Annotated in this window: 369 protein-coding genes, 6 tRNA genes, 3 rRNA genes and 5 pseudogenes (2 of these 383 cut by a window edge); 204 read left to right on the top strand and 179 right to left on the bottom strand. The window is 60.0% G+C overall.

The window, feature by feature from the left end; all coding sequences use genetic code 11:
- The 30 genes from LOY68_RS22970 to fabF all read left to right on the top strand — a co-directional run.
- On the top strand, nt 1–897 hold the end of the coding sequence (locus LOY68_RS22970; RefSeq protein WP_265045826.1) for a bifunctional prephenate dehydrogenase/3-phosphoshikimate 1-carboxyvinyltransferase. Its footprint begins 1,311 nt before the window's first position; 897 of the gene's 2,208 nt are visible here — the last part of the coding sequence; its start codon lies off the left edge, out of view; its stop codon occupies nt 895–897.
- Complete coding sequence (cmk, locus tag LOY68_RS22965) at nt 894–1,583, top strand: (d)CMP kinase (RefSeq protein WP_054051914.1); 690 nt, start codon at nt 894–896, stop codon at nt 1,581–1,583. Before LOY68_RS22970 ends, cmk begins: the two co-directional genes overlap by 4 nt.
- Before the next feature lie 120 nt (nt 1,584–1,703).
- On the top strand, nt 1,704–3,398 hold the full coding sequence (gene rpsA, locus LOY68_RS22960) for a 30S ribosomal protein S1 (protein WP_054051916.1): 1,695 nt from the start codon (nt 1,704–1,706) through the stop codon (nt 3,396–3,398).
- A 183-nt stretch (nt 3,399–3,581) separates the two neighbouring features.
- On the top strand, nt 3,582–3,860 hold the full coding sequence (locus tag LOY68_RS22955; RefSeq protein ID WP_054051918.1) for a hypothetical protein: 279 nt from the start codon (nt 3,582–3,584) through the stop codon (nt 3,858–3,860).
- Between the two features lie 149 nt (nt 3,861–4,009).
- Nucleotides 4,010–4,318 carry an integration host factor subunit beta gene (gene ihfB / locus LOY68_RS22950; protein WP_054051920.1) on the top strand — a complete coding sequence of 103 codons (309 nt, stop codon included), beginning with the start codon at nt 4,010–4,012 and terminating at the stop codon, nt 4,316–4,318.
- 11 nt (nt 4,319–4,329) lie between these two features.
- The gene (locus LOY68_RS22945) at nt 4,330–4,569 is read left to right on the top strand and encodes a LapA family protein (protein WP_163913124.1); all 240 of its coding nucleotides are present in this window, start codon (nt 4,330–4,332) and stop codon (nt 4,567–4,569) included.
- 225 nt (nt 4,570–4,794) lie between these two features.
- Nucleotides 4,795–5,871, top strand: coding sequence for a dTDP-glucose 4,6-dehydratase (gene rfbB, locus LOY68_RS22940; RefSeq protein ID WP_163913126.1), 1,077 nt, complete (start codon nt 4,795–4,797; stop codon nt 5,869–5,871).
- The gene (rfbD, locus tag LOY68_RS22935; protein WP_163913128.1) at nt 5,868–6,761 is read left to right on the top strand and encodes a dTDP-4-dehydrorhamnose reductase; all 894 of its coding nucleotides are present in this window, start codon (nt 5,868–5,870) and stop codon (nt 6,759–6,761) included. Before rfbB ends, rfbD begins: the two co-directional genes overlap by 4 nt.
- Nucleotides 6,758–7,648 (top strand): glucose-1-phosphate thymidylyltransferase RfbA, encoded by an 891-nt coding sequence (gene rfbA, locus LOY68_RS22930; protein ID WP_265040169.1) that lies wholly within the window; start codon nt 6,758–6,760, stop codon nt 7,646–7,648. Before rfbD ends, rfbA begins: the two co-directional genes overlap by 4 nt.
- A gap of 57 nt (nt 7,649–7,705) precedes the next feature.
- Nucleotides 7,706–8,629 carry a glycosyltransferase family 2 protein gene (locus tag LOY68_RS22925; protein WP_265040167.1) on the top strand — a complete coding sequence of 308 codons (924 nt, stop codon included), beginning with the start codon at nt 7,706–7,708 and terminating at the stop codon, nt 8,627–8,629.
- Nucleotides 8,630–9,072: 443 nt separating this feature from the next.
- Nucleotides 9,073–9,972, top strand: a complete 900-nt coding sequence (locus tag LOY68_RS22920) for a glycosyltransferase family 2 protein (RefSeq protein ID WP_413787162.1) — start codon at nt 9,073–9,075, stop codon at nt 9,970–9,972.
- Nucleotides 9,973–10,026: 54 nt separating this feature from the next.
- Nucleotides 10,027–10,845, top strand: a complete 819-nt coding sequence (locus LOY68_RS22915; protein WP_163913136.1) for an ABC transporter permease — start codon at nt 10,027–10,029, stop codon at nt 10,843–10,845.
- Nucleotides 10,835–12,169, top strand: a complete 1,335-nt coding sequence (locus tag LOY68_RS22910; RefSeq protein ID WP_163913137.1) for an ABC transporter ATP-binding protein — start codon at nt 10,835–10,837, stop codon at nt 12,167–12,169. The genes LOY68_RS22915 and LOY68_RS22910 overlap by 11 nt, the downstream gene beginning before the upstream one ends.
- Nucleotides 12,144–12,758: a class I SAM-dependent methyltransferase gene (locus LOY68_RS22905; protein ID WP_163913139.1), complete on the top strand. Its 615-nt coding sequence runs from the start codon at nt 12,144–12,146 to the stop codon at nt 12,756–12,758. Before LOY68_RS22910 ends, LOY68_RS22905 begins: the two co-directional genes overlap by 26 nt.
- A 10-nt stretch (nt 12,759–12,768) precedes the next feature.
- Nucleotides 12,769–14,616: a sulfotransferase family protein gene (locus LOY68_RS22900; protein WP_163913141.1), complete on the top strand. Its 1,848-nt coding sequence runs from the start codon at nt 12,769–12,771 to the stop codon at nt 14,614–14,616.
- A 1-nt stretch (nt 14,617) separates the two neighbouring features.
- Entirely contained in the window at nt 14,618–15,697 is a 1,080-nt protein-coding gene (locus tag LOY68_RS22895) for a glycosyltransferase family 2 protein (protein ID WP_163913143.1), read from the top strand.
- Nucleotides 15,698–15,831: 134 nt separating this feature from the next.
- Nucleotides 15,832–16,275: a hypothetical protein gene (locus LOY68_RS22890; RefSeq protein WP_265040163.1), complete on the top strand. Its 444-nt coding sequence runs from the start codon at nt 15,832–15,834 to the stop codon at nt 16,273–16,275.
- 19 nt (nt 16,276–16,294) lie between these two features.
- On the top strand, nt 16,295–17,443 hold the full coding sequence (locus tag LOY68_RS22885) for an acyltransferase family protein (protein ID WP_163913147.1): 1,149 nt from the start codon (nt 16,295–16,297) through the stop codon (nt 17,441–17,443).
- An 8-nt stretch (nt 17,444–17,451) separates the two neighbouring features.
- Nucleotides 17,452–19,659, top strand: a complete 2,208-nt coding sequence (locus LOY68_RS22880) for a glycosyltransferase family 4 protein (RefSeq protein ID WP_239512072.1) — start codon at nt 17,452–17,454, stop codon at nt 19,657–19,659.
- 95 nt (nt 19,660–19,754) lie between these two features.
- Nucleotides 19,755–20,687 carry an NAD-dependent epimerase/dehydratase family protein gene (locus LOY68_RS22875; RefSeq protein WP_163913149.1) on the top strand — a complete coding sequence of 311 codons (933 nt, stop codon included), beginning with the start codon at nt 19,755–19,757 and terminating at the stop codon, nt 20,685–20,687.
- A 54-nt stretch (nt 20,688–20,741) separates the two neighbouring features.
- Nucleotides 20,742–22,091, top strand: coding sequence for a glycosyltransferase (locus LOY68_RS22870; protein WP_265040160.1), 1,350 nt, complete (start codon nt 20,742–20,744; stop codon nt 22,089–22,091).
- A gap of 169 nt (nt 22,092–22,260) precedes the next feature.
- Nucleotides 22,261–22,854 carry an adenylyl-sulfate kinase gene (gene cysC / locus LOY68_RS22865; protein ID WP_163913153.1) on the top strand — a complete coding sequence of 198 codons (594 nt, stop codon included), beginning with the start codon at nt 22,261–22,263 and terminating at the stop codon, nt 22,852–22,854.
- Entirely contained in the window at nt 22,851–24,227 is a 1,377-nt protein-coding gene (locus tag LOY68_RS22860; RefSeq protein WP_163913155.1) for an FAD/NAD(P)-binding protein, read from the top strand. The genes cysC and LOY68_RS22860 overlap by 4 nt, the downstream gene beginning before the upstream one ends.
- 416 nt (nt 24,228–24,643) lie before the next feature.
- Nucleotides 24,644–26,416 carry a glycosyltransferase gene (locus LOY68_RS22855; protein ID WP_265040159.1) on the top strand — a complete coding sequence of 591 codons (1,773 nt, stop codon included), beginning with the start codon at nt 24,644–24,646 and terminating at the stop codon, nt 26,414–26,416.
- Nucleotides 26,417–26,820: 404 nt separating this feature from the next.
- Nucleotides 26,821–27,792 (top strand): UDP-glucose 4-epimerase family protein, encoded by a 972-nt coding sequence (locus LOY68_RS22850; protein ID WP_163913157.1) that lies wholly within the window; start codon nt 26,821–26,823, stop codon nt 27,790–27,792.
- Nucleotides 27,789–28,817, top strand: a complete 1,029-nt coding sequence (locus LOY68_RS22845; RefSeq protein ID WP_163913159.1) for an MraY family glycosyltransferase — start codon at nt 27,789–27,791, stop codon at nt 28,815–28,817. Before LOY68_RS22850 ends, LOY68_RS22845 begins: the two co-directional genes overlap by 4 nt.
- A gap of 105 nt (nt 28,818–28,922) precedes the next feature.
- Nucleotides 28,923–30,917: a polysaccharide biosynthesis protein gene (locus tag LOY68_RS22840; RefSeq protein ID WP_163913161.1), complete on the top strand. Its 1,995-nt coding sequence runs from the start codon at nt 28,923–28,925 to the stop codon at nt 30,915–30,917.
- A gap of 112 nt (nt 30,918–31,029) precedes the next feature.
- Nucleotides 31,030–31,365: a ComEA family DNA-binding protein gene (locus LOY68_RS22835; RefSeq protein WP_265040156.1), complete on the top strand. Its 336-nt coding sequence runs from the start codon at nt 31,030–31,032 to the stop codon at nt 31,363–31,365.
- 190 nt (nt 31,366–31,555) lie between these two features.
- Nucleotides 31,556–32,350 carry an SDR family NAD(P)-dependent oxidoreductase gene (locus LOY68_RS22830; protein ID WP_163913165.1) on the top strand — a complete coding sequence of 265 codons (795 nt, stop codon included), beginning with the start codon at nt 31,556–31,558 and terminating at the stop codon, nt 32,348–32,350.
- Between the two features lie 32 nt (nt 32,351–32,382).
- Complete coding sequence (gene fabF, locus LOY68_RS22825) at nt 32,383–33,657, top strand: beta-ketoacyl-ACP synthase II (RefSeq protein WP_265040155.1); 1,275 nt, start codon at nt 32,383–32,385, stop codon at nt 33,655–33,657.
- Here the strand turns inward: fabF and LOY68_RS22820 are convergent.
- From LOY68_RS22820 to eat, 3 genes are all read right to left on the bottom strand, one after another.
- A complete protein-coding gene (locus tag LOY68_RS22820) occupies nt 33,654–34,211 on the bottom strand; it encodes a TetR/AcrR family transcriptional regulator (protein ID WP_265040153.1) in 558 nt (185 codons plus the stop codon). The genes fabF and LOY68_RS22820 overlap by 4 nt on opposite strands.
- Nucleotides 34,212–34,342: 131 nt before the next feature.
- The gene (locus tag LOY68_RS22815) at nt 34,343–34,510 is read right to left on the bottom strand and encodes a DUF2897 family protein (protein WP_081744012.1); all 168 of its coding nucleotides are present in this window, start codon (nt 34,508–34,510) and stop codon (nt 34,343–34,345) included.
- 222 nt (nt 34,511–34,732) lie between these two features.
- A complete protein-coding gene (eat, locus tag LOY68_RS22810) occupies nt 34,733–36,097 on the bottom strand; it encodes an ethanolamine permease (RefSeq protein WP_265040151.1) in 1,365 nt (454 codons plus the stop codon).
- Nucleotides 36,098–36,503: 406 nt separating this feature from the next.
- On the opposite strand from eat, the gene kdpF reads away from it, so the two are divergent.
- The 6 genes from kdpF to LOY68_RS22780 all read left to right on the top strand — a co-directional run bounded on the left by kdpF (nt 36,504) and on the right by LOY68_RS22780 (nt 44,617).
- Nucleotides 36,504–36,593, top strand: coding sequence for a K(+)-transporting ATPase subunit F (kdpF, locus tag LOY68_RS22805; protein WP_007899818.1), 90 nt, complete (start codon nt 36,504–36,506; stop codon nt 36,591–36,593).
- 8 nt (nt 36,594–36,601) lie between these two features.
- Nucleotides 36,602–38,296, top strand: a complete 1,695-nt coding sequence (gene kdpA, locus LOY68_RS22800) for a potassium-transporting ATPase subunit KdpA (protein ID WP_163913171.1) — start codon at nt 36,602–36,604, stop codon at nt 38,294–38,296.
- A 10-nt stretch (nt 38,297–38,306) separates the two neighbouring features.
- The gene (gene kdpB / locus LOY68_RS22795) at nt 38,307–40,364 is read left to right on the top strand and encodes a potassium-transporting ATPase subunit KdpB (protein ID WP_163913173.1); all 2,058 of its coding nucleotides are present in this window, start codon (nt 38,307–38,309) and stop codon (nt 40,362–40,364) included.
- A 156-nt stretch (nt 40,365–40,520) separates the two neighbouring features.
- Entirely contained in the window at nt 40,521–41,066 is a 546-nt protein-coding gene (gene kdpC, locus LOY68_RS22790; protein ID WP_054051967.1) for a potassium-transporting ATPase subunit KdpC, read from the top strand.
- Nucleotides 41,067–41,207: 141 nt separating this feature from the next.
- Nucleotides 41,208–43,853 carry a sensor histidine kinase gene (locus tag LOY68_RS22785; protein ID WP_265040123.1) on the top strand — a complete coding sequence of 882 codons (2,646 nt, stop codon included), beginning with the start codon at nt 41,208–41,210 and terminating at the stop codon, nt 43,851–43,853.
- Nucleotides 43,854–43,921: 68 nt separating this feature from the next.
- Entirely contained in the window at nt 43,922–44,617 is a 696-nt protein-coding gene (locus tag LOY68_RS22780) for a response regulator (RefSeq protein WP_163913179.1), read from the top strand.
- Nucleotides 44,618–44,713: 96 nt separating this feature from the next.
- Here the strand turns inward: LOY68_RS22780 and LOY68_RS22775 are convergent, their stop codons facing one another.
- Entirely contained in the window at nt 44,714–45,751 is a 1,038-nt protein-coding gene (locus tag LOY68_RS22775; RefSeq protein WP_265040121.1) for a patatin-like phospholipase family protein, read from the bottom strand.
- Between the two features lie 222 nt (nt 45,752–45,973).
- Between LOY68_RS22775 and LOY68_RS22770 the strand changes: the two genes are divergently transcribed.
- From LOY68_RS22770 to LOY68_RS22760, 3 genes are all read left to right on the top strand, one after another.
- A complete protein-coding gene (locus LOY68_RS22770; protein ID WP_054051974.1) occupies nt 45,974–46,252 on the top strand; it encodes a hypothetical protein in 279 nt (92 codons plus the stop codon).
- An 89-nt stretch (nt 46,253–46,341) separates the two neighbouring features.
- Nucleotides 46,342–47,109: a CHAD domain-containing protein gene (locus LOY68_RS22765; protein ID WP_265040120.1), complete on the top strand. Its 768-nt coding sequence runs from the start codon at nt 46,342–46,344 to the stop codon at nt 47,107–47,109.
- Nucleotides 47,110–47,341: 232 nt separating this feature from the next.
- Nucleotides 47,342–48,139, top strand: a complete 798-nt coding sequence (locus LOY68_RS22760; RefSeq protein ID WP_265040119.1) for an acyl-CoA thioesterase — start codon at nt 47,342–47,344, stop codon at nt 48,137–48,139.
- A 1-nt stretch (nt 48,140) separates the two neighbouring features.
- Here LOY68_RS22760 and LOY68_RS22755 read toward each other — a convergent pair whose 3' ends face one another.
- The 3 genes from LOY68_RS22755 to LOY68_RS22745 all read right to left on the bottom strand — a co-directional run bounded on the left by LOY68_RS22755 (nt 48,141) and on the right by LOY68_RS22745 (nt 51,214).
- Nucleotides 48,141–48,503 (bottom strand): Mpo1-like protein, encoded by a 363-nt coding sequence (locus tag LOY68_RS22755; protein WP_265040117.1) that lies wholly within the window; start codon nt 48,501–48,503, stop codon nt 48,141–48,143.
- Nucleotides 48,504–48,708: 205 nt separating this feature from the next.
- Nucleotides 48,709–50,193 carry a methyl-accepting chemotaxis protein gene (locus LOY68_RS22750; RefSeq protein ID WP_265040115.1) on the bottom strand — a complete coding sequence of 495 codons (1,485 nt, stop codon included), beginning with the start codon at nt 50,191–50,193 and terminating at the stop codon, nt 48,709–48,711.
- Nucleotides 50,194–50,404: 211 nt separating this feature from the next.
- Nucleotides 50,405–51,214, bottom strand: coding sequence for a TatD family hydrolase (locus tag LOY68_RS22745; RefSeq protein ID WP_054051984.1), 810 nt, complete (start codon nt 51,212–51,214; stop codon nt 50,405–50,407).
- 234 nt (nt 51,215–51,448) lie between these two features.
- Between LOY68_RS22745 and LOY68_RS22740 the strand changes: the two genes are divergently transcribed.
- The 3 genes from LOY68_RS22740 (at nt 51,449) to LOY68_RS22730 (ending at nt 53,965) form a co-directional block, all read left to right on the top strand.
- Nucleotides 51,449–52,870: a transglycosylase SLT domain-containing protein gene (locus tag LOY68_RS22740; RefSeq protein ID WP_163913191.1), complete on the top strand. Its 1,422-nt coding sequence runs from the start codon at nt 51,449–51,451 to the stop codon at nt 52,868–52,870.
- Between the two features lie 103 nt (nt 52,871–52,973).
- A complete protein-coding gene (locus LOY68_RS22735) occupies nt 52,974–53,408 on the top strand; it encodes a DoxX family protein (protein WP_054613922.1) in 435 nt (144 codons plus the stop codon).
- A gap of 248 nt (nt 53,409–53,656) precedes the next feature.
- Nucleotides 53,657–53,965 (top strand): hypothetical protein, encoded by a 309-nt coding sequence (locus LOY68_RS22730; RefSeq protein ID WP_054051989.1) that lies wholly within the window; start codon nt 53,657–53,659, stop codon nt 53,963–53,965.
- An 18-nt stretch (nt 53,966–53,983) separates the two neighbouring features.
- Here the strand turns inward: LOY68_RS22730 and greB are convergent, their stop codons facing one another.
- Genes greB through LOY68_RS22715 form a run of 3 tightly spaced genes read right to left on the bottom strand, consistent with a single transcriptional unit; the run spans nt 53,984 to nt 57,703 of the window.
- On the bottom strand, nt 53,984–54,481 hold the full coding sequence (gene greB, locus LOY68_RS22725) for a transcription elongation factor GreB (protein WP_017339816.1): 498 nt from the start codon (nt 54,479–54,481) through the stop codon (nt 53,984–53,986).
- 34 nt (nt 54,482–54,515) lie between these two features.
- Nucleotides 54,516–57,020: an ABC transporter permease gene (locus LOY68_RS22720; RefSeq protein ID WP_265040109.1), complete on the bottom strand. Its 2,505-nt coding sequence runs from the start codon at nt 57,018–57,020 to the stop codon at nt 54,516–54,518.
- The gene (locus LOY68_RS22715) at nt 57,020–57,703 is read right to left on the bottom strand and encodes an ABC transporter ATP-binding protein (RefSeq protein ID WP_054051996.1); all 684 of its coding nucleotides are present in this window, start codon (nt 57,701–57,703) and stop codon (nt 57,020–57,022) included. Before LOY68_RS22715 ends, LOY68_RS22720 begins: the two co-directional genes overlap by 1 nt.
- 10 nt (nt 57,704–57,713) lie before the next feature.
- Between LOY68_RS22715 and LOY68_RS22710 the strand changes: the two genes are divergently transcribed.
- The 3 genes from LOY68_RS22710 (at nt 57,714) to LOY68_RS22700 (ending at nt 59,785) form a co-directional block, all read left to right on the top strand.
- The gene (locus LOY68_RS22710) at nt 57,714–58,319 is read left to right on the top strand and encodes an arylesterase (RefSeq protein ID WP_265040108.1); all 606 of its coding nucleotides are present in this window, start codon (nt 57,714–57,716) and stop codon (nt 58,317–58,319) included.
- A 56-nt stretch (nt 58,320–58,375) separates the two neighbouring features.
- Nucleotides 58,376–58,669, top strand: a complete 294-nt coding sequence (locus LOY68_RS22705) for a hypothetical protein (protein ID WP_054051999.1) — start codon at nt 58,376–58,378, stop codon at nt 58,667–58,669.
- A gap of 144 nt (nt 58,670–58,813) precedes the next feature.
- Nucleotides 58,814–59,785 carry a L,D-transpeptidase family protein gene (locus LOY68_RS22700; protein ID WP_054052002.1) on the top strand — a complete coding sequence of 324 codons (972 nt, stop codon included), beginning with the start codon at nt 58,814–58,816 and terminating at the stop codon, nt 59,783–59,785.
- Between the two features lie 125 nt (nt 59,786–59,910).
- On the opposite strand, the gene oprI is transcribed toward LOY68_RS22700, so the two are convergent.
- Entirely contained in the window at nt 59,911–60,162 is a 252-nt protein-coding gene (oprI, locus tag LOY68_RS22695) for an outer membrane lipoprotei OprI (protein ID WP_002553018.1), read from the bottom strand.
- 645 nt (nt 60,163–60,807) lie between these two features.
- On the opposite strand from oprI, the gene LOY68_RS22690 reads away from it, so the two are divergent.
- Entirely contained in the window at nt 60,808–61,095 is a 288-nt protein-coding gene (locus LOY68_RS22690; RefSeq protein ID WP_020800382.1) for a GNAT family N-acetyltransferase, read from the top strand.
- A 63-nt stretch (nt 61,096–61,158) separates the two neighbouring features.
- Here LOY68_RS22690 and LOY68_RS22685 read toward each other — a convergent pair whose 3' ends face one another.
- A complete protein-coding gene (locus tag LOY68_RS22685) occupies nt 61,159–62,235 on the bottom strand; it encodes a 3-deoxy-7-phosphoheptulonate synthase (protein WP_054052004.1) in 1,077 nt (358 codons plus the stop codon).
- 129 nt (nt 62,236–62,364) lie between these two features.
- Complete coding sequence (locus LOY68_RS22680; RefSeq protein ID WP_054613925.1) at nt 62,365–62,808, bottom strand: PilZ domain-containing protein; 444 nt, start codon at nt 62,806–62,808, stop codon at nt 62,365–62,367.
- Between LOY68_RS22680 and LOY68_RS22675 the strand changes: the two genes are divergently transcribed.
- The 5 genes from LOY68_RS22675 to cysB all read left to right on the top strand — a co-directional run bounded on the left by LOY68_RS22675 (nt 62,807) and on the right by cysB (nt 66,762).
- The gene (locus LOY68_RS22675; protein ID WP_054613926.1) at nt 62,807–63,193 is read left to right on the top strand and encodes a thioredoxin family protein; all 387 of its coding nucleotides are present in this window, start codon (nt 62,807–62,809) and stop codon (nt 63,191–63,193) included. The genes LOY68_RS22680 and LOY68_RS22675 overlap by 2 nt on opposite strands.
- Nucleotides 63,190–64,146 (top strand): putative 2-dehydropantoate 2-reductase, encoded by a 957-nt coding sequence (locus tag LOY68_RS22670; RefSeq protein WP_163913196.1) that lies wholly within the window; start codon nt 63,190–63,192, stop codon nt 64,144–64,146. The genes LOY68_RS22675 and LOY68_RS22670 overlap by 4 nt, the downstream gene beginning before the upstream one ends.
- Nucleotides 64,147–64,170: 24 nt before the next feature.
- Nucleotides 64,171–65,076, top strand: a complete 906-nt coding sequence (locus tag LOY68_RS22665) for a 5'-nucleotidase (protein ID WP_163913198.1) — start codon at nt 64,171–64,173, stop codon at nt 65,074–65,076.
- Between the two features lie 94 nt (nt 65,077–65,170).
- Nucleotides 65,171–65,674, top strand: coding sequence for a universal stress protein (locus LOY68_RS22660; RefSeq protein ID WP_054052016.1), 504 nt, complete (start codon nt 65,171–65,173; stop codon nt 65,672–65,674).
- 113 nt (nt 65,675–65,787) lie between these two features.
- Nucleotides 65,788–66,762: an HTH-type transcriptional regulator CysB gene (cysB, locus tag LOY68_RS22655; RefSeq protein ID WP_054052018.1), complete on the top strand. Its 975-nt coding sequence runs from the start codon at nt 65,788–65,790 to the stop codon at nt 66,760–66,762.
- A 6-nt stretch (nt 66,763–66,768) separates the two neighbouring features.
- On the opposite strand, the gene LOY68_RS22650 is transcribed toward cysB, so the two are convergent.
- Complete coding sequence (locus LOY68_RS22650; RefSeq protein ID WP_265040042.1) at nt 66,769–67,251, bottom strand: transcription elongation factor GreAB; 483 nt, start codon at nt 67,249–67,251, stop codon at nt 66,769–66,771.
- Between the two features lie 2 nt (nt 67,252–67,253).
- A complete protein-coding gene (locus LOY68_RS22645; RefSeq protein WP_265040040.1) occupies nt 67,254–67,664 on the bottom strand; it encodes a hypothetical protein in 411 nt (136 codons plus the stop codon).
- Between the two features lie 124 nt (nt 67,665–67,788).
- Between LOY68_RS22645 and earP the strand changes: the two genes are divergently transcribed.
- Nucleotides 67,789–68,946 carry an elongation factor P maturation arginine rhamnosyltransferase EarP gene (earP, locus tag LOY68_RS22640; protein ID WP_265040039.1) on the top strand — a complete coding sequence of 386 codons (1,158 nt, stop codon included), beginning with the start codon at nt 67,789–67,791 and terminating at the stop codon, nt 68,944–68,946.
- A 48-nt stretch (nt 68,947–68,994) separates the two neighbouring features.
- Nucleotides 68,995–69,564, top strand: a complete 570-nt coding sequence (locus tag LOY68_RS22635; protein WP_007943632.1) for an elongation factor P — start codon at nt 68,995–68,997, stop codon at nt 69,562–69,564.
- A 155-nt stretch (nt 69,565–69,719) separates the two neighbouring features.
- Here LOY68_RS22635 and LOY68_RS22630 read toward each other — a convergent pair whose 3' ends face one another.
- The 4 genes from LOY68_RS22630 to LOY68_RS22610 all read right to left on the bottom strand — a co-directional run bounded on the left by LOY68_RS22630 (nt 69,720) and on the right by LOY68_RS22610 (nt 73,014).
- A complete protein-coding gene (locus LOY68_RS22630; RefSeq protein ID WP_265040026.1) occupies nt 69,720–70,733 on the bottom strand; it encodes an alpha/beta hydrolase in 1,014 nt (337 codons plus the stop codon).
- 33 nt (nt 70,734–70,766) lie between these two features.
- A complete protein-coding gene (locus LOY68_RS22625) occupies nt 70,767–71,186 on the bottom strand; it encodes an organic hydroperoxide resistance protein (protein ID WP_054052028.1) in 420 nt (139 codons plus the stop codon).
- A gap of 340 nt (nt 71,187–71,526) precedes the next feature.
- Complete coding sequence (locus tag LOY68_RS22615; protein WP_054614075.1) at nt 71,527–71,988, bottom strand: MarR family winged helix-turn-helix transcriptional regulator; 462 nt, start codon at nt 71,986–71,988, stop codon at nt 71,527–71,529.
- Between the two features lie 69 nt (nt 71,989–72,057).
- Nucleotides 72,058–73,014, bottom strand: coding sequence for a LysR family transcriptional regulator (locus tag LOY68_RS22610; RefSeq protein WP_265040024.1), 957 nt, complete (start codon nt 73,012–73,014; stop codon nt 72,058–72,060).
- A 125-nt stretch (nt 73,015–73,139) separates the two neighbouring features.
- On the opposite strand from LOY68_RS22610, the gene LOY68_RS22605 reads away from it, so the two are divergent.
- Nucleotides 73,140–73,874 carry a sulfite exporter TauE/SafE family protein gene (locus tag LOY68_RS22605; RefSeq protein ID WP_265040022.1) on the top strand — a complete coding sequence of 245 codons (735 nt, stop codon included), beginning with the start codon at nt 73,140–73,142 and terminating at the stop codon, nt 73,872–73,874.
- On the opposite strand, the gene LOY68_RS22600 is transcribed toward LOY68_RS22605, so the two are convergent.
- On the bottom strand, nt 73,864–74,718 hold the full coding sequence (locus LOY68_RS22600; RefSeq protein ID WP_265040020.1) for a LysR substrate-binding domain-containing protein: 855 nt from the start codon (nt 74,716–74,718) through the stop codon (nt 73,864–73,866). The two genes, LOY68_RS22605 and LOY68_RS22600, sit on opposite strands and share 11 nt — an antisense overlap.
- A gap of 96 nt (nt 74,719–74,814) precedes the next feature.
- Between LOY68_RS22600 and LOY68_RS22595 the strand changes: the two genes are divergently transcribed.
- The gene (locus LOY68_RS22595) at nt 74,815–75,030 is read left to right on the top strand and encodes a DUF1127 domain-containing protein (RefSeq protein WP_054052224.1); all 216 of its coding nucleotides are present in this window, start codon (nt 74,815–74,817) and stop codon (nt 75,028–75,030) included.
- A gap of 64 nt (nt 75,031–75,094) precedes the next feature.
- Nucleotides 75,095–76,324: a winged helix-turn-helix domain-containing protein gene (locus LOY68_RS22590; protein ID WP_265040018.1), complete on the top strand. Its 1,230-nt coding sequence runs from the start codon at nt 75,095–75,097 to the stop codon at nt 76,322–76,324.
- Nucleotides 76,325–76,411: 87 nt separating this feature from the next.
- Here LOY68_RS22590 and LOY68_RS22585 read toward each other — a convergent pair whose 3' ends face one another.
- Nucleotides 76,412–77,758 carry a class II 3-deoxy-7-phosphoheptulonate synthase gene (locus LOY68_RS22585; RefSeq protein WP_163913213.1) on the bottom strand — a complete coding sequence of 449 codons (1,347 nt, stop codon included), beginning with the start codon at nt 77,756–77,758 and terminating at the stop codon, nt 76,412–76,414.
- A 146-nt stretch (nt 77,759–77,904) separates the two neighbouring features.
- Here LOY68_RS22585 and LOY68_RS22580 point away from each other — a divergent pair, with 146 nt between their 5' ends.
- A complete protein-coding gene (locus LOY68_RS22580; protein WP_054052041.1) occupies nt 77,905–78,660 on the top strand; it encodes a spermidine synthase in 756 nt (251 codons plus the stop codon).
- A gap of 104 nt (nt 78,661–78,764) precedes the next feature.
- Here the strand turns inward: LOY68_RS22580 and LOY68_RS22575 are convergent, their stop codons facing one another.
- Nucleotides 78,765–79,556 carry a crotonase/enoyl-CoA hydratase family protein gene (locus LOY68_RS22575; protein ID WP_265040015.1) on the bottom strand — a complete coding sequence of 264 codons (792 nt, stop codon included), beginning with the start codon at nt 79,554–79,556 and terminating at the stop codon, nt 78,765–78,767.
- Nucleotides 79,557–79,977: 421 nt separating this feature from the next.
- Between LOY68_RS22575 and LOY68_RS22570 the strand changes: the two genes are divergently transcribed.
- Complete coding sequence (locus LOY68_RS22570; RefSeq protein ID WP_054052043.1) at nt 79,978–81,651, top strand: DEAD/DEAH box helicase; 1,674 nt, start codon at nt 79,978–79,980, stop codon at nt 81,649–81,651.
- 213 nt (nt 81,652–81,864) lie between these two features.
- Here LOY68_RS22570 and LOY68_RS22565 read toward each other — a convergent pair whose 3' ends face one another.
- Nucleotides 81,865–82,632 (bottom strand): DODA-type extradiol aromatic ring-opening family dioxygenase, encoded by a 768-nt coding sequence (locus LOY68_RS22565; protein ID WP_265040010.1) that lies wholly within the window; start codon nt 82,630–82,632, stop codon nt 81,865–81,867.
- A gap of 103 nt (nt 82,633–82,735) precedes the next feature.
- On the opposite strand from LOY68_RS22565, the gene LOY68_RS22560 reads away from it, so the two are divergent.
- A complete protein-coding gene (locus LOY68_RS22560; protein WP_163913219.1) occupies nt 82,736–83,389 on the top strand; it encodes a thiopurine S-methyltransferase in 654 nt (217 codons plus the stop codon).
- 175 nt (nt 83,390–83,564) lie between these two features.
- Here LOY68_RS22560 and htpX read toward each other — a convergent pair whose 3' ends face one another.
- On the bottom strand, nt 83,565–84,452 hold the full coding sequence (gene htpX / locus LOY68_RS22555) for a protease HtpX (protein WP_010461286.1): 888 nt from the start codon (nt 84,450–84,452) through the stop codon (nt 83,565–83,567).
- 316 nt (nt 84,453–84,768) lie between these two features.
- Nucleotides 84,769–85,980, bottom strand: a complete 1,212-nt coding sequence (locus LOY68_RS22550) for a pyridoxal phosphate-dependent aminotransferase (RefSeq protein ID WP_054052048.1) — start codon at nt 85,978–85,980, stop codon at nt 84,769–84,771.
- Nucleotides 85,981–86,205: 225 nt separating this feature from the next.
- Between LOY68_RS22550 and msrB the strand changes: the two genes are divergently transcribed.
- The 3 genes from msrB to LOY68_RS22535 all read left to right on the top strand — a co-directional run bounded on the left by msrB (nt 86,206) and on the right by LOY68_RS22535 (nt 87,733).
- The gene (gene msrB, locus LOY68_RS22545; protein ID WP_265039998.1) at nt 86,206–86,601 is read left to right on the top strand and encodes a peptide-methionine (R)-S-oxide reductase MsrB; all 396 of its coding nucleotides are present in this window, start codon (nt 86,206–86,208) and stop codon (nt 86,599–86,601) included.
- A gap of 188 nt (nt 86,602–86,789) precedes the next feature.
- Complete coding sequence (locus tag LOY68_RS22540) at nt 86,790–87,275, top strand: glutathione peroxidase (RefSeq protein ID WP_054052052.1); 486 nt, start codon at nt 86,790–86,792, stop codon at nt 87,273–87,275.
- Nucleotides 87,272–87,733: a MarR family winged helix-turn-helix transcriptional regulator gene (locus tag LOY68_RS22535; RefSeq protein WP_163913223.1), complete on the top strand. Its 462-nt coding sequence runs from the start codon at nt 87,272–87,274 to the stop codon at nt 87,731–87,733. The genes LOY68_RS22540 and LOY68_RS22535 overlap by 4 nt, the downstream gene beginning before the upstream one ends.
- Here the strand turns inward: LOY68_RS22535 and LOY68_RS22530 are convergent.
- Complete coding sequence (locus LOY68_RS22530; RefSeq protein ID WP_265039996.1) at nt 87,717–90,038, bottom strand: response regulator; 2,322 nt, start codon at nt 90,036–90,038, stop codon at nt 87,717–87,719. The two genes, LOY68_RS22535 and LOY68_RS22530, sit on opposite strands and share 17 nt — an antisense overlap.
- 154 nt (nt 90,039–90,192) lie before the next feature.
- On the opposite strand from LOY68_RS22530, the gene LOY68_RS22525 reads away from it, so the two are divergent.
- Both LOY68_RS22525 and LOY68_RS22520 read left to right on the top strand, forming a co-directional pair.
- Nucleotides 90,193–91,083: an ATP-binding protein gene (locus LOY68_RS22525; protein ID WP_163913228.1), complete on the top strand. Its 891-nt coding sequence runs from the start codon at nt 90,193–90,195 to the stop codon at nt 91,081–91,083.
- A complete protein-coding gene (locus tag LOY68_RS22520) occupies nt 91,080–91,562 on the top strand; it encodes a GAF domain-containing protein (protein ID WP_054052060.1) in 483 nt (160 codons plus the stop codon). The genes LOY68_RS22525 and LOY68_RS22520 overlap by 4 nt, the downstream gene beginning before the upstream one ends.
- A 126-nt stretch (nt 91,563–91,688) precedes the next feature.
- On the opposite strand, the gene LOY68_RS22515 is transcribed toward LOY68_RS22520, so the two are convergent.
- From LOY68_RS22515 to LOY68_RS22475, 9 genes are all read right to left on the bottom strand, one after another.
- Nucleotides 91,689–94,634 carry an HD domain-containing phosphohydrolase gene (locus tag LOY68_RS22515; RefSeq protein ID WP_265039993.1) on the bottom strand — a complete coding sequence of 982 codons (2,946 nt, stop codon included), beginning with the start codon at nt 94,632–94,634 and terminating at the stop codon, nt 91,689–91,691.
- Between the two features lie 48 nt (nt 94,635–94,682).
- Nucleotides 94,683–98,327 (bottom strand): transporter substrate-binding domain-containing protein, encoded by a 3,645-nt coding sequence (locus LOY68_RS22510; RefSeq protein ID WP_265039991.1) that lies wholly within the window; start codon nt 98,325–98,327, stop codon nt 94,683–94,685.
- A gap of 8 nt (nt 98,328–98,335) precedes the next feature.
- Entirely contained in the window at nt 98,336–98,962 is a 627-nt protein-coding gene (locus LOY68_RS22505; protein WP_054052066.1) for a response regulator transcription factor, read from the bottom strand.
- A gap of 256 nt (nt 98,963–99,218) precedes the next feature.
- Complete coding sequence (locus tag LOY68_RS22500) at nt 99,219–99,611, bottom strand: response regulator (protein WP_054614012.1); 393 nt, start codon at nt 99,609–99,611, stop codon at nt 99,219–99,221.
- Between the two features lie 180 nt (nt 99,612–99,791).
- Nucleotides 99,792–101,123, bottom strand: a complete 1,332-nt coding sequence (locus LOY68_RS22495; RefSeq protein ID WP_265039988.1) for a deoxyguanosinetriphosphate triphosphohydrolase — start codon at nt 101,121–101,123, stop codon at nt 99,792–99,794.
- A gap of 68 nt (nt 101,124–101,191) precedes the next feature.
- The gene (locus LOY68_RS22490; RefSeq protein WP_054052072.1) at nt 101,192–102,355 is read right to left on the bottom strand and encodes an EAL domain-containing protein; all 1,164 of its coding nucleotides are present in this window, start codon (nt 102,353–102,355) and stop codon (nt 101,192–101,194) included.
- Between the two features lie 128 nt (nt 102,356–102,483).
- Nucleotides 102,484–102,825 (bottom strand): hypothetical protein, encoded by a 342-nt coding sequence (locus LOY68_RS22485; protein ID WP_163913238.1) that lies wholly within the window; start codon nt 102,823–102,825, stop codon nt 102,484–102,486.
- The gene (locus LOY68_RS22480) at nt 102,822–103,211 is read right to left on the bottom strand and encodes a phage holin family protein (protein WP_054052077.1); all 390 of its coding nucleotides are present in this window, start codon (nt 103,209–103,211) and stop codon (nt 102,822–102,824) included. Before LOY68_RS22480 ends, LOY68_RS22485 begins: the two co-directional genes overlap by 4 nt.
- 1 nt (nt 103,212) lies before the next feature.
- Nucleotides 103,213–103,527 (bottom strand): DUF883 family protein, encoded by a 315-nt coding sequence (locus LOY68_RS22475; RefSeq protein WP_054052078.1) that lies wholly within the window; start codon nt 103,525–103,527, stop codon nt 103,213–103,215.
- A 306-nt stretch (nt 103,528–103,833) separates the two neighbouring features.
- On the opposite strand from LOY68_RS22475, the gene LOY68_RS22470 reads away from it, so the two are divergent.
- On the top strand, nt 103,834–105,042 hold the full coding sequence (locus tag LOY68_RS22470) for an ammonium transporter (RefSeq protein ID WP_265039985.1): 1,209 nt from the start codon (nt 103,834–103,836) through the stop codon (nt 105,040–105,042).
- On the opposite strand, the gene LOY68_RS22465 is transcribed toward LOY68_RS22470, so the two are convergent.
- Nucleotides 105,039–106,751: a cation:proton antiporter gene (locus LOY68_RS22465; protein ID WP_265039983.1), complete on the bottom strand. Its 1,713-nt coding sequence runs from the start codon at nt 106,749–106,751 to the stop codon at nt 105,039–105,041. The genes LOY68_RS22470 and LOY68_RS22465 overlap by 4 nt on opposite strands.
- A 208-nt stretch (nt 106,752–106,959) precedes the next feature.
- Between LOY68_RS22465 and LOY68_RS22460 the strand changes: the two genes are divergently transcribed.
- The 3 genes from LOY68_RS22460 (at nt 106,960) to LOY68_RS22450 (ending at nt 108,631) form a co-directional block, all read left to right on the top strand.
- Nucleotides 106,960–107,196, top strand: coding sequence for a glutaredoxin family protein (locus tag LOY68_RS22460; protein ID WP_054052084.1), 237 nt, complete (start codon nt 106,960–106,962; stop codon nt 107,194–107,196).
- Between the two features lie 152 nt (nt 107,197–107,348).
- Nucleotides 107,349–107,669, top strand: a complete 321-nt coding sequence (locus tag LOY68_RS22455; RefSeq protein ID WP_054052086.1) for a transcriptional regulator — start codon at nt 107,349–107,351, stop codon at nt 107,667–107,669.
- Nucleotides 107,670–107,740: 71 nt separating this feature from the next.
- Nucleotides 107,741–108,631: a pseudouridine synthase gene (locus LOY68_RS22450; protein WP_265039981.1), complete on the top strand. Its 891-nt coding sequence runs from the start codon at nt 107,741–107,743 to the stop codon at nt 108,629–108,631.
- Nucleotides 108,632–108,709: 78 nt separating this feature from the next.
- Here the strand turns inward: LOY68_RS22450 and LOY68_RS22445 are convergent, their stop codons facing one another.
- Nucleotides 108,710–108,931: a YgdI/YgdR family lipoprotein gene (locus LOY68_RS22445; RefSeq protein ID WP_054052090.1), complete on the bottom strand. Its 222-nt coding sequence runs from the start codon at nt 108,929–108,931 to the stop codon at nt 108,710–108,712.
- A 77-nt stretch (nt 108,932–109,008) separates the two neighbouring features.
- The gene (gene mobA / locus LOY68_RS22440) at nt 109,009–109,611 is read right to left on the bottom strand and encodes a molybdenum cofactor guanylyltransferase MobA (protein ID WP_265039978.1); all 603 of its coding nucleotides are present in this window, start codon (nt 109,609–109,611) and stop codon (nt 109,009–109,011) included.
- An 81-nt stretch (nt 109,612–109,692) separates the two neighbouring features.
- Between mobA and moaB the strand changes: the two genes are divergently transcribed.
- Together moaB and glp are read left to right on the top strand one after the other, a co-directional pair.
- Nucleotides 109,693–110,232, top strand: coding sequence for a molybdenum cofactor biosynthesis protein B (gene moaB / locus LOY68_RS22435; RefSeq protein ID WP_054052093.1), 540 nt, complete (start codon nt 109,693–109,695; stop codon nt 110,230–110,232).
- Nucleotides 110,233–110,254: 22 nt separating this feature from the next.
- Nucleotides 110,255–111,442, top strand: a complete 1,188-nt coding sequence (gene glp / locus LOY68_RS22430; protein ID WP_265045825.1) for a gephyrin-like molybdotransferase Glp — start codon at nt 110,255–110,257, stop codon at nt 111,440–111,442.
- Between the two features lie 54 nt (nt 111,443–111,496).
- Here glp and LOY68_RS22425 read toward each other — a convergent pair.
- Nucleotides 111,497–111,733 (bottom strand): annotated as a pseudogene (locus LOY68_RS22425) (hypothetical protein); the annotation flags it as partial.
- Between the two features lie 261 nt (nt 111,734–111,994).
- Between LOY68_RS22425 and yegS the strand changes: the two are divergent.
- The gene (yegS, locus tag LOY68_RS22420; protein ID WP_163913247.1) at nt 111,995–112,912 is read left to right on the top strand and encodes a lipid kinase YegS; all 918 of its coding nucleotides are present in this window, start codon (nt 111,995–111,997) and stop codon (nt 112,910–112,912) included.
- On the opposite strand, the gene LOY68_RS22415 is transcribed toward yegS, so the two are convergent.
- From LOY68_RS22415 to LOY68_RS22405, 3 genes are all read right to left on the bottom strand, one after another.
- On the bottom strand, nt 112,896–113,555 hold the full coding sequence (locus LOY68_RS22415; RefSeq protein WP_163913250.1) for a response regulator transcription factor: 660 nt from the start codon (nt 113,553–113,555) through the stop codon (nt 112,896–112,898). The two genes, yegS and LOY68_RS22415, sit on opposite strands and share 17 nt — an antisense overlap.
- Nucleotides 113,552–114,445, bottom strand: coding sequence for a sensor histidine kinase (locus LOY68_RS22410; RefSeq protein WP_163914843.1), 894 nt, complete (start codon nt 114,443–114,445; stop codon nt 113,552–113,554). The genes LOY68_RS22415 and LOY68_RS22410 overlap by 4 nt, the downstream gene beginning before the upstream one ends.
- Before the next feature lie 514 nt (nt 114,446–114,959).
- Nucleotides 114,960–115,430 carry a hypothetical protein gene (locus LOY68_RS22405; protein WP_163913252.1) on the bottom strand — a complete coding sequence of 157 codons (471 nt, stop codon included), beginning with the start codon at nt 115,428–115,430 and terminating at the stop codon, nt 114,960–114,962.
- Between the two features lie 442 nt (nt 115,431–115,872).
- On the opposite strand from LOY68_RS22405, the gene LOY68_RS22400 reads away from it, so the two are divergent.
- Nucleotides 115,873–116,808 carry a chemotaxis protein CheV gene (locus LOY68_RS22400; RefSeq protein ID WP_133838221.1) on the top strand — a complete coding sequence of 312 codons (936 nt, stop codon included), beginning with the start codon at nt 115,873–115,875 and terminating at the stop codon, nt 116,806–116,808.
- Between the two features lie 193 nt (nt 116,809–117,001).
- Complete coding sequence (locus LOY68_RS22395) at nt 117,002–117,808, top strand: MOSC domain-containing protein (RefSeq protein WP_163913254.1); 807 nt, start codon at nt 117,002–117,004, stop codon at nt 117,806–117,808.
- Between the two features lie 73 nt (nt 117,809–117,881).
- Here the strand turns inward: LOY68_RS22395 and LOY68_RS22390 are convergent, their stop codons facing one another.
- From LOY68_RS22390 to LOY68_RS22355, 8 genes are all read right to left on the bottom strand, one after another.
- Nucleotides 117,882–118,166: a pyrimidine/purine nucleoside phosphorylase gene (locus tag LOY68_RS22390; RefSeq protein WP_054614024.1), complete on the bottom strand. Its 285-nt coding sequence runs from the start codon at nt 118,164–118,166 to the stop codon at nt 117,882–117,884.
- A gap of 70 nt (nt 118,167–118,236) precedes the next feature.
- On the bottom strand, nt 118,237–118,779 hold the full coding sequence (locus LOY68_RS22385; RefSeq protein WP_054052111.1) for an exonuclease domain-containing protein: 543 nt from the start codon (nt 118,777–118,779) through the stop codon (nt 118,237–118,239).
- Between the two features lie 71 nt (nt 118,780–118,850).
- A complete protein-coding gene (locus LOY68_RS22380) occupies nt 118,851–120,812 on the bottom strand; it encodes an acetyl/propionyl/methylcrotonyl-CoA carboxylase subunit alpha (protein ID WP_265039972.1) in 1,962 nt (653 codons plus the stop codon).
- A gap of 128 nt (nt 120,813–120,940) precedes the next feature.
- A complete protein-coding gene (locus tag LOY68_RS22375) occupies nt 120,941–121,738 on the bottom strand; it encodes an enoyl-CoA hydratase/isomerase family protein (RefSeq protein WP_265039970.1) in 798 nt (265 codons plus the stop codon).
- The gene (gene atuD / locus LOY68_RS22370; protein ID WP_265039968.1) at nt 121,735–122,892 is read right to left on the bottom strand and encodes a citronellyl-CoA dehydrogenase; all 1,158 of its coding nucleotides are present in this window, start codon (nt 122,890–122,892) and stop codon (nt 121,735–121,737) included. The genes LOY68_RS22375 and atuD overlap by 4 nt, the downstream gene beginning before the upstream one ends.
- A 70-nt stretch (nt 122,893–122,962) precedes the next feature.
- A complete protein-coding gene (gene atuC, locus LOY68_RS22365; protein ID WP_265039966.1) occupies nt 122,963–124,579 on the bottom strand; it encodes a geranyl-CoA carboxylase subunit beta in 1,617 nt (538 codons plus the stop codon).
- A gap of 3 nt (nt 124,580–124,582) precedes the next feature.
- Complete coding sequence (locus LOY68_RS22360) at nt 124,583–125,467, bottom strand: SDR family oxidoreductase (protein ID WP_054052121.1); 885 nt, start codon at nt 125,465–125,467, stop codon at nt 124,583–124,585.
- 12 nt (nt 125,468–125,479) lie between these two features.
- A complete protein-coding gene (locus LOY68_RS22355) occupies nt 125,480–127,270 on the bottom strand; it encodes an acyclic terpene utilization AtuA family protein (protein WP_265045824.1) in 1,791 nt (596 codons plus the stop codon).
- A gap of 190 nt (nt 127,271–127,460) precedes the next feature.
- Here LOY68_RS22355 and LOY68_RS22350 point away from each other — a divergent pair, with 190 nt between their 5' ends.
- The 3 genes from LOY68_RS22350 to LOY68_RS22340 all read left to right on the top strand — a co-directional run bounded on the left by LOY68_RS22350 (nt 127,461) and on the right by LOY68_RS22340 (nt 130,088).
- Nucleotides 127,461–128,087: a TetR/AcrR family transcriptional regulator gene (locus LOY68_RS22350; protein ID WP_054052124.1), complete on the top strand. Its 627-nt coding sequence runs from the start codon at nt 127,461–127,463 to the stop codon at nt 128,085–128,087.
- A 92-nt stretch (nt 128,088–128,179) separates the two neighbouring features.
- The gene (locus LOY68_RS22345; protein ID WP_204280839.1) at nt 128,180–128,974 is read left to right on the top strand and encodes a substrate-binding periplasmic protein; all 795 of its coding nucleotides are present in this window, start codon (nt 128,180–128,182) and stop codon (nt 128,972–128,974) included.
- Nucleotides 128,975–129,074: 100 nt separating this feature from the next.
- Nucleotides 129,075–130,088: a GNAT family N-acetyltransferase gene (locus LOY68_RS22340; RefSeq protein ID WP_163913267.1), complete on the top strand. Its 1,014-nt coding sequence runs from the start codon at nt 129,075–129,077 to the stop codon at nt 130,086–130,088.
- Between the two features lie 129 nt (nt 130,089–130,217).
- Here LOY68_RS22340 and LOY68_RS22335 read toward each other — a convergent pair whose 3' ends face one another.
- The gene (locus tag LOY68_RS22335; RefSeq protein ID WP_054614033.1) at nt 130,218–130,766 is read right to left on the bottom strand and encodes an RNA polymerase factor sigma-70; all 549 of its coding nucleotides are present in this window, start codon (nt 130,764–130,766) and stop codon (nt 130,218–130,220) included.
- Nucleotides 130,767–131,137: 371 nt separating this feature from the next.
- On the opposite strand from LOY68_RS22335, the gene LOY68_RS22330 reads away from it, so the two are divergent.
- A complete protein-coding gene (locus tag LOY68_RS22330) occupies nt 131,138–144,121 on the top strand; it encodes a non-ribosomal peptide synthetase (RefSeq protein ID WP_265039962.1) in 12,984 nt (4,327 codons plus the stop codon).
- Between the two features lie 193 nt (nt 144,122–144,314).
- On the top strand, nt 144,315–145,127 hold the full coding sequence (locus tag LOY68_RS22325; protein ID WP_265039960.1) for an alpha/beta fold hydrolase: 813 nt from the start codon (nt 144,315–144,317) through the stop codon (nt 145,125–145,127).
- A 93-nt stretch (nt 145,128–145,220) separates the two neighbouring features.
- Here the strand turns inward: LOY68_RS22325 and dsbG are convergent, their stop codons facing one another.
- The 4 genes from dsbG to LOY68_RS22305 all read right to left on the bottom strand — a co-directional run bounded on the left by dsbG (nt 145,221) and on the right by LOY68_RS22305 (nt 149,410).
- Entirely contained in the window at nt 145,221–145,991 is a 771-nt protein-coding gene (gene dsbG / locus LOY68_RS22320; RefSeq protein WP_054614036.1) for a thiol:disulfide interchange protein DsbG, read from the bottom strand.
- A complete protein-coding gene (locus tag LOY68_RS22315) occupies nt 145,967–146,833 on the bottom strand; it encodes a TlpA disulfide reductase family protein (RefSeq protein WP_265039959.1) in 867 nt (288 codons plus the stop codon). The genes dsbG and LOY68_RS22315 overlap by 25 nt, the downstream gene beginning before the upstream one ends.
- Entirely contained in the window at nt 146,833–148,572 is a 1,740-nt protein-coding gene (gene dsbD, locus LOY68_RS22310) for a protein-disulfide reductase DsbD (protein WP_265039958.1), read from the bottom strand. The genes LOY68_RS22315 and dsbD overlap by 1 nt, the downstream gene beginning before the upstream one ends.
- A 100-nt stretch (nt 148,573–148,672) precedes the next feature.
- The gene (locus tag LOY68_RS22305) at nt 148,673–149,410 is read right to left on the bottom strand and encodes a hypothetical protein (RefSeq protein WP_265039956.1); all 738 of its coding nucleotides are present in this window, start codon (nt 149,408–149,410) and stop codon (nt 148,673–148,675) included.
- A 283-nt stretch (nt 149,411–149,693) separates the two neighbouring features.
- On the opposite strand from LOY68_RS22305, the gene LOY68_RS22300 reads away from it, so the two are divergent.
- From LOY68_RS22300 to LOY68_RS22280, 5 genes are all read left to right on the top strand, one after another.
- The gene (locus LOY68_RS22300) at nt 149,694–150,374 is read left to right on the top strand and encodes a response regulator (protein ID WP_265039954.1); all 681 of its coding nucleotides are present in this window, start codon (nt 149,694–149,696) and stop codon (nt 150,372–150,374) included.
- Nucleotides 150,371–151,696 carry an ATP-binding protein gene (locus LOY68_RS22295; RefSeq protein WP_163913283.1) on the top strand — a complete coding sequence of 442 codons (1,326 nt, stop codon included), beginning with the start codon at nt 150,371–150,373 and terminating at the stop codon, nt 151,694–151,696. Before LOY68_RS22300 ends, LOY68_RS22295 begins: the two co-directional genes overlap by 4 nt.
- Nucleotides 151,697–151,908: 212 nt before the next feature.
- Nucleotides 151,909–152,394 (top strand): GNAT family N-acetyltransferase, encoded by a 486-nt coding sequence (locus LOY68_RS22290; RefSeq protein WP_265039952.1) that lies wholly within the window; start codon nt 151,909–151,911, stop codon nt 152,392–152,394.
- A gap of 143 nt (nt 152,395–152,537) precedes the next feature.
- Nucleotides 152,538–153,950: an aspartate aminotransferase family protein gene (locus LOY68_RS22285; protein ID WP_265039951.1), complete on the top strand. Its 1,413-nt coding sequence runs from the start codon at nt 152,538–152,540 to the stop codon at nt 153,948–153,950.
- Nucleotides 153,951–154,032: 82 nt separating this feature from the next.
- The gene (locus LOY68_RS22280) at nt 154,033–154,260 is read left to right on the top strand and encodes an MbtH family protein (RefSeq protein ID WP_007990131.1); all 228 of its coding nucleotides are present in this window, start codon (nt 154,033–154,035) and stop codon (nt 154,258–154,260) included.
- A 236-nt stretch (nt 154,261–154,496) separates the two neighbouring features.
- On the opposite strand, the gene LOY68_RS22275 is transcribed toward LOY68_RS22280, so the two are convergent.
- Genes LOY68_RS22275 through LOY68_RS22240 form a run of 8 tightly spaced genes read right to left on the bottom strand, consistent with a single transcriptional unit; the run spans nt 154,497 to nt 160,826 of the window.
- Entirely contained in the window at nt 154,497–155,477 is a 981-nt protein-coding gene (locus LOY68_RS22275) for a metal ABC transporter substrate-binding protein (RefSeq protein WP_265039947.1), read from the bottom strand.
- Entirely contained in the window at nt 155,478–156,377 is a 900-nt protein-coding gene (locus LOY68_RS22270) for a metal ABC transporter permease (protein ID WP_054052155.1), read from the bottom strand.
- The gene (locus LOY68_RS22265; RefSeq protein WP_265039946.1) at nt 156,377–157,225 is read right to left on the bottom strand and encodes a metal ABC transporter ATP-binding protein; all 849 of its coding nucleotides are present in this window, start codon (nt 157,223–157,225) and stop codon (nt 156,377–156,379) included. The genes LOY68_RS22270 and LOY68_RS22265 overlap by 1 nt, the downstream gene beginning before the upstream one ends.
- Entirely contained in the window at nt 157,222–158,148 is a 927-nt protein-coding gene (locus LOY68_RS22260; protein WP_265039944.1) for a metal ABC transporter substrate-binding protein, read from the bottom strand. The genes LOY68_RS22265 and LOY68_RS22260 overlap by 4 nt, the downstream gene beginning before the upstream one ends.
- Before the next feature lie 35 nt (nt 158,149–158,183).
- Nucleotides 158,184–158,756, bottom strand: coding sequence for a DUF6162 family protein (locus LOY68_RS22255; RefSeq protein WP_265039942.1), 573 nt, complete (start codon nt 158,754–158,756; stop codon nt 158,184–158,186).
- A gap of 2 nt (nt 158,757–158,758) precedes the next feature.
- Nucleotides 158,759–159,088 (bottom strand): hypothetical protein, encoded by a 330-nt coding sequence (locus LOY68_RS22250; RefSeq protein ID WP_265039940.1) that lies wholly within the window; start codon nt 159,086–159,088, stop codon nt 158,759–158,761.
- On the bottom strand, nt 159,085–159,627 hold the full coding sequence (locus LOY68_RS22245) for a thiamine pyrophosphate-binding protein (RefSeq protein WP_265039939.1): 543 nt from the start codon (nt 159,625–159,627) through the stop codon (nt 159,085–159,087). The genes LOY68_RS22250 and LOY68_RS22245 overlap by 4 nt, the downstream gene beginning before the upstream one ends.
- Nucleotides 159,624–160,826: a PepSY-associated TM helix domain-containing protein gene (locus LOY68_RS22240; protein WP_265039937.1), complete on the bottom strand. Its 1,203-nt coding sequence runs from the start codon at nt 160,824–160,826 to the stop codon at nt 159,624–159,626. The genes LOY68_RS22245 and LOY68_RS22240 overlap by 4 nt, the downstream gene beginning before the upstream one ends.
- Before the next feature lie 391 nt (nt 160,827–161,217).
- On the opposite strand from LOY68_RS22240, the gene leuC reads away from it, so the two are divergent.
- Nucleotides 161,218–162,639, top strand: coding sequence for a 3-isopropylmalate dehydratase large subunit (leuC, locus tag LOY68_RS22235; protein ID WP_265039935.1), 1,422 nt, complete (start codon nt 161,218–161,220; stop codon nt 162,637–162,639).
- Nucleotides 162,636–163,247, top strand: a complete 612-nt coding sequence (gene leuD / locus LOY68_RS22230) for a 3-isopropylmalate dehydratase small subunit (protein ID WP_265039934.1) — start codon at nt 162,636–162,638, stop codon at nt 163,245–163,247. Before leuC ends, leuD begins: the two co-directional genes overlap by 4 nt.
- Before the next feature lie 123 nt (nt 163,248–163,370).
- Here the strand turns inward: leuD and LOY68_RS22225 are convergent, their stop codons facing one another.
- From LOY68_RS22225 to LOY68_RS22210, 4 genes are all read right to left on the bottom strand, one after another.
- Entirely contained in the window at nt 163,371–164,321 is a 951-nt protein-coding gene (locus LOY68_RS22225; RefSeq protein WP_265039933.1) for a LysR substrate-binding domain-containing protein, read from the bottom strand.
- 20 nt (nt 164,322–164,341) lie between these two features.
- Nucleotides 164,342–165,640, bottom strand: coding sequence for a C4-dicarboxylate transporter DctA (dctA, locus tag LOY68_RS22220; RefSeq protein WP_265039932.1), 1,299 nt, complete (start codon nt 165,638–165,640; stop codon nt 164,342–164,344).
- Between the two features lie 97 nt (nt 165,641–165,737).
- Entirely contained in the window at nt 165,738–166,613 is an 876-nt protein-coding gene (locus LOY68_RS22215; RefSeq protein ID WP_265039930.1) for an alpha/beta fold hydrolase, read from the bottom strand.
- 222 nt (nt 166,614–166,835) lie between these two features.
- Nucleotides 166,836–167,294: a VOC family protein gene (locus LOY68_RS22210; RefSeq protein ID WP_163913310.1), complete on the bottom strand. Its 459-nt coding sequence runs from the start codon at nt 167,292–167,294 to the stop codon at nt 166,836–166,838.
- Nucleotides 167,295–167,549: 255 nt separating this feature from the next.
- Between LOY68_RS22210 and LOY68_RS22205 the strand changes: the two genes are divergently transcribed.
- The 3 genes from LOY68_RS22205 to LOY68_RS22195 all read left to right on the top strand — a co-directional run bounded on the left by LOY68_RS22205 (nt 167,550) and on the right by LOY68_RS22195 (nt 170,277).
- Nucleotides 167,550–168,764 carry an SfnB family sulfur acquisition oxidoreductase gene (locus LOY68_RS22205; RefSeq protein WP_265039928.1) on the top strand — a complete coding sequence of 405 codons (1,215 nt, stop codon included), beginning with the start codon at nt 167,550–167,552 and terminating at the stop codon, nt 168,762–168,764.
- Between the two features lie 2 nt (nt 168,765–168,766).
- On the top strand, nt 168,767–169,432 hold the full coding sequence (locus tag LOY68_RS22200) for a methionine ABC transporter permease (protein ID WP_054052181.1): 666 nt from the start codon (nt 168,767–168,769) through the stop codon (nt 169,430–169,432).
- Between the two features lie 74 nt (nt 169,433–169,506).
- Nucleotides 169,507–170,277 (top strand): MetQ/NlpA family ABC transporter substrate-binding protein, encoded by a 771-nt coding sequence (locus tag LOY68_RS22195; RefSeq protein ID WP_123409521.1) that lies wholly within the window; start codon nt 169,507–169,509, stop codon nt 170,275–170,277.
- Between the two features lie 101 nt (nt 170,278–170,378).
- Here LOY68_RS22195 and soxR read toward each other — a convergent pair whose 3' ends face one another.
- On the bottom strand, nt 170,379–170,846 hold the full coding sequence (soxR, locus tag LOY68_RS22190; RefSeq protein ID WP_265039924.1) for a redox-sensitive transcriptional activator SoxR: 468 nt from the start codon (nt 170,844–170,846) through the stop codon (nt 170,379–170,381).
- Between the two features lie 93 nt (nt 170,847–170,939).
- Between soxR and LOY68_RS22185 the strand changes: the two genes are divergently transcribed.
- Nucleotides 170,940–171,305 (top strand): antibiotic biosynthesis monooxygenase, encoded by a 366-nt coding sequence (locus tag LOY68_RS22185; protein ID WP_265039923.1) that lies wholly within the window; start codon nt 170,940–170,942, stop codon nt 171,303–171,305.
- On the opposite strand, the gene LOY68_RS22180 is transcribed toward LOY68_RS22185, so the two are convergent.
- The 4 genes from LOY68_RS22180 to msuE all read right to left on the bottom strand — a co-directional run bounded on the left by LOY68_RS22180 (nt 171,302) and on the right by msuE (nt 175,465).
- Nucleotides 171,302–172,405: a sigma-54 interaction domain-containing protein gene (locus LOY68_RS22180; protein ID WP_054052190.1), complete on the bottom strand. Its 1,104-nt coding sequence runs from the start codon at nt 172,403–172,405 to the stop codon at nt 171,302–171,304. The genes LOY68_RS22185 and LOY68_RS22180 overlap by 4 nt on opposite strands.
- A gap of 22 nt (nt 172,406–172,427) precedes the next feature.
- Nucleotides 172,428–173,615, bottom strand: a complete 1,188-nt coding sequence (locus LOY68_RS22175) for an acyl-CoA dehydrogenase family protein (protein ID WP_054614054.1) — start codon at nt 173,613–173,615, stop codon at nt 172,428–172,430.
- A 130-nt stretch (nt 173,616–173,745) separates the two neighbouring features.
- On the bottom strand, nt 173,746–174,891 hold the full coding sequence (gene ssuD, locus LOY68_RS22170) for an FMNH2-dependent alkanesulfonate monooxygenase (RefSeq protein ID WP_054052194.1): 1,146 nt from the start codon (nt 174,889–174,891) through the stop codon (nt 173,746–173,748).
- A 10-nt stretch (nt 174,892–174,901) separates the two neighbouring features.
- Nucleotides 174,902–175,465: an FMN reductase gene (gene msuE, locus LOY68_RS22165; RefSeq protein WP_265039919.1), complete on the bottom strand. Its 564-nt coding sequence runs from the start codon at nt 175,463–175,465 to the stop codon at nt 174,902–174,904.
- A 391-nt stretch (nt 175,466–175,856) separates the two neighbouring features.
- Here msuE and LOY68_RS22160 point away from each other — a divergent pair, with 391 nt between their 5' ends.
- The 4 genes from LOY68_RS22160 (at nt 175,857) to LOY68_RS22145 (ending at nt 180,077) form a co-directional block, all read left to right on the top strand.
- On the top strand, nt 175,857–176,126 hold the full coding sequence (locus LOY68_RS22160; protein WP_265039917.1) for a hypothetical protein: 270 nt from the start codon (nt 175,857–175,859) through the stop codon (nt 176,124–176,126).
- A gap of 101 nt (nt 176,127–176,227) precedes the next feature.
- Entirely contained in the window at nt 176,228–176,839 is a 612-nt protein-coding gene (locus LOY68_RS22155) for a LysE family translocator (RefSeq protein ID WP_163913325.1), read from the top strand.
- Nucleotides 176,840–177,045: 206 nt separating this feature from the next.
- The gene (locus LOY68_RS22150; RefSeq protein WP_265039914.1) at nt 177,046–178,203 is read left to right on the top strand and encodes an aminotransferase class V-fold PLP-dependent enzyme; all 1,158 of its coding nucleotides are present in this window, start codon (nt 177,046–177,048) and stop codon (nt 178,201–178,203) included.
- Between the two features lie 65 nt (nt 178,204–178,268).
- Complete coding sequence (locus tag LOY68_RS22145) at nt 178,269–180,077, top strand: aminopeptidase P family protein (RefSeq protein ID WP_265039913.1); 1,809 nt, start codon at nt 178,269–178,271, stop codon at nt 180,075–180,077.
- A gap of 45 nt (nt 180,078–180,122) precedes the next feature.
- On the opposite strand, the gene LOY68_RS22140 is transcribed toward LOY68_RS22145, so the two are convergent.
- Nucleotides 180,123–180,713, bottom strand: coding sequence for a 2-hydroxychromene-2-carboxylate isomerase (locus tag LOY68_RS22140; protein ID WP_163913332.1), 591 nt, complete (start codon nt 180,711–180,713; stop codon nt 180,123–180,125).
- A gap of 37 nt (nt 180,714–180,750) precedes the next feature.
- Nucleotides 180,751–181,479, bottom strand: coding sequence for an SDR family oxidoreductase (locus LOY68_RS22135; protein ID WP_054052205.1), 729 nt, complete (start codon nt 181,477–181,479; stop codon nt 180,751–180,753).
- A 91-nt stretch (nt 181,480–181,570) separates the two neighbouring features.
- On the opposite strand from LOY68_RS22135, the gene LOY68_RS22130 reads away from it, so the two are divergent.
- Nucleotides 181,571–182,149: a TetR/AcrR family transcriptional regulator gene (locus tag LOY68_RS22130; protein WP_265039912.1), complete on the top strand. Its 579-nt coding sequence runs from the start codon at nt 181,571–181,573 to the stop codon at nt 182,147–182,149.
- Here the strand turns inward: LOY68_RS22130 and LOY68_RS22125 are convergent.
- Together LOY68_RS22125 and rhtA are read right to left on the bottom strand one after the other, a co-directional pair.
- Nucleotides 182,136–182,417, bottom strand: coding sequence for a hypothetical protein (locus LOY68_RS22125; RefSeq protein WP_054052208.1), 282 nt, complete (start codon nt 182,415–182,417; stop codon nt 182,136–182,138). The genes LOY68_RS22130 and LOY68_RS22125 overlap by 14 nt on opposite strands.
- 169 nt (nt 182,418–182,586) lie before the next feature.
- The gene (gene rhtA, locus LOY68_RS22120) at nt 182,587–183,474 is read right to left on the bottom strand and encodes a threonine/homoserine exporter RhtA (RefSeq protein WP_163913336.1); all 888 of its coding nucleotides are present in this window, start codon (nt 183,472–183,474) and stop codon (nt 182,587–182,589) included.
- A gap of 612 nt (nt 183,475–184,086) precedes the next feature.
- Between rhtA and LOY68_RS22115 the strand changes: the two genes are divergently transcribed.
- From LOY68_RS22115 to rrf, 5 genes are all read left to right on the top strand, one after another.
- A 16S ribosomal RNA gene (locus LOY68_RS22115) occupies nt 184,087–185,625 on the top strand.
- A gap of 166 nt (nt 185,626–185,791) precedes the next feature.
- Nucleotides 185,792–185,868: transfer RNA gene (locus tag LOY68_RS22110), tRNA-Ile, on the top strand.
- Between the two features lie 33 nt (nt 185,869–185,901).
- Nucleotides 185,902–185,977, top strand: a tRNA-Ala gene (locus LOY68_RS22105).
- 247 nt (nt 185,978–186,224) lie between these two features.
- Nucleotides 186,225–189,116: ribosomal RNA gene (locus LOY68_RS22100) — 23S ribosomal RNA — on the top strand.
- A gap of 163 nt (nt 189,117–189,279) precedes the next feature.
- Nucleotides 189,280–189,395, top strand: a 5S ribosomal RNA gene (rrf, locus tag LOY68_RS22095).
- Together the 16S, 23S and 5S rRNA genes with 2 tRNA genes alongside form the textbook arrangement of a ribosomal RNA operon.
- Before the next feature lie 117 nt (nt 189,396–189,512).
- Here the strand turns inward: rrf and LOY68_RS22090 are convergent.
- The gene (locus LOY68_RS22090; protein ID WP_265039911.1) at nt 189,513–190,436 is read right to left on the bottom strand and encodes a TIGR03571 family LLM class oxidoreductase; all 924 of its coding nucleotides are present in this window, start codon (nt 190,434–190,436) and stop codon (nt 189,513–189,515) included.
- Nucleotides 190,437–190,712: 276 nt separating this feature from the next.
- Between LOY68_RS22090 and mrdA the strand changes: the two genes are divergently transcribed.
- Nucleotides 190,713–192,605, top strand: coding sequence for a penicillin-binding protein 2 (gene mrdA, locus LOY68_RS22085; protein ID WP_054617393.1), 1,893 nt, complete (start codon nt 190,713–190,715; stop codon nt 192,603–192,605).
- A gap of 12 nt (nt 192,606–192,617) precedes the next feature.
- Here the strand turns inward: mrdA and LOY68_RS22080 are convergent, their stop codons facing one another.
- Entirely contained in the window at nt 192,618–193,577 is a 960-nt protein-coding gene (locus LOY68_RS22080) for a LysR family transcriptional regulator (RefSeq protein WP_163913340.1), read from the bottom strand.
- A gap of 155 nt (nt 193,578–193,732) precedes the next feature.
- Here LOY68_RS22080 and LOY68_RS22075 point away from each other — a divergent pair, with 155 nt between their 5' ends.
- From LOY68_RS22075 to LOY68_RS22050, 6 genes are all read left to right on the top strand, one after another.
- Nucleotides 193,733–195,034, top strand: a complete 1,302-nt coding sequence (locus LOY68_RS22075) for an MFS transporter (RefSeq protein ID WP_054617382.1) — start codon at nt 193,733–193,735, stop codon at nt 195,032–195,034.
- Nucleotides 195,031–195,786: a class II aldolase/adducin family protein gene (locus LOY68_RS22070; RefSeq protein ID WP_163913343.1), complete on the top strand. Its 756-nt coding sequence runs from the start codon at nt 195,031–195,033 to the stop codon at nt 195,784–195,786. The genes LOY68_RS22075 and LOY68_RS22070 overlap by 4 nt, the downstream gene beginning before the upstream one ends.
- Nucleotides 195,783–196,712 carry a 2-hydroxyacid dehydrogenase gene (locus LOY68_RS22065; protein ID WP_265039910.1) on the top strand — a complete coding sequence of 310 codons (930 nt, stop codon included), beginning with the start codon at nt 195,783–195,785 and terminating at the stop codon, nt 196,710–196,712. Before LOY68_RS22070 ends, LOY68_RS22065 begins: the two co-directional genes overlap by 4 nt.
- Nucleotides 196,713–196,816: 104 nt before the next feature.
- Nucleotides 196,817–198,190, top strand: coding sequence for an MFS transporter (locus LOY68_RS22060; RefSeq protein ID WP_265039909.1), 1,374 nt, complete (start codon nt 196,817–196,819; stop codon nt 198,188–198,190).
- 15 nt (nt 198,191–198,205) lie between these two features.
- A complete protein-coding gene (locus LOY68_RS22055) occupies nt 198,206–198,598 on the top strand; it encodes a RidA family protein (protein WP_265039908.1) in 393 nt (130 codons plus the stop codon).
- Entirely contained in the window at nt 198,591–199,202 is a 612-nt protein-coding gene (locus LOY68_RS22050) for an RraA family protein (RefSeq protein WP_265039907.1), read from the top strand. The genes LOY68_RS22055 and LOY68_RS22050 overlap by 8 nt, the downstream gene beginning before the upstream one ends.
- Here the strand turns inward: LOY68_RS22050 and LOY68_RS22045 are convergent.
- The gene (locus LOY68_RS22045; RefSeq protein ID WP_054053465.1) at nt 199,199–200,131 is read right to left on the bottom strand and encodes a LysR family transcriptional regulator; all 933 of its coding nucleotides are present in this window, start codon (nt 200,129–200,131) and stop codon (nt 199,199–199,201) included. The two genes, LOY68_RS22050 and LOY68_RS22045, sit on opposite strands and share 4 nt — an antisense overlap.
- Nucleotides 200,132–200,294: 163 nt before the next feature.
- On the opposite strand from LOY68_RS22045, the gene LOY68_RS22040 reads away from it, so the two are divergent.
- The 7 genes from LOY68_RS22040 to LOY68_RS22005 all read left to right on the top strand — a co-directional run bounded on the left by LOY68_RS22040 (nt 200,295) and on the right by LOY68_RS22005 (nt 209,932).
- The gene (locus tag LOY68_RS22040) at nt 200,295–201,605 is read left to right on the top strand and encodes an MFS transporter (RefSeq protein ID WP_265039897.1); all 1,311 of its coding nucleotides are present in this window, start codon (nt 200,295–200,297) and stop codon (nt 201,603–201,605) included.
- Between the two features lie 23 nt (nt 201,606–201,628).
- Nucleotides 201,629–202,858, top strand: a complete 1,230-nt coding sequence (locus LOY68_RS22035; RefSeq protein ID WP_265039895.1) for a Zn-dependent hydrolase — start codon at nt 201,629–201,631, stop codon at nt 202,856–202,858.
- Nucleotides 202,859–203,013: 155 nt separating this feature from the next.
- The gene (locus tag LOY68_RS22025) at nt 203,014–204,039 is read left to right on the top strand and encodes a histone deacetylase family protein (protein WP_265039893.1); all 1,026 of its coding nucleotides are present in this window, start codon (nt 203,014–203,016) and stop codon (nt 204,037–204,039) included.
- Between the two features lie 317 nt (nt 204,040–204,356).
- Nucleotides 204,357–206,261, top strand: coding sequence for a sigma-54-dependent Fis family transcriptional regulator (locus LOY68_RS22020; protein WP_265039891.1), 1,905 nt, complete (start codon nt 204,357–204,359; stop codon nt 206,259–206,261).
- The gene (locus LOY68_RS22015; protein ID WP_265039889.1) at nt 206,261–207,979 is read left to right on the top strand and encodes an ABC transporter ATP-binding protein; all 1,719 of its coding nucleotides are present in this window, start codon (nt 206,261–206,263) and stop codon (nt 207,977–207,979) included. The genes LOY68_RS22020 and LOY68_RS22015 overlap by 1 nt, the downstream gene beginning before the upstream one ends.
- Nucleotides 207,969–208,646 (top strand): S8 family serine peptidase, encoded by a 678-nt coding sequence (locus LOY68_RS22010; RefSeq protein ID WP_265039887.1) that lies wholly within the window; start codon nt 207,969–207,971, stop codon nt 208,644–208,646. Before LOY68_RS22015 ends, LOY68_RS22010 begins: the two co-directional genes overlap by 11 nt.
- On the top strand, nt 208,643–209,932 hold the full coding sequence (locus LOY68_RS22005; RefSeq protein ID WP_265039885.1) for a tryptophan 7-halogenase: 1,290 nt from the start codon (nt 208,643–208,645) through the stop codon (nt 209,930–209,932). Before LOY68_RS22010 ends, LOY68_RS22005 begins: the two co-directional genes overlap by 4 nt.
- A gap of 101 nt (nt 209,933–210,033) precedes the next feature.
- Here the strand turns inward: LOY68_RS22005 and LOY68_RS22000 are convergent, their stop codons facing one another.
- Nucleotides 210,034–211,524 (bottom strand): aldehyde dehydrogenase family protein, encoded by a 1,491-nt coding sequence (locus LOY68_RS22000; RefSeq protein WP_163913370.1) that lies wholly within the window; start codon nt 211,522–211,524, stop codon nt 210,034–210,036.
- 274 nt (nt 211,525–211,798) lie between these two features.
- On the opposite strand from LOY68_RS22000, the gene LOY68_RS21995 reads away from it, so the two are divergent.
- The 5 genes from LOY68_RS21995 to peaD all read left to right on the top strand — a co-directional run bounded on the left by LOY68_RS21995 (nt 211,799) and on the right by peaD (nt 216,957).
- Nucleotides 211,799–212,053 carry a DUF1652 domain-containing protein gene (locus tag LOY68_RS21995; protein ID WP_054053445.1) on the top strand — a complete coding sequence of 85 codons (255 nt, stop codon included), beginning with the start codon at nt 211,799–211,801 and terminating at the stop codon, nt 212,051–212,053.
- 343 nt (nt 212,054–212,396) lie between these two features.
- Nucleotides 212,397–213,977 (top strand): quinohemoprotein amine dehydrogenase subunit alpha, encoded by a 1,581-nt coding sequence (gene peaA, locus LOY68_RS21990; RefSeq protein WP_265039883.1) that lies wholly within the window; start codon nt 212,397–212,399, stop codon nt 213,975–213,977.
- A gap of 81 nt (nt 213,978–214,058) precedes the next feature.
- Nucleotides 214,059–215,489, top strand: a complete 1,431-nt coding sequence (peaB, locus tag LOY68_RS21985) for a quinohemoprotein amine dehydrogenase maturation protein (RefSeq protein ID WP_163913374.1) — start codon at nt 214,059–214,061, stop codon at nt 215,487–215,489.
- 1 nt (nt 215,490) lies between these two features.
- Nucleotides 215,491–215,814 (top strand): quinohemoprotein amine dehydrogenase subunit gamma, encoded by a 324-nt coding sequence (qhpC, locus tag LOY68_RS21980; protein WP_054053439.1) that lies wholly within the window; start codon nt 215,491–215,493, stop codon nt 215,812–215,814.
- 24 nt (nt 215,815–215,838) lie between these two features.
- Nucleotides 215,839–216,957 carry a quinohemoprotein amine dehydrogenase subunit beta gene (gene peaD, locus LOY68_RS21975; RefSeq protein ID WP_265039882.1) on the top strand — a complete coding sequence of 373 codons (1,119 nt, stop codon included), beginning with the start codon at nt 215,839–215,841 and terminating at the stop codon, nt 216,955–216,957.
- Nucleotides 216,958–217,079: 122 nt separating this feature from the next.
- Here peaD and LOY68_RS21970 read toward each other — a convergent pair whose 3' ends face one another.
- The 3 genes from LOY68_RS21970 to LOY68_RS21960 all read right to left on the bottom strand — a co-directional run bounded on the left by LOY68_RS21970 (nt 217,080) and on the right by LOY68_RS21960 (nt 218,997).
- Nucleotides 217,080–217,481 (bottom strand): lysozyme inhibitor LprI family protein, encoded by a 402-nt coding sequence (locus LOY68_RS21970; RefSeq protein WP_265039880.1) that lies wholly within the window; start codon nt 217,479–217,481, stop codon nt 217,080–217,082.
- A gap of 180 nt (nt 217,482–217,661) precedes the next feature.
- Nucleotides 217,662–218,060, bottom strand: coding sequence for a GFA family protein (locus tag LOY68_RS21965; RefSeq protein WP_265039878.1), 399 nt, complete (start codon nt 218,058–218,060; stop codon nt 217,662–217,664).
- Complete coding sequence (locus LOY68_RS21960; protein WP_265039876.1) at nt 218,053–218,997, bottom strand: ADP-ribosylglycohydrolase family protein; 945 nt, start codon at nt 218,995–218,997, stop codon at nt 218,053–218,055. The genes LOY68_RS21965 and LOY68_RS21960 overlap by 8 nt, the downstream gene beginning before the upstream one ends.
- 197 nt (nt 218,998–219,194) lie before the next feature.
- Between LOY68_RS21960 and LOY68_RS21955 the strand changes: the two genes are divergently transcribed.
- The gene (locus LOY68_RS21955; RefSeq protein WP_054617365.1) at nt 219,195–219,683 is read left to right on the top strand and encodes an SRPBCC family protein; all 489 of its coding nucleotides are present in this window, start codon (nt 219,195–219,197) and stop codon (nt 219,681–219,683) included.
- On the top strand, nt 219,684–220,484 hold the full coding sequence (locus LOY68_RS21950; RefSeq protein WP_265039875.1) for an aminoglycoside phosphotransferase family protein: 801 nt from the start codon (nt 219,684–219,686) through the stop codon (nt 220,482–220,484).
- Nucleotides 220,485–221,407: 923 nt separating this feature from the next.
- Here LOY68_RS21950 and inhA read toward each other — a convergent pair.
- Nucleotides 221,408–222,094, bottom strand: coding sequence for an isonitrile hydratase (gene inhA, locus LOY68_RS21945; protein ID WP_265039873.1), 687 nt, complete (start codon nt 222,092–222,094; stop codon nt 221,408–221,410).
- Nucleotides 222,095–222,186: 92 nt separating this feature from the next.
- Here inhA and LOY68_RS21940 point away from each other — a divergent pair, with 92 nt between their 5' ends.
- Complete coding sequence (locus LOY68_RS21940; RefSeq protein WP_265039872.1) at nt 222,187–223,185, top strand: GlxA family transcriptional regulator; 999 nt, start codon at nt 222,187–222,189, stop codon at nt 223,183–223,185.
- Here the strand turns inward: LOY68_RS21940 and LOY68_RS21935 are convergent.
- From LOY68_RS21935 to LOY68_RS21915, 5 genes are all read right to left on the bottom strand, one after another.
- Nucleotides 223,139–224,056: an alpha/beta fold hydrolase gene (locus tag LOY68_RS21935; protein WP_265039870.1), complete on the bottom strand. Its 918-nt coding sequence runs from the start codon at nt 224,054–224,056 to the stop codon at nt 223,139–223,141. The two genes, LOY68_RS21940 and LOY68_RS21935, sit on opposite strands and share 47 nt — an antisense overlap.
- A 166-nt stretch (nt 224,057–224,222) precedes the next feature.
- Nucleotides 224,223–224,618 carry a hypothetical protein gene (locus LOY68_RS21930; RefSeq protein WP_163913412.1) on the bottom strand — a complete coding sequence of 132 codons (396 nt, stop codon included), beginning with the start codon at nt 224,616–224,618 and terminating at the stop codon, nt 224,223–224,225.
- Nucleotides 224,619–225,041: 423 nt separating this feature from the next.
- Nucleotides 225,042–225,923 (bottom strand): hypothetical protein, encoded by an 882-nt coding sequence (locus tag LOY68_RS21925; RefSeq protein ID WP_265039868.1) that lies wholly within the window; start codon nt 225,921–225,923, stop codon nt 225,042–225,044.
- A 227-nt stretch (nt 225,924–226,150) separates the two neighbouring features.
- Nucleotides 226,151–227,977, bottom strand: a complete 1,827-nt coding sequence (locus tag LOY68_RS21920) for a glycoside hydrolase family 15 protein (RefSeq protein ID WP_265039866.1) — start codon at nt 227,975–227,977, stop codon at nt 226,151–226,153.
- A complete protein-coding gene (locus tag LOY68_RS21915) occupies nt 227,970–228,770 on the bottom strand; it encodes a glucose 1-dehydrogenase (RefSeq protein WP_163913418.1) in 801 nt (266 codons plus the stop codon). The genes LOY68_RS21920 and LOY68_RS21915 overlap by 8 nt, the downstream gene beginning before the upstream one ends.
- A gap of 261 nt (nt 228,771–229,031) precedes the next feature.
- Here LOY68_RS21915 and LOY68_RS21910 point away from each other — a divergent pair, with 261 nt between their 5' ends.
- Nucleotides 229,032–230,204, top strand: coding sequence for an MFS transporter (locus LOY68_RS21910; RefSeq protein WP_265039864.1), 1,173 nt, complete (start codon nt 229,032–229,034; stop codon nt 230,202–230,204).
- A gap of 110 nt (nt 230,205–230,314) precedes the next feature.
- On the opposite strand, the gene LOY68_RS21905 is transcribed toward LOY68_RS21910, so the two are convergent.
- Nucleotides 230,315–231,448, bottom strand: coding sequence for a cupin-like domain-containing protein (locus LOY68_RS21905; RefSeq protein ID WP_265039862.1), 1,134 nt, complete (start codon nt 231,446–231,448; stop codon nt 230,315–230,317).
- A 130-nt stretch (nt 231,449–231,578) separates the two neighbouring features.
- On the opposite strand from LOY68_RS21905, the gene LOY68_RS21900 reads away from it, so the two are divergent.
- From LOY68_RS21900 to LOY68_RS21865, 8 genes are all read left to right on the top strand, one after another.
- Nucleotides 231,579–232,310: a thioesterase II family protein gene (locus LOY68_RS21900; protein ID WP_265039860.1), complete on the top strand. Its 732-nt coding sequence runs from the start codon at nt 231,579–231,581 to the stop codon at nt 232,308–232,310.
- Between the two features lie 226 nt (nt 232,311–232,536).
- On the top strand, nt 232,537–244,890 hold the full coding sequence (locus LOY68_RS21895; RefSeq protein ID WP_265039859.1) for a non-ribosomal peptide synthase/polyketide synthase: 12,354 nt from the start codon (nt 232,537–232,539) through the stop codon (nt 244,888–244,890).
- Nucleotides 244,890–258,431, top strand: a complete 13,542-nt coding sequence (locus tag LOY68_RS21890; RefSeq protein ID WP_265039858.1) for a non-ribosomal peptide synthase/polyketide synthase — start codon at nt 244,890–244,892, stop codon at nt 258,429–258,431. Before LOY68_RS21895 ends, LOY68_RS21890 begins: the two co-directional genes overlap by 1 nt.
- Nucleotides 258,428–261,649 (top strand): non-ribosomal peptide synthetase, encoded by a 3,222-nt coding sequence (locus tag LOY68_RS21885; protein WP_265039856.1) that lies wholly within the window; start codon nt 258,428–258,430, stop codon nt 261,647–261,649. The genes LOY68_RS21890 and LOY68_RS21885 overlap by 4 nt, the downstream gene beginning before the upstream one ends.
- A 585-nt stretch (nt 261,650–262,234) precedes the next feature.
- The gene (locus LOY68_RS21880) at nt 262,235–264,715 is read left to right on the top strand and encodes a TonB-dependent siderophore receptor (RefSeq protein WP_163913434.1); all 2,481 of its coding nucleotides are present in this window, start codon (nt 262,235–262,237) and stop codon (nt 264,713–264,715) included.
- Between the two features lie 451 nt (nt 264,716–265,166).
- Nucleotides 265,167–265,523, top strand: a complete 357-nt coding sequence (locus LOY68_RS21875) for a DUF6572 domain-containing protein (protein WP_265039854.1) — start codon at nt 265,167–265,169, stop codon at nt 265,521–265,523.
- 48 nt (nt 265,524–265,571) lie between these two features.
- On the top strand, nt 265,572–265,928 hold the full coding sequence (locus tag LOY68_RS21870; RefSeq protein ID WP_265039853.1) for a DUF6572 domain-containing protein: 357 nt from the start codon (nt 265,572–265,574) through the stop codon (nt 265,926–265,928).
- Between the two features lie 417 nt (nt 265,929–266,345).
- Nucleotides 266,346–266,714 carry a DUF6124 family protein gene (locus LOY68_RS21865; RefSeq protein ID WP_265039852.1) on the top strand — a complete coding sequence of 123 codons (369 nt, stop codon included), beginning with the start codon at nt 266,346–266,348 and terminating at the stop codon, nt 266,712–266,714.
- 443 nt (nt 266,715–267,157) lie between these two features.
- On the opposite strand, the gene LOY68_RS21860 is transcribed toward LOY68_RS21865, so the two are convergent.
- The 5 genes from LOY68_RS21860 to pvdM form a co-directional block, all read right to left on the bottom strand.
- Nucleotides 267,158–271,339: an amino acid adenylation domain-containing protein gene (locus LOY68_RS21860; protein ID WP_413787161.1), complete on the bottom strand. Its 4,182-nt coding sequence runs from the start codon at nt 271,337–271,339 to the stop codon at nt 267,158–267,160.
- 85 nt (nt 271,340–271,424) lie between these two features.
- On the bottom strand, nt 271,425–273,083 hold the full coding sequence (locus LOY68_RS21855; RefSeq protein WP_265039850.1) for a cyclic peptide export ABC transporter: 1,659 nt from the start codon (nt 273,081–273,083) through the stop codon (nt 271,425–271,427).
- A 130-nt stretch (nt 273,084–273,213) separates the two neighbouring features.
- A complete protein-coding gene (locus LOY68_RS21850; RefSeq protein ID WP_265039849.1) occupies nt 273,214–274,101 on the bottom strand; it encodes a formylglycine-generating enzyme family protein in 888 nt (295 codons plus the stop codon).
- A gap of 158 nt (nt 274,102–274,259) precedes the next feature.
- The gene (locus LOY68_RS21845; protein ID WP_265039848.1) at nt 274,260–275,543 is read right to left on the bottom strand and encodes an aminotransferase class V-fold PLP-dependent enzyme; all 1,284 of its coding nucleotides are present in this window, start codon (nt 275,541–275,543) and stop codon (nt 274,260–274,262) included.
- Complete coding sequence (gene pvdM / locus LOY68_RS21840) at nt 275,540–276,910, bottom strand: pyoverdine-tailoring dipeptidase-like protein PvdM (protein WP_163913442.1); 1,371 nt, start codon at nt 276,908–276,910, stop codon at nt 275,540–275,542. Before pvdM ends, LOY68_RS21845 begins: the two co-directional genes overlap by 4 nt.
- A gap of 253 nt (nt 276,911–277,163) precedes the next feature.
- Here pvdM and LOY68_RS21835 point away from each other — a divergent pair, with 253 nt between their 5' ends.
- The gene (locus tag LOY68_RS21835; RefSeq protein WP_265039847.1) at nt 277,164–278,792 is read left to right on the top strand and encodes a PvdJ/PvdD/PvdP-like protein; all 1,629 of its coding nucleotides are present in this window, start codon (nt 277,164–277,166) and stop codon (nt 278,790–278,792) included.
- 404 nt (nt 278,793–279,196) lie between these two features.
- Here the strand turns inward: LOY68_RS21835 and LOY68_RS21830 are convergent, their stop codons facing one another.
- From LOY68_RS21830 to LOY68_RS21820, 3 genes are read right to left on the bottom strand one after another with little or no spacing between them, the layout of a single operon-like run.
- On the bottom strand, nt 279,197–280,591 hold the full coding sequence (locus LOY68_RS21830) for an efflux transporter outer membrane subunit (protein WP_265039846.1): 1,395 nt from the start codon (nt 280,589–280,591) through the stop codon (nt 279,197–279,199).
- A gap of 7 nt (nt 280,592–280,598) precedes the next feature.
- Nucleotides 280,599–282,572, bottom strand: a complete 1,974-nt coding sequence (locus LOY68_RS21825) for a MacB family efflux pump subunit (protein WP_265039844.1) — start codon at nt 282,570–282,572, stop codon at nt 280,599–280,601.
- On the bottom strand, nt 282,573–283,745 hold the full coding sequence (locus LOY68_RS21820) for an efflux RND transporter periplasmic adaptor subunit (RefSeq protein WP_265039842.1): 1,173 nt from the start codon (nt 283,743–283,745) through the stop codon (nt 282,573–282,575).
- A 320-nt stretch (nt 283,746–284,065) separates the two neighbouring features.
- On the opposite strand from LOY68_RS21820, the gene LOY68_RS21815 reads away from it, so the two are divergent.
- From LOY68_RS21815 to LOY68_RS21795, 5 genes are all read left to right on the top strand, one after another.
- On the top strand, nt 284,066–284,548 hold the full coding sequence (locus LOY68_RS21815) for a sigma-70 family RNA polymerase sigma factor (RefSeq protein ID WP_054051507.1): 483 nt from the start codon (nt 284,066–284,068) through the stop codon (nt 284,546–284,548).
- A 132-nt stretch (nt 284,549–284,680) separates the two neighbouring features.
- The gene (locus LOY68_RS21810) at nt 284,681–286,018 is read left to right on the top strand and encodes a lysine N(6)-hydroxylase/L-ornithine N(5)-oxygenase family protein (RefSeq protein ID WP_265039840.1); all 1,338 of its coding nucleotides are present in this window, start codon (nt 284,681–284,683) and stop codon (nt 286,016–286,018) included.
- A gap of 504 nt (nt 286,019–286,522) precedes the next feature.
- Nucleotides 286,523–289,228, top strand: a complete 2,706-nt coding sequence (gene mgtA / locus LOY68_RS21805) for a magnesium-translocating P-type ATPase (protein ID WP_265039838.1) — start codon at nt 286,523–286,525, stop codon at nt 289,226–289,228.
- A 250-nt stretch (nt 289,229–289,478) separates the two neighbouring features.
- Entirely contained in the window at nt 289,479–290,099 is a 621-nt protein-coding gene (locus LOY68_RS21800) for a response regulator transcription factor (RefSeq protein ID WP_163913456.1), read from the top strand.
- A complete protein-coding gene (locus LOY68_RS21795; protein WP_265039836.1) occupies nt 290,100–293,324 on the top strand; it encodes a transporter substrate-binding domain-containing protein in 3,225 nt (1,074 codons plus the stop codon).
- 3 nt (nt 293,325–293,327) lie between these two features.
- On the opposite strand, the gene dkgB is transcribed toward LOY68_RS21795, so the two are convergent.
- Nucleotides 293,328–294,131 (bottom strand): 2,5-didehydrogluconate reductase DkgB, encoded by an 804-nt coding sequence (dkgB, locus tag LOY68_RS21790; RefSeq protein WP_163913460.1) that lies wholly within the window; start codon nt 294,129–294,131, stop codon nt 293,328–293,330.
- A 202-nt stretch (nt 294,132–294,333) separates the two neighbouring features.
- The gene (locus LOY68_RS21785; protein ID WP_163913462.1) at nt 294,334–294,873 is read right to left on the bottom strand and encodes a PaaI family thioesterase; all 540 of its coding nucleotides are present in this window, start codon (nt 294,871–294,873) and stop codon (nt 294,334–294,336) included.
- Nucleotides 294,874–295,065: 192 nt separating this feature from the next.
- On the opposite strand from LOY68_RS21785, the gene LOY68_RS21780 reads away from it, so the two are divergent.
- Nucleotides 295,066–295,932, top strand: coding sequence for a pirin family protein (locus LOY68_RS21780; RefSeq protein ID WP_265039834.1), 867 nt, complete (start codon nt 295,066–295,068; stop codon nt 295,930–295,932).
- 205 nt (nt 295,933–296,137) lie between these two features.
- The gene (locus LOY68_RS21775; RefSeq protein ID WP_265039832.1) at nt 296,138–297,580 is read left to right on the top strand and encodes a mechanosensitive ion channel family protein; all 1,443 of its coding nucleotides are present in this window, start codon (nt 296,138–296,140) and stop codon (nt 297,578–297,580) included.
- A gap of 21 nt (nt 297,581–297,601) precedes the next feature.
- On the opposite strand, the gene LOY68_RS21770 is transcribed toward LOY68_RS21775, so the two are convergent.
- The 4 genes from LOY68_RS21770 to LOY68_RS21755 all read right to left on the bottom strand — a co-directional run bounded on the left by LOY68_RS21770 (nt 297,602) and on the right by LOY68_RS21755 (nt 303,019).
- Nucleotides 297,602–298,597, bottom strand: coding sequence for an isocyanide synthase family protein (locus tag LOY68_RS21770; RefSeq protein WP_265039831.1), 996 nt, complete (start codon nt 298,595–298,597; stop codon nt 297,602–297,604).
- Between the two features lie 279 nt (nt 298,598–298,876).
- The gene (locus LOY68_RS21765) at nt 298,877–301,294 is read right to left on the bottom strand and encodes a TonB-dependent receptor (protein ID WP_265039830.1); all 2,418 of its coding nucleotides are present in this window, start codon (nt 301,292–301,294) and stop codon (nt 298,877–298,879) included.
- A gap of 259 nt (nt 301,295–301,553) precedes the next feature.
- Nucleotides 301,554–302,513, bottom strand: coding sequence for a FecR domain-containing protein (locus LOY68_RS21760; protein WP_265039829.1), 960 nt, complete (start codon nt 302,511–302,513; stop codon nt 301,554–301,556).
- Nucleotides 302,513–303,019, bottom strand: coding sequence for a sigma-70 family RNA polymerase sigma factor (locus LOY68_RS21755; RefSeq protein WP_265039827.1), 507 nt, complete (start codon nt 303,017–303,019; stop codon nt 302,513–302,515). Before LOY68_RS21755 ends, LOY68_RS21760 begins: the two co-directional genes overlap by 1 nt.
- Nucleotides 303,020–303,221: 202 nt before the next feature.
- On the opposite strand from LOY68_RS21755, the gene LOY68_RS21750 reads away from it, so the two are divergent.
- Entirely contained in the window at nt 303,222–303,662 is a 441-nt protein-coding gene (locus LOY68_RS21750) for a carboxymuconolactone decarboxylase family protein (protein WP_163913477.1), read from the top strand.
- Here the strand turns inward: LOY68_RS21750 and LOY68_RS21745 are convergent, their stop codons facing one another.
- The 3 genes from LOY68_RS21745 to LOY68_RS21730 form a co-directional block, all read right to left on the bottom strand.
- Entirely contained in the window at nt 303,663–305,252 is a 1,590-nt protein-coding gene (locus LOY68_RS21745) for a DHA2 family efflux MFS transporter permease subunit (RefSeq protein ID WP_054617337.1), read from the bottom strand. It abuts the gene before it with no gap.
- The gene (locus tag LOY68_RS21740; protein WP_265039824.1) at nt 305,249–306,370 is read right to left on the bottom strand and encodes an HlyD family secretion protein; all 1,122 of its coding nucleotides are present in this window, start codon (nt 306,368–306,370) and stop codon (nt 305,249–305,251) included. The genes LOY68_RS21745 and LOY68_RS21740 overlap by 4 nt, the downstream gene beginning before the upstream one ends.
- A 277-nt stretch (nt 306,371–306,647) precedes the next feature.
- On the bottom strand, nt 306,648–308,126 hold the full coding sequence (locus LOY68_RS21730) for an aldehyde dehydrogenase family protein (RefSeq protein ID WP_265039822.1): 1,479 nt from the start codon (nt 308,124–308,126) through the stop codon (nt 306,648–306,650).
- A gap of 203 nt (nt 308,127–308,329) precedes the next feature.
- On the opposite strand from LOY68_RS21730, the gene LOY68_RS21725 reads away from it, so the two are divergent.
- Nucleotides 308,330–309,067, top strand: coding sequence for a class II aldolase and adducin N-terminal domain-containing protein (locus LOY68_RS21725; protein WP_265039820.1), 738 nt, complete (start codon nt 308,330–308,332; stop codon nt 309,065–309,067).
- A gap of 299 nt (nt 309,068–309,366) precedes the next feature.
- On the opposite strand, the gene LOY68_RS21720 is transcribed toward LOY68_RS21725, so the two are convergent.
- The 3 genes from LOY68_RS21720 to LOY68_RS21710 all read right to left on the bottom strand — a co-directional run bounded on the left by LOY68_RS21720 (nt 309,367) and on the right by LOY68_RS21710 (nt 313,420).
- Nucleotides 309,367–310,431: a GlxA family transcriptional regulator gene (locus LOY68_RS21720; RefSeq protein ID WP_265039818.1), complete on the bottom strand. Its 1,065-nt coding sequence runs from the start codon at nt 310,429–310,431 to the stop codon at nt 309,367–309,369.
- 9 nt (nt 310,432–310,440) lie between these two features.
- On the bottom strand, nt 310,441–312,102 hold the full coding sequence (locus LOY68_RS21715; RefSeq protein ID WP_265039816.1) for a choline dehydrogenase: 1,662 nt from the start codon (nt 312,100–312,102) through the stop codon (nt 310,441–310,443).
- 148 nt (nt 312,103–312,250) lie between these two features.
- On the bottom strand, nt 312,251–313,420 hold the full coding sequence (locus LOY68_RS21710) for an aromatic ring-hydroxylating oxygenase subunit alpha (RefSeq protein WP_265039815.1): 1,170 nt from the start codon (nt 313,418–313,420) through the stop codon (nt 312,251–312,253).
- A gap of 309 nt (nt 313,421–313,729) precedes the next feature.
- Between LOY68_RS21710 and LOY68_RS21705 the strand changes: the two genes are divergently transcribed.
- From LOY68_RS21705 to LOY68_RS21690, 4 genes are all read left to right on the top strand, one after another.
- A complete protein-coding gene (locus LOY68_RS21705; protein ID WP_265039813.1) occupies nt 313,730–314,104 on the top strand; it encodes a c-type cytochrome in 375 nt (124 codons plus the stop codon).
- A 129-nt stretch (nt 314,105–314,233) separates the two neighbouring features.
- Nucleotides 314,234–314,734: a sigma-70 family RNA polymerase sigma factor gene (locus tag LOY68_RS21700; RefSeq protein ID WP_054617329.1), complete on the top strand. Its 501-nt coding sequence runs from the start codon at nt 314,234–314,236 to the stop codon at nt 314,732–314,734.
- Nucleotides 314,735–314,774: 40 nt separating this feature from the next.
- Nucleotides 314,775–315,749: a FecR family protein gene (locus LOY68_RS21695; RefSeq protein ID WP_265039810.1), complete on the top strand. Its 975-nt coding sequence runs from the start codon at nt 314,775–314,777 to the stop codon at nt 315,747–315,749.
- 97 nt (nt 315,750–315,846) lie between these two features.
- Complete coding sequence (locus LOY68_RS21690) at nt 315,847–318,270, top strand: TonB-dependent siderophore receptor (RefSeq protein WP_265039808.1); 2,424 nt, start codon at nt 315,847–315,849, stop codon at nt 318,268–318,270.
- 254 nt (nt 318,271–318,524) lie between these two features.
- Here LOY68_RS21690 and LOY68_RS21685 read toward each other — a convergent pair whose 3' ends face one another.
- Complete coding sequence (locus LOY68_RS21685; RefSeq protein ID WP_265039807.1) at nt 318,525–319,676, bottom strand: MFS transporter; 1,152 nt, start codon at nt 319,674–319,676, stop codon at nt 318,525–318,527.
- A 138-nt stretch (nt 319,677–319,814) separates the two neighbouring features.
- Nucleotides 319,815–320,066, bottom strand: a complete 252-nt coding sequence (locus tag LOY68_RS21680; protein ID WP_265039805.1) for a hypothetical protein — start codon at nt 320,064–320,066, stop codon at nt 319,815–319,817.
- 92 nt (nt 320,067–320,158) lie between these two features.
- On the opposite strand from LOY68_RS21680, the gene LOY68_RS21675 reads away from it, so the two are divergent.
- Nucleotides 320,159–320,935: an AraC family transcriptional regulator gene (locus tag LOY68_RS21675; RefSeq protein ID WP_265039803.1), complete on the top strand. Its 777-nt coding sequence runs from the start codon at nt 320,159–320,161 to the stop codon at nt 320,933–320,935.
- A 5-nt stretch (nt 320,936–320,940) separates the two neighbouring features.
- Here the strand turns inward: LOY68_RS21675 and LOY68_RS21670 are convergent, their stop codons facing one another.
- Genes LOY68_RS21670 through tssI form a run of 6 tightly spaced genes read right to left on the bottom strand, consistent with a single transcriptional unit; the run spans nt 320,941 to nt 328,557 of the window.
- The gene (locus LOY68_RS21670; RefSeq protein WP_265039801.1) at nt 320,941–321,156 is read right to left on the bottom strand and encodes a hypothetical protein; all 216 of its coding nucleotides are present in this window, start codon (nt 321,154–321,156) and stop codon (nt 320,941–320,943) included.
- Between the two features lie 43 nt (nt 321,157–321,199).
- Entirely contained in the window at nt 321,200–322,102 is a 903-nt protein-coding gene (locus LOY68_RS21665; protein WP_265039799.1) for a tetratricopeptide repeat protein, read from the bottom strand.
- 46 nt (nt 322,103–322,148) lie between these two features.
- Nucleotides 322,149–323,171, bottom strand: a complete 1,023-nt coding sequence (locus tag LOY68_RS21660) for a tetratricopeptide repeat protein (RefSeq protein WP_265039798.1) — start codon at nt 323,169–323,171, stop codon at nt 322,149–322,151.
- Nucleotides 323,098–324,009, bottom strand: coding sequence for a tetratricopeptide repeat protein (locus tag LOY68_RS21655; RefSeq protein WP_265039797.1), 912 nt, complete (start codon nt 324,007–324,009; stop codon nt 323,098–323,100). The genes LOY68_RS21660 and LOY68_RS21655 overlap by 74 nt, the downstream gene beginning before the upstream one ends.
- Nucleotides 323,990–326,179 carry a phospholipase D-like domain-containing protein gene (locus LOY68_RS21650; protein WP_265039795.1) on the bottom strand — a complete coding sequence of 730 codons (2,190 nt, stop codon included), beginning with the start codon at nt 326,177–326,179 and terminating at the stop codon, nt 323,990–323,992. Before LOY68_RS21650 ends, LOY68_RS21655 begins: the two co-directional genes overlap by 20 nt.
- Nucleotides 326,180–326,196: 17 nt before the next feature.
- Nucleotides 326,197–328,557: a type VI secretion system tip protein VgrG gene (gene tssI / locus LOY68_RS21645; protein WP_265039794.1), complete on the bottom strand. Its 2,361-nt coding sequence runs from the start codon at nt 328,555–328,557 to the stop codon at nt 326,197–326,199.
- A gap of 263 nt (nt 328,558–328,820) precedes the next feature.
- On the opposite strand from tssI, the gene LOY68_RS21640 reads away from it, so the two are divergent.
- Nucleotides 328,821–329,813: a diaminopimelate epimerase gene (locus LOY68_RS21640; RefSeq protein WP_265039792.1), complete on the top strand. Its 993-nt coding sequence runs from the start codon at nt 328,821–328,823 to the stop codon at nt 329,811–329,813.
- Between the two features lie 130 nt (nt 329,814–329,943).
- Here LOY68_RS21640 and codA read toward each other — a convergent pair whose 3' ends face one another.
- The 6 genes from codA to LOY68_RS21610 all read right to left on the bottom strand — a co-directional run bounded on the left by codA (nt 329,944) and on the right by LOY68_RS21610 (nt 335,965).
- On the bottom strand, nt 329,944–331,188 hold the full coding sequence (codA, locus tag LOY68_RS21635) for a cytosine deaminase (protein ID WP_163913501.1): 1,245 nt from the start codon (nt 331,186–331,188) through the stop codon (nt 329,944–329,946).
- A gap of 13 nt (nt 331,189–331,201) precedes the next feature.
- Nucleotides 331,202–332,473, bottom strand: a complete 1,272-nt coding sequence (gene codB / locus LOY68_RS21630; protein ID WP_163913503.1) for a cytosine permease — start codon at nt 332,471–332,473, stop codon at nt 331,202–331,204.
- Between the two features lie 239 nt (nt 332,474–332,712).
- Entirely contained in the window at nt 332,713–333,543 is an 831-nt protein-coding gene (locus LOY68_RS21625; RefSeq protein WP_265039790.1) for an alpha/beta fold hydrolase, read from the bottom strand.
- 337 nt (nt 333,544–333,880) lie between these two features.
- The gene (locus LOY68_RS21620) at nt 333,881–334,333 is read right to left on the bottom strand and encodes a GNAT family N-acetyltransferase (RefSeq protein ID WP_265039789.1); all 453 of its coding nucleotides are present in this window, start codon (nt 334,331–334,333) and stop codon (nt 333,881–333,883) included.
- Nucleotides 334,334–334,443: 110 nt separating this feature from the next.
- Entirely contained in the window at nt 334,444–334,800 is a 357-nt protein-coding gene (gene queD / locus LOY68_RS21615; protein WP_017736453.1) for a 6-carboxytetrahydropterin synthase QueD, read from the bottom strand.
- A gap of 85 nt (nt 334,801–334,885) precedes the next feature.
- Nucleotides 334,886–335,965, bottom strand: coding sequence for a patatin-like phospholipase family protein (locus LOY68_RS21610; RefSeq protein ID WP_163913509.1), 1,080 nt, complete (start codon nt 335,963–335,965; stop codon nt 334,886–334,888).
- A gap of 331 nt (nt 335,966–336,296) precedes the next feature.
- Between LOY68_RS21610 and LOY68_RS21605 the strand changes: the two genes are divergently transcribed.
- Genes LOY68_RS21605 through LOY68_RS21590 form a run of 4 tightly spaced genes read left to right on the top strand, consistent with a single transcriptional unit; the run spans nt 336,297 to nt 338,892 of the window.
- Complete coding sequence (locus LOY68_RS21605) at nt 336,297–336,605, top strand: PepSY domain-containing protein (protein ID WP_265039775.1); 309 nt, start codon at nt 336,297–336,299, stop codon at nt 336,603–336,605.
- On the top strand, nt 336,605–336,910 hold the full coding sequence (locus LOY68_RS21600) for a PepSY domain-containing protein (RefSeq protein ID WP_054617315.1): 306 nt from the start codon (nt 336,605–336,607) through the stop codon (nt 336,908–336,910). The genes LOY68_RS21605 and LOY68_RS21600 overlap by 1 nt, the downstream gene beginning before the upstream one ends.
- A gap of 3 nt (nt 336,911–336,913) precedes the next feature.
- Nucleotides 336,914–337,582, top strand: a complete 669-nt coding sequence (locus LOY68_RS21595) for a response regulator transcription factor (protein WP_054051582.1) — start codon at nt 336,914–336,916, stop codon at nt 337,580–337,582.
- Nucleotides 337,579–338,892, top strand: coding sequence for a sensor histidine kinase (locus LOY68_RS21590; RefSeq protein ID WP_163913513.1), 1,314 nt, complete (start codon nt 337,579–337,581; stop codon nt 338,890–338,892). Before LOY68_RS21595 ends, LOY68_RS21590 begins: the two co-directional genes overlap by 4 nt.
- Nucleotides 338,893–338,991: 99 nt before the next feature.
- Here LOY68_RS21590 and LOY68_RS21585 read toward each other — a convergent pair whose 3' ends face one another.
- The 3 genes and pseudogenes from LOY68_RS21585 to LOY68_RS32345 form a co-directional block, all read right to left on the bottom strand.
- Complete coding sequence (locus tag LOY68_RS21585) at nt 338,992–340,668, bottom strand: MFS transporter (protein WP_265039774.1); 1,677 nt, start codon at nt 340,666–340,668, stop codon at nt 338,992–338,994.
- A 323-nt stretch (nt 340,669–340,991) separates the two neighbouring features.
- Nucleotides 340,992–341,585: pseudogene (locus LOY68_RS32350) on the bottom strand (methyl-accepting chemotaxis protein); the annotation flags it as partial.
- A gap of 264 nt (nt 341,586–341,849) precedes the next feature.
- A pseudogene (locus LOY68_RS32345) lies at nt 341,850–342,920 on the bottom strand (HAMP domain-containing protein); the annotation flags it as partial.
- Between the two features lie 622 nt (nt 342,921–343,542).
- Between LOY68_RS32345 and LOY68_RS21575 the strand changes: the two are divergent.
- The 3 genes and pseudogenes from LOY68_RS21575 to LOY68_RS32335 form a co-directional block, all read left to right on the top strand.
- Nucleotides 343,543–344,859, top strand: coding sequence for a Na+/H+ antiporter family protein (locus LOY68_RS21575; RefSeq protein ID WP_161807692.1), 1,317 nt, complete (start codon nt 343,543–343,545; stop codon nt 344,857–344,859).
- A 193-nt stretch (nt 344,860–345,052) separates the two neighbouring features.
- Nucleotides 345,053–345,829: pseudogene (locus LOY68_RS32340) on the top strand (cache domain-containing protein); the annotation flags it as partial.
- Between the two features lie 393 nt (nt 345,830–346,222).
- Nucleotides 346,223–346,735, top strand: a pseudogene (locus LOY68_RS32335) (methyl-accepting chemotaxis protein); the annotation flags it as partial.
- Between the two features lie 155 nt (nt 346,736–346,890).
- Here the strand turns inward: LOY68_RS32335 and LOY68_RS21565 are convergent.
- Nucleotides 346,891–347,826 carry a LysR family transcriptional regulator gene (locus tag LOY68_RS21565; protein ID WP_265039771.1) on the bottom strand — a complete coding sequence of 312 codons (936 nt, stop codon included), beginning with the start codon at nt 347,824–347,826 and terminating at the stop codon, nt 346,891–346,893.
- 246 nt (nt 347,827–348,072) lie between these two features.
- Here LOY68_RS21565 and LOY68_RS21560 point away from each other — a divergent pair, with 246 nt between their 5' ends.
- The 3 genes from LOY68_RS21560 to LOY68_RS21550 all read left to right on the top strand — a co-directional run bounded on the left by LOY68_RS21560 (nt 348,073) and on the right by LOY68_RS21550 (nt 349,371).
- Nucleotides 348,073–348,567, top strand: a complete 495-nt coding sequence (locus tag LOY68_RS21560; RefSeq protein ID WP_054051596.1) for a DMT family transporter — start codon at nt 348,073–348,075, stop codon at nt 348,565–348,567.
- Between the two features lie 2 nt (nt 348,568–348,569).
- Entirely contained in the window at nt 348,570–349,022 is a 453-nt protein-coding gene (locus LOY68_RS21555) for a DMT family transporter (RefSeq protein WP_054617388.1), read from the top strand.
- A 184-nt stretch (nt 349,023–349,206) separates the two neighbouring features.
- Complete coding sequence (locus LOY68_RS21550) at nt 349,207–349,371, top strand: metallothionein (protein ID WP_054051600.1); 165 nt, start codon at nt 349,207–349,209, stop codon at nt 349,369–349,371.
- Between the two features lie 74 nt (nt 349,372–349,445).
- Here the strand turns inward: LOY68_RS21550 and LOY68_RS21545 are convergent, their stop codons facing one another.
- Nucleotides 349,446–349,673 carry a DUF6555 family protein gene (locus tag LOY68_RS21545; RefSeq protein WP_054051602.1) on the bottom strand — a complete coding sequence of 76 codons (228 nt, stop codon included), beginning with the start codon at nt 349,671–349,673 and terminating at the stop codon, nt 349,446–349,448.
- A 145-nt stretch (nt 349,674–349,818) separates the two neighbouring features.
- Between LOY68_RS21545 and LOY68_RS21540 the strand changes: the two genes are divergently transcribed.
- From LOY68_RS21540 to LOY68_RS21530, 3 genes are all read left to right on the top strand, one after another.
- Nucleotides 349,819–350,589: an AraC family transcriptional regulator gene (locus LOY68_RS21540; RefSeq protein ID WP_265039769.1), complete on the top strand. Its 771-nt coding sequence runs from the start codon at nt 349,819–349,821 to the stop codon at nt 350,587–350,589.
- Between the two features lie 216 nt (nt 350,590–350,805).
- Entirely contained in the window at nt 350,806–350,979 is a 174-nt protein-coding gene (locus LOY68_RS21535) for a DUF1427 family protein (RefSeq protein WP_082356724.1), read from the top strand.
- Nucleotides 350,980–351,010: 31 nt separating this feature from the next.
- Nucleotides 351,011–351,967 carry a quinone oxidoreductase family protein gene (locus tag LOY68_RS21530; RefSeq protein WP_265039766.1) on the top strand — a complete coding sequence of 319 codons (957 nt, stop codon included), beginning with the start codon at nt 351,011–351,013 and terminating at the stop codon, nt 351,965–351,967.
- Between the two features lie 112 nt (nt 351,968–352,079).
- Here the strand turns inward: LOY68_RS21530 and LOY68_RS21525 are convergent, their stop codons facing one another.
- Genes LOY68_RS21525 through LOY68_RS21515 form a run of 3 tightly spaced genes read right to left on the bottom strand, consistent with a single transcriptional unit; the run spans nt 352,080 to nt 354,342 of the window.
- Nucleotides 352,080–353,114, bottom strand: coding sequence for a purine-nucleoside phosphorylase (locus LOY68_RS21525; RefSeq protein ID WP_265039765.1), 1,035 nt, complete (start codon nt 353,112–353,114; stop codon nt 352,080–352,082).
- Between the two features lie 9 nt (nt 353,115–353,123).
- Nucleotides 353,124–354,080 (bottom strand): nucleoside-specific channel-forming protein Tsx, encoded by a 957-nt coding sequence (locus LOY68_RS21520; protein WP_054051610.1) that lies wholly within the window; start codon nt 354,078–354,080, stop codon nt 353,124–353,126.
- A gap of 52 nt (nt 354,081–354,132) precedes the next feature.
- Nucleotides 354,133–354,342: a hypothetical protein gene (locus LOY68_RS21515; RefSeq protein WP_265039762.1), complete on the bottom strand. Its 210-nt coding sequence runs from the start codon at nt 354,340–354,342 to the stop codon at nt 354,133–354,135.
- A 340-nt stretch (nt 354,343–354,682) separates the two neighbouring features.
- Here LOY68_RS21515 and LOY68_RS21510 point away from each other — a divergent pair, with 340 nt between their 5' ends.
- The 3 genes from LOY68_RS21510 to mnmH all read left to right on the top strand — a co-directional run bounded on the left by LOY68_RS21510 (nt 354,683) and on the right by mnmH (nt 367,477).
- Nucleotides 354,683–365,095, top strand: coding sequence for an autotransporter-associated beta strand repeat-containing protein (locus LOY68_RS21510; protein WP_413787160.1), 10,413 nt, complete (start codon nt 354,683–354,685; stop codon nt 365,093–365,095).
- A 244-nt stretch (nt 365,096–365,339) separates the two neighbouring features.
- On the top strand, nt 365,340–366,374 hold the full coding sequence (gene selD, locus LOY68_RS21505; RefSeq protein ID WP_265039758.1) for a selenide, water dikinase SelD: 1,035 nt from the start codon (nt 365,340–365,342) through the stop codon (nt 366,372–366,374).
- Nucleotides 366,374–367,477, top strand: coding sequence for a tRNA 2-selenouridine(34) synthase MnmH (gene mnmH, locus LOY68_RS21500; protein WP_265039756.1), 1,104 nt, complete (start codon nt 366,374–366,376; stop codon nt 367,475–367,477). The genes selD and mnmH overlap by 1 nt, the downstream gene beginning before the upstream one ends.
- Nucleotides 367,478–367,614: 137 nt before the next feature.
- Here mnmH and LOY68_RS21495 read toward each other — a convergent pair whose 3' ends face one another.
- On the bottom strand, nt 367,615–368,670 hold the full coding sequence (locus LOY68_RS21495; RefSeq protein ID WP_265039754.1) for a permease: 1,056 nt from the start codon (nt 368,668–368,670) through the stop codon (nt 367,615–367,617).
- Between the two features lie 92 nt (nt 368,671–368,762).
- Nucleotides 368,763–369,437, bottom strand: coding sequence for a histidine phosphatase family protein (locus LOY68_RS21490; RefSeq protein ID WP_163913545.1), 675 nt, complete (start codon nt 369,435–369,437; stop codon nt 368,763–368,765).
- Between the two features lie 303 nt (nt 369,438–369,740).
- Here LOY68_RS21490 and LOY68_RS21485 point away from each other — a divergent pair, with 303 nt between their 5' ends.
- The 3 genes from LOY68_RS21485 to hemB all read left to right on the top strand — a co-directional run bounded on the left by LOY68_RS21485 (nt 369,741) and on the right by hemB (nt 372,676).
- Nucleotides 369,741–370,439: a glutathione binding-like protein gene (locus tag LOY68_RS21485; protein WP_265039752.1), complete on the top strand. Its 699-nt coding sequence runs from the start codon at nt 369,741–369,743 to the stop codon at nt 370,437–370,439.
- Between the two features lie 24 nt (nt 370,440–370,463).
- Nucleotides 370,464–371,306: a PhzF family phenazine biosynthesis protein gene (locus tag LOY68_RS21480; RefSeq protein WP_265039750.1), complete on the top strand. Its 843-nt coding sequence runs from the start codon at nt 370,464–370,466 to the stop codon at nt 371,304–371,306.
- A gap of 395 nt (nt 371,307–371,701) precedes the next feature.
- Nucleotides 371,702–372,676, top strand: coding sequence for a porphobilinogen synthase (hemB, locus tag LOY68_RS21475; protein ID WP_054051622.1), 975 nt, complete (start codon nt 371,702–371,704; stop codon nt 372,674–372,676).
- A 178-nt stretch (nt 372,677–372,854) separates the two neighbouring features.
- Here the strand turns inward: hemB and LOY68_RS21470 are convergent, their stop codons facing one another.
- A complete protein-coding gene (locus LOY68_RS21470; RefSeq protein WP_265039747.1) occupies nt 372,855–374,390 on the bottom strand; it encodes an FAD-dependent oxidoreductase in 1,536 nt (511 codons plus the stop codon).
- A gap of 254 nt (nt 374,391–374,644) precedes the next feature.
- Nucleotides 374,645–376,858, bottom strand: a complete 2,214-nt coding sequence (locus tag LOY68_RS21465) for a TonB-dependent receptor (protein WP_265039746.1) — start codon at nt 376,856–376,858, stop codon at nt 374,645–374,647.
- A gap of 348 nt (nt 376,859–377,206) precedes the next feature.
- Here LOY68_RS21465 and LOY68_RS21460 point away from each other — a divergent pair, with 348 nt between their 5' ends.
- Nucleotides 377,207–378,298 carry a DUF1615 domain-containing protein gene (locus LOY68_RS21460; protein ID WP_163913557.1) on the top strand — a complete coding sequence of 364 codons (1,092 nt, stop codon included), beginning with the start codon at nt 377,207–377,209 and terminating at the stop codon, nt 378,296–378,298.
- Nucleotides 378,299–378,448: 150 nt separating this feature from the next.
- On the opposite strand, the gene LOY68_RS21455 is transcribed toward LOY68_RS21460, so the two are convergent.
- From LOY68_RS21455 to LOY68_RS21390, 14 genes are all read right to left on the bottom strand, one after another.
- Nucleotides 378,449–378,886 (bottom strand): phage infection protein, encoded by a 438-nt coding sequence (locus LOY68_RS21455; protein WP_265039743.1) that lies wholly within the window; start codon nt 378,884–378,886, stop codon nt 378,449–378,451.
- Nucleotides 378,887–379,033: 147 nt separating this feature from the next.
- A complete protein-coding gene (locus LOY68_RS21450) occupies nt 379,034–379,741 on the bottom strand; it encodes an anti-sigma factor domain-containing protein (RefSeq protein WP_163913561.1) in 708 nt (235 codons plus the stop codon).
- Nucleotides 379,738–380,268, bottom strand: coding sequence for a sigma-70 family RNA polymerase sigma factor (locus LOY68_RS21445; RefSeq protein ID WP_265039741.1), 531 nt, complete (start codon nt 380,266–380,268; stop codon nt 379,738–379,740). The genes LOY68_RS21450 and LOY68_RS21445 overlap by 4 nt, the downstream gene beginning before the upstream one ends.
- Before the next feature lie 192 nt (nt 380,269–380,460).
- Nucleotides 380,461–380,982, bottom strand: a complete 522-nt coding sequence (locus LOY68_RS21440) for a DUF3455 domain-containing protein (protein ID WP_265039740.1) — start codon at nt 380,980–380,982, stop codon at nt 380,461–380,463.
- Between the two features lie 124 nt (nt 380,983–381,106).
- A complete protein-coding gene (locus LOY68_RS21435; RefSeq protein WP_265039739.1) occupies nt 381,107–382,711 on the bottom strand; it encodes an ABC transporter ATP-binding protein in 1,605 nt (534 codons plus the stop codon).
- Between the two features lie 13 nt (nt 382,712–382,724).
- Complete coding sequence (locus LOY68_RS21430; protein ID WP_054050652.1) at nt 382,725–383,747, bottom strand: ABC transporter permease; 1,023 nt, start codon at nt 383,745–383,747, stop codon at nt 382,725–382,727.
- Nucleotides 383,747–384,814: a microcin C ABC transporter permease YejB gene (locus LOY68_RS21425; protein WP_265039737.1), complete on the bottom strand. Its 1,068-nt coding sequence runs from the start codon at nt 384,812–384,814 to the stop codon at nt 383,747–383,749. Before LOY68_RS21425 ends, LOY68_RS21430 begins: the two co-directional genes overlap by 1 nt.
- Before the next feature lies 1 nt (nt 384,815).
- Nucleotides 384,816–386,687: an extracellular solute-binding protein gene (locus LOY68_RS21420; RefSeq protein WP_265039736.1), complete on the bottom strand. Its 1,872-nt coding sequence runs from the start codon at nt 386,685–386,687 to the stop codon at nt 384,816–384,818.
- A gap of 150 nt (nt 386,688–386,837) precedes the next feature.
- Nucleotides 386,838–389,567: a TonB-dependent receptor gene (locus tag LOY68_RS21415; RefSeq protein WP_265039734.1), complete on the bottom strand. Its 2,730-nt coding sequence runs from the start codon at nt 389,565–389,567 to the stop codon at nt 386,838–386,840.
- Between the two features lie 207 nt (nt 389,568–389,774).
- Nucleotides 389,775–390,176 (bottom strand): ExbD/TolR family protein, encoded by a 402-nt coding sequence (locus LOY68_RS21410; protein ID WP_054050660.1) that lies wholly within the window; start codon nt 390,174–390,176, stop codon nt 389,775–389,777.
- Nucleotides 390,176–390,880: a MotA/TolQ/ExbB proton channel family protein gene (locus LOY68_RS21405; protein WP_054050662.1), complete on the bottom strand. Its 705-nt coding sequence runs from the start codon at nt 390,878–390,880 to the stop codon at nt 390,176–390,178. Before LOY68_RS21405 ends, LOY68_RS21410 begins: the two co-directional genes overlap by 1 nt.
- A gap of 50 nt (nt 390,881–390,930) precedes the next feature.
- Nucleotides 390,931–391,749 (bottom strand): TonB family protein, encoded by an 819-nt coding sequence (locus LOY68_RS21400; RefSeq protein ID WP_265039733.1) that lies wholly within the window; start codon nt 391,747–391,749, stop codon nt 390,931–390,933.
- 1,224 nt (nt 391,750–392,973) lie between these two features.
- The gene (locus tag LOY68_RS21395) at nt 392,974–393,573 is read right to left on the bottom strand and encodes a GNAT family N-acetyltransferase (RefSeq protein WP_265039732.1); all 600 of its coding nucleotides are present in this window, start codon (nt 393,571–393,573) and stop codon (nt 392,974–392,976) included.
- 14 nt (nt 393,574–393,587) lie between these two features.
- Entirely contained in the window at nt 393,588–394,382 is a 795-nt protein-coding gene (locus LOY68_RS21390) for a DUF4349 domain-containing protein (RefSeq protein ID WP_265039730.1), read from the bottom strand.
- Between the two features lie 147 nt (nt 394,383–394,529).
- Between LOY68_RS21390 and LOY68_RS21385 the strand changes: the two genes are divergently transcribed.
- Nucleotides 394,530–395,153, top strand: coding sequence for a glutathione S-transferase (locus tag LOY68_RS21385; protein WP_054050669.1), 624 nt, complete (start codon nt 394,530–394,532; stop codon nt 395,151–395,153).
- A 167-nt stretch (nt 395,154–395,320) separates the two neighbouring features.
- On the opposite strand, the gene LOY68_RS21380 is transcribed toward LOY68_RS21385, so the two are convergent.
- Together LOY68_RS21380 and LOY68_RS21375 are read right to left on the bottom strand one after the other, a co-directional pair.
- Nucleotides 395,321–395,761 carry a CBS domain-containing protein gene (locus tag LOY68_RS21380; RefSeq protein ID WP_054053921.1) on the bottom strand — a complete coding sequence of 147 codons (441 nt, stop codon included), beginning with the start codon at nt 395,759–395,761 and terminating at the stop codon, nt 395,321–395,323.
- A 93-nt stretch (nt 395,762–395,854) separates the two neighbouring features.
- A complete protein-coding gene (locus LOY68_RS21375) occupies nt 395,855–396,763 on the bottom strand; it encodes a LysR family transcriptional regulator (protein ID WP_265039727.1) in 909 nt (302 codons plus the stop codon).
- Between the two features lie 215 nt (nt 396,764–396,978).
- Between LOY68_RS21375 and LOY68_RS21370 the strand changes: the two genes are divergently transcribed.
- On the top strand, nt 396,979–397,812 hold the full coding sequence (locus LOY68_RS21370) for an SDR family oxidoreductase (RefSeq protein WP_265039725.1): 834 nt from the start codon (nt 396,979–396,981) through the stop codon (nt 397,810–397,812).
- Nucleotides 397,813–398,050: 238 nt separating this feature from the next.
- Nucleotides 398,051–400,411 (top strand): DNA polymerase II, encoded by a 2,361-nt coding sequence (locus LOY68_RS21365; RefSeq protein WP_265039724.1) that lies wholly within the window; start codon nt 398,051–398,053, stop codon nt 400,409–400,411.
- Here LOY68_RS21365 and LOY68_RS21360 read toward each other — a convergent pair.
- The 3 genes from LOY68_RS21360 to LOY68_RS21350 form a co-directional block, all read right to left on the bottom strand.
- Nucleotides 400,376–400,846, bottom strand: coding sequence for a DUF1810 domain-containing protein (locus LOY68_RS21360; RefSeq protein WP_265039723.1), 471 nt, complete (start codon nt 400,844–400,846; stop codon nt 400,376–400,378). The genes LOY68_RS21365 and LOY68_RS21360 overlap by 36 nt on opposite strands.
- A 28-nt stretch (nt 400,847–400,874) precedes the next feature.
- Nucleotides 400,875–401,696 (bottom strand): aldo/keto reductase, encoded by an 822-nt coding sequence (locus tag LOY68_RS21355; protein WP_163913587.1) that lies wholly within the window; start codon nt 401,694–401,696, stop codon nt 400,875–400,877.
- 482 nt (nt 401,697–402,178) lie between these two features.
- Complete coding sequence (locus tag LOY68_RS21350) at nt 402,179–403,327, bottom strand: aldose epimerase family protein (RefSeq protein ID WP_265039720.1); 1,149 nt, start codon at nt 403,325–403,327, stop codon at nt 402,179–402,181.
- A gap of 236 nt (nt 403,328–403,563) precedes the next feature.
- Between LOY68_RS21350 and LOY68_RS21345 the strand changes: the two genes are divergently transcribed.
- The 4 genes from LOY68_RS21345 to LOY68_RS21325 all read left to right on the top strand — a co-directional run bounded on the left by LOY68_RS21345 (nt 403,564) and on the right by LOY68_RS21325 (nt 408,531).
- Entirely contained in the window at nt 403,564–404,301 is a 738-nt protein-coding gene (locus LOY68_RS21345) for a hypothetical protein (protein WP_054617284.1), read from the top strand.
- Between the two features lie 242 nt (nt 404,302–404,543).
- On the top strand, nt 404,544–405,329 hold the full coding sequence (locus tag LOY68_RS21335; protein ID WP_054053906.1) for a sulfite exporter TauE/SafE family protein: 786 nt from the start codon (nt 404,544–404,546) through the stop codon (nt 405,327–405,329).
- A 377-nt stretch (nt 405,330–405,706) separates the two neighbouring features.
- The gene (locus tag LOY68_RS21330) at nt 405,707–406,306 is read left to right on the top strand and encodes a biliverdin-producing heme oxygenase (RefSeq protein WP_265039717.1); all 600 of its coding nucleotides are present in this window, start codon (nt 405,707–405,709) and stop codon (nt 406,304–406,306) included.
- Nucleotides 406,303–408,531, top strand: coding sequence for an ATP-binding protein (locus LOY68_RS21325; protein ID WP_265039715.1), 2,229 nt, complete (start codon nt 406,303–406,305; stop codon nt 408,529–408,531). The genes LOY68_RS21330 and LOY68_RS21325 overlap by 4 nt, the downstream gene beginning before the upstream one ends.
- On the opposite strand, the gene LOY68_RS21320 is transcribed toward LOY68_RS21325, so the two are convergent.
- Nucleotides 408,528–408,896 (bottom strand): VOC family protein, encoded by a 369-nt coding sequence (locus LOY68_RS21320; protein ID WP_265039714.1) that lies wholly within the window; start codon nt 408,894–408,896, stop codon nt 408,528–408,530. The two genes, LOY68_RS21325 and LOY68_RS21320, sit on opposite strands and share 4 nt — an antisense overlap.
- Before the next feature lie 310 nt (nt 408,897–409,206).
- Here LOY68_RS21320 and LOY68_RS21315 point away from each other — a divergent pair, with 310 nt between their 5' ends.
- Complete coding sequence (locus LOY68_RS21315; protein ID WP_265039713.1) at nt 409,207–409,776, top strand: DUF4174 domain-containing protein; 570 nt, start codon at nt 409,207–409,209, stop codon at nt 409,774–409,776.
- A 184-nt stretch (nt 409,777–409,960) separates the two neighbouring features.
- Here the strand turns inward: LOY68_RS21315 and LOY68_RS21310 are convergent, their stop codons facing one another.
- On the bottom strand, nt 409,961–410,755 hold the full coding sequence (locus LOY68_RS21310; protein ID WP_265039711.1) for an SDR family NAD(P)-dependent oxidoreductase: 795 nt from the start codon (nt 410,753–410,755) through the stop codon (nt 409,961–409,963).
- A 198-nt stretch (nt 410,756–410,953) separates the two neighbouring features.
- Here LOY68_RS21310 and LOY68_RS21305 point away from each other — a divergent pair, with 198 nt between their 5' ends.
- Nucleotides 410,954–412,081 (top strand): MFS transporter, encoded by a 1,128-nt coding sequence (locus tag LOY68_RS21305; RefSeq protein WP_413787159.1) that lies wholly within the window; start codon nt 410,954–410,956, stop codon nt 412,079–412,081.
- Between the two features lie 114 nt (nt 412,082–412,195).
- Here LOY68_RS21305 and ampC read toward each other — a convergent pair whose 3' ends face one another.
- Nucleotides 412,196–413,347: a class C beta-lactamase gene (gene ampC, locus LOY68_RS21300; protein ID WP_413787205.1), complete on the bottom strand. Its 1,152-nt coding sequence runs from the start codon at nt 413,345–413,347 to the stop codon at nt 412,196–412,198.
- Between the two features lie 154 nt (nt 413,348–413,501).
- Between ampC and LOY68_RS21295 the strand changes: the two genes are divergently transcribed.
- A complete protein-coding gene (locus tag LOY68_RS21295; protein WP_265039708.1) occupies nt 413,502–414,377 on the top strand; it encodes a LysR family transcriptional regulator in 876 nt (291 codons plus the stop codon).
- 120 nt (nt 414,378–414,497) lie between these two features.
- Here LOY68_RS21295 and gudD read toward each other — a convergent pair whose 3' ends face one another.
- Nucleotides 414,498–415,841, bottom strand: coding sequence for a glucarate dehydratase (gudD, locus tag LOY68_RS21290; RefSeq protein WP_265039706.1), 1,344 nt, complete (start codon nt 415,839–415,841; stop codon nt 414,498–414,500).
- A gap of 24 nt (nt 415,842–415,865) precedes the next feature.
- Nucleotides 415,866–417,212: an MFS transporter gene (locus LOY68_RS21285; RefSeq protein ID WP_265039705.1), complete on the bottom strand. Its 1,347-nt coding sequence runs from the start codon at nt 417,210–417,212 to the stop codon at nt 415,866–415,868.
- Nucleotides 417,213–417,484: 272 nt separating this feature from the next.
- On the opposite strand from LOY68_RS21285, the gene LOY68_RS21280 reads away from it, so the two are divergent.
- Both LOY68_RS21280 and LOY68_RS21275 read left to right on the top strand, forming a co-directional pair.
- Complete coding sequence (locus LOY68_RS21280; RefSeq protein WP_265039703.1) at nt 417,485–418,198, top strand: FadR/GntR family transcriptional regulator; 714 nt, start codon at nt 417,485–417,487, stop codon at nt 418,196–418,198.
- Between the two features lie 92 nt (nt 418,199–418,290).
- A complete protein-coding gene (locus tag LOY68_RS21275) occupies nt 418,291–418,521 on the top strand; it encodes a hypothetical protein (RefSeq protein ID WP_265039701.1) in 231 nt (76 codons plus the stop codon).
- A 122-nt stretch (nt 418,522–418,643) separates the two neighbouring features.
- Here the strand turns inward: LOY68_RS21275 and LOY68_RS21270 are convergent, their stop codons facing one another.
- The gene (locus LOY68_RS21270) at nt 418,644–419,567 is read right to left on the bottom strand and encodes a DMT family transporter (protein ID WP_265039699.1); all 924 of its coding nucleotides are present in this window, start codon (nt 419,565–419,567) and stop codon (nt 418,644–418,646) included.
- 98 nt (nt 419,568–419,665) lie between these two features.
- Here LOY68_RS21270 and LOY68_RS21265 point away from each other — a divergent pair, with 98 nt between their 5' ends.
- A complete protein-coding gene (locus tag LOY68_RS21265) occupies nt 419,666–420,529 on the top strand; it encodes a LysR family transcriptional regulator (protein WP_265039697.1) in 864 nt (287 codons plus the stop codon).
- Nucleotides 420,530–420,694: 165 nt separating this feature from the next.
- Here the strand turns inward: LOY68_RS21265 and yegQ are convergent, their stop codons facing one another.
- Nucleotides 420,695–422,014, bottom strand: a complete 1,320-nt coding sequence (gene yegQ, locus LOY68_RS21260; RefSeq protein ID WP_265039695.1) for a tRNA 5-hydroxyuridine modification protein YegQ — start codon at nt 422,012–422,014, stop codon at nt 420,695–420,697.
- 168 nt (nt 422,015–422,182) lie between these two features.
- On the opposite strand from yegQ, the gene LOY68_RS21255 reads away from it, so the two are divergent.
- A complete protein-coding gene (locus LOY68_RS21255; protein ID WP_265039693.1) occupies nt 422,183–423,244 on the top strand; it encodes an AI-2E family transporter in 1,062 nt (353 codons plus the stop codon).
- On the opposite strand, the gene LOY68_RS21250 is transcribed toward LOY68_RS21255, so the two are convergent.
- The 3 genes from LOY68_RS21250 to LOY68_RS21240 form a co-directional block, all read right to left on the bottom strand.
- Nucleotides 423,241–423,423 (bottom strand): hypothetical protein, encoded by a 183-nt coding sequence (locus tag LOY68_RS21250; RefSeq protein WP_265045821.1) that lies wholly within the window; start codon nt 423,421–423,423, stop codon nt 423,241–423,243. The genes LOY68_RS21255 and LOY68_RS21250 overlap by 4 nt on opposite strands.
- 103 nt (nt 423,424–423,526) lie before the next feature.
- Nucleotides 423,527–423,721, bottom strand: coding sequence for a hypothetical protein (locus LOY68_RS21245; RefSeq protein ID WP_054053875.1), 195 nt, complete (start codon nt 423,719–423,721; stop codon nt 423,527–423,529).
- Nucleotides 423,722–423,957: 236 nt separating this feature from the next.
- Nucleotides 423,958–424,317 (bottom strand): hypothetical protein, encoded by a 360-nt coding sequence (locus LOY68_RS21240; protein ID WP_163913625.1) that lies wholly within the window; start codon nt 424,315–424,317, stop codon nt 423,958–423,960.
- Between the two features lie 245 nt (nt 424,318–424,562).
- On the opposite strand from LOY68_RS21240, the gene LOY68_RS21235 reads away from it, so the two are divergent.
- The gene (locus LOY68_RS21235; RefSeq protein ID WP_265039692.1) at nt 424,563–425,381 is read left to right on the top strand and encodes a shikimate 5-dehydrogenase; all 819 of its coding nucleotides are present in this window, start codon (nt 424,563–424,565) and stop codon (nt 425,379–425,381) included.
- A gap of 184 nt (nt 425,382–425,565) precedes the next feature.
- Here the strand turns inward: LOY68_RS21235 and LOY68_RS21230 are convergent, their stop codons facing one another.
- Nucleotides 425,566–426,210 carry a YceH family protein gene (locus LOY68_RS21230; RefSeq protein ID WP_054053870.1) on the bottom strand — a complete coding sequence of 215 codons (645 nt, stop codon included), beginning with the start codon at nt 426,208–426,210 and terminating at the stop codon, nt 425,566–425,568.
- Nucleotides 426,211–426,351: 141 nt separating this feature from the next.
- On the opposite strand from LOY68_RS21230, the gene LOY68_RS21225 reads away from it, so the two are divergent.
- Nucleotides 426,352–426,861 carry a DUF1993 family protein gene (locus LOY68_RS21225; protein ID WP_163913630.1) on the top strand — a complete coding sequence of 170 codons (510 nt, stop codon included), beginning with the start codon at nt 426,352–426,354 and terminating at the stop codon, nt 426,859–426,861.
- A 137-nt stretch (nt 426,862–426,998) separates the two neighbouring features.
- On the opposite strand, the gene sstT is transcribed toward LOY68_RS21225, so the two are convergent.
- Nucleotides 426,999–428,231: a serine/threonine transporter SstT gene (sstT, locus tag LOY68_RS21220; protein ID WP_265039689.1), complete on the bottom strand. Its 1,233-nt coding sequence runs from the start codon at nt 428,229–428,231 to the stop codon at nt 426,999–427,001.
- A 334-nt stretch (nt 428,232–428,565) separates the two neighbouring features.
- Here sstT and LOY68_RS21215 point away from each other — a divergent pair, with 334 nt between their 5' ends.
- Nucleotides 428,566–429,726: an MFS transporter gene (locus LOY68_RS21215; RefSeq protein ID WP_054053937.1), complete on the top strand. Its 1,161-nt coding sequence runs from the start codon at nt 428,566–428,568 to the stop codon at nt 429,724–429,726.
- Here the strand turns inward: LOY68_RS21215 and nhaR are convergent.
- Nucleotides 429,713–430,612 (bottom strand): transcriptional activator NhaR, encoded by a 900-nt coding sequence (nhaR, locus tag LOY68_RS21210; protein WP_163913634.1) that lies wholly within the window; start codon nt 430,610–430,612, stop codon nt 429,713–429,715. The two genes, LOY68_RS21215 and nhaR, sit on opposite strands and share 14 nt — an antisense overlap.
- A gap of 278 nt (nt 430,613–430,890) precedes the next feature.
- On the opposite strand from nhaR, the gene LOY68_RS21205 reads away from it, so the two are divergent.
- The gene (locus tag LOY68_RS21205; protein WP_054053861.1) at nt 430,891–431,133 is read left to right on the top strand and encodes a hypothetical protein; all 243 of its coding nucleotides are present in this window, start codon (nt 430,891–430,893) and stop codon (nt 431,131–431,133) included.
- A gap of 28 nt (nt 431,134–431,161) precedes the next feature.
- Nucleotides 431,162–431,911 carry a TerC family protein gene (locus tag LOY68_RS21200; protein ID WP_163913636.1) on the top strand — a complete coding sequence of 250 codons (750 nt, stop codon included), beginning with the start codon at nt 431,162–431,164 and terminating at the stop codon, nt 431,909–431,911.
- A gap of 78 nt (nt 431,912–431,989) precedes the next feature.
- Here the strand turns inward: LOY68_RS21200 and LOY68_RS21195 are convergent, their stop codons facing one another.
- On the bottom strand, nt 431,990–432,181 hold the full coding sequence (locus tag LOY68_RS21195) for a hypothetical protein (protein WP_163913638.1): 192 nt from the start codon (nt 432,179–432,181) through the stop codon (nt 431,990–431,992).
- 143 nt (nt 432,182–432,324) lie between these two features.
- Here LOY68_RS21195 and LOY68_RS21190 point away from each other — a divergent pair, with 143 nt between their 5' ends.
- From LOY68_RS21190 to LOY68_RS21180, 3 genes are all read left to right on the top strand, one after another.
- The gene (locus LOY68_RS21190; RefSeq protein WP_163913639.1) at nt 432,325–433,053 is read left to right on the top strand and encodes a peptidase C39 family protein; all 729 of its coding nucleotides are present in this window, start codon (nt 432,325–432,327) and stop codon (nt 433,051–433,053) included.
- A 110-nt stretch (nt 433,054–433,163) separates the two neighbouring features.
- The gene (locus LOY68_RS21185; RefSeq protein WP_163913641.1) at nt 433,164–433,370 is read left to right on the top strand and encodes a DUF6021 family protein; all 207 of its coding nucleotides are present in this window, start codon (nt 433,164–433,166) and stop codon (nt 433,368–433,370) included.
- Between the two features lie 18 nt (nt 433,371–433,388).
- On the top strand, nt 433,389–433,604 hold the full coding sequence (locus LOY68_RS21180; protein WP_163913643.1) for a hypothetical protein: 216 nt from the start codon (nt 433,389–433,391) through the stop codon (nt 433,602–433,604).
- 62 nt (nt 433,605–433,666) lie between these two features.
- On the opposite strand, the gene pbpG is transcribed toward LOY68_RS21180, so the two are convergent.
- The 3 genes from pbpG to folD form a co-directional block, all read right to left on the bottom strand.
- Nucleotides 433,667–434,605, bottom strand: a complete 939-nt coding sequence (pbpG, locus tag LOY68_RS21175) for a D-alanyl-D-alanine endopeptidase (RefSeq protein ID WP_054053851.1) — start codon at nt 434,603–434,605, stop codon at nt 433,667–433,669.
- A 159-nt stretch (nt 434,606–434,764) separates the two neighbouring features.
- Nucleotides 434,765–435,559: a methanethiol S-methyltransferase gene (mddA, locus tag LOY68_RS21170; protein ID WP_265039684.1), complete on the bottom strand. Its 795-nt coding sequence runs from the start codon at nt 435,557–435,559 to the stop codon at nt 434,765–434,767.
- Nucleotides 435,560–435,732: 173 nt separating this feature from the next.
- Entirely contained in the window at nt 435,733–436,587 is an 855-nt protein-coding gene (gene folD / locus LOY68_RS21165; protein WP_054053847.1) for a bifunctional methylenetetrahydrofolate dehydrogenase/methenyltetrahydrofolate cyclohydrolase FolD, read from the bottom strand.
- Between the two features lie 274 nt (nt 436,588–436,861).
- Between folD and LOY68_RS21160 the strand changes: the two genes are divergently transcribed.
- The 11 genes from LOY68_RS21160 (at nt 436,862) to LOY68_RS21110 (ending at nt 447,349) form a co-directional block, all read left to right on the top strand.
- A tRNA-Arg gene (locus LOY68_RS21160) sits at nt 436,862–436,938 on the top strand.
- Nucleotides 436,939–436,970: 32 nt separating this feature from the next.
- Nucleotides 436,971–437,046 (top strand) — tRNA-His (locus tag LOY68_RS21155).
- Between the two features lie 56 nt (nt 437,047–437,102).
- Nucleotides 437,103–437,187: transfer RNA gene (locus LOY68_RS21150), tRNA-Leu, on the top strand.
- 78 nt (nt 437,188–437,265) lie between these two features.
- Nucleotides 437,266–437,341: transfer RNA gene (locus LOY68_RS21145), tRNA-His, on the top strand.
- Nucleotides 437,342–437,744: 403 nt separating this feature from the next.
- The gene (gene tig, locus LOY68_RS21140; RefSeq protein WP_054053845.1) at nt 437,745–439,055 is read left to right on the top strand and encodes a trigger factor; all 1,311 of its coding nucleotides are present in this window, start codon (nt 437,745–437,747) and stop codon (nt 439,053–439,055) included.
- 94 nt (nt 439,056–439,149) lie between these two features.
- Nucleotides 439,150–439,785, top strand: coding sequence for an ATP-dependent Clp endopeptidase proteolytic subunit ClpP (clpP, locus tag LOY68_RS21135; protein ID WP_054053844.1), 636 nt, complete (start codon nt 439,150–439,152; stop codon nt 439,783–439,785).
- A gap of 112 nt (nt 439,786–439,897) precedes the next feature.
- Nucleotides 439,898–441,181: an ATP-dependent Clp protease ATP-binding subunit ClpX gene (gene clpX / locus LOY68_RS21130; protein ID WP_007901798.1), complete on the top strand. Its 1,284-nt coding sequence runs from the start codon at nt 439,898–439,900 to the stop codon at nt 441,179–441,181.
- Between the two features lie 162 nt (nt 441,182–441,343).
- On the top strand, nt 441,344–443,740 hold the full coding sequence (lon, locus tag LOY68_RS21125) for an endopeptidase La (protein ID WP_054053842.1): 2,397 nt from the start codon (nt 441,344–441,346) through the stop codon (nt 443,738–443,740).
- A gap of 148 nt (nt 443,741–443,888) precedes the next feature.
- Nucleotides 443,889–444,161, top strand: a complete 273-nt coding sequence (locus LOY68_RS21120; protein WP_002552737.1) for an HU family DNA-binding protein — start codon at nt 443,889–443,891, stop codon at nt 444,159–444,161.
- 233 nt (nt 444,162–444,394) lie between these two features.
- Complete coding sequence (locus tag LOY68_RS21115; protein ID WP_265039574.1) at nt 444,395–446,266, top strand: SurA N-terminal domain-containing protein; 1,872 nt, start codon at nt 444,395–444,397, stop codon at nt 446,264–446,266.
- A gap of 228 nt (nt 446,267–446,494) precedes the next feature.
- Entirely contained in the window at nt 446,495–447,349 is an 855-nt protein-coding gene (locus LOY68_RS21110; protein ID WP_265039572.1) for a DUF2242 domain-containing protein, read from the top strand.
- A gap of 352 nt (nt 447,350–447,701) precedes the next feature.
- On the opposite strand, the gene LOY68_RS21105 is transcribed toward LOY68_RS21110, so the two are convergent.
- Nucleotides 447,702–448,739 (bottom strand): AraC family transcriptional regulator, encoded by a 1,038-nt coding sequence (locus LOY68_RS21105; protein ID WP_265039570.1) that lies wholly within the window; start codon nt 448,737–448,739, stop codon nt 447,702–447,704.
- Between the two features lie 3 nt (nt 448,740–448,742).
- On the bottom strand, nt 448,743–449,873 hold the full coding sequence (locus LOY68_RS21100) for a carbon-nitrogen hydrolase family protein (RefSeq protein ID WP_265039568.1): 1,131 nt from the start codon (nt 449,871–449,873) through the stop codon (nt 448,743–448,745).
- Between the two features lie 210 nt (nt 449,874–450,083).
- Here LOY68_RS21100 and LOY68_RS21095 point away from each other — a divergent pair, with 210 nt between their 5' ends.
- Together LOY68_RS21095 and LOY68_RS21090 are read left to right on the top strand one after the other, a co-directional pair.
- Nucleotides 450,084–452,123: an FAD-dependent oxidoreductase gene (locus LOY68_RS21095; RefSeq protein ID WP_265039566.1), complete on the top strand. Its 2,040-nt coding sequence runs from the start codon at nt 450,084–450,086 to the stop codon at nt 452,121–452,123.
- A gap of 145 nt (nt 452,124–452,268) precedes the next feature.
- Entirely contained in the window at nt 452,269–453,186 is a 918-nt protein-coding gene (locus LOY68_RS21090; RefSeq protein ID WP_265039564.1) for a 1-aminocyclopropane-1-carboxylate deaminase/D-cysteine desulfhydrase, read from the top strand.
- Between the two features lie 124 nt (nt 453,187–453,310).
- On the opposite strand, the gene LOY68_RS21085 is transcribed toward LOY68_RS21090, so the two are convergent.
- The 3 genes from LOY68_RS21085 to LOY68_RS21075 all read right to left on the bottom strand — a co-directional run bounded on the left by LOY68_RS21085 (nt 453,311) and on the right by LOY68_RS21075 (nt 456,187).
- Complete coding sequence (locus LOY68_RS21085; RefSeq protein ID WP_163913658.1) at nt 453,311–453,871, bottom strand: cytochrome b; 561 nt, start codon at nt 453,869–453,871, stop codon at nt 453,311–453,313.
- Nucleotides 453,872–454,095: 224 nt separating this feature from the next.
- Nucleotides 454,096–454,923, bottom strand: coding sequence for a phosphonoacetaldehyde hydrolase (gene phnX / locus LOY68_RS21080; protein WP_265039562.1), 828 nt, complete (start codon nt 454,921–454,923; stop codon nt 454,096–454,098).
- A 154-nt stretch (nt 454,924–455,077) separates the two neighbouring features.
- Entirely contained in the window at nt 455,078–456,187 is a 1,110-nt protein-coding gene (locus tag LOY68_RS21075; protein WP_265039561.1) for a 2-aminoethylphosphonate--pyruvate transaminase, read from the bottom strand.
- A gap of 109 nt (nt 456,188–456,296) precedes the next feature.
- Between LOY68_RS21075 and LOY68_RS21070 the strand changes: the two genes are divergently transcribed.
- The gene (locus LOY68_RS21070; protein WP_265039559.1) at nt 456,297–457,163 is read left to right on the top strand and encodes a LysR substrate-binding domain-containing protein; all 867 of its coding nucleotides are present in this window, start codon (nt 456,297–456,299) and stop codon (nt 457,161–457,163) included.
- 112 nt (nt 457,164–457,275) lie between these two features.
- On the opposite strand, the gene LOY68_RS21065 is transcribed toward LOY68_RS21070, so the two are convergent.
- Nucleotides 457,276–458,154: a LysR family transcriptional regulator gene (locus LOY68_RS21065; RefSeq protein ID WP_265039558.1), complete on the bottom strand. Its 879-nt coding sequence runs from the start codon at nt 458,152–458,154 to the stop codon at nt 457,276–457,278.
- A gap of 268 nt (nt 458,155–458,422) precedes the next feature.
- Between LOY68_RS21065 and LOY68_RS21060 the strand changes: the two genes are divergently transcribed.
- Nucleotides 458,423–459,748, top strand: a complete 1,326-nt coding sequence (locus LOY68_RS21060; protein WP_265039557.1) for an MFS transporter — start codon at nt 458,423–458,425, stop codon at nt 459,746–459,748.
- A gap of 10 nt (nt 459,749–459,758) precedes the next feature.
- Nucleotides 459,759–461,150 carry an FAD-dependent oxidoreductase gene (locus LOY68_RS21055; RefSeq protein ID WP_265039556.1) on the top strand — a complete coding sequence of 464 codons (1,392 nt, stop codon included), beginning with the start codon at nt 459,759–459,761 and terminating at the stop codon, nt 461,148–461,150.
- Nucleotides 461,151–461,183: 33 nt separating this feature from the next.
- Here LOY68_RS21055 and LOY68_RS21050 read toward each other — a convergent pair whose 3' ends face one another.
- Nucleotides 461,184–461,373: the 3' portion of a type VI secretion system Vgr family protein gene (locus LOY68_RS21050; protein WP_265039554.1), read on the bottom strand. The gene runs 1,205 nt beyond the window's last position; 190 of the gene's 1,395 nt are visible here — the last part of the coding sequence; the start codon falls outside the window, past its right edge; its stop codon occupies nt 461,184–461,186.

Here is a 461,373-nt window from a genome sequence, read left to right as displayed (position 1 = left end):
ATCGAGACTGCTGCAGAAGGTCGTCCGCCGATGACCATTCGTGGTGGCAATAAGCTCAAAGGCCTGACCTACACCATGCCGATGGCCAGTGCCCAGGTTAAGTCCTGCCTGCTGCTGGCGGGTCTGTATGCCGAAGGCAAGACCATCGTCACCGAGCCGGCACCGACCCGTGACCACACCGAGCGCATGCTGCGCGGCTTTGGCTACCCGGTCACCGTCAACGGTGCAACGGCGTCGGTCGAGTCCGGCCATAAGCTGACCGCCACCCACATTGAAGTCCCGGGCGATATTTCGTCGTCGGCGTTCTTCCTGGTGGCTGCGTCGATTGCCGAAGGTTCGGAGCTGGTGCTCGAGCACGTCGGTATCAACCCGACCCGTACCGGCGTGATCGACATCCTGCGCCTGATGGGCGCTGACATCACGCTGGAAAACCAGCGTGAAGTGGGCGGCGAACCTGTTGCTGACCTGCGCGTACGGGCAGCTAAACTCAAAGGTATCGAGATTCCCGAGGCGCTGGTTCCGTTGGCCATCGACGAGTTCCCGGTGCTGTTCGTGGCGGCGGCGTGTGCCGAAGGGCGCACCGTACTGCGCGGCGCTGAAGAGCTGCGAGTCAAGGAGTCGGACCGGATCCAGGTCATGGCTGATGGTTTGCTGGCACTGGGCGTCAAGTGCGAGCCGACCCCGGATGGCATCATCATCGACGGCGGCCTGATCGGCGGCGGCGAAGTGCACGGTCACGGCGATCACCGGATCGCGATGGCCTTCAGCGTGGCTTCGTTGCGCGCCACGGCACCGATCCGCATCCACGACTGTGCCAACGTCGCGACCTCGTTCCCGAATTTCCTGGCGCTGTGCGCACAGGTCGGTATCCGTGTTGCACAAGAGGCTCAGTCGTGATTATCAAGCCACCGGTCATCACCATCGACGGACCCAGCGGTTCGGGCAAGGGCACTATTGCCGGGATTCTGGCCAAGCGTCTGGGGTGGTGCCTGCTGGATTCCGGTGCGCTGTATCGACTGTTGGCGTTCGCTGCGCGCAATCATGGCGTCGATCTGACCAATGAAGAGTCGCTGAAACTGCTGGCCGCTCATCTGGACGTGCAGTTCGTCGGCGCGACCGAAGGTCATCCGCAGCGGATCATCCTTGAAGGTGACGATGTCACCGATGACCTGCGCAATGAGCAGGTTGGTGCCTGGGCTTCCCAGGTCGCGGCGCTGCCGGCGGTGCGCGATGCGCTGCTGCAGCGCCAGCGGGCGTTCCAGGAACCGCCGGGCCTGGTGGCCGATGGCCGCGACATGGGCACGGTGGTATTTCCCGACGCGCCGCTGAAGATATTCCTCACTGCCAGTGCCGAGGAGCGTGCGCGCCGTCGATACTTGCAGTTGAAGGGCAAAGTCGATGGTGTTAGTCTGTCGAGTCTGCTAGATGAGATACGTGTCCGCGACGAGCGTGACACCCAGCGAGCGGTAGCCCCGCTCAAACCGGCGGCTGACGCCATACAGCTGGATTCCACGGAATTATCCATCGACCAGGTGCTGGAACGCATCATGAGCGAGATCGCCATTCGCGATATCGCCGGGTGACCAAGAAGCTGCGCAGGGGACCAGTCATAGTCTTGCGCTGCTTCTTTAAATGAACGTAACCCACGTCGTCTGGGATGTGGAGATGGGCGTATCCTTCGCCCTTATTCAACAGGAATTAAAATGAGCGAAAGCTTTGCGGAACTCTTTGAAGAAAGCCTAAAAACCCTGAACCTTCAGGCAGGCTCCATCATCACCGGTGTTATCGTTGATATCGATTACCAAGCTCGCTGGGTAACCGTTCACGCTGGCCTGAAGTCTGAAGCACTCATCCCGCTTGAGCAGTTCTACAACGATGCTGGCGAACTGACTATCAACGTCGGTGACGAAGTTCACGTTGCTCTGGACTCGGTTGAAGACGGCTTTGGTGAAACCAAGCTGTCCCGTGAAAAAGCCAAGCGCGCTGAATGCTGGATTGTTCTGGAAGCAGCCTTCGCAGCCGAAGAAGTGGTCAAGGGCGTTATCAACGGTAAGGTTAAAGGCGGCTTCACTGTCGACGTTAACGGCATCCGTGCGTTCCTGCCAGGTTCTCTGGTTGACGTCCGTCCAGTGCGCGACACCACGCACCTGGAAGGCAAAGAGCTGGAATTCAAGGTCATCAAGCTCGACCAGAAACGCAACAACGTTGTCGTTTCCCGTCGTAGCGTCCTCGAGGCCGAGAACTCCGCTGAGCGTGAAGCTCTGCTGGAATCCCTGCAGGAAGGCCAACAAGTCAAAGGTATCGTCAAGAACCTCACCGATTACGGCGCATTCGTCGATCTGGGTGGCGTCGATGGCCTGCTGCACATTACCGACATGGCTTGGAAACGTATCAAGCATCCTTCCGAAATCGTCAACGTTGGCGACGAGATCGATGTCAAGGTTCTGAAGTACGATCGCGAACGCAATCGTGTTTCCCTGGGCCTGAAGCAACTGGGCGAAGATCCATGGGTTGCTATCAAAGCCCGTTACCCAGAAAGCACTCGCGTTACCGCTCGTGTAACCAACCTGACCGACTACGGCTGCTTCGCTGAGCTGGAAGAAGGCGTTGAAGGTCTGGTGCACGTTTCCGAAATGGACTGGACCAACAAGAACATCCACCCTTCGAAAGTCGTACAAGTCGGCGACGAAGTGGAAGTTATGGTTCTGGACATCGACGAAGAGCGTCGTCGTATCTCCCTCGGCATCAAACAGTGCAAATCTAACCCGTGGGAAGATTTCTCTGGCCAGTTCAACAAGGGCGATAAAATCTCCGGCACCATCAAGTCGATCACCGATTTCGGTATCTTCATTGGTCTGGACGGCGGCATCGACGGTCTGGTTCACCTGTCCGACATCTCCTGGAACGAAGTGGGCGAAGAAGCCGTTCGCCGCTTCAAGAAGGGCGACGAGCTGGACACCGTTATCCTGTCGGTTGACCCAGAGCGCGAGCGCATCTCCCTGGGTATCAAGCAGCTGGAAAGCGATCCGTTCTCCGAGTACGTTCAAGAGAACGACAAAGGCGCAATCGTTAAGGGCATCGTGAAGGAAGTTGACGCTAAAGGCGCCATCATCACTCTGGCCGACGATATCGAAGCGACTCTGAAAGCCTCCGAAATCAGCCGTGACCGCGTTGAAGACGCGCGCAACGTTCTGAAAGAAGGCGAAGAAGTAGAAGCCAAGATCATCAGCGTTGACCGCAAGAGCCGCGTAATCCAGCTCTCGATCAAGTCGAAAGACGTTGAAGACGAGAAAGAAGCTATCCAGAGCCTGCGCGATAAGCCAGCTACGGAAGCCGCTGCTACTGGTGATACCACCATGGCTGCACTGCTGCGTGAAGCAATGGCCAAGCAGAACTAAGTTCTGTAAGACCATAGAAAAAGGGCGACTTCGGTCGCCCTTTTTTGTGCCCGGGATTTGGGGTATGAACCAATCACTTCCACGTGCTGTCTCTTTCTTTAGTCGGATCAATCGTTTATTTGCAGCTAGGCTTACGCTTGGGGCGAACGAGAGTCGGGCGTAGCGTCCGGCATAAGGAAGTGAATGAACAAGCTCATTGTCGCAATTGCTGTGCTGACATTGACGGGGTGTACTACTAACGCCAAGACGCATGTTGTACGCGGGGTCAGTGGTATCGAGATCGATTGCTCGGGATTGGGTTCCGGGTGGGAGAAATGCCGCAAGCGAGCCGCCAAGGAGTGCAAGGCTGCCGGGTACAAGGTGGTTGCACGATCCGACGATGCCAAAGAAGAGGATGAGTTCCCATTTGGTTTTAATCCCGCAGGCTACCTGACGCGCACCATGTTGGTTATTTGCAGGTGATAGCGTGGTGCCGAGGGGGTTTCGGTGTCCTGGAAATGGGCATTTCGAGGCTTGTAAATATATGTCAAACCCTGGGCTGTTCAAATTCCTCCGGGCATGCTAAAACCTTTGAAGCGCTGATCTAGCTGCTTGAAAAAGAAGGGAAAAATATGACGAAGTCGGAGTTGATCGAACGAATTGTCACCCATCAAGGGCTGCTCTCATCCAAGGATGTGGAGCTGGCCATCAAGACCATGCTTGAGCAAATGTCCCAATGTCTGGCCACCGGAGATCGTATCGAGATCCGTGGTTTCGGCAGCTTCTCCCTGCACTACCGCGCGCCGCGCGTGGGTCGTAACCCGAAAACGGGTCAGTCGGTTAGCCTCGATGGCAAGTTCGTTCCGCATTTCAAGCCGGGCAAAGAACTGCGTGATCGGGTCAATGAAGAAGAGGAGGAAGGTTTTGACCTCCATAACTAAAGGTTTGGCGCATGCGTAGCCTCAAGCGTGTACTCCTTGGCGTGGTACTCCTCTTGCTGATTCTGGTTGTTCTGGCGTTCGTTCTCGAAAATCAGCAATCGGTTTCACTGTTATTCCTTGGATGGGCTGGGCCGCAACTACCGGTGTCGCTGGTAATGGTTCTTGCGCTACTGATCGGCATGTTGATCGGGCCGATTCTGAGCTGGTTCCTGGGGCGTGCGTCCCGGGCTTCACGCAAGCGCCTTGTCTGATTCCGATAATGTGAGCGCAGGGTGAATTTGCTACACAGCTTGTCTATATCCATTAGTAAAACCTTCATTAAGCTGTAAAATGCCCCGCTTGTCCGGAGAGTGGCGCCTGCCGTTCCGTTCAGACTGACACTGTCAAAAGCTGCGCTTGGTTGTTGGCTTTTGCATTCATGGATCAGACAGCGCTCGGTTGGTAGCTCTGTCAGCAGCTCAAGGGTATGGTTTCGCGTGAAAATTCTAGTTACCGGCGGCGCCGGGTTTATCGGTTCGGCAGTTATCCGTCATATCATTTCCAATACCGCCGATTCGGTGATTAACGTCGATAAGCTGACTTACGCCGGCAATCTTGAGTCGTTGGCCGAAGTTAGCGAGAATTCGCGTTATGCATTCGAGCGCGTCGATATCTGCGACCGCGATCAGATCGACCGTGTCCTGCGTGAGCATCAACCCGATGCCATCATGCATCTGGCCGCAGAGTCGCATGTCGATCGCTCGATCTCTGGTCCGTCCGAGTTCATCCAGACCAACATTATCGGCACTTACACCCTGCTGGAAGCTGCACGCCACTATTGGGCGGCATTGGATGATGCGCGTAAAGCCAACTTCCGCTTCCATCATATTTCCACCGACGAAGTCTACGGAGACCTCGAAGGTCCTGAAGACCTGTTCACGGAAACCACGCCATACCAGCCAAGCTCGCCGTATTCGGCCAGCAAGGCCAGCTCTGATCACCTGGTTCGCGCCTGGAGCCGTACCTATGGCTTGCCGACCCTGGTCACCAACTGCTCGAACAACTACGGCCCTTGCCACTTCCCTGAGAAGCTGATCCCGCTGATCATCCTCAATGCGCTGGAAGGCAAGCCGCTGCCGGTCTATGGCAAAGGTAACCAGGTCCGTGACTGGCTCTACGTCGAAGACCACGCTCGTGCCCTTTACAAGGTCGTGACCGAAGGTGTCATCGGCGAGACTTACAACATCGGCGGTCATAACGAAAAGCAGAACATCGAAGTTGTGCAGACCCTGTGCGCGCTGCTTGATGAGCTACGCCCTGATTCCGCACATCGTCCGCACGCCAGCCTGATCACTTATGTTCAGGATCGCCCGGGCCACGATCAGCGTTATGCGATTGATGCCAGCAAAATCCAGCGTGAGCTGGGCTGGACTCCGGAAGAAACGTTTGAGACCGGTATCCGCAAGACGGTCGAGTGGTACCTCACCAATACTGAGTGGGTTGATCACGTGAAGAGCGGCAGCTACCAGCAGTGGATTGACCAGAACTACGCGGATCGTTCGAGCAAGGCATGAAGATCCTTTTATTGGGAAAAAACGGCCAGGTGGGTTGGGAGCTTCAGCGCTCCCTGGCGCCCCTTGGCGAGTTGATTTCCCTGGATCGCCATACTGTTGATGGTCTATGTGGTGATCTGTCTGATCCAGAAGGATTGCGTTCGGCGATTCGTCAGGTAGCTCCTGATATTATCGTCAATGCGGCCGCCTACAATGCTGTCGATAAAGCCGAGTCTGAGTCTGAGTCGGCCGATCGAGTGAATGGTCAGGCAAGCCGGATCCTGGCTGAAGAAGCCAAGGCTATTGATGCCTGGCTGATTCACTACTCTACCGATTACGTGTTTAGTGGTCAGGGCCAGGCTCCTTGGTTGGAAGATGATGTCGTTGGGCCTGTAAATCGCTATGGCGTCAGTAAGCTGGCCGGTGAGCAGGCAATTATTGCCTCCGGCTGCAAGCATCTGATTTTCCGTACTAGCTGGGTTTACAGTTCTCGCGGGAGCAACTTTGCCAAGACAATGCTGCGCCTGGCCAAGGATCGTGAAACGCTGAATGTCATCGCCGACCAGATCGGTGCTCCCACCGGCGCCGAGTTGATCGCCGATGTTACGGCTTTGGCTATTCGGCAGGTCTTGCTGAAGCCAGAGCTGGCGGGCCTGTATCACTTGGTGGCGAGTGGCGAAGTATCCTGGCACGAATATGCCAGCCTCGTGATCGGTTTCGCTAAGGAACTGGGTGAAGAGTTCGCCGTAAAGGCGATCAACCCGATCGAGACGACCGCTTATCCAACACCTGCGCGCCGGCCTTTGAATTCGCGTTTGAATACTCAGAAGCTGCGTGACAATTTTTCTCTACACTTGCCGGATTGGCAAAGTGGTGTAACCCGAATGCTTAGGGAAGTTCTGAACAAATGACCACGACAAATCGTAAAGGCATCATTCTCGCTGGCGGCTCGGGCACGCGCCTGCATCCTCTGACGCTTGGCGTATCCAAGCAGATGCTGCCAATCTACGACAAACCAATGATCTTTTACCCGCTGTCGGTACTGATGCTTGCGGGTATGCGTGAAATCCTGATCATCTCCACTCCGGAAGACCTGCCGTGTTTCCGTAAGTTGTTGGGTGACGGTAGTGTGTACGGGATCAAATTGACTTACGCCGAGCAGCCAAGCCCAGACGGTCTGGCGCAGGCTTTTGTTATTGGTGAAGAGTTTATTGGCAAGGATCCTTGCTGCCTGATTCTGGGTGACAACATCTTCTATGGTCAGCACTTCTCGGATAACTTGCGTTCCGCCAGTTCTCAGCAGAACGGCGCTACCGTATTTGGCTACCACGTCTCGGATCCTGAGCGCTTTGGTGTTGTTGAATTCGACAAGACCGGTCGAGCTCTGAGCATTGAAGAGAAACCGCTGAAGCCAAAATCCAACTATGCGGTAACCGGTTTGTATTTCTACGACAACGATGTTGTCGAGATTGCCAAGAACATCAAGCCATCCGAGCGTGGCGAGTTGGAAATCACTGATGTTAACCGCGCCTACCTTGAGAGGAAGACGCTCAACGTCGAAATGCTCGGTCGCGGTTTCGCCTGGCTGGATACTGGTACACATGATTCCCTGCTCGAGGCTAGTCACTTCGTGCATACCATCGAGCAGCGCCAAGGGCTGAAAGTGGCTTGCCTGGAAGAAATCGCTTATCACAACGGCTGGATCACCGCAGAGCGGCTCGCTGCTCAGGCCGAGGCTCTGAAGAAAACCGGTTACGGTCAATACCTGCAGAAGCTGCTGGACTCGCCTTCCCGTTAATTCGAGAGCTGAACGCTTTCGTGTGACAGTGCTTTTATCGGTGTAAGCAGAAATGGCATGCCAGTAAAACATCCCAAGGTTGCGGTTTTGCTGGCGGCCTACAATGGTATGCAGTGGATCGAAGAGCAGTTGGCTTCGATCATCACTCAGTCGGCCGTAGATATCACAATCTTTATCAGCGTCGATCCATCGACCGATGGGACAGAAGCGTGGTGTGCTGCATTTTGTGCCACGCACGAGCGCGTTTTTCTGCTGCCTGATTCAGGACGATTCGGTGGTGCGGCACGCAACTTTTTCCGACTGATTCGCGACGTGGATTTCGAGGAATACGACCTTGTTGCGTTCGCCGATCAAGATGATATCTGGTACTCCGATAAGCTGCTTCGCGCTACGCAAATGATGTCTTTGCGTCAGGCTGATGCGTACTCTAGTAACGTCACGGCCTTTTGGCCTGACGGCAAAAAGATCTTGCTTGATAAAAGCCAACCCCAGGTCGCTTGGGATTTCCTGTTCGAAGCCGCTGGGCCGGGCTGCACCTATGTATTCAATAAAGAGCTTGCCCGGGCTTTAAAAAGCTCTGTCATCCGTGATTGGGACCAACTGCAGAAAGTAAGCCTGCATGATTGGTACTGTTACGCGTTTGCGCGAAGCCACCAATTTAGTTGGTTCATTGATTCGCAGTCGACCATGCTTTATCGCCAGCATGCGCATAATCAGGTGGGCGCCAATACAGGGTTCGCATCGCTATTTCAGCGCTATCTAACTATTCATGAAGGCTGGTGGTTTAATCAAGTTAGAGAAATAGCAGTCCTTGTCGGTAAACGTAATGATCCATTTGTAAGAAGGTGGTTGCGGTTCAGACGTAGGGATCTGTTCATGCTTTCATTAAAAGGTGGGCAGTGTCGTCGGCGACTGCGCGATAAATTTTTGTTTTTCTTTGTGTGTTGCTTGACTGCTGTCGTGGGGAAAAAATCTGATTGATCAGGTACTGATCTGGCGGTGCGCTTGGCTCCCTTTCCGCGACCTATGGTAGCGCTTGGCTACATTGAAGTGCCCATTGCGCAGGCCCGCGGTGGGTGATGCCAGAAGTGCTTGGCCTGTGTTCGTCGCTTTCAGGCACTTTCAGCAACTTTTACTCGGTTTTCTCATGGCTTTTCTTTGTTTTTTTTAGGTCCGACTGGAAGGGTGGGGGCGCGTTAAACCTATCAACCTTCGATGAAAATTCTTTATAATCACCGACTTCGCGAAGGTGCCGAGTTGGAGGCTGACAGAAGCCTCAGAGATAATTTCCTGAGCTTCGCGGCCAGCCCCTAATTGAAATGGAGAATGCAGTGGTAGGCCCTTTATCCACAGAGTCCGCGAGCGCTGGGCTGAATCCGGATTCAGTCGAAAGACCGGGCCTGAGGGGGCGTGTCGCGATCTTGATGTGCACCTACAACGGGGGCCGTTTTCTCACCGAGCAGTTAGAGTCTATTCAGCAGCAGGACTACTCTGATTGGGATTTGTATATTTCTGATGACGGCTCGACTGATTCGACGCTGGAAATAATCAAAGCTTTTCAGGCTCGATCGGGAAAAGAGAGAGTAGTGCTTTTGTCGGGGCCTGGCCGTGGTTTCGCCAGAAATTTCATGTCGCTTACGTGTGATCAGGACGTAAACGCTGATTTTTATGCGTGGTCAGATCAGGACGATATCTGGGCTGCCGACAAGCTCAGTGCGGCGCTCGCCTGGCTCAATCAAATACCGAAAAATACACCCGCGCTCTATTCCTCGCGAACCACATTGGTTGATGAGTCTGGAAATCATACCGGGCTGACGTCCCGCTATTCCGGTTCCTTTGGCTTCTCCAATGCTTTGGTAGAAAACGTTGCAGCCGGAAATACCATGGTATTTAACCGTGCCGCCCGGGAGCTTCTGAAGTCTGCAAGCCAGCACGGTAATGTCGTTGCTCATGATTGGTGGGCGTACCTGCTGGTGACAGGTGTGGGGGGCAGTTTTTATTACGATACGACGCCGCATATTTTTTATCGCCAGCACGCGATGAACTCCATTGGTGCTGCTATTGGTCTCAAGTCTGCCCTGGTGCGGATCCACAAACTTTTTCAAGGGCGCTTAAGTCGTTGGATCGATCAGAACATTGCGGGTCTGGACGCCATCGAACATCGCCTGACGGAAACTAATCGAGAAGTACTTCAACGGTTCAAGTCGGCCCGAGCCCGAAACCTGCCTGGTCGTGTGATCGGTATCTGGCGTTCGGGTATATACCGTCAGACTTTCATGGGGAATGTCGGTCTTTTGGTTGCCGCCATTTTCAAAGGGGTTTGACAATGAATATTTTCAGAGGGGTTTGTTAATGAGTGTTTTAGAGGTTGCCGGCTGATGCAGAAATTTTCAGCTTCACCCGGCGTCATGTTTTCGAGCGTCGTTCAGAATCGCGCACTCATCGTTGCGTTGATCAAGCGAGAGGTCATCGGCCGCTATCGGGGATCCTTCATGGGGATCCTCTGGTCGTTTTTTAACCCGATTGTGATGCTCGCCATTTACACCTTTGTGTTCAGCTTTATCTTTAACTCCAGATGGACGGCGGCGAGTGATTCAAAAGCGGAGTTTGCGCTCATCCTGTTTGCTGGTTTGATGGTATTCAACTTGTTCTCTGAGTGCGTGACTCGAGCACCCTCATTGATTATTTCAAATGCCAACTACGTGAAGAAGGTGGTGTTTCCCCTGGAAATATTGCCTTGCGTCATCGTGGGGGCGTCGCTGTTTCACGCCTTGGTCAGCCTGATTGTCTGGTTGATAGCGTATTCGTTCGCTTTTGGTCTGCCACCCGTGACGCTCTTTTATCTGCCATTGGTAATTGCGCCGCTGCTGTTGATAATCCTCGGGTTGTCCTGGGGGTTGGCATCGATAGGCGTCTACATGCGCGATGTCGCTCACTTCATTGGGCTGGTGACCACGGGCCTGATGTTCCTTGCGCCGATTTTTTACCCGGCTACTGCAGTACCCGAAGAGTATCGTTCGTACCTGCAGTTCAATCCGCTGACGACAGCGGTAGAAGGCGTCAGAAATGTTCTTTTCTGGGGCGTGCAGCCTGACTGGCAAGTGCTCGGTATTTATGCGGGCGTAGGGGTTTTTGTGGCTTACATAGGCTTTGCCTGGTTTCAGAAGACAAGAAAGGGGTTTGCTGATGTCCTCTGAGATCGCAATCAAGCTTCAAGATGTCAGCAAGTGCTACCACATTTATGGCAAGCCTCGTGACCGCCTTGCACAAATGTTTGCAGGGCAGCGGAAAAAATATTACCAAGAGTTTTGGGCCCTCCGAAATATCTCGTTCGAGATCAAGAAGGGGGAGACGGTCGGTATCGTTGGCCGTAACGGTAGTGGCAAGTCGACTTTGCTTCAGGTCATCTGCGGTACGTTGAGCCAGAGCTCTGGCGATGTTGCAACCGCGGGGCGTATTGGCGCGTTGCTTGAGTTGGGTTCGGGTTTCAATCCCGAGTTCACAGGGCATGAAAACGTCTATATGAACGCCGCTATCCTGGGGTTGAGCCGTGCTGAAGTCGATGAGCGCTACGACGATATTGTAGCCTTTGCCGATATTGGGGAATTCATTCACCAGCCGACAAAGACGTATTCGAGCGGGATGATTGTTCGTCTGGCGTTTGCCGTACAGGCCATGATTGATCCGGATATCCTCATCGTCGACGAGGCGCTGGCTGTAGGTGATGAGCGATTTCAGCGCAAATGCTTCGCCCGTCTCGATGAATTGAAGGCCAAGGGTACTTCGATTCTTTTCGTGTCCCACTCCGGTCCACAAGTCGTTGAGTTCTGCGATCGCGCGATTTTGATGGAGCGCGGTGAACACATCTGCACCGCTACGCCGATGGAAGTGATTCGCGCGTATCAAAAGCTGATCTATGCACCGGCCGAAGAGCAGCCCCGGTTGATCGAGGAATTTCGGAGTCTCGGGGATTCCAGTGCCGTTGTAGAGGTCAAGGAAGCCAGCGAGGTCAGTGCCGAGCCGGTTTCAATTGCCGATGAGTACTATTTCGATGCGGCAATGGTGCCCGATTCGACCACGGTCTACCCGGAGCAAGGGGCGAGAATCGACAGCTTCGAGATTTTCGACAAGCAAGGGCGGCTTTGTAACGTCCTGCAGGCGGGCGGTGATTACGATATCGTCGTGTCCGGCATCCTCACGGAATCCGTTTCAAAGGTTTTCCTCGCTACCCATATTCGCTCCGTTTCTGGGGTGGTCATCACTGGGCAGCGGTTTCCTGAAGAAGGGAAGTACTTCGAGCTTGAACGTGGCGAGCAGTCATTCAGAATTACGTTCGGGTTCAAGATGGTGATGCTGCCAGGCGTATACTTTGTAGGTGGCGGAGTGTGGTCGGAAACCGAACCCTCCTGTTCCCACAGAATTTTGGACGCCCTTATGTTCCGACTCGTTTCGGATCAAGGGGTCAGGTCTTTCGGTTATATGGATGCTTCTAATAATGAGCCAGTACTTGAACTACTCTGATAATATTTCCACAGACCGCCTGCGGGATATTCATACCTTTTTTCAGTTGACTGACGGAATGATCAGCATTGAAGAGGGCTTGGTCCTCTATTCGCTGGCTAGCCAGGTGCAGTCCGGCTGCATTGTCGAGGTTGGTTCCTATCGTGGTCGTTCGACCGTTTTTCTGGGGCAAGGCTCTCTGGCTGGCCATGGCGCGCCTGTGTACGCGATCGACCCGCACAAGCCTTTTGTCGGGGTACTTGGTGGCATCTTCGGGCCAATAGACCGGACAGCGTTCTACAAGACCATGTTGATCACCGGCTGCAGCGAAATCGTTTCGCTGATCAATTTGAGCAGTGAAATGGTAGTTCCCAAGTGGAGCGAGCCGGTCGCGTTGCTATGGATCGATGGCGATCACAGCTACGCGGGTGTGAAGCGGGATTTCGAATGCTGGCTTCCACATGTTGCTGAAGGTGCTTGCATTGCTTTTGATGACTCGACCGATCCCGTGCTCGGGCCTCGCATCCTGATCAACGAGTTGCTCGCAACGCAGGAATACGAAGAGTGCTTGAGCGTTGGAAAAGTCTCCGTTATTAAAAAGAAATCCTGAGAGGACGCCAATGACGAGCATTGATGACCAGCGCTTGTTGGCCTATTTTTTGTGGAATAGTTACGCGTCTGAAAAAAATAAGCTGTTTTATGTTGCAACGCCCAAGGTCGCGTGCACGTCCTTGAAGTGGTGGTTTTCTGAGCTTGAGGGTGTTGCTGACGCCGTTCGGGAGCTAAAGGTCAGTACTGAATCGGACCCCGAGTTGGTCGTTCACGATTCATTGTGGTACGTGGCGCCTCAACTGTTTGTTACCGCACAGGAGCGATTGGATCAGATAAAGTCTGATGGGTATTTTTCCTTTGCCGTCGTCAGAAACCCCTACAAGAGGATTTTCTCTGCCTGGCAGTCGAAAGTCCTGCTGTGTGAACCATTGCAAATGGAGCGTTACAAGGGGCAAGCGTTTGTCGACTGTGACATTTCGTCATTGAGTGATGTGGCCGCCTCTTTTGAGCAGTTTGTCGAGTATCTGTATGCGCACGAAGCGCCGCAGTACCAGGACAGCCATTGGACACCCCAGCACGAATTGCTAAGGCCAGACCTGTTTCCATATACGGTAGTGTCGAAGATAGAAGACACGAAAGCGCTCAATGCTGCTTTGAGTGAGCATCTTGGGGATGCCTACATAAACCCGTTTACGGCGGCGCGTGCAAACGAGAGCCTTATCCCTTACTTGCCTGAGTTTATTAGCCCACGCTCCAAAGATATTATTGATCAGCTATATGCTCGCGATTTCGAGCTATTTGGCTATTCGACTGAACTTCCTCCGGCCAAGGAAGTGTTTTCCGAAGAACAATTGTCCTCGGCGCTCAAGGGGATCGAACTCCTGCGTGGACGGCATCAGCGCATTGCCGAAATGCGTCAGCATTACACTGACCAGCTCAATGTATTGACTAAAGACAAGGAGTGGCTGCTGGAGCAGCGTGCCGCCTGGATGACCGCATGCCAGGAAAAGGAAAGCCAGCTATTAGCGCTACAAGCCAACATTGCCGGTGATGCTCAGTCTAATCAATCCGTTCGGGAGGAGCTGGCGGAGTTAAGAACCCTGTTTGCGGCGACTAGCGCAGAATTGGAAAGCCTGAAGGCCAGTTCTGGGGCCGCCAATTCCGATTTGGAGGAGTTGAGGGCGCACTGCTCGCTCACCACCAATGAGTTGGAAACGTTGCGGGTAAGCTCTCAGGCGACCCATTCCGAGCTGGAAGAGTTGAGGACAAACTTCGCATCGACTAGCGCAGAGTTGGAGGAGGAGCGGGCGCGTTCGCGTTTAGCCAGTTCCGAGCTGGAGGAGTTGAAGGCAAGCTATGCGCTAACCAACGCAGAACTGGAAGCGTTGAAGGTGACCAGCGGAGCAGCCAATTCCGAACTCGAGGCGTTGAGAGCGAGCTTTGCGCGAACGTGCGCAGAACTGGAAGAATTGAGGGTCAGTTCGGGTTTGACCAACTCCGAACTGGACGAATTGAAGGCGAACTTTGCGCTGACCAGTACAGCGTTGACGGAGTTGGTACTGAGTTCCGGCTTGACCACTTCCCAGTTCGAGGAAGTGAAGACAAGCTTTGCGACGACCAGTACGGCGTTGGAGCAGCTAAAGGTTAATTACGATTTGACCCATTCCGAACTGGAAGGGTTAAAGGAAAGCTATGCGTTAACCAGTGCTGAACTGGAAGAATGGAAGGTACGTTTTGGTCAGGTCAGTTCTGAACTTGAAGAATTGACTGCGAGCTCTGCGTTACTCAGTAGCCAGCTTGATGAGCTTCGCCGGAAACATAAGCGATACCTCTCTGTGTATGGATTTTTTGAAACCGCGATTGTTGCTCGATTGCGCAGGATTGTGCGGCCTACAAAGAAGCGCAAAGGAGATTAAAGTGGCAAAAGTGTCGGTTGTACTTACGTCGTTCAATCACGATAAATTTATCAAGCAGGCGATCGACACTGTTGTCAATCAGACCTTCAGTGATTGGGAGTTGATCATCGTTGATGATGTGTCGACAGATGCTTCTTGGGAGGTGATCCAAGCCTACGACGACCCGAGAATTATCAAGGTTCGAAATGATCGGACGCGTCGTTATATTTATAACATCAACCGTGCTATCGAAACCCAGTCTACTGGGGACTACATTGCGATTCATCATTCGGACGATGCCTGGGCGCTCGATAAGCTGGAAAAGCAAGTTGCTGTACTCGAGGCCAACCCGCAAATAGGCGCGGTGTTTTCTCACGTCCAGTGCATTGATGAAAACAATCGCTCGCTGGATCTCGACTGGTTTAATCAGCCGAGCAAATCCCGCGCTGCCTGGCTACGCGGTCTCTTCTTCAACATGAACCAGCTGTGCCATCCCAGCGCACTGGTCAGAAGAAGCGCTTATGAGCAGAGCGGGTTGTATAAGTGTGCCCATGCACAGATTGATGACGCCGAGCTGTGGACTCGACTGCTTAAGGTCAGTGACATCCATGTGATTCAGGAAAAACTGACCTTGCATCGGATTTTCTCGGATCAATCCAATGCCAGTGGCGATCGGCCGGACAGAAGGGCGCGATTGAAGCTGGAGTGGCACCTGCAGAAGCAGCATTATATCGACTTGCCGCTTGCGGACATCCTTGAAGCGTTTCCGGAAGCCAAGCAATGGATGACGCCCGAAGGTGCCAATCCCAAGTATTTGCTAGCGATGGTTGCCATCAATGCTGGCACTTGCCCTGGCACTCGACTGTTCGGTATTGAGTTGCTCTATCAGCTAATGACTTCTGCGAAAGATCAGGAGCAGATCGAGTCGATCCACGGCTTCAACTATCTGGATTTCATCGCGCTCACCGGCAAGGAAGACTTTTTCCACTCTGCTGCGGTAGTGACCGCTCCCGATGCTGCGCTTGCGCCCGCTCAACCTGCTGTACCAGGTGGTCTGCGCAGTTTTGCAAGCAAGGTGCTTCGAAAATTGAAATCTGCGTAATCTCACGTGATCTTCTGCGGCTACCCAAGTAGCCGCTGTCGCTTCGCCGGAGCCAGCAACTCTTCCAGGCATGCCCTTGGAGGAAGCGTTGGTTTTATTATGGACAGTGTATTTCTACAGTTATGGGAAACAGAGTGAAAATTGATTTCAGGATTCTAGGTGCAGTTTCTTTTTTTGTCGTGCTGGCTATTGGCACTTTATATTTCACTCGTTGGGAAGGCACTGAGAGTGTTTCCACGGTTGCCGTCTCGGAAGGGTTGCAGGTTGAGGTCGCCACTTCTGGGGTCGACTTCGAGTTGAAGGATTGTGATGTCGGGCGTTATGAGGATCCATTTTTCCTTCATGCGTACCCGGTAGATTCTTCCAAGGCAGGTCCCGAAGGCTTTATCAACATGGATTTCAGCTTGAAATCTCTCAAGCCGAAGAGCACAAGCACGCGGGCGGGCGTTTCTTACTGTAAGTACCGAGTAGATTTTGGGGCCGTTGCTGTGGATCGGGTTGCCTTGGGACAGTTCAAATTCACGACCGGCGCTTGCTGTGACGTGCTGTGGACCAAGCAAATAAATGTCAATAAATAGCAGCCGAGTGTCGATCCCTATGAACCCATCAGTTACAGCTTCCAATCGTTCTTTCGGGCTGGATGTCTGTCGAACGCTGGCTTGCCTGCTCGTGGTATTCGGGCACATGCTCGGGCATTCGCTACCTAACCCTATTCTGAAATCTTTTGCGTTCCTCGCCATTTTTGGTGTGGACCTGTTTTTCTGCCTGAGCGGCTTCTTGATTGGCAGGATTCTGTTGAAGGAAGCTGCCAGCTGGGGAGAGCAGAGGACCAAAGGCCTGACAGGTTTCTGGTACCGTCGGTGGATGAGGACGCTTCCGCTTTATGTTTTCTTTTTCTTCATTTCACTGCGGTTTGACTGGAAAGGCGCGACCACATTTGCCGAACAGTTCCAGTACCTGGTTTTTGCACAGAACTTCGCTTGGCCGATGACCGATTTTTATCGACTGTCGTGGAGTCTGGCGGTGGAGGAATGGTTCTATTATGCTTTTCCTTTGGCGCTGTTGCTTATGATCGGGCTGGGTGCGGGTGTAAGGCGCGCCGCGGCGGTCACTGTCGGGTTGTTCATCGTTGTTCCTTTCATGGCCCGTTTGGGGATGCCCGTCCATACGGACAGATATGATGATGCTCGCTATATTGTACTTTTCCGCCTGGATGCCATTGGTGGTGGGGTAGCCATGGCGTATCTTTATACTTGGCATCGGTCGATATTTGATCGGTTTGTGAAGTATTGGTACATACCACTGGCGTTGGTGATTGCAATTATTGCATTGACCAAGCAAGGGTGGCCTTGGACACTGAATAACAACGTCGCGCTCAGCGTGTTTTTCACATGTTCAGCCGTATTTTTTGCGGCTCTGGTACCGCTTTTCTTTAGCTTGCGTCCTTCCCGTTGGACCTTGGTTAATCGTTTTGTGAAATTCACCAGTCTGATTTCATACTCCATTTACCTCGGTCATATATTTGCTTTCATACTGGTTATTTCGGTCCTGAATCGTCTGGGGCTGTATGACAGCGTTTATAACAACCCGTGGTTGGTGTATCCGATTTTCTCCGCTTGTATTTATGGACTTGCCTATGCGACGTACACGCTTGTAGAGAAGCCATTTCTCAAACTTCGTGATATCGATGGGTTTTCGCTTTTCAAACTACTGAAAAGCCTTCAGCGTCTTGGCGCAGGGAAATAGTTCTTACAATGTTAAACTCCGCCCCCTCCGATTTTTCCAGTTACTCCGGCATGGCTACGATAGCGGGCCGCTACGAACCTGAACTTGCGGGTGACACGCATGGCTCTCAAGTTCTTGTTGTAAGCTATTTTAATGGGCGTAGCCTGGATTTTTCCGATGTCTATCAGTCGTTACGACGCCAGACCTTCCAAAACTGGAAGTGGCTTGTTTGTCACGACGTAAATCTCGATGCGCAAGTTCATGATGCGCTTGTTGCCGAGGTGGCCGGAGACGCACGCGTATCTATTCGCGAGCACACGGAATGCGCACTTTCAAGCGCCATTTGGTCGCAACCTGAATACGTTGTGCTTGTAGATACCGCAACACGCCTGGGCGCGACCTTCATTGAGAAGGGAATCTGGTGTCTGGCCTCGAATCCTGAATTCGCCTTTTGCAACTCTTTCGGTGTCGTTCATGGGGCTGAAGATTTTCTGGTCGAACAACGTTGCAGCGAGGGTAAGTATTATCTCGGCAACCCTCAGATCAAAGTCAGGGGAATGGTTGTTCGAAAGTCAGCCCTGCTTGATGCATTCGATGACATCGCGGTATTGCCGGATGGTCGAGATCCCATTTCGACGCTTACCCGGTTGGCTGGTGCGGGTCATTGGGGATTTACGATTCCCGAGCACTTGCAGTGGTGCAAGCTGACCGCGTCGTCACAAGACGGTGCGAACGCCCTGGCTGGCTTCAACAAAGCCGTCCCGCATCCGCAACGACGTTACCCGTCAGCGTATGAAACACTGCCGGTTGAATTTGCCGTTCAGAATCCACTCAAGCCCAATCTACGTGGCCGCAGGGTGATGTTCGTTCTGCCCTGGATGGTTGAAGGCGGGGCGGACCGTGTCAACATAGACCTGATCGAGGGGCTTGTTGCAGGTGGGGCTGATGTTACGGTTTGCGCCACGCTTGAGGCTGACCATCGCTGGGAGCACAAGTTTGCGGAATTGACCCCGGATATTTTCGTCCTTCCCGGCTTTCTTTCGCTGTCCGATTTCCCACGGTTTCTTTTGTACCTGATCGCCTCTCGGGGGATTGATACGGTGCTCATTACTGGAAGCACCCTGGGTTATCAGCTTCTTCCGTATCTCAAAAGTGCGGCGCCTGAAACGGCATTTCTGGATCTTAGCCACACCGAGGAAATGCATTGGCTGAATGGCGGCCACCCGCGGTTTTCGGTGGGCTATCAGGATGCACTCGACATGAATGTCGTGAGCACTCGCCATTTGGCGGAGTGGATGGTCGAGCGCGGCTCTGACCAGGAGAAAATCCGGATCATGTACACGGGTATCAAATCGAACCCGGTTTCCATGACGGCTACCGAGCGGGGCGAAATGTTGCGCCGTTTCGATCTGGACGAGAGCGCGCTGACGATCATATTCGCCGGACGAATGTGCGATCAGAAACGGCCATTGAAACTTGCCGAGATACTTAACACCTTGAAACTCGCCGGCGTACGCTTCAATGCGCTCGTTATCGGTGATGGTGAGCTGAGGCCGGCATTCGAGGCTCTGATCAAGGACTATGATCTGGGGGCCAATGTCCGCGTGCTGGGGGCCAAGCCGCACGCGGATTGGCTTTCCTTGCTAGCGGTCTCTGACGTTCTGTTGATGCCCTCGGAATACGAAGGTATATCTGTCGCGCTGCTTGAGGCCATGGCTGCTGGTGTGGTTCCGGTAGTGGCGGATGTCGGCGGGCAGGACGAACTGGTTAGCGAGGAGATGGGCTATCTGATCCCTCATGGCGAGAATGAAGTCAGTCACTATGTTGCGGTATTGCAGTCCATCGCGGTCGATGCATCCATGCGCGAGCGCAAGTCGCAAGCCTGTCGCCAGTTGATTGCGGCCCATTACACTGCGGCAGCAACCAACCGCCAATGGCTTGAGATTCTGGATGAAGCGCACCGCAACAGAAGTGCTTCGACGCGCCAGCTTCTGCCTCTCGGGCTTGCCAAGGAACTGGCTACATCGGCTCTGGAGAGCCGGAGAGTTACGACTTACCTCGATCAGATTTATGCAACGCATTGCCTGACTAACGAAGCGCAGACAGAGGTGCCATTCAAACGTGGCTTTATTTATCTTTTGATTGCGCGAGTTCGTCATTATCGTTTGGCGAAATATGTTCTCGACAAACCCTTGACGAAGAAGGTTGTAAGAAAGATGAGAATTTTGCTTTCTTGACTTGTTGCTGTTCTCGTGTTAGTTTTTTTTGTTTTTGCATTGTTTGCATAACATATAATTTATAGTCATGCGTTCGATGTCAGTCGAGAGTTTTTATGAAGATAACAGTGTTTGGTGGCGGCGGCTTTATCGGTTCAACTATCGTTGATCGGTTGTTGCTGGATGGGCATTCGATTCGAGTATTCGAGCGTCCACGAGTTGGCGAATATCGTAAGTTTCTTCCCCATGAAAACGTCGAGTGGATGACCGGCGACCTCTCAGCAACGAGTGACATCAACAAAGCCGTAGAAGGCGTTGATGCCGTGCTTCATCTCGTTTCTACCACGCTGCCAAAGAGCTCGAACGAAGATCCGGTTTATGATGTGCAGAGCAACCTTGTTGCAAGTTTGCAGTTGCTCAATGCGATGGTCGCGCACAAAGTAGGCCGGATTGTATTTATTTCTTCCGGGGGCACTGTATATGGCTCTCCAAAGTATCTTCCGATCGATGAAAAACACCCTACAGATCCAGAAGTTTCCTATGGCATAACCAAGTTAGCTATTGAGAAGTATATCTTGATGTATGGCCATCTTCATGGCATCAAACCGGTTATTCTCAGGGTCGCTAATCCTTATGGCGAGCGTCAACGTGTGGAGACGGCGCAAGGCGCAGTCGGCGTATTCATCCACAATGTATTGAAGCAACTTCCTATCGAAATCTGGGGCGATGGCAGTGTCCAGCGTGATTTCCTGCATGTAAGCGACGTAGCAGAAGCTTTCGCAAAAGCCATCAGCTATTCCGGCACCGCAGGCGTCTTCAATATCAGCTCAGGTGTCGGGACTAGCCTCAATAGTCTGTTGGAGTTGATCGGCGAAGTCAGCGGCGGGGAAGTACCCCGGGTTTACAAGCCGGGGCGTTCGTTTGATGTGCCTGTCAGTGTGTTGAGCAACGACCTTGCGCGGGATGAGTTGGGTTGGTCGCCTCAGGTCTCCATGAAAGAGGGGATCGCCAGAACGTTCGAATGGGCAAAGAAGGAAGTTGCAAAGTGAGTCTGGCCATATGATCTGCGGCCTCCTCTGCAGAAGCGTTGGTTGCAGTCTGGAATGAAGGTACTGCTCACGGTACATCAATTTTTTCCAGATTTTTCCGCGGGTACAGAAGTCCTGACTCTGTCCGTGGCCAATGCTTTGATCGCTTGCGGGCATGAAGTAGTAATCTTCACGGGTTATCCCGCAAGCGAGACGCTCACTGATGCTGATCGCTTCGATGACTATGTGTATGAGGGGATTCGCGTTTACCGCTTCATGCACGCCTATGTGCCGATGGGGGGGCAGACGTCAAAGATCGAAATCGGTTTTGATAATCACCTCGCTGCCGATTTTTTTGGCCGTTTGCTTGGCGAGTTCAAGCCAGACGTTGTTCATTTTTTTCACCTTAATCGTCTGGGTTCAGGGCTGATTGATAAGGCCGTGGCTATGGGCGTGCCCGCTTTTTACACACCTACCGACTTTTGGAGCGTTTGCCCGACAGCTCAATTGCTCCGTTGTGGTGGCCGTGCTTGCACGGGTCCCAGTCCCGATGCGGGTAATTGTGCTATCCATTTCGCAGCCAATATGCTCGGCGATCAGGTGGGTAAGCTGATCACGACGGTCCCGGATTTTTTCAGCGATTATCTGGTGCGTATCACTCGTTCTCCATGGGTTCCAGGCGTCTCCTTCGTAAAAGAGCTGCGTGCCCTTGACGGTCGGCTTGAGCGCAACGTCAACAGGCTCAATCTATTGCACGGCATTTTCGCGCCGAACAAGATGATCGAAGAGCTATTGCTGCGCCACGGTGTCAGAAAAGACATTCTTGTCAGATCGCCATATGGAATTAATCTGGATTTTGCGGTGGTCGCGCGGGATAGGAAAGGCAGTGCCCGCCCACTACGCCTGGGGTTTATAGGGACGCTGGCGTCGCACAAAGGATGTCACGTCCTTTTACAGGCCCTGCAAAATTTTTCATCCGGCGACATCAGTCTGAATATTTACGGTAAGCAAACGGACTTCCCGGAATATGCCGCTAAGTTGCAAGAGTTGACGCGCGGCAATGCTGCCGTAAAATTTTGCGGTACATTTCCGAACGATGAGATTTTCAACGTTTTCGGTCAGCTAGACGCCTTGGTGGTGCCCTCTGTCTGGAATGAAAACACACCGCTTGTCGTATACTCGGCTCAGGCGGCTGGATGCCCCGTGGTGGCGTCCAATGTGCCGGGCATCGCTGAAGCTATAACTGATGGCGTTAATGGACTTTTGTTCGAGCCTGGGAGCGCGACAGCGTTGGAGGGCGTCCTGCATCGTTTGCTTGATTCTCCTGGGTTGCTCGAGAATCTTGCGATGAATTCAAAGTCACCCAAGTCTGTTTCTGCGTATGTAGATGAGCTATTAGAAGCATGGCAATCGGCTGTAGGCTGAAAAGGCAATGCGGTTTTTGGAGTCGGGTTTCCTTGGCGTATGTGATCTCCGGGTCTATTCTTCAGAATTATCGAATGGATTTGGCTTCGTGATTAGAGATCAAATTGACTTTTTGGAGCTGGTATTTTGAATTCATATCAATGTGTGTACAGCTGCGGTGTAGGAATTGATGACTGAGAATCTTGTCGTTCATACAACATCCGTTGACCAGGCACAGCGCAGCGCGATCAAAAATCAACGGCCTGCGGTACTTTGGTTTACCGGACTCAGTGGTGCCGGAAAGTCGACGATTGCCAATGCTCTCGAGCAAGCATTGCTCGAACACCATCGCCACACCTATTTGTTGGACGGTGATAACTTGCGTCTAGGTCTATGTCGCGACCTGGGATTTAATGATGATGATCGGGCCGAAAATATCCGACGCATCGCTGAAGTTGCCAAATTGTTTGTCGACGCAGGTTTGATTGTCGTTAGTGCGTTTATTTCACCGTTTCGACGTGATCGGGCAATGGCACGAGACGTTATCGGTGACGCTTATTTTGTCGAAGTTTATATCAATACATCGTTGGATGAGTGCGAGCGCCGCGACCCAAAAGGGTTGTACGGGAAAGCACGCTCCGGGCTGATAAAGAATTTTACCGGCATTGATTCTCTGTATGAGCCACCGGTTAATCCGGATATTTGCATCAATACTCTTGAAGATGATGTACCCGCCGCAGTCGCCAAAATCATGAACTTTCTGGTTGGGCGGTTTGAACTTTGAAAACGTTGATTATCATTGGGGCTGGCTTTAGTGGCGCCGTGACGGCCATTCAGTTTTTGCAAGTGTGCGCGCCGAATACCCGAGTGATCCTGCTTAATCGTTCGGGGGAAATGGCCAGGGGGCTCGCCTATGGTACGAGCAGTTCCAGGCATTTGCTGAACGTACCTGCCGGCAACATGTCCGCACTGGCTGACCAGCCTGATCATTTTCTTCGTTTTTGTGAAGACCGGTTACCTGGCACGCTGGCGTCTTCCTTTGTCCCGCGCAAACTTTATGGCGAGTACCTTTCTGGTCTGCTGGCCGATGCTGAATTGCGCTGTGGCCCGGGCGTAAGTTTTGAGCGCATGACCGTCGAAGCTCATATTCTTGAGCCGAAGGATGGAAAGGCCTTGGTTCATCTGGCAGACGGTCGACAGCTGGAGGCGGATCATGTGATTTTAGCCTTTGGCAACTTCTCACCTTCCAATCCTCCCGTTACCGCAGTCGCTCGAGCGGAAGGGCGCTATATAGCTGACCCATGGTCAGGGGCGCCGGAGGTGCCAATCGATCCACAGGCGCCTGTCCTGCTGTTGGGGGCTGGCCTGACTGCACTCGATGTGGCCTTGACCCTGGATCAGCAAGGGCATAGTGGACCTGTTTACATGCTGTCGCGGCGAGGCGTGCAGCCATTGCCGCATCGTGCTAGTCGGCATTCAAGCATTGTTGCCAGTGACATCGTCGAGCAGCTCCTGTCGTCCAGACCGACAGTGGTGAGCTATCTCCGAAAAATGCGTTTGCTGGCAGCCGCAGCACAGCAGGATGATATTGATTGGCGGGATATTATCGGTGCATTGAGACCTGTAACGACCGAGTTGTGGGGGCGGCTGCCTGATAAGGAGCGACAACGGTTTCTGCGACACGCGCAAATTTATTGGGACGCCCATCGCCACCGAGTTGCACCGGCTTCATTTGCGACGTTTGCTGCCCGGATCAAAGAGCGAAAGTTGCTACCAATGGCCGGTAGAATCCGCGGTATCGATGTGCAACCCGATGGTTTACGCGTTCAGGTAGGGTTACGTGGATCAGACGCCGTTGAGTCTATTGAGGTTTCGCATATCATCAATTGCACGGGGCCGAACTCAAATCTAGCCCTGGTGGACGATCAGTTGATCGTTCAGCTTCGCAAGGCCGGGCTTATACAGTTGGATCCTTTTGGGCTTGGCATCTGTGTGGACAAGTCTCTCGCAGTGCGAGATAGCAATGGTGTTCCTTCCACCTGGCTAAGCTATGTCGGACCAATGCTCAAGGCTCAGTTTTGGGAAGCCACGGCTGTGCCCGAATTGAGGGTTTATGCGAAGACACTGGCTGTCCGGATTGCGGCCAGTCTGGGATAGGCTGCCCATTCTTCCTCCGTTTTGTTGCTACTCACCGGCCTTGCAATGTCTTTTGCAGGGCTGGTATGAGTATTCGATAGCTTGCGAAATCCCGTATAGCGGCATCAGGCACACGTAATGGTGGTATCGAATCAACATCCGAAGTCGCGATCTGATATTGCCCATCCAGTACTTTGCCCGGAACACGATCATTCGATCCGGGCCCGATTAAATACTCTGAACCCAATACCTCTAGTGACCGTCGTTGAAATCCACTAGATGCGGCTGGGTTTCAAGATCGAGTTGTTGGTGGATGTGTTTGCCTCCAAGGCGTATTGATGCTAACTTCTCGTATTAATACAGCCATCATTTTTCTGCGCTAATCGGTAATGTGGACTCTGTATGCTTATAAATGAGTCATATAGGAGGGTTTGGCTTTGCCTAACAACAATTTTTTATTTAAACTTCTCAAGTTTCTTTCTGTAAAGCCAACAAGGGTAAGTGTTCCGGATTCCAATGTTGAAAAAGTAACAGAAGAGCTTCCGGCTGCTGCTGTTCCCGTGCTTGTGCCTATCCCTGTAGTGAGCTCGGAGAGTGCGGATTTGTCATCGCTTCCCAAGAACTTTGATGCTGAGTTGTATTTGAAATACAACGCCGATCTCGGGCCGGGTACTGATCCAGTAGATCATTACTTGAATCATGGGTATCGGGACACTTGGCGTATCTTTGCATACCCGGAGATTCAGTTTTCTAAGACTCGTAGTGCCAATCCTGAGTTCGAGACCATCCTGATTGTCAGCCATGCGGCGTCAAGGTCCGGAGCCCCTATACTGGCGCTTAATTTGGTTGAGGTTTTGGCCACTCGTTATAATGTTGTCGTACTTCTACTGGGTGATGGCGCTCTTGTTGAGGCATTTCAGGATGCGGCCATTGCTATAATGCTAAACCCTACGTTCAATTACAATATGGAGTATGCCGACTCTACGATACAGTATTTGTGTAAAGAGTTCAGTTTCAAATTTTCGTTGGTGAACAGCGTTGAGTCGCATGTGGTTTTGGAGTTGCTGGCCAACAACTTTGTGCCCACCGTCAGCCTAATTCATGAATTTGCGTCGGCTTACGCCGATTCGCGTAAGTTATTCTCAAATATCGGTCTTTGGTCAAGTGAGCTGGTTTTTTCTGCCAACCTGACATGGGACAATGCGATCGAACTGTGCCCGGAACTCTCCAGTATTACTGCGCATATTATTCCTCAAGGACAATGTGTGCTGCCTGATTTGGAGCTCAGCCGCAATCAATTGAATATTGAGTCGGAACAGTTGCGTAAAAAACTCCGGCCTGAAGGGGCAGTAGACAAGAAGTTTTTGGTTGTGGGGGCGGGTTATTCAAATTATCGCAAAGGTGTTGATCTTTTTATTCAATGTGCTGCGAAAGTAAAGCAGTCACCTGCCGGCGATAATTTCCGGTTCGTCTGGATTGGTGGTGGTTACAACCCCAATTCCGAAGATGGGTACTCTGTCTATATTGCGGATCAGATCAAGCGCTCAGGTCTGCATGATTATGTTGTTCTGTTAGACGAGACAGCTGCCATCGAGACAGTTTATCAGGAGACGGATTTACTGTTTGTTTCGTCGCGCCTGGACCCATTGCCGAATGTCGCAATTGATGCCTTGTCCAAACAGGTTCCCGTGATTTGCTTTGATAAAGCCACCGGTATTGCTGATTTCCTTATCGCTAATGACTTGCGCGAGTTTTGCGTAGCGGACTACCTGGATGTTGATGATGCCTGCCGTAAAATAATTGCACTGGGTACATCTGAGTCACTGTACAAACAGGTTTCCTGCAAATCCCACGAAGCGGCTGCGTCATATTTTGACATGAAGAAATATGTTGAGAAGCTTGAGGCATTAGGCTGCCTTTCCTCCCAAAGAATTCGCCAGCAAGCGTCTGATGTAAAAACGATCATCGAGTCCGATTTGTATTGTTTCAATAATGCGAACAGCGAAAATTCTTTCAGCGTAGCGAAGACGCGGGACGTTGTTCGTTACGTTCGTGAGTGGGCGTGTGGAATTAATACTCGCAAGCCACGTTTGGATTTTGATCCGGCTACCTATCTGGATTTACACGGTACCGCCAACACCGAAGTCGATCCATTTGCCGACTATTTACGTTCGGGCCGTCCCCAAGGCGCTTGGGATACCTCGAACTAGCCGCTCTCTCCGCACGGGAACCCTGGGGCGTGAAAGCCCCGGTTTCCAATGACAGCGGGTGTGCAGTCGCCACTCCTGGCGCAGGCGCAGCCAAGCAATGCGACGCTCCTCCTTTTCGCCGGCCTTGAACGATGCCGCGCGAGGCGCATTCTGGCTGAAGACCATGGTGTGTTCTCCTGATAGACTTTAGGACGGGCAGATTCAGGTGGATCTGGACGCGTTTAATTTGCATCAGGACCGCATATGATTTGTTAAGTCACGTTAAAAACACGTTTATTTGTTTTTTCATGATTTTACAAATAAGGGTTTTTTGTGCGGAGATATCAGGCCTTATGGATCGTTTCAATGGTGAAGAGTGGCTTCATTGCGATAAGTATTCATGTTGCGTTTTCAGAGCACGCTAAATGAGCCCGAGATCCATACTGGTGACTGGCGGTTCAGGTTTTTTGGGCGGCGCTTTGTTGCGCCACCTGGCATCCTCAGATGAGTATTCCTTGATCGCTTCGCTGCGAGATGGGCGTACCGATCTCCCGCAATCAATTCGAAAAGTTACACTCGGAGATTTGACGCCCTCCAATAATTGGCGAGAAGCATTAACCGATGTCGACGTCGTTGTTCATGCTGCCGCGCGAGTGCACGTCATGAATGAGGCATCGGCTGATCCTCTGGCCGCATTTCGTTTCGTCAATGTGGACGCCACTTTGAACCTCGCTCGACAAGCCATAGAGGCGGGGGTAAAGCGGTTCATTTACATCAGCTCAATAAAGGTTAATGGAGAGTTCTCCGAACCCGGGGCAGCACTCACCGCTGATGACATACCGGCTCCAGTAGACCCTTACGGAATTTCGAAACTTGAAGCCGAGTTGGGATTGCGTAGTTTGGCTGCGAACACGCCAATGGAAATTGTGATCATTCGTCCGGTGCTTGTTTACGGCCCGGGAGTGAGAGCCAACTTTCTGAATATGATTCGCTGGCTGGACAAAGGTGTTCCTTTGCCTTTTGGTGCGGTTAACAACAAACGTAGTCTGGTGAGTCTGGATAACCTTATTGATCTCATTATCACTTGCTTCAGCCATCCGCTAGCGGCCAACCAGACGTTTTTGGCTAGCGATGGTGAAGATGTATCCACCACTGAGTTGCTGCGTAAAATCGCCGCTGTTCTGAACAAACGTGTCGTCTTGCTTCCGTTGCCAGTCGGTTTGATGACGCTCGCGGCAAGACTGCTGGGCAAGGCCGCCATTGCGAATAGGCTCTTTGGCTCTCTCCAGGTGGATATCAGCAAGAACAAACGTCTCTTGGGATGGACCCCCCCCGTTACCCTCGACCGGGGATTAAGTGCTGCCGTGCAGCCATTTTTGGAATCCCGAAAATCATGAATTACTGGTGGCTCATACCGACTCTGGCCGGCATTTCCTATGCGCTGACGGCCATTTTGCGGCGTTACGCCTTGTCTCGAAGCCTTTTGGATATCCCTAATGGCCGAAGTTCTCATTCGGTACCGACCCCGCGGGGTGGTGGCGTCGCGATCGTTCTGACCTTTCTCGCGGCGTTGGTGGCTCTGTTTGCCGAAGACCTGATAGCCCAACCGATTTTTTTTGCGTTGTCGGGGGCCGGTGCGCTGACCGCGATCGTTGGTTTTCTGGATGATCATGGGCATGTTGCCGCGCGCTGGCGATTGCTGACGCATTTTGCAGCTGCGAGCTGGGGGGCTTACTGGTTGGGAGGTTTGCCTGCGATCAGCATGTTCGGCGTAAGCATGGACCTGGGCTTGTTCGGGCACCTGCTGGCGGTGGTCTATCTGGTCTGGATGCTGAATCTTTACAACTTCATGGACGGCATCGATGGCATTGCCGCGATTGAGGCGGTAACAGTCTGCCTTGGAGGTTGTCTACTTTATTGGGCAAACAATGCGCTGGATTCGATAGCGTCTCCGATTTTGCTTGTTGCCTGTGTCGCGGGTTTCCTGTGCTGGAATTTTCCCCCTGCAAGGATCTTCATGGGTGATGCCGGGAGCGGTTTTCTGGGGGTGATAATCGGTGTGTTATCGCTCCAGGCCGCTTGGGTGTCCCCGGAACTGTTCTGGGGTTGGCTGATTCTGCTTGGCGTTTTCATCGTTGATGCAACGTTCACCCTGCTGCGTCGTCTGGTACGGGGCGATAAAATCTACGAAGCCCATCGCAGCCATGCTTATCAGTTTGCGTCGCGTCAATTTGGCAGGCATCTGCCTGTGACTTTGTCGGTGGGCCTGATCAACGTGTTTTGGCTGTTACCCATAGCGTTTTGCGTTGTTTATTACCGTTTTGATGGTGCAGGGGCCCTGGTTATTGCTTATGTACCGCTGGTTTTTTTGGCAATGCGGTACAAGGCGGGCCAACTTGAGGGTGAATCGTCAAAGAACTGACGAGCAGTCTTGTCGTTTGGGATTACAGTGCTATTCCTGTACTGGAAAGCTTTGCCTTACGATCTAGCCAGTTTAAGGGAGAGCACTGAGGTGGTGGACGGATTTATGGATAAAGTCAGAGCGTATTTGCTGGGACTCCCCCGGCGGCGCAAGAGGTTGATTCAGGTTGCCACTGACACAGTGTTGGTGTGGCTTGCCCTTTGGTTGGCCTTCATCGTCCGTCTGGGCATCGATGATATGTACAACCCGCTGCGGGTCCACTTGTGGCTTTTCGCTGCTGCTCCGCTGGTCGCCATCCCTCTTTTTATCCGCTTTGGCATGTACCGCGCGGTCATGCGCTACTTTGGCAACGATGCGCTGATTGCGATTATCAAGGCTGTGAGCCTTTCTGCGTTGATATTGGCCGTGGTGGTCTACTGGTACAGCAACCATGAGGCGGTTGTCCCGCGGTCGATCATATTCAACTATTGGTGGTTGAGCCTGGTGATCATTGGCGGCCTGCGTCTGTGCATGCGCCAGTACTTCATGGGCGACTGGTTTACGGCTGCCAAACACGTCCCCTTCACCAATCGCGACGACGGCCTGACCAAGGTTGCGATCTATGGCGCCGGCGTGGCTGGCAACCAGCTTGTCGCGGCGCTACGCATGGGGCGGGTGATGCGGCCGGTGGCGTTCATTGATGATGATCCCGGTATCTCGGATCGTTCGATATCAGGTCTTCAGGTCTATAAACCCAAACATATCCAGCAGATGATCGATGTCACCGGTGCCCAGGAAATCCTCCTGGCCTTGCCGTCATCGACCCGTGCACGGCGCCGGGAAATCCTCAATATGCTTGAGGGTTACCCTCTCCACATACGCAGCGTCCCCAATGTCACCGACCTGGCCAGTGGTCGGGTAAAGGTCGAAGACATTCAGGAAGTGGATATCGCGGACTTGCTGGGCCGCGACGCGGTTCCTGCGCAGCCGGATTTGCTCTCGCGTTGTATCAAAGGCAAGACCGTGATGGTCACCGGCGCCGGTGGTTCGATCGGTGCGGAGCTTTGCCGCCAGATATTCTCGCTGGGGCCGACCACGCTCTTGTTGTTCGAACACAGCGAATTCAACCTCTACAGCATTCTGTCCGAGTTGGAGCAGCGCGGCTGTCGCGAGTCGGTGTCGGTGAAGTTGTTGCCGATCCTCGGCTCTATTCGCCATCAGGACAAACTCCTTGATGTGATGAGGACCTGGCGCGTCGATACTGTCTACCACGCGGCCGCTTACAAGCATGTGCCCATGGTCGAACATAATATTGCCGAAGGGGTGCTCAACAACGTCATTGGCACGTTGAACACTGCTCAAGCGGCCTTGCAGTCCGGTGTTTCCAACTTTGTGTTGATCTCAACTGACAAGGCGGTTCGTCCGACCAATGTCATGGGCAGCACCAAGCGCCTGGCCGAATTGACGCTTCAAGCCCTTAGCCGCGAAATTGCCCCGGTGTTGTTCGGCGACAAAGGCAACGTATCCCGCGTCAACAAAACCCGCTTCACCATGGTGCGCTTCGGTAATGTACTGGGGTCTTCAGGTTCGGTGATTCCGCTGTTCCACAGTCAGATCAAATCAGGCGGCCCGCTGACCGTCACCCATCCGAAAATTACTCGTTACTTCATGACCATCCCGGAAGCGGCACAATTGGTGATCCAGGCCGGCTCCATGGGGTTGGGCGGTGATGTGTTCGTGCTCGACATGGGCGAACCGGTAAAAATCGTCGAGCTGGCGGAGAAGATGATTCACCTATCCGGCTTGAGTATTCGTTCGGAGAAGAACCCTCAAGGCGATATTTCCATCGAATTCACCGGCCTGCGTCCGGGCGAGAAACTCTACGAAGAATTACTGATCGGCGACAACGTGGTGGCGACGCCCCATCCAATGATCATGAGCGCTCACGAAGATCATCTGCCTTGGGATGTGCTCAAGGTCCGGTTGACGGAGCTGCTCAACGCTGTCGAGCAGGATGACTACTCCCGTGTCCGTCTACTCTTGCGTGAAACCGTCAGTGGCTACACTCCCGACGGCGAAATCGTCGACTGGATCTACCAGCAGCGCCGTCTCGAACCCTGATTGTTTCATATTTTGAAACGTACACACTTTTGACAGCTCCGTCACATCGCCTAAGTTTGTAGAGCAGCTTCGGAAAAGCTGCTTTCTCAATCGATGTCATGGAGCTTCACTTATGCGTACAGGTTATTTCTCCTCCCTGGTTTTTGCCCTGCTCACCAGCGCCTCTATTGCCGCCATTGCTGCGCCTGCGACAAAGCCTGAGGCTGTCAATGCGCCGCTGGTAATGGACGCTACTGCCAAGGCACAAGGCGAAAAAATCGACCTGAACGGTGCCGATGCCCCGACGCTGCAGCGTGAGCTGGCAGGTGTCGGCGAAGCCAAGGCCAAGGCGATTGTTGCATATCGTGACACTAATGGGCCGTTTGCATCGGTGGATGAATTGCTGGAAGTGAAAGGGATCGGCAAGGCGATTCTGGACAGGAATCGCGATAAGCTCGAAGTGAACTAAGCTTGTAGAGCAACGCCAAGAGGCCGGTCATTGACCGGCCTTTTTACGTTCTGGCGCCAGCGCCTACGCTCGACCTTCCGTCAGCAAATAAAAAATTACGGCTATCATATAGCGGTTGAATTATGCCTATAATAAAAAGCTGAAGCGCTCTGGCGCTCGCTTTCCCTCAAGCATTTTCAGGAGCACTGTCATGAATTCTGCCAAGTCCCAAGGTACAGCTCTTGTCACCGGCGCTTCATCCGGTATCGGCGCAATTTACGCCGAGCGATTGGCGGCACGTGGTTTTGATTTGTTGTTGGTGGCTCGCGACGAGCAGCGGCTGGAAGCGGCGGCGAGCAAGCTGCGCGCCGAGCACGGCATTCAAGTTGAAGTGCTCAAGGCAGACCTGACGCAAAAGGATGATGTGTTGAAACTTGAACAGCGCCTGCGCAGCGATTCCAGCATCAGCCTGTTGCTCAACAACGCCGGGGTCGCTGCAGATGGCTTGCTGGCCAACGCCGACACGGAACAACTGGAGCGCTTGATTCAGCTCAACGTCACCAGCGTTACACGCCTGGCGTCGGCGGCAGCGGCCAGTTTTGCCAAGGCCGGGCGGGGCACGATTATCAATATTGCGTCGGTCGTCGCCTTGTTCCCTGAGCGGTTCAACGCGACTTATAGCGCCAGCAAGGCGTATGTTCTGAGTCTGACCCAATCGTTGAATGCTGAACTCAACGGCACTGGCGTCCAGGTTCAAGCGGTGTTGCCAGGGGTGACACGCACCGAAATCTGGGAGCGTTCCGGTATCGACGCCAGCGGCATCCCGGCTGAAATGATCATGGAGGCTGGGGAAATGGTCGACGCGGCGTTGTCCGGTCTGGACCAGGGTGAGTTGATCACGATTCCTTCGTTGCCCGACGCTGCCGATTGGGATGCCTTTGTAGCGGCGCGTCTGGTGTTGGCACCGAATCTTTCCAAAAGTAAGGCCGCCACGCGTTACAAGTGAGGCGCCATGAATCGGCTTGAGGTAATAGCGGTATGAGTGATCGTCGAGTAGTTGTAACGGGCATGGGCATTGTGTCGCCGCTGGGCACTGGCGTCGAAGCCGTTTGGGCGCGGCTGCTGGCCGGGCGCTCCGGACTGCGGGCGCTGCCAGATGAGGTGGTGGCCGATTTGCCGGCCAAGGTCGGCGGCCCTGTGCCGAGCCTGGCTGAAGATGCGGAAGCCGGCTTCGACCCCGACCGGGCCATCGCGCCCAAAGAACAGAAGAAGATGGACCGCTTCATTATGTTTGCCATGGAGGCTGCACGTCAGGCGCTGGAGCAGTCCGGTTGGAAAGCACTGGACGCCAATGCCCAGGAAAGGACGGCCACCATCATCGGATCTGGCGTGGGTGGTTTCGGCGCCATCGCCGATGCCGTGCGCACCACCGACACTCGTGGTCCGCGGCGTCTGTCGCCGTTCACCATTCCATCGTTCCTGGTCAATCTCGCCGCTGGCCACGTGTCGATCCAGCATGGTTTCAAAGGTCCATTGGGCGCGCCGGTCACAGCCTGTGCGGCCGGCGTTCAGGCGATCGGTGATGCGGCGCGGCTGATCCGTTGTGGCGAGGCCGATATTGCCGTGTGCGGCGGGGCAGAGGCGTCAATCGATCGCGTCAGCCTGGCCGGTTTTGCCGCTGCCCGTGCCTTGTCCAGTGGTTTCAACGACACGCCGGAGCGCGCCTCGCGACCGTTCGACAGTGATCGCGACGGCTTTGTGATGGGGGAGGGTTCCGGTCTGCTGGTGATCGAATCCCTTGAGCATGCGCTGGCCCGTGGTGCCCAGCCCATCGCGGAACTGGTTGGCTACGGCACCAGCGCCGATGCCTATCACCTGACCGCCGGTCCCGAGGACGGCAGCGGTGCCCGACGGGCGATGTCGTTGGCATTGGCGCAGGCGGGAATTTCGCCGGCGCAGGTCCAGCATCTGAATGCTCACGCGACCTCGACCCCGGTTGGGGATCTGGGTGAGTTGGCGGCGATCAAGTCATTGTTCGGGACGGACAACAAGATTGCCGTGACCTCGACCAAGTCTGCCACCGGGCATCTGCTCGGCGCCGCTGGCGGCATCGAAGCGATCTTCACGCTGTTGGCCATCCGCGATCAGATCGTGCCCGCGACCCTCAATTTCGAAACGCCGGACCCGGCAGCCCAAGGCGTGGATATCGTCCACGGCGAAGCGCGGTCGATGCCTATCGAATATGCGCTGTCCAATGGCTTCGGCTTCGGCGGGGTAAATGCCAGCGTGCTGTTCAAGCGTTGGCAGGGTTAGTCGCTGGATTGCTTGAGGTGATTGCGAGTGACGTCGAGAATCCGCTGGGCCAGCTCAGCGTTCTCGACACTGCGGGATAGTAAAAGCGCCCCGACCAGCGTCGACATGATGACGATGCTGCGTTCGGTGGCGTTTTCCCCTTCAAGGGTGCCTTGCACCTGTTCCAGTCGCGCGTTAAGCACCGCGTCGCTGGTGGGGCTTGCTTGCCCGCGCAACCCGAGTTCCGACGACATGGTCGGCAGCGGGCAGCCTTCATGGGGAGAGGTCCGATGCCATTCGGACAAATACGTGTCGATGAACGCATCCAGTGGACGCTCGGAAGCGAACAGCTCGGCGCAAACGCCTTCGACTTGCTCGCCAGCGGCCACCAAGGCCTTTTCCACCAGTTCATCCTTGGATTTGAAGTGCGAATAAAAGCCGCCGTGGGTCAGCCCCAGCGCTTTCATCAACGGTTGCAAGCCAGTCGCACCGATTCCGTCGCGGCGAAAGCGTGCTGACGCTTCCTTGATAATGCGTTGGTGGGTCTGGGCTTTATGGTCCTGCGAGTAACGCATCTCTAATCTCCGCGACAATGCGCCATCTTAACCAATGAATGTTGGATGGTGACTGTACTTCTACTCCTAAAAAGCATGCAGATGCGTCGAACCACAAAAAATAAACCCCGCCTTGGTGGCGGGGTTTTTTGTCAGCGGTCCTGGGCTTCCTTGGCATCCATTTCCGCATTGCGTTCGGCGACGCGTTTACGTTGCTCTTCGGTCAGATCGACCTTGGTGGCGGTGTCGCGCAACATCATCAAACCGCCAACGATCGAGCCGATTGCAACGACCAGAATCAACCAGGCATACCAGGGCATAGGGCTCTCCTTGAGGGCAGGCCGGTTGGCGGAGTTCGCCAACCGATCGTGCATACCACTTTGAGCGATTAATTTTCGCAGTGGTTCCATTCTATGCCTGTTACGCCATGCACATACCCCTGTAGGAGCTGCCGAAGGCTGCGATCTTTTGATCTTGGCGTCATTACGGGCGCTAAAGATCAAAAGATCGCAGCCTTCGGCAGCTCCTACGCGGTTCGCGTCTTACAAGCCGGTCAACATCGCATCCGCCGGCGCATCGGCCCGCAGTTGCGCGGTCAGCATGAAGTACACGAAACCCACCGCCATGAAGCCGAGGAAGATCAACCCGATCAACGCGTTGAACCACGCCATCGCCACCAGGCACACCACCGCCAGCACCAGCGCAATCATCGGCACCAGTGGATAGCATGGCGCGCGGAAGGTGCGTTCCAGATTCGGCTCGGTTTTACGCAGTTTGAACAGGCTGAGCATGCTCATGATGTACATCACGATCGCGCCGAACACCGCCATGGTGATCATCGCCGCCGTCAGCGTCATGCCGCCGAGGTTGATCAAACCGTCGCTATAGATAGCGGCGATACCGATCAGGCCTCCAGCGATGATCGCCCGGTGCGGGGTCTGGAAACGCGACAGTTTGGCCAGGGATTTAGGCAGGTAACCCGCACGGGCGAGGGCGAAGAACTGCCGCGAATAGCCAAGGATGATCCCGTGGAAACTCGCCACCAGGCCGAACAGGCCGATCCACACCAGCATGTGCAACCAGCCGGAGCTTTCGCCCACAACGGTTTTCATCGCTTGCGGCAGCGGGTCGTTGATGTTCGACAGGGTGCGCCAGTCACCAACGCCGCCGGCAAAGAACATCACGTCCATGGCCAGCAGCACCAGGGTCAGGATGCCGCTGATGTAAGCCTTCGGAATCGTGCGTTTCGGGTCCTTGGCTTCCTCGGCGGCCATGGCGGCGCCTTCGATAGCGAGGAAAAACCAGATCGCGAACGGGATCGCCGCGAACATCCCGGCAATCGCCGGTGCGCCGAACACATCGGAACCGGCCCAGCCATTCAGGGCGAAGTTGCTGAAACTGAACGCCGGGGCGACCACGCCCATAAACACCAGCAGTTCCGCCACGGCCAATACGCAGACGATCAACTCGAAGGTGGCCGCGAGTTTCACCCCGAGGATGTTCAGGCCCATGAACACGATGTAGGCGCCGACCGCTGCGTGCTTCGGATCAAGCGCTGGAAACTGCACATTCAGATAGGCGCCAATCGCCAGCGCGATAGCCGGCGGGGCGAAGACGAATTCGATCAGCGTCGCCAGCCCGGCGATCAATCCGCCTTTTTCGCCAAAGGCGCGGCGGCTGTAGGCAAACGGCCCGCCGGCATGGGGAATCGCGGTAGTCAGCTCGGTGAAACTGAAGATAAAGCAGGTGTACATGGTGGCGACCATAAAAGAAGTCACCAGAAAGCCCAATGTCCCCGCCACGCCCCAGCCATAACTCCAGCCGAAGTACTCACCGGAAATCACCAGCCCGACCGCAATGCCCCACAGGTGCAGCGTGCCCAGCGTGGGTTTGAGTTGTGTGTTCATGCGTTGCTCCCTGAACGGTTTGGAAAGCTCGGGGGAGGGCGTTGCAGTGGGCGTGCCATTTTGTATTTGGGCGTCGTAAAGCGGTTAAAGCTGTCGTATCGGGGATGATCGGCGCTGGATGTCGGCTTTTTGTGCGCCAGTTGGGAGCAGGGTCGCCCGATATGCCGCCTTCGCGAGCAGGCTCGCTCCCACAGGGGATTTGTGAACGACGCAAAACCAATGTGGGAGCGAGCCTGCTCGCGAAGAGGCCCACCCAGTCACCACAAAACCAACCTGTAACGCCCGCATAAACCCACTCTTTACGCTTTCTTTATGCCCCGCCACACCCCTCGCTCTCGTTCCTTTACAGCCTTGTTTCCGACAATGACTCCACACGCGGCAATACGCCGTAACACGGAGAACTTCCATGAGCGTTCTGGACGGGGTGTCACTGCTATTGGCAGTGGGGCTGTTCATTTATCTGTTGGTTGCGCTGTTGCGCGCGGACCGGAACTAGGAGCGGCTATGCACAGTTATGACTATTGGCTGATCCTGGCCTTCTTCGCCGTGGTGTTGATCCCGGCACCGTTCCTTGGGCGTTTCTACTACAAGGTCATGGAAGGCCAGCGCACGTGGCTGTCGCCGATCCTCGGCCCGGTCGAGCGTGGCTGTTACCGAGTGGCCGGCGTGGATCCGCAGGCCGAACAGAGCTGGCAGAAATACACCCTGGCCTTGCTCGCCTTCAACCTCGCGGGTTTCTTGCTGTTGTTCGCGATCCTGTTGTTCCAGGATCACTTGCCGCTCAACCCGCAAAACCTGCCGGGCCAAGAGTGGACGCTGGCGTTCAACACCGCCGTCAGCTTCATGACCAACACCAACTGGCAGGCCTACAGCGGTGAAGCGTCCCTGAGCTACCTGAGTCAGATGGTCGGCCTCACCGTGCAGAACTTCGTCAGCGCCGCCACCGGCCTCGCCGTGCTGGTTGCCTTGTGCCGTGGTATCGGTCGCAAGTCGACCAAGAGCCTGGGCAACTTCTGGGTCGACATGACCCGCGCCACCCTCTACGGCCTGCTGCCGCTGTGCCTGCTGCTGGCGCTGTACCTGGTCTGGCAGGGCGTGCCGCAAACTTTTGCGCAGTACGTGAATGCCGTGACCATGCAGGGTGTCGATCAGGTCATTCCGCTCGGCCCGGCTGCCAGCCAGATTGCGATCAAGCAACTTGGCACCAACGGCGGTGGCTTCTTCGGCGTCAACTCGGCGCATCCGTTCGAGAACCCGACGGCGTGGAGCAACCTGTTTGAGATGGCCTCGATCATCCTGATCCCGGTGGCGCTGGTGTTCACCTTCGGCCACTACGTGAAGGACCTGCGTCAGAGCCGCGCGATTGTGGCCTGCATGTTTGCGCTGTTCCTGATCGGCGGCGCGACGTCGCTGTGGGCCGAGTACCAACCGAACCCGACCCTGGCCAACGCTGCCGTCGAACAGACCGCACCGCTGGAAGGCAAGGAAGCGCGCTTCGGTACGACGGCGACAGTGCTGTGGTCAGTGACCACGACGGCGGCGTCCAACGGTTCGGTCAACGCCATGCACGACAGCCTCAACCCGCTGACCGGCATGGTCGCGCTGGTCAACATGATGGTCGGCGAAGTGATCTTCGGCGGCGTCGGCGCCGGGCTTTACGGCATGTTGCTCAACGTGTTGATCGCGGTGTTCCTCGCCGGCCTGATGATCGGCCGCACCCCGGAATACCTCGGCAAGAAACTGCAGGCCAGGGAAGTGCAACTGCTGGTGGTGACCCTGCTGGTGATGCCGGTTGGCGTGCTGGTGCTCGGCGCGATTGCCGCCAGCCTGCCGGGCCCGGTCGCCGCGGTGAGTAACCCCGGCGCCCACGGTTTCAGTCAGTTGCTCTACGCCTACACCTCGGCCAGTGCCAACAACGGCTCGGCGTTCGGTGGCTTCGGCGCCAACACCGCGTTCCACAACCTGATGCTGGGGCTGGGCATGTTGATCGGTCGCTTTGGTTACATCCTCCCGGTTCTGGCGTTGGCCGGCAGCCTGGCGATGAAGAAAACCGCACCGATCGGCCAGAACAGCTTCCCGACTCATGGCCCGCTATTTGTGACGTTGCTGACCGTGACCATTTTGCTCGTGGGTGGCCTGACCTTCTTGCCGACGTTGGCACTGGGTCCGATTGCCGAACACTTGAGCATGGGCTTCTGAGGATTGAATGATGAATATGCCCGCAACTAAACCGGCGCCTGTCAAAGCCCCGGAACAACCGAAAACCGCGATCTCGGCCCTGTGGCGTCCGGCGCTGGTGCAAGCCTTCGTCAAACTCGACCCTCGGCAATTGCAGCGCGCGCCGGTGATGCTGGTGGTCGAACTGACCGCCGTGCTGACCACCGTGCTCTGCTTTATTCCCGACAGCGCCGTGCCGACCTTCGTCGCCGCGCAAATCGCGTTGTGGCTGTGGTTCACCGTGCTGTTCGCCAACTTCGCCGAAGCCCTGGCCGAAGGTCGCGGCAAGGCCCGCGCCGACAGCCTCAAGGCTGGCAGCGAAGGTTTGAGCGCCCGGCGCCGGACTTCCAATGGCACCTTCCAGGTGGTGCCCGCCACCAGCCTGCGCAAGGATGATGTGGTGCGCGTCGAAGCCGGGGAAATGATTCCCGGTGACGGCGAGGTGATTGAAGGTATCGCGGCGGTTAACGAAGCGGCGATTACCGGTGAATCCGCGCCGGTGATTCGCGAATCCGGCGGCGACCGTTCGGCCGTCACCGGCAACACCCGGCTGGTGTCCGACTGGCTGCTGGTGCGCATCACCGCCAACCCGGGCGAATCGACGCTGGATCGGATGATCGCGCTGGTCGAAGGCGCCAAACGCCAGAAAACCCCGAACGAAGTAGCGCTCGACATCCTGCTGATCGGCTTGACCCTGATCTTCCTGCTGGTGGTCGTGACCCTGCAACCGTTCGCCCACTTCGCCAATGGCAGCTTGCCGCTGGTGTTCCTGGTGGCATTATTGGTCACGCTGATTCCGACCACGATTGGTGGTTTGTTGTCGGCTATCGGTATCGCCGGGATGGACCGTCTGGTGCGGCTGAACGTAATCGCCAAATCCGGGCGCGCCGTGGAAGCGGCGGGGGACGTGCACGTCCTGCTGCTGGACAAGACCGGCACCATCACTTTCGGTAACCGTCGTTGCACCGCCGTCTATGCAGCGCCAGGCGTCAACGCGAAAGAACTGGCCGAGGGGGCGTTGTTTGCTTCGCTGGCCGACGATACCGCTGAAGGTAAATCCATCGTCGAGTACCTGCGGGGGACTCATCCGCAGCCCGAGCCGTCCGCCGAGTTGCTGACCGCCGTGCCGTTCAGCGCCGAGACTCGCCTGTCCGGTGTCGACTATCAGGGCCGCGTGTACCGCAAAGGCGCGGTGGATTCGCTGCTGGCCTTCGTCGGCCTGAAACGTGCCGACCTGGCAGCGTCCCTGTCCCGGGAAATCGACAAGATTGCCCAGAGCGGCGGCACGCCGTTGCTGGTGTGTGCCGACGGCAAATTGCTCGGCGCGATCCACCTCAAGGACGTGGTCAAGCCTGGCATTCGCGAACGTTTCGCCGAGCTGCGCAAGTTGGGCATCCGCACCGTCATGGTGACCGGCGACAACCCGCTGACTGCGGCGGCGATTGCAGCTGAAGCCGGTGTGGATGACGTCTTGGCCGAAGCCACCCCGGAGAAAAAACTGGCGCGCATTCGCCACGAGCAGAACGATGGTCGCCTGGTCGCGATGTGCGGCGACGGCGCCAACGATGCCCCGGCCCTGGCCCAGGCAGACGTGGGCATGGCGATGAACGACGGTACGCAAGCGGCACGCGAGGCGGCGAACATGGTCGACCTCGACAGCGATCCGACCAAGCTGCTGGACGTGGTGCAAATCGGCAAGGAATTGCTGGTGACTCGCGGCGCGCTGACGACCTTTTCCATCGCCAACGACGTGGCCAAGTACTTCGCGATCCTGCCGGCGCTGTTCGCCTCGATCTACCCGCAACTTGGCGTGCTCAACGTCATGCACCTGAGCAGTCCGCAGAGCGCGATCCTCTCGGCGATTGTGTTCAACGCCTTGATCATCGTGGTGCTGATTCCACTGGCGTTGCGCGGTGTTCGCGTACAGGCGGCGAGTGCGGCGGCGTTGTTGCGACGCAACCTGCTGATCTATGGGTTGGGTGGGATTCTGGTGCCGTTCGTGGGCATCAAGGCGATCGACATGCTGTTGACGGCGTTGCATTTGGTTTGACCCTGAGTGGTGTGCCCACCACACCGCCTTCGCGAGCAGGCTCGCTTCCACAATTTGAAATGCATTCCCCTGTGGGAGCGGGCTTGCTCGCGAAGAAGCCAACACGGTCCACCTGACTAAACGCTGTATTTGTTCTCTGAATTCGAGGATTTTGAAATGTCCACAATGATACGTCCGGCCCTGAGCCTGCTGGTGCTGATGACCCTGATCACCGGCGTCGCCTACCCCTTGGTGGTCACCGGCGTCGCGCAAGTCGCGTTCCCGGACCAGGCCAACGGCAGCCTGGTGCGTGACGCCGACGGCAAGGTCCGTGGTTCGTCACTGATTGCCCAGGATTTCGTCGGTGACGCCTGGTTCCATCCACGGCCATCGGCCGGTGCATTTGCCACGGTGTCGAGCAGCGCCAGCAACCTCTCGCCGAGCAACCCGGCGCTGGCTACGCGAGTGATCGACGATGCCAACAAATTGCTGGTGCCAGGGCAAGGTCCGGTGCCGTTGGCGATGTTGACCACCTCCGGCAGCGGCCTCGATCCACACTTGCCTCCGGCGGCGATTGCCTATCAACTGGCGCGTGTTGCGGCGGCGCGTAATGTGCCGGTGTCGACGCTTCAGCAACTGCTGAACGCGAATATCGAGCAGCCGTTGGTGGGGCCGCCGGTGGTTAATGTGTTGGCGTTGAATATCGCGCTGGAAAAGCTATAGATCGGTGGCGCCGCTAATCGCGAGCAAGCTCGCTCCCACAGGGGATCTTCAGCGCCCCCAAATCCCATGTGGGAGCGAGCTTGCTCGCGATGGCGGCCGCACAATCACCACCACAATAACTGGAAAAAGAGATTCCCAAGCATGAGTGACTCCGGCCGCGCCGACGCATTGTTAGCAGACCTGCCCCGCGATGGTCGTGGCCGGCTCAAGGTGTTCCTTGGCGCCGCGCCCGGTGTCGGCAAGACCTACGCCATGCTGCAAGCCGCCCACACCCAACTGCGCCAAGGCGTGAAAGTCATTGCCGGCGTGGTCGAAACCCACGGTCGCGCCGAAACCGAAGCGCTGCTCGGTGGCTTGCCGCAACAACCGCTGGTGCGCTCGGAATACCGCGGCGTGATGCTCGAAGAAATGGACCTCGACGGCCTGCTCGCAGCCAAGCCGAAACTGGTGCTGGTCGACGAACTGGCCCACAGCAACGCCCCCGGCAGTCGTCACGCGAAACGCTGGCAAGATATTCAGGAATTGCTCGCCGCCGGCATCGACGTGTACACCACGGTCAACGTCCAACACCTGGAAAGCCTCAACGATCAAGTGCGCGGCATCACCGGCGTGCAGGTCCGCGAAACCCTGCCGGATTGGGTCCTGCAAGAAGCGTATGAACTGCTGCTAATCGACCTGCCGCCCCGGGAATTGCTGGAGCGTTTGCGTGACGGCAAAGTCTACGTGCCGGAACAGGCGAGGGCGGCAATCGATGCGTTTTTCACCCAGACCAACCTCACCGCCCTGCGCGAAATGGCCATGCAGACGGCGGCGGCCCAGGTCGATGATGACTTGGCCCAAGGTTATCGCCAGCTCGGTCAGGCAGCGCCAGCCGTGCGCGGTCGCTTGTTGGTCGGGGTCGACGGCGATGCCCAGGCCGAACGCCTCGTACGTCACGCCAGTCGCGTCGCCCAGCGCCGGCATTTGCCGTGGAGCCTGGTGCATGTGGACAACGGCAGCGTGCGCGACGAGCAATCACGCTTGCGTCTGCAAAGTGCCCAGCAACTGGCCGAACGCCTCGGTGGCGAAGTCGTTCTGCTGCGCGCCGGTGAGGTGGCGAAAACCCTGATCCAGCACGCCGCCGAACGTCGCGCCAGCCTGGTGTTGGTCGGACAGTCCCGCCAGCGCTTGCGGCGGCGTTTGTTCGGCGGTGGTCTGGCGTCACGCTTGCTGCGCGATGCCCGAGGGCTGGAAATCAACGTCCTCGACAGCGATCACGAAGAGCATCAGCCACGCCAGCGTTCGACGCACTCACTGGTCTGGTTCGACTACGCGTTGGCCGTGGTGGCGACACTGTTGGCGAGTGCGTTGGCCTGGGCCGTGGCGAGTGTCTTGCCGCTACCGAATATCTCCCTGGTATTCCTCGCTGCTGTGTTGCTGGTGGCGGTGCGCAGCAGCCTCGGCCCGGCGCTGGCCTGTGCGGCACTGTCGTTTCTGACCTACGACTTTCTGTTCATTCCGCCGAATTTTTCTTTCAGCATCCAGCGCGAAGAAGACGTGCTGACCCTGCTGTTTTTCCTGTTGATGGCCGCGCTCACCGGTAACCTCGCCGCGCGGCAGCGTCGGCAGTTGCAGGCCCTGCGCGACACCCAGGAAGAAACCACCGAACTGCTCGACCTGTCGCGCAAACTCACTGCCGCCACCGATCGCCAGGCTGTGGTCAGCGCCGCCGCGCAACATTTGAACGGCTGGAGCGATCTGCAACTGTGCCTGCTCAATCGCGACGGGCAGGGCGGCTGGAAAGTCGAGACCGGTGGCCCACTGGAATTCTCCGAAGCCGAACGCGCCGCCGCCGATTGGGCTTGGCAACACGATCAACCGGCGGGCGCCGGCACCGGCACGCTGCCGTTCGGTCGTTGGTGGTGGTGGCCATTGTCGGTCGAGGACGGACCGCTGGGATTACTCGGCGTGTGCGCCAAAGAAGGCCAGACCTTGAGCGGTCAGCGCCGACGTTTGTTGACTGCCCTGAGCCAACCGCTGGCCCAGGCGTTGGCCCGTGCGCAATTGGCCGAGGACCTGGAAGCCGCGCGGCTGCACGGCGAAACCGAGCAACTGCGCAGCGCGTTGCTGGCTTCGGTGTCCCACGATTTGCGCACGCCGCTGACCTCCATGCGCGGCAGCATCGACAGCCTGCTGGCCCTCGGCGAAGCGATCCCGCTGGAGGATCGCCGCGAGTTGCTCGAAGGCACTCGCGATGAAGCCGAACGCCTCGATCGCTACATCCAGAACCTGCTGGACATGACCCGCCTCGGTCACGGCGCGCTGAAACTGGCGCGGGACTGGGTGTCGCCGGCCGATATCGTCGGCAGTTCGCTCAATCGCCTGCGCGCGGTGCTGGCGCCGTTGCAGGTCAGCACCGAAGTGCCGGCCGAGTTGCCGCTGCTCTATGTGCATGCGGCGCTGATCGAGCAGGCGCTGGTCAACGTAATGGAAAACGCTGCACGGTTTTCCCCCGCTCACGGGCGCCTGCAAGTGCGCGCCGGGGCCGATGACAGCGAGCTGTTTTTCTCGGTGAGCGATGAAGGTCCGGGGATTCCCGAAGAAGAACGCTCGAAGATTTTTGACATGTTCTACACCGCCGCTCGCGGTGATCGGGGCGGGCAGGGCACTGGGCTGGGGCTGGCGATCTGTCAGGGCATGGTCGGCGCCCATGGCGGGCGGATCAGCGTCGCCGACGGCATCGAAGGTCGCGGCACCTGCATCACCTTGCACTTGCCGTTGCAGGCGCAGCCGGTCTTTGAAAATTAAGCGCCTAAAGTGAAGCCTGATCACGCTTGCGCTACTCTCTTGCCACTTCTTTGTGTTGATGTGAATTCATGAGCCAGACTGCGACCATCTTGGTCATCGACGACGAACCGCAGATCCGAAAATTCCTGCGCATCAGCCTCGCCTCCCAGGGCTACAAAGTACTGGAGGCCGGCACTGGCAACGAAGGACTGGCGCAAGCGGCGCTGAACAAACCCGATCTGCTGGTGCTCGACCTCGGCTTGCCGGACATGGACGGCCAGCAAGTGCTGCGCGAATTTCGCGAATGGTCGACGGTGCCGGTGTTGGTGTTGTCGGTGCGGGCCAGCGAAGGGCAGAAAGTCGAAGCGCTGGATGGCGGCGCCAACGACTACGTGACCAAGCCGTTCGGCATTCAGGAATTCCTTGCCCGGGTGCGCGCCTTGTTGCGCCAGGCGCCGGCGGGTGAAGCCCAGCAAGCGGCGTTGACGTTCGGGCCGCTGACGGTGGACCTGGCGTATCGTCGGGTGTTGCTCGACGGCGCCGAAGTCGCGCTGACCCGCAAGGAATACGCGGTGCTGGCGCAACTGGCGCGGCATCCGGGGCGGGTGATTACCCAGCAGCAATTGCTCAAGGATATCTGGGGGCCGACCCATACCGAGGACAGTCATTATCTGCGGATTGTGGTGGGGCATCTGCGCCAGAAACTGGCGGACGATCCGACACAGCCGCGGTTTATCGTGACCGAGGCGGGGGTGGGTTATCGGTTGATTGAGTCTCAGGGGTAGCCGAAAAGATCGCAGCCTGCGGCAGCTCCTACAGGGTGTACGCCATTCCAATGTAGGAGCTGCCGAAGACTGCGATCTTTTGATCTTTATTGATCTTCAGCTCTGCTCTTTCTCATACCGATCCATCGTATCCCGCGCAATCTCCCGACCCAACGCGATCAACTCCGGCGCCTTGTAGAACTCGAAAAACCGGCACACCCGCTTCGGCACGTTGATCAGGACGTCCGGTGGATACCCGGCAATCTTGTACTGCGCCAGCGAGGTCTGCATCACCTCGAAACTCTGGTTGATCAAGTCCAGCAAAGACGCCGGCCCGACGTTATCGATGATGAACGAACCGGTAGCGGATTTCGGCGCGCCTTCACCTTGCGGGGCGGCCGCCGGTTGCTGGGCTTCGGGTTCGGCGGACTCGATCCAGGGATTGATCTCCGCCGCTTCGGCCTTCAGTGCTTCCTGTTCCAGCAACAGCAATTGTTCGGCCTGTTTGCGCCGGAACGGCATCTTCGAACCGAGCGAATTAATCAAACTATTGAACCGCGACTTGAACGCCGCCGGACGCTGGATCACCGGCAATTGGTAATGGCGCTGGTTGGTCGAGTTGAGGTTGACCGCGATGATCAGATCACAATGGCTCGACACCACCGGCACGATCGGCAACGGGTTGAGCAAACCGCCATCCACCAGCATGCGATTGCCCTGCATCACGGGCGTGAACAAACTGGGAATTGCCGCCGAGGCGCGAATGGCCTGGTGCAGACAGCCGGCCTGGAACCAGATTTCCTGCTGGTTGGTCAGGTCGGTGGCCACCGCCGTGTAGGGAATGCGCAGGTCTTCAATATTGATCTCGCCGACGATCTTGCGAATCTGGCCGAAGACTTTCTCGCCACGAATGGCGCCCAGGCGAAAACTGACGTCCACCAGACGCAACACATCGAGGTAATCCAGGCTTTCGATCCAGTCGCGATACTCGTTGAGTTTGCCGGCGGCATAAATCCCGCCGACCACGGCGCCCATGGAGCAACCGGCGATGCAGGCGATGTCGTAGCCACGCCGTTCGATCTCTTCAATGACACCGATATGCGCGTAGCCCCGGGCTCCACCCGAGCCCAGCACCAGTGCGACACGCTTTTTCATTAATCGCCCTCGTCTGACAAGGTTCAACAATGCACCCATCGAGGGGCGCGCTTCAATCGGTAAGGTCGTTTGCCGGGGCGGGGGCGTCGTTTTTTCGACACTGCATGGCGCCAGATGGGTATGCTCGCGAGCGCTATAGTTTGTACGGGCGGGGCAAGGCACTTTTTGCGCGGCGCATCGTCTTACTTGCACGACTGTTTATCTATCTTTGAGGTGTTATCGATGAAAGCCTGGATCTGTGTGCCTTTGATTGCCTTGGCTCTGGCCGGTTGTGCCGGCAAAACTGCGTACCGCGACAGCTGCGGCACCCAGATCGATGCGGCCTGGCATGAGCTGGACCTGGCTAAGGCCGAAGGTTTCGCCGGCACCGTCAGTTACTCCAAGGCCCTGTCGCTGTTGACCGGCGCCAAGACCCAGCAGCAATTCGAAGCCTACGAAGGCTGCACCAGCAAGGCTGAAAAGGCGCGCTTCTACATTCGTGAGTCGCGCGCGGGTCGATAAGCGCATGATGTAGCTCAATGCCTGCGGCATGCGCCGCAGGCAGGATGAGATTGAGCGCGATAACGGAAACTCGATTCAGGGAGCAAGTGATGTCTGCCTTGGTTGACCGGTTGGTGGCTCAGGTCTTGAGCATTGAAGTTCGTCTGTTGGCCTGCCAGGCACGCTTGAGTGCTCGCACCGATCCTGAGGCGCTGCACGATTTGCGCACCACGGTTCGGCGCTTGCGCAGTCTGTTGCGACCGTTGCGCGGTTTGCCTGGGGTCGAGCAACTGGAAAGCGCAGCGTCCGGGGTCGGTAAACTGACCACGCCGCTGCGCGATCGCGAAGTGCTGGCGGCGTACTTGCTCCAGCACGGTCAACCCGAGGCGGCGCAGCGGCGCATGGCGCAAATGGATGTGGCTTATCCGACCGTTGCGACCAGCCCGCAGGTTATTCAACTGCTGATGATCCTCGATGCTTTTCCGCGATTCCTGCGGGCGTCCCAGCGTCAGGGGTTGCTCAAGGGCTTGCGCCAGCGCATCGAAAAGCGTCTGGCCAAGCAGTGGAAAAAACTCGATCACACCCTGCACGATCCGGCTCACGATCGTCATCTGCTGCGTTTGTTGATCAAGCGCGTGCGCTATGGCATCGAGGCCTATCCCGAACTGGATCGCCTGCCGAAAGCGGCGATGCCACGGCTCAAATCGGCCCAGGCTGCGTTGGGCGATTGGCACGATTGCTGGCAGTGGTTGCTGCGGGCCGAGCAGGAGGCGGATTTGCTGCCTTGTGTTGCAGTCTGGAAAACCACCATGGCCAAGGCTGAAGGCCGCGCCGACCGGGTGCTCGATAAACTCAGCAAGGCCTGCTTCAAATCCTGAGAACCCCACTAATCCCCTGTGGGAGCGGGCTTGCTCGCGAATGCGGTGTGTCAGTCACCACCTGTATTGACTGACACACCGCATTCGCGAGCAAGCCCGCTCCCACAAGGGATCTATGTTGGATTTGGAATTGCGTCCTATCTGTCAGTCTCTTTGTCCGGAATAAGCGCTGTATCCCCTCCGCAGGCTGGTTAAGATCCCTTCATTCTTTTCCCGCATTCTTGAGGTTCCCATGCGCTTTTCCGATCTGCTTGACGCTGTGCGCAGCCAACCGCAGGCGTTGTCCATACCTGCCGAATGGGGCCAGGGCCGCGCCAGTTTTGGTGGCCTGATCGCCGCGTTGCAGTACGAAGCCATGCGCACGAAAGTCCCGGCGGGTCGTCCGGTGCGTTCGCTGGCGATCACTTTTGTCGGCCCGGTCGAGCCGGATGTGCCAGTCAGTTTTGAAGTCGATGTCTTGCGCGAAGGCAAAGCCGTCAGCCAGGTGCTGGGCCGGGTGATGCAGAAAGGTCAGGTGGTGACGTTGGTCCAAGGCAGCTTCGGCGCCTCGCGACCGTCCGAAGTGGCCGTGGCGGCCCAGCCTGCACCCGAGATGAAGCACTGGGACGACTGCCAGGAACTGCCTTACATCAAAGGCGTGACCCCGGAATTCATGAAACATCTGGCGATGCGCTGGAGCGTCGGCGGGTTGCCGTTCACCGGGAACAAATCCCGGGATATGGGCGGTTGGGTGCGCTTGCGCGGCGATGTGAAGGAAGAGGCGCTGAGCGAAGCGTACATTCTCGCGCTGGTCGATGCCTGGCCGCCGGCCCTGTTGCCGCACCTGAACAAACCGGCGGCGGGCAGCACGCTGACCTGGACCATCGAATTCGTCCAGCCGCTGCTGGCGTTGAACACGCTGGACTGGTGCAAGTACCTGGTAGACATCGAACTCGCCCGTGACGGCTACGGTCACGCGGCGGCGAAGCTATGGAGCGCTGACGGTCAGTTGATCGCCATGAGCCGGCAGACTGTGACGATCTTCGCCTGACTCAACGGTGGTGGCGCTTACGCCAGGCGCGCCACCAGCCGCCGCTGAGGAAAAACCGTGGGAAGGTCAGGAACTGCTCGACCAGCAAGCGTGACATCGCATCTTTGCGATCAGTGAACGGCTCGGAGGCTTGCGCCTCCAGGCTGTGACCGTGACGCTGCAAGCCCAGGCCGGCGATGATGCCGATCACGCCGATCACGACATTCAGCAAACTCAGGCTGAACACCCCGGACACTATTAACAGAAACCCGATAATGAACAGCGGCACCGCAATCAGGTGCAACGCCAGGTTGGTGGGGTGCTGATGATTGTGCGGGTAGGACTTCCATTGCCAGGCCGGAAGGTTGGGGTGACGTTTGCCCATGATGAAACTCCTCAAATCCATGTTGAACACATGCTTGAAGAATAGGCGCGGTGCTGGAGGGCGGCGAATCAAGGTTGGCTATCGAAGTGATAGGGGCTCATGGCAAAAATTGATGTTGACGGGGCGGACGCCTTCGCGGGCAAGCCTTGCTCCTACAGGTTCGCGCATTACAATGTAGGAGCGAGGCTTGCCCGCGAAGATGCCCTCAAAGCTTGAGCTGCCCTATCGCCTTACTCAACTCCCCAGCCAACGTCGCCAATTCATTACTGGTATTCGCCGAATCCACGGTCTGCTGCACGGTGTTCTCGGTCACGTCACGAATGCTCACCACCGACCGGTTCATCTCCTCCGCCACATGACTCTGCTGCTCGGCGGCCACGGCGATCTGCGTGTTGCTCTCACGCATCTGCGCCACCGCGCTGGTGATTTGCGCCAGTGCAGTGCCGGCCTCCTGAGCCTGCTGCACGCAGTCGTCAGCCTTGAACGAACTTTCCTGCATGAAATCCACGGCATCCCGCGTCCCGGCCTGCAAGGCGGACACCATCAAGGTAATTTCGTCGGTGGAGGTTTGCACACGCTTGGCCAGGTTGCGCACTTCATCGGCCACCACCGCAAAACCACGGCCCATTTCACCGGCCCGCGCAGCCTCGATGGCGGCGTTGAGCGCCAGCAGGTTGGTTTGCTCGGCGATGCTGTGAATCACGCTGACCACGCCATTGATCTTCTGGCTGTCTTCGGCCAGTCGCTGGATCATCTCGGCGGTCTGTTGCACACCGCTGGATAACCCGGCAATCGACTTCTGCACCCGACTGACCACTTCCTGGCCACTGCCAGCCAGGGTGTCGGCGCTTTGCGAGAGGTCGCGGGTGGCGCCGGCGTGTTGGGCGATATGGTAGACCGTGGCGGTCATTTCATTGATTGCGGTGGCGGCCTGATCGGTTTCGCTTTGCTGACCGAGCATGCCGTGGCGCACATCGTTCATGCTCGCCGCCAATCGCGCCGCACCGACGTCCAGCTGCTTGGCGGTATTGGCGACGGTGTTGACCACCCGCTGATAACCGGCCTGCATCGCATTGAACGCGTTTGCCATCTGCCCGACTTCATCCTTGCAGGCCAGAGGCACGCGGGCGGACAGGTCGCCGGTTTTCTCGACGTGCAGCATCACATCTTTCAAGGTGTTGAGCTGGCTGAGCAGGAAGCGGATCAACAACTGCGAAGCCCCGAGCATCGCCAGCATCAGAATCGCCACCGCCATCGCATAGTTGAAGAAGCGCTCGCTGAACACCTGGCTCAGGCTGGGACCGTAGGCGATCACCGCGACTTGTTGGCCGTCAGCGCGACTGAACACCTCGGCGCCCATCAACGGGTTGTCGCCGAACAGCGGCATCGCATTGATCTCGACCCAACCGTTGTTGGTGTCGGTCAGCTCGAGCACGGGTTGTTCGTTCAGCCGTGGAGCCTGGCCGTGACTGAACATCAGCACGTTGTCCGCCTTGGGCAGCGGCTGCCCGACGGGCCAGGCGCTAAGCAAACGCGCCTGGGCCTGGGCCGACGCCTGGGACGCGTGGCTGCGGGCCTGCTGTTCGAGTTGTACGGCGTACAACACCAACAGCAGGGTAGTGACGAAGGCGACCGCATTGACCGCCCAGAATTTGTATTTCAGCGAGATGTTGCTAAGCCAGGCACCCATAGGAAGGTCTTCTCTGATAGCGGAAACAGCATTGGCAAGGTGCCAGTATTGTGCCGCTATGCAGGGAGTTGGATTTGACGCAGGTCAACAACCAGCACACAGATATTGTGGGCCAACACTAATCCCCTGTGGGAGCGGGCTTGCTCGCGAAAGCGTCAGCACATGAAAGACCGCTTTCGCGAGCAGGCTCGCTCCCACAGGGGAGTTGGGGTTACTGGGGAATTGAGGGGAGACGGAAGAATGCCCGCGCACAAGCCGTCGTATGCGCCGCCAGGTCCTCTTCGCTCTCTTCACGATGCAACGCCACTTCACGCAGCACTTCAGTCAGATACGCCGGCTCGTTACGCCCGTTCTTCGGCTTCGGTCGCAAACTGCGCGGCAGCAGGTACGGCGCATCGCTCTCCAGCATCAGTCGGCCACGCTTGATCTCTTTCACCAGCGGATGCAGGTGCGTGCCCCGACGTTCATCGCAGATCCAGCCGGTAATGCCGATGTGCAGATCCAGGTCGAGGTAGCTGAACAGCGCTTTCTTTTCACCGGTGAAGCAATGCACCACGGCGGCCGGCAACTGATCGCGGTAGTCCCGCAGGATTTCCAGCAGGCGCTGGCTGGCATCGCGCTCATGCAGGAACACCGGCAATTGCAGCTCGACTGCCATGGCCAGATGCTGCTCAAGGACCTTTTCCTGCTGCGGGCGCGGCGAGAAGTCGCGGTTGAAGTCCAGCCCGCATTCGCCCACGGCGACCATGTTCGGCTCCTTGAGCAAACTGCGCAGGCGCTGTTCGCTGTCGGCGTTCCAGTCGCTGGCAGAGTGGGGGTGAATGCCGGCGGTGGCGAACAGCCGTTGTGCGCTTTCATCCAGTTGCCGACACAGCTCCAGCGCTTGCTCGCTGCCGTCGACGCTGGTCCCGGTCAGCACCAATTGGCAGACCCCGGCCGCGTAGGCGCGATCAAGTACTGCCTGGTGTTTATCGTCGAAACTGGGGTTGGTCAGGTTGACGCCGATATCGATGAGTTGCATGGTGCTACCTCGGACCAAAGGCCGGAAAGCATATCAGAGCTGTAGATTTATAAGAAAAGCCAAGAACTACAACGAGTTGAAGCTGTCTCTTGATGCCGCGAGACAGGTCGGGTTGGTGAAACTGCCATCACTGTGCCAGTCTTGCGCACGTTGCCAGCGCTCCAGGCGCTCTGTTTCTGTCGTTCGATGTCATGAATTTTCGTGAGGTCGGCCAGTATTCTTTCCGGAGAGTGGATGACACGTCCCTCGGTTTTGCTACTGCTGTGTTGTTCGTTGCTGCTGCCGTTGCCGGCGGTTGCGCGTCTGGCCGGACCGCTGCAAGCCGTGCCGGCCACCAAGGTGCGCGATCTGGCGGAAATCCGCAGCAGCCGTGTGCTGAAAGTCCTGGTCAACCAGAGTCGTAACAGCTCCGGCGAAGTCCAGGGCCAGGCCATCGGCGTCGAATACCATCGCCTGCGCGCCTTCGAGCAATACCTCAACGGGCATGCCCGCGACGGCCAGGAAATCACCCTCAAGATCATCCCCAAAGCCAAGGATCAATTACTCGGCGCGTTGCAGCGCGGCGAGGGCGATCTGGTGGCGCCGGGAGAACTGCTCGATCCGCAATCCGGCCACGCGGTCAGTACCAGCGAACCGATTGCGAGCAACGTGCCGCTGATCCTGGTCGGGATCAAGGGCGAACGCCGTTATACAAAACTCGAACAACTCTCCGGCAAGACCCTGGCGTTGCCCACGGGCAGTGCCGCCGGGGATGCGGTCAGTCAGATCAACCAGAAACTTGCCCTGCACAAACTGGCGCCGATAACGGTCGAGTGGGTCGATCCGAGTCTGGCGGTCGAGGACGTGTTGGAGATGGTCCAGGGTGGCATCTTCCACCTGACCATCGTCGAGCAACCGATCGCCGAGCGCTGGGGCAAGATCCTGCCCAAGCTGCGCTTCGATCGGCAGTTGCTGATCAGCGAGCCGGGTGAGGAATACTGGTTCGTGCGCCGCGATGCGTCGATGCTGCGGGCCAGTATCGATCGCTTCCTGACCACCTATAAAAAGCCGTCGGATGAGGACGTGGCATTCCTGCGTATCTACCGACGGCTGTATCAAGTCCACTATCCGCTGGCCAAGGCTGACCGACAGCGTCTGGAAAAACTCCGCCCGGTATTGCAGAAGCACGCGGATGCCCAAGGCATGGACTGGCTGAACCTGGCGGCGCTGGCGTTCAAGGAGTCGGCGCTACAACCCGAGGCTCGCGGTGGCGGCGGCCCGACCGGCCTGATGCAGATCACCCCGTCCGCCGCCCAGCGCGTCGGGGTCAACAATATTCAGAACCTCGACGCCAATGTGCAGGCCGGGGCCAAGTACCTGGCAATGATCCGTCGCAAATTCTTCTCCAGCCCCAAACTCAACGAGCGCGAGCGCATGGCGTTTGTGCTGGCGGCCTACAACATGGGACCGGAACGGGTTCAGGGGATGCGCGCCGAGGCCCGGCGCCGGGGCTTGAATCCGAATCAGTGGTTCTTCCAGGTCGAGCGCATCGCCATGGAGCAGGTGGGGATGGGCGCCGTCAGCTATGTTAATAGCGTGAACAAGTATTACTTGGCGTTCGATCGGGAGCGGGAGTCGTTGGAGCCTCAGGGGCAAAAAGTCGCCTCACGTAAATGATCGACTAAACTGATGATTATGGCGAAATATTTGCGCTTTTATCATTCGATTTAACGATTAATATAGCGGCCAACCAACACACACATTCAATGGATGACACAGCATGAGCTCACTGATCAACAAAGTACTGTTTACCCGCGCTGGCTACGGCCTGACTGTTCTGCGGATCGTTGTCGGCATCATCTTCGCTGCCCACGGCTCGCAGAAACTCTTCGGGATGTTCGGTGGCTACGGCATTGCCGGCACCGCGCAGTACATGGAAAGCCTGGGCCTGGCGCCGGGTCACCTGATGGCTATCCTGGCCGGTGGCACCGAGTTCTTCGCTGGCCTGGCCTTGATCATCGGCCTGCTGGTTCGTCCGGCGGCACTGGGTCTGATCTTCCTGTCGCTGGTCGCTATCTTCACGGTGCACATCAGCAACGGTTTGTTCATGGCCAACAACGGTTATGAGTTCGCCCTGGCCTTGCTCGGTGGCAGCATCGCGGTACTGATCGAAGGTGCCGGCAAGCTCTCGGCGGACCGCGCCATCGCCGGCTGACCGCTCTGGCTCAACGAAAAGGCCCGCATTGTGCGGGCCTTTTTTGTTGCGCGTCATTCTTGACACTGTCCGGTCAGGTTCTCTAGGATGCTGCTCATGCGCCGATTTAAACAGCTACTTGCGGGGCGCCAGGTGACTCATTCAGTTGCCGATAGAAGCTTGAGTCAGGCTTCGAAATACCGCTAAAGCGCTGGTTCGGTGTTGCCTCTCACCTGCCATGCAGACTTTCGAGGCAGAGACACGACCCAATGAATGCACTAAGCCCCGTTGTACGCCCCGCGCCGATCACGGCACACCTCACCCAGCGCAATCCAAAAATCCTGCTTGGCGGTAAACATCAGCCGACGCTTCTGCGTTATCTCGATGGCTGGCCACGTCGCACCGGCGGTCCTGCCGCGTTCCTGATCCAGTTTGTCGAAGACGGCGAGTCGCTGGCGCGTTTTGCCAACGACAGTTTCGATCTGGCAGTGATTCAGTCGCCCACGCTTGAAGATGCACCGGAAGTGATCCGGCAGCTGACTCGCGTTGCCCGTCAGGGGTTGATTACCCGGCGCTGAGAATTACAGCGCTGCGGCTCATGGATACTCGATCGCCACGATGTACACGCACTGCTCGCCAGTCGGTGTCTGGACCCGCACTTCAGCGTCCAGCGCCTTGCCGATCAGTGCCCGCGCCAATGGTGAATCGATACTGATCAAGCCCAGTTTCAAATCCAGTTCATCCGGGCCGACGATGCGGTAGCGCGACTCTTTGCCGTCTTCATCTTCAATGGTGACCCAGGCACCAAAGTAAACCTTGTTCGGATCGCTGGGCTTTTCGCTGACGACTTTGAGGGCTTCCAGGCGCTTGGTGAGAAAGCGTACGCGGCTGTCGATCTCGCGCAGCATTTTTTTGCCATAGGTGTACTCGGCGTTTTCCGAGCGATCACCCTGGGCCGCCGCCTCGCTGACCGATTGCGTCACCTGCGGTCGACGTACGTGCCAGAGTTCGTGAAACTCGGCACGCATCCGCGCTTCACCTTCGGGGGTGATCAGCGCGGTGCCAGCGGTGCGGGGAGGGCGATAACGGCTCATGGTGACTTCTTGTAGTAGAGAGTGCTTGAGTCTATCAACCCTCGCGCAAGACTGTCAGGGGGCTGGCATTCAAGGCGCGACGTGTGCCGAACACACCAGCGCCGCCGATCAGCACGGCGCCAATCAATGGCAACACCAGCAACCACGGATGCGGATGCCAAGGCAGGTCGAAGGCGTAGCGGTAAAGCACCAGGCTGACCAACTCTGAACCCAGTGCCGCCAGCAAACCGCTGACCGCGCCGAGCAAGCCGAACTCGATCCGCCGGGCCTTGACCAGCAACTGGCGCTCCGCCCCAAGTGCTCGCAACAGCGCGCCTTGGCGAATCCGTTCATCCAGCGTGGCCTGCAGACCGGAGAACAGCACCGCCATCCCCGCCGCCAATACAAACAACAACACGTACTCCACCGCCAGAGTGACTTGGGCGAGGATGCTGCGCAGCTGTTCCAGCAAGGCCTCGACTTGCAGAATGGTCACGGCCGGGAACGCCCGGGACAGATCGACAATCTGCTGATCGTGACCCGCCGCCAGGTAGAAACTGGTGAGGTAAGTCGCCGGCAGATCTTTCAAGGTGCCCGGCTGGAAGATCATGAAGAAGTTCGGCTGGAAGTTGTCCCAGTTGATCTCCCGCAGGCTGGTGACTTTCGCTTCGCGATTGACCCCGCCAACAGTGAATACCAGATGATCACCCAGCTTGAGTTTCAGGCTTTCGGCGACCTTGCCTTCGACCGACACGCCAGGAATCTCATCCGGTGTCTGTTCGGTCCACCAGTTACCCGAGGTGAGCTTGTTGCCCGCCGGCAGGTCTGCCGCCCAGGTCAGGCTCAGGTCACGCTGGATCGCCCTGTCACCGGCCGAATCCTTGCTGACGATGTCCTGCACCGCTTCGCCATTGATGCTGATCAACCTGCCCGGCACCACCGGATACAGCGGCGCCGATTGCGCCGACAGTTCGATCAGTCGATCGGTGAAGGCTTGTTTGTCCGCTGGCAGAATATTCAGCGCGAAATAATTCGGCGCGTTTTTCGGCAGTTGGTTTTGCCAGGTGTCGAGCAGCTCGCCGCGCAGCAAAGCGATCAGCGCCATGGACAGCAGAATCAAACCGAAGGCCAGGGATTGGCCGGCCGCTGCCAGTGGATGACGCAGTAATTGACCCAGACCCAAACGCCAGGGCAACGAAGCACGGGCCAACATCCGCCGCAGGCTTTTGAGCAGCAACAGCAGCAAGCCGCCGAGCACCACGGCGGCGATCACACCGCCTCCGAGCAGGGCGAAGGTCAGGACCAGGTCCAGGCTCAAGCGCCACATGATCAGTCCCAGCGCACCCAGCGCCGCGCCGTAGACCATCCAAGTGCTGGACGGAATTGGCAGCATGTCCCGACGCAACACCCGCAATGGCGGGACCCGGCCGAGTGCGGCCAGTGGCGGCAGGGCGAAACCGGCCAGCGCCACCAGCCCGGTGCCGATCCCGGCAATCGCCGGCAGCAAACCACCCGGTGGAACATCGGTAGGCAACAAGTCATGCAGCAGCGCAAACAATCCGAGCTGCGCGAGCCAGCCGAGCAGGGCACCGCTAAGACTGGCGAGCAAGCCGAGCACCGTCAGCTGCAAACTGAACAGCACCATGGTTTCCCGGCGCGACAAACCCAGGCAACGCAGCAAGGCACTGGCGTCGAATCGGCGCGTGGCGAAGCGTGTCGCCGACAATGCCACTGCAACCCCGGACAGCAAAACCGCCACCAGACTGGCCATGTTCAGATAACGTTCTGCCTTACCCAACGCGCCGCCAATTTGCCGGTTGCCGTCTCGGGCATCCTGGATACGTTGGTTGGCCGCCAGTCCCGGTTTGATCAACTGGCGATAAGTTTCCAGCGCCTCGGCCTTACCGCGCCAGAGTTCGCGGTAACTGACCCGGCTGCCGGGTTGCACCACGCCGGTGGCGGTGAGGTCGCTGAGGTTGATCAGCACTCGAGGTGTCAGGCTGTAGAAATTGCCGGCGCGGTCGGGCTCATAAGTCAGCACCCGCGTCAGCTTCAGGGTTTTCATGCCGACGTCGATGCTGTCGCCGACCTTCAGGTCCAGCGCCGTCAGCAACCGTGCCTCGACCCAGGCCTCGCCGGATTTCGGCCCGCCACCGGTTTCTTCCGGGGCGAACGGCGCGGGGGCACTTTTCAGTTCTCCGCGCAGCGGATAGACATCGTCGGCTGCCTTGATGCTGGACAACTGGATGCCGTTGTCGGTGGCGATGACACTGGAGAACTCCACCACCTGGGCGTGTTCCAGACCCAGCTCGGTGCCGCTCTTGATCTGTTCCGGTCGCGCCGGCGAACTGCCTTCTAGCAGCAGGTCGGCGCCAAGGAACTCGGTGGCGCGCAACATCATGGCGCCGTTGAGGCGGGCGCCGAAATAACCGATGGCGGTACTCGCCGCCACGGCCACCAGCAAGGCGAAGAACAACACCCGCAGTTCACCGGCGCGAGCGTCGCGCAACAGTTGGCGGATGGCGAGGCTGAACAGGCGCAATAGCGGCAAGCGTGCCATCAAGGCTCCAGAGGGGCGACCAGCAGGCCGGCTTCAAGGCGGATCAGGCGCCGGCAACGATGTGCCAGGCGTTCGTCGTGGGTCACCAGCACCAGGGTCGTGCCGCGTTCCTTGTTCAGTTCGAACAGCAGATCGCTGATGCGCTCGCCGGTGTGGCTGTCGAGGTTGCCGGTGGGTTCATCGGCGAACAGCACGTCCGGTTCAGCGGCAAACGCACGCGCAATCGCCACACGCTGCTGTTCGCCGCCGGAGAGCTGGCGAGGCGAGTGGGTCAGGCGCTGGCCCAGGCCAACCCGCTGCAGCAACTCGGTGGCGCGCTGTCGTGCGTCTTTGCGACCGTCGAGTTCCAGCGGCAGCATGACGTTTTCCAAGGCGTTGAGGCTGTCGAGCAACTGAAAGGACTGGAAGACAAACCCCACATGCTCGGCGCGGATGCGTGCCCGTTGATCTTCATCGAGATTGCTCAGGGCTTGCCCGGCGAGGGTGACTTCGCCACTGCTCGGCAGATCGAGGCCGGCCAGCAGGCCGAGGAGGGTGGATTTGCCGGAACCGGAGGCGCCGACAATGGCCAAACTGTCGCCCTTGTTCAGTTCCAGGCTGAGTTCGTGCAGGATAGTCAGTTCACCTTCCGCGCTGGGAACCACTTTGCTGAGGTTCTTCGCGGTGAGAATGCTTGCGCCCATGGAGAATCCGATGCGTGTGTGGTTTTTGAGTGCTGGCCTGGCCTTGATGTGCATGGCCCAGAACGCAGCGGCGGGTACAGTCCTGATCGTTGGCGATAGTATCAGCGCCGGTTTCGGACTGGATACCCGCTTGGGGTGGGTGTCGCTGCTTGAGCAACGGCTCAAGCGCGAAGGTTTCGACGATAAAGTGATCAATGCCTCCATTAGCGGCGACACCAGTGCCGGAGGCCAGGCACGCCTGCCGGCGCTGCTTGCAGAGCATAAACCGGAGCTGGTGATCCTCGAATTGGGAGGCAACGACGGCTTGCGCGGAATGCTGCCAACGCAATTGCAACAAAACCTTGCGGCGATGATCGACAGCTCCAAAGCCAGCGGTGCCAAAGTCTTGCTGCTGGGCATGCAACTGCCACCGAACTACGGTGCCCGTTACACCGAGGCTTTTGCGAAGGTCTACGGCGCCCTGGCAGAGGAGAAAAAAATCCCGCTGGTACCATTTTTTCTCGAAGGAGTCGGCGGCCATCCAGACCTGATGCAAGCGGACGGCCTGCACCCGGCCGTGGCGGCTCAGGACAAGTTGCTGGAAAATGTCTGGCCGACACTGAAACCGCTGCTTTGACGCTTTTCTAGTGGCGGTGTTTCGGCTAAGGTGGCGCCCCCGATTTGGAGCCCCCGATGCCGCGTCCTGCCTGGTCCCTTTTTGCCTACCAACTGATCGAGCCTGACGAGCAGCTGGATCTGTTCGCCTGCCAGGAAGTGCGGGTGCATCTGGTGGCGCGTCAGCTGGAGCTCGGCGGTTCGGCGGACCGAACCCTGTGTGGCAGCTTGTTGCCGGCGCAGCCGCGCTGGTCGAGCGTGAATCGCACGGTGTTCCAGGACCAGCGTTTGTGCTCGCTGTGCCGGGCCATCCTCGAATCGCAGAAGCGCGGCACCTCGCCGATCTGGCCGGAACTGCGGTTCGAGCTTTAGGCCTCCACATTTGATCTCGCCGCGACTCCCACATGAAAAAAACGTCATGTATCGCCTGCAACGTTCTCGGCCTCCCCGAATTTACGGGCGTCGGTGTACAATCGCCTTCTTATACCCTTGTCGATCATGCGAAGGATTTTCCGGATGTTGCCGCGCTTTCCTGCCGTCACCCGCTGCCTGACCCTTGCCGCTCTCTGTGTGGCGGGTCCAGTTTCAGCACTAGAGCTGCCTCTACCGCCCCCTGGTGAAGACATCATCGGTCAGGTGCAAGTGATCAAGGCCAAGTACGAAGATACCTTCGCCGACCTTGGGACCACTTACGATCTGGGCTATTCGGAAATGGTCGCGGCTAACCCGGGCGTCGACGCCTGGCTGCCGGGCGCCGGCACCGAAATCATTCTGCCGACCCGCTTCATCCTGCCGCCGGGCCCGCGTGAAGGCATCGTCATCAACCTGGCCGAATACCGCCTTTACTACTACCCGAAAGGCCGGAACGTGGTGTACACCTTCCCGCTGGGTATCGGTCGTGAAGGCTGGGGTTCGCCGATTGCCCACACCACCATCACCGCCAAGACGCCGAACCCGACCTGGACCCCTCCAGCGTCGATCAAGGCCGAGCACGCTGCTGACGGTGACCCGTTGCCGAATGTGGTGCCGGCCGGCCCGGACAACCCGCTGGGGCCGTTCAAGTTTAACCTGGGCACTCCGGGCTACCTGATCCACGGCTCGAACAAGAAATTCGGTATCGGCATGCGTACCAGCCACGGCTGCTTCCGCATGTTCAACAACAACGTGCTGGAAATGGCGAGCATGGTGCCGGTCGGCACGTCGGTGCGGATCATCAACGACCCGTACAAATTCGGCCTGAGCGGCGGCAAGGTTTATCTTGAAGCGCATACGCCGCTGGACGACAACGGCAATCCGTCGGTGGTCGACAAGCACACCGCCGTGATCAACGCGATGCTCAAGCGTGAAGACATCACCAACAACCTGCGCATGAACTGGGATGTGGTGCGTGACGTCGTGGCTGCCGAAGATGGCCTGCCGGTGGAAATCGCCGTGCCGAATACCTCCGCGCCGATGGTGTCGAGCGTGCCGGTCGATCTGCAGCAGTAAGCTCGAAGAAAAGGAACCCGCCGACGTTGGCCGTCGGCGGGTTTTTTTATGGCCGGTACTAAACGCCGGGCATAAAAAAAGCCGACCCATAAATGGATCGGCTTGATAACAATCCCGAAGGACTATTACTTGCGGCTAGCTTTGTCCAGCATGCGCAGAGCACGCTCGTTAGCTTCGTCAGCAGTCTGTTGTGCTTTTTGAGCAGCAGCCAGAGCTTCATCAGCTTTACGGTAAGCTTCGTCTGCACGAGCCTGGGAGCGAGCAGCTGCGTCTTCAGTAGCGGTCAGACGTGCTTCGGTTTCTTTCGATACGCTGCTGCAACCGGTAGCCAGAACTGCGGCCAGAGCCAGAGCAGAGAATTTCAGAACGTTGTTCATCGTGTTCCCCTTCAAGGACTTTCTATTAAGTAGCTGTCTCCTCAGAGTGAGGAAATAGCCGGCGTACATACTACCCATTACTTGTCGTAAGTAAACTGACGTAAAGCAAGAAGCAAAAAAAATTGTAGGCGTTGATTCTTTTTCGAGCAACTTTTAACTGCTCTGTATAAAAAATACCCAGCTGCAAGGCCCGAGATGAGCGAGCCGCATGCGAAAAGTTCCCTATTCCGAAGGCAGTATTTCCAGTCTTTGTTAAAGTCTGTCTACATGCTTTCGTCTACACTTTTGTTCGGATTTTGCGCAGCGCCTCTCATATCTTTCTGCATGTTGAGGTGACTTTAACGAAGGGCGCTCGTCTTAAGTCTCAACATCCGGCAATGTTCAGGCTTTCGACCCGGGAAGATCTTCGGTCGAGCCGTCCCTGCGTAACCCCGGAGCAGCATCCGCAGTCCCCCTCGGCATGATGACGAGCGCACCTTGAGCATTTTCGCCAATGGTGCCTACTATTTGATACGTGCCCAGGTTGCGCGAGATCGGTGTCGCTCTTCTCGGTGTCCATTCAGGCACAGGGTGGCGTAGATGTTCCTTCGCCGGAAAAACATCGGTAAGGTAGGGGTCAGAATCCAAGACCCGCGAGGAGTAGTGATGAGCGAGGCGTTGTCCATCCACCATGACCAGGCTGGTCATCAGTTCGAGACCAATGTGGACGGTCATCGTGCCTACCTGACCTATATGGATCTGGGGAAACAGACCCTGGATATCTATCGCACCTTCGTGCCCAACGCATTGCGTGGCCGTGGCATTGCGGCGGCATTGACCGAGCAGGCGCTGCAGTACGCCGAAGAAATGGGCTACACGGTGATTCCATCGTGCTCCTACGTGGAGCGCTACATGGAACGTCATCAGCGGCACGCGGCCAAGCTGAGCCAGTAAACGCAACACATAAAAAAACGCCGGGTTTAAGCCCGGCGTTTTTTTGTGCCTGAAAAACAGTATTCAGCTGCGATCGCGTTTCGGCAGCACGTCCTTGAGCTTGGCGTGCATGCTGCGCAAGGTGTTCTCGGTGGCGGACCAATCGATGCAGGCATCGGTGATCGACACGCCGTATTGCAGGTCGGCGAGGTCTTTCGGGATCGCCTGGCAGCCCCAGTTCAGATGACTCTCGACCATCAGGCCGATGATCGACTGGTTGCCTTCGAGGATCTGGTTGGCGACGTTCTCCATCACCAGCGGTTGCAGGGCCGGGTCCTTGTTGGAGTTGGCGTGGCTGCAATCGACCATGATGTTCGGCTTGATCTTGGCCTTGTTCAGCGCTTGCTCGCAGAGCGCGACGCTGACCGAATCGTAGTTCGGCTTGCCGTTGCCACCGCGCAATACCACGTGACCGTAGGCGTTGCCCTTAGTGGTGACGATCGACACGCCACCTTCCTGGTTGATACCCAGGAAACGGTGCGGACTGGAAACCGACTGCAGCGCGTTGATCGCCACGGTCAGGCCGCCGTCGGTGCCGTTCTTGAAGCCGACGGCCGAGGACAGGCCGGAAGCCATTTCACGGTGAGTCTGGGATTCGGTGGTGCGCGCGCCGATGGCCGACCAACTGATCAGGTCCTGCAAATATTGCGGGGAGATCGGGTCGAGGGCTTCGGTGGCGGTCGGCAGGCCCATCTCGGCCAGGTCCAGCAGCAACTGGCGACCGATGTGCAAGCCATCCTGAATCTTGAACGAGTCGTCCAGGTACGGATCGTTGATCAGACCTTTCCAGCCGACGGTGGTACGTGGCTTCTCGAAATACACACGCATGACCAGATACAAGGTATCGGACACTTCGGCGGCGAGGGTTTTCAGGCGCTCGGCGTATTCGTGGGCCGCCTTGATGTCGTGGATCGAGCACGGCCCGATGACCACGAACAAGCGGTGATCGGTGCCATCAAGAATGTTGCGAATGACTTCGCGGCCCTTGGTCACGGTGCGCAGGGCGGCATCGCTCAAAGGGATATCACGCTTGAGCTGATCGGGAGTGATCAGGGTTTCGTTGGAAGCGACGTTTAGGTCGTTGATCGGTAAATCAGCCATCGTTTACTCGTCAGGTCACGGGTGCCGGCCGCCAGCGAACCCGCGCGGCGGAGCACAGCAAATTAAGCGCGTCGGGGGACCCGAACCTTAGCGCGTTACACCGTGGCTCGACAATGGGCAAACACCGGTTTAATCCAGCACTGGCTGCGCAAAAGCCTTGCGAACCGTGTCGTGGGAGAACTCATCGGCATGCTGCTGCACCCATTCGAGGGCCAGGGCTTGAGCTTCCTGCAGATCATCATGGGCATCGTGCAGGCGGCAATAGCGCTCGATCTGGCACACCTGCTCGCCCATCCGCGCACTGAACAGCATCTGCTCATCGACGAAGGCAATGCCCACCAGATAGCCGCGCTTTCGGCGCAGGCACCAGGCTACGTAGCCCAAAAAACGCAAATCGGGGTTCAGGGTCGGCATGCGTACTTCCAGCGCCGTGCCGTGGCGCCAGGCGCGGTGGTAATTGCAAGCCATGCCGCCGAGGCTGATAGTGTGCAGCCGTTGCCGTGAAATGCACTCATGTTTGAGCAGCGTAAGTTCCACGGGCACATCGTCAGGATGAGGAAGAAAACGTCCCATGAACACGGACTCCCTGTGTCGCCCATTTGACATTGTTTCCCCCAGTATAGTGGTCGAATCGGAACTGACCGATTTCGACGCCGACCAACGGCTGCTGGCGATGAGCGGCATTTCCCTGGTGATTTTCACCAGCGTCGGTTGCGCCAGTTGCCGTTTCGCCCGCGAGCAGTTGCCAAGACTCGATCTGGCGATTGACCGGCTGTGCTGGATCGACGCCGCCGACAATGGCGGGTTGGTGGAACGTTATGAGGTCTTTCATTTGCCGGCGCTGTTTGTGGTGCGCGACGGTGAGTTCTTTGGGGCGGTACAGTCGCGCCTGACCGACACCGAACTGAATCAGGCGGTGGGCCAGGCGCTCAGTCGAATTGCTGAGGAGTTGCCATGATGGGAGCAGTTGCCAAGCCGACAATCGGCATTATCGGGACCGGCGCAATCGGTGGTTTCTACGGAGTGATGTTGGCGCGGGCCGGTTTCGATGTGCATTTTCTGTTGCGCAGTGAATTTTCCGCGGTGGCCGAACGCGGGCTTCAGGTTGACAGTGCGCCGCATGGGGCGCTGACGTTAAACCCGGTCCAGGCCTATTCGAGCGCCGAGGACATGCCGCCCTGTGACTGGTTGCTGATCGGCGCCAAGACCACCAGCAACGCCGATCTGGCGCCCGCCATCCTTCAAGCCGCCGCACCGAACGCCAAAGTGCTGGTGCTGCAAAACGGCCTGGACGTCGAGGATAGCCTGCGCGAATTACTGCCCGATTCGCTGCATGTGCTTGGCGGACTCTGCTTTATCTGCGTTCATCGCACCGAGCCTGGCGTCATCACGCATCAAGCGCTGGGTGCGGTGAATGTCGGTTATCACAGTGGCCCGGCCGCTGATGAGTCGGCCCGCATGGCGATTGTCGAGGAGGGCGTCGGGTTGTTCCGCGCGGCTGGCATCGATTCTCAGGGCATGCCGAACCTGCACCAGGCGCGCTGGCAAAAACTGGTGTGGAATGTTCCTTACAACGGTCTCTCGGTGCTGCTTGGGGCGAGCACTACACCGTTGATGGCCGATGCCGACAGTCGGGAACTGATCAAGGCGTTGATGGCCGAAGTGGTTCGGGGCGCAATCGCTTGCGGTCATGAGATTCCGGCCGGGTATGCCGATCACCTGTTTATGGTGACCGAAAAAATGCCCGACTATTGGCCGAGCATGTACCACGATTTCCTGCACAAACGACCACTGGAACTGGAGGCGATTTATGCCCGGCCACTGGCGGCGGCGAAAGCGGCGGGATGTGAGTTGCCACGCATCGAGGCCTTGTACCGGGCGCTCGGTTTTATCGATCGACGTAACGTTTGAGTCGATCCACCAGAGGGGAAAGGCATGGCCAAAGACATAGATGACAAGCTGGTGCTGGCGATTTCTTCGCGAGCGCTGTTCGACCTGAGCGAAAGCCACAAGGTCTATCTGTCGGACGGGGTCGAGGCCTATCGGCAATACCAGATCGAGCACGAAGACGAAGTTCTCGCGCCCGGTGATGCATTTCCGTTGGTGGAAAAACTCCTGAACCTTAATGCCAGTCTAGGTCGTGCCCGGGTCGAAGTGGTGCTGGTGTCGCGCAACAGTGCCGACACCGGTTTGCGGGTGTTCAACTCGATTCACCATTACGGCCTGGCGATTTCCCGTGCGGCGTTTGTCGGCGGACGCAGTCCTTATCCGTACCTCAAGGCCTTTGGTTGCGACCTGTTTCTTTCGACTCATGCGGAAGATGTGCGCAGTGCGCTGGATGCCGGTTTTGCTGCCGCGACCATTCTGTCGGGCGGTGCGAGCCGTGCTGCCAGTGATGAATTGCGCATTGCCTTCGACGGTGACGCGGTGCTGTTTTCCGATGAATCGGAGCGGGTTTATCAGTCCGGTGGGCTGGAAGCTTTCCAGGCCAGTGAGCGTGAATCAGCCCGGGAGCCCTTGCGTGGCGGCCCGTTCAAAGGCTTCCTCGCGGCATTGAATTTGTTGCAGCGCGAGTTCCCCGATAACGCCTGCCCGATCCGCACCGCCCTGGTCACCGCGCGCTCGGCACCGGCCCACGAGCGGGTGATTCGCACGTTGCGCGAGTGGGACATTCGTCTGGATGAATCGCTGTTTCTCGGCGGCCTGACCAAAGCGGCGTTTCTGGAAGCGTTTGCCGCCGACGTATTTTTCGATGATCAGGCCGGTCATTGCGAACTGGCGCGCGAAGTCGTCGCCACCGGCCATGTGCCGCATGGCATAAGCAACGAGCAGAAAGTTTAAGCCCTTGCGTCAAGGTGTTACGCGGCCCGTCGTACTCGGCAAGGCACTGCTAAGCTGAATCAATCTCCGCCATGTCGGCACGCAAGGAGGTCATATGATTCGTTCCATGTTGTATGCCACCGACCTCGGCCTGTACGCACCGTTGGTGATGCAGCACGCCCTGGCGCTGGCGCGAACATTCAATGCCGACTTGTATGTGGTGCACGCGGTGGAACCCATGGGGTTGTTCGCCGAGTCGGTGCTTCAAAGTTATCTCGATGAACAGGCGTTGAACGAATTTCACAGCCAGGGCCTGAACACGGTGATCGCCAATATCGAACGGCGGGTGCTGGAAAGCTTTCGTGAAGAACTGGGGGATGAGGGGGAGCAGGATCTGGAACGGATTCAAGCGGTGCGGGTGCTTCAGGGCGACCCGTCGCAGGTGATTCTCGACCAGGCGCAGAAACTCTCGGTGGATTTGCTGATCGTAGGAAGTCATAGCCATCGCGCCAGCGCGGAAACCCCTCTGGGCCGCACGGCAGCGCGGGTCTTGCAGTTGGCCCGGGTGCCGGTCTATCTGGTACCTCTGGTGGAGCGTCGGCGTCAGGGGGACCGGTAGAACACGAATAATGGCGTTTTGATAAAAAAGTTCTAGATTTATTCTTCAAACCATTAATATAGTTATATACCGTCGCTGATGCCCGTGGCGTCTACCTGCTTTGAGGGATTCATATGAAGCTTCAACAACTGCGCTACATCTGGGAAGTGGCGCACCACGACCTCAACGTTTCCGCTACCGCCCAAAGTCTCTACACCTCGCAGCCGGGCATCAGTAAACAGATCCGTTTGCTGGAAGACGAATTGGGCGTCGAGGTCTTCGCCCGCAGTGGCAAGCACCTGACCCGAGTCACCCCGGCCGGCGAACGCATCATCACCACCGCCGGCGAAATCCTGCGCAAGGTTGAAAGCATCAAGCAGATTGCCCAGGAATTCTCCAACGAGAAGAAAGGCACCCTGTCGATCGCGACCACCCACACCCAAGCGCGTTATGCGTTGCCGCCGGTGATCAGCAATTTCATCAAGCAGTACCCGGACGTTGCGTTGCACATGCACCAGGGTTCGCCGATGCAGATCGCCGAAATGGCCGCTGACGGCACCGTGGATTTCGCCATCGCCACCGAAGCCCTGGAGCTGTTCGGTGACCTGGTGATGATGCCGTGCTACCGCTGGAACCGTTGCGTGGTCGTGCCCCAGGGTCACCCGTTGACCAAGCTGCCGAAGCTGACCCTCGAAGCCCTCGCCGAATACCCGATCGTGACGTACGTGTTCGGTTTCACCGGCCGTTCGAAACTCGACGAAGCTTTCAGCCATCGTGGCCTGACACCGAAAGTGGTGTTCACCGCTGCCGACGCCGACGTGATCAAGACTTACGTGCGCCTGGGCCTGGGCGTGGGCATCGTGGCGAAAATGGCGGTCGATGCCAAACTCGACAGCGACCTGGTGATGCTCGATGCCAGCGATCTGTTCGAATCCAGCATCACCAAGATCGGCTTCCGTCGCGGCACCTTCCTGCGTGGCTTCATGTGCGACTTCATCGAGAAGTTTGCCCCGCACCTGACCCGCGAAGTCATGGCCAAGGCGATCCAGTGCCACAACAAACAGGAACTGGAAGAACTGTTCGACGGTGTCGAACTGCCGGTTCATTAATCTGCGTCAAATCACCTCGGTAACAGCAAACTGTTGCCGAGCGCCCGCCACCAGAATCTCTACCTCGTCCCCTTCGAACTTGCCCAGCAGGCTTTTGCCCAGCGGCGAGCGAGGGGTGATGACGGTAATCATCTGCCCCACCACATCAACCTTCAAACCCGCCGCATCGGGGGCCAGGAACAGCCACTGTTCACGTCCCTTTTCGTCTTCCAGACCGAGCAGGGCGCCGACTTCGATACCGCGCTGATCGTCATACGCACGCAATGTCAGGTTCTGGCACACCGTCAGTGAATGACGAATTTCCTCGACCCGTTTCGCCTGCCCGGCCGCCAGGTACGACGCCTCCAGACCCAGTGTGTCGTATTTGTTTTCGGCGATATTTTCTTCGTGGGTCGCGGTTTCGTACGCGGTTTGCGCAGCGCGTTCGGCGATGTCGAGATCGATGCGCAGCTTGTCGAGAATCAGTTGGTGGACGATTTGCTTGTTCATGATCAATCGCAGAATTGCTGGACGTTGGCGCGGCTTTTTTCGCTCGGCGCGGTTTGGTCCTGTTGCAGCCAGAACTGACATTTGGGGTTCGACAGGTTGCGGTTATTGGTGCGGGCCTGATCGAGGAATTGCTGTTGTTCGTTCTTGCGCAGGTTTTCTTTGTATTGCTCGAACAGCGGGCTCTGCGGCGGGATGTCCGGCGCGGGCTGAACCACCACCGGCGGTTGGGCCAGTTGCTGTACGGCCTGAGCCACCGGTGCCAATTGCTCGGGGAAGATAAAACGCGAGGCGAGCCAGCACGTCAGCGCGATGGCCAGGAAGCCCAGCCAAAGACCCAGGGCAATGCTGCCGGTCAATTGCAGGGCATTGAGGCGGATCGGCAACGGACGGCGCGGGTTGGGACGATAGGGCATGGCTGCCTCCTGGCGGGTGTTCGCGGGCGGATGCCGATTGTCGCACGAAGATTAATCGTCGTCGGCCCTTCTGCACGGGGTAATTTATGCGGACAATCGGCGCCTTTGCCAACGGGAGCCTTTAATGCCTGAACTGCCTCAAATGAAAAACCGCGGGCGCTGGGACATTTTTTGCACCGTGGTCGACAACTTTGGCGACATCGGTGTGACCTGGCGCCTGGCCCGTCAACTGGTGGCCGAACATGCAGTAGACGTTCGCCTGTGGGTCGACGACCTGCGGGCCTTCGAACGCCTGTGCCCCGAGATCGACATCCACGCGCCGCAGCAATGGCAGCAGGGTGTCGAGGTGCGGCAATGGCCGGCCGAATGGCAACCGGTGGAGGCCGCTGACGTGGTGATCGCTGCGTTCGCCTGCCAATTGCCGAGCCCGTACATGGACGCCATGGCCGCGCGGGAAACACCGCCGTTGTGGATGAACCTGGATTATCTGAGCGCCGAAGACTGGGTCGTCGGCTGCCACGGCTTGCCGTCGGTGAAGTACAAGAGCGTGCAGAAGTTCTTCTTCTTTCCGGGGTTCCAGAAGGGCACCGGCGGCTTGCTGCGGGAAACCGGATTGCTGGAGCGGCGTCGGCAATTTCAGCAAAACCCCGAAGCCCGGCGCGAATTCCTGCAAGGCTTGGGGATTGATCCAGCGCCCGCTGCACAATTGATCTCGCTGTTTGCCTACGAGAACACCGGGCTGGCGAGCTGGCTCGACACACTCGCCGCCGACTCTGCGCCCACGCATCTGCTGGTACCAGAAGGGCGGATTCTCGGTGACGTTGAACGCTGGCTCGGCGTGAACGGCCTGGTGGCGGGAGCGCTGCATGTGCGCAATGCCTTGACCGTGCAGGTGCTGCCGTTCGTCCGACAGGATCAATATGATCACTTGCTCTGGAGCTGCGATTTCAATGCCGTGCGCGGCGAAGATTCCTTCGTGCGTGCCCAATGGGCCGGTCGGCCGCTGCTCTGGCACATCTATCAGCAAGACGAAGATATCCACCTCGACAAGCTTGAAGCGTTCCTCGCGCTCTATACAAAAGGCTTGTCGGCGCCTGCCGCAGAGGCAATCAGCGGTCTTTGGCGCGCATGGAATGCCGGCCAAGACATCGCCGACCAATGGCTGGCGACCCGCAAACACTGGCCAGAGCTGCAAAAACACGCCGAGGCGTGGTGTCTGGAACAAGCCTTGCAGGCGGATCTTGCCGCAGCGCTGGTACAGTTTTATGTAAATTGGATATGATACGCGGCCTAGATTTTTGTAAATCCCATCCAAATTCGGATATTCGCAATGAAAACTGGTAAAGAACTGAAACCCGGTACCGTGATCCGTCTCGAAAACGATCCTTGGCTGGTTCAGAAAGCTGAATTCACCAAGTCCGGTCGTAACAGCGCGATCATGAAGACCAAGCTGAAGAACCTGCTGACCGGTTACAAGACCGAGATCGTTTACAGCGCTGACGACAAACTGGACGACGTAATCCTCGACCGCAAAGAAGCGACCCTGTCCTTCATCAGCGGCGACACCTACACGTTCATGGACACCACTGACTACACCATGTACGAGCTGAACGCTGAAGACATCGAAGCCGTTCTGCCTTTCGTTGAAGAAGGCATGACCGATGTTTGCGAAGCGATCTTCTTCGAAGAGCGTCTGGTTTCCGTAGAACTGCCGACCACTATCGTGCGTCAGGTTGACTACACCGAAGGTTCCGCTCGCGGCGACACTTCCGGCAAGGTGATGAAGCCTGCCAAACTGAAGAACGGTACCGAACTGTCGGTTGCTGACTTCATCGAAATCGGCGACATGATCGAGATCGATACCCGCGAAGGCGGTTCCTACAAAGGCCGTGCTAAATAAGCACAGCTTCAGGAATGAAAAAGCCCGACCATTGAGTCGGGCTTTTTTGTGCCAAGATCAAATGATCGCAGCCTCGTTTCACTCGACAGCTCCTACAGGGGAATGCAAAACCCTTGTAGGAGCTGTCGAGTGAAACGAGGCTGCGATCTTTTGCTTTATTTCAGGTGTTGCTTGAGTTCTTCAGACGCTTGCAGCATCGCCGAACGCACCGCTGGCACCTGGCTCACCACGTTCAACAAACCATAATCGTGGATCATGCCGTTGTAGCGAACCGCCGTGACCGGCACGCCAGCCTCGTCGAGTTTGCGTGCATAGGCCTCGCCTTCATCGCGCAGCACATCAGCACCCGCGGTCTGCACCAGCGCTGGCGGGAGGCCTTTGAGTTGCGCCGTGGTTGCCCGCAACGGTGACGCGTAGATCTCGTTCCGCTGATTGGCGTCGGTGGTGTAGTTGTCCCAGAACCACTTCATCATGTTTTTGGTGAGGAAGTGCCCCTCGGCAAACTGGTTGTAAGACGCGGTTTCGAAGCTGGCATCCGTCACCGGCCACAACAGCACCTGGAACTTGATCGCCGGCGTGCCTTTGTCTTTGGCCATCAACGCAACCACCGCGGCCATGTTGCCACCGACGCTGTTGCCGGCCACCGCCAGGCGTTTGCCGTCGACGTTGATCTCTTTACCGTGCTCGGCCACCCACTTGGTCGCGGCGTAGGCCTGATTGATCGCCACCGGGTAATGCGCTTCCGGCGACGGCGTGTAATTGACGAACACCGCCGCCGCACCCGAACCCACCACCAGATCCCGAACCAGGCGTTCGTGGGTCGGGAAATCCCCCAGCACCCAACCACCGCCGTGGAAGAACATGAACACCGGCAGCTCACCCTTGACCCCGGCCGGCCGGACGATGGTCAGGCTGATCAGTTGGCCATCGACTTGAATGGTCTTCTGGCTGACATCGGCTTTTGGCAGCGTCAGCTTCACCCCGGCTTGCGCACCCACCAGCACCGCGCGGGCTTCTTTGGGCGTGAGTTGCTCCATCGGCTTATCGGTGCCGGCATTCAGTACATCGAGGAACGCCTGGGTGTTGTGTTCAACCCCATCGCCCGCGAATGCGCTGTGGACGGAGAGGGCGAGAAGGGTACCGGTCAAGACTTTGCTGAACGTGTTCATGGTCGTTTCCTGTTCGGGCCTGGGAATCAGCGGTTAGACGGTGACGTGCAGGCGCACTTCGACGTTGCCACGGGTGGCGTTGGAGTACGGGCAGACCTGGTGAGCCGCATCGACCAGGGATTGCGCGTCAGCTTGATCCAGGCCCGGCAGGCTGATGTGCAAGTCGATGTCCAGACCGAAACCGCCAGGGATCTGGCCGATGCCGACATGGGCAGTGATCGAAGCGTCGTTCGGGATGCTGCGTTTGGTCTGACTGGCCACGAATTTCAGCGCGCCGATGAAGCAGGCGGAGTAGCCGGCTGCGAACAGTTGCTCAGGGTTGGTCGCCGCGCCGCCCGCACCGCCAAGTTCTTTCGGGGTAGCGAGTTTGACGTCGAGGATGTTGTCGCTGGAAACCGCACGACCATCACGGCCACCGGTGGAAGTTGCGATTGCGGTGTAGAGAGTTTGCATGGTGTGAGCCTCATTCGGATTTGGGTGATTTGCGCTAAATGTTTGTGCGCTAAGTAACTGCGAGATAAATGTAGCTCGCGAATATTTAGCGCGCAAGATAAATTTTTGAAAAAGTTTTGTGAGGAGAGGTGAGTGGGCGGGCGAGGGGTGTGAAAACTATTGAGTTAGAAGGGTTTGATCAGGATTTTAGGGGCGAAATATTTTTTTGAAGGCGAACACAAAACTAGTGTGGGAGCGGGCTTGCTCGCGAAGGCGCTGTATCAGTCAACATTATTGCTGAATGACACACCGCCTTCGCGAGCAAGCCCGCTCCCACAGGGATCTACTGTGTTTGGGGGTATTAGAGACTGTCTTGCAGGTGGCTACGCAGTTCTTGCAGGTCATTTTGCAGTTTCTTCAACTGCTCCAGCGTCTGCCCACTGGCGCCGAGAATGCACTGCGGAATATCTCGCGCCTTGTCGCGCAACGCCCGGCCTTGTTCGGTCAGCTCGACAATCACCACCCGTTCATCTTCACGGCTGCGGGTGCGGCTGAGCAGTCCTTCGACTTCCAGGCGCTTGAGCAGCGGCGTCAACGAGCCCGGATCGGTCAGCAGACGGTTGCTGATTTCACCGACGGTCAAACCATCCTTTTCCCACAACACCATCATCGCCAGATACTGCGGATAGGTCAGGCCCAGTGCTTGCAGCAACGGTTTGTAGACCTTGGTCATCAGCAGCGAAGTGGAATGCAGGGCGAAGCAGACCTGATTGTCCAGCAGCAGGTCGTCGCAGTTGTCCGGGGTGTTGCGTTCGGTGGTCATGTCAAAGCCTTGATCAGTGATCGTCATGAATCTAGCGGGCGAATCTTTAATGCGCCAGATAATTCTGGCCTAGTAGCCGGTCAGATTGCCTTGCAAGGCCAGATCCCACGGTGCAATCGGGCTGAAGCGGGTCTTCAGGTATTCCAGCAACAGGCGACTGCGGGAACTGGCCTGTTGCTCCAGACGCAATGCGTAAATGCCAGCGGTTTCCGGTTTCGGCAGGCCGTTTTCGCAGAACAGCGGCAGCAGTTCGCCGCGCAGCAGGTATTCACTGGCCAGCCACGTCGGCAAATGCGCAATACCGAGTCCGGCCAGTGCGCCGCAAACCAGTGCCTCGGCATTGTTGGCGCTCATGCGAATCCGCGCCGGGCGGTGCAGTTGCATGCGCCCGTCCTGTTCGAAGCGCCAGGCGAAGGGCGGGGCGAGGCCATCCCAGTCCAGGCCGTCGTGTTCCACTAACTGCGACGGATCGGTCGGCACGCCTCGGCGTTTCAAATAATCGGGGCTGGCGCAAGCGATGCGCACCATGTTCGCCAGCGGCGTGGCCACCAGCCGGGTGTCGGCCATTTGCCCGGCACGCAGCACCAGGTCGACCTTGCCCAGGTTCAAGCCCTGCATGTCGACAAAACTGTCGATCAGGTGCAATTGCACGTCAAGACCGGGGTACAACATCAGAAAGTCAGCGATGACCGGTGCCAGATGCCGGCGGCCGAATGCGGCGGGCGCATCCACCCGAATCAAGCCTTCCGGTGCACTGCTGAGGGACACCGCTTCCGCCCGGGCCAGACGCAGTTCAGCCACGATCCGCCGCGCCCGTTCGGCAAACGCCAAACCCGCCGGCGTCGCCCGCACCGCGTGGGTGCTGCGCAGGAATAGCTGGCTGCCGACTGCACTTTCCAGACTGTCGATACGCCGGGCCACCGCTGAAGGCGTCAGAGGATGACGCCGGGACGCGGCGGAAAAGCTCCCGGTTTCGAGCACGTCGAGGAACAGCCCAAGTTGATCGGTCAATTGATTGGGATTCATAGTTTTACCAGCGCTTGTGCGAAATCGGCACAGCCATTGTGCGTTGCTGTGCGTTTCCCCGCTAGGTCCGACTGCGTAGGATGAAACGCCTGACAAGAGGGAATTGGCCTGTGATTGAGTTTTTGATGTATCTGATCTTTGGCGTGGCCCTTGGCACCCTGGGTGGTTTGTTCGGAATCGGCGGTGGCCTGGTGGCTATTCCGCTGCTTGGCGTGCTCTGCGGTCTGGACCAGCAGTTGGCCCAAGGCACGGCGCTGGTGATGGTGGTGCCGAACGTGATGCTGGCGCTGTGGCGCTATCACCAGCGCAATCGCATCGAATTGCGCCATGCATTGCCATTGGCCTCGATGGGGTTCTGTTTCGCGTGGATCGGTTCGATCTGGGCCGTGGGCATCGATGCGCAAACCATGCGCATCGGCTTCGTCGCGTTCCTCGTGGCCTTGTCCACCTACAACCTGGTGCGCATGTTCACCGCCAACGCACCGGCGACTTCGCAGATGAATTATTCATGGCCGTGGCTGGGTGTGCTGGGCGCAGCATCCGGAACCATGGGCGGGTTGTTTGGCGTCGGTGGCGCGGTGGTGGCAACGCCGGTGCTGACCAGTCTGTTCGGCACTACTCAAGTGGTTGCCCAGGGTTTGTCGCTGGCGCTGGCATTGCCGAGCACCGGGGTGACCCTGGTGACTTACGCGGTACACCATGAGGTGAACTGGATGATCGGTTTGCCATTGGCGATTGGCGGTCTGATGAGCATCAGTTGGGGTGTGAAAATCGCCCACGCCTTGCCGGAGAGGCTGTTGCGCGGGCTGTTTTGCGGTTTCCTGGTGTTCTGCGCGGTGATGCTCGCCCTTAAAGTTTGAAGCCTTCGACGATGTGCTCGGCCAGGCATTCGGTGATCGGCGACGGGTTGTGCAGGTTGCGCACCAGCATGATGCTGGCCTCGGGCAACAGCGGCAGGTCTTCGGCGGCGCCGAGGATGCGCATGTCCGGGGTGATCAGGCTTTCCAGTTGCGCAGTCACCGCCAGGCCGGCGCTGACCACGGCCATCAGTGCCGACAGGCTCGAACTGTTGTAGGCGATGCGGTAATCACGGCCCATCGCGTCGAGGGCATTGCACGCCCACAACCGGCAGAAACAATCACTGTTGAACATTGCCAGCGGCAGCGGCGTCTGCTCGTGGGCGCTGAAACATTGCGCCTCGGCCCAGACAAAACGCTCCTTGCGCAGCAACTGGCCGATCTCGGTGCCAGGCTCGCGGGTCACGATCGACAAGTCCAGATCTTGGCGCTGCAACAATTGCTTGGTCGATTCGCAGTGAACTTCGATCTGGATCAGCGGATAGAACTTGGCGAAGCGCGACAGGATCCCCGGCAGAAACCGCATCACGTAATCATCCGGCGTGCCGATGCGCACCGTGCCGACCATGTGCGGTTCACGCAGGGTATTGAACACTTCACTGTGCAGTTTGAGGATGCGCCGGGCATAGCCGAGCAGCACCTGGCCTTCGGCGGTCAGCTTGACCTGGCGCCCGTCACGTTCAAACAGCTGGCGCTGCAACACGTCTTCTTCCAGGCGTTTCATCTGCATGCTCACCGCAGATTGCGTGCGGTTGACCAATTCGCCGGCGCGGGTAAAACCGCCCTGATCGGCAATCGCGACAAAGGTACGCAGCACATCGGTATCAATAGTGGGGAAAGCTGACATTCATCAATCTCCGAGATGCATACCATCAGAAACATTCGTTGGATTGATCTTAGCTCTGGCGCGAGACTTGAGCCATCCCTAAAGGAGGGCAACATGATGAAAGGTCAACACGAGCATGTAACGTCAGAAAAATTCTCAATCCACGCTGTTTCGGATCTGCTGCACAAGTTTAGCCGCTGGTACGAACTTCACCGCGAACGCGAGCTGTTGGCGAGCCTGAGCGATGAAGCGCTGAAGGACATTGGTGTGAGTCGTGCGGATGTCGAGCACGAGTCGATCCGGCCGTTCTGGGACGATCCGATGCATAAATGATGAGGCCATTGCTACACAAACCCCTCTCTGGTGAGGTAGGTTGCGAGCAGACAAGGAGATGCTCATGCCCGCAACGCTGTCCTTTTCCATCAAACAGGCTCGACGTCTGGCACTGGCTGCCCAAGGGTTCAACGGGCGCCAGCCGCCAGCGGCGATCAAACCGGTGCAGCTCAACCGGCTGATCGAACGCCTGGGCATCTTGCAGATCGACTCCGTCAATGCGTTAGTGCGTTCGCACTACCTTCCGTTGTTTTCCCGTCTTGGTAACTACTCATCCGATTTGCTCGACCAGGCTGCCTGGAGTCAGGGCCGGCGACGCACGTTGTTCGAATATTGGGGCCATGAAGCTTCGCTGTTGCCGTTGTCCATGTATCCATTGATGCGCTGGCGCATGCAGCGCGCGACCCGTGGCGAAGACATTTATCAGCAATTGGCGCGTTTCGGTCGTGAGCAACAGGACACGATTCGTCGGGTGCTGGCATCCGTTGAAGAACTGGGCGCGTTGGGTGCGGGAAGCCTGTCGACCCGTCAGGAACGGGCCGGACCGTGGTGGGACTGGAGCGCCGAAAAGCATGCGCTGGAATGGTTGTTTGCCGCCGGTGAAGTAACCGTCGCCGGGCGGCGTGGCTTCGAGCGACTCTATGATTTGCCGGAGCGGGTGATTCCTTCGGCGATTCTCCAGCAGCCTTTGCTCACCGAAGCCGAGGCTCAGCGCGGGTTGTTATTGCATGCGGCGACGGCGTTGGGAGTCGGCACGGAAAAGGATTTGCGCGACTATTTTCGATTGAATCCGGCCGACAGTCGGTTGCGATTGGCGGAACTGGTCGAGCACGGAGAGTTGCTGGCCTGCGAAGTGCAAGGCTGGCGCCAACCGGCCTACTGCCTGCCCGAGCCCAAAGTGCCGCGCAAGGTCGACGCCAGCGCTTTGCTGTCGCCGTTTGATTCGCTGATCTGGGAACGCAGCCGCACTGAGCGCTTGTTCGATTTTCGCTATCGGCTGGAGATTTACACGCCGCAGGACAAGCGGGTCTTCGGCTATTACGTGCTGCCGTTTTTGCACAATGAGCGGATTGCCGCGCGAGTTGATCTGCGGGCGGAGCGGGCGCTTGGCCGATTGGCAGTGCATGCCGTGCATGAGGAGGAGCCAGGGCTGGATGAGGCGGGGATGCTGGCGTTGGCGGTCAATTTGCGGCAGATGGCGGATTGGCTGGGGTTGGAGCGGGTGCAGTTGAATTGTCAGCGGGTGAGTGCGGATCGGTTGAGGGTGGCATTGGCACAAATTGTCGGTGATTGAGCGGGCGCCTTCGCGAGCAAGCCCGCTCCCACATGGATCGCATTCCAAATGTGGGAGCGGGCTTGCTCGCGAAGGACGCGACGCGGTTTAGCGCCGAACCTGCTTCAACGTCTCGGCAATCAAAAACGCCAATTCCAGCGACTGATCGGCATTCATCCGCGGATCGCAATGGGTGTGATACCGATCCGACAACCCGTCTTCAGTAATCGGCCGCGCGCCGCCAATGCACTCGGTGACGTTCTGCCCGGTCATTTCGATGTGGATACCGCCGGCATAGGTGCCTTCCGCTTCGTGCACCTGGAAGAACTGCTTCACTTCGCCGAGGATCTGCGCAAAGTCGCGGGTCTTGTAGCCGCTGCTGGCCTTGATGGTATTGCCGTGCATCGGGTCGGAACTCCACAGCACTTTCTTGCCTTCACGTTCCACGGCACGGATCAGTTGTGGCAAGTGATCGCCGACCTTGTTTGCGCCCATCCGCGCGATCAGGTTCAAGCGGCCTGGGTCGTTGTCCGGGTTGAGCACGTCGATCAGTCGAATCAAGTCTTCCGGGTTCATGCTCGGGCCGACTTTCACCCCGATAGGGTTGTTCACCCCACGCAGGAATTCCACGTGTGCGCCGTCAAGCTGGCGGGTGCGGTCGCCGATCCACAGCATGTGGGCCGAGCAATCGTAGTAATCATTGGTCAGGCTGTCGCGACGCACGAAGGCTTGTTCGTAGTTCAGCAGCAGCGCTTCGTGGGCGGTGAAGAAGCTGGTTTCGCGCAGTTGCGGCGAACTGTCCATGCCGCAGGCGCGCATGAAGGCCAGGGTTTCATCGATGCGGTCGGCCAAGTGGCTGTACTTCTCGGCCAGGGCCGAGTTGGCGATGAAATCCAGATTCCATTTGTGCACTTGATGAAGGTCGGCAAAACCGCCCTGGGCAAAGGCGCGCAGCAGGTTCAGGGTCGCGGTGGACTGGTGATAGGACTGCAGCAGGCGTTCCGGATCCGGCACGCGGCTTTTTTCGTCGAAACCGATGCCGTTGACGATGTCGCCACGGTAGGCCGGCAAGGTTACGCCGTCGATGGTTTCGTCATTCGCCGAACGCGGTTTGGCGAACTGGCCGGCCATGCGCCCGACCTTGACCACCGGACAACCGGCGGCGAAGGTCATGACGATCGCCATTTGCAGCAGCACTTTAAAGGTGTCGCGGATCTTCGCGGCGGAGAACTCGGCGAAGCTTTCGGCGCAGTCGCCGCCCTGCAACAGAAACGCGCGGCCCTGGGTCACTTCGGCAAACTGACGGCGCAACTCCCGGGCTTCACCGGCAAACACCAGCGGCGGATAGCTGGCCAGGGTTTGCTCGACGTGCAGCAAATGCGCGGCGTCGGGGTAGCGGGGTTGTTGCTGGATCGGCAGGGCACGCCAGCTGTCAGGGCTCCAGGGTTGGCTCATCACGGTCTCTAGTGTTTACGCACGGGTCCTTATGTTATCAGCAATTAGTGCGTGACCTGTTCCCGTCGCTTCGCGGACAATCGCGCCTTTGCCGCTTCATGTTGCGGTGTATTGGTTGCCGGGCCCGGTGACGATCTGGAGACGAAATGACTGAGGAGCGCGTCGAGCATCTGCTCGCCGAGGTACAGGATGAGTTCGGCGTGATTCGCGTGCTGGAAGTGGCCGATTACCGTTTTCTCGAATTCGGCGACGCCATCGAGCAAAGCTGCGTGTTCACTGCTGACCCGAGCTGGTTGGAGTACGACTACACCCGCGCCATGCTGATCGGTGCGTTGTGCCACGAGCAGCCGGAAAGCGCGCTGTTCCTTGGTCTCGGCGCCGGTACGCTGACCCAGGCCTGCCTCAAGTTCCTGCCGCTGGAAGACGTCGAAGCCATTGAGCTGCGTCCCGACGTGCCGCGCCTGGCCATCGAATACCTCGGGCTGGATGACGATCCGCGACTGTATATCCGCGTTGGCGATGCGCTGGAGTTGCTGGAAACGGCTGAGCCGGCGGACCTGATTTTCGTCGACCTCTATACCGATGTCGGGCCGGGCGTCGGGCATCTGGCCTGGAGCTTTCTGGAAAACTGTCAGAAACGCCTGAATCCGGGTGGCTGGCTGGTGATCAATCAGTGGGCCACCGACGACGGTAAACCGCTGGGGGCGGCATTGTTTCGCGGGCTCTACCATCGGCATTACTGGGAACTGCCGGTGAAGGAGGGCAACGTGATCCTGATCGTGCCGTCGGAGCTGGATCAGGAACTGGACATGGACAGCCTGATTGCCCGGGCCGAAGGTCTGGCGCCGCGGTTGGGGTATTCGTTGCTGTCGTTGATCAAGGCGATTCGACCAGCGACTTGATGTGGTGCCTGTGAGGGCCTCTTCGCGGGCAAGCCTCGCTCCTACAATGGTTGCGCATGACCTGTAGGAGCGAGGCTTGCCCGCGAAGGCAATATCCGCAAACCTCAAACCCCTTTGAATACGCCCGGTCGCTTCTCGATCATCGATCGCACACCTTCCTTGGCGTCCTCGCTGGCCAGCAACTTCTTCACCATCGGCGGCAACGCCTGCGCCGCCGCAGTCTCTCCTTCATAACGCGCCTGTCTGGCCGACATCAACGTCGCCTGAACCCCCAGTGGCGCCTGCCGGGCGATGCGCTCCGCCAGTTCAATCGCCCTCGGCAACAGATCCTCGCTGGCCATGACTTCCTGGACCAATCCCAGGCGCAACGCGTCATGGGCATCGAATTCATCGCCGGTCAGCAGCCAGCGCATGGCGTTGCCCCAACCGGCGACCTGATGCAGGCGCAACGTGGCACCGCCGAACGGGAAGATCCCGCGCTGCACTTCCATCTGGGCGAAACGGGTGTTGCTGGCGCAGAGGTTGATGTCGGCGGCCAGCATCAACTCGATGCCGATGGTCAGGCAGTAGCCTTGCGCGGCGACGATCACCGGTTTGCTCACCCGTGGCCCGGCGAACACGCCCCATGGATCACAGCCGCCGGGCGGTGCCTGCCAGCCTTCGGCGAGGGCGGCGCTGGCATCGATCAGGTCGAGCCCGGCGGTGAAATGCTCGCCATGGCCGAACACCACCGCGACCCGAGCCTCGCTGTCGGCCTCGAACTCGCCGTAGGCCAGGCTCAGCTCGTTGAGCAGATCCAGGTCGAAGGCGTTGCGCTTGGCGACCCGGTCCAGGCCAAGTAACAAGACATGACCACGTCGTTCACGGCTGACACGGCTGGAAACGGTCTGATTCATGGGGCATTTCCTCGGGCGGGAAGGGGAGGTCAGACCGAAGGTCTGCGTCACAGGGGTGAACCGTTTTAGCGCCATCACCAGCAGGGCCGGGCCTTTGAAAAATAGACCGTTGCACGATTATCCGCAAAGCCTGTGACACAACGGTATATACGTCAGTTTTCCGACAAATAATGCTCCCTTTTTGGCCGAATTCCGGTATAGTGCGCGCCGGCCTTTAACCGGGCCGCGTTTAGGTAGCGCAATTCCCCGAAGTCAGCTTCGGCTGCACGTCCGCACAGCGGACTCTCCCTTGACGAATCTTTTTCATTCATTCGTTTTCGCAAATCCCCGCCGACAAAGCAGCCAGGGCGACTCTTGAGTCTTACACGGCATGCGCAGCTTTGGAGCATGGGTCTTTGCGGATGCACTTAGAGGCAGACCCATGACCCAGGAAACCGGCGGCTTCGCCGCTTTTAATCTTAATCCGAATATTCTTGCAGCCGTCATTGCGACCGGCTACGAAGAACCTTCGGCTATTCAGCAGCAATCGATCCCGATCATCATGGCCGGCCACGACATGATTGGCCAGGCGCAAACCGGTACCGGTAAAACCGCCGCGTTCGCACTGCCTATCCTGCATCGCATCGATCCTGCCAAGCGCGAGCCGCAAGCCCTGATCCTGGCGCCAACCCGTGAGTTGGCGCTGCAAGTAGCAACCGCTTTCGAAACCTACGCCAAGCAAATGCCGGGCGTTACCGTTGTGGCCGTTTACGGCGGCGCCCCTATGGGCCCACAACTGAAAGCAATCCGTAATGGCGCACAGATCGTTGTCGCCACTCCGGGTCGTCTGTGCGACCACCTGCGTCGTGACGAAAAAGTCCTGTCGACCGTGAACCACCTGGTTCTCGACGAAGCGGACGAAATGCTCAAACTGGGTTTCATGGACGACCTCGAAGTTATCTTCAAGGCTCTGCCACCAACCCGTCAGACCGTATTGTTCTCGGCGACCCTGCCGCAGTCGATCCGTGCCATTGCCGAGCGTCACCTGCGTGATCCGCAGCACGTGAAGATCCAGACCAAGACTCAGACCGTTACCGCGATCGAACAGGCTCACCTGTTGGTTCATGCTGACCAGAAGACCTCGGCTGTATTGAGCCTGCTGGAAGTTGAAGACTTCGACGCCCTGATCATGTTCGTGCGCACCAAGCAAGCGACCCTGGACCTGGCCAGTGCCCTGGAAGCCAAAGGCTACAAAGCCGCTGCGCTGAACGGTGACATCGCCCAGAACCAACGTGAGCGCGTCATCGAATCCCTCAAGGATGGCCGTCTGGACATCGTTGTTGCGACCGACGTAGCTGCTCGTGGCCTGGACGTTCCGCGCATCACTCACGTGTTCAACGTTGATATGCCGTACGACCCGGAATCCTACGTTCACCGTATCGGCCGTACTGGCCGTGCTGGTCGCGAAGGTCGTGCACTGCTGCTGGTGACTCCACGTGAGCGCCGCATGCTGCAAGTGATCGAGCGTGTAACCGGTCAAAAGGTTGCCGAAGTTCGCCTGCCGGACGCTCAAGCTGTTCTTGATGCCCGCATCAAGAAGTTGACCAACAGCCTGTCGCCGCTGGTAGCTGATGCCGAATCGACTCACGGTGATCTGCTTGATCGCCTGACCGCCGACATCGGTTGCACCCCGCGTGCCCTGGCCGCTGCTCTGTTGCGCAAAGCCACCAACGCTCAGGCGTTGACCCTGGCTGCAATCGAGAAAGAACGTCCACTGGTGCCGAACAACGCACCACGTGGCGATCGTCCAGAGCGTACCGGTGATCGTCCGGACCGTGGTGATCGTGAGCGTCGTGCTCCGGTTCCATTGGCTGAAGGCCGTGCTCGTTGCCGTACCGCGCTGGGTGCGCGTGATGGTATTGCTGCCAAGAACCTGCTGGGCGCTATCCTGAACGAAGGTGGCCTGGCTCGCGAAGCAATCGGTCGCATCCAGGTGCGTGACAGCTTCAGCCTCGTCGAGCTGCCGGAAGATGGTCTGGAAAAACTCCTGACCAAACTGAAGGACACTCGCGTTGCTGGCAAGCAGTTGAAGCTGCGTCGCTACCGCGAAGATTAATCCGCTCTCGGGCTGATTGATCGCACATAAAAAATCCCCGACTGGTTCGGGGATTTTTTTGCCTGCTGTTTGTGTTTGGCTGGAGATCGAGTCGCGCCCTTCGCGAGCAAGCCCGCTCCCACAGGGGATCTCTGTAATACACAGATGTTGTGTTCACTGGAGATCCCTGTGGGAGCGGGCTTGCTCGCGAATGAGGGCAACTCGGTCTACCGATCAGCCAAACCGGTAAATATCCATCCCCAGCGCCCCCATGGTGAACCCCTGGTGCGCAATCCCGAACTCACCCCCGGCCCCGCGAGCAAAGTACAGCGGCAGCAAATGCTCATCACTCGGATGGTTGCGCACAGCATTCGGCGCCTGCTGACGATAATCATGCAGCGCGGCCTCGTCATTGGCAGCGAGTTTCTCAATCATCCAGTCGCGGAACGCCTTGGCCCATGGCTCAACGCTCTCCGGGCCGGCATGCCAGTCCAGTTCGCGCAGGTTGTGGGTGATGCTGCCGGAGCCGATCAACAGCACGCCGTGTTCACGCAGGCTGGCCAGGGCATGACCGACACGGGTTTGCAGGGCCGGGCCGCCACGGGTCGGCAGTGAGACTTGCACCACTGGAATATCGGCCTGTGGGTACATCAATGACAACGGCACCCAGACCCCGTGATCAAACGGCCGCTTGGCGTCGATGCGCGCCGGCAGACCATCGGCTTTCAGCAACTCGACCACCTCGCCCGCCAGTTGTGGATCGCCGGGCGCCGGGTATTGCACGTCGAACAGGGCTTTGGGGAAGCCACCGAAGTCATGCCAGGTGTCAGGTTGCGGATTGCCGCTGACCAGCAGCTCGTTGCTTTCCCAGTGCGCAGACACGATCACGATGGCTTTCGGTTTCGGCATTTCTGCAGCCAGGCGCGCCAGGGCCGGGCCGCTGGCGCCCGGTTCCAGTGCCAACATGGGCGAACCATGGGATATGTACAGGCTGGGGAACATGAATGAGCTCCTGAGGGGTAAGATGGCGTCATCTTCAGTCAGATCATCGATCTAAATCTAATATAAGTTTTAGGGTCTTTTGATCGAATTTTCGGGATTAATTATGCAGCCGGAGTTTTGGCACAAGCGGTGGACGACGAATCAGATCGGCTTCCACCTGCCGGAAGTGAATCCATATCTGCAACGGTACTGGCCGCAACTGAGCCTGGAAGAGGGCGCGCGGGTGCTCGTGCCGCTATGCGGGAAAAGCCTGGATCTGCTGTGGCTGGCCAAGTGCGGTCACGAGGTGCTGGGCATCGAGTTGTCGGAAAAGGCCGTGGAAGACTTTTTCCATGAACATCAATTCGACCCGGACGTCAGCGACCAGGGCCCTTTCACCGTATATCGCGCGGGCTCGATTGAAATCTGGTGCGGCGATTTCTTCGCACTGACCGCCGGCGATGTGGCTGATTGCAGCGCGTTGTACGACCGCGCGGCGTTGATCGCTTTGCCGCCGAAGATGCGTGAGCAATACGCCGAGCACCTGAAGCGGATTCTGCCGAAGGATTCCCTGGGGATTTTGATTACCCTGGATTACGACCAGGCGCAAAAGGATGGCCCGCCGTTTGCCGTGCTGGATGACGAAGTGCAGAAGCTGTTTGGCGCATCGTGGGAGCTGAAGATTCTGGAGGACCAGGATGTTCTGGGTGAGAGCTGGAAGTTTGTCGAGAGCGGCGTGACGCGGCTTGAAGAGCGGGTGTATCGGGTTTCCAGCTGATAGATCCGGGTTGTTTGTGCTGGCCCCTTCGCGAGCAGGCTCGCTCCCACATTGGAATGCATTCCTCCTGTGGGAGCGGGCTTGCTCGCGAAGAGGTCCGGAAGAACACTGCAAAACCAGCAGACAAAAAAAGGCCCGCATTCAATGCGGGCCTTTTCTTTTAGTGCGAAGCCAATCAGCCCCGACGACGCAACGCGTCAATACGCTCTTCCAGCGGCGGGTGGCTCATGAACATGCGGGCGAAGCCCTGTTTGATGCCACCGTTGATGCCAAAGGCGTTCAAGGTGTCCGGCATGTGCACCGGCAGACCTTGTTCGGCCCGCAGGCGTTGCAGGGCGCCGATCATTGCGCTGGTACCGGCCAGGCGTGCGCCGGCTTCGTCAGCGCGGAATTCGCGTTTGCGCGAGAACCACATGACGATCGAGCTGGCCAGGATACCCAGCACCAGTTCGGCGAAGATGGTCGCGATGTAATAGGCGATGCCCTGGCCTTCTTCGTTCTTGAAAATCACCTTGTCGACAAAGTTGCCGATGATCCGCGCGAAGAACATCACGAAGGTGTTCACCACGCCCTGGATCAGGGCCAGAGTGACCATGTCGCCATTGGCCACGTGACCGATCTCGTGGGCCAGCACGGCCTTGACTTCATCCGGCGAGAACCGCTCGAGCAAGCCCTGGCTGACCGCGACCAGTGCGTCGTTCTTGTTCCAGCCGGTGGCGAAGGCGTTGGCCTCGTAGGCGGGGAAAATCCCGACTTCTGGCATCTTGATCCCGGCTTCCCGGGACAGTTGCTCTACCGTTTGTAGCAGCCATTGCTCGTGACGAGTGCGCGGCTGGCTGATGATTTGGGTGCTGGTGCTCATCTTCGCCATCCACTTGGAGATGAACAGCGAAAACAGGGAACCGGCGAAACCGAAGACCGCACAGAAAATCAGCAGCTGATTGAGGTTGAGATCAACCCCGTTGGCCGCCATGAACCCGTTGAAGCCGAAAAGGCTCAGGGTGATGCTGGCAATCAGCACGACCGCCAGGTTAGTGGCCAAAAACAGCAGGATGCGCATCATGGTTGTAGAAATCTCCTCATACTAAAGATGTAGCGTACTGCGGGGTATATAAGGTGCTGCACCGTGCTATTCAACCGGGTGACTATTTCAAACTGTGTCCTACAGCAATAGTTTAGCTGCGTGCAGGGCATTTCCGACGCGGACGCAGGAAGGGTTTGACAGACGATTGACCGCGTAGCCCCCGTCTTTGTTAGACGCGAGCGCAGATACCGTCATCAGGCAGCGGCGGCAACAAGGGTGTGCGGCAAGATATAGAGATGTGTTGCTGAATCAATCACCGTGCGACCCGGACCTGCGTCGCACGGTGACCGTCGGCTTACTGGCGGTAAGTCTTGAGGAAGTTGCCGATCCGGCCGATGGCCTGATCCAGTTCGTCGACCCGGGGCAAGGTAACGACGCGGAAGTGATCCGGCCATGGCCAGTTGAATGCCGTGCCTTGCACCACCAGCAGCTTCTCGGAGAGCAGCAGGTCGAGCACGAACTTCTCGTCGTTGTGAATCGGGCAGACTTTCGGATCGATCCGCGGGAACGCATACAGCGCGCCCATCGGCTTGACGCAGCTCACGCCTGGAATGTCATTGAGCAATTCCCAGGTGCGGTTGCGTTGTTCCAGCAAGCGACCTTGCGGCAAGACCAGGTCATTGATGCTCTGGTAGCCGCCGAGTGCGGTCTGGATTGCGTGCTGGCTCGGCACGTTGGCACACAGGCGCATGTTGGCCAGCATGTCGATACCTTCGATGTAGCTCTGGGCGTGGTGTTTCGGCCCGGAAATGGCGATCCAGCCAGAACGGAAACCGGCCACGCGGTAGGACTTGGACAGACCGTTGAAGGTCAGGCACAGCAAGTCCGGCGCCAGCGAAGCGGTACAGATGTGCACGGCATCGTCGTACAGGATCTTGTCGTAGATCTCGTCGGAGAACACCACCAGGTTGTGCGAGCGGGCCAGTTCGAGCATGCCCAGCAACACTTCCTTCGAATACACCGCGCCAGTCGGGTTGTTCGGGTTGATGATCACCAGGGCCTTGGTGTTCGGGGTGATCTTGGCCTTGATGTCGGCCAGGTCCGGGAACCAGTCGGCGCCCTCGTCGCACAGGTAGTGCACCGGGTTGCCGCCCGCCAGGCTCACGGCGGCGGTCCACAGCGGGTAATCCGGAGCCGGCACCAGCACTTCGTCGCCGTTGTTGAGCAGGGCTTGCATCGACATCACGATCAGCTCGGACACGCCGTTGCCCAGGTAGATGTCTTCGATGCCGACGCCTTCGACCTGCTTCTGCTGGTAATACTGCATCACGGCTTTGCGGGCGCTGAACAGGCCCTTGGAATCGCTATAGCCCTGGGCGGTCGGCAGGTTGCGGATCACGTCCTGGAGAATTTCATCCGGCGCTTCGAAACCAAAAGGCGCCGGGTTGCCGATGTTCAGCTTGAGGATGCGATGGCCTTCCTCTTCCAGGCGTTTGGCGTGCTTGAGCACTGGGCCGCGAATGTCGTAGCAGACGTTGGCGAGCTTGTTCGATTTGCTGACCTGCATGGCGATGTGTTCCCGAAAATGAACGATCCAGGCGGCGGATGGACAACCGTACTGGGAATCCTGCGTAATCACACAGGCCTGACGCCTTCAGTGGCGACACTCATAATCCGTTTGAATGCGCGGTGTCTGGCTGCCAGACTGGCGTTTGACGAGGCGCAATCATACGTGCCGCCCGATCCGTGGAAAAGGTACAGATCGGGCTTTTTCAGCTGCTGAGGTGTGACGATGGAAAAGTTGGATAAAACCCTGGAAGAATGGAAGGCGATGCTCGACCCGGAGCAGTACAACGTTTGCCGCCTCAAGGGCACCGAACGGCCGTTCTCCGGCAAGTACAACGACACCAAGACTGACGGCGTCTACCACTGCATCTGCTGCAATGAGCCGTTGTTCGATTCCAAGACCAAATTCGATTCCGGCTGCGGCTGGCCGAGCTTCTACGCGCCGATCGGTGAGAGTGCGATGGTCGAGATCCGCGACGTCAGCCACGGCATGATCCGCACCGAAGTGGTCTGCGCCAAATGCGACGCGCACCTTGGGCACGTGTTCCCGGATGGCCCGCCACCGACCGGTTTGCGTTATTGCATCAACTCGGTGTGCCTGGACCTGGTGCCACGCGAATGATGTAGCCCCTTGTAGGAGCGAAGCTTGCTCGCGAAGGCGTCGTGTCAGTCAACTTCTGTGTTGAATGTTAAGACGCTTTCGCGAGCAAGCTTCGCTCCTACAAGTCATCGATATTGAATAATTAGATTGCACACAATTCAATTGCTTACTATGTTTGACGCTTCTTCCTTCATCTGGAGCCCGAACCCATGAGCGACAACCTGCTGAACATCCCGGTCACTACCATCAAGGGTGAACAGAAAACCCTGTCCGACTTTGCCGGCAAAGCCGTGTTAGTGGTCAATACCGCCAGCAAATGCGGTTTCACCCCGCAGTACAAAGGTCTGGAAGAGTTGTGGCAGACCTACAAGGATCAAGGCTTGGTGGTGCTGGGTTTCCCCTGCAACCAGTTCGGCAAGCAAGAGCCGGGCAACGAAGGTGCGATTACCGAGTTCTGCGAGCTGAACTACGGTGTCAGCTTCCCGCTGTTCAAAAAGATCGACGTCAATGGTTCCGACGCCCATCCGCTGTTCGTGCAATTGAAAAAGCGCGCACCGGGCCTCTTGGGTTCTCAAGGCATCAAGTGGAACTTCACCAAGTTCCTGATCGGCAAGGACGGCCAGTTGGTCAAGCGTTTCGCCCCGGCCACCAAGCCGCAGGACTTGACCGCCGAGATCGAAGCGCTGCTGAAATGAACAGCGTTTCCGCCGATTCCCTGAAACTCGACAGACAGATCTGTTTCAAGCTGTATGCCGCTTCCCGGGCGGTGATTCGTGGCTACAAGCCGATGCTCGATCAGCTCGGCCTGACGTATCCGCAATACCTGGTGATGCTGGTGCTGTGGGAATGGCAGGAAGAGGCGCCGGAGCAGCCGACCGTCAAAGCCTTGGGCGAACGTCTGGCGCTGGATTCCGGCACGCTCACGCCGTTGCTCAAGCGGCTTGAGCAACTGCAACTGGTGCAGCGCCAGCGTTCGGCGCGGGACGAGCGTGAGGTGCACCTGAGCCTGTCGCCCGCCGGCCAGGCCTTGCGCGAGCAGGTCGGGCCGCTCAAGGCGCGCCTGCTGTGCGACAGCGGCGTGGACCTGAATCGCCTGAATGAGCTGCGTGACGGCCTCGATCAGTTGTTGGGGCAGATCAAAGCACTGTCGTAGTCGGGATCCACAAGTCGAGCAGGGCAGCCAGCTCTTCTCGGCGGAAGGGCTTGGCCAGGTAGTCGCTCATGCCCGCCGCGCGGCAGCGTTCGCGTTCTTCGGACATGGCGTTGGCGGTCAGGGCGACGATCGGCAACTGCGGCCACCGCCCGCTGCGACGAATGTGCCGACTGGCCTCGTAGCCGTCCATCACCGGCATGTTGCAGTCCATCAGCACCAGATCGAATTCACTCAGCTCAAGTTGATCCAGGGCTTCGGCGCCGTGGGCGGCGACAATCACTTCGCAACCGAGTTTGCCGAGCATGCCCTTGGCCACCAATTGATTGACCGGGTTGTCCTCCACCAGCAGCACGCGACCGCGCCTTTGGGGCGTGAGGGCGTCGAGTTGCGCGTCGTTGATCGTCGCTGTGTCCGGCTGCAACACCCGGCGCAGTGTCTGGTACAGTGCGTTGCGGGCCAATGGCCGCGCCTGTTGTTGCAAGGGCGCCAGGGCCGCAGCTTCTTCGCTGGGCATGAAACTGCCATAAGCCGTCACCAGCAGAATCGGCGCCGTCAGCGTGGGGCGCAGGCCGAACAGGCATTCCGGGCAGTCGGTGATCAGGACATCGGGATCCAGCCCAAGCAACGAGTCTTCAATGGAGCGCTGCTGATAGACCAGGCCCCATAACGGCAGCAGGCTTTTCAAGAGTTCCGCCAGGCCACTGCTGGCCGTCGTAATCGCGATGACTTTGCCTTGCAGCGGCGGGGGCGCAATCGCGCGGGTGTGGCAAGGCAGTGGCAGGTCGGCGCAGAACTGGCTGCCGAACCCGGCTTCGGAACTGATCGTCAGCCGGCCTTGCATCGCTTCGCAGAGGTTATAAGTCAGGGCCAGGCCCAACCCGGTGCCGCCGAATTGCCGGGTAATGCCGGCGCCGGCCTGGGTGAAGGGCTGGAAGATTTTGACCTGCGCATCCTGAGCGATGCCGATACCGGTGTCGCACACCTCGATGCGCACGCCATCCTCAAACGTCGAAAGCCGCACATCCACCCGCCCGAAACGGGTGAACTTGAGGGCGTTGGACAGCAGGTTGCTGACAATCTGCCGCACCCGGGTCGGGTCGCCCAACACCAGGGCCGGAAACTGCGGATCGATCAGGCAGGCCAGTTCGACGCTGGGTGCGGCGTTCTGCGACAGCAGGTTGGCGGTGTCCTCAATCAACGAGCCGAGGTCGAACGGTATATGTTCGAGCTCCAGTTGCCCGGCGTCGAATTTCGACAGGTCGAGAATATCGTTGAGCAGTTCCACCAACACTTTGCCCGAGTCATGCGCGATCGACAGTTGCTGCTGTTGTTCGGCATTCAACGGGCCGTCGAGCGAGAGCGCGATCATCCCCAGCAAGCCGTTGAGCGGCGTGCGGATCTCGTGACTCATGTTGGCCAGGAACGCCGAGCGCGCTTCAGCCATGTCGAGTGCGGTGCTGCGGGCGACTTCCAGCTCTTCATTCGATTGGCTGAGCCGGGTGTTGATGGCCTTGAGTTCGGCAGTACGCGCCGAGACGATGTTTTCCAGTTGCGCGAGGTAGTCGGTCAGACGGTTTTCCGCGTTGCGCCGTTGCTGGATTTCGGTCGCGATGTTCTCAAACTGTTGATTGGCTACTTTGACCAGCACACCGATTTCATCGTTTTCATGCCCCGCCGGGTATTCCAGCCAGGTCGGTTCCGCGCTGCGCGGATCGCGGCCGCTGAGTTCGCGGATGACCCGCACCAGCGGCTTGGTCAGCATGACGTAAAACAGCGCCAGGAGGATGCCGGTCAGGATCAGGCTACGGGCGAAACCGTTGAGCAAGGTCACTTCGGCCCGGCGCAGGAAGCGGTTGCCGAAGGAGTAGGTGTCGACCTCAAGCTTCAAGGTGCCGAGGGATTCGTCGGGCAAATGGTCGAGGTAGAGCCGGTCTTCGAACTGCCGGTTGGCGCCGAACAGGAAGTCGCTGATCACCCGGTAACCGCTTTGCAGGCCCTTGCGCTTGACGCTGGCCAGCACGGTATTGTTGTTATCGGTCAATTGCGCGCTGATGATCGCCGGCGAACGCAACAGGCCCATGGTCAGTTCCTGGGCGAGTTCGGCGTCGATGTTGTAGGCGATACGTGAGGCCGGGTTATGGCTGATTTCCAGCAACGACAGGATTTCGCGGTTGATGGAGGCGTCTTCGCTGGCATAATCGATGCCTATTTGCACCAGACTGAGCAAGGTGCCCAGTATGAAACCGACCAGCACAGTGAGCCGGGCTTGCTTGTAAGACAGCCGGTGGGTGAACTTGATATCCATGGGGTGTTGAACCACTTCCGTTTCCCTTCGCTGCTCAAGCATAGTCGATCATGAATGGATACCGATGTTCCCACGTCATCCTCTTTCGAGGGTGCTGGTTGTTGTAAGTTGCTGTATCGCCATCATTACTGTGAAACGTGCCCGAGGAGAAGACGTGGATTCCCGATTGAATGCTTTTCTTGAACGCGCCGATGCCGTTCTGGCCCGTATCGAACCCCTGCTGCCGGCCCCTCGGCAAACCATCGACTGGGCGCATTGCCTGGCCGCGCGCTGGCAGCGTGAGGGTCGCAGCGGTTTCCTGTTGCCGCTGCAAGTCAGCCTCGACACCCGTTTGACCGACCTGATCGGTGTCGATCGCCAAGTGGAACAACTGGGCCGCAACACCCAGCAATTTATCGACGGCATGCCGGCCAACCATGCACTGCTCTGGGGCTCGCGTGGCACCGGCAAATCGTCGCTGGTCCGCGCGTTGCTGGCCGAACACGCTGCCGCCGGTTTGCGCCTGATCGAGATCGAGCGCGATCACTTGGCGGACCTGCCGCGTATCGTCGAACAGATTGCCAAATTGCCCCAGCGTTTCGTGCTGTTCTGCGATGACCTGTCGTTTGAATCGGGCGAAGGCGATTACCGCGTGCTCAAGAGCGTGCTCGACGGCTCCCTGGAGCAAGCGCCGGATAACGTTCTGCTGTACGCCACCTCCAACCGCCGCCACCTGGTGCCGGAAAAGGAAAGCGATAACGAAAACTGGAAACGCGTCGATGGCGAACTGCATCCCAGCGAAGCGGTGGAAGACAAGATCGCGCTGTCGGACCGTTTTGGTCTGTGGCTGTCGTTCTACCCGTTCACCCAGGAGCACTTCCTCAATGTGGTCGAGCACTGGATCGGGCAACTGGCCGACAAGGCCGGCCTCGCCTGGCAGCGCACCGAAGAGCTGGATATCCTCGCGGTCCGCTGGGCCACTGGCCGGGGTAATCGCAATGGCCGTTGCGCTTATCAATTTGCACGTTATTGGGTTGGACTGAAGCTGTTGGAGAACAAGGCATGATCGATTTACAACAAAGCGGCCAGGGCCTCGAAGGCTACGGCATGCTGCACGCACAGCTGGAATCCTTGCTGGCGGACGAGCGGGATTTCATCGCCAACGCGGCGCAGTTTTCTGCGTTTCTGTTCAACCAGCTCGATGACCTGAACTGGGCCGGTTTCTACCTCAATCGCAACGAAGAGCTGGTGCTGGGCCCGTTCCAGGGACAGATCGCCTGTGTGCGGATTCCGTTCGGTCGTGGTGTATGCGGGGCGGCAGCCGCCACTTTGCAGACGCAGCTGGTCGAGGATGTGCATGCATTTCCCGGGCACATCGCCTGCGACAGCGCCTCGAACAGCGAACTGGTGGTGCCACTGGTCAAGGACGGCCGACTGATCGGCGTGCTGGACCTGGACAGCCCGAAACTCGCGCGGTTTACCGCTGACGATCAGGCGGGTATCGAGCAACTGGCGGCGATTTTCCTGCGCCTGACGGATTGCTGACCACCGGTTGAAGCGCACCTCCTGTGGGAGCGGGCTTGCTCGCGAATTCGGTCTGTCAGTCGCCGAGTGTGTTAACTGATACACCGCCTTCGCGAGCAAGCCCGCTCCCACAGGGGGGTTATGGCGCTAGCGTAAGCCTGCTTTTGCCAGCAGGCTTTCCGCGTCCACGACATCGATCTGTTTCGGGTCGAGGAATTGCTCGGCGTACTGCCGGTAAATCTGCTCGTTGATAAACAGCCCGAACAGCTCGGGATCGATATGGGCATCGCGGCACATCGTGGCCATGATGCCCAGCGCTTCGCTCAACGACTTGGCTTTCTTGTAGGGGCGATCGGCTGCGGTCAGCGCTTCGAAAATATCGGCAATCGCCATCATCCGCGCCGGCAGGCTCATGTCGTCGCGCTTCAACTGTTTGGGGTAACCGGTGCCGTCCATTTTTTCGTGGTGGCCGCCGGCGATTTCCGCGACGTTGTTGAGGTGGCCGGGGAAGGGCAGGTGGCTGAGCATCAGGATCGTCTGCACCATGTGGTGATTGATGATGTAACGCTCTTCGCGGGTCAGGGTGCCCCGGGCAATGCTCAGGTTGTAGAGCTCGCCGCGATTGTATTTGTGGTGCGGCACATCGAGCTTGAAACCCCAGGGATTGTCGGCGGGGATCAGTTCGCTTTCGGCGCGTTCCAGCAGGTGCTCGGGTTTGTCCGCCAGCAACGGTTCACTGACCGGTAGTGTCGGCGCCGGAGTGCGCGCCTGGCGGCGGTTCTCCTCCCAGGAAACCCCCAGGCGATCATCCAGGGTTCGCGTCCAGGTGCGTTGGGCGATCAGGTTCAGGCGCTTGAGGTCGGCCTCGGCCATCGCCTCGCCGCCCAGGTTGCAACGGGCGATAAAGGCGAAGTCATCGTCCAGGCCTGCAAGGTTGGCATTGCGCAGTTCAGCCAGGTGGTGTTCGTCGCCACCCAAAGCGATGGCCTGCCAATAGTTGATCCAGGCGTCACGCTTGAGCACTTCGAAACGGGTGCGGATTTCGTGGATGCGATCGTTCAGGGTTTCCAGTTTGGTCGCCTTATCGACCACATATTCAGGCGTGGTGACCTTGCCGCAATCGTGGAGCCAGGCGGCAATGTGCAGGGCTTCCCACTCATCTTCGGTGGGCTGATAGCCGCTGAACGCGGGCTCTTGGCTGGCTGCGGCCGCTTGGGCGAGCATCAGGGTCAGCGCCGGCACACGCTGGCAATGACCGCCGGTGTACGGGCTCTTGGCATCGATCGCGCCGGCCAGCAGTTGAATGAACGAATCCAGCAATTGCTTTTGCTTGGCCTGCAGACGCTGGCTTTCGATACTCACCGCCGCCGCGCCGGACACCGCTTGCAGAAACGCGATGCGATCCGGGCGAAGTTTTTCCAGGTCGCCTGGGCTGCCACTGTCGGCCAGCAGCAAAATCAGCAAACCTACAGTTTCGTTATGCCGATTGCGCAGCCGAATGCCGATCAAATGCACCCGCGGACTCTCCATGGCCAGCAAGACTTTCTGCAAATCCCCGGCCTGTTCGAAACCGAGACTGGCGACCACATTGTCGGCAGCCGCCAACTGTTGCAGCCACGATGGGCTCTGCGGGTTCTGCAGTTCGTGTCCCTGGACCCCGAACGACGGCAAGGGTTGGGACGCGCCGTTGATCACCAGGCCATGGGGCTCGATGCGATCGCCGTCACTTTCGCGCAGGTAGATCAGGCCGGCCTGGGCCTGGGCGATTTTCACCGTTTCAAACAGCACCCGTTGCAGCAAAGGCGCGAACCGGGTCTCGGCACACAGGCTGTCGGTGATCTGGAAAAAACTCCCCAAGGTGTCCTTCATCCGCACCATCGAAACATGTAACTGATCGACTTCCAGCACCGGTGAACGACGACTGGCTGGAAAGTTGAAATCGAAACTGCGAATCGCATCGGCTTCCTTCACCAGTGCACGCAAGGGCTTGACCAGGATCCGCGACGTCAGCCAACCCACCGGCAGGCATAACAATAAAGTGGTCAGGGTAATCAGCGCCCCTTGCCAGCGCATGCGGTAGGCATCGACCAGCAATTCATCCTCGGGCACCAGCAATGCCATCTGCAAACCCTCGGGGCCACCCTCCTGCATGTGGCTGCGGGCGACGATCCATTGCCGGCCAGCGACGTCCAGGCGCTTGCCCGTCTGTGGATTGGCGAGCAGGGCGCCGAGAACGGGGCTCAGGTCGGCGGCTTTGCTAAGGCGGGCGGTCTGGTCGTCGATGATCAATTTGCGGCTGTCGGGATAGGCAATCGCATTGCCCTCGGCATCGAACAACGCAATCTCGGTGCTGGGGGTGACGACGTGTTTGGCCAGGGTCGCGGAAAGCTCGGCCAGGGTCAGGTCGGCACCCATCACCGCACCGTCGCCACTGCGCCGGGCCAGTGTGGTGCCGACGTTATGGGTAGAGAAAAAAATGTAGGGTTCGGTGGTGATCTGGTCCGTGTCCTGTCGAGCATTGGTAAACCAGTCGCGGGTTCGCGGATCGTAGCTTTCGTCGGCAATCTGTTGGCGGCTGATCAGGTTCAGGGCCGCGTCGTAGAACAGGAATTGGGAGACAACCTGAGCTCCGCCGCCCTGATGCTCGATGCTCCACACCTGATACACCGCCGTGGCCGGCGCCTTGAGCTGCGTCTTCAAGGCTTCGGTACGCAACGGCCGGACCATGAAGAAATCGCCATTGCCGTAGCCCAGGTACAGCGAGGCCAGGTTGGGATTGTCCTTGAGTGATTGGCTGAACGGCCTGAGCAGCGCCAGGCGCGACTCAAGCGTCGGGGCCTGGGCGTCCGGTGTATCGGCCAACAGGCTCAGCAGGTGACGAATCGGCTCATAGGTCGATTGCAGGTCCAGGCGTACATCCTGCTCGATGCGATTGAACAGCTTTTCGCTGCTGGACAGGATGATCTGCGTGGTCTGCTGGTAATTGAAAATGCCCAGCACCACGCCGGTCAGCAACAGCAGGAAAGTGAACATGACGCTGATATGGACGTGCAGGGGAAACCGGCGTTGATCCGGGCGCAGTGGGCTGGGCATCACGGTCTCTCCATAGTGGTTAACGCACTGCTCAGCGTCCAAGCATAGTTAAGGCTCCGTCATTTTGCTGTGGGCGTTCAGGTCAATCTGTTGCAGCAGCGCGCGCTCCAGTTCAAGCATGGCCAGATCCATGTTTTTGATGGCGTGGCCCAGTCCATTTTCAGCCGCTGGTGCCTGGCAGGCTTTTTCGAGCGCCTGGCAACAATCGATCAATCGGGAGGCCTGGATAATGCGGGCCGCGCCTTTGATTTTATGCGCAATGTCGATCAGGGCCTGATGGTCATCGAGAGTGGACAAGGCCTGCAACTCCTGGCGATCCAGGTGGTTGCTGCTCAACAGTTCGTCCAGCAACCGCTGGGTCATTTGCGGATTACCCCCCGTCAACAAATCCAGCCCCTGCAGATTGAACGGCTGCTCACGAACCGATGGCTTGATGCCTTCGACCCACTGACTCAATGCCATCAGGCTCAGGGGTTTGAACAGGCAATCATTCATCCCTGCTTGCTTGCAGCGGTGTATTTCTTCCGGTTGCGCATTGGCGGTAAACCCCAGCACGGTGCAAGGCGTGCGTTGTTGCTGCCGTTCATGCTCGCGGATGGCGCGGGCCAGGTCGTAGCCATTCATGATGGGCATATTGCAATCGACCACCACCAGATCGAAGGGCTCGATCTTCCAGGCATCCAGACCGGCCTGGCCATCGTTGGCCCCGGTAAACCGATGTCCCAGGTATTCCAGCTGTTGGCACATGAGCAAGCGGTTGGCGGGATGATCGTCGACCACCAGAACATTCAAGGGCGTGCGGGTGGTGTGGATGGGTGTTTCAACCCGGTCCGGCGTTTGCTCCGGCGTCAATGTTGCCAAGTGCAATGAAAGGCTGACCTGAGTGCCCATCCCCAACTGACTGCTCAGTTGCAGGCTGCCGCCCATCATTTCGCACAGTTGGCGACTGATCACCAAACCGAGCCCGGCACCGCACCTGGCCAGTTGCCCGGAATTGTCAGCCTGGGCAAACGGTTCGAACAGACGCTGCTGATCCTGTTCGCTGATGCCGACCCCGCTGTCCCGAACCTGTACCTGCATCCGCGTATGCTCGGGCTCGTCAGCAGGCAACAACTCGACCGTAATCCTGACCTCGCCCTGTTGCGTAAACTTGATGGCATTGCTGACCAGATTCGACAGCACCTGTTTAAAGCGCAGCGGGTCGAGCAGCACATCCACGGGCGGCTGGGGCGGGTTGAACTCCAGCAGCAAGTTAAGATTTTTTTGCCGGGCCAGTCCGTCGAAAATTCTCACCACCGAGGCCACGATTTCCCCCGGATTGACCCGCTCCGGGCTCAGGCTCAGGTGACCGGATTCGATCCGGGCGATGTCGAGAATGTCGCCGATCAACTCCAGCAAGTCTTTTGCCGAGCTGTAGGCGGTTTCGATGGACGAATGATGCTGATGCCCTTGATCCATACGTTTGAGGGTCAGCTCCAGCATGCCGATCACCGCGTTCATCGGGGTGCGGATTTCGTGGCTCATGGTGGCCAGGAACGTGCTTTTGGCCCGGTTGGCCTCATCGGCCTGCTCTTTGGCGGCTCGCAGCTTGTCGAACAATTGCCGCCGTTCGCTGATGTCGATCCAGCCACCGATGATGCCTTGCACTTCGCCGCTGGAGTCGCGGTAGGGCAGGATCCAGTGATAGATCGTCAGCCGGCGGCCGCCGATGTGCAACGGACGGTCGACAATCAACGGCAACCCTTCGGCCACGACCCGTTGATAGTCAGCCTGAAACTCCCGGGCTTCGAAGGCATTGTTCATGTTGCCCGGCATCACGCATTTGCCGATCACGTCCTCGCGTTTCGCCTGGAAAACTTCCAGGTAACTGTCGTTGCAGCTTTGCAGCAGCCCCTGGCGGTCACGTACATAAATCGGGTGAGGCGTGCCGTTGACCAGCGAGCGCATGAATTCGAATTGATCGTTCAGCGCGCGCTCGGCCGCCTTGCGCTGATTGATCTGACGGCGCATCCAGGCGTTCCAGACCATGGAAATCAGCAACAGCACGCTAGCGCCGATCACGAGCTGATAGAACACCCGGTGAAAGTTGTTCCAGGTCTTTTCCGAAGCCGCCGAGTAGCCACGCCAGCGACTGTTGATCACGCCCAGTTCTTCCGGAGCAATGCTCAGCAGCGCTTTATCGATGATCGAACTGAGTTCGGTGGCGCCCCGCGCCGTGGCCAGCGAGAACGCCGCCTGCTGGGTGCCGATGGTGGTGCTGATCTGCAGTTTGTGTTCAAAGATGCGCGACGAAATAAAGTAATTGGCGATGACCAGTGAGTTGACGGCACCTTCCACCTGGCCCTCGGCGAGCAATTCCACGGCGTGAAAGGTGTCCGGCGTTTCAATCAGGTGGATCCGCGGAAACTCGCTGCGCAGATAGTCCACCAGTGGGTTGCCCTGGGCGATGGCCAGTCGCTTTTCCTGTAGCTGCGAAAGGTTGGTCGCGCTGTCGGGGGACTTGCGCGTCAGCAGCACAAAGGAGTTTTCCAGGTACGGGCGGCTGAAGTTCAATTGCGCTTCACGTTGGGGAGTCGGCAGCAGCGCCGCGATCAGGTCAGCCTGATTGCTTTTGACCAGCGCGATCATTTGATCGTCGCCGCGGCTGCGCTGGATGTCGAAGCGCAAACCGGTACGCAAGCGGATCAGTTCGAGAAGGTCGGCGGTGACGCCGCGAAAGTTGCCGTCGCTGTCAAAAAACGTTAACGGCGCAAACGCCTCGTTGACCAGCACACGGACGACGGGGTGCTGCGTCAGCCAGCGCTGTTCGCGGTCCGTCAGTTGCAGCTTGTGATCGGTGAGGAGAATGTCGCTGCCGGCGCTCCAGCGCTTGGCGATGTTTTCCCGTTCGCTGGTGGGAACGGCGTTGAGTATCGCGTTGACGATCAGCAGCAGGTCCGTGTTGTTTTTGTGTACGGCAAAACTGAAACCGTGAGCTTCGTGTTTACCGAAATTGGCCATGCGGATGTTGTTCAGGTAACCCTTGTTGATCATGTAGTGGGCAGAAATGGTGTCGCCGAGAAAAACGTCAGCCTGGTCGAAGGCCACCGCATTGATTGCATTCTGATAAGAGGGGTAGTCGGTGATGATCGCCTTCGGGTACAGCGCCTGAACTTCCTCTCGCGGTAAATAGTGATACACCATGCTCAGTCGCAGGCCGGCGAGTCCGTCGGTCAGTGAGCGGGTTTCTCCCTCCCGGGTCACCAGTACCGGTTGATCCACGGCATAGGGCACGGACAGTTCAATGTCGGCATTGTGTGCTTCGAATCCGTTGGCCGTGCCGAGGAGGTCGACCTCACCGTTTTCCAATGCTTCGATGGCGGCATTGCGGTTCGCATAGCGCAGGACCTTGACCGGCAAGCCCATGGCCTGCCCGAGGATCCCGGCATAATCAGCGGTGAAGCCTTCATAGTCACGGCCGCTGACAGTCAGGTCAAAAGGCGGGTAATCCGGGGCAGATGTGCCCACGATCAGTTCGCGTTTATTGTTAGCCCATTGCCGTTGTGATTTATCCAGTTGGACTTCCAGATGCCCGACTGTGGCGCGGCTGAGCAGGGTGTAGTTCTCGACGGCGGTATGCGTCGCGGACACTGAAGTGCTCAGGCATAAACCCGCGCTCAATATTATTAGATAGTCCTTTATGCTGCTGGGCATCCTGTCTCTCACACTAAGGCGTTACGTTTTGCCATCTCGATGAGCGCTACCAGGGATTTGGCCTTGAGTTTTTGCATGAGTCGTTTTTTATAAGTGCTGACCGTCTTGTTGCTCAGGAACATGCCTTTGGCGATTTCCTTGTTAGTGCGCCCTTGAGCGAAAAGTTGCAACACCATCAGTTCCCGGTCATTCACGGACTTGAACAATTCAAGTTCGGCGTAGCGCACATCATCCGGGCGCACCGGGTTCAAGGCCTGGCTCGGGAAGTAGTTGTAGCCCGACAGTACGGCCTTGATGGCACTCATCAGTTCACTCAGATCTTCCTGTTTGCACACATACCCCGAAGCGCCGGATTGCATGCAGCGAATCCCGAACAGCGTTGGGCATTGCGCCGTCAGCACCAGGGTTTTCAACGGGGTGCTCATTGCATTGAAGCGAGAGAGAACTTCCAGCCCGTCGAGTTTGGGGATGCTGATGTCGAGAATGATCAAGTCGGGCATGCATTCACGAACCATCTGCATGGCATCGACCCCATTATCAGTTTCGCCCACGACTTTATAACCCTCATGCTCCAGCAGCATCCGGACAGCAAGACGGATGACGGGGTGATCGTCGACAATAAAAACGGAGTTCATAATCAAGTCCCATACGTGCGCGAATAAAGCGCGCACATTAGCTCAGTTAATTGAGAGGGCGCATGAGCGGACAGGTCTATAGCGGCGATATAGGACAATTCCTACAAATGAAAAAGAATAGGACTACGGATCAATTGGGTTTTGAGTGGGGAAATGTGAAAGTTCTGATTGTGTAATCAGAAAGTGACGATGTTTATAGTGCACATTACACGCGCGTTTTTATTGGGCTTTTCAAGTGCGACTATTTTGCGCACTTTTATATTAAGGCCAAGGTCAACAAGTTTCTAAATTCAGTTTGTTTCAGCGGCTTGGTCAAGTATCCCAGCAAGGGCAATCGGTGTTCACTGGCCTGTTTCCTGAGCCCCTCCAGTTCAAGGGACGTCAGGCTGCTCAGCAGGATCGCCTGCCTGATCATTCCACGGTGACTGGCCAGCTGGATCAACTCCAGTCCTGGGAGGTCGGGCAGGCATTGATCGCAGAGCAGAATGTCGAATGGTTGCCGCGCTTCGTGCATCTTTTGCAAGGCACCTTCGGCGCTGTCGGTGACGGTCAGCTGAGTGAAGCCGAAACTCTCCAGCAGGCATTGGGTCGCAAAGAGCTGGAAGGGATGATCTTCCACCAACAAGATGCGCCAGTCGTTTTTCAACATGGGAATTGGCATTAAACGGAATACGTCGCCAGCGGGGAGGGACGATTATTCCGCGGTCCGACTAGACAATCGATCAGTTGGCTCAGCGCGACACGTAGGGGGGATTCGTTGAAACGCAGTTGACGGACGAGCGACTTGATCAGCCGGTCAGAATTATCTGACACGGCTGATCCCGAGTTTTTATCCGTGGATGGAGCGGCCAGTCATTTCCTGGGCCATTTCACTGGCATAGCTGTCGGTCATGCCGGCGATGAAATCAATCATGCGCAGGAACGACGTATGCAACGGGCCATTTGGATCGGGCGCGTTGTTACCCAGCAGGTCGAGTACCCGACGGCTCTTGAAGGACGGCGTGCGGCCGTTGTGCTGTTCCAGCGCCGCGCCGCAAAAGGCGTTGAGCAGGATTTCCAGCGTGGTGTAGGCGCCGATTTCATGCAGCGTCTTGCGCTTGTCCTGGAAGATTTTTTTGCGCGCCATGTCCTTGGCATTCAGCACGCAGCGCTTAGCCGGGCCGTGCATGTGTTCGACCAGATCGCCAGGCAGCGTGCCGGCCAGCAGCGCATCCTGCTGCTCGACAAAGGCGCGGGCGGCGGCGTTGGTCAGGTGCTCGATGGCCTTGCCGCGCAGGATTGCCAGTTTGCGCCGACGGGAATCTTGCGGGCCGAGCAGGCGATAGGTTTCCGGAATATCGTCGCCCACCAGGTCGAGCAGCAGGGATTCGACTTCGGCGTATTCCAGCAAGTCCATTTCCAGGCCATCTTCGAGGTCGATCAGCGCGTAGCAGATGTCATCGGCGGCTTCCATCAGGTACACCAGCGGATGACGGGCCCAGCGCTGTTCTTCCAGTTGCGGCAGGCCGAGTTTGTGCGCGATTTGTTCCAGCAGCGGCAGTTCGCTCTGATAGCAGCCGAACTTGTGCTTTTTGTAGCCCAAAGAGTCGGCGTGCTTGGCGGTCCACGGGTACTTCAAGTAGGTGCCGAGGGTGGCGTAGGTCAGGCGCGTGCCGCCGTCGAACTGGTGATACTCCAGTTGGGTTAGCACGCGAAAGCCTTGGGCATTGCCTTCGAAATTCAGGAAGTCGTTACGTTCGACCTCGCTCATTGCGTCCAGCCAGCCACGTCCGGCGGCCTGCTGGAACCAATGACGGATCGCGTCTTCGCCGGAGTGGCCGAAGGGTGGATTGCCGATGTCATGGGCCAGGCAAGCCGATTGCACCACCATGCCCAAATCACTCGGTTCGCACCATTCGGGCAGGGCGCTGCGAATGGTTTCGCCCACGCGCATGCCCAGCGACCGGCCGACGCAACTGACTTCCAGCGAGTGGGTCAGGCGCGTGTGGATGTGATCGTTGCTGGACACCGGATGCACTTGGGTCTTGCGTCCCAGGCGGCGGAACGCTCCGGAGAAAATGATGCGGTCGTGGTCTTTATGGAAAGGGCTGCGGCCAAGTTCTTCCGGGCTGTGCAGCGGCTTTCCGAGGCGTTCGCGGGTAAGCAGGGTTTGCCAATCCAAGGCTGGTTCTCTCCGTCAAATGACTGATGGCCCAGTGTCCTGTCTCGCCTGCGTGCCTGCAAGCAGAACTACAGCCCGGCGGCGTCGATATCGATGAGCAGCAGGCGCTCGCCGTTGTCGAAAAACTGCCCCGCCGTCAGGCAGTACTGGTTACTGGTGGCATCGCGGTAGGTGTTGGAAAGCGTCAGCCGCCGCTCATCCCACCCCTCGGCGAGCAGGTGATAAAAGTACGGGCGCCAAGACCAGTTGTGGCCCAGGTAGCGGTTATCGGCTTCCCAGCGGTTGTTGCGCCATTCCAGATTGGGCGTCAGTTGCGTGCCATGGCGATCGCATTGGTAGAAACGCAACAGCCAGGGAAAAGCATTCAGTTGCGGCAAGGCGCTGATGGGCGCGCGTGCCTGAGCCCAATCCTGCAGGATCGCCATCAGCTCGCTGAGTTGCCGGCGCATGACCATCAGTTGCCCACGCTCAATCAGCTTGCGCTGGACATAGCGTTGGCGCAGTTGGGCGAACTGGTCGACGAAGGCATCGGTGGCGAAGAAATCGGTGTGCGCCCGGGCGAACAGAAAACCCTGCACATAACGTGAACCGCATTCGAGGGCAAAACTCAGTTGGGCTTCGGTTTCCACGCCTTCGGCGATGATCCAGCACCCGGTTTTCTCGGCCATCAGCGCCAGTGCCTTGACCACCTCGCTACTCGGTCCGCCCAGGGCTGCGGCCTGAAACAGGCGCATGTCGAGCTTGAGAATGTCGGGTTGCAGGGCAAGCACGCGATCGAGTTGCGAATAACCGGCACCGAAGTCATCGATGGCAATCCGTGCACCCGCCTGGCGATAACGCGCTACCACTTCGGCGAGGCGTTGGCCGTCGCCGCCCAGCTCGGTGATCTCGAAGACGATGCGTTGCGGGTCGACGCCATGCCGGGCCAGTTGCTTGAGACTTGGCAACGCCTGGTCCGGGCGCAAGCGGCTGATCCAGCGCGGCGACATGTTGAGACTCAGAAACCATTCCGAAGGTGCTTCGTGCAGACGGCTCAACGCGTTATCACGTATCTGTCGGTCGAGGCGACGCAGGGCGATGGCAGGAGTTCGCGGGTCGGCGAACAGCGGTCCCACGGAGGTCAATTGACCATCGGCCTGGCGCAGTCGACCCAATGCTTCGACGCCTGCGATACGCCCGGTGGCGGTATCGATGAACGGCTGAAAGCAGGCGAGCGGTTGCCCGTCGATCACGAGGCCTCCTTAAGTGAGGTTTTGTTTTTGGATTGATCCCGAGGCCGGGTAGGCACGCAGGATTGAACCTCTCGATAAAGAGGTCCAATCCCGGTGGTATTGCAAGAATGCAGCCAGCTAGCGACTGATCAGTGTTTGCTCGAGTTGCCCTGCAACACCAGTTTGATCAGCGGCCCCAGACTGGTGCCCAGTTGAACCAGGCGCGTGAGGCTGCTGACGCCGCCGTTCTTGGCGCCCTTGCCGGTCAGGAAACCGAGCAGGGTCACGGCGGCCATGCCCCAGAGCGGAGCGTGCTTGATGCCAAAACCGCCTTGCAGGTTTTGGGTCATCCCGCGCACGCGCTGCAGGGGTTGCAACAATTGCCGGGATTCCTGGCGGATTTCCTGGCGATGCATTTCCATGCGCAAACGGATCAGCGCTTTGCGCATTTCCGCGCGCGAGCTGTTGTGCGGCAGTTCAGGCAGGCTCATGGCAGCAGGCGCTCCCGATCATTGGCCAGTTCTTCCAGGGTGCCATGGAAGGGCGAGGATTCATCGAATACCGCAGCCTTGAGGCGCATCCCGCAGAAAATCGCGGCCAGGGTGTAGAACACGCACAGCCCGATGATGGCGGCCAGGCGATAGGTGTCCCAAAACAGGATCATCACCAGTGTCGACAACCCCACCAGCAACAGCAAGGCAAACACCAGCGCCAGGCCGGCAAATAACAACAGGCTGACGGTGCGGGCTTTCTGTTCCTGCAATTCGATGCCGAACAATTCGACATGGCTGTGCAGCAACCCTAGGAAAGCCGCACCCAGCCGCCGCGAGGAAGCGCTTGTGCCCGTCGCGGACGGGCCGGATTCGCCGATAGACATATCAGCGACGCGTGGCCAGCAGGCCAATCAGGAAGCCCACGCCCGCAGCGATGCCGACCGATTGCCATGGATTGGCCTGAACGTAATCTTCGGTGGCGGTGACGGCGGCCTGGCCGCGCTCGCGCAGCGAGTCTTCGGTCAGTTTCAGGGTTTCGCGAGCACGCAGCAGGCTGTCGTGGATCTGGTCACGCAATTCATCGGCCTGATCGCCGGCGATGGATTTGGTGTGTTCCAGCAACCGTTCGGTGTCGCTGACCAGGGTCTGAAAATCGTTCATCAGGATTTCTTGAGCAGTCTTTGCCTTGATGCTGGCCATGGGTGAATCTCCGTAAGTGGCTTCTGATGCGTTCGAGTATGAGCGTTGGGTGAAGGTTCAGTACAAATGACTGGTACAACTTTTGCTATGTCATGGTGCGTCAGCCTGCGCCGTTGCGCTGTTGCTGGGCGTGATTTGAGCAAAACCATAACTCAAATAATCGAAACCCGCGCAAAGGTCATGACCTTGTGCGCCAAAGCGGTTCATTGGAATCAATGCGTTGGTTCCGGCAGGCCGCAACTTGGTGCATGGATTGTCTGCGCGAACTGCTTTGGTGCTTTTTTAGCCTTCAGGTCTGCCAACCCCATGGAAAATCTGCAAAGCGCTGTGGACAGTCTGGTCCATAGCTCCAATACGTTGTTCATTTTGATCGGTGCGGTCATGGTGTTGGCCATGCACGCCGGTTTCGCGTTTCTGGAAGTCGGGACGGTTCGGCAAAAGAACCAGGTCAACGCGTTGTCGAAAATCCTCAGCGACTTCGCGATTTCGACGTTGGCGTATTTCTTTATAGGCTACTGGATTTCCTACGGCGTGACTTTCATGCAACCGGCGGCGGTGATCAATGCCGATCACGGTTACGGTCTGGTGAAGTTCTTCTTCCTGCTGACCTTTGCGGCGGCGATCCCGGCGATTATTTCCGGCGGCATTGCCGAGCGTGCGCGCTTCGTTCCGCAGTTGTGTGCGACGGCGCTGATCGTGGCGTTCATCTACCCGTTTTTCGAAGGCATGATCTGGAACGGCAACTTCGGCGTGCAAGCCTGGTTGCTGGAACGCTTTGGCGCCAGCTTCCATGATTTCGCCGGCTCGGTGGTGGTTCACGCCATGGGCGGCTGGCTGGCGCTGGCGGCGGTGTTGTTGCTGGGGCCACGGCAAGGACGTTATCGCGACGGTCGGCTGGTGGCGTTCGCGCCGTCGAGCATTCCCTTCCTGGCCTTGGGCTCGTGGATTCTGATCGTCGGCTGGTTCGGCTTTAACGTCATGAGCGCGCAGACATTGCAGGGCGTCAGTGGGCTGGTGGCGGTGAATTCGCTGATGGCCATGGTCGGCGGCACAGTGGCGGCGTTGATCGTCGGACGCAATGACCCGGGCTTTCTGCATAACGGCCCGTTGGCCGGGCTGGTGGCGATCTGCGCCGGTTCCGACCTGATGCACCCGGTCGGCGCGCTGGTGACCGGCGCGATTGCCGGGGCCTTGTTCGTCTGGTGCTTTACCGCAGCCCAAGGCAAATGGCACATCGATGATGTGCTGGGTGTCTGGCCGTTGCACGGTTTGTGCGGTGTCTGGGGCGGGATTGCTTGTGGCATTTTCGGCCAGACGGCACTGGGCGGCCTCGGCGGCGTGAGCCTGATCAGCCAGTTGATCGGCACCTCGCTGGGCGTGATCGTGGCACTGGCCGGCGGCTTCGCGGTGTACGGCACGATCAAGGCATTCCATGGTTTGCGCCTGAGTCAGGAAGAAGAGTATTACGGCGCGGACTTATCGGTGCACAAGATCGGCGCCGTGAGCCAGGACTAGTTTTCCTCATCGTCGGCACCGGGATAAAACCGGTGCAGCAGGCTGTAGCGGTCGTGTCGGACCTGATCGACCCGCTCTTGCACCTGATGCGCCGGCAGACCCAGCATGATCAGCGCATGGGAGGCGAGCATCAGGCTCGACTCCAGCAACTCCGGCACCACTTCATTGGCGCCGGCGGCTTTCAATTCGGCCCACTGACTGTCATCCCGGGTGCGTACCAGGATAGGCACGCTCGGGTTGTATCGACGTGCTTCCTTGAGGATCAACAGGGCGATATCAGTCTGGTCCACGGCAATCACCAGCAACCGCGCACGCTCCAACCCCACGGCGGCGAGCAACTCGCCGCGTCGTGAGTCTCCGTAGTGCACGCTGCTTTCCTCGGCGGCCGCTTCCTGCACCCGCACCGGATCGTTATCCAGGGCGATATAAGGCTGTTGCGCGTTGTGCAGAAAGCGTCCGATGGATTGCCCCACGCGACCGTATCCGCAAATCACCACATGGCCGTGCAATCCGGCGTTGAGCGCGCTGATTTCCTCGAGTTTTGCTTCTTCGTTGGGTTTGCGATGCAGGCGCGCAGCGATACGTGGCGCGGCGCGCAGCAACAAGGGCGTGACCAGCATCGAACAGAACGTCGCCGCCAGCAGCAGGCCGCCAAGGTCGGCGGGCATCAATTTGTTCTGTTGCATCTGCGCCATCAAGGCAAAGCAGAACTCGCCGCCCTGGGCCAGCGCCAGGCCACTGCGCCAGGCGGTCTCGCCATCGCTGCCGCGCCATTTGACCAGCAGAGCCACCACACTGCCCTTGATCAGCAGCAATCCGAGCGTGAGGCCGAGGATCAACAAGCCGTGGCTGGCAAACAGTTGCAGGTCGATCAGCATGCCGATACTGACGAAAAACAGTCCCAGCAGGATGTCGCGGAACGGCCGGATGTCCGCCTCGATCTGATGCCGGTAATGGCTTTCCCCCAACAGCATGCCGGCGAGGAATGCGCCGAGGGCGGGGGAGAGCCCAAGCAAATGCGTCAGCCAGGCGGTCAGCAGCACAATCACCAGCGCCAGCAGCACGAACAGTTCTGCGGAACGGGACGCGGCGACTTCCTGGAACAACCGAGGCAGCAACCAGCGACTGGCCAGCAGCAGGCCGACAAATAGCAACACGGTCTTGGCCAGTGTCAGGGGCAGCGCCCAATACCAAGCTTGATCGCTACTGCCGGCGAACACCGGCACCAGGGTCAGCAGCAACACCGCGACCACGTCCTGGAACAGCAGCACGCCAATGGCATTCTGGCCGTGACTGCTGAAAATCTCCCCAAGGCTGCCCAGCTCCTTGCTGACGATGGCCGTGGACGACAACGCCAGGCCGGCGCCGAGCAGCAGCGCCGGGGTGACCGACATGCCGAACAGCATCAGCAAGCCCCCCAGCAGCAGCCCGGAAACCAACACTTGCAGGCTGCCGAGGCCGAACACCACCTGGCGCAACGCGAGCATTTTCGACAGGGAAAACTCCAGTCCCAGTGAAAACAGCAAAAACACCACGCCCAGTTCGGCGAGGTCTGGCAGCTCTTCGCTTTCATTCACCCAATCCAATGCCGTGGGCCCGACCATCAGCCCCACGCAGAGGTAGCCCAGCACCGGCGGCAAACGCAGGCGCCGGAACAGGGCAATGACCACCAGGGAGGAGGCGAGAATGATCAACAGATTGGCAAACACTGAAAACTCCGGTGAAGGGTTCGGGCTACCCAAGCGTAGAGGCAAAAAAAGTCCAGAGCATCGCGCAAACGGGATTGCGCGCAAATGATATGCATCAGGAAATTGCCGAAACCTTTTGAAATTGGCTGGCGGGCCCTTGGGGCGTTGGCTCGACGGTTGATGGCGGCGGGGCCTAGAATGAAAGTCTATTTGAACGGGTCTGTTTGTCATGCCTCCTGAATGTCAGCTGTTCGGCACCTTGGGTTGCCATCTCTGTGAACTTGCCGAAGACGAACTGATGCCTTTGGTCGAGCACGGTTTGATGGTGGAGTTGGTGGATATCGCGGAAAACGAGGATTGGGTCGAAGACTACGGCCTGCGTATCCCGGTGTTGCGGCGCCTGGATACCGGCGCTGAACTGGATTGGCCCTTCGATGCCGAGCAGGTCGTGACGTTCTTGCGCTAGGTCTTTCCCATCCGTCGCGGTGTTGTGTTCCGCCATTGGCGAAAAGCAGGTTATTCGGTTACTGTATGTTCATACAGTTATTCGGATTGCCTGCCATGCGTCTTCCTCTTGCGGATTTGGCCAGGTGATCCCGCTAGTCAGAGGGATGAACCGTGGTCAATGTCGAACAATTGAAGAACAGCGTGAACCGGATGTCGGTCGACGTGGTGCGCGAGGCGGTCCTCGAGCTGCGTCTGGATGGCCTGGTCACGGAAGGTAAAACCCCCTTCAACAAGCTGCATTTCAACACCTGTTTCGCCGAGATCGAAGCCTTGTTCCAGCGCGCGGGTTATCACCGGCAACTGGATGTCGTGGGGTATCAGGGCTTGATGTATGCGCTTTACGATCCCGGTCGCTGGGAAGCGGTGGATGTGCTGCGCTGGCTCAAGGAATTCACCGAGGCGGCGGCGCGGACACAGTCGATACCGGCCTGAGGATTCTCCGCTAGGTTCGCTCCGGCCGCTGTTGGATAATGCCGCCCTGTATTGAGGGTTAGAGCGTTCGTATGTCCACTTCATCGTTTTCCGCTGCACACAGCCAGGCCAGTACCCTCTATTTGCCGCCGGGCCCGTGGCAGACCGTGCTCGATTGCCTGTGCGAGCACTTTGGCGCTATCGGCCGTGAGCAATGGCTGGACCGTATCGCTCGTGGCCGTGTCCTCGACGGCCAGGGACAGCCGATCGCCCTGGACCTGCAGTACAAGGAAGGCCTGCGGATTCATTATTTTCGTGAAGTGCCGGACGAAAAGCCGATCCCGGTGGTCGAGTCGATCCTGTACGCCGACGAGCACCTGGTAGTCGCGGACAAGCCGCACTTTCTGCCGGTGACGCCGGCTGGCGAATACGTGGAGCAAACCCTGCTGCGACGGCTGACCCACCGCCTGGATAACCCGCATCTGGTGCCGTTGCACCGCATTGACCGGCATACGGCGGGGCTGGTGTTGTTTTCGGCCAACCCGCAGACGCGTTCTGCGTATCAGTCGTTGTTTCCGACGCGCCAGATCGAAAAGCGCTACGAGGCGATTGCACGGGCGTTGCCTGAGCTGTCCTTCCCGCTGGTGCATAAAAGTCGCCTCGTGGACGGCGAACCGTTCTTCCGCATGCAGGAAGGTCCGGGTGTCAGCAATACCGAGACGGCGGTCGAGGTCAGGGAGAAAAACGGTGAGCTCTGGCGTTACGGGCTGTACCCGGTCACTGGCAAGAAGCACCAGTTGCGGGTGCACATGACCGCCTTGGGCGCCAGCATCTGCAATGATCCGTTCTATCCGCAGGTACTCAAGGACGTCGAGGATGATTACGCCAATCCCTTGAAGTTGCTGGCCCAAGGGCTGCGCTTTGTGGATCCGGTCACCGGCGAGGAGCGCGCCTTCGAAAGCACCATCACCTTGCAGTGGTGATCGGCAGCGCACTTTTCTTCAGCCACGAAAAAGCCCGCATTTAGCGGGCTTTTCTGTATCTGGTTGTCACCGCAAGGATTACAGGTCCTTAACGGTACGAACCTGATCCTTGTTGATGCGGGTGTGCTTGCCGTCCAACTGTTCGAACTCGTAGAAACCCGACTCTTCATCGAATTTAGGTTGGTCGACGGCCTGGATTTCACGACCATCATTCAAGGTGATCACTGTTGGCGATGCACAACCGGCGAGGGTAGCGAGGCCCAGTGCGAGCATGAAAGTGGCGAGGGTCCGTTGAGTCATGAGTGTGTCTCCGAATATGAATACTTTTAGTTACTGAGCTTGTAGACGTATGCAACGAGCGCAAGTTCCTTCTCGTGTCAGTCTGACACAGTGTGGTGTGCACTTAACAGTTCTGGTGTGTTCAGGTTGGCCAGCCGAGGGTCATTGTCCGGGCATTGCAGGGCGGTGGCGCCCAGCTGCCGCATGATTCGCCCCGGGCTGCGTTCACCCTCGTTCCAGGCATTTTCGAACGCATTTGAAAGGGCGACGGGAATAATGCACAGCAACGGCTCCCAATGGTCGCCGTGACGCAGCATCAGGGGATTGTCCGGATGCTGTGCGGCGGTTTCGCGCATGCCTTGAAGCAGGGCGGCGTCAATGCGCGGCACGTCGCAGGGCAACACCAGCAAATAGGCGTGGCGGGCGGCTTTCAGGCCGGCACGGATACCGGCCAGGGGCCCTGGGAAATCGGCGTGATCATCAACCACCAGTTGGTCGGCGTAGGGCGCGTATTTTTCCTGGTTTCTGTTGCAGGAGATGATCAAGTCGTCGCTCAGCGCGCGGGTCTTGCGGTGCAGGTGGGCAATCAGCGGTTCGCCGTGCCACTCGATCAGCCCTTTGTCCTGGCCGCCCATACGCTGGCCACGTCCACCCGCCAGGAGCAGAATTGAACAGGTCGGCAGCGGTGTAGTCGAGGTCATGGCAGCTCTCCATGGGGGCGGCGAAAAATTGAGGCGCTGTGATATAACACCGGGCTGTTTCCCCTACAACTGGAAGAGCCTATGAAAGCCAAGGCTGATGTACCTTTCGCGCCGCTCAACATCGCGGTGTTGACGGTCAGCGATACCCGAACCCTGGAAACCGACACCTCTGGACAGGTCTTTGTCGACCGTCTGAGCGCGGCCGGTCACAACCTCGCAGAGCGAGTGTTGCTTAAAGATGACCTCTACAAAATTCGCGCGCAAGTCGCCACCTGGATTGCCGACGATGTGGTGCAGGTCGTGCTGATCACGGGCGGCACCGGATTCACCGGGCGCGACAGCACGCCGGAAGCGGTCAGTTGCCTGCTGGACAAACAGGTCGATGGTTTCGGCGAGTTGTTCCGGCAGATTTCCGTGGCTGATATTGGCACCTCGACTGTGCAGTCCCGAGCATTGGCCGGCTTGGCCAACGGCACGCTGGTCTGCTGCTTGCCGGGCTCGACCAATGCCGTGCGTACCGGTTGGGATGGCATTCTCGCCGAGCAACTGGATTCGCGGCACCGCCCATGCAATTTCGTCCCTCATCTGAAACAGGCGGCCCCCTGTGAATCCCGCGGGTAAGCCCGGCAAGACTGGCAGCTTGATGCCTGTCGAGGTGGCACTGGCGCGCTTGTTGGAAATGGCCGAAGCGGCACCGATCCGCGAGCGTGAACACCTGCCGTTGGCGCAGGTTCAGGGCCGTGTGCTGGCAGACGATCTGATCTCGACGCTGGACCTGCCGCCCTGGCCCAACAGCGCCATGGACGGGTACGCCCTGCGACTGGCCGACTGGAGCGGTGAACCGTTGGTGGTCAGCCAGAAGATTTTCGCTGGCCAGGCCCCGCAACCGTTGCAGCCAGGCACCTGTGCACGAATCTTCACCGGTGCGCCGGTGCCTGCCGGTGCCGACTGCGTCGAGATGCAAGAGAACGCCGAGGTCCAGGCGGATGAGCGCGTGCGTTTCACCGAAACCATGACGCCGGGCCAGAACATTCGTCCACAGGGCCAGGAAACCACTGTCGGTGAGTTGGTCTTGTCCGCCGGCACGCGCCTGGGTCCTATCGAGCAGGGGCTGGCGGCATCGCTGGGATGTGCCGAGCTGGCGGTGGTGCGCAAGGTTCGTGTGGCAGTGTTGTCCACCGGTGATGAACTGATCGAGCCCGGTCAGGCATTGGGTCCGGGACAGATCTACAACAGCAATCGTGTGTTGCTTTGCAGCTGGTTGCAGCGTTTGGGCTGCGAGGTGATTGATGCCGGCATTCTTGAGGATGATCTGGCGGTAACGCGTGCTCGCCTGGGCGAACTGAGCAATGTCGACCTGATTTTGTCCACCGGCGGTGTGTCAGTGGGTGAGGCCGACTTCCTCGGCATTGCCTTGCGCGAAGAGGGCGAGCTCACATTGTGGAAGCTCGCTATCAAACCCGGCAAACCGCTGACGTTTGGACATTTCCGTGGCGTACCTGTGATTGGCTTGCCGGGTAACCCGGCTTCAACGCTGGTGACCTTTGCTTTGTTGGCGCGGCCTTATCTCCTGCGCCGTCAGGGTGTCCAGGAGGTCGAACCGTTGAAGTTCCCGGTGCCGGCAGGGTTCGTCTGGCCCAAGGCTGGCAACCGACGCGAGTACCTGCGTGGGCGTCTCGAGAATGGTCGGGCAATCATCTACAGGAATCAAAGCTCCGGCGTTCTGCGCAGCGCCGCCTGGGCCGAGGGCCTGGTGGAGGTGCTGGAAGATCGCACGTTGATCGAGGGTGAATACGTCAACTTCATCCCCCTGAGCGAAGTCTTGGGCTGATGCCTGTCGACGCAGGGCCGGCTGATCCAGCCGTGCCTTGCGTCACGCTGCCGCTCAATGAGACAGGAGCGTCACGACCTGATCGAACCGGCTGTTGGCGATCCACCCCAGAAGCCCCAGCAACACGGCGCTTGCGCCAGCCAGGTAGGCCAGTCGGTGCTTGATGGATTTGACGTCACCACGCACTTCGTCCATGTCTCGGCGGATGTACTTGAGGTGGGTTTCCAGCTCAACGACGCGAGGTTCCATATCTTCTCCAGCAGGTTTTGCGCTGTGTGTGAACTCAGTCTGATGAGCCCTTAGGGCGTTTGCATTCATTGCGTGCACATCCTTGTGTGTTTGTATTTTGATGGTTGAAACCATTAGGCCCAACGTTGGACCAATCACCTGGCTCGGTCAATTGAGCCGATTCCGTATGTTTCGTAAGAAAAAATACCGCGTTGTAGGACCCCGAGCACCGGGACTCTGAATTAATTCAAGTTTTCCTGACTTTTTTGTGTGTCCGTGAGGTCAACATCTCCCATAGGGATTCCAATCATGGGAGTGATCGCAATGGATGAGCGCAAAGCGCTGTTGATTCTGCATGGCAAGCAGGCACTCAATGAGGACGTTCGCGCGGCCGTTGAAGGCAAGCGCAAGCAGGGATGGGAGCTGGCGGTCCGGCTGACCTGGGAGGCCGGCGATGCCGCGCGCCTGGTGGACGAAGCGCTGACTGCCGGATACACGCAAGTGATTGCCGGGGGTGGTGACGGCACCTTGCGCGATATCGCTGAAGCCATGGCGGCACACTCGAACGAGGCTAGCCTGGTGCTGCTGCCGTTGGGTACCGCCAATGACTTTGCCCGCGCCGCCGGCATTTCCCTGGAGCCCTCTGAGGCACTGGAACTGCTGGACAGTGCTCCGAGCGCCATTGATCTGGGAACGGTTGGCGGACAGGCGTTCCTGAACATGGCCACCGGCGGATTTGGCAGTAATGTCACGGCCAACACCTCGGAGGACCTGAAAAAAATCCTGGGCGGCGCGGCGTATCTGTTCACAGGGTTATCGCGTTTCAGCGAATTGCATGCCGCTTATGGCGAACTGCAGGGGCCGGACTTTCACTGGCGAGGCGAATTACTCGCATTGGGCATCGGCAATGGCCGACAGGCCGGCGGTGGACGTGTGTTGTGCCCGGAGGCACTGGTGGACGACGGATTGCTGGACATCAGCATTCTGCCGGCGCCTCAGGAAGTGGTCGGCACGTTGAAGAACCTGCTGACCGAGGGCTTCGGCATCGACAACATGTTTGTGCGAGCCCGTTTGCCTTGGGTCGAGATCAAGGTGTCGGAAGGCCTGCATATCAATCTGGATGGCGAACCGCTGGAGGGCGATGACTTGCGTTTCGAAGCGCGTCCGGCGGCATTGCGGGTGCATTTACCGCCGAACTCGCCGCTGCTCAGTTCAACGCCAGCCGTCAATCGTCCAGGCTGATGATCTGCTCGCGCACGGCGAACAGCACCAGGCCCGCCACGTCGTAGATCTGCAAGCGTTTCATGATCTGCGAGCGGTGGGTTTCAACGGTCTTGATGCTCAGACCCAGGCCGTTGGCGATTTCCCGGGTGGATTTGCCGCGCACGATCAGCCGCAGGATTTCAAGCTGGCGTGCCGTCAGGTTGTGGGAGTCCTGGGGCGGTGCCTGGTTTTTCTGGGTACGGGTCAGCGCCTGGTTGATCACCGTGTGCGCAATGGCCGGGCTCAGGTAGCGCTCGTTATTGCGCAAGGCATCCAGGGCGTGTTCGAGTTCAGTCGCCGTGGTGTCCTTGAGCAAGTAACCATGAGCCCCGGATTCCAGCGCCTGCATGATCAGCGTCGGGTCGGTGTGCATCGACAGGATCAGCACCTTGCTTTGCGGGCGAACCCTTTTGAGACGCTGCAAGGCTTCGAGGCCGCCGGTCTCCTTCATGGAGATATCCAGCAAGACAATGTCCGGGGACAGTTGCTCGACCATCTCCACCAGATGCGAGCCGTCATTAGCCTCGCCGACTACCGCGTAGCCGGGAATATCCAGCACCAAAGCGCGCACGCCTGCCCGGATAAGCGAGTGGTCATCCACCAGAAGTAAATTACAAGTCAACGCATAACCTTATTCGTACTGGCCCGTTCGAGCGCGCGGGGCGCCCAGGGGAAAAGTGCTTCGATTTGAGTGCCTTTGCCTGGCTCGCTGGTCACGGTCAAGGTCCCGCCCAATTGCTCGAGCCGTTCCGACATCCCGGCCATTCCACGTTGTCCCTCGCGTCCGGGGTTTGCCGCGGGCGCGAAACCCAGGCCGTCATCGCTGATCAGCAATGTCAGGCCTTGGGGCAAGCGTTGCACGCGCACCAGTAAATTCCGGGCCTCGGCATGGCGCAAAATATTGGTCACCGCTTCCTGGGTAATACGGAAGGCGGCCACGGCCATTTCTTCCGGAATGCCGGTCAAGCGCTGATGGCATTCCAGGCTCCAGTGCACCGAGGTATTGGCCAGGGTCTTGAGCAAGTGTGCCCGCAGGCTGGCCTCCAGGCCAAGACTGGTCAGCTGTCGGGGATTGAGGATGGCAGAGACGTCGCGCACCTTGGTCAGGGTTTCTTCCAGGGTGTCGCACAGCACCGAGCATTGACCCTGCAGGTCTTCGGGCAGTCGGCGCTTGAGCCATTCACTTTGCAGTTTTGCTGCAGTCAGCAATTGGCCGATATCGTCGTGCAACTCGCGGCTGAGCCGATGACGTTCGTTTTCCTGGACTTCCAGAAGTCGGTCGGCCAGCTCTTGAGGTTGAAACTTGATCGATTTGCGCGACAGGCGATGCCCGACCCAGACACAGGCCAGTGCCGCGATGTTGAGCACCAGCAGGCTCGCCGGCAAGCGAGTGGAGAGGCCATAGACCAGCAGACTGCCAAGCGCCGAGCAGGTACACAGCAACAGCGTGAACCGACGCGCGTTTACTCGGGAAGGTGGCCACGTGGTGATTGACTTGAGGCTGGCGTACATAGCAGATGGAGCCAATGGATGTTCGCTGCGGGCAGACCCGTCATGGTGACTGACGAGTCTCTGTCTGAAAAACTTTTGGGTAAATCACCGACTTCAACGGGGCAAACCAAAGGGCGAAATACAGCGTTGAAGTTTAGCGGGTTGTTCTCGTCTGGAATCACGGTGCCATTAATTGACGCCAATTAATGGCCGGCATAATACCACTTAAGATACCGTTGGTCGCGTTTGGTATATATGTCTATACAGTCAGGAATTAGGGTGCATGGACGTTGGTTCCATAATGGAAAAAGTTTGGGTTTTTGTCACATGAAGATAGTGAAGATGCCTGGATTTTATTTTTAAAGTCAGGCATTACCTGAGCCCGAGACAGAAAGTCGGTGCTCGACTGGAATACTTATTTGTAATGAGTTGTCGTTGACAGATATGAAATATGCAATTGCGACATGTGCATTCAAATGACTGCGCTGGGTGTGGGCAATAATAAAACCAGCCAACGAATAGTTGTCCGGTAAATTTAAGCTTGCCGTTCCGAGAAGGTCACGAGGGTGAGCGGTTTGGCATGCACAGGAGGTTGAAAGCGGCTTTGCCCGACCTGAAAGGCAAACGCTTCGATCAACGATGTCTGCTCGCTTTCATCCAGGCTCAACTGGCCGGTTTTTTGGTCGATGAGTTCGAGTTGCCAGGCCAGCAGCGTCAGGCAATCTTTCAGCGCTTCCAGGGCTAGGTCGTTCAGCACCCTCTGATGCTGGGCATGGTTCAACAATCCATGAATGTGCAGCGAAAACTCCGACACCGCTTCCAGTCCCAAGGCATCGGCCTTGTTCGCCAGCTTGAGCAGGGTGCTGAGCATGCAATCGATTGCGTCCGTATCATGGCTGATCAGTTGCAGATGACTGACGCATTCCTCGGTTTTGGCCAGGAGTGTTTCAGCCTCGACGAGAAACTCGGGAAGCCCTTGAGTCCCCTCTTTATGGTCGTTCGGCATGCTTATCTCCACAACGTCATGTCAGATGGGGGAATGTCGTGTGTGTCGATAATCACGAGTTTTTGCGCGAGCGCACCCCGGCGAACTGTTGTGCACGCTGGATAACTCGAGAGGGTGGAGGGCCACTGACCTGCGATCGCACACAAAAGCCTGACTCCGTTCATGCAATGAGAATGGCGTCACATTAATGGCTATTGGATATTGCGAATATCAGGTTGGGCCTGATTGTTACTAGGGGAATCCCTTACACAGGGGAACCTATCGTGCAAACCGAGGTCGCGCGGCAGGGAAAGGAACGTGATGAAAATCACGAGGCCAGTAAAGCATGATGTTAATGTGACATCAATGGCTAAGATGGCATTTTGTCGGGGGGTCAAGGTCCTGCAATAACAGCCGATAACCCTCTTTAGTGAATTCATCAGAACAAGCCCAGGAGTCATTGATGGCCGGCATTCTCGACACGGTAGACCAACGCACGCAACTGGTGGGTGAGAATCGCCTGGAAATTCTCATGTTCCGGTTGGCCGGGCGACAATTGTTCGCGATCAACGTGTTTAAAGTTCAAGAAGTCCTGCAACTGCCGAAACTGACCTTGATGCCCCAGCGTCATCCGTTTGTTTGCGGTGTGGTCAACCTGCGCGGCCAGACGCTGCCAGTGATCGACCTGTCCCAGGCGATCGGTATGCGCCCTTTGGTGCCAAGCCCGACCAGCACCATTATCGTTACCGAGTACAACCGCTCGGTGCAGGCGTTCCTGGTCGGTGGCGTAGACCGTATCGTCAACATGAACTGGGAAGCCATTCTGCCGCCGCCGACCAGCGCCGGTCGCCAGCATTACCTGACCGCCATCAGCAAGGTCGATGACCAGTTGGTGGAAATCATCGACGTGGAAAAAGTCCTCGCCGAAATCGTCCCGTACAACGCCAAGGTGTCCAAGGAGAAACTCGATGACCCGGTGCTCGAACGCGCCCGTGGCCGCGAAGTGCTGTTGGTGGACGACTCCAACGTGGCGCTCTCGCAATTGCGCGACACTCTTGGTCAGTTGGGCGTGAAGATGCACATCGCCAGCGACGGCCTGAAAGCGCTGAACATGCTCAAGGCCTGGGCCGATACCGGCGTGGTCATGACCGACAAACTGCTGATGATCTTCACCGACGCGGAAATGCCGGAAATGGACGGCTATCGCCTGACCACTGAAATCCGTAACGACCCGCGCCTGCGCGGCCTCTACGTGGTCCTGCACACCTCGCTGTCCGGCAGTTTCAACGACTCGATGGTGAAGAAGGTCGGCTGCGACAACTTCCTCTCCAAGTTCCAGCCGGACAAGCTTGTGGATGTAGTGCGCCAGCGCCTGATGCTGGACGAAGTGCCTGCCTGAGGTTGTACACGGTCTACCTGTGGGAGCGGGCTTGCTCGCGAAAGCGCTAAGACAGTCGACATCAATGTTGAATGTTAAGCCGCTTTCGCGAGCAAGCCCGCTCCCACAATGTATGCAGTGTCAAATACTCAGCCTTTGATTCAGCGATCAAGCTCGTATAGGGTGGCTTTTTTTGCCCACCAGGGAGCTGGCAATGCTGCGTCTGAGCGCGCTTTATCGTTATCCGTTGAAATCCGCCAAGGGCGAGACCCTGCAACAGGTCAGCCTCGACAAACTGGGCCTGGACGGTGATCGACGCTGGATGCTGGTAGATGAGGCCAGCGGGCGTTTCCTGACCCAACGCGCGGTGGCGCAGATGAGCCAGTTGTCGGCGCTGTGGAATGCCGATGGCGGCTTGACCCTCAGTGCGCCTGGCCATTCAACCATCGATATCGCCTTGCCCGACAACGAGGCAGAACTGCGCGGCGTGACCATTTGGCGCGACACCTTGCGTGTGCCGGATGCCGGCGACGCGGCGGCGGCTTGGGTCAGTCAATTCATCGGCAAGCCGACGCGGCTGGTGCAAGTGCCGCTGGATCGCGCGCGCAGCACTCAGGCCGGTTACGGCAAGGACGATGATCAGGTGGCGTTCGCCGATGGTTTCCCGCTGCTACTGATCGGGCAGGCATCGCTGGAAGACCTGTCGAGCAAAGTCGGGCGACCGCTGGAAATGCTGCGCTTCCGGCCCAATCTGGTGATCGAGGGCAGCGGGGCCTACGCCGAAGATGGCTGGAAGCGCATCCGCATCGGCGATGTCGAGTTCCGTGTGGTCAAGTCGTGCGCGCGCTGCATTCTGACCACCATCGATCCGCAGACCGGAGTCCGCAGCGATGATCGCGAGCCGCTGGCCACGCTACAAAAGTATCGGGCTGAAGAGGATGGCGCGATGTTCGGCCAGAACCTGGTCAACGACAGCAACGGTCGACTTGAAGTCGGCATGCCGGTAACGATCCTCGAATAACCCGCGCCATGAATGAAAAATGCCCGTGTCCTTGGACACGGGCATTTTTTTGTCACTGTGAAAACCCAGGGTTTTAGCCGCGGTATTCGCACAGGTAAGCGGTGTCGACGGCCACTTTCAGCTGGAACTTGCTGTTGGCAGGTACGTTGAACTGGCTGCCGGCGGCGAAGGTTTCCCAGTCGCTGCTGTCCGGCAACTTGACGGTCAGGGCGCCGGTTACCACGTGCATGATTTCACGCTGGCTGGTGCCGAATTCGTATTCGCCCGGGGCCATGACGCCGATGGTTGCCGGACCTTCAGCAGTGCCAAAGGCGATCGACTTGACGGTGCCGTCGAAGTACTCGTTGACTTTAAACATGGGCGATTCCTCGAAAAAGGGCTTAAAAGGGCCGGCCAGTATGCACAACGCCCCTTGCGCCGTCACCTTCCTAGATGGGCAGCACCAGCGGTAACAACCGCGCGGTATTGCGTGCGTCCTCCAGCGCCCGGTGTTGCTGGCCGTTGAACTGCATGCCCGCCAGTTGCAGCGCACCGTTGAGTCCCAGCGGGCGTTCCAGTCGCCGTGCCTTGGCGAAACGCTGCTTGAGGTTCATGTGCGGCACCTGGCTCAAGAAACTGTCGAGTTGCAGGCGCTGCCATTCCTGAACCAATTGCTTGCGGTCGTAATCGCCCCAACTGGCCCAACCGTCCAGGCGCGAATGATGTTGGCCGAGCCAGCGCTCGAACGCCGGCCAGACCTCGGTCAACGGCTGCGCGGTATCGATATTAGCCTGGGTGATGTGGGTCAACTCGCGGCAAAACGGCGTCAGCAATGGCCGGCGCGTCGGGCGTACGAAGCGCTGGAATTGATCCAGTTCCCGACCTTTTCGGTCCACCAGGGTGGCACCGATTTCGATGATTTCCATCTCTGTGACTGGCCAGCCGCCCTCATCGGTGGTGGCTTCCAGATCAATGACCAACCAGTGAGGCATCGCAGGTTTCCTGGTATCCGCGTCCTGATAGGGCTTGAGCGTAGCCAAACCCGGCGGATCCGCCTAGCGCCTTATTCGACCTCCAACAAAATCTGACGATTTTTGACCTGATCGCCGACCCTGACCTGCAAGCGCTTGAGCACGCCGTCGATGCCGGATTTCAGCGGATGCTCCATTTTCATGGCCTCCAGCACTACCAGCAGTTGCCCCTTGCTGACGGTACTGCCCTCGCTGACCAGTACGTCCACGATCGCCCCGTCCATCGGCGCCTTGAGCGTGCCGGAGCTGACGCTGGCCTGGCTGGTCACTGCAATTTGTGTGCGATCCACCAGCCGCAGGCTGCCGGGGCGGGTGAATAGCCAGAGTTGCCCGGCGTCGAGGCGATAGGCGTGACGCTGGCGGATGCCATCGAGTTCCAGGATGGCGTGCTGCCCGTCGCAGTGGATGATCTTCAGTTCGAGCGTCCGGTCGCCGACCTTTAGCTGGTACGGCTCGCCAGGCACCGCATTCAGTTCCACGGTCCAGTTCTGATCTTCCACGCCGATCCGATAGTGCAGCGGCACGCTGGCATTGTTGCGCCAGCCGGCCAAAGGCGCGGCGTGTTGCTGTGCTGAAGCCTGATAGAGCAGCGCCGTCGCGATGGCCAGTTCTTCGGCGCTCGGAACGTGGGCATGCAGGCAGGGATGTTCGGCGAAGTGCGTCGGGATAAACCCGGTGCTGAACTCGCCGCTGATAAATTGTGGATGTTCGAGCAGGCTGGCGAGCAGGCGCTGATTGCTTTGCACGCCCAACAGCACGCTGTCCTGCACCGCGCGCACAAGCTTGCGTCGGGCTTCTTCGCGGGTGGCGCCGTGGGCGATGAGTTTGCCGAGCAGCGGATCGTAGAAGGGGCTGACGTGCTGACCTTCAAGCAGGCCATGGTCGATGCGTACGCCACTTTGCAACGCTGGCTCCCAAGCGCCGATACGCCCGGTCTGCGGCAGGAAACCCTGGGCCGGGTCTTCGGCGTACAGGCGCACTTCGATGGCATGCCCGTCGAGTTGCACCTGATCCTGACGCAGCGGCAACGGCAGGCCTTCGGCGACGCGTAGTTGCCAGGCCACGAGGTCCAGGCCGGTGATCAATTCGGTCACCGGGTGTTCCACTTGCAGTCGGGTGTTCATCTCCAGAAAGTAAAACTGGCCGCGCGCATCGAGCAGGAATTCCACCGTGCCGGCACCGACATAGTTCACCGCGCGCCCGGCCTTGAGTGCTGCTTCGCCCATGGCCTGACGTAATTCGGCGGTCATCACCGGGCAGGGCGCTTCCTCGATGATCTTCTGGTGCCGGCGCTGGATCGAGCAATCGCGCTCGCCGAGGTAGATCAGGTTGCCGTGCTGGTCGCCGAACACTTGCACCTCGACATGGCGCGGATCGATCAGCGCCTGTTCGAGGATCAGTTCATCGCTGCCAAACCCGTGCAGAGCTTCGGAACGTGCAGTGCGCAGTTGTTCCAGCAAATCACTGGCGTCGTGCACCAGGCGCATGCCACGCCCGCCACCGCCGGCACTGGCCTTGATCATCAGCGGGTAGCCAATGCGCTCGGCTTCACGGCTGAGGGTCGCGTCGTCCTGTGCGGCGCCTTGATAGCCGCTGATGCAGGGCACGCCGGCCTGGATCATGGCGAGTTTTGACAGGCGTTTGCTGCCCATCAGCTCGATGGCTTCGGGGCTAGGGCCGATGAAGGTGATGCCGGCCTGTTGGCAGGCGAGGGCGAATTCGGCGTTTTCCGAGAGGAAGCCGTAGCCGGGGTGGATCGCATCGGCGCCGGTGCGGCGGGCGGCCTCGATGATCGCCGGGATGTTCAGGTAGGACTGCTGCACCGGGGCCGGGCCGATGTTGATGGCTTCGTCGGCCATCTGCACGTGTAGGGCATCGGCGTCGGCGTCGCTGAACACCGCGACGGTGCGGTAACCCAAGGCCTGGGCGGTGCGCTGGATGCGGCAGGCGATTTCACCGCGGTTGGCGATCAGGATTTTGCGGAGTCCGGGCATGGTTTATTCCCTTGGTTTTGCGGTGGTTGTGATGGCCTCTTCGCGGGCAAGCCTCGCTCCTACAGGGGGGGGCGCAAATGTTGGGCACGGCAGAAAACCTGTAGGAGCGAGGCTTGCCCGCGAAGGTTTTAAGAGGCCCACCCCGGTTTTCGCTTTTGCACAAAAGCCATGGTCCCCTCGACCCCTTCAGCCCCGGTCACCGCTTCGCTGAACCACTCGGCCGCTTGATCCAACAATTCATCGGACGGCTGCCCGGCACTCGCCAACAGCAATTTTTTGGTCAACGCATTCGCCCCTGGCGCGCAGCACAACACATGCGCCAATACTTCTTCGAGGCGTTCGGCCAGGGCCTGCGCATCATGCTCGACAAAATGCACCAGGCCCATGCGCCGCGCCTGGGTGCCATCGAAGCGTGCCGCCGTCAGGGCCAGTCTTCGCGCCTGAGTCAGGCCGATGCGCTGGACCACGAATGGCGCAATCTGCGCCGGCAACAGACCGAGGCTGGTTTCCGGCAAACCGAATTGCGCCTGATGATCCGCCAGCGCGACATCGCTGACACAGGCCAGGCCAAACCCGCCGCCGAGCACCGCGCCTTGCAGCACCGTGATCACCACTTGCGGGGCGTGTTGCACCTCTTGCAGCAAGGCACCGAACGCCCGGTTCAGGTCGCGATAGGCTTCCGGGCCTTGAGCGCGGGCATTGGCCATGTCCTTGATGTCGCCGCCGGCACAGAAATGCCCGCCGGCTCCGCTGATCACCAAGGCCCGCACGGCCCGGTCGTCATGCACTGCCGCCAGCACTGCGCGCAGTTCGGCGACCATCTGCAAGCTCATGGCGTTGCGGCTTTCTGGACGGTTGAGGGTAATGTGCAGCACGCCGTTGTGCCGTTCGAGCAACAGCGTCTGGCAATCCGGCAAGCTGCTCATTTCTTTTTCCCCGGCAAGATGCCCATGAGTTTGCAGATGATCCCCAGCATGATTTCGTCGGCGCCGCCGCCAATCGACACCAGCCGCACATCGCGATAGGCGCGGGCCACCGGGTTGTCCCACATGAAACCCATGCCGCCCCAATATTGCAGGCAACTGTCGCTGACTTCCCGGCCGAGTCGCCCGGCCTTGAGTTTGGCCATCGACGCCAGGCGCGTGACGTCCTGGCCTTTGATGTACTGCTCGGTGGCCTGATAGACCAGCGCCCGCAGGCATTCGATTTCGGTTTGCAGTTCCGCGAGGCGAAAGTGAATCACCTGGTTGTCGATCAGTGCATTGCCAAACGTCTTGCGCTCCTTGCAATACTCGATGGTGCTGTCGATGCAGTATTCCAGGCCCTTGATCATGTTCGCCGCACCGAACAGACGCTCCTCCTGGAACTGCAACATCTGCATCATGAACCCCGCGCCTTCGTGACCGATGCGGTTGCGCTGCGGGACCCGCACGTTGTCGAAAAACACCTGGGCGGTTTCCGAGCTGCGCATGCCGAGCTTGTCCAGATGCGAACTCAGGCTGATGCCCGGCGTGTTCATCGGCACCATGATCAGCGATTTGTTGACGTGGGGTTTGTCGTCCGAGGTGTTGGCTAGCAGGCAGATGAAATCGGCGCTCGGCGAGTTGGTGATCCACATCTTGCTGCCGTTGATCACGTAGTCGTCGCCGTCCTTGCGGGCGGTGGTTTTCAGCCCGGCCACATCGGAACCGGCGCCGACTTCCGAAACGCCGATACAGCCGACCTGCTCGCCGGTGATCGCGGGCCTCAGGAACTCTTCACGCAATTCATCGGAGCCGAAGCGGGCGAGGGCCGGGGTGCACATGTCGGTCTGCACGCCGATGGACATCGGGATCCCGCCGCAATGAATGGTGCCGAACTCTTCGGCGGCGACGATCGAATAGCTGTAGTCGAGGCCCATACCGCCGAATTTTTCCGGTTTGGAAATCCCCAGCAATCCGAGGTCGCCAGCCTTGCGGAAAATCTCATGGATCGGAAAGCGCCCGGCCTTTTCCCATTCCTCGACGTGCGGGTTGATCTCGTGATCGACGAACTGGCGAACGGTGCGGCGCAGTGCTTCGTGTTCCTGGGTGAAGATCATTTTTATTGTTCTCCTGATCTGATCGTTCCCACGCTCTGCGTGGGAATGCAGCCTTAGACGCTCAGCGTCATCAAAAGCGGGCGACACCAAAACTGTTGGCTTGCAGCGGCCGAACCTCGGCCTCATGGCAGATATCCAGCAAATACCCGAGCAACGTCCGGGTGTCTCGCGGATCGATCAACCCGTCGTCCCACAAACTGGCGCTGCCATAAAGCGCGGTGGACTGGCTGTCGAGTTTCTGCGCGGTAACCTGCTCCAGCATGTCGAGCATTTTCGGATCCGGCACCAAACCGTCCTTGAGCTGTTTGGCCTCGGTGACGATCCGCAACACCTTGCCGGCCTGTGCGCCACCCATGACGGCGGTGCGACTGTTGGGCCAGGCGAAGATGAAGCGCGGGTCGAGTCCGCGACCGCACATCGCGTAATTGCCAGCGCCATAGGAACCGCCGACGACGATGGTCAGTTTCGGCACTCGGGCATTCGCCACTGCCTGGATCATCTTCGCGCCGTGCTTTATCACGCCTTGCTGTTCCGATTCGGTGCCGACCATGAACCCGGTGGTGTTGTGGAAAAACAGCAGCGGCGTCTGGCTCTGGTCGCACAACTGAATGAACTGCGCAGCCTTGCTCGCGCCCTTGGGCGTGATCGGGCCGTTGTTGCCGATGAAGCCGCAGGCCCGGCCCTGGATTTTCAGGTGACCGCAAATCGTCTGCTGATCGAACTCGCCCTTGAATTCGAGGAAGTTCGACGCGTCGGCAATCCGCGCAATGATTTCGCGCACGTCGTAAGGCTTTTTCGGATCGTCCGGGATCAGGCCGAGCAATTCGTCGATGGGGTAGAGCGGTTCCGTCCACTGCGGTTCGGGCAGCCATGGCAACTGTTCGTTCCATGACAACAGGCTGACAATCTCGCGCACCAGGCGCACGCCATCAGCATCGTTTTCGGCCAGGTATTCGGCGGTGCCAGCGGTTTGCGCGTGCATCTCCGCGCCGCCCAGTTCTTCATCGGTGGCGACTTCGCCAGTGGCAGCTTTCAACAGCGGCGGACCAGCGAGAAACAGCTTGGCCTTGCCGCGCACCACCACCACGTAATCCGACAAGCCCGGTTGATACGCGCCGCCCGCGGTGGCCGAGCCATGGACCACAGTGATCTGTGGCAAACCCATGGCCGACATGCGCGCCTGATTGGCAAAGCTGCGCGCACCTTCGATGAAAATCTCGGCGGCATAATTGAGGTTGGCGCCGCCGCTCTCGGCCAGGGTGATCACCGGCAGTTTGTTTTCCATGGCGATCTGCTGCAGGCGCAGGGATTTTTTCAACCCACTGGGGGAAATGGTTCCGCCCTTGATCGCGCTGTTGTTCGCCACCACCAGCACGCGCACGCCGGACACGTAACCGATCCCGGCAATCAAGCCGCCGCCGGCCGAACTGCCGTCCTTGTCGTCGTGCAATTTATAGCCGGCCAGGCTCGCCAGTTCGAGGAACGGCGCGCCGGGATCGAGCAGCAGGTTGAGGCGTTCACGGGGCAGCAGTTGGCCGCGCTTGTCGAATTTGGCCTTGGCTTCGGCGGCCTTGTTCAGCAGGTTCTGTTCGAGCTGGCGCACGTGCTCGATGCCCACCAGCATCGCCGCGCGGTTTTGCGCGAACTGTTCACTGAAAGGGTCGATCTGGGACTCGATCACCGGCATGGCTTATTCCTTGTCCTTGAGCACTTCGGGCCGCAGTACATCGGGTAAATAGGCGCGGTGGAAACCGTTGTACGACTCACTGTTCTGCGCCTTGTGAATCGGCCACGCCCGACCGCCCAGGCTCGCCGCGCCGTCGATGCGCAACGTGCTGCCGCTGACAAACGCTGCCGCAGGACTGAGCAAAAACACGATCGCCGCACTGACTTCCGATTCGGTGCCGATTCGTTTGAGTGGCACATGCTCGCGCAGGGTCGGGATCACCGCTTTGAATGCACCTTCGTAGGTGTCCATGCCGCTGGACGCAATCCAGCCCGGTGCGACGGCGTTGACCCGCACCCCGGCGTAACCCCACTCGAACGCGGCAGTCTTGGTCAGGTTGTCCATGCCCGAGCGCGATGCCCCCGAATGGCCCATGCCGGGCATGCCGCCCCACATGTCGGCGAGCATGTTGACGATGGCCCCGCCGTGTTTGCTCATGGATTGGTTGAACACTTCCCGGGCCATCAGGAAACCGCCCACCAGGTTGGTGCGCATTACGGTTTCGAAACCTTTCTGATTGATCGAGGCCAGTGGCGACGGGAATTGTCCGCCGGCATTGTTGACCAGGCCGTGGATCGGACCGAACAGGCGGATCAACTCGCTGACCAGATGCTTGACCGCTTCTTCCTCGCGAATATCGCAGGTTTTCCAGTCAGCCTTGCCGCCGTCCTCGGCAATCTCGGTGGCGACGTTTCTCAATTTGTCGGCATTGCGCCCCACCAGCAGCACATGGGCGCCGAGGGCCGCCAGTTCGTGGGCGGTACACCGGCCGATGCCGCTGCCGCCGCCAGTGACAATAATGGTTTGGCCAGCGAACAGATCGGGTTTGAAAATCGAGTCGTAAGCCATGGCAGCGGTCCTCTAGTTGACCTGGTCGGCGATGCGCTGGGGCACCGGAATCTGCATCTCCAGCAGTTGCTGGGCGAAGGCCTTGCCTTGCGGATCGATCCGCAGGCTCGCCACGCCGCCACCGCCGAGGGCGTTTTCCAGCAGGAAATTCAAGCTGTGGGTGCCGGGCAAATACCAGCGCTCGACACGCCCGTGGACCGGATCAAGCACGTGGCTCATCCAGTCGACGATCACCTCCGGCGTCAGCGCTTCGGCAATCCATGGCAGGAACTGCGGATCCCGCGCCATGACCCCGATGTTGCTGTGGTTGCCCTTGTCGCCGGAACGGGCCACCGCGAGTTTGATCAGCGCCACGCTGGCGTCGGCCCGCTCGGTGGGTTTGGGTGGCTCGAACGGCACGGGCAGATCAGCGGGGTCGAGCGCATCGAGGGCGGGCAGGGCGCAGGGATAGCGTTGATCCTTGAGATCAATCTCCAGCGTGCAGGCCGTTTTGTCGATCAGGAACGAGAACAGCCGGATCAGCGGATACACCGTCGGCCGGCCGCCAACGATCCCGGTCAATCCCGGTGCCATGCCGGTGGCGGCCTGGGCGATTTCCCGGGAGAACACGATCAATGCTTGTTTGCTCGGGTGGCGCACGGCGAGTTTGATCACCACTTCGCGGCTGTCCTGGCGCTGGCCGTGGGGGCCGTAGGTGGCCTCGCTGCCGAGCAGTTCGATGTTGACTTCGCTATAGGGCGCCCAGCCGCGCTGGCTGAAAATCTCCGACGTCTTGTTGATGATCGCCTCGCTGACCCGCCGCGCCTTGTCCACCGCATCGATACCGGCGATCAGGCAACTGGCGGTGCAACGGAAACCGTCCGGGTAAGTCGCGCTGACCTTGTATTGATCCGTCGGCGGCAGGCCTTTGGCGCCGTGTACCTGCACCGCGTTTTTGCCCTGTTGCTGGAGTTTGACCTGACTGAAATCGCAGACCACGTCCGGCAGCAGATAGGCTCGCGGGTCGCCGATTTCATAGAGCATCTGCTCGCCGACGGTCAGCGGCGTGACCAGCCCACCGGAGCCTTCGGGCTTGCTGACGATGAACTGGCTGTCGGCGCTGACTTCGACGATGGGGAAACCGATGTGCTCGTAGTCGGGCACCTCGCGCCAGTCGGTGAAGTTGCCGCCGGTGCACTGCGCGCCGCATTCGATGATGTGCCCGGCCAGCGCGGCCTGGGCCAGTTTGTCGTAGTCGTGCCACGACCAGCCGAATTCATGCACCAGCGCGGCGCTGACCACGGCGCTGTCGACCACCCGCCCGGTAATGACGATGTCGGCCCCCAGGCGCAGGGCTTCGACGATCCCCGGTGCGCCGAGGTACGTATTGGTGGAGACGCACATCGGTGGCAATGGCGCACCGCTGAACATTTCGCGAATGCCCTGGCTGCTGAGCTGTTTGAACTGCGGTTGCAGGTCATCACCCAGCAGCACGGCGATCTTCAGCGCCACGCCGGCCTTGTCGCACGCTGCTTGCAGGGCGGCGGCGCAGGCTTGCGGGTTGACCCCGCCGGCGTTGCTGATGACGCGGATCTTCTGCTCGGCGAGTTGCGGCAGCAGGGGGCTGAGCACTTCGATGAAGTCGCTGGCATAGCCGGCCTGGGGATCTTTCATCCGTGCGCCGGCCATGATCGACATCGTGATCTCGGCCAGGTAATCGAACACCAGATAGTCCAGGCGCCCGCCTTGCACCAGTTGCGCGGCGGCGGTCGAGGTGTCGCCCCAGAAGGCACTGGCGCAACCGATGCGGATGGTTTTTGGCACAGTCAACTCCATGCTCAGCTCCGACAGAAGTGCTCCGAGACTACCAAGCAAGCGCTTGGTTTGTAAACGCCTGAAATATCTTCTCCCCAAGCGCTTGCTTGGTCGCCCCGGCCAGCTTAAATTGCCCGCGCAACCCCGCTGATTTAGCGGCGAGCGGCGCATCTGACTGAACGACTGTAGGAGAGAACGGGTGGACGAGCAAAAAGCCCTGAGGGTGATGCGCGAATTGGTCGACAACGGCCAATTGACCGACCCGGACAGCGCTCGCGGCAAACTGCTGCAAGTGGCGGCTCATCTGTTCCGCAATAAAGGTTATGAACGCACCACGGTGCGGGATCTGGCCAGCGCGGTGGGCATTCAGTCGGGCAGTATTTTTCACCACTTCAAAAGCAAGGACGAGATCCTGCGCGCAGTGATGGAAGAAACCATTCGCTACAACACCGCGTTGATGCAGGCTGCCCTGGCCGAGGCCGCCAACGTGCGCGAGCGGGTGCTGGCGCTAATCCGCTGCGAGTTGCAGTCGATCATGGGCGGTAGCGGCGAAGCCATGGCGGTGCTGGTGTATGAATGGCGTTCGTTGTCCGCAGAAGGGCAGGTCCACGTGTTGGCCCTGCGCGACATTTATGAAGAGATCTGGCTGCAAGTGCTGGGCGAGGCCAAGGACGCCGGGTTTATCCGTGGCGACGTGTTCATCACCCGGCGTTTCCTGACGGGCGCGTTGTCCTGGACCACCACCTGGTTTCGCGCCGGCGGCAGCATGAGCCTTGATCAATTGGCCGATGAGGCGTTGATTCTGGTGCTGGAAGAACGGCAGTAAGACGTCTATCTCGACGATAAACTGGCTAAGTAGGCGAAACCGCCTAGCTTGAATGGATTGATGCGTATTTTTTCGGGGAGTGGGTTGTTTTGATGTCTTCGCCAAGTTGGACGGTCTCGCGGCTTTTGCTGGCGGCATTCGCGGTGCTATGGGTATTACCGTCCCAGGCGGCGCAACAGGTGCGGGTCGGCGCGGCGCACTTTCCGCCTTACACCGTGCGCCCGGAGTCTGGTGCCGACACCGGTTTGTTGCCGCAATTGGTGGAAGCCCTGAATCAATTGCAGACCGACTACCATTTCGTGCTGGTACCCACTTCTATTCCCCGGCGTTTCGGAGATTTCAAGCAGGGCCGGGTGGACATGGCGATCTTCGAGAACCCGGACTGGGGCTGGAAGGACATTCCTCACACCACCGTCGACATGGGCCTGGAAGACGCCGAGATTTTTGTCGCGCAACGTAAACCCGATCGTCAGCAGAGTTACTTTGCCGACCTCACGGGCAAGCGTCTCGCACTGTTCAGTGGCTATCACTACGAATTCGCCAACTTCAACGCCGACCCGAAATTCCTCGCGCAGAATTACAACGCCACGCTGACCTATTCCCATGACAGCAACCTGCTGATGGTGCTGCGTGATCGAGCGGACATTGCCCTGGTCACGCGCTCTTACCTGAGCGATTACTTGCTGCGCAACGAAAAAGTCGCCGATGAATTGCTGGTGTCCCAACGCATCGATCAGGTTTACCACCACTACGCGCTGCTCAGCCCGGCCGCACCGATCAGTGGCCCGGCGTTCAGCCAGTTGCTGCAAGGCTTGCGCGACAACGGCCAGATGCTGAAGATTTTCGAGCCGTACAAGATCGCCGTGGTGCCGGTGCCCAAGCCTTGAAACCCTGCCCCAGAATGCGGATTTAAAGACTTCGCTTAAATTTCCTGCTTCGGCTCACGTCACATCGTTGAACTGTCGACGATTACTGTGAGCCCGACCCATGTCCAATCTGAATGACCTGACTGCCCTGGCCCTGCCGTCAGGGCGCAGTCTTGTAGCCGATGAAACCGAAAACCGGCTGAGCCTCAGCCTGGAAGGGCAGCCGCTGATTCGTTTGCGTCTGTCTCGTGAACCCGGGTTGCACATCGAAGTGGAAGAACGCTTCGGGCTGCCTGCCGGCCAGGCGTTCTGGGCGGCGTGTTATTGGCTGTTTGCGCGTGATCCGGATTGCCAGCGCCTGACCTGGCGCCTCGGCGAAGCGCCGACCGAAGCCTTGCTCAGCGGTTTGCTGATCCCGACCGAAAAACTCGGTGAGTACCGTTGCGAGCGCACGCTGTTCTGGCAGTTGCCGCAGCCGTGGCTGGGGGAGTCGCTGACGGGCATTTATCCACAGCAAATGGTCATCAGCGCCGGCAAGCGCCATCCGTTGCGCCCGGCCAAACCGCGCGGTGAAGTCTATCGACGTTTCGACGCGCGTCTCGGTGCGTGGATTTCCTTGCGCACGGTAGAAATCGAACAGGACCTGCCGCGCTTCAATCGCTGGCAGAACAGCCCGCGGGTTGCAAATTTCTGGGAGGAGCAGGGCAGCCTCGAGAAGCATCGCGAGTACTTGAGCAAGCTCGACGCCGACCCGCACACCCTGACGCTGATCGGTTGTTTCGATGATCAGCCGTTCGCCTACTTTGAAGCCTATTGGGCCAAGGAAGATCGCATCGCGCCGTTCTATGACGCCGGCGATTACGACCGTGGCATTCACATGTTGGTGGGGGAAGAGGCGCATCGCGGCCCGCACAAAGTCGCGAGCTGGTTATCGGCGCTGGTGCATTACCTGTTTCTGGATGATCCGCGCACCCAACGCGTGGTCGCCGAGCCTCGCGCCGACAACGCGAAGATGATCGGGCATATGCACAACCAGTGTTTTCATTGCGAAAAAGAGTTCGACTTCCCGCACAAGCGCGCGGCGCTGATGGTGTTGGGGCGTGAGCGGTTTTTTGATCGGTGCAGGTTGGCGTAATGCGTAGGGCTCAAGATTCTTTGCGGTCTTGAGTCAGCCTTCGCGAGCAGGCTCGCTCCCACAGGTTCAGCGCAAACCCTGTGGGAGCGAGCCTGCTCGCGAATTGGAGGGGCAACTGGATTTCAGATCTTAACGCCGGGCAAACGTATCCGCCCGACTCCCCGATACCTTGCGGCAGTGCACCAGCGCATCACGAATCATGAAATTCACCAGGGTCGGCGAGACGCCGAGTTCCTTGGCGATGTCCTTTTGCGGCACGCCGTGCAGGCGGTACATCTCGAAGGCATAACGCGTGCGGCTGGGCAGCTCGGTCAGCGCATCGGCGATGTGTTCCAGGGTCGAGAAATTGATGTGCGAGGTTTCTGGCGAAGCGCCCTGGATCACCACGTTCAGACCTTCCTCTTCAGGGCCCGAATACTTCTGCTCCAGCGCCTGTTTGCGGTAGTGATCGATCGCCAGGTTGCGCACGATCTGGAACAGGTAACTGAGCTGAGCCTTGAATGAAGACGTGATCTGCGGCGCCGATTGCAGCCGGAAAAACGCATCTTGCACCACGTCCTCAGCCCGCGACCGGCAGCCGGTAATGCGGGCTGCAATTTTGACCAGAATCAGTCGGTTGTCGACAAAGGCCTGAAGTAGCGGTGAATCGCACCTGCTTGTGGATACTTGTTCCGTCATGGAAATCACCTTGCTGCAAATAGGGTTGTGGGACGACAAGCGTTTCGGAGCCGTCCTACACATCGAGCGACAAATTATGTTGAATGATAATGATTGTCAATTGAGAAAGAGAATTAATGCTCCACAAAAGTGCAGAGTGCGAACTGCGACACGCTGTCGCGCCCCAGCCTGGTTGCCGTTCAAGGCTGCCGACTAATTATTTCAAGACATCAATCGTTCTCATTGGTGAATGGTTCCGGACACGTCCCGGCCAAAACAGCATTCCCAAGCCCTGCGCGGTCGGCGAAGACCGCGCCCTGCACGCCATTTGTATGAGCGTGACGTAGGAAAACCGATTCCAACTTGTAAGCCGAATTCAGGCAGGAAACCTCATGACCGACGCGTTCGAACTCCCCAGCACACTGGTCCAAGCCCTCCAGCGCCGCGCGGCCCTGACGCCGGATCGCGTGGCTTTGCGTTTTCTCGCCGAAACCCCGGATCAGACGGTGGTACTCAGTTACCAAGAGCTGGATCAACGCGCCCGCACCATTGCCGGCGCGTTGCAGGCCGAGGCCGGATTTGGCGATCGCGCGGTGCTGTTGTTTCCCAGTGGCCCGGATTACGTCGCGGCGTTTTTTGGTTGCCTGTATGCCGGTGTCATCGCCGTGCCGGCCTATCCGCCGGAATCGACCAAGCGTCATCACCAGGAACGCCTGCTGTCGATCATCAGCGATGCCGAACCTCGTCTGCTATTGACCAGCGCCGGCCTGCGCGACGCCTTGCTGCAAATTGAAGGTGCGCCGCCGTTGCTTTGCGTCGACACCCTCGACAGCAATATGGCCGAACGCTGGGTCGCGCCGGATCTCGAAGACGATCACATCGCTTTCCTGCAATACACCTCCGGCTCCACCGCGTTGCCTAAAGGCGTGCAAGTCAGCCACGGCAACCTGGTGGCCAACGAACTGCTGATCCGCCATGGCTTCGGCATTGACCTGAACCCGGACGACGTGATCGTCAGTTGGTTGCCGCTGTACCACGACATGGGCCTGATCGGCGGCTTGTTGCAGCCGATTTTCAGCGGCGTGCCGTGCGTATTGATGTCGCCGGCGTACTTCCTCGGCCGGCCGTTGCGCTGGCTCGAAGCGATCAGCGAATACGGTGGCACCATCAGCGGCGGACCGGACTTCGCTTATCGACTGTGCAGCGAACGGGTCAGCGAATCGGCGCTGGAACGCCTCGACCTGAGCGGTTGGCGCGTGGCGTACTCCGGCTCCGAGCCGATTCGTCTCGACACCCTGGAACGCTTCGCCGAGAAATTCGCCACTTGCGGCTTCACCCCGGACAGCTTCATGGCCTCTTACGGTCTGGCCGAAGCCACGCTGTTCGTCGCCGGCACCCCGCGCGGCCAGGGCATCGGCAACCTGCGCGTAGACGATCAGGCATTGGCACAAAACCGTGCCGAAGCGGGCGAGGGCACGGAGATCATGAGTTGCGGCATCAGCCAGCCGGAGCACGCGGTGCTGATTATCGATCCGGTTGCTTTGACCGAACTTGCCGACAATGTCGTCGGCGAAGTCTGGGCCACCGGGCCGAGCATCGCCCACGGTTACTGGCGCAACCCCGAGGCCAGCGCCAAGACTTTCGTCCAGCACGCGGGCCGTACCTGGCTGCGCACCGGCGACCTGGGCTTCAAGCGTGAAGGTGAGTTTTTCATCACCGGGCGCCTGAAAGACATGCTGATCGTGCGCGGCCACAATCTTTATCCACAGGACATCGAGCAAACCGTCGAGCGCGAAGTGGAAGTGGTGCGCAAGGGGCGTGTCGCGGCGTTCGCGGTGAATATCGACGGTCAGGAAGGCATCGGCATCGCGGCGGAAATCAGCCGCAGCGTGCAGAGAATCCTGCCGCCCGACGCACTGATCAAAGCCATCCGCCAAGCCGTGGCCGAGGCGTATCAGGAAGCGCCGAGCGTGGTGGTGCTGCTCAATCCCGGTGCGCTGCCGAAGACCTCCAGCGGCAAACTGCAACGCTCGGCGTGCCGCAATCGCCTGGCGGACGGCAGCCTCGACAGCTACGCGCTGTTCCCGTCGGCAGAAGTAGAAAACGAAGCCACGGCGCAATCCGCTTCCGAGCTGCAAAGCCTGATCGCCACAATCTGGTGCGAGCAACTCAACGTCAAACAGGTCAATGCCGACGATCACTTCTTCCTGCTCGGCGGCAACTCCATCGCCGCCACTCAGGTAGTCGCGCGCTTGCGTGAAGAGCTGGGCCTGGAGCTGAACCTGCGCCTGCTGTTCGAAGCCCCGACCCTCGGCGCCTTCGCCGAGACCGTCGCCCGGCTGCAACAGGATGGCGGCCTCGCCCAAGGCGCGATCACAGCGTTGTCGCGCACTGAAGCCATGCCGCAATCCCTGGCACAAAACCGTTTGTGGATCACCTGGCAACTCGACCCGCAGAGCAGCGCCTACAACATTCCTGGCGCCCTGCGTTTGCGTGGCGAGCTGGACGAAGACGCATTGCGCGCGAGTTTCCAGCAACTGATCGAACGTCACGAATCCCTGCGCACACGCTTCTTCGAACGTGACGGCGTGGCCCTGCAACGGGTCGATGCGGCCAGTGAGTTCAACCTGCAACTGATCGACATCAGCGATTTGCCCGTCGACAAGCGTGAACTGCGCGCGCAACAAATCCGTGAGGACGAAGCCCGCACCCAGTTCGATCTGGAGAAAGGCCCGCTGCTGTGGGTGACGCTGGTGCGCCTCGACGACGAGGACCATCAACTGCTGGTGACGATGCACCACATCATCGCTGACGGCTGGTCGCTGAACGTATTGATCGACGAGTTCTCGCGGCTGTACGCCGCCGCCTCCCAAGGACAGAAAGCCACGCTCGCGGCATTGCCGACCCAGTACGCCGATTACGGCAGTTGGCAGCGTCAATGGCTGGCGCAGGGCGAGGGCGAGCGGCAACTGGCCTACTGGAAAAACCAGTTGGGCGATGAGCACCCGGTGCTAAGCCTGGCCACGGATCATCCGCGTTCGGCGCAGCACATCCACAGCGCCGCGCGTCACAGCGTGCGTTTGGGTGTGAGCCTGAGCGAAGCGATTCGCCAGACTGCCCAGGCGCATGAAGCCACGCCGTTCATGCTCTTGCTCACCGCGTTCCAGAGCCTGTTGCACCGCTATAGCGGTCAGCGTGACATTCGCATCGGCGTGCCGAACGCCAACCGTCCGCGCCTGGAAACCCAGGGCCTGATCGGCTTCTTTATCAACACCCAAGTGCTGCGCGCCGAGGTGGATTCACGCCTGCCATTCGTTGAGCTGCTGGCGCAAACCCGCCAAGCCGCGCTCGGCGCCCAGGCTCATCAGGATCTGCCGTTCGAGCAACTGCTTGAAGCGTTCCCGCAGGCTCGCGAGTCTGGATTGTTCCAGGTCATGTTCAACCACCAGCAGCGCGACTTGAGCGCACTGCGCCGCTTGCCGGGGTTGCTTGCCGAAGAGTTGCCGTGGCACAGCCGCGAAGCCAAGTTCGACTTGCAACTGCACAGCGAAGAAGACCGCAACGGGCGCCTGAGCCTGTCCTTCGACTACGCCAGCGAACTGTTCGACGCCGCGACCATCGAGCGCCTGGCGGAACACTTCACCAACCTGTTGCGCGAGGTTTGCGAACAACCTCAGCAAGCCATCGGCGACCTGCCACTGCTGACCTCAAACGAGCACGATCAGCAAGCCTCATGGAGCGCGGCACCCTGCACACCGGCCAGCCAATGGCTCCCGGAATTGCTCAACGAACAACTGCGCCAGACCCCGGAACGCACCGCGCTGATCTGGGACGGTGGGCAACTCGACTTCGCTGAGCTGCACGCCCAGGCCAACCGCCTAGCGCATTACCTGCGCGACAAAGGCGTCGGCCCGGATGTGTGCGTGGCCATCGCCGCCGAGCGTTCGCCGCAATTGCTGATCGGCCTGCTGGCGATCATCAAGGCCGGTGGCGCCTACGTGCCGCTGGACCCGGATTACCCGGCGGAGCGCCTGGCCTACATGCTCAGCGACAGCGGCGTCGAATTGATGCTGACTCAGACTGAATTGCTCGACCGCTTGCCAGCTACCGACGGCGTCAGCGTGATCGCCATGGACGCGTTGCACCTGGAAAACTGGCCGAGTCAGGCACCGGGTCTGCACCTGCACGGCGACAACCTGGCCTACGTGATTTACACCTCGGGCTCCACCGGCCAGCCGAAAGGCGTCGGCAACACCCACGCGGCCCTCGCTGAACGCCTGCAATGGATGCAGCACACCTATCGTCTGAACGACACCGACGTGCTGATGCAAAAAGCGCCGATCAGTTTCGACGTGTCGGTGTGGGAATGCTTCTGGCCGCTGATCACCGGCGCACGTTTGTTGATTGCCGGCCCCGGCGAACACCGCGATCCCCACCGCATCGCGCAACTGGTCCAGCAATACGGCGTGACCACATTGCACTTCGTGCCGCCGTTGCTGGCGCTATTCATCGAAGAGCCGCTGACTACCGAATGCACCAGCCTGCGCCGGGTTTTTTCCGGTGGCGAAGCCTTGCCCGTCGAGCTGCGCAACCGTGTGCTGGAGCAACTGCCAGCGGTGCAGCTGCACAACCGCTACGGCCCGACTGAAACCGCGATCAACGTCACCCATTGGCATTGCACCACGGCGGATGGCGAACGTTCGCCGATTGGCCGGCCGTTGGGCAATGTGATCTGCCGCGTACTCGACAGCGATCTCAATCCTGTCCCGGCCGGTGTGCCGGGTGAACTGTGCATCAGCGGTATCGGCCTGGCCCGGGGTTATCTCGGTCGTCCGTCGCTGACTGCTGAACGCTTCGTGGTCGATCCGCTGGGCGAGCAGGGCGCGCGTTTGTACCGCACCGGCGACCGTGCGCGCTGGACCGCCGATGGCGTGATCGAATACCTCGGACGCCTCGATCAGCAGGTCAAGTTGCGTGGCTTCCGGGTTGAGCCGGAAGAAATCGAAGCGCGTCTGCTGGCCCAGGACGGCGTTGCCCAAGCGGTGGTGCTGGTGCGCGAAACGGCGGCTGGCGGTCAGTTGATTGGTTACTACACCTCTACGGATTCCTCCGAAGACATTGATTTTCAAACAGCACGCCTGAAAACCGCGCTGGCCGCCGAGTTGCCGGAATACATGGTGCCTGCGCAACTGATGCGTCTGGATGAAATGCCCCTGAGCCCAAGCGGCAAGCTCGATCGTCGCGCCTTGCCTGAACCGCAGTGGCAGGTTCGCGAACACGTCGAGCCAGTTACCGAACTGGAGCAACAAATCGCCGGCATCTGGCGCGAAGTGTTGGGCCAGAAGCAGATCGGCCTGCGCGATGATTTCTTCGCGCTCGGCGGCCATTCGCTGCTGGCCACGCAAATCATCTCCCGCACTCGTCAGGCTTGCGACGTCGAATTGCCGCTGCGTGCGCTGTTCGAAAACAGTGAACTGGGCGCGTTCGCCGAACAGGTGCGTCTGATCCAGGCCAGCGGCCACACCAACAAACAACCGCCGATCGAGAAAGTCGATCGCAGCCAAGCGGTGCCGCTGTCCTATTCCCAGCAGCGCATGTGGTTCCTCTGGCAGATGGAGCCGGACAGCCCGGCCTACAACGTCGGCGGCATGGCGCGGCTGCGCGGGGTGCTGGATGTCGGGCGTTTCGAAGCGGCGCTGCAAGCGCTGATCATCCGCCACGAAACCCTGCGCACCACGTTCCCGAGTGTCGACGGTGTGGCCCGGCAACAGGTGCATGCGGATACCGGCATGCGCATGGACTGGAAGGATTTCTCGGCCCTCGACGCCGAGCTGCGCGAGCAACGGGTCCAGGCGCTGGCGGATAGCGAAGCGCACACGCCGTTCAATCTGGAAACCGGCCCGCTGCTGCGCGCCTGCCTGGTCAAGACTGCCGAGCAGGAACATTACCTGGTGCTGACCCTGCACCACATCGTCACCGAAGGCTGGGCGATGGACATCTTCGCCCGTGAATTGAGCGCGCTCTACGAAGCCTTCGTCGATGACCGCGAATCGCCGCTGGAAGCGTTGCCGGTGCAGTACTTGGATTACAGCGTCTGGCAGCGTCAGTGGCTTGAATCCGGCGAGCGCCAGCGCCAACTCGACTACTGGACCGCGCAACTGGGCCGCGAACATCCGCTGCTGGAATTGCCCGCCGACCGTCCGCGTCCGCCGGTGCAAAGTCACCAGGGCGAACTGTTCCGTTTCGACCTGAGCGACGACCTCGCGGCACGGGTGCGCGCCTTCAACGCGCAAAACGGTCTGACCCTGTTCATGACCATGACCGCCGCCCTGGCCGTGCTGCTTTACCGCTACAGCGGCCAGACCGATTTGCGCATCGGCGCGCCGGTGGCCAACCGCATCCGCCCGGAAAGCGAAGGGCTGATCGGCGCGTTCCTCAACACCCAAGTGTTGCGTTGCCAGCTCGACGGGCAAATGTCCGTCGGCGAGTTGTTCGAGCAAGTTCGCCACACCGTGATCGAAGGCCAGTCCCATCAGGACCTGCCGTTCGATCATTTGGTCGAAGCCTTGCAGCCACCGCGCAGCGCCGCTTACAACCCGCTGTTCCAGGTGATGTGCAACGTGCAGCGCTGGGAATTCCAGCAGAGCCGCACCCTGGCCGGCATGACCGTCGAATACCTGGCCAACGATGCCCGGGCGACCAAGTTCGACCTTAATCTGGAAGTCACCGACCTCGACCATCGGCTGGGTTGCTGCCTGACGTATAGCACCGACCTGTTCGACGAACCGCGCATCGCACGCATGGCCGGGCACTGGCGCAATCTGCTGGAAGCCTTGCTCGCCGATCCGCAGCAGCGCCTCAGCGAGTTGCCGTTGCTTGAAGGGACGGAACAGAAAAACCTGCTGAACAGCCTCGGCATCGAGCCGGGCGAACATCGCCTGGACCAATGCATTCATCACCTGTTCAGCGAGCAAGCGCTGGCGCGCAAAGATGCGCCGGCCCTGACGTTTGCTGGCGAAACCCTGAGCTACGCCGAACTCGACAGCCGCGCCAATCGCCTGGCCTGGATGCTGCGCGAGCGCGGTGTCGGCCCGCAGGTTCGTGTCGGCCTGGCGCTGGAGCGTTCACTGGAAATGGTCATCGGCCTGCTGGCGATCCTCAAGGCTGGCGGCGCCTACGTGCCGCTGGACCCGGAATACCCGCTGGATCGCCTGCATTACATGATCGAAGACAGCGGCATTGGTCTGCTTCTCAGTGACACCGCCATGTTCAACGCCCTCGTTGAATTGCCACCGAACGTGGCGCGCTGGTGCCTGGAAGACGACGCGGCGGAACTGGCCAATTACCCGGCCAGCGAGCTGCCGTTTATCAGCCTGCCGCAACATCAGGCGTACCTGATTTACACCTCTGGCTCCACCGGTAAACCGAAAGGCGTGGTGGTGTCCCACGGCGAAATCGCCATGCATTGCCAAGCAGTGATCGAGCGTTTCGGCATGCGTCCCGACGACTGCGAACTGCACTTCTATTCGATCAACTTCGACGCCGCCACCGAGCGTCTGTTGGTGCCGTTGTTGAGCGGCGCACAAGTGGTGTTGCGTGCCCAAGGACAATGGGACGCGGAAGAAATCTGTGGTCTGATCCGCCAGCATCAGATCAACATCCTCGGTTTCACCCCGAGCTACGGCAGCCAGTTGGCGCAGTGGCTGGCGACTCAGGGCGAAACCCTGCCGGTGCGCATGATCATCACCGGCGGCGAAGCGTTGACCGGCGAACACTTGGCGCGGATTCGTGCGGCGTTCAAACCAAGCATGTTTTTCAACGCTTACGGCCCGACCGAAACCGTGGTCATGCCGCTGGCCAGTCTGGCGCCGGAGGTGTTGGAAGAAGGCCTCGGCAGTGTGCCAATCGGCAGCGTGATCGGCGCCCGCGTGGCGTACATTCTCGACGCCGATTTGGCCCTCGTGCCGCAAGGCGCGACCGGCGAGTTGTACGTCGGCGGCGCTGGCCTGGCCCAGGGTTATCACGAGCGGGCGAGCATGACGGCGGAGCGCTTTGTCGCGGATCCGTTTGCCAGTAACGGCGGGCGTATCTATCGCACCGGCGACTTGGTGCGCCAGCGTGCCGATGGCCTGGTGGAATACCTCGGGCGCATCGACCATCAAGTGAAAATACGTGGTTTCCGCATCGAGCTGGGCGAGATCGAAACCCGTCTGCTGGAACACCAATCCATCCGTGAAGCCGTGGTCCTGGCGCTGGATGCACCGAGCGGCAAACAACTGGTTGGCTATCTGGTCACTGAGGTCTCCGAGCAGGACGAAACTCAACAAGTCGCACTGCGTGAAGCGCTCAAGGTTCACCTCAAATCGCAACTGCCGGACTACATGGTGCCGACGCACCTGATCCTGCTTGCGAGCATGCCGCTGACCGCCAACGGCAAACTCGACCGCCGCGCACTGCCGGCGCCGGATCCGGAGCTGAACCGCCAGCACTACGTGGCGCCGAGCAATGAACTTGAGCTGACGTTGGCTGGCATCTGGTGCGAAGTGCTGAACGTCGCGCAAGTCGGCCTCAACGACAACTTCTTCGAACTGGGCGGCGACTCGATCCTGTCGATCCAGGTGGTCAGCCGCGCGCGGCAGCAGGGCATTCACTTCAGCCCGCGAGACCTGTTCCAGCACCAGACCGTGCAGACCCTCGCCGCCGTCGCGACGCGCACCGAGCAAGTTACCGCCGAGCAAGGTTTGCTGGTTGGCGAATCGGGTTTGACGCCGATCCAGCACTGGTTCTTCGACACGGATATCCCCGAGCGCCAACACTGGAACCAGGCGTTGCTGCTGGAACCGACCGTGGCGCTGGAACCGCATCGTCTGGAGCAAGCGCTGCTGGCGGTGATCGAGCAACACGACGCCTTGCGCCTGCGCTTCACTCAAGTGGACTCGCAATGGCATGCCGCGCACCAAGCGCTGAATGACACCCCGGTGCTGTGGCAGGTGCGCGTTGCGTCCATGGACAAGTGCAGCGCGCTGTTTGCCGATGCCCAGCGCAGTCTCGACCTCGAACAAGGCCCGCTGCTGCGTGCCTTGCTGGTCGATGGTCCCGAAGGCCAACAACGCCTGTTCATCGCCATTCACCACTTGGTGGTGGACGGTGTTTCGTGGCGGGTTTTGCTGGACGATCTGCAAACGGTCTACCGTCAACTCGATGCGCAACAGTCGGTGAAACTGCCGGCGAAAACCAGCGCCTTCAAGGACTGGGCGGAACGCTTGCAGGCCTATGCCGGCAGCGAATCCCTGCGCGAAGAACTGGACTGGTGGCAATCACAACTGGCAGGACCAAGCGTTGAGCTGCCATGTGATCGCCCGCAAGGTGGCCAGCAAAATCGTCATGCACAAACCGTCAGCGTGCGCCTCGATGCCGAGCGCACCCGGCAATTGCTGCAACAGGCGCCGGCCGCGTATCGCACTCAGGTCAACGACCTGCTGCTGACCGCGTTGGCTAGGGGCATGTGCCGCTGGAGTGGTCACGAATCGGCATTGATTCAACTCGAAGGTCACGGCCGCGAAACCCTGTTCGACGAGATCGACCTGACCCGCACCGTGGGTTGGTTCACCAGCGCTTATCCGCTGCGACTGATCCCGGCGCTGGAGCAGGGCGACTCGATCAAGGCGATCAAGGAACAACTGCGCGCTGTGCCGCATAAGGGCCTGGGTTATGGCGTGTTGCGTTACCTCGCCGATGACCTGTGCCGCCAGACCATGGCCGCATTGCCGGTGGCGCCGATCACCTTCAACTACCTCGGCCAGTTCGACCAGAGCTTCGGCGCGGACGCGTTGTTCCGGCCTCTCGATGAACCGGTCGGCGCAGCCCATGATTCTCACGCGCCGCTGCCAAACGAGCTGAGCGTCGACAGTCAGGTCTACGGTGGTGAACTGGTGCTGCGCTGGACCTTCAGCGCCGAGCGCCACGATCCGCACACCATCAGCGACCTGGCGAATGCCTACCTGGGCGAGTTGCAAAGCCTGATCGAACATTGCCTGCAAGACGAGGCCGGTGGCCTGACGCCGTCGGACTTCCCGCTGGCCCGGTTGACCCAACCGCAACTCGATGCGCTGCCGATTCCGGCCGCCGTGATCGAAGACGTCTACCCGCTGACCCCGATGCAGGAAGGCATGCTGCTGCACACCTTGCTGGAACCGGGCACCGGCCTCTATTACATGCAGGACCGTTATCGCATCAACAGCGAGCTCGACCCCGAGCGTTTCGCCCAGGCCTGGCAAGCGGTGATCGCCCGTCACGAAGCCTTGCGCGCCTCGTTCTGCTGGAACGTCGGCGAAGACATGCTGCAAGTGATCCACAAACCGGGCAGCACGCCGATCGAGTATCTGGACTGGACTGCGGTCGCCGACATCGAGCAAGAACCGAAGCTGCAAGCACTGCTGAAAAGCGAGCGTGAGGCCGGTTTCGATTTGCTCAACCAGGCACCGTTCCACCTGCGCCTGATCAAGGTCGGCGCGGCACGCTACTGGTTCATGATGAGCAACCACCACATCCTGATCGATGCCTGGTGCCGCTCGCTGCTGATGAACGATTTCTTCGAAATCTACATGGCGCTCGGCGAAGGCCGCGACGCGCAATTGGTCGTGCCGCCGCGTTATCGCGACTACATCGGCTGGCTGCAACGCCAGAGCCTGGCCGAAGCGCGGCAGTGGTGGAAAACCAACCTGCAAGGCTTCGAACGGACCACGCCGATCCCGAGTGACCGCCCGTTCCTGCGCGAACACGCCGGCGACAGCGGCGGCATGATCGTTGGCGACCGCTACACCCGACTTGATGCCCGTGACGGCGCGCAATTGCGTGAACTGGCCCAGGCCCATCAGTTGACCATCAACACTTTTGCCCAAGCGGCATGGGCGTTGGTACTGCGGCGCTTGAGCGGTGATCGCGACGTGCTGTTCGGCGTGACGGTGGCCGGGCGTCCGGTGGAAATGCCGGAGATGCAACGCACGGTCGGGCTGTTTATCAACAGCATCGCGCTGCGGGTGAAAATGCCGGAAGACGATCAGCGAGTCAGCGTGCGCCAGTGGCTGAGCGGTTTGCTCGACAGCAACATGCAACTGCGCGAGTACGAATACCTGCCGCTGGTGACGATCCAGGAAAACAGCGAACTGCCGAAAGGCCAGCCGTTGTTCGACAGCCTGTTCGTGTTCGAAAACGCCCCGGTGGAAGTCTCGGTGCTGGACCGTGCGCAGAGCCTCAACGCCACCTCGGATTCGGGCCGCACCCACACCAACTTCCCGCTGACGGCGGTCTGCTACCCGGGGGATGACCTTGGTTTGCACATCTCCTACGACCAGCGTTATTTCGACGAAACCACGGTCGAGCGCATGCTCGGCGAGTTCAAGCGTCTGCTGCTGGCGCTGGTGCAAGGTTTCCATGGCGACATGGCCGACTTGCCGTTGCTGGGCAGCGAGGAACAGGACTTCCTGGTCGATGGCTGCAACCAGAGCGAACATGAATACCCGCTGGAAAAAAGTTACGTCGAACTGTTCGAAGCCCAGGTCGCGCAGCATCCGCAACGCATCGCGGCGAGTTGCCTCGACCGGCTGCACAGTTACGTCGAGCTGAACCAGCGCAGCAACCGTCTCGGTCACGCGTTGATCGCGGCGGGAGTGTGGCTGGACCAACCGGTGGCGTTGCTCGCCGAACGTAACCTCGATTTGCTCGGCATGATCATCGGCAGCTTGAAGGCCGGTGCCGGTTATCTGCCGCTGGATCCGGGCCTGCCGAGTCAGCGCCTGAGCCGTATCATTGACCTGAGCCGCACGCCGTTGCTGGTCTGCACTCAGGCCTGCCGCGAGCAAGCGCTGGCGTTGCTGGACGAATTCGGCTGCGCCAATCGGCCGAAGTTGCTGGTCTGGGAAGACGTGCAAGCGAGCGATGCGTCGGTGCAAAACCCGGGCATCTACAGCGCCCCGGATAATTTGGCCTACGTGATCTACACCTCGGGCTCCACCGGTTTGCCGAAGGGCGTGATGGTCGAGCAGCGCGGCATGCTGAATAACCAGTTGAGCAAGGTGCCGTATCTGAACCTCAGCGCTAGCGATGTGATCGCGCAAACCGCTTCGCAAAGCTTCGATATTTCGGTCTGGCAGTTCCTCGCCGCGCCGCTGTTCGGCGCGCGGGTGGACATCGTGCCGAACACCATCGCCCATGATCCGCAAGGCTTGCTCGCTCACGTACAGAACCAAGGCATTACCGTGCTCGAAAGCGTGCCGTCGCTGATCCAGGGCATGCTCGCGCAGGAGCGCATGAGCCTCGACGGCTTGCGCTGGATGCTGCCGACCGGCGAAGCAATGCCGCCGGAACTGGCGCACCAATGGCTGCTGCGCTACCCGGAGATCGGGCTGGTCAACGCCTATGGTCCGGCGGAATGCTCGGATGACGTGGCGTTCTTCCGGGTCGACATGGCCTCGACTCGCGGCAGTTATTTGCCGATCGGTACGCCGACCGACAACAACCGCTTGTACCTGCTCGATGGCGCGCTGGAACTGGTGCCGTTGGGCGCGGTGGGCGAGTTGTGCGTCGCGGGTACGGGTGTCGGTCGCGGTTACGTCAGCGATCCGCTGCGCACCGCCCAGGTGTTTGTGCCGAACCCGATTGGCGAGCCGGGTGATCGTCTGTATCGCACGGGCGACCTGGCTCGTCGGCGCAATGACGGCGTGCTGGAATACGTCGGACGCATCGACCATCAGGTGAAGATTCGCGGTTACCGTATCGAGTTGGGAGAAATCGAGGCGCGTCTGCACGAGCAACCGGAAGTCCGCGACGGCGCGGTAGGTGTGCAGGAAGGTGTGAACGGCAAGCATCTGGTCGGCTATCTGGTGGCGGCGGATTCGGCGCTTAACCCGAGCGAACGCCTGGAGCGGATCAAGCAACGCCTGCGCGCCGAACTGCCGGAATACATGGTGCCGCTGCACTGGTTGTGGCTCGACAAGCTGCCGCTGAATGCCAACGGCAAGCTCGATCGCAAGGCGCTGCCGGCGCTGGAGATCGGCCAGTTGCAGAGCCAGGATTACCAGGCGCCGCGCAATGAGCTGGAGCAGACCCTGGCAGATATCTGGGCCGAGGTGCTGAAGGTCGAGAAGGTCGGTATTCGCGACAACTTCTTTGAACTGGGCGGCCATTCGCTGCTGGCGACACAGATTGCTTCGCGGGTGCAGAAATCGTTGCAACGGGACGTGCCGTTGCGGGCGATGTTCGAGTGCAGCACGGTGGAGGAATTGGCCGAGTACATCGACGGGTTGGCGGCGAATGACATGACCGAGGAGAAGGTCGATCGGTTGAATGACCTGATGGCGGAGTTGGAGGGGCTTTGATTCTCCAGTGTCAGTGAGGGCCTCTTCGCGGGCAAGCCTCGCTCCTACAGGGATATGCGAATCTCCTGTAGGAGCGAGGCTTGCCCGCGAAGGCGTCAGCACTTTCGCTACAATTTGCGCGTTGACTGTCGAGCTGTACCGGTTCAGCCTGCCAAGGCTTTTTCGGTAGACCCCTTCACAAAGGAGACACTCGATGCCCTTCGCAACAATAGACGGACAACCCCTGCACTACATCGACCAAGGCACTGGCCCGGCCGTACTGCTGGCCGGCAGTTACCTGTGGGACCAAGCCATGTGGGCGCCGCAGATTGCCGCGCTGTCGCAGCACTACCGGGTGATTGCCCTGGACCTCTGGGGTCACGGCCAATCCGGTCAACTACCCGAAGGCACCACATCGCTGGATGACATTGCTCGCCAGGCCCAGGCGCTGCTCGATCACCTGGACATCGACCGCGTCACGCTGGTCGGTCTGTCCGTCGGAGGCATGTGGGGCGTGCGTCTGGCGCTGTCCGCACCGCAACGGCTCAACGGCCTGGTGCTGATGGACACCTACGTCGGCGTCGAGCCCGAGCCGACCCGCCAATATTATTTCTCGCTGTTCAAACAGATCGAAGACACCGGCTTGATCTCGCCGCAACTGCTGGACATCGTGGTGCCGATCTTCTTCCGCCCGGGCATCGATCCGCAGTCAGCGCTGTATCAGGACTTCCGCGCAGCATTGGCGGCGCTGCCGGCGGAACGTCTGCGCGAAAGCATCGTGCCGATGGGACGGATTACCTTTGGGCGGGATGATCTGTTGCCGCGTCTGGGCGAGTTGAATCCTGACACCACGCTGGTGATGTGCGGCGATCAGGACAAACCGCGACCGCCGTCGGAAGCACGGGAAATGGCCGGGTTGATTGGTTGCCCGTGTGTGCTGGTGCCGGAGGCGGGGCATATCTCCAATCTGGAGAATGCCGGGTTTGTGACGGAGGCTTTGTTGAAGTTTTTGGCTGAAAGAAATTAGTCGATCGTTCTGACGCCTTCGCGGGCAAGCCTCGCTCCTACAGACAGCGTGAACCTGTAGGAGCGAGGCTTGCCCGCGAAGAGGCCAATGAATTCACTTAGGCCCGAGAATCTTCACCAACTTGTCCGGCGACGGCGCGCCTTGCTGTTGTTGCAGCTCACCCTTGTCATCCATGTAGAAAATCGCCGGGGTCGCCTGCAACTCCAGGTCTTCCATCAACTGCATGTTCGCCGCCAGTTTCGCCTGGATCGCCGGTGGCACGTCTTTCATCGCTTTAAGCGAGCTTTCCTTGCCGGATTTTTCGTGGTCTTCCAGGGCTTTGCTCGGGTCCTTGGCCGCCAGCAGCGCGGCGGATTTGCCGGGGCTGTCTTCGCGGATGATGCCGACCATGATGTGCCGCAACTGCACTTTGCCGGACTTGACCCATGGCCGCGCCTGTTCCCAGAACATGTTGCAGTACGGGCAGTTCGGGTCGCTGAACAGGTACACCACGCGCGGCGCATCCTTGTTGCCGTCGCCGATCCAGTTGCTCGCTTCCATCTTGCCCCAGACTTCCTTGGACATTGGCGCGTAGACCAGTTTCTGCAACGGCGCGCTGCTGAGGTCATTGCCGTCGGCGTCGTACAGGTTGCCGAGCAGGACGTGCTTGCCGCCCGGGGTCAGGTACAGCGCGATGCCGCGGTTCTGGTATTGCGCCGCGTAACCGCGCAAACCGTCCGGTGCGTCGAACTGGCCGACGATCTTCGCGCCCTTGGCTTCGATCTTCTTGATCGCCTCGGGCAATTCTTCAGCGGCCTGCGCCGACGGCAAGTGCAGCAGGGCTGCACCCAGGGTCAGCGTCAGCAGGTGGCGGAGGCGGGGCATGGCAATTTCCTTGCAGAGGTGGCCGGTGCGGCAGGAGTGGGGGTGTCGAAGTTTTCCAGGGCGCGGGCCAGGCTGGCTTCGGACAATTCGCCCAGATGGCTGCCCAGCAGGCGACCGTCGTGGCTATAGAACAGCGTAGTCGGCAAGGCCATGGAGCCGACGGCCTGGCCCAGTCGACCACTGCCGTCGAACAGCACGTTGGACAGGCTCAGGCCCTGGGTTTCCAGGAAAGTGCTGACGCTTTGCATGCTCTCGGCCTGGTTGACGAACAGGAAGGTCAGGTCCGGGCGATGTTGCTGGGCGTTTTCCAGTACCGGCATTTCCCGGCGACACGGTGGGCACCAGGTCGCCCAAAGATTGATCACCAGTGGGCCGCCCTGATAGTCCGCCAGTTGCACGGTTTCGCCAGCGGCATTGCGCAAGGTGATCTCCGGCAGGCGCGTGCCTTGTTCGTAAAGACTCAGGGAGAACGTCGCCAGCAACCAGAACAGTACGCCGCTGCCGACCCCGAAACCCAGAGGTCGGCGCAGACCCGGCCGACGCCAGCTGCGATACAACGCCGCCAGCACCAGCACGATGACCCCCGGCCAGGCGAGAAAACCACCATCGCGCAGGTCGATGATTTGCCACGGATCGTTGCGATAGTGCGCCCAGTAGGCGATCACGAAACTGATCCGCGCCGCCAGCAGCCCTAGTAGAAACAGGCTGAACAGCACCGACTCGGGGTTCTCGCCGCCACGCTTTGCCACCCGCCAGCCAACAAAAGTCGCCAGCGCCAAGGCACTGATCAGCAGCAGGTGGTTAAGCGCGATGGCAAAGGTGCCGAGGGTAAAGGTCAGCATTAACGGGCATCTCGGGTGGTGGTCCAGCGTTGCAGGAAAGTCTCGGCATCGACCTCACCGGTGATGCGCTGGCTGCGGCGTTCGCTGCCATCGGCACCGATCCACAACAGACTGGGCGGCCCCGGCACTTTGTAACGGCCGAGCAGCTCGCGACTGGCGGCATTGTCGGTGGTCACGTCCAGCCGTAGCAAGCGTACGTCTTTCAGGGCGTCGAGGACCTGCGGTTTGGCGAAGACCTGTTTTTCCATGACCTTGCACGACACGCACCAGTCGGCGTAGTAATCCAGCAGCACCCATTGGCCCTGAGCCTGGGCCGCGTCGAGTTCCCGTTGCAGGGCGGCGGGGTCCTTGAGCGTGGTGAAGGCCTCGTGACCTACCGGATTTGCGGCATTGTTTGTATTGGATGCGGTGTACACCTGCAACGGCTTGAACAAGTCATCGCTGCCCCCCGCCGCACCGACCATCAGCAGGCTGCCCCAGATCCCGAGCAACAACGCGCTGGCGCCGAACAACTGGGCGACGCGGCCGAAACCTTCGGATTGCTTCCAGGCGCTGTAGGCGGCGATCAGCAGCAGGGCGCCGCACAGGCCGACCCAGAAGGATTGATCCAGTACCGGGCGCAGCATCAGCAACGCCGTAGCCAGGAACAGGAAACCGAATACGCCTTTGAGCAGGTTCATCCAGGCGCCGGGCTTGGGCAGGAAGCGGTTGCCGACGGTGACCAGCAACAGCAGCGGCACACCGATGCCGATGCCCATGGCAAACAGAATAAGACCGCCATGCAGCGCATTGCCACTTTGCGCGATGTACAGCAGGGCACCGGCCAGTGGCGCGGTCATGCATGGGCCGACCAACAAACCGGACAAGGCCCCGAGCACACCAGCGCCGATCAAACTGCCGCCGCGTTGATTGCGTGAAACGTTTTCCAGCCGATCCCGCAGCGCCACCGGCAATTGCAGTTCGAAGAAACCGAACATCGGCAGCGCCAGCAACACGAAGATCGCCGCGAAACTGCCCAGCAGCCATGGATTTTGCAGCAGCGCCTGGAGGTTTGCCCCCAGCAGCGATGCAAGAACACCCATCGCCGCATACACCAGCGCCATACAGATCACATAGCTGCTGGCCAAGGCAATGCCGCGCTTGGGCGTGGCGCCGCTGCCGACGATCAAACCGGCGAGGATCGGTAGCATCGGCAAGGTGCAAGGCGTAAAGGCCAGCAGCAGGCCGAGCCCGAAGAACACCAGCAAACTCCAGCCCAGCGCCCGCTGTTGCAGGTTGCTGGCCAGAGCCTGGTCCGGTGCTTCATTGATTGTCGCGTTCGTTGCGCTGCTATTACCCAGGTCGACGATTTTGGTCTGTGGCGGATAACACAAGCCAGCATCCGCACAGCCCTGGAAACCGACTTTGATCTGACCCGTGGCTCCGGCCGGGATCTTCAATTCCAGGCCTTGGCGATAGACCTGCTGTTCACCGAAGAACTCATCGCTATGGGATTCACCCGCAGGCAACACGGGCTGTTGGTCCGCAGCCAACCCGTCGAATTTCAGGCGTTTCTGATACAGGTAATAACCGTCGGCGATCTGCCAATACAGTTGGGTTTCACCGGATTCCAGACGTTCTGATGTAAAAACGAATGCCTGCTCGACGGGGAGGAAATCCGGTTTGGTCTCGAACGGATTGGTCCCTGCCTGGGCCAGACCCGAGATCAAGAGAGCAAAGAGGAAAAACAGTCGACGCATGGGTAAGCCTTGTCCCGGTGCAAGTGAGTTGCACAATGGTGGGCGGCGATTAACCGATGATTAACCGCCGCTCATCCCTGCCATGGGGGCTTGATGACGCTCAATCGCGTAACAGTCCGGGCCACGTCAAGTCATCGACTGAATGCGGGCCATATTCGACTTTGTTTTGTCCCATGTTATAGGCGATGTACTTGTTTTCAGTCAGGAAGATGTAGAGGTAATTATCGTCAAACGTCCGGTCTCTTTTGGCAGCGGTAATTATTCTGTTCTTATAGGGCTCCAGGCCTGGCCATGTGATGTTGGTAATGGGTTCTACTGTCACTTTTGGTGGTTGTTTATTAAAGGTTGGATAAACACCTTGGTCGAAATTAAGAAACAAGGAATTTCCATCGTTCATGAGAAAGCGAAATCGTGAAAAGTTGCTGTTAGACGGCCACCACGCACCAGCGACGATACGATCAAAATAAGGTGCCAGGTTGTACCAGGGGGAAACATTGAGTGGGTAGGTTCTGATGACTTTGTCGGTGTCCTGGTTATACTTGCAAACCATGGGTTGAGCGCTGCTGCTGTCGTGATGGAAGAGCCAGAGAACGTCCTGGTCGAAGCCAGCACCCGGTTCCTCTTTGAAATTTGTGGTGCTGAATCCAAATCGAAGTTGTTGGGCATGCAAGTAGAAGTTATGCCAGTTACTGTGTTTGATCAAGGCGGGATACCCCTCGGGTACCCGATCCTCGCTAATGTCGAATCGGCTGTAAGTATTGCTGTCTTTAAAGAAGAAGAAAATTTTGTCTTTGCCCGCGAGCCAGTCGACGGCGACCACGTTTTTAAGCGTTGGCATCAGTTGAATCCTTTCTATGTATAGTTGATGTTTGGAGTGGCTCTTTTATACGATGTTTATTGTTTGAGTGGTAACGCGGTTTTGTGTCTGTTTTAAACCGGATGATTCTAAGTTATTCGCGTAAAGTTGTTCGCGGCGGCGGTTTTATCCGAATCCATCACAACGGATTTTTTCGCGTGAGCGCAGCGGGTGGACCGTTGTGCTTCTCGTCCTGTATCGGGCTTGCCATAATTGCCCCTTAATACTCACCTGCTTGACTCACGTTTTTGCTCATGGAGCTCCCATGCACGTACTGGTTTGCGAAGACGACGAGTTGATCGCCAGCGGCATCGTCGCCGGCCTCACCGCCCAAGGCCTGACCGTGGAGCATGCGGCCACGGCTTCCGCTGCGCGGGCGATGCTCAAGGTCGCCGAGTTCGACGTCATGGTGCTCGACCTCGGCCTACCGGACGAAGACGGCCTCAAGCTGTTGCAGCAGCTGCGTCATAACGGTCTGGAGACGCCGGTGCTGATCCTGACTGCGCGGGATTCGGTCACCGACCGGGTCGATGGCCTGCAGGCCGGTGCGGACGATTACCTGCTCAAACCTTTCGACCTGCGAGAACTCGCCGCGCGCCTGCACACGTTGCTGCGCCGGGTGGCCGGGCGCAGCGTCAACCTGATCGAGCACGGCGCCCTGACGTACGACCCTAGCAGCCGTGAAACCATGCTCGCCGGCCAACCGGTGGACCTGTCGCGTCGCGAGCAGTCGCTGCTGCAGGCCTTGCTGCATAACCGTGGTCGGGTGTTGTCCACCGAGCAACTGAAGGACAGCGTCTACGGTTTCAACGATGAGCTGGAAAGCAACGCGCTCAACGTTCATATCCATCACCTGCGGCGTAAACTCGGCAATGGCATCGTCGAAACGGTGCGTGGCCTGGGCTATCGCCTCGGGCCGGCGGATGGTGGAGATCAATCGAAGTGATGAGCCTGCGTTTGCGCCTGAGCCTGACCCTCGGCGCCGCTTTTGCGCTGATCTGGGCCCTGGCGGCGGCCTGGATGCTCAGCGACCTGCGTAACCAGATGATGTTTTCCCTCGACCAGCGCCTGGTCGCCTCGGCGCGCATGGTCGCCGGCCTGATGGAGCAATTGCCGGCGCTGCCGACCAAGGGCGAGGGCACGCATTTCAGCGCGGAGCAGTTGAACGTCCCCGGCGGCATGGCCTGTCAGGTCAGTTCGTTGCGTGGCGAAATCCTCGCGCGCAGTCACACCGACCCGCAACAAACCCTCGAAGCCGAGAAAATGGGCTTCCATGACCAGATGATCGATGGTGCGCCGTGGCGCAGTTTTACCCTGGCGCGCGGCGATCTGCGGATCACCACGGCGGACCGGCAGATCGAACGCGAAGCCTTGAACATGTCGATCCTGCTGGCCGCTTCGGTGCCGGTGGGCGTGGCGTTGCTCGGTTGCCTGTGCCTGCTTTGGCTGGGGATCGGTCAGGGCCTGGCGCCGCTCAATCGCATGCGCGATGCCTTGATGCGCCGTAGCGCCGACTCGCTGGAACCGTTGCAGATCCAGCCGCTGCCCAGCGAGTTGCAACCGTTGCTCGACACGCAGAATCAGCTGTTCCAGCGCATCGGCCGGACCATCGAACGCGAACGCCGCCTGACCGGGGACGCCGCCCATGAGTTGCGCAGCCCGCTGACCGCGATCAAGACCCACCTGCAAGTGGCGCGCATGACCGACGGCGCGGCGCGGGATCAATCCCTGGCCCGGGCCGAAGAGGGCGCTGATCGCCTGCATCGCACCCTTGAACAATTGTTATTGCTGGCGCGAGTCGAGGGCAGTTTGTCGTTCGATGACGGCGTGCAGTGCAGCGCCGAGCAAGTCGCGAAGCTGGCGATTCAGGATGCCGCCAGCGGTGATCGCCAGCGCATCAAGTTTCAGCCGCCGATCAAGTGTTCGGCTGCCCCGGTGCAAATGCCCGCGGTGCTGTCGATTGCCGCGCTGCGCAACTTGCTGGACAACGCCCTGCGCCATACCCCAAGCGACGGGGCCGTGGAGTTGAGCCTGGAAACCACCGGCAACCGCGTGCGTTTCGTGGTCCGCGACCATGGGCCGGGGATTGCCGCCGATGACCTGCAACACCTGACCCAACGTTTCTGGCGCAACGGCCAGAGCACCGGTTGCGGCTTGGGGCTGGCGATTGTCCAGGCGATTGTTCAGCGTTGTGCGTGCACGTTGCACTTCGACAGTCGCCCGGACGGGTTGCGGGTCGAGTTGACCATGCCATTGCAAACGGTCTGACACTCACCACAAAACCCTGTGTAGGAGCCGCCGAAGGCTGCGATCTTTTGATCTTGCTCTTAAAAACAAAGATCAAAAGATCGCAGCCTTCGGCGGCTCCTACGGGGGATCTTGGTTGCACATCAAATGTAACCTCTCTCCGTTGGCATTCCTGCCCTAACCGGCGCTATCTTCCCGGCAGCTTTGACTCAATGGATTGAGGTATCAGCGCCATGGATGCACCCCTGCACATCTGCAAGGCAACCGCTGCCGACGTCGGCATTATCAGCCGGATCGTCGAGCGTTCGATCCGGGTCGGTTGCGCCCTCGACCACCGCAACGACGCGAAAATCGTCGCGGCCTGGACCCACAACAAAACCGCCGACCACATCCTCGCCTGGCTGACCGACCAACGGCTATACCTGAATATCGCGTTGCTCCACGACAAGCCGATCGGTGTCGCCATGGCCGCGAGCAGCGGCAAGATCGCCTTCTGCTACGTGCAACCGGAATGGTTTCGCCGTGGCGCCGGGCAGGCCTTGATCCGTGACCTGGAAGCCTGGTTGCGCGCCCGGGACTTGCCCCAGGCCCGACTCAACAGCACCCGCACCAGCGAAGCCTTTTATCGGCACCTGGGTTATCGCGCCTGCGCCGAAACCTTCAGCGTGGCGGGGCTGTATGCCATTCCGATGCACAGGATGCTGGCGCCACCTTCATAGAAAGCTGAGCGCGGGTCTAAATCCTCACGCCCCTGATGCGTTTCCAGAACAGGAAAACCTGCAAGTGCGCCCCGTGACCGGAACGCGCACCTGCCCGGTGTGCAGTTTTGGTCACTATCAACAGCGTATTGAGGGGTCGAGAGATGTCAGTCGCTACCAGCCTTATCGAAGATCAGCCGGCCCGGGTTGCCCCGACGCCTGCCGAGACGCTTTACCAGTTCAACGAATCGCCGTTGCTGGCCCGTCAGAGCCAGCAGGAATCGAATGCCCGCAGCTACCCGCGACGCATTCCCCTGGCACTCAAGCGCGCCAAGGGCATCTATGTCGAAGACGTCGAGGGCCGCCGTTTCATCGATTGCCTGGCCGGTGCCGGGACGTTGGCGTTGGGGCACAACCATGCGGTGGTGATCGAAGCGATCCAGCAAGTGCTGACCGATGAACTGCCGCTGCACACCCTCGACCTGACGACGCCGGTCAAGGATCAGTTTGTCCAAGACTTGTTTGGTTTGCTGCCGCCGGCATTAGCGGCGGAAGCCAAGATTCAATTTTGCGGCCCGACCGGCACCGATGCGGTGGAAGCCGCGCTGAAACTGGTACGCACCGCGACCGGGCGCAGCACCGTGTTGTCGTTCCAGGGCGGTTATCACGGCATGAGCCAGGGCGCGTTGAGCCTGATGGGCAGCCTGGGGCCGAAAAAACCCTTGGGCGCGTTGCTCAGCAGCGGCGTGCAGTTTATGCCGTACCCGTACGATTACCGCTGCCCGTTCGGCCTCGGCGGCGCGCAAGGGGTGCAGGTCAACCTCAACTACCTGGAAAACCTGCTCAATGACCCGGAGGCCGGCGTGCAATTGCCGGCGGCGGTGATCGTCGAAGTGGTGCAGGGCGAGGGCGGGGTGATCCCGGCGGATCTCGACTGGTTGCGCGGCTTGCGGCGTATCACCGAGCAGGCCGGCGTGGCGCTGATCGTCGATGAAATCCAGAGCGGTTTCGCCCGCACCGGCAAGATGTTTGCCTTCGAACACGCCGGGATCATTCCGGACGTGGTGGTGCTGTCCAAGGCAATCGGCGGCAGTCTGCCGCTGGCGGTGGTGGTTTATCGCGACTGGCTCGACACCTGGCTGCCGGGCGCGCATGCCGGGACCTTCCGTGGCAATCAGATGGCCATGGCCGCCGGCTCGGCGGTGATGCGTTACCTGAAAGACAACAACGTCTGCGAACACGCCGCTGCCATGGGCGAACGCCTGAGCGAACACCTGCGCATCCTGCAACGGGACTTCCCGCAGCTGGGTGACATTCGTGGTCGCGGCCTGATGCTCGGCGTCGAACTGGTCGACCCGAGCGGCACGCTGGACGTGCAAGGCCATCCACCGGCATTCGGTCGCCTGGCGCCGCTGGTGCAGCGCGAATGCCTCAAGCGCGGCTTGATCCTCGAACTCGGCGGTCGACATGGCGCAGTGGTGCGCTTCCTGCCGCCGCTGGTGATCACCGCAGCGGAAATCGACCGGGTCGCGGAGATTTTCGGCCGTGCGTTGGCGGCGGCCACTGCCAGCCTCTAAATTTTCCGGGGCCTCGAACGTTCCTTCTACATACCGGCTGCACGCGCCGTGCAGCCCACCCCTACAACGATGGAGAGATAGCATGACGTCAGTATTCGACCGCGAGGACATCCTCTTTCAGGTCGTGGTCAACCACGAAGAGCAATACTCGATCTGGCCCGACTACAAAGCCGTGCCACAAGGCTGGCGCACTGTGGGCAAGAGTGGCCTGAAGAAAGAATGCCTGGCCTACATCGAAGAAACCTGGACCGACATGCGTCCGCTGAGCTTGCGTCAGAAGATGGAAGAGCAGGCAGCAGTGGCTCACTGAAGTCTTCGCCCATAAAAAAACCGCTGAACCGGTAACGGTCAGCGGTTTTTTTATTGGTCTGGAATTTGTGGTGGCTGTGAAGTCGCCTTCGCGGGCAAGCCTCGCTCCTACAGGGATATGCGATTGATCGTTCCCACGCTCTGCGTGGGAACGATCTAAAAGATCGCAGCCTTCGGCAGCTCCTACGCCGACCGCGTTTCCCTGTAGGAGCTGCCGAAGGCTGCGATCTTTTGATCTTAGGCCGAAGGCCCGTCACTCAACCCCTTGATCAGCAAATCCACGTTCCCTTCCAGCTCGGCCACCGGGTCCGCACCGTCGGTGCTCAACACCACCAAGCGGCTGCCGGCCTCGCTGATCACTGCTTTCAACGCCTCCGACGGCTGGCGATGGTGCAACACTACCGCCACGTCATTGTCCTTGAGCGTCGCGCCCAATTGTTTGAGCGCTTGCGGGGTCCACTCGGCATCCGGCCGCGAATCGAGGCCGACCAGTTCCAGGTTGAGGCCGCCGACCAGGTATCCGAAGTGATCACTCAGGCTCAGCACCGTCAGGTTATCAACGCTGGCCAGCCGCGCTTCGCTGTCGGCGCTGAGCTTGAGCAAACGCTGCTTGAGCGCCGCCAGGTTGGCTTCGATCTTCGGCTTGGCTTCGGGGGCCAGGCGCACCAGGTCCGCCGCCATCACGTCGGCCATGCGCCCCATGTTGTTGCTGGAAAACCATGGCTGGCTGTTCAAGCCATCGACCTTGTTGCCCGGCTGCACGGCGATGCCGGCCAGGGCGCCGTCCACCGGGCGGGCGGCGTCGATTTCAATGATGCGGATATTGCTGCGGCGTGCGTTCGGGTACAGCGGATCGTCCGGCCACAACGAGCGGATGCCAATCACCGCATCAGCGTCGGCCGCCAGTTTGCTCAGCTCGGCTGCGCCACGCCCGGTGAAGTAAGCGGTCTGCCGCGTACCGGGCAGGTTGGCCGGTGCCGCGCGCTCGATGGCGACATCGGTGCCTTCCAGCAACACGCTGCCCAGGCCATAGGTCACCGGCAGTGACGCCAGCACCAGCATTTTGTGCGCTGACGACGAGGCGAACAGGGCGGTATTACCGACCCCATGATTGGCCACCAGGCGCATCGGTTCGAAGTTGTCGCCGGCCAACGCATTGAAAGAAGCTGTCCCGCACAGGGCCACGGCCAGGCTCAATTGACGCAAAGTAAAAGACATTTATCCGAGATTCCCTTTCAGACTTGGAACGACACCGCGCGCGATGGCGGAGAGGGCGAAGGCGATACCGGCCACCAGAATGATCGCGGCACCGGACGGGATCGGCAGGTCGAAAACAATCGGCGCCAGAATCCCGCACAGGGTGCTGACTGTCGCAATCGCCACCGAGCACCAGAAAAACCCCTTCAGCGACTGGCTGAGCAACCGCGCCGCCGCTGCCGGAATCACCAGCAGGGCACCGACCAGAATTGCGCCGATGACTTTCACCGCCGCGACGGTGATCAGGGTCACCAGAATCACGAACAGGTAATCCAGGGTCTTCACCGCCACCCCGCGCACCGCCGCCAGTTGCGGGTTGAAACTGGCGAGCATGATGCGGTTGTACAGCGGCAGGGCCAGAGCCATCACCAACGAACCGACGATGGCCAACACCAGCAAGTCATTGCCGTTGACCGTCAACACCGAACCGAACAGCACGTTTTCCAGAATGTGCACGTTGATCTTGCCCGCCAGAATCAACAGCAGGCTCGCGCCCAATGCCAAAGACACCGAAAGGAACACGCCGATCAGCGTGTCCGGCGCCAGGCCGGTGCGGTTGCGCAGGTAGTTGAGCAGGATGCCGAACAACAGGCAGTAACCGAACAGGCTGCCATACGGTCCGGTGTAGGGTTCGCCGAGCAGGATGCCGATGGCCACCCCGGTCAGCGCCGCGTGACCCACCGCTTCGGAGAAAAACGCGAAACGCTTGACCACCACCAGCGTGCCCAGGCCGCCGAGCACCGGGCCGATCAACAGGCCGGCGAGTAGCGCATTCACCACAAATCCATAGGCCAGCGCTTCCGGCAGATAACCCGAAGAAGCCCAGCCCTGGACCATCAAACGAAAGGCTTCGTAACTCATCAGACAGCGCTCCGTGGATGGGTCGAGAACAGGGTCAGTAAGCGTTCCGGGGTTAGCGCCTGTTGCGGCGTGGCATCGAACAGCACCCGGCGATTGAGCCCGGTGACCCGGTCCGCCAGACGCCCGACGGCTTCCAGGTCGTGCTCGATCCAGAGCACGGTGATGCCGCTCTGGCGCCAGTCGCCGAGCAGCCGCTCGAACACCTGGATGCCAGCTTCATCGAGGGCCGACATCGGCTCGTCGAGCACCAGCAGTTGCGGCGCCGGGATCAGCCCTTGGGCCAGCAACACCCGCTGGCGTTCACCGCCGGACAACGCGCCCATGCGGCGCTTGCGTTTGTCCTGCATGCCGACCCGTTCCAGCGCTTCGCCAATCGCCGCCGCGTAATGCTTGCTCAAGCCGAGAAACGCCGGGCGCCGCTGACACATGGCGGCCATGAAATCGTCGACGGTCATTGGCAGGCCACGATCAAACTCCAGCGCTTGCGGCACGTAGCCGATGGTGCCGGGCTCGCCGGGCCATTGCAGGCTCAGGCGACCTTGATGGGGCATTTGCCCGAGCAGGGTCTTGATCAGCGAACTCTTGCCGCCGCCGTTCGGGCCGACCAGCGCATGCACGGTGCCGGGCTGGACAGTGAAGGTGACCTTATCGAGGATCGTCGTGCGACCCAGCGTCAGGCTGACCTCCGCAAAATCCAGAGTCGGACCGAAGACTTGTGGGAGCGGGCTTGCTCGCGAATGCGGTGGATCAGTCAAATCCAATGTCGACTGACACGACGCCTTCGCGAGCAAGCCCGCTCCCACAGGGGATTCGGGGGTATTCGAGTGAATGCTTTCTTTCGCGGTCATGACCCCGACTCCTGAATCGCCCGCACCACGGTGTTGAGGTTGCCGGTCATTTCTTTTTCGTACTTGTCGGCGGTGTATTCGCCGTACGAGATGTGCGACAGCGGGTACAGCTTCACGCCGGATTCACGCTGGATGGTGTCGACGTAGGTGGACGGGAAATCCATCTCCGAGAAGATCACTTTCACGTCCAGCTCACGCAGTTGATCGATGGTTTTCTTCAACTGGCTCGGGCTCGGTTCGATGCCGTGGGCTGGTTCGACCACCGCCGTCACTTCCAGGCCAAATTCGCGCAGCAGATAGTCGTAGGCCGCGTGGACCGTGGCCACCCGCAGTTCGGCGTTCGGCGCCTGGGTCAGTTTGGCCAGGGCGTCGGCGCGCATCTGCCGCAGGCGTTTGCCGTAGGCGCGGGCGTTCTGGGTGTAGGTCTTGGCGTTGTCCGGGTCGAGCTTGCCGAGTTCCCGGGCAATGTTGTTGACCTGGGCAATCGAGGCGCTGATCGACAAAAACGTGTGCGGATTGACCACCTTGCCGGCACCGCGCGCGGCAGTGCCGGTGGCGGCCAGCAGCGGCACGTTTTCGTTGGCTTCGATCACTGGGATGTTCGGGGTTTCGCTGGCGGCGATCATGCGGTCGGCGAAGTCGTCATGCCCGACGCCATTCAGCACGATCACGTCCAGCCCGCTGATGCGCTTGATGTCTTCACCGCGCGGTTCGTAGGCGTGGGGGTTGAAACCGGCCGGGATCAGCGGCACCACTTCGGCCTTGTCGCCGACGATGTTGGCCACGTAGCTGTAATAAGGGTGCAGGGTGATGCCGATACGCAGGCGCTTGGCCTGATCGGCGCTGACCAACGGAGCCAGCAGCAAGGCGCACAGACCGACCAGCAGCAGGCGCAAAAACGAGCGTTGAGATGAAATAGGCATGGGAAAGCGGTCTTCTCTCGGGTGAAGGCGAGGGGTCAGTGCCGGTGCTGGCGGGTCACGCCGGCATCGAATTGCGCGACGATCTGCTGCCAGCCAGCGCTTTCCAGCGCGGCGTCTGTCAGGTCAGTCGGCGCCGCGAGGGTTTTGCTGCGGTTGAGCCAGACGTCCGGCGCATCGTCGTCAGCGGTCAAACGCATCAGGAACGAACCGGCCACGCTCGGCGCCTGGCTCTGGCCGAAATAGGCCTTGGTGCTGAGCAACTGCCACGCATGGCCACCGCGACTGACCGAACTGGCGTCCTGGGCAAACGGCGCGAAGCCTTCATCGGCCAGCGCTTCGGGCGTCGGCAGCGTCGTTTGCTCCTGGCGCAGCAAGTGAATCTCGTCCAGGGTCACCCGCAGATCGGCATAGATGCCTTGCTCGGAAGCGCTCAGGTCGCGGCGCGCATCCAGTTGATGGCTGCTGACAGTGCTCACGTCCTGGGATTCGTGGCGCCAGGCGACCACCGAACCGGCCACCGCGAGGATCACCAGGCACAACAGCAACACATACAGGGTTTCATGGCCGGCACCGGCGGGGCGCACGACTTGGGTAGTGGGCGTACTCATGTTCAGGGCGCCTCAATGTCGGCTTGGTCGATCTCGACTACGTGGCCGGGACCGGCGTCGAACAGCACATAGAACTCGGCGGCGGGTTTCTTGAACACCAGCGTCGAGTCGGTGCCGAGCTTGCCCGGCACGAGGATGGTTTCGTCGTAGCCGATCACGTCCAGGGTCACCCCCGGTGCGCCGCTGCCATCGGAGAAACCGCCGGTGCATTTGATTTGCTCAGCGTCGATGGCCTTGCATTCGCACATCGGGTTATGGGCCAGGGCACTCGCACTGAAGCCGGCGCCGAGCACCAGCAGCGCGACGCGCAACGGGCGGAAAAGGTTGATCATGGTTTGCCTCCTTGTTTGTTCAGCCAGGCGATGGTGGCCGGGGATGCCTGGCTCAGGGGGATCGAGGCCTGATGCATGCTGCCGTCCCAGCCTTCCATGGTGATCCACAGTTCGGCGTCGGCCGGGGTCTTGACCGGCACCGGCAACGAGGCACCCATGCGGTACGGCGTGCCGAAGAAAATCACCCCGGCGGCGCGCAGGCTGCGCGGTTTACCGATGCGCAGGTAGGTGGCCTTGACCTGTTCGACACAGGCGTTGCACAGGGCGGCGTTGAAGTTTTTCAGGTGACTGGCGGGGCCGTCCGGGCGCGGTGCTTCGTCGCGAAGTTCGGCCAGACGCATGCTCCATGGGCCGACCCGGATCTCGCCGATTTCGCGTTCGCCCAGGCCGCTGTCACCGCGAAGCAGCGAGGCTTCGCTGAAGTATTTGGGCATGAAACCCAAGGGGATCAGCAGCAACAGGATATTTAAGTGGAAACGCCATTTGTGCCAGAACACACTCAGGCGCGACGGTTGTGGGGCGGCGGTGACTTTGCTCACAGGCTGGCCTCCGAGGTTTTGCGGCTGATGCTTGATTGCGCCGTGGCGCTGCGTTGTTTCTTTTCGCTGCGCTTGAGCGCATTGGCGGTGGCCAGGGCGGTGCGTTTGGTCCAGATCAGCAGCCCGCTCAGCACCATCATGCTCAGCACCAGACCGAAGAAGAACCAGATCAGCTTGATCCACAGCCCACCGAAATCCCCGGTGTGCAGCGGTCGCATGGATTCGGTGACGAACTCCAGTGCCGTACGGTCCGAGAGCAATCGCGAGGCGGCGATTTCACCGTTGTACGGGTTGATCGTCGCGGTCTGGAACATCAGCGGATACCAACCGCGGCCACCAATGTCCAGGTGGCTGTAGCCATTGCCCGGCAGGCTGACAAAACTGGCTTCGAGCCCGGGAATTTTCTGCATGGCGATCTCAATCGCGCGATCCAGATCGATGCGCGGTGGCGGCGAGCCGTCAGCGGACAGCGGCACCGCTTCGCGGGACATGGCGGGAATGACCGGCTCGCTGGAGATGGAGATCTGGTTGTCGTACAGCAGGGCTTCAATCAAGAACCACAGGCCGGTGACGGAAATCACGGCGATGAACCAGATCGACCAGATGCCGCTGAGGCGGTGAAAGTCGCCCCAGAAAATCCGCGCGCCGTGACGAAAGCGCAAAGTCGGCTTGAAGAAGCCTTTCCAGAATTTCTTGTAGACCACCAGCCCGGTAATCAGTGAAACCAGCAGCGGCAAGCCGAGGAACGACACCAGGTACCAGCCCCAACTGTAGCCATTGGTGAACGGCACCAGCCACCAGCCATGCAAGGCGCGGGTGAATTGTTTGAAGTTGAACGTGGGCGCAACGCCCTGGATCACCCCGGTGTACGGGTTGACGTAGACCGTCGTCGAGCGCCCGTCGGGATAGCTGACGCTCACGTCGAGGGCGAAGTGCGATTCGTCGGGGCGCTTGATCGATTGCACCAATGTCAGGGGTTCGGCTTGCTTGAGGGCCGCGAGGACCTGGTCGTAACTGAGCCGTGGCGCATCGTCCGACGGTGGGCTGGCGCGCATTTGCGGGTTGGCCAGCCAGACGATTTCCTGGCTGACGACGGCCAGGGTCCCGGTGACGCAGACGATCAACACAAAAAACCAGATCGGCAACGCCAGCCAGCTATGGACGAGAAACCAGAGTTTTGAGCGGGATTTCTTCGACATGATTAAAGGTCTTGTTTCGATGAAGGGACCTCTACTGCGGGCTTCGCAGCGTGATGGTCCTCGAAAAGCCCGGCCGTGGCTTTTGCCTACGCGGCCGGACTGCATCTAGATAAGACGGATGAGCAGTGAAAATCCCGAAGGCTTATATGAAAGTAAATGTTTCGCGTTCCAGTTCTTGAAAAGATCGCAGCCTTCGGCAGCTCCTACAGGATTGATGTCGATCCGCAATACTGGGTAGGAGCTGCCGAAGGCTGCGATCTTTTGATCTTGCTTCTGATCCAACACGAACCATGGTTCACGGGATCACTCTCCAGCCATTGATGGCCAACCCCCGCTCCCTATGATGGAACCCAGACGCCTGCGGCGTACCGTCCTTTGAGCGAGTACTTCCATGACCCCAGCCAGAACCCTCTACGACAAACACATCGATGCCCACACGGTGTGTCGCCTGGATGACCAGGGCCACGTCCTGTTGTACATCGATCGCCAGGTCATCAACGAATACACCAGCCCGCAAGCCTTCAGCGGTTTGCGCGAGGCCAAGCGCGAGGTCTGGCGCCCGGAAACCGCGCTGGCCGTGGTCGATCACGTCAACCCCACCGCCCCGGTGCGCATCGCCGCGATGCCGGATGCCGGCGGGGCGCGGCAGGTGTCGTACCTGGCGGAAAACTGCCGGGACTTCGGCATCGAACTGCTGGACATCCTCGACAAACGCCAGGGCATCGAACACGTGATCGCCCCGGAGCAGGGTTTCATTCTGCCGGGCATGGTGATCGCCGCCGGTGACAGCCACACCACCACCTATGGCGCCCTCGGGGCTTTCGGTTTCGGCATCGGCACCTCGGAAATCGAACACCTGCTGGCGTCCCAGACGCTGGTCTACAAACGCCTGAAAAGCATGCGCGTGAGCGTGGACGGCGAACTGTCCACCGGGCTGACCTCCAAGGATGTGATCATGGCGCTGATCGGCCAGATCGGCGCATCTGGTGCCACCGGTTACGCCATCGAGTTTCGCGGCTCGACCATCGATGCCCTGAGCGTCGAAGCGCGCATGACCATCTGCAACATGGCGGTGGAGGCGGGGGCTCGCGGCGCATTTATGGCGCCGGACGAAAAAGTCTTCGCCTACCTCAAGGACAAACCCCGCGCACCCAAAGGCGAGCTGTGGGACCGCGCCGTCGAGCAGTGGCGCAGCTTGCACAGCGATGCGGATGCGCAATTCGACCGTGAGGTGTATCTGGACGCCAGCGCGCTGGAACCGATGGTCACCTGGGGCACCAGCCCCGATCAGGCTTCGCCGATTGGCGCGCGAGTTCCGGATCCGCAAGACGTCAGCGACCTGATCCTGCGTCAGGACATGCGCCGCGCCCTGAACTACATGGGCCTGGAAGCCGGCATGCCGCTGAGCGATATCGTGATCAGCCACGCCTTTATCGGTTCCTGCACCAACGCGCGCATCGAAGACTTGCGCGATGCCGCCAGCGTGGTGCGCGGCAAACACGTTGCCGAACATGTGCGGGCGATGATCGTGCCCGGTTCCACCGAAGTGCGGGATCAGGCTGAAGCCGAAGGCCTGGCGGCGATCTTTATCGATGCCGGGTTCGAATGGCGCCAGTCCGGCTGCTCGATGTGCCTGGCGATGAACGACGATGTGCTCGCGCCGGGTGATCGTTGCGCCTCCAGCACCAACCGCAATTTCGAAGGCCGCCAGGGCGCCGGCGCCCGCACGCATTTGATGAGCCCGGCGATGGTCGCCGCCGCCGCGATCACCGGCCGCCTCACCGATATCCGCCACTTTGGAGAACGCGCATGAGCCAGCAACCCTTCACCCAGGTCAGCGGAAAAGCCGCGCCGATGCTCGCAGCCAATATCGACACCGACGTGATCATGCCCAAGCAATTCCTCAAGGGTATCGACCGCGCCGGGCTGGATCGTGGGTTGTTTTTTGATTTGCGGTTCTTGGCGGATGGTTCGCTTAATCCTGAGTTCGTGCTCAATCAACCGGCCAGGCAAGGCGCGAGTTTCATGGTGGTCGGGCCGAACTTCGGTTGCGGATCGAGCCGTGAACATGCGGTGTGGGGATTGAAGCAGATGGGGATTCGGGCGTTGATTGGCTCAAGCTTCGCCGGGATTTTCTATGACAACTGCCAGCGCAATGGGGTGTTGTTGATTACCCTCGATGAGCCGGTGTTGCAGCGGCTGGGTCGGGTCGTTAGTCAGCCTGACAGCGCACAGATCAGCGTCGACCTTGAGGCCCAAGAGATTCGTGTTCAAGGGGAAGTCATCCCGTTCGAGATCGACACCTTGCGCAAGACCGCGTTGCTGCTGGGGCTTGATGCCATTGGCAGCACGTTGCAGCGTGCCGAGCAGATCAAAGCCTTCGAGCGTGTGCATCTGGCGGCCAATCCCTGGTTGTCCTGAACATATAACCCCTGTGGGAGCGAGCCTGCTCGCGAAGGCATCCTTTCATTCAACATTGATGTTGACTGAACCACCGCTTTCGCGAGCAGGCTCGCTCCCACAATTTGGATTGCATTGTTGCCACTAAACCGACAACCCTTTGAAATGCTCCTGCAAAAACTCCACACACGCCCGCAGCTTCCCGGAATACGCCAGCCGCGTCGGATACACCGCCCACACATTCGCACTTTGGGTGTAATCCGCCAGCACCTGCACCAACCGTCCTTGCTCCAGCAACGGCTTCACATCCCACAATGAGCGCAGCAACACCCCGCGCCCATCGAGTGCCCACTGCAAGACAATCTCGCCGTTATTCGACGACAACGGCCCACTGACCCGCACGCTCTCCTGAACCCCGTCGCGCTCCAGGTTCCAGATGCCGAACGCGTTGTCGCGCTCCTTGATCACCAGGCAATGATGCTGCTCCAGATCATTGAGCGTTTGCGGCGTACCGTGGCGTTGCAGATACGCCGGTGCCGCGCACAGCACCCGCCGATTGCTCACCAGACGCCGGCCGATGTGCTGCCCGGGAATGTCATCGCCGACGCGGATCTCCAGGTCGAAACCTTCGCTGACGATGTCCACCACCCGGTCGAACAGGTCCAGGCGAATCTCCAGTTCCGGGTAACGCTCGGCCAGCAACGAAACCGCCGGCGCTACATGGTTACGGCCGAAACCAAAAGTGCAGCACACGTGCAAACGCCCGCGAGGGCTGTCGTGGGCGTCGGAGAGTTCGTCGTGCAGTTGCTGGAAGTCATCGAGGATGCGCAAGGCCCAGCGCTGCACCCGCTCGCCGTCTTCGGTCAGGGCGATGCGGCGGCTGGTGCGATGCAGCAGGCGGGTGCCGAGGGTGGTTTCGAGAATCTGGATTCGTTTGCTGACGTAAGCGGGGGACAGGCCCAACTCATCGGCCGCTGCGGCGAAACCGCTTTTGCGGATGACGGTGAGCAATACACGCAGGTCTTCGGGTAGGGGCACGGTGTCTTTCTTGGTGGTCATGGCAGAACGAGCACTGGCGGCATGAGCCGCCAGCATAGCATCGGTGTGTGGGCTTTCTATTCAGCGGAAAGCTTGGCGGCGGCCCGCGCATGTCGCCCACGCTTGAGGGCAATCGGCGCCATTTTGCTGCGGTCGAGTTCACCTTCCCAAGCGGCCACCACCAGCGCTGCTACCGCGTTGCCGATGATGTTGGTCAGGGATCGGCACTCGGCCATGAATCGGTCAACGCCGAGGATCAACACCATCGCCGCCACCGGCACGGTCGGCACCACCGCCAGACTCGCCGCCAGTGCGACAAAACCGGCACCGACCACCGCACCCGCACCTTTGGACGTGAGCATCGCCACCGCCAGCAAGGTCAGTTGCTGTTCCAGCGTCAGGTCGATATTGGTCGCCTGGGCCAGGAACAGAACGGCGAGGGTCATATAGATGTTGGTGCCGTCCAGGTTAAACGTGTAGCCGGTCGGCACCACGATCCCCACCACGCCTTTCGACGCGCCGAGGCTTTCCAGTTTCTGGATCAACTGCGGCAGCGCCGATTCCGAAGAGCTGGTGCCGAGCACGATCAACAATTCAGCCTTGATATACGCCAGCAGTTTGAAAATGCTGAACCCGGCATAGCGGGCGATGCTGCCGAGCACACAAGCGACGAAAATAAACGCGGTCAGGTAGAAGGTGCCGATCAGTTTCAGCAGCGGCAGCAACGAGCCGAGGCCGTACTTGCCGATGGTGAACGCAATCGCACCAAACGCCCCGATTGGCGCCACGCGGCTGATGATGCCGACGATGCGGAAAAACACTTCGCTGGCCTGATTGATGATGCCCACCAGCGGCCGACCTTTTTCGCCGACCATCACCAGCGCAATCCCGAACAGCACTGAAACGAACAGTACCGGGAGGATTTCGCCTTGGGAGAACGCCTCGAAAAACGTGGTCGGAATCACATGCAGCAGAAACCCGGTTACGCCTTCGCCGTGTTGCGCCTGGCCGACGAAACCAGCGATGGCCGTTGAGTCCAGCGTCTTCACGTCGATGTTGAAACCAGCGCCCGGATGCAACGCATGCGCCGCCAGCAACCCGATCAGCAGCGCGATGGTCGAGACGATTTCGAAATACAGCAAGGCCTTGCCACCGACCCGGCCCACCTGTTTCACGTCGTGCATGCTGGTGATCCCGGAGACGACGGTGCAGAAGATGATCGGGCCGATGATCATCTTGATCAGCTTGATAAAACCGTCGCCCAACGGCTTGAGATCGATGCCGACCTGCGGCCAGTAATGCCCGATCGCGATGCCCAGGGCGATGGCGATAAGCACCTGCACATAGAGGGTTCCCAGCAGTTTTCTGATTGTCATTTTTATTATCTCGAGACGGTTTTTGGGCATGACGATCCCGCGCGGGCCAATGACGACCCGCGACGGAAGGTGGATTCAGGTCAGGCTGTTGCGGGTGTCAGTGGAGGAAAGGCAGGACCTCGGCGAGCAATAGCTCGGGGGCTTCTTCGGCGATGTAATGGCCGGCGGGCAGCGCTTTGCCACGCACGTCGGTGGCCACCCGTTGCCATTCCTTGAGTGGCTCGAAGCACCGGCCGACGGTGCCTTCGGCGCCCCACAACACCAGCAGTGGCAGGTTCAAATCGCGGCCAGCGTCGATATCGGCGCGGTCGTGTTCCAGATCGATGCTGGCGCTGGCGCGGTAGTCCTCGCAGATTCCCCGCGCGGTGCCGGGCAGTTTCAGGCAGCGCAGGTATTCGCCGAACGCTTCGGCGGTGAACGGCTTGAGCCCGGCGCTGCGGCTGCCCATCACGCTGCGCAGGTAGGATTCGGGGTCGGCTTCGATCAGGGTTTCCGGCAACGGCGCCGGGCGGATCAGGAAGAACCAGTGCCAATAGGCGCGGGCGAACGCTTCGTTGGTTTGCGCGTACATCGACAGGGTCGGGGCGATGTCCAGCAACACCATGCGTTGCACGGATTCGGGATGGTCCAGCGCCAGGCGATGCGCGACCCGGGCGCCACGGTCGTGGGCCAGCACCGAGAACTGTTCGAAGCCCAGGGACTGCATCAGCTCGACGCCGTCCTTGGCCATTTCGCGTTTGGAATAATTGGTGTGGTGATCGTTGGCCGGCGGTTTGCCGCTGTCGCCATAACCGCGCAGGTCGGCGGCGACCACGGTGAAATGCTCGGCCAGTTGCTCGGCGATCTTGTGCCAGATGACGTGGGTCTGCGGATGACCGTGCAACAACAGCAGGCCCGGCCCGCTGCCACCGATGCGGTAGGCAATGTCCACGCCGTTGACGTGGCGCTGGTCTTTCAGGAATCCGGCGAACATGGGGAATGACTCCTTGTTGTAGTTGCCTGCATCCTGAAATTGTTCGGTGTTCACGGCAAGGCGCAAAGCGTGGGGTGGTTGTTCATGAAGTGTGTTGAAGCAGATCGGCGGTGCCTGATCTGGCGCCATCGCGAGCAAGCTCGCTCCCACATGGGCTGTGTACACAAATCCCCTGTGGGAGCGAGCTTGCTCGCGATGAGGCCGCTTGAGGCACCAAATATCTCAAGCCTGACTAAACATCTCCTTCGCCCGCTGCTCAATCTGTTCCTGAGTCAAATCCTCCTTGCGCGTCGCCAGAAACCACAAATGCCCATAGGGATCCTTCAAGGTCCCGGAGCGGTCGCCATAAAACTGATCCTTGACCTCGGACACCACCGTGCCGCCCGCCGCAATCGCCTGTTTATAGGACCTGTCGACATCGGTCACATACAAGTGCAGCCCCACGGACGGTGACCGGTCCGGGTTGCTCAACGGTCCTTGATCGCACGGCGTGCCGAGCATGATCGGGCAGTCGCCAATGCGCAGTTCGGCGTGGCCGATGCCGCCGTCGGGCATGCTCAGGCGCATCACCTCGATGGCGTTAAAGGCTTTCTTGTAGAAGTCGATGGCTTCGGCGGCTTTCTGGATGCCGAGGTAGGGGGTGATGCTGTGATAGCCCTCTGGAATGGGTTTGACGCTCATAACGGTTCTCCCTTTTTGTTGTGAGTTGAAGGTGTTCCTTCGCCGATTTCCGGTCGGATAACTATAGGTCAGCGCCATTGGCGTCACCGAGTGCCCGACGAGCAGCAACGCCACTGTTCAGCCATCAACAGTGAAGCAGCAGATTGCTCGGGTTCATCACCGTTAAACCCGGCAAAACCCCCGAAAACATTGGTCAAAGCACTCGGCATAGAAGCTGCAATGACCCTCTCAAAACCCTGTTGTCGAGAGTCATGTATGCCTGAATCTGCCGTTTATCCGATCAACCCGCCGGCCGCCCATCGGGTCGCCGACGAAGCCGAAGCCCTGCGCGTCGCTGAACGCGTAGCCGCTGTGTTGCTGGAGCAGGACGCCGAACGCGACCGCACTCGCCAGGTGCCGGCCGAGATCGTCGATCTGTATTCCAACAGCGGTTTGTGGGGCATCAGCGTGCCCAAGGAATTCGGCGGCGCGCAGGTGTCCTACGCGGTGCTGGCGCAGGTGATCGCGATCATCTCGGCGGCGGATCCGTCCCTGGGGCAGATCCCGCAAAACCACTATTGCCTGCTCGAAGACATTCGCCTGCAAGGCACGCCTGCGCAGCAAGCGCACTTCTTCGAACTCGCGCTGCAAGGGCATCGCTTCGCCAATGCGCTGTCGGAAACCGGCGGCAAGAATGTGCAGGACATTCAGGCGACGATCCGTCGTTACGGCGACGGCCATGTGATCAACGGGCGCAAGGGTTATTGCACCGGTTCGCTCTACGCCCATTGGCTGGCGGTGCTGGCCGTGGATGAAGAGGAGAAGGGCCAGTTGTCGTTCGTCGAGCGCGGCACCAAGGGGCTGGTGATCGTCGACGATTGGGACAGCATCGGCCAACGCACCACGTCCAGCGGCACGGTGTTGGCCGAGGACCTGCACGTCTCGCCGTTCAATGTGTTCCCGACTTATCGTTCGTATGAAAGCCCGACCCTGGCCGGACCGTTCGCGCAATTGACCACCGCTGCCATCGACGCCGGCATCGCCCGCGCGGCCCTGCGCGACACCATCGCTTTCGTCCAGCAATTCGCCCGCCCGTGGATCGACGCGGGGGTGGAAAAGGCCAGCGAAGATCCGCTGACCATCATTCAAATCGGTGGGCTGGAGATTCGCCTGGAAGCCGCCGAAGCCTTGCTTGAACGCGCCGGTCGTGCGCTGGATGCAGCACGCCCGGCACCCGATGAAGACAACGTCGCCCGGGCGTCGCTGGCGGTGGCCAAAGCCAAAGTGCTGACCACCGAAATCGCCATCGAAGCCAGCAACAAACTCTTCGAACTCGGCGGCACCCGCTCGACCCTGAAGAAACACAACTTCGACCGCCACTGGCGCAATGCGCGGGTCCACACCCTGCATGATCCGGTGCGCTGGAAGTACCACGTGGTCGGCAACTGGCTGCTCAACGGCGTCAAACCGCCACGTCACGATTGGTCCTGACCATGGCCGAGTGGTTTAAAAACATCTATTGGGCCGACATCGCCCAAGCCTGCCTCGACACCCTGACCATGCTCGGCGCCGCCCTCGGTTTTACCGTGTTGCTCGGGTTGCCGCTGGGGGTGGTGCTGTTCCTCACCGGCAAGCGCCAGTTGCACGAAGCCGTCGGGGTTTACCGGGTGTTGTCGGTGATCGTGAACATGCTGCGTTCGCTGCCGTTCATCATTTTGCTGATCGTGCTGATTCCCCTGACCACGTTATTGGTCGGCACTTCGCTCGGCGTACCCGGGACGATTCCGCCTCTGGTAGTGGGTTGCACGCCGTTCTTTGCGCGGCTGGTGGAAACCGCGTTGCGCGAGGTTGATCGCGGCGTGGTGGAAGCGACCCAGGCCATGGGCGGCACCACGTGGCAAATCATCCGCCATACCTTGCTGCCGGAAGCCCGGGGCGGGTTGCTGGCGGCGGTGACGGTCACCGCGATTGTACTGGTGGATTACACGGCGATGGCCGGGGTGATCGGTGGCGGCGGGCTCGGCGACCTGGCGATCCGCTACGGCTATCAGCGCTTTCAGACCGACGTGATGGTGGTCACCGTGGTGTTGCTGCTGATCCTGGTGCAGGCCCTGCAAATGACCGGCGACCGCCTGGTGGCACGCTACAGCCGACGCTAATTATTCGTTTCGACAAAACAATCAGGCCCCACGTCCACCCCACGACGGCCACTCAATCTGCCTTGGAGCACAGCATGAAAAAGACCCTGGCCATTCTGGCTGCCGTCCTGTCGTTCAGCGTTCACGCCAACGAAAAACTCATCGTCGGCGCCACCCCGGTACCGCACGCGGAAATCCTCGAATTCGTCAAACCGACCCTGGCCAAGGAAGGCGTGGACCTGGACATCAAGGTCTTCACCGACTTTATCCAGCCCAACCAGCAACTGGCGCTGAAAAATCTCGACGCCAACTATTACCAGTACCGGCCGTTCCTCGATGACTTCAACAAGACCCGTCACACCGACCTGGTGCCGGTGGTCGGTGTGCACATCGAACCGTTTGGCGCCTACTCGACCAAGATCAAGAACATCAGCGAATTGAAGGACGGCGCCAGCGTGTCTATCCCCAATGACCCGGTGAACACGGGTCGTGCGCTGGTGCTGCTGCACGAAGCGGGGCTGATCAAACTCAAGGATCCGAGCAACACCCTGGCCACGCAACGGGACATTATCGACAACCCGAAACACCTGAAGATTCGTGAACTGGAAGGGGCGTTGCTCGCGCGTTCGGTGAGTCAGGTGGATCTGGCGTTTGTGTTTGCCAACTACGCGCTGGAAGCCGGGATCGACACCAACAGCGCGTTGATCGTCGAGAAGGGCAAGAGCCTGTACATCGAATTCCTGGTCGCGCGCCCGGACAACATCAACGATCCGCGCATCCAGAAACTGGCCAAGGCGTTGAATTCCGATGAGGTTCGGCAGTTCATCTTGACCCGTTATAAAGGGCAGATTGCACCGGGGTTTTAATGATCGGTTGACCACGAGGACGCCTTCGCGGGCAAGCCTCGCTCCTACAGGGGGGACGCGTTCTTCTGTAGGAGCGAGGCTTGCCCGCGAAGGCCGCACCACTATTCCGGGTCAGACTCCGATTCCAACAGCCGCGCCCCCGTCCCGCGCTCACCCAGCACATCGCCAAAATTACGCAACGGACACGCTTCCATCGACAAACACCCACAGCCGATGCAGCCATTCAGCCGGTCGCGTAACAAGGTCAGCTGATGAATCCGCTGATCCAGATCCCGGCTCCACTGTGCCGACAACACCTGCCAGTCTGCCGCCGTCGGTGCACGATTGTCCGGCAACGACTTCAACGCCTCGGCAATCTCCGCCAACGGAATCCCCAAACGCTGCGCAACCTTGATCAGCGCCACCCGTCGCAACACTTCACGCGGATAACGCCGTTGGTTGCCCTGGTTGCGATGGCTTTTGATCAAACCCTTGGTTTCATAGAAGTGCAGGGCGGTGACGGCCACGCCGCTGCGGGCGGCGACCTGGCCGACGGTGAGTTCCTTGTGCAGGTTCTCCGGGGTGATCATCTGAAAAAGCCTCTTGACCTCTAGTTAACTTGAGGTTTTACCCTGCAGGCCTTCGGATCGCAAATCCGGTTTTAAGGTGAGTGGGGACTATTCATGCCAACGTCAGAGAAAAACCGCAGTTTCACCCAATTGATCGAATTCGAGATCGAGCCTCATCAACAACCCGCGCTAGTCTCGGCATTGTCCGCCCAGACCGAGCGCCTGGCCCAGGAATTCAGTGGGTTCCTGAGCGCGAGCATCCAGGCCAGCGACGATGGCCGACGGGTGCTCAATTATCTGCAATGGCAATCCCGCGAGGCCGGGGAAGCCGCGTTCCAGCGCTTTGAAAGCGGCGAGCAGGATTTCTGGCAACTGATCCGCGCCCATCAGGCGAAAACCGTGACCTTCGGTTCATTCCAGGTGCTGCACAGCCTGGAGCGCAGTCACGATGATGCGCTGCACTGCAATCTAGTGAGCTAGATCGACAACTGCATCAAACGCTCGCCCTGCACATTTTCTGTGGGCCGGCGCTTGTTCACCGCCAGTTCGCCGATCTTGATCAACCGCGTGCGGGTCACGTTACGGCTCAGGCCGAGCAACGCAGCGGTGTGCACCTGGTTGTAATGGCTGAAGCGATACGCCGCGCGCAACAACGCGTCTTCGACCTTCTCGTGCAGCGCCCCGGCCTGTTCCTCGAAGAGCTTTTGAAAGGCTCGGTCGAGCAGCGCTTCCGGTGAATCGTCAACCGTGCCGTGGTGATCGTCCTGACGCTCGATGCGCATGTTCGACAAGCGCAGGTCGTCGCGTTCGATTACGCCGTTACGGCAGATCAGCAGGGTGTGGTGAATCACGTTTTCCAGTTCGCGGATATTGCCCGGCCAACTGTAGCTGCGCAGTTTCAGCTCGGCTTCTTTGCTGATGGTGATGGTCCCGTAGCCGAGGCGCTGGCTGTAGGCTTCGACGAAGTGGCGGGTCAGCGGCAGGATATCGCCGGGACGGTCGCGCAACGGGCTGAGTTCCAGGCTGACCACGTCGAGGCGGTAGTACAAATCCTCGCGGAAGTGCCCGGCGTTGATGGCTTTCTCCAGTTGCACGTTGGTCGCGGCCAGCACCCGCACATTGATCGGAATGCTTTTGCGCGAACCCAGGCGCACCACTTCCCGCTCCTGCAACACCCGCAGCAACTTGACCTGAATCGCCATCGGCAAATCGCCGATTTCATCGAGGAACAAGGTGCCGCCATCGGCCTCTTCGAACCACCCGGCCTTGGCGCTCAGGGCGCCGGTGAACGCGCCTTTCTCGTGGCCGAACAGCTCGGCTTCCACCAGGGATTCGGAGAACGCGCCGCAGTTCACCGCCACGAATGGCCGGTTGCGCCGTGCGCTGAGGTTGTGGATATGCCGCGCCACCAACTCCTTGCCGGTGCCGGTTTCACCGATGATCAGCACGCTGGCTTCACTCGGTGCGACCTGTTGCAAATGCGCGAGCAAGGCCTGGGATTTCGGGTCTTCGAACACCTGCGCGGTGGCGCGGATCGATGTGGCCAGGGCGGGCGAGGGCGGTAGGGTCAGCAGTTGCATGGCAGGCTCCATGAAGAGAAGGTCAGGAATAGAAAGTCGGAATCGGCAGGGACTGGTTCAGCGCCCAATCACCCAGTTCATGGAGTTTGTAATCCACCGGGTCGTGCAGGGTTTGCGTGCGCAGGTTGCGCCAGTGCCGGTCCAGTCGCAGCGAGGCGTGGGTCGAACGCGCGCCGGTCACTTCAAACAAGCGGCTACAGAGTTCCAGGCCATTGCGAGTGGCGGCGACCTTGGCCGTGGCAATCGCCGTCGCCAGATGTCCACGCTCTTCGGCGCTGAGATTCGGGCCTTTGGCCCAGGCCTTGTCGAGCAGATCGGCGGCGCGTTCCACCAGCAAGCGAACACCTTCGAGGGCCACCCAGAATTCGCCGTAATGGGCGAGCACATACGGATCCTCGCGCACATCCTGGGTGCTGGATTTATGCCAGGGCCGGGTTTCGGTGAGGGTGTATTGCCGCGCTTCTTCAAACGCGCCTTCGGCAATGCCGAGGAACATGTGGGTGAAGGTCAGTTGCGCGATCAACGGCCGCAGGCAGGCGAACGGTGTGCTCAATGGACCGGGATCGAGCAGCAATTCCGACTCTTCGACCCGCACCCGTTCGAAGGTTGCGCTGCCGCTGTCGGTCTGGCGCTGGCCCATGTTGTTCCAGTCGTTGTGCAGGGTGATGCCGCTGCGACCGCTGGGGATCGCGGCGATCAACAGTTTGCCGCCAGCAGTTTCATCCACCGCCGAGGCGATCAGCATTTGTGAATCGCTGGCGCCGGAGCAGAAGCTTTTCTTGCCGGAAAACTCGCGCCAGCCGCCGAGGTTTTTCACCACGGTGCGGGTGTCCAGCGGATTCAGGGCGTTGCCCCAGAACCAGTTCTTGCGTGCGGTTTGCTCGAACCACGGCTGCCACTGCTCGGGTTTGGCGAACAGGCGCACGGTGGCGAGCATCAGGTGATGGAAACCGAAGACATGGGCAATCGAACTGTCGACCTTGGCGAACTCGCGCACGATGGTCAGGGTTTCACTCCAGCTCGCGCCGAGGCCGCCGTACTGGGTGGGAATGCTCAGCGCGAGCAGACCGCTGTTGCGCAGGGCGTCACGCTCAGCCTTGGGCGTACCGCCGCGTTCGTCGCGCTCGACGGCAGTCAGGGCAAACTCGGCCGCCAGTTGGCGGGCGGTGTGCAAGGGAGAGAGCAGGGCGCTTTGTGGTTTGGCCGTCACGCGGGGAATTCCTTATATGGACGACGCTTTCTGTAGGAGCGAGGCTTGCCCGCGAAGCAGGCGCCGCGGTGGATCTGATGCACCGCGTGATCGTTCTTCGCGGGCAAGCCTCGCTCCTACAGGAGCAGTGTCAGGCCGACGCTTTTGCCGGCAGCACATCATTGGCAATCATTTCGCCAAACGGCCCGGTGAGGTTGGTCACGCCACGTCCCGCAAGGCTGGCATACGGCTCCGGCAGCAGCGGGAACACCAGTTCGGCAAAGCGATAGGCTTCTTCAAGGTGCGGATAACCGGAAAAGATAAAACTCTCGATCCCCAGGTCCGCGTATTCCTTGATCCGCGCCGCCACTTGCTGTGGATCACCCACCAGCGCTGTCCCGGCACCGCCGCGCACCAGGCCGACGCCGGCCCACAGGTTAGGGGCGATTTCCAGGTTGTCGCGCCGACCGTCATGCAACGCCGCCATGCGCCGCTGGCCTTCGGAGTCAAAACGCGAGAACGACTTCTGCGCCGCAGCGATGGTTTCGTCGCTGATGTGCTCGATCAGTTTGTCCGCGGCTTTCCACGCCTCTTCGGCAGTTTCGCGCACGATCACGTGCAGACGAATCCCGAACTTCACCGTGCGCCCGTTGCGTGCAGCACGCTCACGCACATCGGCGAGTTTTTCCGCGACGGCGGCCGGTGGCTCGCCCCAGGTCAGGTACACATCCACTTGCTCGGCGGCGAGTTCATGGGCCGCTTCGGAAGAGCCGCCGAAGTACAGCGGCGGATAGGGTTTCTGCACCGGCGGATACAACGCCTTGGCGTTCTGCACTTGCAGGTGTTTGCCTTCGAAGTCGACGGATTCGCCTTGCAGCACCCGACGCCAGATGTGCAGGAATTCGTCGGTGACTTCGTAGCGCTCGCTGTGATCGAGGAAGATCCCGTCGCCGCGGTTTTCATCCGGGTCACCACCGGTCACCACGTTGATCAGCAAGCGGCCGTTGGACAAACGGTCCAGGGTGGCAGCCATGCGCGCGGAAACGGTCGGCGAGATGATCCCCGGACGAATCGCCACCAGATATTTCAGGCGTTCGGTCAACGGCACCAGCGCCGAAGCGATCACCCACGAGTCTTCGCAGGAGCGCCCGGTGGGAATCAGCACGCCGTAGTAGCCAAGGCTGTCGGCGGCTTGCGCCACTTGTTTCAGATAGTTGAGCGTCACCGGGCGGGCGCCCTGGGTGGTGCCCAGGTAGTGGCCGTCGCCGTGGGTGGGCAGGAACCAGAAAACATCCATGAAGAGATCCTTAAGCGATTTTCAGCAGATTTTGGGGGTGCACGCCAAACAGCGGCGCGGCGCGTTCTGCAGCAAGACGAATGCGGGCCTTCAAGGGCTCACTGGTTATTTGATAATTCGAGAAATCGGCTTCGGTGGCGTACACGCCAATCGGCAGGGTCAGAGCCTGGAAGAAACTGAACAGCGGCCGCAGTTGATGATCGAGCACCAGCGCATGCCGTTCGCTGCCACCGGTGGCGGCCAGCAACACCGGGGTGTTAATCAGCGCATTGAGGTCGATCAGGTCGAACAGGTGCTTGAGCAGGCCAGGGTAGGAGCCGCGATAAACCGGCGCGGCGACGATCAGCAGGTCGGCGCTTTCGATGGCTTGCAGCTCGGCTTCGATCTCGGCACTCAATTCCTGACGGGAGAGGGCGGCGCCCAGCGGACGGGCGATGTCGCCCAGTTCGATCAACTTGCTCTCGATCGTCAATTGCTCGCCGAGTTCGGCCAGCAGCGCTTGAGTCAGCACCAAGGTGCGGGACGGACGCCAGGTACCGCCGGAGAGGGCAACGACTTTCAATGGACGCGACATGATCAGTTCCTTTTTAAACAGTTGCTCAGGGAGCAGTGAATAGTCACTGGGCTTGAGCAAGACCTGTACCAATCCTTCGAAGCCCCGTATTCCGGGGCTTTCAGCGTTATGGTCGACGCAGACTGTGTGACTGGCAGGGCCATTTGTTGAATGGCTGTTGCCTGGCAAACAGTTGCGTGGGCAACAGCGGGTGAAGCAATGCAGTTGTTATAAAGGCTTGCTGTTATTCCGTAAAAGATCATTAAAAGATATTTATAGATCTTTATTGAATATGCGGCGCTGCGGTCCCGTGGCCCCTGATACCCACTATCGAGAGCGTTGATTTCTGCCGAACGCAGGCCGGGCGTAGCCTTCACACATCGCCAAACACAACCTTGTCAGGACGCTCACCATGAACCGCTTACTCACTGTTTCCTTGCTCCTCGCCGTCTCCGTTCTCGCTGGATGTGCGAGCCATGTTTCGCCTGAACTGCGGCCCTACACCGCCGAGGAAACCAAGGAACTGGCGATGGAAACGTTGAACCGCCAAGGTCTGTCGTTTGAGGAATACCACGCGAAAAAAGCCGCATTGCTCGGCCAGCCAACCAAGTCCTTCGGCTTTGATAGCCAGGGCGAAATGAACGCTGAACGGGCCGTACACCTTCACGGTCGTCCAAGCTGATCCGCGACTGTACTGCTCGAACTTTTACCCAACTGTCCGTGGGTTTCCCGCAAGGCGTGCGATAGGGTCAATACCTGACTGACCCTGACGGACTGCCACCCATGCTTTCGCTTGATCTGCTGCTGGGCTTCGCCCTGTTTGCCCTCGTGACCTCGATCACACCCGGCCCGAACAACACCATGTTGCTGGCATCGGGCGTGAACTTCGGCTTTAACCGCACCATCCCCCATATGCTCGGCATCACCTGCGGCTTCTTCGTCCTGGTGGTCGCGGTGGGTTTTGGTTTGGGCGCAGTGTTTCAAACCTATCCGTTGCTCTACACCGTCCTGCGCTACGTCGGCGCGGCGTATTTGCTGTATCTGGCGTGGAAAATTGCTCACTCCGGCCCGGTGTCCGACAACGAACAGGGCGAAAGCAAACCGATCACTTACCTCAGCGCCGCTGCGTTCCAGTGGGTCAATCCCAAAGCCTGGATCATGGCCATCGGCGCCATCAGCACTTACACGCCAATGCAGGGTTACTTCACCAATGTGATCGTGATTGCCGCAGTGTTCGCCCTGATCAACCTGCCGAGCGTCGGCGTGTGGGCGGGTTGTGGAACGTTGTTGCGCAATGTGTTGAAGGATCGCCGCTGGTTGCGGATCTTCAACTGGGGCATGGCCCTGCTGCTGGTGGCTTCGCTGTATCCGTTGTTGATCGAAAGCTTTAGCTGACGCATTGCTTCAACCGGTTGGCCGATGCCTGTTAAGCTCGACTTCAGGAGCGTTCCTACGCACTTTTAAATGAAGTTGTTCTTCTTTAACGGCCTCCGATCAGGTATTGCTGAGGTGCGGATAATTCGGCGTCGCCCACAAGGTGACGCTTTGAACTGTTCAGTCACGAGCCTCCTGATCCCGGAACACGCTCTGCGAGTCTTTTTATGAATAAACGTCCGTTGTATTTCGACTACGCCGCCACCACGCCGGTGGATGAGCGAGTCATCAAGGTTATGGTCGAGTGTCTGGGTTTCAACGGCAATTTTGGCAACCCGGCGTCCAGCTCCCATGCGTTTGGCCAGCAGGCCCGGCAATCGGTCGAGCAGGCGCGCCAGCAGGTGGCCGAACTGGTCGGTGCCCAGGCGGATCAAATCGTCTGGACCTCCGGCGCCACCGAATCGAATAATCTGGCGCTCAAGGGCGTCGCCCAGGCCCGCGGTGTGTCCGGCGGCCACATCATCACCAGCCAGATTGAACACAAGGCGATTCTCGACACCGCGAAACAATTGCAGGACGCCGGTGTGGCGGTGACCTATCTGGTGCCGGATGCTGAAGGCCTGATCACACCGCAAGCGGTCAGCGAAGCCATGCGCTATGACACCTTCCTGGTATCGTTGATGCTGGTGAATAACGAACTGGGTACGGTTAATGACATCCCGGCCATCGGCCAAGTGGTGCGTAATCGTGACGCGTTGTTTCACGTTGACGCGGCCCAGGGCGCGGGCAAAGTCGTGATCGATCTGGCCGAATGGCCGGTGGACCTGATGTCGTTCTCGGCGCACAAGATCTACGGCCCCAAAGGCATCGGCGCGCTGTACGTCGGCCCGCGTGCGCAACAGCGGTTGCAGGCGCAGATTCACGGCGGCGGTCACGAGGGCGGCTTGCGCTCCGGCACTCTCGCCACGCACCAGATCGTCGCCATGGGCGAAGCGTTTGCGTTGGCGGCAGCCTTGTTCGATGACGAGAAAGCCACCATCGTGCATCTGCGCGAGCGCTTGCTCGAACAGCTGCTGGGCCTCCCCGGCGTGCGCCTCAACGGCAGCGCGACCCAACGAATTCCCCACACCTTGAGCCTGACCTTCAATGAAGGCGAGTTCAACGCCGCGGCGCTGGGCCATTCGATCGCGTTTTCCGCGACCTCGGCCTGCAATTCCGCAAGCAATGCGCCATCCCATGTGTTGCTGGCCCTGGGGCACGACGCCCGCTCGGCCGGTCGCACTATCCGCTTGAGCCTCGGGCGATTCACTACCGAGCAGGACATCGACCAAGCGATCGAACTGATTAAAGCGGCGAATGCCAGCGCCCCGGCGTTCTGGCAATAAGCCGTTAAAGCACCGACTCAGATCGGCACTCAACAATAATGATGAAGTGGTTAGCAGGAGACATGATGAGTACGCAGCCTTTGACCAATGGATTGGTACCCCAGCGCCTGGCGCAAACCCGTGAGCTGATGAACCGCGAGGGCATTCACGCCCTGTTGGTGCCGTCGGCCGACCCGCACTTGTCGGAATACCTGCCGGGTTACTGGCAAGGTCGGCAATGGTTGTCGGGCTTCCACGGCTCGGTCGGCACCCTGATTGTTACGCCGGATTTCGCCGGCGTCTGGGCCGACAGTCGTTACTGGGAGCAAGCGAGCAAGGAGCTCAAGGGCAGCGGCATCGAACTGGTCAAGCTGCAACCGGGTCAACCGGGGCCGCTGGACTGGCTGGCCGAACAAACCCCTGAAGGTGGCGTGGTCGCCGTCGATGGCGCGGTGATGGCCGTGGCCTCGGCACGCACGCTGGGCGGCAAACTCGAAGAGCGCGGTGCTCGTCTGCGCACCGACATCGATCTGTTGAGCGAAGTCTGGAGCGATCGCCCAAACCTGCCGAACGAACCGATTTATCAACACTTGCCGCCACAAGCGACGGTCAGTCGTGGCGAGAAGCTGGCCAATCTGCGCGAAGTGTTGAAAGAGCGCGGTGCCGACTGGCATTTCATCGCCACCCTCGACGACATCGCCTGGTTGTTCAACCTGCGCGGCGGCGATGTGTCGTTCAACCCGGTGTTTGTGTCCTTCGCTCTGATCAGTCAGGAACAGGCGACTTTGTTTGTAGCCCTGAGCAAAGTCAGCAGCGAGTTGCGCGCCATCCTTGAGCAGGACGGCGTGACGCTGCGCGATTACAGCGAAGTGGCCGATGCCTTGCGCGGTGTGCCGAGCGGCGCGAGCCTGCAGGTCGACCCTGCCCGCGTCACTGCCGGGTTGCTGGATAACCTGGACAGCGGCGTCAAACTGCTGGAAGGACTGAACCCGACCACGTTGGCCAAATCCCGCAAAAGCCTGGACGACGCGGAACACATTCGTCGGGCCATGGAACAGGACGGCGCGGCACTGTGCGAATTCTTCGCCTGGCTGGAATCGGCCTGGGGTCGTGAGCGCATCACCGAACTGACCATCGACGAACACCTGACCGCGGCCCGTACCCGGCGCCCGGATTATGTGTCGCTGAGTTTCAACACCATTGCCGCGTTCAACGCCAATGGCGCGATGCCGCACTACCACGCCACCGAAGAAGAACACGCGGTGATCGAGGGTGACGGCCTGTTGCTGATCGATTCCGGCGGCCAGTACCTGGGTGGTACCACCGACATCACCCGCATGGTGCCGGTCGGCACGCCAACCGACGAACAGAAACGCGATTGCACGCGGGTGCTCAAGGGCGTGATTGCATTGTCCCGCGCGCAATTCCCTCGGGGCATTTTGTCGCCGTTGCTGGACTCGATTGCCCGCGCGCCGATCTGGGCGGAGAGTGTTGATTACGGTCACGGCACCGGGCATGGCGTCGGTTACTTCCTGAATGTTCACGAAGGCCCGCAAGTGATTGCCTATCAAGCCGCCGCAGCACCGCAAACCGCGATGCAGCCGGGGATGATCACGTCCATTGAGCCAGGGACTTATCGTCCGGGTCGCTGGGGTGTGCGGATCGAGAACCTGGTGTTGAACCGTGAAGCAGGCAAGAGCGAATTCGGCGAATTCCTGAAATTCGAAACCCTGACCCTGTGCCCGATCGACACTCGCTGCCTGGAGCCATCGTTGCTGACTGACGACGAGAAACAGTGGTTCAACGGCTATCACGCTGAAGTGCGTGAGCGTTTGAGCCCGCTGCTCAATGGTGCCGCGCTTGAGTGGTTGAACACCCGGACCGCGGCTATCTAAGCGGTTTGAGTTCAGACGCTCGATCGAGCGCCTGGCTCAGGCCATTCAGCTCAAGGCTTCAAGGACGAAGTCCAGTCGGTCTTGGCCGAAGAACAGCTGATTATCGATAAACATACTCGGCGCACCGAACACGCCGCGTTGCACGGCTTTCTCTGTGTTGTCCTTGAGTGCGGCTTTGACCTCCTCATCGGCGGTCAGGGCCAGCACTTCGTTCGGGTCAAAATCGTTTTCCTTCAGTACGGCCGCGACGGTCGCCGGGTCATCAAGGCCGCGGCCTTCCACCCACAGTGCTTTGAACAAACAATCGATGAAGTCCTGGAAACGCTCCGGTTGGCGCAATTGCACGCCAGTCACGGCGCGCATCAACAGCAGCGTATTGATCGGAAAGTGCGGGTTGTATTTCAGCGGCACGTCGTAGCGTTTGGCGTAGCGGTCCAGGTCCTGAAACATGTAGCGACCCTTGGCCGGAATCATCGCCGGTGAGGCATTGCCGGTGGCTTTAAAGACGCCGCCCAACAGCATCGGAATGTAGATCAACTGGCTGCCGGTCTGCGCACAGATCTTTGGTAGTTGGGTGTACGCCAGGTAGGTGGCAGGGCTGCCAAGGTCGAAGTAAAACTCCACGGTTTTGCTCATGGTCGATGCACTCTGCTTATTGTTTTAGGGGGAGGGCTTACCAGCGTTCGTTCCATGGGCGCAGGTCGAGCTCGAAGGTCCAGGCATCCCTTGGCTGACTGTGCAGGTACCAGTAGTTTTCGGCAATGTGCTCGGGGTTGAGAATGCCATCCTGATCTTTGGTCGCGTACTTCTCCGGGAAACTATCGCGGATGAAGTCGGTGTCGATAGCGCCATCGACTACGACGTGCGCGACATGGATGTTCATCGGCCCCAGTTCCCGGGCCATGCTTTGGGCGAGGGCGCGAATGCCGTGCTTGGCACCGGCGAATGCGGCAAACCCCGAGGCACCGCGTAGGCCGGCGGTGGCGCCGGTAAACAGGATCGTGCCCCGTTGGCGAGTGGCCATGCGCTTGGCCACTTCGCGGGCATTGAGGAAGCCGGAGAAGCAGGCCATTTCCCAGATCTTGAAATATTTGCGTGCGGTTTCTTCGAGAATGCTGCACGGCACATTGGCGCCGATATTAAAGACGAACGCTTCGATGGGACCGATCTGGGTTTCAATCTGCTCGACCAGCGCAATCACGTCCTCTTCCTTGCGCGCATCACAGGCAAAACCATGGGCTTCGCCGCCGCTGGCCTTGATCGCGTCCACCAGCGGCTGGAGTTTATCGGCGCTGCGGCGAGTGACGCAGGCGATGAAACCTTCCTGTGCGAAACGCTTGGCGATGGCGCCGCCAGTAGCATCCCCCGCGCCGACAACCAGTACGACCTTCTTGTTATTCATGGGTAGATCCCTTTGGTAAACGATCGTTAACTAAACGAACGTTATGCTACGATCCGGCCAGCGTCAAGGTGATCAATCTGAGGACAAGGCAATGCGTTACTCGCCCAATCACAAGCTGGAAACCAAAGAGAAATTGCTGGAAAGCAGTGCGGTGTCGGCCAAGAAGTCTGGTTTTGCCACGGTCGGTGTCGACGGTTTGATGAAGGCGATCGGCTTGAGTGGCGGGGCGTTCTACAGTCACTTTGCGTCGAAGGATGAACTGTTCGCTGCCATCGTCGAGCGAGAGCTGTGCCAGAGCCTGGACCGATTGGGCGGGCATGGTGAGCAAGATCGCGCCAGGCTCGAGCGCTGCCTCAAGCATTACCTGAGCATGTCTCACGTCGAGCAGCCGGCGGCTGGATGTGCGCTGCCTGCATTGGGGGCGGAGATTGCTCGTTCAGATCTGGTGGTACGCCAGCAGGCAGAGAACTGGATTTGTCGGCTTCAGGAGAGCTGGGCGCGGATTCTGGACAGCGACAGCCTGGCCTGGGCGATTCTGTCGCAATGCATCGGCGCGCTGGTGGTGGCGCGAATGTTGGCCACTCCTGATCTCCAGCGAACCGTGCTGCAGTCCAGCCAAGACGAGATTGGTCGCCAGATTGCCGGGCGGGACCCAGCTATTTGCAGATGACGATCATGCTGCGACTGGTGTAGCCGGCGGGGTTGAGACCGAACGGATAGTCGCCAGGCTCTTCCACTGAGTCTCCCGACTTGGCGATGACCTTGTAACCTTTGGGCGCGCACGAGTTGGCGGCGCTGGTGTAGCACTTGTCCCAGGACGACGAAAGCCCGGAACAGTTGATGTGCAGCCCCTTCTTGCCGTGTTTGACCTGGGTTCTCGAGGTCGCCGCGCAGCCTGCAACTGCAAGTATGGCGATCAGTATCAAAATTCGTTTCATTACGTTCCTTATTGCGGCCCGGATCTGGCGCCCGGGTCTGCGTTCGCTTTTGCTATCGCTTGACGCGCTCCGATGTCCTTATCTGAAAAAGTCCATGTGTGGCACTGGGTTGCGGGCCTAAACATGGCCTAATTGCGCGGCAAATACCAGAGCTTCGTCAAATCCGGTATCAATCTGCCGCGACCGCAGGCTTGGCGGCACTCCCCATGGTCATGGTTGCGCCGACAGAAGCCAGAATAATGCACAGGATGGCCATCCATTGTGACAAGGAAAGATACTCATGGAGGAACAACAAACCCGATAGCGCGCCGATGGCGGGCTCGATGCTCATCAGCGTGCCGAAGGTACGTGCGGGCATCCGGGTCAATGCGATCATTTCCAAGGTGTAGGGCAGGGCGGTAGACAGAAGCGCGACACCGATGGCGACAGGGATCAGCGACGGGGTCAGCAAGGCCGCACCAGCGTGGATGATGCCGATAGGTGCGACAAACAGTGCGGCGATCATCACGCCCAGGGCGGCGGTCGTTACACCATTGTCGGCGCCGGCCTTCTGGCCAAACAAAATGTACAGCGCCCAGCAGACACCGGCGCCCAGTGCATAGCCTGCGCCCACCAGATCGATACCGGTTGTTGCGGCTCCCGTAGGTATCAACAGCAGCAAGCCGACGGCGGCGAGCGCGATCCACAAAAAGTCGATGGCACGACGTGAGGCATAGATGGCGACAGCCAGTGGTCCGGTGAACTCCAGCGCTACCGCGATCCCGAGCGGGACCGTACGTAAGGACATATAGAAGAGGAAGTTCATGCCACCCAGCGCCATCCCGTAGATGATGACGGTGCGCAGGGATTTTGCGGTGAGCTTGGCTCGCCATGGACGTAATATCAGTAGCATGATCACGCTGGCAAAGATCAGCCGCAGGGTGGTGGTCCCTTGAGCGCCGACAATGGGGAACATGCTTTTGGCCAAGGAGGCGCCAGACTGGATGGATGCCATGGCTATTATTAGCAGGCCAACCGAGAAGAGGGTCGAGGCAAGGCTGCGGGGTTGGTCATTCATTGCTAGGCATCGTCCAAGGCAGGAAGCGAAAGTGTTGTTTTGTGTATTGGGCAATATACTGCGCATTCGTTGAGGGCGCGTCTATATATAAGCAGGGATTTTGCGTGTGTTGATAGAAAAGATGAATCAGGGGTTGACGGCAGATTCTGGAAGTCTATAATTCGCCCCACTTCCGGCGCAGTCGAAACGGAAAACTCCTTGGTAAACAAAGAGTTACGCAGGTTTCGGCAGTGAGTTGCTTCAGTTCATCGAAGCACGAAAGGAGTTGAAAAAGAGGTGTTGACAGCAGCGAGTAACGCTGTAGAATTCGCCTCCCGCTAACGAGAGATCGAAAGCGCAAGTGGTTGAAGTTACAAAGGAAACTTTGAAAACTTCTTAAAATAACCGCTTGACAGTAACTGGCGCTGCTGTAGAATGCGCGCCTCGGTTGAGACGAAAGAATCAACCCACCGCTCTTTAACAACTGAATCAAGCAATTCGTGTGGGTGCTTGTGGAGTCAGACTGATAGTCAACAAGATTATCAGCATCACAAGTTACTCCGCGAGAAATCAAAGATGTAACCAACGATTGCTGAGCCAAGTTTAGGGTTTCTTAAAAACCCAAAGATGTTTGAACTGAAGAGTTTGATCATGGCTCAGATTGAACGCTGGCGGCAGGCCTAACACATGCAAGTCGAGCGGCAGCACGGGTACTTGTACCTGGTGGCGAGCGGCGGACGGGTGAGTAATGCCTAGGAATCTGCCTGGTAGTGGGGGATAACGCTCGGAAACGGACGCTAATACCGCATACGTCCTACGGGAGAAAGCAGGGGACCTTCGGGCCTTGCGCTATCAGATGAGCCTAGGTCGGATTAGCTAGTTGGTGAGGTAATGGCTCACCAAGGCGACGATCCGTAACTGGTCTGAGAGGATGATCAGTCACACTGGAACTGAGACACGGTCCAGACTCCTACGGGAGGCAGCAGTGGGGAATATTGGACAATGGGCGAAAGCCTGATCCAGCCATGCCGCGTGTGTGAAGAAGGTCTTCGGATTGTAAAGCACTTTAAGTTGGGAGGAAGGGCATTTACCTAATACGTAAGTGTTTTGACGTTACCGACAGAATAAGCACCGGCTAACTCTGTGCCAGCAGCCGCGGTAATACAGAGGGTGCAAGCGTTAATCGGAATTACTGGGCGTAAAGCGCGCGTAGGTGGTTTGTTAAGTTGGATGTGAAATCCCCGGGCTCAACCTGGGAACTGCATTCAAAACTGACAAGCTAGAGTATGGTAGAGGGTGGTGGAATTTCCTGTGTAGCGGTGAAATGCGTAGATATAGGAAGGAACACCAGTGGCGAAGGCGACCACCTGGACTGATACTGACACTGAGGTGCGAAAGCGTGGGGAGCAAACAGGATTAGATACCCTGGTAGTCCACGCCGTAAACGATGTCAACTAGCCGTTGGGAGCCTTGAGCTCTTAGTGGCGCAGCTAACGCATTAAGTTGACCGCCTGGGGAGTACGGCCGCAAGGTTAAAACTCAAATGAATTGACGGGGGCCCGCACAAGCGGTGGAGCATGTGGTTTAATTCGAAGCAACGCGAAGAACCTTACCAGGCCTTGACATCCAATGAACTTTCCAGAGATGGATTGGTGCCTTCGGGAGCATTGAGACAGGTGCTGCATGGCTGTCGTCAGCTCGTGTCGTGAGATGTTGGGTTAAGTCCCGTAACGAGCGCAACCCTTGTCCTTAGTTACCAGCACGTTAAGGTGGGCACTCTAAGGAGACTGCCGGTGACAAACCGGAGGAAGGTGGGGATGACGTCAAGTCATCATGGCCCTTACGGCCTGGGCTACACACGTGCTACAATGGTCGGTACAGAGGGTTGCCAAGCCGCGAGGTGGAGCTAATCCCAGAAAACCGATCGTAGTCCGGATCGCAGTCTGCAACTCGACTGCGTGAAGTCGGAATCGCTAGTAATCGCGAATCAGAATGTCGCGGTGAATACGTTCCCGGGCCTTGTACACACCGCCCGTCACACCATGGGAGTGGGTTGCACCAGAAGTAGCTAGTCTAACCTTCGGGAGGACGGTTACCACGGTGTGATTCATGACTGGGGTGAAGTCGTAACAAGGTAGCCGTAGGGGAACCTGCGGCTGGATCACCTCCTTAATCGACGACATCAGCTGCTCCATAAGTTCCCACACGAATTGCTTGATTCATTGAAGAAGACGATAAAGAAGCAGCCCGAAATTGGGTCTGTAGCTCAGTTGGTTAGAGCGCACCCCATGCTTTGCGGTAAAGAGCAGGGTGAGGTCGGCCTGAATAGCTCGAAATTGGGTCTGTAGCTCAGTTGGTTAGAGCGCACCCCTGATAAGGGTGAGGTCGGCAGTTCGAATCTGCCCAGACCCACCAATTTTGCTTGTGTGGGAACGCCTGTAGAAATACGGGGCCATAGCTCAGCTGGGAGAGCGCCTGCCTTGCACGCAGGAGGTCAACGGTTCGATCCCGTTTGGCTCCACCACTACTGCTTCTGTTTGTTGAAAGCTTAGAAATGAGCATTCCACCAAAACGGTGATGAATGTTGATTTCTAGTCTTTGATTAGATCGTTCTTTAAAAATTTGGGTATGTGATAGAAAGATAGACTGAACGTTACTTTCACTGGTAACGGATCAGGCTAAGGTAAAATTTGTGAGTTCTCTTAGTTGAGAAATTCGAATTTTCGGCGAATGTCGTCTTCACAGTATAACCAGATTGCTTGGGGTTATATGGTCAAGTGAAGAAGCGCATACGGTGGATGCCTTGGCAGTCAGAGGCGATGAAAGACGTGGTAGCCTGCGAAAAGCTTCGGGGAGTCGGCAAACAGACTTTGATCCGGAGATGTCTGAATGGGGGAACCCACCTAACATAAGTTAGGTATCTTAAGCTGAATACATAGGCTTAAGAAGCGAACCAGGGGAACTGAAACATCTAAGTACCCTGAGGAAAAGAAATCAACCGAGATTCCCTTAGTAGTGGCGAGCGAACGGGGACTAGCCCTTAAGTGGCTTTGAGATTAGCGGAACGCTCTGGAAAGTGCGGCCATAGTGGGTGATAGCCCTGTACGCGAAAATCTCTTAGTCATGAAATCGAGTAGGACGGAGCACGAGAAACTTTGTCTGAATATGGGGGGACCATCCTCCAAGGCTAAATACTACTGACTGACCGATAGTGAACTAGTACCGTGAGGGAAAGGCGAAAAGAACCCCGGAGAGGGGAGTGAAATAGATCCTGAAACCGTATGCGTACAAGCAGTGGGAGCCCACTTTGTTGGGTGACTGCGTACCTTTTGTATAATGGGTCAGCGACTTATTTTCAGTGGCGAGCTTAACCGAATAGGGGAGGCGTAGCGAAAGCGAGTCTTAATAGGGCGTCTAGTCGCTGGGAATAGACCCGAAACCGGGCGATCTATCCATGGGCAGGTTGAAGGTTGGGTAACACTAACTGGAGGACCGAACCGACTACCGTTGAAAAGTTAGCGGATGACCTGTGGATCGGAGTGAAAGGCTAATCAAGCTCGGAGATAGCTGGTTCTCCTCGAAAGCTATTTAGGTAGCGCCTCATGTATCACTGTAGGGGGTAGAGCACTGTTTCGGCTAGGGGGTCATCCCGACTTACCAAACCGATGCAAACTCCGAATACCTACAAGTGCCGAGCATGGGAGACACACGGCGGGTGCTAACGTCCGTCGTGAAAAGGGAAACAACCCAGACCGTCAGCTAAGGTCCCAAAGTTATGGTTAAGTGGGAAACGATGTGGGAAGGCTTAGACAGCTAGGAGGTTGGCTTAGAAGCAGCCACCCTTTAAAGAAAGCGTAATAGCTCACTAGTCGAGTCGGCCTGCGCGGAAGATGTAACGGGGCTCAAACCATACACCGAAGCTACGGGTATCACTTAGGTGATGCGGTAGAGGAGCGTTCTGTAAGCCTGTGAAGGTGAGTTGAGAAGCTTGCTGGAGGTATCAGAAGTGCGAATGCTGACATGAGTAACGACAATGGGTGTGAAAAACACCCACGCCGAAAGACCAAGGTTTCCTGCGCAACGTTAATCGACGCAGGGTTAGTCGGTCCCTAAGGCGAGGCTGAAAAGCGTAGTCGATGGAAAACAGGTTAATATTCCTGTACTTCTGGTTATTGCGATGGAGGGACGGAGAAGGCTAGGCCAGCTTGGCGTTGGTTGTCCAAGTTTAAGGTGGTAGGCTGGAATCTTAGGTAAATCCGGGATTCTAAGGCCGAGAGCTGATGACGAGTGTACTTTTAGTACATGAAGTGGTTGATGCCATGCTTCCAAGAAAAGCTTCTAAGCTTCAGGTAACCAGGAACCGTACCCCAAACCGACACAGGTGGTTGGGTAGAGAATACCAAGGCGCTTGAGAGAACTCGGGTGAAGGAACTAGGCAAAATGGCACCGTAACTTCGGGAGAAGGTGCGCCGGTGAGGGTGAAGCATTTACTGCGTAAGCCCATGCCGGTCGAAGATACCAGGCCGCTGCGACTGTTTATTAAAAACACAGCACTCTGCAAACACGAAAGTGGACGTATAGGGTGTGACGCCTGCCCGGTGCCGGAAGGTTAATTGATGGGGTTAGCTAACGCGAAGCTCTTGATCGAAGCCCCGGTAAACGGCGGCCGTAACTATAACGGTCCTAAGGTAGCGAAATTCCTTGTCGGGTAAGTTCCGACCTGCACGAATGGCGTAACGATGGCGGCGCTGTCTCCACCCGAGACTCAGTGAAATTGAAATCGCTGTGAAGATGCAGTGTATCCGCGGCTAGACGGAAAGACCCCGTGAACCTTTACTATAGCTTTGCACTGGACTTTGAATTTGCTTGTGTAGGATAGGTGGGAGGCTTTGAAGCGTGGACGCCAGTTCGCGTGGAGCCAACCTTGAAATACCACCCTGGCAACTTTGAGGTTCTAACTCAGGTCCGTTATCCGGATCGAGGACAGTGTATGGTGGGTAGTTTGACTGGGGCGGTCTCCTCCTAAAGAGTAACGGAGGAGTACGAAGGTGCGCTCAGACCGGTCGGAAATCGGTCGTAGAGTATAAAGGCAAAAGCGCGCTTGACTGCGAGACAGACACGTCGAGCAGGTACGAAAGTAGGTCTTAGTGATCCGGTGGTTCTGTATGGAAGGGCCATCGCTCAACGGATAAAAGGTACTCCGGGGATAACAGGCTGATACCGCCCAAGAGTTCATATCGACGGCGGTGTTTGGCACCTCGATGTCGGCTCATCACATCCTGGGGCTGAAGCCGGTCCCAAGGGTATGGCTGTTCGCCATTTAAAGTGGTACGCGAGCTGGGTTTAGAACGTCGTGAGACAGTTCGGTCCCTATCTGCCGTGGACGTTTGAGATTTGAGAGGGGCTGCTCCTAGTACGAGAGGACCGGAGTGGACGAACCTCTGGTGTTCCGGTTGTCACGCCAGTGGCATTGCCGGGTAGCTATGTTCGGAATAGATAACCGCTGAAAGCATCTAAGCGGGAAACTAGCCTCAAGATGAGATCTCACTGGGACCTTGAGTCCCCTGAAGGGCCGTCGAAGACTACGACGTTGATAGGTTGGGTGTGTAAGCGCTGTGAGGCGTTGAGCTAACCAATACTAATTGCCCGTGAGGCTTGACCATATAACACCCAAGCAATTTGACTACTCGAAAGAGCATCAGATTGCGGTGTGTGAAGACGAAACGAACCGAAAGTTCGAAGCTGCTCACAAAACACCGAGATCTATCACATACCCATTCGCTGGAGCGTAAACCCGCAAGGGCAAACGAGCCGGCTCCCGAATTTCTTGACGACCATAGAGCATTGGAACCACCTGATCCCATCCCGAACTCAGCAGTGAAACGATGCATCGCCGATGGTAGTGTGGGGTTTCCCCATGTGAGAGTAGGTCATCGTCAAGATTAAATTCCGAAACCCCTATCTGCGTATGCAGGTAGGGGTTTTGTTTTGCCCGCAGGAAAGTGACGCAAAGAAAAGGACAACCCAATGGCTGTCCCTGGTTACCACCCACCCCAATGTCAGTGAAACATCGGCAGAACGTGTTCCGCGATCTCCTCAATCACTTCCGCCACCGGCCGTTCGCTACGTCGCATATGCAGGCCCACATGCTGCACACCGGCATCACGCAAAGCCTGCAGCTCATCAATCAATGCAAGCCGCCCGCAACTGCCGCCGAAGCGCACACGCCGCATCGGCGCGTATGGATTGGCTTCCAGATCCAGATGGATAAAGCTGATGTAAGGCTTATCGCCACCGACTTCTCTCCATAAACCCACTCGACGACGATGCTCATCCGGCGTACCAGGGTAGGCAAGCCAGCCGTCCATATGCTCGCCAATCCAGGCCGGAGACTGCTGACCAAGCCCCGCCACCAGCAGCGGCACCGCCTGATCACGCTCCGGCAGCAACCGCGCACCCTCAGGCAAACGACCTTCACCTTGGCTACGCAACAACTCAACCGTATCGCGAAAGATCTCGCTGCGCTGAGCGTAATCCACGCCAAACAATGGATATTCCATCGGACGGTCACCGCTGGCCACGCCAAGGAGCAAGCGTCCGTCACTCAGTTCATCGACGCTATTAGCAGCCTTGAGTGTCAGCCATGGCTGACGCAATGGCAGTACAACTGCCGCCGTACCCAACATGATGTTGTCAGTGATCCCTGCCAGATATCCCAAGTAGGAAAACGCTTCAAATACTTGGGCTGCATCGCCAAAATTGGGGTCATACACCGGTACGTCACGCACCCAAAGCGCACGAAACCCGGACGTGTCGGCCAAACGTGCCATAGCCGCGTGTTGCTTCAGGTCAGGAACGCCAAAAGGCCTGTTCTCAGCCGTGCGCAGTCGTTGGCCATCGCTGGACCAGTCGTTATCCAGCGGCAATTCGAGCCCGATGGAAAACCCGTTCGGGCCCAGTAATCGTTGAAATCGCGAGTGCATGAAAAACTCCAAAAAGGGAAGGACATGCACCCAGTATCCACAGGCCTATCTGCAAGAAAAATGCATGAATGGGAATATCAATCTTGAGTAAAACGCACGAGTAAATCACATCACCCAACACTTCCGACCGTCGTTTTGGCCCTCAAGGACAACCGTTCGAGGAAAACGCGCTAAAGTGCCGGCGTCATTTTTGGTATGGTGCAGCTCGTTTTTTAACGGACTGATTTCAAGCCTGAGGATCGGCACCCCCTTCATCGTCAAAGAGCTGCTGCAGAAATGCCCGAACCGATACCGATCAAGGATCACGAAAAAGAGACGCGCCTGGTCAATAAAAGATTGATGGCCTGCGCCTTGTTTGTGGTCGCCATCACTTGCGCGCTGGTGGTGCGCATGTACGTGCTGCAAGTGGTCGAATTCGATTACCACTCGACCATCTCCGAAAACAACCGCGTCCACGTTTTGCCGATCACCCCGACTCGCGGGCTGATCTATGACCGCAATGGCGTGGTTCTGGCGGACAACCGGCCCAGCTTCAACCTGACCATCACCCGCGAACGCGCCTCCGACGTCAAGGAAGAGCTGGATGAGGTGGTCAATCTCCTGCACTTGCCGGCCGAAGATCGCACGTTGTTCGACAAGGCCATGAAACAGGCACGGCATCCGTTTGTCCCGGTGACCTTGTTCTACGAACTCACCGAACAGCAGATCGCCGTTCTCGCGGTCAACGAGTTCCGCCTGCCGGGGCTGGATGTCGAGCCGCAGTTCGTCCGTCATTACCCGATGGGCGCGCACTTCGCTCACTCGATCGGTTACGTCGGTCGTATCAACGAGAAAGAATCCAAGACGCTGGATGGGGTGGAGTATCGCGGGACCCAATCCATCGGCAAGACCGGTATCGAAAAATTCTACGAGTCCGAGCTGCACGGCCACGTCGGTTACGAAGAAGTCGAGACCAACGCCCAGGGCCGCGTGCTGCGCGTACTCAAACACACTGATCCGACACCCGGTAAAAACATCGTCCTGAGCCTGGATGTCCACCTTCAGGAAGCCGCCGAAGATGCCCTGGGGGATCGCCGTGGTTCGGTGGTCGCCCTCGATCCATCGACCGGCGAAGTGCTGGCCATGGTCAGCAAGCCAAGCTTCGACCCGAACATGTTCGTGACCGGTATCAGCTTCAAGGAATATGCGGCGCTGCACGATTCCATCGACCGGCCGCTGTTCAACCGCGTCCTGCGCGGCCTCTATGCGCCGGGCTCGACCATCAAGCCGGAAGTGGCCATCGCTGGCCTCGATTCCGGCGTGGTCACCCCACAGACCCGCGTCTTCGACCCCGGTTACTACCAACTGCCAGACTTCGATCACAAATACCGCAACTGGAACCACAGCGGCGATGGCTGGGTAGATATGGACGCGGCGATCATGCGTTCCAACGACACTTACTTTTACGATCTGGCGCACAAGCTGGGCATCGACCGTCTGCACGACTACATGGCCATGTTCGGGCTCGGTGAGAAAGTCTCCCTGGACATGTTCGAAGAGTCTGCCGGCCTGATGCCGTCCCAGGCCTGGAAACGCGCCACGCGCCGTCAGCCATGGTTCCCGGGTGAAACCGTGATCCTCGGCATCGGTCAGGGCTACATGCAGGTCACGCCATTGCAACTGGCCCAGGCCACCGCGTTGATTGCCAACAAGGGGGTGTGGAATCGCCCGCATTTGGCCAAGACCGTCGACGGCGTAGCACCGGTGGACGAGAACCCGATGCCGAACATCCTGCTCAAGGATCCGCGTGATTGGGAACAGGTCAACCACGGCATGCAGATGGTAATGCACGACGCGCGCGGGATTGCCCGGGCAGCGGCGGTGGGTGCCCAATACCGCATCGCCGGCAAGAGCGGTACCGCGCAGGTGGTCGCGATCAAGCAGGGCGAGCGTTACAACCGGGCGAAAACCCTGGAGCGTAACCGCGACAACGCCTTGTTCGTCGGTTTCGCCCCGGCCGAACATCCGAAGATTGTCATCTCGGTGATGATCGAAAACGGCGAGGCCGGTGGTCGCGTTGCCGGGCCTGTGGTGCGGCAGATCATGGACGCCTGGCTACTCGATCAGGACGGCCATCTCAAGCCGCAATACGCCACGCCAGCCAAACCGCCGGGCGATCCCCACGTCTAAACCTGAGAGGCTTCACAGCACAGGCTCACGGATGCTGAGCATGTGCTGGAAGCTTTCCAGGAACACGGTTTCGGCCTGCGTCATCTTCTGTTCGCGATTCCACAGCAGCTGGATATCGAAATCCACCACGCCGTCTTCCGGCGGCAAACGCCAGAGCAAACCCTGCTCGACATCCCGCCGCACCAAGTGCACCGGCAAACAACCGATCCCGAACCCTGCGCAGATCAAGCGGTAAATCTCTTCGAAACTGGTGGAGGAGGCGACGATCTTGCCGGTAAAGCCTTGCTCGTCGCGAAACAGCGTCAGGGGCGAAAGATTGCCGCCCAATTGATCGCTGGTGAAGCTCACGAAGTTCTCCGCCGCCAACTGTTCCAGGGTCAGATTCTCCTGTCCGAACAGCCGATGACGCTGGCCACAAAAATACGCATAACGCTCGCGAAACAGCACCCGCTGCTCCAGCCGTGGCTGGGGTAAACGGCACAGCCCAACACCAATGGTCGCAGTCTTTTGCAGCAACGAACTGATGATGTTCGAGCTGCCCATCACCTCGACTTCCAGTTCGATTTTCGGGTGGGTTTCATGGAAGTCGGCGAGGAATTCATCGTAGTGCCGCGCCTGCACGCCGCTAACCGTGAGGATGCGGATCTTTCCCACCACATCGTCGTGACGACTTTCTACCACCGTGCCCAAACGCGAAATATCGCCATAGATATCCGCCGCGATACGCAGGACTTCTTCCCCGGTTTCCGTCAGATCAAAGCGTCGCCCGCTGCGGGCAATCAACACGCATTCCAATTGTTCTTCCAGACGTTTCAGCGCCTGGCTCACCGCCGACTGAGTGATGTGCAAGCGCGCAGCGGCGCGGCTCATGCTGCCTTCCTGGCCGATGACCAGGTAGGTGCGCAACAGGTTCCAGTCGAGACGGTCATTGAGAAAACGTCGTCCGACCCAAGGATTCGAAGTGGAGGGCATAAGCATCCGTGTAGTAGCACAGCTAATAGTAAAGATAAGAATTTGAAAATTGACTAATCCTGGCACGGAAGCGATAAAGCCCACAAGCGCCACAGAGTGCAACCGTAAACAGCCTTCAGTACCTGCCCAAAACTATAAATACACAGGGTCCTTGCATGCACACCACCCCTCAACCGCGACGCGCCGCGGCCGCTGCCTTCATTGGCACGACCATCGAGTTCTACGACTTCTACATCTACGCCACTGCGGCGGCGCTGGTGCTCGGGCAAGTGTTCTTTCCCAGCAGTGACCCGGTGATGAGCACCCTGGCCGCGTTCGGTAGTTTTGCCGTCGGCTTCATCGCCCGCCCCATGGCCGGCATGGTTTTCGGTCACCTGGGTGATCGCCTGGGCCGCAAGAAGATGTTGCTGGTGACCATGGCGCTGATGGGCCTGGCCACCGCCGGCATCGGTTTGTTGCCGAGCTACGCCAGTGTCGGTATCTGGGCGCCGATCGGTTTGATTGTGTTGCGACTGATCCAGGGGATTTCCGTCGGCGGCGAGTGGGGCGGGGCGGTGCTGATGGCCAGCGAGCACGCACCGGCCAAGCGCAAAACCTTCTACGCGTCCTTCGCTCAACTCGGCAGCCCGGCGGGTTTGCTGTTGGCGTTGATTGCTTTTCGTCTGGTGACCTCCCTTGAGCCGGAAGACTTCCTCGCCTGGGGCTGGCGCCTGCCGTTCCTTGCCAGCGGCGTGCTGATGATGGTCGGCCTGATGATCCGTTCCGGGGTCCACGAATCACCGGAATTCGCCAAGGCCCGGGACAACAACGAAACCGCCAAATACCCGGTGAAGGACGTGATCCGCACCTGCTGGCGGCAGATCCTGTTCGCCGCAGCCGCCGTGACCATCGGTTCGGCCGGATTCTTTTTCACCAACACCTTCATGATCACCTACGTCACCCAATACCAGGGAATCGCGCGCTCGACGATCCTCGATTGCCTGTTCCTGGTGACCGTCATTCAGCTGCTCTCGCAACCGCTCTCCGCACTGCTTGCCGAGCGCATAGGCGAAGGCCGCTTCCTCAAACTCGTCGCGCTGCTGTGCATGGTCACGCCGTACCCGATGTTCCTGCTGGTCGGCACGCAAAACATTGTGCTGATGACCGTCGGCATTGCGTTGGCGGTGGTGATCCTCTCGGCGCTGTACGCGGTGATTGCCGGGTACATGACCCAGGCGTTCCCGGTGCACCTGCGTTACTCGGGCATTTCCATCGCTTACCAGTTGAGTTGCGCCCTGGCCGGCGGCACCACGCCGCTGATCGGCACGCTGCTGGCGAGCAAGTTTTCCGGACAATGGTGGCCGCTGGCGGTGTTCTTCACCTTGCTCTCGGCCCTGTCCCTGATCGGTGTTTGCGGCCTGGCCCGCCTGCGCGCCAACCCGGTCGTCACCCACGCTGCTAAAGAGGTGTATTCGTGAGTAAACCTGCACACATCGACCCGGTTGAATGGCAAGCCCGTTGCGAACTGGCGGCGTTGTATCGGCTGGTCGCGCACTTTCGCATGACCGACCTGATCGACACCCACATCACCCTGCGCATTCCAGGGCCTGAGCATCACTTCCTGATCAACCGTTACGGGGTGATTTTCGACCGCATGCGCGCCTCGGACCTGGTGCGCATCGATCAGGACGGGCGCAACGTCGATCCCGAATATGCGGGGCATCGGGTCAACGCAGCAGGCTTCGTTATTCACTCGGCGATCCACATGGCGCGTCCCGATCTGAACTGTGTGATCCACACCCACACCGCAGCGGGTATGGCGGTGGCAGCGCAGAAGCAGGGCTTGCTGCCGATCAGCCAACACGCGCTGAAGTTCTACGGCAAATTGGCCTATCACACCTACGAAGGCATCGCTCTGTCGCTGGATGAGCGCGAACGTTTGATCGCCGACCTGGGACCGCACCGGGCGATGATCCTGCGCAATCACGGCCTGCTGGTCGGCGGCTCCGGCGTGGCCCAGGCGTTCCAGGAAATCCACTTTCTGGAGCGTGCCTGTCAGGCGCAAGTGGCGGCGCTGGCCGGTGGTTCGGCGTTGCATTACCCGTCCCCGGAAGTCTGCGCGCACACCGCCGAACAGTTTGACCGTGATGAACAGGACAACATCATCGACCTGGCCTGGGAGGCCGCTCTGACCCTGATCGAATCCCAGCGCGAGTCCTATCTGTCATGAACACCGTGGTCCTGTTATCCCGCGACACTCTGTTGCTCAAACAACTGCAAGCCGCGTTCGCCCGAAGTGCGCCGCAACTCACAACCGTGCTAGCCGATGATCCTCGGGCCAGAAATGCGCAAATCGCCGCGTGCTGGTTTCCATTGCCGGGCAGTCTCGGTGCGTTGCCGAACCTGCAAGTGATTCACTCGGTGGCCGCCGGTATCGATCATCTGGAACACGACCCGTCGTGCCCGGACTTGCCGGTGTGTCGGGTGGTCGATCCGGGCCACCGCCAGGGCATGACCGAGTACGTGCGCTGGGCGGTGATTCACTATCACCGTAGCTTTGATCAGGTGCTGCAGCACCAACGCCAACAGCACTGGGAACGACCGCTGCAACGCGCGGCGGGGCAGTTCAAGGTTGGGGTGATGGGGCTGGGTTCGTTGGGCAGCGCAATTGCCCAGGACCTGGCAGCCGCCGGTTACGACGTTCGTGGTTGGGCTCGCCGTCGCAAGGATTTGAACGGTGTCCAGACCTTCGCCGGTGCCGAACAACTGAACCCGTTTCTCGACGGCGTGGAGTTGCTGATCAACCTGCTGCCGCTGACCAGCGAGACTCGCGGTATTCTCGGTAATAGCACTTTTGAACATCTGGCGAATGGCGCCGCGCTGGTCAACTGCGGGCGCGGCGGTCACCTGAATATCGACGATCTCGAACAGGCCCTACAAACAGGAAAACTGCGCGGTGCCTTGCTGGATGTGTTCGAACAAGAACCGCTGCCAACCGATCATCGTCTCTGGGCAATGCCCGGCGTCACCATCACGCCACATATGGCTTCGGCCGCTTCCCACGACTGTATCGCCGAACAAGTCGCGGAGAACTTCCGCCGCCTAAACACCGATGAACCGCTATTGAATTGCGCCGACCGAACACTCGGTTACTAACAACAAACTCGCCCACTCAGTTGGGCGAGGCATAACAACAATTCCTCACTCTCAAACGATTTACTGCCAGTAAAAAACAATTAAACAAATTCCTGGAGTCAGTGATGAGCGATCTATCGTCCGCAGAAAAGTCCGGCGCACCGCCGGAAGTGGCAATCAGCATGAAAAAAGTCGCCGTGGCCAGTGTCATCGGCACCACCGTGGAATGGTACGACTTGTTTGTTTTCGCCACGGCTTCCGCGCTGGTGTTCAACAAAGTGTTCTTCCCGGATTTCGTGCCGTTGATCGGCACGTTGCTGGCGTTCGGCACCTTCGCCTCGGCGTATCTGGCGCGAATCGTCGGCGCCGCATTGTTCGGGCATTTCGGCGACAAGCTGGGACGCAAGTCGATGTTGCTGATTTCGCTGCTGACCATGGGCGCCGCGACGTTCGCCATCGGCCTGTTGCCCAACTACGCCGCCATCGGTATCTGGGCGCCGATCCTGTTGCTGTTGCTGCGGGTGATTCAAGGGTTGGCGCTGGGCGGCGAGTGGGGCGGGGCGGTGTTGATGGCGGTGGAGCATGCGCCGGCCAACAAGCGCGGCTTGTACGGCTCGTGGGTGCAAATCGGCGTGCCGGCCGGGACTATGATCGCCAACCTGGCCTTCCTGTTGATCGCCGCGTACCTGTCCCCGGAAGACCTGTTGGCCTGGGGCTGGCGTATCCCGTTCCTGGCCAGCGTGCTGCTGATCGCCGTGGGTTTGTACATCCGCTTGAACATCGCCGAGACCCCGGCCTTCAACAAGGTCAAGGAAGCCGAAGTGCAGGTGAAAATGCCCTTGGCGGAAGTCTTTCGCAAGTACTGGAAGCAAGTGGTGTTGGGCGGTATTGCCACGATGTCGACCGGGGCTTCGTTCAACATCATCGTCGCGTTCGGCCTGACCTACGGCACGCAGAATCTGGGCTTCAGCCGCAGCACGATGCTCGGTGTGGTGCTGCTGTCCTGCGCGTGGTGCATCGTCATGTTGCCGGTGTTCGGCGCGCTGTCGGACCGCTACGGACGCAAGCCGATCATCGTCGCCGGCATCGTCGCGGAAGCCTTGGTGGCGTTCCCGATGTTCTGGCTGATGGACACCAAAGAGCTGCCGTTGGTGATCTTCGGCTACCTGTTGTTGATGACCGCGTTCGCCGCCAACTACGGGCCGATCGCGACCTTCCTCGCCGAGTTGTTCGGCACGCGAGTGCGCTATTCGGGGCTGTCGATCAGCTACATGTTGTCCGGTTTACTCGGCAGCGCAGCGACACCGATTGTCACCACGGCATTGCTGGCGGCGACCGGCAAAGGTTCGTCGGTGGCCTGGTACATGATCGGCGCGGCGTTGATTTCGTTGCTGGCGCTGTTGCTGCTGACCGAGACGTTCAAGCGCGACATCAGCGAAATCCCGGTTGAAAAAGCCGCTGACACGCGGAACAAATCCTTCAAATCCGCTGCAGCCTGAAAGGAGCTCAACAGCATGCGCAGAATTCAATCCGCCCCAGGCTTTATCGGCCCGGTCGGGCCTTACTCTCAAGCGGTGGTCAGCGGTCATCTGGTGTTCACCGCCGGGCAGATTCCGGCCCAAAGCGACCTTAATGACCAACCCGCTGATTTCTCCGAACAAGTGCGACAAACCTTGCGCAATCTGGAGGCGATCCTGATTGAAGCCGGGTCCGATTTCAGCCATGTGATCAAGGTCAACGCCTACCTCACCGATCCGGCGCAGCTCGAACCCTTCAATGCCGTGTATCGCGAATGCCTCGGTCATGCGCCGCCAGCACGCACCACGGTCTGCGTGGCGTTGTGGGGCGTGTCGCTGGAAATTGATTGTGTCGCCGAGTTGATCGCGAAGGAGCAGCAGCATGGATGAGTCGACACTGATCGAGCAGCTAAAAGCGGTGAGCTTTCCAACCCTCGGGCATTTCCTGGAGGAGGGCTTTGCCGATTCGCAACTGCGGGCCATGGTGCCGAATGTGAAAGTGGTCGGCCGCGCATTGACCCTGAAACTGGTCGGCGCCGACGCCATCGCGGTCAACCAGGTTTTGGCGCTGATCAAGCCTGGCGATGTGTTGGTGATCGACACCGATGGCGACTGGCGACACGCCCCGGTCGGCGCGGTGACCAGTTGCGCGGCGAGTTGCGCCGGTGCCGTGGGCATTGTGGTGGACGGCGCGGTCACCGATCTGCTGGAACTGCGCGAAGCCGGGCTGCCGGTGTTCGCTCGCGGCACTAGTTTGCTGACCACCAAGCTGCATGGTCGCGGTGACAGCCAGATCAATCAGCCGATCCACTGCGCTGGCGTCACGGTAAACCCTGGAGATCTGGTGCTGGCGGACGACAACGGCGTGCTGTTTCTCGACTGGTCAACGGCCGCCGCTGTGATTGATCAAGCCTTGGCTTCCGATCAAGCCGAACCCCGCCTGCTTGAGCGATTGCGTTCAGGCGAGCCGGTTGCGCAGGTGCTGAAGGTTTAGGCCGTCAGGCACGCCTGCAAACTCTCGATAAACAGCGTTTCGGCGCGGCTCATGCGCTGTTCGCGGTTCCACAGCAAATGAATGTCGACATCGGCAATCCCTTCGTGGGGCGGCAGGCGCCAGAGCAATCCGGCGTCGACATCGGCCGCCACCACGTGCTCGGGCAGACAACCGATGCCAAATCCGGCGATCACCAGTCGCCGGACTTCTTCCAGGCTCGGCGACGACGCCACGATACGTCCGCTGAACCCCTGCTGATCGCGAAAAATCGTCAGCGGCGAGAGCATGCCGCCAATCTGGTCGCTGGTGAAACTGACGAAGTTCTCCCGCTGCAAATCCCCTTCGGCGACGTTCTGCTGGCCGAACAACGCATGATGCTTGCCACAGAAAAACGCATAACGCTGACGCAGGAACAATCGTTGTTCCAGGCGCGGTTGCGGCCGGCGATTGAGGCTCAAGCCGAGGGTCGCGGTTTTCTCCTGCAAGGCGCTGACGATGTCGGAACTGCGCATCACATCGACCTCCAGATCCACCCGCGGATGCTGGCGATGAAAGTCGGCGAGGAAGTCATCGAACCGCTCGGAGAAAATCCGACTGATGATCAACAGCCGCACCTTTCCAATCACTTCGTCGGCCGGTTGCTCCAGCACGCTGCTGACTTGCGACATCTGCCCGTAGATTTCCCCGGCCAGTTCGAAAATCTGCTCGCCGACTTCGGTCAGGGCAAAGCGTGGACCGCGCCGGGCGATCAGTTGCCGACCCAGTTGTTCTTCCAGCCGTTTCAACGCCTGGCTCACCGCCGGTTGCGTCAGGTGCAGGCGCGCGGCGGCGCGGCTGATGCTCAGCTCCTGGCCGATCACCCGAAAGGTGCGCAGCAAATTCCAGTCGAGGCGGTCATTGAGCAGGCGTTGCACTTCGCGTTCGGCCATGGGGACTCTCGATTATAAGCTGGCGTAATAGTCCGCATAATAAATAGAAAATTGACTAATCATAGCCCCGGGACGATAAATCACCTCCAAGACAGGCGCCGCCAGAGTGCCTTGATGCATCCGATTTCCTCCTGCCAAAAAAACAATCAAAGGAGCCCGACCTATGAAGCCCCAAGCTTCGTCCCAACCGCGCCGTGCGGCAGCCGCAGCCTTTATCGGCACCATGATCGAGTGGTACGACTTTTACATCTACGCCACCGCCGCCGCGTTGGTGTTCGGCGCGCTGTTCTTCCCCTCCGACGACAAACTGTTCAGCACCATGGCCGCGTTCGGCACCTTCGCCGTGGGCTTTTTTGCACGACCACTGGGCGGGATTATCTTCGGCCATATCGGCGACCGTATCGGGCGCAAGAAGTCGTTGATCATCACCTTGCTGATGATGGGCGTGGTGACCGTATGCATCGGTTTGCTGCCGACCTACGCGCAAATCGGTGTTGCCGCGCCGGTGCTGTTGATCCTGTTGCGCATCGTCCAGGGCATCGCCGTTGGTGGCGAGTGGGGCGGGGCGGTGTTGATGGCGGGTGAGCATGCGCCGAAAGGTCGGCGCAATTTCTTTGCCTCGTTTGCACAGTTGGGCAGCCCGGCCGGTTTGATCCTGTCGCTGCTGGCCTTCAGCGCCGTCACCCGTTTGCCGGAAGCTGACTTGATGAGCTGGGGCTGGCGTCTGCCGTTCCTCGCCAGTTCGCTGTTGCTGATCGTGGGCCTGGCGATTCGCCTCGGTGTGAATGAATCCCCGGAATTTCTCGCCAGCCGCGAACTCGCCAGCAAAAGTGCGCGCAAAGAACAGGCGCCGGTGATGGAAGTGCTGCGCACCGCGTGGCGTCCGCTGTTGCTGTGTATCGGCGCCAACACGCTCGGAATCGCCGGGGTGTATTTCACTAACACCTTCATGATCGCCTACACCACCCAGCAACTGGAGTTGCCGCGCTCGCTGATCCTCGAGTGTCTGTTTGTGGTGGCGATCATTCAATTCTGCGTCCAGCCATTGGCGGCGTGGGTCGCGGAGAAGATCGGTGCGACGCGTTTCCTGTGCCTGATGGCGCTGCTGGCAATGGCCTCGCCGTACCCGATGTTCGTGCTGGTCAGCTCGGCCCAGGCGCCGCTGATCATCCTCGGCATCGCCCTGGCGGTGGTGTGCATGGCGTCGTTCTACGCGGTGATCGCCGGTTACGTCAGCGGCATGTTCGAGACGCGGGTGCGCTACACCGCGATCTCCCTCGCTTATCAGATTTGCGGTGCCGTGGCCGGTGGTCTGACGCCGCTGATCGGCACGATGCTGGCGCACAAATTCGCCGGTCAGTGGTGGCCACTGGCGGTGTTCTACAGCCTGATCGCCGCGACTTCGCTGATCTGCGTCTTGTCCCTTGCGCGTCGTCATGCCAGCGCTGAGCGCGTCGAATTGGCCAACGCTTAACCCCCGATCTCCAGGAGTAACGTATGTTGAAAATCAATGGTGAACGCCTGTGGGCAAGCCTGATGGCGATGGCCGAAATCGGCGCCACAGCCCGGGGCGGTAGCTGCCGTCTGGCCTTGAGCGAAGAAGACAAGGCCGGTCGAGAACTGTTTTCCCACTGGTGCCGCGAGGCCGGCATGAGCCTGAGCGTGGACGCCATCGGCAACCTGTTCGCCCGTCGCGAAGGTACCGACCCGGACGCTGCGCCGGTGATGATGGGCAGCCACCTCGACACCCAACCTGAAGGCGGTCGCTTCGATGGCGTCTACGGGGTGCTCGCCGGTCTGGAAGTGGTGCGTTGCCTCAACGACCTCGGCATCCAGACCCGCAAACCGCTGGAAGTGGCGGTGTGGACCAACGAAGAAGGCGCACGCTTCACCCCGGCGATGTTCGGCTCGGCGGTGTTCACCGGGATCATGTCGCTGGACGCCGCGTTGGCGGTGCGTGACATCGACGGCATCAGCGTCGCCGAGGCCCTGCAACGCAGCGGTTATGCCGGCGAGCGGGCGCTGGGCGGTGCGGTGGATGCGTACTTTGAAGCGCACATCGAGCAGGGCCCGATCCTCGAAGATAACGCCAAGAGCATCGGCGTGGTCACCGGCGGCCAGGCGATTCGCTGGCTCGACGTGCGGGTCGAAGGCATGGCCGCCCACGCCGGCACCACGCCGATGCCGCTGCGCAAGGACGCCCTCTACGGCGTAGCGCGGATGATCCAGGCGATTGAAGTGTTGGCCACGGATTTCGCTCCGGAAGGGCTGACTACGGTCGGTGAATTGAGCATCAACAAGTCTTCGCGCAACACCATTCCGGGGCTGGTGAATTTTACCGTCGACCTGCGTCATCACCGTGACGAAGCGATCGAGGCGATGGAACAGCAAGTCCGCGCACGACTTCAGGCGATTGCCGACGGTCGCGGCTTGAACCTGACTATCACCCCGCACTGGATCAGCCCGTCCACACCGTTCGACGCCGAGTGCGTGGCCGCGGTGCAGCACGCGGTGGATGCGCTGGGCTACGCTCAGCAATCGATTGTCAGCGGCGCCGGGCACGACGCGATCCACCTGGCGCGGTACTGCCCGACGGCGATGGTGTTTATCCCGTGCGTGGGCGGGTTGAGTCATAACGAAGCGGAAGACGTGTTGCCGGAAGATGTGCGCCAAGGCACAGACGTGTTGCTCAACGCCGTCCTGGCCCGCGCCGAAATCACTGAATAAACCCAATCCCTAATGTGGGAGCGGGCTTGCTCGCGAAAGCGGTGGATCAACTGACATCAATGCTGAATGACACACCGCATTCGCGAGCAAGCCCGCTCCCACAGGAGGGCGCACCTGGTTTCAAGATCTATGACTAACTGACAGGAATTTATCCCATGCGCAGTTTTTTCCACCCCGAACAATTGCTCCACCATCCCCGCAGCTATTACTCCCGCGGGCAGATGCGCACGCCGCAGGAAGTCCCCGAGCGCGCCCAGCGTCTGGTGCAGGCCTCACATTCCCTGGGCTTCAGTGTCGAGCAACCGACCGACGCCGGACTCGCGCCGTTGCTCGCCGTCCACGGCGCGCCGTACCTGACGTTCCTGCAGGAAGCCCATCAACGCTGGAAGGAAATCCCCGAGGACTGGGGCGATGAAGTCATGTCGAACATCTTCGTCCGCGAGCCCAATGCCCTGCGCGGGATTCTCGCCCAGGCCGCGCGTTATCTGGCGGACGGCAGTTGCCCGGTAGGCGAACAGACCTGGCGTTCGGCCTATTGGTCGGCGCAAAGCGCGATTGCCGGCGCCCAGGCGTTGCTCGATGGCGAACCGGCGGCGTATGCCTTGTGCCGTCCACCGGGTCACCATGCGCGAGCCGAAGCGGCGGGTGGTTTCTGTTATGTGAACAACGCGGCGGTGGCGGCTCAGGTATTACGCGCCGGGTTTGCGCGAGTGGCGGTGCTGGATACCGACATGCATCACGGTCAGGGCATTCAAGAGATTTTCTACGACCGCGATGACGTGCTGTATGTCTCGGTGCATGGCGATCCGACCAATTTCTATCCCGGTGTCGCCGGGTTTGCCGATGAGCGCGGCGTCGGCGCGGGGGAGGGTTTCAACCTGAATCTGCCGATGGCCCATGGCGCCAGCGAGGCGGATTTCCTTGGGCAACTTGAAATAGCGTTGGCGGCGGTGAAGGACTTCGGCGCCGAGGTGCTGGTGCTGTCGTTGGGCTTCGATATTTTCGAACTGGACCCGCAGAGCAAAGTCGCAGTGACCCGGGAAGGCTTTGCAATGCTGGGCGAGCGGATTCGCAGCCTCGGGTTGCCGTGCCTGATTGTGCAGGAGGGCGGGTATCACCTCGAGAGCCTTGAAGATAATGCCCGGGCATTTTTTGTGAATGCCGAAGTTTGGCAGCTCTGAGATTGAAGGTGTCTGGTAAATAGCTTTCGCGAGCAAGCCCGCTCCCACAAGTGACCGAGTTCTCCCAAGGGGATGCGGTCCAATCTGGGAGCGAGCCTGCTCGCGAAGAACGATAACGCGGACTACCGGCGAAGCGCGAATCCCCGGCTCGCTCGATCCCTGTAGGAGCGAGGCTTGCCCGCGAAGAACGATAACGCGGTCCCCCAGATACAACACAAGCGCCCTACGGCTCTTGCCATCGCCCTGACGTTAACGTAAAGATTGACGCCACGGCGCTGATTTCATAAAGCGCAAAGCGGACCGCTGCGGAGCGCTTGATGACACTCATAAAAACAACACACCCCAAACCGCATCAGGAAGCCCGGCTGGCCCGGGAAAAGCTTCACCTCGAAGGCGAAGTCCCCGATGGCGTATTGCGTGCGGAAATCGATGCCTCGTGGCGGCGCAGCCTCAGCCATGGCGTGCATTTCAACGGCAAGCACGAGCTGACCCTGGAATCGAGCGCAAGCCTTGAGGTGCTGCTGGCCAGCAACCGCTTGCTGATCGACGCCGCGATGCCGGCGATCGATTACCTGGCCGAACGCCAAGGCAAAGAAGGCCTGATCATCCTCGCCAACTCCGACGCGACCATCCTCGCTGTCGAAGGCCGCGCCGATCGTCTCAAAGGCTCGGGCCTGCAAGACATCACCCTCGGCGCCTGCTGGAGCGAAGCCGCGCGCGGCACCAATGCCCTCGGCACCGCACTGGTTGAAGCCCGGCCGACCCTGATCGATTGCGGCGAACATTACCTGGATCGCCTGAGCGATTTCTCCTGCACCTCGGTGCCGATTCACTGCCCCCAAGGCGATATCCTCGGCGTCCTCGACCTGACCCGCGAAGGCCCGCTCGGCCGCGTCCACGACAGCTCCGCGCTGCTGGCCATGGCGGTCAGCCAGATTGAAAGCCGGGTGTTCAACGCCAGCTATCCCGATCAGATCGTCCTCGCCTTCCACAGCCGTCGGCAGTACCTCGAATCGCCGTGGCAAGGCCTGTTGGCGGTGAGCCTCGGCGGACAAATTCTGGCGGTCAGCGCCCAGGCCTGCCAGTTGCTGCGCGCCGAGCGTTCAGCATTGGTCGGGCATCGCTGCGAAGAGTTTCTCGGCGTCGATGGCCTGCAACTGCTGGCGCGGTTGCAACAGGGCGGCGTCGGAATCCTGCAAACCGCCAAGGGTGAATTTTTCTACAAAACCCTGCGTGCGCCCCAGCGTTCGATCAACGTCGGCACCACGCCACGCCCGACGGCCAAACCGGCCAAACCGCAACCGGATCTCGAATCCTTGGCCGGCAGTAATGTGCGTTATGCCCGCGCCTTGCGCATGGCCCGCCAAGGCCTGGCCAATGAATTGCCGGTGTTGCTGCTCGGCGAAACAGGCACCGGAAAAGAAGTGATCGCCCGCGCCCTGCACATGGCCGGCACCCGCTGCGACAAACCCTTCGTCGCGGTGAATTGCGCGGCGATTCCTGAAGGCCTGATCGAGTCGGAACTGTTCGGCTACCGCGAAGGCGCGTTCACCGGTTCCCGGCGTGGCGGCATGGTCGGACGCCTGCAACAGGCCCACGGCGGCACCTTGTTCCTCGATGAAATCGGCGACATGCCATTGGCCTTGCAGGCGCGTCTCTTGCGCGTATTGCAGGACCGCAAAGTCGCGCCACTGGGCGCCGGCGAAGAGCAGGACATCGATGTCGCGCTGATCTGCGCCACCCACCGCGACCTCAAGCGTCTGGTGGAGGACAAACACTTTCGCGAAGACCTGTTCTACCGGGTCAACGGCATCAGCGTGATGCTCCCGGCCCTGCGCGAACGCGAGGATTTCAGCGGTCTGGTTGGTCGCTTGCTGGCCAAGCTCGACGCGCCGACGGTGACCTTGCATGACGACCTGAGCAAACTGCTCGGCGGCTATCACTGGCCGGGTAACATTCGCCAATTGGAAATGGTCCTGCGCACCGCGTTGGCCATGCGCGAGGCGGGCGACAGCGTGCTCACCCTCGACCACTTGCCCGACAGCATGCTTGACGACCTGACCGCCACCGAGCGCCCCCAGGCCGGTAGCATTCGTGAAAACGAACTGGAGCTGATCCGCCAATCCCTGGACGCGCACCAGGGCAACGTCTCCGCCGCCGCCGACGCCCTCGGCATCAGCCGCGCGACCCTGTACCGCAAACTCAAACAGCTGCGCCTGTGATGCAGCGCCTGATCGTGCGGCTGATCGACAGTCCGAACCCGCAAGCCCTGCAAGCGGCGTTGCGCTGGCTGTATAGCTTCGTGCGCCCGCATCGACTGGCGATTGCCGGGTTGCTCGGGTTGTCGGTCTGCGCGTCGTTGTTGGTGCTGGTGCAACCGTGGCTGACCAAACTGCTGATCGACGACGGCCTGCTCGGGCGCAATTTCCCGGTGCTGGTGCTGATCGCCGTGTTGATGATCGTGGCCGGTTTGCTCGGCACGGCGCTGTCGGGGATCAATCGTTACCTGCACACGCGGTTGTCCGGGCGGATTCTGTTTGCCCTGCGCGATGACCTGTATCGGCACTTGCAAACCTTGTCGCCGAGCTTCTACGGCCAGCGGCGCATCGGCGATTTGATGTCGCGCCTCGACGGTGATGTCGCGGAGATCCAGCGCTTTGCCGTGGACTCGCTGTTCTCGGCGGTGTCGAGCGTGATCGGCCTGGTCTTCTCCATCGCGATGCTGTTGACCTTGTCCTGGAAACTCTCGCTGCTGGCGTTGGTGCTGATCCCTCTCGACGTGCTGTGGCTGCGCTGGATGCGGTGCAAGGTCGAGCGCGATGTGCGGCAGTTGCGTGAGCGCTCGGCGGACATGTCGTCGTTCATGGTCGAGACCTTGCCGGTGATGAAATTCATCCAGTCCGCCGGTCAGCAACAGCGTGAGGCGCGACGTCTGGAGAGCCTGGGCCAAGGCTATATGAGCCAGTTGCTGCGCCTGCAAGTCACCGAGTTTTTCACCCAGGCCGTGCCGGGCACGCTGACGTCGTTGTCCCGGGCCTGTGCGTTTTTGATCGGCGGTTATTGGGTGGTGCAGGGCACGTGGCAACTCGGTGCGCTGATCGCGTTTTCCACCTACCTCGGGATGGCGGTGGGGCCGGTTCAGAGTTTGCTCGGGCTGTATGTGGCGATCCAGCGAATGACCGTGAGTCTCGGGCGCGTCATGGAGTTGCGCGGCGAAGAGCCCACCGTGCTCACACCGGTTACGCCGCAGCCGATACCGGGCTCTGGAGAGCTGCGTTTCGACAACGTGCATTTCAGTCATCCGGGGCGTCCGAGCACGTTGAGCGGCATCGACGCGCGCATTCCTTACGGCTTGAAAGTCGCCCTGAGCGGCGGCTCCGGTGTCGGCAAATCGACCCTGATCGACCTGTTGCAACGGCACCACGATCCGCAGTCTGGCGGCGTGTTGTTGGGGGAGGTTGATCTACGGGAGCTAGACCTGTTCGAGCTGCGCAGACGGATCGCCATTGTCAGTCAGGACATTGTGCTGTTTCGCGGCAGCCTCGCGGACAACCTGGCCTACGCGGTGCCGGACGCCAGTCGCGAGGCGATTGCCGAAGTCGCGCGGCTGGCGCAACTCGACAGTCTGATCGCGTCCTTGCCCGAAGGCCTCGACAGTCCGTTGGGCGAACGCGGCCAGCAGCTGTCCGGGGGGCAGAAACAGCGGATCGCCATTGCCCGGGCCTTGTTGCAGGACCCGTTGATTTTGGTGCTCGACGAAGCCACTTCAGCGGTGGATGAAGCCACCGAACGGGAAGTGATCGAAGCCATTGACCGATTGTTCGCCGGGCGCACGCGCATCCTGATCAGCCATCGTCCCTCGACCCTGGCGGACGCCGATCTGCGCTTCGAATTGCTCGACGGCGTGCTCATTTCGAAAACGGTGTTGCATGAGGCCTGAACTGCGAGTTGGCGTGGTTGACAGCGGTCACTCGGCGGCGCAACGGGTGCAGGTGGTCGCGGGGCGCAGGTTTTCGCTGCTGGAGGATGGTCTGGCGGAAAGCGATTTGCGCGACGACCCACTTGGCCATGGCAGCGCAGTGATCGAGGCCATCGGCCGGCGTGCACCGGCAGCGGTGTTTTGCGTGGCCCAAGTGTTCGACCAGCGTGGCGTGACCAGTGCTTTGCAGATCGCCACGGCGATTGACTGGCTGGTGACGCAGGACGTGCGGCTGATCAATTTGAGCCTCGGCTTGCGCCAGGACCGCAGCCTGTTGCGCGAAGCCTGTGCGGCGGCGGTTGCACGGGGCCTGTTGCTCTGCGCATCGAGTCCGGCTCAGGGCGAGGGCGTGTATCCGGCGAATTATCCACAGGTGCTGCGGGTGACTGGCGATGCCCGTTGTGCAGAAAACGAATGGTCGTGGCTCAACAGCGCCCAGGCGGATTTCGCGGCGTGTGTGCATGGCACCTATCCGGGTCAGTCCGGTGCCAGCCTGGGCTGTGCGGCGTTGAGCGGGCACATCGCCGGTTTCCTCGTCGCGCATCCGGAGGCGAGCAATCAACATGTCATCGAATGGCTGCGGGATCACGCCCGGTATCGCGGCCCTGAACGGCGTTTCGCACCGTGATTCTGATCCTTGGCGCTGGCCCGGCGGGGGCGGCAGTGGCTTTGGGGCTGCCTCGGCTCGGTTACCCGGTGACGCTGGTCAGCGAATGGCGCCGCTTTGCCGCGCTGGAAGGGGTTTCCGTGCGGGTGCTGGACGCGTTGCGTGGCGCGGGGTTGAACCACGCGTTGGCGGATGCGGCGCTGCCTTCCCAGCGGCAGGTGTCGTGGAACGGCCAGCAGCATGCGCAGAACATCGAATATCTGTTGGACCGGCCGAGTTTTGATCGCGGCCTGCGCGAGGATTTGCGTGCGGCTGGGGTCGAGTTGATCGAAGGGCGGGTGCTGACGGTGCAGTCCTCGACTGAGGGGCATCGGGTCGAGATCGAAGGGTGCGAAACGTTGGTCGCGGATTTCCTGGTGGAAGCGCGCGGACGTTCGGCGCCTGCCCTCGGCAAAGGTCTGCGCGGGCCGGAGACGGTCAGCCTGCTCAATCGCTGGCAGGCAGCGCCGGGCGACACCGCCAGCGCCGTGGAAAGCCTTGAGGACGGTTGGGCGTGGATGGCGCGCCGGGCCGACGGTCAGTGTTATTGGCAATGGACGGTAGACGTGGCCAGCGCTGCGTTGCCGGGCAAGGCGCAGTTGCTCGATTACTGCCGTCAACGGCGCCACGCTTCGGAAGTGGCACGGGCGTTTTTTGGCGATGGGCCGGAAACTGAACTACAACTGCACGCCCGCAGCAGCACCGCGATCTTGAGCCCGCAAGTGTGCGGCGATAACTGGATTCGGGTGGGCGACGCGGCGATGGCTGTAGACCCGTTGTCGGGCAACGGGATTTTCCAATCCCTGTCCTCGGCGTTACAGGCGCCGACGGTGATCAACACCCTGTTGCGTAAACCTGAGCGTGCAGCGTTGGCCCAGCGCTTTCATCAGCAGCGGGTGGAACAGTTGTTTTTGCGTTTCGCGCGGATCGGTCGGGATTTTTATGCGGATGAGCAGCGCTGGCTGGAGCAACCGTTCTGGCAGGCGCGGCGGCAATGGCCGGATGCTGAAGTGGCGCATGCCGAGGCGGATTTCGCGTCGTTGCGCATTGAGCCGGCGCCGGTGTTGCGGGACGGGTTTGTCGATGAGGCGGAGGTGGTGATCACGGCGGATCAGCCGCTGGGGATCTGGCATGTGCAGGGGGTTGAGTTGGCGCCGTTGCTGCGGCGGTTGTGGAGTGAACCGGCGGAACAGGCGTTGGCGGGGTTGACGGCGGAGCAGGGCAGGATGGTTCGCAGTTGGTTGTTGAGTCAGGGATATAAGCCGTGACCTCGCCGGCCCCTTCGCGAGCAAGCCCGCTCCCACAGGGGAACGCGATTCCCTGTAGGAGCGAGGCTTGCCCGCGAAGGCGGCCTAAAGAACGCCGCTAATTACAACTTGATCAACACCGACTTCAACTCGGTGTAATGCTCAATCGCCGCATACCCCATCTCCCGCCCAACCCCGGACATTTTGTACCCGCCAAACGGCAACGCCGGGTCCAGCGCGCTGTGGCAATTGACCCACACCGACCCCGACTTGATCCGCGGAATCATCCGGTGCACCGCCGCCAGATCATTCGACCAAATGCTCGCCCCCAGCCCATAAGGACTGTCATTCGCCATGCGCAACGCATCGGCCTCGTCATCAAACGGAATCGCCACCAGCACCGGGCCGAAGATTTCTTCCTGCACCAATGAATGCTTCTGATCGACATCGACTATCACCGTCGGCTTGACGAAGAACCCCGGCCCGAACTGCTCGCCACCACAGGCAATGGTCGCGCCGCTTTCCCGGCCCTGTTCGATGTAGCCGTAAACCCGCTCCTGCTGACGCTTGGAGATCAACGGCCCCATCTCGACCGTCGGGTCCATGCCGTTGCCGAGTTTCATGGCGTTGGCGATATCGGCGATGTCCGCCACCACATTGTCGAAATGCTTGCGCTGCACATACAGCCGCGAACCGGCACAGCAGACCTGGCCCTGGTTGAAGAAAATCGCGCTGGCGGCACCGGCTGCGGCGGACTTCAAATCAGCATCGCCCATGACGATGGTCGGCGATTTGCCGCCCAGTTCCAGGGTCACCCGGGTCATGGATTCCATGGCGATCTTGCCGATCTGCTTGCCCACGGCGGTCGAACCGGTGAAGGTCAGCTTGTCGACCAACGGGTTGTGGGTCAGCGCCGAACCAGCGGTGATGCCGGTGCCGGTGACCACGTTGAACACGCCTTCGGGATACCCGGCTTCCAGCACCAGTTCCGCCAGTTTCAACGCGCTTAGCGGGGTTTCGTCGGCGGGTTTGAGCACCACGGTGCAGCCGGTGGCCAGGGCCGGGCCGAGTTTCCAGCAGGCCAGCAGCAGCGGGAAGTTCCAGGCGACGATGGCGCCGACCACGCCCACCGCTTCACGACGGATAAAGCTGTGGAATTGATCGTTGGGCATCAGCGGCAACGACACCTCGACGCTGGAGCCCTCAATCTTGGTCGCCCAACCCGCCATGTAGCGCAGGAAATCGATGGACAGTTGCACATCCATCACTTGGGCCACCGCCGCGCTTTTACCGTTGTTCAGGCATTCCAGTTGCGCCAGCAGCTCGGCGTCGCGCTCCATCAGGTCGGCGAGTTTCCACAGCAGGTTTTGCCGCTCACGCGGGCGGGTTCGGGTCCAGGGCGAATCATCGAAGGCCCGGCGCGCCGCGAGCACGGCGCGGTCCATGTCCTCGGGAGTGGCGCGCGGCACCACGCACAGCACTTCACCGGTGGCCGGGTTGTGCAGGGGCATGGTCTGGCCGTCGGCGGCCTCGACCCAGTCACCGCCGATCAACATGCGCGGCGCGCGCTGGATAAACGCCGAAGTGGCGGGAAGCAGATAAGGAAGGGACATGGCGAGATCTCTTGTTGTTCGTGAGATCAGGGCTTTCGCAATGGCTGTGCCAAGTATCGGGGAGGGCCGGATGGGCCTGTATCGGCGAGGTTTCGCAGGTTGTGGACGAAGATGAAGCCCGGGATTTTTTCGCAAATTGCGACAGGCGCTGAGACGACGAGCAGCCGTGTTGCGCCCTTGAGACACTGACTTTTGAGGACTAGAATTTTCAGGCTCGAGGGGCGAAACGAGGGAGCCTTCGCCCGGCCACTCACCTGGCATAAGGGAGGTCACGATGTTCCTTTCAACCCTGGAAATTCAAAACATCATTGAACGCAGCTTTTTGCCGTCGGTTTGCACCTGCAACATGGAGGCCGACCAGTCCCTGACGATTCGGGTCTGTGACTGCATGACCGGCAAAGTCGACATGGTGGCGACCCACGTTCCCCTCTGGACGCTGGACAGTCCCCACGCCATCGCCTCGCTGGTGGCGGACATGCGGCAGGAAATCGAGGTTCACAAAGGCGTTCACCCCACCTTTTACATCTGAACAGACGACATGCCGCCCCTGGGTGCCGGGGCGGCATGACGCCGAACATTCAGGCTGCGAATTTCCGCACGACCCCAGCGATTGCATTGAGGCGGCTACGCTTGTCTCAGACTGCAACAGCTGTCGCGATATTAGACGCAGGTGATCGTGCCCAGACCGGGCTTCGGGCCTTCTTCTTCACGCAACTACTTGATAAAAAAGGATATCGGTAAGCTGGCACGCTCCGTGTATTGCTCATCGCAGACGTTTCTCTTGCCTCCGTCAGCGGTGCGCCGCCGGCGGCAGAAACCATAAAAACGATAAGCCACAACAATAAGAAAGCACCGTGCGAGGTTCGACGTTGATGAAGAGAAGACTCCGATCAGGCCTGAGCGCCAGTCTGCTGGCCGTGGCCGCTTGTGTGGCGCTGCATTCGCCTTACAGCCTGGCAGCCCGCGACGCCCAGACCATCCTCAAGGAAACCTGCCAGGGCTGTCACACCCCCGAGGCCGATAATGCCCTGAGCCGCATCAGCCACCAGCGCAAGACCCCGGAAGGCTGGCTGATGAGCATCGCGCGGATGCAGACCATGCACGGTTTGCAGATCAGCGATGACGACCGCCGCACCCTGGTCAAATACCTGGCCGACACCCAAGGCCTGGCGCCGAGCGAAACCGATGGCGTGCGTTATGCGCTGGAACGTCGCCTGAATACCGTCGAAAAATTCGACGACCAGACCAGCCAGATGTGCGGCCGCTGCCACTCCGGCGCGCGGGTCGCCCTGCAACGCCGTCCGGCCCAGGAATGGGAGCGTCTGGTGAATTTCCACCTCGGCCAGTGGCCGTCCCTCGAATACCAGGCCCTGTCCCGGGATCGCGACTGGTTCGATATCGCCCGCAAAGACATGGTGCCGCTGTTGGCCAAGCGTTATCCGCTGGACAACCCGGCCTGGAAAAAATGGCTGGGCACTGCGCCGAAAAGCGATGCGCTGGTCGGCGACTGGAGCTTCAGCGGTCACTTGCCGGGTAAAGGTGAATTGGCTGGCGTGATGAGCGTCACCGCCGATGGCAGCGACACCTTCAAGGTCAGCGTCAAAGGCCAATACGCCGATGGCAGCGCATTCAATGGCGACGGCAGCGCGATTCTCTACAGCGGCTACGAATGGCGCGGCAACGTGACGGTTGATGGCGTGACCATGCGCCAAGTGTTCGCCGCTCAGGGCAATGCAATGCAAGGCCGGATGTTCGAGGCTGAGCACGATGAACGCGGTCTGGATTTCGTGGCGGCGAAGCAGGGCAGCAGTCGCTTGCTGGCGGTGCAGCCGGGTTACCTGAAGGCGGGTGTTGAAACCGAAGTGACGTTGATCGGCAGCGGTCTCACCGGCAAACCGAACTTCGGCAAAGGCGTGGAAGTGGTCGCCGTTATTGAGCAAAGTCCTGAGCGGATCAGGGTCAAACTCAAGGCTGCAGCGAATGCCCAACCAGGTCTGCGCAACGTCACCGTCGGCACGCTGAAAGGCCCGACCCTGTCGGTCTACAGCAAAATCGCGTCGGTCAAAGTCGTGCCGGAATTCTCCGTGGCGCGGATCGGCGAGGGCGGTGGTTCGACGCCGAAAGTCCAGGGCCGTTTCGACGCCGAAGCCTGGGGCAAGGGCGCCGATGGCAAGCCGTATCGCATCGGCGTGTTCCCGGCGCAGTGGAAGGTCGAAGCCTTCGACGACCGCGCCAAGGAGGACGAAGACGTCAAGTTCGCCGGCACCATGCAGGCCGACAGCGGCGTGTTCACCCCAGGCGATGCTGGGCCGAACCCACAACGCAAAATGTCTACCAACAATGCCGGCAACCTCAAGGTGATTGCCGCCGTCGACGACGCAGGGAAATCCCTGACCGGCGAAGGCCACATGATCGTCACCGTGCAACGCTGGAACAATCCACCCATTCCATGAGTTGGCTGATCTCTCACGGTTTCAGACACTTTTCGGAATGATCGCAGGCCCCGCCAAGCGGGGTTTGCACAGGAGGTTGCAATGGGCGCTATTTTGAATCTGGTCGAACGGAATCTGCACGAAGTGCACGTCGATGCCGACCGCATGCTGTTTCACATTCCCAGCAGTTCGCTGTTCGCAAGCGATGAACTGACGGGCACCATCATCGACACCTTGCGCGGTCCCGGTTGTTCTTCGGACGACCTGATCCAGCGCCTGGCCGCGCGTTTCAATGGTGAAGAAATCACCGAAACCCTGCGCGAGCTGATGGCCCTGGAACTGGTCAGCGACGGCTCGCCCCTGACCCCGGACATCGGCACCAAACGGGTCGAGCGCACCGCGATCAACACCGTGGTGCTCAACGTCAACACTGGTTGCAACCTGAGTTGCACCTACTGCTACAAGGAAGACCTCGACAAGCCGTCGGCGGGCAAGAAAATGGACATCGAAACCGCAGTCGCCTCGGTGGAGATGCTGCTGCGCGAATCCCCGGACGAAGAGCGTTTCACCGTGGTGTTTTTCGGTGGCGAGCCGCTGAGCAATCGCAAGCTGATCGAGTACATGGTCGACTATTGTGAAAAACGGTTTGCCGAGGCGGGCAAGTTCGTCGAGTTCGTCATGACCACTAACGCGACGCTGCTCACCGAAGACACCGTGGATTACCTCAACGCCCACCGTTTCGGGCTCTCGGTGAGTATCGACGGGCCGAAAACCGTGCACGATCGCAACCGCATCACCGTCGGCGGGCAGGGCACGTATGACGTGGTGCGGCGCAAGGCCGAGATGCTGCTGTCGCGCTACAACAGTCGTCCGGTCGGCGCGCGGGTGACCCTGACCACGGGCGTCACCGACGTGGAAACCATTTGGGATCACCTGTTCAACGAGCTGGGGTTTGCCGAGGTCGGTTTTGCCCCGGTGACGTCGGGCGATATCAGCACTTTCAATCTGTCCAGCGACGAGTTGATTGAAGTCTTCGCCAACATGAAGAAGCTCGGCCGACGCTATCTGGAAGCCGCGCTGGAACACCGCAATATCGGTTTCTCCAACCTGCACCAGTTGATCACCGACATCCACGAAGGTCACAAAAAAGCCCTGCCGTGCGGCGCGGGCCTGAAGATGTTGGCGGTGGATCACAAGGGTGAGCTGAACCTGTGCCACCGATTCACCGGTTCGTCACTGCCGACCTTCGGCAACGTCCACAGCGGCGTGAAGCAAGTCGAATTGAACGACTTCCTGTCCCAACGCCTGGACCGCACCAACACCGGGTGCGAGGACTGCCAGATCCGCAACCTGTGCTCCGGCGGCTGCTATCACGAAAGCTATGCCCGTTACGGCGACCCGACCCACCCGACCTATCACTACTGCGAACTGATGCGTGACTGGGTCGACTTCGGCATCGAGGTCTACACCCGGATCATGGCCCACAACCCTGCGTTTATCAGCAGCTACATCACTCCGCGCAAGGCTCACTGATATGAAACATCTCAAGGCAATCAATAACAAAGCGCTGAAAATGGACAAGGCCGCGGAGGAAAACCGCATCGAAGAAGTGGTGGCGATGAGCTCCGTCGCCGGCTGCGCCTCGACCACGGATCCGGGCTGGGAGATCGATGCATTTGGCGGTGTGTCGTCGCTGTGCCAACCGATGGAAGCGGACCTGTACGGCTGCTCCGACCCTTGCTGGTGGCCGGCCCAGGTGCCCGACATGATGAGCACCTACCCGGACTGGAACAAGGACGCGCAGGCCTCCAACGACAACTGGCGCAACCTCGGCACTGTCTTCCCCAAAGACAAATAATCGGACAGAGAGAAGGATTCCAGCATGCTTCGTATCAAAGCCTGCGGCCTGGCCGCATTCGCCGTCCTGGGTGCTTGTTCGCTCAACGTTCTGGCCGATGAAAACACCGCGTTGCAAGACGGTCACGAGTACATGTTGACCACCAATTACCCGAACAACCTGCACGTGATCGACCTGGCCAGCGACACCTTGTTCAAGACCTGCAAGATGCCGGATGCCTTCGGCCCAGGCACCGTGCAACTGTCGCCGGATCGCAAGACCGCGTATGTGCTGAACAATCATTACGCGGACATCTACGGCGTCGAACTCGACAGCTGCAAGCAGGTGTTCCACGCCAGCATCACCCAGAAACCGGGGGAGAAAGCCAAGTCGATGTTCGCCTTCACCTTGAGCCACGACGGCAAGGAATTGTTCGCCATCGCCAACCCGACGTTGATGCTCAATGACCGCTATGAAGTGCAACAGCCTCGGCTCGATGTCTACTCGACCGACGCCGGCATGAGTGCCAAACCGGTGCGCAGTTTCCCGGCGCCACGGCAGTTGACCATCATGCAGAGCGGCGACGACGGCACGCTGTATGTGGCTGGGGCGGACGTCTACAAGGTCGATGTGAAGACCGGCAAGTTCGACGTGCTGATCCCCAGCCGTCACTGGAAACGCGAAAACTACAGCGCGCCGGACGTGCTCTATGTGTGGAACCAGCAGACCTATCGCCATGACTTCTCGTTGCTCTACACGGCGGCGAAATTCAAGGACAAGAAGCAGGACCCACTGACCGCCGAATACCTCTATGGGCTGTTCAGCATCGACCTGAAAACCGGCAAGACCGAAACCACCGACTTCGGCCCGTTGACGGAAATCTACTTCAGCGGCATGCGCTCACCCAAGGACCCGAACCTGATGTTCGGCGTGCTCAACCGTTTGGCCAAGTACGACATCAAGCAGAAAAAAATGCTCCAGGCGGCAACGCTGGATCACTCTTACTACTGCATTTCCTTCAATAAGGACGGCAGCAAGATCTATCTGGCCGGGACGTTCAATGACGTGGCGATCTTTGATCCGGAGAGCATGAAGCAGATTGGGAATATCAAGTTGCCGGGTGGGGATATGGCGATTACCACGGCGCAGATATTTGTTCGGTAACGGCAGCGCCTGAACGGACGCCTTCGCGGGCAAGCCTCGCTCCTACAGGGGATTTGTGATCGACGCAAAACCCTGTAGGAGCGAGGCTCGCCCGCGAAGAGGCCCTCACTGACACCGCAGCATCAAGCCCCAGGCACCGGGCAGCTCAAATCCCCTTCCTCGCACTTCAAGTAAGTCTTGAACGCCTCGACCCGCGCCTTGGTCAGCCCGGTGGTGCAGTTGCTGTAGATCAGCGGATACACACTGCCACCGTCCACCCCGGAGGCCGAGAATTTGCACTCCGCATCCCGAAACGCCACCCAACTCCGCTGCGCGCTGACCAGCAGTTTCTTGGTATCGGGACTGTCCTTCAACCGCTGGGTGATCTGCTGATAAAGCGCATTCAGCTCTTTATCCGCCGCTTTGAATTGCTGGGCGGCGCACTGGTTCATATCGCCCTGGTTAGTGGCATTGTCACAATCCACGGCATGCGCGACGGTGGTGAAGAGCAGCGGGATCAGCGCCAGGAGAAAGCGAGGGGGCATAAGGGATTCTCACGATGACATTGGAAAGTAGGGGCAGTGTAGCGAATCCACAACTCACCACTACCCCTGTGGGAGCGAGCCTGCTCGCGAAGAGGGAGTGTCAGGCAACATCAATGTCGACTGACACTCCCTCTTCGCGAGCAGGCTCGCTCCCACAGGGATTTTTGTGGCCTGATAAATCTATGTCTGCCACTCCAAACATTTTTCATTCGATTCATATTCAAGCCAAGGCACATCATGCGCCGTCCAGATATGCGCCTGCGGCCTCATCTCCGGATCATCATCCAGCGTCGCCACCCGCACAATCACATGCGGCTGCGCCAAGCGCTCCGCCATCAATTGCGAACCACACACCGAACAAAAATGCCGCAATTTGCCCGGCGACGATTCATAACTGCTCAGCCGATCCTGCCCCTTGGTCCAGCGAAAATGCTCGCGCATCACCCCGGCGGTCGAGGCGAAGGCCGCAGCGTGGGCCTTGCGGCAGGTCTGGCAATGACAATGGCTGATCGGCATGTCGAGGCTGTCGAGCTGGTACTCGATGGTTTTGCACAGGCAGCTTCCGCGCAGGCTATTCATTACCATGCTCTGGCTGAGTGAGTGGGGCGTGATCTTTTGCCGTCTGATACAGAGCTTCAGCTGTGGCTTCAATGTCATCTCGCTGATGCAACTTTGTCAGCCAACCCTCGGGAATCGCCTGTACACCGTAATAGGCGCCGGCCAACTGACCGACGATTGCGGCGGTCGTATCCGCATCGTCCCCCAGGTTCGCGGCTTCCAGGATGGCGGCTTCAAAACTGTCGGTGTGATGAAAACACCACAAGGCCGCTTCCAGCGATGCAACGCAATACCCACTGCCGCGGATCTCACTTTTCGGTTTGCCCAGGTAATCTCCTCGTGCGATCTCCGCGACCTTGGGTTCAAGGAAGGTCGTTTCCGGCAGACTGCGCAAATCTTCCTTGAAAGCACATTGCAGTGTCTTGCCAATTAATTCGGCGAACAACTGGCAGCATTCGATCGCTTCCGGCGCGGCGTGGGTGGTCCGGGAACTGTCGGCGGCAAAGGTTCTGATCCGTTCTATGTCGGGAAAGTAATACAGCACCACCGGCACCAATCTCATCAACGAGCCGTTGCCGGCACTAGCCGGATCGGTTGAGCCAGCAAAAGGGTCGCCGGTTTCCTGGTAGCGGGTAAGGGCGTCACGCACGGTCATGCCAATGTCGAAGCATTCGCCGGTTGAACTGAGGTAACCCCAATGCCACCAGTTGAGGTAACGGCCCATTTGATCGGCCGCGTTGAATCCGGTTTTGGTCAACAGGCTTTCCGCGAGGCAAAGCGCCATTGAGGTGTCATCAGTCCATTGCCCCGGCTTCAAGTTGAAAGGGCCGCCGCCCACCATGTCGGTCAGGCTGGCGAACGAGCCGCGCGGCTGGAATTCGACGCTGGTTCCAATGGCATCGCCGCATGCCAGTCCCAGCAGGGCCCCGCGATAACGCTCCGAGAGTGATGGCTGCATGAATCGTCCTTGTCTGGTTCAACTTCGCCGCAAACGTTAGCAGTTTCGATCGGCCAACTCTCGTCCTTAATCCAGAACCGAAGGTCCAAAATACAGCCTGATATTTCAGACTATGTTGATAGTCGCACTGGCTTGATACAACTTTAGGGTTGGTCTTGTGGTCTTACAGGCCTACTGTTCAGTACAGGAGGTGACTTATGAATCCAGCATCAGATCGCATCGAAAGAAAGATTTTGCTCAAGGCGCCGCGTTCGCATGTGTGGCGCGTGTTGGCCAATGCCGAGGCGTTCGGCCAGTGGTTTGGCGTGGCGCTTGAGGGCAAGCGCTTTGTTGCGGGTGAGTGGACTCAGGGGCAGATTACTTACCCCGGCTATGAGCACTTGCTGTGGAATGTGCTGGTGGAGCGGGTAGAGCCGGAGCGGGTGTTTTCGTTTCGCTGGCACCCGTATGCCGTGGAGCCGGACGTCGATTATTCCCAGGAGCCGACCACCCTGGTGAAATTCGAACTCCAGGACATGGACGAAGGCACGTTGTTGACGGTTGTCGAGTCCGGTTTCGATCACATTCCCCAATCCCGCCGGCTCAAGGCGTTCCGCATGGACAGTCGTGGCTGGGATGAGCAGATGAGCAATATCGAAGAGTTTCTGAAAGTCAGCGAAAAGGCCCGCGAACATCAGGGCGAGTGAATGTTTGAACTCTGGTTGAAGCGCTGGGCGCTGGTGCCCGACGGCAAGCCGATCATCACGCCCGGCAGTCGTTTGCTGCCGGTACGGATGGGTGAAGTGCCGGCGATGTTGAAGGTGGCGGTGGACGCCGAGGAGAAGTTCGGCAATCTGCTGATGACCTGGTGGGACGGCGAGGGCGCCGCCCAGGTGTTTGCCCATCACGGCGACGGCTTGTTGATGGAGCGTGCCATGGGCCGGCGTTCACTGATGAACATGGCGCTCAATGGCCAGGACGACGAAGCCAGCCAGATTATGTGTGCTGCGGTGGCGCGGTTACATGCACCGCGCCTTTCACCCTTGCCGCCGCTGGTGCCTTTGGCGCAATGGTTCAGTTCGTTGCATCTGGCAGCCGCGCAATACGGCGGCCTCTATTCCCTCAGTCTGGCGACTGCCGAAGCGTTGCTGGTGACGCCACAAGACGTGGTCGTGCTGCATGGCGACATCCACCACGACAATATCCTCGATTTCGGCCCGCGAGGCTGGCTGGCCATCGACCCCAAGCGGGTGATCGGCGAGCGCGGTTTCGATTACGCCAACCTGATTTGCAACCCTGAACTGCCTACGGCGACCGACCCGCTGCGCTTTGCGCGACAAATCAAGATCGTGGCCAAAGCTGCAGCGCTTGAGCGTCGGCGTTTGCTGCAATGGGTGCTGGCATTTGCCGGATTGTCGGCGGCCTGGTTTCTGGAGGATGACGCCACCCTGGCGGCCGAAGGTCAGCTGCAAGTCGCTAAACTCGCGGCCTCCATGCTGGATACCTGAGGTATCTAAGGGTTTTCGGAAGGGGTGGTATAGCGAATGTCTTACACGCGGTGGTAGCTATGTCGTCTATTGCACATTGGATCCGAAGCGTAATCTAGCCTCATCAACTGAAGCACAGGAAGTGCTCAGGATCACGGATGATCGACCATAAGCAAGGATTCGCTGCCGACAGGGAGTCGACATGGTCTTGGAAAAACCCGCTTCGGCGGGTTTTTTTTCGCCTGTCGGAAAGTGGGCTGGATTTGTGGAAGTGAGCCATACCCAGATACCGCGCCGAACCGAAATCCCCCTGTGGGAGCGGGCTTGCTCGCGAATGCGGTCTGCCAGTGACATGGATGCAGGATGTGCCGCCGTCTTCGCGAGCAGGCTCGCTCCCACAATTTGATCCCAGCCATTCAAAAATACCTCGCCGAACTCAGATCCCTTGTGGGAGCGGGCTTGCTCGCGAATGCGGTCTGTCAGTGACATCGATGCTAGATGTGCCGCCGTCTTCGCGAGCAGGCTCGCTCCCACAATTTGATCCCAGCCATTCACAAATACCTCGCCCAACCCAGAACCCCTGTGGGAGCGAGCCTGCTCGCGATGAGGCCATCACATTCAAAATAGATGTTGGCTGACCCGCCGCCATCGCGAGCAGGCTCGCTCCCACAGGGAGATTTTCGCTTCTAATGGTCAATCGCTTACACGCGCTCGCGGGTATGTCGTCTGTTTAAGCTTCGGCGATGCGCATATTCTGGATCCATCAACTGAAGCACAGGGAGTGCTCAGGATCACGGATGATCGACCATTAGCCAGGATGGCTGCCGACAGGATGTCGCAATGGTCTTGAGAAACCCGCTTCGGCGGGTTTTTTTATGGGCGATGAAAAAGTCTTTCCGAAAGCCTGTGGCGGCAAGGGCATTGGTCCTCGCCGCCACGATCATTTACTGAAGGTTCAACCTGGCCGCCGCCCGCTCAGTGATCAGCTTGCGCTGTACATACGACGGCGCCGCCCGCCGTTGCGCCTCTTCCACGATGCTCTGCGGCGCGGTTTCAGGGCTGCCGGCCTGGAATGGTGGCGCTGGCGCATATTCGAGTTGCAGCTGCACCACTTGCGCGGTGTCATTGCCGAACAGCTCGGCAGCCAGAGTCAGGGCGAAGTCGATGCCCGCCGTGATCCCGCCACCGGTAAACAGATTGCCGTCGCGCACCACCCGATCTTTCACCGGGATCGCGCCCAATGTGCCGAGCAAATCGTGATAAGCCCAGTGAGTGGTAGCGCGTTTGCCGTTGAGCAGGCCCGCCGCGCCGAGCACCAGCGACCCTGTGCACACCGACGTAACGTAGCGCGCATTGACCGCTTGAGCCTTGATGAAGGCCAGGGTTTGCTCATCTTCCATCAAGGGCCCGACACCCGCGCCGCCCGGGATGCAAATCACATCCAACGCCGGACAGTCTTCGAAGGTGGTGGTCGGTTTCAGGACCAGGCCGGTACTGGCCGTGACCGGTACCAAGTCCTTCCAGATCAGATGCACCTGCACGTCCGGCAGCGAGGCCAACACGTCATAAGGGCCGGTCAGGTCCAGTTGTTGAACCTGTGGAAACAACAGAAAACCGATCTGCAAGGTCATGGCGTTTATTCTCCTGGAGGGGGGTGGACGGCTTCACTGTAGGCTCGTAGGATCTGGCGTATCCGCCAATCACCCCACGAATTACGCCAATCATGCCGAAATCCATTCATGTGCTCGCGTTTGCCAATGTCCAGGTGCTCGACGTCACCGGGCCGTTGCAGGTGTTTGCCTCGGCCAACGACATTGCCCGGCAACAGGGTTTGCCCGCGCCCTATGCGCCGTCGGTGATTGCCAGCGGTGGCGGGGCGGTGATGTCATCGGCGGGTCTTGCACTGTTGGCCGAGCCGTTGCCCTCCGGCAGCAGCGACACGTTGATCATCGCTGGCGGTTGGGGCGTTTACTCGGCGGCCGAAGACGCGCAGCTGGTGGAGTGGGTGGGCGAACACGCAACCGGTTGTCGCCGCGTTTCTTCAGTCTGCACCGGCGCATTTCTGCTGGCGGCCAGTGGCTGGCTCGACGGTCGGCGCGTAGTAACCCACTGGACCCGTTGTGAGGAGTTGGCGCAAAAGCATCCGCGCCTGCACGTCGAGCCCAACCCGATCTTCATCAATGACGGCCCGGTGTGGACCTCGGCGGGCGTCACCGCTGGCATCGACCTGGCGCTGGCCATGGTCGAAGAAGACCTCGGTCGTGCCATGGCATTAGACGTAGCCCGGCAATTGGTGGTGTTTCTCAAACGTCCGGGCGGCCAATCTCAGTTTAGCGTGACCTTGTCCCTGCAACAGGAAGGCAACCGTTTCGACGAACTTCATGCCTGGATCAGTGAAAACCTCACCAAGGACCTCGGCGTCCCGACTTTGGCGCTGCAAGCTGGCATGAGCGAACGCAGCTTCATCCGCCACTACCGCACCGACACCGGCCAGACTCCGGCCCGGGCCATCGAACTGATCCGCGTCGAAACCGCGCGGCGGCTGCTCAGCGACACCGGCGTGCCGATCAAGCGGGTCGCGGTGCAATGCGGTTTCGGCAGCGAAGAAACCCTGCGCCGCAGCTTTCTGCGGGCCATTGGAGTGACGCCGCAAGCCTATCGCGAACGCTTCAGCGTCAGCCTTTCAGTAGATCCGCTTTCAGTAGATCCAGCAGTGCCTTAATCGTCGCTTCCGGCGCCTCTTCTGGAATGTTATGCCCAACGCCTGTCAGCACTCGGCGCTCGTAACGGCCGGTGAAATGCTCGACGTCTTCGTCGGCTTCCGGCGCCGGCCCGACACCATCGTCAGCGCCGCACAGGGAAATCGTCGGCACGCTGATCGGTGGTTGTTTAGCCAGGGCTTCTTCCATCCATTCCAGCGCAGGATCGCCCGCCACATACATGAACCGATGCCGATACGAGTGAATCACTACCTCGACAAAATCCGGGTTATCGAAGGCCGGAGCGCTCAACGGATAACGCTCGGCGTTCCTGGCCCAGGTCGGCGACCACAGGCGCCAGAGCAATTCGCAAAAGGCTCGGCGATTTTGCGTCAAGCCTTCAACACCGCGCGCAGTGTGGAAGTAGTACTGATACCAGAGGCGATGCTCGGTCTCCGGATCCAACGGCTGGATCGAGCCCGGAATGTTCTGCAAGTTGTAGCCATCACCAGTGACCAGGCCGCGAACCCGCTCCGGCCACAACGCCGCCACAATGCACGCCGCCCGACCGCCCCAGTCATAACCACAGAGCGTGGCTTGTGGAATGGCGAGGGCATCCATCAGGTCCAGCAGATCCTGGGCGAGCGCGGCTTGCTGGCCGGAGCGCAGGGTGTCGGGGCTGTTGAAACGCGTCGGGCCATAGCCGCGCAGATACGGGACGATGACGCGATAGCCTTGTGCGGCGAGGGCCGGGGCGATTTCGTCGTAGGCGCGGGGCGAGTAGGGGAAGCCGTGGAGCAGGATGATGGGTTTGCCGGTGATGGGGCCGTGTTGTTCGTAGGCGATTTTCAGGGCTGGGGCTTCAACAGCGTGAATGACAGTTGGCTGGGTCACGAGAGAACTCCTGATCATTGGCATTCGAGAACACTGGAAAATTGAAGCCGAGCGCTAAATCTGTGGCGAGGGAGCTTGCTCCCGCTCGGCTGCGCAGCAGTCGCGTAGGCTGAAGGGACCGCTTCGCGCTCCAGCGGGAGCAAGCTCCCTCGCCACAGGATCTATGTCAGTCCGAGGTCTCGACTTCTGCCACCTGATTAAAATACTTCGACCGATCCGGCGTAAACGTCACCACCATCTTCGTCCTCGAACAGGTAAGCGCCCGCTCCACAGCCAAATCAATATCCAGATCTTCCCCGCGCAATCCCTGCCATTGCGCCAGGTATTTGAGGGATCCGTACTTTTCGAGTTTTTTCAGGCTGCGGCTCACGCCACCTTTCCAGCCCAGCACCGGTAGTTCGTCGGCGAGGCACTGTTGGGCGAGGTCGGGGAATCGGGTGGCGCGTTGGCGGCCGATTTCCCAGCATTTGATCAGGCCCTTGTCGTGGGCTTCCCACAGTGCATCCCGGTTCAGGCCGGAGCGTAGTGGGGCGTCGATGCTGCGGTGGATGCGCTGGGTCATTCTTGGTCCTTGAATTCGGGTTTTGTTGGACAGCTCCGCTGTACCCGTTGACGGTGGATGGTAGGGGCGGATGTAACAGCTGGCAACAAGGTATTTCCGAGTGTAGGACCTGCGTTACGTACAGCGAACACAAGGAAATCGTTTAACTGTTGTACTGAGTGAAGTACAGACCTCTGTGGCGAGGGGGCTTGCCCCCGTTAGGCTGCGCAGCAGCCGTAAACCAGCAAATGCGGTCCTTCTGAAGAAATGTGCCTACGGATACAGGGGCCGCTGCGCGACCCAGCGGGAGCAAGCTCCCTCGCCACAAGGGGGGCGTAGTGATGAGAGGGCTCGCGTTTTTGTTTATTGTCGAGTCTGGAAAAGAGATATTTCTGACGTGATCTGTTGGTTATGTATGACAACTCGCTTCAAGCTTTCGACGCTTCATTTGAAACGACGCTTTAAATGAGGTTCCAGAACGAGGCGACTATTGGCATCGATGCAATACTCCACGAGTTTGCTTTCTTCAAAAAAGTCGACGCTGATAATGCTCGAACGATAAATAAAGTAACTCTCTATATCGAACCAGGCGTTGATTTCCTTGGTTAACTTGGTTGGGCCGGATAAGGCTGTATATCGCGTCATGGACAGTCTCCAAGGATACGTCGATGTCGGCGGATGTCGCATGACGTCAGTGATGTAGTGCGCGAGCTGTTCAACAGAAACGAATATGTTTCCTTCCCAATAATTTTGAAAGGCCGGCCAGAATAGTTCTGAATCAAACTTTCCATAGTATTCAATGGACAGAATGATTCGTTGTTTTTGACTGATTTTTTTCAGTTGTCCGAAACTTAGGTATTTATTGCTGTCAGGGATCAGGCGATCTTCTAATCCACGAAGTATATCCGCTTTGAATGCCTGATGATCAAACCGGTTATCTTCTTCGTCATGGAGCGTATTGAAGTCCAGGATGATGAACTCGTCGGGGTTCTGATCAAGGAAGGTGGTAGCGGCACCTATGATTTCTTTAAGGCGTCGCCCCCGAATTTTCCAGTGATAGGTCTTGAATTCGTTATTTTGAAAAAGCATGCGAAGATCAAACGACCTTGCACCATTTCTCATTTGCCAGAGTAAGTCATGGTTCTGGCAGAGTGCCCAGTTGGCCAAGGTAGACTCGGGAAATGAGTGACCGATGTCCCAATCCATACCGGCATTGTGGCAGCCGGGCCAGATAAAATCACCGATGTTTAAACTGTCGATATGGGGTGTGGTGCTCATCCAGTTGGCATAGTTGATAGGGGTTGTTTTATTGCTGGCGTGATTCATGTTAGTGGTTCTAGTAAGTGAGTAATAAAAAGTGTATGGGCCTTGGCGCAGGTGGACTGCGTAAGCTTGGGCTTGAGGTCTTTATAGTCTGTGGTGCGGTAAGGTTGAAAGTTTGGAAGTGTGGCAGCAAGATTCAATCGAAGTGCATGAGTTGTTAGTAAAGTTAGTTGGATGTTAGATGCTCGGGTGCAAGGCATTGGGGGGCGACCAATGCCTGGTGACGACTCTCAAGGCTGCCAGTAATTCTTCTCCCCACTCAATTTACGATCGAGAAAACTCGCCGCACTAATCAACGCCAGGTGAGTCAGTGCCTGCGGCGTATTCCCCAGATGTCGCGCATGACTGTCGAACTCCTCGGCATATAACCCCAAAGGATTGGCATACCTCAGAAGCTGTTCAAACTCCAGATGCGCTTTCTCAACCTGACCCGCCCGGGCCAGGCATTCGACATACCAGAACGAGCACGCGGCGAACGCACCTTCGGTGCCGGACAGGCCGTCGATCTGGCTGTCTTCGTTGCGATAGCGGTAGACCATGCCGTCGCGCACCAGGGTTTTCTGGATCGCTTCCAGGGTCGAGAGCCAGCGCGGGTCCTTGGCGCTGACGAAGCGCACCAGCGGCATCAGCAGCATCGAGCCGTCGAGGGCGGTGCCGCCGATGTGCTGCACGAAGTGCCCGCGCTCTTCGTTCCAGAAGTTTTCCCAGATGTCGGCGTAAATCGCCTGGCGCGTCTGGTCCCAGCGGGCGAACGGCGCGGGCAGGGAGCGTTTCGAGGCCAGGCGAATCGCCCGGTCGACGGCGACCCAGCACATCAGCCGCGAGTGCAAAAAGTGATGCTGCTCGCCGCGCATTTCCCAGATGCCGACGTCTTCGGTCTGCCAGGTTTCGCAGACCTGATCGACCACTTCCACGGTATGTTTCCAGCCTTCATGGGAGATGGCTTCGCCGTACTTGTTGACGAGATAAACGGCGTCCATCAGCTCGCCGAAGATGTCGAGCTGGATCTGGTTGTAGGCACCATTACCGATGCGCACCGGTTTTGCGCCGCCGTGGCCGGCCAGGTGCGTGAGTTCGGTTTCCGGCAATTCCTGGCGACCGTCGATGGCGTAGAGGATGTTGATTTTCATCGACTGGCCGTGGCAATCGCTAACCCGATGGCGCATCCATTTCATGTAGGCGTTGGCTTCCTCGACGAAACCCAGGCGCATAAACGCGTACACGGTGAACGAGGCGTCGCGGATCCAGGTGTAGCGGTAATCCCAGTTGCGCTCGCCGCCGGGGGTTTCCGGCAGGCCGAAGGTCGCGGCGGCGAGAATCGCGCCGTGTTTGCGCGAGGTCAGCAGCTTCAGTGCGAGGGCCGAGCGGTTGACCATTTCCCGCCAGCGCCCGCGATAGTTGGACTGGCCGATCCAGTCGCGCCAGAACTTCAGGGTGCGTTCCATGCACATCTCGGCGGCGCCTTCCTTGAAGCGCGGGTCGTCGATGGCGCCCAGCAAAAATGCTGCGCTTTGACCCTGTTTGAGGGTGAATTCGGCGATGGCGGCGTTGCCATCGAGGCTCAGTGCCTGATCCGAAGACAGGCGCAGGGACGGCTGATCCGCCGCCTCGAAGGTCACCTCTTTTTCATCCATGCGCGCGCGGGTCTTGGCCCGGGCGTAGTCATGCCGTACCGCGCAGCGCATGCGCATCGTCGCGGTGCCGCTGACCACGCGCACTCGGCGCATCAGCATCGGCAGGTCATCTTCGCTGTCACCGATGGGCAGCAGATCGGTGACTTCGACCACGGCGCTATCGCTCAGCCAGCGGGTTTGCAGCACGTTGGTGTCCGGCAGGTAGATTTGCTCGCGTCGGGCGTCGGGCAGGTCCGGGGACAGCTGGAAGATCCCGGCTTCGGGGGTGTCCAGCAGCGAGCAGAAGATCGACGGGCTGTCGAACTCCGGCCAGCAGAAGAAATCCACGCTGCCCTTGTCGTTGACCAACGCGGCACTGCGCATGTCGCCAATGATGCCGTGGGCGTCGATGGCGCTTTGTCGTTCGGGATGATGATCAGCCATTGCCACGGAACTCCGGATAGAGGCTCATGCCGCCGTCGATAAACAGGGTGGTGCCGACGATGTAGTCGGACGCATCGGAGGCGAGAAACACCACGGCGCTGGCGATATCGTCGACATCACCGATGCGGCCGTAAGGGATGAGTTCAAGCAGTTTCTGCGCGGCGTCGCCCTCGGTTTCGGCGCGGTTGATCGCCGTGCGAATTGCCCCCGGCGCGATGCCGTTGATGCGGATTTTCTGCTGGCTGACTTCCTGGGCCAGGGTCTGCATCAGCATGTCGACACCGCCCTTGGACGCGGCGTAATTGACATGCCCGGCCCAGGGGATGCGCTGGTGCACCGAGCTCATGTGGATGATCTTGCCGGCAGCCTTGGAAACGCCTTCGCGAATGCCCTGCTGGGTGAAAATCCGCAGGGCGGCGCGGGCACAGAGGAACTGGCCAGTGAGGTTGACGCCAATCACCTGGTTCCAGTCGGCGAGGCTCATGTCCACGGCTTTCGCGTCTTTTTGCATCCCGGAATTGGCCACCAGGATGTCGAGGAAGCCGAAGGCCTCAATGGTCTGTGCGAACAGGCGTTCGACGTCTTCTTCCTTGGAGACATCGGCGCCAATGGCGATGGCGCGACCGCCGCCGTCATTGATCTGCCGCGCCAGTGCTTCGGCGGGTTCAGCCTGGGAGTTGTAGTTGATCACGACCGCAGCACCGGCGGCGGCCAGGGCCTTGGCAGCGCCGGCACCGATGCCGGAACTGGCGCCGGTGACCAGCGCGACTTGTTGCTCGAGGGAAATCTGCATGCAGGTTAGCGCCTTGAAGGGAGGGCTTATTTAGCTGACTGATAGGCCGCTATGAGAGTTCAGCGTTGAACATGAAAAGATCGCAGCCTTCGGCAGCTCCTACATGGAAATGCGATCCCCTGTAGGAGCTGCCGAAGGCTGCGATCTTTTGATCTTCAAGGCTTTACCGCACCGAGGCCTTCACATTCCCCCAACAATTCCCCGCTTTCCCCTCAACCCGCCTTATGGCAACTTGCAGGCCCGAATCGAGACCCGCACCCCATGGCAAACCCCTACCGCGAACTGTTCAAAGCCCCTGGCGCCGGGGCCTTCGTGCTGGCCGGGATGATCGCGCGCATGCCGATTTCCATGACCGGCATCGGCCTGATCACCATGCTCTCGCAGTTAAAGGGCGGCTACGGTTTGGCCGGCGCAGTAGCGGCAACCTTCGCCCTGGCCACCGCATTTTGTGCGCCACAGGTCTCGCGCCTGGTGGATCGCTACGGCCAGAGCCGGATCCTGCCGGTGTCGGCGCTGCTCGGCGGGGGAGCGCTGTTGATGCTGTTGCTGTGCACCCGCTTGCAGGCGCCGCACTGGACGCTGTTCGCGTTCGCCGCCCTGGCCGGGTGCATGCCGAGCATGTCGGCGATGGTCCGGGCGCGCTGGACCGAGCTCTATCGCGGCCAGCCGCAACTGCAAACCGCGTATGCCCTGGAATCGGTGCTGGATGAAGTTTGCTTTATTGTCGGGCCGCCGCTGTCGGTGGGGCTGTGCGTGGTCGCGTTCCCCGAGGCCGGGCCGTTGGCGGCGTTGCTGATGCTCGCAATCGGTGTCACCGCGTTTGTCTTGCAGCGCAGCACCGAACCGCCGGTGCACCCGCATGAAGTCCAGCATCAGGGCTCGATCATTCGCTCGGGTGAAATCCGCCTGCTGATGCTGTTGATGACCGCCATGGGCGTGATTGTCGGCGTGGTGGACGTGGTCAGCGTCGCCTTCGCCCAGCAACAGGGCCAACCGGCGGCGGCGAGCATCGTGCTGTCGGTATACGCCATCGGCTCGTGCCTGGCCGGGTTGGTGTTTGGTGCGTTGCGCTCGAAACTGCCGTTGCCGCGACTGTTCCTGTATGGCGGTGTGATGACGGCGGTGACCACCTTGCCGTTGCTGTTGGCGACGAACATTTTCGGGTTGGCGTTGGCGGTGTTTATTGCAGGGTTGTTCTTCGCGCCGACGCTGATTGTGGCGATGGCGTTGGTGGAGCGCATCGTCACGCCGGCCAAACTGACCGAAGGCCTGACCTGGCTGATCACCGGGTTGAGCATCGGCGTGGCGATTGGCGCAGCGAGTTCCGGGTGGCTGGTGGATGCGTTTGGCGCGCGTAGCGGGTTTTGGGTGGCGATAGCGGCGGGGGCGGTGGTACTGGGCTCAGCCATCCAAAGCTTCCGTCATCTGAAATAAAGCACCCATTGTGGGAGCGGGCTTGCTCGCGAATACGGTGTGTCAGTCGGCACATGTATTGACTGATACACCGCATTCGCGAGCAAGCCCGCTCCCACAGGGATTGGTGGTTACCAGCCTCTTCCCGAGTTAACCCAGAAATTCACCGACAACGACGTCGACACCGATTCCACCTGATGGAACCAGCCCTCCGGCAAAAACAGCAAATCCCCAGCTTCTAAAGTCACCCTTAAAAACGTCACGCCACGGGCCTGCGGAAAACGCTGATAATCCGGCGCATCCGGGTTGAAGTCGCAGCCGTCCAGCCCACCCTTCGGCGCGGTGGACCAAGTGCCCAGCGCTTCGCGGTGATGGGGCGCGGCGAGGGTGAAGGTTTTCTGGCCCCAGACCTGGGCGAACAGATTGTCAGTGTCGTCGCGGTGCAGCGGCGTCAGCGTACCTTTGGGGCCAATCCAGATCCGTGGCGGGATAAACAGCGACTGATCGAAATACGGCGGGTACTTGATCTGCTGCATCAACTGCGCCGGCAGGATGTTGTTGCCCATGTACGCCGGCGGCTCGCCGTTCGCGCCTTTGACCGCCGGGCTGTCCAGCGAGGCAATGAATTCGGCCATGGACGTAGAGCGAAAATCCCGCTCGGTGGAGAAGGTCTTCTTCACGTAATCGCCATGGCGGGTGATGCCCTGCAGTTCGGCGAAATGCACCAGCGATTCTTCGCGGCTGAGCTTGAACAGCGGCCAGTCCTGCAAGGCATCGCTGATGACCAGCGGGATGCCGTTGGGCAAATACCGGGTATCGAACTCATGCTTCGACACTTCGCTGCGCGGCCGGCGCTCCACGCTGCGCTGGGTCGGCAGGCTGGCGGTGAGCCGTTCACTGAAGCGCGGCGGAGTCGGGTAGCGCTTGTTCATGTCGACCTTTTCCACCACCGCCGCGCCATGCCGGGCGTGGTCGATGATCTGCGGCAGCATCGTCGCCAGGCCCATGTTGCCGCCGATCTTCAAGCGGCCGCTGGCGAACAGTTCCTCTACGTTGGCCACGCCGCCCATGATCCCGAGGAAGTCTTTCTCCGCCACTTCAATGGTCACGTCGGGGCTGGCGTGGCGCCCGGCTTCGGTGCGGCTGCTGGCCTTGACCTCGGACCAGTACGCCTGGTGCGGGCCGAAGACGAATTGAAAAACCCCTTCGATGCCGACGGCGCCGGCATTGGCGAACAGTTTGCCCAGGATGGTCTGCAGGTCCACGACGTTCACTCTTGTTGGTTTTGGTCTGAAGAAAGAACGAGCACTTGCGCGGGAAATTTAACCCGCCGCGACTAATTTGCGCGGGCGTTGGCGCGTTCCTTAGTACAGACATCTTTTTGAGGAACCCGCGGTGACCAAGCTGACTCTGCTGTGCCTGCCGTATTCCGGCGCCAGTGCCATGGTCTATAGCCGCTGGCGGCGCAAGTTGCCGGAGTGGCTGCAACTGCAACCGGTGGAATTGCCGGGCCGTGGCGCGCGTTTCGACGAGCCGCTGCACACCGATATGCGTGCGCTGGCGATGCAACTGGCCAAGGAACTGCGCCCGACGTTGAAAGCGCCCTATGCCTTGTTCGGCCACAGCCTCGGTGCGTTGATGGCCTGTGAGCTGGCCCACGCCTTTCGTGCGCTCGGTTGCCCGGAACCGGTTGCGCTGTTTGCCTCTGGCACCGCCGCGCCAACCATGCGCGCCGATTACGATCGCGGTTTCGCCGAGCCCAAGACCGATGCCGAGCTGATCGACCAGTTGCGCACCCTCAATGGCACCAGCGAAGAAGTGCTGGCCAACGAAGAGCTGATGAGCCTGACCCTGCCGATCCTGCGCGCCGACTTCCTGTTGTGCGGGCGTTTCCAGCCAGTGCAGCGCCCGCTGCTCAAATGCCCGGTGCACGTGCTCGGCGGCAAGGCCGACAAGGCCACCACCGAGCAATTGATCGGCTGGAGCAAGGAAACCCAAGGCAGCTTCTCGGTGGACATGCTGGCGGGCGGGCACTTCTTCATTCATGAGCATGAGGCCAAAGTGCTGCGGGTGATCAAGGATCAGCTTGAAGTGCACCATCGGCGGCATGCGCCAGCCATCGCGTGAACTCCGCATTCCGTAGGAGCTGCCGAAGGCTGCGATCTTTTGATTTTGCTTTTTAAAATCAAGATCAAAAGATCGCAGCCTTCGGCAGCTCCTACAGTGACTACATTTCCCTCGCTTCACCTCCTTCCTGATACTTGTTCTCAATCGCTAATTTTTCCGGTCTGCATTCGTTTTATAGGGACGACGTGCCTTTGTGCTTCCTGCCTACTGATCCGGATGCTAAGAAATGAATGCTGAAGACTCCTTGAAACTTGCTCGCCGGTTTATCGGGTTGCCCCTGGAAAAGCGCCAGATGTTCCTTGCGGCCTTGCACAAGGAGGGCGTGGATTTCGCCCGTTTCCCGATCCCTCAAGGGGTTGAAGCCGAAGACCGGCAAGCGCTGTCCTACGCCCAGCAACGCATGTGGTTCCTGTGGCAACTGGACCCACAAAGCGGCGCCTACAACTTGCCCGGCGCGGTACGCCTTAAAGGCCGGTTGAACCTGGCAGCGCTGGATCAGGCGTTTGCCAGCCTGGTGGCGCGTCATGAAACCCTGCGCACGGTGTTCCAGCGCCAGCCGGACGACAGCCTGCAACAAGTGCCGGCCAGTGCGCCGCTGGTGATCGAACAGGTCGACTTCAGTCAATTGCCGGTTGCCGAGCGTGAACACGCGGTCGCCCAGGCAGCCCAGCAACAATCGTTGCTGCCGTTCGACCTGGCCGTCGGCCCGTTGCTGCGGGTCAAGTTGCTCAAGCTCGCCGAGCAGGAACACGTGTTGTTGCTGACCCTGCACCACATCGTTTCCGATGGCTGGTCGATGAACGTGTTGATCGACGAGTTCATCCGTTGCTACGACGCCCATGATGCGGGCGCGCAACCGCAACTCGCGCCGTTGCCGATCCAGTACAGCGACTACGCCTTGTGGCAGCGCCGCTGGCTGGAAGCGGGAGAGCAGGCGCGTCAACTCGAATACTGGCAAGCGCAATTGGGCGACGAGCATCCGGTGCTGGAGTTGCCCATCGATCACCCGCGTCCGGCGATGCCGAGCTATCGCGGCACACGCCATGAATTCGCGGTGGACGCGCAACTGGCCGAGCAACTGCGTGCGACCGCACAGAAGCACAACATCACCCTGTTTATGCTGCTGCTCGGCGCGTTCAATGCGCTGTTGCATCGCTACACCGGGCAGACCGACATCCGCGTCGGCGTGCCGATCGCCAACCGTAACCGTGGCGAAATCGAAGGCCTGATCGGTTTCTTCGTCAACACCCAAGTGCTGCGCACCCAACTCGATGGCCAGACCCGCGTGGTCGATCTGCTCGCCCGCATCAAGGAAACCGCCCTCGGCGCCCAGGCCCATCAGGACCTGCCGTTCGAGCGTTTGGTGGAATCCTTGAAGCTGGAACGCAGCCTGAGCCACACGCCGTTGTTCCAGGTGATGTACAACCACCAGCCGCAAGTTGCCGACATCACCACAGTGACCACGGCCTCGGGCCTGGAACTGGGCATGATCGATTGGGAAGGGCGTACCACCCAGTTTGACCTGACCCTGGACACCTACGAAAAGGCCGGCAAGCTGCACGCCGCGCTGACCTACGCTAACGACCTGTTCGACCCCGACACCATCGCGCGCATGGCCCGGCACTGGACGCGTTTGTTGCAGGCCATGGTCGGCGATGTCACCCAGCGCATCGGTGAACTGCCGCTGCTGGACGCCAGTGAACACCAGACCCTGGTCCACGACTGGAACCACACCGCGCAAAGCTATCCGACCGAGCAGTGCATCCATCAGTTGATCGAAGCCCAGGCGTCGCGCACGCCGGATAACGTCGCGCTGGTGTTCGGCGATGTGACCTTGAGCTACGCGCAACTGGACGCCCGAGCTAACCAATTGGCGCAACTGCTGCGCGAACAGGGCGTTGGCCCGGACGTGCTGGTGGGGATCGCCGTTGAGCGCTCGATTGAAATGGTCGTCGGGCTGCTGGCGATTCTCAAGGCCGGTGGCGCCTATGTGCCGCTGGACCCGGAATACCCTCAGGAACGCCTGGCCTACATGATCGAAGACAGCGCGATTGCGTTGTTGCTGACCCAAACTTCTCTGCTGCCACGCCTGCCGACTGAAGGCGTGAACGTGATCACCCTCGACCAACCGGCCGATTGGCTGGATCGCTACAGCGCTGCCCGCGTACCGGTGGCGATGCACAGCCTGAACCTGGCCTACGTGATCTACACCTCCGGTTCCACTGGCAAACCCAAGGGTGCCGGCAACAGCCACGCGGCGCTGGTCAACCGTTTGTGCTGGATGCAACAGGCGTACGGCCTCGACGGCAGCGACGCGGTATTGCAGAAAACCCCGTTCAGCTTTGACGTCTCGGTCTGGGAATTTTTCTGGCCGCTGATGACCGGTGCCCGTCTGGTGGTCGCCGCACCGGGTGAACACCGCGAGCCTGCGCGCCTGATCGACACCATCGGTCGTCACCAGATCAGCACGCTGCACTTTGTACCGTCGATGCTCCAGGCATTCATTCATGAGCCGGGCGTCGAAGTCTGCAGCAGCCTCAAGCGCATCGTGTGCAGCGGTGAAGCGTTGCCGCTGGATGCGCAGTTGCAAGTGTTCAGCAAACTGCCGAACGCCGGGTTGTACAACTTGTACGGCCCGACCGAAGCGGCCATCGACGTCACCCACTGGACCTGTGTTGATGAGGGCGCCGACAGCGTGCCGATTGGCCAGCCGATTGCCAACCTGCGCACGCATGTCCTCGACGCACAGTTGCTGCCAGTGCCAGCAGGCGTGGCGGGTGAGTTGTACCTGGGTGGCGCCGGTCTGGCGCGCAGTTACCACCGTCGTCCGGGGCTGACCGCCGAGCGTTTCGTGCCGTGCCCGTTCCATGACGGCGCGCGCCTGTACCGCACCGGCGACCGTGTGCGCCAACGCGCGGACGGGGTGATCGAATACCTCGGGCGTCTCGATCATCAAGTCAAACTGCGCGGCTTGCGCATCGAACTGGGCGAGATCGAAACCCGCTTGATGCAACACCCGCTGGTGCGTGAAGCGGTGGTGCTGGTGCAGGGCGGCAAGCATCTGGTCGGCTATCTGGTGCTGGAAAGCGCTGAACCTGACGCGCAATGGCAACAAACCCTGAAGGCCTGGTTGCTCGGCAGCTTGCCGGAATACATGGTGCCGACGTACCTGATGCCACTGGCCAAACTGCCGGTGACCGCCAACGGCAAACTGGACCGCAAAGCTTTGCCCGAGCCGGAAGCGGCCGTGCAGCAAGCCTTCGTCGAACCCCAGGACCAACTGCAAAAAGCCCTCGCGGCGATCTGGCAGGACGTGCTCGGTGTCGAGCGCATTGGCTTGGAAGACAACTTCTTCGAACTGGGCGGTGATTCGATCATCTCGATCCAAGTGGTCAGTCGTGCCCGTCAGGCCGGCATTCGCCTGAGCCCGCGTGACCTGTTCCAGTACCAGACCGTGCGCAGCCTGGCGCTGGTGGCGACGGTCGATCACCTGAGCACTGTCGATCAAGGCCCGGCCACGGGTGCGGTGCTGCTGACGCCGGTGCAGCATTATTTCTTCGAACAGCCGATGGCCGCACGCGGGCACTGGAACCAGTCGTTGCTGTTGGCACCGCGTGAAACGCTAAAAGCCCAGTGGCTGGAAAGCTCACTGACACGCTTGATCAATCATCACGATGCCTTGCGTATGCGCTTTGTCGAAGACGCTCAGGGCTGGCAGCAAAGCTACGCTGGCGAAGTGACCGAGTCCGGGCTGTGGCAACGTCAGGCCGACAGCGCCGAAGCGTTGGCCGCCCTGTGCGATGAAGCCCAGCGCAGCCTTGACCTGCAAAACGGTCCGCTGCTGCGGGCGATGCTGGTGACCTTGGCAGATGGCGCCCAGCGTTTGTTGCTGGTGATCCATCACCTGGCGGTGGATGGCGTGTCGTGGCGGGTATTGCTGGAAGATTTGCAGCAGGCTTACACGCAACTGGAAAGCGGCGGCGCGATTGTCCTGCCGAGCAAGACCAGCGCTTATCAGGCCTGGGCCGAGCGCTTGCAACTGCACGCCCCAGCGCTGAGCGAAGAACTGGCGTACTGGCAGCAACAAACCAGCGCCCAAACCTTGCCGTGTGATCGTCCCGACGGTCGCCTGGACAATCGTTTCGGGCAAAAAATCGAATGGCGCCTCGACAGCGAACTGACCCGCCAGTTGCTGCAAAGCGCGCCGGCGGCTTACCGCACCCAAGTCAACGATTTGCTCCTGACCGCTCTGGCGCGGGTCATCTGCCGCTGGAGCGGCCAGCAAGCAGCGTTGATTCAGCTCGAAGGCCATGGTCGTGAAGATCTGTTCGATGAGCTAGACCTGACCCGCAGCGTGGGTTGGTTCACCAGCCTGTTCCCGGTCAGCCTGCAACCGGCGGCGACGCTGGCGGACTCGATCAAAACGGTCAAGGAACAACTGCGCGCCGTACCGGGCAAAGGCCTGGGTTATGGCGTGTTGCGCTACCTCGGCGAACCGGCGCAGCGCGCACAACTGGCGGCCCTGACGCCGCCACGCATCACTTTCAACTACCTGGGGCAGTTCGATCGCCAGTTCGACGAAACCGCGCTGTTTGTGCCGTCCACCGACGGCAGTGGCGTGGTCCAGGATCCTTCGGCGCCGTTGGCCAACTGGCTGACCGTCGAAGGGCAGGTCTACGGCGGCGAATTGTCCATGAGCTGGGGCTTCAGCCACGAGATGTTCGACGCGGCAACCATCCAGCAATTGGTCGACAGCTATGGCGCCGAACTTCATGCGTTGATCGAGCATTGCGCTGCGCTGGAAACGCCGCAAGCCACACCGTCGGACTTCCCGCTGGCGCGCATCACCCAGGCGCAACTGGACGCGCTGCCGGTGTCCGTCGGGCAACTCGACGACCTGTATCCGCTGTCACCGATGCAGCAGGGCTTGCTGTTCCACACCCTCTACGAACAAGCGGCGGGCGAGTACATCAATCAGTTGCGGGTCGATGTTCAAGGGATTGATCCCGAGCGTTTCCGCGCCGCGTGGCAAGCCACCGTCGATGCCCAGGACATCCTGCGCAGTGGTTTTGTCTGGCAGGGTGAGCTGGAACAGCCGCTGCAAATCGTCCATAAACACGTGCAGTTGCCGTTCAGCGTGCTCGATTGGCGCGCCCGTGGCGATGACGCCGCCGCCCTCGACGGCTTGGCCGACGCTGAGCGCCAACAAGGTTTCGACCTGACCCAGGCACCGTTGCTGCGCTTGGTGCTGGTGCAAACCGCCGCCGATCAATGGCACCTGATTTATACCCATCACCACATTCTGATGGATGGCTGGAGCAACTCGCAGCTGCTGGGCGAAGTCTTGCAGCGTTATCGTGGTCGCGCGCCACTGGCGGCTGCCGGGCGTTATCGCGATTACATCGGCTGGCTGCAACGTCAGGACGGGCAACTGAGCGAAAACTTCTGGGGCGAGCAACTGGCGTCGCTGCAAGAGCCGACCCGGTTGGCGCGGGTGGTGTCAGGCAACGAAGCCTTGAGCGGTCACGGCGATCACTTCCAGACTGTTCAAGCCACTGGCACTCAAGCGCTGGAAGCGTTTGCCCGCCAGCAAAAAGTCACTCTCAACACCCTGGTGCAAGCGGCGTGGCTGCTGTTGCTGCAACGCTACACCGGTCACGAAACCGTGGCCTTCGGCGCTACCGTCGCCGGACGTCCGGCGGACTTGCCGGGCATCGAGCAACAGGTCGGCCTGTTCATCAACACCTTGCCGGTCATCGGCACGCCACGTCCGGACCAGAGCGTCGGGGCCTGGCTGCAAACCGTGCAGGCGCAAAACCTCAGCCTGCGCGAGTTCGAACACACGCCACTGGCGGATATTCAGCGCTGGGCCGGGCAGGGCGGCGAGGCGTTGTTCGACAACATTCTGGTGTTCGAGAACTACCCGATTGCCCAGGCGCTGCAACAGGGCGCGGAACAAGGCGTGGTGTTCGGCGAGGTTACCAGCCTTGAGCAAACCCACTATGCGTTGAGCGTCGCCGTGACCCTCGGCGAAACGCTGGCGCTGCATTACAGCTTCGACCGCGCGCATTTCGCCAGCGATGCCATCGAGCGCATCAGTGCGCAGTTGCTGCAACTGCTGGAGCTGTTTGCCGAGTCCGCCGAACGCAACCTCGGCGAAATCGCCCTGGCCTGTCCGCAGGAACTGGCGCTGCAACTGGCCAACAACCATCCGCAGCCATACCCGGTGGACGTCGCCGTACATCAGCGCATAGCCCAATGGGCGGCCCAGGGCCCGGAGCGCACGGCGGTGATTTTTGCCGGCCAGCGCTTCAGCTACGGCGAGATCGACCGCCGCGCCAATCAACTCGCCCACGCGCTGATCGCTCGTGGTGTCGGTGCGGAAACTCGGGTCGGCGTGGCGTTGCCGCGCAGTGAAGGGGTGATCGTTGCGTTGCTCGCAGTGCTCAAGGCCGGTGGCGCGTATGTGCCGCTGGACACCAGTTATCCACGGGAACGCCTGGCGTACCTGATCGAGGATTCCGGGCTGGCGTTGCTGCTGACCGACTCCCGCGTTTCGGCACAACTGCCTATCGACGAGGCCACCCAAGTACTGGAACTCGACCACCTCGACCTCAGTGGCCAGCCACTCGATGCGCCGCAGGTACAGCTCGATCCACAGAACCTCGCCTACGTGATCTACACCTCCGGCTCCACCGGCAACCCGAAAGGCGTGAGCGTGGCCCACGGTCCGTTGGCGATGCATTGCCAGGCCATCGGCGAGCGCTATGAAATGCGCGACAGCGACTGCGAATTCCACTTCATGTCGTTCGCCTTCGACGGTGCCCATGAACGCTGGCTGACCAGCCTGACCCACGGTGCGTCGCTGCTGATCCGCGATGACAGCCTGTGGACCCCGGAACAGACCTACAACGCCATGCGCGACCACGGCGTCACCGTCGTGGCATTCCCGCCGGTGTACCTGCAACAACTGGCCGAACACGCCGAGCGTGAAGGGCATCCGCCGAAGGTGCGCATCTACTGCTTTGGCGGCGATGCGGTGCCGGCCGCGAGTTTCGAGCGGGTCAAGCGCGCCCTCGATCCGGACTACATCATCAACGGCTACGGACCCACCGAAACCGTGGTCACGCCGCTGATCTGGAAGGCCGGGCGCGAGGTGCCGTGCGGTGCCGCGTACGCGCCAATCGGCAGCCGCATCGGCGACCGCAGCGCCTACGTGCTCGACGCCGACCTGAACCTGCTGCCACAAGGCATGGCCGGTGAGTTGTACCTGGGTGGCACCGGTCTGGCCCGGGGTTACCTGAACCGTCCGGGCCTGACCGCCGAGCGCTTTGTCGCGGACCCGTTCAGCAACGTCGGCGGCTTGCTGTACCGCACCGGCGACCTGGTACGCCAGCGTGCCGACGGTACGTTCGACTACCTGGATCGCATCGATAACCAAGTGAAGATCCGTGGTTTCCGTATCGAACTCGGCGAAATCGAAGCGCGCCTGCAAGCCCTTGATGGCGTGCGCGAAGCGGTGGTAGTCGCTCAGGAAGGCACCGCCGGCAGCGGCAAGCGTCTGGTGGCCTACGTGGTGGCCGATGCGTTGAACGCAGCTCGTGGCGATTTTGCCGAGAGCCTGCGCGAGCAACTGAAAGTCGCCTTGCCGGCGCACATGGTCCCGGCCTATTTGCTGCTGCTCGAACGTCTGCCGCTGACCCCTAACGGCAAACTCGACCGCAAGAGCCTGCCGAAGCCTGATGTCAGCCAATTGCAGCAAGCCTATGTGGCGCCGCAAAGCGCACTGGAGCAGCAACTGGCGACGATCTGGCAGGACGTGTTGAAGCTTGATCAGGTTGGCCTGAGCGACAACTTCTTCGAACTCGGTGGCGATTCGATCATCTCGATCCAGGTGGTCAGCCGCGCCCGCCAGGCCGGGATTCGCTTCACGCCGAAAAACCTGTTCCAACACCAGACCATCCAGGCCTTGGCCACGGTGGCGCGAGTGGGTGAACAGGCCCAGCTTATCGATCAAGACCCGGTCACCGGCGAACTGGCGTTGTTGCCGGTGCAGCAAGTGTTCTTCGCCCAGGCCATTCCTGAGCGTCAGCACTGGAACCAGGCAGTGATGCTCAAACCAACGCAAACCCTCGATGCCGCTGTGCTTGAGCAGGCGTTGGGCGCACTGATTAACCATCACGACGGCTTGCGCTTGAGCTTCGTCGAACAGGCCGATGGCTGGCAGGCGCATTACCGCGCGATCAATCAACCGGCAGACGGCATCGTCTGGGCGGTCGATGTTGCTGATGCCGCAGGGCTGGAAGCCGTGGCCAATGAAGCGCAACGCAGCCTGAACCTGCAAGACGGGCCGTTGGTGCGTGCCGTGCTGGCCAACCTCGACGACGGCAGCCAGCGCTTGCTGCTGGCGATCCATCACCTGGTGGTGGACGGCGTGTCGTGGCGGATTCTGTTTGACGATCTGCAAACTGCTTATCGTCAATTGGCAGCGGGCGAACCGTTGCAATTACCCGCCAAGACCAGTGCCGCCAAAGCTTGGGCCGAACAGCTGCAAACCTATGCACGCAGTGCGCCGTTGCAACAGGAATTGGCTTATTGGCAACAGCAGTTGCAAGGCGCCGACGTGGCCCTGCCGTGTGACAACCCAGAGGGCGGGCAACAGAACCGCCATGCACTGACCGTGCGCACGCAACTGAACAAAGCCCTGACCCGGCAACTGCTGCAAGACGCCCCGGCGGCTTATCGCACGCAGGTTAACGACCTGCTGCTGACCGCACTGGCTCGGGTCATGGTGCGCTGGACCGGCGCCGACAGCACGTTGATCCAGCTCGAAGGCCATGGCCGCGAAGAGCTGTTCGACGGCGTGGACCTGACCCGCACCGTGGGTTGGTTCACCAGCCTGTACCCGGCCAAACTGACGCCGACCGCCGATCTCGGCGGCTCGTTGAAACAGATCAAGGAACAGCTGCGCGGCATCCCGAACAAAGGCATCGGTTTTGGTGCGCTGGCGCATTTTGGCGACGACGCTGCGCGTGAGGCGCTGGGCCAATTGCCGGTGCCGCGCCTGACGTTCAACTACCTGGGGCAGTTCGACGGTAGCTTCACCGAAGCCGACGGCGCGCTGTTCGTGCCGTCCAGTGAAGCGGCCGGCGATGAACTCGACGACGGCGCGCCACTGGCCAACCACCTGGCCCTCAACGGTCAGGTGTACGGCGGTGAATTGAACCTGGGCTGGACTTTCAGCCGCGAAATGTTCAACGAGGCGACCATCCAACAACTGGCCGACGATTACGCGCTGGAACTGCAAGCGCTGATCGCCCATTGCTGCCAGGCCGGGCAACACGGCGTCACGCCGTCGGACTTCCCGCTGGCGCGTTTGAATCAGGCGCAACTCGACGGCTTGCCGTTGGCACCACAGTTGATCGAAGACCTTTATCCGCTGTCGCCGATGCAGCAGGGCATGCTGTTCCACGCGGTGTACGAAGAAGCCACCGGCGACTACATCAACCAGATGCGCCTCGACGTCGAAGGGCTCGACCCCGAGCGTTTCCATCAGGCCTGGCAAGCGGCGGTGGAGGCCCACGACATCCTGCGCACCCGCTTCGTTTGGCAGGGCGAACTGGACGCGCCGGTGCAAGTGGTCAGCAAACACGTGCAGATGCCTTACAGCCTGCATGACCTGCGCGCCGAGCCGCAGCTGGAGCAGGCGTTGCAGACCCTCGCCGACATCGAGCGTCAACGTCTGGACCTGAACGCATCGACCTTATTGCGCCTGGTGATTGCGCGGGTCGACGACAACCGTCATCACCTGATCTACACCAACCATCACATTTTGATGGACGGCTGGAGCAACTCGCAGTTGCTCGGCGAAGTGCTGCAACGCTACAGCGGCCAGTTCCAGGCGACCCATGGCGGACGTTATCGCGACTACATCAACTGGCTGCAACGCCAGGACGCCGCCGCCAGCGAAGCTTTCTGGCTGCCAGCGCTGCGCAACCTCGACGAACCAACGCGCCTGGCCCAAGCCGTGGCCCGGCCAGCGGACGCCGACGAGCAGGGTTATGCCGATCACTTCCAAGTGCTGGATGCCGAGCAGACCTTGCGTCTGAGCGAGTTCGCCCGCGCCTCGAAAGTCACGGTCAACACTTTGGTGCAAGCCGCATGGCTGCTGTTGCTGCAACGCTATACCGGCAAATCCACCGTGGCCTTCGGCGCGACTGTGGCCGGACGTCCTGCGGACCTGCCGGGGGTCGAGCAACAGATCGGTCTGTTCATCAACACCTTGCCGGTCATCGCCAGCCCACAGGCGCAGCAGTCGCTGGGCAGTTGGTTGCAAGCGGTTCAGGCGCAAAACCTGGCGCTGCGCGAGTTCGAACACACCGCACTGTTCGATATCCAGCGCTGGGCCGGGCAGGGCGGCGAAGCCCTGTTCGACAGCATCATGGTGTTCGAGAACTACCCGATTTCCCAAGCGCTGGAACAGGGCGCACCGCAAGGCCTGCGCTTTGGTCCGGTGGCGAATCACGAACAAACCAACTACCCGCTGACATTGCTGGTGAGCCTGGACCGTCAATTGTCGGTGCACATGAGCTATCAGCGCGGCAGTTTTGCCCAGGCGACCATCGAGCAACTGGCGGCGCATTTGCAGCATCTGCTGAGTCAGATGACCGCGCCAGAACGTTGCCTCGGTGAGTTGGCATTGCTGGACGAGGCTGAACAACGCCAAGTGTTGCTGGACTGGAATCCGGTTGACGAAGCGTTCGCCCAGGACCTGTGCATCCACCAGTTGATCGATCAACAAGTGGCCGCGCAACCGAACGCATTGGCGGTGACCTTCGCGACCCAACAACTGACCTATGCCGAACTCGATGCCCGGGCCAATCGTCTGGCGCACAAGTTGATCGAACTGGGCGTTGGCCCGGAAGTGCGGGTCGGCGTGGCGATGCAGCGTTCCGACAGCCTGTTGGTCGCATTGCTCGCGGTGCTCAAGGCCGGTGGCGCCTACGTGCCGCTGGACCCGGATTACCCGGCCGAGCGGGTCGCCTACATGCTCGAAGACAGCCGTGCTTTGGTGCTGCTGACTGAACAAGCCATCGCCGCCACCCTGTCTGTGAACGCCAATACCCAAGTGCTGTGGATCGATCAGGTCGAAGCGCAACTGGCGGCTTATCCGCACACCACACCGCTCACCCGCGTCACGCCGGACAACCTGGCCTACGTGATCTACACCTCCGGTTCCACCGGCAAACCGAAAGGCGTGTCCATCGCGCATCGCAACGTGCTGGCGCTGATCGACTGGTCACAGTCGGTCTACAGCCGCGACGATATTCAAGGCGTGTTGGCCTCGACCTCGGTGTGTTTCGACCTGTCGGTGTGGGAGCTGTTTGTCACCCTGGCCAACGGCGGCTCGCTGATCATCGCGCGTAACGCGCTGGAACTGGCGCAACTGCCGGCGCGGGATCAGGTGCGTCTGATCAACACCGTGCCGTCGGCGATCAATGCACTGCTGGGCGCCGATCAGATTCCGCCGAGCGTGCGCATCATCAATCTCGCCGGTGAACCCCTCAAGCAAAGCCTGGTGGATTCGCTCTACGGGCAGGCGACGGTCGAGCACGTTTTCGACCTGTATGGCCCGTCGGAAGACACCACTTACTCCACTTGGACCCGGCGCGAGGCGGGCGGTAAGGCGAACATCGGTCGTGCGCTGAAACACACCGCCAGCTACTTGCTGGATGCCGATCTGCAACCGGTGCCGGTCGGTGTGTCGGCCGAGCTGTACCTGGCCGGCGCCGGCATCACTCGCGGTTACCTGGCACGTCCGGGCATGACCGCCGAGAAGTACGTGCCGAACCCGTTCTCCAGCACGGGCGAACGCCTGTACCGCACCGGTGACCTGTGCCGCTATCAGGCCGACGGCTTACTCGAATATCGCGGTCGCATCGACCATCAAGTGAAGATCCGCGGTTTCCGCATCGAGCTGAGTGAAATCGAAGCGCGCTTGCTGCAACAACCGGGGGTTCAAGAGGCGGCGGTACTCGCCCAGGAAGCCCAGGGCGGTCAGCAATTGGTGGCCTACGTGGTCGTGCCGCAACTCGACCTGAATGCCTCTGACGCCCAGCGTCAACTGCGCGATGAACTCAAGGCCGGGCTCAAGGCCAGCCTGCCGGACTACATGGTCCCGGCGCATCTGCTGTTCATCGAACAACTGCCGCTGACCCCCAACGGCAAGCTCGACCGCAAGGCGTTGCCGAGCGTGGACGCGAGCCAGCTGCAGGCCAGCTATGTGGCGCCACACAGCGAACTTGAGCAGCAGGTCGCCGCCATTTGGCAGCACGTGTTGACCGTCGAGCGCATCGGTTTGAACGACCACTTCTTCGAGCTCGGCGGCCACTCGCTGCTGGCCGTCAACGTGGTCTCGCGGGTCGCCCTCGAACTGGGTCTCACCCTGACCCCGCAATTGCTATTCCAGTACCCCGTTCTCAGGGATTTCGTCGCGCAACTCGACACCGACGGCGGGGCTATCAACGAACAGAAACTGAACAAGCTGGAAAGCCTGCTTGACGAAATGGAGGAAGTCTAATGGACAAGAGTGTTGCTTTGAGGATTGCCAAGCGCTTTATCACTCTGCCGCTGGACAAGCGTAAGTTGTACCTGGAGAAGATGCTCGAAGAGGGCGTGTCCCCGGCGAACTTGCCGATTCCCGAGGTCAAGTCCGGGTTTGAATCGATCCCGTTGTCCTACGCCCAGGAACGCCAGTGGTTCCTCTGGCAGATGGACCCCCACAGCACCGCGTATCACATCCCCAACGCCTTGCGCCTCAAGGGCGAACTGGATGTGCCGGCGCTGGAACGCAGCTTCAATGCGCTGGTGCAGCGCCATGACAGCCTGCGCACGACGTTCATCGAGCAGGACGAAAAAACCGTCCAGGTGATCCATGCGCAGATGCCGATCAGCATCGACATTCAAACCCTCGACGCTGACCTCGCCCCGGCAGTGCTGGACGAGCGGATCAAGGCGTTTGTCGAGCAGGAAACTCCCCGTCCTTTCGATTTGCAGCAAGGGCCGCTGCTGCGGGTGTCGCTGCTCAAAGTCGCCGACGACGATCACGTCCTGGCGTTGATCCAGCACCACATCATCTCCGATGGCTGGTCGATGCAAGTGATGGTCAAGGAATTGATCCAGCACTATGTCGCCCAGACCTCGGGTCAGCCATTGACCCTGCCTGAGTTGACCGTGCAATACGCCGACTACGCGATCTGGCAGCGCCACTGGCTCGAAGCCGGGGAGCGCGAGCGGCAACTGGCGTACTGGACCGCGACGCTGGGCGGTGAGCAAACCGTGCTGGAGTTGCCGATCGATCATCCGCGCCCGGCGCTGCAAAGCTTTCGCGGCGCGCGGCTGGACCTGAATTTGCCACCGGCCTTGGCCACCTCGCTCAAGCAACTGGCGCAGCGCGAAGGCGCCAGCCTGTTTATGGTGTTGCTGGCCTCGTTCCAGGCCTTGCTGCATCGCTACAGCGGCCAGCCCGACATCCGCGTCGGCGTGCCGGTGGCCAACCGCAACCGCGTGGAAACCGAGGGCCTGATCGGCTTCTTCGTTAACACTCAGGTGCTGAATGCCCAGGTCCACGGGCAGTTGCCGTTCAATCAATTGCTGGCCCAGGTCAAGCAATCGGCGATGGCGGCCCAGGCGCACCAGGACTTGCCGTTCGAACAACTGATCGAAGCGCTGCAACCGGAACGCAGCTTGAGCCACAGCCCGGTGTTCCAGGTGATGTACAACCACCAGGCGCTGAATGACCAGACCCAGCAACAGAGCCGGGTGCAACTGCCGCAGTTGAGCGTCGAAAGCATTGTCTGGGAAGGGCGCACCGCGCAGTTCGACCTGACTTTGGGGACTTACGAATCGAGCGACGGCGTGTCGGCCGAGCTGACCTACGCCACGGATCTGTTCGAGCCAGCGACCATCGAACGTCTGGCGCGGCATTGGCAAAATTTGCTGCAAGGCATCGTCGACCGATCCAGCCAACGCATTGGCGAATTACCGCTGCTGGATAGCGGTGAGCAAAGCGTTCTGTTGCAGGATTGGCATCGTGTGGTCGAGCACTCCGCGCAAGCACCGTGCGTGCAGCAGCGCATTGCTGCTCAGGCGGAACAGACGCCGGATGCGGTGGCGTTGATTGTCGGCGAAGATTGTTTGACCTACGCGCAACTGGACGCCCGCGCCAATCAGCTCGCGCACAAACTGATCGAAGCGGGGGTTGGCCCGGATCGGCTGGTGGGCATCTCCGTTGAGCGCAGTGTGGAAATGATTGTCGGCTTGCTGGCGATCCTCAAGGCTGGCGGCGCGTATGTGCCGCTGGACCCGGCGTATCCCGAGGATCGGCTGGCCTACATGATTGAAGACAGCGGTCTTGAACTGCTGCTGACTCAGTCGCATCTGCAAGCGCAGTTGCCGATTCCGGCCGGGCTCAACACCTTGCTGCTCGATCAGCCGCAAACGTGGCTGGCGGCGTATCCACAGACTTGCCCAACGGTGGCGCTGAATGGCGAACACCTGGCTTACGTGATCTACACCTCCGGTTCGACCGGAAAACCGAAGGGCGTGATGGTGCGCCACGCCGCCCTGTGCAACTTCGTCGAAAGCATGGTTCATCAGCCGGGCCTCACGGCCCAAGACCGCATGCTGTCGCTGACGACCTTCTCGTTCGATATTTTCGGCCTGGAAATCTACGGTCCGCTGCTGGCCGGCGCCCGTGTGGTGTTGACCGGCAAGGACGTGCATCAAGATCCGCAAGCCGTGCTCGAACTGATCGAACGTCACGGCGTGAGCGTGTTGCAAGCCACGCCTTCGACCTGGCGCATGTTGCTCGACCACGAACAAGCCTCGATTCTGGCTGGCCGTACCTTCCTGTGTGGCGGTGAAGCACTGCCACAGGAACTGGCCGAACGCATGCTCGCGCTATCACCAAAAGTCTGGAACCTCTACGGCCCGACCGAAACCACCATCTGGTCGGCGCTGCATCCGTTGACGCGCGAGAACCCGCGTCCGTACCTCGGCAAACCGATCGACAACACCGCGCTGTACATCCTCGGCAGTGACCTGGAACTCAACCCGATCGGCGCACCGGGTGAACTGCTGATCGGTGGTGACGGCCTCGCGCGCGGTTACTTCGAGCGTCCATCGTTGACCGCCGAACGCTTCGTGCCGGACCCGTTTTCGACCAGCGGCGAGCGTCTGTACCGCACTGGCGACCTGACCCGTTATCGCGCTGAAGGCGTGATCGAGTACATCGGTCGCATCGACCATCAAGTGAAAATCCGTGGCTTCCGCATCGAACTTGGCGAGATCGAAGCGCGCCTGCTGGCGCTCGATAGCGTGCGTGAAACCGTGGTGGTGGCGCAGGACGGCCCGACCGGTCCACAACTGGTGGGTTATGTGGTTACGGCGACGGCTGTCGAGGATGAAGCCGCGTTGCGCGCCGAACTCAAGGCCAGCCTCAAGGCCGAATTGCCAGACTATATGGTGCCCGCGCACCTGTTGTTCCTCGCGCAATTGCCGCTCACACCGAACGGCAAGGTTGACCGCAAGGCATTGCCGTCGCCGGATGCCAGCCTGCTGCAATCCACTTACATCGCGCCGCAAACCGCGACTCAGCACAAAGTGGCCGAAATCTGGCAAGCGGTGCTCAAGCTGGAACAGGTAGGTTTAAGCGACAACTTCTTCGAACTGGGCGGCCACTCGTTGCTGGTCACCCAGGTGATTTCTCGCGTGCGCCAAGCGCTGAATGTTCAGGTGCCGCTGCGCACGTTGTTCGAGCACAGCACCTTGCAGGACTTCGTCGCGGCACTCGGCGTCGAGCCGGCACACGTCGAGCCCGCCATTGTCGCGCTGCCACGTCAGCAACCGATGGCGCTGTCGTATGCCCAGGAACGTCAATGGTTCCTCTGGCAATTGGAGCCGACCAGCAGCGCTTACCACGTGCCAGCGGCGTTGCGCCTGCGCGGCACTCTGGACCTGACGGCGTTGCAGAACAGTTTCGATACGCTGATCACCCGCCACGAATCCCTGCGCACTCGTTTCATTCAACAAAACGAGCAGACCTGGCAGCAGATCGATGCACCGTCGCCCCTGGCCCTCACGGTGCAAACCCTTGATGGCGAACTCGACGACGCACGCCTCAAGGCGCTGGTGGCCGAGGAAACCCTGGCGCTGTTCGACCTGCAACAAGGTCCGCTACTGCGGGTCAAGTTGCTGAAGCTGGCCGCCGACGATCACGTCCTGGTGCTGACCCTGCACCACATCGTCTCCGATGGCTGGTCGATGCAGGTCATGGTCGATGAATTGATCGAACTCTACGCCGGTTACAGCATCGGCCAGCCGCGCCAACTGCCAGCGCTGGCGGTGCAATACGCCGACTATGCCGTGTGGCAACGGCAGTGGATGGAGGCCGGTGAACGCGAGCGCCAATTGGGTTACTGGACCGCGCAACTGGGCGGCGATCAGCCGTTGCTGGAGTTGCCGGCGGACCGTCCGCGTCCGGCCGAGCAAAGCTATCGCGGCGCGCGTCAGGACATCCCGCTGAACGCGGAACTGGCCACTGCTCTGAAGCGCGTGGCACAGCAGGAAAACGTCACCCTGTTTGCGCTGTTGCTGGCCTCGTTCCAGACCTTGCTGCACCGCTACAGCGGCCAGTCCGACATCCGCGTCGGCGTGCCGGTGGCTAACCGCAACCGCCTCGAAACCGAAGGCTTGATCGGTTTCTTCGTCAACACCCAAGTGCTGAAGGCCGAGATCGACAGCCAGCAGACGTTCCGTGGTTTGCTGCAACAGGTCAAAAACACCGTGCTCGGCGCCCAGGCGCATCAGGACCTGCCGTTCGAACAACTGGTGGATGCGCTGCAACCGGAACGCAGCCTCAGCCACAGTCCGTTGTTCCAGGTGATGCACAACCACCAGAGCCAGGCCCGTGAAGCGCGGGGCGCGGCGCGTCTGCCGCAGATCGAGATCGAAGGGCTGACCTGGGCTTCGCATACGGCGAAGTTCGACCTGACCCTCGACACCTTTGAATCCGTCGACAATGTCTGGGCTGAACTGACTTACGCCACTGACCTGTTCGACGCCGCGACCATGGAGCGCATGGCGCAACATTGGACGAATCTGCTGAACGCCATCGTCGCCGATTGCGGCCAGCGCATCGCCGAGTTGCCGTTGCAGGACCGTGCCGAACGCGAGGCCACGCTGTTGCAGTGGAACCCGGCCGTGGCGGCTTACCCGAGCCAGGGTTGCCTGCATGAACTGATCGAAGCCCAGGCGCTGCGTGCACCGGAAGCGATGGCCGTGACCTTTGGCGAGCAAAGCCTGAGCTACGCCGAACTGAATGCGCGGGCCAACCCGCTGGCGCACAAGCTGATTGAAAGCGGTGTCGGCCCGGACGTGCGCGTCGGCCTCGCGGTCGAGCGCAGCCTGGACATGCTGGTCGGCCTGCTGGCGATCCTCAAGGCTGGCGGCGCTTATGTGCCGCTGGACCCGACGTATCCAGAGGAGCGCCTGGCCTACATGATCAACGACAGCGGCATTCGCCTGCTGTTGACCCAAAGCCATCTGCTTGGTCGCCTGCCGGTGCCGGACTCGGTGCGCAGCCTGATGCTGGATCAGGATCGCGACGGCCTCGAAGGCTACAGTGACGCCAATCCGCAGGTGGTCATGAGCCCGGACAACCTGGCTTACGTGATCTACACCTCCGGTTCTACCGGTCAGCCGAAGGGCACCTTGCTCGCCCATCACAACGTGTTGCGCCTGTTCGAAGCGACCCAGGATTGGTTCAGTTTCGGCCCGCAGGATGTGTGGAGCCTGTTCCACTCCTACGCGTTCGATTTCTCGGTCTGGGAAATTTTCGGCGCGCTGCTGTATGGCGGCAAACTGGTGGTGGTGCCGTACGAGGTCAGCCGTTCGCCGGAAGATTTCTACGGGTTGCTGTGCCGCGAGCGCATCACGGTGCTCAACCAGACGCCTTCGGCGTTCAAGCAGTTGATGCAAGTCGCCTGCGCGCCGGAACAAGCGGCGCTGCAACCGTCCCTGCGCTACGTGGTGTTCGGCGGCGAGGCGCTGGAGGTCAAGAGCCTGCGCCCGTGGTTCGAGCGTTTTGGCGACCAGGCCCCGCAACTGATCAACATGTACGGCATCACCGAAACAACGGTTCACGTGACCTACCGCCCATTGAGCATTGCCGACCTGCAACGTGACGCGAGCAGTCCGATTGGCGAGCCGATTCCGGACTTGTCCTGGTACTTGCTCGACGGCGATCTGAACCCGGTCGCCAAGGGTTGCATCGGCGAGTTGTACGTCGGCCGCGCCGGTCTGGCCCGTGGTTATCTGAACCGCGCCGACCTGACCTGCCTGCGCTTTATCCCGGACCCGTTCGCTGCCGACGGCGGTCGCTTGTACCGCACCGGCGACCTGGCGCGGTATCGCGCTGACGGCGTGATCGAGTACATCGGGCGCATCGACCATCAAGTGAAGATTCGCGGCTTCCGCATCGAACTCGGCGAAATCGAAGCGCAACTGCTGGAACAGCCTGCCATCAGCCAAGCGGTGGTGCTGGCGCAACCGGGCCTCAGTGGTCAGCAACTGGTTGCCTGGCTGGTGCCGGCCGACGCTGCGTTGCACGACGCCGACTCGACCGAACAAGGCCAATGGCGCGACAGCGTGCGTGCCGCGCTCAAGGAAAACCTGCCGGATCACATGATCCCGGCGCCCCTGTTGCTGTTGGCGCAACTGCCGCTGACCGGCAACGGCAAACTCAACCGCAATGCCTTGCCGTCGCCGGACGCGAGCCAGGCGCAGCAGGCTTATCAAGCCCCGCAAAGCGAGTTGGAACAGCGCATCGCGGCGATCTGGCAAGACGTGCTGAAACTGCCGCAAGTCGGACTCAACGACAACTTCTTCGAGCTCGGTGGCGATTCGATCATCTCGATCCAGGTGGTCAGCCGCGCCCGTCAACTGGGGATTCGCCTGAGCCCCAAAGACCTGTTCCAGCACCAGACCGTGCAACGTCTGGCGCTGGTGGCGCAGGTCGGTGACAGCGAGTCCGGCATCGATCAACAAGCGGTGAGCGGCGCGGCGTTGCTGTTGCCGATCCAGCAGCAGTTCTTCGACGATCAAATCCCCGAGCGTCATCACTGGAACCAGTCGGTGTTGCTCAAGCCGCGAGTGGCGCTCGACGCTGAAAAGATCGAGCAGGTCCTGCGTGGACTGGTGGCGCATCACGATGCATTGCGCCTGAGCTTCACCCCGCACAACGAAGGCTGGGCGGCAGAACATCAGTCGATTGAACAACTGCAACAGCCATTGCTATGGCAGGAATCGGTGGCCGATGCCGCCGCGCTCGAAGCCTTGGGCAACCGCGCCCAGCGCAGTCTCGACCTGCAACAAGGTCCGTTGCTGCGTGCGGTACTGGCGACCCTGGCCGATGGCACTCAGCGCCTGTTGCTGGTGATCCATCACCTGGCGGTGGACGGTGTGTCGTGGCGGATCCTGCTCGAAGACCTGCAAAACGGCTATCAGCAATTGCTCGACGGCCAGGCTCTGAAGTTGCCGGCCAAGACCAGTGCCTTCAAGGACTGGAGCGAGCATTTGCAGCGTTACGCCAAAAGCCCGGCGTTGCAGCAGGAACTGGCTTACTGGCAAGCCTGCCTGAGTGACGTGAACACCGATTTGCCGTGCCTGCGCGACGATGCCGGCCAACAAAATCATCTGCGCGTGAATGTTCAGACGCGTCTGAATCAGAGCCTGACCCGGCAATTGCTGCAAGAAGCCCCGGCGGCCTATCGGACCCAGGTCAACGACCTGTTGCTGACCGCACTGGCGCGGGTGATCGGGCGCTGGACCGGCCAGCCATCGACGCTGATCCAGCTCGAAGGCCATGGTCGCGAAGAGCTGTTCGACGGGGTTGACCTGACCCGCACCGTGGGTTGGTTCACCAGCCTGTTCCCGGTGCGCCTGACCCCGGCCAGTGAGCCCGGTGCAGCGATCAAGCAAATCAAGGAACAACTGCGCTCGATCCCGAACAAAGGCATCGGCTTCGGCGCACTGCGTCACCTCGGTGACGAGCAGGCGCAGCAATCCCTGCGTGCATTGCCGAGCCCACGCATCACCTTCAACTACCTCGGCCAGTTCGACGGCAGTTTCGAGGGCGATGACGCGGCGCTGTTCACCCCGGCCAAAGACAACGCCGGGCTCGATCAAAGCCTTGAAGCGCCGATGGGCAACTGGCTGACCCTGAATGGTCAGGTGTATGGCGGCGAACTGAGCGTCGGCTGGAGTTTCAGCAGTGAACGTTTCGACACGGCCACCATTGAACGCCTGGCCGAGGACTACGCCGAAGAACTGGCCGCACTGATCGCCCACTGCGTGACCCCGGGCGTGCAGGGCCTGACGCCTTCGGACTTCCCGTTGGCCGGCCTGACCCAGACGCAACTCGACAGCGTGCCGGTCGCGCCGCAGCAAATTGCCGACATCTACCCGTTGTCGCCGATGCAGCAGGGCATGCTGTTCCACACCCTCTACGAGCAACAGGCCGGCGACTACATCAACCAGATGTGCGTGGATGTCGAAGGCCTGGATGTCGAACGTTTCCGCGAGGCCTGGCAAGCGGCGGTGGACGCCCACGATGTGCTGCGCAGCAGTTTTGTCTGGGACGGTGAGTTCAAGCGTCCATTGCAGGTGATTCACAAACAACTGGCCGTGCCGTTCACCTTCCACGACTGGCGCGCCCACAGCGATGTGGCGCTGGCGCTCAGCGAACTGGCGGCCGCACAGCGCCAGCAGGGTTTCGACCTTGCGAGCGCACCGTTGCTGAACCTGACCGTGGTGCGTCTCGACACCGCGCGTTATCACCTGATTTACACCAGCCATCACATCCTGATGGATGGCTGGAGTAATTCGCAGCTGCTCGGCGAAGTGCTGCAACGCTACAGCGGCCAGGTGCCGGCGAACACGGCGGGGCGTTATCGCGATTACATCGAATGGCTGACCCAGCAGGACGCGCAGGTCACCGAAGGTTTCTGGAAAGACCAGTTGGCCGGGTTCGATGAGCCAACCCGCTTGGCCAAGACGCTGGTGTGGACCGGCAGCGAAGCCGCCAACAGCGCACAGGGTGAACACTTCCTGACCCTGGACCTGACGCAGACTGCCGGGCTGAATGCCTTTGCCCGGGAACAGAAAGTCACCCTCAACACCATGGTGCAAGCCGCCTGGCTGCTGCTGTTGCAACGCTACACCGGGCTGGACACGGTCAGTTTCGGCGCCACGGTGTCCGGGCGTCCGGCGCAACTGGTCGGGGTCGAGCAACAGATCGGTCTGTTCATCAACACCTTGCCGGTGGTCGCCAGCCCGCGTGCCGAACAGCCTCTGGCGCAGTGGTTGCAGCAGGTGCAGGCGCAGAACCTGGCGTTGCGCGAGCAGGAACACACCGCGCTGTTCGACATCCAGCGTTGGGCCGGGCAGGGCGGCGAAGCCCTGTTCGACAACATCCTGGTGTTCGAGAACTACCCGATCTCCGAAGCCCTGCAACAGGGCGCGCCGCAAGACCTGCGCTTCGGTGAAGTGGGCAACTTCGAGCAAACCAACTACCCGCTGACCCTGGCGGTCAACCTCGGCGCTGAACTGTCGTTCCAGCTGAGTTTCGACCGTCAACAGTTCGATGAGGCGGCGATCGAGCAACTCGCCGGGCACCTCGCGCACCTGCTGTTGCAGATGGTCGAGGCACCTGCCGCCAGTGCCGTGGGCGATCTGGCCCTGGTCCCGAACGCGGTGCGCGAGCCGCTGGCGCTGCCGGCCGATGGTGTGGGCGTGCAGCGCTTGTTTGAGCTGCAAGCCGAACGCACGCCGGACGCCTTGGCGCTGATTTTCGACGAGCAACGCCTGAGCTATACGCAACTAAATGCCCAGGCCAACCAATTGGCCCGCGTGCTGCTGCAACACGGCGTCGGCCCGGAAGTGCTGGTGGGGATTGCGGTCGAGCGTTCTACGCAGATGATCATCAGCCTGTTGGCGGTGCTCAAGGCCGGTGGCGCGTATGTGCCGCTGGACCCTGAATACCCGGCCGAGCGTCTGGGCGCGATGATCGAGGACAGCGGTTTGAGCGTGCTGTTGACCCAAAGCCACCTCGCGGCGACGTTGCCAACCTCGGCGGGCGTGAGCGTCCTGAGTCTGGATCAACTGGATTATCCGACTCAGACCGACAACCTGCCCGAGCGCAGCGGCCCGCAAAACCTCGCGTATGTGATGTTCACCTCGGGCTCCACCGGGCGCCCGAAAGGCGTCGGCATCACCCAGTCGGCGCTGACCCGTCACACCCAGGTCGCTCTGGACGTCCTCGGCCTCACGCCGCAGGACCGATCCCTGCAATTCGCCACGTTCAACTTCGACGCCTTTGTCGAGCAGCTTTACCCGGCGCTGATTTGCGGCGCCTCGGTGGTGCTGCGCGGTCAGGACATCTGGGACAGCGAAACCTGGTACCGCGAATTGCTCGACAAGCAGTTCAGCGTCAGCGACCTGACCACCGCCTACTGGAACATGTTGGCCAAGGACCTCGCGGCGGCGGGTCACCGCGACTATGGCGTGCTGCGTCAGATGATTGTCGGTGGCGAAGCCATGCCACCGGAAGGCGTTGCCACGTGGGGCCAGGCTGGCCTCGGCCATGTACGCCTGCTGAACACCTATGGTCCGACCGAAGCCACGGTCAGCGCCACGGTGCTCGATTGCAGCGACTACGTGTCCGGCCGCCTCCCGTTGCCGGTGAGCATGCCGATTGGCCGGGCGTTGGGTGGTCGGGGGATTCATGTGCTCGACACCCAGGGCCAACCGGCGCCGGTCGGCGTAGTCGGTGAACTGGTGATTGGCGGTGAGCTGCTGGCACGCGGCTATTTCCGGCGCCCGGAACTGACCGCCGAGCGCTTCATTCCCGATCCGTTCGATCCAGTCGGCGGTGGCCGCGTGTACCGCACCGGTGACCTCGCGCGTTATCGCGCCGATGGGGTGATCGAGTACGTCGGACGTCTGGATCATCAAGTGAAGATTCGCGGTTTCCGCATCGAACTCGGTGAAATCGAAAGCCATCTGTTGCAGGTGCCAGCGGTGCGTCAGGCCCTGGTGGTCGCGCAACCGGGCGCCATCGGCCAGCAATTGGTGGCGTACGTGGTGTTCGACGATCCGACGCGCATCAGCGGCGATGCGTCGGCGCTGGCGGCGTTGCGCGATGACATCAAGGCACGCTTGAAAGCGAGCCTGCCGGATTACATGGTGCCGGCCCACGTGCTGTTCCTCGAAAGCCTGCCACTGAGCCCGAATGGCAAGATCGATCGCAAGGCCTTGCCGGGCATCGATGCGAGTCTGGTGGCGCTGGACTTTGTCGCACCGCAAGGCGCACTCGAACAGCAGATCGCCACGGTCTGGCAGGACGTGCTGGAACTGGATCAGGTCGGCCGCGACGATCACTTCTTCGAACTGGGCGGGCATTCCCTGCTCGCGACGCAAGCCGTCTCGCGCCTGCGCAAACTCACGGCTTGTACGCTGAGCCTGCGTGATCTGTTCAGCCATCCGCGCCTCAAGGACCTGGCGGCGTGGATCGCGCAGCAGCAGGGCACACCTGAGCCGAGCGGCCACAGTGTGGTGCTCAAGGCCCACGGCACCCGGCACAGCGCACCGTTGTCGCTGGTGCAACGCCGGTTGTGGATCGCCGAGCAACTGTCTGGTGGCACGGCGGCCTATGGCATGCCGATGGCCCTGCGCTTGCGCGGCGAGTTGTCGGTGGAGCGGCTGATCGGCAGCTTCGCCGAGGTAGTGCGTCGTCACGAAGTGCTGCGCACCGCGTACACCCAGGACGATGAAGGTGACCCGATTGCGGTGATCGCCGAACAGGTCGACGTGGATTTTCCGGTGATCGATTTGTCCGGTCTGTCGCGCAGTGCCCAGGAAGAACTGGTCGCGCAAGCAGCCCTGGAAAACGCGTGCACGCCGATTGATATGGAGCACGCGCCGCTGTTGCGCGGGCGGATCCTGCACCTCGGGCCGACCGAGCACGTGATGCTGTATGCGATGCACCACATCATTTCCGACGGTTGGTCGATGGGCTTGCTGGTCAACGAATTGGTGCAGATTTACGAGCGTACCAAGGCCGGTGACCTGAACCCGCTGCCGCCGCTGGATGTGCAGTATTCCGACTTCGCGCTGTGGCAGCAGGAACTGGAGCAGCAAGGTGTGCTGGCGCGTCAGGCCGAGTACTGGAAAACCCGGCTGGCCGGCTACAACGGGCAGCTTAAGTTGCCAGCGGATAACCCGCGTGGCTTGACGCCGTCCTATGAGGGCGACGCGGTGCAGTTCCAGCTCACCCCGTCGCTCAGCGCGGCGTTGCGCAAGGTGTCGATGGACGCAGGCGTCACGCTGTACAGCACGTTGCTGGCGTCGTTCCAGGTGTTGTTGCACCAGGTCAGCGGTGCGGCGGATGTGCTGGTCGGTGCCGACGTGGCCGGGCGTGAACAGCCGGAACTGGAGCGCTTGATCGGCTTCTTCGTCAACGTCCTGCCGCTGCGTTCGCAGTTCGATGGCGCCACACCGTTCGCCGGATTCCTGGCCCAGACCCAGGAAAACCTGCTGAGTGCGATGGAGCATCAGGACCTGCCGTTCGACATGATCGTCGACGCCGCGGACGTGCCGCGCCACAAGGGCATGAACCCGCTGGTGCAGGTGTTGTTCGTGATGAATAACCTGCCGGGACGCACCCAGTCCATGGGTGGTTTGAGCGTGGAATCGCTGCCGGCGCTGGAGACCCATTCTAAATTCGACATGGCGTTGTTCGTTGACGATGAAGAAGGGCAATTGCTGGGTAATTGGCAATTCGCCACAACCTTGTTCGGACACGAGCGCATTCAGCACCTGGTCAAGGCCTGGATAGCCCTGTTGGAACAGATCGTCGCTGATCAGGACATTCAATTGGGAGCTATCAGCATGCCAGTCGACAATTTAGCGGTGGCCGCCAAGCCTGCCGTCCCCGGACCCAAGGCCGACAAACTCGGCAAGTTCCTCAAGCGCGGTGCCGCCCCGGCGGCCAAGGCCCGGCCTGCGCCGATCCGCGAATCGCTGATCGCCGCGCCGCAGCCGTTCCCGCTGCTGCTGGAACCGAACGAGCCGCAGCTGGACTTGATCGAGTGGATCAACAACAACCGCCCGCTGATCGAAGAAAAACTCGCCAAGCACGCCGGGATTCTGTTCCGTGGTTTCGAGCTCGACGGCATCCAGGGTTTCGAGGCGTTTGCCGAAGCGATCCAGCCGGGGCTTTACGGCCAGTACGGCGATCTGCCGAAGAAAGAGGGCGGCAAGAACACCTACCGCTCCACGCCGTACCCGGAACGCAAGATGATCCTGTTCCACAACGAGAGCTCGCATCAGGACCGCTGGCCGCGCAAGCAGATGTTCTATTGCGAGCAAGCCGCGCCCATCGGCGGAGCGACGCCAGTGGTGGATTGCCGCTTGATGTACGAAAAACTGCCGGCGGACCTGCGCGACAAGTTCGAGGAAAAAGGCCTGCTTTACGTGCGCACTTTCACCGACAACCTCGACGTGTCCTGGCAGCACTTCTTCAAGACTGAAGACCGCGCCGAAGTCGAGGCCCGCTGCCGGGCCGGTGGCATCGAATGGCGCTGGCTCGACAACAATGAACTGCAAACCCGCACCCCGGGCCCGGCGATCATCACGCACCCGGTGACCGGCGCCAAATCGTTCTTCAACCAGGTGCAACTGCACCACATCTACTGGCTGGAGCCGGATGTGCGTGAAGACCTGCTGTCGATGTTCGGTCTAGATCGCATGCCGCGCCACGTGTTCTACGGCGACGGCACACCGATCGAAGACGAAGTGATGCAACGCATCGGCGACTTGTACGAAGAATGCGCGGTGCGTTTCGACTGGCAAAAAGGCGACGCCATCCTGCTCGACAACATGCTGGTGGCCCACGCCCGTGATCCGTTCGAAGGCCCGCGCAAGATAGTCGTGGCCATGGGCGACATGTTCGACCGCAGCGCCCTTGAGCGTGTAATGAACACCGAGGAAACCGGAGCATGAACGAGGTATCGATGGACCAGCAGGACCTGGGTTTCGCCTTGACGCCTGAACAGCAACGCTTGCTGGAGCAGTTGCCCAAGGCCCCGGCCTGCGGCGATGCGCTGCGTTTCCTGGAGGTCGAGATCAACGGCGTTCTCGATCCGCAGCGGCTGCAAAGCGCACTGGACAGCGTGCTCGCGCAACAGCCGATGCTGGTCGCGCGGCTGGGCAAGGCGCCGGGTTTCCATGGCTTGCGGCAGTTTGTCGGGGCCGCCGAGCGCTTCCCGCTGACCGTGCAGGCGCGAGTCGAAACCCCGGCCGGGATTCAGGCTCAGCTTGCCGAATGGGCGGAACGCTCTTTTGTCGTCGGTGAATCCGAGGGCGCGCAAGCGGTGCTGTATCGCTTGGCCGATGAGCAATGGAAACTGGTGTTGGGTCTGGCCCGGCACAGTCTAGATGAAAGTGGCGTGCGCTTGCTGTATCAGCAATTGGTGCAGGCCTATGCGCAAGACGCGGCGGCGGACGATGAAGAGACTGGGGAATTCACTCAGTACCTGGATTGGCGCAGTGAAGTGGTGTCGGACGAAGACGCGGCCGGCGCGCGTGTTTACTGGCAGGACCATTTGCAAGGTGCGGACCCTGATCTGAGTACGCCGTGGTTGGCCTATCGCAATCCGGGTTCTGCTGCTTCATCGGCGACTGAATCGCTGACCTTCGAACCTGCACTGCGCAGCGGTTTGCAGCAGGTGGCAGCGACGTTGGAGCAATCGCCAAGCGTGGTGCTGCAAGCGGCGTGGTGGTTGTTGCTGGGTCGGCTCAGCGGGCATGAACAGGTGCTGGTCGGTGTGCGGCACGACAGCCGCGAAGATTACGAATACTTCAGCGATGCCGTGGGCGTGTTCGCGAAAACCTTGCCGCTGAACCTGTCGCTGACCGCGAATACCACGTTCAGCGCATGGGTGACCGAGTTGGCGGCGCGTCTGGATGAGCATCGCACCTGGCAAGAATATTGGTCGCCTGAACTGGCACCGACGGCAGCGCGTCCGGCGTATGGTTTTGCCGTTTGCCGAGCCACGCAGGCCGCGACATCTGGTGGTTTGCAATGGGCGCCGCGTTCGACCGTACGCGAAGCGCTGTTTGAATTGATGCTTGGACTGGAAACGGACGAGGCGGGCAGTGCCCACGCCTTGCATCTGCATTACGACGCGTCGCGCTACTCGGCTCAGGCGATTGAAGGATTGCTGGCGCAGTTGCGCGTATTGCTGGAAAACATCATTGCCAATGTTCACGCCGAACTCGGTCAACTGAGCGTGTTGGGCGCTGCCGAACAACAGCGTTTGCTGTCGGTCAACCCGCCCGTGCAGGCGTTAGCCGATGCTCGATTCCTGCCGCAGCGGATTGCCGATTTTGCCCGGACCACACCGGACGCTATCGCCCTGACTGACGGCGATCAACGCCTGAGCTATGGGCAATTGCAGGTGAAGGTCGAGGCGCTGGCCCAGGCACTGAAAGCCCAGGGTCTGGCGCCGGGGGCGATTGTCGCGCTGGCGTTGCCGCGCTCGGCGGAGTTGGTGGTTGCGATGCTCGCGGCGTGGCGCATCGGCGCGGCGTACCTGCCGCTGGACCCGCAATGGCCGCAGGCCCGTCAGGCCTTGATGCTGGAACAGGCCGGCGCTGCATTGCTGTTGGTCGACGCCGCGCACATTGCGCAATGGCACGATCATCCGTTGCCCTTGGCGACCTTGGATCGCGTGTTGCAATCGGCTCCGGCGGCGACGTCGGCGATTACGTTTGACACTCAGGCTGATCAGGCGGCTTACGTGCTGTTCACCTCCGGCTCCACGGGCGTGCCGAAAGGCGTGGTGATCGAGCATCAACAATTGCTCAACTACACCGCTCACGCCAGCCAGGCCCTGGGGTTGGAGCAGTGCCGTCAGTTCGGCTTCACCTCCACGGTGGCGGCGGATTTGGGCAACACGGCGCTGTTCGGTGCGTTGTTCAACGGTGCGGCGCTGCATGTGGCCAGCGATGAACAGATGCAGGATGGCAATTTGTTTGCCGGTTTCCTGCAACAGCAAGCCATCGATTGCCTGAAGATTGTGCCGTCGCACCTGGCCGCGCTGCTCGACAGCGAACGTGCGCAATTGCCGCGCACGCTGGTTCTCGGTGGCGAGCCGATTGCGCCGGCACTGGTGCAACGGATCGCCGGTTTGCGCAGCGACTGCCGGGTGTTCAATCACTACGGCCCGACCGAAGCCACGGTCGGTGTGCTGGTGCATCCGCTGCGGCTGGATCTGCCGGACGCCGGCGTGCTGTCCCAGGTGTTGGGCAACAATCAGGTGTTTGTCCTCGACGACAATCTGCAACTGGCGCCGGTTGGTGTGCTGGGTGAGTTGTATTTGGGTGGTGCGCAGTTGTGCCGCGGCTATGTGAATGTCGAGGCCGATTCGGACGTGTTCATTCAGAGCCCGTTCAATCCGCAGCAACGCCTTTACCGCACCGGTGACTTGGCGCGTTATCGCCCGGATCTGGCGATTGCGTTGCACGGTCGGCGTGATCAGCAGATCAAGGTGCGGGGTTTCCGTATCGAACTGGCCGAGATCGAAGCCGAGTTGCTGCGTCTGCCGCAGGTCGCGCAGGCGTTGGTGTTGCCGGGGCAATCCGCGCAGGACGGTATGCTCGCTTTCATCGTCCCGCATGAGTCCCCTTCGGCGACGTTGCTGGATACCGTTCGCGATGAACTGGCGCTGCGTTTGCCGAGCGTGATGCTGCCGCAGCACTTGCAGTTGATCGAGAGCTTCCCGCGCCTGGCCAACGGCAAGGTTGATCGCAAGGCGTTGCAACAACTGGCGTCCACCTCGGCGGACGATGCAGGCCTGCAACCTCGCGATGCGCTTGAGCAATTGCTGGTGACGCGCATGGCGCAATTGCTGGGGGTTGATCGTCTGGGCATCGACCGGGACTTTTTCGCAGTTGGGGGCCACTCCTTGCTGGTGATCAAACTGGTGGCCGGCATTCGCAAGCTGTTGCAGTGCGAAATCCAGCCGGGCGTGGTGTTTGACCATCCGACAGCGGCGGGTCTTGCGGCGGCATTGCGGGCTCGGGAAAGCAGCCCAGGCCAACTGGAGAAAATCGCCCAGGCGCGGTTGCGACTGGACAACATGAGCCCCGAAGAAAAAGCCGCGCTCACCGAAAAAGCCCGGCAACTGCAAAACGCCAAGGCTGCGCAAAACGGTTAAGCCCTGCGTAACCCTGTGGGTTGCTCACGATTGCGGTGAGTCAGTCGCCTTTAATGGTGCCTGTGAGTCCGCCTTCGCGAGCAAGCTCGCTCCCACAGGGGAGATTTGTCGGGCACAAATCCAGTGTTCACCAGAGACCCAATGTGGGAGCGGGCTTGCTCGCGAATGCGGTGGGTCATTCAGCAATGATGTTGACTGACACACCGCTTTCGCGAGCAAGCCCGCTCCCACAGGGGGATTTTCAGTGTCTGCAAGGATGAGACAAGGTTCACAAAAATGGCCGATGCCCAACGCATCGGCCTTTTTTTTCATTTTTCGCGCGAATGATAAATAAACTCATTCCGGTTTTTGTGCGGTGTTACGTCTTACTAACGTAAGCAGACAAATCGAGCCGGGCAGGGTAGCCACAGGGTTCAGTTTTTCTCGGCTGTACACCTCATTTTCCGCTGCCCGGACACACGATCGAGCCCGGGGAGGGGCCGGTCATCGACTTGCGGTGTCGCAAGCGGTTCACAGGTCCAGGCAGCGGCAGGGCACTCGGTTGTCCATGGGTCCTATCCATTTCGACTAATAATAGAGAGCACGATGTCAGCAATTCATGAGTTGAAACCTCTGTTCAAGGCTTTGGTCATCGCCCGAACCCTGCGCTCGCGTCGTTCGCTGGCCGGTCTGGGCATGGCGTGTCTGCTGCCGCTCAGCGCGCAGGTCGTCGCCGAAGACTTCACCCTCAACATTCCGGCCCAGCCGTTGCCTCAGGCGCTGCAGGCGTTTGGCACGCAGACCAATCAACAGGTGATCTACAACGCCGATGACATGGCCGGCCTGCGCAGTACGCGCGTCAGCGGCAAGTTGAGCAGCGAAGCGGCGATTGCCCAGTTGCTCAAAGGCACCGGCGTGCACTACAGCTTTGAAGGCAACACGCTGATGCTGGTGCGCGGCAGCTCGACCGAAGGTCTGGAACTGGGCGCCACCACCATCAATGCGCAACAGGTCAGCGCGACCACCGAAGGCTCGAAGTCCTACACCTCGAACGCCGTGACCATCGGCAAGGGCACCCACACCCTCAAGGAAATTCCGCAGTCGGTCACGGTGATGACCCGCAAGCAAATGGACGATCAGGACATCGTCGACCTCAAGGACGCGGCCAACAAGACCACCGGTCTGGTCGGCGCCCAAGGCGTTGGCCGGGGTTTGATCCTGTCTTCGCGCGGTTTCCAGATCGATGACTGGCAGTACGACGGCGTGCCGATCCCGCGGAACACTTACGCGCTGGGCAACTGGGCCACGCAGGACATGATTTTCTTCGACCGCATGGAAGTGCTGCGCGGTGCGTCGGGCTTGCTGCAAGGCACCGGCAGCCCGGGTGGCGCGGTCAACCTGGTGCGCAAACGCGGTCAGGCTGTACCGACCGTGACCCTGACCGGCAAGGCTGGCTCGTGGGATCACTACGGTCTGCAACTCGACGCCGGCGGCCCGCTGAACCAGAACGGCACCATCCGTGGCCGCTTCGTGGCCGACCAGGACGACACCCACACCTTCGTCGACTCGGAATGGTACAAAACCACCTCGCTGTACGGCGCGCTGGACTTCGACCTGAGCGAAGCCACCACCGTGGGCGTGGCGGTCAGCCAGTCCGACGGCGAATCGCGCGCGAACGTGCGCGGCTTCCCGCGTTATTCCGACGGTAAACCGATTGACCTGCCGCGCAGCACGTACACCGGCGCGAAGTGGAACCACTCGGACATCGACGTCACCACGATCTACACCGATCTGGAACACCGTTTCAACGACGACTGGGCCTTCAAGGTCGGCGCCGTGCACATGACCGAAACCAACAAGGCGAAGAACCAGCGCACGCAAACCACCGGCTCCGGCATCCGCCCTGATGGCACCGGTATCCAGTACGCTGACTTCGTGACGGACATGGATTCCACCAAAGTCGCGCTGGACATGAACGTCACCGGCAAGTTCGAAGCCTTCTCCATGCAGCAAGAAGTCATGCTGGGCGGCAACTACTCCAAATACACCTCGGACGACAAATACGCCCGGACCTTCAACGCCAGCACCGACAACATCTTCGACATCAATCACGACCGTCCGGAGATCAGCTACGACGGTCTGGTCAACACCCCCGGTGGCCGTGGCTTCCCGAGCAAATACGACATCCGCCAGAAAGGCCTTTACGGCAACTGGAGGGTCAAGCCTGTTGACGACCTGACCCTGGTGCTCGGCTCGCGGGTCAGTTGGTACGACTACAGCTACAAGTCTCAGATCGAGACCCCGACCAGCATCACCGACGACACGAACAGCGCCTCCACCGAAACCGGTGAAGTCACGCCGTACGCCGGTATCATTTATGACCTGAGCCGTGAATGGTCGGTCTACGCCAGTTACGCCGACGTCTTCACCCCGCAGACCGAACGCGACACCGCCGGCTCGGTACTGAAACCAATCATCGGTACTAACTACGAGATCGGTCTCAAGGGCGAGTTGATGGATGGCCGGATCAACACCTCTGTGGCCCTGTTCCGTTACGACCAGGAAAACCGCGCCGTTCTCAATACGGCGGGTGAGCAAAGCTGCGACGGTTGGTACTGCTCGACAGCCTCGGGCAAAGTGCGCAGCCAGGGTCTGGACGCTGAAATCAGCGGCGAAGTGACCGACAACCTGCAACTGTTTGCCGGCTACACCTACAACACCACCAAGTACCTGGATGACCCGGACAACGAAGGCAAAATCTTCAGCTGGTGGACGCCTAAACACATGCTGCGCGTGTGGGGCAACTATCAGATGCCTGGCGACTGGAGTCGTGTGAGTACTGGCCTGGGCTTCACCGCACAGACCCACACCGTCGGTTTCGACCACTCCGTCAACGTACCGGGTTACACCGTGTGGAACGCCCGTGTCGGTTACCAGCTCACCTCGGAAATCGAGCTGGCAATGAACGCCAACAACCTGTTCGACAAGACCTACTTCGCGGCGGCCTACAACCAGATCAACGGCAACAACAACTACGGTGATCCACGCAACGTAATGTTCAGCGTGAAATACACCCCGCAGTTCTGATCCATCCCCCGCTGAAACTGGCCCATGTCCCTTTGAAGGGGCATGGGCCAACTCCCATCCAAATCCGAACCGCTACCACCAAACCAACTATCCCACCACAGTCCCCTGTGGGAGCGAGCCTGCTCGCGAAAGCGGCCTACCCGCCACCTCAACCATCCAGGCCAAAACCCAATCCCTGTAGGAGCTGGCGAAGCCTGCGATCTCTTGACTTTAACGTCCCCAAAACCACCAAACCCCCAACGTTATGGACCGCGCCTAAGCAGACTCAAAGCCCCATCCCATTGCCACCCCAAACCCCACCTGTCACCCTGCGGTCAGTTCAAAGGATCAGGACAAGGAATCAAGGATTGAGTGGCCACATATCCAACCCGCCTGGCTGTATCTTCGCCAAAAGCTGCAACCCGCCAGACGGCGAAATCAATCACACCCACCCATCCGGGTTCGTACTGTCATGTCAGTGACCGACGCCAGAATCATTGATATGTGGGGCATCCCAAAATGGGACAACAGCAAGGTGATTCTTGGTATCGCTGATCATCTTGAATGGCGTGACAAGGCCGAACAAGGCGAGCACCTGCTGGTGCTTCAAGAGAAGATCAACACCTACATCGCCTTCATCGAAAGCGGTGAAATCTACGCCGAGATTCCCGGCGCGCTGGGCAAATCGCCTGTCATCCGTGTTCACGGCAAATACGAACTTCCTGCGCAAGGCGAGCTATTCATTGATCGCGTTGCCGAGACGCTGAAGAGAGTGGGTATTGGTTTCGAGTTCGTGCTTGAAGCAGACAAAGAAACAAGCAACGAGTGATGAGGGCGAAGTCATTTGCAAGCTGACCGCCCCTTTGAAGGCGCAGACATGTCCATCGTAGAAACGAACGTCATCGATATTATTGCTGTTCCAGACTGGCAGCCCGAAAGCGTCCTGCTGATCATCAGCGACCACCTTGAATGGGGCAACAAAGCCCAACAGGGCGAGCATCTGCTGTTGCTTCAGGAGAAAATCAATACCTACATCGCCTTCATTGAAAGCGGTGAATTGCTGGAAAGCTACCCACCGGCCAACGGTAAAAATCCGAAGATTTGTATCAATGGCCTGTACGAACTCCCTGAGCAGGGCAAGTTTTTCATTGATCGTGTGACCGAGGTGCTGAAGGGCGTGGGCATTGGGATGGAATTCGTTCTTGATGCCAACGAAGCAATTCGCAATATGTAACCGAAGTGGCGGCAAAAATACTGGCTCGGATGTTGTTCGGCATTTGCGTGTTAAACAAGTTTTTGCGCGAGCGTTTAAAGACACTCGGTGTTACGTCATAAACGGCTACAACGCCTTGCGCCGTTACCTACGCGTACGCCAGAATCCGCCGGCTTGTGCGGCTTTGGGGTGAGCTATATCGTTTCCGGGTCACTGCAAAACAGTGATCGGGTTTGGTAGCCCGTCGTGATAGTCGTATGGCAACACCTGATGCAGCCCTGTTTTTGGGACTCGCTTTATATGGTGGTCATGCGTGGGGCTCCTTTGTGAGCGCCGGGTTTTCTATCGCGACCGGTCTACCAACCCACGTATGGCCGCCACCCAGTCGTTTGGTAGCGAAGGTGATGGCTCCTCAAAATTCGCGATGGAGTTTTATCTATGTTCAAAGTAACGCCCAACCCTCCGAATACCGGTCCAGTACCGTTCGACGCTTCTTTCAATCTTGACCCTGAAAAAATGAAAGCGGCAGCCGACCGTGCGCTCAAGTTCTACCTCGACCCGGGGGCGACGAAAACGCAGATACCGCCCCGCAGATCCGGCACCTTGTACTCCATCGACGCAGCGGTGGATCAAGAAACGTTGATGGTCGAGGTCTACGAATCGCTGACATCGGCCTGTGCGATGGTCAGCGATCTCGTCGAGCTGTCGGAAGGCCCGCGACGCCAAACGATGCTGGTGTTGCATCGGTCGCTTGTGATGGGTGAAATGGCGGCGAATCGCATGCTGGATAACCACACGCCTGTGTAGCAGCCAGGCACATCCCCTGTGGGAGCGGGCTTGCTCGCGAAGGCGGTGTGTCAGCTGCATGAATGTCGGCTGACACGGCCTCTTCGCGGGCAAGCCTCGCTCCTACATTTGCTGGGTGTTGTTCACAAAATTTGCAGCCAACACCAGTCCTCTGTGGGAGCGAGCCTGCTCGCGAAGGCGGTGTGTCAGCTGCATTGATGTTGGCTGACACACCGTCTTCGCGGGCAAGCCTCGCTCCTACATTTGTTTGGTGTTGTTCACAAAATTTGCAGCCAACACCAGTCCTCTGTGGGAGCGAGCCTGCTCGCGAAGGCGGTGGCACATTCAATAACAATGTCGCCTGATACACCGCTTTCGCGAGCAGGCTCGCTCCCACAATTGTTTGGTGTTGTTCGCAAAATTTGTGGCCGACACAGAACCCCTCTTTTTTTGCCGTCGCCCGGTCAGTTGCGTGACTCGCCCTGGCCGCCAAGGAACACGTCGGTAAACGATTCCAGCAGCGACTCGGCGTAGATCATGCTGCGGTGCGGCAGCGGGGTGTGGATTGAGGTGTGCAATTGGCCTGTCGCGTTGTGGGCCCTGAGCAGTTGTTCCGAAAACAGCACTTGCTCCAGGGTTTTGTGCGACAGCGACCACCAGCAACTGACCTGGACCTTGAGCCTTGGCAGCGAGAATTCTTCGAATGCTGCCACCAGCCGTTCGTGGATCGCAAAGGCTTGCGCGTTCATGATCTCCTGCTTGATAGCGTCCAGGGTCGCGATCATTTCCTGTTCCCCGGTCGCCGTCTGTTCGCTGGCCCAGCGATAGAAGGCCTTGAGGTCGGCCGTCGGGTTTTCGGCGATGAAACTTGCCGCTGCCGTTTCCAGGTGCGCGAACATCAGGGTGAACACTTCGAGCGCTGCCTTCAGTTCGTTTTCCGCGCTGAGGTGGTTCGGGTTGTCTTGTTCCAGCGGCTTGCGCGGCAGGTCGGCGGGCAGGTCTCGTTCCGGCACGTTAGTGTCGACCAGGCCCAGGAAACTGACCTCGCGGCCTTGCTGTTCAAGGCGTGCGGCGATGTCCATGGCGATGGCACCGCCCAACGACCAGCCCATCAGCCGATAAGGCCCGTGTGGCTGCTGCTCGACAATTTGCGCGCTGTAATCGTCGATCATCTCGGCCCAGGTCTGCGCGCCTGATGCCTTGTCGGCGAAGCCCTTGTGCATCACGCCGAAGGTTTTGGCGTGGGGGGCGAGTTTCTTCGCCAGTGGCTGGTAGCAAAACACGATGCCGCCGCTCGGGTGCAGGCAGAAAAGTCCGGGGGCCGAGGCCGTCGAGGCATTCAGCGCGACCACGCATTGCGCGTTTTGCTGATGCTCCAGGGCGATGAACCTGGCCAGGACTTCGACCGTCGGGTAAGCCAACATCTGTTGCAATGCCAGTTTGATCCCGAGGCGGGCATGCAACTGCGAGATGAACTGGATCGCCAGGATCGAGTGGCCCCCCAGTTCGAAAAAGTTGTCGTCGAGGCTGACCCGTTTGACCTGCAAGGCTTCCTGCCAGAGTTCAGCCAGGGCTTTTTCCAGTGGGGTCACCGGGGCAATGAACGGGCGCTGCGACTGGCTCAGGTCCGGCATTGGCAGGGCTTTGCGGTCAACCTTGCCGTTGGGCGTGAGCGGCAATTGCGCGAGGAACAACAGGTGCGCAGGCACCATGTAGTCCGGCAATTCTGCCTTGAGGCTGGCCTTGAGTTCGGCGCGCAACGCGGCTTCATCCTCGACAGCCGTCGCCGTAACCACATAACCCACCAGTTGTGGACCGGTCGGGCCGTCCTGCGCCACCACCACGGTTTCACGCACGCTATCGAGCGCCAGCAGGCGCGCTTCGATCTCGCCGAGTTCGATGCGGAAGCCACGGATTTTCACTTGATGGTCGATGCGGCCGATGTATTCGATCACGCCCTCGGCGCGATATCGGGTCAGGTCGCCGGTGCGATACAAACGCTCACCGCTGAACGAAAACGGGTCCGGCACAAAGCGTTCGGCGGTCAACGCTGGACGCTCGAAATAACCGCGAGCGAGGCCGTCGCCACCGATCAGCAGTTCACCCGGCGCACCGATCGGGTTGAGTTCCAGATCACTGCCGAGGATGTACAGCGCGGTGTTGTCGATTGGTTTGCCGAGGTACGGCTTGGCGTTCTCGCGCGTTAACGGATGCAGTGCGGACCAGATTGTGGTCTCGGTCGGGCCGTACAAATTCCAGACCTTCGGCGACAGCGCGAGCATGCGCTCGGCCAACTCCTGCGGCAGCGCTTCACCGCCACACAGGAACACGCGGCCAGCCAAAATCGACGCTTGTTCATGGTCAAGCAGCATGCGCCAGGTTGATGGCGTGGCTTGCAACACGCTCACGCCATGACGCTCGATCAGTTCGAGCACAGCTTGCGGGTCTTGGTGCACGTCCTTGCCGGTCAGCACCACGCGGGCGCCGGCCAGCAATGGGCCGTAGATCTCCAGACCGAAAATATCGAACGAGAAGGTGGTCAACGACAGCATGCGGTCCTGAGCCGCGAGGCCCGGTTGATGAACCATGCTTTCGACGAAATTGCACAGGGCCGCGTGGCGCACCATCACGCCTTTCGGCTTGCCAGTGGAGCCCGAGGTGTAGATCACGTAGGCCAAGTGTTCGCCGCTCAGCGCCACCGTTGGGCAGGTCTGTGGATAAGCCGCCAGCCATTCGGCCGGCTGATCGAGCAACAAGGTGTTGAGCCCCGCCGGAATCGGCAACTGTGCTTGCAGATGAGACTGAGTCAGCAGCAATTCGAGGCCGCTGTCTTCGATCATGTAGGCCAGCCGATCCTCGGGATACGCCGGGTCCAGCGGCACATACGCGCCGCCAGCCTTAAGGATCGCCAGCAAGCCGACAATCATTTCCACACTGCGCTCAACGGCGATGCCCACCAGCCGATCCGGGCCAACGCCGGCCTCGATCAGCTTATGCGCGAGCTGGTTGGCGCGGGCGTCCAGTTGCGCGTAGTTCAAACAATCGCCGCCGACAATCAACGCCACCGCATCCGGCGTCTGTTCCGCCTTAGCGGCAATGCGCTGCTGCACGCACGGCGCCTGCGCAGCGTGCTCAACCACACGGTGCCAATCCTGCAGCATCACGTTTTGCTCATCGCTATCCAGCAGCGGCAATTCGCCAATCCGCTGACAGCAACCGTCGACAATGCCTTGCAGCAGATTTTGCCAATGCCGCGCCAGACGCTCGATGGTCGCCGAAGTGTAGAGATCGTGACTGTATTCCAGGCTCGCGACAACGCCGTGTTGCGAGTACGCGACGTCCAGCGACAAATCAAACTTGGCCTGACCCGCCCCCGCATCAAGGAACTCCAGCGCCAGTCCGTGCAGATCCATATGCGCCGGCTCGCCGCTGTCGGTGCGCCAGTTGAACAGCACCTGAAACAACGGATTGGCTTGCGCGCTGGCCTGCAATTTCAGGGCGTCGAAACTCAGCTCCAGCGGGTAATCCGCATGGTCCAGCGCCGCCAGGGATTCACGGCGCAGGCGTTGCAGGAAATCGCCGCAGGACAGCATCGGATCGAGGCGTACGCGGTACACCTGACTGCTGACAAAGAAGCCGACCAGCCCTTGGGTTTCGCTGCGATTGCGCGTGGCGTTTGGCACGCCGACGGTAAAGTCTCGTTGACCGCTGTAGCGGCTCAACAACAGTTGCCAAGCGCCGAGCGCGACCACGAACGGCGTCAGGCCCTGTTGCTGGCAGAAGCGGTTCAGGGCCGTCGACAGTGAGCCCGGCAGTTCGAATTCATGCTTGCCCGCGGGATGGCGCTGTTGCGCGCTGCGCGGGAAATCCACCGGCAAATCCAGGGTCGGCAACGGCGTGCCCAGGTAGTCTTGCCAATAGTCGGCGCTGTTGGCGCAGGTCGCGCTGTGCAGGTAGTCATCGCGTTGCCAGGCAGCGTAGTCGGCGTATTGAATCGCCGGACGCGGCAGCGGCGGGGCGTCTGCGTCGCTGGCCTGGGCGAAGGCACGGTTGAGGTCCTGCATCAGGATCGCGTTGGACCAGGCATCGGAAACGATGTGGTGCATGTTCATCAACAACAGGTGTTCTGCGGCGCCGACCTTGAGCAGGGTCGCGCGCATCAGCGGCGCCTGGCGCAGGTCGAACGGCGCGCCTGCCTGGGCCTCGATGCGCTGCGCAATCTGCCGGGCGCGGTCTTCATCGGCGAGTTCCGACAGGTCTTCCGCACCGAGTACCAGCCGCGCCTGATGATCGACCACTTGCATCGCCACACCGTCGATCTCGCGGAACGCCGTGCGCAGGATGTCGTGGCGATCCAGCACCCGGTTCAGCGCAACTTCCAGACGCCGGGCCTGCAACGCGCCGCTGATGCGCATTACGCGTGGCAGGTTGTAAGCGGCGCTGTCCGGTGTCAGTTGCTGCACAAACCACAAGCGTTGCTGGGCGAAAGAGAGTGGTGCCGGGCTGTTTTGCGTGCGGGCGGCGATGCCTTGGGGTTGATCACCGGCATCGGCCAGCAGCAGCGCCAGTAAATCATCATCGATCATGTCGTTCATCGGTCTCTCGTCGTCGGCGACCGCCTGGGCGCTGACGGCTTGGCCGGACATCGCGCCCACACGGGTAAACATTCAGTGGGTAACGGCCGGAACGCAGGCGCTCCGGCGGATTGACAAGCGTTGGCTGAGAACGTGATCAGACCGCCGTCAACGATTGCTTCTGCGCGACAACCCGGCCGCCCTCCATCCGCACCAATTGGTCGGCGACATCGAAGTAACGGTCGTCGTGGGAAATCACGATGATGGTCTTGCCCAGGTATTTGAGTTCCGGTAACAGCTCGGTGTAGAAAATCCGGCGGAAGGCCGGGTCCTGATCCGCCGCCCATTCGTCGAACACCAGCACCGGGCGTTCCTCCAGCCAGGCGTTCAGCAGGGCCAGGCGTTTGCGCTGGCCGGTGGACAGGTCGGTGGTGCTGAAGGCGCCATCGCGGATGCTGACCTTGTGCGAGATTTCCAGGCGTTCCAGGTAACGATTGGCGTCTTCGGGAACGTTCTGCTCACCTTGCACCAGTTCATCGAACAGGTAGTAGTCGGCGAAAATCGTGGTGAACAACTGGCGATAATCGTCGCGGTTATGCGCCAGAACCGGTTTGCCGTTGAGGATGATTTCCCCGCCTTGTGGCGCGTACAGCCCCAGCAGCAGCTTGATCAGCGTGGTCTTGCCGCCACCGTTCTCGCCGACGATAAACACGATCTCGCCCTGGGCGATGGACAGGTTGACCGGGCCGAGAGCGAAGGGTTTGCTGCCGTCCACCGCCGGGAAGGCGAAGTGCACGTCGCGCAATTCCAAGTGTTCGACCACCGGTTTCGGCGCGTCTTTGTCGCTGAGCAGCAGGTGCGGTTCCGGCGAGGAAAACTGCTCCGCCAGGTCGGCGATGCGCTTGAACGCAATGTTCGCGCGGCTGACCACCGGCAGGGTGGTGATCAGGTATTCCATCGGGCCTTTCATGTACAGCAGCACCAACACGAAACCGCTGAGCACCGCTTTATCCGAGCCCAGCCACATCGATTGCAGGATCAGCGCCAGGCCGATCACCACGAAAAACAGCATCGAACCGAGGGTCTTGGCCACCACGAAGGTGTTGACCGCGCGGATGTGCGTGTTGCAGATGAAATCGGCGGTGCCTTCGATGCGCTGGCTGAACATGCGTTGGCGGCGCGGGCGATGGATGCGCAGTTCCTTGGCGCCGGCAGCAATCGCGCTGTAGTGTTTTTGCAGTTCGTCCTCGGCTTCGCGCGCGGCCTGGAAACCCTTGATGCCTTTGGAGCGGGCCACGTATTGCAGCGCGGTGCCGATCACCAGGGCGACCATCAGCAAGGCAAACATCGGCAACGACAGGTAGGCCAGGTAGCTCAGGCAACCGAGGGTGACGGTGAATGCGATGGCCAGCGGCGCGAAGGAAAACGCGAAATCGCTGACGGTGTCGACGTCGTGGGTCAGCACCGGGATCAGTCGATAACTGCGGAAGCGCTCGATCTGTTCGATCGGTGCCAGCAGGACTTTTTCCCCGAGGGATTTACGCAGCCCGGCGATGATGTGCTGGCCGACATGGTTGGTGCCGATGTCCGACAGGATCGACGTCACCAGTGCCACCGCGCACAGGCCGATAAAGGTGAGCACCACACGGGTGGACGGGGTGGCGGCGGCGTTCAGCGCGTCGTTGATGGTCGCCAGCAACGCGGTGATGCTGAGGCCGCCGAGCATGCCGAGCATGATCGACACCACAACGATGACCCGGAAAGGCCTGAGCAGGCCGAGGACTTCACTGAAGGCTCCGCGGGATTTTGAGGTCATGGAAGTTTCCGCTTCAAGTGCCGCTAAGGGCAAAGGTTCAAGAGTTTGGCTGCTTAAAAGACGAAACCCGTGGGCGACGATTTAGCCGCTCACGGGTTTGTTGCAGGTCATGCGACGGGAGGTGGGCGCCTCACAGATCCCGGGCGACGCGAAAGCCCAGCCAGTCGCCACGGGTATCGGGGTAGGTGGCGTTGCGATTGCCCGAACGGGAGAACACCGGTGCTTCGCCCCAGTCGTTGCCGCGAATGCGCCGCACCTTGCAGTCGCCGCTCAGCCAGGCACTGCCGTCGCTCGGCGCGCCGACGTAGTTCTCGTTGAAGCAATCGGCGGTCCACTCGTAGACGTTGCCGTGCATGTCGTACACGCCGAAAGCGTTGGCCGGGAAACTGCCTGCCGGTGCGGTGAAGTTGTAGCCATCGGCCGCGCCGTACGTATTGGCGTGCTTGGCGATGCTGTATTCCTTGCCTTCGTCGAACGGGAAGGGGAACGGCCCGGTGCTGCCGGCGCGGGAGGCGTATTCGCGCAGGGATTCGCTGACCAATCGATAAGCCTTGCCGGATTTTTTCGACAGCCATGCCACGTAGGCGTTGGCTTCTTCGAAGTCCATGCACACCGCCGGATGCTTGGCGGTACGCTCGTAGCGCGGCACGCCGGCCTTGCATTCGCGGCCCGGACGGGTATCGCCGTCGGGCATCACGTAACCGGTGTCACGCAGGTAGGCGTCCCATTCACCCACCAGCACCTGGAAGCGACTGATGGCCAGCGGTTTGGCGAACGTCACCGGGTGCAACGGGCCTTCATCCGGCTCGCGACCGACTTCATTTTCCGGGGTGCCCATGGTGAACGTGCCGGTGGGCAGCACGACCATTTCCGGACAATCCTTGCAGTCCTTGAACACCTTGCCCGGCTGGGCAGGCTCGGCGGCTTGCGCGAGGCCCGGCAACAGGCAGGCGGCCACGGTGGCGAAAGCCAGTGCGGGGAGCGTCTTCAAGGAAAAACTACGCGGCTCACTGTTCATCATCTCTCTCGATACAAAGGTAAAAGGAGTCGTATCTGTTCAATGCGCATCCCTGTGGGAGCGGGCTTGCTCGCGAAAGCGGTGGGTCATTCAGCCTAAGTGTTGACTGACCCACCGCCTTCGCGAGCAAGCCCGCTCCCACAGGGGAATGGCGTTGTTTAGCTGAGCTGCGTGCTGAGCAACGCCATGAAGCGGTCGATTTCAGCCTCGGTGTTGAGCAGCCCCGGCGCGGTGCGCACCACCGGGCCGACGTCGCGTTCCACCGCATCGGCGACCACTTTGTTTTGCATCAGGTACGCGGCGATCTTGTCGCTGTTCTTGCCCTTGACCCGGAAGAAGCTGAAACCCGATGACAGCTCGGGGCTCAGGGGCGTGACGAGTTCGATCTGCGGGTGGGCTTGCAGGCGTTTCTTCATGTAGCTGTTGAGCGCATGGATGCGCGCCTGGACGTCGGCCTTGCCCAGTTGCAAATGCAATTTGAAGGCTTCGTTCAGCGCCCAGCGGTGTTCGAACGAGTGGTAACCACCGGGGGTCATGGTGGTGGAAAACGCGGTGGCTTCGGAGAAGGTCGGAATGATCGGCGTGACGTATTTGACCTCTGGGCTGCGGCTGCAAACGATGCCGGTGCCGCGCGGGCCGAACATCCATTTGTGGGTGCCGGCGATAAAGAAGTCGCAGTTCATCGCCGGGAAACTCAAGTCCTCGACGCCAAAACCGTGCACACCGTCGACCAGGTAAATGATCCGGTCCTTATCGGCGCGGTTGCGGTTGTGTTTGTCCACCAGGGCGCCGATTTCTGCGATCGGGGTTTTCACGCCACTGCCGGACTGCACCCAGGTCATGCCGAGCACGCGGGTTTCGGGTTTGATGCCTTGGTCGATGGCGGTCAGGATTTCTTCCTTGGTGACCGTCTGCGGATCCTTGAACAACCGGAGCTTGCGCACCTTGGTGCCGTCGCGCTGGGTGCGCAAATCGAGAATGGTGTGGGTGGCGTAGTGTTCGTGGACGGTGGTGAGGATTTCCTGGTCCGGGCGCACATGGACGCCGCCGTAAATCATCGCCAGGCCTTCGGTGGTACTGCCAGTCAGCGCGATCTGCTTGGCATCCGCTTGCAGGTAACGACCGGCCCACACGCGAACGTCTTCTTCGCGCTGTTCGATCACACCCAAGTCCCAATCCATGGCCAGCCCGGGGTTTTTATCGAGGGCGGCGCGGTGCATCTCGATGGCGTCGCGCACGGGTTTGGGGTGCGAGGTGATCAGGAAATTGGAGAAGTGCAGGTAGGCCGGGTCCTGATCGAACAGTTGGCGCAACTGCGCCCATTTGTCCCCGGACAGCGGCGCTTTTGCTGCGGCACTGGCGGCGGAGGGCAGGCCGGCAGTCAGCGGCAGGCCGGCGGCGAGGATGCCGGCCTGTTTCAGGAAGGTTCGACGATCACTCATGGTTTGCTTTTGTCCTGCTGCGAAATCAATGCGGGCTTGGCGGCTTTCTGCACCTGATCCCAGACCCGCAGGAAATTGCCACCCCAGAGCTTGGCGATGTCCGCCTCGGAGTAGCCGCGCGACAGCAGTTCGGCGGTCACGTTGCGGATTTCGCTGACGTTCTCCCAGCCTTTGACGCCGCCGCCTTCGTTGAAGTCGGAGCTGATGCCGACGTGGTCGATACCGATTTTGCGCACGGTGTATTCGATGGCGTCGCCCAGATCCTTAAGGCTGGCCTTGGGTTCTTCTTCGAGGATCGCGTAGAGGCCGCTGGCGTACTGGCCGAACTTCTGCTCGGACCAGGCGGAGATGATCGGGTCACCCGGCATCAGCGCCATCGCGAGGTTCGGCAGGGGCGGCAGGTCGAAACGCTGGCGCAGTGCGTTGAGCTTGTCCTGGGTCGGCTGCGACAGTGGCTTGAGGTACTGCGAGAAGCCGACGATCTGCACCACGCCGCCGCTGTTTTTGATCAGTTGCAGTTCTTTGTCACTGAGGTTGCGCGGGATATCCACCATGGCCCGTGGCGCTGAGTGCGAGGCCACCAGCGGTGTGCGGCTCAGTTGCGCGACTTGCTCCAGGGCCTTGGTCGACATTTGCGAGACGTCGATGATTACCCCCAGGTCATTCAGGCGATGCACCGCTTGTTTGCCGAGGTCGGAGAGGCCGTCGAGGGCGTCCGGCGAATCGTTGAAGAACGGCAGCGGCCGCGAAGAATCGGCCCAGTCGTTGTTGCCGATGTAGCTGAACGCGAACATGCGCATGCCGCGCGCCGTCCACAGGTCCAGCAGGCTCAGGTCGTGGCCCAACGGGTAGGCGTTGAGCATGCTGATGAAAATGGCGAACTTGCCTTCACCGTGCAGGCGACGGAAGTCGTCGGGGGTGTAGGCGATGGCGACCTGATTGGGGAAGTCGCGGACCATCCCGGTGATGATCTTGTAGCGGATCTCCTGCTGGTTGCGCGCTTCTTCGAGGAACCCGGCGGTGGGCTTGTGCGGTGCGTTGGCGCCGTTCCAGATTTCCGGCCAGCCGAAGATCGTCAACGCCGCGCCGGAGAGGTGACCGCGATTGGCTTTGACCAGGTCGAACTGGCCCTTGCCATCCTTGTCCGCCTCGTTGCCCTGGGTGCCGAAGTTCTGCATCAGGCTGACGTGGCTGTCGAAAGACAGCATGCGTTCGTGGAGTTCGTCGGCCTGCTTCATCACTTTGACCGGGTAGCCGGGGTTGTCCTTGAACCAGTAATCCCAGGCTGCATAGCCTGCACCGGCGCTGATCGCCAGAGCCAGCGGCAGGCCGATGTAAAGAGCCTTTTTCGAACGTGGTTTTGTCATTGCCATCTCAGTCAGGTTCGCCGTCGAGGTGCAGGCGCAGGGGCCTTTGCTATCTGGGAAGAACGAGTGATCGGCATAGGAATTTAGGTGGTCTGTTTAAAAGATCGCAGCCTTCGGCAGCTCCTACATTGGAACGCGTACCCCGTAGGAGCTGCCGAAGGCTGCGATCTTTTAAAGGCCCCCATAAATTTCCCGTCGTAACAAACGTTCTAGCTTGGATAAAGCCTGCTTCATGGCTGACACAGGTAGGGCAATGACGATTTCTCGACGATGGTTCATGGCGGGCCTGGCGCTGACCGGCGCCGCCGTGCCTGCGGCTTTTTATGGGCATCGCGAATGGACGAAGCCGGACCCGACGATCACCCCCGGTGAGGCGACGGTCGATCTGGCGGACACTGCGGGCCAGCACCTGGCGAATTCGCTGCGTGGCGTCTGGGATGTTCGCTTCGAGGGCGCGCAGGCAGGCCTCGACGGTTTGCCGTTGCAAGGCCTGGAGTTGTTGCTCGACGTCGCCCAGCGTGGGCGCGGTTTGCGCGGCTATCTGGACACCGCGCAGCAGTTGCGTGGCGACGCTGAGCCGCGTTATCGGGTCATGGGCGATCTGGTGTCACCCAAGCCTGGCGAGATGTATTGGCGCCTGATCGATACGCAATCGGCCAACGGCGCAGCGACGTATGAGTTGTCGGTGATTCTCGATGAGGTCTGGGCTGATTTCGGCAATGCCGGCAGTGGCACGCTCAGCGGGCGCATCCTGCGACTGGACCGTCCACTCGGTTTACCGGCGCTGGACAATCGCTTTGTCGCGCACAAACGCCTGTTTCCTGAAGCACGGGAGCGTACCGGCCTGAATCCGACGCTGTTGGCGTGGCTGATTTCTCCGGAGCATCGTTTGTTCCATCAGCTCTGGCATGCCTCGCGGGACAAATGGCACACGCTCTCCGAAGACAAGCGCGGGGCCTTGCGCGGGATTGGCTGGCAGCCGGGCCCGCGAGACAAGGAGCGCGATGCCCGGGGGCCGAAGAAGGATCGCAATGGTTCGGGCGTGGACTTTTTCTTTATGCACCGGCACATGCTCGCCACCGCGCGCTCGATGCAAGACTTGCCGTCCTGGCCAAGCTTCCCGATGCCGCAACCGGAACTGGAGCGGGATCGCCAGGGTTTTGCCCGCTACTTCGACAACCACGACGGCGCTTCACTGCCGCCGACTTGGCTGGCGGGTGAGGATCCGGAGTACACCCAGTGGGTCAGCGACATCAAGACTGCCGAGACGTATCACAGCAATTTCCAGGTCTGGGAATCGCAGTACCGCGACCCGCGTTATTTGTCGAAGTTGACGTTGGGGCAGTTCGGTTCGGAAGTCGAATTGGGTTTGCATGACTGGCTGCACATGCGTTGGGCGTCGGTGCCGCGTGATCCGTCGAATGGTCAGCCGGTGCCGTTTGCCCGGGATCCCTCGGACTTTGCCGCGCGTTGGTTCGGGCCGGAAAACGATTTTCTCGGTGACCCGTTTTCCTCCCATGTGAACCCGGTGTTCTGGCATTTCCACGGCTGGATCGATGATCGGCTTGAAGACTGGTTCCGCGCGCATGAGCGCTTCCATCCGGGGGAGGTCACGCGGCTGGAGGTCAATGGCGTGCCGTGGTTCGCCCCGGGCCGCTTCGTCGAAGTCGACGACCCCTGGCTCGGCCCGAGCACTCACGGGTGCAGCACCACGCCGGGATTGCAGGCGGGCAAGTCGGTGGAAATGGACCCGGAAACCATGAAACTCGCGCTGCGCATCACCTTCGGCACCGACGAAAAGAAACTCGCCGACCTGTTCCGCCGCGTGCCGCAACGGCCGTGGTATGCACGGAATTTGAAGGTCAAGCAGCGGCAGGCCTGACGACGGCGTTATCGTTCATTCGCGAGCAGGCTCGCTCCCACACAAGATCTATGGTGAACACAGTATTTGTGAACACCTGAGATCCCCTGTGGGAGCGGGCTTGCTCGCGAAAGCATCGGCACATCCAACATTAATCTCGCCTGACACTCCGCCTTCGCGAGCAGGCTCGCTCCCACAGGGAATCTTTGGTGAACACAGTATTTGTGAACACTTGAGATCCCCTGTGGGAGCGGGCTTGCTCGCGAAAGCGTCGGCACATCCAACATTAATCTCGACTGACACTCCGCCTTCGCGAGCAAGCCCGCTCCCACATTTTGATCTTCAGTGGACGCAACATTTGCGTACGCCTCAGATCCCCTGTGGGAGCGAGCCTGCTCGCGAAGGCGATCTGACATTCACCGCCATCACAACGTCTGCCACCCTCCACCCAGCGCTTTGTACAACGCAATACTCGCCTGCAACCGCGACAGCTTCAGTTGCACGTTCAAATCCTGCGCCGCGTACAGCGTGCGTTGTGTCTCCAGCACCGTGAGTAAATCCTCGGCGCCAGCCTGGTAGCGGCTTTGGGCGATGTTGAAGGCGGTTTGGGCCTGGCTCAGTTCTTCGCTTTGCCATTGGCGTTGTTCGTCGAGCCAGCGAATGCTGTTGAGGGCTTTTTCGACGTCGGCGAAACCGTTGATGATCGCGCCGCGATAGACCTCCAACAGTTCTTGCTGGCGTGCCGTGGCTTTGTCGCGTTCGGCACCGAGGCGGCCGTTGTTGAAGATCGGCGCCACCAAACCGGCAGTGAGGTTGTAGAACGGGCTGCGCAGAATATCGCTGGCGCTGTTCGCCCCGGAGCCGAAGCTGGCGCTGAGGGTGATGGAGGGCAGCATGGCGGCGCGGGCGACGGTGACGTCGGCGCGGGCGGCGGAGAGTTGTGCTTCGGCGCGGGCGATGTCCGGGCGGCGGCTCAGCAACTCGCTGGGCACGCCCGCACCGATCACGGGCCATTGCAGGTGATCGAAGGATTCGTCGATCGGTGCCAGTTGCTGCACCGGTCGGCCGAGCAGGGCGGCAAGGGTGATCAGCGATTCGTCGGCCTGTTGCTGCACCGTCGGCAATTGCCGTTGCTGCGCCGCGACCAGGCTTTTCTGCTGGGCCAGTTCGAGGGCGGTGGCCGAGCCTGAGTCGTAGCGGGTCTGCACCAGTTTCAACACGCTCTGGGCATTCGCCAGATTGAGTTCGGCAATCCGCCGCTGCTCGCGCAACGACAGGGTTTTCGTGTAGCTGTTGGCTACACCGCTGAGCACCGTCAGCTCCACCGTGGCTTGATCAAACTCGCTGGCCTTTAATCCGAACTGCGCACTGTCGCGGGACGCACGCTTGCCGCCCCAGAAATCGATCTCATAACTGGCATTCAGGTTGGCATCAAAGTAATCCACCGCCTCGTTGCTGCTGTCTGCATCAAGCTGACTGTAGCCATTGCCGCGCAGCAGTTTCTGGCGGTTGGCATTCGCCCCGGCCTTTATCTCCGGCAACTGCGAACCACCGGCAATCACCGTTCCGGCCTGGGCCTGACGTACCCGTGCGACCGCCGCCGCGAGGTCGAAACTGCCGACCCGCGCCTGCTCGATCAGGCGATCCAATGGTGGGCTGCCGAATTGCGTCCACCATTGCGCATTGCTGCGCGCGGCGTTTTCGTTGTGCGGCGATTGCCACGTGGCGGGCGGTGCGAGGCCGCTGTCCGGGCGCGGGGCAGGGCTGCTGCAGGCGCTGAGCAACAGGCAGATAGTCAACAGGCTCAATGGCGGCTTCATAGATCGATCATTCACTGGTAAGGGCCGTGACCGGGTCGAGCCGGGCAGCTTTGCGGGCCGGCATGAAGCCGAAGACAACACCGGTAACAAGGGCGCAGCCGAAGGCGCCGAGCACCGCCATCAAGGAAAACGCGACGGCAACTTCGCTGAGCACCAACACGCCACCGACGATCAACGCCAGGGCAATCCCGGCGAGGCCGCCGACCACTGAGAGCATCACCGCTTCGGTGAGGAACTGACGCAGGATGTCGCGCTGACGGGCGCCGGTGGCCATGCGGATACCGATCTCGCGGGTACGTTCGCGCACGGTCATGAGCATGATGTTCATCACGCCGATCCCACCGACCAGCAGCGAGATCGCGGCAATCGAGCCGAGCATCAGCGACAGGGTGTTCTGGGTCCGGGCCTCGGCCTGGATCATCGCCGCGTTGTTGGTCAATTCGAAATCCTGCTTGCCGCCGTGCAGGCGTAGCATCAATTGCTTGATCGCGGTTTCCGCTTCCTTGACCTTGCGCGCGTCGGTCGTGGCGATGGCCACGTATTCGGGATTGTGCGTGCCAAACAGCCGCACGCTGGCCGCCGAATACGGAATGGCGATGCGGTTATCGCTGTCGGAGTCGCCGGAGCTGGCGCCTTTTTCCGCGAGCACGCCGACCACCTGGAACGGCACGTTCTCGATCAGGATGTATTGGCCGATGGGGTTGGCCACGTCCTTGAGCAATTTCGTGCGCACCTTGTGGCCGATCACCGCCACCGCCGCGCCGGATTTTTCATCGGCGTCGGTGAAGTAGCTGCCCTGGACCACCGGCCAGTTGAAAATCGCCGGGAAATTGGTGTCGTTGCCGCCGACATAACTCAGGTGATCGACGTTGCCGAAACGCACCCCGGCCTCGGAGCCATTCACCGGCATGATCCGCCGCACTTGCGGCAGGCTGGCCAGCGCGGCGACGTCGTCCAGAGTGATGACCCCGGGCGGTGTGCGCGGGTTCGGCGCCGAGCCGCTGAGGTAAATAATGTTCGAACCGAATGCGCCCATCTGCGCCATGACCTGACGCTTGCTGCCTTCGCCGACCGCGAGCATCACCACCACCGACGCCACGCCGATGATGATTCCGAGCAAGGTCAGGGCGGTGCGGAACTTGTTGATCCACATCACCCGCCAGGCCGCGTGCACCGCATCCACCAGCTCGCCTTTCCAGGCACCGGTGGCCTCGGCGCCTTGGCTGAGGCGCTTGCGCAGGTCCACCGCTTGCAACGCGCCGGGGTTGGCCGAGGTTTGCGCTGCGGGGTTGTCACGGGCGCTGTCGCTGATGATCAGGCCGTCACGGATTTCAATGATGCGCTTGGCCCGCGCCGCCACTTCGCGGTCGTGGGTGATCAGGATCACCACGTGGCCCTGGCTTGCCAGTTCGTCGAGCAAGATCATGACCTCGGCGCCGCTGTGGCTGTCGAGGGCGCCGGTGGGTTCGTCGGCGAGGATAATGTGGCCGCCGTTCATCAGGGCGCGGGCAATCGACACCCGTTGTTGCTGGCCACCGGAGAGTTGATGCGGGCGGTTGCCAGTGCGCGTGGCCAGGCCGAGGCGGTCGAGCAGGGCGGCGGCGCGGGCATGGCGTTCGGCGGCCGGGGTGCCTGCGTAGATGGCCGGCATCTCGACGTTTTCCTGGGCCGAGCCGGACGGGATCAGGTGATAGCCCTGGAACACAAAACCAAACGCTTCGCGACGCAGCCAGGCCAGTTCATCGCTGTCGAGCTGTGCGACGTTTTCCCCGGCGAAGCGGTATTCGCCCGAGGTCGGCCGGTCGAGGCAGCCGAGGATGTTCATCAGCGTCGATTTGCCCGACCCGGAAGCGCCGACAATCGCCACGAACTCGCCGGCATGGATCGCCAGGTCGATGCCGCGCAATACGTGGACTTCCGGGGCATCGCCGCCACCGTAGGCTTTGCGGATGTCCTGCAGGTCGATCAGGGGCGTCTGCATTCAGCCGCCACTCCCGTCAGCCGGGCCGATCAACAGGTGATCGCCTTCTTCGAGGCCATCGAGGATCTGCACTTTCAGCCGGTCACTGATGCCGGTGCGCACCTCCCGTTGCTGGATCGCGCCGTTTTTCGCGACGACTTGCGCAGTCTGGCTGTCGGCCTGGGGGCCGCCCTGCAGCGCAGCAATCGGCGCGGTGAGGACGTTTTTCGCCTGGTCGGAGACGAAGAACACCTGAGTGGTCATTTCCGCCATCAAGGCGTTGTCGGCGTTATCCACATCGAGCAACACGGTGTACAGCACCACGCGTCCAGTGCCGCTTTTGCTCGAACTGGCAGGACTGCCGCCGCCCTGACTGGTCTGATCCAGCGGTTTGGGCGGGATCGGCAAGATCTGCCGCACGGTGCTGTTCCAGCGCCGGTTGCCGCCGCTAAGGGTGGTGAACCACGCGGTCATGCCGGGTTTGACGTGGCCGATATCGGCTTCCGAGACCTCGGCCCACACCGTCATCGGCGACAACTTGGCGATGCGCAGAATCAGCGGCGTCTGCTGCTGGGCGTTGAGGGTCTGGCCTTCACGGGCATCGAGGGCGACCACGGTTCCGTTCATCGGCGCATAAATGCGCGTGTAGCCGAGCTCGGCCTGATCACTGCGCAGACTGGCCTGGGCCTGGCGAATCTGCGCCTGGAACATGTCCACGCGGGCCTGGGTGGCGCGCAGTTCGGCCTGGGCGGTTTGCACGTCTTCGGCGCGGGTGGCGCCACCGGCCGCGAGGTTTTGCTGGCGCTGGAATTTCTGCCGGGCCAGTTCGTGCTGGGCCTTTTGTTCCTCAAGCTGCGCCTTGAGGTTGTCAATGGAAAAACGCCCGGCGTCGAGTTTGGCCTGTTGCGTCGATGGATCGATTTCCACCAGCAGGTCGCCTTCCTTGACCACATCGCCGACTTCCACATGGATCTTGTGGATCTGCCCCGACGCCTGGGCGCCGACATCGACATAACGCCGCGGTTGCAAGGTGCCCAGCGCCGTGACGCTGCTTTCGATGTCGCTGCGCGTGACTTGCACCGTGGCGAATTGATCGCGGCCGGGCGGAAGGATCTTCCAGGCCGCGACGGCCATGACGGGGATCAGACAAAGGGCTACAAGCAGGGCGCGTCGGGTGTGTCGGGGACGTTTCATGCAGGGTTCCGGCCAGAGAAAATCGGCCCGTCGCGCAACTGGCGCGCAAAAAGAGGCGACAGTCGAGCGCTGTCGGAGGGCCGACAGACACGGGGAGCTGTCCTGTAAACGAGGAATGCGGGGAGGAATTTAAGCGCGGACACACGGAGTTACAGGTGTAGATCAGGACTATTTATCGGGCAAATTGAAACAGCACTTTAAATCTATATGAGAATTACTATAAATTACGCGACTTAAATTGCCACCATCCTGCCACTGCCCATTCGGCGGTCGCGGAGCTGGCTCAAGGACAGGTCCCGCACCTCGTGCGGCCGGGAGTCATGTTGGAAAACTACTATCGCGAGCTGGTGTGTTTCCTGAACGCCAAGCTGGGCAACCGTCAGGTGGCCGAAGATGTGGTGCATGACGCTTATCTGCGGGTACTGGAGCGATCCAGCGACACGCCGATCGAGCAGCCCCGGGCATTCCTGTATCGCACCGCGCTGAATCTGGTGATCGACGACCATCGGCGCAATGCCCTGCGTCAGGTCGAATCCCTGGAAGTGCTCGACAACGAAGAGCGCTATTTCACCCCTTCGCCGCACACCAGCCTCGACCACGGCCAACGCCTGGCCATGCTCCAGCGCGCGTTGGCGGAATTGCCGAGGCTGTGCCGCGAGAGTTTCCTGCTGCGCAAGATCGACGGCCTGTCGCACCCGGAGATAGCCGAACACCTTGGGATTTCCCGGGCGCTGGTGGAGAAACACATCGTCAACGCGATGAAACATTGCCGGGTGCGCATCAAGCAGTGGGACGCCCACTGATCCCTTCCGCTTAAATTTTTTTTCATTGTCCTCGTCCCTACTCAACAGACGATCTGCTGTCCTGCCACAGGCCGGTCAGGTCACCCAGGTTTTATCCCCGCTGCTGAGGGGTTCATCCAGAGGACACTGGAAATGACACAGGCAATTGCATCGCCCATCGTTCACGACCTGATCGGCATCGGTTTCGGCCCATCGAACCTGGCGCTGGCCATCGCTCTGCAAGAGCGCGCACCGAACCAGGGTGAGCTGGATGTTCTGTTTCTCGACAAGCAGGCCGACTACCGCTGGCACGGTAACACCCTGGTGACCCAGAGCGAGTTGCAGATTTCCTTCCTCAAGGACCTGGTGACCCTGCGCAACCCGACCAGCCCGTACTCGTTCGTCAACTACCTCAAGCATCACGGGCGCCTGGTGGACTTCATCAACCTCGGCACCTTCTACCCGTGCCGCATGGAGTACAACGACTACCTGCGCTGGGTCGCCGGGCAGTTCACCGAGCAGAGCCGCTACGGCGAAGAAGTGCTGACCATCGAGCCGGTGCTGCACAACCAGCAGGTCGAAGCGCTGCGCGTGATCTCCCGCGATACCCAGGGCCAGCAACACGTGCGCACCACCCGTTCGGTGGTGGTCAGTGCCGGCGGTACACCGCGCATTCCCGAAGCGTTCAAGGCGCTCAAGGATGACAGCCGCGTGTTCCACCACTCCCAGTACCTGGCGCAAATGGCCAAGCAACCGTGCGTGAACAACCAGCCGATGAGCATTGCGATCATCGGCGGCGGGCAGAGCGCGGCGGAAGCTTTCATCGACTTGAACGACAGCTTCCCGTCGGTGCAAGTGGACATGATCCTGCGTGGCTCGGCCCTGAAGCCGGCAGACGACAGCCCGTTCGTCAACGAAGTGTTCTCGCCGGAATTCACTGATCTGGTGTTCCAGCAGGCCAGCAGCGAGCGCGAGCGTCTGGTCAACGAGTACCACAACACCAACTATTCGGTGGTGGACATCGACCTGATCGAGCGCATCTACGGCATCTTCTATCGCCAGAAAGTCTCCGGGATTGCGCGCCATGCATTCCGCACCCTGACCACCCTCTCAAAAGCCACCGCCACCGAGCGCGGCATCGAACTGGCGGTGCGCAACAACGCCACCGGCGAAGTCACGGTTCGGCATTACGATGCCGTGGTCCTGGCCACCGGTTACGAGCGTCAGATGCACCGCAAACTGCTGGCGCCGCTGGAACAGTACCTGGGCGACTTCGAGGTCGATCGCAATTACAAACTGATCACCGACGAGCGCTGCAAGGCCGGCATCTACATGCAGGGCTTCTGCCAGGCCAGCCACGGCTTGAGCGACACCTTGCTGTCGATCCTGCCGATCCGCGCCGATGAAATTGCCGGTTCGCTGTATGAACATGGCAAGTCGCGCGGGCATGGGCGGTCGGTGATGGATTTGTTGTTGGCGACAGCCAGCTAAGATTTTCTGCGCCTGATAGTCAGCCTTCGCGAGCAAGCCCGCTCCCACATTTGATCTGTGAACACAGGTCCATTGTGGGAGCGGGCTTGCTCGCGAAGGGGCCAAAAAGAACACCGAAAATCCTCGATCCTGAACCCTTCCTGAAGAACCCGCCGATTCCCCCGGCACACTCCCCAGCATCGTTTACTCTCCAGAAATCGGGGCGTAAGCTTCGCGCGTTTTCATCAATAGCGGAGACCCACAGTGGGTACTTGTTCGAGTGACAGTAGTCGGCCGGTTTCAGTAACCGGCACCTTCTCGGCAAGCTAACGCGCAGCTTTTTTGTGCCGTTACCTTGCTGAAAAGCGAGTAGCGGCATCCCGATCGCGGCCAGTGGCGGCGCGACTCCCGACGTCCCTCTCATCGACGCTGAACCGTGCGTGATGTTCGACCTGCCTGTCGACATCGCGGCGACTCGACGCGCCTGCTCGACGGTTTCCCGGCTGACCCTGGGGGGCAACTGCCATGAACCTGACCTTGCTCAAAGAATTCTTCGCCGGATTCCTGCGCACCCGCCACATCGCCCGGCACTTTCGTCGCCTGGCGTTGCTGGAAAGCATCAACGACACCACGGTCAGCCGTGAAGTACCGCCGACGCTGGCGCAGACCCTGGTGTCGGCGGCCAACAGCGACACTGGCCTGTTGCTGGATAACCTCGGCAGTCACAGCGATGGTTTGAGCGAGGCCGAAGCCGACACCCTGCGCGAACAATTCGGCCTCAACGAAGTCGAGCATGAGCAGCCGTTGCCGTGGTGGGTGCACCTGTGGCACTGCTACAAAAACCCATTCAACCTGCTGCTGACCTTGTTGGCGGTGGTCTCCTGGTTCACGGAAGACATCAAGGCTGCCGTGGTGATTTTCTCCATGGTGGTGCTCTCGACCCTGCTGCGGTTCTGGCAGGAAGCCAAGTCGAACCAGGCGGCGGATGCGCTGAAGGCGATGGTGAGCAACACCGCGACCGTCATGCGCCAGGGCGCGCAGCGCATCGAGTTGCCGATCAAGCAATTGGTGCCCGGCGACCTGATCGTGCTCTCGGCCGGCGACATGATTCCCGCCGATTGCCGGGTGCTCAGCGCCAAGGACCTGTTCGTCAGCCAGGCGGCGATGACCGGCGAATCGATGCCAGTGGAAAAATTCCCGCGCCAGCAGGACAGCGACACCAGCAACCCGCTGGACCTCGACAACATTCTGTTCATGGGCACCAACGTGGTCTCGGGTTCGGCCATCGCGGTAATCCTGACCACCGGCAACAGCACCTATTTCGGCGCATTGGCGCAGCGGGTCAGCGCCACCGACCGGGCGCCAACCTCGTTCCAGAACGGCGTCAACAAAGTCAGCTGGTTGTTGATCCGCTTCATGTTCGTGATGGCGCCACTGGTGTTGTTCATCAACGGTTTCACCAAGGGAGACTGGATGCAGGCGCTGCTGTTCGCGCTGTCCATCGCCGTCGGCCTGACTCCGGAAATGCTGCCGATGATCGTCACCTCGACGTTGGCCAAGGGCGCGGTGTTCCTGTCGCGCAAGAAAGTCATCGTCAAACGCCTGGACGCGATCCAGAACTTCGGCGCGATGGACGTGCTGTGCACCGACAAGACCGGCACCCTGACTCAGGACAAGATCTTCCTCGCCCGGCATGTGGACGTCTGGGGCAAAGAGTCTGACGACGTGCTGGAAATGGCCTACCTCAACAGCTACTACCAGACCGGCCTGAAAAACCTGCTGGACGTGGCGGTGTTGCAACACGTCGAGGTGCACCGTGAACTCGAAGTGGCCACGGCATTTGCCAAGGTCGATGAAGTGCCGTTCGATTTCACCCGGCGCCGCATGTCGGTGGTGGTGGCCGAGCATGACCGGCCTTACCACGTGCTGGTGTGCAAAGGTGCGGTGGAAGAAATTCTCGCCGGATGCACCCATGTTCGCCACGGCGATAACGACGAGCCGCTGACCGATGAACTGCTGGCGCGGATTCGCGAAGTGACCGCGTCCTTCAACGAGGAAGGCTTGCGTGTGGTGGCGGTGGCCGCGCGGCACACACCGAAAGATCAGGCGGTCTACAGCATCGCCGATGAACAGCAGATGACCCTGATCGGCTACGTGGCATTCCTCGATCCGCCCAAGGAAAGCACCGCGCCGGCCTTGCGTGCATTGGCCGCTCACGGCATCGCGGTGAAGGTGCTGACCGGCGATAACGAATTGGTGACCGCGAAGATTTGCCGCGAGGTCGGCCTGGAACAACAAGGCCTGCTGATGGGCAACGACGTCGAGCGCATGAGTGATGCCGAACTGGCCGTGGCGGTGGAAACCACCAACGTCTTCGCCAAACTGACGCCGTCGCACAAGGAACGCATCGTGCGTTTGCTCAAGGGCAACGGGCATGTGGTCGGGTTCATGGGCGACGGCATCAACGACGCCCCGGCACTGCGCGCGGCCGACATCGGTATTTCGGTGGACAGCGCGGTGGACATCGCCAAGGAAGCGGCCGATATCATCCTGCTGGAAAAGAGCCTGATGGTGCTGGAGGAGGGCGTGCTGGAAGGGCGCCGGACCTTCGCCAACATGCTCAAGTACATCAAGATGACCGCCAGCTCGAACTTCGGCAACGTGTTCTCGGTGCTGGTGGCCAGCGCGTTTATCCCGTTCCTGCCGATGCTGCCGATGCACCTGCTGGTACAGAACCTGCTGTATGACATTTCGCAGATTGCCATCCCGTTCGATAACGTCGATGCCGAGATGCTGAAGAAACCCCAACGCTGGCAACCGGCGGATGTCGGGCGCTTCATGTTGTTCTTCGGCCCGATCAGCTCGATCTTCGACATCACCACGTTTGCCTTGATGTGGTACGTGTTCGACGCCAACACCCCGGACCACCAGACCCTGTTCCAGTCCGGCTGGTTCGTGGTGGGGTTGCTGACCCAGACGCTGATCGTGCACATGATCCGCACACCAAAGATTCCGTTCCTGCAAAGCCGCGCGGCCATGCCGTTGATGGTCATGACCGGGATCATCATGGCGGTCGGGATCTTCCTGCCAATGGGACCGCTGGCGCACTACTTCAAGCTGCAGGCGCTGCCGTCGCTGTACTTCGTGTTCCTGCCGCTGATTCTGCTGGCGTACATGGGGCTGACGCAGGCGGTGAAAGGGTTCTATATCCGCCGATTTGGCTGGCAATAAAGCTACCAACTGTAGGAGCAAAGCTTGCTCGCGAAGAACGATGACGCGGTCCCGTACAGGACCGAGGTGCCTCCATCGCGGGCAAGCCTCGCTCCCACAGAGGATGGCGACCACTCGTCTGAACTGTCAGATCTGACAGGTAGTTTTGCCTGTCGACCCATGCAAAAGTCATTGCGCAGCCGTTGCGTCTACCCCGGGCCAGCCCCGGGGTAGACGTTGGGCAATCATGTCTTTTGCACAGGGAGTTGCCATGAAGTCAGCGCTGATTGTGGACGATCATCCGGTGGTACGGGCCGCAGTCAAAATTGTTCTTGAAAAGGAGGGCTTCAAACAGATTGACGAGGCGTCCAGCGGCAGCGAGGTGATGGCCATGCTTCGCGAACATGCCCCCGATCTGCTGGTGCTCGACCTGGTCATGCCCGGTCTCGATGGGCTGGAAGTGCTGGAGCGCATCAGGCTCAGTGAGTTCTCCAGTCGGGTGCTGATCTTTACGTCCCTGGAGCCGCTGTTTTTTCAAGAGCGTTGCATGCGGGCCGGCGCCTTGGCCTATGTCTCGAAAACCAACGATCTGAGCCAATTGCACAAAGCGATTCATGCGCTCATGGCCGGCTATACCTATTTCACTCGATTGCCCTCGTCGTCCCTGGACATGCTGCAAAGCAGTGAAAAGCAGCTGATCGACTCACTCTCCAATCGCGAACTGGCTATTTGCCGACACTTGGCGAACGGTATGAGCAACAAGGCAATCGCCGAGCTCATGAACCTGAGCCACAAGACCGTCAGCACCTACAAGACACGCCTGATCGAAAAGCTCGGGGTGCATTCGGCGGTGCACTTGCGTGATTTCTGCAAACGCAACCAGCTGATCTGAATGGACCAGACCGTGCGCGCCTGCCTGATCGTGCTGATGTTGTTCACTGCGCTGCAAACCCCTGCGGTGATGGCGGATGAACCGCAAGCCCTGCACCTGCTCGGACGCTCGACCGTGGACGGATACGGCGTCCAACTCGACGAAACGGATTGGCAATGGCTGCGCAACAAGCGCGTGTTGCGCCTCGGTGTGTCGGGACCGGACTACCCGCCCTTCGAGGTGACGCGCAATCACGCTGAACTGGAGGGCATCACCGCCGACTACGCCGATCTGCTGGCGCAACTGCTGCACGTCAAGGTCGAGGTCTTGCGTTACGCCACGCGCGAAGCGGCCATGCAGGCGCTTAAACGTGATGGGCTGGACCTGCTCGGGACGTCGAACAATTTCGAGGTGGCCGATCCCGACCTGATCAGGTCCCGCGCCTATGCCGAAGACCAGCCGATGCTGGTTACTCGACTGGACGAGCGCCTGCCCGACGATCTGGCGGGCAAGCGCATTGCCATGGTTGACGATTATCTGCGGGCCTCCAGTGTCGAGGCGTTCTATCCCGAGGCGCGCCTGCACCAGTATGCCTCGACACTCGAAGCCCTCGGCGCCGTAGCGTTCGGCCAGGACGATGTGTACCTGGGCGACTTCATCAGCGCCAACTACCTGATCAACAATAACTACCTCAACAACGTTCACCTGACCGGGCCATCAGGGCTGGACGCCAATCCGTTCGGCTTTGCCCTGGCCCGCAGCAATACGCGTCTGTCGGGCATCGTGGACCGCGCACTGGCGGCGATTCCCATGGATCAGCGCGCGGCCATCGAGCAGCGCTGGAGTGCCGGCCGGGCCAACCTTTCCGGTCAGCAGAGCGTGCGCTTGAGCGCCGCTGAACAGCGTTGGCTGGCGCGGCATCCGACGCTCACCGTGGGCGTCGTCGAGGACTTCGCGCCGCTGACGTTTTTCGATGCCCAGGGACGCTTCAGCGGGCTGACCGCGCAGTTGCTGAACCTGATCAGCCAGCGCAGCGGCCTCAATTTCAGGGCGCAGCGCAGCCGTTCACTGGATCAACAGATCCAGCAACTCAAGGCCGGTGAAATTGACCTGCTGCCCGCGATTATTCCCAGCGCCGAGCGCGAGGCCGAGTTGCGTTTCACCCGCGCCTACTTGAGCAATCCGTTCGTGCTGGTCAGTGCCACCACGGCGGGCAGCCCGAAAACCCTCGACGACCTGGTGGGCAAGCGTCTGGCGATCAGTCACAGTCATCCTTTGCGCGAGTTTATTCTGGCGCGGGCAGCGGGTATCCGGCTGGTGGATGTGCAAAGTCCGGCGCAAGGTCTGGAGGCCGTGGTCAAAGGGCAGGCTGATGCGGCACTCAGTTCATTGATCCTGACCCGACACCTGATTGTCCGGCACTACCGTGATCGCCTGCAGATCAACAGCACCGTGGGCAATGAACCGGCGCTCATCACCCTGGCCACCGACCGTGGCGCAGTGGAATTGCAGTCGATCCTGAACAAGGCGTTGCTGAGCATTTCACCCCAGGAGATGGACGAATTGGTGGCGCGCTGGAGCAATGACGTGATGGTCGATGACAGCTATTGGCAGCGTCATCGGCAAGGCATCCTGCAAGGCTTTGCCGCTGCTGGTGCCTTGCTGTTGCTGGCGCTGGGCTGGATCGCCTGGCAGCGCCGACAGATTTCCCAGCGTCAGCGCTGGCTCCAGCAATTGCAGGACGCCAAGGACGCCGCCGATGACGCCAACCGGGCGAAAACCACGTTTCTGGCGACCATGAGCCACGAAATCCGCACGCCAATGAACGCCTTGATCGGCATGCTCGAACTGGCCCTGAAACGCTCGGAAGAGGGCGTGACTGATCGGTTTGCGATTGAAGTGGCGTCCAGTTCCGCACAGCAATTATTGGTGTTGATCGGCGATATTCTCGACATCGCCCGCATCGAGTCCGGGCATTTATCATTGGCGCCGGAGCGCGCCAATTTGCGTGAGCTGACGGAATCGGTGTGTCGGGTTTTTGAAGGTCTGGCGCGCCAGAAGGCACTCGATTGGCGGGTTTCATTGGATGGGCAAAGCGACCGAGATGTGCTGATCGATCCGCTGCGTTTCAAACAAGTCCTGTCGAATCTGTTGAGCAACGCGATCAAGTTCACCGAAGCCGGCGAGGTCAGCCTGAGCTTGCGCCTGGAACCTGGGCTGGCCGGGCATCTGCGGGTGAGCGTGATGATCGAGGACAGTGGCATCGGCATCAGCGTCGCCGACCAGCAACGCCTGTTCAGTCCATTCGTCCAGGCGGGCAACAACCCGCAATCGGGCCGTCACGGTTCGGGGCTGGGGTTGGTGATCAGCCGCTCGTTATGCGAAATGATGGGCGGGCGGTTGCAGCTTCACAGTGAGCTCGGTCGGGGCACGCGGGTCGAGGTCAGTCTGGAGGTGCCCGCCTTGCAAGCGTTGCAGCCCAGCGCAGCGCCGCCGGGTGAAATGCCGTTGCCGATCCGCGCGTTGACGATTCTGGTGGTCGACGACTACCCGGCCAATCGCCTGTTGCTGTCACGTCAGCTGAGTTATCTGGGGCATCGGGTCTTGGCGGCCAAGGATGGCGGGCAGGGATTGGAGCAGTGGCGAGAACAGACGCCCGATGTGCTGATCACGGACTGCAACATGCCGGTGCTCAGTGGTTATGAACTGGCGATGGCGATTCGTGATGAGGAGCGAACTCAAGGGTTGCCGGCGACGTTGATCCTGGGGTTCACCGCCAATGCTCAACCCGAGGAAAAGCTGCGCTGCCTCGAAGCCGGGATGGACGATTGCCTGTTCAAACCGATACGCCTGGGAGACCTGAGTGCCTGGCTGGCGACAAGGTTTGCTGACGAATCACCCGAGGAAGAGCCACCGCAGGCCGACATCGATTTGAGTGGACTGGAATCCTACGTCGGCAGCGATCGCCGCTTGATTGATCGTCTGGTGCACGAGCTGGCGCTGACCAACCGTGAGGATCGCCAACGATTGTTGCTGGCGCACGCGGCGGATAATCGCCAGGACCTCCGAGACCTGGCGCACCGCATCAAGGGCGGTGCGCGCATGGTTCGGGCGGTGCGGCTGATCGAGTGCTGCGAGCAACTGGAGCAGGCGTGTGCCGAAGGTCGCGGGTCGCAGATCGACATCGCCGTCGAGCATTTGCAGCAGACCATGACGCGCCTGGACCAGAGCCTCGGGCCGCGCTGACGATCAATCCCAATGCGGGGCGATGCCTTTAGGGCTGGTCAAGCGTTGGCCGCGATCCAGGCCGGCGATCAACGCCATGTCGGCGTCGCTCAAGGTCAGCGCAACGGCGTGCAGGTTGCTTTGCAGGTTGGCGCGTTTGGTCGATGAAGGAATCACCGCGTAACCCAGTTGCATGGCCCAGGCCAGGGTGACTTGGGCCGGTGTTGCGTGCAGGCGTTCGGCGATCTGCTGGATCACCGGGTCCTTCAACACTTCGCCGTAGGCCAAGGTCATGTAGGAGGTGATCTGGATGCCCTGGCTCTGGGCGAACTCGGCGACTTTGCGGTTTTGCAGGTACGGGTGCAGCTCGATCTGGTTGGTGGCGATGTTCTCGGCACCGACGGCGGCAATCACCTGTTTCATCAGGTCGACGGTGAAGTTGGACACGCCGATCTGGCGGGTCAGGCCCATGTTCTTGGCTTCGAGCAGGGCGCCCATGAATTCTTCCACCGGCACCTGGTTTTCCGGGGACGGCCAGTGGATCAGCGTCAGGTCCAGGTAGTCGGTCTGCAAGTTGCGCAGGCTCTGCTTGAGGCTGTCGATCAGGCGATCCTTGGCGAAATTGGCGACCCAGATTTTGCTGGTGATGAACAGCTCTTCGCGCGGAATGCCGCTGGCGGCGATGGCCTGGCCGACGTCGGCTTCGTTTTCGTAAATCTGCGCGGTGTCGACGACCCGGTAGCCGAGTTCAAGGCCGGTGCTCACCGAATCGATGACCACTTGGCCTTGCAGACGAAACGTACCAAGACCGAATGCGGGAATAGACATTGATGACTCCAGGGTTGCAGTGGGAATGGGCACGAGTATCCGCGCCGGCATCCTTGAGAAAAACCGCTGGTGGGGCAAAGCAATGTTTACCGAAAGTCATGAATCGGTAGATCAAAAGATCGCAGCCTTCGGCAGCTCCTACATTGGGATGGCGTACACCCTGTAGGAGCTGCCGAAGGCTGCGATCTTTTGATTTTATGCTTTACCCCCGCGCCTCAAGAATCATGCAAGTCGTCGATCCGGTCGCATACAACCGCCCATCCACATCATAAATCCGCCCCTCGGCCAACGCGGTCGAACGCCCCAGGTGCACAATCTTGCCCTCGGCGCGCACCGGGCCGCTGGCGCCGGTCAACGCCCGGACATAACTGATGCGCAGATCCAGCGTCGTGTAGCCCTGGCCTTTCTTCAATTGCGTGTGAATCGCACAGCCCATGCACGAATCCAGCAAGGTCGCCGCATAGCCGCCATGCACGCTTCCCAGCGGGTTGTAGTGCCGCGAATCCGGGGTGCCCTGGAAGATGAACAGCCCGGCCGACCATTCGATCGGGATGAAATCCATCAACGCACCAATCGGCGGCGAGGGCAGTTCACCGTTGCCGACACCCTCGAAAAATTCTGCGGGCGATAGCGCGCTGACCTCGGCCATCGACAGGCTGCCGGGCCCGGCGAGGCGGGCACGAATCGCCTGTTCCTGAGCGATCCATTGGGCGAGAGTGGCTTCACGGGTGGGGCTTTGCATGATCAATTCCTCGGGCAGATATTACGGCTGTAATCTTCATCAATATTATGTCCGAAATAAAAACCTCGCCAGTCCTCGTTTGCCAGGATCGTTCTACTGATGGGACGCTGAGGCTGGTTGTTGCCGTCTAGTACAGAATTGATATCAGATTTAAGCTGGGTTCATGCTTTACCCACCTATTTCGGAGGCACGATGAAAAACATCATCGGTATCTACACCAGTCCACGGGCGCATTGGGTCGGCGACGGTTTTCCGGTTCGCACGCTGTTTTCCTACGACACGATGGGCAAACACATCAGCCCGTTTTTGCTGCTGGATCACGCCGGGCCCGCTGAATTCACCCCGACCACCGAGCAGCGTGGCGTCGGCCAGCATCCACATCGCGGTTTTGAAACCGTGACCATCGTCTACGACGGCGAAGTGCAACACCGCGACTCCAGCGGTGGTGGCGGCACGATCGGGCCGGGCGATGTGCAATGGATGACCGCTGCCTCGGGGATCATCCACGAGGAATTCCATTCCGACGCTTTCGCCAAAACCGGCGGCACCCTGGAAATGGTGCAGCTGTGGGTCAACCTGCCCGCCAAGGACAAAATGGCCGACGCCGGTTACCAGACGATCCTCGACCGCGACATCCCGAACATTCCGCTCAAGGACGATGCGGGCAGCCTGCGCCTGATCGCCGGGGAGTTCGACGGCCACACCGGGCCATCGCGCACCTTCACGCCGATTGATGTCTGGGACCTGCGCCTCAACGCCGGCAAGTTGCTGACGCTGGACTTGCACGAAGGTCGCAACACCGCGCTGGTGGTGCTGCGCGGTACGGTGCAGGTCAATGGCGTGGAGTTGGTAAGGGAAGGGCAGTTGGCGTTGTTTGAACGCGATGGCCAGCAACTCAGCCTGGAAGCCAATAACGACGCGGTGGTGTTGCTGCTCAGCGGCGAGCCGATTGACGAGCCTATCGTCGGCCATGGCCCGTTTGTGATGAACAGCGAACAGGAAATCCACCAGGCGTTTGCCGATTACCAGTCGGGGCGGTTTGGGCGGATGAATAGTTAAATCCCGCCGCACCGCAATAACCCTGTGGGAGCGGGCTTGCTCGGGAAGAGGCCGTGTCAGTCACTATCAATGTCGACTGGCACGCCGCCTTCGCGAGCAAGCCCGCTCCCACAGTTGTTTGCGGTGTTCTCAGGACCGCAAATCCTCCTACACTGTGCCCAATCCGTGCGATCTTCGCGCCATTGGCCCTTGCTGGAGTTGCTTGATGCTGTCACTGCTCACCGATCACCCGCTGCTCGTCGCATTGGCCCTGATCCTGATCGATCTGGGGCTGTGGCGTTTGATCAGCACCAACGGCAGCAACTGGAAACTGGTGGTACGGCTGGTGATTTTTGCGTTGTTCAGCGTCCTGCTGTTCAACGAAGGCCTGAACCCGCTGGAGCCCGCGCCCTGGGCCGACAATGTGCCGCTGCACCTGGCCGCCACCGGTTTGCAGATCGGCTGGTGGCTGTTCGGTGCGCGGACCCTGACGGTGCTGATCGGCGCCGTGATGATGCAACGGGTCGGGCACACCGGACGTTTGCTCCAGGATCTGCTCGGCGCGGTGATTTTCCTGATCGCGATCATCGCGGCCATGGCCTACGTGCTCGACCTGCCGGTCAAAGGCGTTCTCGCCACCTCCGGCGCGGTGGCGATCATCGTCGGCCTGGCGCTGCAAAGTACCCTCAGCGACGTGTTCTCCGGCATCGTCCTCAACACCACCAAGCCTTATCAAATCGATGACTGGATCTCCATCGACGGCACCGAAGGCCGGGTCACCGACATCGACTGGCGCGCCACGCGCATGCAAACCGCCCAAGGCAGCCTGGCGGTGATTCCCAACTCCCTCGCGGCCAAGGCCAAGATCATCAACTTCAGTCGGCCGAGCGACATGTTCGGCGTGTCCATCTGCCTGCAACTGAGCCCACATGCACGGCCAAACACGGTGGTCGAAGCCCTGGAGCGGGCGATGCAGGGCTGCCGTCTGCTGCTCGATCACCCGGCACCGAATGTCGCCCTGAAAAGCTCCAGCAGCGCTGGGGTCGAATACGAGATCAGCGGGTTTGTCGCCTCGATGGACCAGAAACGCACGGTGCGCAATTTGCTGTTCGACCTGGCGTACCGGCACTTGCAGGCGTCCGGCATCAATCTGCTGTCGAGCGTCGAGCCCAACCCGCCGAGCAACGTGTCCCGGCCGAGGGCGCTGCTGGAAAGCTCGGCGATTTTCTCGACCCTGCGCCAGGAAGAAAAAGAAACCTTCAGCCAGAACATGACCCTGCAAACCTTCCGTGCCGGCGAGACGATCCTGGCGGCGGGGGAGGTCAGCGATCACTTGTTCATCATTGAATCCGGGGTGATCTCGGTGACCCTGATGCGCCACGGCACGCCGTTCGAATCCGGGCGCATGGGGCCGGGCGAAGTGATCGGCGAGGCCGGCATCCTGTCCGACACCTCGGTGCCCGCCGCGTTTACCGCCAAGACTTTCTGCGCCCTGTACCGCATCGAAAAGGCCTACCTCAAGCCGTGCCTGGATGCGCGACACGACATCAACGATGCGATGAAAGCCTTGCTGGATTTCCGTCTGCACAAGGCACGGACGTTGACTCAGGACGAACCGGTGGTGGTGCCGAAGAAGGGGTTTTTGCAGTGGTTGCGCAGCCGAGCGTAATACGATGCCTGGCCAGGGAGGTTACGAGGCCTGTCCGCTTTCATATCGTCGCAACACGTAATAGGACGGACGCCCGTTTTCATAGACCAGGTTAACCGGCATTTTCTCAATGTCACTGCGCGCCATCAGCCGGTAGTTTTCTCCGTCGTCCAGTACAGCCCCGTGCCAGGGAGTGCGCCAGACGTCGTCGCAGTCCATCAGCTTGATACCGATTTTTTCGCTGTGCGGATGTTGCGGGTGAATGGAAAGCCTGAGCGCCTCGGGAAACACTTCCTGAACCAACGCACTCCAGGCGTTACTTCGAATAATGACTTGGTAAGCGACGTCTTTGGCCTCTTCCTTTAGTTTGTTACTGGAGTATTCCGGTTTGCGGTGTTTGAGGTCGGTGTACATAAAGCGATGAATGCCGTTGAACATGTTCAAGGTGTGTTCTTCAGTTTTTATCGCCAATTTAAGTGCGTCGATGCTGCGGCCGTATTGCTCGACAAGTTGTTGTCTTATGCTGTCGAAATTACCCTGCTTGAAATAATCCTCGAGGTTGAAGATTTCAATGTTATTGAGTTTGAGCGAAACCAGAAGGTTCTTTATTTCGCGTCCATAGTTCGAAACTTCATCATCGGATACTCCGACACAATCGGAAAATGCACGGCCGTCGGAACAGATAATGATGCGGGCTCCAGGCGGATGCAGTTCGCTAATTTTCACGCACAAGTCATTGAGTTGACGCAGGCTGAGCTTTTCACCCAGGTCAGGAGAGGTCCCCAACACTTTCGACAGGTTCGGCGACTTGGCGGGAAATGCCGGCAGGATAAAGGTGATCGGCCCCCCGCGCGCGATCATCGCGTTGATTTTATCCGTTTGCATATTCAGGCATAGTGTGCAGGGTGTGTGCAGGCAGTTATCGTTGCCGTGTATCAGGCGGCGTTGTCGATAAACGATCTGAAGCAGTTGTGTGGCAATGTCAGTGGCGTTGTGACTAAGTGTGAGGTCAATAGGGCCGGTTATATAATTACTCATTGGGCGAGTCTCTTTTTAGAGTTTTATGCGAATAAAAAATGGCGGCGGTGCGTAAGTGGTGTGTATTTAAAAAGTAAATGGGGCTAAAGACAACGGCTGGTTTGTTAGTGAATGAAAGTTTGGATCCGAAGGAGGGGATTCGTATTGATTAGTCTCAATTCGACCGGGTCATTGCGACGTCCGGTCAAGGGTTGAACAGTCTTGATAGCGTGGAAGCCCGGCCTATAGATTGATCTTCAAAGTCGAAGAAACCCGGGTGATGGCTCCCACATTGACTGATCAGAAATCCACAGTCGCCGAAACCTTTAACGTGCGCGGCGTCCCTTGGGTCAGGTACCCGCCATTCGCCGACGCCCAGTAGGCCTTGTTCGCAACGTTCTCCAGATTGGCCCGCAAGGTGATTTCCTTTTCATCAACCTTGAAGGCATACCGCGAACCCACATCAAAACGATTCCATGCTGGAATGCTTTGGGTGTTGGCGGCATTCAAATACTGCCCACCGGTGCGCAACATCCGCGCACTCAACGCTGCACCTTCAATCCCCGGCACGTCCCAATCAGCCCCCAGGTTCAGCTGAAAGCGTGGCACGCCCACGGCACGGTTGCCGTCATTCACACCGTTGGCGCTGCCTTCGATCTCGGTCTTCATCAGGGTAGCGCCGCTGAGCAGGCGCAGGCCATCGAGCGGTTCGCCGTAGACGTTAAGCTCCAGTCCCTTGTTTTGCTGCTGGCCGTCGACCCGGAAAATCCCGTCCTGGGTGTAGCTCGACGGCTGCTCGATGCGATACACACCGAGGCTCGCGCCGTAGCTGTCCATGTCCAGGCGCACACCGGCCTCGATTTGCTTGCTGCGCACCGGAGCGAAGGTTTCGTCACGGTTGATCGCGCTGGTCGGCGGCGTCGGGCCTTTCGCCAGGCCTTCGATGCGGTTGGCGTAGAACGACACATGTTCCCAAGGCTTGATGACCAGACCGTAGACCGGCGTGGTGATCGACTCTTCATAACTTGAAGTGCGCGCGCCAGTGGTGGTGCTCCAGCCGTCGACTTTCAGATCCTGGCGCCGTACGCCGAGGGTCAGCAACACACGATCATCGATAAAGCCCAAGGTGTCCGACACCGCCGCGCTGCGCAGGGTGTTTTTGCCGACGATGCGCGGATCGTGGATGTCGCTGCCGAACGAGGTCGCCGGTGGTCGCGGTTTGTCGGTGACGTTGTAGATGTTGGTGCTGTAGCGCCCGGCGGTGCCGATGGTTTCGAAAGCCGAGCGCTGTTCGCCCCAGATGCCTGCCAGGCCGACGTTCAATTGATGGCTGACCGGACCGGTGTTCATGCGCCCATTAAGGCCGGCCATCAGGCTTTGATTGTCCTCGTCGTGGGGTGGATACAGCATGCCGCCACGCGCATTGCCGTTAAGGTCGGTGAGGGTCAGGGACGAATACACGCCGTTTTCCCGGGTGTGCTTGGCGCCGCCAGCGACGTACGCAGTCCAGTTGTCGCTCAGGTCATATTCGGCGCGGGCCATGCCGAAGGTGTCTTCCAGCTGCGAGTAGCTCCAGCTCTGCGCATAACCGGCGTTGGCGTCCGGCACCTTGGGCACTTTCTTCAGGCTGGAATCGACGTACACCACCGAGCGGCCCTGGTTGATCACTTGTTTCTGATAGCCCAGATCGGTGGAGATGCGCAGCCGATCACCGCGATAGTCCAGGCCCAGGCTGATCAACGAAGAGCGCTGGTCTTCATCATCGACGGCGGTGTCGCCTTCCCGTTGCAGCAGGTTGACCCGCGCACCGAAGCGGTTGTCTTCGCCAAAACGCTGGCCCAAATCCAGATGCCCACCCACCCGGCCATCGGCGCTGTAATCGAGGGTGACGCTGCGGGCCGGGGTATCGTTGGCGCGCTTGGGTTGCAGGTTGACGCCACCGCCGATCCCGCTGCCGCTCGGGGTCACGCCGTTGACGAAAGCGTTCGGGCCTTTGAACAACTCGACCCGTTCCAGCGCTTCGGTGGCGATGATCTGTCGGGGCAACACGCCGTACAGGCCGTTATAAGAAATGTCATCCGAGGCCAGGGGCAAGCCACGAATCATGAACACCTGGGAGAAGTTGCCGAACCCGGCGGACTGACGCACCGACGCATCATTGAGCAGCACATCGCCGACGGTTTGCGCTTGCTGGTCGGCAATGGTCTTGGCGGTGTAACTGGTGACGCTGAAGGGCAGGTCCTTTAGTGCCTGATTACCCAGCATGCCGACCTGCGCAGCTTTGGCGACCTGGCCGCCGTAGGTCTCGGCATTCTCGTCGCGCAAGGCGCTGACACTCGTGGCGCCCAGTTCCAGAGCACCGCCAGTCGCGACGCGAGGTGCGATCGTGTAGCCATTGCCGCCCGTGGCGATCAGCTCGAAACCACTGCCATCAAGCAACTGCGCGAAACCCGATTGCACGCTGTAGGCACCTTGCAAACCGGGACTCTGGCGATCACCCAGTTGCGCCGGATCGAACGACAGCGGCACCCCGACACTCACGGCGAATTGCGCCAACGTGTGGCTGAGCAACCCCGGGCCGATATTGACGTTGCGGCTGGCACTTTCGTTGACCGCGTCGGCGGCCTGACTGGTGAGCGGCGGCAATGCACTGAAGGCGAGGGCGATGCCCAGGCTTAACGCCTTGAGCGGGAAATCGTGCAGGGGTGTTGAAGTCATTCGGCGTTCCTGTCGAGCGCGTGGAATTGAAGAGGTCTATCCACACACCGAACGAAACGCAGAAAGGTATCAGGGGACATTGAAAATAATCTGGGGTCGGTTGTAGCAGCTGTCGAGCCTGCGAGGCTGCGTTCGGCTGCGAAGCAGTCGTCAAACCTGAGCTCACGGTCTTCCTGAGGCACCGCGCCGACTGATATCACGACTGCTTTGCAGTCGAACGCAGCCTCGCCGGGGCTCGACAGCTGCTACAGGTCTGGTGTCAGGCTCTTGGTTCGACGGATAGCCAATAGCGGGTCAGGCTGCTGATTTTCAGCGGCAAGGTATCGCTGAGCAGGCGCAGGCTAGCGTCGGTGTCGCGCAATGAAAACGCCCCGGACACGCGCAACGCCGCGACATCCGCATGACAGCGCAACACACCCGGTCGATAGCGGCTCAACTCACCGAGCAATTCGTCCAGGCGCATATTGTTCGCCAGCAACATGCCCTTGTCCCAGGCCAGGGCGCTGGTGTCGAAACTTTCCATCGAGTCGAAACGGTTGAGCTTGAAACTCTGGCGTTCACCGGCCTTGAGGGTCGTGCTCTGTCGCAGCAACTGCGGCGTGACTTCTACCAGCCCTTCGAGCACCGACACCTGGCTGCGCGAGCCGTTGATCCGCACGCAAAACCGCGTTCCCAAGGCACGGGCGGTGCCTTGCGGGGTTTCGACAATAAAGGGGCGGGCGGCAGGGTCCTTGACGGTGCTGATCAGCACTTCGCCTTGCAACAGCAGGAGTCGACGTTCTTGCAGGTTGAAGGCGATGTCCACCGCGCTTTCAGTGTTGAGCACAATCTGGCTGCCATCGGGCAGTTGCAGGTTCTTTTGTTCGCCCACGGCGGTGCGCTGGTCGGCGGTCCATTTTTGCCACGGCGCCTGTTGCGCGGCGAGGCCCAACGGCCCGGCCATCAGCAACAAGCCCAGGCGCGTGAGGGTCTGGCGCCGGGTGAGGCCGTCCTTGCGCGCGGCCCGTTGCAGGGTCTGGATCGCGAGGTTGGCCGGGACGTTGCGAAAGTCCCCGAGTATCGCCTCGGCCCGCAACCAGGCCTGGGCGTGCTCGGCGCTGCGCGTGCGCCATTGGGCGATGGCCTGGTGATCGGACGGCGTTGCCGTGCCCGAATGCAACTGCACCAGCCAGTCGGCGGCTTCACCGAGAATCTGCGGATTGATCACTGATGAGTTCATCAAGCGACACTCAGGCAAGCAATAAACGCCGCGCGCATGTGCCGTTTGACGGTGATCAGCGACACATTCAAACGAGTCGCAATCTGGCTGTAGGTCAGCCCTTCGATCTGTGACAGAAGGAACGTATCGCGGGTGACGGCCGGCAGCTCACGCAACAACGCTTCAATGCGCGTCAGGGTTTCGAGAATCAGGAATCGGGTTTCGGGCGAGGGCACTTCAGCGGCCGGCAAATGCGCGATGGTCTCCAGATAAGCCCGTTCGAGGTCTTGGCGGCGCCAACGATCAATCACCAGGCCCTTGGCGATGTGCGTCAACAACGCGCGAGGTTCGCTGCCCAGCGGCCGCACGACCTGGCGGGTCAGCAGGCGTAGAAAAGTATCGTGGGCCAGGTCGGCCGCATCGCAACGGTTGCCCAGTTTTCGATGCAACCATCCCTGAAGCCAGTCGTGGTGTTCGCTGTAGAGGTGATGGACTTGCTGATTCAAGGGCTGGTCGGCGGATGACATGGCGGACAGATACTCGATTCGGGCGTCCTGGCCTGAGTGCAATTAAGAATTGATCGCATTCTAGTGGCGCGGACCGAGCTCTGGCAATTGGCTTTTTCAGGTGGCCCTCCAATGGCCTCCTCGACTTCCCGAATATTGGCTATTTGTCGCAGGCGAGGGCGGGCTTAACGTAGCTCCACACCCACTTGTGATGGAGCCCACCATGAAACCTCGTATCGATTTCTACACTGCTTCCCCAGACGCGCTCAAAGCCATGATCGCCCTGGAAACCGCCGTCTCGAAACTGCCGCTGGAAAAGAACCTGATCGAACTGGTCAAGCTGCGCACTTCGCAAATCAACGGCTGCGCGTTCTGCCTCGACATGCACAGTGCCGATGCCCGCAAGGGCGGTGAAGACGAGCGTCGCCTGGCCACCTTGTCGGCGTGGCGCGAAACGCCGTTCTTCACTCCGCGGGAACGTGCGGCGATGGCCTGGACCGAATCCCTGACCCTGATCAGCAAGACTCATGCTTCGGACGAAGACTATGAGTTGGCTGTTTCCGAGTTCAGCCCGAAGGAAATGGTCGACCTGACCGTCGCCATCACCACCATCAACGCCTGGAACCGCCTGGCGATTGGTTTCCGCAAAATGCCTCAAGCCTGATCAGTGAGCGTCTGCTGACGGCGCGGCCGGTGGTTGCACCTTGCGCATCAAGGGCACCATCGCCGTGGCGATGATGAAGCAGACCATGATCATCAAAAACGCGTCGCCGTAGGTTTGTGTCTGGGCTTCGCGGTACGTCAGCAACCACAGCTGATGCAGGCTGGCGGTGACCCCCGCGTCACCGCTTTGGCCGAGGGCGGCGAAGTTATTGCCGACTTGGGACAGCCACTGGTTGAGCGCTTCGTTGGTGCTGTTCAAGTGCTCCGCCAGCCGCGTGAAGTGCAGGTTGGTGCGGTCGTTGAGGATGGTGGCGCACGCCGCAATGCCAATCGCACCGCCGAGGTTACGCATCAGGTTGAACAACCCCGACGCATGTTTGAGCCGCGACGGCGCCAGGCCACCCAAGGTCAGGGTTACCGCAGGCGGCACTGCCAGTTGCTGGGCAATCCCGCGCAAGGCTTGCGGCAGCATCAATTCCCGGGCGCCCCAGTCATGGGTGATCGGGCTGAAATCCCACATCGATAACGCGAACAAGCCGAGGCCGGTCATCATGATCCAGCGCAGATCGACGCGGTTGGCCAGAAAGGCGTACAGCGGAATCGCCATGATCTGGAACACCCCGGTGGAAAAAACCGCCAGGCCAATGTCCAGCGCGCTGTAGCCACGCACCCGGCCGAGAAACAGCGGCGTCAGGTAAATCGTGGCGAACAGGCCGATCCCGGTGACGAATGAAAAGAAGCAACCGAGGGCGAAGTTGCGGTCTTTCAAGGCGCGCAAATCAACGATTGGATTGGCCACGTGCAGCGTTCGTCCGATGAAGGCCAGCCCGGCGAGGCCGCTGATCCACGCGGTGGTCAGGATTGTGCTGTCGCTGAACCAGTTCCAGCGCGGGCCTTCTTCGAGGGTGTATTCCAGGCAGCCGAGAAACAGCGCCATAAACACCATGCTGAGGTAGTCGGCGCCCTTGAGCAGCGAGAGTTCCGGCTGGTCGATCTTCACCAGCATCGGCACCGCCACGGCGACAAAAATCCCCGGCACCAGGTTGATGTAGAACAGCCAGTGCCAGGACGACACGTCAGTGATGAAACCACCGATCACCGGGCCCAACGTCGGCGCCAATGACGCCACCGCACCAATGGTCGCGGCGGCGATCACCCGTTGTTTGCCGGTGAAGAAAAAGAACGCGGTGGTGAACACCAGCGGGATCATCGAGCCGCCGAGAAACCCTTGCAGGGCGCGAAAAGCGATCATGCTCTGGATGTTCCAGGCCACGCCGCAGAGCAGGCTGGCCAGGGTGAAACCGACCGCCGAGGCGCAGAACAGCCAACGGGTCGAGAACACTCGGGACAACCAGCCAGACAACGGAATTACGATGATTTCAGCGATCAGGTAACTGGTCTGCACCCACGCGGTTTCGTCGGTGCCGGCGGAGAGCCCGCCGCCGATGTCGCGCAACGAAGCAGAGACAATCTGGATATCCAGCAGCGCAATGAACATGCCGATGCACATGCTGGCGAAGGCGAAGACTTTGGTTGCCGTCGCCATCGTGGCGGCATTGAACGGTTGCGCGGGGGCGGCGACGGTGCTCATGGTGCGCTGGCCACGGCTGGAGTTTTATCCTCGTCGCGGGTGTCGACTTCAGCGGTCACCGACAGCCCCGGACGCAGATGCCCGAGCACACCATCCGCTGGATCAAGCACGATGCGCACCGGCACGCGCTGGACGATTTTGGTGAAGTTACCCGTGGCATTTTCCGGTGGCAACACGCTGAACTGCGCGCCACTGGCCGGGGCAAGGCTATCAAGATGACCGTGGAAAACCTGGCCCGAGAGCACGTCGGCACGGATGATCACGCGCTGGCCGGAGGTCATCCGCGCCAGTTGGTCTTCCTTGAAGTTGGCATCGACCCACAGACCGCTCGATGGCACCACCGACAACAGTTGCGAACCGGCCTGGGCATAAGCGCCAACCCGCGCGCGACGATTGCCGACCACGCCGTCCACCGGCGCCTTGAGTTCGGTGTAGCCGACGTTCAGTTGCGCCAGATCCCGTTCGGCCTTGGCTTGCATCAGCGCGGCGCGGGCCTGTTGTTTCTGGGTTTCGATCACGTCCAGCTGACGCTGGGAAGCGAGCAATTCTGCCTGGGCCCGGGCGCTGATCGCCTGGGCGGTCTTGAAGGTGGCGTTGGCGCGCTGCGCACTTTCCACCGAGACCGCGTTGCTGCCGACCAGTTTCTTGTAACGCGCATCGTCATCCCGCGAACGGGCGGTTTCGGCGCCCGCCGCATCGATCCCGGCGCGGGCCTGGCCGATCACCGCGTGTTGCAATTGTTCAGTGGCGTTGAGGTTGGCGAGCAGGGCCTCTTCGGCGGCGACCGCGCCTTCAGCCTTGGCCAGGTTGGCGCGGTAGTCGCGCGAATCCAGGCGTACCAGCACATCGCCGGCCTTCACTTTCTGGTTGTCGGTGACCAGCACCTCTTCGATATAACCCGCGACTTTCGGCCCGATCACCGTGACGTCGCCGCCAATGTAGGCATCGTCGGTTTCTTCGAGGAATCGCCCGGCAGTCCACCAATGGGCGCCGTACAACCCGAGGCCGATCAGGGCCGCGATGGCCACGGCCAGCAAAAGCAGACGTTTGAGCACGGGCGGCTTGGTGGTGGTCACCGGGACTGCCAGGTCGGGTTCAGCGGTGGGCATGCTGGTCATGGGGAAATACCTGTGAAGAGCGAGTCGTTATTACGACCGTAATATGACGTATGTAATATTTGGTGGCAATTGATTTTTACTGCCGGTCGTCAGGTGGTCTGTTTAAGCAATGTAAGTCCCGGAAAATTCCATCAGAAGTGAACCCTGTGGGAGCGAGCCTGCTCGCGAAAGCGGTCATTCAGCCTACAAAAATGTTGCCTGACACGCCGCTATCGCGAGCAGGCTCGCTCCCACAGGTGCTGCAGTGTTCAATCCTTAGCTGACTGGCCTTGTGATCTCAGCCCGGCTGATCAACCCCAAACCAGTTCAACGGTGCCGGCTCGGTGTTGAGGTAGATGTGCTTGAGCTCAGTAAACTCATCGAGCCCGGCGCGGGACAGTTCGCGCCCGATCCCGCTGGACTTGAAGCCACCCCACGGCGCCTGGGGAAATGCGGCGTTGTAGTCGTTGATCCACAAGGTGCCGACTCGCAGCCGCTTGGCCATGCGATAGGCTTTGCCCAAATCCTTGGTCCAGACCCCGGCGGCCAGGCCATAGGGCGTGTCGTTGGCCAGTCGCAGCGCCTGGGCTTCGCCGCTGAAACGCTCGACGGTAATCACCGGGCCGAAGATTTCCTCCCGAGCGATGCGCATGCCAGCGTGCACGTTGCCGAGCAAGGTCGGGCGCAGCCAGAAACCGCTGTTGAACTGTTCGGGAACTGTGCCGCCCGCCAACAAAGTCGCGCCTTGTTCGACCGCGCCGGCAATCATCGTCAGGATCAGATCGCGCTGATTGGCGGAAATCAGCGGGCCCATTTGCGTCAACGGATCGAGACCGTCACCGAGTCGAATCTTCAGAATCCGCTGCTGCAACGCCTCGACAAATCGATCATGAATCCCGTCCTCCACCAGCAAGCGAGACCCGGCGGAGCAAATCTGCCCGGCGTTGAAGAACACCGCGTTCAACGCCTGATCCAGCGCCACTTCGAAGTCCGCATCGGCGAACACGATGTTGGGATTCTTGCCGCCCAACTCCAGCGCCACACGCTTGAAGTTGCCACTGGCTGCGCGCATCACCTTGCCGCCGGCCCCGGCACCACCAGTCAGCGACACAAGGTCCACGTCATCACTGGCGGCAAGCAATTCACCGACTTCGCCGGGACCGCAAAGAAGGTTAAACACGCCGCTCGGCAACCCTGCTTCAGCGAGCAATTCGGTCAAGCGGTGAGCGGTCATTGGCGTCAGGCTGCTGGGTTTGAACACCACGGTGTTGCCGGCGGCAAGGGCCGGGGCGATCTTCCACACCGCTTGCAGCAGCGGATAATTCCACGGCGCGATCAACGCGCAAACACCCACCGGTTCACGCTGGTTGAAGCTGATGACATGCGTCGGCGCGTGGCTGTTGACGCTGGCGCTTTCGGTTTCCAGCAGGGCGGCGTAGAAGCGAAACGTGGCGACCACATTGCCGACGTCACCGAGGCTTTCGCCCAGGGTTTTGCCGGCGTTCAAAGTCTCCAGACGCGCCAGATGCTCGGCATCCTTTTCGATTAGCCCGGCGATCCGCTGCATCAGTTCCGCGCGCTCGGTGACCGGCATCGTCGGCCAAGGTCCCTCATCAAAAGCCTGGCGTGCAGCGCTGATCGCCAACCGCGCATCGACCGCTCCGGCCACGGCCACCTGCGCCAGCACGTCCTCGTTCGCGGGGTTGATCACATCGCGATATCGCGCCTGCTGCGGCGCCTGCCAAACACCTGCAATGAACAACGGAATCTGCACCATCGATGTCTCCAGCCAAGTGGGTCGTGACGCTCACTATGGCGGGGGCAGCAACGGTGCTCTTGATCAAACACGGCATAACCATGCCGTTTTCCCACGGTGGCCACGCCGCGAAATAACGGCAGCCCATGTCGTTTCCCATCAAGTGCCGCAGCGGCGTCTATCTACACTGCCGGAAAGCCGACCGATCACGCTGAGGGCACACGATGAATCCACCTGTCGAGCAACTGAGAATCCGCCTGGCCTGCGCCTTTCGCTGGGCGGCGCGGCTGAACCTGCACGAGTCCATCGCCAATCACTTCAGCGTCGCGGTGTCGGGGGACGGCCGGGAGTTTTTGATCAACCCGTACGGCAAGCATTTCTCGCGGATCAAGGCCTGTGACTTGCTGCTGGTCAACGCCGACGACCCGGCCAGCCTCGACCGCCCGGACGCGCCGGACATCACTGCGTGGGCCTTGCACAGTGCGATCCACCGCAACCAGCCCCACGCCCGTTGCATCCTGCACACCCACTCCAAATACGCGACGGCGCTGGCGTGCCTGACGGATTCGCGGCTGCCACCAATTGAGCAAAACTCGATGCGGTTTTTCGAGCGTGTAGCGATAGACGAAGGTTTCGACGGCATGGGCTTGGGCGAGGAGGCGGAGCGGGTCAGTCACTTGCTCGGCGACAAACCGATCATGTTGATGGGCAACCACGGCTTGCTGGTAGCGGCGCCGAGCATCGCCCAGGCCTTCGATGATTTGTACTACTTCGAACGCGCCTGCGAGATCTACATCACCGCGCTCTCCACCGGCCGCGAGTTGCGCATCGCCAGCGACGAAATCGCACGCAAGACCTGCCGGCAATGGCTGGATTACCCAGGTTTTGCCGACAAGCATTTCAACGCATTGATGGAGATTCTGGATGAGGAAGAGCCTGACTATCGGTTAATCAGGCCGTGACACGATCTGTAGCAGCTGCCGATGCTTACGTTCGGCTTGTAGCAGCTGCCGAGGTACGAGGCTGCGTTCGGCTGCGAAGCAGTCGTAAAACCAGGGCACGCGGTTTTACTGATACACCGCATCGCTCGACTTCACGACTGCTTCGCAGCCGAACGCAGCCTCGTACCTCGGCAGCTGCTACAAAACCGGACGCAGCCTCGTACCTCGGCAGCTGCTACAAAACCGGACGCAGCCTCGTACCTCGGCAGCTGCTACAAAACCGAACGAGCTGCTATGACAGTGGGGGGATCGGCTGTGAATCAGTCCGCCTCGGCGGGGCGCCGTTCCTTGCTCAAGGGCTGGCGCATCACCGGGGCGGTAAAGAGCTGGCTGCGATCTTCGCTGGGCGGGCAGCCGAAGCGGGCGCGGTAGGTGCGGGAGAAATGCTCCAGCGAACCGAAGCCTGAGCACGCCGCCACCTGGGCCACGCTCAGTCGTGTTTGTTGCAGCAAACTGTGGGCCTTGGCCAGGCGCAAGGTGATGTAGTACTTGAGCGGCGACAGGCCGGTTTGATGCTTGAACTGCCGCTCCAGCTGCCGCCGCGACAGCCCGACCTGACTGGCAATCGCTTCGCAATCCAGCGGTTCTTCCAAGGCTTTTTCCATCAACTGCACCGCCCGGCGAATCTTGCTGCCGTACATCCCGGTGTTGGTCAGGCCGCCGTCGAGTTGATTGTCGGCCGGCGCGCGCACATGCCCCATCAACAAATGCATGGCGATTTCCCGGGACAGGTCGCTGTCGACGCTTTGAGCGATCCAGCCGAGCAACATGTCCAGAGTCGTGGTGGCGCCGGCGCACGTCATGCGCTGGCGTTCCAGGGTGTAGAGCTGCGGCTTGGCGTGGACCCGCGGATAACTTTCCTGAAACCCTTGCAGATTGTCCCAGTGCACCGCCGCCTCATAGCCGTCCAGCACGCCGGCAGCGGCGAGCAATTCGGTGCCGGTTTCCACGCCCATCAGCACCGCGCCGAACAATGCCTGTTTGCGCAGCCAACTCTTGAGCGCCAGGTTGCGGCTGTGTTTGTGCACATCGAAACTGGCGATCACCAGGCACACATCAAAACCCTGATCAGCGCGCAGACCGTCGCTGGCCACGCTGGTCAGGCCATTGCTGGCCTGCACCGGTTCGCCGTCCAGGGACAACAGTGACCATTCGAATATCTGGCGCTGGGTCAGCCAATTGGCAATCGCCAACGGCTCCAGCACCGCCGCCAGGCCAAAGTTGGAAAACGACGGCAGCAACAACACCGCGACCCGCAACGGCGCGACATCGCCGCGCCGCCAGGTGAAGCGGCTTTCAGTGCTATTGGACGACTGATCAGTCATGAGCGATCTCTATCGTTGTCGAGTCTGCCACTGCGGATGAATCCAGACCGGTACATCAACCGTTGCCAGCGCTGGTAGGCCACGGATCAGGTCGCTGGCCTTTTCCGCGATCATCACCGTCGGCGCGTTGGTGTTGCCGCTGACGATCACCGGCATGATCGAGGCATCTACCACTCGCAATCCTTCGAGGCCGTGTACGCGCAATTGCGGATCGACCACCGCTTGCGGATCGCCCACCGGGCCCATCTTGCACGTGCCGCTGGCATGGTAGCCGGTTTCCGTGACCTGCCTGGCCCAGGCGTCCAGCGCTTCGTCGCTCTGGGCCTGCGGGCCGGGCACCAACTCTTCACCTTTGAACGCGGCCATGGCCGGTTGCTCGATGATTTCGCGCACCAGGCGTGCGCCGGCGCGCATGTCGGCTCGATCCTGCTCGGTTTTGAGGTAATTGAACAGGATGCGCGGCGGTTGTCGAGGGTCGGCGCTGTTGAGGGTGACGCTGCCCAGGCTGGTGGGACGCATCAGGTCAATGTGGATCTGGAACGCGTGGCCCGGCACCAGATCGACACTACCCGGTTGCACCGCCAGCGGCATGAAGGTCAGTTGCAGGTCGGGATGTTCGACCCCGGCGCGCGAGCGGATGAACGCGCCGGCCTCGAAATGATTGCTCGCCGCGAGTCCGTCATGGGTGACGAACCAGCGAGCGCCGATCCACCACTTGCCCGGCGCGGTGGTCCACGGATACAGCGACACCGGTTTTTTGCACAGGTATTGCACGACCGTGTCCGGGTGATCGTTGAGCCGTTTGCCGACGCCGGGCAGGTCGTGGACCACGCGAATGCCGAGGTCGCGCAATTCCGCCGCCGGACCAATACCCGACAGCAACAACAGCTGCGGCGAATTGATCGCTCCGGCGGTGAGCAACACCTCGCGGCGGGCGAACGCTTGATGGGTCTCGCCGTTCTGCTCGTACTCGATCCCGATAGCGCGTTGGCCATCGAACAGAATGCGCAGCGCCAAGGCGTCCGTAGATACTTGAACGTTTCCGCGCGCCAAGGCTTCGCTCAGATAACCCCGCGAAGTGCTCCAGCGCCGTCCGTTGCGAGTGGTGCGATCCACCGGCCCGAACGCTTCCTGGCGATAGCCATTCAAATCGCTGCTCAAGCCGTACCCGGCTTCGGCGCCCGCCGCCAGAAACGCCGCGCACAATGTTGTTTGTGTATCGCCAGGGGTGACGTGCAAATGCCCGCTCGCTCCCCGGTAATCATCGGCGCCGTCGGCATGGGTTTGCGCCCGTTTGAAGTACGGCAGCACTTCCTGGTAACTCCAGCCGTCGCAACCTTGTTCGGCCCAGCCGTCGTAATCCCGGGCATGGCCACGGACGTAGACCATGCCGTTGATCGACGACGAACCGCCCAGGGTCCGGCCTCGCGGTGTGCCGATCCGGCGACCGTCCAGATACGGTTCCGGCTCGGAGCTGTAGCTCCAGTTGTAGCGCGTGCCGCCGACCACGATGCCGACGGCGGAGGGCATGTCGATGGTCCAGCTCTTGTCCGCCGGCCCGGCTTCCAGCACCAGAATCCGCACGTTGGAATCCTCGCTCAAGCGATTGGCCAACACGCAACCCGCCGAGCCTGCGCCCACGATCAGGTAATCAAACTCATGATTGGCCATGGTTTGTTGTGCTCCATTAACGAAAATTCTCGACACTAAGCCCTGTGGGAGCGGGCTTGCTCGCGAAAGCGGTGTGTCAGCCGACAGTTGTGTTGCCTGACACACCGCCTTCGCGAGCAAGCCCGCTCCCACATGGACTGTGTTTGGTTCAGATTGCACCGGACCCATGAATCCCGCTAAACACCAGCTTGTGAAAGTGATGCACCAAATGCTCACTCTCATTACTGCGCTGGGCGTCGATCATGTAGCGACCCTGGTCGTAACCCAGCGAGTGCAGGCCTTTCTGCACCGAGATGTTCAGCGCAATGTCCTCCGGCCCCAGGTCCTCATTCATCCACTTCATGCACGACGCGCTGACCGCCGCCGTTTCGCCATTGTTGGAGTAGTAACCAAAGCGCAGCAAAGACCGCTCGGCGTCCAGCGGGATCATGATGAAAGAGCCCAGAAACTCCGAAAACGGAAAGGTGTAGAACGTGTTGTTCGGCCACATGCCGATGTTGAAGAAGCATTCATCCGGGTTCACTTCGGGCTTCAACGGCACGCCGTAAGCTTCGGTCACCGAGAGGTTGGCCGGGGCGATGTAGGTCCACCAGTTGTCGCGTTTGGTCAACTGGTAGCCCTTGAAGTCGATCAACTTGGCCAGGTCGATATGGCACGGCCCGGACAACTTGAAGTGATAACCCTCAATGGAGTTGTCCATGATCACCTTCCAGTTGGCCGGCACGATCACGTCCTGTTCCTCGATCAGGCGCATGTTCGCCAGGTTCGGAAATACCCGACGCATTTCCTCATCGGCACCGGGAAACAAATCGCGCAACGACGGCGCTGCCGGATCCAGATTGAAGTAGATAAACCCGCCCAACTCTTCGGTGCGCACCTGCGGAATATTGAACTGCTGCAACTCGAAGTTCTTCATCTTCTCGCAACGCGGCGCACCGCGCAGGGTGCCGTCCATTTCGTAGCACCACGAGTGATAAGCACAACGCACCACGCCGCCCGTTGTGCCGCGCCGTTCTTCCAGCAGCCGATTGCCGCGATGCTGGCAAACGTTGTGGAACCCATGAATCTGGCCCTGCCGATTTCTCGCCACCACCACACTCTGATCAAACAGATCCGTCACCACATACTGACCTGGCTCGGCGAACTCACTGACATGCCCGGCCACGTGCCAGGCGTGCATGAAAATATTGTCGCGCTCAGCCTTGAACAACGTCTCGTCGAAGAAATAACGAGAGGGCAGGGTGAAGGCTTCTTCCGGTTCCTGATGATCCCAACCCTCGACGGGGCTTTGCTGTTTGCGGGTCTGGAAATTTTGCATGGGGTGATCTCCACAGGGACTGGCCGTACGGCACGGCTGCTTGTTCTGGGAGTTAATCTAGGGCGCGGGGCAGGGTGGGGATTGATGGATTGCGACGAGTTGGGTGGGGGAATGATCAAGGGTGGAGGAACGGTGCGCCGCGATGAGGAACAAAGCGTCGCCCCTTCAAGAAAGTCGACTGAAACCCATAATGGCACATTAAGTAACTCGCGGAGCGTGGCGCAAAATCGCCAGAATGGCGTGTTGCAGCGGCACTTCCCAGATTCACCCTTGATTCAGATTTAATCTATCCAACAAGGTCATATGGAAATGAAGATATTGTTCGTCGCTTTACCAGGATTTTTATTATTAGCTCAAACATCACTGTCCTTTGCTGACACCCTCAACGGGAAAAATCTCTATTTGCAGAGATGTTCCGTGTGCCACGGAGCCGATATCAAAGGAACCGGGCCGTTGGCTGATAAAAGCAATCCACCAACACCTGATCTTACGACCCCCGCATTCAAGAAACGGCTAACTGACTATCCGGGCGTCATTGTGTCATCGGTAATACTCCGCCCAAATGGAAACCTGATTCCAAAAACATTGCGAGAGAATGGGGTAAAGATACCGCCGCACGCTTGGAGCGTTGATGACCTGCGCGATCTACATCAATACATGAGTGGTGTGATTTCGAAAAAATGATGACCTCAGATGAGGGGCGGGCACTGAAATCCTCTTTGAAAACCTACGTTCATCAGGCTACTGAGGAATGATTTGCCGGGCTTAATAGGAAGCATTACTATTCACGCCTCCTCCCCACAGCACACCGCAATGACCCCCAAGCTGCCCCGCACCCACGGCTTTTTCGAGCATTACGAAGAGTTGATCGGCACCTGGACCCGTCGCCTGAGAAATCGTCAGCAGGCCGAGGACTTGGCCCATGACACTTTCGTGCGGGTGCTTGAGTCGGATTCGGCGGCGGTGGAGCAGCCTCGGGCGTATTTGCACCAGACCGCGCGCAACATTGCGGTGGATGGCTATCGGCGTGAGGATCGGCGGGGCGCCATGGAGTCCGAGGCGATTGATCACAGTGTGTCGTCGTCCGGCGACCCGGAGCATTTCATGCATGCGATCCAGTTGGCCGACTCCATTGAACGGGCGCTCACCGAGCTGCCGATCAACTGCCGCAAGGTGTTTGTCTGGCAGAAGATCGAAGGCCTGACCCAGGCAGAAATTGCCGAGCGGTTGGGGCTGTCCAAGAACATGGTGGAAAAGTATATGATCCGCACCCTGCGGCACTTGCGTGATCGTCTCGACGGATTGCAGCCATGATCGGCCGCGCCTTTTCATCCCCGGCCAAACAGGAATTTCCATGATGGATACTCGTGATTGCGCGTGCGGGCAAACAGCGGTTCGCGACGAGGCGGCACGGTGGTTTGTGCGTTTGCAGGAGCCGGCCGTGGACGTCGAAGAACATCGGCGTTTCGAAGTCTGGCTGCATGAACATCCGCAGCACCGCGACGAATTTCAATTGCTCCAGGGCTTGTGGACGGCGGCGGATCTGCTGCCCGCCAAGCGTCTGCAAGCCTTGTGCGAAGCCCCGGTGGAGCGCCGCAAGCGACGTCCGCTGGTGCGTTATGCCGTGGCCGCCAGTGTGTTGGCGGTGGCGCTGGGCCTTGGCTTGTTCAGCGGTTTGAATCACCCGTCGACCTACACTGCAGAATTTTCCACGGCCCTGGGCGAGCGCCAGCATGTGGCGTTGCCGGACGGTTCGGTGATCGACCTCAACAGTCGCAGCCGGGTGCAGGTGCGCTTTGAAAAGAATCGTCGCGGCATCGAGCTGACGGAAGGCGAGGCGATGTTCAGCGTCGAGCACGACACCAGCCGGCCATTCGTGGTCGAGACCGGCAACGGCCAGGTCACGGTCACCGGTACCCGCTTCGATGTGCGCCGGGACCCGGCCCAAACCAGGGTCGCGGTGGAGCAGGGCACGGTCAAGGTTCAGGGCTACGGCACCGATTTCATCAACCTCACCGCTGGCCTCGGTACGCAGATCGATGCCCAAGGCAAAGTGGCCGCCGCCTACGCGGTCAACCCGCAGGAACTGACCGCGTGGCGCAGCGGCAAACTGGTGTTCAACAACGCCAGCCTCGCCGAAGTCGCCGCCGAAGTGTCGCGCTATCGCGAGAAGCCGCTCACGGTCGGCAATGACAAAGTGGGCAATCTGCGCCTGACCAGCGTGTTCAAATCCGACAACACCGATGCGCTGCTCAAGGCCTTGCCGAGCATTCTTCCGGTGGCCGTGCGCACGCTTCCTGATGGCAGTCAGGAAATAATTGCGCGATAGATTCAGGTTTTTTTCGAGTTCTTCGTCTTCTTGTCCAACTGCAACTGGTTTGCATTAACAGCCGCGTATTCTTGCGATCCACAGGACAACGTTCGACGTGAAAAAAACCACCGCTAAAAACAACAAATCACCTTGGCTGCCGCTCGCGCTGGCATTGGCTGTCAGCGCAGCGCTGCCTCAGGCGTTCGCCGCCGATACCATTCACATCCAGGCGCAGCCGCTGGGCCAGGCCTTGAGCCAGCTCGGTCAGCAAACCTCGTTGCAGGTTTTTTTCAGTCCGGATCTGGTCGCCGGCAAACAAGCCCCGGCGGTGGACGGCAACCTGTCCCCGGAGCAGGCCTTGCGCCAATTGTTGCAAGGCAGTGGCCTGGAATATCAGATCGATGAAGGCTCGGTGACCCTGACACCGGCGCCGACCGCCGCGTCCAACGGCCCGCTGGAACTGGGCGTGACCGATATCAAGGTGGTTGGCGACTGGCTCGGTGACGCCGATGCCGCCGTGGTGCAGAACCACCCTGGCGCGCGCACGGTGATCCGCCGCGAAGCGATGATCGAGCAAGGCGCGATGAACGTCGGCGACGTGCTGCGTCGTGTCCCCGGCGTGCAAGTGCAGGATGCCAACGGCACCGGCGGCAGCGACATCGCCCTGAACGTCGGTGTCCGTGGCTTGACCTCGCGCCTGTCGCCGCGCTCCACGGTGTTGATCGACGGCGTACCGGCTGCGTTCGCCCCTTACGGCCAACCGCAACTGTCGATGGCACCGATTTCCTCGGGCAACCTCGACAGCATCGACGTGGTGCGTGGCGCCGGCTCCGTGCGTTATGGGCCACAGAACGTCGGCGGGGTGATCAACTTCGTCACCCGCGCCATTCCGGAAAAAGCCACCGGTGAAATCGGCACCACCCTGGAAACTTCCCAGCACGGTGGCTGGAAGCATATCGACACCGCGTTTGTCGGCGGCACGGCGGACAACGGCATGGGCGTCGCGCTGTTGTACACCGGGGTGAACGGCAACGGTTACCGCGAAAGCAACAACGGCAATGACATCGACGACGTGATCCTCAAGACTCACTGGGCGCCCACCGATGTTGACGACTTCAGTCTGAATTTCCACTACTACGACGCCAGTGCCGACATGCCCGGCGGCCTGACCCAGAAGCAGTATGACGCCAGTCCATTTCAGTCCGTGCGCGACTACGACAACTTCACTGGCCGCCGTAAAGACGTGTCTTTCAAGTGGGCGCGGCAGATCGACGATCGCACCCAGGCCGAAGTGCTGACTTATTACACCGACAGTTTCCGTGGCAGCAACATCGCCGCCCGCGACCAGAAAACCCTCAGCTCTTATCCGCGTTCCTATTACACCCTGGGCGTCGAGCCGCGGGTGTCCCATGTGTTTGATGTCGGCCCGACCACCCAGGAAGTCAGCGTCGGTTATCGCTACCTCAAGGAAGCGATGCACGAGCAGTCGAGCCGCGTGGCATTGGTGAACAACCAACCGGTGATCACCCCGACATCCGATGGTCATGTGTTCCAGGATCGCACCGGTGGCACCGAGGCGAACTCGGTGTACCTCGATAACAAAATCGACGTCGGCAACTGGACCATTACCCCGGGGATTCGCTTCGAGCACATCAGCACTGACTGGCACGACCGCGCCGTTCTCGACACCGCTGGCAAACGCGTTCCAGAGAAAAACCGCAGCATCGAAAGCAACGAGCCGTTGCCGGCGCTGAGCGTGATGTATCACTTGTCCGACGCCTGGAAGCTGTTTGCCAACTACGAAACTTCGTTCGGCAGCTTGCAATATTTCCAGCTCGGCCAGGGCGGTTCGGGTGACAGCACCGCCAACGGTTTGAGCCCGGAAAAGGCCAAGACCTACGAGGTCGGCACGCGCTACAACGATGACGTGTGGGGCGGGGAAGTGACGCTGTTCTACATCGACTTCGATGACGAACTGCAATACATCAGCAACGACGTGGGCTGGACTAACCTTGGCGCGACCAAGCACCAGGGCCTGGAAGCGTCGGTGCATTACGACATGTCGGCGCTCGATCCACGGCTCGACGGCCTGACCGCCAACGCCGGTTTCACCTATACCCGCGCCACCTATGAGGGCGAGATCCCGGGCTTCAAGGGCCGTGACCTGCCGTTCTATTCTCGTCAGGTGGCGACTGTTGGCCTGCGTTATGACGTCAATCGCTGGACCTACAACATCGACGGTTTCGCCCAGTCCAAGCAGCGCTCGCCGGGCACCGGGGTGAACGCTGACGGCAGCTTCACCGGCAACTACATCACCGAAGGCAGCGCTGACGGGCAGTACGGCAACATGCCGGGCTACGTGACCTGGAACGTGCGCGGCGGTTATGACTTCGGTTCACAACTGTCGAACCTGAAACTCGGCGCCGGGGTGAAAAACGTGTTCGACCACCAATATTTCACCCGCTCCAGCGACAACAACTCCGGCATCTACGTCGGCGCACCGCGCACATTCTTTGTGCAGGCCAGCGTCGGGTTCTGATAGACCGGGGTGACATCATTCGCGAGCAGGCTCGCTCCCACATTCGGATCTCTGCCGTACACAAATCCTGTGTTCACTGGAGATCCCCTTGTGGGAGCGAGCTTGCTCGCGAAGAGGGCTTCACAGCCGATAAAGCTGTTGCCTGACCCACCGCTTTCGCGAGCAAGCCCGCTCCCACATTGGATCTCAGTCATACACAAACTCTGTGTTCACTGGAGATCCCCTTGTGGGAGCAAGCCTGCTCGCGAAGCTGTTCAGACTTTCAACACTTTCCCGCCAATGGCCACGGCCACCAGCAACACCGCCATCAACCCGAATGCAAAACTCAAGCTGCTGGCATGGGCGACGAACCCGATCAGTGCAGGCCCGGCGAGGATCCCTGCGTAACCGAGGGTGGTGATGGCCGGCACGGCGATACTTTCCGGCATGACAGTCTGTTTGCCCACGGCGGTGTACAGCACCGGCACGATGTTCGAGCAACCGGCCCCGACCAGCGCATAACCCACCAGCGCCAATTCCCAGCTAGGGGCGAAGGTCGCCAGCGTCAGGCCGACTGCGCCCGTCAGCCCACCAAACACCATCACTTTCGTCGCGCCCAGGCGCCGCACAATGGCATCCCCGGTCAAACGCCCGGCGGTCATGGTCAGCGCAAACGCCGCATAACCCATCCCCGCATAGGCCGTGTCGATCCCACGCTCGGACACCAGGAACACCGCGCTCCAGTCGAGCGCCGCGCCTTCGGTGAGGAACACGATGAAGCACATCATGCCGATAAACAGCACGATGCCATGGGGCACGGCAAACGCTGGCCCGGACTTTTCACTGCCGTAAGGCAACAGATGCGGCACGGCTTTCAGCAACGCAGCGACCAGCACCACCACGACCACCAGCATCGCGCCGAGCGGAGAAACCCCCAGGCCGAGCAGGGCGCTGACACCCGCCGCACCGACGATCCCGCCCAGGCTGAACAAGCCATGGAAGCCCGACATCATGGTCTTGCCGCTGGCCCGTTCGACGATCACCGCTTGCAAGTTCACCGTCGAGTCCACCGTGCCCAGCCCCGCGCCAAACATGAACAGCGTCGCGATCAACGCTGGAATCGACGAGACCGTCGCCAACAACGGCAGCGCCGCGCAGATCAACAACACCCCGGCGCTCACCACGCGACGACAGCCAAAACGCGTGGCCAGGAGCCCCGCAATCGGCATCGCCAGAATCGAGCCGACCCCCAGGCACAACAGCAGCAAACCGAGGGTCCCTTCATCCAGCCCGGCTCGCGCCTTGGCGTACGGCACCAGCGGCGCCCAAGCAGCGATACCGAGGCCGGCGATAAAAAAGGCGATGCGAGTGGACATCTGTTCCAGGCGGCCGGGAACAAAAGTGGCGGAGGTGTTGAGGTTGGTCATATCGATCCTTGGCAAAAAACGTCGCGTACCCAAGGGACAGTGACTTACCGGTCAGGTTCGATCAGCGTCCGCAGCGGTTCGCGGTGAGGCAGGCCGACATCCTTGCACAGCACGCCCCCTAATCGCGAGCGTGGGTGCTCAGTGGCGTTCGCACAATTCGCGCAGACGTTCGCCGCGCACTTGCAGAATCTCGAACAGACCCAGCGCCCGCAGCGCCGGCAACGCCTCGATAATGTCCTGCTCGGCCGACCGTTGTTGGTCGTCGTTGCTGTGTGGATCGGCCAACACTCGCGCATTGATCAGAAAAGCCCCGACCGTGCCTTTGCGCACGGTGATGCCATTGAATTGGCCTTGGTCGAGGTGGTCGGAAAGCAAGTCTTCGGCGCGCATAACGGTGACTCCTGTTGAATGAGTGCTCAGCCTAAAGCGTCGATCATGGCTAAACTGCCTTATCCGGGTCATTCGATAACGTGAAACTGCCAATGACTAAACCGCTGATATCCACAGAGCTGGCGCAATCCTCCACAGCGGCGCCGGTGATTGCTGTCACACTGGATAGCCCCGTCGAGCGCCAAAGCGCCTTGCACCAGCATGCTCGCGGCCAATTGCTGGGCGCGCGGCGCGGGTTGTTGTCGGTGGAGGCGGCAGACCATCATTGGGTGGTGCCGGCCACCCACGCGGTGTGGATTCCGCCGGACTGCCTGCATGGTTTGCGCTCGCATAGCCCGTTCCATGGCTGGAGCGTCTATGTGGCGAAGGCGGATTGTGTCGGGTTACCGGATCAGCCGAGCATCATCGCCACCTCGGGCCTGCTCCGGGAAGCAGTGGACCGCGCCGCGACCTGGGGCGACGGCGCACGAGACCCACGACAGCAACGCGTCGCCCAACTGATTCTCGATGAAATTGCCGCACTGCCCAGCGAGCCTTTCGGCCTGCCGCTGCCCCGCGATCCGCGGTTGCGCCGGATCACTCAAGCGTTGGCCGATGACCTGGCCGACAACCGCTCGCTGGAACAATGGGCGCAGTGGGGCGGCGTGTCGGCCCGCACCCTGGCCCGGCGCTTCGTCAGCGAAACCGGCTTCACCTTCAGCCAATGGCGCCAGCGCGCGCGATTGTTGCGGGCGCTGGAGTTGTTGGCGGCAGGGGCGGCGGTGACGACGATTGCGCTGGAACTTGGGTATGAAAACGTTAGTGCGTTTATTGCGATGTTCCGGCGCACGTTTGGGGTGACGCCGGGGCGGTATTTTATTGAGCCTTGAAGGGCTTACTCGGCATTGTCTTTAGGCCAGCAAATCGCAATAACGCCACCGGCCAGGCTCAAGAAAAACAACACTTTGGCCGCCATGAACGCGACATCCACGTCACCGGAAACCTTCCCGGCCCCGGACGCTGCACCGGCGACACCGCCTAATCCGATCAATGCGCTGAAGAGTGAAATGGCCAGGAGGATAGCGGCGAGAATGGCGAGGGTTTTACGCATGGTGTAGCTCCTTTAGTTAGTGGGACTTCCGTGGGAATTGGGGTTATAGCTCTGGGCGACGGTCCGGGTGTTCGGCGTCGAAACCTTGTTCGGGATGGGGTGGGAGAGGGTGGTCTTTCATGAGGTTGGGGAAGCGTAGATTAGGGTTTGCGTCTAATTGTTCCCATAAGTCTGAGTAAAACTCATGAAGCTTAGGGTCTGGCTGGTATCCAAAGTTATACATAGGTTCAGGCTGGTCCTCGAATGCTCCTTTTAGATTGCTCAGTGCAGTGGTGCTACCTAATGACGCCGCTCGCTGATAATAGAATAACGCTCGAGGTTTGTTTTTTTTAGCAATCTCATAGAACGCGGCCGTTTCTTCGATTGCTTTTGGCGAGTCTTGAGCCCCGGCGCACAGAAAGTAGAGTTCAGCCCTTCGGTCATCTTGCTTATTTCGGGGTAATCCGAAAGCAAAGTGATTTCCGATAATAACTTGTGCCAGTGGACTTCCTAGTTGCGCAGCCTGAAACATATAGGAACTGGCCATACGATCCGACTTGAATATACCCCGTCCATGCTCCGCAACTACTGCCCGGTCGTAATAACCCAATGGGACTTTCAGCTTTACCATGCGTTCGTAAAGATCGAGCATTTTGCCGGTGTTCTGCTCAACACCCGGTTGCCCTGGCCAGCCCGTACGATAAAGCGCCGCCATATTGTGCATGGCCTTCCAGTGGTCTTTAGCGATGGCTTTGTCGTAAAGGCCAACAATGGTGACCCAATCTTTCACCCCTCGTACCTTCTCCAGAACGCGAGCCTGTTGAAACCAGTTTTCGGCCTCTGCATCCAGCGGTGGGTTGTGATCTTTTTCATAAGCGCAGGTAAATATTGGATAGGCCATGGCTGGCGTGCCGCCCAGTGAGCAAAAAAGAGCGATGCATAAACCCGCAAATTTGGCGGTGGCCACCAGTCGCATCCTGTGTCGATGTGTCATGAATTAATAGCACTGAAAATCATATTTCCGGCCTGCGGTCTGGGTGTTCGGCGTCGAAGCCTTGTTTAGGGTGCGCGGGAAGTGGGTGTTCTTTTATAAGGTTAGGGAAGCGTACATTAGGGTCGGCTTTAAGTTTCTCTCGCAGATCAGCGTAAAACTTGTAGAGTGCCTCGTCTGGTTGGTAGCCGTAGGCATATATCGGTTGCGGGTGTTCCGCAAATACGCCTTGTAGATTGTGTAGTGAGATAGTGCTACCTAATTCTGCGGCACGCTGATAATAGAATAGAGCCCGGGGTTTGTTTTTCTTCGCTGTATCATAGAAGCTAGCTGTTTTTTCTATGGCGTCGGGATTGTCTTGAGCGCCCGCACATCGGTAATAGCGCTCAGCCATGTCATCGTCCTGCTTATCCCTAGGCAGAGCAAAGGCAAAGTATTGGCCGATTTGAACCTGCGCCAATGGACTGCCCAGTTGTGCTGCCTGAAACATATAAGAACTGGCCATACGATCCGACTTGAATATACCCCGTCCATGCTCCGCAACTACTGCCCAGTCGTAATAACCCAATGGGACTTTCAGCTTTACCATGCGTTCGTAAAGATCGAGCATTTTGCCGGTGTTCTGCTCAACACCCGGTTGCCCTGGCCAGCCCGTACGATAAAGCGCCGCCATGTTGTGCATGGCCTTCCAGTGGTCTTTAGCGATGGCTTTGTCGTAAAGGCCAACAATGGTGACCCAATCTTTCACCCCTCGTACCTTCTCCAGAACGCGAGCCTGTTGAAACCAGCCTTCGGCTTCTGCATCCAGCGGTGGGTTGTGATCTTTTTCATAGGCGCAGGTAAAGATTGGATAGGCCATGGCTGGCGTGCCGCCCAGTGAGCAAAAAAGAGCGATGCATAAAGCTGCAGATTTAGCGCTAGTAAACAGCTTCTTCTGCTGTCGATATGTCATGACTGAATGACGCTGAAAGTCATATTTCCGGCCTGCGGTCTGGGTGTTCTGCGTCAAAGCCTTGTTTTGGGTGAGGAGGGAGTGGGTGTTCACTCATGAGTTTTGGGAAGCGTAGATTACGGTCGGCCCGCAGCTGTTTCCATAAACCTGAATAAAACTCATGGAGTTTTTCATCTGGCTGATACCCAAAATTATCAACAGGCTCCGGTTGAGCCGAAAATACTCCAGTGAGATAGCTTAAGCCCGTGGAACTACCCAGCGATGCGGCACGTTGATAATAGAATAGAGCGCGGGGTTTGTTCTTCTTCGCGGTATCATAAAAACTTGCTGTTTTTTCTATGGCGTCGGGATTGTCTTGTGCTCCTGCGCATCGATAGTAACGCTCAGCCATATCGTCATCCTGCTTATCTCTAGGGAGCCCAAAAGCAAAGTATTGACCCAATCTAACTTGTGCCATTGGGCTACCTAGTTGTGCTGCCTGGTACATATAGGAGCTGGCCATCCTGTCCGACTTCAACACACCTTGGCCATTTTCTGCGACTACCGCCCAGTTGTAATATCCCAGAGGCACTTTTAACTTCACCATACGCTCGTAGAGTTCGAGCATCTTACCCGTGTCTTGTTCGACACCCGGTTGTCCAGGCCAACCGGTGCGATAGAGTGCCGCCAGATTGTGCATTGCCTTCCAGTGATCTTTAGCAATTGCTTTATCGTAAAGATCAACAATTGCTATCCAATCCTTGACGCCGCGAACTTTCTCTAAAGAGCGAGCCTGTTGAAACCAACGCTCAGCTTCCGCATCCAACGGTGGGTTATGATCTTTTTCATATGCACAGGTAAACGTTGGATAGGCCATGGCAGAAGCTCCGCTCAACAAAAATGAAAGAATGAGGGCGCAAAAATAAATGGTTTTAGTCAATTGCTTTGGCATAAGGCGTCTCCACATCCCAAAAACGCGTTAGATGGGCTATCAACGGCTCATTTTTGATTTTGTTTTCCCAGTTTTTATTCATCACTTTATTCCACTTATTGAAATTCTCTAGTCCATCACACCGTCCCTTGCTGTCATTGATTGACTCACCCACATGCAGCCCCCACAACTCCTCCCGCCACTGCTTCGCCAACTCCGGATCCGGCATCGCAACGCCCAATTCCGAGTCGGTATGCATACTGCGAGTATTGATATTCGCTGAGCTCAGCAAGCTGAAAACATCATCCACCACCAGCAATTTCGAGTGCACATAGATGTCTCGAAAATAAGCCTGATCGCCTGTACCCAACGTGCCGCCAGGCTCTGGCGTGCAGGCGGTGAGTGTGGCGATGGCGACTTTGATGCCTGGCAAATCCTTGAGGGTATAGGGTTTTGTATCTTCGCCGTCATCCGATTTCGGTTTGCCGAGTGCGGCGATGTCTTTTTTCTTGAGGCCGCCCATGCGTTCCTCCACTTCGGGGGTGACGCCTTTTTTTTCCAGTTCGGTGATTTCTCGTTTCAGCACATCCGCGCGATTGAGTTGGCCACGCTGCACGTAGGGATCGTTATGCGGATTAGCTTCGAGATACGCCAGCTCACTGCGTTTACGCAACATGTCTTCTGTCAGGCTGCGCTGGGCCTCGGGCATCAGTTGTTCCTGCCCCAGCTCTTGCAGGCTCGAATAAGTGGTACTGGAAAAATCCTTCGAATTCGGGTTGTTGGTGACCACGAATACATACAAGTCTTTGTCTCGGCCTTTGGCCATGTAGGCCGCCGACAGTTCACGCAGTTGGCGGGAGAATGGCGCGTAGCGGAAGTACTGATTTTCAAAGTAGACATAGTCGCGCACGTTTCCCAGAGCCTTGTGGTAAAGCTCCAGAATCGATGTTTCCGCCGCTTCTTGCGGTTGCGTGCGGCATATCTGCGCCGTGGTCGAGCCGGCCGCTTTGAAGTTGTCCGGCTTGATGGCTTGACGCTGTGCCTGCATGCCGTCTTCAAACCATTTTTTGACCCAGAAGGTTTCTCGATCCCAGGCGCTGGTGAAGTTGTGGTTCAGGTCGTGCAGGACCGGGCCTTGTACCTTGGTGGACAAATCTTGCCACGGCCCGAAACCCGGACTGCGTTGTGCGGCTTTGTCGTGGTACAGGTGTGCGCTGGTGTCCCAGTAGTTGCGATGCATGTTGTGACCCATGACGAAACCTATGGCGTTCGCGGAGTCTTCATAATCCACCAACACCATCTTCTGGTGGTGACTGGCGAACAGGGTCAGCCCCAGCATGTGGGCAAAATGGGTGTCCGGCGCTTCGTCTTTCATCAACCGATACAAGGTCGCCAGGCGGCCTCTTTCCTTGGCCATCTGCGGTCCGCGAATGATGGCGTTCAGCGGTATTTCGGTGGAGAAGTCACGGGTACGAAACTCGACGTTCTGCATTCGCCCATCGTGGAGGCGATTGAACCATTCCCGGGTGTATTCCTCATCATCAGGTGAATACCCCGGGGCGCCCGAGCCTCTGAGTTTGTTGTAGGCGCCTTGGCTGTTCAGCCGGGATTCGGTATCGCTCAGAATGTCCTGCAGCTCCTTTTCGCGCTTATCGTATTGATAACCGCTGGTGCCGTAGGCAGGGATTTGACCGGCGCGAAGCTTGGTCAATTCATGTTGGTGAATCGTGCGGCGATACTCCAGTTGCTGGCGATCTTCGAGCGTGCGGTTGGAGCCGGCGCTGCCCTTGGTCATGCCCGAGCCCATGGCCGTCCCGCCCGAGCCCGCCAGACCATCGCCGATAATGGTGTTTTCGACAAAGTTGGCCAGCGGGTTCTTCCAGATCAGCACACGGGACTTTACGCCGTGGCGACCTCGAACATCCAGCAGCTCGCCGATGCGATCACCGCCCGGTTTGAAACGCATCGCCGGGTCGAATCCCCAACTGATGATCTCGACGCTCTTCTGCGCCGATTGAATCGCGTCGTAAACCGCACCAAACGCCTTGTCACCGTTGATCAACGGGGTGACCTTGATGCCGGCTCGCGGCGGGTACATCGCTTTGGCCGCGAACCAGTCCATGGTCAAGGCGGTGGACTTGTGCTCTTTCGGCGTCAGCTGAATCACTTCTTTACTGTAATCGGTCGTCATTCGATGGCTTCCTGCGCTCAAAGACTTTTCGGCTTGTTCGCCGGGTTCAGGACCGCACCACGGTAGTCATCCGTTGAGCCCAAGGGTTCAAGCTGGTCTGCTTTTGCGTGGTAGTCGCGGTAGCCCTGGCGCGCCAATTGCTGATTTTGGGAGCCTGCTTCGGCGCTTTCTTCCTTGGGTTCGATCTCGAAACGATGCCCGTTCACCAGTTCGACCGCATAAGCCTGGGTGCCGGGGACGTGGTCAAACTTGATCACACCGTCTTCGCCAGTAAGGCCTTCCTGAATCACTGCGCCATCGGCGAACAGCGTATAGGGTTCATCTTCGTAGCCGGGATGACCAGGCACAGCGCTGATGGTTGCGCTGAGTTTATGAATGACTTCCGGCGCCGGTTGCGACTCGCCGCGTTCGGGCACTTCACCTGCCTTGTCAGAGGCGGCTGGCAGGGGGATGAGTGGCAAGAGCGCGGCATTTCCGCTCCCGACACCTGCCGTACCACCGGCATTCAGCTTGATGACCGGCCCAACCACGGTTATGCCTCCCGCATCCAGCTTGATGAAACTCCCGCCAGCTTTCACGGTGAGTTCCATACCGGCTTCGATGACCATTTTTTGCCCGGCCTTGAGATGGATTTCTTTGCCGGCGCTGATCAACTGCGCGGTGCCGAGTTTGATGTGCTGGTTTTGGCCGACCACCCAATGATCATCGGCTTTGACCTCAATCTTGCGATCCGAAATCGTGGTGCGATGTTCTTCCGCCTTCAACTCGGTGTAGGTGTTCTTCTCCACCGTGTCGTGGCGTTCATTGCCGACGCGAATCTTCTGATCGTGCTCAATGTTTTCATCCCAATCGCGCTGGGCATGCAGGTAGATCTGTTCCGCGCCTTTCTTGTCTTCGATCCGCAGTTCGTTGTAGCCACCGCCCCCCGGTGAGCTAAGGGTTTTGAACACGGTGCGGGTTTTGTTCGCCGGCAGTTCGTAGGGGACGAGGTTTTCCTTGTGGTACAGGCAACCGGTCACCAGTGGTTGGTCGGGGTCGCCTTCGAGGAAGGTGACGAGGACTTCCATGCCGATGCGCGGGATGGCGATGGCGCCGTAGCGGTCGCCGGCCCAGCTTGAGGAGACGCGCATCCAGCAGCTGGTTTTGTCGTCGGCCTGGCCTTCGCGGTCCCAGTGGAATTGCACCTTGATGCGGCCGTATTGGTCGCAGTGGATTTCTTCACCTTTGGGGCCGGTGACCAGAGCGGTCTGGCTGCCGAGTACACGCGGTTTTGGGTGTTCCAGGGCTGGGCGGTAGAACACGGCCCATGGGGTGGCGAGGAAGCGATTGCGGTAGCCCTGGTGGAAATCGTCTTTGTTGTCGGTGGTGTCGCTGGGTACCGATTCTTCGAGGACTTGCGGTTGTTTGCCTTCGTGGAAGATTTCGGTGAGCAGCCAGAGGTCGTTCCACTCGGTGCGCGGGTGGTCGGACATTTCCAGGAAGTGGCCGCTGATCAAACGTGTCTGGTCGCCCCAGCCTTCGGCTTGTTGGTAGTCGGCGCGATGGCGTTCGAGGGCGCGCTGGCTGAGGAACTTGCCGCGCGCACGGTCGATGAAGCGGCCGGGATAATCGTAGTCTTCCAGGTCCGGCTCGGTGCTTTCGCCTTCGGGTTTGTAGCCGGATTCCAGTTGCAGGCGCGGCTTTTCAAAGTCGTAGTCGCGACGGGTCGTGCGGCTGGTGCGGGTTTCCAGGCGCAGCTTGAAGCCTTTGATCACCGGCTCATCCGCAACCATGCCACTGCCCTGCACATAGGCGGTCGGTTGGCCAAGTTTCGGGAACACGGTCTGGTCATCACCGAACACCAGCAAATGTGCTTTTTCGCTGTGCTGGAAGTGGTAGTGAATGCCTTCTTCTTCGCACAACCGCTGCACGAAGTGCAGGTCGGTTTCGTCGTACTGCACGCAGTAGTCGCGGTCCGGGCAGGTTTCGCTGAGTTGGAAGCTGTAGGCGTTGGCCTTGATGCCGTGCTCGTCGAGGATCAGTGCGATGATTTTCGGCGCGGACATTTGCTGGTAGATGCGCTGGTTGGTGCGGTGGTGCAGGTATTGCAGTTGCGGCACCAGGGAGATTTTGTAGCGGGTCAGGCGTTTGCCGGCATCGCCCTGGGCGACGCGGTAGATCTGGCCGTGGATGCCGCTATCGTTAGCGTCCAGCGCCAGAAATGCCGGTTTATGCAGCAGGGTTTCCAGGTCCAGGTCGGGATTTTCGCTGACCAGTTCCACATCGAATGCGTAGGGTTGGCTGATGCCTTCGGTGCCGCTGAACGACAGCACTTGCAGGTCGTGCTCAAGACCTTCGATGGTCAGGCTGAAATGAGTCTCGTTGGCTGGGCTGAACATCTCTGGCTCCTTGAGGTGTCACGTTGCTCCATCAAAACTGCTGGTGCGCGCACACAGAAGAGTGCGAGAGCCAGAATTGCGCCGGATGATAAAGGCTTAAAGTTGCGCAAGAAGTTGCGCACATAGGCTTAGAGGCGCTGTCCGTCTACGTCTTTCGGTTTTGATGCAAGATGTTTCTTGGCGATGTGCCATTACTTTTTGCCTCGAAAGAGCCGAGACGGCTACAGTAGCCGTCGCTTTCCAGCAGATTGAAGGTGAGGTTCATGGCTCGGTTCTATGATGCACGGGGCAATATTTACGCTGTGGTGACGCCCGAGGCGGTGCGCGGCGTTGGCATCCGCTTGCCGGCAACGGCCCAGGCGTCGGCGCTGACAAGAGACACATGGAGCCGCGCGACAGTGGACGCGTTTTGCGAGTGGCCGCAGGGAATGCGCCCGGATGGCGCGAAGGAGCATCGCTGCGACGGTCTGCTGATCGGCCCGTTTCAAGCTACGCCACCCTTTGACCTGTTGATCGTCAATACCGATGGCACCCTGGCCGAGCGCAGCGGTAATGGCTTGACGATTTTCTCTCAGGCGCTCGGTGAGCAAGGGTTGCTGCCAGGCGAGGAGCCCTGTGTGCTGCGGGTTCATCACGACAAAAGTGACGCGGTTTCTCCTGTAGAAACTTCCGTGAAACCGGCCGAGGTCGATCGCGTGCAAGGTTTTTGGCTGGACCTGGGCAAGCCTTCGTTCGGAGCGCAAGCGGTGGGTGCGTTGGGCGTAGAAACTGTGATGTTGGAGGGGGGCGACGTCAGCCATGTGCAACCGTTGTCGGCGCTCGACCCGGCGTGGTGCCGCAGCCAGTTTGTGCGGGTCGGCAATCCCCATTGCGTGACGCTGGTCAGCGACGCCGAGGCCCTGCCGGATAACGAGCAGATGCGTGAACCGGGCTTGTCTGAAGGGCTGACGCGTATCGCCTACGCCATGCCGACCGGGGCAGGGCGGCCGTGTGCGGCGGGGGTGAATCTGCAATGGGCGATGCTTGAGTCTGAAGGGCGGATTGTCGCGCGGGTGTTTGAGCGTGGGGAAGGGCCGACGGCATCGTCAGGCACCAGCGCCAGTGCGGTGGCTTGCGCGGCTTGGCGGGTGGGTTGGGTGGCAGCGGGTGAAGTGAAAGTGGTTATGCCTGGCGGGACGGCGCCGATTCTTTTGGAAGAGCAGGGCGGTGAATTGAGTCGGGTGAGGTTGTTTGGTACGGCGCGGTTGATGGATTGAATTCAAGATTGCCTTCGCGAGCAAGCCCGCTCCCACATGGGATCTTCAGTGGACACAAATTTTGTGTTCGACACAGACCTAATGTGGGAGCGGGCTTGCTCGCGAAGAGGCCCGCCCGGTCAGCGAAAACTCAAACCGGTTGCGCCCATTCCACCACCGGCATCTGCCGTTTCATCAACACTTCCCCGCCGCGAATCGAATACAGCGGCAGACCCTGGCTACGAATCACCTCGTAATCACTGTCCGCCGACAGAATCAGCAAATTCGCCGGCCGGCCGCGCTCCAATCCATAACGATCCCCCAAAGCCATGGCCTTGGCGCTGTTGTCCGTCACCAGGTCCAGCGCACTTTGCAGGTTGCGATAACCGAGCATGTGGCAAATGTGCAGGCCGGCTTCGAGCACCCGCAGGATGTTGCCGTTGCCCAGCGGGTACCACGGATCGACGATCGAATCCTGGCCGAAACACACGTTCATCCCCGCTTCGAGCAACTCGTTGACCCGGGTTACGCCACGGCGTTTCGGGAAGTTATCGAAGCGTCCTTGCAGGTGAATGCTTTCGGTCGGGCAGGAGACAAAACTGATGCCCGAATGGCTGAGCAAGCGGAACAATTTGGCGCAGTAGGCGTTGTCGTAGGAGCCCATCGCCGTGGTGTGGCTGGCCGTAACCCGCGAGCCCATGTCGCGGCTGCGGGCTTCTTCGGCCAGTACTTCGAGGAAGCGTGAATGCGGGTCGTCGGTTTCATCGCAGTGCACGTCCACCAGGCAGCCGGTGCGTTCGGCCAGGTCCATCAGGAACTTCACCGAACTCACGCCCTGGTCCCGGGTGTACTCGAAATGTGGAATGCCGCCGACCACATCGGCGCCCATGCGAATGGCTTCTTCCATCAGCTCGCGACCGTTGCGGTACGACTCGATGCCTTCCTGGGGAAACGCGACGATCTGCAGGTCGATCAGGTGACGGCTTTCTTCGCGCACTTCGAGCATGGCCTTGAGCGCGGTCAGGGTCGGGTCGGTGACATCGACGTGAGTGCGCACATGCTGGATGCCGTGGGCGGCCAGGGCCTGGATGGTTTTCTTCGCGCGGGCCTTGGTGTCTTCGAGGGTGATGGTCGCCTTGCGCTCGCCCCAGCATTCGATGCCTTCGAACAGCGTGCCGCTCATGTTCCAGCGCGGTTCGCCGGCGGTCAGCGTGGCGTCGAGGTGAATGTGCGGCTCGACGAAGGGCGGCACCACCAGATTGCCGCCGGCGTCGAGGTCGCCGGGGCCCAGGGTCGGGGCTTCGGTCTGGCGGGCGATGTTGCCGATCAGGCCGTTTTCCAGGTGCAACTCATGCAGGCCTTCTTGGTTGCGCAGGCGGGCGTTGATGATGTGCATCAGGCGAATCCTTTTAGAGATCTTGTAGTGGTGCATCGGCAGTGCGGATACCCAGCACGCCGGTCAATATCACATACGTTAGCGCGGCAGCGGCGATGCCTACCAGCGGCGCGACCCACGGCGAGCTGAACGCGGCGACTGTGCCGACCGCATAAGCACTCAGGCCGGGCCAGTTGAACGCCGGCAGCCGCGCATCGGCCAGTCGAGGATATTGACCGCGATAACGGAAGAAAAAGTCCGCCATGATCACACCGCCAATCGGCGGAATCACCGTGCCGAGCAAAATCAGATAGGGCACCAGCATGTCGTACATGCCCAGCAACGCCAGCAAGGTGCCGATCACCGCACCGGCCAGGGTTACGGTTTTGCGCCGCCCGGTGCGCAGCAGGTTGCATCCGGCGACGGCGAAGTTGTAGATGGTGTTGTCCTGGGTGCTCCAGATATTGAGCAACAACATCGCCATCGCGGCCATGGCGAAGCCTTGCAACAGCAGGACTTCGACCACGTCCGGCTGCTGATAGACGATGGCCCCGTAGGCGCCGATCAGCACCATCAGGCCATTGCCGATGAAGAAGCCGATCAGGCTCGCCAGCACCGCGACCCGAGCCGAACGGGAGAAGCGCGTCCAGTTGGTCGCTTGGGTGGCGCCGCTGACGAAGGTGCCGAACACCAGGGTAATCGCCGTCGACCAATCCAGCGTGCCGGTCGGCACCACGGCGAGCAACCCGTCGAGCCCGCCGACCTTGACCGTGGCGACCCACATCGACAGCATCAGCAACAACATCATCGCCGGCACCGCGATGTACGACAGGATCTCCAGTCCGCGATAACCGACATACGCCGTCGCGCAAAACACCAGGCCGAACAGCACCATCAGCCCGAGCACCGTGCCTTGTTCCAGTTCGAAATACTTGCCTAGCACCACGGCAGCCGTGGCCGTGCCCCAGGCGTACCAGCCGATCTGGGTGAACCCGAGGATCAAGTCACTGAGCTTGCTGCCCACTTCACCGAAACAGAACCGGCCCATCAACACCGAATTGAGGCCGCTCTTGAAAGCGATATAACCGAGCCCTGCGGCGTAGATCCCCAGCAGCAGATTGCCGACGACAATCACCGCCATCATCTCGCCAAAACTGAACGCCACGCCAAGCTTGCCGCCGGCAAACATGGTCGCGGTGAAGAAGGTGAAACCGAGCAGCACCATGGCGGTGGAGGCGAGGCCTTTGCGGGCATGCATCGGAACTTCGCTGAGGGGGTAATCGTTTCCCGGATCGTTCTGCGTCATGGGGCGTTCCTTGCTGGATGAGAGACGCGGGGAGGGTTGCAGTGGTCGTGCCAAGCGTGGGTGATGGGGTTATTTATAGACGAGGCGGGGGATCAGGGCGCGAAAGCGGTGCAAATGGCGGAACACAAGACCCATGTGGGAGCGGGCTTGCTCGCGAAAGCGGTGTGTCAGCAGTATCAATGGCGACTGGTACACCGCATTCGCGAGCAAGCCCGCTCCCACAGGGGGAATCGGTTTCGTCAGGGGGATTTGTGTAAAGGCAGAAACCGCAGCAACGCCGCGACTATCGCTTCCGGCGCATCTTCTTGCACCAGGTGCCCGGCGTTTGGAATGGCGTGGAAACGCGAGCCGGGAATCATCCGGTGCAGCGCCTGCCCGCGCTCGATGGGAATCCACTGATCATCCTCGCCCCACAGGATCTGCACCGGGCAACGGATCGTCGGGTACAGCCCTTCGGCCTCGCGGGTATAACGCTCGTCCATTTGCGCGATCTGCCGATAGAACGCCGCTTGCCCCGGCTCACCCAGCCATGGCTGCACATAAGGCGCCAGTTCATGCTCGGGAATCTCGCGCTTGATCGCGCCGCGAATATAGGTCGGCACAATGGCGCGCTGGATGTAGTCGGGTATTCCGCTGAACGCCGCTTCATGCAGGCGCACATGCTGCACGAACGGCGAGCCCCAAGGTGTCAGTGCCACCGGATCGATCAGGGTCAGGCTGCGGTAGTTTTTGCCATTCAACAGATGTGCGCGCAGGGCGGTAGCGCCACCGAAATCGTGGGCCACCACGTCGGGTTGTTCCAGGCCCCAATGGTCCAGAAGCTGGGCCAGCAAGTCGTTCTGCACGCCGAGGGATACATCGCCGTCGATTTTCTCTGATTGCCCATAGCCCAGCAGATCAAAGTAATGCACCCGATGCGTGGCAATGAAATGCGGCGCGATGCGGTGCCACACGTAAGAAGAAAACGGCGTGCCATGCACAAACACCAACGGCGGGCCGTCGCCGCGCACGGCGTAGCGAACGGAGTGGCCGTTGAAGCGATAGGTTTGAGGCAGAGGCCAGTCAGTCATGGGGGTGTCCTCTTGGCGGGGGGAGCCAAAAAGCATAGGCATAAAAAACAGGCTGTTGAAGGCTGTTTTTTGTTTCACTGACGAAACACCTATCCCCTTGTGGGAGCGAGCTTGCTCGCGAAAGCGGTGTATCAGTCGCCATAGATGTTGGCTGACCTGGTCCCTTCGCGAGCAAGCCCGCTCCCACAGGGGATTTGGGCCCGACGCTGATTTTGCGTCCATTGAAAATCTACTGTGGGAGCGAGCCTGCTCGCGAAGGCTTTGGCACATCCGGCATCAATGTGGCGGTCAGAACGCTTTCGCGAGCAGGCTCGCTCCCACAGGTGTTGAGTTTGCTTCAGCCCAATACTTTATTCATGTGCACCCGCCGCAAGCCGTTCTCTTCGACCCGATGGGTTTCGACATACCCGCGGCGGGTGTACAGCGCGATGTTTTCGCTCATGGCTTCGTTGGTGTAGAGGCGAATCGTCGGGTAACCCGCTTCCCGCGCGTGGCGTTCGGCGAATTCCAGCAGTTGCCGGCCAAGGCCTTGGCCCGTGACCGTAGGGCTGACCGCGATGTTGTCCAGCAGCAAATACTCTTCGGTGTCGATCAGCACCACAAAACCGCTGAGTGCCTGTTGGTCGGCGAGCACATGCACGCGCCTGGCCAGCACCTGGCTGGCGTAGTCATCCAGCATTGGCGCGGGTTTACGGCCGATGCGCTCGATGTAAGGCGAGTAAGCCGCCTCGACGATGGCCTCGATCTGCGCGATATCCTCAAGCGTAGCGGGGCGAATGAGCAGTGACATGAGACGGGTTCCTTCGGGCCAAGGATGGGGCCCGACTGTACTCGGCGTGGAGGCGAAACGACAGGCATAAAAAAACCACCGTCGCCGGTGGTTCTTTTGAATCAGCTGTTTTATTCGCCGCGATAAATGCAGCCGCTGGTGCAGGTTTCGTGGATACGAATCGCGCTGAGTTCCGGCAGCAGTGGCTTCAACTCGGTCCAGATCCACTTGGCCAGCACTTCACTGGTCGGATTTTCCAGGCCAGGAATGTCGTTCAAATAGTTATGGTCCAGACGCTCATACAACGGCTTGAAGATCGCCTTGATTTCCGAGAAGTCGCGGATCCAGCCGGTATGCGGATCAAGGTCGCCGCTCAAGTGGATCGCCACTTTGAACGAGTGACCGTGCAGGCGACCGCACTTGTGGCCGTCCGGTACGTGGGGCAGGCGGTGGGCGGATTCGAACGTAAACTCTTTGAAGATTTCCACAGTGATTTTCAGCTCTGTCAGGTGGCGATCGCCGCGGCGATGTGGGCAGGCGGCGAGTTTACCAGAGCGCCGGGCAAAACACTGACTAAAGGGTCAGCAAGCGCTCGCCGAGGCGACCACTGGCGGCCAGTTCGAGGAACTCGTCGCCCATCCGGCGGCTTTCCTCCATTGCCGCGCGCCAGTATTTCTGCCGGCTCGGCGCATCGCCCATGAAGCGCTTGAAGTCGTTACGGTCCGGCAGTTTGCCGTAGGGCAGGCGCGCCAGATAATCCTTCGACGGCGCCAGCAGCAGGACATCCTGCAAGCGCGCCGGACAGGCGCGGCGCCACGGCAGGGTCTTGTCGAACCAGCCGGGAATGATCCGGTCGGTGAAGTGTGGATAGAGCACGATGTCGTTGCCGCTGTAGGGCAAGTCGAGGTGATAGTCCAGCAAACCGCCGTCGCGAAAGGTCCCGGCGCCGGCACCGGGCAAGTCCCGCACGCCTTCCATGACCATCGGGATCGAGCCCGACGCCAGCAGCGCCTGACGCAAATTACCGGCATTCAGGGCGACGAAGCGTGACGGGAAATCGTTCAGCGCATTGACCGGTGGCGCCAGGCGCGGGTCGTGGATGATCAACCGCTCGAAATGCCGCGACAGCCGCGCGCGGCCCCGCAGGTTGTCGGCGATCACCGACGACAGGCCCAGTCCCAGGCGACCGCGATGGTCATGGGCGAGCAGACCGTGACTCTTGACCACCATGATGTTGAGTCGGTAATGCGCATTGTCGAGGATCGTGGCGTCGCGTCCGTCCAGCAGCTCATCGAGCATGCGCCGGGAGCTCTGGCTGATCTGCGCCATGGTCACGCCTTTGTCGAAATTCTGCTCGGTGTACAGATGACCGAGTCGCCGAATGCCTTCGGCGGCGTCCGGCAAACAGGCGCTGGCAAACCGCCAGGAACCCACCGACGCGCCAATCAACGAACGCTCTCGCGGAGCCGTCGGCAGCCACTCGCCGAACAGCGCCAGGTCCAGACCTTGAATCCCCAACGCCTTGGGCCCACCAGCCGCGCCCGGCAGCGTGCCGACGTCGGCGGCGCTCAGCCCATTTTCACGGATGCGCGCAAAGGCCCGAGGGCCAGCCTTGAGGGTCAGGGAAGGGAACTTGATGTGGATAGCGGTCATACCGGTCTCGATGTCTGGCAAGCGGGGGATTATAGACAGGCACAATCCCCCTGTGGGAGCGGGCTTGCTCGCGAAGGCGGTATGTCAGTCGATACAGATGGTGCCTGACACACCCGATCAATGTAGGAGCTGCCGAAGGCTGCGATCTTTCGATCTTCGACGGATTCATGGACATCAACAATCAAGATCAAAAGATCGCAGCCTTCGGCAGCTCCTACAGGGTTTTATGCCAGTCGCTGTTGTCATGACCAATGATGGCAATTCAGTTTCAGTTAAGTTCGCCCCGCTATGGTGCACCCCGTACGCAGCACATAAAAATACGGAGACACCCATGAAAACCCTGACTGCCCTGTTCACCGCGTCCCTCATCGCCATGACCGCCAGCCTCGCCCACGCCCGAGACCTGGGCCCCGACGAAGCCCTGAGGTTGCGCGACGCTGGTACCATTGTGTCTTTCGAGAAGCTCAACGCCATTGCCCTGGCCAAACACCCTGGCGCCAAGGTCACCGAAACCGAGCTGGAAGAAGAGTACGGCAAGTACATCTACCAGGTTGAACTGCGTGACCCCCAGGGCATTGAGTGGGACCTGGAATTGGACGCTGTCAGCGGGCAGGTTCTCAAGGATCATCAGGATACGTAATGAAGGTGTTTTCCGTTTCACGCATGACGCTGGGGCTTCTGGCATTTTGCTCGGTGGTCATGGCCCGCGACCTGGATCAGGACGAAGCCCTGCGCTTGCGTCAGCAGGGCGTGATCCTGCCGCTCGAACAACTGTTGCAACAGGCGCTGGATCGCTATCCCGGGTCCAAGTTGCTGGAAGCCGAGCTCGAAGAAAAACACGACGTCTACATTTATGAAGTCGAGCTGCTGACCACCGAAGGCGTGGTCCGCGAGCTGGACATCGAGGCCGCCACTGGCCGTTTATTGAAAGACAAGGAAGATTGACCGATGCGATTGCTGCTGGTGGAAGACCACGTGCCCCTGGCCGACGAATTGATGGCCGGCCTCAACCGCCAAGGCTACGCCGTGGACTGGCTGGCCGACGGGCGCGACGCGGTGTACCAGGGCAGCAGCGAGCCTTATGACCTGATCATCCTCGACCTCGGCCTGCCAGGTTTGCCGGGGCTTGAGGTGCTGACCCAATGGCGCGCCGGAGGGTTGTCGACGCCGGTGTTGATCCTCACCGCGCGGGATTCCTGGGCGGAGCGGATCGAAGGCCTCAAGGCTGGCGCCGACGATTACCTGAGCAAACCCTTTCACCCCGAAGAACTGCACCTGCGAGTCCAGGCATTGTTGCGACGCTCACACGGCCAAGCCAACCAGCCGACGCTCAAGGCCGCCGGGCTGCACCTGGATGAAGGTCGCCAATGCGTGACCCGCGACGGCGCCGACATCCAGCTCACCGCCGCCGAATTCCGCCTGCTGCGTTATTTCATGCTGCACCCCGAACAGATCCTCTCCAAAAGCCACCTCGCCGAACACCTCTACGACGGTGAAACCGAGCGCGATTCGAATGTGCTGGAAGTCCACGTCAACCACCTGCGGCGCAAGCTCGGGCGCAGCGTGATCGAAACCCGTCGCGGCCAGGGTTACCTGTTCGGCGGGCAAGCCCAGTGAGGTCGATCCAGCGCCGCTTGAGCCTGGGCCTGATCAGCGTGATGGTGATCGTCGGCCTGGTGCTGGCGCAAACCAGTTTGTGGCTATTCGAAATGGGTTTGCAGCGCTACCTCGAAGCCGGGTTGCGCAACGACAGTGAAAACCTGCTGGCGGCATTGGTACGCGGGCCCCAAGGCTTGCAACTGGATGAGCGACACCTGGCGCCGGCCTATCAACGGCCATTTTCCGGGCATTACTTTCGCATCGATTTTGCTGACAGCCATTGGCGCTCACGTTCGTTGTGGGATCAGGAACTGCCACGGCTGGATCACGCCGGGTTGCACAGCAATCTGCAACTGGGCCCGGAAGGCCAGCAACTGCTGATCCTGCGCTCGGATTACCGACGTCTGGGTCAGTCGATTTCCATCAGCGTGGCGCAGGATTACACGCCGGTGCGTGAGAGCTTTTTACGTATGCAGCAGGTCGGGCTCGGGCTCGGGTTGGCGGGGCTACTGCTGATTCTTCTGCTGCAACGGATCACTGTGCGCCGTGCCTTGCGTCCACTGGAAAAGGCTCGCGAGCAAATCGCCCAACTGCAGCAGGGCCAGCGCTCGCAACTGGATGATCAGGTGCCGGTGGAGCTGGAGCCGCTGGTGGCGCAGATCAACCATTTGCTGGCCCACACTGAAGACAGCCTCAAGCGTTCGCGCAATGCCCTGGGCAACCTCGGGCATGCTTTGAAAACTCCGCTGGCTGTGTTGCTCAGTCTGGCTTCCAGCGAAAAACTCGATGCTCACCCGGAGTTGCGCAAGGTCATCCAGCAGCAGTTGGAACAGGTGCAGCAACGGTTGAATCGCGAACTCAATCGCGCCCGGTTGTCCGGCGATGCCTTGCCCGGCGTGTTGTTCGATTGTGATGCGGAGCTGCCGGGGTTACTCGCGACGTTGAACATGATTCATGGCGAACACCTTGAGCTGAGCTATCGCGCACCCGCCGGTTTGCTGCTGCCCTGGGACCGCGAGGACTTGCTGGAACTGCTCGGCAACTTGCTGGATAACGCCTGCAAATGGTCGGACGCCGAGGTTCGCTTGAGCGTGGTCGAAATGGCCGACAAATTTGAACTGAGCGTGGAAGACGACGGCCCGGGCATTCCCGAAGACCAGCGCGCCCAGGTGTTCAGTCGCGGCACGCGGCTGGATGAACAGACCGACGGGCATGGCCTGGGCCTGGGCATCGTGCGCGATATCGTCGACACCTGGGGCGGCACGTTGCTGTTGCAGGAAAGCGAGTGGGGTGGGCTGAAAGTCGTGATCGAACTGCCCAAGCGCTGACCCCCATACACCTCACACCTGTAGGAGCCAGGCTTGCCGGCGAAGGCACCCTCAAGAACGCCTTCGCCGGCAAGCCTGGCTCCTACAAAAGCTTTCTGCTTATGTGTGATGAATCTCCCGATCCTTGGTTTCCGGCATAAAGAATATCCCCAGCACCGCCGTCATCACCGCAATCACAATCGGGTACCACAACCCGTAATAGATATCCCCTGTAGCCGCGACCATGGCAAACGCCACCGTCGGCAGGAACCCGCCGAACCAGCCATTACCGATGTGATAGGGCAGGGACATCGAGGTGTAGCGGATGCGCGCCGGGAACAGTTCCACCAGCCATGCCGCAATCGGGCCGTAAACCATGGTCACGTAGATCACCAGGATCGTCAGCAAAAGCAGGACCATCGGGTAATTGGTCTTCGCCGGGTCGGCCTTCTCAGGGTAACCGGCCTCCTTGAGCGCGGTGCTGAGGCTGGCGGTGAAGGCGTCATTTTTAGCCTTGAAGTCAGCGGCGGGCATGCCAGTGCCTTCGAAGCTCGGGATCACCCTGTCGCCGATGCGCACCTGCGCGACAGTGCCGGGCTCGGCGCTGTCGTTCTTATAAGGAATCGCCCGCTTCGCCAACAGGGTCTTGGCGAGGTCGCAGGAACTGGTGAATTTGGCCTTGCCCACCGGGTCGAACTGGAACGAACACTGGTCCGGATCGGCAATCACCGTGACCGGGTTTTTCTCCTGAGCGACGAACACGTCGGGGTTACCGTACTGGGTCAGCGCATGGAAGATCGGGAAGTAGGTCGCCGCCGCGAGGATGCAGCCAGCCATGATGATGCCCTTGCGGCCGATGCGGTCGGACAGGCTGCCGAAGATCACGAAGAACGGCGTGCCGATCAGCAACGAACCGGCAATCAACAGGTTGGCGGTTTGCGGGTCGATCTTCAGGGTTTGCAGCAGGAAGAACAGCGCATAGAACTGCCCGGTGTACCAGACCACGGCTTGGCCAGCGGTGCCGCCGAGCAGGGCCATGATCACGATTTTCAGGTTTTCCCAACGGGCGAAGGATTCGGTCAGCGGGGCTTTGGAGGCTTTGCCTTCCTCCTTCATTTTCAAGAACACCGGCGACTCGCTGAGTTGCAGGCGGATGTACACCGAGACAATCAGCAGCAGGATCGACAGCAGGAACGGAATCCGCCAGCCCCAGGCCTCGAAGGCTTCGGTGCCGAGCGCGGTGCGGCAGGCGAGGATCACCAGCAGCGAGAGGAACAGGCCGAGGGTCGCGGTGGTTTGAATCCACGAGGTGAAGTAGCCGCGTTTGCCCTTCGGCGCATGTTCCGCGACGTACGTGGCCGCGCCGCCGTACTCACCGCCCAACGCCAGGCCTTGCAGCAGGCGCAGGGTGATCAGGATGATCGGCGCCGCCACGCCGATGGTCGCGTAGCCGGGCAGGAAACCCACGATGGCCGTGGAGATACCCATGATCACAATGGTGATGAGGAACGTGTGCTTGCGCCCGATCATGTCGCCCAACCGGCCGAACACAATCGCACCGAACGGACGCACGGCGAAGCCTGCGGCGAAGGCGAGCAGGGCGAAGATGAAGGCGGTTGTCTCGTTGACGCCAGCGAAGAAGTGCTTGGCGATGATCGCGGCGAGGGAGCCGTAGAGGTAAAAGTCGTACCACTCGAAAACAGTGCCCAGGGACGAAGCGAAAATGACCTTGCGCTCCTCCTTGGTGATGCTGTGGTGGGGCGCGCTGCCCGTGGTTGTGCTGTCGATTACGGCCATGGGGCTTCTCCGTCTTGCTCTTGTTGTAGGCCGGAGCACCTCATTACTCTTATTGTCGCACCCAGGCCCTGGGGCTGATGTCATGGGATTGCGCGAAGCATGGATCTGACAGCCTCGCGTTGCGGCGAAGCTTCCTAAAGCATAATCACGTTCGCGCAAATATCCACTCGCTGCCTCTGAAACCCCAGAACCCGTGGAGATCCTGTGGGAGCGGGCTTGCTCGCGAAGAGGCCATGCCAGTCGAAATCAATGGTGGCTGACACACCGCTTTCGCGAGCAAGCCCGCTCCCACAGGGGATTGAGGGTGTTTGGGGGGGCTTGAATCAGACCCGGAATTGATCCATCAAGCTCTGCTGCTGGTTGGCCAGGCTGTTCAGCGACTGACTGACCCGCGCCGATTCATTCGCCTGCCCCGACAGCGATTCGGTGACATCGCGAATGGTCGCCACGTTGTTGTTGATCTCTTCGGCCACCGCGCTCTGTTCTTCCGCCGCGCTGGCGATTTGCAGGTTCATGTCGCTGATAACGGTTACAGCATCGCCGATCTGGCGCAACGCGGTCACCGCTTGGCCGACTTGCTCGACGCTGCCCTGGGCCTGGCGATGGCTGTTGTTCATCGAGCTGACCACGTCCTGGGTGCCGCTCTGCAATTGCTCGATCACCTGGCGGGTTTCCTCGACAGACTCCTGGGTGCGCCGCGCCAGGTTGCGCACTTCATCGGCCACCACGGCAAAACCGCGTCCGGCTTCACCGGCACGCGCCGCTTCGATCGCCGCGTTAAGCGCCAACAGGTTGGTCTGCTCGGCGATCGCACGAATCACTTCCAGCACCGAACCGATCTTCTCGCTGTTCGCCGCCAGGCCTTCGACTTGCACCATCGCCGCGCTCATGTCAGCGGCGAGGTTATCGATGCTGGCGGTGGTGCGGTCGATCACGGTCAAACCCTGGCGGGTCGCCTGATCTGCATCGCGTGCCGCGTGAGCCGCTTGGGCCGCGCTGCGGGCGACGTCCTGGGCGGTGGCGCTCATCTCGTGGGAGGCGGTGGCCACCTGATCGACCTGACGGTATTGCTGTTCCATGCCGGCGCTGGTCTGGGTGGCGATGGCGGAGGATTGGTCCGCCGTACTGCGCGCGTCCTGCACCGAGCGTTTCACTTCGGCGATGATCGGTTGCAGCTTATCGAGGAAGCGGTTGAACCAGCCGGCCAATTGGCCCAGCTCATCTTTCTTGTCATAGGCCAGGCGCCGGGTCAGGTCACCTTCGCCGCTGGCGATGTCTTCGAGCATTTGGGCCACGCCGAGAATCGGTTTGGTCACGCTGCGGGCCATCAGCCATACGAGCAACAGGCCGATCAACGCGGCGAGCACGCCCAGACCGAGCTCGACCAGCGAGCCGGCGCGGTTGCTGTCGTCGAGTTGTTTTTTCAGCGCTTCGGCCGGGCCGACGAGGACTTTTTCCGGCACGTCGAGCAACACGCCCCAAGGCTTGCCGCCCGGAATCGGCTGGAACGGCGACAGCACTTTCAACTGCTGATTGCTGTGCAGGCTGGCGGTTTTGCTGCTGGCGGCGAGCATCCGAATCAGCTCGGCGCCGTTGGTTTTGTCCACGGCATCCAGGCGCTGGCTGAGTTTGCTGGCGTCAGGGCTGTAACCGGCGAGCAGGCCGACCGGGCTGAGAATGCTGACGCTGGTCTGGCCGTCATAGAGCTTTTTGCTCGCGCCCTGGCTGATCGCTTGCAGGCTGTTGAGGTTGATGTCTACCGACAGCGAGGCGATGACTTTGCCGTTGACCATCAGCGGGAACACGATGCTGGTCATCAGCACGTTCTGGCCGTCGATCACATAGAAGTAGGGTTCGATCACACACGGCTTGAGCGTGCTGCGCGGGCAGGTGAACCAGGCGTTGGCCGCCTCGCCGCTGGGGCCGGTGCGGGTGTCGGCCATGTCGCTTTCCGGCAGGGCCATCGACGTCACTTTGCCCGGCGTCGGTTGCGACCAGTACAGGGCAAAACGGCCCTTGTCGTTGCTGCCGAGCTCAGCCTGGCCGGCGAACAGTTCATCCTTGCCGTCCAGCGCATTGGCTTCGAACACCAGGGACAGGCCGAGCAGTTCCGGGTTGGCTTGCAGCGCCGATTTGACCTGGCGGGTCAGGTCTTCGCGCAGGTCGAAGGCATCGAGAAAACGCTTCTCGGCCTGATCGCGCAGGAACAGCACCTGGCGCGAGAAACCGTGGCCGTATTGATAGGCGTCCATGAACTGCTGACGAATGTTCAGCGCCTGGTTTTCACCCTGGGACTCGATCCGCGCCTGGGCGGATTCGGTGAGCATCTCCATGCTCGACGCTTTCACCAGCGCGGAACTGTGCTCCATGCGATACAGCGAAAGACCCACCAACAGGGTCACGATACCCGCCAGGCAGAGCCCGGCCAGCAGGGTGATTTTCCATTGGATGGAGAGTTGTCTGAGCGACATGGAGACGTCCTTATTCGATATTTATCTGAGACTTTGCACTGTAACGGCTGCGAAACTGCTTTCTTTATGTCCTGTAGCAAATATCCGATTCACCCCTGTAGGAGCTGCCGAAGGCTGCGATCTTTTGATCTTCTGCGCCATCACAGCCACAAACATCAAAAGATCGAACCGCCCCTGTAGGAGCTGCCGAAGGCTGCGATCTTTTGATCTTCTGCGCCATCACAGCCACAAAAATCAAAAGATCGCAGCCTTCGGCAGCTCCTGCGCAAGCGGCGTTGGCTTTGACAAGGGGGCGACCGTGCGGCACAGTGCGCGCCCTCTAATAAAACCCATTCCTTGTTCCGCTGGCGGCTCTTCGCAGACTGCCGGCCGGGCTCATTTCGCTTGCCTAGAGGTAACGATGATTAATGCTGTAATTGCCGCGGTCGGCGTCATGCTGGTGCTCAGCCTGTCCCGCGTGCACGTAGTGATCGCGCTGATTGTCGGCGCCCTGGTCGGTGGTTTGACCGGTGGCCTGGGCATCGACGCAACCCTCAAGGCTTTCAACAGCGGCCTCGGTGGCGGGGCGACGGTGGCGTTGTCCTACGCCTTGCTCGGCGCCTTCGCGGTGGCGATTGCCAAGTCCGGCCTGGCCCATGCGCTGGCGGACAAAGCCCTGGCCATGGTCGACCGCCAGCACGCCAACGGAGGCGGCTCGGTCAAGTGGCTGCTGATCGGCCTGCTGTGGGTGGTGGCGATCGCTTCGCAAAACATTCTGCCGATACATATCGCCTTTATTCCGCTGCTGGTGCCGCCGCTTTTATATGTGCTGACCAAGTTGCAACTGGATCGGCGCTTGATCGCCTGCGTCATGACCTTCGGCCTGATCACGCCGTACATGTTCCTGCCGGTGGGCTTCGGCAACATTTTCCTGAATGAAATCCTGCTGGCCAACGTGGCCCGCAGCGGCGTGGACATCAGCGGCATCAACGTCACCCATGCCATGGGTATTCCGGCACTGGGCATGGTGGTTGGCCTGGCGGCGGCGTTTATCAGCTACCGCAAGAAACGCATCTATGACCTGGAAAAGATCGAGAAAGTCGAGCAGGTCGCAGTGGCGTACAACCCGTTGAGCCTGATGGTAGCCGGTGTGGCCATCGCGGCGGCGTTCATCATTCAGTTGCTGCTGGATTCGATGATCATCGGTGCGCTGTCCGGGTTCCTGATTTTCTCGGCATCGGGCATCGTGAAATGGCGCGACACCGACGACCTGTTCACCGAAGGCATGAAGATGATGGCGATGATCGGTTTCATCATGATCGCCGCCTCCGGGTTCGCCGAAGTGATGAAAGCCACCGGTGACGTGCAGACGCTGGTACAAGCGTCTGCTTCGTGGATCGGCCACAGCAAAGGCATCGGCGCGTTGTTGATGTTGCTGGTCGGCCTGCTGGTGACCATGGGTATCGGTTCGTCATTTTCCACCGTGCCGATCCTGGCGGCGATCTTCGTGCCGCTGTGCGTGCAGTTGGGCTTCAGCCCTATCGCGATCGTGTGCATCGTCGGCACGGCCGGCGCGCTGGGTGACGCGGGCTCGCCCGCCTCGGACTCGACCCTGGGCCCGACCTCCGGCCTGAACATCGATGGCCAGCACCACCACATCTGGGACACCGTGGTCCCGACCTTCCTGCACTACAACCTGCCGCTGCTGGCGTTTGGCTGGGTGGCCGCGATGGTTCTCTGAACAACAGAGATCCAATGTGGGAGCGGGCTTGCTCGCGAAGACGGAGTGTCAGTCGACTTCATCATTGACTGACACGACGTCTTCGCGAGCAAGCCCGCTCCCACATTGATCTGTGTTTGCTTCACTCAACTTTTGATCTGGCCTGCCGTTAAAGCCTTTAACCACGCCAATAAAATCAAAAGAGTGAACCGTCATGCGCATGAGCCTGAAGGCTAAAGTCCTGTCCCTTGCCGTTCTCCCGGTGTTGCTCTTCGCGCTAGTCATCAGCCTGACCACGCTGTTCATTCTCAAGGAACAGGCGCGCAAGGAGGTCGAGGAAACCCGTCAGAGCCTGCTCAAGGATGCCAAGGCTACCCTGCAAAGCTACGTGGCCGTGGCCATGACCGCGATCAAACCGCTTTACGACGCCGCCGCCCCCGGCGATGACGCGGCGCGGGCCCAAGTGGTCAAGTTGCTGTCGAGCATCAGCTACGGCAAGGACGGCTACTTCTTCGGCTACGACTCCAACACCGTGCGCCTGTTCAAGTCCAACAGCCCGGACGGCGTAGGCCAGAGCTTCAAGGACAACCGTGACCCGAACGGCGTCTACGTCAACCGCGACTTGGTGAAAGTCGCGAAGGACGGCACTCACTACCTGGAATACAGCTCGCCGCTGCCCGGCAACACCCAGGTGCTGGTGCCCAAACTCGGCTACACCGAATACCTGCCGAAGTGGGACATGGCGGTCGGCACCTCGGTCAACCTCGACGGCATCGAAGCCCAGGTCGCGCTGGTGCAGGCCAAGGTCACCGAACGGATGGAAGGCGTGGTGCTGAGCATCGTCGGGATTGCCGTGGTGGTGTTGCTGGTGATTGCGGCGGCGGGGATGTTGCTGGCCAATACCATTTTGCGTCCGCTGAACCTGATGAAAGCCAACCTCGATGACATCGCGGCGGGCGAGGGCGACCTGACCCGGCGCCTGACCATCACCAGCGAAGATGAACTCGGTCAACTGGCCGGCTCGTTCAACCGTTTCGTCGACAAGATCCACGGCCTCGTTCGTCAGATTACCGAAATGACCTCGCAACTGACCGGGCTGGTGAACCAGGTGTCCGATCAGGCCCAGCGCTCCGATCAGGCGATGGAGCGTCAGCGTCATGAGACGGATCAGGTCGCCACGGCGATCAACGAGATGTCCGCCGCCGCCCAGGAAGTCGCCAAGAGCGCGCAGAACGCCGCCGTCGCCGCCCAGCAAACTGACGCCGAAGGCCAGGCCGCCAAGCGTGTGGTGGCCGGCAGCATCGTGAAGATTCATGCGCTGGTGGATGACATCCGCACCAGCGGCGTGTCCCTCGACAGCCTGCAAAAAGACGTTTCATCGATTGTCAGCGTGCTCGGGGTGATCCGTTCGATTGCCGAGCAGACCAACCTGTTGGCGCTCAACGCCGCCATCGAGGCTGCCCGCGCCGGTGAGGCCGGTCGTGGTTTTGCGGTGGTGGCGGACGAAGTACGCGCGCTGGCCAGCCGCACGCAAATCAGCACCCAGGAAATCCAGGGCATGATCGACCGCTTGCAGGCCGGCACTCAGTCGGCGGTGGAAGCCATGCGCCGCTCCAGCGAGGCCGGCGACGGCACCTCGGCCCAGGCCAACGAAGCGGGGGCTTCGCTGGACACCATGGCGCAGCTGATCGGCACCATCAACTCGATGAACGCGCAAATCGCCAGCGCTGCGGAAGAACAGACAGCGGTGGCGGAAGAGATCAACCGCAGCGTGCATCAGATTGCGGTGGCGGTGGACAGCGTGGCGGATGAGACTCAGCTCGGTGCGCAGACTTCGCGCAGCCTGGCGGACCTAGGCCAGCGCCTCGGCAAACTGGTCGGCCAGTTCCGGATCTAGAACGCGACGCGCTCCCTGTAGCAGCTGGCGCAGCCTGCGTTCGGCTGCGCAGCAGTCGTTAACCCTAGCCTCGCGGTTTACCTGACACACCGCGCGGCCTGATTTCGCGACTGCTTCGCAGCCGAACGCAGGCTGCGCCAGCTGCTACAAGGCAACTATGGTCTGTCCCAATAGGGCACGGTTCCGAAACACTCCACATAAAAATCAATCACCGTCCGCACCTTCACCGACAGCCTTCGACTGCCCGGCCACAACACCGCAATCTGCTGCGGCTCCAGGCTGTTGGACACTTGATATTCCCCCAGCACCGGCACCAGCGTGCCTTCGCGCACCGCTTCGCCAATCAGCCACGAAGGAAACATCACCAACCCCAGCCCCTGTTCGGCGGCCTGGGTCAGGGTGTCGGCGTGGTTGCCGGTGATCGGTCCCTTCACCGAATAGGGCGTCCAGTCTTCCTGCCCCTGACGAAAAAACCAGCGTTGCTGACCCGTCACGCCTTTGTACGCCAGGCATTGGTGAGCGGCGAGGTCTTCGGGATGTTGCGGGACACCGTGGCGTTGCAGATAGGCAGGACTGGCCGCGACTTGAAAGCGATGCGGCGCGAGGATCCGCGCCTGCATGCTCGAATCGTGCAGCGGGCCGATGCGGAACAACAGGTCGGCGCCTTCCTGCAACGGGTCGACGTAGCTGTCGGTCTGCTGGATATCCAGTTGCAGCTTCGGATAGCGCTCGCACAACTGCCCCAGCCACGGCGTCAGATGCCGTTGGCCAAACACCACCGGCGCATTGATGCGTACCAGTCCGCTGGGTTCGCTTTGCTGTTCTTGCAGGGCCTGTTCGGCCTCTTCCAGTTGCACCAGCACCAATCGCGCGTGATGCCCGAGCATGCGTCCGGCTTCCGTCGGGGTGACCGCGCGGGTGTGGCGGTAGAGCAATTGCTGGTTGAGGGCCTGCTCCATCAACTGGATCTGCCGGGAAATCGAAGAGGGCGCCAGGCCTTCGCGGCGGGCGACTTCGGAAAAACTGCCGTGGTCGAGCACCGCGACGAATAGCCGAAGCGCCTTGAATCCGAGCTCGTTGAGGCCATGCATGCTGAGTCCTGCTGTGCGAAATGCGCAAAAGTGTTGTCCGGATGCTCCCATTTATCGCAAAGGATCGCCAGCCGATAATGCGCGCCTTACTCACACAGCAAGAACACCACAATCCATTGTGGGAGCGGGCTTGCTCGCGAAGGGGTCGTGTCAGTCGCTATCAATGGCGACTGATACTCCGCCTTCGCGAGCAAGCCCGCTCCCACAGGATTTGTGCCTTAACTGATGAATTGGCAGGTTTTCCTTATGCAATCTTCTTCAATCGACAACGCTGGCGTTATCACAACGCCAACCACCAAACCCGGGCTGCGGCTATTGCTGCTACCCCTGGTCATCCTCGCCGGCATGGGTTTGTCCGTGGAGGCCGGTTTGCTCGGGCCGCTCGGGGTTCAGGTCGGGCATTTGTGGGCGACCCTGAGCATCTTCGGCGTCGGTTCGGCGATTCTTTTTCTGTTGCTGCTGTTCAGCGGCAAGCAACAGGGGCCGGCCCTCAGCGAATTGCCGCGTTGGCAGTTGATCGGCGGGTTTCTCGGGCCGATCTACGTGGTGGTGTTGACCATGGCCACGCCGCACATCGGTGTCGCCATGACCATGATCGCGATCCTCTCCGGGCAGGTCGGCAAGAGTGTATTGATCGACCATTTCGGCTGGTTCGGCGCCACCCGCAAAAAGGTCAACGGTGAACGTTGGCTGGCGTTGCTGCTGATTGTTGCGGCACTTGTTCTGATCGCTCGGGGTTGATGATGAATCTGATTATTTTGTTGGCCGTGGTGGTCGCGGCAGGTGCGGTGTTGAGTATTCAGGCGGCGATCAACGGACGTCTAGGGGAAACCGTCGGCGTGTTGCGCAGCAGTTTGCTGACCTTTGTGGTCGGCGCGGTGGTCACCGGATTGTTGATCCTGTTTTTTGAACCGGCCCACGCCGTGAGCCTGTTGGACGTGCCGAAATGGCAGCTCAGCGGGGCGCTGTTTGGCGTGGTGTACATGATGGTCATGGTCGGCGCGGTGCCACGGGTCGGCACGGCGGTGGCGACCGTGGCGGTGATCGTCGGGCAACTGGGCATGGGCATGTTGATCGACAACTTTGGCTGGCTCGGCAACCCGGCGATTGAACTGTCCGGTAGCCGGATCGTGGCGATGGTGTGTCTGGCGCTGGCGTTGGTGTTCATGTATCGCAGCAATTCGCGGCAGGCGTAACGCGGTCCCGTGTAGGCGCTGCCAAAGGCTGCGATCTTTTGATCTTGAAAACCTACGTCAAAAGATTGCAGCCTCGTTTCACTCGACAGCTCCTACAAGGGGACGCTTTCCAATGTTGGCTTCTACACTGGTGATACGGTGCGCATCCGTCGCACCGGACGACCATAACAGTGGAGTCCGCCTCATGATCGACAGTGAAAGTATCTGCGACTGCCCCAAATGCTCCTGCAAACTGGGCCAACATCCGATTGCGCGCCACGGCAAGCATTACTGCTGCGAAGCCTGCGCCAAGCATCATGAACACGGTGAAGAGTGCTCCAGCAAGGGCTGCAAATGCGCCCACGGCTGACCGCTCATCAAAAAAAAGTGGAGCCACAGGGCTCCACTTTTTGTTTCTGACGCTCCTTGTCTTCCTTGTTCCGTTCAGCTCGCCGGTCGCCACGTGACGTTCTCGACGCCGAATTTTTCCGCCAGCGGTTTGCTGGTCTTTTGCACCTTCTCACGGCCAAAGCGCGGGATGCGGCCCACGCCGGCATCGCAACTTGCCCAATGCCAGGCCTCCGCGTTGTCCATCTTGTCCAGGCGGATAATGAAAGACTTGGGGGCGCCATGAAGGGTGTATTCAATGACGAATAGTTTTGCGTTGTTCATAAAGCCCGTATTCCTCCCTGTGGTAATACAGGGATCCCGGGCGTTGGCAAAAATTCATTCGGATTGTCAGACGGTGGCCGTCACTGGCGGCAACCCGAGTGCCTCGTTACCATGATGCTTCCCCGAACCCCAACGATCCTTGTCTATGGCCCTTGCCGCACCGCCCGACCTGACTGACACCGATGTGCCCGTGCAGCCGCTGGCGCGCACTTATCCGCGTGGACTGTACATCGAGCCCCACGAACATGTCTGGGGCCAGTTGTTATACGCGATGAGCGGGGTGATGTGGGTCGAGACACCGCACGAGGCGCTGGTGGTGCCGCCGCAACGGGCGGTGTGGTTGCCGCCGGGTGTGCCCCATGGGATTCGTGTGGTGTCGGACTTGCAGATGCGCAATATCTACTTGCGACCGGCGCTGGCGGCGACCCTGGATGCCAAAGTGCAGGTGATCGAGGTCGGTGGACTGCTGCGTGAATTGATCGTCGGGCTGGTGGAGCAGGGCGACGACGGGGCGCCGGAGTATTACGAGGCGCTGGTTGGCCTGGCGTTGCTGGAACTGAAACGGGCCCGCCGCTCGATGCTGACCATCCCGTTGCCGGACGATTCGGATCGGCGCCTGCTGAACCTGTGCCAGGCCGTCATGGCCGCGCCGTCACTGGATATTTCCTTCGAACAACACGCCGAAAACGCCGGGGCCAGCGTGCGCACCCTGGCGCGGTTGTTCAAGGACGGGCTCGGCATGGGCTTCGCCGAATGGCGGCGACAGGTGCAACTGGCGACAGCGGCGGCGGAGTTGATCCAGGGCGTGCCGGTCAGCGCCATCGCCCGGGAGCTGGGGTATTCGCCGAGCAGCTTCAGCGACATGTTTCGTCGGGAGTTGGGCGTGGCGCCTTCGCAGTACACAACCGGTCGTTAGGCGCACGCTGTACCTGTGGGAGCGAGCCTGCTCGCGAAAGCGGTTTTACATTCAACACTTCTGTTGCCTGACAGGTCGCTTTCGCGAGCAGGCTCGCTCCCACAGGGGACTGCAGTGTTCCACGGTCCTTTGTCCGATATTCAGAAGCCCTTGGCCGATGGGTTTCGTTGCCTTTCTCTAGACTTCTCGCATACCCCCTGTGCCACGGAGTCTGTCATGAACTACCTCATCTCGCTGGGCATCGGCCTGGGCGTCGGTCTGCTTTACGGCGCTTTGGATTTTCGCTCCCCGGCGCCTCCGGCCATCGCGCTGGTGGGGCTGCTGGGCATGCTCGCCGGCGAGCAGTTGTGGCCCATGGGCCGGCAGTTGATCGCCGGTTGGCTCTCCTGAAAACCCTTCATCAATTCAAATGGAAACGCCCATGAAAGCTCTGCAATTCGACAAGACCGGCGACCTCTCTTCCCTGCGCTACGTCGAGGTCCCGACCCCGGTGGCCGGCGCTGATGAAGTGCTGGTGCAGATCAAGGCCGCGGGCCTGAACCCCAGCGATGTGAAGAACGTGCTGGGGCGTTTTCCCTACACCACGCTGCCACGGATTCCCGGTCGGGATTTCGCCGGGGTGGTGGTGGAAGGCCCGCCGGCGATGATCGGTCAGGAAGTCTGGGGCACCGGTCGTGAGCTGGGCTTTTTCGCCGACGGTTCCCACGCACAGTTCGTCAAGTTGCCGGCCAATGGCGTGGCACTCAAACCAACTCACCTGAGTTTCGCCCAGGCCGCCAGCCTCGGCGTGCCCTACACCACGGCGTGGGATGCGCTGGAACGCAGTCTGGTGACATCGGGTACGCGCTTGCTGGTGATTGGCGGCGGGGCGGTGGGCAGTGCGGCACTGGCGCTGGCGAAAATCCGTGGCGCCCAGGTACTCGCGGCGGCGCGGCGGGTGGAGCAGGTCAAAGAGTTGCAGGCGCAGGGTTTTCAGACCTTGCAACTGGACAAGCCCGAAGACCTCGGCGCGCAAGTGAATGCCGTGTACGCCGGTGGCGCTGACGTGATCTTCGACACCACCGGTTTCTGGCTACCGGCCTCGGTCCCGGCACTCGCGCCGTTCGGCCGCATCGCGATCATTGCCGCGCCGGTGGACGGCCTCGTGCAATTGCCGGCGCTGGCGTTGTATCGCAAGGGCGGTTCGGTGGTCGGGATCAACTCGCTGCTGTATGGCGTGCAGGCGTGTGCGGCGATGCTGGATCAGTTCGGCAAGTTCTTCGATCAGGATCTGTTGCCGTTGCCGGAAGGGCTGGTGGAATCGCCGTTGGCCGAAGGCGTGGCGCGGTATGCCGAGGTGAATCAGGGCAGTGGTGACAAGGTGATTTTGTTGCCATGACCGATTGATGGGGTGAATGGGCTGGCCCCTTCGCGGGCAAGCCTCGCTCCTACAGGATTTACGCAATCCTTGTAGGAGCGAGGCTTGCCCGCGAAGGCGTCCTCAACCGAGCTCAAGCCTCAGGCACACCTTTCTCCCAAGCCGACCAATTCTTCAGGATGTCCTGCACCAACGGATTCCCCGTGCGATAGAGGTTTTCCAGTGCCGGCACAAACCCGCCCTGGTCCGCGTATTTGAGCAGGTTATCCACCTCACTCTGCCCCGGCGCCGGCCGGTCGAAGTCGGAACCGGCGCGCACCACCGCCAGGCGCTGCACATCCACCAAACCTTCACGACTCGCGCGCAACAGCGCTTCGTAGGTGGAGTTGTCTTCCTGCTGGGTCGTGCAGTACTCGCCTTTGTTATCGGTCAGCAACTTGGTCCAGACTTCCGCCCGTTCGCTCAAACGCGTGCCGGAAAACCAGGTATTGCCCGCCAGCGTGTCGCACTTCGTCACCACCGGCGGTTGATTGGCCGGGGCTGACGGGTACTTCACGCGCCAGGCTGCCGATTCCTTGCTCTCGCTCAGCTCGACTTTGTGCGACAGGGCAAACGCCTTGGCGAGCAGTTTCGGATTGAGTTCGAAGACTTCGGTCTTGTAATCCAGCGGCGGTTTTTCGTTCGGGCCCTTGGTGTTGATGCCGATGTAACCGGTCGGCCAGTCTTTCGGCACGTCCCGGGAATCGATCTCCCACTGCGTGCCGAATTCCACCAGGTAATGCGCCCAGGCAGCGGTGCCGATGGTCCCGTGTTTCGGGCTGATGCCGGCAATCCCGGCGATCAGGAAGTAACTTTTGCGCAGGTCGAATTTCGGCGACAGCGCCAAGGCCAGGGTCGATGCCGCTGCGTTGGTCTGGCCCATGCCGGTGACCATCAGGCACACCTGCTGCGTGTTGCAGCGAATGTTCGGGTACTCGGCGGAGAGTCCCGGTACGCGAATTTCCTGCTTGAGTTCCAGGCGCTCGATCCAGTTCTGCGCCTCGGGGGCGAACATGGTGATCAGCATCACTTTCGGCTGGATCGGTGCTTCGCTCGCCCACGCGGTGGAAGCGAGCAGGGTGCCGCAGGCCAGGCCAACGGACAGGGACAGGCGCGTCATTGCTTGCATAAAACCTCCTTAGAATTGATAACCGATGCCGGCGTAGTAACCCCAGCCATTGGAGCGGGCGCGGAAGTCGCCGTCGCCGAAATTCAGCTCGCTGCCATCCTCCCAGTTGCCGCCGTTGTGGAAGTAACGGCCGACCAGAGTGAAGCGCAGGTGCGTGAACGAATACAGCAAAACGTTGGTGGCCACGGTGGCGTTGGCGGTGCGCGCCGGGTTGTCCTTGTGCAGGTCCGAGCCGAAGTCGAAGTTGGTGAAGCCGATGTAGGTCAGCGACGCGCCATTGCTGAAGCTGCTGATCGGCACGATGTACTTCAACTGGGCGCGGTAGCCGTCCCAGGAATACTCGTTGCTGGCGCCGTAGTTTTCCCACTGGTAGCGACCGTAGAAGTTGGCCGACAGGTTGACCCGCGAGTGGGTGTCAATGTCGGTGCCCAGACCGCTGTACAGCGTGTTGGCGCGGTTGCGGGTGTTGCTGCCGTGGTCGTAGATCCAGTCGAAAGCCACATACCATTCCTTGAACGGCCCGACGGCCAGGCTGCGGCCGGCCAGGTAGTCGATGGAGATGCGCGGTTCGTGCTCCATGAACAGCGGCGAACCGTGGTCCCACGCGCCTTTGTCATGGCTGTTGCCGATGTCGAAGATTTTCGGGATGTCGACGTAGCCGTACAACTCGAACGGTCCCTTGCGGCCGAAGTACTCGTATTCCAGGTACACATCGTCGGACGGTTGCGGGCCGAAGCTGATGTCCTTGCTACCGATGACCGTCAGATCCTGATTGAACCAGTCCGACAGGTATGCGCCTTTTTTCGGTGGGCTGGCTTCGGGGCTGAGGGTTTCGCCCTGGGCTGATTCTTCGGCGGGGGCGGGTTGCGCCAAAACGGTGCTGCTGAGTAGTCCTGTAACGCTGGCCAGTAGCAAAGAAACAGCAAAGGAGCGCGAGCAAGTCACGCGGCTGGACGTGCGGTGCATTAAAAGTCCCTTTTCGTGCGGATCGAAGGCCCGGTTTTTCGGGCTTGCGCGGTTATGTAGCGAAAAAGCCGTTATCGGCGACTCGCAAACGTTTGCACATCCCGTACCAATTGTTACAAATCCATGAAAAACCGAAGAAATCGGCGGTTTTATTGTCCTTTTGATCAGGTAATGAGGTTACCCAACGTCCACACAAATCTCCCCCTGTGGGAGCGAGCCTGCTCGCGAATTCTGAGTGCCAGCGCACATTGATGTTGAGCATGCAGGCCTCTTCGCGAGCAGGCTCGCTCCCACAGGGAAGGGGGCTTGCGCACGAAAGTATTAATGCTAATTGACCGGCGCCCGATCCCGGTCCATCGACTAACGTGCCGGAATGAAACGGTTTTTTTCAGCCGGTCGCAGTCTTGATTCGCGTGTCATTGGATTCATGGCCAGGGTGGCCGACATAGCACGCCCTTCAAGGAAGAATGGTTAACCACGTAAAGGAACTGCCCGTGGACTTGAGATCTGTCATCGCCCCGATTTTCCGTGTCTGCCCTCTTTCTCTTGCTGTCCGCCTCGGTATTGTCGGGGTGGTTGCCACGCTCTCAAGTCCTCAAGTGATGGCCGCCTGTACCCCCGGCAGCCCGGCAGCGGGCGGGACGGTGACCTGTAGCGGCGTGCCGTCGTTGCCGTTGTTCCTCAATACCTTTTCCAGCGCGGTGAACGACCTGACGGTCAACGTCGGTTCCGCCGCGCAACTGAACGCCACCCTCGGCGGGCAGGTGCTGAACCTCACGGGCAACAACATCACGCTGAACAACGCCGGGCTGATCGACCCGGCCATGCTCGGCGCAGTGACCCTGCTGAGCGCGGGCGCGGTGATCGGCAACGCGGGCGCCTCGGTGGTGAACGTCACCAACGCCGCCACCGGCATTATCCGTGGCACTGGCGACTTGCTCGGCGTCAACCTGGGCAGCCTCAACGGCATGGCGTTGAACATCAACAACGGCGCTGGCGGCAGCACCAACATCGTCAACAACGGCACCCTCGGCTCGACTGCGCTGTTGAACATCACGCTGTTCTCGGCGGATACCCCAATCGTCGCGGCGCAGGGCGGCGCCCAGGTCAATGTGGTCAACGCCGGCACCATCAACGGCCGGATGGCCTTCGAGACCTCGGCCAGCGGCAACACGTTCGTCAACTCCGGCACCATCAGCGGTGGCGTGTCGATGGGCGATGGCAGCACCAACACCTTCACCGCAATTACCGGTTCGACCATCTCCAACGGTGGCGGTATCGGCCTGGCCCTCGGTGGGTTGATCGGCGTCAACCTGACCTTCGCACCGACCGGCCAGATCGATGGCGGCGCGGGTGGCATTAACTCGCTGATCCTGCAAAACCCGATAGGCATCGGCGGCGGCACCTCGGGTGTTGGCGTGGTGTCGAGCGCCAACTACGTCAACTTCAACAACCTGACGGTCAACAGCGGCACTTGGACCTTGCAAGGTCCGTTGATCACCGGCAGCACCACGCTCAATGGGGGTATCGCCCAGTTCAATAACAACGCGACCTTCGGCAGCGGCGTATTGACCTCCAATGGCGGCGGGTTACAGGCCAGCAGCGGCGGCTTGTCGTTGAGCAACCTGATCAACCTCGGCGCCAGCGGCATCCAATTGCTGGGTACCAACGCCATCACGCTCGGCAACGTGATCAGCGGCAGCGGCGGCATCACCAAGAACGGCACGGGGCAACTGGTGCTCAACGGCGCCAACACGTATCTGGGCGCCACCGCCCTCAACGGCGGATCGGTGCAACTGGGCAACAACCTGGCGTTCAGCACCGGCACGGTGACCGTGGGCGGTTCGACCGTGCTGCAGGCACCGGGCACCATTACCCTGAACAACAACATTGTGCTCAACAGCGCCATGGGCACCTCCGGCGTCGGCAGCCTGACCCTGTCAGGGCTGATCAGTGGCGCGGGTGGCATCTCGAAAAACGGCAGCGGCACCCTGGCGCTGACCGGCAACAACGCCAGTTATACCGGCAGCACCGACCTCAACGCCGGCACCTTAATCCTTGGCAACAACAATGCGCTCGGCAGCGGCTCGCTGAACGTCAACGCGGCGGCAAGTCTCAATACCACCACCGGCGTGACCCTGAACAATTCGGTGGCGCTGAACGGCAATCTGACCGTCGCGGGCAGCAACGCGCTGACCCTCAATGGGCTGATTTCCGGCTCCAGTGGTTTGATCAAGAATGGTCTGTCGACCCTGACCCTGAGCGGCAGCAACACCTATCTGGGGCCAACCGCACTGAACGCCGGCGGCTTGCTGCTGGCGTCCAACACCGCGCTGGGCACTGGCGCGTTGAACACCGCCGCCGGCACCTCACTCGACACCAGCGTGGCAGTGACGTTGGCCAACGCGGTCAACCTCGGCGGCGACCTGACGATCGGCGGCACCCAGGCGTTGGGCCTGACCGGCACGATCAACGGTGCGGGCGGACTGATCAAGAATGGCAGCGCCGCACTGACCCTCAGCGGCACTAATGGCTACGCTGGCGACACTGCGCTGAATGCCGGCTCGCTGATTCTCGGTTCCAACACTGCGCTGGGCCTGGGCACATTGAACACGGCCGCGGGCACCACACTGGATGCCAGTTCCACGGTTGCGGTGACCAACGCGGTGAACACCGCCGGCAACCTGAACATCGGCGGCAGCGCCAACCTGACCCTCGGTGGCGTGGTCGGTGGCAGCGGCAGCCTGACCAAAAACGGCGCTGCCAACCTGACGCTCAATGGCGCCAACACCTTCCTTGGCGGCACCACTCTGAACGCGGGCACCCTCACCGTTGGCAACGCGAATGCCTTGAGCAGCGGCGTGCTGACCGTGGCCGGCGCTTCGACGCTGGACAGCAGCAGCGGCGTTGCCATTGCCAACGACATCGCGATAAACGCCGACCTGAGCGTCGGCGGCACCAACCAACTGACTCTTGATGGCGTGCTGAGCGGCACCAATCAATTGATCAAGAATGGCGCGGCCAACCTGGCCCTCAACGGCATCAACACCTTCCAGGGTGGCAGCACGCTGAATGCCGGCAGCATCACCGTCGGTAACAGCGCGGCGCTGGGCACTGGCGGCCTGACCGTGGGCGGCGCGAGCACGCTGACCGGCAGTTCGGCCCTGAGTCTGGCCAACGCCATCACCCTCAACGCCAACCTGACCACCGGCGGCGCCAACGCGCTGACCCTCGACGGCGTCATCGCTGGCGCTGGCGGGTTGATCAAAATCGGCGCCTCCAGCCTGACGCTTACCGGTGCCAACACCTACACCGGCACCACGGCGCTGAATGCCGGTTCGCTGATCGTCGGTTCCAATACCGCATTGGGTTCTGGCGCGTTGAACGCGTCGGGTGGCACTACCCTTGATGCCAGTGCTGCATCGACCCTGGCCAACGCGGTCAACCTGGGCGGCAACCTCACCCTCGCCGGCACCAACGCGCTGACCCTCAATGGTGTCGTCAGCGGCATCGGCGGGCTGATCAAAAACGGCGCCGCCGACCTGACCCTCAACGGCAGCAATAACTACCTCGGCGCCACCGCGCTGAACGCCGGCAAACTGATCGTCGGCGCCAGCGGTGCCTTGGGCGCCGGTGCATTGAATGCGGCGGCCAACACCACCCTCGACAGCAACGCCGCCGTCAGCCTGAGCAACCAAGTGAACCTGGCCGGTGCGTTGAACGTCGGCGGTTCGGCTGACCTGACCCTGACCGGGCTGGTCAACGGTGCGGGCAACCTGGTGAAAAACGGTGCGGCGAATCTGGTCCTCAACGGCGCCAACGGTTTCCTCGGCGGTACCACGTTGAACGCCGGCACCCTGACCGTCGGCAACGGCTCGGCGCTGGGCCTCGGCGGCCTGACCGTCGCTGGCGCGGCAGCCCTGGACAGCAATGCCCCGGTCAGCCTCGGCAACAACGTGGCACTGAATGCCGACCTGACCGTCGGCGGCACTCAGGGCCTGACCCTCGGCGGCGTGATCAGCGGCACCAGTCAACTGATCAAGAATGGCGCGGCCAACCTGACCCTCAATGGCGTCAACACCTACCAGGGCGATACCACCCTGAACGCCGGCAGCCTGACGCTGGGCAACGGCGCGGCACTCGGTACTGGCGCGTTGATCGTGGGCGGCACCTCGACCCTCGACAACAGCGCGGCTTTCACCGTGGCCAATGCCATGACGCTGAATGCCGATTTGAACATCGCGGGCAACAACAACCTGAACCTCGGCGGCATCATCGACGGTGCCGGTGCGCTGAATAAAAACGGTCTATCGGACCTGACCCTCAGCGGCAACAACAGCTTCACCGGGGCCTTGAACATTCTGTCCGGCAGCGTCACCGCCGCCAGTACCGGCGCGCTGGGCAACACCTCCGGCGCTAACATCAGCGCTGGCGCCAGTCTCAATCTCGGCACCGATGCCAGCCTCGCCGGCCTCAACGGCAGCGGCGATGTGCTGATCGGCTCGGGCAACACCTTGTCGGTGGGCGGCGTCAGCACCACCAGCACCTTCGACGGCGGTTTGGCCGGCCCTGGCGGCTTGACCAAAGTTGGCACTGGCACGCTTAACCTCACCGGTATCAACGGGCTCACCGGCGACACTGCGGTCAACGGCGGCACCCTCGACCTCAGCGGTTCTCTGGGCAGCGCCAACGTCAACGTCAACACCGGCGCAACCCTGACCGGCACCGGCTCGGTATTGGGCACGCTGAACGTGAACAACGGCGGTCATCTGGGCCTGAGCAGCGGCAACACCTTGTCGGTCGGTGCGTTGGCCTTGAACAGCACCTCGAATATGGACGTCGCCCTCGGCGCACCGTCCACCAGTTCGCTGCTGAACATCGGCGGCAACCTGACTCTGGACGGCAACCTCAATGTCGCGGATGCCGGTGGTTTCGGCGTCGGCGTGTATCGCTTGATCAACTACACCGGCAGCCTGCTGAACCTGGGCATGGACATCGGCGCGATCCCGATCGGCTACAGCCTCGCGGACCTGGCGCTGCAAACGTCGATCGGCAATCAGATCAACCTGCTGGTGACCGCGCCTAACGTGAGCTTGCGTTTCTGGGACGGCAGCCAGACCTTGCCCAACGGTACGGTGGATGGCGGCTCCGGGACCTGGAATGCTGGCAGCACCAACTGGACCTCGGCCGATGGTTTGACCAACCAGACCTGGGCCAGCGACTTCGCGATCTTCCAGGGCACGGCGGGCAACGTGACGGTGCTCGGTACGCAGACCTTTAACGGCATGCAGTTCGTCACCGACGGCTACAACCTGCTGACCGGCGCGGCTGGGCGTCTGACTGCTTTCAATGGTACCGGTGGCAATGCGGCGATCCGGGTCGATCCGGGTTCGACCGCCACCATCGGCGTCGCCATCGACGGGGCGGCCACCCTGGCCAAACTCGATAGCGGCACCCTGGTGCTCAACGGCGACAACACCTACAGCGGCGGCACCTTGCTGAATGGCGGCACGCTGGTGGTGGGCAATAACACCGCATTGGGCAGCGGTCTGTTGACTGCGGCTTCGGGCACCACTCTGGACAGCAACGCCGCCGTCACCCTCGGCAATGCCGTGGATCTGGCCGGCAACCTGAACATCGCGGGCTCCAATGCCTTGACCCTCAACGGTGCGATCAGCGGCGCAGGCGGTCTGGTCAAGGCTGGCGCGGCCAACCTGACCCTCGGTGGCAACAACACATTCCTCGGTCCGGTGACACTGAATGCCGGTGGCTTGATTCTGGCCTCTAACACGGCACTCGGCGCCGGCGCGTTGAACGCGGCCAATGCCACCACCCTGGATGCCGCGACGGCAGTGACCGTCGGCAACGTAATCAACCTGGCCGGCAACCTCGGCATCGCCGGCAGTGCTGACCTGACCCTCAACGGTGCGGTCAACGGTGCGGGAAGCCTGAGCAAAAACGGCACGGCCAATCTGACCTTGAATGGTGTCAACGGCTTCCTTGGCGGGGTTGTCCTGAACGCCGGGACCCTGACGGTCGGCAATGCTTCAGGCCTTGGCCTGGGTAACCTGACGGTCGCCGGGGCCTCGACGCTGGACAACAACACGGCGCTGACTCTGGCGAATAACGTCGGCTTGAACGCCACGCTGGCGGTGGGCGGCAGCAATGACTTGACCCTCGGCGGTGTGATCAGCGGTGCCGGTGGCCTGATCAAGAACGGCGCGGCCAACCTGACCCTCAACGGTGTCAACAGCCAACAGGGCAACACCACCCTCAACGCCGGCACCCTGACCCTCGGCAATGCTGCGGCGTTGGGTACTGGAGCGTTGACCGTTGCCGGAGCCTCGACGCTGGATAACAGCTCGGCGCTCAGCCTGGCCAACGACGTCAACGTCAACGCGGCGCTGAACGTAGCCGGCACCAATAACCTGACGCTGGACGGCATCGTCGGCGGTGCCGGAACCCTGAACAAAAACGGCGCGGCAGACCTGAGCCTCAGCGGCAACAACACTTTCAACGGCACCTTCAACGTACTGGGCGGCAGCTTGAGCACCACCTCCGCCACGGCCCTGGGCAACAATGCCGGAGTTAATCTGGGGGCGGGCACCAGCCTCAACCTCGGTGCGTCCGGCAGTCTCGCCAGCCTTGCCGGCAGCGGTACGGCGTTGCTCGGCGGCGGCAACACCTTGAGCATCGGCGGCAACAATGCCAGCAGCACTTTTGATGGTGTGCTCAGCGGCAGCGGCTTGCTCGACAAACTCGGCAGCGGCACTTTCAACCTCACTGGCATCAACAGCCTGACCGGCGACACCAGCATCAACGGCGGCACGCTGAATGTCAGCGGTTCCCTGGACAGTGCCAACGTTGCGGTCAACAACGGCGGGACCCTCGCCGGCAACGGCAGCCTTATCGGCGCAGTCAATGTCGCCGATGGCGGTCACGTCGCTCTGGCCACCGGCAGCGCCTTGTCGGTGGGCTCGCTGGCCTTGAGCGGCAACTCCAACCTCGATGTCGGGCTCGGTGTGCCGGTGTCCGGCGGCGGTAACGCGCTGATCAATGTCGGCGGCAACCTGACCCTCGACGGTAACCTCAATGTCAGCGACATCGGCGGCTTCGGCAGCGGTGTGTATCGCATCATCAACTACACCGGCGCCCTGACCGACAACGGTCTGGCAATCGGCACTGTACCGGGCAGCGTATCGCCGGGCGATCTGCAAGTGCAGACCGCCGTGGGCAGCCAGGTCAACCTGCTGGTCAGCGCACCGAACGTCACCGTGCAATTCTGGGACGGCGCGCAATTGGTCGGTAATGGTTCAATCGACGGAGGCAGCGGTACATGGAATAGCGGCAGCACCAACTGGACCAATGTCAACGGCACCTCGAATCAGGCTTGGGCCAACAGCTTCGCGGTATTCCAGGGCACGGCGGGCAATGTCACGGTCGATGGCACGCACGCCGTCACCGGCATGCAATTCGTCACCGACGGCTACAGCCTGTTGAACGGCACGGCGGGCGCATTGAACCTGGTCAACGGCGGTTTGGGCAACGCGACTTTCCGCGTCGATCCGAACAGCACCGCAACCCTCGGCGTAGCCATCAACGGCGCCGGCACCCTGGGCAAATACGACACCGGCACCCTGGTGCTGAACGGTGCCAATGGCTATACCGGCGGCACCGCGCTTAACGGCGGCACCTTGGTAGTGGGCAATAACGGCGCGCTCGGCAGCGGCGTACTGACCGCCGCCAACGGCACTACGCTGGACAGCAACATCGCCGTCAGCCTCGCCAACGCTATCGCATTGAACGGCGGGATGAGCGTTGGCGGTTCAAATGCGTTGAGCCTCGATGGCGTTGTCAGCGGCACCGGCAGCCTGATCAAGAACGGCGCTTCCAGCCTGACCCTCAATGGCAGCAACAGCTACGCCGGCGGCACGCAGTTGAATGCCGGCTCGCTGATCCTCGGCAACAACAGCGCCATCGGCACCGGCGCACTCGGCGTCGGTGGCAGTGCGCAACTGGACAGCAGCGCCGCCCTGCAACTGGCTAACGCCATCAACCTCACCGGGCAACTGACATTGGCCGGCACCCATGCCACCACCCTCAGCGGCATCATCGCTGGCACCGGCAGTCTGGTGAAAAACGGCAGCGGCGCGCTGTTACTCAGCGGCACCAACACCTACAGCGGCGGCACGATCCTCAACGCCGGCACCACCAGCGGTGACACCACCAGCCTGCAAGGCGCGATCCTCAACAACGCCGCGCTAACCTTCGAGCAAAGCAACAACGGCACCTACACCGGCAACCTCACCGGCAGCGGTACACTGACTAAAAACGGCACCGGCGAGTTGCTGCTGACCGGCACCAACGGCCTGACGGGCGACACCAACGTCCAGGCCGGTTCGTTGCTGGTCAACGGCACGCTCGCCAGCGCAAACGTGAACGTGGCGAGCGGGGCGAAAATCGGCGGCACCGGCCAGATCGGTGGCGCGGTGCAACTGGCCAGCGGCGCGACCCTGGTCGGCGGTGGCAGCGTCACACCATTGTCGGTCGGCTCCCTGGCCTTGGCGTCGGGTACCAGCCTGGACTTCAGCCTCGGCTCGGCGACCAGCTCGACGAATGTGGTCAACGTCGCCGGCAACCTGACCCTCGACGGCACGTTGAACATCACCGATGCCGGCGGTTTCGGCACCGGTGTCTATCAACTGTTCCGCTACGGCGGCAACTTGACCGACAACGGCCTGACCTTCGGCACATTGCCGGGCGGTGTGGCGTCCTCAAGCCTGACCCTGCAAACCGCGTTGGCCAATCAGGTCAACCTGCTGATGCAGGCTACCCAGGGTGAAGTGCAGTTCTGGAACGGCGGCAAAACCAACGCTGACGGTACGATCAGCGGCGGCGACGGCGTCTGGGGCTCTAGCACCAACTGGACGAACGCCAGTGGCACGGCAAGCCAGGGTTCGAGCGGTCGGTTCGCAATATTTGGCGGGCAGGGCGGTACCGTGACAATCGCCGGCAATCAGGGCTTCACCGGGTTGCAGGTACTCGACAACGGTTATCGCCTGGTGCCAGGTGCCGACGGCAGCCTGACCCCAATCAACGCGGCGGATGGCAGCCTCGCGGCGGTGCGGATCAACTCCGGCGTCACCGCTGAAATCTCGGCGCCTCTGGTCGGCACCGGCGGCATCGAGAAACTCGATGCCGGCATCCTGGTGCTCAGCGGCGCGAACACCTACAGCGGCGGCACCATCGTCAGCGGCGGTACGCTGGTCGGTAACACCACCAGCCTGCAAGGTCGCATTCTCAACAATGCACGGTTGCTGTTTGCCCAGTCCACCAGCGAGCGTTTCAACGGTGTCCTCAGCGGCACTGGTCATCTGGTCAAGCAAGGTGCCGGGACGCTGTTGATCGAGGGTGATCAGCCGTTCAGCGGCACCGTAGATGTGGAGCAGGGCCTGTTGCAGGTCGGTGATGCTCCGTCGAACTTCGGCGGGCAGGTCACCGTCTTCAATGGTGCAGCCTTGACCGGTAACGGCAGCGTGGGCTCGGTGGTCAACCACGGGGTGTTCTCGTCCGGCGCCAATGGCGAGACCCTGAGCGTGACAGGCAACCTGACCAACGCGGCGGACGGCCTGCTGGCACTGACCGTCACCTCGCCGACCGTCACACCGTTGCCAGTGGGCGGCACGGCAACCCTTGACGGTGCGCTGCAAGTCACCAATCTGCTGCCGTACTCCGGCGACACCACCTACAAGCTGATCACGGCGGGTGGTGGCGTCAACGGTACGTTCAGCGCAACCGATCTGCCGGAACGCGCCTTCCTCGACACCTCACTGGTGTACAGCGCCAACGAAGTCGATCTGGCCGTCAGTCGTAACCAGACATCCTTCGCCACGGTTGCGGCCACGGGTAACCAACGCAGCACGGCGTCCGCGCTGAGCCGTAATGGCGTGGCCGGTGCGGCGTTGCAGACCGAAATCATCAACCTCAGCACTGCCGGTGCCCGCGCGGCATTCGACAGCTTGTCCGGAGAGATTCACGCCAGCACCGCCAGCGCGATTCTCGAAGATTCGCGTTACATCCGTGACGCGGTCAACGACCGTATGCGCCAGCCGTCCTGCAGTGGGCCTGACGATCCTCGCCGCGCGCTGGCGCCTAGCGAAAATCGCCTGTCCAGCGGCGGCTGCCACGGCGAAATGGTCGGCTGGATGCGTGCACTCGGCGCCTGGGGCGAGATGGATGGCGACAGCAACAGCGCCAAACTTGATCGCAACCTCAGCGGCTTCATGCTCGGCACCGACAAACAGATCGACGATCAATGGCGTGCCGGGATGGCCGCCGGTTACACCCGCAGCGATCTGGATGCCCATGACCGTCGCTCCGATGCCACGGTCGAAAGCTACCACCTGGCGGCGTACCTCAACTCGCAGTTCGACGCCTTGGCCGTGCGCCTGGGTGCCGCTTACAGCTGGCATGACATCGAAACCAAGCGTGACGTCAACGTCGGCGGCTACAACGATCGCCTGAAAGGCGACTACGACGCGCGCAGTGCCCAGGTGTTTGGCGAAGTGGGTTACACGGTCGAAGCGGCTGGCGTTGCGCTGGAACCGTTCGCCGGCCTGTCCTACGTCAACTACGACAGCGACACCGTGCATGAAAAAGGCGGAGTGGGGCGTCTGAAAGCTGATTCCAGCCAGGACATCACCTTCTCCACCCTGGGCCTGCGCGCCGGCAAAGTCATCACCCTGGCCAACGGCGGGCAATTCACCCCGCGTGCGGCCATCGGCTGGCGTCATGCCTTCGGCGACACCAAACCGGATGCCGACCTGAGCTTCATCGACGGCGGCGCCTCGTTCAGCACCCAGGGCGTGCCAATTGCCAAGGACAGCGCGCTGCTTGAAGCGGGCGTGGACTTCCAGATCAGCCAGAACGGCAAACTCGGCCTCGGCTACTCGGGTCAGGTGTCGGGCAAAAACGAAGATCACGCCATGACGATCAGTTTCAGCCTCGGGTTATAATCGCGGTCGAAGCACTTTTAGCCGCCCGTAAGGGCGGTTTTTTTTGCCTGTCAGTCAGGGATGCGGTGCCTGTGCTGCCGCCTTCGCGAGCAGGCTCGCTCCCACATTGGATCGATGGCGAACACAGAATTTGTGTCCGCCGAAGATCACCTGTGGGAGCGAGCCTGCTCGCGAATGGGCCCTCACAGGCACTATAAATCTCGTCTGCTAGAATCGGCCCCACTGACTCTACGAGGTGCACCCCATGAGCGAGCCGATTCGTCTGACCCAATACAGCCACGGCGCAGGATGCGGATGCAAAATCTCGCCACAGGTACTGGAAGTGATTCTGGCCGGCAGTGGCGCGCAGAACCTCGATCCAAATCTTTGGGTCGGCAACGCCTCGCGCGATGACGCGGCGGTGTACGCCATCGACGACGAGCGCGGCGTGGTCTCGACCACCGACTTCTTTATGCCGATCGTCGACGACCCGTTCGACTTCGGCCGCATCGCCGCGACCAACGCCATCAGCGACATCTACGCCATGGGCGGCGATCCGTTGATGGCGATTGCGATCCTCGGCTGGCCGGTCAATGTGCTGGCCCCGGAAATCGCCCGGGAAGTGATTCGCGGCGGCCGCTCGATTTGCGACGAGGCGGGCATTCCCCTGGCCGGCGGGCATTCCATCGACGCCCCGGAGCCGATCTTCGGTCTGGCCGTCACCGGACTGGTGCAAAAACGCCACATGAAGCGCAACGACACCGCCACCGCCGGTTGCCTCCTGTACCTGACCAAACCCCTGGGCATCGGCATCCTCACCACCGCCGAGAAGAAGGGCAAGTTGCGCAACGCCGACATCGGCCTGGCCCGCGACTGGATGTGCACCCTGAACAAACCCGGCAGCCGCTTCGGCAAACTCGACGGCGTGACGGCGATGACCGACGTCACCGGTTTCGGCCTGCTCGGGCACCTGGTGGAAATGGCCGATGGCAGCCGACTCACCGCCCGCATCGAATACGACCGCGTGCCACGTCTGGCGGGCGTCGAGTATTACCTCGAGCAGGGCTGTGTACCGGGCGGCACCTTGCGCAACTTCGACAGCTACGCGAGCAAACTCGGACGCTTGCAGGAGCTGCATAAACGCGTGCTGTGCGATCCGCAAACCAGCGGCGGCCTGCTGATCGCGGTCACGCCCGAGGGCAACGAGCAGTTCCTCGCGGTGGCTGCCGAACTGGGCTTGAGCCTTGAGCCTATCGGCGAATTGGTAGAGCGACAGACCAACGCGGTCGAGGTGTTGTGATGTCAATCGACTGCACCGATTACCGCGACATCTTTCTCAACGACCGGCCCATGATGGATGCCCGTGCGCCAGTCGAATTTCTCAAGGGCTCGTTCCCCGGCGTGGTCAATCTGCCGCTGATGAATGACCACGAGCGGCAACGCATCGGCACCTGCTACAAACAGCACGGCCAGCAAGCGGCCATTGCGTTGGGGCATCAGTTGGTGTCCGGCCAGATCAAGGCCGAGCGCCTCCAGGCCTGGGCCGATTTTGCCCGGGCTCACCCTGAGGGATATTTGTATTGTTTTCGCGGAGGCTTGCGCTCGCAGATCGTCCAGCAGTGGCTCAAGGATGAGGCGGGCATCGACTATCCGCGAGTCGGTGGTGGCTACAAGGCCATGCGTTCCTTTTTGCTGGAAACGACGGATCAAGCCGTGGCGCAGTGCGATTTCGTCTTGCTCGGCGGCATGACCGGCACCGGCAAGACCGAAGTGCTGACGCAGTTGAGCAACGGGCTGGACCTGGAAGGCTACGCCAATCATCGGGGTTCCAGCTTCGGCAAGCGCGCCACTGGCCAGCCTTCCAACATCGATTTTGAAAACCGTCTGGCCGTGGACATCCTGAAAAAGCGCGCCGGTGGCATCGAGCAATTCGTGCTCGAAGACGAAAGTCGTGCGGTCGGCAGTTGTGCCTTGCCGCTGCCGCTGTATCAGGGCATGCAGCAGTTTCCGATGGTCTGGTTGGAGGACAGCCTCGAAGGGCGGGTCGAGCGGATTTTGCGCGATTACGTGGTGGACCTGTGCGCCGAGTTTATCGGGGTGCATGGCGAGGACGGCTTTGCGCTGTTTTCCGAGCGCTTGCTGGAGAGTTTGAACAATGTGCAGAAGCGCCTGGGCGGGGAACGTCATCGGCGCATGTTGATTCTGATGGAAGACGCCTTGGTGGAGCAGGCGCGTAGTGGCGCGGTGGACTTGCACCGGGGCTGGATCGAAGGGTTGCTGACTGAGTATTACGATCCGATGTATGGGTTTCAGCGGGAGAAGAAGGGCGCACGGATTGAGTTTTCCGGGGAGCGCGGGGCGGTGATTGAGTATCTGCGGGAGCGGGGCAGCCTTCAGAAGTGATTGTGGTTTTGTTGGCCTCTTCGCGAGCAGGCTCGCTCCCACAGTAGATCTTCAGTGAACACAAATTTTGTGTACGACGCAGATCCAATGTGGGAGCGAGCCTGCTCGCGAAGAGGCCCTGACAGGCGCTGAATCCCTTAAAGCAAAGCAGCCCCGATCAACCCGCTGATCACTCCAATCCCCATGGTCATCAGCGCCACACTCACCAACACCCGCGTATTGAAATCCTTACGCAGCATCAACAGCGACGGCAGGCTGATGCTCGGCAAGGTCATCAGCAGCGCGACCGCTGGGGCGGTGCCCATGCCCAGGGTCATCATGGTTTGCACGATAGGGATTTCGGCGGCGGTTGGAATCACGAACAACGTGCCGATGATCGCCAGCGGCACCAGCCACAATAGGCTGTTGGCCATGGCGCCATCGATGTGCGGGAACACCCAGACCCGCACCGCACCCAGTACCAGCACCGCCAGGATGTAGATCGGGATGGTGCTCCAGAACAGTTGCCAGATCGTCCGGCCCCAGCGGGTCAGGAACGGTTGCGCGTTGATCTCGCGGGCTTCGGCCACCGCTTCGACAGCGGCTTCGGGCACGTTCTCCGGCCCTGAGATCCGCTGGGCCACCAGCGACACGCCAAACACCAGCACGATGCCCGCCACGAGGCGCAACGCGGTAAAGCCCCAGCCGAGTACGAAGCCCATGAACACCAGCGTGGCGGGGTTGAGCACCGGGTTGCCGATCCAGAACGCCAGCGCCGCACCCACCGACACGTTCTGTCGGCGCATGCTCGCCGCCACCGGGGCCGCGCAGCACGAGCACATCATGCCCGGCAGCGCGAACAAACCACCGCGCAGGGTCGAGGCGAAACCGGCGCGGCCAAACAGACGCAGCAGCCAGTCCCTTGGAATCAATACTTGCAGCAGGGAGCCGAGGATCACCGCCAGCACGGCAGCTTTCCAGATCGCCAGGAAATACACCTTGGCGTAAGTCAGGGCGGCGATCAGTGGATCGGATTGTTGGTCGTTGATGATCGAGGCGCCGATGCTGTGATTGTCAGCGGCGACGAAGGCCTTGAGGTAGTAGGGCGACCATTTGACGTAGTAGAGGCCGACACAGGCGACCAGCAGGAACAGCGCGGGTTTCCACCAGAACGACCAGCCCCGGGCGGGGACTGCTGTGGTTGAGAGAGACATGGCAAGGTTCCGGGCAAGGGAGAGATCAATTGATGATAGCCCAGCCCCTTCTTACCCGCGGTCCCGACAGCGCGTGGGACGAGGCAGACGTCTTACGTAGGACAGTTCTGCGAGCCGTTATCCAGCCCCTGCTTGTACGTGTGGCTGACAAGACTGGCCTTGCCGTTGTGCCAGGTCAGGGTCAGTACGTACAGGGAATCGTAGTCGCTGGACTCCCAGTCCTCGGTGATGTTCTGTTTCTTGCCCAGCGCGTCGCCGGCGACCTTGTTGATCAGCTCGGGCAGGTAGCCGTGGGACCAGGCGGTGTAGATGATCGAGTTGTGATACTTGTCGTGCAGCAGTTCATCCGCCAGATCGCTGGTGTCGTTGGCCGAATACTCGATGTTCACCGGCAACCCGAGTTTGATTGCGCTGGGGCTGATGGTCATCAGGGGGCGAATGTAACTGTAGGAATTGTCCAGTTCGCCTTCCTCGACATTGCGCGTCGGGTTGGCGGCGAACACATAGTTGGCCTTGCCGAATTTCTCTGGCAGCAACGTGGACAGGTTGATCGCACGGTTCAACCCTTGGCAGTTGAGTTGGCCCAGGCCGCCTTCGGGTTTTTCCGCGTGGCGCAGGAATACCAGCGTCTGGGTGCCGTCGGCCGGTTGGGCGCGGCTTTCGCTGGACTCAAGCGACAGGAACAGCGCGCTGGCCGCCAACAAAGAAGGCAGGAAAATGTACGCGCGATGCTTGAAGCGTTGGGCAAATTTCAAGAGGTTCATCATTGAATAATGGGTTCTTCAGCGCATTCGATTAAGGCTGACAAACCTTTACACCGCGCTCCCAGCGTCGGGTGTTTTCCATGTCGTTGTGCCGGTCCGTTTCCGTGAAGGGCATTGCTCAGAGTCCCCTGAGGCCCATTTGGTTCGATACCGGCGGTTTCGCAGCACTTTAGCCGCAACCTTCGACGGGATGGTTGAAGGTTAGCGACAGGATGTTTCGGTTTTATGGATACCCGCATATTTCTGCGCCAGAAGGCCCCGGACCTACATTATGATCAGCGCTCCAATGTCTGCGTGGATGCACCCATGACCGATCTCTCTGCGTTCCCGATCAATCAAAAATGGCCGGCCCAGTACCCCGACTGGATTCAGCTCTATTCCTTGCCGACCCCCAACGGCGTCAAGGTCTCGATCATGCTTGAGGAGATCGGCCTGCCGTATGAGCCGCACCGTGTGGGTTTCGAGACCAACGATCAGTTGTCGCCAGAGTTCATGTCCTTGAACCCCAACAACAAGATCCCGGCGATCATCGATCCCCACGGCCCCGGCGACCAGCCGCTGCCGCTGTTCGAGTCCGGGGCGATTCTGATCTACCTCGCCGACAAAAGTGGCCAGTTGCTGGCCCAGGAATCGGCGGCACGCTATGAGACGATCCAGTGGTTGATGTTTCAGATGGGCGGTATCGGGCCGATGTTCGGCCAGGTAGGTTTCTTCAACAAGTTCGGCGGCAAGGACTACGAGGACAAACGTCCGCGTGATCGCTACGTCGAAGAAAGCAAACGCCTGCTCAACGTGCTCGACAAACGCCTGGACGGGCGCGACTGGATCATGGGCGAGCGCTACACCATCGCTGACATCGCGACGTTCCCATGGGTGCGCAACCTGATCGGTTTCTACGAGGCCGGTGATCTGGTGGGCATCCAGAATTTCCCTAATATCACACGGGTGCTGGAGCGCTTCCTGGCGCGGCCCGCGGTGATGCGCGGGCTGGAAATTCCCAAGTAAAGCTATTCAAGACCAAGGCAGGCCATGAGTTCTTTCAATTTCAAGCAAGTCGATGTCTTCAGCCAAACGCCGCTCAAAGGCAATCCGCTGGCGGTGGTGTTCGGCGCTGACCGGCTCAGTGACGAGCGCATGGCAGCGTTCGCGAGCTGGACCAACCTCAGCGAAACCACGTTCATTCTCGAGCCCCGGGACCCGCGCGCCGACTACCGGGTGCGGATCTTCACTACCTTGTCGGAACTGCCGTTCGCCGGGCATCCGACCCTGGGCACCTGCCACGCTTGGCTTGAGGCCGGTGGCGTGCCCAAGGGTGATGAGATCATTCAGGAGTGCGGCGTCGGGCTGGTGCGGATTCGTCGGCAGGGGGCAGAGTTGGCCTTTCTCGCGCCGCCGCTGCTTCGGACCGGCGCGGTGGATGCCGATGTGGTGGAGCGGGTGCGACGTGGACTGCGGCTGGAGGAGGGGGCGATTGTCCGGGCGCAATGGGTTGATAACGGTGCTGGCTGGTTGGCGGTGATGGTCGAGGATCGGCAGCAAGTGCTCGATGTGCAGCCGGATCATTCGCAAATGCTGGGTTTGGCGGTTGGCGTGATCGCGCCGTGGAATCCCGAGCGTGACGGCGATGATGCGCAATTCGAAGTCCGGGCGTTCATCTCCGGCGACGGCATGCCGGAAGACCCGGCCACCGGCAGCCTGAATGCCGGGATTGCCCAGTGGCTGCTTGGCGAAGGGCTGGCACCGGCGTCGTATGTAGTCAGCCAAGGCTTGACCATGGGCCGCGCGGGACGAATTCAGGTGGATCAGGTCGGGGATGAGATCTGGATTGGTGGCGCAGTGGTGACCTGCATCGCCGGGACCCTGAATCTGTAGCTGTCCCAATACAAATCCCCTGTGGGAGCGGGCTTGCTCGCGAATGCGGTGCATCAGTCAAAACATGTGACGACTGACACAATGCCTTCGCGAGCAAGCCCGCTCCCACAGTGGTCCAGCGTCGTTCATATGATGTGAGCTCGACACAAAAAAACTGTGGGAGCGAGCTTGCTCGCGATAGCGGTGGATCAGTCACCTTGATGTTGGATGTGCCGCCATCATCGCGAGCAAGCTCGCTCCCACAGTGGTCCAGCGTCGTTCATTTGATTCGGGCTCGCTCCCACAAGGGGGATTGTTGCCGGACCGGTAAGGGTTTGTTCCGCACTTGAGGTTTGTGTCCTGCGCCTGACAGGGCATAAGCTTCGCCCCCTACGACTTTTGTCTCAGGAAAACCCATGTCCAGCCAGTTCCCCGAAGCACGTCCACGCCGTCTGCGCCGCAATGCGAGCCTGCGCAGCCTGTTCCAGGAAACCGAGTTCAGCCTGAACGATCTGGTGCTGCCAATTTTCGTCGAGGAAGAAATCGACGACTTCGTGCCGATCAAAAGCATGCCCGGCGTAATGCGCATTCCCGAGTCGAAACTGGCCGGTGAAATCGAGCGCTATGCCCGTGCCGGGATCAAGTCGGTGATGACCTTCGGCGTGTCCCATCACCTGGACAGCAGCGGCAGCGACACCTGGAACGATAACGGCCTGGTATCGCGCATGTCGCGCATCGCCAAGGATGCGGTGCCGGAGATGATCGTGATGTCCGACACCTGCTTCTGCGAATACACCGATCACGGCCACTGCGGTGTGCTGCACAATCATGAAGTCGACAACGACAAAACCCTGATCAACCTCGGCAAACAAGCCGTGGCCGCGGCCCGTGCCGGTGCTGATGTGATTGCGCCGTCGGCAGCGATGGACGGTCAGGTCCAGGCGATTCGCCGGGCGCTGGACGAAGCCGGCTTCACCCAGACTGCGATCATGGCCTACTCGACCAAATTTGCCTCGGCACTCTACGGCCCGTTCCGCGAAGCCGGCGGCAGTGCGTTGAAAGGCGACCGCAAAAGCTACCAGATGAACCCGATGAACCGCCGCGAAGCCGTGCGCGAATCGCTGCTGGACGAGCAGGAAGGCGCTGACGCGCTGATGGTCAAACCGGCCGGCGCGTACCTGGACATCATCCGCGACATCCGCGAAGTTTCGCGTTTGCCGCTGTCGGCGTATCAGGTCAGCGGCGAATACGCGATGATCAAATTCGCCGCTCAGGCCGGAGCGATTGACGAAGATCGCGTGGTGCGTGAAAGCCTTGGCGCCATCAAGCGCGCCGGCGCGGACCTGATCTTCACCTACTTCGCGATGGACCTGGCCCTGGCCGGGATCTAACTCACACCACAAATCCCCCCTGTGGGAGCGGGCTTGCTCGCGAAAGCGGTATGTGAGCCAATATAAATGGCGACTGACCCACCGAATTCGCGAGCAAGCCCGCTCCCACAGTTGTTTGGTGATGCCCCCAAATTTCTGTGAACGACACTACATCCCTGTGGGAGCGGGCTTGTGTGCATCAGCGGGCCCCAAAAAACGGCCGTATCCCGTGATCCCGGAAATACCGCTCGATCACTTTCGGATCAGCGCTGTTATCGGCAATCGCCACATAGGTATCCGGCCTTAACAGATAAAATCCGTTGCGCGCCAATCCGGCGGTATCAAACGCCGGTCGCCAGTCGAACACGTGCAGCGGCAGGTGATGTTCGATGCACCAATCGATCATTTCGTCGCTGGTGTCGCCGTACACATGCACCTGCCACGCCGGGTTTTTCAGCGGTTCGTAGTTGTCGCCTTCGCCATCGTGGGCCCAGGGCAGGCGGTCGCCGCCGTGGACGTGGCCCGCAGTGCCTTCGCTCAACGGCATTCCGCGATAGTTGAGGGTGATCTGCGACACGGTGCGAAACAGGAACTCCCGGCTCGCCCCGAACGAGGTCATTTTGGGGATCAGGAACGGTGCCAGCCGCGTGCGCAGCAGGTCGGCGACTTTGCCTTCTGCGGTGACGAAGCTGAACACCCGGTCGGTGGTGGACACCAGGCGCCGGGCGAAGGCGATGCGTTCGGTTTCGTAGGTGTCGAGCAGTTTCGCGGTGGCGGCGCCGCTCAGAACCGCAGCGAGTTTCCAGGCCAGGTTGATTGCGTCGCCGATCCCGGTGTTCATGCCCTGGCCACCCGCAGGGCTGTGGACATGGGCCGCGTCGCCGAGCAGGAATGCGCGATCACGGCGGAAAAACTCCGCGACCCGGTGATGCACGCGGTAGGTCGAGAACCAGTTCACTTGTTCAATCTTGACCTTCAAATGCTCGATGGCCCGGCTGCTGACGTCTTCGAATGCAAGGGTTTCGGCATGCTCGGCGCGCTCATCGCGCACAGTGCCGATCAACCGCGCATGACCTTCGCTGGCCAGTGGAAACACCGCGAGAAAGTCTGCTTCATCGAGGTCTACGTGCAGTTCGCCGTTGAACGCCGGGCCGCTCGCCTGGACATCCGCCACGTAGAAAATCTGCTGGTAGGTGCCGCCGGGAAACCCGCTGTCGAGGGTCTTGCGCACAATCGACCGGGCGCCGTCGCAACCCGCGATATAACAGGCCTGGCAGGTTTCTTCCTGGCCATCGGGCAGGCGTAACTGCGCGGTGATGCCGTCGCCGGTTTCCGTGAAATTTTCCAGTGTGGTATCGCGTTCCACGCGGACGCCAAAGGTTTCGAGGCGTTCGATCAACAACGCTTCGTGTTCGTCCTGCGGAAAGATTTCCAGGAAGGCGTAAGGCGTCAGGCCCTCGCCAATCCGGGTCAATGGCAGGCGCGCTACGGCTTCGCCCTTGACCCAGAAGTTCGCCGCCGCCACCCGATGACCGTTTTGCACGATGGCGTCGGCGAGGTCGAGCTGACGGTACAACTCAAGGGTTCGCGCCTGCACGGCCAGGGCCCGGGAGGTGGTGCCGGGGGCCGAGGTCTTGTCGATGATGCGCACCTGGATGCCGAGCTTGCTCAGCCACAGCGCCAGCACCAGACCGGTCGGCCCGGCGCCGATGATCAGCACGTCACTTCGGTTCATGAGGGCATTCTCCGAAAGGTGGGTCGGACAAGTATGGTTCAGACAAGACAATCGAGCTTGGGCAAACACAAAACCCCTGTGGGAGCGGGCTTGCTCGCGAAAGCGGTGTGTCAGTCAATAAATGTGGTGACTGGCACACTGCCTTCGCGAGCAAGCCCGCTCCCACAGGAGGTTTGTGTTTGACATGTTTTTGTGGCCAACAAAAAAGCCCCGCAGCGCTAAAACTGCGGGGCCTTTTCATTGCGCGGTGGTGCTTAGAAGTCGATGGTGCCAGACAACTTCGCGACGCGCGGCTCGCCTTGGGTCAGGTAGCCGGCCTGGGCCGATTCCCAGTACTTCTCGTTCGCCAGGTTCTCGATGTTCAGGCGCAGGGTGATGTCTTTCTGATCGACTTTGAAGCCATAACGGGCACCGGCGTCGAAGCGGTTCCAGGTCGGCAGGCTGAGGTTGTTTGCCGCGTCGGCGTATTGGCCGCCGGTGCGCAACATCCGAGCGTTCAGCGCTACGCCCTGCAGGCCCGGCACGTCCCAATCCACGCCAGCGTTGAACTGGAAGGTCGGCACGCCGATGGCGCGGTTGCCGTCGTTGGCGCCGTTCTGGGTGTTCTTCAGTTCGGTGTCCATCAGGGTCAGGCCGCTGATCAGGCGCAGCCCTTCGATCGGCTCGCCGAAGACATTCAGCTCGACGCCCTTGTTGATCTGTTCGCCCTGGCGAACATACTCCGCCGTGGTGGCACTGGTGATGACCGAATAACCATCGCTCGGCTGCTCGATGCGGTACACGCCGAGGCTGGCGCCGTAGGTGCCCATGTCGACCTTGACGCCGGCTTCGATCTGTTTCGAGCGGGCCGGGGCGAACGCCTGGTTGCCGTTGGTCACGATGCGGCTGCCAGACGTGGTCGGCGAGGTCGGGCCTTGGGCCAGGCCTTCGATGCGGTTGGCATAGAACGACACGTGGTCCCAAGGCTTGAACACCAGGCCATAGACCGGCGTGGTGATCGATTCGTCGTAGGCCGTGGTGCGGCTGCCGGAACCGTACGGCGCGTAGCCATAGCCTTGAACCACCAATTGTTGGCGACGCAGGCCGACGGTCAGCAACAGTCGGTCATCGAAGAAGCCGAGGGTGTCGGACACCGCGCCGCTGCGGGCGAAGGTCTTGCCGACGATGCCTGGGTCACTCAAGTCGCCGCCGGAGAAGTTGCCGACGGGCGAGGGCGTTTCCACCGGATGGTAGATGTTGTTCGAGTAGCGGGTCAGGTCGAAATCGTAGGCACTGCGCTGTTCGGTCCAGATGCCGGCCAGGCCGAAATTCAGCTTGTGGGTGACCGGGCCGGTGGCGAATCGGCCATTGAGGCCGGCCATGACGCTGGTGTTGTCTTCATCGTGCGGGATGAACGAACCGGTTGTGGTCGAGGCCCCGTCGTTACCCACCAGCGTGGTGGAGTTGTACCGCCCGACTTCACGGGTGTGCTTGGCGCCACCAGCGGCGTAGGCGGTCCAGTTGTCGTTCAGGTCGTACTCGGCGCGCAGCATGCCGAAGGTGTCTTCGATGTCGGTGAAACCCCACTTCGGCGCGTAGTTGGTGTCGGCCGATGGCGCATCTGGAATGTGCGTGGTGTTGCCCAGGTTGACCGTGTTGCGACCACCGTTGACGCGTTCTTTCTGGTAAGCGAAATCGCCGGAAATGCGCAGGGCGTCACCGCGATAATCGAGGCCGATGGAGAACAGTTTCGAGCGCTGGTTTTCGTGGTCGATGCCGGTGTCGCCTTCACGCTGGGCCAGGTTGACCCGCGCACCGAAACGGTTGTCTTCACCGAAACGCTGGCCGAGATCGAGGTGCTGACCGACGCGACCTTCGTCGTTGATGTCGGTGGTGAAGCGGCGGGTGGGTACGTCACCGGCGCGCTTGGGTTGCAGGTTGACGCCGCCGCCTATGCCGGAACCGGTCGGGGTCACTCCGTTGATAAAGGCGTTCGGGCCTTTGAACACTTCCACGCGCTCCAGAGCGTCGGTGGAAATGATCTGCCGTGGCAACACGCCGTACAGGCCGTTATAGGAAATGTCGTCGCCGGTCAGGGGCAAGCCGCGGATCATGAAGATCTGTGCCTGGTTGGAGAAACCCGAGGCCTGGCGTACCGACGAATCGTTGAGCAGCACGTCGGCGACGTCTTCGGCCTGTTGGTCCTGGATCAATTGTTCGGTGTAGGAAGTCATGGTGAACGGCACGTCCATCATGGCCTGATTGCCCAACACACCCAGTTGACCGCCTCGTGCTACCTGACCGCCGGCATAGACCGGGGGCAGGGCGGCGGTCGCGGTCGGGGCCTGGGCGTTGACGTTGACTTCATCCAGCACCAGCGCTTTGCCATCGTTGTCGGTGGTTGCGGCGTGAGCAGAGACGGACAGGGCGCAAAACAAGGCGAGAAGGGTCGGGCGAAAGGGAACGCCGAGTCGGGCTGGAGTGGGCATGTTCGATCCTGGCGGCGCGCCGCCGATGAGAAAAAGGATAACGGCGCGGGGAACTCCTTGCGCAAATGCGACTCCAGGCGCAAATGATATGTTTTCTCAGTAACGTTTCGCAATGAGTTTGTCGTTGGCGGATGCAATCCCCCTGTGGGAGCGGGCTTGCTCGCGAAGGCGGACTGTCAGTCACCACATGTATTGACTGATACACCGCCTTCGCGAGCAAGCCCGCTCCCACAGGGTATGTGTTGGGTGAAAGAATGGGGTGGAACAGCCGTCAATGAGCGCAGTCATAGCCTGCACCTGGCCATTGATCGTATCGTTAACCCGGCTAAACGGACTTCATGGAGCAACATGCACGCCCACCGATTGATCATCAGCCTCGCTGCCTTGCTGTTCCTGGCCGGTTGCGGCACCCGGCAGACTCAGGAAGCACCGCCCCGCAAGCCCGCCGAGGTCAAGGCGCAGATCGTGCGGCTATTGCCAGCGAAAACCGCTGACCGTGAGGGCTGGGCGACGGATATCTACGCGGCGTTTGCTGCCCAGGAGATTTCCCCGACCACGCAAAACCTGTGTGCGGTACTGGCCGTCACTGAGCAGGAATCAACCTTTCAGGTCGATCCACCGGTGCCGGGCCTGGGCAAGATCGCCCGGGATGAGATCGACCGCCGCGCCGCCAAGGCGCATATTCCCGGCCTGTTGGTGAGCGGTGCCTTGCAGGTAAGTTCGCCCAACGGCAAAAGTTACAGCGATCGGCTCAACGCCGCCCGCAGTGAAAAAGAATTGAGTGCGATTTTCGATGACTTCATCGGCATGGTGCCGATGGGCCGGACGCTGTTTGGTGGTTTCAACCCGGTGCACACCGCCGGGCCGATGCAGGTCAGCATCGAGTTTGCCGAGCAGGAAACACGCAATTATCCCTACCCGGTGACGGGTTCGATTCGCCATGAGGTGTTCACCCGTCGCGGCGGACTGTACTTCGGCATTGCGCACTTGCTCGGTTATCCGGTGAGCTACACCCAGCCGCTGTATCGCTTTGCCGATTTCAATGCCGGGTGGTACGCCAGCCGTAATGCGGCGTTCCAGAATGCCGTCAGCCGCGCGTCGGGCATTCCGCTGGCGCTGGACGGTGATTTGATTCGTTACGATTCGATCATGCCCGGCACCACGGAACTGGCGGTGCGTACCCTCGGCAAGCAATTGGGCATGCGCAATCCGACGATTCACGATCAATTGGAGACGGGTAAAAGCCTGGAGTTCGAGGAGACGAGGCTCTATCAGAAGGTCTTTGCCTTGGCGGATAAGACCGAAGGGCGGCAATTGCCGCGTGCGATGTTGCCGGGGATTACGCTGGAAAGCCCGAAGATCACCCGCAAACTGACGACGGCGTGGTTCGCCAAACGGGTTGATGAGCGTTATCAGCGGTGTATGGCGAAGGGGCGTTGAAGATCAAAAGATCGCAGCCTTCGGCAGCTCCTACACGGGCATTGCGTACACCTGTTGGAACTGCCCATGGATAACGGGTATTCGCAGACATAAAAAAACCCGGCTGATGAGGCCGGGTTTTTCGTTGAGTACCGCTGTGAAGCCCTGCATTCAGGCAACGCGATTCTGGATCAGACGGTCGGAACCACCTTCAGCTACGCGTTTTTCGATCAGACGGTCCGAGCCACCTTCGGCAACGCGGTTCTCGATCAGACGATCCGAACCACCTTCAGCTACGCGTTTTTCGATCAGACGGTCCGAGCCACCTTCGGCAACGCGGTTCTCGATCAGACGATCCGAGCCACCTTCAGCAACGCGTTTTTCCAGCAGACGATCCGAGCCACCTTCAGCGACGCGGTTCTCGATCAGACGATCGGAACCACCTTCAGCGACGCGGTTCTCGATCAAACGATCCGAACCACCCTCAGCCACACGGCTTTCAATCAGGCGATCCGAGCCGCCTTCGGCGATCATTGTGCGAGAAGGCGCGGCAAAAGCGTTAACTGCGAAAACCGAGAAAGCGATGCTGAGAAGGATTTGGCGTTTCATGATCGTGTGCTCCGGGTGTTTTTAGTTGGGTATGGAGCGGATGTTACGCCGCGGATTTTTTATGAGAACTTCATTGACGTGATGGTGACCATCGACGGCAATGATGGTTGGGCGCGAGGCCTCTCGCGCCATTGATGATGGGGTGTGTCAGATGACCTTCACTGCCCGCCCGATGAACTGGATCGGACCGGTCGGCTTGCCAATCGGTGAGCCGTTCGCCCCTTCAAGCGTCAGCTCGAAGAGCTGGTTGGGTTGCAAGGGCGGCAGTTTGTCCAGCGGCACCGACAGGGTTTGCCCCGGCTTCACCAGCCCCAGCGATACCGGCCCTTGCCAGCCGTCACCCTTGGTCCAGAACTCCAGCGCCTTGTCCGCAGGCACTTCGACGATGCCCAACGGGATCAATTGGATTTCCCTTGGATTACTGGCCTGGATTACCCAGCCTGGCGCATTGTCCTGCGGGGCGACCAGCACCACCAGATAGGTCGGTTTGACCGTGGCCTGGGTCAGCAACAATGCGCCGAGTAACAGACTGGCGGCCAACCCGGCCCCGGCGAGCCCGCGCCACAGCGGCAGAAGATTCCACCAGGAAGCCACCGGCGCCGGTGCCCGGCTCAAGTCATTGAGGCTGCGCTCGATGCGCCGCCACAGGTGCGGCGAGGGCGCTTGCGGCTTGGCCAGATCGGTCAGTCCCAGCAACCGACGCTCCCAGGCGTCCACCGCTGCTTGCAACTGGGGTTCGACGACCAGGCGTTGTTCAACCTCCTGGCGCAGCTGCGCCGACAGCGTGCCCAACACGTATTCGCTGGCCAGTTCGTCCCGTTCTTCTGGGGTTTCAATTTCAGGTCGAGTGGTCATCCCATGCACTCCCGCAATGCCGTCAGGCTGCGCTTGATCCAGGCTTTCACGGTGCCCAGCGGGGTGCCGAGTTTGTGTGAGATTTGCGCGTGGGAATAACCGTCAACGTAGGCGTGCAGGATGCAGGTCCGTCGCTCGGGTTCCAGGTGATCCAGGCAACGATGAATGCGCCCGGCGGGGTCCAGCGATTCAATCGGATCGTGGAAGGCGAACTCGGTGTCATCGGTCATCGGGGTCTCACGGCGATGGTCACGAATGACATTGAGCGCCAGATGCCGGGTGATGCTGAATATCCAGCCCCGCGCCGAACCCCGCGCCGGATCGAATCCCGCGGCACCGGCCCAAATCTTGATGAATGCATCGTGGACGATGTCCTCGGCCAGCGCCGTATCGCGCACCAATCGCCTGGCCACCCCGAGCAGGCGGGGACTTTCCTGAACATACAAATCCTGCAGGGCCTGACGCTCGCCACGTCCGCAGGCAGCCAAATGGGCTTCGTAATCGAAAAAAGGCTCGGGCAAGGACACTGTTCTCAGCCGGTGGCGTTTGGGATGTTGAATGCAATCTAGCAAACAATCCTGTAACTCGTGGCCGCAACCCCCTGTGGGAGCGAGCTTGCTCGCGATGGGGGCTTCACATTCAACAACGATGCTGGATGGAAGACTGCTATCGCGAGCAAGCTCGCTCCCAAAAGGGGGATTGCATCAGGCCGAGAGGATTTAGCTCGCCGCCCAGAAAATATAGTCCGCTTGGTATTTCACCACCTCCTTTTGGCCCTTGTTCGCCGTCGTGCATTCGGCACTCGGCGCCACGCCACCCTTGAGCGCCACGCGCTGGATGTAGCTCACGCCGCTCATCGCGCCTTTGCCTTCAGCCGGATTCGCCTTGACTAACTGATAGGGCAGGTTGCCCGGGCTCGACGGCGCGACTGCCAATTGCGTGCCGGTCACCTTGGAACCGTCCTTGGCCTGCCAGGTGGCTGGTGGGCCGAAGTAGGTGCCGACCTGTTTGCCGGCGCGATCATTGAGCACTGCTTTGGGGCCGACGAAAAACCACTCGGTCTGGCCAGCCGCGTTGGCTTTGTCGCGACATTCGTAGGTAATCTCACCGACCCCGGTGGTTTGCATCGCGACCTTGTGCCCGGCCGGGACTTTGACACTGTCCGGCAGGTCGGCCTGGGCGAAGGCAACAGGGGCTGCGGTGAAAAAACCGGCAAGGCACATCAGCTGTTTGGCGTTCATAAACATCTCTCCGTCAATGAGTAAACCGCTTGGCAGCATCAGGGGCTGCTACAAGGACTACCCACCGGGGAGGGGTTTGGATGCAGTCCCCCAAAAAAATAAACTCAACAGCCCCCGGTAGCTCCTACGCCAACTCCAATGGTGCGTTTACCTTTGCGAGGCCCGAGGCCGCGAGCAACTCCCGCGTATACGGATGCTGCGGCGCTGAAAAAATCTCCCGCGATGACCCTTGCTCCACCACTTTGCCATCCTTGATCACGATCAAGTCATGCGCCAGCGCGTGCACCACGGCCAGGTCATGGCTGATAAACAAATACGTCAACCCATGGCGAATCTGCAGTTCCCTGAGCAAGGCCACCACCTGCTTTTGCACGGTGCGATCCAGCGCCGAGGTCGGTTCATCCAGCAGGATCAGCGCCGGTTCCAGCACCAGCGCCCGGGCGATGGAGATGCGTTGGCGCTGGCCGCCGGAGAATTCATGGGGATAGCGATGACGGCTTTGCGGATCGAGGCCGACTTCTTTCAGTACGCGTATTACCGCTGCCTCACGCTCCGCCGGCGTGCCGATGCCGTGGGTCAGCAAGCCTTCGGCGATGATCTGCTCCACGGACATACGCGGGCTCAGACTGCCGAACGGGTCCTGAAACACCACCTGCATCTGCCGCCGCAATGGCCGCATCAAACGCTGATTGAGAATGCTCAATTCCTTGTTGCCAAAGCGGATGCCGCCCTCGGATTCCACCAGCCGCAAAATCGCTTGGCCGAGGGTCGATTTGCCTGAACCCGACTCACCGACAATGCCCAGCGTCTTGCCGCGATGCAGGCTCAAACTGACCCCGTCCACGGCTTTGATGTAGTCCTGCGTGCGGCTGAACAGCGCTTTGGGTAACGCGAACCAGACCTTGAGGTTGTCCACTTCCAGCAGGTTATGGTTGTACTCGCTGGGCACTGGCGCGCCGGTCGGCTCGGCTTCGATCAACAAGCGGCTGTAGGGATGCTGCGGGGCCCGGAACAACGTCTCGCAATCGGCCTGCTCGACGATTTCGCCCTCGCGCATCACGCACACCCGTTGGGCGATCCGCCGTACCAGATTCAGGTCATGGCTGATCAGCAACAGCGACATGCCCAGGCGCTGCTGCAACTCGATCAGCAGTTCCAAAATCTTCTGCTGCACCGTCACGTCCAGCGCGGTGGTGGGTTCATCGGCGATCAACAGTTCCGGTTCGTTGGCCAGGGCCATGGCGATCATCACTCGCTGGCGCTGGCCGCCGGACAACTGATGCGGATACGCCTTGAGCCGTTTGTGCGGCTCACGAATACCCACCAGTTCCAGCAGCTCCAGGGTCCGCGCCTTGGCGGCGCGACCCTTCAAACCCTTGTGGATTTCCAGCACTTCGCTGACCTGTTTCTCGACGGTGTGCAGCGGGTTCAGCGAGGTCATCGGCTCCTGGAAAATCATCGCGATCCGGTTGCCGCGCAAACCACGCAATCGGGCTTCGCTGGCGTGCACCAGATCCACACCGTTGTAACAAATACTGCCCGAGGTCGAGACGGATTGACCCGGCAGCAGCCGCAGGATCGAGTGCGCCGTTACCGACTTGCCCGAGCCCGACTCACCCACCAGTGCCAGGCACTCGCCGCGACGGATATCCAGGTCCAGCCCATGCACCACTTCCTGGCCACCGAAGGCGACGCGCAGGTTACGAATTTCAATCAGGTTGTCGTTCATGTCAGCTCCGGGATCAAGATCGTGGATCAAACGCATCGCGGCAGGCCTCACCGATAAACACCAGCAACGAAAGAATCAGCGCCAGGGCAAAGAACGCCGTCAGTCCCAGCCAGGGTGCTTGCAGGTTGCGCTTGGCCTGGCCGATCAACTCGCCCAGCGACGCCGTGCCGGCGGGCATGCCGAAGCCGAGAAAATCCAGGGCGGTGAGGGTGGCGATGGCGCCGGTCAAAATGAACGGCAGGTAGGTCAGGGTCGAAGTCATAGCGTTCGGCAGGATATGCCGACACATCAACTCGCTGTCGGTCAGGCCCAGGGCTCGCGCGGCTTTCACATACTCCAGGCTGCGGCCGCGCAGGAACTCGGCGCGCACTACGTCCACCAGCGCCAGCCACGAGAACAGCGCCATAATCCCCAATAACCACCAGAAACTCGGCGAGACGAAGCCCGACAAAATGATCAGCAGGTACAACACCGGCAGCCCCGACCAGATCTCCAACAGGCGCTGGCCGATCAGGTCCACCCAACCGCCGTAATACCCCTGCAAGGCCCCGGCGACGATGCCCACCACCGCGCTGATCGCGGTCAGGACCAAGGCGAACAGGATCGAGATACGCGTGCCGAAAATCACCCGCGCCAACACGTCCCGGGCCTGGTCATCGGTGCCCAGCCAATTGCTGGCTGACGGCGGACTGGGGGCCGGTTCTGTCAGGTCATAGTTGACCGTGTCGTAGCTGAACGGGATCGGTGGAAACAGCATCCAGCCACCCTGGCCTTCGATCAGGTTGTGCACGTAGGCACTGGCATAATCCGGCTGGAACGGCAGTTCGCCGCCGAAGGTGATTTCGTCGTAGTCCTCGATGATCGGGAAGTACCAGGCGCCGTGGTAATGCACGATCAGCGGCTTGTCGTTGGCGATCAGTTCGCCGCCCAGGCACAACAGACACAGGCCGATGAAGATCCATAATGACCAGCGTCCGCGACGGTTGGCCTTGAAGTGCGCGATGCGCCGTTTGCCCAGTGGCGACAGTGTGAACATCAGGCAGTCCTCGCCGAGAAATCAATGCGCGGGTCGAGCAGGGTGTAGCAGAGGTCACCGATCAACTTGATCAACAGGCCGAACAGGGTGAACAGAAACAGCGCGCCGAATACCACTGGATAGTCCCGGGACACGGCGGCTTCGTAGCTCATGCGGCCGAGGCCATCGAGGTTGAAGATGGTTTCGATCAACAACGAACCGGCGAAAAACACCTCGATCAATGCCTGGGGAATTCCGGCCACCACCAGCAGCATCGCGTTGCGAAACACGTGGCCGTAGAGCACGCGACGCTCGGTCAAACCCTTGGCCCGAGCGGTAATCACGTACTGACGGCTGATCTCGTTGAGGAAGCTGTTTTTGGTGAGGATCGTCAGTGTCGCGAAACCGCCGATCACCAGCGCCGTCACCGGCAATACCAGGTGCCAGAGGTAATCGCCGACCTTGCCCAGGGTGCTGAGGCTGTCGAAGTTGTCCGACACCAGCCCTTGTACCGGGAACCAGTTGACGTAGCTGCCGCCGGCGAACACCACGATCAGCAGGATCGCAAACAGGAACGCCGGCATCGCGTAACCGACAATGATCGCGGTGCTGGTCCAGACGTCGAACGCGCTGCCGTTCCTGATCGCTTTGCGCACGCCTAATGGAATCGAGATCAGGTACGTGATCAAGGTTGCCCAGAGCCCGAGGGAGATCGACGTCGGCAGTTTTTGCAGGATCAGGTCGGTGACCTTGGCCCCGCGAAAGAAGCTGTTGCCCAGGTCCAGTTGTGCATAGTTCTTGAGCATCAGCCACAGCCGTTCATGCATCGGTTTGTCGAAACCGTAGTGATGCTTGATCTCCTCGATCAGCGCCGGGTCGAGGCCACGACTGCTGCGCCCGGCACCGCCGACGGCGGACACCTCACCACCGCTGCCGCCCATGACGTTGCCGCCAAAACCTTGCAGGCGCGCGATGGCCTGTTCCACCGGACCGCCCGGGGCGGCCTGCACGATCAAGAAGTTGACCACCAGAATGCACAGCAACGTCGGGATGATCAGCAGCAAGCGACGACTCATATAACGCCACATGTCACTGCACCCCCGCGAGTTTGCGCAAGGCGCTCATCTGCTGGTTGTCCAGCGGCTTGGCGGCGACTTCCCACCAGGTGTTCAGGCCTTCGTCGTAGGCCGGTTGGGTCACCGGCATGCCGAAGCGGTTCTGATACACCGTCGGCGTGCCTTTGGAGTAGTAGTTGGGAATCATGTAGTAACCCCATTGCAGCACCCGGTCGAGGGCGCGGGCGTAATGCACCATGTCGTCGCGGGAGTTGGACTGGACCAAACCATCGATCAGCCGATCCACCGCCGGGTTGGCCAGCACCATCGAGTTGGAGCTGCCGACCTGTGTGGCGCTTTGCGAGGCGTAGAGGCTATAGAGCTCGCGACCGGGGGAGACGATGGGGTCGCCGCTGCGTGGAAAACTGGTGACGATCATGTCGTAGTCCCGGGCGTTGAGACGGTTGACGTACTGCGCCGAATCGATCCGGCGCAGATTGAGGGTGATGCCGATTTGCGCCAGGGTTCGCTTGAACGGCAGCAACATGCGGTCGAAACCGCCCTGGCCGTCGAGGAACGTGAACGCCAGCGGCTCACCGGCAGCGTTCACCAAGTGATTGTTTTTCGGGGTCCAGCCGGCCTCGGCCAATAACTGAAGGGCCTGCAATTGCTTGTCGCGGATGTAGCCGCTGCCATCGGTTTTCGGTGCCTGGTACACCTGCGTGAACACCTCGTCCGGGACCTGTCCGCGCAAGGGTTCGAGGATCTCCAGCTCACGGGCGTCCGGCAGTTCGGTGGCGGCCATTTCACTTTTCGGCCAGTAGCTGTTCTGGCGTACGTAGAAGCCGCGCATCATCTGCTTGTTGGTCCACTCGAAATCCCACAGCAGGGTCAGGGCCTGGCGCACGCGACGGTCCTGGAAGATCGGGTTTTGCAGGTTGAACACAAAGCCCTGGGCGGCGGTGGGTTTGGCCGGGGCGAGGATCGACTGCTGCAAGCGACCATCACGCAGCGCCGGGCTGTCGTAGCCGACCACATAACCCGACGAGGAAAACTCGCGGTTGTAATCGAACGCGCCAGCCTGCAAAAGCTGACGGGCGACGTCGGTGTCGCCGTAGAAATTCACGGTCAGGCTGTCGAAGTTGTAGAGGCCACGGCTGACCGGCAAGTCCTTGCCCCACCAGTTCGGATCGCGGGCAAAACTGATGCTGCGCCCGGCGTCGACCTTGCTGACGATGTAGGGGCCGCTGCCCAGCGGTGGCTCGAAACCGCCGCCGTTGGCGAAGTCGCGGGTTTTCCACCAGTGTTCGGGCACCACGCGCATCGTTGCCAGGTCCAGCGCCAAGGTGCGGTTGAGGTTGTTCTTGAAGTTGAAGCGCACCTGATTCGGCGCCTCGACCACCACGTCCTGGACGTCAGCGTATTGCTGGCGATAACTCAGGCTGCCCTTGGTCATCAGCAGCTCGAAGGTGTAGCGCACGTCTTCGGCGGTGATCGGCGTGTCGTCGGCGAAACGCGCCTTGGGGTTGAGGGTGAAACGCACCCACAAGCCTTCCGGGTCGCGTTCCATTTGCTGGGCGATCAGGCCATAGACCGTGTAAGGCTCGTCCAGTGAGCGGAAGGCCAAAGGTGCATAGACCCAATCGTTGACCTGCACCACCGAGATGCCTTGGTCGGCATACGGCGTGATGTAGTTGTACTGGCCGATCTCCATGGACGCGCGGCTGAGCGATCCGCCCTTGGGCGCCTTGGGATCGACGAAGTCGAAATGTTCGAAATTGGCCGGGTACTTCGGCGCCTCGCCGTACACCGTCATCGCGTAGCTGCCGCCGGCCAGCGCGGACGCCGCGTTGCAGAGCAGGGCAGCACCGAGCAGCAGACCCGCCACGTTGCGCTTGAATGTCATGAAGTCTTCCTCGTAACGGGGCAAACCCACAGAGCACAACCTGTGGGAGCGAGCCTGCTCGCGAAAGCGCAAGATCAGTCAACATTGATGTTGAATGTAATGCCGCCATCGCGAGCAGGCTCACTCCCACAAGGATTGTGGTGATGTGACTCAGAAGTGGTAGGTCATGCGCGCAAACAGCGTGCGGCCCATCGGGTCGGCGTAGCGCGGGTCATAACCGCTCTGGAAGGTGTAGGCCTGGTTGGTGAACGGCGGATCGCGGTCGAACACGTTCTTCACCCCGGCATCGAGGTCCAGCACTTTGTCGAAGGTGTAGCCGGCCGACAGGTCCCACAGCGAATACGAAGAGACGCGGTCGTAGGTGGTGCGGTCGTAATCGTTGTAGCCGGTAGTGAAGCGGTTGACCAACGACGCCCGCGCCGCGCCCAAGGTCCAGGTGCCGCTCAAGGCATGCTTCCAGCGTGCGATCACGCCATCGCCTTCAAAGTCGCCAACCTTGTCGGTGTACGGGCCTTTGATGGTGCTCTGGAAGTCATAGCGATCAACATAGGTGCCTTGCAACCCGAGGCCGAACTGGCCGTAAGGCGTGTTCGGGAAACGGTAGTCGAGGGACACGTCGACACCGCTGGTTTTGACGATGCCCAGGTTGGCGTTGCCGGTCACGATGTAGTTCAGCGAACCGTCGGCGTTGCGCACGAAACGGTCGGCGTAGGCGCCGGATTGATCGAACACGGTGGATTCAGGGAACGGCTGGATCTGGTTGGAGATGTGAATCCACCAGAAATCCAGACCCACCGACAAATCGCGCACGGGTTGATAGACAAAGCCCAGCGTCACGTTGCGGGCTTTCTCCGGGGCCAGATCCTGATTGCCGCCACCCTTGGCGAGGAACTGCTGACCACAGTCGCGACCGGCATTGCCGCCCGCTTGCAACACACCGCCGGTGCACAGGACCGGGTCGTTGTAGTTGGCCTGGGTGAAGGTCAGGCTTTGTGGCGCATAAAGCTCATACAGCGACGGCGCACGGAACCCTTCGCTGTAGGCGCCACGCACCACCAGTTCCTTGAGTGGCTGATAACGGAACGAGTATTTCGGGTTGGTGGTGCTGCCAAAGTCACTGTATTTGTCGTGACGCACCGCAGCGGACAGTTCGAGGCTGTCGAGCACCGGTACGTTGATTTCGGCATACGCCGCTTTCACGCTGCGATCCCCTTCGACACTGCCGGCCGAGTCCGCGCCGAGGCTGGAAATATCGTCGACGAACGATTCGTAGTCCTGGTGGAATTTCTCTTTGCGATATTCACCACCGAGCGCCAGGCCGGAAGGCCCCGCGCCGAACCAGTCACCGATTTCGCGGCTGACCCGACCGTCGAAGCCGATTACCCGACCGACCGCCGACGTGTAGGGCCCGTGATAGGCCGCTTGATCGATGTATTCCTGCCCGGCGCTGCTTTGCGGGCCGAACGGGTTGAGCAGGCCGCTGGCCAGCCCGGCGGTCATCGCCGAGTCACTGACATAGCCGCTGGTGACGCTGGAAATCACTTTGTTCTGGTTGTACGAGGCGCCCGCGTTGTAATCCCAGCCGCCCACCAGCCCGTCGAAGCTCAGGATAAAGCGCTGGGCGGTGTTCTGGTCCTTGGATTCCCGCGCGCCTGCCGCTGTTTCGCGCCAGTTCACGCCGATCGGTTGCGTGGGGTCCAGGGTGAAATCGGTCGGTCCGGGCGTGATGCCATTGCCCGGATAGTAGGGCGACGATGAATCGAGGGTCTGGCCGGTCAACGGCGCCGGGGCAACGGCGGTGGCGTTGTTGTTACGGGCCCAGAAGTATTCAAGGTTGACGTTGTGATCGTCCGCCAGTTTGCCGGTGGCTTTGCCGAAGAATGAGGTCTTCTCGGTTTGCGGAATCAAGTCGATGTAGGAGGACGTCGCGAAGCGGCACACCCCTTGGCGCGACACCAGGTTCGGGCCGTTGCAGTTACTGCTGGCCAGCGGGTTGGTGGCGTTGTCGCCCTGGCTGTAGTTGCCGGGGAATGCGGTGCCGGAGGTTTGATCGAGGCCACGATCCGGGCGGTAAGAAGTGGCGAAGCTGCGGTCCTTGGCCTGGAGGTTTTCCTGCTTGTTGTAGTTGAACACCCCGAGCACATTGAAGCGGTCCTGCTCAATGTCGCCAAACCCCCAACTGGCGCTCATGTCCTTGCTGTTGCCGCCGCCGCTGTGGGTCGGGGTTTCGCCGCCGAGGGTCAACTGGCCGTCGGTCATGGCTTTTTTGGTGATGAAGTTGATCACGCCGCCGATGGCGTCCGTGCCGTATAGCGCCGAGGCGCCGTCGCGCAAGACCTCCACCCGGTCAATGGCCGCGAAGGGGATCAGGTTCAGATCGACCCCGGCGCCATTCGACGTGTTGGTGCCGGACAAGGCGTTGTTCGCCAGGCGTCGGCCGTTGAGCAGGATCAGCGTCTTGTTCGCGCCGATGCCGCGCATGTCGGCATAGGACGCGCCGCCACTGCCCGAACCGACGGAGCTGGAGCTGTTGATCACCGACTGGCTGCCCGTGACCCGTTGCAGCAACTCGGCGGTGGTGCTCACGCCCTGTTTGCGCAAGTCATCGGCGCGCAGCACGGTAATCGGCACTGCCGTTTCCGCATCGACCCGGCGAATCGCCGAGCCCGTCACTTCCACCCGTTGCAGCTGCGTCGTGGCCGGTGCCACGACTGCCGCGCTGGCGGCCGAAGCGTCGCTGCCGTCCTCGGCCAGCGCTTCAGCGGCTTGCAACGATCCGGCGCCCATCCCCATGGCCACCAGGTACAACGGAACAAAACGGTGACGTTGAATCGTCGCCACCAACGGCTTGAGCGTGAAACGTGGAGTGTTCATCAGCATGGTTACTTCCGACTTTATTAGACGTTTATCGAAATGGCCTTGTGAGCCCTCATTGCTCCGGCATCGGTGGTACCGCGCGCGGAAAACCACTTTTTTCAAGCAAGCCGATCCCCTCCGAAGACGCGGCGCGTTTTTCGGTCGGCTGATTGCGACGGGATACAACGAACGGTGCCGGGCGACTCCTTTACTGCACGCTCGGCACCGAACTCAGCGGGTGGTCATCACCGATATTTTGGTAATGCCCGAGCGCTCGATCGAGGCCATGGCTTTGGCCACCTGGCCGTAATTCACGGCGGAGTCGGCCTGCAGTTGCACGCGCACCTCACTGTCCTTGGCCTTGACCTCCTTGAGGCTGGCCTCCAGGGATTCGGGCGCCAGTTCGGTCTTGGCCAGATAGAACTTGCCGTCCTGATCGACGCTGACCACCACCGGGTCTTTCTTTTCGGCGGGCGCCACGGCGTCGGTTTTCGGCAAGTTGACCTTGATCGCATTGGTCATCAGCGGCGCGGTAACGATGAACACCACCAGCAGCACGAGCATCACGTCGACCAGCGGCGTGACGTTCATTTCGCTGAGTACTTCATCGCTGTCTTGAGTGGAAAAGGACATCAGCTGGCCTCCCGCACGGCGGCAGTGGTTTTGGCGATGGCCTGGCGGGTGATGGAAAACGCGCTGCGCGAGGCGAGGGCGTCAAAGTCGTGGGCGAAGTCATCCATGTCGGCGGAGGCGAGTTTCAAGCGACGCAGGAAGAAGTTGTAAATCAGCACCGCCGGCACCGCGACCGCGATGCCGACACCGGTGGCGATCAAGGCGTGGCCGATGGGGCCGGCCACGGTTTCCAGGCTGGCCGAGCCGCTGGCGCCAATGCTTTGCAGGGCCTCCATGATTCCCCATACGGTGCCGAACAGGCCAATGAACGGCGCGGTGCTGCCGATACTGGCGAGAATCGCCTGACCGTTTTCCAGGGAGCGCCGCTCCTTCTGGATCTGCTGGCGCAGGTTGCGTTCCAGGCGATCCGAGCGGTTGATGGTGTGGGCCAGTTGCTGGGTGGTGCGCGGTGATTCATCCACCAGCAAGGCTTCGAAACCGCTGCTGGCGATCCGTGCCAGGGAGCCCGGGTATTGGCTGGCGTGCTCAGCGGCGGTGAGCAGATCCGGCGCGCCCCAGAACGCTTTGCTGAACTGCTTGTTCTGGGATTTCTGCCGCAGATACTGCGCGGACTTGACCAGCAAAATCGCCCAACTGACCACGGAAAACAGCACCAGGCCCCAGAGCACGCCCGGGACAATCATCGAAGAGAGTGAATCGTTCATGGCTACACCTCGCTTGCATTAATCGGTTAGGAGTTCAGTTCGTTGCGCCGTTACTGCGGCAATTTGAAGTCGATGGTTTGGGTGGCAAAGCCGTCGATCGGGGAGTCACCGCGTTTGGCCGGAATAAATTTCCAGGCTTTCACCGCCGCAACCGCCGCATCGTCCAGTTGCGGCTTGCCGCTGGATTTGGTCACCGTCACTGCCCCGGCGCGACCGTTGGCCAGCACCTGAATGCGCAGCACCACAGTGCCTTCCCAACTGCGACGCAAGGCCAGGGACGGGTATTCCGGCGGCGGGTTGCCGAGGCTCGCCAGCCCGGAAACGGCCGCCGACTCTTTCACCGGGCCAGGCGCTGCGGCCGGCGCCGGTGGCACACTTGGCGTCGATGGCGCGGCAGGTGCTGCCGGTTGCGCGGGGGCGGGCGGGGCCTTCGGCGGCTCGACCTTCTTCACCGGTTTGGGTTTTTCCACCGGTTTCGGCTTTTCGATCGGCTTGGGTTTCTCCACCGGTTTGGGGGGCGGCTTGACCGCGTCCTCATCCTCCACCGGCTGCTCGGGTTCTGGCGGCGGAGGCGGGGGCGGCGGTGGTTCCGGGGTGGGAGGCGCCGGTGGCGTCGGGCTGGTCAGCTCGACAGTCATTTCCGGAATCTCTGGCGGAGTCGGCAGCGGTTCGGCCTTGGCCTGCTGGAAAAACCACCAGGCACCGCCGTGTATCAGCGCCGACACCGCGACCAGCAACAGCACCTGTTGCTTGTTCAACCCACCGGGTTTCGAGGTGTTGCTTTTATAAGGACGACCGCTGGATACCGGCGGGATCGGATCATCCCGTAACGGCCCCGGCAGGGTCTTGTGCTTTACCGCATCGTTCATTAAAGCTCCCTCGGGTAGATGAAGGGCAATAAGGTGCCGTCCGAACATTGGCGCAATGTTCGAGTGTTTTATTTCAACTTTTTCAAGGGTGTGCGCAAACCGATAGTTGAACTATCCATGGAATTGGTTTGTGCAGGTTACTGGCTCAGTGCCATCGACTTCGTGTGTTCATTCGCCTGTCCCTGGATGATTTCTTATTGGGTAAGACCGCTTATGTAGCTCAGCTGTCTCATGAACGTTACATAGCAACCGCTGTGCCAAATATTGCTGTCTGGTTGGACGATTATTTCAACAGTGTTACGCATGTCGCATTTATATAAGTTTTGCGAAGTGACTCGCTTATTACTGACAAAGCCTGGCCGTTCACCTCTAAAAGCAGTGCTTTTTCAGGGGCGAGTGATGCCGCTCGCTCTGGTTCGTCAATCAGCGGAACAGAGCGGTTGCAGGCCTGTGCGTCGATGCACCCAATGGTGCGCGACGGTTTGATTTGGTGCGTGTCAGTGTTTTAGCGGGTCACAGGAGGTGTTCCTTGTTTTTGTGTAAATGAAATCGGTCGCGGCGAACAAAGTTAGTTGAACGCCCAAGAGCACTTTTGGTGCGTTTATTAAAACTGGCTGTTGCGCAACACAGGTGTATGTAAATGGCTCTGGAAGTTATTGTCGGACAATGTCTGAGTGTCGTCGGTTAACTTTTCACGTATGTAATATTTAAAAAATAAATAGCACTGCCCTGTCGGTGAATGCAGTCACCAACAAGGAGCGCTGTAACGCTATTCAGGTAATAAAGTAATCGCGAAAGGTGCTGACAGGGCGGTACACAGTTACTGGGCAACGATTGGCCAGAGCAGGCCTTGGGGATATTTGAAGATTCACGCTGTGATTTCCTTATTGCCAGCCAGGATGCCCAAACTTTTGATTCGGCATCGCACCTTACAAGAACGCGGATAGCGTCCGATGTTTGCTCTTGGTGCGGGGTGGGCACCGTAAGCGCTGTTTTGCGAGGTTAGAGTTTCGCAAGCTGCAGGTGCATGGAAAAGGCGTGCCAAAACGGATACAAAGCACAGAATTTTTCTACATCGAAGGCATGCGCCGCGTGTAGCAGCTGTCGAGCACCGCGAGGCAGCGTTCGGCGGCGAAGCCGTCGCAAATCCTGCGCACGCGGTTTACCTGAAACACCGAGTCGCTTGATTTCACTCGACAGTTGCTACACAAGGAACGTGGCGCGTTAGAAATCGCTTTGTTTGGGATGATTGCGCTCGATCAACGCCAAATACTGTTCAAGCGTGCCGCCATTCAACGGTTTGAACAGGATGTCCGCGGTATGGATCAGCCAGCCCACCTGTACGCCTTCGTTCGTTCGAACGTGCGTGAATCCCTGTTCACGCCAGAAGCGCCCGGCTTGGGGGTTGTTATGCACTTCACACAGGCGCAACCAGTCGGCGCCCTGTGAGCGGGCCCAGGTTTCAAAGTCGTGATAGAGCGCCTGCGCGATGCCGGAGTCGTGCAGATCTGTGGCCACGAGTAACCTGCCGATGTGCCACAACTTCGGCGCCACCAAGTCCGTTACGAATTGCAGCGCTGCCACCAACGGCGCATCGGCGGGTTGATAGCCCAGCATCCAGTTTTCGCTGTAGTTCCAGCCTGGCGGCAGCTCGCCGAGCAATTCCTCTTCCGCCTGTTCGAGGGTGGCCGGTCCACCTTCCACGAGCATAAAGTAGTCTGGGTTAGCCTCGAAAAATGCGTAAAGAAGCGGGGCATCCTCCAGGGTCAGTTTGCGGACGCCAAGACCGGCCACCGAACAGGTTGGAAGTGATAATTCGGACATTTTCGACTCCCGATTCAAGCGCGACGACGCACAAATTTGCGCCACAACCAGACCCACAACATCAACAGCGGGAAGGCCAGGATCAGGAACGGCAGCGCGTAACTGCCTTTCTCCAGTGCATCGACGGCGCCATCGGCCAGGTTGTCCAGCAAGTTGCTGAACGCCTGGCTCAGGTGCGAGGAGCGACTGCTAGCGCCGGTTGGCTGGAACGACAGGGTGACGCGATTGGTGTCGAGTCGGCGCTGATGTCCGGCGGCGACCTGGGCGAGGGCTTGCAGGTCGTTCTCGATGCCGGCCTGTTCTTTGCTCAGGGCAATCAGGTCGGTGACGCTGATGTCCCGGCGGCTCGCCAGTTGGTCCAGGCGTTGTTGCTGGGCCTTGAGTCGTTCCTGACGGCGACGGGTGTCATCCACCGCATCAGCGAGGTCTTCGGCGGAGGTGACGCGCTGACCCATCTCACCGCCCTCGGCGGCCATGGCGACCAACGGCTCGACGCCGGCAGGGGCGATGCGCAAGGTGATTTCGGCGCGGCCGGCGCCTTGTTCGATGCGCAACACGTTACAGGCGCCGAAGCGCGCGGTTTCACAGGCTTCGCGGGTGGCCTGCAAGCGCGGCACGATTTGCGTTTGGGGCAGCAATAACTGCACATCATGCTCATAGGCGAGCATCGCGCCGCCACGTCCTTGTTCACCGGCTAGACTGGCCGATGATGACCGGTCGCTCGGCGAGCAGCCGCTCAGGGCCAGGCAGGCCAGTAAAAACCAATAGACGCGAGGCATTGAGGCAGGTTTGCCATCCGGTTGGCGCATGTTCTTTCCTTGAAGTGTGCAGCGGGACGTCAACAGTGCGCCCCGCAATGGCGCATCTTACCTGCATCAATCGGCCAAATGGCAGGGAACATGCCGCCGTGGCCAATCGTCTACCGATTGACTGTTTGTTCGCCGGGAGGGCGCGACATGTATCAGCTTTACGGACACCCGAATTCCGGCGCGGCGGCGATCGAAGCGGCCCTTGAACTCTGCGCGATTCCTTATCGCTTCATCGACGTGGCCGCGTCTGCCGAGGCCGAGCGTGCGCTGGAAAAACTCAACCCGCTCAAGCAGATTCCGGCCCTGGAACTGCCCGACGGCAGCATTCTCACCGAAAGCGCGGCGATCCTGATTCACCTGGGGCTGACCTTTCCCTCGTCGGGCCTGCTGCCGGACGACCCGATAGAGCGGGATCAAGCCATTCGTGGCCTGGTCTACATCGTCAGCAATTGCTACTCGGCCATCGGCATCATCGACTACCCCGAGCGCTGGTTGCTCAAGGCGGATGAAGCGTCCAGGGAAAACCTGATGGCCGGCGCCCGCAAGCGTTTGCACTGGAGTTGGGAGGTGTTTGCCGATGAGTTTTCCGGCGAGCTGTACTTGGGCGAAGAGACGCCGGGGGCGCTGGATGTGCTGGCGGCAGTGGTGTCGCGCTGGGCCGGCAGCCGCGAGCACCTGCGCAATGCCCGACCCGGGTTTTATGCGTGGCTGACACGCATAGACCGGCATCCGACATTGGCACCGGTCTTCGCCCGGCATTGGCCAACCTGAGCGACCGCCGATCAACTGCCCTGATTGCCCTTATTACCACTGAGATTTAAATGTGGGAGCGAGCCTGCTCGCGAAGGCGGTGTATCAGCCGATGATGATGGTGGCTGACATGCCGTATTCGCGAGCAGGCTCGCTCCCACAGGGGGGGATTCGCGGTGTGGCGGGGGTTATTCCCCGCGAATGTACTGCTCCAGTTGCCGAATCAATTCCGCCTGCTCGGCAATCGCTTCCTTCACAAGGTCACCAATCGACAGCAAACCGATCAACTGGCCGTTTTCCACCACTGGCAAATGGCGCAGGCGCTTGTCCGACATGATCCCCATGCAGGTTTCGACGGTCTGATGGGTATCCACGGTAATCACTTCCTGCACCATGATTTCACTGACCGGCGTGCCCACCGATGAGCGCCCCTTGAGCACCAGTTTGCGCGCATAGTCCCGCTCGCTGATGATGCCCACGACTCTGCCATCCTTGAGCACCGGCAGCGCACCGACGTTTTTCGCGGCCATGACCATCAGTGCTTCCAGCACCATTTGGTGTGGCGCGATGGTATGGACTTCGTGGTTTTCGTTGGCCTTTAACTTGAGCAGTTGGGCGACGGTTTTCATGGCGGTTTCTCTGGTGTTGTCGTTGTCCTTGAAGAATCGTAGACGCAAGCGTTCAGGGCAAGGGAGAAAGCGGCAGATAACACGCAAAAAACGTCATTCGGCGGTTTTTCTCGCATAAACCTCGCGAACCAGGTCGATAAACGCGCGCAAACCGGCGGGAACGTGGCGATTGGCCGGGTAATACAGGCACAGGCCCGGGTAGGGCGGCAGCCAGTCTTGCAGCACTGGAATCAGCCGGCCGGCGGCCAGATGCCCGGCAATCGAGTGTTCGCTGGTACAGGCCAGCCCAATGCCTTGAAGCGCGGCGTCGACGATCAGTTGATGGCTGTCGAGGGTCAGCGGGCCGTTGACGTCGATGATCTGCTGATGCCCGCGCTTTTCGAATTCCCAGCGGTACAGCGCGCCACTGGCAAATCGCGTGCGAATGCAGTTGTGCCCGGCCAGGTCGGCCGGTGAACGCGGTTTGCCGTGGCGCGCAAAATAGTCGGGCGAACCGACCACCGCAAATTGCAGCGGCGGGCTACAAGGCACGGCGATCATGTCCAGTGGCACGCTGTCGGCCAGTCGGATACCGGCGTCGAAACCGTCGGCGACGATGTCCACCAACGCGGTGTCGGTGACGATGTCCAGGCGGATGTCCGGGTAACGCTTGAGGAATTCCACCACCACCGGGCTCATGATCATTTGCACTGCGCCTTCGGTGGCATTGATGCGCAGAGTGCCGCTCGGGGTGTCGCGAAACTGGTTCACCGCCTCCATCGCTGCCGAGATCTCGTGCAACGCCGGCCGCACCCGGGCCAGAAACTGCTCGCCGGCCTCCGACAGCGACACGCTGCGGGTGGTGCGATTGAACAGCCGCACGCCCATGCGCTGCTCTAGCGCGGCGATCGCATGGCTCATGGCCGAGGGCGACATGCCCAGCTCATCTGCCGCGCGACGGAAACTGCGGTGGGTCGAAACGGCGACCACCGCGTTGAGTTCCAGCAAACCCATCTTTTGCATTGTGCTGATTCCTGCATCAGTTCATCCCATATTAGCCCGATTGTTTGAAGGATGGCTGGCGCTTAATTTGGCCCTGACTCACCACTAAACCCCTGTGGGAGCGGGCTTGCTCGCGAATGCGGTGTATCAGTCAATAAATGTGGCGACTGACCCACCGCATTCGCGAGCAAGCCCGCTCCCACAGGGGGTACTCCATCTAAATCGGGAATTTCGCAATGACCCAGACTGTTTTGATCACCGGTGCCTCCACCGGCTTCGGCCAATCCGCCGCGCACTTGTTTGCAGCCCAGGGCTGGAATGTCATCGCCAGCATGCGCAACCCTTCCGCTGGCGCAGCACTGGCAACCCTCGACAACGTGCTGGTAACACGCCTCGATGTTCAGGATCCGGCCAGCATCGACACCGCGATTGCGGCGGGGATCGAGCGTTTCGGCCAGATCGATGTGCTGGTCAACAACGCCGGTTTCGGTCTGTTCGGCGTGTTCGAGGGCACTTCCCGGGAGAAAATCCGCGAGCAGTTCGACGTCAATGTCTTCGGCGTGATGGACGTGACCCGGGCGCTCCTGCCGCATTTCCGCCAGCGCCGGGCCGGGGTGATCATCAATGTCAGCTCCGGCGCCGGGGTGTTTGGCTTGCCGATGATTTCGGCTTACAACGCCAGCAAATTTGCGCTGGAAGGGTTTTCCGAATCGCTGTCCTATGAACTGGCGTCGCAGAACATCACGGTGAAAATCGTCGAGCCGGGCGGGGTGGTCAGCACCGGGTTTGGTTCGCGCTCGGCCACTGAGGCCGCACAACTCACCACGCCGAAGGATTACGACGCTTTTGTCGACGCGGCGATGAAGGCTTTTGAAGGATTGCGCGGGGAACGTCTGGCCACTTCCGAGGACGTGGCGCAGGTGATTGTTGATGCGGCGAGTGACGGGACTGACCGCTTGCGCTACGTGGCGACGCAGGATATCGAGCCGTTGGTGAAGGCTCGGCGGGAAACGTCGGAGGTGGAATACATGGCGATGATGCGCGGGAAGTTTGCCACTCCAGACCAATAACCGGGCGGCTTTATGTAGCAGCTGCCGAGCCCGCGAGGCTGCGTTCGGCTGCGAAGCAGTCGTAAAATCAGGCTACTCGGTCTTCAGGTCAACCGCATGGGCGAGGACTTCGTCCTCGAACGCAGCCTCGCGGGCTCGGCAGCTGCTACAGGCGGTGTCATCGAAGGCATTGTCGTGAGCGCTATCCCCCGCGATCGCGCGTAGAATTGCGCCCTGAATCAGTTTCGAGGTTGCAGTGGTGGATTTACAGCAGGGCTTCGTCCTGACCCGGCATTGGCGCGATACCCCGGCCGGCACGGAAGTCGAGTTCTGGCTGGCGACCGATGCCGGTCCCCGGCGGATCCGCCTGCCTTATCAACCGTCCGTAGCGTTTATCCCGGCCGAGCAGCGCGAGCAGGCCGAAAGCGTGTTGCGCGGGGAAAAGAACGTCGAGTTGCGGCCCCTGGCTCTGCTGGACTTCGAACATCGCCCGGTGCTCGGCCTGTATTGCCAGCAGCACGGTCAGTTGATGCGCCTGGAAACCGCACTGCGCAAGGTCGGCGTCGAGATGTTCGAGGGCGACGTGCGCCCGCCGGAACGCTACATGATGGAGCGTTTCATCACCGCGCCCGTGCAATTCGGCGGCACACCCAATGCCGAAGAGCTGCTGCTCGACGCGCAAATGAAACCAGCGCCCGGTTACCGGCCAAACCTGCGGCTGGTGTCTCTCGACATCGAAACCACCGCTCAAGGCGAACTGTATTCCATCGCGCTGGAAGGCTGCGGCGAGCGTCAGGTGTACATGCTCGGCCCACCGAACGGCGACGCCAGTGCCGTGGATTTCCAGCTCGAATACTGCGATTCCCGCACCCTGTTGCTGAAAAAACTCAACGAGTGGTTCGCCCGACACGACCCCGACGCGATCATCGGCTGGAACGTCGTGCAGTTCGATCTGCGGGTCCTCCACGAACACGCCCGGCGCCTCGCGGTGCCACTGAAATTGGGGCGTGGCGGCGAAGAGATGCAGTGGCGCGAACACGGCAGCCGTAACCATTATTTCGCCGCAGCCGCCGGGCGCCTGATCATCGACGGCATCGAATCCCTGCGTTCGGCGACCTGGAGTTTTCCGTCGTTCAGCCTGGAAAACGTCGCGCAAACCCTGCTCGGCGAAGGCAAGGCGATCAGCACGCCGTACCAGCGCATGGACGAAATCAACCGCATGTTCGCCGAGGACAAGCCGGCGCTGGCCACCTACAACCTCAAGGACTGCGAGCTGGTGACACGGATCTTCGCCAAGACCGAGTTGCTGACCTTCCTGCTGGAGCGGGCCAGCGTCACCGGGTTGCCGGCGGATCGCAGCGGCGGTTCGGTGGCGGCGTTCACGCATTTGTATATGCCGCTGATGCACCGCCAGGGCTTCGTCGCGCCGAACCTCGGCGGCAAACCACCACAGGCGAGCCCTGGTGGGTTCGTGATGGATTCACAACCGGGGCTGTACGAGTCGGTGCTGGTGCTCGATTACAAAAGCCTTTACCCGTCGATCATCCGCACCTTCCTGATCGACCCGGTCGGGTTGATCGAAGGCCTCAAACACCCCGACGACAGCGAGTCGGTGCCAGGCTTTCGCGGCGCACGGTTTTCCCGCACAAAACATTGCCTGCCGGCCATCGTTGCCCGGGTCGCCGACGGCCGCGAAACTGCCAAGCGTGAACACAACGCGCCGCTGTCCCAGGCCCTGAAAATCATCATGAACGCCTTCTACGGCGTGCTCGGTTCCAGTGGTTGCCGGTTTTTCGATACGCGGCTGGCGTCATCGATCACCTTGCGTGGCCACGAGATCATGCTGCGTACCCGCCAGTTGATCGAAGCCCAGGGCCACGCGGTGATTTATGGCGATACCGACTCGACTTTCGTCTGGCTGCGTCGTGCTCACGGTCAGGAAGAGGCGGCACAAATCGGTCGCGCCCTGGTGGATCACGTCAACCAGTGGTGGCGCGAGCATGTGCAGCAGGAATATGGGCTGGAAAGTGCGTTGGAGTTGCAGTTCGAAACCCATTACAAACGCTTTCTGATGCCGACCATTCGCGGGGCGGAGGAGGGCAGCAAGAAGCGTTACGCCGGGCTGGTCACCCGCGCCGATGGCACTGACGAAATGATCTACAAGGGCCTGGAAACCGTGCGCACCGACTGGTCGCTGCTGGCCCGGCAATTTCAGCAGGAGTTGTACTCGCGGATCTTCCATCGCCAGCCGTATCAGGACTATGTCCGCGATTACGTGCGCAAGACCCTGGCCGGTGAGTTCGATGATCGTCTGGTCTATCGCAAGCGTCTGCGTCGCACCCTCGACGACTATGAGCGCAACGTACCGCCCCATGTGCGGGCAGCGCGGATGGCCGATGCCTACAACGACCAGCAGGGTCGGCCACTGCAATACCAGAACGGTGGCTGGATCAGATACGTGATCACCGTATCCGGGCCCGAGCCGCTGGAAATCCGCAGCGCGCCGATCGATTACGACCACTACGTCACCCGACAACTGCAACCGGTGGCCGATGCGATCCTGCCGTTTGTCGATGACGACTTTTCAACCCTGATTGGTGGGCAACTGGGCTTGTTTTAAGTCCAACAGCGACAGCGTCCAGTCATCCTGTATGCCATGGAAATAGTGGTCCAGTGCCTGATGGAACAGGCTGCCGTCAGGGGCAACCTGGGCGAACAGGGTCATCGATGAGTGAAACTTGAGGTCATCGGGGTGGCCGAAAATGTCGGCGATCGAGCGGTTTCTCAGGTTCAGTACTAATTGAGTGCAGGCGCGTAAACGCGGGCCTAATAGTGGGTGATTCAGGTACGCCGTCGCTTCGTCGGCGCAGCTGATGGCGAAGTGGCGGGACATTTCGCTGCCGCCGAGCCCGGCAATCTGCGGGAAGATAAACCACATCCAGTGCCGGCGCTTCTGGCCGGCGCGCAATTCGTCCTGGACTCTGTCGAACACTGGGTCCTGTGCCTGGACAAAGCGTGGCAGATTGAACGCGTCGAGCGGATCGGTACTTCTCATTCCGAAGCCCTCTACAAGTCGCGATGGCTCAGACCATGGCCAATCGCTGCTTACGTTGTGGCGCGCGAAACGCTTGGTCCAGCGCCTCCAGATCCGTAGCTTCCAGCTGCAATTGCGCGGCTTGCGCATTGAGCGTCACGTGCTCGGGTCGGACCGCTTTAGGGATGGCGATGACACTGTCCTGACGCAGTATCCATGCCAGTGCTACCTGAGCCGGTGTCGCCTCGTGACGGGCGGCCACCTGCTTGAGCGTCGAGTTGACCAGCATATGCCCACCTTGACCGATGGGACAGTAGGCCATGACCGGCATTTGCTGTTGCTGGCACCAGGGCAGCAGGTCGAATTCGATGCCGCGTTCTTCCAGGTTATACAGCACCTGATTGGTGGCGCAGGCCGGTGTAGCCAGTTCCTGCAGGTCATCGACGTCGAAATTGGACACGCCCCAACGGCCGATCTTGCCTTCTTCGCGCAGGCGTTCGAAGGCTTCGACGGTTTCTTCCAAGGGATATTGGCCACGCCAGTGCAGCAGGTACAAATCGATGTGATCGGTGTTCAAGCGCCGCAGGCTGCGCTCGCAGGCCTGGGGGATGCCTTTGCGGCTGGCGTTGTGCGGGTAAACCTTGCTGACCAGGAAGACCTGATCGCGCAGACCGGCGATGGCTTCACCCACCACCTCTTCGGCACCGCCCTCGGCGTACATTTCGGCGCTGTCGATCAGGGTCATGCCCAGTTCGATGCCCTGGCGCAGGGCCGCGACTTCATTACGGTGCGCCGAGCGATCCTCGCCCATGCGCCAAGTGCCCTGGCCGATGATCGGTACCTGAACGCCAGCCAGTTCAAGGGTCCGCATAAAACCTCCTTTCTTCAACGCGATCGATACTACTGTGGGCAGCAGAATAGCGTTTGGGTTCCCCAGTGGGAGCGAGCCAGAAATTTGGATACGACGCGATCCCTTGTGGGAGCGAGCCTGCTCGCGAAGAGGCCATGTCAGTCAAAAGAGATGTCGCCTGAAATTCCGCTATCGCGAGCAAGCTCGCTCCCACAGGGTTTTGTGTGGAACCAGGAATTTGTATACGGCGCGATCCCCTGTGGGAGCGAGCTTGCTCGCGATGGCGGCCTTCCAGTCAGGAGAGATGTCGACTGGCACACCGCCTTCGCGAGCAGGCTCGCTCCCACAGTGGTGTTGTGGTGAGCCGGGAGTTTGTATACGGCGCGATCCCTTGTAGGAGCGAAGCTTGCTCGCGAAAGCGGTGGGTCAGCCACTACAGATGTCGACTGAACCACCGCCTTCGCGAGCAAGCCCGCTCCCACAGGGTTTTGCGTCTACCGGGGTTACTGGGCGGAGAACTTGAACACGGTGTGTTGGGTGTACGTCTTGCCCGGATCCAGCCGCGTTGAAGGGAAGTTCGGCTGGTTCGGCGAGTCCGGGTAATGCTGGGTTTCCAGGGTAAACGCGCCCCAGTGCGAGTAAACCTTGCCGCCCTTGCCCTTGACCGTGCCGTCGAGGAAGTTGCTGGTATAGAACTGCACGCCCGGCTCGCTGGTGTAGAGCTGCAAGCGGCGGCCGGTCTGTGGATCGCTGACATCGGCGGCGAGTTTTTTCACGTCACCCTTGGCGTCCAGCGCCCAGTTGAAGTCGAAACCACCCTGTTTCGGCTCGGCGAATTTCAGCTGTGGATGGTCGGCCTTGATGCTTTTACCGATGGCGGTGGGTTGGGTGAAGTCCATCGGCGTGCCGGTCACCGGCGCCAGTTCACCGGTGGGGATCAGCGTGCCGTCGATTGGCGTGTAATGGCTGGCGTGCAGGGCCGCGAGCTGTTTCAACACGTCGCCATTACCCGCGCCGGCCAGGTTGAAATAACTGTGGTTGGTCAGGTTCAGCACCGTCGGTTTGTCGGTGCTGGCCTTGTACTCGATGCGCAATTCGTTGTTCTCGGTGAGGCTATAAGTCACCTCGGTTTTCATGTTGCCAGGGAAACCCATCTCACCGTCCTTCGACAGGTACGTCAGGGTCACGCCCACCGAGTCCTTGCCTTTGCTCGGTTCGGCTTTCCATACATGCTTGTCGAAACCCTGGGCGCCGCCGTGCAGCGAGTTGGGGCCGTCGTTTTTCGGCACTTGATAGCGTTTGCCATCCAGTTCAAACGCACCACCGGCCAGGCGATTACCGAAGCGGCCGATGGTCGCGCCGAAGTACGCAGTGCCGGCCTGATAACCCTGGACGTCATCGAAACCGAGGACGATGTCGTCGACCTTGCCGTTCTTGTCCGGCACTTTCAGTGATTGCAAAGTGGCGCCGTAGGTAATGACCGTGGCTTGCAGGCCATGGCTGTTGCGCAGGATGTATTGCTCGACGGGCGTGCCGTCATTGGTTTTGCCGAAGGCTTTGTGTTCACTGGACAGACCAGCGGCGTGGGCGGGAAGGGTGGCGATCATCAAGGACAGTCCAAGGCCGGAGAGCAGGTAGCGGGATTGAAGCATGGTTGATCTTCCTTTTTGTTGTTTTGATCAGTAGTCATACTAAATATCGACTGGAAGGAAACTTATAGCTGATTAATCGATTAATTCCACAATAAAGTCCGACTAAATGCTCGCGGCAGAAAAACCGGTGATCGGTCTAGCGCTCTCGGCACTGCACTTTTTCGGATTAACCGGCTCTATCCATGGCCAGGCTGCGGCGACTCCCGCCGCACAGGAATGTGTCAGCCCGAGAACCCATGGCTCGAGTGTTACCCCGCCTCCAAACCCGAATTCGCCTGCTGTTATGCCTGTCTCTGCTCTTCGCCAGCGGTTGCAGCCAGCAGCAAGGCAGTGATGTCATCAGCCAGTTTCGCGAAGGCAAACCCCAGGAGTTCCTTCAGACCAGCGTTGATCGCATGGCCACGTTGTCGATGCACGACAACCTGGAAAGCCTCTATCTGCTGATGAGCAAGCTCTACCTGCGCAACCCCCAGGAGCTGAAGAAATCCGGCTTCCTCGACGCCCGCACCGCCGAAAAGCAAGTGCGCGAGGCCATCGAAATGCAGCAACCGCTGCCGACCCTCGGCGGCAAAAAAGACCTGGCAGCGTTGAGTTATGCGATGAGCCCGGAGTTTCTGGGGGATCGGGTCGGCGCCTTCATCTATGCCATCGGCAGCATGCTGGTCACCGCCCACGGCAATCGGCTGGAGTTCTACATGACCGACGCGATCAACCCGGTGTTCGTCAGCAACGCCGCGCGCAACATCGAAAAAGCCACGTGGATCCTCAGTCAGCGGCAAAACAAGAATGGCGAGCCGTTGCTGTTTTCCAACGAAATCTCGGAGGAGGGCAGCAACCTGAGTTTCGCCGTGGAGTTCGGCAAGATCGTGGCGCGTCTGGATTTGCTGACGCAGATGCTCGACGAGCGCTATCGGCGGATCGGTTTGAATTATGCGCAGAGCCTGTTGTTCCTGAATTTCCTGCCCGTCCAGTAACGCGCATCCAATGTGCACATCAATCCCTGTGGGAGCGGGCTTGCTCGCGAAAGCGGTGTATCAGTCAATGTATGGGGTGACTGACACGCCGCCTTCGCGAGCAAGCCCGCTCCCACAAGGGGAATGTGGTGTGTCAGGAGGGTGATTGGGGAATAACGATAGACCGTATCGATATAAGTGGTTATAAGAAAAATCGCTATGCTGCGGGCCAGTTTTTTCATGCGTTTTTTGTGGGCGTGTTAATGGATTTCGGTAATTTCGGATTAGTCGTTGCAGGCTTGGTGGTGGGCTTTATCGTCGGGATGACCGGCGTGGGCGGCGGATCGCTGATGACGCCGATCCTGTTGTGGTTCGGGGTCAACCCGGCGACTGCGGTGGGCACGGACCTGCTGTACGCGGCCATTACCAAATCCAGCGGCGTGCTGGTGCATCGCAAGAACAAGAATATCGATTGGGCGATCACCGGTTGGCTGACCCTCGGCAGCGTGCCGGCCGTGGCCATGACCCTGTGGTTCCTGAGCAGCCTGCATACCGCGCCCGAGGCGATGAACGCCATCATCAAGCAAGCCTTGGGCTTCGTGCTGTTTGCCACGGCCCTGGCGATTTTCTTCAAGAAGCGCCTGCTCGACTTCGCGCACAAACGCGCCGGCGGCAACTACAACCCCAGCGGCACGCGTTTGAACGTAATGACAGTCATTACCGGCCTGGTGCTTGGCACCATGGTCGCGCTGACTTCCATCGGTGCCGGTGCGCTGGGCACCGTGGCGCTGTTTATCCTTTATCCGCTGCTGCCAACCCGCCGCCTCGTCGGCACGGAAATCGCCCACGCCGTGCCGCTGACCCTGGTCGCCGGCCTTGGCCATGCGAGCATGGGCAACATGGATTGGCATGTACTGGGTTTCCTGTTGATCGGGTCGCTGCCGGGGATCTGGCTGGGCAGCCACCTGACCGGGCGCATCTCCGACGAACTGCTGCGCCCGTGCCTGGCGACGATGCTGGTGTTGATCGGCTACAAACTCGCGTTTTAGACGCGGACTCTCTGTAGCAGCTGTCGAGCACCGCGAGGCAGCGTTCGGCGGCGAAGCCGTCGCAAATGCTATGCACACTGTTTGCCTGATACACCGCGGTGCATGGTTTGACGACGGCTTCGCCGCCGAACGCTGCCTCGCGGTGCTCGACAGCTGCTACGGGGGAGCCAAGTCGCTGTCACCCCGGACCCTCCCCGCAAACAAACCACTTCTAGCCCTCTATAGATGCTACGGTGAAGAGCCACCCTTTCATTCCTTCGTGAATGACCTGTCGGCATTCCCTGATGATCGACAAGCAAGAGGTGACATGTGCACGGGTCAATCGACGTGGCTGAGCGTCAAATTCACACAGCCGGGTATTGCCACGACGCCTTGTCGTGACCGTCCCGCCCAAGAGCCTGCCGCTGATTCTCAGTGAGCTGCGCATCGCAACCACCCAGCAACACCAACTGCTGGAAAAACGCATTCCTTTTTTTACCTCTGACCAAGCGCTCTACACCCGCTTGATCGAAGCGTATTACGGCTTTTATCGGCCACTGGAAGCAATGTTGTTCCAGATGGCAATGACCATTCCTGACCTGGATTGGCTGATTCGCAGCAAAACCCCGTCCCTGGAAGCCGACCTGTACGCGTTGGGCCTGGATGCGGAAGCCATCAAGGCGATTCCCTTGTGCCGGTTCTCCTTGCAAATCCGCTCGGCGGCGGATGTGCTGGGCGTGTTGTACGTGCTTGAGGGCGCGACACTGGGCGGGCAATCCATGCGCAACGGTTTGTACGCGCGCTTGGGTATCGATGAACACCAGGGTGGTCGCTTTTTCGCGGTGTACGGCACCTCGACCCTGGTCATGTGGCGAGGTTTTCTGGCGTGCCTGTATGAGGTGCGCGACCCGGCCGAACGGGCGCAATCGGTGGTGGCCGCCGAGGCAACCTTCAAGGCCTTCGAGAACTGGCTTGAACGCTGCGGGGTGTTGCAATGAACCGTCTGAGCGCCGAGCAACTCGACGCCGCGCTCGCCCAGTGTGCCAATGAGCCGATCCGCATTCCGGGTTCGATCCAGCCTCACGGCGTGTTGCTGACCTTGAGCGAGCCGGGCTTGATCATCGGCCAGATCAGTAGCAACTGCGCGGCGATGTTCGGGCACTCGGTCGAAGCCTTGTTGCAGCAACCGTTGGCGACGCTGACGGGCGCGATGGCGATGGAGCAAGTCCGTGAGGCGCTGCTGCCGGCGGAACTGGAAGACGCCAATCCGCTGGTGCTGGAGATTGGCGGCCAACGCTTCAATGGCTCGCTCAGCCGTCATGACGCCGTGATCATTCTAGAGCTGGAACCGTGGCGGGAGGCCGCCCAGGACAATACCGTCATTCTGCTGCGCGCTTTGCGCCGGATGCAGGCGGCCGCCACATTGCAGGACCTGTACACCGTCAGTGTCGAAGAAATCCGCCACCTGACCGGCTTCGACCGCGTGATGATTTACCGCTTCGAACCGGCCGGTCATGGCCAGGTGATCGGCGAAGCATTGGGCGGCCAGTTGCCGGGTTATCTCGGCCAGTGTTTTCCCGCCTCGGACATTCCGCCCCAGGCCCGGGAGTTGTATCGCCTGAACTGGATCCGGGTGATTCCCGATGCACGTTATGTCCCGGTGCCGATCCTGCCGGTGTTGCGTCCCGACACTGGACAGTCGCTGGACCTGGGCTTCTCGATGTTGCGCAGCGTGTCGCCGGTGCACTGCCAGTACCTCGACAACATGGGCGTGCGCGCTTCCATGAGCCTGTCGCTGCTGGAACAGGATCGGCTCTGGGGCCTGATCACCTGCGCGCATCATGAGCCGTTGTTGGTCAGCCACCCGGTGCGCACCATGTGCGCCGCGATTGCCCAGTTGCTCAGCGTGCAGATCACCGCCCTGCAAACCCGCGACCTGCAGACGGAGCGCGAGCAGAAGTCGCTCCTGATCAATCAACTGACCGCGGCGATGCGCGAGGCCAGGCACGATGTGCTGGACGGTCTGGCCAATCATCCGCAACAACTGTTGAGCCTGACCGGGGCCAGCGGTGTGGCGCTGTTGATCGAGGATCGCTTGCAGTTGATCGGCCAATGCCCGACGGAAGAACAAGTGCGCGCGTTGTACTTGTGGGTGCGTGAGCAATGCCTGGACAGCGGCGAGTTGCTGATGACCGATCATCTGCAAAGCCTGCATGGCGTCAGCGCCACTTACAGCGATGTTGCCAGCGGTCTGCTGGCGTTCGTACTGCCCAAACCGGTGGACAACGCGGTGATCTGGTTTGGCGCGCAACTGCGTTCGAGCATGAAATGGAGCGGCAACCCCGACGAGCATTTCGTCGCCGGTACTGACGCCAGCCAACGCTTGCAACCGCGCAAGTCTTTTGAGGTGTGGGAGCAACAGGTTGAGGGCAGGGCACGACCGTGGAGTGCCGCCGATGCCTACGCCGCCCTGCAATTGCGTCGCGGTGCCATCGAGGACGATCTGGCTCGTCAGGTGCGCCGCGAACATGAAGCGGTGCGGGTGCGCGATGAGCTGGTGGCGGTGGTGTCCCATGACCTGCGCAACCCGATGACGATCATCATCATGCAATGCGGAATGATGCAGCGCCTGGTGTCGCGGGACGAAGGCAAGCACACGTTACGCATGAGTGCCGCGCTGGGCACCATGGAAGAAGCCACCGATCGCATGAACGCACTGATCGCCGATTTGCTCGACAAGTCGAAACTGGACGCCGGGCAATACCCGTTGGACTGCAAGCCGCTGGATGTGGTCGAGTTGCTTGAGCAGGCCTGCGGGTTGCTGGTGACCCTGACCTCGCACAAGGGCATAGAGCTCAACTGCACCAGCGCCGCCGGCATGAGCATCGACGCCGACCCGCAGCGACTGTTCCAGGTGTTGTCGAACCTGCTGGGCAACGCCATCAAATTCACCCCGGCCGGCGGGCGCATCGACCTCAATGCCTGGCAGGTGGACGACAAGGTGATGATTTCGGTCAGCGACAATGGCGGCGGCATCCACGCCGTGCAGTTGCCGCATATCTTCGAGCGCTACTGGTCGGTGCGCGAAGGCAACCCCAACGGCAGCGGCCTGGGGTTGTACATCTGCCGCAGCATCGTCCAGGCCCATGGCGGCGAGTTGTGGGCTGAAAGTGAGCCGGGTGTCGGCAGTGTGTTTACCTTTTCTCTTCCGGCAATCGCTTAGGGCCGGGTCATGATCTCCAGCAGATGCCCGTCCGGGTCATCGAAATACACACGCCGCCCGCCGCCATAGGCGTTGATCTCATTCGGCCGCTGCTTGCCCGGGTCGGCCCACCACGGTTGCTTGCGCGCTTGCAGGCGGGCGAAGGCCTGGTCGAACTCGTCTTCACCGATCAGGAACGCATAGTGTTGGGAGGCAATCGGTGGGTCGTTGTCGTAGAAGTCCAGCGACACATCGTTGTCGAGCTTGACGATCAGCATCGGCCCGAACGGCTCGGGGCTCGGCAGGCCGAGGATCTCGGCGAGGTAATGGGCCGAGACCTGCTTGTCGCGGCACCAGACGATGGTGTGGTTAAGCTGAGCGCTCATTGAGAGGTCCTCATGGCCGGTTCAATCAAGATTAGCCCAGCAGGACCAAATCACCGCAATCCCCTGTGGGAGCGGGCTTGCTCGCGAAAGCGGTGTGTCAGTCAATATCCATGTCGCCTGACACGACGCCTTCGCGAGCAAGCCCGCTCCCACAAGGGGTTATGCATTCGCTTGAAAGACTCATCATCTGTTGCGCAATGCCGCCCCTGACCTAAGCTTTGGCCTAAGCGAAACATATTCGTGGATCGTCACCCGGAACGATCGACGCGATGCGCAATCATTAGAGCGTGGATATCAAAAGGAGATGCGCATGCTCATCAGGTCTTTGACCCTGACAACCTTGCTGGCGCTTGCCGGCCCCTTGCTCGCCGCTGACGGCGATTCACCTCTGGATATCGACAAGGGCAGGGCCCGACCGTTGATCGTGATCACGTCCAGTACCATCGACCCGGTGTGGCTGGGCCTGAAAAAGTCGTTCGACGATCCTGCCAACAAGCAGGGCGTCGCTCAGCGCAATATCAAGGTCTACAGCGTGCTGAACATGTCTGGCCAACTCGACGGCAAGGACATGGGGCAGCAAGACACCATGGCTCTGATCCGTTCGCTGAAACTCGGCGCCGGTGCGTTGCCCAAAGTCATCTTGCTGGGCAAGGACGGCGAGAAGAAACTCGAAAGTTCGGGGGATGAATCGAAGGCGGTCGATCTGAAGAAAATCTTCGACACCATTGACGCCTTGCCGCCGGAAGAGAAGGAAATCGCAGCGCCAACTCCGCCACCAGCGGCTGCCGAACCGGCAGCGGCACCTGCAAAAGGCGCCAAGGGTACAAAACCAGGTAAACCTGCCAAACCTGCCAAACCACCTGAAATGCCGGATGACTAAACAATCAAATCCCTGAACACGCATTCCCTGTGGGAGCGGGCTTGCTCGCGAAGGCGGTGTGTCAGTCAATATGCATGTCGACTGACACTCAGCTTTCGCGAGCAAGCCCGCTCCCACACTCGATCTCCAGTGGACGCAGTATTGGTGACCAACCCAAACTCCCACAGGTTTTGTGGTGGGCAGGTCAGGCGATGGTGTCCACAACCCCGCCGTCGACCCGCAGCGCCGCGCCGGTCGTGGCCGATGCCTGGGGCGACACCACATACACCACCAGATTCGCCACTTCCTCCATGCTCGCCGCCCGCTGGATGATCGACGTCGGACGGTTGGCCATCACAAAGTCCGCCGCGACTTTCTCGATCGGTTCGCCAGACTTTTGCTGCTCATCCTTGAGCATGTCTTGCAGCCCTTCGGACAACGTCGGCCCCGGCAGCACCGCATTCACCGTGACCCCGGTGCCGGCCATGCGCTTGGCCAAGCCGCGGGAAATCGACAGGTTGGAAGTCTTGGTAAAACCGTAATGAATCATGTCCGCCGGAATGTTCAGCGCCGACTCGGACGAGATGAACACCACCCGACCCCAGCCGTTTTTGGCCATGCCTTCGAGATAGGCACGGGACAGCCGCACGCCGGACATGACGTTCACTTCGAAGAATTTTTCCCAGACATCGTCTTCAGTTTCGAAGAAATCCTGCGGGCCGTAGATCCCGACGTTATTCACCAGGATGTCGACTTGGGGCAGGGCCGCGACCATCGCTTTGCAACCCTCGGCCGTGCCGGCATCGGCAGCGATCCCGCGCACATTGGAGGAGGGCAGCAAGTGTTTGAGCTGGGTGATGGCGGCGTCTACCGCGTCCTGCTTGCGGCCATTGAGCACCACCTCGGCGCCGGACAATGCCAGGCCTTTGGCGATAGCGAAACCGATGCCTTGGGTCGAGCCGGTGACGAGGGCGGTTTTGCCGGATAGATCGATGTTCATAGGGGATCACTCTCTTGAAGGGGGAGGTAAGAGGGATGACTGCGCGGGTCTTAGCCTAGTTCAAGACATCGCTCATTTTGTGTCTTGCACCCCTGTAATGAGAGAGTTCCTTCGCCACAGACGATTAAAGCGATTGTCAGCGCCTTCGCTTCACGCCAGTCTGGTGGCCGCTGATTGTTACCAAGGCCTTTCATTCCCATGACAGAAAAAACCGCCGACAGACACTCCACCCGAGCCGCCGCTGTATTGGCCCTGTGTTTACCTGGCGACGTGTTGTTGTACTTGCTCTTGCCAATGCAGCCGCAGGCGTTTGGTATCAGTCTGGCCGAGGCGGGGATTTTGCTGGCGGCGAATCGGCTGGTGCGGATTTTCGGTTATCGCTATGTCATGGAGTTTTACACCCGCAGGGGTGATCGCCCGGCGTTGCTGCTGGCCACCGGGACTGCGGCGTTGTGTGCATTGGGCTACGCGACGTTGTCGGGGTTTTGGTGGTTGTTGGTGTTGCGCCTCGGCTGGGGTTTGTCCTATGCCGCGCTGAACTTGTCCACGCAGGTGATGGCGACCGCCGAGCCCTCGGGTGCTGCGCGACGCACCGGGCGTTCGCGGGCGTTGATTGCGGCGGGGCCGATGCTGGCGTTGCCGTTGGGGGCGCTGTTGAGTGTCGCGTATGGGCCGCGGGTGATTTTCTTCCTGATGTTCGCGACGTCATTGATCGCGATGTGGTTGGCGCTGGGCATGCCATCGGCAGCGCACCCGATGTCGGCGTCGACACGGCGTTTCAAGCGACCGGACAGTGTGGCGATGTGGTCGTTTATCGAAGGGCTGACCCTCGACGGACTGTTCATCATCGGGCTCTCGCTGTTGGCGGATCATCTTCTGGAGGGCAACGCGGTGGTGGTCGCCGGGACGCTGCTGGCGTTGCGTTACGTCTCTGAACTGTTGCTCAGCCCGTTGGGCGGTATCGCAGCGCAGCGCTGGGGCGCGACACGAATGTTGATCGTGTTTTCTCTGCTGACGTCGATGGCGCTGATCGGGTTTGGCTTCCACTGGCTGATCGTCGGCGGGGCCTTGGTGTTGATTCTGCGAGCGTTGCAATTGCCGTTGGTGGTGACGGTCATTGCGCAACGTCATCCGGATAGTGGGCGTGTCCGGGCGCTGGCGGGGAATGCGGTCTGGCGTGATATCGGCGCGGGTTTGGGCCCATTGCTCGCCGGTTTCTTGTTGCCGGTAGCGCCTTCGGAGTGGGTGTATACGGGGGCGGCGTTGTGCCTGGCGGTAAGTGCGCTTGCGTGTCTGGAGCGGAAGAAGGCACAAGCCAACCCATAACCCCTGTGGGAGCGGGCTTGCTCGCGAAGGCGGTGTGTCAGGCAATAAAAATGTCGACTGATACACCGCTTTCGCGAGCAAGCCCGCTCCCACAGGGGAGGGTGGTGTGGCGGGTTACTTGGCCAGCGCACTCAATATCTGATGCGCCGCTTTGATCCGCTCCGGAATAGGGTAGTTTTTGTTGGCCAGGATCACGATGCCGATGTCCTTGGCGGGCACGAACGCAACGTAAGCACCGAAGCCACCGGTAGAACCGGTTTTGTTGATCAGCACACTTTCCGGCTCAGGCTGCGGCGGGGTCAGCCATTGGACTTTGTGCGCCTCCATGGCCATCGGCGTCGAGTTGCCGCCCAGCAATTTATCGAGGCTGATCGGGTAGCTGTAGCGTTCCCAACCCAGGCCTTGGGTCATGTCGCCCACCGTGTAGTAACCGGTGTGAGTCGTCGCGATGGCCTGCTGCAAAGGCTTTTCCAGTGACGCCGGTTTCAGGTTCGCCTGAACATAACGAATCATGTCCGCCGTGCTGGTTTTCACGCCGTAGGCCTCGGAGTCCAGCGCCCCCGGATCGACCCGTACAGGCTTGTCATTCTTGTCGTAGCCTTGGGCGTAAACGCTCATCTGATCCTGCGGCACCCGAAGGAAGGTGTGTGTCAGCCCGAGTTTGGGCAGCAAGGTATTTGTCATTGCCTCATCAAACGGCACGCCCAGTTTATGCGCGGCCAGATACCCGAATAATCCGATGCTTGGGTTCGAATATTGTCGATGCGTGCCCGCCGCATACACCGGTTTCCACTGCTTGAAATAGCCGAGCATCTTGTCCGCGTGATCCGCTTCATCAGGGAACTGCAGCGGCAACCCGCCCGCCGTGTAGGTGCCCAGTTGCAGCACGCTGACGTTATCGAATGCACTGCCGCGCAAGTCAGGCAAGACCTGGCTGGCCTTGTCGCTCAAGGACAGTTTGCCGGTCGCGATGGCATAGGCGCCGAGAGTTGCGGTGAAGGTTTTACTGACCGAGCCGATTTCGAACAGGGTGTTTTCCGTCACTGCCTGGGAGCTTTCCCTGGAGGCGACGCCGTAGTTAAAGTAATGCGGCTTGCCATTGACGGTGACGGCCACGGCCATTCCGGGAACGCCTTGGGTTTGCAGGATGGGTTTGATAGCGGCGTCGACCGCGCTTTGAATCTGTTGGTCGGTCTGAGCCTGGGCCAGACACGGGCCGGCACCGAGCAATGCAACGCAAGCGCCTAAAACAGTCAGTCTGGCCATGTTGGTTTTGTTAGTCATTGTTTCTATTCCCTGCGAATGGAGGGCGCTACCCGGTAGACTGCCCGCTGAACGGCGAGGCAAATTTAGGCAGTCCGTCGTTGATCGACAACCGATGATATTTCGCACGAGCCATTAGAAAATTTTGGGAGTGGGCATGATCCGGCCGCAATTACCGCTGAACGCACTGCGCGCCTTTGAAGCGTCGGCGCGGCATTTGAGCTTCACCCGGGCGGCGGTGGAGCTGTGCGTCACGCAAGCGGCGGTCAGCCATCAGGTCAAAGGCCTTGAGGCTCAGCTTAACGTAACCCTGTTCAAACGCTTGCCCCGTGGCCTGATGCTGACCAGTGAGGGCGAAACCCTGTTGCCGGTGCTGCGCGAAGCTTTCGACCGAATCGCCGAAACCCTGGAGCGACTCGAAGGCGGGCTTTATCGCGAAGTACTGGCGGTGGGCGCCGTCGGGACGTTCGCGGTGGGATGGCTGTTGCCGCGTCTGGCGGACTTCCAGGCGAAATATCCGTTCATAGATTTGCGCCTGTCGACCAACAACAATCGGGTGGACGTGGCCGCTGAAGGGCTGGATTACGCGATCCGCTTTGGCGCCGGGGCGTGGCACGGGATTGAAGCGGTGAGGCTGATCGAGGCGCCGCTGTCGGTACTGTGCGTGCCCGAGATTGCCCGGCAACTGCGCGAACCGGCCGATGTGCTGGGGCAAACCTTGCTGCGTTCCTACCGCTCGGATGAATGGCCGGACTGGTTTCAGGCGTCAGGTCTTTCGACCCACGTCGCGCCGCCGCAAAGCATCGTCTTCGACTCATCGCTGGCGATGATGGAAGCGGCGATGCAAGGCGCCGGCGTGGCGTTGGCCCCGCCGCTGATGTTTGCGAGGCAACTGGCGGCGGGTGCGATCGAGCAGCCGTTCGCCATTCACATCACCACGGGGAGCTACTGGTTGACGCGGTTGCAGTCGCGACCGGAAACGGCGGCGATGGCGGCGTTCAAGGCGTGGCTGCTGCAGATAATTCACGGTTAACACATAACCTGTGGGAGCGAGCTTGCTCGCGATGAGGTCGGCACATCCAATATTGATATCGACGGATACACCGCTATCGCGAGCAAGCTCGCTCCCACAGGGGATTGTAGTGAGCCGAAGTCAGCGCACCAGGCACGGCCGCTTGTTATCGAACTTCCACCCCGGAATCAGAAACTGCATCGCTACGCTGTCATCCCGCGCGCCCAGCCCCATGCCTTTGTACAACTCATGAGCCTTGGCCAACTGATCCATATCCAGCTCAACCCCCAACCCCGGCTTCTTCGGCACCTGCACGCAACCGCCGACAATTTGCAGCGGCGCCTTGGTCAGGCGCTGGCCGTCCTGCCAGATCCAGTGCGTATCGATGGCGGTGATTTCACCCGGCGCCGCCGCTGCAACGTGGGTAAACATGGCCAGGGAAATGTCGAAGTGGTTATTGGAATGCGAACCCCAGGTCAGGCCCCATTCGTGGCACATCTGCGCTACGCGCACCGAACCCTGCATGGTCCAGAAGTGCGGGTCGGCCAGTGGAATGTCGACCGATTGCAGTTGGATTGCGTGACCCATTTCCCGCCAGTCGGTGGCGATCATGTTGGTCGCGGTTTTCAGCCCTGTGGCGCGGCGGAATTCAGCCATCACTTCACGGCCCGAATAACCGTTTTCCGCACCGCACGGGTCTTCGGCGTAGGCCAGCACGCGGTGTTGATCGCGGCACAGGCGGATCGCTTCTTTGAGTGACCACGCGCCATTCGGGTCGAGGGTGATGCGCGCCTCGGGGAAGCGCTCGGCGAGGGCGGTGACCGCTTCGATTTCTTCGTCGCCGCTGAGCACGCCGCCCTTGAGTTTGAAGTCCTTGAAACCGTAGCGCGCGTGGGCGGCTTCAGCGAGGCGCACCACCGCATCGGCGGTCATGGCTTTTTCGTGACGGACGCGGAACCAGTCGTTGTCGGCGTCCGGTTCACTGCGGTAGGCCAGGTCAGTCTGATTGCGATCACCGACATAAAACAGATAGCCGAGCATCTTCACTTCATCACGCTGCTGGCCTTCGCCGAGCAGCGCGGCGACCGGCACGTCCAGATGCTGGCCGAGCAAGTCGAGGAGGGCGGCTTCCAGACCAGTCACCGCGTGAATGGTGATGCGCAGGTCGAAGGTCTGCAAACCACGGCCGCCGGCATCGCGGTCGGCGAAGGTCTGGCGCACTTGATTGAGGATCTTCTGGTAGGTGCCAATCGGGCTGCCGACCACCAGCGAGCGTGCATCTTCCAACGTCTGGCGAATGCGCTCGCCCCCCGGCACTTCGCCGACTCCGGTGTGCCCGGCGTTGTCGGTGAGGATGACGATATTGCGCGTGAAAAACGGCCCATGGGCGCCGCTCAGGTTGAGCAGCATGCCGTCATGGCCAGCCACCGGAACCACTTGCATGCTGGTGATGATCGGAGCTTTTGCAGTGTCGTGTGCGTTCATTGTCATGTCCTTCAAAGCAGAAATTCAGGCGTGGCTGGAGGCGGGTTTGCCGACGGCAGCGGCGGGCGCGGTTTTCGGTGTGTTGCGGGCGGCGAACACAATGATCGCGGCGATGATCGAGGTTGCGGCCAAACCGTAGAGCCCGCCCTGGATCGAGCCGGTGTGCTCTTCCAGCAGACCGAAGGTGGTCGGCGCAACGAAGCCGCCGAGGTTGCCCACCGAGTTGATCAACGCGATCACGCCCGCAGCGATCCGCGCATCCAGGTACGCCTGAGGAATTGGCCAGAACAGCGACGATGCGGATTTGAAACCCAGCGCCGCAAAGCAGATCGCGACAAAGGCAAAGATCGGTCCACCAGTCGTGGACATGAACATCCCGGCCGCCGCAATCAACAGCGCAGCAGCGACCCAGGCTTGCTGGTGTTTCCATTTGGCCGAGAACGCAGCGAAGGCGTACATGCCGACAATCGACAGCAACCACGGGATCGAGTTGAACAACCCGACGTGAATGTCGCTAAGGTCGCCCATCTTCTTGATGATGCTCGGCAGCCAGAAGGTCGCGGCGTAAATGGTCAGTTGAATGAAGAAGTAAATCACGCAGAACAGGATGATCTGGCGATCCTTGAGCAGTTTGCCCAGCGACGGTTTGATCGGCGTCGCGGCTTCGCGAGCGAGTTGTTCGTCGTCGATGGCTTTGACCAGCGCGTCTTGCTCGTCGCGGCTCAGCCATTTGGCGTCGTGGGGTTTGGAGTCGAGCCAGAACCAGACAAACACGCACAATCCGACCGAGAACATCCCTTCAATGAAGTACATCCATTGCCAGCCGTGCAGGCCCAGACCGTTTATTTGCAGCAGCAAACCGGACAACGGGCCGGAGATCAGCGATGCAATCGCCGAGCCGCTGAGGAAGATCGCAATCGCCTTGCCACGCTCGACCCCTGGCAACCAGCGGGTGAAGTAGTAGATCACCCCGGGAAAGAACCCGGCTTCGGCCACGCCCAGCAGGAATCGCAGGATGTAGAAGTGGGTTTCGTTCTGGATGAATGCCATGCCGGCAGCGACCAGGCCCCAGGTCAGCATGATGCGGGTCAGCCAGATACGCGCGCCGACTTTTTGCAGGAGCATGTTGGAGGGGACTTCGAACAGGGCGTAACCGATGAAGAACAGGCCGGCACCGAGGCCGTAGGCGGCAGCGCCTATTCCCAGGTCCTGCTCCATGTGGGCGCGGACGAAGCCGATGTTCACGCGATCGATGTAGTTGACGATGAACATGATCACGAACAGCGGCAGGACATGGCGTTTGACTTTCGAGATGGCGGACTTGAGAACCGAATCGGTGCCGTCGTTCATCCCGGATATGGATGTATTCACTTGCGTTTCTCCCACTGATTATTTTTATGCGGGGTGTGACTGGGTGTTGCGATGTTGATAGACATCATACAACTAGGTTTTTTCGTTTCGCAAGCGTCTTTGTCCAACAAAATATGGATGTTTTTGTTGGTTGTTATTCTTTTTGAGGGTTTGTCTGGGCTTGATTTGAGTGTTTTTGGCGTTTTTGTTGAGTGTTGTCATACAAGTTGAGCACTGTTTTATCGAGCGCTCAGTGCTACGATCCCGTTAGCCCTGCTTTTCGGATAACCACCATGCAAGAAGACCTCGACGCACCCGCGCGCAAGCGCAGCCACAATCTGGCTCATGACTTGGTGGCGAAGCTGACCCAGAGCATCCTGCTCGGCCAGATGTTGCCGGGGGACAAGCTGCCGTCGGAAAACACCATCGTTCAGGAACACGGGGTCAGTCGCACGGTGGTGCGCGAGGCGATCTCGAAGTTGCAGGCCTCGGGGCTGGTGGAAACCCGTCACGGCATCGGCACCTTTGTCATTGAGCGCGTGGCGGAGCAGGGGCTGCGGCTGAACGTCGACACCGCGCTGGGAGTGCGCAGTATTCTGGAGTTGCGCATGGGCCTGGAAACCCAGGCGGCGGCATTGGCGGCGGTGCGCCGTACCGATCAGCAACTCGCGCTGATGCGTGAAGCGCTGGATGACTATCAGCGCCTGCTGGCCAACAACGACAGTTGCGTGGAGGCCGATAAACGCTTCCACCTGTTGATCGCCGAAGCCACCGGCAATGTGTGCTTCACCGAAATCATGCAGCACCTGGGAAGCGCGATGATCCCCCGGACCCGCGTGAATGCCGCCGAGCGCGGCGCCACGGATCTAAGCAAGCTTGGGCAACTGGCCAATCAGGAACACGAGGCGATCCTCAACGCCATCAAGCGCCAGGATGCGGACGCGGCGCGCGCAGCGATGTGGCTACACCTGACCAACAGCCGCGACCGGTTTCTGGCCCAGGGCTGACAACCGTTGGTCTACTCGATAGCACGCCTTTCATGCGCCCGCTTCCAAACTGTACGGCCCAGATTTACTGGACCTCATCAGTGAGGTGCATCATGGCTAACGATTCAATGTTCCAGGGCGGAACACCCAACACCGACCCGACCAGACCCATGCCCGGCACAGACGAGCCAACGCTGGATCAGGATGCACCGTCCGGCGTAGACCCTTCCCGGGATCCTACCTTGAGCGACGCTGATCGCCCTGAAGACTGGAAAGACCCGACCGCCGACGAAGACGTGCCGACGGCGGATGAAGAGACGCCGCTGTCCGATGACAGGCGGTAAAACAAACCCGGCCATTGCGCCGGGTTTTTTGTATTCGCCGATCCAGGTGGGAAAGATCAGTGTGGGAAATCCATGTGGGAGCGGGCTTGCTCGCGAAAGCGGAGTATCAGTCAGCACTTCTATCAACTGACAGATCGCTTTCGCGAGCAAGCCCGCTCCCACAGGGGATCCAGCACCCGCCGCTCCAGATTCAACGCCAGCACACTGATCAACACCACCACCGCCCCGACGATCACCATCAACGCCGGCCGCTCGCCCAGCGCGACAGACGCAATCCCCATTGCCGTCGGCGGCACCAGATACAACGTCATCGCCGCCCGGCTCAAATCCACATGCGCCAGCACAAACGCCCAGGCCAGGTACGCCAGGGCACTCGGTAAAACCCCCAACCCGATCACCGCCATCTGCACTGCAACCGGCGCCCGCATCACCTGATCCGCCAACCCCGGCAGATACACCAGCAACAGCACCGTCCCGGACCAGACCGTGTAGCAAGTCAGGGTCAAACCGTCATAACGCCCGGTGTGATGTTTTTGTAGGGCGAAGTAAAAACTCCAGGACACTGCCGCCCCCAGAATCAACAAGCCATGGGCATCAATACTGCCCAGCCCCTTGTCGCCAGCCACCACAATCACCACGCCGATCAAGCCCAGAAACACACATCCCCAACGCCAGACACTCACGCGATCCTTGAACACAAACCGCGCCAGCAATGTGCTGAACAACGGCGTCGATTGCGCCAGCACGCTGGACGCCCCGGCGCTGACCCCTTGCTGGCCGAAATTCAGCAGCACGTGATGCAGGCTCACGGCAAAGAAACCGAGGGCAATCAGGAACGGCAAGTCGCGCAGTTTCGGCAGGCTGATGCCTTTGAACACCGCGATCACCGCCATAAACGCCGACGCCACCAGAAACCGCAGCAACGCCAGATGGCCAGGATCGTAGGCTTGCAAACCGATATGAATGCCGGTCGGTGAATAACCCCAGCACGCCACGACGAATGCCATGGCCAGGATGATCTTGAGGGTAGGAGACAGTGGCAGCATGGTCGGGCACCTGTGGGTTGATGCCACCAGTATCAGAAGCCGGATCATTCGCCACAACTGACTTATACTGCGCTAATACATCACTTTTGGTGAGCAATATGGAACTGGCGCAGATTCGCATGTTCAAGACCGTTGCCGACGTCGGCAGCATCGCCCGGGCGGCGGAGCTGTTGCACTGCGTGCCGTCGAATATCACTGCGCGGATCAAGGCGCTGGAGGCCGAGTTGGGGGTGGCGCTGTTCCTGCGTGAAGGCCGAGGGTTGCGGATCAGTCCGGCGGGACAAACCTTTCTGGCCTACGCCTCGAAAATCCTCGCGCTGACGACGGAGGCCAAGCGCGCGCTGGACCCGTCCGCCGATCCCTCCGGGCCGCTGCGTATCGGCGCCATCGAATCCTCGGCCACCGGTCGCTTGCCGCGATTGCTCGCCAAGTTTCACAAGCGTTATCCCGGCGTGGCTCTGGAACTGACGACGGGTAGCTGGAGCCAACTGCTCGACGACACCGCCAATCACCGCCTCGACGGCGCGATCGTCGCGGTGGATGTCGAGCGTTCGCAGCTCAAGCGCACACCGATGTACCGCGAAGAGCTGCTGCTGATTGCATCGACGTCATTAGGGCCGGTGCGCGACGTCGCCGATTTGCAGGACAAAACCGTATTCATGTGGCCTCAAGGCTGCCCTTATCGCGCGGCGCTGGAGCACTGGTTGTTGCGCCAGGGCCAGGCACTGCCGATTGTCAGCCTGGCCAGTTACGGGGCAATTGTCGGTTGCGTCAGTGCCGGGGCCGGGGTGGCGCTGGTGCCCAAAGGGATATTCGATCAGTACGCCAAGGGCGCGGGTTGCGCCGGGTATGAGTTCCCGGAACTGACGGCGGTGGAGAACTTGTTCTACTGGCATGAAAACGCCGGGGTGCACCCGGCGCGTGAGGCGTTTGTGGGGATGTTGCGCGAAGAGTTCGCGTGATATCCAGGGTGTACGCGACTCTATGTAGGAGCTGCCGAAGGCTGCGATCTTTTGATCTTTAGCAATCTTCGACTCGCCGAAGATCAAGATCAAAAGATCGCAGCCTTCGGCAGCTCCTACAGTATCGCGGTGCCGGAGATGGCAGTGGTGCAAGTTGTATCGGAGTTACGTCGCCCCGACATCGCGCATCAACAACCCAAACCGCAAATCCACCGCATCCGGAATCGGCAGGTACACCGTGTGCCCATCCCCCGGCGCTATTTCAATTGGCTCGCCTTTGCTGTTCTGCAGCTCATGCAGATCGAAGTGAAAGTTGCCCTTGGGCGTCATCAACTCCATGTGATCGCCCAGGCCAAAACGATTCTTCACTTTCACTTCCACCAGTCGATCCCGCCGTTCGCCGGTCAACTCGCCGACAAACTGCTGGCGCTCCGACACTGAGCTGCCGTTCTGGTAATTCTGATACTCGTCATGCACATGCCGCCGCAGGAAACCCTCGGTGTAGCCGCGCTGGGCCAGGGATTTCAGATCGGTCATCAAGCTGCGGTCGAAGTCGCGCCCGGCCACCGCATCGTCGATGGCCCGGCGATACACCTGGGTGGTGCGGGCGCAATAGAAGTGGGATTTGGTCCGGCCTTCGATTTTCAGTGAGTGCACACCCATCTGTGTCAGGCGTTCGACGTGCTGCACGGCGCGCAGGTCCTTGGCGTTCATGATGTACGTGCCGTGCTCGTCTTCGAAAGCCGGCATCAACTCGTCCGGGCGATTGGCTTCCTGCAACAGGAACACCTGGTCGGTCGGCGCACCGATGCCGAGGGTCGGTTGAAACTGTTGGACGATTTCGCCGAGCTGATTTTCGGTGGCCTCCGTCGCCGAGTACTTCCAGCGGCAAGCGTTGGTGCAACTGCCCTGATTGGCGTCGCGCTTGTTCATGTAGCCCGACAGCAGGCAGCGCCCGGAGTAGGCCATGCACAGTGCGCCGTGGACGAATACTTCGAGCTCCATGGCCGGTACTTGCTGGCGGATTTCGGCGATTTCTTCCAGGGACAATTCGCGGGACAGGATGATCCGGCTCAAACCCTGTTGCTGCCAGAACTCAACGCTCGCCCAATTCACCGTGTTGGCCTGCACCGACAGGTGAATCGGCATCTGCGGGTAGTGCCGGCGCACCAACATGATCAGGCCGGGATCGGACATGATCAGCGCGTCTGGCGCCATGCCGACCACCGGTTCCAGGTCTTTCAGGAAGGTCTTGAGCTTGGCGTTGTGCGGCGCGATGTTTATCACCACGTAGAAACGCTTGCCCTGTGCCTGGGCCTCGCGAATGCCGAGGGCCAGGTTGGCGTGGTCGAATTCGTTATTGCGCACCCGCAGGCTGTAGCGCGGCTGCCCGGCGTACACCGCATCGGCACCGTAGGCGAAGGCATAACGCATGTTTTTCAAGGTGCCGGCGGGGGCGAGCAGTTCGGGAGCGATGAGGGGCATGGGGGCTTCGACCACAAAAGTCCGGCAGGGTAAGCGGCTTGACCCCGGGGTTTATTGATCTGGATCTATGCTTGATGAACAAACGGATGGCACTCGCGCGAACCGTGGCGGACTAAGCATCAGGAGACGAGTTTCGCGCTCCTTTTTGCGCACTGACATGGATCGGACATGAAAGAAACCACGCTACAAAAAAGATCGCTGCTCGTCTTGCTGCTCGCGGTCACCCTCGCGTTTATCGGGATCCTGCTGCCGTTTTACGGCGCGGTGTTCTGGGCCGTTATCCTCGGCATCGTTTTCGCACCGCTACAGCGGCGCTTGCAGATGAAATTCGGCTGGCCGCGCAACCTCACATCGCTGTGCACCTTGGGCATCTGCCTGGTGATCGCGATTTTGCCGGTGATCATCATCAGCGTATTGCTGGTTCAGGAGGGCGCGTCGCTGTACAGCCGCATCGAAAGCGGCGAGTTGGACATCGCGGCGTATGTGGCGCAGTTCAAGCACGGCTTGCCGCCGTATTTCCAGCATTTGCTCGATCGGTTTGGCGTCGGCGAGTTGAAAGGCTTGCAGGACAAGATCGTCAAGGGCGCGATGCAGGGCAGTCAGTTTGTGGCTGCGCAGGTCGTCACGTTTGGCCAGGGCACCTTCGAGTTCATCGTCAGCTTCTTCATCATGCTGTACCTGTTGTTTTTCTTTCTGCGGGACGGCGCCGAGCTGGCGCGCAAAGTCCGCACGGCCGTGCCGTTGCAGGAACACCAGAAGCGCCGCTTGCAGCTCAAGTTCAACCGCGTGGTGCGGGCCACCGTCAAAGGCAACCTGCTGGTGGCGATCACGCAAGGTGCGTTGGGCGGTTTGATTTTCTGGTTCCTGGATATCCCGAGTGCGTTGCTCTGGGCGGTGTTGATGGCGTTTCTGTCGCTGTTGCCAGCGGTGGGGGCGGGGATTGTCTGGGCGCCGGTGGCGCTGTACTTCCTGCTCGGCGGGGCGATCTGGCAGGGCGTGGTGCTGGGGTTGTTCGGGGTATTTGTGATTGGCCTGGTGGACAACGTGCTGCGCCCGATCCTGGTGGGCAAAGACACAAAAATGCCCGACTACATGATCCTGATCTCGACCCTGGGCGGCATGGCCGTCTTCGGTCTCAATGGTTTTGTAATCGGGCCGTTGATCGCTGCACTGTTCATGTCGAGCTGGGCGATTTTCGTCGAAACCAAGCCGCGGGTTCAGCTGCCTTAGGCAATCAGCTGGACGGTGCCCATTTTTTGCGACAGTGCCTGGGCGGCGGGGAGCGAGGTGAGCGGACCGCTGACAGGTTCGCCATCGCGCATCAGATACCAACAGGCGAGCAATCCCAGCTCTCTGAGCGATGCGGGAACCGCGCTGCCGACAACGGACATAATCTGAACCTGGGACATCATAAGTACCTCCATCAATCTATGGAGCCACCTTACGGATCGCACGGTTCAACGGACAATCAACGTTTTCGATAGTGGTCATTGATGCCAGTGAGTGTGGCGATCAATCCACGACCAGATCGAGCATGTGCACGACTTCCTGCTCATTGAGCAGGCCTTTGCGCACCAGGTTTTCGGCCAGCAGCGAAAGAAACTTGGCGCTGCGATGGCCTTCCAGGTGCTTGAGTTCGGTCAGTGTGTTGTACACCTTGCTGGAAGTGCACAAGCCGACATTGCGGTGCGGGTTTTGCGTGGGCATGAGGTCGTCCTTGTTTTTATCAACCTGTTGTTTACGGACAGATCCCAGCTTGCGGACCTGACATGACATAAATATGACCGTTTTCCCCAAAGTGGGGGAAGGGCGGCCCCGTCAATCTTGCCTACTTTACCTGCCGATACTGTCCCGACAGCGACCTTGACGAGATTTATCCAGACCTCGTCCGACTGACGGGCATAAAAAAGGCCCCGCTGTTAAGGCGGGGCCTGATGAACCTGTTACCAGCGTGGGCCACCGTAGTAACCACGGGGCGGGCCGTAGTAACCGCGTGGCGGACCGTAATAAACCGGCGCCGGGCGGTAGTAGACCGGTTGCTGCACGTACACCGGGGCCGGTTGGTAGTAAACCGGTGGCGGTGGTTGTTGCACGTAGACCGGTTGTGGCTGAACGTAAACCGGCGCCTGTTCTACATAGACCGGCCGATTGGCGTTGATGAGGGCCGAGCCGACGATGGCCGAACCAACGATCGCACCAAACACCGCTGGACCTTGCCAACCGCCACCGCCATGGGCTTCTGCCTGCCCTGCGACAGCCAGTACACCAATCAACAAGGCTACTGTGGGGATTTTACGGATCATGATAATTCCTCGGTTCTTCGACCCGGCGCTTGAATCTGCAATAGACCCAAGGATTGTCGCGGGGATACTTCTAAGACAGCGCTTTTTTGAAAAACTGCACAGCCGTTAGGTAAATTTTGTGTAAGGTCTGTACCGGCTTCCTTACGCTGCTGCAAAGCCGTGTGCAGACAGGCTTAATGATCGAACAGAACAGGATGGAATGGCTAATCCCGTCTATCTGAAAGTGCAATCGAAGGAGATATTTCATGCAGATGAACCCCAACAAAGACACCCAGCTGTGCATGTCCCTGTCAGGACGCCCCGGGAACTTTGGCCTGCGATTCCACAATCATCTGTACGAACAACTGGGGCTGAATTTTTACTACAAGGCATTCAGCAGTAAAGACCTGACCGGCGCGGTCGGCGGGATTCGTGCCTTGGGCATTCGCGGTTGTGGCGTGTCGATGCCGTTCAAGGAAGCCTGCATCGCGCTGGTCGATGATCTGGACGCGTCCGCTGCCGCGATTCAATCGATCAACACCATCGTCAATACCGACGGCCATCTCAAGGCTTACAACACCGATTACATCGCCATCGCTCAGTTGCTGGAAACCCATCAAGTGCCGAAGGAAACGACCTTTGCCCTGCGCGGCAGCGGCGGCATGGCCAAGGCTGTGGCCAGTGCCTTGCGTGACGGCGGTTACGAAAATGGTGTGATCGTGGCCCGAAACGAACGCGCCGGGCGGGCGCTGGCCGAATCCCTGGGTTATGAGTGGCAAGCAGAACTCGGCGCGCGCCGCCCGCAGATGCTGATCAACGTCACCCCCATCGGCATGACTGGCGGGCCGGAGGCCGATCAACTGGCGTTTGACGCTGACGTGATCAAGTCGGCAGAGACTGTCTTCGATGTAGTGGCGATCCCCTCGGAAACACCGCTGATCGTGCGCGGAAGGGCCGAAGGCAAGCGCGTGATCACCGGGCTGGAGGTGATTGCGATCCAGGCACTGGAGCAGTTTGTGCTTTATACCGGCGTGCGGCCGACGGATGAGCAGTTCCAGGCGGCGGTGGCGTTTGCGCGGAGTTGATTCTTTGAATTAATGGGTTGGCTTTGCTGACCCCTTCGCGGGCAAGCCTCGCTCCTACAGAGTTTGCGCAAATCCTGTAGGAGCGAGGCTTGCCCGCGAAGAGGCCGGCACATCCAACATAGATGTGACTGATACACCGCCTTCGCGAGCAAGCCCGCTCCCACATTTGATTTGTGTTGTCAGGTTATTCCAGGCGCGCCAGGCGTTCTTCCAGCGCCGCAATCCGCGCTTCCAGTTCTTCGATCCGTTCCACCGACACGCCGCCAGTCCCACGTTCCGCCGGGTTCTGCCGGGCTGCGAGGATCACTTCGATATCTGCCGGATCGCCCAGCGCATGCATGTAGCGGTCTTCCCGCTGTCCTGCCTGACGCGGAATCAGCAGCGCCAGACCCCGTGCAATCAAGCGCTCCAACTGATGCACCACTTGCTCGGCGTCTTCGAATTCATGCATGCGGCCACTGCGGGTCAGCAGTTCATTGACGGTTTGCGGGCCACGCAGGAACAACAGCCCGGTCAGGATCACCTGAGCCGGCACCAGCTCCAGGGCCTTATCCACCTTGTGTTCCCAGCGATCGGCACGGCTGCCCATCACCAGTTTGGTGAAGCCACGGCCTTCGAGGGCGCGCAGGCTCTGGCCGACCTGGCCCTGGGTCAGGTTCATCACCGGTTCGCGGCTGGTTTTCTGGTTGCAGGCGATCACCAGCGCATTAAGGGTCAGCGGATAGGTTTCCGGGCTGGTGGCCTGTTTCTCGATCAAGGAGCCCAGAATGCGGATTTCCGTGCTGTTGAGGCGCGGCTCGTCGAAGGTCGTCTCTTGCTCAGTGCTCATTCGCGCTTTTCCCTTTGCTGTCGATGCGTGCAGTCGAAGCCGACTAGCCTAATCCTTGCGAAACAAAAGGCAAGCCGCCCGGTCATCAAGCATGGCTATAATCGCTCCACGTTTTTACACCCGCCACAACACGAGACTGCCATGACTATTTCTTTGTACGCCGCTTCCGTTCCGGTTTTCCAACAACTGCTCAACGCCCTGAGCGATGTGCTGAACAAGGCTGAAGCCCACGCTACTGCCAAAAACATCGACCCGAACGCTTTGCTGCAAGCCCGTCTGTACCCGGACATGTTCCCGCTGGTGCGCCAAGTGCAGATCGCCGTTGATTTCGCCAAAGGCGTTTCTTCGCGTCTGGCCGAAGTAGAAGTGCCGAAGTACGAAGACACCGAAACCACCTTCGCCGAGCTGCAAGCGCTGATCACCAAGGTTCTGGCCTACATCGGCGAGATCAAGCCTGAGCAGATCGACGGCAAGGAAGGCATCGAGATCATCACTCGTCCAGGCACGCCGAAAGAGAAGCGCTTCAGCGGCCAGGCTTACCTGCTGAGCTACGGCTTGCCGCAGTTCTTCTTCCACGTCACCACCGCTTATGCGTTGCTGCGTCACAACGGTGTGGAAGTGGGCAAGCGCGATTACATGGGCGCGTTCTAAGCCGCCCAGGCAATAAAAAGCCCGCCAAGGTGTAAGCCTTGGCGGGCTTTTTTTGCTTTCTGTAGGAGCCAGGCTTGCCGGCGAAGGCGATCTTGAGTACGCCTTCGCCGGCAAGCCTGGCTCCTACAGGTGCGGTGTTATGCCAGACGCTGCGCTTTTTCGTCTTCACCCAAGCACGCGGCGGCGGTAAACAAAACATCCGTCGACGAATTCAACGCTGTCTCCGCCGAATCCTGCAACACACCAATAATGAAGCCCACCGCCACCACCTGCATCGCAATCTCACTCGGGATGCCGAACAGGCTGCACGCCAGCGGAATCAGCAGCAACGAACCGCCCGCCACACCCGAAGCGCCACACGCGCAAATCGCCGCCACCACGCTGAGCAAAATCGCCGTCGGGATATCCACGGCGATCCCCAGCGTATGCACGGCAGCCAAGGTCAACACGGTGATGGTGATCGCCGCGCCCGCCATGTTGATGGTCGCACCGAGCGGGATCGACACCGAATAGGTGTCTTCATGCAGGCCCAGACGCTTGCTCAATTCCAGGTTGACCGGAATGTTCGCCGCCGAACTGCGGGTGAAGAATGCGGTGATCCCGCTTTCCCGCAGGCACATCAGCACCAGCGGATACGGGTTGCGACGCAGTTTCCAGAACACGATCACCGGGTTCATCACCAGCGCCACGAACAGCATGCAACCTAGCAAAACCGCCAACAGATGCGCATAGCCGACCAACGCACCGAACCCCGAGGTGGCGAGGGTCGACGTCACCAGGCCGAAAATCCCCAGCGGCGCAAAGCGGATCACCAGACGCACGATCAAGGTCACGCCATTCGACAAGTCACCGAGCACTTCGCGGGTGGTATCGCCGGCATGCCGAATCGCAACGCCCATGCCGATCGCCCACGCCAGAATGCCGATGAAGTTGGCGTTCATCAGCGCGCTGACCGGGTTGTCGACCACGCTCAACAGCAAACTTTGCAGCACTTCACCGATACCGCCCGGCGCGGTCACCGCGACATCCTGGGTCGACAACACCAGGCTCGACGGGAACAACGTGCTGGCCACCACCGCGACCACGGCCGCAGCAAAAGTGCCCAGCAGATACAGAAACAGGATCGGCCGGATATGGGTTTCCTGACCGTGCTTATGGTTGGCGATGGACGCCATGACCAGCACGAACACCAGGATCGGCGCGACGGCTTTCAGGGCCGCGACAAACACTTTGCCGATGAACGCGGTGGACTTCGCCACGTCAGGCGCAAACAAGGCCAGGGCAATGCCGGCGATCAGGCCGAGGATGATTTGTGTGACCAGGCTGGTACGTTTCAAGCGGTGCAACAGGGACGGGGATGAAGCGCTCATAACGGTATCTCTGATTTTTTTAGGTGCAGGGTTCCGCGGTCACGCAGCAAAAAGCAGGGCAGGCCACATGGAGGAACCGAGAGGTATCGCGACATCAATGCCAACAACTGGCCGATGAATAGGGTGTACGAATCGCAGGGCGCGGACTTTATCACAGGGTCGTCCCGATCCTTCAGACCTGTGACGATCTGCCGCCTGGGTGTTCCACGCGATATGCAGGTTCGTGCAACCCGGTTTGGAAACACTCTGTTAAGCTTCGCCCCCTTCATTTTCAAGTTCTGCCAGCGGGCCTCCGGGCTATCGCTGCTGTCGGCGTTTTCTGGAGTTCTGCATGCTGTTGCTGCCCATTCTTCTGTTGTCTGCCGCCGGTTTCACGGTGCTGACCACGGAGTTCATCATCGTCGGCCTGCTGCCGGCGATTGCCCGGGACCTTGAGGTCACGATTCCCCAGGCCGGCCTGCTGGTGACGCTGTTCGCGTTTACCGTGGCTGCGTTCGGTCCGTTCCTCACCGCGTACTTCGCCCGTTTCGAGCGGCGCAAGCTGTTCATCTCGGTGCTGATCATGTTCGGCGTGGCCAACACCGTCGCGGCGCTGGCGCCGAATATCTGGGTCATGGCCGCCGCCCGGTTGATCCCGGCGCTGGGGCTGCCGGTGTTCTGGGCGCTGGCCAGCGAGACGGCGGTGGACATCGTCGGGCCGGACCACGCAGGTCGCGCGATTTCCAAGATCGGGTTCGGGATTGTGTGCGCGATGGTGTTCGGCATTCCGGTCGGCACGCTGATTTCCGATGCGTTCGGTTGGCGCAGTGCTTTCGGCATTCTGGCGGTGATCGCGTTTGCCAAGGCGTTGCTGCTGTATATCTACTTGCCAAGAACGATCCTGCATAAGCAGCAGGCGAGCTTTCGTTCCCAGTTCAAGATCCTGCGCAGCCCGTTGATGATCGGGCATGTGCTGCTGTCGATCCTGGTGTTTACCGGCATGTTCACGGCTTATACCTACCTGGCGGACATTCTTGAACGCCTGGCCGGTTTCGACGGCACGTTGGTCGGCTGGTGCCTCATGGGCTTTGGTGCGGTGGGGTTGTTTGGCAACTGGTGGGGCGGCCGTGCGGTGGATCGTCATCCGCTGATCGCATCGATGATGTTCTGCGCGTTCCTGATTGCCGGCCTGATTGCGCTGGTGCCGAACATCCAGTCGCCGCTCGGTCTGGCGGCGGCGATGGGCATTTGGGGGATCACTCAGGCAGCGTTGTTTTTGGTCAGCCATGTGCGCTTGATGAAAGCTGCACCTGAAGCGCCAGCCTTTGCCGCGTCACTGAACATCGCCGGGGCCAACCTCGGGATCGGCCTGGGCGCGATGGTGGGCGGTCGCGTGATCAATGCCTTTGGCCTTGGTGGCCTGGGTTTTGCGGCGGCTGCTTTCATCCTCGCTTCGATCCTGCTGGCCATGGCGCTGATGACCATGGCGCCGCGTGAGCCGGTCACAGTTCAGTAAACAACTCGCGTCGGGCACCTTCGGTAATGGCGACAATGCCGGGGTGCTTGACCTTGCGTTCCACTGAAATGGCATAGAACGACTCGGTGACCGCGTCGGTCTGGCCGATCAACTCCACGCCGTATTGGCGTATCACCTCGTCGGCAATCACGCTCGGGCCAATGAAAATCCCGCTGCCGGATTGGCCGAACGCCTGCATCAATGCGCTGTCATCGAACTCCCCGACGATACGCGGCTGAATCTGCTGTTCGGCAAACCAGCGTTGTAAACGACTGCGCACCACGGTTTCCGGCCCGGGAATCAGCAACGGTGCGCCGTGCAAGCTGTGCGGAAAATCCTGGCCGAACTGCTCCGCCAATTGTTTTGTCGCAAAAAAACTGATCCCGCACTCGCCGAGCTTCTGGCTGTAGCCCTTGATGTCCAGGTGCGACGGCATCGGGCTGTCGGAAATCACCAGGTCCAGGCGCTGGATCGCCAAGTCGGCGAGCAACCGTTCGAGTTTGTCCTCGCGACAGGTGATGCGCAGCGGCTCGCTCAATTCCATGGTTGGCGCGATCAGGCGATAGACGATGGATTTGGGCACCACGTCCGCCACGCCGACCCGGAATAGAATCTGCTGCTCATTGGGCTGGGCGCGGAGCATCAACTCCAGTTCGCCACCGAGCTGAAACATCTGCTCGGCGTAGGGCAGCGTCTGGCGCCCGGCCTCGGTGAGCTCCAGATTGCGCCCGACCCGACGAAACAACTCGATGCCGTAGGTTTGTTCCAACAGGGAAATCTGCCCGCTGATGGTTTGCGGCGTCAGGTTCAACTGCTCGCAAGCGCGCACGATGCTGCCGGTCTTGGCCACGACCCAGAAGTAATGCAGCTGTCGGTAGTTGAGCATTTGGAAGAACCCCTGTTCATATAACCCCCGTAGGAGCTGTCGAGTAAAACGAGGCTGCGATCCTTTGATCTTCAAAAATCAAAAGATCGCAGCCTCGTTTTACTCGACAGCTCCTACGGGTAGGTGCGCGGTTGATATCGGGTTTGAAGTCTGGATTCGGAACGGCCGAAGTATAACCGCTAAAAATACGAATTTTCCTGAAGTGTTTGCCTCTCTAGAATGCCTCGCTATCGACGGGGTGCCTTTTCGCACCTGTCCGTGCTATCGAGGAAAGCCCAATGAAAACTATCGCTACGGCGCTGTTAATCACGTCTTTACTGGTATTGGCCGGTTGCGACCAGGCCGAAAAGAGCGCCCAGCAACTGATGGGCAAGGCGGCCGAGACTGCCAAACAGGCGATCGACGACACCCATAAAGCCGCCGAACAGGCGATCAGCGATGCCACTGGCGGCCTGATCAGCAAGAAAGAACAACCGGCTGAAGACAAAGCGAAAAGTCAATCTTCGTCCCAGGAAATCTAAACCGTCTCAAGCGAGTCAGGACTGACCCATGGAATACCTTGTAGAACTAGCCGCCAGCCCCACCGCCTGGATTGCCCTGGCCACGTTGATCGTCATGGAAATCGTGCTCGGCATCGATAACCTGATCTTCATTTCGATCCTGACCAATAAACTGCCGGAGCAGCATCGGCAGAAAGCGCGCCGTATCGGTATCGGCATGGCGCTGATCATGCGCCTGGCGCTGTTGAGCACCATCGCGTTTATCGTCCAGTTGACCGAGCCGGTAATCGATATCCTCGGCCATGCCTTCTCCTGGAAGGACATGATCCTGATCGCCGGTGGCCTGTTCCTGTTGTGGAAGGCGACCACCGAAATCCATCACAGCATGGACCCGGCGCCGGGAGATCCGAAGTCGGCCACATCGGGCGTTACCCTGGGCTTTGCCGCCGCGATCGGGCAGATCCTGATGCTCGATATGGTGTTCTCGATCGACAGCATCATTACCGCTGTCGGCATGACCGAGCATTTGCCGATCATGATTATCGCGGTGGTGGTGTCGGTACTGGTGATGTTGCTGGCCGCTGATCCACTGGCCAAGTTCATCAACGAAAACCCGACCGTGGTGATGCTGGCCCTGGGCTTCCTGATCATGATCGGCATGACGCTGATCGCCGAAGGCTTCGGCGCCCACGTACCGAAAGGCTACGTCTACGCGGCCATGGCGTTCTCGGCAACGATCGAGGGGTTGAACATGATGTCCCGGCGGGCCAAGCAGAAGCGTATCGCTGCTGAAGCTTAACCGGCGTTAAACCAAACGGCCGCCTGCACTCGAAAGAGTCCAGGCGGCCGTTTTCGTTTACGGGCCGAAAAGGGTCGATCAGTGCGCGGTGGCGGGGCGGGTCACCGGATCGGCTTTTGCTTCGGGTGCCGATTGCACCGGGTGGTGATGGTGCCGGCGGGTGATACGCAGCACACCCCACAACATGGCGGCGGCCACGGCCAGCCAGCCGGAAATCAGCATTACGATTGTCATTGTCAGGCTCATCGGCGCCTCCTCTTTGCCCTGCATCGGGCACACGCTCTCTGCAAATGACAGTCTAGTCGCTGCTGTGTTTCAGGCTATTGACCAAAGGTCGCCTGTTACCAACCGGTTCGCTCTATCGAATGCAAACAACTGCCGGTTTAGGCTATACCGCTGTCGCGCGGCATCCTATGATCAGTGGCCAAGCCGGGGGCACGATTGCCTGGCGTCTGAACAAGAGAGTGATGATGGTGCGGGTATTTTCTCGAATTCGAACGGCTGCGTTGGTGGCGAGTTGCGTTGCGGCGTTGGCCGGTTGCGCCGGCAGTGTGGCGCCGGAGGTTCAGCGACTGCCGGAGCGCGTTGAGCTCAGCGGAACTTTCTACCGGGGCCAGGCCAATCAAAGCGGGCCTCAGGTGTTGGCCAGCATGCTGTCCCAGCAGGGCGTGGTGATTACGCCCGGCCTGCTGGAAAAACCCCTGCGCTTGCCAGGCGCCGAGGCGCAGCTGCAGCAAAACATGCAGAACCTGGCCCGTGAATACGGCATGGTGGTCTATCCGCTCGACAGCAATCTGCCGGCGTTGTTGACCCAGGTGGCGGCCGGTTATCCGGTGATGTTGCGTTTCACCGAAGGTTCGGCGTTCTGGGCCGAGCCGCGCTACGCGATCCTCGCCGGGTACAACCGGCAAAAGCAGACGGTGCTGTTACGTTCCGGGATGAACCGCCGGTTGTTGATGAGCTTCGGTTCGTTTGAGTCGTCGTTCAAGGATGCCGGCGGTTGGGCTGTGTTGATCCAGAAGCCGAACCAGCTTCCGGCCAAGGTCGACGAGCAGCGCTGGCTCAAGGCGGCCAGCGATCTGGGCCAGGCCGGCCAGGAGCAGGCAGCTGCCCGGGCGACCAAGGCGTTGAAGGCTCAGTAACTGTTTTCCTTGTAAGCGCTCCGTTCGTCATCTCCCGGGCACCGTCGCGTGCCCCAGGCCTCTGATGAGTAGGACCCGGATTTCTCCGGGTCAGACCCAAGGAGGCGTCCATGGCACATTCCAAGACTTCAGATGGCCCGCATTCGTCCGAGCATTCGTCCGGCGATGATCTGGGCTTCGATCCCGATTCGCCCGACCTTGCCGACCCACAGGTCGACCCCATCGGTCCTGCCAAGGCACCCCTGGATATCAAGCCGGGTGAGGATGACAAGAAACCGGCGAAGCCCTACGACCCGCTGGGCGATCTCAAACCCTGATGCGCAATGAGGTGGCTTATGTCTACCGATTCGAGTTTTGCCGATAAACGTCCGGACAGCGTGCCGACCACGCCCGAGGACGACATCGACCCGGTGCTGGACCCGGACAGCCCGCTGCGCGATCCATTGGCACGTCCAATGGTGGTGCCGGAGGAACATCCGCACGGCTGGAAAGATCCGAGTGCCGGCGACGGCATTCCAGATGACGACCAGATGCCTCTACCCAACGATTAATTCATTTGGCCACAATGCAAAAAGCCCCGATTGATCGGGGCTTTTTGCTTTTTGTTGCCGACTTATTTCGAGGCTTCAACCACGCCGCTCTGACGCTGCTTCAGGTTCTTCGCGGCTTTGTACTGCAAGGCCACCGACGGCGCAGTGGTGCTCTTGCCGGTTTCGACCCAACTGCGAATTCGGGTGGCGTCGGCAAAGTGCGTGTACTTGCCGAATGCATCGAGAATCACCAAAGCCACCGGGCGATTGCCCATGCTGGTCACCAGCACCAGGCAGTGGCCGGCTTCGTTGGTGAAGCCAGTCTTGGTGATTTTGATATCCCAATTGGGCTTGTTCACCAAATGATCGGTGTTGTGGAAACCCAGGGTGTAGTTGGGTTTACGGAACGCGACAGTGGTTTCCTTGGTGGTGGTCAGTTCGGTCAACAGCGGGTATTTGTGCGCGGCGATCAGCAGCTTGCTCAGGTCGCGGGCCGTCGACACGTTGCGCGGGGAAAGCCCTGTCGGTTCAACGAAATGCGTGTTGCTCATGCCCAGCGCCTTGGCTTTGGCGTTCATGGCTGCGATGAACGCGACATAACCGCCCGGGTAGTGGTGGGCGAGGGTGGCGGCAGCACGGTTTTCCGAGGACATCAATGCGATCAGCAGCATTTTCTTGCGCGGCAGTTCGCTATTGAGTTTGACCCGGGAGAACACGCCTTTCATTTCCGGCGTGTGGCTGATGTCGACGTTGATGTATTCATCCATGTTCTGGTGCGCTTCAACCACCACCAGGCCGGTCATCAATTTACTGACCGACGCGATGGGCACGACCACGTCCGGGTTGTTGGCATAAATAACTTTGTTGGTCTGCAAATCCATTAACAAAGCGCTGCCGGAAGCGATCTTCAGTTGTGACGCGTCTCGCGGTGCCGCGGTGGTTTCCGCAGCATGGGTCATTGGCGTGATAACAGTCCCTGTAAATGCAAAAAATAGACTCAGGATGGAAAGACGGATTTTCACGCGGGCGAACTCATTAGGGTGGATATGCCGTTTTGTTACGGGCTGTTTCTTAAAAACGACGCATTCTAGGAGTATGAGCTACGAAAGCGCTAGGCGCCCGTTTGGCGAGCGCTTTATATGAAGAAAATTTAATGTTTTTGGTGCTGGATTCAGTCGCCTTTATGCGTCTTTCTTGCGGTCCGGTTTGCGTTTGATCAGAGGCACCAGCATGGCAACATTCTGTTGATAGCGTTGGTATCGCTCCCCGAACATCTCCACCAGATCTTTCTCTTCAAGATAAGCCCCGATCAGGATGTAGATCGTGTTGAGCAGCGCGAACAAAAGATGTCCGACGGTCATGTCAGGCGTCGCCCAGAACACGATCAGAAACCCCAGGTACAAAGGGTGGCGGACCAGCTTGTAGAGCAAAGGGGTTTTGAACGTTGGGTTGTCGGGCCGGGCAGAGCGCCAGGCGCTGAGTGCCTGGGTGATGCCGAGCAATTCGAAATGACTGATCAGGAAGGTGGAAAGCACCACAACAAAACAGCCGAGCCAGAACACCGCCATAAGCAATCCGTGGCCCCATGTGGACGTCACGCTCCAGATGGGCGTTGCGATCGGTTGCCATAGCCAGAAGAGCAGGATGAGCACCAGGCACGTCGACAAGACATAGGTCGCGCGCTCGATAGGGGCGGGGATATGTGTAGTCCACCAACGTTTGAAACGCTGGCGGGCCATGCCACTGTGCTGGACGGCAAACAGCGTAATCAGCAAGGCGTCGACGATAACGGCCAGCGGCCAACTCAAGCCCTGTCCCGAGTTAATGTCCTTGGGCACACCGAGGCCGGAGAGAAAACCGATCAGGTAAAGCGCAGTGAGCAGGAACAGCAGGTAACTGCAGAGGCTATACAGCAGGCCCGCCAATTTTCCCGTGAGGGAACTCAGTTGATGTTCGGGTGTGGTGTTCGGCTTCATGGAGGACTCCTGGCGAAGGTGCCATTGGTATCCGGTTGCCCTGCTGGTGTCCGTAGGACGTTTATTCTTGTTTGTGTATTTTATTCTGAAAGTTCGCGGGCGGTTTGTCCTGACCTCAAAAACAACAAAGCCCCGCAATAGCGGGGCTCTGTTTGTGCAGTCAGCCAGTGAACTCAGCCGTGCAGGGTTTCCGCTGCGTACAGGGTGTTCTCCAGCAGGCAGGCGCGGGTCATCGGACCAACGCCGCCCGGGACCGGAGTGATCCAGCCAGCGCGGGGCAGGGCGGTTTCGTAGATCACGTCGCCGACCAGCTTGCCGTCTTCCTGACGGTTGATGCCGACGTCGATCACGATCGCGCCTTCCTTGATCCACTCACCCTTGACCAGGCCCGGCTTGCCGGCGGCCACGACCACCAGATCGGCACGGCCGACGTGACCGGCCAGATCCTTGGTGAAGCGGTGGGTGACGGTGACGGTGCAGCCAGCCAGCAGCAATTCCATCGCCATCGGGCGGCCAACAATGTTGGAGGCGCCGACAATCACCGCGTCCATCCCGTAGAGATCAGCCCCGGTGCTTTCCAGCAGGGTCATGATGCCTTTCGGGGTGCAAGGGCGCAGCAGGGGAATGCGTTGCGCCAGGCGCCCGACGTTATAAGGGTGGAAACCGTCGACGTCTTTATCCGGACGAATGCGCTCCAGCAATTTGGAGGCGTCCAGGTGAGCTGGCAAAGGCAGCTGAAGCAGAACGCCGTCAATAGACGGGTCGTCGTTCAGGCGATCGATCAGATCGGTCAGCGCTTCTTGAGTGGTTTCAGAAGGCAGGTCGTAGGCTTGCGACAGGAAGCCGACCTCTTCACAGTCTTTACGCTTGTGCGAGACATAAACCTGAGAGGCAGGATCGCTGCCGACCAGGATCACCGCGAGGCCGGGCGTGCGCAGACCTTGCTGGCGACGCTCGGCAACTCGTTTGGCGATCTGCTGGCGCAGGCTGGCGGCGATTGACTTGCCGTCGATTAGTTGTGCAGTCATTGCGCGTGATTAACCATCGAGAGGGGAAAAAAAGAGGGCGCATTCTCGCATGTCAGGCGGCAGGGGCAAAGGCGCTTGGTCTGCAAATTCCTCTAAGCCCTTTAATTAAATGAATTTTTTTTAAAAAGGATTTGACGGCCTCTGGGGCGCTCTATACTATTCGTCGCACTTGTCGGGCACAGCCTAGCACTGGATGAGAAGGTCAAGCGGGATTACGGTTCTGCAAGACTGGAAGCACTTAGTTTGTAGTCCTCCAAGAGTACAGATTAATAAGGCGCCCGTAGCTCAGCTGGATAGAGCATCCGCCTTCTAAGCGGATGGTCGCAGGTTCGAGTCCTGCCGGGTGCGCCATTAGGCAGCTTTGGCACAAGTAGCGCAATATGGTGGGCGTAGCTCAGTTGGTAGAGCACGGGATTGTGACTCCCGTTGTCGAGGGTTCGATCCCCTTCGTCCACCCCATATTTCGAAAGGCGCCAGATTAACAGTCTGGCGCCTTTGCTTTAACAGCTTCAAACGCGGATGTGGTGGAATTGGTAGACACACTGGATTTAGGTTCCAGCGCCGCAAGGTGTAAGAGTTCGAGTCTCTTCATCCGCACCAAATAAAGCTTCGCTCAGGCCGGTTGGCCTGATTGGGGTTTAGCAAGGGAAGTTTTTGGTTTCTTTGCACTGCAATATGGTGGGCGTAGCTCAGTTGGTAGAGCACGGGATTGTGACTCCCGTTGTCGAGGGTTCGATCCCCTTCGTCCACCCCATATTTCGAAAGGCGCCAGATTTAACAGTCTGGCGCCTTTTTTGTTTTAGCGGTTCGAGAGTTCAGCGACTGCATGTCCTGGGTCGCAGCGGTGGGGTGTTTCGTCGTATTTTTGTTTCTCGATGATGCCTCGCCGCCCGCCGGCCTTGCTTGCAAGACCGGTTGTCAGGGAGATGATTGGCAGCTTCTTCTATATATAGAAGAGGTGGTGCAGAGCCCTGGCTTGATTGGCTGTATTTGCTAACAGGGCGAGGCGCAACCGTTTGTCCCTCGCCTATAAATTGCCTGCTGCTTTTTTACCCGTTTTCAGTAGGGTGACTTCTTGAGTTTGACCCACTAGAATGCATGCCCTTGATTCTGGGGTCGGAAACGGCCGGCTAACGTCTGTGCAACGAGGAATATCCATGCAAGTTTCTGTTGAAAATACTTCTGCTCTTGAGCGCCGCATGAGCATCACCGTGCCGGCTGAGCGCATCGAGACTCAGGTCAACAAGCGTCTGCAGCAGACCGCCCAAAAGGCCAAGATTGCTGGCTTCCGTCCAGGCAAAGTGCCAATGAGTGAAATCAAGCGCCGTTTCGGTGCTGATGCACGTCAGGAAGCTGTTGGCGACGTGATCCAGTCCTCCTTCTACGAAGCTGTCGTTGAGCAGAAGCTGAACCCGGCTGGCGCTCCTTCGATCGAGCCTAAGTCGATTGAAGCTGGCAAAGATCTGGAATACGTCGCTATTTTCGAAGTGTTCCCGGAGTTCACCGTAGCCGGTTTCGACGGTATCACCGTTGAGCGCCTGAGCGCTGACGTGGCTGACGCTGATCTGGACAAGATGCTGGACGTGCTGCGCAAGCAGAACACCCGTTTTGAAGTGGCCGAACGCGCTGCCCAGAACGAAGACCAACTGAACATCGATTTCGTTGGCAAGGTTGACGGTGAAGTGTTCGCTGGCGGTTCCGCCAAAGGTACTCAGCTGGTTCTGGGTTCCGGCCGCATGATCCCTGGTTTCGAAGACGGTCTGGTTGGCGCTAAAGCCGGCGAAGAGCGCGTTCTGAACCTGACCTTCCCAGAGGACTACCAGAACCTCGACCTGGCCGGCAAAACCGCTGAGTTCACCGTGACTGTGAACACTGTTTCCGAGCCAAAACTGCCAGAGCTGAACGAAGAGTTCTTCGCTCAATTCGGCATCAAGGAAACCGGTCTGGAAGGCTTCCGCACCGAAGTTCGCAAGAACATGGAGCGCGAACTGCGTCAGGCGATCAAATCCAAGGTCAAGAATCAGGTAATGGACGGTCTGCTGACCACCAACCCGATCGAAGTGCCTAAGGCTCTGCTGTCCAACGAAGTTGACCGTCTGCGCGTGCAGGCTGTTCAACAGTTCGGCGGCAACATCAAGCCTGACCAACTGCCGGCCGAGCTGTTCGAAGAACAAGCCAAGCGTCGCGTTGTACTGGGTCTGATCGTGGCTGAAGTGGTCAAGCAATTCGACCTCAAGCCTGACGAAGCCCGCGTTCGCGAAATGATTCAGGAAATGGCTTCGGCCTACCAAGAGCCTGAGCAGGTTGTGTCCTGGTACTACAAGAACGACCAGCAACTGAACGAAGTTCGTTCGGTTGTGCTGGAAGAACAAGTTGTGGATACTGTTCTGCAGAAAGCTAGCGTGACCGACAAGTCGGTCTCTTACGAAGAAGCAGTCAAGCCGGTAGAAGCTCCACAAGCCGACTGATCGTTTCTTGCGGTAAGAAGTAATCACCATAAGCCAGCCTTCGTGCTGGCTTATGCGTATTCAAGACATAACTATTTGGGAGTGACTGCAGAGCATGTTCCGTAATTCGTATATTCAGCAGAACTCTGATATCCAGGCCGCAGGCGGCCTGGTCCCGATGGTTGTCGAGCAGTCCGCTCGTGGCGAGCGCGCCTACGACATCTATTCGCGCCTTCTCAAGGAGCGAGTGATCTTTCTGGTTGGCCCGGTAGAGGACTACATGGCTAACCTGATTTGTGCGCAACTGCTGTTCCTTGAAGCGGAAAACCCGGACAAGGACATCCATCTCTATATCAACTCCCCGGGCGGTTCGGTGACAGCAGGCATGTCGATCTACGACACCATGCAGTTCATCAAACCCAACGTATCGACCACCTGTATCGGCCAGGCGTGCAGCATGGGCGCTTTCCTGTTGACGGCCGGTGCCCCCGGCAAGCGTTTCTGCCTGCCGAACTCGCGTGTGATGATTCACCAGCCATTGGGCGGTTTCCAGGGCCAGGCGTCGGATATCGAAATCCATGCCAAGGAAATCCTCTTCATTCGTGAGCGTCTCAACACGCTGATGGCCAAGCACAGCGGGCACACTCTTGAAGAAATCGAGCGCGACACCAACCGCGATAACTTCATGAGCGCAGAAGCCGCGCGTGAATACGGCTTGATCGATGAAGTGATCAGCCAGCGCCCCGCTTAAATTAAGCAGCTCAAAATAGGCTTGGTCGGCTGCTCCGATCACTAGCGGGCTTGAAAAAGCCCGCAATAGCCTTCATCTTGTGTTGCAAGCCTATCGGATTTGGATCGAACGAATGACTGACACCCGCAACGGCGAGGACAACGGCAAGCTGCTCTATTGCTCCTTCTGTGGCAAAAGCCAGCATGAAGTGCGCAAATTGATTGCCGGCCCCTCGGTCTTTATTTGCGACGAGTGCGTCGACCTGTGCAATGACATCATCCGAGAGGAGGTGCAGGAAGCCCAGGCCGAGAGCAGCGCGCATAAATTGCCATCGCCTAAAGAAATCAGCGGCATCCTTGATCAGTACGTGATTGGTCAGGAACGTGCGAAAAAGGTTCTGGCCGTAGCGGTATACAACCACTACAAGCGTCTGAACCAGCGTGACAAAAAGAATGACGACGTCGAACTCGGCAAAAGCAACATCTTGCTGATCGGCCCGACAGGCTCGGGTAAAACCCTGCTTGCCGAAACACTGGCCCGCTTGCTGAACGTTCCGTTCACCATCGCCGACGCAACCACCCTCACCGAGGCGGGTTATGTAGGTGAAGATGTCGAGAACATCATTCAGAAGCTGCTGCAGAAGTGCGATTACGACGTAGAAAAAGCCCAGATGGGCATTGTCTACATCGATGAGATCGACAAGATCTCGCGCAAGTCTGACAACCCGTCGATCACCCGGGACGTTTCCGGTGAAGGCGTGCAGCAGGCCCTGCTCAAGTTGATCGAAGGCACGGTCGCTTCCGTTCCGCCGCAAGGTGGTCGCAAGCATCCGCAGCAGGAATTCCTTCAGGTCGACACCCGTAACATCCTGTTCATCTGCGGTGGTGCTTTCTCCGGTCTGGAAAAAGTTATTCAAAACCGTTCCACCAAAGGTGGCATCGGTTTCAACGCAGAAGTTCGCAGCAAGGAAGAAGGCAAGAAAGTTGGTGAATCCCTGCGTGAAGTCGAGCCTGACGATCTGGTCAAGTTCGGTCTGATCCCGGAATTCGTCGGTCGTCTGCCGGTCCTCGCTACGCTGGACGAGCTTGATGAAGCTGCTTTGATGCAGATCCTCACCGAGCCGAAAAATGCTCTGACCAAGCAGTACGCCAAGCTGTTCGAGATGGAAGGCGTGGACCTGGAATTCCGGGCCGACGCACTGAAATCGGTCGCTAAACGTGCCCTGGAACGTAAAACCGGTGCCCGTGGTCTGCGCTCGATTCTCGAAGGTGTATTGCTCGACACTATGTATGAAATCCCCTCGCAGTCCGAGGTGAGCAAAGTAGTGATCGATGAAAGCGTTATCGAAGGCAAGTCCAAGCCACTGTATATCTACGAAAACAGTGAGCCGACAGCCAAGGCCGCGCCAGACGCTTAAGCGTCACGCTGCTGGAACAAAGAAGGGGCCTTCGGGCCCCTTTTCTTTTAAAGCGTTTTTAACACCCTCTTTGCGCTTGTTTTTTTTGAAAGCAGCCCCCATCTTGGTTTCAAGCTTACTTCCATCTGTTTACGGCCTTATGGCCGCCGTAGAGGCGAAATCATGAAGACAACCATCGAATTGCCTCTCCTGCCATTGCGTGATGTCGTGGTTTATCCGCACATGGTTATCCCGCTGTTCGTGGGGCGCGAGAAATCCATCGAAGCCCTCGAGGCAGCGATGACGGGCGACAAGCAGATCCTTCTGCTGGCTCAGAGAAACCCTGCTGACGACGATCCCGGTGAAGAAGCACTTTATCGCGTAGGTACCATCGCAACCGTTCTGCAACTGCTCAAGCTGCCTGACGGCACCGTCAAGGTTCTGGTCGAAGGCGAGCAGCGGGGCGCCGTGGAGCGCTTCAGCGAAGTGGACGGCCACCTGCGTGCCGAAGTGTCGCTGATCGACGAAGTCGACGCGCCTGAGCGCGAGTCGGAAGTCTTCGTTCGCAGCCTGCTGGCTCAGTTCGAACAATATGTGCAGCTGGGCAAGAAAGTCCCGGCTGAAGTCCTGTCGTCGCTCAACAGCATCGACGAACCAGGTCGTCTGGTCGACACCATGGCCGCGCACATGGCCCTGAAGATCGAGCAGAAGCAGGAAATTCTCGAAATCATCGATTTGTCGGCCCGGGTCGAGCACGTCCTGGCGCTGCTGGATGCCGAGATCGATCTGCTGCAAGTCGAAAAACGCATTCGCGGTCGCGTCAAAAAACAAATGGAGCGCAGTCAGCGCGAGTACTACCTGAATGAGCAGATGAAGGCCATTCAGAAAGAACTCGGCGACAGCGAGGAAGGCCACAACGAAATCGAAGAGCTGAAAAAGCGCATCGATGCCGCTGGCCTGCCGAAAGATGCCTTGGCCAAGGCCCAGGGCGAACTGAACAAGCTGAAACAAATGTCGCCAATGTCCGCGGAAGCGACGGTGGTGCGTTCGTACATCGACTGGTTGGTTCAGGTGCCGTGGAAGGCTCAGAGCAAAGTGCGTCTGGACCTTGCCCGCGCCGAAGATATTCTCGACGCCGACCACTATGGTCTGGACGAAGTCAAAGAACGCATCCTCGAATACCTCGCCGTGCAAAAGCGCGTGAAGAAAATTCGTGGTCCGGTGTTGTGCCTCGTCGGTCCTCCTGGGGTGGGTAAAACCTCCTTGGCGGAGTCGATTGCTCACGCCACCAACCGCAAATTCGTACGTATGGCCCTCGGTGGCGTGCGCGATGAAGCGGAAATTCGTGGTCATCGCCGTACTTACATCGGTTCGATGCCAGGAAGATTGATTCAAAAGATGACAAAGGTGGGCGTCCGCAACCCGCTGTTCCTGCTCGATGAAATCGACAAAATGGGCAGCGACATGCGTGGTGATCCGGCGTCGGCGTTGCTGGAAGTGCTCGATCCAGAGCAGAACCACAACTTCAACGATCACTATCTGGAAGTCGACTACGACCTGTCCGATGTGATGTTCCTTTGCACCTCCAACTCCATGAACATCCCGCCGGCGCTGCTGGACCGGATGGAAGTGATTCGTCTGCCGGGCTACACCGAAGACGAGAAGATCAACATCGCCGTCAAGTACCTCTCGCCGAAGCAGATTGCTGCCAACGGCTTGAAGAAAGGCGAGCTGGAATTCGACGCCGAAGCGATCCGCGACATCATCCGCTACTACACCCGCGAAGCCGGTGTACGGGGGCTTGAGCGCCAGATTGCCAAGGTTTGCCGCAAGACGGTCAAAGAGCACGCACTGGAAAAACGCTTCTCGGTGAAGGTCACCGCAGACATGCTGGAACACTTCCTGGGTGTGCGCAAATTCCGTTACGGCCTGGCTGAATCCCAGGATCAGATCGGTCAGGTGACCGGCCTGGCGTGGACTCAGGTGGGCGGAGAATTGCTGACCATCGAAGCCGCTGTCGTACCGGGCAAAGGCCAGTTGATCAAGACCGGTTCGCTTGGGGATGTGATGGTCGAATCGATCACCGCCGCCCTGACCGTGGTCCGCAGCCGTGCCAAGAGCCTGGGGATTCCCCTGGACTTCCACGAGAAGCGCGACACGCACATCCATATGCCGGAAGGGGCGACCCCGAAGGACGGCCCTAGCGCCGGTGTAGGCATGTGCACGGCCCTGGTGTCAGCATTGACCGGGATTCCTGTACGCGCAGACGTCGCCATGACGGGCGAAATCACCTTGCGTGGCCAGGTGCTGGCGATCGGTGGTTTGAAGGAAAAATTGCTGGCGGCTCACCGTGGCGGGATCAAGACTGTGATCATTCCTGAAGAGAACGTACGCGATCTGAAGGAAATTCCTGACAATATTAAGCAAGATCTGCAGATTAAACCGGTTAAATGGATTGACGAGGTCCTGCAAATTGCGCTGCAATACGCGCCGGAGCCCTTGCCGGATGTGGCTCCGGAGATAGTTGCAAAGGATGAAAAACGCGAGTCTGACTCTAAGGAAAGAATTAGCACGCATTAGTACGCATTTGCCTGGGGGGCTTCCTTGACAGTTTTTTAGAGCCCTTGTTATAAAGCGGCTCTTAAGTGTCTGTAGGCCATTCAGCACTCGTTTTTGCTTTCACCAAAAAACTTAGAATCATACTCAAATAGATATAAGGGGACTTAGAGTGAACAAGTCGGAACTGATTGATGCTATCGCTGCATCCGCTGATATCCCGAAAGCTGCTGCTGGCCGTGCGCTGGACGCTGTAATCGAATCCGTCACTGGCGCTCTCAAGGCTGGCGACTCTGTTGTTCTGGTTGGTTTCGGTACGTTCTCCGTGACTGATCGTCCAGCTCGCATCGGTCGTAACCCACAGACTGGTAAGACACTGGAAATCGCAGCTGCTAAAAAACCAGGTTTCAAAGCCGGTAAAGCACTGAAAGAAGCTGTCAACTAAGTTTGATTCAGGTTTTTGCCTATCCGGGTCGGGGTCATGCCTGACCTGGCAGCGGAGCGGTAGTCCAGCCAACAACTCGTTGATCTGAGACACCGAGGGTCGCAAGTTCGAACCCTCGGTCCGCTCCGCCAGTTACGAGAAGGCGCATCCCCGGATGCGCCTTTCTTCTATCCGGATTCTACCCACGCTCCACGGTTGCCTAATTTTGAAGTTCAACCGTTTCTGGGGGACGCATGCTGCAGAATATCAGGGACAATTCACAAGGCTGGATTGCCAAGACCATTATCGGGGTCATCGTTGCACTGATGGCTTTGACCGGTTTCGACGCCATTTTCAAGGCCACGACGCACAGCAATGATGCGGCCAAGGTCAACGGCGAAGAAATCAGCCAGAACGAGCTAAGCCAGGCCGTCGATATGCAACGCCGTCAGCTGATGCAACAGCTGGGCAAGGATTTCGATGCCTCCTTGCTTGACGAAAAAATGCTGCGCGAATCGGCCCTCAAAGGCCTGATCGATCGCAAACTGCTGCTGCAAGGCGCAGAAAAATCGAAATTCGCTTTCTCCGAAGCCGCTTTGGACCAGGTGATCCTGCAGACGCCTGAATTCCAGGTTGACGGCAAGTTCAGCCCTGAGCGTTTCGACCAGGTGATCCGTCAGCTGGGCTACAGCCGTATGCAATTCCGCCAGATGCTGGCTCAGGAAATGCTGATCGGTCAGCTGCGTGCTGGTCTGGCCGGCAGCGGTTTTGTCACCGATGCACAGGTTCTGGCCTTCGCCCGTCTGGAAAAACAGACCCGCGATTTCGCCACCCTGAACATCAAGGCTGACCCGGCGGCAGTGAAACTGACCGACGATGAGGTCAAGGCTTACTACGACGAACACGCCAAGGAATTCATGACGCCGGATCAGGTGGTCATCGATTACCTGGAATTGAAGAAGTCTTCCTTCTTCGATCAGGTCACCGTCAAGGACGAAGACCTGCAAGAGGCTTATCAGAAAGAAACCGCCAACCTGGCTGAACAACGCCGGGCTGCGCATATTCTGATCGAAGTGAACGACAAGGTGAGCGAGGCGCAAGCCAAGGCCAAGATCGAAGAAGTGCAGGCGCGCCTGGCCAAAGGCGAGAAGTTCGAGGCGTTGGCCAAGGAATTCTCCCAGGACCCGGGTTCGGCGAGCAACGGCGGTGACCTCGGTTACGCCGGTCCTGGCGTCTACGATCCAGCGTTTGAAAAAGCCCTGTATTCGTTGACCAAGGATCAAGTGTCGGAGCCAATCCGCACTGACTTCGGTTTCCACCTGATCAAGCTGTTGGGTGTTGAAGCGCCGGAAGTTCCGACGTTTGCCAGCCTCAAAGCCAAGCTGACCCGTGAGGCGAAAACCCAGCAGGTCGAGCAGCGTTTCGTCGAGGCGACCAAGCAACTGGAAGACTCGTCGTTCGAAGCGTCCGATCTGGCTCAGCCAGCACAAGACTTGAAGCTGACCGTCCACACTTCCGCGCCGTTCGGCCGTGAGGGTGGCGAAGGTGTTGCGGCCAACCGTGCCGTGGTCACTGCCGCGTTCAGTCCTGAAGTGCTGGATGAAGGTGCCAACAGCACCGCGATCGAGCTCGATCCGGAAACCGTGATCGTGTTGCGCGCCAAGGAGCACTTGAAGCCTTCGCAGTTGCCACTCGAAAGCGTTGCCGCCAGCATCCGTACGCAATTGTCCAAGGAGCACGCGAGTGCTGCCGCCAAGACCAAGGCTGATGAGTTGATCGCTAGCCTGCGCGATGGCAAGACACCGCTGGACAAGGCGATTGACGGCCAGAACTGGAAAGTTGCTGCTGCCGCCACTCGCTCGCAGGAAGGGGTTGACCCAACCGTGCTGCAAGCGCTGTTCCGCATGCCCAAGCCTGCCGCCAAGGACAAGCCGACATTCAGCAGCGTGACCCTGGCCGATGGTAGCCTGGTGATCGTGCGCCTGAACGGCGTGAACGAAGCCGCAGCACCGACCGATGAAGAGAAGGCTCAATACCGTCGCTTCCTCGCGTCGCGCATTGGCCAGCAAGACTTTGCGGCCTACCGCAAGCAGCTGGAAGGCGAGGCTGAGATCAAGCGTTATTGATCGCTGATTGAGTTTCGCGCTACACAAGAACCCCGGTCGAAAGGCCGGGGTTTTTTGTGGGAGAAGCAAAATACTGCCCCGATTCATCGGGAATTCACGAAGATGTGCGACTTTTCCCACATATAACGGTCAACACACCTGTAACCGTTTTAAGACACTAATCGATGCGCACCTAAGCATCGATCTGTTGCACAATACGCCCCGGACCGTTTTCTCTCAGGATGTTCAATGTTTAGATCAATTCCCATGCGTGTTGTAGGGCTGGCACTGGTGCTGGCTGTCGCTGCCGGTTGTTCGTCGAAAAAAGCCGCCATCTATGAGCATGAGAACTTCGACGATTCCGGGACGTTTTCGCGCAGCTATCCGGTAACCGATGCCCAGACCTGCGAAGCCGCTCGTCGTGCCTTGCTCAGCCAGGGCTACATCATCACCAGCAGCGATCCGAAACTGGTCAGCGGGCACAAGAGCTTCCAGCAAACCGGCGAGACCCACATGGAGATCAGCTTCAGTGTGGTCTGTGCCGATGATGGTTCCGAAGGGCACCACGCGACCATGTTTGCCAACGCCTTGCAGGATCGCTACGCGCTGAAGAAGACCAACAACTCCGCCAGCCTCGGGGTCGGCGTGTTGGGTTCGGTGTCGATGCCGATCGGCTCGTCCGATGACTCGATGGTCAAGGTCGCCAGCGAAACCGTGTCCTCGGCCAAGTTCTACGAGCGTTTCTTTACCCTGGTGGAATTGTTCCTGCCGGCGGAAGCGAAGAAAGCGGCGCACATCGTCGAGAAGCCGAAAACCGACCTGGGTGTGCCTGAAGCCAAGGCTGCACCGGCGGCACTCGCGCCAACCCCGGCACCTGCCGCAGAACCTGTAGCGGCTCCAGCTCCAGCTCCGGCACCTGCTGAAACCGTTCCGGCACCAGCTGAAGCGGCTCCAGTCAGTTCGGAGCCGGTTGCTCCGCCACCGGAAGCTGCACCGATCGCTCCTGCTCAAACGTCCGAACCGGCTCCAGCCACCGAGACCATCACGCCGCCGTCGCATCCAGATAACATGCCCCCGCCAAGCGAGCCCATCCCGGCCCAGTAAACGATCCTGGCGTTACGGGCGCGTGTCAGACGGCACGCCGCCCGTAACGAGCATCAAGCCTGATCCACGTCAAACCAGGTCGTTTTCCTACGGCCTGTATCGAAAAAATCCTGTGATAAATTCCTGACCACCTGCTACGTTTTATTGAGTAGCGGCAGAGTGTCGTGTGAACGTCATTTTTCTTTCACGCGGGCACTTTATGCTCAAGGCGCTGGTCATTTGATCAGGCCATTTTTAATGAGTGAAAGGGGGAGCATCACAATGGACGATTATCAAGAAGAGTTGCTCGAGTATTCGGCGTTTGAACTGGATCCGCTGGAACCAGCCGAAGACGCTACCGAGCTTTAAGGCTTTACGCGGATTGGCGATGACTGCGGCGGTATTCGCCGGGAGTCTGGCCGTTCCAGCGCTTGAAGGCGCGTTGAAAGGCTTCGGCTGAGGCAAAGCCCAGCAGATAGGCGATTTCCCCGAACGCCAGTTCGGTATCGCGAATGTAGGTCATGGCCAGGTCGCGGCGAGTGTCGTTGAGAATTGCACGAAATTGCGTGCCTTCCTCGGCGAGTTTGCGACGCAGGGTCCAGGTCGGCAGCTTCAGGCGTGCCGCCACTTCTTCCAGGTCGGGTTCCCGGCCGCCATTGAGCAACGGCCCCAGCAACTGAGTGACCCGTTCACGCAGGCTGCGGGTGCGTGTCAGCTGCTCCAGTTCCCGTTCACACAATTGCAGCAAGTGCTTCCAGGTGCTCGGGCAGTGCTGCGGATTGCGCTGGGCGAGGCTGGCCAGGCTCAGGCGCAGTTGATTGTTTTCGGCGCCAAATTGGATCGGACAATCAAACCCGTTGTAGGCATCTCTATAGTGCGGTTCGTCGAATTCGATCTCGATGCGTTCGGCGCGCAGCGGGGTAGGGCTCAGGCTGGATAATTGCTGCAACCAGCCGGCGATGATCGAGTCCACCACAAAGCGGTTGTAAGCGTTGTAGGGGCTGATGGAATAGAACCGCAGCCACGCGCCCTTGGCGTCTTCGTGAAAACTCGACTGGCCGCGATAGTTGGAACCGTATAGCGCTTCGAAGCGGATCAGGCAGCGCGCCGCTTCCCGTACCGTCGGCGCCTGGGCGGCGGTGACGCCAGCCAGACCGGCCTGGCTCAAGCGACTGAGCTGGCCCATGCGCAAGCCCAGCGCCGGTTCGCCGGTCAGCTGGATTGCGCCGTGCCCCAGGCGCATGTAACGCGGGATCGACAGTCGTGCGCAGGCTTCACCGAGGCGGGCGGCGTCGAGGCCGTACTGGTCGAGCAAGGGTTGAGGATCGGCGCCATGGCTGCGCACGGCATCGGCCAGGCTGTGAACGAAGCCCACCGACAAATCCCCGAGGCGCATCGGCTGCGGCTTCATGGTTTACAACCAGAGGTTCAGCAAGCGTGCGCCACGGGTATCGCCGTCGGCGGAATGCTGACCGTTGCTGCTGAGAAAACTCTGCCCGGCGCTGCCCTTGTCCCAGAACTGCCCGCGCAGGAACACGCTCATGCCGGCAATCGCCTGGCTGCTGGGTGGCTGGGCGATCAGCGTCAGGCGATGCCAGGCCTGGCCTTCGCTGAGCTCACCGGCCTTGAGACTGACGGAACCGGGTGTCGACGCGCCTTTATAACCGCGCCACGGTTTGTCCCACGTGCCGTGCCCGACCACGAATGCAGGGACTGCCACCAGTTGCGCGCCCTGTTCGTCGAGTTTGCGGTAGTTGTCCGGGTACCAGCTGTCGCTGCCGATCAGAATCCCCAGGCGCCCGGCCGGGGTGTCGATCACGTTGACGGTGTGCTCGGTGTTGGCGGCGAGAGTGTCCTGTTCATCGAAGATTGGGTGCATCTGCCGTTGCGGCTGGCCGATCGGCAAACCGTCGCGACCGAACACCACACTGCTGTTGTACAACGCACCGCGACCGATTTTCAGGTTGCCATCGATGACGCTGGGCTCAGGCAACACAATGGAACCGGCCACCAGAGTGACGTGGAACTCTTTCGCCAACCCACCGAACAGTGCCTGGTAATCCTTGGCCATGCTCTTGGCCTTCATGCGCAGGTGGGCGTCATCGAGACGATTGGTGCCCTTGGCGCTGACCAGGGCGCGAACGAACTGCAACGGATTGCTCGCCGCCAGCCAGTTCATCGCTTCCTTGAGCGTGCTGGCCTGGTACAGCTCATCTTTCTCACCGCTGACCATCAACCATGTGCCGACATGTTCAGGCAGCACGACGATGGTTTTTTCGTTCAGCAGGCCCTGGTCCTGGGCTTTTTGCAGATAGGCCGCGAGCTTGCGGTGCAGGCGCTCGGGGCTTTGGTAGTCGGTGGGGAACAGCTCGGGCTGGATGCCCAGCAGGTTGCCGCGATCGGCCGGGGTGCCTTGATCGACCGCCAGATTGATCCGCAGGTCCGACAGGTAATGACCCACCGGACGGTCTGCGGCCCACATCGCGTAGGTCGTAAGGGCGGCGACCAGCGCCATGGAAAAGGTCAGGTACAGAAGTTTGCGCATGGGAAAGCAGTCAACAGCCGTGTGCAGGATTCGTCGACTAGGGTAGGGCGCCCGTTGGCGCTTGCCAAGGGGCGCTGCGCATTTGGATCAATAAGTTGTCAGTTTGGGTCATTGAGTGACAGCGGTGCGACTCTTAGTCTGTGGCACATGACTGACGGGGGCCAAAGAGCTCCTGCACTTTTTCCGTGATCGCTCGATGTGGAGTTACCGATGGCCGCCGCTCATTACCCGCACCTGTTGGCCCCGCTGGACCTGGGTTTTACCACGCTGCGCAACCGCACCCTGATGGGCTCGATGCACACCGGTCTGGAAGAGAAGCCCGGTGGTTTCGAGCGCATGGCGGCGTACTTTGCCGAACGTGCCCGAGGCGGCGTTGGCCTGATGGTCACTGGCGGCATTGGTCCAAACGATGAGGGCGGCGTGTATTCCGGTGCGGCTAAACTCACCACCGAAGAAGAAGCGCTCAAGCACCAGATCGTAACCCGCGCGGTGCACGAGGCGGGCGGCAAGATCTGCATGCAGATTCTCCACGCCGGTCGTTATGCCTATAGCCCGAAACAGGTGGCGCCGAGCGCGATCCAGGCGCCGATCAACCCGTTCAAGCCTAAAGAGCTGGACGAGGAAGGCATCGAGAAGCAGATCAACGATTTCGTGACCTGCTCGGTGCTGGCGCAAACCGCCGAGTACGACGGCGTCGAGATCATGGGTTCCGAAGGTTATTTCATTAACCAGTTCCTCGCGGCCCACACCAACCACCGCACCGACCGTTGGGGCGGCAGCTACGAAAACCGCATGCGCCTGCCGGTGGAAATCGTCCGTCGCGTCCGCGAAGCAGTCGGTCCAAACTTCATCATTATTTTCCGTCTGTCGATGCTCGATCTGGTTGAAGGCGGCAGCAGTTGGGAAGAAATCGTCACCCTGGCCAAAGCCATCGAGCAGGCCGGCGCGACGATCATCAACACCGGCATCGGCTGGCACGAAGCGCGAATTCCGACCATCGCCACCAAAGTGCCGCGTGCGGCGTTCAGTAAAGTGACGGCCAAACTGCGCGGTTCGGTGAGCATTCCGTTGATCACCACCAACCGCATCAACACCCCGGAAATCGCCGAGCAGATCCTGGCTGAAGGCGATGCCGACATGGTCTCGATGGCGCGGCCATTCCTCGCCGATTCGGATTTCGTCAACAAAGCCGCTGCGGGGCGTGCCGATGAAATCAACACCTGCATCGGCTGCAACCAGGCCTGCCTCGACCACACTTTCGGCGGCAAGCTGACCAGTTGCCTGGTCAACCCGCGCGCCTGCCATGAAACCGAGCTCAACTATCTGCCGGTGCAACAGATCAAGAAAATCGCCGTGGTCGGTGCCGGGCCTGCGGGCCTGTCCGCTGCGACCGTGGCCGCCGAGCGCGGGCATTCGGTGACGTTGTTCGATTCGGCCAGCGAAATCGGCGGCCAGTTCAATATCGCCAAGCGCGTGCCGGGCAAGGAAGAATTCTTCGAAACCCTGCGTTACTTCAACCGCAAGTTGCAGACCACCAACGTCGAGGTCTGCCTGAACACCCGCGTCGATGTGGCGCAATTGGTGGCCGGCGGTTACGACGAGATCATCCTCGCCACCGGCATCGCGCCGCGCACCCCGGCGATTCCGGGTGTCGAGAATGCCAAGGTGCTGAGCTACCTCGATGTGATCCTGGAGCGCAAACCCGTCGGTAAACGCGTAGCGGTGATCGGCGCTGGCGGTATCGGTTTCGACGTCTCGGAGTTCCTGGTTCACGAAGGCGTGGCCACCAGTCTTGATCGCGCGGCGTTTTGGAAAGAGTGGGGCATCGACACGCACCTTGAGGCTCGCGGCGGCGTGGCCGGGATCAAGGCGCAGGTCCATGCACCGGCTCGCGAAGTGTTCCTGCTGCAACGCAAGACCTCCAAGGTCGGCGACGGCTTGGGCAAGACCACCGGCTGGATTCACCGCACCGGTCTGAAGAATAAAAAAGTGCAGATGCTCAACAGCGTCGAATACCTGAAGATCGACGACGAAGGCCTGCACATCCGCATCGGCGAAACCGGCGAGCCACAAGTGCTGGCGGTGGACAACATTGTCATCTGCGCCGGGCAGGACCCGCTGCGTGAGTTGCAGGATGGTCTGGTCGCGGCCGGGCAGAACGTGCATTTGATTGGCGGCGCGGACGTGGCGGCGGAGCTGGATGCGAAGCGCGCGATCAACCAAGGGTCGCGGTTGGCGGCTGAGTTGTAATAGGCAGGTCAATTCTGCCAATGGCTTTCGCGAGCAAGCTTTGCTCCTACACGGTTGAGGTCATCCTCCTGTAGGAGCAAGGCTTGCCCGCGAAGGCGTCCTGTCTGCTGCTAAGATGCCGGCTCTATCCCCAGAGCCGGCCTCAATGCTACTCCCTCCCAACGACTGGCTCCCCCAAGCCCCGCTGCAATCCCTGCACCTGGACTGGCTCACCACCGCCGATATCCAGCTCGCGATCCTGCGTCTGGACCTGATCGACCCACTGATCAGCGGCAACAAGTGGTTCAAACTCATCGAACACCTCAACGCCGCCAATCGGGCCGGTGCCGACGGCATCATTAGTCTCGGCGGTGCTCACTCCAACCATTTGCACGCCTTGGCCGCTGCGGGTAAGCGGCTGGGCTTCAAAACTGTCGGCCTGCTACGCGGTCATCCACAAGACACCCCGACCGTGCAGGATTTGCACGACTTCGGCATGCAGCTGCATTGGCTCGGTTACGCCGGATATCGCGCGCGGCATGAACCGGATTTCTGGCAACCCTGGCAGGCGCTATACCCGACGCTGCAAGCGGTGCCGGAAGGGGGAGGCGGTTTGCGTGGCGCTCAGGGCTGCATGCAACTGAAGGATCTGGTCCGTGCGCAATTGCAGGGATTGGGCTGGAATGACTATGACGGTTGGTGGCTGGCCTGCGGGACCGGCACCACTCTCGCGGGACTGGTGCTAGCCGAGGCGGGCGCGCATCCGGTTTACGGCGCGTTGGCCGTGCCGGACGATCATGGTTTGGCGCAGCAGGTTGAAGAGATTGTGCGCGAGGGCGGGCTGTCGGACCCGGCGTATGAACTGTTCGACGCCAGTCGCGGCGGGTTTGCCAAGGTTGATCCGCTGTTGCTTGAGTTTATCGAGCAAACCGAACAGGCCAGCGGCGTCCCCCTGGAACCGTTGTACACCGGCAAGGCGTTGCTGGGGCTCAAGCAGCAAGTCGAAGCCGGAAGATTTCCTAAGAGTACGCGGCTGATCTTCATCCACACCGGTGGCTTGCAGGGCCGCCGCGGCTTCAACTGACACCGCAGATTCCCCCTGTGGGAGCGGGCTTGCTCGCGAAAGCGGTGTGTCAGTCAGCACAAGTATCGACTGACCCGACGCCTTCGCGAGCAAGCCCGCTCCCACAAGGGGTTTTGTGTTGGCTTCAGGTATTGCGACTGACCCGCTTCGGCATCATTCGCAACAGCGTGTTATCCCCCACCACATAATGGTGATAAAGCCCGGCCACCGCGTGCAGGCCGATCAGCCAATAGCCGATGGTGCCGCCGAGTTCATGCCAGCCCTGAATCCGCTTGGCCAGCACCTTGTCTTCAGAGACCAGCAACGGCAGGTCAAACCCGTAGAACATCACCTGATGTCCCTTGGCGCTGGTCACCAGCCAGCCAAGCATTGGCATGGCGATCATGAACAGGTACAACGCCCAGTGCATCAACTTGGCCAACGTGGTTTGCCAATGCGGCGAAGCGGGGAAGATCTGCGGCGCCGGGCCCAGGCTGCGGGCGAACAGGCGCAGCCACACCAGCACAAACACCGTCAGGCCCAACATGAAGTGCGATTCAGTGATCAGGGTGCGACCACCACTGCCTTTGGGAAAGATCCCGCGAAATTCGATGCAGGCGTAAACCAGGATCAGCAGCACCAGCATCAGCCAGTGCAACGCGATCGACACCGTGCTGTAACGTGAGTCGGAATTCTTCCAGGGCATACGGGGCTCTCCACAGGTCAATGCTCGAAGTGCCGTTCTTGTGCGGCGCTGTGCTTTAACTGTAAGCCTGTTTTGCCGGATTTGCCTTCCTGCTGCTCTGGATCAGGTGAAAGAAACCCTGTAGGAGCGAGGCTTGCCCGCGAAGGCGTCCTTCCAGCCGACATCCATGTTGAATGTTCGGACGTCTTCGCGGGCAAGCCTCGCTCCTACAGGGGCTTGGTGAATCAGTGGGACTGAGGCATCTCGCCGTTGGCCAGGCGCTTGTTGATATCGGCGATGACCTCGGGCAAATCGGTGATCGTGTCGATCATGTAGTGCGGCCGCGAACCCTCGAACATCGCGTGAATGCGCTTGCGTTCGCTGGCCAGTTCCTCGCTGCCGAGGGCCTGATAACCCGCGTAATCCAGGCCCAGCGCATTGCCGGAGCAGATCAGCGCCACGGTCCACATGCCCGCGCGGCGACCTTCAAGAATGCCTGGCACGGTGTCGTCGATCTTCACGCACGCCGCGACATCATCGATGCCCAGGGCGATTACGTTGGCCAGGGCCTGGGCCGGCCATGGGCGACCGTTAGGCACTTCATCGGTGGCGACCACGTGGTCGGCGACGTAGCCGTTGGTGGCGGCCAGTTCCACGACCTTGTCCATCACCTGTTTCGGGTAACCGGAGCAGGAACCGATCTTGATCCCTTGCTGGCGCAGGTTGGCGATGGTTTCCAGCGCGCCGGGGATCAGCGCCGAGTGCTCGGCGATTTTCTCGATTTGTAGCGGCATGAAGCGTTTGTAGATGGCGGTGACATCATCGTCGGTCGGTGTGCGGCCGAACGCTTTGCGGTAGCGCTCGGCGACTTGAGGCTGATCGCACAGGGTGCGAATGTGGTCCCACTTGCCCATGCCCATCGGCCCGCGGGCTTCTTCGATGGAGACCTGGACGTCGAATTCGGCGAAGGCCTCGACAAAAATCTGGGTGGGGGCGAACGAGCCGAAATCGACCACGGTGCCGGCCCAGTCGAGGATGGCGGCCTGGAGTTTGGTTGGGTTTGCGTAGTTCATGGTGATTAAGTCCTGTGGCAACTGGCTAATGGGTTGGCTGCTCTGTGTGGGAGCGGGCTTGCTCGCGAAGGCGGTGTGCCAGTCGACATATTTGCTAAATGACACACCGCTTTCGCGAGCAAGCCCGCTCCCACAAGGGGAATTGCGTTGTGGTTCAGATGTCGAGGACTTCCATTTCGCGCAGTACTTCAGCAATCGCCGCCACCGCCGCGTGCATCTCTGCCTGGTTGACGTGGCCGATGCAGCCGACGCGGAAGGTTTCGACCTGGGTCAATTTGCCGGGGTAGAGGATGAAACCCTTGGCCTTGACCCGTTCGTAAAACTCCTTGAACTGATAGCGCGGGTCGTTCGGCGCGTGGAAGGTGACGATGATCGGCGCCTGGATCGCGGCGGGCAGGAAGCTGCGCAGTCCCAGTTCGGCCATGTCCTCCAGCAGCACCCTGCAGTTGTCGGCGTAGCGCTGATGCCGCGCCGGCAAGCCACCTTCTTCGTTGTATTGCAGCAGGGCTTCGTGCAGCGCCGCGACCACGTGGGTCGGCGGGGTGAAGCGCCATTGGCCGGTCTTGGCCATGTAGGTGTGCTGGTCGAACAAGTCCATCGCCAGGGAGTGCGAGTTGCCGGCGGCATTTGCCAGCGACTCTTTGCGAGCGAAGACAAATCCCATCCCCGGCACGCCTTCCAGGCATTTGCCCGAAGCAGCAATCAGCGCATCGAACGGCACCTGTTGCGCGTCGATGGGCAGGGCGCCGAAGGAGCTCATGGCATCGATGATCAGGCGTTTGCCGTGTTGCGCAGTGACCTGGGCAATTTCCGGCAGCGGGTTGAGGATGCCGGTGCTGGTTTCGCAGTGAATCAGCGCGATGTGGGTGATGCCCGGGTCAGCCCGCAACAGGCGATCCAAATCGGCAGCGGTGGTCGGTTCGTCTTCGGCGGTTTCGAAGGTGCTGAATGGGCGGCCGAGCACTTCGCAGATCTTCGCCAGGCGTTTGCCGTAGGCGCCATTGATCAGCACCAGGACTTTGCCGTCGCGAGGCACCAGCGTGCCGATCGCTGCTTCGACGGCGAAAGTGCCGCTGCCTTGCAGGGGCACGCAGTGGTGGATGCCGGCGCCGTTGATGATCGCCAGCAGTTGTTCGCAGAGGCTGGCGGTCAGTTGGTTGAAGCGGTCATCCCATGAACCCCAGTCGACCATCATCGCCTGGCGGGTGCGGGCCGAAGTCGTCAACGGGCCGGGGGTGAGCAGGATGGGTTCGGCAGTACTCATTCACGTGTCCTCGCAATCGATGGGATGAAGCTACGGGGCTTAAATTGCAATTTGCCGTCGCATCAATCAAATTGTTTATTGTTATGCCAGCCATCAGTGAGGGTTATTCATGAACCTGTTCCAGCTCCGTGCATTCGACGCGGTGGCCCGCGAGGGCAGCTTTACCCGGGCCGCCGCACGGTTGTTCATCAGCCAACCGGCGGTCACCGGGCACATCAAGGCGCTGGAGGAGCACTACCAGATCACCCTGTTGCGCCGCACCGCGCGCCGGGTGGAACTGACGGAAGAGGGCACCAAACTGGCCGCGATTACTCGGGCGATGTTCGGCCTGGCGGAAGAGGCGCAGGTGATGCTGGAGGCCAATCGGCAATTGCTGACCGGGCGTCTGGAAGTGGCGGCGGACGGGCCGCACATGGTCATGCCGATGCTCGCCAGTTTGCGCGCGCGTTATCCGGGGATCACCGTGAACCTGCGTTTGGGCAACGCCCAGGAAACCTTGGCGGCGTTGTTGTCCGAACACGCCGACGTCGCGGTGCTGACCGAAGTCGAGCCGCGCAAGGGCCTGCATCTGCAAGCATTGAGCGAATCCCGGATTTGCGCGCTGGTGCCGGCCGGGCATCCGTGGGCGCAACGGTCGAAGGATGTGCGGATCAAGGAACTGGATCAGGTGATCATGGTGTTACGTGAGCCGAGTTCGATTACCCGGCGCACGTTTGATGAGGCGTGCAGCCAGGCGAAGGTCAGTCCGCGGGTGTTGCTGGAACTGGACAGTCGTGAGGCGGTGACTGAAGCCGTTGCCGCAGAACTGGGGGTTGGCGTGGTGTCGTCGGTGGAAGTCAGCCATGACCCGCGGGTGGTGGCGGTGCCGATTGTGGGTGAGGGGTTGGTCAATCGGCACATGATCGGGTGCATGGAACGGCGGCGGGAATTGCGCTTGATACAGGCGTTTTTTGATTTGGCGCCCCTTCCGAATTGACAACCCTGCCTTGTAGGAGCTGTCGAGTGAAACGAGGCTGCGATCTTTTCCGGCTCACTTGCGTCTCAAGCGAAAGGTCAAAAGATCGCAGCCTCGTTTCACTCGACAGCTCCTACGGGGTCGGCAAACTCTCGCGCACCATCTCCAGAAACGTCGCCACCACCCGCCGCGAACTCTGCTCGCGCAAGCACACCAGCGTCTCCGTCAGGCGCCGCTTGCAGTCGGTGATCGGCAGCGCACACACCCGCGAATCCGCACCAAACTCCGCCGCCGAAACCACGCCAACCCCAATACCCACCACCACGGCTTCGCGCGCCGCTTCCCGGCCTTCAACCTGAATCGCCGGCCGAATCCGAAACCCGGCGCCGGCCATTTCTTCTTCCAGTGTCTGACGCGTCACCGAACCAATCTCCCGCAGCACCAACGGTGTGTCATCCAGGTCCGCCAGGCAGATGGATTCGCGATCCGCCCACGGATGATTCCGCGAAACGAACGCCACCATCGGGTCATTGCGCAGCGGCAACGAGATCAAGCGCTCGTCGCTGACCTCCCGCCCCAGCAGCGCCAGATCAGCCTGATAGTTGAACAGCCGGAACAGCGATTCATCGGTGTTACCGGTTTCGATCTTCACGCTGATGCCGGGGTAGCGTTCGCAGAACCGCGCGATCTGCGGCAGCACGTGCACCGGCGCATCCACGGCGAGGATCAGGCTGCCGGTTTGCAGCGCCCGGGAGTCTTGCAACAGCTCCTGGGCTTCGGCTTCGATGACGAACAAACGCTGGGTGATGCTTAACAAGCGTTCGCCCAAATCCGTCAGGCGCACCGAGCGTTTATTGCGGTGAAACAGCAACACACCGAAGCGTTCTTCGAGTTTGCGCACCTGGTCGGAAATCGCCGGTTGCGTGAGGAATAACCGCTCGGCGGCTTTGGTGAAGCTTCCGTGAACGGCCACGGCGTGGAAGGCTTTGAGCTGGGCGTGGGACACCGACATCGAAACCTCCAGTAACAAGCTGAACTTATATTGGAAATACGATAAATCGATTTCACTTATTAATCAGTAATTGTTTTTATCGGCCTCAGCCCCGGTGACTGGTCAGTCGAACGGCATCGGGTGCCATGAGCCTGCGCGTGCAACAGCAGGACTCATCTGACCGGTATCGCCTCAGGGAAGCAGCGGTATCGCAGTGCTCAACAATAAAAAAACAGGCGTTATTTCTCAATTTCTGCCGGCACACTCACACCCTGAGGTCAGAACCACCATGAACAAGCACATCGGCACCATCAAGCGTTGGCGCGTGCAGATCTTCGCCATCACCTGGCTCGCTTACGCCGCTTTCTACTTCACCCGCAAAGCATTTTCCGTGGCCAAACTGGGGATCGCCGAAGACCCCACCTTCATGCTCGACAAAATGGCCATGGCCAACCTCGACGCGATCTACCTGGCGGCCTACGCCATCGGCCAATTCACCTGGGGCATCCTCGCCGACCGCTTTGGCCCACGCGTCGTAGTGCTCGGCGGCTTGCTGATTTCTGCGGCGGCAGCCCTGGTAATGGGCAGTTTTGCCACGCTGCCGATCTTCGCCACTTGCATGCTGATTCAAGGCCTGGCGCAGTCCACCGGATGGTCGGGGCTGTGCAAAAACATCGGCAGTTTCTTTCCCGCCGAGCAGCGCGGGCGGGTACTTGGATTGTGGAGTTCCTGCTACGCCTTTGGCGGATTGGTGGCGTCACCGTTCGCCGGTTGGTGGGCGTACACGCTGATCGGCACCTGGCATGCAGCATTCATTTCCAGTGCGGCGGTGGTTGGGCTGGTCGCCGTGCTGTTTTTTATTTTCCAGCGCAACAAACCGGAAGACGTCGGCTTGCCCGCCGTGGAGCCTGAGCCGGAGTTGAGCGCCGAAGAGACCTACGCACAAAGCAAGATCAGCGTGTTGGAACCGCTGAAGGAAATCCTGCGCAACCGCACCGTGCTGGTTCTCGGGCTTTCGTACTTCCTGCTGAAACCGGCGCGTTACGCGATTCTGTTGTGGGGGCCGGTGATTGTCTTCGAACAAATGCCCTCCGTGGGCAAGGTCGGCGCGGCGATCATCCCGACCGCGTTTGAACTTGCCGGGTTGCTTGGGCCGATCCTGCTCGGTCTGGCCTCGGACAAGCTGTTCGGTGCCCGGCGCATGCCGGCCTGCGTGATCAGCCTGTTGGCGCTGACGGTTTCCCTGGCGCTGTTCATGGGCGCCTTGCACAGCGGCAGCGTGATGCTGGTGGTGGCGTTGTTGTTTGTGATGGGCCTGACCCTGTACGGCCCGGACTCGATGATCAGCGGCGCGGCGGCGATTGATTTCGGCACCGCCAAGGCCGGCGCCACGGCGGCGGGTTTTGTGAACGGTTGCGGCTCGGTCGGCGCGATTCTCGGCGGTTTGCTGCCGGGCTACTTCGACTCGGTCACCGTGTTCATCATCTTCGCCGGTTGCGCGATGTTCTCGGCCTTCGTGCTGATCCCGCACTGGAACAGCCGCCCGGCTGGCCTGAGTCTCGATTGCGCCTTCGTGCCCAACCAACCGATGACCATCAAACCCCTGCGTACCTGAGGAAACCCCCATGAGACCTTTCTGGCTGGACCAAGCGCTGGCGGCCGAGTCCTGCGCGCCGTGCGAGCCACTGGCGGGCGACACCCGCGCCGACGTGTGCATTGTCGGCGGCGGCTACACCGGACTGTGGACCGCGATCATGCTCAAGGAGCAAAACCCCGAACTCGATGTGTTGTTGATCGAGGCCGACATCTGCGGTGCCGGCGCCAGTGGGCGTAACGGTGGATGTGCGCTGTCGTGGTCGGCCAAGTACTTCACGCTGGAGCGTTTGTTCGGCGTCGAAGAAGCGGTGCGGCTGGTCAAGGAATCGGAGCGCAGCATCTACGCGATCGGCACCTTTTGCGAACAGTACGGCGTGGATGCCGATTACCGCCTCGACGGCACGCTCTACACCGCCACCAACCGCGCTCAATGCGGCTCGACCGACGCGGTGATCGCGGCGCTGGAGCGCAACGGCATCAACTCGTTCACGCAACGGCCGGTGGCGGATGTGCAGCGCATGGCCGGGTCCAGCAAACACCTGGAAGGTTGGTTTTCCCCGGCGGCGGCCAGCGTGCAACCGGGCAAACTGGTGCGTGGCTTGCGCCGGGTGGCGTTGCAACTCGGCGTGCGGATTCATGAGAACACCGCGATGACGGGACTGGAGGAGGGCAAACCGGCGGGGATTCAAACCCCGAACGGCACGGTCCGCGCGGATCGGGTGGTGCTGGCGATGAATGCCTGGATGGCCCGGGCGTTCCCGCAGTTCGAACGCAGTGTGGCGATTGTTTCCAGCGACATGCTGATCACCGAGCCGCGTCCGGAACTGCTGAATCAAATCGGTTTGACCAGCGGCGTCACGGTCCTCGATTCGCGGATTTTCGTGCACTACTACCACAACACCCCGGACGGTCGGATCATGCTCGGCAAGGGCGGCAATACCTTCGCCTACGGTGGGCGGATGCTGCCGGTGTTCGATCAGCCGTCGCCGTATGCCGGGTTGTTGCGCAGCAGCCTGGCGGACTTCTTTCCGGCGTTTGCCGAGGTCAAGGTCGAGGCCACCTGGAACGGTCCTTCGGATCGCTCGGTCACCGGGTTGCCGTTCTTCGGTCAGATGAGCACCAGCGGCAATGTGTTTTATGGCTTCGGTTATTCCGGCAGCGGGGTCGGGCCGTGCCATATGGGCGGGCAGATTCTCGCCTCGATGGTGCAAGGCCTCGACAACCCGTGGACCCGCTCGCCGCTGGTCAACGGGCCGTTGGGTTACTTCCCGCCGGAACCGATTCGTTATCTCGGTTCGTTGATGGTGCGTAATGCGATTCGGCGCAAGGAACGCGCCGAGGATCACGGGCGCCGGCCACGGCATCTGGACGTACGGCTGGCGAAATTCGCGGCGGCGGCGGGGAAGGCGGATAAAGGTTGAGTCGCCACAGTGGTTTGGTGTTGATCAATCGGGTCAGGGTGTATCAGGCCGATTGACCAGCCAATCGAACAACAGCCGCGTATCTCTGCGCGGTGGCGGGGGCTGTGGAGGTTGTGGATTCTGCGCATTTGAAACAGCACAAATAACCGGACGATCCGGGTCACTGTCGAGAAAGCTGATAAACACCTCACTGCCGGCCGTGGGCAACCCTGACGCGGCTACG

Origin of the sequence: Pseudomonas sp. B21-053 (assembly GCF_026016365.1) — a bacterium.
In the GTDB taxonomy this organism is placed as follows: Bacteria; Pseudomonadota; Gammaproteobacteria; order Pseudomonadales; family Pseudomonadaceae; genus Aquipseudomonas; species Aquipseudomonas nunensis.
Note: the sequence above shows the minus strand (reverse complement) of the source record. Positions and strands in the feature narration are given on the sequence as shown.

Bases quoted from the DNA above. Each gene is read 5' to 3' on its own strand.
- LOY68_RS22550 (WP_054052048.1), bottom strand. From the start codon at position 85,980: ATGCAGGTCAGCAAATCGAACAAGCTCGCCAACGTCTGCTACGACATT.
- LOY68_RS22200 (WP_054052181.1), top strand. From the start codon at position 168,767: ATGGCCGAGTGGTTTAAAAACATCTATTGGGCCGACATCGCCCAAGCC.
- dkgB (WP_163913460.1), bottom strand. From the start codon at position 294,131: ATGTCTATTCCCGCATTCGGTCTTGGTACGTTTCGTCTGCAAGGCCAA.
- LOY68_RS21410 (WP_054050660.1), bottom strand. From the start codon at position 390,176: ATGTCCTTTTCCACTCAAGACAGCGATGAAGTACTCAGCGAAATGAAC.
- LOY68_RS21780 (WP_265039834.1), top strand. From the start codon at position 295,066: ATGAAAAACATCATCGGTATCTACACCAGTCCACGGGCGCATTGGGTC.
- atuC (WP_265039966.1), bottom strand. From the start codon at position 124,579: ATGCCGGTGATCGAGTCCCAGATCGACCCTTTCAGTGAACAGTTCGCG.
- pvdM (WP_163913442.1), bottom strand. From the start codon at position 276,910: ATGACAAAACCACGTTCGAAAAAGGCTCTTTACATCGGCCTGCCGCTG.
- LOY68_RS22730 (WP_054051989.1), top strand. From the start codon at position 53,657: ATGAATGCACTAAGCCCCGTTGTACGCCCCGCGCCGATCACGGCACAC.
- LOY68_RS21385 (WP_054050669.1), top strand. From the start codon at position 394,530: ATGTATCAGCTTTACGGACACCCGAATTCCGGCGCGGCGGCGATCGAA.
- LOY68_RS22290 (WP_265039952.1), top strand. From the start codon at position 151,909: ATGGATGCACCCCTGCACATCTGCAAGGCAACCGCTGCCGACGTCGGC.
- LOY68_RS22390 (WP_054614024.1), bottom strand. From the start codon at position 118,166: ATGTTTAAAGTCAACGAGTACTTCGACGGCACCGTCAAGTCGATCGCC.
- LOY68_RS21265 (WP_265039697.1), top strand. From the start codon at position 419,666: ATGGAACTGGCGCAGATTCGCATGTTCAAGACCGTTGCCGACGTCGGC.
- rfbD (WP_163913128.1), top strand. From the start codon at position 5,868: ATGAAGATCCTTTTATTGGGAAAAAACGGCCAGGTGGGTTGGGAGCTT.
- soxR (WP_265039924.1), bottom strand. From the start codon at position 170,846: ATGATCACCCCGGAGAACCTGCACAAGGAACTCACCGTCGGCCAGGTC.
- LOY68_RS21060 (WP_265039557.1), top strand. From the start codon at position 458,423: ATGAACAAGCACATCGGCACCATCAAGCGTTGGCGCGTGCAGATCTTC.
- LOY68_RS21560 (WP_054051596.1), top strand. From the start codon at position 348,073: ATGCAATCTTCTTCAATCGACAACGCTGGCGTTATCACAACGCCAACC.
- LOY68_RS22075 (WP_054617382.1), top strand. From the start codon at position 193,733: ATGCACACCACCCCTCAACCGCGACGCGCCGCGGCCGCTGCCTTCATT.
- LOY68_RS22665 (WP_163913198.1), top strand. From the start codon at position 64,171: ATGGCCAAAGACATAGATGACAAGCTGGTGCTGGCGATTTCTTCGCGA.
- LOY68_RS22485 (WP_163913238.1), bottom strand. From the start codon at position 102,825: ATGAGCCTGCCTGAACTGCCGCACAACAGCTCGCGCGCGGAAATGCGC.
- LOY68_RS21940 (WP_265039872.1), top strand. From the start codon at position 222,187: ATGCCGAAATCCATTCATGTGCTCGCGTTTGCCAATGTCCAGGTGCTC.
- LOY68_RS21325 (WP_265039715.1), top strand. From the start codon at position 406,303: ATGAACCGTCTGAGCGCCGAGCAACTCGACGCCGCGCTCGCCCAGTGT.
- LOY68_RS22500 (WP_054614012.1), bottom strand. From the start codon at position 99,611: ATGTTGAAAAACGACTGGCGCATCTTGTTGGTGGAAGATCATCCCTTC.
- LOY68_RS21770 (WP_265039831.1), bottom strand. From the start codon at position 298,597: ATGAGTAATTATATAACCGGCCCTATTGACCTCACACTTAGTCACAAC.
- LOY68_RS22705 (WP_054051999.1), top strand. From the start codon at position 58,376: ATGCCGCGTCCTGCCTGGTCCCTTTTTGCCTACCAACTGATCGAGCCT.
- LOY68_RS21070 (WP_265039559.1), top strand. From the start codon at position 456,297: ATGAACCTGTTCCAGCTCCGTGCATTCGACGCGGTGGCCCGCGAGGGC.
- LOY68_RS21235 (WP_265039692.1), top strand. From the start codon at position 424,563: ATGCAGATGAACCCCAACAAAGACACCCAGCTGTGCATGTCCCTGTCA.
- LOY68_RS22150 (WP_265039914.1), top strand. From the start codon at position 177,046: ATGAATAAACGTCCGTTGTATTTCGACTACGCCGCCACCACGCCGGTG.
- ihfB (WP_054051920.1), top strand. From the start codon at position 4,010: ATGACGAAGTCGGAGTTGATCGAACGAATTGTCACCCATCAAGGGCTG.
- LOY68_RS21565 (WP_265039771.1), bottom strand. From the start codon at position 347,826: ATGCATGGCCTCAACGAGCTCGGATTCAAGGCGCTTCGGCTATTCGTC.
- LOY68_RS21530 (WP_265039766.1), top strand. From the start codon at position 351,011: ATGAAAGCTCTGCAATTCGACAAGACCGGCGACCTCTCTTCCCTGCGC.
- LOY68_RS22540 (WP_054052052.1), top strand. From the start codon at position 86,790: ATGAGCGACAACCTGCTGAACATCCCGGTCACTACCATCAAGGGTGAA.
- mddA (WP_265039684.1), bottom strand. From the start codon at position 435,559: ATGAAGCCGAACACCACACCCGAACATCAACTGAGTTCCCTCACGGGA.
- LOY68_RS22140 (WP_163913332.1), bottom strand. From the start codon at position 180,713: ATGAGCAAAACCGTGGAGTTTTACTTCGACCTTGGCAGCCCTGCCACC.
- LOY68_RS22135 (WP_054052205.1), bottom strand. From the start codon at position 181,479: ATGAATAACAAGAAGGTCGTACTGGTTGTCGGCGCGGGGGATGCTACT.
- LOY68_RS22080 (WP_163913340.1), bottom strand. From the start codon at position 193,577: ATGCCCTCCACTTCGAATCCTTGGGTCGGACGACGTTTTCTCAATGAC.
- LOY68_RS22060 (WP_265039909.1), top strand. From the start codon at position 196,817: ATGAGCGATCTATCGTCCGCAGAAAAGTCCGGCGCACCGCCGGAAGTG.
- LOY68_RS22610 (WP_265040024.1), bottom strand. From the start codon at position 73,014: ATGAATCCCAATCAATTGACCGATCAACTTGGGCTGTTCCTCGACGTG.
- LOY68_RS22145 (WP_265039913.1), top strand. From the start codon at position 178,269: ATGAGTACGCAGCCTTTGACCAATGGATTGGTACCCCAGCGCCTGGCG.
- LOY68_RS22325 (WP_265039960.1), top strand. From the start codon at position 144,315: ATGCCCTTCGCAACAATAGACGGACAACCCCTGCACTACATCGACCAA.
- greB (WP_017339816.1), bottom strand. From the start codon at position 54,481: ATGAGCCGTTATCGCCCTCCCCGCACCGCTGGCACCGCGCTGATCACC.
- LOY68_RS21825 (WP_265039844.1), bottom strand. From the start codon at position 282,572: ATGCAGACGCCCCTGATCGACCTGCAGGACATCCGCAAAGCCTACGGT.
- rhtA (WP_163913336.1), bottom strand. From the start codon at position 183,474: ATGAATGACCAACCCCGCAGCCTTGCCTCGACCCTCTTCTCGGTTGGC.
- leuD (WP_265039934.1), top strand. From the start codon at position 162,636: ATGAGCCAGCAACCCTTCACCCAGGTCAGCGGAAAAGCCGCGCCGATG.
- LOY68_RS21185 (WP_163913641.1), top strand. From the start codon at position 433,164: ATGGCACATTCCAAGACTTCAGATGGCCCGCATTCGTCCGAGCATTCG.
- LOY68_RS22840 (WP_163913161.1), top strand. From the start codon at position 28,923: ATGGATAAAGTCAGAGCGTATTTGCTGGGACTCCCCCGGCGGCGCAAG.
- LOY68_RS21855 (WP_265039850.1), bottom strand. From the start codon at position 273,083: ATGACCTCAAAATCCCGCGGAGCCTTCAGTGAAGTCCTCGGCCTGCTC.
- LOY68_RS21705 (WP_265039813.1), top strand. From the start codon at position 313,730: ATGAAGATATTGTTCGTCGCTTTACCAGGATTTTTATTATTAGCTCAA.
- LOY68_RS22630 (WP_265040026.1), bottom strand. From the start codon at position 70,733: ATGAACACGTTCAGCAAAGTCTTGACCGGTACCCTTCTCGCCCTCTCC.
- LOY68_RS22185 (WP_265039923.1), top strand. From the start codon at position 170,940: ATGCCAACGTCAGAGAAAAACCGCAGTTTCACCCAATTGATCGAATTC.
- LOY68_RS22020 (WP_265039891.1), top strand. From the start codon at position 204,357: ATGACACTCATAAAAACAACACACCCCAAACCGCATCAGGAAGCCCGG.
- LOY68_RS21960 (WP_265039876.1), bottom strand. From the start codon at position 218,997: ATGCAGCCATCACTCTCGGAGCGTTATCGCGGGGCCCTGCTGGGACTG.
- LOY68_RS22130 (WP_265039912.1), top strand. From the start codon at position 181,571: ATGCGTTACTCGCCCAATCACAAGCTGGAAACCAAAGAGAAATTGCTG.
- LOY68_RS21710 (WP_265039815.1), bottom strand. From the start codon at position 313,420: ATGCAAAATTTCCAGACCCGCAAACAGCAAAGCCCCGTCGAGGGTTGG.
- LOY68_RS21520 (WP_054051610.1), bottom strand. From the start codon at position 354,080: ATGCACCGCACGTCCAGCCGCGTGACTTGCTCGCGCTCCTTTGCTGTT.
- LOY68_RS21230 (WP_054053870.1), bottom strand. From the start codon at position 426,210: ATGAGCACTGAGCAAGAGACGACCTTCGACGAGCCGCGCCTCAACAGC.
- LOY68_RS21700 (WP_054617329.1), top strand. From the start codon at position 314,234: ATGACCCCCAAGCTGCCCCGCACCCACGGCTTTTTCGAGCATTACGAA.
- LOY68_RS21075 (WP_265039561.1), bottom strand. From the start codon at position 456,187: ATGAGTACTGCCGAACCCATCCTGCTCACCCCCGGCCCGTTGACGACT.
- LOY68_RS22450 (WP_265039981.1), top strand. From the start codon at position 107,741: ATGTCCACTTCATCGTTTTCCGCTGCACACAGCCAGGCCAGTACCCTC.
- LOY68_RS22400 (WP_133838221.1), top strand. From the start codon at position 115,873: ATGGCCGGCATTCTCGACACGGTAGACCAACGCACGCAACTGGTGGGT.
- LOY68_RS21605 (WP_265039775.1), top strand. From the start codon at position 336,297: ATGAAAACCCTGACTGCCCTGTTCACCGCGTCCCTCATCGCCATGACC.
- LOY68_RS21090 (WP_265039564.1), top strand. From the start codon at position 452,269: ATGCTACTCCCTCCCAACGACTGGCTCCCCCAAGCCCCGCTGCAATCC.
- dctA (WP_265039932.1), bottom strand. From the start codon at position 165,640: ATGACAATCAGAAAACTGCTGGGAACCCTCTATGTGCAGGTGCTTATC.
- LOY68_RS22205 (WP_265039928.1), top strand. From the start codon at position 167,550: ATGCCTGAATCTGCCGTTTATCCGATCAACCCGCCGGCCGCCCATCGG.
- kdpB (WP_163913173.1), top strand. From the start codon at position 38,307: ATGAATATGCCCGCAACTAAACCGGCGCCTGTCAAAGCCCCGGAACAA.
- LOY68_RS21880 (WP_163913434.1), top strand. From the start codon at position 262,235: ATGTCAGCAATTCATGAGTTGAAACCTCTGTTCAAGGCTTTGGTCATC.
- LOY68_RS22285 (WP_265039951.1), top strand. From the start codon at position 152,538: ATGTCAGTCGCTACCAGCCTTATCGAAGATCAGCCGGCCCGGGTTGCC.
- LOY68_RS22780 (WP_163913179.1), top strand. From the start codon at position 43,922: ATGAGCCAGACTGCGACCATCTTGGTCATCGACGACGAACCGCAGATC.
- LOY68_RS21305 (WP_413787159.1), top strand. From the start codon at position 410,954: ATGACAGAAAAAACCGCCGACAGACACTCCACCCGAGCCGCCGCTGTA.
- earP (WP_265040039.1), top strand. From the start codon at position 67,789: ATGCCTGAACTGCCTCAAATGAAAAACCGCGGGCGCTGGGACATTTTT.
- LOY68_RS22275 (WP_265039947.1), bottom strand. From the start codon at position 155,477: ATGTCTTTTACTTTGCGTCAATTGAGCCTGGCCGTGGCCCTGTGCGGG.
- tssI (WP_265039794.1), bottom strand. From the start codon at position 328,557: ATGTTCAGCCCAGCCAACGAGACTCATTTCAGCCTGACCATCGAAGGT.
- LOY68_RS21675 (WP_265039803.1), top strand. From the start codon at position 320,159: ATGACTAAACCGCTGATATCCACAGAGCTGGCGCAATCCTCCACAGCG.
- LOY68_RS22875 (WP_163913149.1), top strand. From the start codon at position 19,755: ATGAAGATAACAGTGTTTGGTGGCGGCGGCTTTATCGGTTCAACTATC.
- LOY68_RS21065 (WP_265039558.1), bottom strand. From the start codon at position 458,154: ATGTCGGTGTCCCACGCCCAGCTCAAAGCCTTCCACGCCGTGGCCGTT.
- LOY68_RS21545 (WP_054051602.1), bottom strand. From the start codon at position 349,673: ATGAACAACGCAAAACTATTCGTCATTGAATACACCCTTCATGGCGCC.
- LOY68_RS22055 (WP_265039908.1), top strand. From the start codon at position 198,206: ATGCGCAGAATTCAATCCGCCCCAGGCTTTATCGGCCCGGTCGGGCCT.
- LOY68_RS21380 (WP_054053921.1), bottom strand. From the start codon at position 395,761: ATGAAAACCGTCGCCCAACTGCTCAAGTTAAAGGCCAACGAAAACCAC.
- LOY68_RS22035 (WP_265039895.1), top strand. From the start codon at position 201,629: ATGTTGAAAATCAATGGTGAACGCCTGTGGGCAAGCCTGATGGCGATG.
- LOY68_RS22265 (WP_265039946.1), bottom strand. From the start codon at position 157,225: ATGACCGCGAAAGAAAGCATTCACTCGAATACCCCCGAATCCCCTGTG.
- LOY68_RS22125 (WP_054052208.1), bottom strand. From the start codon at position 182,417: ATGAAACGAATTTTGATACTGATCGCCATACTTGCAGTTGCAGGCTGC.
- LOY68_RS22040 (WP_265039897.1), top strand. From the start codon at position 200,295: ATGAAGCCCCAAGCTTCGTCCCAACCGCGCCGTGCGGCAGCCGCAGCC.
- glp (WP_265045825.1), top strand. From the start codon at position 110,255: ATGCCTGTCGAGGTGGCACTGGCGCGCTTGTTGGAAATGGCCGAAGCG.
- LOY68_RS21835 (WP_265039847.1), top strand. From the start codon at position 277,164: ATGACGATTTCTCGACGATGGTTCATGGCGGGCCTGGCGCTGACCGGC.
- LOY68_RS21795 (WP_265039836.1), top strand. From the start codon at position 290,100: ATGGACCAGACCGTGCGCGCCTGCCTGATCGTGCTGATGTTGTTCACT.
- msuE (WP_265039919.1), bottom strand. From the start codon at position 175,465: ATGTCGCGTCCATTGAAAGTCGTTGCCCTCTCCGGCGGTACCTGGCGT.
- LOY68_RS21535 (WP_082356724.1), top strand. From the start codon at position 350,806: ATGAACTACCTCATCTCGCTGGGCATCGGCCTGGGCGTCGGTCTGCTT.
- phnX (WP_265039562.1), bottom strand. From the start codon at position 454,923: ATGAACTACGCAAACCCAACCAAACTCCAGGCCGCCATCCTCGACTGG.
- LOY68_RS22710 (WP_265040108.1), top strand. From the start codon at position 57,714: ATGCGTGTGTGGTTTTTGAGTGCTGGCCTGGCCTTGATGTGCATGGCC.
- LOY68_RS21915 (WP_163913418.1), bottom strand. From the start codon at position 228,770: ATGCAGATTTCCCTCGAGCAACAAGTCGCGCTGGTCACCGGCGCCAGT.
- sstT (WP_265039689.1), bottom strand. From the start codon at position 428,231: ATGAGCGCTTCATCCCCGTCCCTGTTGCACCGCTTGAAACGTACCAGC.
- LOY68_RS21395 (WP_265039732.1), bottom strand. From the start codon at position 393,573: ATGTCCGAATTATCACTTCCAACCTGTTCGGTGGCCGGTCTTGGCGTC.
- LOY68_RS22340 (WP_163913267.1), top strand. From the start codon at position 129,075: ATGTCCAATCTGAATGACCTGACTGCCCTGGCCCTGCCGTCAGGGCGC.
- LOY68_RS21115 (WP_265039574.1), top strand. From the start codon at position 444,395: ATGCTGCAGAATATCAGGGACAATTCACAAGGCTGGATTGCCAAGACC.
- yegS (WP_163913247.1), top strand. From the start codon at position 111,995: ATGGATGAGCGCAAAGCGCTGTTGATTCTGCATGGCAAGCAGGCACTC.
- LOY68_RS22380 (WP_265039972.1), bottom strand. From the start codon at position 120,812: ATGCCCGGACTCCGCAAAATCCTGATCGCCAACCGCGGTGAAATCGCC.
- LOY68_RS22845 (WP_163913159.1), top strand. From the start codon at position 27,789: ATGAATTACTGGTGGCTCATACCGACTCTGGCCGGCATTTCCTATGCG.
- tig (WP_054053845.1), top strand. From the start codon at position 437,745: ATGCAAGTTTCTGTTGAAAATACTTCTGCTCTTGAGCGCCGCATGAGC.
- LOY68_RS22010 (WP_265039887.1), top strand. From the start codon at position 207,969: ATGAGGCCTGAACTGCGAGTTGGCGTGGTTGACAGCGGTCACTCGGCG.
- LOY68_RS21965 (WP_265039878.1), bottom strand. From the start codon at position 218,060: ATGAATAGCCTGCGCGGAAGCTGCCTGTGCAAAACCATCGAGTACCAG.
- LOY68_RS21865 (WP_265039852.1), top strand. From the start codon at position 266,346: ATGTTCAAAGTAACGCCCAACCCTCCGAATACCGGTCCAGTACCGTTC.
- LOY68_RS21315 (WP_265039713.1), top strand. From the start codon at position 409,207: ATGCTCATCAGGTCTTTGACCCTGACAACCTTGCTGGCGCTTGCCGGC.
- LOY68_RS22575 (WP_265040015.1), bottom strand. From the start codon at position 79,556: ATGAATCAGACCGTTTCCAGCCGTGTCAGCCGTGAACGACGTGGTCAT.
- LOY68_RS22090 (WP_265039911.1), bottom strand. From the start codon at position 190,436: ATGCACTCGCGATTTCAACGATTACTGGGCCCGAACGGGTTTTCCATC.
- LOY68_RS21100 (WP_265039568.1), bottom strand. From the start codon at position 449,873: ATGCGCAAACTTCTGTACCTGACCTTTTCCATGGCGCTGGTCGCCGCC.
- atuD (WP_265039968.1), bottom strand. From the start codon at position 122,892: ATGATCTTCACCCAGGAACACGAAGCACTGCGCCGCACCGTTCGCCAG.
- LOY68_RS21890 (WP_265039858.1), top strand. From the start codon at position 244,890: ATGGACAAGAGTGTTGCTTTGAGGATTGCCAAGCGCTTTATCACTCTG.
- LOY68_RS21860 (WP_413787161.1), bottom strand. From the start codon at position 271,339: ATGTCCGGCCAAGCCGTCAGCGCCCAGGCGGTCGCCGACGACGAGAGA.
- LOY68_RS21480 (WP_265039750.1), top strand. From the start codon at position 370,464: ATGAGTTCTTTCAATTTCAAGCAAGTCGATGTCTTCAGCCAAACGCCG.
- LOY68_RS21375 (WP_265039727.1), bottom strand. From the start codon at position 396,763: ATGCAAAAGATGGGTTTGCTGGAACTCAACGCGGTGGTCGCCGTTTCG.
- LOY68_RS21815 (WP_054051507.1), top strand. From the start codon at position 284,066: ATGTTGGAAAACTACTATCGCGAGCTGGTGTGTTTCCTGAACGCCAAG.
- LOY68_RS22335 (WP_054614033.1), bottom strand. From the start codon at position 130,766: ATGACGGAACAAGTATCCACAAGCAGGTGCGATTCACCGCTACTTCAG.
- LOY68_RS22315 (WP_265039959.1), bottom strand. From the start codon at position 146,833: ATGCTGACCTTTACCCTCGGCACCTTTGCCATCGCGCTTAACCACCTG.
- LOY68_RS22750 (WP_265040115.1), bottom strand. From the start codon at position 50,193: ATGGGTGCCTGGCTTAGCAACATCTCGCTGAAATACAAATTCTGGGCG.
- rfbA (WP_265040169.1), top strand. From the start codon at position 6,758: ATGACCACGACAAATCGTAAAGGCATCATTCTCGCTGGCGGCTCGGGC.
- LOY68_RS21650 (WP_265039795.1), bottom strand. From the start codon at position 326,179: ATGACGACCGATTACAGTAAAGAAGTGATTCAGCTGACGCCGAAAGAG.
- LOY68_RS22755 (WP_265040117.1), bottom strand. From the start codon at position 48,503: ATGGGCAAACGTCACCCCAACCTTCCGGCCTGGCAATGGAAGTCCTAC.
- LOY68_RS22580 (WP_054052041.1), top strand. From the start codon at position 77,905: ATGACTGAGGAGCGCGTCGAGCATCTGCTCGCCGAGGTACAGGATGAG.
- LOY68_RS21355 (WP_163913587.1), bottom strand. From the start codon at position 401,696: ATGCGGACCCTTGAACTGGCTGGCGTTCAGGTACCGATCATCGGCCAG.
- LOY68_RS22735 (WP_054613922.1), top strand. From the start codon at position 52,974: ATGAGCTCACTGATCAACAAAGTACTGTTTACCCGCGCTGGCTACGGC.
- LOY68_RS21190 (WP_163913639.1), top strand. From the start codon at position 432,325: ATGATCAGTGGCCAAGCCGGGGGCACGATTGCCTGGCGTCTGAACAAG.
- LOY68_RS22480 (WP_054052077.1), bottom strand. From the start codon at position 103,211: ATGTCTATCGGCGAATCCGGCCCGTCCGCGACGGGCACAAGCGCTTCC.
- LOY68_RS22945 (WP_163913124.1), top strand. From the start codon at position 4,330: ATGCGTAGCCTCAAGCGTGTACTCCTTGGCGTGGTACTCCTCTTGCTG.
- LOY68_RS22815 (WP_081744012.1), bottom strand. From the start codon at position 34,510: ATGCCCTGGTATGCCTGGTTGATTCTGGTCGTTGCAATCGGCTCGATC.
- LOY68_RS21875 (WP_265039854.1), top strand. From the start codon at position 265,167: ATGTCAGTGACCGACGCCAGAATCATTGATATGTGGGGCATCCCAAAA.
- LOY68_RS21460 (WP_163913557.1), top strand. From the start codon at position 377,207: ATGCACGCCCACCGATTGATCATCAGCCTCGCTGCCTTGCTGTTCCTG.
- LOY68_RS22680 (WP_054613925.1), bottom strand. From the start codon at position 62,808: ATGGGACGTTTTCTTCCTCATCCTGACGATGTGCCCGTGGAACTTACG.
- LOY68_RS21595 (WP_054051582.1), top strand. From the start codon at position 336,914: ATGCGATTGCTGCTGGTGGAAGACCACGTGCCCCTGGCCGACGAATTG.
- LOY68_RS21310 (WP_265039711.1), bottom strand. From the start codon at position 410,755: ATGAACATCGATCTATCCGGCAAAACCGCCCTCGTCACCGGCTCGACC.
- LOY68_RS22745 (WP_054051984.1), bottom strand. From the start codon at position 51,214: ATGCAACTCATCGATATCGGCGTCAACCTGACCAACCCCAGTTTCGAC.
- LOY68_RS21685 (WP_265039807.1), bottom strand. From the start codon at position 319,676: ATGACCAACCTCAACACCTCCGCCACTTTTGTTCCCGGCCGCCTGGAA.
- LOY68_RS21280 (WP_265039703.1), top strand. From the start codon at position 417,485: ATGCAAGAAGACCTCGACGCACCCGCGCGCAAGCGCAGCCACAATCTG.
- LOY68_RS21490 (WP_163913545.1), bottom strand. From the start codon at position 369,437: ATGATGAACCTCTTGAAATTTGCCCAACGCTTCAAGCATCGCGCGTAC.
- LOY68_RS22250 (WP_265039940.1), bottom strand. From the start codon at position 159,088: ATGATCAACCTTTTCCGCCCGTTGCGCGTCGCGCTGCTGGTGCTCGGC.
- LOY68_RS22835 (WP_265040156.1), top strand. From the start codon at position 31,030: ATGCGTACAGGTTATTTCTCCTCCCTGGTTTTTGCCCTGCTCACCAGC.
- selD (WP_265039758.1), top strand. From the start codon at position 365,340: ATGAGCGAGCCGATTCGTCTGACCCAATACAGCCACGGCGCAGGATGC.
- LOY68_RS21485 (WP_265039752.1), top strand. From the start codon at position 369,741: ATGACCGATCTCTCTGCGTTCCCGATCAATCAAAAATGGCCGGCCCAG.
- LOY68_RS21850 (WP_265039849.1), bottom strand. From the start codon at position 274,101: ATGAACAGTGAGCCGCGTAGTTTTTCCTTGAAGACGCTCCCCGCACTG.
- kdpF (WP_007899818.1), top strand. From the start codon at position 36,504: ATGAGCGTTCTGGACGGGGTGTCACTGCTATTGGCAGTGGGGCTGTTC.
- LOY68_RS22830 (WP_163913165.1), top strand. From the start codon at position 31,556: ATGAATTCTGCCAAGTCCCAAGGTACAGCTCTTGTCACCGGCGCTTCA.
- qhpC (WP_054053439.1), top strand. From the start codon at position 215,491: ATGAAACATCTCAAGGCAATCAATAACAAAGCGCTGAAAATGGACAAG.
- LOY68_RS22775 (WP_265040121.1), bottom strand. From the start codon at position 45,751: ATGAAAAAGCGTGTCGCACTGGTGCTGGGCTCGGGTGGAGCCCGGGGC.
- LOY68_RS22015 (WP_265039889.1), top strand. From the start codon at position 206,261: ATGCAGCGCCTGATCGTGCGGCTGATCGACAGTCCGAACCCGCAAGCC.
- LOY68_RS22870 (WP_265040160.1), top strand. From the start codon at position 20,742: ATGAAGGTACTGCTCACGGTACATCAATTTTTTCCAGATTTTTCCGCG.
- LOY68_RS21895 (WP_265039859.1), top strand. From the start codon at position 232,537: ATGAATGCTGAAGACTCCTTGAAACTTGCTCGCCGGTTTATCGGGTTG.
- ssuD (WP_054052194.1), bottom strand. From the start codon at position 174,891: ATGGATGTTTTCTGGTTCCTGCCCACCCACGGCGACGGCCACTACCTG.
- LOY68_RS21655 (WP_265039797.1), bottom strand. From the start codon at position 324,009: ATGCCAAAGCAATTGACTAAAACCATTTATTTTTGCGCCCTCATTCTT.
- nhaR (WP_163913634.1), bottom strand. From the start codon at position 430,612: ATGCTCAACTACCGACAGCTGCATTACTTCTGGGTCGTGGCCAAGACC.
- LOY68_RS21730 (WP_265039822.1), bottom strand. From the start codon at position 308,126: ATGGTGCAGATTCCGTTGTTCATTGCAGGTGTTTGGCAGGCGCCGCAG.
- LOY68_RS21920 (WP_265039866.1), bottom strand. From the start codon at position 227,977: ATGGCTGATCATCATCCCGAACGACAAAGCGCCATCGACGCCCACGGC.
- LOY68_RS21420 (WP_265039736.1), bottom strand. From the start codon at position 386,687: ATGACATTCAAGCGCAACGTGGCGGGTCTGCTGCTCGGTGCTGCCCTG.
- LOY68_RS22260 (WP_265039944.1), bottom strand. From the start codon at position 158,148: ATGCCTATTTCATCTCAACGCTCGTTTTTGCGCCTGCTGCTGGTCGGT.
- cysB (WP_054052018.1), top strand. From the start codon at position 65,788: ATGAAGCTTCAACAACTGCGCTACATCTGGGAAGTGGCGCACCACGAC.
- LOY68_RS22955 (WP_054051918.1), top strand. From the start codon at position 3,582: ATGAACAAGCTCATTGTCGCAATTGCTGTGCTGACATTGACGGGGTGT.
- ampC (WP_413787205.1), bottom strand. From the start codon at position 413,347: ATGGCCAGACTGACTGTTTTAGGCGCTTGCGTTGCATTGCTCGGTGCC.
- gudD (WP_265039706.1), bottom strand. From the start codon at position 415,841: ATGAACGCACACGACACTGCAAAAGCTCCGATCATCACCAGCATGCAA.
- LOY68_RS21245 (WP_054053875.1), bottom strand. From the start codon at position 423,721: ATGCCCACGCAAAACCCGCACCGCAATGTCGGCTTGTGCACTTCCAGC.
- LOY68_RS21585 (WP_265039774.1), bottom strand. From the start codon at position 340,668: ATGGCCGTAATCGACAGCACAACCACGGGCAGCGCGCCCCACCACAGC.
- clpP (WP_054053844.1), top strand. From the start codon at position 439,150: ATGTTCCGTAATTCGTATATTCAGCAGAACTCTGATATCCAGGCCGCA.
- LOY68_RS21240 (WP_163913625.1), bottom strand. From the start codon at position 424,317: ATGATCCGTAAAATCCCCACAGTAGCCTTGTTGATTGGTGTACTGGCT.
- LOY68_RS22160 (WP_265039917.1), top strand. From the start codon at position 175,857: ATGAACCGCTTACTCACTGTTTCCTTGCTCCTCGCCGTCTCCGTTCTC.
- LOY68_RS22210 (WP_163913310.1), bottom strand. From the start codon at position 167,294: ATGAGCGTCAAACCCATTCCAGAGGGCTATCACAGCATCACCCCCTAC.
- LOY68_RS22670 (WP_163913196.1), top strand. From the start codon at position 63,190: ATGATGGGAGCAGTTGCCAAGCCGACAATCGGCATTATCGGGACCGGC.
- LOY68_RS22445 (WP_054052090.1), bottom strand. From the start codon at position 108,931: ATGACTCAACGGACCCTCGCCACTTTCATGCTCGCACTGGGCCTCGCT.
- LOY68_RS22850 (WP_163913157.1), top strand. From the start codon at position 26,821: ATGAGCCCGAGATCCATACTGGTGACTGGCGGTTCAGGTTTTTTGGGC.
- LOY68_RS22700 (WP_054052002.1), top strand. From the start codon at position 58,814: ATGTTGCCGCGCTTTCCTGCCGTCACCCGCTGCCTGACCCTTGCCGCT.
- LOY68_RS21360 (WP_265039723.1), bottom strand. From the start codon at position 400,846: ATGAGAAGTACCGATCCGCTCGACGCGTTCAATCTGCCACGCTTTGTC.
- LOY68_RS22375 (WP_265039970.1), bottom strand. From the start codon at position 121,738: ATGAGCAGCTTGCCGGATTGCCAGACGCTGTTGCTCGAACGGCACAAC.
- LOY68_RS21270 (WP_265039699.1), bottom strand. From the start codon at position 419,567: ATGCTGCCACTGTCTCCTACCCTCAAGATCATCCTGGCCATGGCATTC.
- LOY68_RS21550 (WP_054051600.1), top strand. From the start codon at position 349,207: ATGATCGACAGTGAAAGTATCTGCGACTGCCCCAAATGCTCCTGCAAA.
- LOY68_RS22885 (WP_163913147.1), top strand. From the start codon at position 16,295: ATGAACCCATCAGTTACAGCTTCCAATCGTTCTTTCGGGCTGGATGTC.
- LOY68_RS21680 (WP_265039805.1), bottom strand. From the start codon at position 320,066: ATGCGCGCCGAAGACTTGCTTTCCGACCACCTCGACCAAGGCCAATTC.
- htpX (WP_010461286.1), bottom strand. From the start codon at position 84,452: ATGATGCGCATCCTGCTGTTTTTGGCCACTAACCTGGCGGTCGTGCTG.
- LOY68_RS22905 (WP_163913139.1), top strand. From the start codon at position 12,144: ATGAGCCAGTACTTGAACTACTCTGATAATATTTCCACAGACCGCCTG.
- peaB (WP_163913374.1), top strand. From the start codon at position 214,059: ATGGGCGCTATTTTGAATCTGGTCGAACGGAATCTGCACGAAGTGCAC.
- clpX (WP_007901798.1), top strand. From the start codon at position 439,898: ATGACTGACACCCGCAACGGCGAGGACAACGGCAAGCTGCTCTATTGC.
- LOY68_RS21885 (WP_265039856.1), top strand. From the start codon at position 258,428: ATGAACGAGGTATCGATGGACCAGCAGGACCTGGGTTTCGCCTTGACG.
- LOY68_RS22645 (WP_265040040.1), bottom strand. From the start codon at position 67,664: ATGCCCTATCGTCCCAACCCGCGCCGTCCGTTGCCGATCCGCCTCAAT.
- LOY68_RS22510 (WP_265039991.1), bottom strand. From the start codon at position 98,327: ATGCCCAGCAGCATAAAGGACTATCTAATAATATTGAGCGCGGGTTTA.
- LOY68_RS21495 (WP_265039754.1), bottom strand. From the start codon at position 368,670: ATGTCTCTCTCAACCACAGCAGTCCCCGCCCGGGGCTGGTCGTTCTGG.
- LOY68_RS22475 (WP_054052078.1), bottom strand. From the start codon at position 103,527: ATGGCCAGCATCAAGGCAAAGACTGCTCAAGAAATCCTGATGAACGAT.
- LOY68_RS21350 (WP_265039720.1), bottom strand. From the start codon at position 403,327: ATGCTTCAATCCCGCTACCTGCTCTCCGGCCTTGGACTGTCCTTGATG.
- LOY68_RS21720 (WP_265039818.1), bottom strand. From the start codon at position 310,431: ATGACTGATCAGTCGTCCAATAGCACTGAAAGCCGCTTCACCTGGCGG.
- LOY68_RS21455 (WP_265039743.1), bottom strand. From the start codon at position 378,886: ATGAAACGCCAAATCCTTCTCAGCATCGCTTTCTCGGTTTTCGCAGTT.
- LOY68_RS22675 (WP_054613926.1), top strand. From the start codon at position 62,807: ATGAACACGGACTCCCTGTGTCGCCCATTTGACATTGTTTCCCCCAGT.
- msrB (WP_265039998.1), top strand. From the start codon at position 86,206: ATGGAAAAGTTGGATAAAACCCTGGAAGAATGGAAGGCGATGCTCGAC.
- LOY68_RS21345 (WP_054617284.1), top strand. From the start codon at position 403,564: ATGGCTCGAGTGTTACCCCGCCTCCAAACCCGAATTCGCCTGCTGTTA.
- LOY68_RS21830 (WP_265039846.1), bottom strand. From the start codon at position 280,591: ATGAAGCCGCCATTGAGCCTGTTGACTATCTGCCTGTTGCTCAGCGCC.
- LOY68_RS21955 (WP_054617365.1), top strand. From the start codon at position 219,195: ATGAATCCAGCATCAGATCGCATCGAAAGAAAGATTTTGCTCAAGGCG.
- dsbG (WP_054614036.1), bottom strand. From the start codon at position 145,991: ATGCCCCGCCTCCGCCACCTGCTGACGCTGACCCTGGGTGCAGCCCTG.
- LOY68_RS22565 (WP_265040010.1), bottom strand. From the start codon at position 82,632: ATGTTCCCCAGCCTGTACATATCCCATGGTTCGCCCATGTTGGCACTG.
- LOY68_RS21450 (WP_163913561.1), bottom strand. From the start codon at position 379,741: ATGACCACTCGACCTGAAATTGAAACCCCAGAAGAACGGGACGAACTG.
- LOY68_RS21950 (WP_265039875.1), top strand. From the start codon at position 219,684: ATGTTTGAACTCTGGTTGAAGCGCTGGGCGCTGGTGCCCGACGGCAAG.
- cysC (WP_163913153.1), top strand. From the start codon at position 22,261: ATGACTGAGAATCTTGTCGTTCATACAACATCCGTTGACCAGGCACAG.
- LOY68_RS22300 (WP_265039954.1), top strand. From the start codon at position 149,694: ATGCACGTACTGGTTTGCGAAGACGACGAGTTGATCGCCAGCGGCATC.
- LOY68_RS21785 (WP_163913462.1), bottom strand. From the start codon at position 294,873: ATGCAAAGCCCCACCCGTGAAGCCACTCTCGCCCAATGGATCGCTCAG.
- LOY68_RS22195 (WP_123409521.1), top strand. From the start codon at position 169,507: ATGAAAAAGACCCTGGCCATTCTGGCTGCCGTCCTGTCGTTCAGCGTT.
- LOY68_RS21820 (WP_265039842.1), bottom strand. From the start codon at position 283,745: ATGAAACGTCCCCGACACACCCGACGCGCCCTGCTTGTAGCCCTTTGT.
- LOY68_RS21465 (WP_265039746.1), bottom strand. From the start codon at position 376,858: ATGCCCACTCCAGCCCGACTCGGCGTTCCCTTTCGCCCGACCCTTCTC.
- LOY68_RS22330 (WP_265039962.1), top strand. From the start codon at position 131,138: ATGACCGACGCGTTCGAACTCCCCAGCACACTGGTCCAAGCCCTCCAG.
- LOY68_RS22595 (WP_054052224.1), top strand. From the start codon at position 74,815: ATGAAAGGTCAACACGAGCATGTAACGTCAGAAAAATTCTCAATCCAC.
- LOY68_RS22470 (WP_265039985.1), top strand. From the start codon at position 103,834: ATGGAAAATCTGCAAAGCGCTGTGGACAGTCTGGTCCATAGCTCCAAT.
- LOY68_RS22560 (WP_163913219.1), top strand. From the start codon at position 82,736: ATGCAGCCGGAGTTTTGGCACAAGCGGTGGACGACGAATCAGATCGGC.
- hemB (WP_054051622.1), top strand. From the start codon at position 371,702: ATGTCCAGCCAGTTCCCCGAAGCACGTCCACGCCGTCTGCGCCGCAAT.
- LOY68_RS21715 (WP_265039816.1), bottom strand. From the start codon at position 312,102: ATGGCCAATCATGAGTTTGATTACCTGATCGTGGGCGCAGGCTCGGCG.
- LOY68_RS21755 (WP_265039827.1), bottom strand. From the start codon at position 303,019: ATGTCATCCGCCGACCAGCCCTTGAATCAGCAAGTCCATCACCTCTAC.
- LOY68_RS22915 (WP_163913136.1), top strand. From the start codon at position 10,027: ATGCAGAAATTTTCAGCTTCACCCGGCGTCATGTTTTCGAGCGTCGTT.
- LOY68_RS21085 (WP_163913658.1), bottom strand. From the start codon at position 453,871: ATGCCCTGGAAGAATTCCGACTCACGTTACAGCACGGTGTCGATCGCG.
- LOY68_RS22410 (WP_163914843.1), bottom strand. From the start codon at position 114,445: ATGTACGCCAGCCTCAAGTCAATCACCACGTGGCCACCTTCCCGAGTA.
- LOY68_RS22305 (WP_265039956.1), bottom strand. From the start codon at position 149,410: ATGCCAACGCTTAAAAACGTGGTCGCCGTCGACTGGCTCGCGGGCAAA.
- LOY68_RS22385 (WP_054052111.1), bottom strand. From the start codon at position 118,779: ATGCCTCACTGGTTGGTCATTGATCTGGAAGCCACCACCGATGAGGGC.
- LOY68_RS22765 (WP_265040120.1), top strand. From the start codon at position 46,342: ATGTCTGCCTTGGTTGACCGGTTGGTGGCTCAGGTCTTGAGCATTGAA.
- inhA (WP_265039873.1), bottom strand. From the start codon at position 222,094: ATGACCTTGCAGATCGGTTTTCTGTTGTTTCCACAGGTTCAACAACTG.
- LOY68_RS22925 (WP_265040167.1), top strand. From the start codon at position 7,706: ATGCCAGTAAAACATCCCAAGGTTGCGGTTTTGCTGGCGGCCTACAAT.
- LOY68_RS21095 (WP_265039566.1), top strand. From the start codon at position 450,084: ATGGCCGCCGCTCATTACCCGCACCTGTTGGCCCCGCTGGACCTGGGT.
- rpsA (WP_054051916.1), top strand. From the start codon at position 1,704: ATGAGCGAAAGCTTTGCGGAACTCTTTGAAGAAAGCCTAAAAACCCTG.
- LOY68_RS22345 (WP_204280839.1), top strand. From the start codon at position 128,180: ATGTCTTCGCCAAGTTGGACGGTCTCGCGGCTTTTGCTGGCGGCATTC.
- LOY68_RS22360 (WP_054052121.1), bottom strand. From the start codon at position 125,467: ATGGCTTACGACTCGATTTTCAAACCCGATCTGTTCGCTGGCCAAACC.
- kdpC (WP_054051967.1), top strand. From the start codon at position 40,521: ATGTCCACAATGATACGTCCGGCCCTGAGCCTGCTGGTGCTGATGACC.
- LOY68_RS21970 (WP_265039880.1), bottom strand. From the start codon at position 217,481: ATGCCCCCTCGCTTTCTCCTGGCGCTGATCCCGCTGCTCTTCACCACC.
- dsbD (WP_265039958.1), bottom strand. From the start codon at position 148,572: ATGCGTCGACTGTTTTTCCTCTTTGCTCTCTTGATCTCGGGTCTGGCC.
- yegQ (WP_265039695.1), bottom strand. From the start codon at position 422,014: ATGCCCCTCATCGCTCCCGAACTGCTCGCCCCCGCCGGCACCTTGAAA.
- oprI (WP_002553018.1), bottom strand. From the start codon at position 60,162: ATGAACAACGTTCTGAAATTCTCTGCTCTGGCTCTGGCCGCAGTTCTG.
- LOY68_RS21110 (WP_265039572.1), top strand. From the start codon at position 446,495: ATGTTTAGATCAATTCCCATGCGTGTTGTAGGGCTGGCACTGGTGCTG.
- LOY68_RS21640 (WP_265039792.1), top strand. From the start codon at position 328,821: ATGGCTCGGTTCTATGATGCACGGGGCAATATTTACGCTGTGGTGACG.
- mnmH (WP_265039756.1), top strand. From the start codon at position 366,374: ATGTCAATCGACTGCACCGATTACCGCGACATCTTTCTCAACGACCGG.
- LOY68_RS22600 (WP_265040020.1), bottom strand. From the start codon at position 74,718: ATGTCAGCTTTCCCCACTATTGATACCGATGTGCTGCGTACCTTTGTC.
- LOY68_RS22880 (WP_239512072.1), top strand. From the start codon at position 17,452: ATGTTAAACTCCGCCCCCTCCGATTTTTCCAGTTACTCCGGCATGGCT.
- LOY68_RS22155 (WP_163913325.1), top strand. From the start codon at position 176,228: ATGCTTTCGCTTGATCTGCTGCTGGGCTTCGCCCTGTTTGCCCTCGTG.
- LOY68_RS22920 (WP_413787162.1), top strand. From the start codon at position 9,073: ATGTGCACCTACAACGGGGGCCGTTTTCTCACCGAGCAGTTAGAGTCT.
- LOY68_RS22530 (WP_265039996.1), bottom strand. From the start codon at position 90,038: ATGGATATCAAGTTCACCCACCGGCTGTCTTACAAGCAAGCCCGGCTC.
- LOY68_RS22225 (WP_265039933.1), bottom strand. From the start codon at position 164,321: ATGCTGGCGGCTCATGCCGCCAGTGCTCGTTCTGCCATGACCACCAAG.
- LOY68_RS21555 (WP_054617388.1), top strand. From the start codon at position 348,570: ATGAATCTGATTATTTTGTTGGCCGTGGTGGTCGCGGCAGGTGCGGTG.
- LOY68_RS22505 (WP_054052066.1), bottom strand. From the start codon at position 98,962: ATGAACTCCGTTTTTATTGTCGACGATCACCCCGTCATCCGTCTTGCT.
- codA (WP_163913501.1), bottom strand. From the start codon at position 331,188: ATGCACATCATCAACGCCCGCCTGCGCAACCAAGAAGGCCTGCATGAG.
- LOY68_RS21760 (WP_265039829.1), bottom strand. From the start codon at position 302,513: ATGAACTCATCAGTGATCAATCCGCAGATTCTCGGTGAAGCCGCCGAC.
- mrdA (WP_054617393.1), top strand. From the start codon at position 190,713: ATGCCCGAACCGATACCGATCAAGGATCACGAAAAAGAGACGCGCCTG.
- LOY68_RS21765 (WP_265039830.1), bottom strand. From the start codon at position 301,294: ATGACTTCAACACCCCTGCACGATTTCCCGCTCAAGGCGTTAAGCCTG.
- LOY68_RS21620 (WP_265039789.1), bottom strand. From the start codon at position 334,333: ATGTCACTGCTCATTCGCCCCGCTACGCTTGAGGATATCGCGCAGATC.
- LOY68_RS22000 (WP_163913370.1), bottom strand. From the start codon at position 211,524: ATGTCCCTTCCTTATCTGCTTCCCGCCACTTCGGCGTTTATCCAGCGC.
- LOY68_RS22635 (WP_007943632.1), top strand. From the start codon at position 68,995: ATGAAAACTGGTAAAGAACTGAAACCCGGTACCGTGATCCGTCTCGAA.
- codB (WP_163913503.1), bottom strand. From the start codon at position 332,473: ATGACGCAGAACGATCCGGGAAACGATTACCCCCTCAGCGAAGTTCCG.
- LOY68_RS21435 (WP_265039739.1), bottom strand. From the start codon at position 382,711: ATGAACGACAACCTGATTGAAATTCGTAACCTGCGCGTCGCCTTCGGT.
- LOY68_RS21910 (WP_265039864.1), top strand. From the start codon at position 229,032: ATGGCAAACCCCTACCGCGAACTGTTCAAAGCCCCTGGCGCCGGGGCC.
- LOY68_RS22660 (WP_054052016.1), top strand. From the start codon at position 65,171: ATGATTCGTTCCATGTTGTATGCCACCGACCTCGGCCTGTACGCACCG.
- LOY68_RS21225 (WP_163913630.1), top strand. From the start codon at position 426,352: ATGACTATTTCTTTGTACGCCGCTTCCGTTCCGGTTTTCCAACAACTG.
- LOY68_RS21670 (WP_265039801.1), bottom strand. From the start codon at position 321,156: ATGCGTAAAACCCTCGCCATTCTCGCCGCTATCCTCCTGGCCATTTCA.
- LOY68_RS21200 (WP_163913636.1), top strand. From the start codon at position 431,162: ATGGAATACCTTGTAGAACTAGCCGCCAGCCCCACCGCCTGGATTGCC.
- LOY68_RS22760 (WP_265040119.1), top strand. From the start codon at position 47,342: ATGCGCTTTTCCGATCTGCTTGACGCTGTGCGCAGCCAACCGCAGGCG.
- LOY68_RS22715 (WP_054051996.1), bottom strand. From the start codon at position 57,703: ATGGGCGCAAGCATTCTCACCGCGAAGAACCTCAGCAAAGTGGTTCCC.
- LOY68_RS21470 (WP_265039747.1), bottom strand. From the start codon at position 374,390: ATGAACCGAAGTGACGTGCTGATCATCGGCGCCGGGCCGACCGGTCTG.
- LOY68_RS21255 (WP_265039693.1), top strand. From the start codon at position 422,183: ATGAAAGAAACCACGCTACAAAAAAGATCGCTGCTCGTCTTGCTGCTC.
- LOY68_RS22405 (WP_163913252.1), bottom strand. From the start codon at position 115,430: ATGCCGAACGACCATAAAGAGGGGACTCAAGGGCTTCCCGAGTTTCTC.
- LOY68_RS21180 (WP_163913643.1), top strand. From the start codon at position 433,389: ATGTCTACCGATTCGAGTTTTGCCGATAAACGTCCGGACAGCGTGCCG.
- LOY68_RS21610 (WP_163913509.1), bottom strand. From the start codon at position 335,965: ATGACCGCTATCCACATCAAGTTCCCTTCCCTGACCCTCAAGGCTGGC.
- LOY68_RS22025 (WP_265039893.1), top strand. From the start codon at position 203,014: ATGCGCAGTTTTTTCCACCCCGAACAATTGCTCCACCATCCCCGCAGC.
- LOY68_RS22215 (WP_265039930.1), bottom strand. From the start codon at position 166,613: ATGTTCGCCGGATTCCTGAAAGACCAGCGCCACGTCAACGGCGTGGAC.
- LOY68_RS21995 (WP_054053445.1), top strand. From the start codon at position 211,799: ATGTTCCTTTCAACCCTGGAAATTCAAAACATCATTGAACGCAGCTTT.
- LOY68_RS21320 (WP_265039714.1), bottom strand. From the start codon at position 408,896: ATGAGCGCTCAGCTTAACCACACCATCGTCTGGTGCCGCGACAAGCAG.
- LOY68_RS21600 (WP_054617315.1), top strand. From the start codon at position 336,605: ATGAAGGTGTTTTCCGTTTCACGCATGACGCTGGGGCTTCTGGCATTT.
- LOY68_RS22785 (WP_265040123.1), top strand. From the start codon at position 41,208: ATGAGTGACTCCGGCCGCGCCGACGCATTGTTAGCAGACCTGCCCCGC.
- LOY68_RS21870 (WP_265039853.1), top strand. From the start codon at position 265,572: ATGTCCATCGTAGAAACGAACGTCATCGATATTATTGCTGTTCCAGAC.
- LOY68_RS22050 (WP_265039907.1), top strand. From the start codon at position 198,591: ATGGATGAGTCGACACTGATCGAGCAGCTAAAAGCGGTGAGCTTTCCA.
- LOY68_RS22615 (WP_054614075.1), bottom strand. From the start codon at position 71,988: ATGACCACCGAACGCAACACCCCGGACAACTGCGACGACCTGCTGCTG.
- lon (WP_054053842.1), top strand. From the start codon at position 441,344: ATGAAGACAACCATCGAATTGCCTCTCCTGCCATTGCGTGATGTCGTG.
- LOY68_RS21510 (WP_413787160.1), top strand. From the start codon at position 354,683: ATGGCCGCCTGTACCCCCGGCAGCCCGGCAGCGGGCGGGACGGTGACC.
- LOY68_RS22585 (WP_163913213.1), bottom strand. From the start codon at position 77,758: ATGAGCCAACCCTGGAGCCCTGACAGCTGGCGTGCCCTGCCGATCCAG.
- LOY68_RS22270 (WP_054052155.1), bottom strand. From the start codon at position 156,377: ATGAGTTACGAAGCCTTTCGTTTGATGGTCCAGGGCTGGGCTTCTTCG.
- LOY68_RS22570 (WP_054052043.1), top strand. From the start codon at position 79,978: ATGACCCAGGAAACCGGCGGCTTCGCCGCTTTTAATCTTAATCCGAAT.
- LOY68_RS22180 (WP_054052190.1), bottom strand. From the start codon at position 172,405: ATGCAACTGCTGACCCTACCGCCCTCGCCCGCCCTGGCCACATCGATC.
- LOY68_RS22240 (WP_265039937.1), bottom strand. From the start codon at position 160,826: ATGTCGAAGAAATCCCGCTCAAAACTCTGGTTTCTCGTCCATAGCTGG.
- LOY68_RS21430 (WP_054050652.1), bottom strand. From the start codon at position 383,747: ATGTTCACACTGTCGCCACTGGGCAAACGGCGCATCGCGCACTTCAAG.
- LOY68_RS22770 (WP_054051974.1), top strand. From the start codon at position 45,974: ATGAAAGCCTGGATCTGTGTGCCTTTGATTGCCTTGGCTCTGGCCGGT.
- folD (WP_054053847.1), bottom strand. From the start codon at position 436,587: ATGACTGCACAACTAATCGACGGCAAGTCAATCGCCGCCAGCCTGCGC.
- LOY68_RS22900 (WP_163913141.1), top strand. From the start codon at position 12,769: ATGACGAGCATTGATGACCAGCGCTTGTTGGCCTATTTTTTGTGGAAT.
- LOY68_RS21515 (WP_265039762.1), bottom strand. From the start codon at position 354,342: ATGCTCAACATCAATGTGCGCTGGCACTCAGAATTCGCGAGCAGGCTC.
- LOY68_RS21275 (WP_265039701.1), top strand. From the start codon at position 418,291: ATGGCTAACGATTCAATGTTCCAGGGCGGAACACCCAACACCGACCCG.
- LOY68_RS22685 (WP_054052004.1), bottom strand. From the start codon at position 62,235: ATGGCTGATTTACCGATCAACGACCTAAACGTCGCTTCCAACGAAACC.
- LOY68_RS21105 (WP_265039570.1), bottom strand. From the start codon at position 448,739: ATGAAGCCGCAGCCGATGCGCCTCGGGGATTTGTCGGTGGGCTTCGTT.
- LOY68_RS21335 (WP_054053906.1), top strand. From the start codon at position 404,544: ATGGATTTCGGTAATTTCGGATTAGTCGTTGCAGGCTTGGTGGTGGGC.
- LOY68_RS21695 (WP_265039810.1), top strand. From the start codon at position 314,775: ATGATGGATACTCGTGATTGCGCGTGCGGGCAAACAGCGGTTCGCGAC.
- LOY68_RS21625 (WP_265039790.1), bottom strand. From the start codon at position 333,543: ATGACTGACTGGCCTCTGCCTCAAACCTATCGCTTCAACGGCCACTCC.
- LOY68_RS21405 (WP_054050662.1), bottom strand. From the start codon at position 390,880: ATGAACGATTCACTCTCTTCGATGATTGTCCCGGGCGTGCTCTGGGGC.
- mobA (WP_265039978.1), bottom strand. From the start codon at position 109,611: ATGACCTCGACTACACCGCTGCCGACCTGTTCAATTCTGCTCCTGGCG.
- LOY68_RS21370 (WP_265039725.1), top strand. From the start codon at position 396,979: ATGACCCAGACTGTTTTGATCACCGGTGCCTCCACCGGCTTCGGCCAA.
- fabF (WP_265040155.1), top strand. From the start codon at position 32,383: ATGAGTGATCGTCGAGTAGTTGTAACGGGCATGGGCATTGTGTCGCCG.
- LOY68_RS21440 (WP_265039740.1), bottom strand. From the start codon at position 380,982: ATGAACGCCAAACAGCTGATGTGCCTTGCCGGTTTTTTCACCGCAGCC.
- LOY68_RS22605 (WP_265040022.1), top strand. From the start codon at position 73,140: ATGTATCTGATCTTTGGCGTGGCCCTTGGCACCCTGGGTGGTTTGTTC.
- leuC (WP_265039935.1), top strand. From the start codon at position 161,218: ATGACCCCAGCCAGAACCCTCTACGACAAACACATCGATGCCCACACG.
- LOY68_RS21425 (WP_265039737.1), bottom strand. From the start codon at position 384,814: ATGTGGCGTTATATGAGTCGTCGCTTGCTGCTGATCATCCCGACGTTG.
- LOY68_RS21740 (WP_265039824.1), bottom strand. From the start codon at position 306,370: ATGACCAGCATGCCCACCGCTGAACCCGACCTGGCAGTCCCGGTGACC.
- LOY68_RS22520 (WP_054052060.1), top strand. From the start codon at position 91,080: ATGATCGATTTACAACAAAGCGGCCAGGGCCTCGAAGGCTACGGCATG.
- LOY68_RS22650 (WP_265040042.1), bottom strand. From the start codon at position 67,251: ATGAACAAGCAAATCGTCCACCAACTGATTCTCGACAAGCTGCGCATC.
- LOY68_RS21055 (WP_265039556.1), top strand. From the start codon at position 459,759: ATGAGACCTTTCTGGCTGGACCAAGCGCTGGCGGCCGAGTCCTGCGCG.
- LOY68_RS22590 (WP_265040018.1), top strand. From the start codon at position 75,095: ATGCCCGCAACGCTGTCCTTTTCCATCAAACAGGCTCGACGTCTGGCA.
- LOY68_RS21415 (WP_265039734.1), bottom strand. From the start codon at position 389,567: ATGCTGATGAACACTCCACGTTTCACGCTCAAGCCGTTGGTGGCGACG.
- LOY68_RS21845 (WP_265039848.1), bottom strand. From the start codon at position 275,543: ATGAGTGATCGTCGAACCTTCCTGAAACAGGCCGGCATCCTCGCCGCC.
- LOY68_RS21540 (WP_265039769.1), top strand. From the start codon at position 349,819: ATGGCCCTTGCCGCACCGCCCGACCTGACTGACACCGATGTGCCCGTG.
- peaD (WP_265039882.1), top strand. From the start codon at position 215,839: ATGCTTCGTATCAAAGCCTGCGGCCTGGCCGCATTCGCCGTCCTGGGT.
- LOY68_RS21750 (WP_163913477.1), top strand. From the start codon at position 303,222: ATGAAACCTCGTATCGATTTCTACACTGCTTCCCCAGACGCGCTCAAA.
- LOY68_RS22255 (WP_265039942.1), bottom strand. From the start codon at position 158,756: ATGAGTACGCCCACTACCCAAGTCGTGCGCCCCGCCGGTGCCGGCCAT.
- eat (WP_265040151.1), bottom strand. From the start codon at position 36,097: ATGAACACACAACTCAAACCCACGCTGGGCACGCTGCACCTGTGGGGC.
- LOY68_RS21250 (WP_265045821.1), bottom strand. From the start codon at position 423,423: ATGTCCCAGGTTCAGATTATGTCCGTTGTCGGCAGCGCGGTTCCCGCA.
- LOY68_RS21400 (WP_265039733.1), bottom strand. From the start codon at position 391,749: ATGAACGATGCGGTAAAGCACAAGACCCTGCCGGGGCCGTTACGGGAT.
- LOY68_RS22625 (WP_054052028.1), bottom strand. From the start codon at position 71,186: ATGCAAACTCTCTACACCGCAATCGCAACTTCCACCGGTGGCCGTGAT.
- LOY68_RS21295 (WP_265039708.1), top strand. From the start codon at position 413,502: ATGATCCGGCCGCAATTACCGCTGAACGCACTGCGCGCCTTTGAAGCG.
- LOY68_RS21525 (WP_265039765.1), bottom strand. From the start codon at position 353,114: ATGCAAGCAATGACGCGCCTGTCCCTGTCCGTTGGCCTGGCCTGCGGC.
- LOY68_RS22690 (WP_020800382.1), top strand. From the start codon at position 60,808: ATGAGCGAGGCGTTGTCCATCCACCATGACCAGGCTGGTCATCAGTTC.
- LOY68_RS22515 (WP_265039993.1), bottom strand. From the start codon at position 94,634: ATGCCCAGCCCACTGCGCCCGGATCAACGCCGGTTTCCCCTGCACGTC.
- mgtA (WP_265039838.1), top strand. From the start codon at position 286,523: ATGAACCTGACCTTGCTCAAAGAATTCTTCGCCGGATTCCTGCGCACC.
- LOY68_RS22910 (WP_163913137.1), top strand. From the start codon at position 10,835: ATGTCCTCTGAGATCGCAATCAAGCTTCAAGATGTCAGCAAGTGCTAC.
- LOY68_RS22395 (WP_163913254.1), top strand. From the start codon at position 117,002: ATGCTGCGTCTGAGCGCGCTTTATCGTTATCCGTTGAAATCCGCCAAG.
- LOY68_RS22720 (WP_265040109.1), bottom strand. From the start codon at position 57,020: ATGGCACGCTTGCCGCTATTGCGCCTGTTCAGCCTCGCCATCCGCCAA.
- LOY68_RS21390 (WP_265039730.1), bottom strand. From the start codon at position 394,382: ATGCGCCAACCGGATGGCAAACCTGCCTCAATGCCTCGCGTCTATTGG.
- LOY68_RS22045 (WP_054053465.1), bottom strand. From the start codon at position 200,131: ATGGCCGAACGCGAAGTGCAACGCCTGCTCAATGACCGCCTCGACTGG.
- moaB (WP_054052093.1), top strand. From the start codon at position 109,693: ATGAAAGCCAAGGCTGATGTACCTTTCGCGCCGCTCAACATCGCGGTG.
- LOY68_RS21775 (WP_265039832.1), top strand. From the start codon at position 296,138: ATGCTGTCACTGCTCACCGATCACCCGCTGCTCGTCGCATTGGCCCTG.
- LOY68_RS21930 (WP_163913412.1), bottom strand. From the start codon at position 224,618: ATGACCCAGCGCATCCACCGCAGCATCGACGCCCCACTACGCTCCGGC.
- LOY68_RS22065 (WP_265039910.1), top strand. From the start codon at position 195,783: ATGAACACCGTGGTCCTGTTATCCCGCGACACTCTGTTGCTCAAACAA.
- peaA (WP_265039883.1), top strand. From the start codon at position 212,397: ATGAAGAGAAGACTCCGATCAGGCCTGAGCGCCAGTCTGCTGGCCGTG.
- LOY68_RS21810 (WP_265039840.1), top strand. From the start codon at position 284,681: ATGACACAGGCAATTGCATCGCCCATCGTTCACGACCTGATCGGCATC.
- kdpA (WP_163913171.1), top strand. From the start codon at position 36,602: ATGCACAGTTATGACTATTGGCTGATCCTGGCCTTCTTCGCCGTGGTG.
- LOY68_RS22535 (WP_163913223.1), top strand. From the start codon at position 87,272: ATGAACAGCGTTTCCGCCGATTCCCTGAAACTCGACAGACAGATCTGT.
- LOY68_RS21725 (WP_265039820.1), top strand. From the start codon at position 308,330: ATGAATCCACCTGTCGAGCAACTGAGAATCCGCCTGGCCTGCGCCTTT.
- LOY68_RS22280 (WP_007990131.1), top strand. From the start codon at position 154,033: ATGACGTCAGTATTCGACCGCGAGGACATCCTCTTTCAGGTCGTGGTC.
- LOY68_RS22820 (WP_265040153.1), bottom strand. From the start codon at position 34,211: ATGCGTTACTCGCAGGACCATAAAGCCCAGACCCACCAACGCATTATC.
- LOY68_RS21800 (WP_163913456.1), top strand. From the start codon at position 289,479: ATGAAGTCAGCGCTGATTGTGGACGATCATCCGGTGGTACGGGCCGCA.
- LOY68_RS21205 (WP_054053861.1), top strand. From the start codon at position 430,891: ATGAAAACTATCGCTACGGCGCTGTTAATCACGTCTTTACTGGTATTG.
- LOY68_RS21925 (WP_265039868.1), bottom strand. From the start codon at position 225,923: ATGAATCACGCCAGCAATAAAACAACCCCTATCAACTATGCCAACTGG.
- LOY68_RS21745 (WP_054617337.1), bottom strand. From the start codon at position 305,252: ATGAGCACCGTCGCCGCCCCCGCGCAACCGTTCAATGCCGCCACGATG.
- LOY68_RS22460 (WP_054052084.1), top strand. From the start codon at position 106,960: ATGCCTCCTGAATGTCAGCTGTTCGGCACCTTGGGTTGCCATCTCTGT.
- LOY68_RS21195 (WP_163913638.1), bottom strand. From the start codon at position 432,181: ATGCAGGGCAAAGAGGAGGCGCCGATGAGCCTGACAATGACAATCGTA.
- LOY68_RS22740 (WP_163913191.1), top strand. From the start codon at position 51,449: ATGACACGTCCCTCGGTTTTGCTACTGCTGTGTTGTTCGTTGCTGCTG.